The following is a 461,373-nucleotide window of genomic DNA, read 5'->3' on the forward strand; positions in this document are numbered from 1 at the left end:
ATCCCGGGAGCAGATCCGCGCTATCTCTCCTGTAATGGCGCACAGAATGTTATCTGTTCCAGTCAGCTCAATCCGGTCGCGTTGAAGGTGCTGAGCCTGTACCCATTGCCGAATGCGGCCAACACGCATCAGGCCTTCAACAACTACACCGCACCTGCGACCGCGGTAACGAACAACACTACGCAGTATGACGTCCGTATCGACTACAACTTCTCGTCGAAGGACCAGATGTTCGGCCGTTACAGCTACTCGAACAATCCAACGAATTACGCGCCTCTGCTGGGCATTCTGGATGGCGGCAGTTTTGGTACGACAGGGCAGAACTCGAACTACGGCAAGAGTGGTGTCTTGTCCGAAACTCACTTCTTCAATCCGACACTCTCGAATGAGTTCCGCGTGGGCTTCAACTGGCTGTCCGCGGGCTACCTGGGACCAAATGCGGCGAACCCGGGATTTGCGGCAAGTCTGGGATACGGCGGTATTCCGACGGGTAAGAATCTCGGGGGTCTTCCTCAGACGAACTTTGGCGACTCGCGGAGCGGCAACGACGCGGCGACGCAGCTCGGCACCACCGGCTATCTGCCCTCCAGCGAGGTGCAGAATGTGTTGCAGATCATCGACAATGTCAACAAGACGCTCGGCAAGCACACCTTCAAGACCGGCATCAACTTCCAGCATGTACGCTTCTACGGACTGCAGCCGCCCAATGGTATTGGCTACCAGAACTTCAACGGCACCTACACGCTGAATCCGGCGGACAAGGTCAATATCAGCGGTTCGGGTCTGGCCGACTTCCTGTTGAACTCCATGAATAACTCCGGTCTCAGCACGGTCGCACCTTCCACCGATCTGCGCTGGTACTATTCGGCTTTCCTGCAGGACGATTGGCGGATCTCGCCGCGCCTGACCCTCAACCTCGGCGTTCGCTGGGAATATGCGCAGCCCATCCGCGAGCTGAATAACAAACAGGCTAACTTCTTCGGCACCTATGCGGGCATGAACCAGGGCACAGGCACACTGCTGATTCCGCAGAGCCAGTCGGGTTATCCGATCTCGTCGACGCTGGCCACCACTCTTGCCGCAAATCACATCAACGTGCAGTACACCACCAACAACTACCTGGTGCAGCCGAAGCAGTACAACTTCGCCCCGCGCGTGGGCTTTGCCTACATGGTCGATCCGCAGACGGTGCTCCGCGGCGGCTTCGGTATCTTCTATGGTGGCCTGGAGAACATCGGCCTGGGGTTGAACCTGGGCTACAACGCTCCGTTCTTCGTGAACTCGAGCTTTATCCCAACACCTTCGCAATGCTACAACCTCAATGGCTCGGTGACATGCCCCACCAACGGCCAGACACTTGAGACGGGCTTTGGCGCGGCGGCTACCAGTCCCGCGGCGCTGGCTGCGGCCTCCGGTATTGGAACCATCTATGCGCAGGACCAGAATGCGAAGAGCGCGTATAACCTCGCCTATAACCTGTCGTTGCAACATGCGTTCAGCTCCACACTGAGCTTCACGCTGAGCTATCAGGCCAACCGCAGCCGTCATCTTCGGATGAGCTATAACGCCAATACTTATGCGGGCTATGTTCCCAGCGGACAGAACGGGCAGAACTACGCTCCGTTTCATGATTTCTCCATCGTGAATGTCTCGAATGGGGGAATCGGCGCCTACGATTCGTTGCAGGCCAAGGTTGAGAAGAAGTTTGGCGCCGGCTTGTACTTCCTTGCCGGCTACACCATGGCGCACTGCCTCGACGACTCCTTTGGTCCCATCGGGCAGTCGGCTTACGGTGGTTACCGCAATCCAAATCTGTTGGGATTCAAGTACGACTACGGCTCCTGCACGCAGGATGTCCGCAACCGTTTGACCTTCACTGGCCAATATGAACTTCCGTTCGGCCATGGCAAAGCGTTCCTCAATCGCAATGCCGTGGTGGACAAGGTGGCCGGCGGCTGGAAGACAAGTGTGACCTTCCAGGCGCAGAGCGGCAACCCGGTGTTTATTACTTCCTCAAACCAGGGCTCGAGCTATCCGTACCAGATCGCCGATCCGTTTGCTGTGGGTGCGCCACTGGGTATGGACGCGAACGGCCTTTCGCTCAGCCCAACGCAGCCGCAGTTCCATTGCGCAACGCAGACCCGTACACGGACGCAGTGGTTCAACCCCTGCTCGTTCATCAATCCTCCGCAGGTGGTCAGCTCTGGAGCCAGTGCGGCGAATAACACCATCAACGCTTCTGCTGCAGGTCTGCTTCCTTCAGGCCCGCGCGGCCGCGTGGGGGTATACGGCCCAGGCTTCAACCGGACCGATCTCTCCCTCTTCAAGAACTTTCATATCCCGTATCACGAGAGCAGCCTGCAGCTCCGTGCTGATGCTTTCAATCTGCTCAACACGCCTAGCTTCGGCAATCCGGGCACCAGCCTCACAGGTACCTCAGGTCAATCCATTACCAGCACGCGCTTCTCCGGGATTCTGTCAGATGCGCGTGTGATCCAGGTGGGCGCTCGCTTCGCCTTCTAGAGCTTTTCTCCTGTTGCTGGGTATCCCGTGAGGGGCGTGCAGCGGCGTTTTCCTTGGGGAAAACGCCCATAGATGCACGAGCCCTGCACTACACCTACAGGAGAAATGCTCTAACTCCGTATATGACGGAAGCTGTTTCGGTGGCTATCACCGCCGAAGCAGCTTCTTCGTCACCCGGGTATCTAGAGCATTTTTCCTGTTGCTGGGTATCCCGGTAGGGGAGTGCAGCGGCGTTTTCATTGCGAAAACCCCATAGATGCGGAAGCCCTACGCTACAGCTACAGGAAAAATGCTCTCTTCATTTGTTAATTCATGAAACGATCAGTCCATCGTTGGCACTATCTCTACGAGGTATCCGACTTTGGAGAACAAGCAAAATTGCTATCAACCGGGGCATCCCAGTTACGAGTTGCCGAAGGGCAACTTGGATTTACTCAGCAGCCTCACTGATGTAGAAGCCGGCAGCCAAGCGGCGAGGACGCTGCGATGCGAAGCTCTGTTTCAGGGCGTCGGAGAGTACTGCATCCAGCGTGAGCAGAATCTGTCGAAAAAGAGAACGTCGAAAGCAATGTCGCTATGACACGTTCTTACCGCTTTGGTCCATTCATCTTCGATCGATCGTTAAACTGTCTCACGAGGTCAGGCAAAGATGTTCTGCTGACCAAACGGCAGTTCCATACGCTTGGGGTTCTTCTGGATGCAGGAGGCGATGTAGTCGGCCCTGAGGTTTTTTTTGAGAAGGTTTGGGTCGGTACCTCGGTCGAGAAGTCCAGCCTTACTCAAACAATCTTCATGCTTCGCCGGATACTCGGTCGATTGCCGAATGGTGAAAGCTATATCGAAACCGTACCGAAACAAGGCTATCGCATCTCGAAGGGTGCGACAGCGCAAGTCTTAGTGATGCCCTCCCCATCAGGCCAGAACAGGAAAGAATTCAACTGGTATCTTCCGGGCAGCGCTATCCTGGTGGGCTGGTGTCAGATTATTACTTCATTTGTCTGGCGCTTGATCATGTAAGGATCAAGCGCTGCTTGCTCCCGGAACAGCCGAGGCATCTCTGCCATCGCGACGGCGTCGGAAAGTGTGATTGTGCTGGCAGCTCTGTCGGGCCGAGGTAGCATCCGCTGCCGAGCATGAAAAGCAAAAAAGTAATTTTCTTACATGGAAATGAAACGGTCGACGCCTGGATAACACTATAACTCTGTAAGCACAGAACGAGTTTCAACCAGGTACCTATCTGCTGAATGCTCCAACCGCCTGGGGGGCTTTCCAGAGGGACCTCTCGATTGCTTCTATTGTTTGACTTCTGGTTCTCCCTGGTTCCAACCGTTGGCTTGCCAGCGGCTGAAGGACGTCCTTCCTCGATTGGTTGACGTTCTCCGGCGTGGCAAGCCTGTTGGAAGGTATGCGATCCGATGGCATAGGAGATGCCCATCATTCGATTTTTCGAAGGAGCGAAACCATGTGCTGCCACCAAAAACGAAGCGTCCCGAAGGGCGCGTCCAGTGATTCGGCTGGAGTATATCTGCCTTCTATAAGTCAACCGGTTGATCGTCGCTATGCCGTTCCGATGCTGCGGTGCCGTCTGTACAGGGCTGCAAAATGAATTCGGCTCTGAAGTCTGATTCAACTGCCTTGCCTGAAATGTCGACTGTTCGTCCTCATATAGTTACTCGTGACCGCAGGACGCGACTCCGGCCGTCCAGCCCGATGCTATACTTGGCTTCTTCCAGGACGACGACAACGGAGCCGACGTTGGAATTCCACGCATTCAATGCGCAATATATTGAAAACCTGCGCAAAGGGGACATCCCTACGCAGAACCATTTTGTTGCGTACTTTAGCGCCCTGATTCACATTAAGCTGCGTTCCAGGCTGCAGTCGCCTCAAGCGATAGAAGACGTGCGGCAGGAGACTTTTGCACGCGTGCTGGCAATGCTAGGCAAAGAAACGCCACTGCGCCGTCCGGAGGCGTTGGGCGCGTTCGTAAACTCCGTCTGCAACAACGTGTTACTGGAACACTACCGGTCGAAGACACGTACCCAATCACTGGACGAATTCGATCGACCGGAGCTTCCCGCGCTGGACACAGACATCGTTGGCCAACTGGCGGCCGGCCAACTAAAGAATAAGGTGAGTGAAATTCTGCTGGGTATGCCCAGTAAGGACAGGATGCTACTGAAAGCGGTCTTTCTCGAGGAGAAAGACCGGGATGAAGTTTGCAAAGAGTTTGGAGTAGATCGCGAGTATCTGCGTGTTCTGCTCTTCAGGGCCAAGAAGGAATTCAAGACCGAGTATTTAAAACGGGCCAGGTTTGGATCTTATGTGCAACGAGCATGAAACGGACCAGAGGCTCGATGCACCACCTGATAGGACGTGCCGTCTGAGGGAACATTTCCATGGATCATAACGAAGCAAAACTAAAGATGGCGTCAGAACGATACCTCATTGGCGAGCTTGCACCTGAAGAGCTAGATGCCTTTGAGGAACACATGTTCAGCTGTCCTGAGTGTGCATCGGACGTGGGTGCCGCGGATACCTTTATACGAGAGGCTAAGGAGCAGTTGGTCAATTTTCCTGAGGCACTCCCAAAGCCGGCTGCAGCTGAATCGGCGCCAGCGGAACCTGGGAAATTCCGCTGGTTCTCTTTATTCAAACCCTCATTTGCGGCGCCCGTATTTGCAGGCTTGCTGGGAGTAATCGCCTATCAAAACCTGTCTGTCATTCCGAGACTGCGATCTGCAGCAACAGGTCCCCGAATCATTCCCTCCTTTGCCAGCCTGCACGTAGGCGCGCGTGGTGGTGATGCTATCTCCATCCTTGCGGACCGGGAGCAAGGGGCAATGGTGCTGGTTCAGCTTCCGCAAAGCGGATCGTACTCGTCCTATGTCTTCGACTTCTACGATTCGACCGGCAGGCAGTTGTGGTCCAGGACGGCTCCAGCTCCCGGCCCGGCGAGCGAGGGAACCCTCTCGCTGGCGATTTCTCCCATCGGTCTGCAATCGGGTTCGTATACACTTGCCGTCTCGGGAATTTCCGCTGCTGGGCAACGCGCCGAGATCCACCGGCAGACTCTCGACATTCACCTCGGGCCCTAGAGTCTCCCCTATTCCGACAAAAAGGATCTCGCGAACTGCCATGTCAGAAGTGAATCAGAGAACTCACACATATCATGCAGAAGCAACGGCGCTTAGTGGCAGCATTATTCAGCCTCTGAAGCACAAGTTCTATCAGCAGGCTTACTCAAAACTAAGTGATCACGGCGGTTATCTTTCGCAACGATCCGAGCTGTTCCGTGTGGAAGAGGTTCTCTCTTACAGGGCGGCCTATACACAGGTCGGCGGTCAGCTTGATCCCAAAGAAGGCCTTGGATGGAGCACGCTGACAACCTCTGTTGTTGAGGGGTTGAATATTCTGGATGTGTTGACAGCTGACCGGGTTGTCGCTCAGCTGTCGACCGTGCATCCGCTTACAGGCTATGTTCCAAGCATTAGTTTTCTTGGAACGCGCTTTGAGAACCTGCGCATTGCCGGCCACAAGGTCGAGCTACGGTTGGATCTGGATCTTTTTGGCAACAAGCCTGCTGGAGATCGTCCTTACATCGGCGATCCCGGGGTAGACGAACGTATAAGCCGTCAACATAAGGCTATTCGTGAGTGCGACAACCTGCCACATGCGATCTCCGCGAGATATATGGCTCAACCCGTTGGCGAAAAGGGAGCCACATCCGTGTACGGCTCATTGAGCACGGAAGTAGGAGGGTCTTATCCGGGGCGCACATTTGGTCACATGATCGATATACCGAACTTTGGCCGGATCTATCTGGCAACCTTCCGTCTTGAGCACTCGGACTTCGAAAAGGGAATTCCGAAGAAGACACTTCTGAACCTCAAGATGATTGAAGTTCAGATGGGATGCATTGCTTCCGGAGATGTAGACGTATCCGATTCGATTGTGAACGGCGCAACAGTGCCATAGGTCATTTCCAGTCGAACTCCGAAGGCTTGCGACATGATGGCGGATAGGAAGATTCGGTTGCCAAAATGGAGATGGTTGCGGACCATTACGGTTGCAGCCACGCTCCTTCTACTGATGCTTCTTAGCGGTTCGCTCCCGGTCAATCCAGAGGCCGAATACCAAACGGCGCGCTTGCACTTTTTGCACGGGCAACTTGAGCAGAGTCAAAACGAGGCGACCCGAGGGTACGCGCGGTATCTCACATCAAAGGGCGATTGGTCCTCCAGATTCCAACTTCTGGAAGCAGAATCGATGTTGTATCGCGGATTGTACAGCGATGTGATGTCTCTTTTAGCAAACTATCCCAGGATTCAAACCAGGACAGATGAGTCCATTCATGAGTTGACGTTAGAGGCTATAGCATTCGCGCGGCTCCACCAGTACGAGGTTTCTAAGCAGAAACTCTCGCAGGCAGAAGACCTTTGCAGCGAAGGCTCATTCGATAGCTGCGGCGGAGTCATGATGGCGCATGGACTTCTAGCTCTAGAGCGCGGAGAGTTTGAGGACAGTAATCAGCAGTTCAAGAACAGTCTTTCCTTTGCTCGTAAGCACAACGATGAATGGCTGCAGACTGCGTCACTGCTGAACATGGGTGCCTCCGCATTACAGCAGGAGCACTTTGATGAAGCGGTGAGCTATTCGGAACAAGGGTTGAAAAGTGCCCGTGCACTGGGGGCCGAGAACAACATTCAAACGGCGCTTGGGAATCTGGGCTGGGCTTACTACGGGCTGGGTGACAACGAGCGAGCATTAGAACTGCTCAAAGAGGCTGAACAACAGGCCGTCAAATTAGGTAACACACGAACTGTGATCAAGTGGCTGGCGGCTGAGGGTACCGTTTATCAAAAGACAGGTGATCTGTCGCAAGCCACCCAGGCATACCGTCAAGCTCTCAACTTAGCAACGCGGATCGGTAGCAAAACAGACATTATCAATTCGCTGGAACGCCTGGCGCATCTCTCTGCGGAACTGGGAAAGCCGCTTGAAGCGAACCAGTACATCAGAGAGGTCACACCGCTAACGAGGGCAAGCGGGAACCGTCTCCATGTGCTGGACATAATGTTAGTTCAGGGGCGGGTTGCCGCCGCGGAGCGCAAAGACAAAGAGGCCGAAGATATATTTCGCACAGTCGAGGAGGATCCAGCAAGCCAAACCTCGATGAGGCTCGGCGCCGGACATCAGCTCGCAAAACTTTACGAGACACAGGGCAAGACTTTAGTCGCCGATCGTACATACAAAGCAACACTCGCTGCGTTTGTACTAGCTCAGGACGAGCTTAAAAACGAAGATTCGAAGTTGCCCTTTGTTGCAAATGCCGCGGCCATCTATGGCGACTATATTCATTTCCTTGTTCAACAAAGTAAACCGGAAGAAGCGCTGGCAGTGGCCGACCAGAGCCGTGCGCGAACGCTGGAGCAGGGGCTAGGTCTTTCCACAAGTAAGAGGACACTCAGCCCTCTCTTGCAGGCTCGAACAGTGGCTCAGAAGTCCGATTCGACGCTCTTGTTTTACTGGCTCGACGAAAAACAATCGTACCTATGGGCAATAACTCCCAAGAAGGTAGCCCTCTATATCCTACCCGCGCGACGCGAAATAACCGATCGTGTTGAACGATACCGAAAAGTTCTGTTGGGGCCGAGTGACCCGTCCAGCTCTGGAAATGAGGATGGGCGTGCGCTGTATCGCATGCTTGTTGCTCCGGCTAGAGACCTGCTTCGTCCAAACTCGCAAGTCGTAGTTCTGGCTGACGGTGCATTGAGCAAGTTGAACTTTGAAACGCTCATTGTTTCCGACTCAGAAGTTGAGCCTCAGGCCTCACATTATTTGGTTGAGGATCTTACGTTACTCTCCGCTCCGTCCATGCTGGTGCTGGCAAATTCGCAGGCTGCGCGTAACGAAGATAAGAAGCTTCTGCTATTGGGAGATGCCGTTTCTCCAGGCCCGGAATATCCTAAGCTGCCGATGGCCGCCACCGAGATGGGTGAGATTGAGAAGCATTTTGCGCAGGGAGAGCAAACTGTCTTTTCTCGCGAACAGGCCACAGCGCACGCGTATTTTCAAAGTGCGCCGGAACACTATGGCTATATACACTTTGTGGCCCATGCAGTGGCGAGCAATACCGCTCCCCTGGACTCAGCAATTCTGCTTTCACGCAATACATCGTCTCAAGACGACTCCTTCAAGCTGTATGCAAGACAAATCCTGCAGCGTCCGATCCATGCGGAGCTGGTAACGATCTCTGCGTGTTACGGCAGCGGGATGCGGTCGTATGCAGGGGAGGGACTTGTCGGCTTGTCCTGGGCCTTTCTGCGTGCTGGAGCCCACAACGTGATTGGTGCGTTGTGGGAAGTGAGCGACGAATCGACGCCGCAGCTGATGGGTGGTCTCTATCAGGGATTGGAAGCTGGCTTAAGTCCCCCGGACGCGCTCCGTCAGGCTAAATTGAAGCTTCTCCATTCGAATAGCAACTTTCGCAAACCATACTATTGGGGCCCCTTCCAGTTATATTCAGGCCTGTAACATCTAGGTGATCTCGGCAATCTCCGTCGAAGCTTCGAAATAGCGCACGTGATCGAGATCCGAAATAAGGCCAGGCTGTCGCGGGAGCCATCCCCATAATTTCTGAGTGGCCGCACTGGAGGCGGGCATATCGAGACTTAGGGCGTGACCGAGAAAACCGAAATGCTCAACCGCTTCGCCCGGAGACTTGCTCACGACGGGTAATCGTAGCCGGTGTCCTATAACCTCAGCAATCTCACGTATCGGCACTCCCTCGTCAGCGACCCCGTTATATGTGGTTCTCGCTGTTTCTCTCTCCAGTGCCAAGCGAAAGAGATGAGCAGCATCGAGCCGATGTATTGCAGGCCAGCGGTTGAGCCCATCTCCCACATACGCCGAGACGCTGCGTTGTCGGGCGATGGCGATCATCTCCGGAATAAATCCGTTGTCTCCTTCGCCATGGACGATTGGGGGGGAGGCGAACCACAGACGCATGCACACCCAGTGCTGTTGCTGTCTGCACTGCCTCTTCTGACGCGATGCGGGGAATTCCGGAAGAGATGGATTGCGGATCCTCTTCGGTTGCGAATTGACCCATAGTGCGAGCCACTCCGGTGCCAGAGGCAACGACCAGAGGACGATTCGAGCCGGCGAGTCCGGAGCCGAGGGCCTCGATCGCCCGGCGATCCATTTCGCAGCTCGTCGTCCAGTTTGTGAAGTCGTGGACGAAGGCTGTATGGATTACACCGTCGCACATCGCTGCTCCGAGACGAAGGCTTTCCTGATCTTCCAGATCACCCCGGTGTATCTCGACGCCCGCAGCGGCCAACGACTTTGCTCCGGCTGCGGAGCGGGTAAGTCCTAATACCCGATGTCCCGCATCGACTAATTCCGTAACGATTGCTGAGCCGATAAAACCCGTTGCTCCTGTGACAAAAACGCGCACACGCCCATCCTGTGCTCATTGTATGAGCCACAAGCTTGATTCTCTTACGATCATGCCCAAGTCGATACACAACTAATCTCCGAGGCCTAACAATCTCGCGTGTGAGTCAGCCTACAAAGCGCGAAGGTTGCCTGCCAAAAAGGTTGCCTTTGCAGCATGAAATTAGAAGGTGCAACAGGAAAACGATATGTGCCGTCTGAGATTCCAGTCGCTTCGGGAGTTAGTTATGAAGGGCTCTTCGTATTACCTGGGTGCTGCATTAGCGATGGGAGTTTGCTGTTCTTCACTGGCACAAAATACCGCACAGTGGACACCATATGGGCCGGGCGGAGGGGACGCCCGGTCGTTTGCGCAGGATCCCTCGGACCATAACCACGTCTACCTTGGAACCTTGCTGGGAACAGTCTATGAGTCCCGTGACGGAGGCAGGAGCTGGGTTCGACTGACACAGATCGAAAATCGAAATGACCTGGCTTTGGACAACCTGGTGGTGGACAGGAGTGACCCCAGGCATCTGGTGGTGGGCGCGTGGGTGCTAGGTAAGACTGATGGAGGCGTGTATGTTTCGCATGATGCCGGCCGTACCTTCACGGCGAACGCAGCGATGAAGGGGCATTCGGTGCGGGCATTGAGCGCGGCTCCTTCGGACGCGAAGGTGCTGGTCGCGGGCGCTCTGGATGGGGTGTATCGATCGGAAGATGGCGGCGAGACGTGGAACCGTATCTCGCCGATAGAGAACAAAGAACTTCATGAGGTGGAGTCGATTGCGATTGATCCCACTGACCCGAAGACGATCTACGCGGGAACCTGGCATCTGCCGTGGAAGACGGTCGATGGAGGAGCGAACTGGACACAGATGACGAAGGGCATCGTTGATGACTCGGATGTCTTTTCAATCATCGTGGACCAGGCGAATGCGCAGAATGTCTATCTCTCTGCTTGTTCCGGAATCTATCGCAGCACAGATAAGGGAGCGAGCTATACGAAGGTGAAGGGTATTCCCTCGACGGCCCGAAGGACTCGTGTGCTGATGGAGGATCCAAAGCAGCCGAACGTGGTGTTTGCCGGAACGACTGAGGGGATCTGGCGCACAGAGGATGCGGGGCAGACGTTTGCCCGCAATGGAGACTTGGCCTGGACCGTGAATGATATCGCCGTGGATGCGTCGGACAGCAATCATGTTCTTTTGGCTACGGACCGACATGGGGTGCTGCTGTCCAACGATGGCGGCAAGAGCTTTACGCAATCGAACCAAGGATTCTCAGCGCGTCAGGTAACAGCAATGCTGACCGATGAAGCCCATCCGCAGTGGCTGTATGTTGGCGTCTTGAATGACAAGACCGCGGGCGGCGTGTTCGTGAGCGAAGACGGCGGGGAACACTGGAAGCAGAAGAGCGAAGGGCTGAAAGGCGCGGATGTACTGTCGCTGTCGCAGGCGCCGAATGGAACACTGCTCGCCGGAACGGTACGTGGGCTTTACCGGATGGAGGGCGAGGTGTGGAAAGCATCGGGAATGGTTTCTCCTCTACAGCCTGAACCAATTCCGGACAAGCAGATCAAGCGCGGCAAACGCATTGTCACGATCAAGGCTCGTCAGCCGCGGCCGAAGCCTGCGGTGGAGACGACGGCGCGCGTGGATTCGATGAGTGTGTCAGGCAGCTCCGTTTTTGCGACCTTGCCCGATGGGGTAATCGTGTCGCAGGACGAGGGACGGCACTGGAATCACATTCGAACCGCAGCGGGCGTGCCGCTTCACAGTGTTGCAGCGACCGGGAAGCGGGTCCTGGCAGCGGGTGGGGACAAGCTGCTGCTGTCTGTGGATGGAGGAGTGAGCTTCCGTGCGATAACGCTACCGTCAGGTCTGGCCGAAACCTGGGCCACGGCCGTGGATGACATGGAGCGCTTGTGGATTGCCGGCAGAGGCGGGTTGTTTTATTCCGAGGACGAAGGCGCCACGTGGAAGATCCATAAGAACCTGTACCTGACGAGCGCGAGCGGCCTGTACTTCGATCGGGCCGGTGGCCGTGTGCTGGTAACGCCAGGAGACCCGGAGACCAAGGTCTATGCGGTAAATACAAGCGCGATGACGGTGACGAGCTGGGATGCAGGGTGGTCTGTAAAGCAGGTACGTCCGGTCGGCGAACGGCTTGCAGGAGCAACGACGTACGAAGGTGTGGTGCTACAACCGAAAGCGGCGAACAGTGATACGGCGGTGGCTGAAAGGCAGTAGGGAGATCGCTCTGGTTGAACTATTCCGAACGAAGCCTGCTGCGCCCACCCTTTAGACTCGACACATGGCGCTCAAACGGATGGACAACGTAGGAATCGTGGTCGATGAACTCGAAGAGACCATTGAGTTCTTTCGAGAGCTCGGACTCGAGCTCGAAGGACGGGCTACGATCGAAGGCGAATGGGCAGGACGTGTCACCGGACTCGGCGATCAGCGCGTCGAGATCGCCATGATGCGCACGCCGGACGGCCACAGCCGTCTCGAACTCTCTCGCTTCCTCACGCCGCCTGTCGTGGCGGATCATCGCAACGCCCCAGTGAATGCTCTAGGCTACCTGCGCGTCATGTTCGCCGTCGATGACATCGACGAGACGCTTGAAAGGCTTCGCAATCGGGGCGCGCAGCTCGTGGGAGAAGTCGTCCGGTATCAGGACTCGTATCGGCTTTGCTACATCCGCGGGCCTGAAGGGATTCTGATCGGGATCGCCCAGGAACTCCGCTAACATAGGCACTGAAGCGCATCGCCCTGTTAGTCTCCTAGGCGTGATGGTTTACGTTCGGAGGGATTGTGCTCAGGACTACTAGACTCGTACCAATCGCGTTGCTGGTAGTTCTCGCGTTTGCCGGTACCGTGCTTGGCCAGTCAAGCTCGCTAGTCTCATCTGCTCAGAGTCAAGTTTCGGTGCCGCTGCCACCCGACGCAGATCCCTCGTTTGAAGTTGCCACTATCAAACCAAGTGACACCACTGCTCCGCACGGCACGGGCATTCGGAGCAACGGCAACCGCGTTGCTGCGTTTAATTTCTCCATCGGCGAGCTCATTGCTTATTCCTATGGTCTTCACGCGAAGCAAATTATCGCCGAAGCGTCATTTCCTCTTGGCACACATTTTGATATCGAAGGTGTACCTAATTTCGTTGGTCATCCGAACATCACACAATCACGACGGATGTTTCAAAGGCTGCTTGTTTCTCGTTTCAAGCTTGAGTTTCGCTATGAATCCCGCGAGCTTTCGGCATACGTGATCCAAGTTGCCAAAGGGGGACCCAAGCTCGTACAGACTACGCGGAAGCCCAGCGATCGCACAGGCTTCTCTTACAACTGCCAGGTCGTCCTCACCGTCCGGAATGCTTCTATTGCCGACGTAGCGAGAGGCATGCAAGAGGCCTTCATGGACAAACCCGTCGTCGATCAAACCGGCCTGCATGACCGATACGACTTCGACCTCAAGTGGACGCCTGATGAATCACAGAGCTACTGTCCCGTCGATTCGTCGCACTCCAATAACGATCCCGAGGCTCCTCCGGGGCTTTACACCGCGATTCAAGAACAGATTGGGCTGAAGCTTGTTCCCACAAAAGCCTCGGTACAAGTGATGGTCATCGACCACATTGAAGCGCCCTCTGAAAACTAGGCGACGTCGGAAGTTGTGCCACTGCCCGGCTGTCACTGAGTATTCCGGAAGGGACGTGCAACGGCGTTTTCATTGCGGCAAACGCCCATGGATGGGAAGCCCCGCTCTCTACACCTACAGAGAAAATGCTCTAAGCACAAAGGCGATGATGTAGAGCGGCGAATGCCGGCCTCATTCATGTCGCAACGCGCGGATAGGATCAATGCGCGATGCTCGCCGCGCGGGGCCAAGCGCGGCTAACAGCGCAATGATAGCCAGCAACGCCGCGGCGGTTATCAACGTCAGCGGATCGGAGGGCTTCAATCCGTACAGCATTGCGCTAAGGAAGCGCCCCAGCCATAGCGCTCCACCTATGCCTATCGCGACACCTGCCAGAGTCATCCACGACACCTCGCGCAGCACTATCGAGAGGACCTGGTCCGCGCGGGCTCCGAGAGCCATGCGGATGCCGATCTCGCTCGTACGGCGGGCTACGGTGTAGCTCATGATGCCATAGATGCCGATGCTGGCGAGGAGGAGGGCAAGCAGACCGAAGCCGGCGGTGAGTCGCGCGAAGATGCGTTCGTTGGAGAGGCTGGAGTCGATCTGTTGGGTCATGGTACGGACTTCGATCAGAGGCAGGTTTGGATCGAGTGAGGCAACGGCGGCTCGGGCCTGATTGACGATGCCGGCGGGCTCGGCGAAAGTGCGAAGCTCGACGACCATGCGGCTCACATTATCAGGATGCTGCTGGTAGGGAAGATAGAAGAGCGGAGGCGTAGGGGTGCGAAGATTGGCGTAGCGGGTGTCGGCGGCGATGCCGATGATCTGGATGGGGCCGTCCGCGTCCTCGTTTTCGAAGGTCTGGCCGAGAGGGTCCTGGTTGGGGAAGTATTTCTGTGCAAGAGTCTGGTTGACGACCGCGACCTTGGGTGATGTATGGGTGTCGTGCGTGTTGAAGCCACGGCCGCGCATGATGGAGATACCAAGCGTGGAGAGGAAATCGGTGCCGACGATGTTCATCTGAACGCGGCGCTCACCCTCGACAGTAGGGCGGCCGGAGACGTGGAAGGTGGAACCTGAGTAACCGTCACCGACGATAGCGATTGTGCTCAACGAGACCGAGCGAACGCCAGGGATTGTGGCCAGTTTTTCTTCAAGCTGGCGATAGAGCGCGGTGCTTTGCGGGCCCGTGTAGCGGGTTTTCGGAGGGGCAAGGCGGAAGAGAAGGATGTTGTCTGGCCGGAAGCCAAGCGCAGTGTGGTTGAGGTTGACGAGAGTCCGCACGAAAAGCCCGGCTCCGATGAGCAGGATTGCCGAAAGTGCGATCTGGAAGATGACAAGACCTTTGCCGAGACCCATCTTCTGACGGCTGGAAGTGGCGTGGGTTGTGTCCTTGAGACCAGAGTTGACATTCGTGCGTGTAGCCTGCCATGCGGGAGCGAGACCGAAGAGAATTCCAGTTGCGAGAGAGATACCAACAGTGAAGGCAATGACCCGTCCATCGAAGTCAAGCTGGATCGTCTCCGGGTTCCACGATTTTGCGAGGAGCCGTGGGATGAGGTTTCGACCGAGATAGCCGACGAGCAGGCCGGCGGTACCTCCGAGTGAGGAGAGCAGCAGGCTTTCAGTGAGCATCTGGCGCACAATGTGTGCGCGGCCTGCTCCAAGGGCGAGGCGTGTGCTTACCTCGCGTTCGCGGGTCGCCGCCCGGGCGAGCAGTAGGTTGGCAAGGTTGACGCAGGCCAGCAGAAGCACGAGGCCGGAGAGTGCGAGCAGCATGTAGGAGGGCTTGGCGAACGCGTCCTTCAGGTAGTCGAGGCCGCGGTCTCCGGGCTGGAACCGGAGATGGAATTGAGTGGGAGCTTTTCCGTCCGGCATACCTGCGGCTGCAGCCTGGCGCAGAATAGCGTCGAGCCTGGCTTGCGCGCTGATCTCAGGAACGTCAGGACGCAGGCGTGCCATGACGAGCAGCCACCAGGATTGAGGGTTGTTGAGCAGGGAGGCGCTGCTGTTTTGAGGGCGCGGTAGAAGCACCGGCTGCGTGACAATGGGAACGAAGACTTGTGTAACGGTGTCTATCTGCAGACCGGTGAAGCTGCCTGGGGCGATGCCTACGATGGTGGCGGGAATGCCATTGAGTGAGATCGTTCTGCCGAGCGCGGAGGGAGAACGGGCGAAATGAGCGGCCCAGTAGGCTTCGCTGATGACGGCGACCGGGCCTGCGCTGGTGTCGGTGTCGTCTGCGGCTGTAAGGGTGCGGCCGAGTAGGGGCTGGACTCCGAGCGCGTTGAAGGTATCACCACTCACGAATTCGGCGGAGACGAGATCGGCGGGGTGACCGTCCACAGCAGCGGTCATCTGGACGTCCTTGAAGGCGAAGAGGTACTGGAAGGCTTCGGTCTGCTTGTGCAGTTCTTCAAAAACGGGGTAGGAGAACGATGAGCTGATGTGGTCGCCACTCGCGTTGGAAGAAGCATCACCCCAGACGAGTGGTACCTTCTGATCGTGACCGGCGACCCAGGTGAGCATGCGGAGCTGTTTCGGGTCTTTGACGGGCAGGGTATCGAGGAGAACTTTTTTTGCGACAGCGAAGATGGCGGTGTTGGCGCCGATGCCCAGAGCGAGGGAGGTGATGGCGACGAGGGCAAGTGTGGGGTTACGGCGGAGCTGACGCACGCTGAAGCGGAGATCGCGTCCAAGATTGGAGAGGGACATGATCGAGCGCATCTCTCTCCGGCTTTGCTTCAAGAGGGTCGTATTACCGAATTGACGGCGCGCCGCCGAAGCAGCCTCTTCAGGTCGCATCCCCTGGCGAATGAATCGCTCCGTGAGGAGCTGCAGATGCAACCGCATCTCGTCGTCGAATTCGTGATCGGCTTTTCGACGGCCGAACATCCCGCTGAGCTTTGCCGCGAAAACATGGAATCTGGAGGTCATCACGGTCACTCCTTTGGACAATGCATAGAAGCTAGCAGTACTCCTTTGCAATGTCCATAGGAAAGATGGAAAGGCAAAAGCAGCCCGGGAACTTGCATTCGTCAGGAGCTTATATCGTCTGCGCTTTCGATAGGCGTTATCGTTGCGGTCTTTTCGTCTCAATCAGTAGACGGTAGGTAACTATGCCAATTGCTCCTGACAATGAGGCCAAAGCAGGCCATCCAATATTCTCAGCACGATAGAGTTGCTCTTCACGATCTATCGCTAAGAAAATGATTGCACCTGCAACTGCACCAAGAAGCCCTAGACCCCAAATGGGCATTTGAATCACCCGATGGCCTGCCAAAACCATTGGGATGCCTACGACGATCCACGCGATTGCAAAGATAGGAATGCCCGATATAAGGGCCGCCAGTACTCCATAAGGTGATTTAACGGAGATCCCGAATGCTGCTGCGGCGGCTAGCCAGCTCACTCCGAGGGCTACGAAGGACGAGACGACACGCGGGAAAAGAGACCGGCTTTGGGACGTGATCAGATTTGTCTTTGCCATGATGAATCGACCTGCCCTCGGCTTTTCCAGGAGACCCACTTTTGCTAAGAGCAGAGTGCCTGGCGTAGAAAAGATGGGAAGCTCCATCGCTATTCTGCGATGAGAAGACTCTCAAAGCAAAGGAACTTACGATGAAGCGAACGGCATTGGTAACTGGAGCATCGCGAGGTCTTGGGCGTGCTATCGCACTCGAACTCGGCGCATCCGGCATGAATGTGGTCGTCAACTACTTCAACGGCAAAGACGGAGCTGAAGATATTTGCGATCAGATCCACAAGCTCGGTGCGCAAGCCCTGGCCGTAAAGGCTGACGTTCGAAATCCCGCGGAGATAGACGCGCTCGTCACGGAGGCTGAGAAGGCTTTCGGGGGCATCGACATCTTGATCGTCAATGCGACAGGACCTCAGCCGATGCTTTCGATCGAAGAGCAGACGTGGGAAAGCTATCTCGATCAATTGGAGTTTTTTGTGAAGTCTCCGCTACTTCTGCTCAAGCGTGTTCTTCCCCGTATGAGAGAGAAGCGGTTTGGCCGCATCATTCAGATCGGAAGCGAAGTCTTCGAATTGGGAAACCATCGGTTCGCCAATTATGTGGCAGCAAAAGGCGCTCAGCTTGGGCAGACCCGTTCCTGGGCACGCGAACTGGCGCCGACCGGCATTACCGTGAATCTGGTTGCCCCCGGCTGGATACCCACGGAGCGGCACGTCGGCACTCCCCAGGCAGAGATAGACCAGTATCTGCAAACCCTGCCGACAAAGAAGATGGGAGTTCCTCAAGATGTCGCGAAGGCGGTGGCCTTCCTCGCGAGCGACGGGGCTGGATTTGTCACGGGACAGAAAATTTCGGTGAATGGCTCCAATACGCTCGAGTAGATGAGCGAGCGCTATTGGAAGTTTGCCGATTTGATACTTATAAGGCGGCTTGTGGGTAACGACAGCTCTGTGAGCTTCCGATAAGTGCGTTTATAAGCGCTTATATAAAGCAAGCCTCCGTCAACCGAGGTCGTCGTAGTTGTGCAGCTCCACGAAGTTGCTGTAATAACGTTTGAAATCGGCTGCGATAAAATGGGTGTCTCCCATGAGGGCTTCAGTGAACTACTTCGCCTACTTGCTCTATGCGTATTGCACCCTAATGGCCTCCGGGCAAACGTCTGCCACGAATACAGCCGCCGATGATGCGTTGCTGGACAGAATGATCGCAGCCAATGTACTCACAACTCCGGGTGCTCCTCCTTTTCACGCCATCCTCGAAATTACCAGTGAGTCTTCCAGTTCCACCGAGCACCATGGCCGGATCGAGGTGTTCTGGGAAGATCCAACTAGCTACTCCCTCAAATTGGATACGCCGGAATTCGGTCAAACCCTTATCGTTAGTGGCGACCAGGTTCAGGAGTCCGACAGCGGAGATTTCTATCCCGGTTGGGTGCAAAACTTTGTCGCGGCCCTGCTTGATCCGATGGCGCGCGCAAAAGACCTTCGTGGTCACCCGAACGCCTACAATGACTTTCCAGCCGCCGCTGCTTACTGCATCAAACGCGATGACCGTCGCAACGGCATTACAGATGACCTCACCTTCGCTCAGGTCTGCTACAACAAGTCATTGGGCACGAACCTCTCCTACACACTCGACTTTACCCACTATCTCGGTTTGGAGAATTTCAGACAGTTCCATGAAAAGTCGATTGCTCACACCTATCACACCAGTACTCGCGACGACACCAAACTGCAGGGTGTACTCACAACACTTGAAGACTGGAAACCTGATAGAACGCTGCTAACCATTACGAACCCGACGGCACCGTCCGGCCGCATTCTTACCAGCATCGTCTCTACCGCAACTGAAGAGTCCCTTGTTCAGGTTGCGCCCAAGGACATCCACTGGCCGCCCGTTCGCGAAGGCCGACTTGAAGGCTATCTCATCGTCCATGCCATTACCGACCGTACAGGGCAGGTCCGCGAAGCCTCTCCATACAACTCAGACGATAATCGAGAACTTGCTCCCTTCGATAAACAGGTCGCGATGCAGTATAAATTCAAGCCATTCTTAGTGGACGGAGTTCCGAGACAGATGGAAATGCCTCTTGTCCTTCACTTCACCACAACTGCCGGTGAGCCCATCCCTGAACTGAATGACGCTCAGACACGTAAGTTGATCACCGGTTGCGATCTGCCACATGAAATTTCTGATCCGCCGTCTGCTGGCCAACAAATTGAAATCATCTTTTCAGTTAATGCGGAAGGACACATGGGAACAGTCGGGAGTTCAGATCGCAAGATTCCTGTGCTGAGTCTTTTTCGTCGGTTCCAGAGTTGTAAGTTTGGGCTCTACTCTCAAAAAGGGAAGGTCACACAGTACCACGCGCACCTGAGTGTTAAAGCGCAGTAAGAAACCAGCAATGATAGCGCCGGTATCGATTCGTTCTACGCCGAGCGCGTAAGTGTGAGCACGGTGATATCGTCCCTGAGATCCGCGCGCAAGCCAGGCTCGACGCTATTCTGCGCCAGGCTGCAGCCGCAGGTATGCCGGACGGAAAAGCTCCCACTCAATTCCATCTCCAGTTCCAGCCCGGAGACCGCGGCCTCGACTACCTGAAGGACGCGTTCGCCAAGCCCTCCTACATGCTGCTCGCACTTTCCGACAAAGAAGATGGGAGTTCCTCAAGATGTCGCGAAGGCGGTGGCCTTTCTCGCGAGCGACGGGGCTGGATTTGTCACGGGTCAGAAAATTTCGGTGAATGGCTCCAATACGCTCGAGTAAAGGAACGCCGGGGCTTGCAGTGAAGTATCTCTATGGCTTCTGGGTCATGTTAGTCTGCGGGTTTCCGATAAGCGCGTTTATCAGTATCAATTCCGCCGTCACGCCCTATTTGAACATCTCGTGATTGCATTGCGCTGTTCTCGCGTTTCGAGAGCGCTTCACAGTATTGCTCTAGAGAACTCGACGTATCGGGAGTGGATTAGCTGAGCGCCCGTCCTCTTTACCTCTATTCTTCTTCTTCAAGCTGCCCGGCGCAGTGTTGAGAGTGGTGATCTTTTCGAGCTCCGCCTCAGCGTGCTTCGCAGCAGCTTCAAGCGTTTTCTCTTCTCCGAGAAACCATGCGCCAATCGCCGCATTCATCAGGATCAATGTGACTCCTGCGAGAAGTCTCACCCTGAGATCGTTGCGACTGGCACGTCGCGCACGGGAGGCAAAGGCTTCGGCGATGGCGTCTTCCACCAGGTGCTTCCTGGAGAGATAGGCCTGCCGTGCGGTCGGGTGACTCGTGGAAATCGCAATGAGCTGCCGCGCACGGGACTCGGGTTGTTTGTTGTATTGCACGCCGGCAAGCAGGGTCTGGTGAATCACTTCCATATCGGTGCACTCTGGCGGTGCAGCGCGGATAGCGGCAACCAGAACTGCACCATAGTCCATAACACTTCTTCCGAGGAGATCATCCTTGGTGGCGAAGTAGCGGAAGAAAGTGCGCTTGGAGATCCCGGCAGCTTTCGCGATCTCGGCCACTTCTGTCTGATCGAAGCCCTTCTTTTCGAATAAGGCGATCGCCGCATCCAGGATCGCGTTGCTGACGAGTTCCTGCTTCCGGGACCTCAGGTCTTTTTTCTGTTCGGTCAAGATGCCACACCAGTCTGGATCGTTATCTGTTAAGTCGATGCCAAGCCTATGAAACTGTATCCCGCTCGTATCTTCATGAGAACCTCTATGCACCTACCTTACGGTCACCCGCATGGAGGTTAGATTCTGAACCAAACCAAAGGACGTGTTCGCGTCGCCTTCGCGTTGGGCCGTTACTCTAACCACAGGGAAGTAGGTTCCGGGACGAACGAAGCGATGCACCTCTTCAAAAGCGAACTGGCGACCAATCGAGACCGCCTGCGACGTGAATCGGCCATCGCCTTCGAAATCCCACTCGACCTTGACGATCTTGCCAGCAGAAGGCGGTGTCTGAGCCTTCGCCCAAAAAATAACGTCCCTTCCTTTCTTCACCACGGCTATGGGATGGGAGGACAAATTCGATGTTTTGCCGGCGGCTAATGTCACGACGGGCTGAATGCCCCGACGAAGCTCAGCGTCGGGCTCAAGTCGCACCTGGTTTTCGGCATCTATTCGATAGTTGGTACTCTCAGGCGGCGCGATGCCCTGAGCGACCCACGCATCCAAATCCAGCAGTGCCTGCTGCACCTCTCCGAGATAGCTTACGATGTGGTCGGCCGCGTGTGCGGAATGCTCGAACGCAACACCAGCACTATAGCCCGCAATGTCCGGGCCATGATCGGCATTGTCCATATACCAAAGTCGAAAGCTGCCGGACAGGTCACCCAACGCGCCTAGCGCCTGCTGCCGATACCAGTCCGCTGACCACGGGTAGGCTGAAACATCAAGAACCGACTCCGCCATGATCATCTTTCCGTGGAATCGCCCGCTCGCTACGGATCCTGCGCTTGATGCGTTCAGTATCGGACCGATGATCACGCCACGCTGCGGATATAGCGGAGCACCGTCCCTCTTTACATACTGATCCCAACCGTACTCGTGTGGCGTTGGCACCTGATGGCGCGAGTAGTACTCGAGAGCGATAGCCCAAGAGTTGTCGAGCCGGACCGCAGTTCCCGAGGTGATTCCCGATGCATTCACAACCTTGACCTTGTTGCCTTCGATTCCAGTGATCACGACCGATTGGCCAGCCTTTGGACCGTCCACGATGATTAAGTCGCCGTTCAGCAGATCCTTGGACGGCTCCAGACCGAGCACTAATTCGTTGCCCTCACCATTGTTCTTGACGGTCGTGTCTTGCCGAACCCGAGCAGCCTGAACCGATGACTCCTTCCCCTCATATCCCGGTTTGCTCCAGAAATCCTCGACATAGCTGGGGTCGATGGAACGGACTGCACCTTCCACCGCCCAAAACCCGCCGCCGTTCAGGGTGGCGTACTGCCACCAGGCTCTTAGCGGGAACCCGAGCCGGGTCACTTCTCTGAGAGTGTTCCGTTGCTCGGCATTCAGCCCCGCATAGGGATCTCCACTGCCACCTGGCGCTACGGCATCGGCTATCTGTGGCAGCTTGTCACGCAGCACCCGCAACGCCAGCAGTTGCGAGGCCATGAAGTTGGGGATGGCATTTGGAACGCCGAACACCATCGGCACTGCACCGTCCCAGACGCCGCTGGTGTTCTCCATTGAGCCAACAGTCTGGTACGCGCCTCCGCTGGCCCCGTAAAGGTAGCCACGCGGTCGGGCATCCGTCTTGTATATCTCTTTGGCGATAAGGCGTGAGTATTTGGCGGCTGCCGCGTTCGTGCGGTATGCCGCGAGCGGTCCGCCTGCAGGTACGCCACCCGCATTGTTTGTCGAAACCACATACGCACCGCTCGACAGCGCGAACACCACTGAGCAGGTTGACGTACCGATCTCAGGACAGCCGGGAGCGGCATCTTCCACACCGATGGTTGGATAGGTCGTCTGGAAGAACCGGTCTTTATACTTCTCTGCCGTTGGGAAGTAGAAAGAAAACCGGGCATTGGTTCCGCTGAAGCCGCCATGAACGTATGTGAAACTGACCGACACCCCGGAAGCTTTGTCGGTCATGGTGCCGGGCCTCCGCACATCGACGTATGGCTTGCTCAACTCTGGATCGTTACAGCTCTCGGTGATGAATAGAGGGCCGTGAACTGCCTGCGCCTCGCAAGCAGATGTGACCGGTGGCGCTTGATCCACAACACTTGCTTTTTGCGGAACTTCTGCAAAGGCCAAGCCAAAGGTGAGGAGCATCGAAGAGATTCCAACGCTCCATCGCAGTCGGATCTGAATCGCAGGGTAGTCAGTGTTGCGGCCAGTTCTTTGAATACGATGACCATATTCCACTTCGACACCTCTTCCCAGGCATACGGATGATCTGTCGCTATATTGATGGCACTTGATGCCAAAGTCAACACTAGATGCCATATTGTATTAAGTTGCCATTGCGCTAACCGACGCCGGATTACTACTCATAAGTCGGCTTTTCGTCAGCAATCTTCGGATCTTGTGAGGGTTGCTTCAGGCGCTTGGACGAATGCCAATCCGGTACAAGGATCAGGACTGATTTCCTGGTTCTGTTTCCTCAAGGAAGGCTAAACGAATTAATTCCGCTCCTTGCGTTGCAGCACTTCATCAGATCCTGTGAGCCAAATCCGTACATTCGGGAACGGGGCACTTGATTCAGGCTGAAGGGCCGGGAAGATCACTATGAACGCTATTCGTGGAAAGAAGATCGCCATTGTCGGCGGAGGACCAGGCGGCCTTACTCTGGCACGGCTGCTACAGCAAAGCGGCGCGCGGGTGTCGGTGTACGAGCGTGATCAAAGCCGCAGTGCACGAGTCCAGGGCAGCGCATTAGACCTCCACGAAGACTCTGGACTGGCAGCCCTGGAAGCCGCCGGCCTGACAGAAGCCTTCTGGGCGAACCATCGACCAGATCTCAACAACCTCCGCCTTACCGATGAAAACGGTACGGTTCTTCACGATCACTCTCGCCGGATGTCCGGTCCGGAGAAACGTCCTGAGATCGAACGTGGTCCTCTGCGCGATCTCCTGCTCGATTCGCTTGAGCCTGATACGGTGCAGTGGGACTGCAAGCTGGAGTCTTCAGAGATTCAGGGGGAGCAGGTCTTGTTACGCTTTGCAGGCGGAAAGACAGCACTGGCCGACATCGCCATCGGCAGCGATGGCGCAAACTCCCGCTTGCGTGAGCTGGTTACTCCCATCCGGCCGCAGTATGTCGGCGTGTCGCTCGTAGAGGGCCTTATTCCTGCGGCGAAGCAGACAATACCGGAGTTGTGGGATCTTCTCGGAGGCTCAGCCTTGATCGCTTTAGGAGGCGAAAGGACGATTGGCATAGGAACTAAGCCGGATGAGAGCGTGTTGCTGTATGCGGGTTTGAAGACAGATGATCGTGCGGTGAGGCAGAGCCTTGAGGAGGCAGTCGATCCGGATCAGCGAGTCGGATGGTTCCGCGCAAACTTCAAAGGGTGGAGTGACCGATGGGAACCACTCTTTAGAGAAGCCGTTTCGATGGTATGGCGTCCGCTCCTTGTTTGCCCGATGGATCAACCTTGGAAGTCGAAGCCAAATGTTACGCTGATTGGCGATGCAGCGCATGTCATGCCGCCCTATGCGGGCGAAGGTGTGAACATGGCGATGCTCGACGCCCTGGTCCTGTCGAAGCTTCTTCTTAGCGAGGCCTCTTCTTCTGACGCCATTGCGGCCTATGAGGCGGAAATGTTTGCCCGGATGCGGCGTATGACGGCAGACACCATGGTTAACACGGAAATGTTCTATGCGCCGGATGCCTGCGAGCGCGTCGTGGCTTTGTTCCGCAGCTTCGCGGCGAAAGAAGCGATTCCACCATCCTCGGAGGCTTGAGGTTCGGTGAACAGGGGAATGAACGGCTATCGGAAGTTGCCGAGTTGGAATTCACAAGGCGGTTGTGGATAACGACAGTCTGCGGTCTTCTGCTGCGTGCGTTTATCGATTCCATGGAAGAACTTTCCGGGTGTTCGGAATATTTTTCATCCTCTAACCGATGAGAACGCGTATAAGTTGCTCATAGCAGGTAGATAGAATCTCAGCGATTTGCGGTCATCGAAATGCAAGCTGCTTCGGTCGATCCCCATCCTCCGTAGGAGCAATTCGTTGAGAATGCAACTCAGTCGCTTAGTCGCTCAGTGTCTTCGTGTGCCCACACTCATCGCAGGCGCATTGATATCTTGGGCGGTGCCCGCATTTTGCACCGTTGCTGTAACCACTCCGACCAACGGCGCCACCGTTGGTACTTCATTCCCCGTCGTTGCAACCACAGACACAACCTGCTCCCAGGGCGTTGCTGCAGTCGGCATTTATGTTGATGACAAGTTGCTGTGGAGCGCAAACGGAACGACGGTCAACACAACGATCACGCTTACTCCCGGTGCACACTACGTTGTCGTTCAAAACTGGGACTACTGTGGCGGAGCTACCAAAACAGGCCTGAACCTTAATATCTCCGACAATTCAACGTCCCCGGGCAGTTCGCTGCCGGGCACGCCGCACATCAACTACACCGATCTGAATGTCGGTTCAGGCAGTGGCGGCGATAACGGAAATGGCGTATATGTTCGAATCTTCGGAAACAACTTCGGGGCTTCGCAAGGACCAAGTACGGCGACTCTTGGTGGACAACTCGTAACGAATTGCAGCCTATGCTCCTGGTCAGACAACATGATCATCGCGCAACTTGGGCCGGCAGCGAGAACAGGAAACATCGTTGTCAACGTAAATGGACTCCCCTCAAATGGCGTTCCATTTACGGTGGCACCAACAACCATCGTCTTTGTTTCCCCAAAGGGACTCGATACGAACAACGGCAGCTTTACCGCTCCATTTAAAACATGGCGGGCTGCCTTCAATTCGGTAACGTCGCGTGACTCTGCAGCTCCTTCGCAAAATACCGTCATCTATCTTGAACCAGGAACCGACGTCAGCTTCGACGATGGACGAGGCTATAGAGCGGCCATCTCGTTGGACCTTGGCGGAAGATCAGCCATCAGTCAGCTTTCCATCGTGGGCTACCCTGGTGGGACAGTGAATGTCGGCAGCACCAGCGTGGCAAACGGGGTTAAGAGTTGGGGTAAGTTCACTACGATCGCCAACCTTAATATCGTCGGCCAGAGTTCTGCGATCGATTCCGAGGTCGGCAATGTCCGCATGATCAACAACAGCCTGTCATGCCCGGCGCCTCCTTCCGGTATCGGCGGAACCGCCTGCGTTCTTGCTGAAACCACAAATAGCTCTGACACCTGGGCGTTCCAGGGAAACAATGTGCATGACACCGGCGGCAATGTAGATAAAACCTATCATGCTGTCTACTTCTCGTCTGGCGCCAATCACGCCGACGTTGGATGGAACACCATTGGACAAAACTTCAAGGGTTACTGCCGCAGCATCATGTTCCATGCCACCACCGGTAGCAATCAGTACGACCTTCATGTGCATGACAACGTCATTACCGGAGGATACTGCGATGGAATCCAACTCGCGTCGGTCAATCCCTCGCAAGGAACCGTTGAGGTTTACAACAACGTAGTGGCCCACGTCGCGATTGCCTCCAATCCTTACGGCGTTGCAAATGAGGCAGGCATCGCAATCAACTCAGATCCTGCCGGTTCAACAAGTGGAACGGTACAGGTCTACAACAACACTGTTGTGGATGCTGGAGCCTACACACTCGGAAATCAGAATGGATGCTTCGGTGTAGTCTATGCGGGCGCAGGCATCAACTTGACGAATAACATCTGCGTTCAGCCTTCTGCGGCGCAGCCTTACATCCAATCGAAGAGCCAGGGCGTAACCGGGACGAATAACCTCTGGTACGGAGCCGGAGCCGCTCCTGCTTTCGATTCACGACCAGTAGTCAGCGCACCAAGCTTCGTCTCAGCGACGAACTTCGCACTGCAATCCAACTCCGCGGGTAAGTCTGCCGGCACCTCTTCCAAGGCTTCGCAGGTAGACATCGTCGGGGATCAACGCGGTAGCACTCCTTCCATGGGTGCTTATCAGTAAGGAAACTTGGGCCGCCGCAAATAATCGGCGGCCCAAATTCTAAAGCGACGTTCTCGGGGAGAGTTTTCTTACGCCGAGCGTGTAAGTGTGAGCACGGTAATATCGTCTTCCTGTCCGAACTGGACTGCGGCTCTGGAAGCCGTATCCGCGTCATGTGCCTCCGAGAGGAGACGCTGCAGGCGTTCAAAGCTGAAGATCTCTCCCGAATCCGCTCTCGCTTCGAGAAGCCCGTCGGTATAGAGCGTGCATCGATCGCCGGGCTTAAATTTCATGGCAGTCTCCTCGTAGTCGATGGAAGGATCGATGCCTAACGGCAGGGCGCCGGGAAGCTCGATCTCTTTGCCATTCAGGTACGGGGCCGGATGACCTGCGCTCGCAAGCGTGCAGCCTCCATCAGAGTCGAGGCGCATGGCCAGGCAGGTTGTGAAGCCACCCTGTAGACGGCCATGAAGACGCCGGCTGAGTCCTGCCAGAATCTCGGCTGGGCTTGAATAGTTTTCTGCCAGCGTGCGCACTGCTCCCACGATGAGGGAAACAGCCATTGCGGCGCGAAGGCCTTTACCGCTGACGTCTCCGAGGATGACCAGGCATGAGCCGGCCTGCTCGCCTTCGAGCGGAAGGACCTGGAAGAAGTCTCCACCTACTTCCAATGCCGGATGATAGGCGCTCGAAATCGTATACCCGGCCAGTTCGGGCGGCTTTTCCGGAATCAACACCCGCTGCAACTCGCGTGCACTTTCGAGTTCCTGCTCGAGCAGCGCCTTGCGGGTCTGCTGCTCAAAGACGAATCGATAGACGGCATAAACAATGGAAGAAAACACCATCAGATCGAGGACTTGAAGGACGCTTAGGCTGACCGGTCCGATATGAAAGAGCGGGGAATAGAGCCTTTGGGCAAGAGTCCAGTGGGTGAACCTTTGCCCTTGTCCTGCTGTGGCTGCAATCACAGCACCTAATTGCGAAAGACTTGCGCTGACAGCCACTACCCAGCGGACAGAGTCAAGCTTCTGGCGGAACCCGAAGATCGCAAGAACGAGGAGATACAGATCGCAAGGTTCAATGATGACGGTAAGGATGCCATCGGCCCACGCGCCCGCCGTCGATGAGAGCCATGCGGCAGGGATGTAGATAAGGCATCCATCGAGGAAGGCAGCAGTGACGCTCACGAGGGCCAGAATTCTGGCCCACTGCGCTAAGTGCCTTTTATTGCCGAGATGAAGCATCTCGATCAGCAAAAACCACAACGCAACATTGCGGAGTTGCCACAGGGGCTGAACCAGAAATTGAGCGAATTGACTGGAGACTGGAATTCGCATCGTATAGACCGAACCCCAAATCGCCGGACAGACCGCGAAGATCGAGAACCACAGCAACAGCCGCTCATTTCTACGCCGCGACCAGAGTGCGATGCCGGCAATCCCCACGATCAGGTACAGGAGATTAAGCGCGTTGGCAAAGAGGGTGCCTTTCAGGAACTCGTAGTTCCATATTCCGACGTATCCCGATATGGAGTCCGCATCGCCCAGGATGGGTGCCTCGCTGAACCCGCCGACGATGCCGCTCGAACTCGATCCGAGCGGACCTTGCCAGACGCGAATCGCGAGAGTCCCGGTATACGGGCTTGGAAGTGTGAACCATTGGGGCTGATACACAGCAGGCCAGGAAGGGTGTGGAGACAGGGTCCCATAACGGCCGACCAGAGATCCGTTCCAATAGACCTCGTAGGCGTCAGTGATGCCGGGGATGAGCAGTTGAATTTGCGAACGGAGATTCGCTACCGGAGTGATGTTGAGCCGCAGCCTATACCACGCGAACCCATGCGCGGCGAAGTGGCCTTGCGCGCCCCAGGGGCGGTCGGGCTTGATCGCCTCCCACCCAGCCTGACCCGGAGCAGTATTCGAGTCCGGTTCGGCCCAGTGAGGATCGTCGCCGAGATGAAACTGCCACGGTTCGTTGAGGCGCACAAGCCCGCGGCCGAGCCCCTCAACCCTGACGACCGGAGCCAGATCCTGTGCCGCCGCGGAACCCGCGGCCATGGCAGCCAGGACGAGGAGAATTGAGAGCTTCAATGCATTCCGCATTTGCATGCTGCCAAGCATTCTAGCCGCACCGCCATTCCGCCCTCCAAAGACTGCATCAAAGCGCTGACCGGTCACTCGAATCCACATTTCTCATACAAATTTCCTTCGTTCCTGAATCCGATGGCGGAGCGTCGTCATCATTTATTTCGATCAGTGTCGAAATAAATAGTCGATATGAACCAACGGAGCGAAAAGGAGCTGGCAATGGGAAAGCTGAATGGAAAGATTGCGCTGGTGACGGGTGGAAACAGCGGTATTGGATTGGCAACGGCAAAGCGTTTTGTCGCTGAAGGGGCGTACGTGTACATCACGGGCCGCCGCCAGGAGTCGCTGGATGCTGCAGTGAAGGAAATCGGCGGCAATGTTACCGCCATACAGGGTGATGTATCGAAGCTGGAGGATCTGGACCGCCTGTTTGCGCAGATCCAGCAGGAGAAGGGCAAGCTGGATGTCGTCTTTGCCAACGCGGGCGGAGGGGAGTTTGTGCCACTGGGCAGCTACACCGAGGAGCACTTCGACAAGACCTTCAACATCAACGTGAAGGGTCTTGTTTTTACGGTGCAGAAGGCGTTGCCACTGCTGCCTGATGGCGCAACGATCGTGCTGAACGGCTCCATCGTGTCCATAAAGGGCTTCGAAAACTTTGGCGTCTACAACGCGACTAAGGCCGCCGTGCGCTCGTTCGCACGCACCTGGACGAATGAGCTGAAGGCGCGCAAGATCCGCGTGAACGTGGTTAGCCCCGGACCGATTGATACGCCGGCGATCTCCGGTCTGGTGGGCAATGACGCTGAACAGGAGAAACAGCTCAAGGCCGGACTGGCCGCCGGCGTGCCGCTGGGCCGCATTGGTGCTCCGGATGAGCTGGCCAAGGCGGTCGTGTTCCTTGCGTCGGAGGACAGCAGCTTTGTAGCCGGCGTGGAGCTGTTCGTCGACGGTGGTTTCGTCGCCGTGTAAGACACGTGCCGGAGGCAGTTCACCGCCTCCGGTGCAAACCCACTACAAAGCATTACGGAGCCATCTTGGAACAAAGCAACTGCTTTACTGGCGTGACCCTCTGCCTCTTAAGCTCCACATCAAAGCTCCGAATCCTAGTCCAGCCAAGCAAAACACGATCAGCCTGAGGAACATGTCAATCCAGCTAAAAGGCCGATGATCTACCCAGATGCTCCAGGCATTTGTTCCCAAGGCCGTGGCCATTCCCCAGAATGCTGCCATAGACAAAATGTACTTAGTTTTGAGCGTCATTTTCGGATCGATTTGCAGTGATTTCATGCGCTTGGCCGTAAAGCTGGGACTGCTCACCAGGCTATTTTCAAAGATCTGCGTAGCGGTGTGCAATAGGGATTCCATACCTTCGCCAACAGTTGACGTGATTCGTCCTCACAAGTCGTCGTTTGTTAACCGATGCCACTGTTCGAGCTCCAGATTCTTGCAGTAAAGACGAGCTACTTACTTCTTGGTGTAGGCAGGATCGAGTGGCGGACGAGTCGGTTCGAGCGGCGATAGGCTCGGTGCAGGAGTGGTCCCAAGGGCCTGGTCGACAGCCTGATCGTCGACCCAGGTCGTTGCAATGCCGTCTTTTGGGATGGGAAGATGTGCGGTCCAACAGATGGCATTGACCACTACCTTGCGGTAGTCATCCATCTGCCAGTTGGCGTAGTAGTGGCCAAAGGTTGCGCCGATGCTACGTCCCTGAACCTTGCCGCCATGCTTTTTGGGACGATCGTATGCCCAGAAGAAGGTCTGTTCCAGAGGCGTAGCAAGCGGACCGGGGTAGACCTTGGGATCGGCGGGAAGGCCGGTTGCACGCAGCAGGGGAGTGATGCCGGTCATGCCATCGACGAAGGTGGGCTTGTAGTAGAACTCTTCACGAATCTGGAACGGATGAACGCCGCGCAGCGCCGGATGGGTGGGGCTGGGAAAGGCGATCTCCGTGGTCAGTGTCTTCTGCGTGAAATAGGGAGTGGGATGGGTGGGGCCGTCGTAGTCCACGTAGCCACCGTTCCAATGGAGCGCCTGCGTAGCGAACTGATAGGGAATATAGGTAGCAAAGTGGAAGGTCATGAAGCCACAGCCGCGCTCGATCTGCCGTTGTATGAAGGCAATCCGTTCCGGCGACCAGGACCAGGGGGACCACTGCATGCCGTCGCTCAAGAAGACGATGGTATCGGCGGTTTCAAGCGCGCTCTGGTCCATTGGCCAGCCGTCGTAATAGACCTCGGTGAAGACGTTCCGCAGGCTAGGGGAGCGATCAAGCATGACTTTGAGCAGCCGTGCGGATTTGAGGTACTCGTGCGCGCCGGGGCCGTGGGATTTGGTGCCGGCAATCAGGACGATCTTCGTGCGGCCGTCGGTAGTGCGGGCATGCGCCAGCGAGCCAAAAAGGCAGAGCACAAATAGCACAACGAGAGTGCGAGGCTTCATAGGAGTGAGCTATGCAGGTGGCTGAACGCGAGCAACACTACGCTAGTGGCGGTCACAAAGTTATGTCAATGGCTAAAAATAAATTTCATATACAAAATTTATGATGACCCCGCCTCAGCGTTGACACTGCGCTGGCATGACCCATACAGTGGGCTTCAACGGTTCTGTCACAGCTGCTGTGCTCCTCTGTACTTCGGGGTCGGTCTTTAAATGTATACGTGTACATCTTTTGCCGCGGTAGCGGTTCTTCTCGCCTCGTCTTACCTTGGTGCGCAGGTAAGCGTCCTCACCCAGCACAATGACCTGGAACGAACCGGGGTCAATGCGAAGGAGACCGTGCTGACTCCGGCGAACGTCAACGGCCAGCACTTCGGAATGCTCTTCAAGCGCGTGGTGGACGACCAGCTTTACACGCAGCCTTTGCTGGCGGCGGGAGTCCAGGTCAACGGCGGCACGCACGATGTGGTTTATGTCACAACGGTTAATAACAGCGTCTACGCCTTTGATGCGAACGCTCCGGAGGCATCAGCCCCGCTCTGGCATGTGAACTTCGGCACACCCGCGGGCTTGCATGATGCGGAGTTCGGCTGTCTCGACATCAACGGCAAGATGGGGATTCTTGGGACCCCGGTGATTGATGTTGCGGAGCGTGCACTTTATGTAGTCGCTCTGACCAAGGCCGGCGACGGTTTCATGCAGCGCCTTCATGCACTCGACCTGGCGACCGGCGCAGATCTCCCCAATAGTCCGGTGACGATCTCGGCTCCCGGCTTTGATCCGTTATTGCAGGCCCAGCGGCCTGGGCTCGTGCTTGCGAATCACACCATCTATGTTGGCTATTCCTCGCACTGTGACAAGGGACCTTATCACGGCTTTCTGCTTGCATATGACCAGAAGACGCTTCGTGAGACGGCTGTCTTCAACGCGACTCCCTCGGGGCAGGCAGCAAGTATCTGGCAGTCGGGTCAGGCGCCGTCGGTCGATGCGCAGGGCAATATCTATGTCGTAACAGGGAACGGTTCCTGGGATGGGGAGCAGAACTTCAGCGAGAGCTTCCTCAAGCTAAGCCCGGATCTGAAATTGCTTGATTGGTTTACGCCCACAAACCATTTCGACCTTGATAAGAGGGACATCGACCTTAACTCGTCGGGCGCAACGTTGGTTCCAGGCACGAATCTCGTGCTTGGCGGAGGCAAAGAGGGTGTGCTGTATCTGCTCGATCGCGGCAGCTTCGGCCATCTGGGAGATGAGCATGCGCTGCAGCATTTTCCTGCGACTGGTTCTCATCTGCATAGCCTGGTCTTCTGGAACAGCACTCAGCAGGGATCGCTTCTCTATATATGGGGACAGCGGGATCGCCCACGTGTCTATCGGCTGCAGGGAGACAGGATCGATCCCACTCCAGTGATGAGTCGGCCGGAGGCCAACGAAGGCCATCCGGGCGCAATGCTTTCTCTCTCGTCGAATGGTGGACGGAATGGCATTCTCTGGGCTGCGATTCACGCGACGGGAGATTCATGGCATGAGTCCCGTCCTGGAGTCCTGCACGCCTATGACGCAGACGATATCGGCCACGAGCTTTGGAACTCCCTTGAGAACCGGTCACGCGATGACTGTGGCAACTATGCCAAGATGTCTCCTCCCACCATCGCCAATGGGAAGGTCTATCTGGCCAGCTTTGGAACGGAGAATACAGGCACGGGGCAGTTCTGTGTCTACGGTCTGCTTCCTGACGGAGCTCCTCCGGCTCGTCCAGTGAGCGTGAGTGCCGCAAAGCAGTCCTCCGGGGTAGCGCTGCCTCGGCAGGTTCCATAGGCCATGTGACCTATCGTGTGAGTAAAGCGGAGGGCACCGGCGGCTTCAGGAATATCGCTTTGGGTCTCACGACGCCTACGTTCTTCGACAATGCCGTATCTACAGGCCACAGCTATCGTTATGTCGTCACCGCTCAGGATGCAAATGGCGCCGGCCCCCTCTCTGATGAGGCCACGATTACGATCCCGAAACAAAGGGAGGCGGCGAGCCACGTGGCTCACTAAGTGTATTCGGAACAAACGGTTGTTGACGAGCGGTCTGGCTTTCTCATTCGTCTAAGAGGCATTCGTCGAAACCGAAGCGGGCCCTCAGGCATCAGCTTGTTGGAGAGTGTTATAAAAAGTCGACGGTAATCCCCGCCTGTCTTGTGGAAGCAGGGCTTGCTGCCGCCTGGTTAATCCATACCAATCGAGGAAGACGTGATGAAACAGTTAGTGTTCGCGGGAGTTTCTCTCGCGCTGGCGGCGTCCCATGCCATGGGACAGATCAATGCAGGCGACCAGAAGCCTGAGGCGAGTGTGCCGTTCAACATGGTTCAGGTAACAACGCTCGATCTACCGTGGCGGATCGCGTTCCTCCCTGACGGGCGGATGCTGATTACCGAGAAGACCGGAGCTCTGTGGCTGGTCACGCAACAGGGCGCCAAGATGCAGGTTTCGAATGCTCCTGCAGTTCTTTATGGCGGACAGGGCGGCATGCTGGGTGTGTATACCTCGCCACACTACGCCAAAGACCATAGCGTCTACCTCACCTATTCTGAGCCGGGCGATGGTGGTTCGAGCCTGGCGCTCGCGCGTGCACAACTGAAGTGCAGTCAGGATGCGGCGAGCCTTGAAGATCTGAAGGTGATCTGGCGTGATGGCGAGCGAGGCAAGGGAGGCCAGTTTGGCGCCCAGATTGCGTTCTCTCCGGATAAGAAATATCTCTATCTCACTGTTGGCGACCGTCAGCGTATGACACCGGCACAGGATCCGAATCAGCCGCTCGGCAAGATCCTCCGCCTGACTCTTGATGGCAAGCCTGCTCCCGGCAATCCGATGGCTGGAAAGCCGGGCGCGGCCAGCGTGCCTGTGATCAATCCGCCTGAGGATACAGAGGCCGCGAAGACCGCTCCCGTGGTAAACACCTACACCTTTCCCGGTCCGAACCTGACACAGTCGGAGACCTGGAGCGTTGGCCACCGTACCCCCTATGGCCTTGCGTTTGCGCCCGATGGCAAGCTGTGGGAGGTGGAGCATGGTCCGCGTGGCGGCGATGAGCTGAACCTGATCCAACCCGGCAAGAACTATGGCTGGCCGCTGGTCTCCTATGCGGTGAACTATAACGGCGTGCCTATCCCCAGCCCGGACACCCGCTCTGACCTGACCAAGCCTGTTATCTACTGGACGCCGATCATCGCGCCCGGAAACCTGATGTTCTACACCGGCTCGATGTTCCCGCAGTGGAAGGGGTCAGCCCTGATCAGCGCACTGGCAGGGAAGTCGTTGGTCCGTATCACCTTCGACGGCAAGGGCGGAGCCAAGCCCGCCGAGCGCTGGGATGTGGGTCACCGCATCCGCGACGTGGAGCAGGCTCCTGACGGCGCACTGTGGATGCTGGAAGACGCCAGAGGTGGTGGTGTCTACCGTGTGACGCCGAAGTAGTTCTGAGCTGTTTTGAAAAGGAAGCGGGTGACGAGGTTCCGTCACCCGCTTTTGTTTCGCAACTACGCCGGATCAATGTTCATGCTCCTGACCTCGACAACCACGTCGCCAAGGCTTTGCAATAAAGCCGTGTAATCGCGTGTTTATCCCATCCTGCTACGGTGAACACATTCCCTTCCAGGAGAGACGTAGATGATTGTGTCGCGGCGGCAGTTTCAACAGATGGCTTTTGCAGCAGCCGGAGCTGCTTTGCTGGACCGCGGCGCGTTGGCGTTGACGCCTGCAAAGCCGGGTACCTTCCGCTTTGCTGTTATTACTGACACGCATATCATCGATGACTTTTATCGTGGACCGGAGGGAAGCCCTGAAGATACAGAGACGATCTTCAAGGCCAACGCACATCTGCTGCAGACGCGGGAGACGGTCAATGCCATTACTCCTGCGGTTGAGCAGGTCTTTCACGCCGGCGACTTCTTTCATAACTATCCCTCGGCGGATTACGACTTTTACTTCAAGAACAAGACCCGCATCGACATCGCGTACGAGATGGTGCAGGGCTTCAAAGCGCCGGTACACATCGGTTTTGGCAATCATGATTACGATGAGCATCAGACGCCCGGCGTCTCACGCGAGATGTCGAACCGGCTGTTCGAAACCAAGCTGAAGACTAAGCCGTACTATGCCGTGGACTACAAGGGCTTCCGCTTTCTGCAGTTGAACAACTTCCTGGGAGAGACCTGGGACCCGAAGACTCCTGTGAAGATGCGTCAGATGGGATCGCTGGGGGAGGAGCAGTTGAACTGGGCTGAGGCGCAGCTTGCGGAGCGCAAGCCTACCGTGATTCTGATCCACTATCCGCTCTGGCTACAGCAGCCGACTGAGGTGAAGGACTACGGCCTGCATCCGATGCTGCGCAAGTACAGCGACAATATCCAGATGGTGATCGCCGGTCACTGGCACAAGTGGGTCGATTTCTCGCGTACCTATGGTCCGCGTCACATTGTGTCGGCGGCGACACGGTATGACCCGAATGCGTTCATGGTCTTCGATGCTGATCCGAAGGCGGGGACAATCGAATGGATCGATATGGCGCGGACGCAGTGGTCCACGCACTACTCCAAACCGTACAAGCTCTAGAGCATTTTTCCTGTAGGTGTAGTGCGGGGCTTATGCATCTATGGGCGTTTTCCGCGATGAAAACACCGTTGCACGCATCTCCCGGGATACCCAGCAACAGGAGAAATGCTCTAATTGGGATAGGGAATCGACACGGGCTGCCAAGGTGGCAGCCCGGCTGTCTTTAACGAGCTGGGATGACTGCGGCAGCAGCCTTCGAAGGAGCGCCGGTCGCAGGTTGCTGAGTGGGCTTCTGTCCGGGCTGGGCCGGAGCGTATTTGCTGGCGCACTTGGCCTGGATCTGGGTGGCGTGGAAGACGCCGTCGCGGCCGTAGGTTCCCATGGCGAGAGCCTGGGCATCATCCTTGAAGGTGTCAGGAAGCGGCTCCATGCCCTGGTAGCTGACGCGGATGGTTTTATCCAGTTCCACGAGCGTGAAGTCTGCGTGAGTCCCGCTGCGAACAACGGAGCCAGGTTGTACGTTCCCGGCAACGCGGAGGTGACGCGTGTAGGCCTTATTGCCCAACTTCTGCAGCTCACTGATGGTGACGTAGTAGCTCTTCGAGTCGCCGATACCGGAGATGGCAAGGTACACCACGGCGGCGATGACGACGGCACAGGCAAGACCGATTCGGGTAGTGCTGTTCATAACGCTCCCGAAACCATTTTACCGTTTCCTGGCCGCCGTGGGGCAATGCTTCACCGGCTCTGCGGGCGTATACTCAAAGTTTCATACCCAGTCCTCTGGAGAGGTAGATAAGACAATGAGCGCACACGGAAACGGCCACACTGTACACGCCAACGGCAACGACTATATCGTGCCGAAGCCGCGGGCGGAATGGATCGTTAACCGCAAGAAAGAGGCCGAGCGCACGGGTGACTGGAACATGAGCCAGATGCACTTTGCGCGTAAAGGCCTGGTGACGGAGGAGATGAGCTTCGTCGCCCACAAGGAGAAGCTGGCGCCGGAGTTTATCCGCGACGAGATCGCCGCCGGCCGCATGATCATTCCGGCCAATATCAATCATCCCGAGCTGGAGCCGATGGCGATCGGCGTCGGCTCGCTGTGTAAGATCAACGCCAATATCGGAAATTCGGCGATTACGTCGAACGTCGACGAAGAGCTGCGCAAGCTGCACACCGCCGTCCACTACGGCGCCGACACCGTGATGGACCTGTCCACTGGTGGCGACATCCCGATGATCCGCGAAGCCATTTTGCGCCACTCGCCCGTGCCGATCGGCACGGTACCGCTGTACGAGGCGCTGAGCCGGGTGAAGAAGGTCGAAGATCTGAGTATCGATCTGTACCTGGAGGTCATCGAGGAGCAGGCGCAGCAGGGTGTGGACTACTTCACCATCCATGCCGGCGTTCTTATCCAGTACGTCCCGATGGTCTCCAAGCGCATTACCGGCATTGTGAGCCGCGGCGGCGCCATCCTGGCGCAGTGGATGACCTCGCATCACAAGCAGAACTTCCTGTACGAAAACTTCGACCGCATCACGAAGCTGCTGGCGAAGTACGACGTCAGCTACTCGCTGGGTGACGGCTTGCGTCCGGGCTGCGTGGCCGATGCCAGCGACGAGGCTCAGTTTGCCGAGCTGAAGACGCTGGGTGAGCTGACCCAGCAGGCGTGGAAAGACGATGTGCAGGTCATGATCGAAGGTCCCGGCCACGTTCCGATGGACAAGATCAAGGAGCAGGTCGACAAGGAAGTCGAGCTCTGCCACGGAGCTCCGTTCTACGTGCTCGGACCCCTGGTGACGGATATCGCTCCTGGCTATGACCACATCACCTCCGCCATCGGTGCTGCCATGATCGGCTGGCACGGCGCTGCGATGCTCTGCTACGTCACCCCGAAGGAGCACTTGGGCCTGCCCAACGAGAAGGACGTGAAGGACGGCATCATCGCCTACAAGATCGCAGCGCATGCTGCTGATATTGCGCGGCATCGTCCAGGCGCACGCGACCGCGACGACGCTATCAGCCACGCCCGCTACACCTTCGACTGGGATAAGCAGTTTGCGCTGTCCCTTGATCCGGATACGGCTCGCTCCATGCACGACGAGACGCTGCCGGATGATTACTACAAGGAAGCTGCTTTCTGCTCGATGTGCGGTCCGAAGTTCTGCTCGATGAACTGGTCCAGCAAGGTGGATAAGTACAACGAAGAGGTTCATGGGCTGAAGAAGAACGACCTGACGCAGATTGTCACCGAGCAGATGGCTCTGCGGGGATAACGAACATCTCGAACATAAAGAAAGGCCGCTCTGCTTTCGGAGCGGCCTTTGCACTGCAATGGTTTTCTCAGTTAAATTTCATTTTCCGGACTAACCTCGGGCCGAATAACTAAAACTGGTACCCAGACCAGGGCAAGAAGCGCAACTCCGAAAATAAGGGTATGAGGCATGCCGGTTTTTCTTTCTAGAAACATCCTCGCTGTTTTCCAGAAGAATGGTTATCCCTGAACCGGGCTATAACGATACACCGAAAGTTGCATGGTCAGAGCATTTTCCCCGTTGCTGGGTATCCCGGAAGAGGCCTGTAGCGGCGTTTTCATTGCGGAAAACGCCCATAGATGCGGAAGCCCTGCACAACACCCACAGGGAAAACGCTCTAGTGCGCGGTGGCGCGGGAGAAAAAGGTCTTTGGTTGTTCGTCTTCCGTGGACCAGGCGAGGTATACCGAGCCATCCTGACCGAGGGATGCAGCCGGGTAACGCCCTCCGGCGGCAACAGCTGGCAGAGCCGAGGCACGTGTGACGGATCCTCCGGGAGAGACGCTATAAAGATATGGTACGAGCGGCGACCATTCGCCGGTCTGTCCGGCGGCGCGCCCTGAGAAGGAGACGGCGATAGTGCCGTCTTCGCGCTGTGAGAGGTAGGGGTGATTGGCGGAGAGGATCCCATCGCTTACCCGTCTCGCCGATTGGAAGGTCTTTCCTCCGTCGGAGGATGTGGCCAGGCGAATGCCCGGTTTCTGCTCCGACGCCGTGTACCAGCTAACGACGGGGCTATTGTGTTGAATGGCGATCACCGGGCCGGATTCGGGGCAGCCGAACAGCTTCCACCGGTCGGTCGAGACGCGAACCGGGGCGCTCCAGTGTTGCCCACCGTCGTGTGAGCTGATCATGGCAATATCTCGCTCATTGTCATCGTAGACGTGGCGGTAGACCACATACACGGTGCCATCAGCCGCTACTGCCGCCGCGGGGCGGCAGCAGGGGCAGGAGAGCTCTGCCACACGGACGTTGGGCTGGAAGGTCATCCCCTTATCGGTGGATCGCGCCAGGTAGACAGAGAAGGTTCCAGGGGACGAAGCAGGTGAGCGGCCGTCGAGCCAGACTGCATAGATGTCGCCGTTAGGGGCGACTGTAAAGCTGGCAAAGCCGGTGTAGCTTGTGTCTCCGGCAGGTTTATCGACGGGCGAGACGACATGCGGCGGCATATGCGCCATGCCAGGTGAGGTGCGGGCAAACTGCAGGGTGGTCGCGCCTGCCTCATCATGCTGTTGCCACAGGGCATAGGCATACATGCCCCGTGCAGCAATCTGCGGTGCATTCTCGGCTGCGGTGGAGACCATGGTGCCTGCCGTGTTCAGCACCGCTGGTTGGCCCCAGCGGTCGCCGGCATCGTTACTGGTTGTGAGAGTGAGCTTCGATCCGTCTTGCGACCGGTCGACCCCGAGGAGATAGAGATCTCCGTTCACAGCAGAGGCTACGACTGGCCGCACCAGCGGGAATGGGAGCTGATGCGGCTGTGGCTCAAAACGGAAGCCTGGTTCAGCCGTTGCCGCACTCTGCTCGTGCCGGCATGCAGTCGTCAGCAGAGACAACAGCAGGGCTGCGGCGGGGACGAGGCGACGAGCCATCATCAGTGCGCCGCGCCTTCCAGAATCAGTGCGGCCTGGTTGAGAGCTTCGGTCAGCACACCGAGCTGTGCCTGAGCGATTCCCATGTCTGGCTTGTTATTGATTCCGCCTTCCATCGCTTCATTTACCCCCGGAATCACCACTGCTGCGTAACCGGTGTACTCGCCTGGAGCGTAGATGACGTGCTTGTACCAGGGACGGTTCGGCAGGCCCTGCGAGGAGATGAAAGCACCTTCAACAGCCCGCAGGTTGTCGTTCAGGGCCTTCAGGTTGCCGCTGAAGCTGTTCTGCCGAGTACGAATGGCTGAACCGGCGGTCTCAAACCGCTTGGCGGCTGCTGCCGCGGCGTCGAAGTTCAGAGTCAGGCCATCGGTCGATGCCTTCTTTTTGGCGGTGGAGATGTACTCCTCTACTGCCTTTCCATACGCCTGATAGTCATATGGCAGAACGTCAGCGTTGGCCATATGCAGAATCTCCAGGCCGAAGACACGGGCCTGCTGTTGCTCATAGACGAAGGTCGGATCTGCGTTCTTAACGAACCACGCGTAGTTATCGAAGACCGAATGGTAGACGCCGTAGCGGCCGCTGGAGCCGATGTCGGTTGCCGGTACGCCGATGTGCTGGATAAACGGCGTGTAATCAGAGCCCGAGCCAAGGGCATCGACCTTCACGTCGTTGTCGACGGAGGTCACGACATTGCTGGCACTGGTGGAGGTACCGCGTCCGCGGCCTTCTTCCTGTGACTTCTTCCACTGGTCGTATACGGTGCCGCCCTTGGGACTGGGGACGGACTTGGTCACCTCGCGGACAAACTGCTGCAGGGAGGGGACGGAAGAGGCTCCGAAGTCCGGGCCGCTGACGCCTACATCGGTGTTGAAGTAGGCGACGGCGTGCTGCAGCTCGGCGGCGTGCTCTTCGGCCCACTCGGTGGAACCGACCAGGCCCTCTTCTTCCGCATCCCAGCTTCCGATGATGACGGTGCGTTTCGGCTTCCAGCCCTGCTTGAGCAATTCACCCAGGCCGTGCACCGTCTCCAGCATGGCGGCGGTGCCGCTGTTGGGGTCGACTGCGCCATAGACCCAGGCATCGCGGTGGTTGCCGGCGATGACCCATTCGTCGGGAGCGTCTGTGCCGGGGATCTTGCCGATGACGTTCCAGATGGTACGTACCGCGTAGTCCTGCTCCAGATGCATGTGTGCTGTAACGCCCTTACCGCCGAGGTGGTAGGTGAAGGGAAGTGCACCCTGCCAGGGACGGGGCGATTCAGGACCTCCGAGGGCGTGAAGAATTGGCTGGGCGTCCTGGTAGCTAATGGGGTTGGCAGGGATGCTGGGTTGGTCGTCCTGCAGCTTGTTCTCGGGCAGACGGGCGGAGTCGGGCAGCTTCTCGGTGGAGGCGACGCCGGGCGTTTCAGGATCGCCGGTGTACTTGGCGATGAACTGCACGCTGCCGCGCTGTACGGCGTTATCCGGGCGGAAGGCTCCTTGCGGATACTTGTCGCCCTTCACCCAGCCGTCGTCGGCGGGGTCAGAGTAGATCAGCACGCCGGCGGCTCCCATCTGCTGGGCGATATAGACCTTTACGCCGCGGAAGTTCTGGCCATAGCGCACCAGGGCGATCTTGCCGTGCATGTCGATGCCGAGTTCCTTGATCTTGCGGAAGTCGGCAAGCGTGCCGTAGTTGCAGTAGATGACCTCGCCGGTGACGTCACCTGACGGAGAGGAGCCGTTGAAGGCGGGTAGGACGCGCGGATCGTCCTGAAAGGGATCGCCGTCGACATGCTCTTTGGTCGGGCCGGACATCAGCTTCTTGCCCTTACTGTCGAAGGCCTCGATACTGATCTTCTTCGGCTTATTCAGAAGCACGCGGTAGGGAACGATCTCCGTCTGCAGGCCGGCTTCCTTGAACTTCGCCGCGACATACTGCGCAGTCTTCAGGTCTTCGGGGGAGCTGGCCCAGTGGGGCTCGGCTGTAAGCGTCTTGAGGTGCTGGCCGGCGAGTTTGGGATCGGGCACAGCAAGGAAGGTCGTATCCCACTTCTGCTGCTGGGTGAAGTCACGATACCCGAAGACGGATGGCGACTGAGCTACGGCGGCGAGGCTGACAAAGGCGAGAGAGACGGCAACGGCCTGGGTGCGATGCACTCGTGAAGATCCTTCCTATCGTGAATCTCGTATGAAGGACAGAGTACAGCACTCAGGCCGCTGTTGCAGGGCCAGAGCATGCCTTAGGCGGCGGGTACCGGTTGTGTGCAGAACTTGCAGCGTGTGGCGTCCTTGGGAATGTCGCTCTTGCACTCCGGGCATGCACGGGTATCGGCTGGCGCTGGAGGGATGAAGCGCTTGAGGATGTACTGCATGGGCAGCACCATGAAAAAGTAAACGACTGCGGCGTTCAGAAGGAAGGTGATAACGGCGTTAAAAAAGTTGCCGTATTTAACAACGCCGCTGCCGACGTGTAGCTCCAGGTAGCCGAAGTTCGGTTTGCCCACAGTAGCGGCGATCAGCGGGGTAACGACGTCACCGACCAGGGAAGTGGTGATTGCGCCAAATGCCGCACCGATGATGACGGCGACAGCAAGGTCAACGACGTTGCCACGAAGAATAAAGTCGCGAAAGCCTTTCAGCATGCCAGGTCTCCTTACGCGTATTCAACGCGCGGCTGCAGGATGACCGTCAGCGCGCGTTAGTAAGCCAATGGGCATAAGGATACAGAAGAAAGAAGAGCAACAGGGTGATAACCATCAGATCGGCGTATATCAACAGAAGTACCCCGCCGTGATACCAGGACCATTTGCGGCGCATACAGCGAATGCACTCGATGGTTCCGAGGAAGGAGAGGAGCGTCGGCAGGATGAGCCACAGCGTTGCGCGGTTATTGGGAAAGTCAGAGAGCCAGATGCCTGCGCCAAACGAGCCAAAAACCAGCAGACCCCCACGCAACAGCGATTTCTGACGAAGGTCAAGCAAGGCCGGTACTGCCATCTCTCTATGGTACTTCTCTCGCGAGGCCGGTGCCTGCTGCTATCAGGCTGCTCGCGTCAACCAGTGAGCGTAGGGGTACAGCAGAAAGAGCAGCAACATCATCAGCACCATCAGATCGGTGTAGACGAGCAGAAGGACGCCTCCGTGATACCAGTCCCATCGCCGCTTCATGCAGCGGAGTGTTTCGCACGTGCCCCAGCATGCGGTGAGCAGTGGCAGGACGATCCAAGGCGAAGGATGACTGTTCGGAAAGCCGGAAAGAAGAAACCCTGCGGCAAAGCTCAGCAGTGAAAGCAGCGAGCCTCGCAGCAGGGATTTCAAGCGTGGTTGAAACAGGGCAAAGAGGGTAGCTTCACCCTGGGTATAGCTAAACGGCCGGTACGGCAGACTCCGCATCAAGCATCTCCTTCATGGACACCTTGTAGGGTGCCTGAAGGACGCCGCGCTCCGTTATGATCGCCGTCACATACTTCGCGGGGGTGACGTCGAAGGCGGGGTTCTCGATGCCCACGCCGTGCGGGGTCATCTGCTTGCCGTTCGAGTGCGTCACCTCGACTGGGGAACGCTGCTCGATGGGAATCTGGTCGCCGTGAGCCGTTGCCAGATCGATGGTCGACCAGGGGGCCGCCACATAGAACGGGATACCGTGTTCCTTGGCCAGAACCGCGACGGAGTAGGTGCCGACCTTGTTGGCGACGTCACCGTTGGCGGCGATGCGGTCCGCGCCCACGATCACAGCCTGAATACGGCCCTGGCGCATCAGGGTGCCGGCCATGTTGTCACACAGGACGGTCGTGGGGATGTTGTCCTGCATCAGCTCCCAGGCGGTGAGACGTGCGCCCTGAAGATAAGGGCGGGTCTCGTCAGCCAGGACGTCGATCTTATGGCCGCGCTCCACGGCAGCGCGAATGACTCCCAGAGCAGTGCCGTAGCCGCAGGTGGCCAGAGCGCCGGCGTTGCAGTGCGTCAGGACGGTGCCCTCCTCTGGAAGCAGCGTAGCGCCGTGGGCACCCATCTGCTTGCAGGCTTCGATGTCGGCGTCATACATAGCCTGTGCTTCGGTGATGAGGGCAGCCTTGATCTCGGGAATGGTGACGCCGGGCGTCGTAAGCAGTTCCTTGTACTTCTCGTTCATGCGATCGATAGCCCAGAAGAGATTGACCGCAGTGGGACGAGTAGCGGCGAGCACCTTGCTCATCTCTTCGACTTCAGCGGTGAGCTGGCTGAGCGTAGTGGCGGAGCTGCGGTCGACACCGAGGGCAATGCCCATGGCGGCGGAGACGCCGATGGCCGGAGCGCCGCGCACGATCATGTCACGGATGATGGTGGCAACGTCCTGGTAGCTGGTCGCGGTGACGTAGATCTCATCGAGCGGCAGCTTCGTCTGATCGATAAAGCGGACGCCTTCGGGTGTCCATTCAAGGGTAGGAATCATGTCTATTACAGTTTACCGCTCAGGAAGCCTCGCCGGGGCGGGACGGAGATGCGGGGAATGTGCTGAGGAAGGCTTCTATTGCGGAGCGATGGACGACCCATTCAGAGATGGCGTCTCCAGTGTCTTCGGAGATGGTTCGACGATTGTGGAGGAGAGCGAACGGAGCATCCAGAGAAAACGGCTCCGGAAACCGATCATGCCAAGGCATCTGGTTTTGAAAATAGACGATATCTCCGTCGGGATACATCGGCCACCATTCCATATTCGAAGACTGCTCGGGGCTAACGTAGTACACGATAAGAGCCGCCTTCTGACCGGAAAGAACCGTCTCCAGGGCGAGCTTCCAGAGTGCTTCGTAGTCAGCTCTGCTCAGTTCAAACAGATTGGCGTAGAGCTCCTCATGGAAGGTTCCAATAACGAGATCGCCGTGCGCCAAACGCAGTTCCTCGTCAATGACATCTGGCTCATCGCGGAAGCTGATTGAGAAGGGCATTAGAGGCTTACTGGGTTTGATATCTAAAAGGCCGGGCCCATGTCCCCGAGGGACATGGAGCACCCAGAGTATGGGCAGTTCTTAGGGTATCGGCGAACCTTGCCTATTGCTTTTGAATTGGGAGCGCGATATGCGCAGCCCTTACATCATTTGCGGTGAAGGCGCTGATAAACGGCGCGCCCTCTGCCGCAGCCTCGATATTGGCTCGGCCGCCCTGCTCGCGGTCGACAAGGCAGAGAATGCCGATGATATCCATCCCTGCTGCCTTTACGGCTTCGATGGCCGTGATGGTACTGCCGCCAGTAGTGCAGACGTCATCCACGACCACAACCTTCGCTCCAGACTTCAGGAAGCCTTCGACCTGGCGTCCAGCGCCGTGTCCCTTGGGCTGTTTGCGGACGAGGAAACCGTTGAGCAGCGGGGTTCCCGGGTGATCCTTGGCGTACCAGGCCGAGGCGCTGGCGGTGTTGGAGACGACAGGGTCCGCACCCATGGTCAGGCCGCCGACAGCTTCAGCCTGGGGGAAGTGCTGCCGGATCAGATCGTAGAGCACCAGGCCGGTCAAACGGCCGCCCTCGGCATGCAGTGTGGTGATGCGGCAGTCGATGTAGTAGTCGGACTTGGCGCCGGAGGAGAGCGTGAAATCGCCCAGGCGGAAGGAGAGGGTGGCGATGAGGTTCAGAAGGGCTTCGCGGTCGTTCATCTCAATGGAGATTGTAGAACCTAGCGCTGTAGCTTCTCCAGATGCTGGTAACCGCCGGTAGCAATGAATGTCACCATGAAGAGCGTGGCGTTGTACGAAGCGTGTAGAAGCGTAGAGGCAGCCAGAGAGTTCAACCGCACGCGGACACTGGTGAGAACGCAACTAACGCAGAAGAGAAGAAACACCGCACCCCAGGTGTTAGCCAACTGAGAGGCATGCAGAGCAGCAAATCCGATGCTGGTAAAGATGCCCGAAAAGACCACCGCCTGCAGACTGACCGTGCTGCTCGATTCCCAGTGAGCGCGGGCGGCGTCCGAGTGTTCAAGCCGCAGCCAGTCGAAGGCGATGGCTACGCCAGGCAGGAAATAGCCGCGAAACATCATCTCTTCAAAGAACGGTGCGACAGTGGAGCCGAAGATCGTAATCAGCCATAGATCGGCACGATCTTTGAAGAAGGCATTCATCGGCGCAGTGTCCGGTACAGAGACGAAGCGCTCAGCAATTCCGGCTGCGATGGATAGGCCTACTCCGCCCGTGAGCAAGAGAAGCCAGTAACGGCGTACTGCCGCGAAGTTCCACTGCAGCACATCGAAGTAGGGCCGCTTCCAGAAGTGGGGGTAAAGAAAGAAACTCCACACTAAGGTGCCTAGATAGCCGACCCCCATGGCATAGACGGACATGCGAGGCAGACTCGCGATTTTCTCAAGGCTATCCTTCTGTAGCTTGCCGTCGTGGCTTCCAAGGACAGCTGACAGGACGAGGGTCGCGACTATCAGTAGGAGGAAGGCGGAAGCTGCAAAAGCAACGCCATAGCCGAGATGCGGCTGGCGGACCACCGGAAGCCGCTCTTGGAGAGCTTCTTCCAGGCGCCGGAAGTTCTCTTCCGCCCGGTCCTTGTCGATATCGTTCACTTCCTGGCCTTCTTTCCGGGTTTTGCCGCCGGTGCGAAGTAGCGCATGAGGAATCCCGCGGTATGTGATGCCTTCACCTTCGCGACGTCAGACGGTGTACCGGCAGCTACCACGGTGCCGCCGCCCGTACCGCCTTCAGGTCCCATATCGATGATCCAGTCCGCGTTGCGGATGACATCGAGATTGTGCTCGATGATCAGGACTGTATTGCCAAGGTCAGCAAGCCGGTGCAGCACCTCCAGCAGCTTGCGCACATCGTCGAAGTGTAGTCCTGTCGTCGGCTCATCGAGCATATACATCGTACGTCCGGTTTGCCGTTTTGACAGTTCGCGGGCCAGCTTCATACGTTGCGCCTCGCCGCCCGAAAGCGTCGTGGCGGACTGGCCCAGATGAATGTAGCCAAGGCCGACGTCAACCAGCGTCTGCAGCTTGGTTTTGACGTTGGGAATGTCTTCCAGGATGGGCAGCGCATCTTCAATCGCCAGGTCAAGGATGTCGGCGATGGAGTAGCCCTTGAACTTCACCGCCAACGTCTCCTGGTTGTAGCGGCGGCCGTTGCAGACCTCGCACTGTACATAGACGTCGGGCAGGAAGTTCATCTCGATGCGCCGCTGGCCGTCGCCCTGGCACGCCTCGCACCGGCCGCCTTGCACATTGAAGCTGAAACGGCCGGGCTTGTAGCCGCGCTCGCGTGACTCCGGCAGCATAGCGAAGAGATCGCGGATGGCGGTAAAGACGCCAGTGTACGTCGCCGGATTGGACCGTGGAGATCGCCCGATAGGGGACTGGTCGATCTGGATGACCTTATCGAACTCGTCGAAACCCTTGATCGACTTGTATGGCTCAGGCTCTTCGCGGCTGCCATAAAGCTTCTGCGCCAGGGCGCGGTAGAGCGTGTCATTGATCAGGGTCGACTTGCCCGAACCCGAGACGCCGGTCACCACCGTCATAATGCCGACCGGGACCTTCACGGTGACATCTTTCAGGTTGTGGCCCCGGGCGCCCTCCACTGCGACCCACTTGCCGGTCAGGGGGCGTGGCTCCGTGCGGGCGGAGATGGCGATCTGGTTCGACAGATAGAGACCGGTCAGCGAATGCGGGTCTTCCATCATTTGCTGCGGCGTGCCCTGCAGTAAGAGGTGTCCGCCGTTCTTGCCAGCTCCCGGACCGATGTCGATGACGTAGTCCGCCTTGCGGATGGTGTCTTCGTCGTGCTCGACGACCAGGACGGTATTGCCGATATCCCGCAGGCTTTCAAGTGCGGAGATCAGGCGCTGATTGTCGCGCTGGTGCAGGCCGATGGACGGCTCGTCCAGCACGTAAAGCACACCCCGCAGGCGCGAGCCGATCTGGGTCGCCAGGCGAATGCGCTGGCCCTCGCCGCCAGACAGAGTTGCAGCAGAACGATCCAGTGACAGATAACTGAGGCCGACGGCATTCAGGAACTCCAGCCGCTCAATGACCTCGCGCTGCAGGCGGTCGGCGATGATGCGTTCGCGGCCGGTGAAGTTGAAGTTACGCGCTGTATCGAGTGCCCCATCGAGTGAGAGTGAAGTGAACTCGGCGATGGATCGGCCATCGACTCGCACAGCGAGCGACTCCGGCCGCAGGCGGGCGCCCTTGCAGACGGGGCACATGCTCGCCGACATGTACTGCATCATGTACTCGCGATAGCCCTCGGACTTGGTCTCTTCCAGCGAGTCACGCAGGTAGGCCAGAATGCCGTGGAAGCCGGTGCGCCCGGTCTCGCCCTTCGGCGGGCCGTAGAGAAGCAGCTTCTGATGGGCGTCTGGCAGCGATTCGAAGGGCTTCTTCAGATCGATCTTGTATTTCTCGGCAGCCAACTTGATCAGCTTCAGCAGGTACTGCGAGGCCGATCCCGGCCCCATGGCGCCATCGAGCAGCGGTTTGGACCAGTCAGTGATGGTTTTAGCCGGGTCGAAATCGTAGATGGATCCCAAACCATGGCATTCGGGGCAGGCGCCGTAGGTGGAGTTGAAGCTGAAGCTGCGAGGTTCGAGCTTCGGGACGTTGATGCCGCACTCCGGGCAGGCCATGGAAGAGGAGTATAGGGTCTCGTCCATACCCGCTATCCCGATCAAAACAAGTCCGTTAGCCATCTGCAGGGCTTTTGCCACGGAGGCTTCCAGGCGCCGGGTGTCGGGTTTGCCGTCCGGTCCCAGCTTCAGGATGACGCGGTCGACGATGGCTTCCACCGTGTGGTTTTTGCGCTTTTCCAGGCGCATGCCCTCGGTAATTTCAGTGATCTCGCCGTCGATGCGGGCGCGGAAGCCTTGCTGGTCCAACGCCTCCAGCTCTTCGCGAAATTCTCCTTTACGGCCGCGGACGATGGGGGCAAAGACGGTAATGCGCTCTCCCGGCGAAAGAGCGACGATGCGCTCGACGATCTGGTCGGCGGACTGCCGGCTGATTGGGCGGCCGCACTGGGGGCAGTGGGGCTGGCCGACCGAGGCGTAAAGCAGGCGCAGGTAGTCGTAGATCTCGGTGATGGTGCCGACGGTGGAGCGGGGCGAGCGGGAGGTGGTCTTCTGCTCGATGGAGATGGCGGGGGACAGCCCCTCGATGGCGTCTACGTCCGGGCGCTCCATCTGGTCGAGGAACTGGCGGGCATAAGCCGAAAGGGTCTCGACGTAGCGCCGCTGGCCCTCGGCGTAGATGGTGTCGAAGGCAAGAGACGACTTTCCCGAACCAGAAAGCCCGGTTACGACCGTCAGAGTGTTCCGGGGAATAGAAACAGAGATGTTCTTCAGGTTGTGCTGACGGGCACCGCGGACCGTAATGTGAGTGATGCTCATAGCGCCGATTCGCGGGCAGGCCGCAAAACTCTAGAGTACATCCTCCGGTGGCCTGACATGTTCTGGGCCAGGCAACCCAGATTGGGAATACCGCGTATCTGAAGCATCAACAGCAGCTGCGACGTCAGGCTTGCACTGTAGCAATGTGTTGAAATAATAGAGACGCTGAAAAGCGCAATGTGCGCTCAGCGGGGAGTGGTCGTGGTGACATCAGTCGTAATTATCTGTGCGGTTCTGGCATCGCTGGCAGCAGGCGTTTTGCTGGCTTATGGCATTTGTCAGGCGTTGTTCGCCATCTTCCGTGTTCATGCGCGTTCGGTTGCGGCGACACGTGTCTCCGCGGCGCCGGCACGGACGATTGCCGGCTAGAGCATTTCCCTGTGGGTGTGATGTAGGGCTTCCGCATCTATGGGCGTTTTCCGCCAAAGAAAACGCCGCTGCACGTCCCCGTCAGGATACCCAGCAACAGGGAAAATGCTCTAAAAGATTTCGAAAAGTTTCTTTCAACAGGAAGAAGGGAGCCCAAGGGCTCCCTTCTTTTATTTCATTTCGGATTCAGCTATTTCGGGGTTTGCTGGCGCATCTGCATGAGCTGCTGCAGCAGCTGCTCCGGTGTCTTCACACCATTCGGTGTTTGTTGCTGTTGCGGCTGTTGAGTATTCGAGTCGGGAGTAGAGGAGTCCGATGGTTGCTGGGGCTGCTGTGCGCCATCTTGTTGTCCGGGTGGTTGCTGTGGGGGCTGCCCGTAGCCGGAGGGGCCTGGCTGGGGTCCCGGGCGTACGGCATCGGACCTGGGAATGACCGGCTCGTCCTCGTTTCCGGAGCGATCGGCAGCCGCCGAAAAGACGTTGGGAGGTGTTACCGTGCCTTGGCGGGTCGTCAGGGTCAGGTGCGCCGGAGCACTCGCTGTGGCCTCCTGGTAGAGCATGTTGCTTTTGGTGCCGTCGAGCAACTGGCGCAGAACCTCGCCGGCAGGCGCCGGGCCGTAGGTGCCGAAGACCCGCTCTTCGGTGACGCCTCCGGTGATGCTCATCCCGGTTTTGCGGGAGATCTCACGAAGAATCTGGTTCAGGCTGGAATTCTGGGTCTTTACCGTCAGGGTGCCATTGTCAGCGGTGATGGACGGTGGCTCCGCCGGCGGGACTGGTGTGGCCTGCGAAACGGGTGCTGGAGCCGGCGCAAGTGATGTTGGCGGCGTAGCCGGTAGCGTGGCAGGTGGATTCTGCTGTGCCTGCGCGGAGAGGGCAAGGGCGGCCAGAAGGACGAGAAAAACGCCGGGAACAGTAGGATTGCGCGGCATATACAGGGATTAGACGCTCATCGACTGCGAAACGGGCGCATTTCGCGTCTATTCCACTAGACTATCAATGCCGTGGGCTGGCTGGAGGCATTGGCCGAAAGATCCGCGGGCGGGGTTCCGAAATGAAGCGTTTGTCTACGCTGTTTGCTGTTCTGTTGGTCGCCGGTCCATTGACGGCGGAGACGTGCACGACCCAGTCTCAGATGCAGGCGGCCGAGCGCGACGGCATTGCCGCGGCGGCCCGTACGTTGGCAGCCGCTCTGCAGGCAAACGACGCCGCGTCGATCAAGACGCGCAGCAGTGCGGAGCTTGCGGGCAATTTCGCAGGAGTGGCGTCCCTGACCGGGGATACCGCCTCGAAATTGAAGGGTGCGGCGTTGGCCGTGGAGAGCGTATGGCTTCTTGACGCCACCTCACTGAAGCCGAATCCAGATGGCTCTGCGGCAACGGGACAGTTTTTCTGCACGCTGAACCAGAGTTCGGCGGAGACCGATTTCTCGATTGCAGGGCTGCCGGCGGGCAAGTATGCCTTCGCGATTGTCAATGCTACCGGTCCGAACCCATGGCGAATCAGTATGCTGCTGCGCGACGAGAGCGGATGGAAGCTTGCCGGCCTGTTTCCCAAGGCGGCAACCTCAGCCGGTAAGGATGGCCTGTACTACTGGACGACAGCGCGTTCGATGGCCAAACAGAACCAGCCGTGGAATGCGTGGTTGTACTATCAGCAGGCTGCCGCGCTGCTGCAGCCGGTAGGGTTTGTGAGTAGCAGCCATCTGGAGAAGCTGCAGACCGAGGCCTCGACCGCCGCGCCGCCGGTGCTGCAGAAAGGTGTTTCGGTGGACCAGCCGCTGGTACTGCGCGCGACCGATGGGACGGAGTACCGGATTACGGGCTTCGGTTTCGACGATAGCTCCAGCAAAGAGAAGGTGGATCTGGTCGTACATCTCAAAGTAGATACGGCCGGTGACGCCGCCGCGACCCGGAAACGAAACTCTGAGGCTGCGCGAACGCTCGTCCTCGCGTATCCTGAGCTTCGTTCAGCGTTTCATGGAGTCTGGGTATCATCGGAGTCGCCGGGGGCAAGCCCATTCGCCACCGAAGAGCCGATGGAAAACCTGCGCTGAGCAGTACGGGCCACGGCCACGTTTTTAGGGAGCAGAAGAACAGGAACGCATGAGCCGCGCCGAAATCAAATCACTCGCCCAGGCGATTCGTGAGCGTCGGGCAAGCCAGAGCTTTGATGGCGAGCCGATGCCGCAAGACGATCTGCGGAAGATTCTGGAAGCGGGGTTGCAGGCGCCCAGCAGCTACAACCTGCAGCCCTGGCGTTTCATCGTGGTGCAGCAGCCGGAGCAGAAGCGCCGCCTTCGCGGAGCATGCTTCAATCAGGCCAAGGTGGAAGAGGCCAGTGCGGTAATTGTCGCCTGCGGCGACGCTGATGCCTGGCGTAAGGATCTGGATGAGGTAATCAACTCCGGGCTTCGCGGCGGCATGTCCGAGAGCCTGGCCGCGGCATCGCGTGAGAGCATTCCGCACTACTTCGCCGAGTTCAACTCAGACCAGATGCATGGCTGGCTGAACAAGCAGGTGATGGTGGCCTTCACGCACATGCTGCTGATGGCCGAGGTGCTGGGCTACGATACGGCTCCGATGGAAGGCTTTGAGCAGGATAAGGTGCATGAGGTGCTGCGCCTGCCCATGAGTTACTGGGTGGTTGCCGTTCTGGCGCTTGGAAAGATGCAGGGGCCTGACAAGTTCAATGGCGGCCGTTTCCCGTTCTCGCATACCGTCTTCTGCGAAGAGTTCGGCAAACCGCTGAAATGAGCGACACACGTGAGTACCCCAGCGCTCCAGTCGTTGGGGTAGGGGCTATCGTCTTTCAGGACGACAAGGTCTTGCTGGTGCGGCGCGGACGCGAACCGCTCAAAGGCGAGTGGTCGTTGCCTGGCGGCCGGCTGGAGCTGGGAGAGCACCTGGAAGCTGCGGTCGTCCGCGAGGTCAAGGAAGAGACCGGGCTGGACGTCAGTGTCGTGCGGCATGCGGAGACACTGGAACGGATCTTCCGTGAAGAAGAACGTGTCCGGTACCACTACGTTCTGGTGGACTTCCTCTGCGAGGTCACAGGAGGCGAACTGCTCTGCGGAGATGACGCCGCAGACGCGGCCTGGTTTCCCGTGGACGCTGTTCTACAAAGCGAGATCGCGGTTGCGCAGTTCACCCTTGAGGTTTTGAATCGTGTCTGGGACCGTGCTCGGGCTACTCGACAGCCTTGACGGTGATGGCGGTTAGATTCCGCACCCAGCGGGCGGGCCGCTTCTCTTCCGTGGAGACCAGCTTGAAGGCTCCGTCAGCGGCAATCGGCTTCCCGTCGATCTGGTCAGCGACCAGGACATCGCCGGTGTGGTTGGCGGGATCTACTTCCGCCAGGGAATAGAGCACGCGATAGTGGTCTGTGCCCTCGGCGATGACTCCCAACAGGTAGAGTTTGCCGCGGAGCTTCTCTCCAGTAGGCGCGTCAACCTGCTTCAGCAGGTCCGTGAGAGGAACACCGGTGTAGGTTTCCTTCGCCTTGCTGTGCTCGTTGAAGACCTCTACAGACTTGTGCGGCATGGCTTTCAGGTCTTCCGGCGACACCTTCAGGACCTTGCCGGTTGGGCCGGTCACGGTAAGTGAGGTAGAGGGAGCGGCTGCTTCGTGCGCGTGGGCCGTCGCAGGCTGCTGCGCGGTCTGAGCAAAGGCGGGCGAGACGATGAAAACGCAGGCGAGAGCAAGGATGGCTGGGCGCATGGCGAATACCAGCGTAACCCCCGTGTGGCATATACTCAAACTATGTCCATCGTCAGCAACGTCGCCGCGATTGCCAAAGGCATGAGCATCACCTTCAAGGAAATGCTGCAGCCCACCGAGGTAGAAAACTACCCCGACGGTCCCGGACCGATGCGCGGTGCTCAGTTCCAGGAGCGCTTCCGCGGCAAGCACCAGTTGCAGCGCGACGAGAACGGTCTGGAGAAGTGCGTGGCATGCTTCCTGTGCGCGGCAGCCTGCCCCTCCAACTGCATCTTTATCGAAGCGGCGGACAACACGGAGCAAAAGCGCATCAGCTCTTCGGAGCGGTACGCCAAGGTCTACAACATCGACTACAACCGTTGCATCTTCTGCGGGTACTGCGTTGAGGCCTGCCCAACGGACGCAATTACTCATGGTCATGGCTTTGAACTTGCCAGCCTGAACGCCACCACTCTTGTGATGCGTAAGGAAGATCTGCTGGTGCCGATGCCGGCGCTTCCCGCTCATACTGGATCCTCAGAAGAGAAGTCCGAAGTCCTGGCCTGACGCTTCTATTGCGAAAGGCCTCCCTTATGGATTCACCCCAGCGGAAAACTATCCTGCATGTCTGCAGGCGAGACATGCTGCGTCCCCTGCGCGATCAGATCCTGCGCCTCTCAGGCTATGAGGTGGATTCGTTCATGAGCGTGGACGAGGGACGTTCGAGCTTCTGGCAGAAGCAATATGACCTCGTCTTGATCGATGTGGAAGGGGAGCGGGGTGTGCCCGAGGCTGAAGCGCTCTGTGCTGAGCTCAGAGCGGCGCAGCCTGAACAGCTTATAGCCTTCGTCTGCAACTGGCGCGTGGCCATGATGACGGATTGCCCCGATGAGATTCTGCGCATGGAATTCGATCCGGCCAGCTTCGTCGAAGGTGTGAAAGAGATCGTTAAGCCGGAATAGGGCACAACAATGTTGAAGCCCTATACAGTTGGCCCTTCTATTCACTCACGTATCTGACCGGCTCCCATCAAAACCAACGAACGCTGTGCAAACGGGGAGTACACCAAAAAGCTCATACAAGCCAAGGCGAGTCCGTCGTTGATGTGATGAAGCAATAGAAAAGGGGAGAGCGTCCACAGAAGATCGCCAGCCAGTGAGAGCCACCACAGTCTCAGGAACCGCTGTAGAAAATGAGGTGGGCGGAAGAGAGTTGCACAGAGCAAAAAGGTTCGTACCGGAATGAGGAGAACGGCGCTCAGGATAAGCACGCGCAAGATCAACTGCGCATGAGGAAGTGGAGCAATGAGTTCCTGAATCTCGCCGAGGTTCGCTAACGCTCCGATATAGAAGCTGAGATACATCAGTTGGAACAGGATGAAGAAGGCCTGGACCAGCGGAGGAGAACTTCGAGGCAGATCTTCGGAGGAGGTAAGGATTCGGCTCGTTACCTGTTCCTGGGTGCTCGGAGTCGGTTGGGATGGAAGAGTTATGGGGTGGTCCTCGAACTCCTCTACTGATGCAATGAACCGGTAGCCTCGCTTGGCAAGTGTTTCGATAAAGCGCGGATTGGATGCTCTATCTCCAAGCGCATCCCGCAGGCGATTCATTGCGGAGTTGACGCCGTGCTCATAGTCGACAAATGTGTCCTCCGGCCATAGCCGGCGAGCGATTTCATCGCGGGTGACAGTCTCACCTGGGCGCTCAAGTAACAACAGCAGCGCCTGGAATGGCTGAGCATGTAAGCGGATGCGGAGCCCTTTCCGGCGAAGTTCACCGGATATCGGGTCCGCCTCGAAGATGCCAAAACGGTATATCTTGCTCGGCCCGCGTTCGTTCATCGTTGTTCCTCAGTGTACAAAGCGGCTACACGAACAGGCGCGAGTATTTGAGATCCTCTTGTAAATGACTTATTTCTAATGACTTGTTCCGTGATGATCAATTCTTGGAGAAGTGAGAAGCATTGTATTGTGCCAAAAGTTCAACAACTGGCAGGGTGCATTCATGCGCAATTTCAGCCGGTACTTTTTGAAGGCCGTCCTCATGTCCGTTTTCTGCCTGCCACTTTTCGAAGCTGAGGCTCAGGTGGCTCTGCCGCAAGAGCCAACACCTAATCTCTCCTCGACACCTCCGCGTCAGGTACCAGCGGTGTACCATCCAAACTCATCCGCATCCTATTGGGGACGCGCTGGAGTTATATGCGGGTTAGGAGCCAGCAGCTCTAGCGTTGGAACAAAACCAACGGCTGGCTGTGGCGTGGGATTCACAATATTGCCTATTCCCTTGCCGGTCTGGGCCGAGGTCGGCGTTATGGGGCCACAGGCCAACCGCAGCAATTACTCCGGCTATGTAAGTGTCGATGAGGAAATTCCCTTGTTATGGAAGAATCACACCTATTTGCCGTTCGCCACAATTGGATACAGTCGGCTCTTTGAGACCGGCCATGCCCTGGACTACGGCGTGGCCTTGGCGCTTCCACGATTCGTACTTAAGGGAGATGACACTGAGAGCATGCGAATCGAGCTGAAGGACTACTGGACCTTCGCCAATCCGACGCAACACAATGTCATGCTTCGAGTTGGTTTCATGATGCCGGTACAGGACTAAGTATTTGCGGCACGCGATAGATTGCGAAGGATGCCCTCTACTCCATCCCGTAGAAGGCTCCGAAGAACTTATAGATGGACCAGTGGTCTACCTTTGAGCTCATCTCGTAGGTAGCATGCATGCTGAGCAGAGGAATGCCTACGTCCAGCACTTCCATATTTCGCGCCGAGAGGAAGCCTCCAATCGTGCCTCCTCCGCCAACTTCGACACGAGGTGTCTGCGTCTGCCAGGTGATGTTGTTCTTGTCGAGTAGAGCGATGATGCGGGCAGTGAACTCCGCGTTCGGATCGAAGCCGGCGCCGTAACGCTTGATGGTCACACCATAGCCGACGATCGCTGCGTTCGAAGCTTCAGAATTGCCTGGAAAGAGGGGATTCACGCCGTCATTGCAGTCGGCTGAGAGCACGGCGGCATTGCGCAGCGCGTGGCGGACGTCGAGTGCTGAAGCGCCTTTCTTCTGCGCGTCCATCAGCTCGGTAAAGACCGTGTCGAGGAACTGCGAGTTGGCGCCGGTGTTGTTGATAGAGCCAACCTCTTCGAAGTTAGTGACGTAGACCATCGCCGTCTTCTTTGGTGTGCCTTTCAGGTCGAAGATACTGCGTGAGGCCGCATAGCTGAGCGCCTTGTCATCCTGACCCCAGCTTCCGGTCAAGCCATTATCGATACCGACGTCGGCCGGCTGTGTTGCGGGAACAAGCTCCAGCTCAGCAGCGACCAGGTCCTCGTCCTTGATGTTGAACTTTGCACGGAGGGCCGCCATCACCTGGTCGGCAACGGAGTTCTTCTCGCTGGGAATCGAACCGGCCACCGGATTCATCTCTTCCCCTGCGAGGACGGTGGTGTAGGTGCGGGTGCGGAGCAGCGAGTCGGAGTGAGGCGCGGCATCGGCGATCACGAAGACAGGATCGCCGGGAGCAAAGCCGATATTCACCTGCAGGTGCCGGCCGTCGGTGGTGTCGATGCGGCCGACCAACGCCAGCGGAAGATTCGACCACTGGTACTTCTTGATGCCGCCGTAGAGTGTAGTCTTCAGCAGCGCAACCGAACCCGGAGCTCCGACAACCGGACGCGACTTCAGGTTCAGGTGCGGAGAGTCCTGGTGGGTTGCGACGATGCGTGTTCCTGTCTCCACGGAATCGGAGCCGATGACGGCAAAGACGACGGCGCGGTCGCGATTGTCGAAGATGAGTTTGGCTCCCGGTTTGATCTGCGAGGGAGAAGTGAACTCGGTGAACCCTGCCGCCTTGGCCAGACTGAGGAACTCCGCGGTCGAGAGGCCGGCGCTTTTGGCGTGCCGAAGGTAGTCCTTGTAGGGTTCCGCAAAGGCGAAGACGTCGGACTTCTGCTGCGGCGTTAGCGTGAGCCAAACGGACTTGGAGGCGACCTTGCCGTCCGGGTTCAACGGGGTCTCCTGTGCGGCGAGGGGAAGCGTAGCTGAGGACGCAAGAGCAACGGAGAGGGCCGTGAAGGCGGTGGTGCGGACCAGGAATTTCAGCATGGCGGAAGAATAAACCGAAAAGGGCGGTTTTCTTGCAATTCAATGCACTTAGCCGCCGTTGAGTGCTGCCATGGCTTGTCTGGAGCCGTATGGCGTGGTACAAACAATACATTCAAGCGAACCCGCAAGGGTAAGCGCGAATTTCATGAAGAGTGGTTGAGGGACGAGCCCTGTGACACCACGACAACCGGACAGAACAAAGGCGTACCGGTGTCAACTCTCTCCTGGCGACAGGGAACATGAGATTCGGAGTAGGAAAGTTGCAAGTTCCCACCCCGCGCCTCCTCGTTCCCGAGTTAAGGGCGCCATCCAAGAGAGACGGTCATAGGTAAAGCCCTCCGCCATATGGAGAGCAAGGCCCTATGTCTTCCGGTGCGTGTGCGCCCTACGATCTGAAGTGCAAAGAGTGCGGCAAGAGCTATGGCAAACAGCCGCTTTCTATCTGCGATGAGTGCTTTTCGCCGCTTGAGGTCTTTTACGACCTGGACGCGGTGAAGGGCAGCGTGACCCGGGAGTCCATCGCTGCCGGGCCGGCAAGCATCTGGCGCTATCGTGCGCTGCTTCCCATTCCTGAGGGTTTCCAGCCCGATCTTCCGGTGGGCTTCACACCATTGGTCAAGGCCAAGAACCTGGGCAAGCGTCTCGGCGCTTCCGATATCTACGTGAAGAACGATGCCGTCTGCTTCCCGACGCTAAGCTTCAAGGACCGTGTCGTCGCTGTGGCCTTGGCCAATGCCCGCTACTTCGGCTTTGATACCGTCGGCGCGAGTTCGACTGGCAACCTGGCGAACTCAGTGGCTGCGCAGGCCGCCCGCCTGGGTCTGAAGAGCTGCATCCTGATTCCGGCTGACCTGGAGCCGGCAAAGATTCTGAACACGCTGATCTACGGCGCGCGCCTGGTGCGCATTGATGGCAACTACGACCACGTCAACCGCCTGTGCTCGTTGATCGCCGACCAGTACAACTGGGGCTTCGTCAATGTGAACCTGCGGCCTTACTACGCTGAGGGTTCGAAGACGATGGGTTATGAGATCGCCGAGCAGCTCGGCTGGCGTCTGCCCGACAACGTCGTGGTGCCGATGGCTGGCGGATCGCTGATCCGGAAGATCAAGAAGGCCTTCGACGAGCTGGTGTATCTCGGCATCGTCGAGGCAAAGCACGTGAAGTTCTTCGGAGCGCAGGCTACGGGCTGCTCGCCGATCACCCACGCGGTGAAGAACAACCTTGACCGCCACGAGCCGCAGAAGCCGAATACCATCGCCCGCTCGCTGGCGATCGGTAACCCGGCGGACGGCCCATACGCAGCCCGTCTGATCCGCGAGACCGGCGGCTGGGGTGAGGATGTCTCCGACGTTGAAGTTGTCTCCGGTATCCAGGAGCTGGCAGAAACTGAGGGCATCTTTACGGAGACAGCAGGCGGTGTAACCACCGCCGTGACCGCGAAGCTCTTCGCACAGGGCCGCATCGGTAAGGATGAGACCACGGTGGTCTGCATCACAGGCAACGGCCTGAAGACGACCGATGTGCTGCAGGGCAAGTACGACGTCGGACGCGCGGTGAAGCCGCGGCTGGCCGAGTTCGATGCCTATCTGCGGGAGCTGGATGGTCTGCCCGCTGCGGAAGAGGCTGAGCTGGTGGCTCAGTAGTGCTGGGCTGATGCCCAGGTGGACGAGAAACAGAAAGAGCAGGGAAGATTCAATGTCAATCAAAGTACTTTTGCCGACCGCCTTTGTCCGCCATACCGATGGCGTGAAGAAGGTTGACTCCGCCGCTACCAACCTGCCGGGCTTGGTCGATGACCTGGGTGTGAAGTTCCCGGCGCTTGGTGCGCATATCAAGGACGAGCAGGGTAAGTTGCGCCCGTTCATCAACGTCTACGTGAACGATGAGGACATCCGCTTCCTGGGTGGCGAGACCCACACGTTTGAAGACGGAGATGAGATCATGCTGATCCCGTCGATTGCCGGCGGGTGTGTGTAAGGCTTCGTTCCGCGTGAAAAAGAAGAAAGCCCACCAATTCGGTGGGCTTTCTTCTTTTTTTACGACGGAGATGCCTATGAGAAGCAATAAGAAGCAGATTTCTCCGCTTCGCTACGAAATGACAAACAAAGGTCGTCGTACTTTTCCTTCTATTTTCCCTTCTGTGAGAGGGAAGGGAGATGTTCGTCACGAATAGCATCGAGCCGCTCATCGAGCGTCTCAGGTGAGGACGAATGATCCCAAGGATCGAGTGGGATGTCGCAGCTTCCTTTCGAGTGCCAGTAGGCTGCTGATCGTATCGAGGCATTAATCGCGAAGAATGCGAGGACGCGAGGAGCAAAGTCGTTCTTCTGATTTTGGGATGGCTCGTGCGACTCGAGTGCTACAACGAAGGCTACCGCCAGTAGGCCCATGATGGCGTCGGTCATCTTCAGCCAATAAGGCACCCACAGTGGATAGCGAGACCAGAAGGACTTTCGTGGCGGAAAACCCTCGGTGATACTCACCAGCATTGCCAGCCCCAAAATGATCCAGGCTGCTTTCTTCGCGAATGGAAGAAGCGCCTCAAAAAAAGTAGCTACCAAGACAAGCACGCCGCCGACACAAAGTGTGACGGCGGCGTGCTTCATTGCGTGTGAGGTCAGTTTCATCGAGGTTGATTTTTACAGGGACCGAAGCCGTCTGCAGGCCTCGTCCAACGCGTCGTCCTTCTTCGCATAGCAGAAGCGCAGCAGGTTCTCTCCTTTGCCCGCACGGAAGAATGCTGACCCAGCCACGGCAGCCACGCCAACCTGTTTGAGCAGGTTGCGCGCCTTCTCCTTCGAGGTGGAGCCTTCAACGCGGGAGACATCGGCAAGGATGTAATACGCTCCCTGCGGGACAGTCGGCGTGAGTCCGGCATCTGCAAGTGCAGCTACGGTCTTGTCGCGCTTGGCGACGTACTCGGTCCGCATGTCGGTATAGAAGCTATCAGGAAGGTCGCACAGGCCTGCGGCCACACCATGCTGCAGCGGAGCCGGAGCGGATATGAAGAGCAGGTCGTGGAAGTAGGCGATGGACGGGGTCCAGCGCTTACTGGCGTGCAGGTAGCCGAGACGCCAGCCGGTGACGGAGAAGGTCTTGGAAAAGCCGGCGATCGTGATCGTCCGCTCCGCCATGCCGGGCAGTGTTGCCGGGGAGATATGCTCGTGACCGTCGTAGAGGAAGTACTCGTAGATCTCGTCGGTGATGACGAAGAGATCCGCATCGATCGCGATGGTAGCCAGTGCCTCCAGCTCCGTGCGCGTGAAGACCTTGCCTGACGGATTGCCGGGCGTATTGACCAGGATGGCGCGGGTTTTCGGCGTGATGGCGTTTGCCAGGGCTTCGGGATCGAAGTCCCAGCGGGGCGCAGTCAACGGAACAATCACAGGCTTCAGGTTCAGGCCCAGCAGCATGTTGACGTGGTAGCCGTAGAAGGGCTCGAAGACGATTACTTCATCGCCTGGATCGAACAACGCCATGCAGGTCGCCAGCATGGCTCCGGTGGTTCCGGTCGTGACCAGGATCTCGCCATCGGGATCGGCGGTAATGGCGTTGTAGTGCGCAAACTTGCGCGCGATAGCATGGCGCAGGGAATCGATGCCGTCCATACGCGCATAGATATTGAAGCCATTACGCATCGCGTTGACGGCGCCTTCAATCACAGGATGCGGCGGGTCCGTATCGCAGACGCCCTGGGACATATTGATGCCATCGATGGCGTTGCATGCGATGGTCATGGCGCGGATCTCAGATTGAACGATGGAGGGAGCCAGTTTACTGAGTCGCAGGGCAGAGCTGGTAGAAGCAATTGGCATCGAAGACGCTCCTGGGATGTGCTTTCGATGATAGCAATTGCCCGTCGAGGGCATGTCATCCAATTGCCAGTACTGACCTTCATCATCAGCCACTGGATGACATACCCTGGATTCCGCGAGGCCTGTTCTAAACTCCGCGCGTCAGCAGAAGTACCAGCACAATCAGCAGGATCAGGCCAAGACCGCCGCTTGGGTAATAGCCCCAGCTGCGGCTGTAAGGCCAGGCCGGAAATGCGCCAAACATCAGGAGAAGCAGAACGATCAGAAGGATAAGCATAAAAACCTCCAGAAAGATCGATGAGGTAGATGCCGAACATACGCATTTGGGCTGCCCTGGCCTGTATCCCGCTAAATATAGGTAGCTAAAGCAACAAAAACGCCTCTGCGGGACTCTTACTTCCCGCGAATGCCGCGCTAGTGCGTTTTCCCTTGGGTGCAGCGTAGGGTTTTCGCATTCTACGGGCGTTTCCCGCAATGAAAACGCCACTGGACGCCCTTTCCGGAATACCCAGCAACGGGAAAACGGTCTATGGGTGCGGACTTCGACACAAAAGGGAGGACACAATCATGTTCCTGCTTCTGGCAATCATCCTGGTTCTGGCGTGGTTTGGTGGATTCACGCTGATGCATGTCTCAGGCTTCCTGATCCATCTGTTGCTCATCTTTGCGGTGATCTCGCTGATCATGCACTTCATCGGCGGGTCGCGGAAGGCGGTATAGAACTGGGGCAGCAAAGAAGAAGGCCGGGCAATCGCCCGGCCTTCTTGCTTCTCTCATTGCGGCTTACTGGTGGGTAACGACCGGCTGGACGGTCTCGGTGAGCGGGACTCCAAGCGCATCCGGTGTTTCTTCCTTCAGATCCGGTAGCTTGCCTTCCAGGGCGATCTGCAGCACCTCATCCATGTTCTCGACAAAATGCATCTTCATGCTGTTCTTCAGCAGGTCAGGGAGGTCGGCGAGGTCCTTCCGGTTATCCGCCGGCAGGATCGCTTCAAAGATACCGGCGCGATGAGCGGCCAGCAGCTTCTCCTTCAGACCACCGATCGCCAGTACTTTGCCGCGCAGCGTGACCTCTCCTGTCATGGCGACGTCCCGGCGTACCGGAATCTTCGTCAGGGCAGAGGAGAGCGCAGTCGCCAACGTAATGCCGGCCGACGGACCATCCTTGGGAATGGCGCCTTCGGGCACATGTACGTGGATGTCGATGTTGCGATAGAAGTCCTTGCTGAGGCCCAGGTGATGCGCCCGTGAACGAACGTAGCTGAGGGCCGCCTGTGCTGACTCCTGCATGACGTCGCCGAGCTGGCCGGTGGTGGTGAGCTTACCCTTGCCGTCCAGCACCTGTACTTCGGTCTGCAGAATGCTGCCGCCAACCTCAGTCCAGGCAAGGCCGGTGACCAGGCCGACCTCACTCTTCTCCTGTACCTGCGACTCGCGGAAGCGAGGCACGCCAAGGAAGTCGGAGAGGTTGTCTTTCGTTACCTCTTCCTTGTGCTTGGGCCCGTTCTTTACGACACGGCGAGCTACTTTGCGGCAGACATTGCCGATCTCGCGTTCCAGGTTACGAACACCGGCTTCGCGGGTGTAGGAGCGAATAATGTCCTGGAGGGCGTCGTCGGAAAAGACGACCTGCTTTTCGGTCAGTCCCGTCCCTTCGCGCTGTTTCTTGAGCAGGTACTGCTTGGCGATCTCGAGCTTTTCGATGTCGGTGTAGCCTGACAGGCGCAGAATCTCCATACGATCCTGCAGCGGGCCGGGGATCGTATGCAGCACGTTGGCCGTCGCTACGAAGAGCACCTGCGAGAGGTCGTATTCGACATCCAGATAGTGATCCTGGAAGCTGTTGTTCTGCTCCGGATCGAGGACTTCGAGCATGGCCGAAGCAGGATCGCCGCGGAAGTCGGAGGCCATCTTGTCGATCTCGTCGAGCATGATGACCGGGTTCTTCGTTCCGGCCTTCTTCATCGACTGAATAATCTGGCCGGGAAGGGCGCCGATGTAAGTACGGCGGTGACCGCGAATCTCAGCTTCATCGCGTACGCCACCCAGCGACATACGGACGAACTTGCGTCCGGTGGCTTTTGCGATCGACATGCCGAGCGATGTCTTACCGACACCCGGAGGTCCGACAAAGCAGAGGATCGAGCCCTTCGGATTCTTCACAAGCTGACGCACAGCCAGGAACTCGAGAATGCGGTCCTTGATTTTATCCAGTCCGTAGTGATCCTGGTTGAGGACCTTCTCTGCATGCTCAATGGAGCGGATCTCCTTGGACTTCTTCTTCCACGGTACCGCGAGCAGCCAGTCAAGATAGTTGCGCGAAACAGTCGACTCGGCAGACATCGGCGGCATCGCTTCAAGCTTCTTGAGCTCCTGCATCGCCTTATCGAAGGCTTCCTTCGGCATGCCTGCGGCTTCGATCTTCTTCTTTAGATCATCGAACTCGCTCTTCTCGCCGCGGCCCAGCTCCTTCTGAATAGCCTTGATCTTCTCGTTGAGGTAGTACTCTTTCTGGGCCCGCTCCATCTGCCGCTTCACACGCGACTGGATGGTGCGGTCCATGTTCAGCTTTTCGATTGCAGTCTCGAGGGTGTCGGCAACACGCGACAGACGCAGCTCCGGAGCGAAGACCTCCAGCAGCTCCTGCTTCTCATCGATGCGAAGCTGCAGGTTGGCGGCGATCATATCGGCCAGCTTGGCGGGCTCATCCAGACGAACGCTGGCGGCCATCGTCTCGTAGTTCAGTGACTGCTGCAGCTTGACGTACTGCTCGAAGAGCGAGTGCACCTTCTGCACCAGGCCTTCTACCTGCGGAGTCATTTCAAGCTGCGTGCGGCCGGTGCGCAGGGTGGCAACGAAGAAGCCATCTTCGTCATTGAGTTCGGTGGCGCGGGCGCGTTCAATGCCTTCTACCAGCACCTTGATGTTGCCATCAGGCATTTTGACGCTTTGCACGATGTTGCCGATGGTGCCTACCTGGTAGATATCGTCGGCGCTGGGATCGTCTACCGTGGCGTCATGCTGTGTCGCCAGGAAGATGCGGCGGTCGCCATTCAACGCCTCTTCCAACGCGCGTACGCTGGACTCGCGGCCGACGACGAACGGAGTCATCATGTGAGGAAAGATGACCATATCGCGTATGGGCATCATTGGCAGCTTTTGAACCTCGCTGCTTAGGACTTCTTTCGAGCTCATATCTGTCATTCCTCCCATTTAGACGCGCCAGCGCACAGCTGAGATGCGGTAGTGGTTCCGCGGCGTTCCGATGATTGTAATTCGCTTTGCCTTAACATGCGGGGCAACTCGCTTTGTTGAAGTGAAAGAAAATCGCCGTGGCTTGAAAGAGCCACGGCGATGGGTACGAAAGTGTAGAAGAACAGGCTATTTAGCCGGCTTTTTCCAGAGGGAGAGAGGTCGTCATGTCGCGGTTTTTCACCATCTCGTCCGTAATCTCCAGTTCCTTGATCTTCTTGTTGCCCGGCACGTTGTACATCAGGTCGAGCATCAGCTCCTCCAGGATCATGCGCAGGCCGCGGGCGCCGACCTTGCGGGCAAGAGCTTCACGCGCAATAGACTGTGCAGCTTCGGCGGTGAAGGTTACCTTGACGCCCTCGTACTCAAACAGCTTGGAGTACTGCTTCAGGATGGCGTTGCGCGGCTTGGTGAGAATCTCGATGAGCGCTGCCTCGTCCAGCTCGTCCAGGATGCCAAGCACCGGCAGACGTCCGATGAACTCGGGAATCAGTCCGTACTTCAGCAGATCCTGCGGTTCAGCCTGACGCAGCAGCTCGGTATCACGCTGCGCGCGGATCGGTGTAATGTCGCCGGCAGGCGTCTCCGGTTCGGTCAAGGTCTTGAAGCCAAGGGCCTTCTTGCCCACGCGGCGTGCGATGACGCGCTCCAGGCCGACAAACGCGCCGCCGCAGATAAACAGGATATTCGTCGTGTCAACTGCGGTGAACTCCTGATGCGGATGCTTGCGTCCGCCCTGCGGGGGAACGTTGGCAACGGTGCCTTCCAGAATTTTGAGCAGTGCCTGCTGAACGCCCTCGCCCGAGACATCGCGGGTGATGGAGGGGTTTTCGTCCTTGCGGCCGATCTTGTCGATCTCATCAATGTAGATAATGCCGCTCTGCGCACGCGCGACATCGCCATCCGCCGCCTGCAGCAGCTTTAGAATGATGTTCTCGACGTCTTCACCGACGTAGCCGGCCTCGGTCAGCGTAGTCGCATCCACGATCGCGAAGGGAACATCCAGCATCTTCGCCAGGGTCTGCGCCAGCAGGGTCTTGCCGGAACCGGTGGGACCGACGAGCAGAATGTTGGACTTTTGCAGCTCAACATCGTTGCCGCGCGTCCGGTTCATCTGAATGCGCTTGTAGTGGTTGTAGACAGCAACTGCAAGCTTCTTCTTCGTCAGGTCCTGACCGATGACGTACTCATCGAGGAAGGCCTTCACTTCATGGGGCTTGGGCAAGTGTGCTGGAGCGGCGCCTTGCTGTTTCTCACCGCGGTCGTCTTCGAGAATGGAGTTGCAGACGGCAACACACTCATCGCAGATGTACGCGCGAGGATAGTCAGAGGGAGAAGAGATTAGCTTGGCGACTGCGTCCTGCGACTTATGGCAGAACGAGCAACGGAGGGATTCATCTGAGCCCCGTGATGTTTTCATCGGTAAGGCGACTCCTGGTTACAACGGGCCGTGCTGGGGAACTTGTTGTCAGTTTACACCCGTTTCGCATGTCCCTTCGGGAACGGGTATCGACCTTATTTCCCATAACCAAAATGGGAAAACGCCCGGAACCACTCCCGGGCGTTTCACTGTACGCCGATTGCGTTTGCATTTCAAATCAACCGCGAGTGCGATCAATAATATCGTCGATCAGGCCATAGTCCTTGGCCTGCTGGGCGCTCATGGTGAAGTCACGGTCGGTGTCGCGTTCGATCTGTTCGAACGTCTGACCGGTGTGGCTCGCCATGATGGTATTCATGCGCTCACGCAGACGAAGAATCTCGCGGGCGTGGATGTCGATCTCCGTCGCCTGCCCCTGAATACCGTGGCCCATGATGAGCGGCTGGTGGATCAGGATGCGGGAGTTGGGGAGAGCAAAACGCTTGCCCTTGCTGCCGGCCATCAGAAGAAATGCGCCCATGCTAGCCGCCATGCCAATGCACAGCGTTTGCACATCATTCTTGATGTACTGCATCGTGTCGTAGATTGCCATGCCGGCGCTGACCGATCCGCCGGGCGAGTTGATGTACAGCATGATGTCCTTCTCCGGGTCTTCACCGGAGAGGAACAGCAACTGCGCAATGATGACATTCGCGATCTGATCGTCGATCGGCGTCCCCAGGAAGATGATGTTGTCGCGGAGCAGACGGCTGTAAATGTCGTAAGCGCGTTCGCCACGACTCGTCTGCTCAATCACCATGGGTACAAGTCCCATACTTCTCCTCTTCTCTACCTGTAGTGGCGCCAGGGGCGCGAGTTGATCGCCTACGAAGCCAGCTTGTCGTAGAGCACGTTCCCAGTCTTTTCGCGACGAAGTTGTTCCCGGATTCTATTGAGGCCGCCATCCGACGTCAAACGCTGCTTCAACTGCTCCAGCGGCTCACGCGACTGGATGGAGAGAATCAGCAGCTCGCGATCCACATCTTCATCGCTGACCTCGACGTTTTCGGTTGCGGCAATCTTGTCCAGGATGAGTGATGCCTTGACCTCACTGACGGCCTGATCGCGCTGTGCGGCGCGCAGGCGGACGAAGTCGAGCTTGCGCATGTCTTCTGCCTTCATGCCCTGGGCTGCCAGAGCGCGCAGGCCGCGATCCAGACGGGCATCGATCTGCTGCTGTACAAACGACTCCGGAACAGGGAACTCAAACTTTGCGATCAGCTCTTCGACCAGCTTCTCTTTGGCCTCATTCTCGAGCGCGTGCTTCTTGCGATCGGAAGCATGCTCGCGGAGCTTGCTGGTGAACTCATCCCAGGTCTCGTAGTCGCCGAGCTGCTTGGCCAACTCATCGTTCTGTTCCGGCAGCGTCTTCTTCTTGATGGCCTTGACCTTGACGTCGTAGCTGACGGTCTTACCAGCAAGGCGGGGCTCACCGAAGTCAGCCGGATACTCGACCTCAAGGGTCAGCTCATCACCCGGCTTCTTACCCTGCAGCGCATCGCTGAAAGCGGGAAGGGTGTTCTTACCGCCCAACTCTACCGGTACGTCTTCTCCGGTGATGGGCTCTGACGGTGTTACGTTCTCCAGACCCTCTTCGCCGACTGTCTGCGCCAGCGGCTTGATCTCGCCGGTGAAGCTGATCTCGGCCAGGTCACCAGTCGTCAGGGTACGGTCGTCCGTAACAGGCTCAATGGTTGCCTGCGAGTCCAGCGCGCGATCGAGCTCTGACTGATACTCCTCTTCGGTAAGCTCAACCGACGGCTTGGCTACCTTTACAGAGTCGTAGCCGGTGATGTCGATCTCAGGCAGCACTTCAAAGGCAGCCTTGAACTTCAGCGGCTGGCCTTCGAACAGTGTCAGCTCAACGATCTGCGGTTGAGAGACCGGGTTTACGTTCTGCTCTTCCAGCGCGAGACGGAAGCGCTCGCTGACAAGCTGCTCCATCACTTCCTGACGGACGTCCTGGGCAAACTTCCGCTTGATGACGTTGGCAGGAACCTTGCCCGGACGGAAGCCCGGAATGCGCGCCTGCTTCTGGAACTTGCGGACAACCTTATCGAATGCAGCGTCAACGGCCTCGACCGGCGCTTCCACAGAGATCTCGCGCGTCAGGTCGGGGTTCAACACCGGGCCATGGTCATGATGATGGTGCGCGTGGTCGTGATCGTGATCATGGTCGTGGGTATGATCGTGCGCTGCAACTTCGGTGGTCGGGGTCTCGCTCTGAGGCGTCTCCGCCGCGTTCAACTCGTTGGTCTCAGTAGGGGTCAAAACAGTGCCTTCCAGGGTTTGAAAATCTCACGTCGCGGCGCCGGGTCAGAGGACCACTCGACGCGCAGAAACGACTCTCTCTATCCTAGAGCATTTTTCCTGTTGCTGGGTATCCCGGGAGGAGCGTGCAGCGGCGTTTTCATTGCGGAAAACGCCCATAAATGCACAAGCCCCGCCGTACACCTACAGGAAAAATGCTCCTAGGGCCGCGCCGGAACGGGGTCAAACGTTGAGCCGTCGCTGACCGACTTCACCTGGGCGGACGGGATGAACAATTCCAGACGCACCCTCCATTGCAGCGTTTTTCCAGGAGCCAGCATCAAGTCATCCGCTTTTTCCGAATCAAGAGGTTTGCCGGAAGAATCGGTCGGATTGGCGACCGGTGAAACCACAATCCAGTTTTTTCCAGAGGGCGCAAATACCCGTATGCCATTGATGGAAGCGGACATACCGACCACGCGCAGGCCATAGTCGATCGCCGGATCACGTAATTCGACGGTCGGTCCGTTGTCGAAGAGGGCGGGCTTTGGGTTGATGAGAGTAACGTCGAGATCCTGTGTCCCAAATGCTTTGCCCAGGCGGGCATTAAAGCCGTCGGAAGTGCTGAGATTGCCCCCGATTGATGTTTTCGGGAGACGCACGGTGGCTTGTGCGCGATTGCCGCTCGGGATGGCAAGCCGGGGATACCACCCACTGCTGACGGGAACAGGCTCTGAACCGATGTTGGTTGAAGAGATCACCAGATCGATCGCCCTCCCGCTTAGCAGAGTCGATACGGTTACCTGTAGTTTGCCGGGCCAGTGGCCGCCGAAGTTTCCCGTCTCATAGGTCGCTCGTCCTTCACTTCCATCCGGCATGGTGTTGATCTGAGGGATCGAGGTGCTCATCGGGCTCAACAGGCCGAATCGGGCCATCGGTGGCGCGGCCGGGCGATCAGGATCGATCACAACGGGCAGGGAAACGGCCTTCCCATGAACGTTCACGACGAGATTCTTTCCGTCGGCACTGACGGAGCCGGCAAGCGGGTTGGCAAAGGGAACAAGAAACGCTCCACCAGCGATCGCATTGGCTTCTCCATGACTATCCGCGTCTGTTCCTGTCATCAGGGCCGCGATCTGGCTGAGAGAGGGAGCATTGAGAAGTTCCGTTTCTCCACGGCCGGGCAGGTACGCCTTGATGGATGCGATGTCCATGCCGCGCCCGGGAAGCACCGTGATCGCAATAAACTCGGGGACCTCGCCGCTGTAAGTCTGAAGGCGCTTCAAGGTCAACGCCTCCTGGCCGCCGAATTTGGGCGGAGCAGGCGGAGCCGGTACTGAGTCGTCTGTGCGGGCCAGGCGCTTTAGCGCCGCAGCGCCCTGGCCCCGTTTGCAGCCAAGGCCCGGGACCAGCAAGGAACTTGAGAGAGTAAGGGCAATGAGGCCGTCTCGCAGCCCATTCCGCCGAGGAGTTTGAAGACGAAAAACCTGAGAACCAGTGCTGCGGGGGGCAGGGAAGATTTCGGACAAACCGTTGCTCTCCTCGTACTTAACTTCCGGCTAGTATACGCAGCCCGATCCTGAGGCTATCTACAATTGCACTGCACAGATTGCACTATTCTTAAAGCGGATCTGTCTTATGTCTTCCCGTTTATCGTTGCCCGTGCTGGATCAGGTTGTTCAGTCCATTGTTGCCTGCGAACGGTGTGAGCGGCTTCGTGCCTACTGCAAGGGAATCGGAGAGACAAAGCGGCGCGCTTATCTGGACCAGACCTACTGGGCCAAGCCAGTGCCCGGATTTGGAGATCCCAGGGCTCGGATCCTGATTCTCGGGCTGGCGCCGGGAGCCCATGGAGCCAACCGTACGGGACGTCCTTTTACCGGGGACGGTTCCGGAGACTTCATGTATCCGGTGCTGCATGCCATGGGGCTGGCTTCTAAACCGACGGCAACGCATCGTGACGATGGTCTGAAGCTGAAGCACAGTTACATCGCGTCCGTAGTGCGATGTGCGCCGCCAGGCGACAAGCCAACACCGCAGGAGATTCGGAACTGCTCGCCGCACCTCACCGCCGAGATTGCCGCGCTCAAGCGGGTAAAGGTTGTCGTTTGTCTGGGGAAGATTGCCTTTGACGGTTATCTGGCCCACCTGGTTAATACCGGGGAGCTTGCAAGCAAGCGAGGCTTCGGCTTCGGCCACGGAGCAGAATACGTTTTGCCGGGCGGCGTGCATCTGATCACGAGCTACCATCCTTCGCTACGGAACACGCTTACAGGGAAACTGAACGCAGCGATGTTTTCAAAGATCTTTATCCGGGCAAGGGAACTGGCCCGGTTGGATTAGGTGGTGTCATCAAATCCTGTCGTCAAGAGTTTGATGACACGCTATCGCCGCATCGCAGTGACGGCGTGACGGGTAAGAGGCTTTTTCCGGTTGACGCGATGCCTGGGCGTCAGGGTCATGCTCTCTAAACTCGGAAGTTCAGCGGTTGATGCCGATTTTGCAACCTTCTCGCGCCCGCCGCGAAAGGCGAGCACTATTGGGAGCCCAATGAGCACGAGATACAGTCCAGCCTGAAAAACGTCTTGCATGGCTGCACTGTACGTCTAATTCCAGCAATGGAACTAGACCGTTCTGAGAAGGAGCACTCGTCTGGATATTGGCGAATCTGGTGCTGGTTTTATCGAGGGTTAGCTTTTCCCGCCGGCGCGGGCGGCAACAATAGCGGGGCCGATGAGCATAGCAACGAAAACTGCGCCGAGAATGAGGTCGTGCGTCATAATGGTGATCCTTTCGGAGGTGCAGTGCTGGGCTGCTTGCTCTGGGGCCCGAGGAGAGAATGATTAGAACAATCTAAGGATGTACTGTCATGGTACACACGGCCATTCCACCTTTTGGTCAGCGATGCCACAAAGGTGGATGGCCCAAAGGTGCTATTTCGGTAGTGGATCTCGAGAGCCGACCCTATTTTTCAGGAACCAACCTCTCCGAAGCTTCATCCATCACAGTAACCAGGGATATGACGTTCCCGTACTTGGCAAGAAAGGCAAATATTATGAACGCTAAGGGAATCTGGATCGCATTTGGAATCGGCGTCGCAGCCGGCGCGACTGTCGCGCTGCTGTATGCCCCACAGTCCGGCGAACGTACCCGCCGCCAATTGAGGAAGGGCATTGATGATGCCGGAGATTATCTTGAGGACGCCGCCGATTATCTGAAGGGGCGCGCCGATAAGGTTGCGAAGGAGTCGCAGAAGCTCTACAAGCGGACCCGTTCGCAGGTGGAAGATGCCATCGATACGGCAGGCGATGCCGTCAATGCGGCAGTCAAGTCTGTCCAGACACTGATGTAAAACCAATCCGTCTGATTGCAGGACCCCGGGTTCACACCGGGGTTTTGTTATTCCGGCGGACCGACAGTCACTACAAAGTAGGAAACCCGGGTCTTTCCCGCGTTCGCCACATAGTGACGATCTCCGGCGACGCATAGCCCTACATCTCCGGCGTTGAGCAGATGTGGAGTTCCGTTGATGTTCAGCTCGAGTGTGCCTTCGGTGATGAGCCAGATTTCGCTATGCAGATGGGTCCCCACTGCTTCGTGTTCTGATCCCGGTTCAATCGAGGTAAAGTGGCTCTCCAGCCGGATATTGCCGGCCTTCAGCAGCCCCTGGCTCAGGATCGGCCCGGAGGTTCGTCCGGCCTGAGGTGTCGGCTTCAGGGCGCCTCGCTTGTAGCCTCCGCTCACCAGTTCTTTCAGGTCGGCTGCTTCAGCGGTCTCCGTTATCGTCAGACCCGCCAGCAGCGCAGGCAGAAGCGTTCCAAATTCGCGTCGATTCATTGCTCACTCACGCTATCAGAAAGTAAAAAGCCCCGGGTAATCCCGGGGCTCTGTTGGGTCGGAATGCAGGTTACAGGATTGAGAGAGCTGCTCCAGCGAGCTTCTCTTCGCCTTCTGACGAAACCGGGCGATAGAAGAGCCTGTCGCCTTCGAGATAAACCTCGAGGAATGCGGGCCGGACAGCGATGTTGCCTGCGATCAGTGCCTCGGAGAGCGGGTCCTCGATATAGCGCTGCAGCGCGCGGCGCAGAGGACGCGCACCATAGGTGCGGTCGGTCAGCGTCTTGTCGAGAATCCACTTCTTGGCCTCGTCGGTGACGGAGATGGTGATCGCCTTGTGCACCAGGTTGGTGTTCAGCTGCTGCACCAGGAGCTCCAGGATCTGCATCAGGTCGCTATCGCTGAGCGCCGTGAAGACGATGACCTCGTCCAGACGGTTGAGGAACTCGGGGTTGAAGGTACGCTTTACCTCGCCCTTCACCAGCTCTTCCATCTTTTCGAGCACGACATCTTCCTTGCTCGACTGGAAGCCAAGTCCCTCACGCTTCATCAGGTGCTTGGCGCCGATATTCGACGTCATGATGAGGATCGTGTTCTTGAAGTCGACCGTATTGCCGAGACCATCGGTCAACTGGCCGTCTTCAAAGACCTGCAGCAGCAGATTGAAGACGTCCGGATGCGCCTTTTCGATCTCGTCGAGAAGGACAACCGAGTACGGCGAACGCTTCACCCGCTCGGTGAGCTGGCCACCCTCCTCGTATCCCACGTATCCCGGAGGTGAACCGATCAGCTTCGATACGGAGTGCTTCTCCATGAACTCCGACATATCGAACCGGATCAGCGACTTCTCGCTGCCGAAGAGGAACTGCGCCAGGGTGCGCGCCATCTCCGTCTTGCCGACGCCGGTCGGTCCAAGGAAGAGGAAGCTTCCGATGGGACGTCCGGGGTTCTTCAAGCCGGCACGTGAGCGACGGATCGCGCGGGCGAGGGCACTGATGGCCTTCTCCTGCGAGATCACCCGCTTATGCAGCTCCTGCTCGACACGCAGCAGCTTCTGGGTCTCTTCTTCCTTGATGGCCGTGATCGGCACACCGGTCCAGCGGCTGACGACGTCTTCGATGTCTTCGCGAGTGACGATACCCGACGACGAGTCGTCGAGGTGATACTTGTCGCGCAGCGTGCGCAGGTTCTCACGCTCCTTGCGTTCTTCGTCGGAGTAGAAGCGCGCCTTCTCGAACTCGTGGTTCGCGATGGCATTCTCCATGCGGTGCACGATGAACTTGATGCGCTTCTGCACCTCGGTGATCTCATCGGGCAGGGAGGTCTGCTTCAGCTTCACGCGGGCGCCGGCCTCGTCGATCAGGTCGATGGCCTTATCGGGAAGGAAGCGATCGGGAATATAGCGGTTCGAGTGCGAGACAGAGAACGTGATCGCATCGTCGGTGTAACTGACGGCGTGAAACTTCTCGTAGCGCTCCTTGATGCCCATGATGATCTTGATGGCATCTTCCTCGTTCGGCGGCGGAACCTTGACGGCCTGGAAACGGCGCTCGAGCGAACGATCCTTTTCGATCGACTTGCGATACTCAGCCGGTGTGGTTGCGCCGATGCACTGAATCTCGCCGCGGGAGAGCGCCGGCTTCAGAATGTTGGCGGCATCGAGCGAGCCTTCGGCCGATCCGGCGCCGACGAGCGTATGCAACTCATCGATAAAGACGATGGAGTTCTGGTTCTCCATCAGCTCCTTCATGATGGTCTTCAGGCGCTCTTCGAACTGGCCGCGGTACTTGGTGCCGGCCACGATGAGTGAGAGGTCCAGAGACAGGACGCGCTTGTCCGCCAGGAAGCTGGGCACGTCGCCGTCGGCGATCTTCTGGGCCAGGCCCTCGACGATGGCGGTCTTACCGACACCAGGCTCACCGATCAGGACTGGGTTGTTCTTGGTGCGGCGGCACAGGATCTGGATGACGCGATCAACCTCAGCGTCACGGCCGACCAGCGGGTCGAGCTGGGCGTCCATGGCGGCCTGGGTCAGGTCGCGCGAGAACTCGGCGAGCATGGACTGCTCACGCTGCTGCTGCTGACGCTGCGCCGGCTTCTCCTGGGTGGTGCGCTGCAGCTCCTCGCGAATGGCGGGCAGCCGCAAGCCGCGCTCCTGCAGAATCTCCGCCGCAAAGCACTTTTCTTCGCGGAGCAGACCCAGCAACAGGTGCTCCGTACCGATGTGCTTATGGCTCAGGCGCTCTGCCTCTTCGGCGGCATAGGCTAAAACGCGCTTGCACTCATTGGAAAGGGGCAGGTCAACAGAGGTCGAGACCTTCTCCCGAATGGTCGTATGTCCTTCAATCTGCTTGCGAATGGATTCAACTGAGGCGTGCGACCGCAGAAAGCGGTTCGTCAGCGCCTTATCTTCGCGGAGCAGACCCAGCAATAGGTGCTCCGTCTCGATGTAAGGTGACCCGAACTGACTGGCCTCGTACCGGGCGAAGAAGATCACCCGCCGTGCTTTCTCCGTATACCGTTCGAACATGTTCCCCCTGCAGCCCACCGGATATCCCGGCAGTTTATCCGCCGGAGACTCGCGGTGCCTTCGGTACTTCAGACCATCACCGAATCAATTATTTGATGCGGTGACACTCAGGTTGGGTGCCGCTCAAACGTCGGAACACCGCCCACATCTACTACTTCCAGTAGTGTAGCCGCTTGCCTAAAACCCTACTGGATGGAAACTTACCGCCCACCATACCAGTAAACGGCTGCACCATCTACTGTGAAAATCCGGGTATCTAACCCAAAGTGCCGACACATTCCCAACTCAGGAAAAACTCCGCGGATATAGATATGGACGCGGAATTGACCCCGAATGTGATGAACGTCAGGCTTTAGCTTTTGATTTGACTAGAAAATCCATAGCGATGGCAACATCTCAACTCAAACTAAGAAGCGATTGATGGGCGATCGGTACGGGACTACTTCAACAACGTTGCCGGTCCGGCTTTGTGTAAAGATGGTTCCACCATGGGCCTTCTGCTCAAGAACGGTGAGATCGTTACGGCGACCGAACGCTATGTCGCCGACGTTTATGTTGAAGGTGAGACCATCGCCCGTATCGGGCAGAACCTGGATGTTGCTCCCGGTACAGAGGTGATCGATTGCACGGGAAAGTTTGTCTTTCCTGGCTTTATCGACCCTCACGTCCATATCTATCTGCCGTTTATGGGAACCTTCGCCCGGGATACTTACAGGACTGCCTCTGTGGCAGCTCTGACCGGAGGGACGACGACTCTGATTGAGATGTGCTGTCCTTCGCGCGGCGAGGATGCGCTGGAAGGGTACAAACTCTGGAAGTCGAAGGCAGAGGGGCAATCGGCGTGTGACTATACCTTCCACATGGCGGTCAGCCGCTTTGACGAGGGGACGGAGGCACAGCTTCGCGAGATTGTTGCCGACGGAACTACGAGCTTCAAGATATTCCTCTCCTATAAGAACTTCTTCGGTGTGACCGACGACGAGATGTATCAGACACTGAAGCTCGCGCACGATCTGGGCGTGATCGTGACGGCGCATTGCGAGAACGCGGAGCTGGTGGGGCGTCTGCAGCAGAAGCTCCTCTCTGAAGGAAAGACCGGACCGGAGTGGCACGAGCCCAGCCGTCCGGAGGTTGTGGAGATGGAGGGCACGACCCGGTTCTGCACTTTCTTGGAGACGACCGGAGCCAGGGGGTATGTCGTCCACCTTTCGTGCATGCCTGCATTGAAGGCGGCCTCCGATGCGAAGAAGCGCGGTGTCAAAGTTTCCGTCGAGTCGGTGCTGCCGCATTTTCTGCTTGATAAGACCATGGCGGAGCGCCTGGGCGTCGAGGGGATGAAGCATGTCATGTCGCCTCCGCTGCGGCAGAAGCACAACCAGCAGGCATTGTGGGAGGCGCTCGCGGCAGGTGAGGTCGATACGGTTGGAACCGATCACTGTCCGTTCACCACAGAACAGAAACTGATGGGGAAGGACGCGTTTACCGCGATCCCCAACGGCATTCCGGGCGTGGAGGAGCGGGTGCCGCTGATCTACACCTATGGCGTAAGCCGGGGAAGTCTCGGTTTGAACCGGTTTGTGGATGCGCTGAGCACCAGGCCGGCGAAGCTCTTCGGGCTTTATCCGAAGAAGGGAACCATCGCTTTGGGGAGCGATGCGGATCTGGTGGTCTATGACCCTGCCTATCGCGGTGCGGTCTCAGCAAAGACACACAAGACCAACACGGACTACAGCGGTTTTGAAGGATTCGAGCTTGACGGTCGGCCCTCCCTGGTGACGGTGCGTGGGCAGGTGCAGGTTCGCGATGGAGAATTTGTAGGGACAATCGGCCGTGGTCAGTTCCTGCGCCGGAAACCGGAGCTGCAGCATGCCGATTAATCCGCAACGCATGCTTGCCGATCTGCGGGAGCTGCGCTCGCTGACCGCTGATGAGGATGGGGCTCAACGTGTGGCTTGGACGCCCACCTGGTTGAAGGCCCGGGCCTGGTTCTACGAAAAGCTGAAAGCGCTTCCAGTCACGCAGCACCTGGACGCCGCCGGCAATAACTGGGTGACGCTTCCGGGTAAGAGCGGGAAGACGCTGGTTCTTGGCAGCCACCTGGACTCAGTTCCAAACGGTGGATGGCTCGATGGCTGTCTCGGTGTGCTGTGCGGCCTCGAGATTCTGCGTGGTCTCAACGAGGACTATGACGGCAAGCCGCCGTTTACTGTTCGGCTGGTGGATTGGGCAGACGAAGAAGGCGCGCGCTTCGGCCGTAGTCTGTTCGGCTCATCTGCTTTTGCTGGAACGCATACGATCGGAGCCGATCGTGTTCGCAGAGATCGTGACGGCATCACGCTGGAAGATGCGTTGCGGCAGTGTGGCGTAGACGTTGAGAAGATTGGTGGCGCCTCGGTCGAGCGTGGCGACATAGCCGCGTATCTCGAGCTGCATATCGAACAGGGACCGGTGCTGGAGCGCCTGGGGTTGCCTCTCGGTGTCGTGTTGGGGACGAAGGGAGTGGAGCGGCACGCGATTACCTTCCATGGCCAGGAGGCGCACTCGGGATCGACCCCGATGGGAGATCGCCGGGATGCCCTGGCTGCTGCCGCCAAGCTGGCGCTGGAGATTCGCTCGATCGCGGGCAAACACGCGGATGCGGTGTGCACCATGGGCAGTGTGAAGACCTTCCCCGGCATTGTGACGGCGGTCGTCGGCAGGTGTGAAGCGACACTCGATCAGCGCGATCTCGATGTCGATGTCCTGGCAGGAATGTATGCCGATGCCAAAGCCGCCAGCGAGCGATTTGCAGCAGAGGAACGCTGTACGGTGGAGTGGTCGAAGATCTGGAATATCGAGCCGATTCCGTTTCATCCTGAGCTGATTGCGCTGTGCGATGAGGCGGTCCGCGAGGTTTCGGGAACGTCGCACCGCATGCCTTCCGGTCCGCTGCACGATGCAGCAGAGGTCTGCCGCGCCGGCATCCCAACCGTGATGATGTTTGTTCAGTCGCTGCAGGGCATCAGTCACAACAAGATCGAAGACACCCGTCCCGAACATCTGGAGATGGCTGCTCTCGCCTTTGACCGGCTCGCGCGTAAGACGCTGGGATGGATGGCGAGCGCGTGAGATTTGAGCTCTTTATTGCTGCGCGGTACCTGCGGGCCAAGCGGAGACAAGCTGTCATCGGCATCATTACCGGGATTTCCGTCGCCGGTGTCGCCGCCGGCGTGATGTCGCTGATTATTGCGCTGGCTATCACCAATGGCATGCAGCGCGACCTGCAGGATCGGCTGCTGAGCTCTACGGCGCACGTGGATCTGATGCGCATCGCCTCCGACGGCATCTCCGACTGGCAGACGCTGTTGGCTCGCCTGAAGCAGCAACCCCATGTCACCGCCGCTGCTCCCGGACTATATGGGCAGGTTCTGGTCTCCCGAGGCGCAAAATCCGGGGGCGCTCTTATTAAAGGAGTCATCCCGGCAGATGAGCGCACCGTCAGCGGCCTGTTGCAGCAGGTAAATCAGGGCTCGGCAGCGGCACTGGAGAAGCAGGGGCCGATCGCTGTTCCTCCAATCGTTATCGGTAAGGACCTGGCGGAGACCATTGGAGCTGCCGTAGGGGACACGGTGCTCGTGACCAGCCCTCAGGGAGGTTTGACGCCGATCGGGATCGTACCGAAATATCAGCGGTACTCGGTCGTCGGCATCTTCCACTCCGGCTTCTATCAGTACGACTCCAGCTATACCTTCATGCGGCTGGCGGATGCGCAAAGACTCTTCTCCGAGCCCGATCTGATTTCGGTCATCAGCTTCAAAGTGGATGACCTCTACAAAGCCAACGAGATCGGCCGCCAGATCGAGGCAGCCGCCGGGCAGGGCTTCCAGACGACCAACTGGATGGAGCAGAACCGTGAGCTCTTCCGCGCTTTGAAGCTCGAACAGATTGTGACGTTCATTGTGCTGGGATTGATCGTGTGTGTCGCCGCGCTCAACATTCTGATCGCTCTGACCATGATGGTGATGGAGAAGACCAAGGATATCGCCGTCCTGATGAGCTTCGGAGTCCGTGCCGACCAGATACGCCGGATCTTCCTGTTCCAGGGGTTGTTGATTAGCGTCCTGGGAACCGCTATCGGCCTGGTGCTGGGGTACGGACTCTCTGTCTTCGGCGGCCACTATCGGTTCCCCCTGGACGCATCGGTTTACTCGATCGATCATCTGCCGTTCGCGCCCAGCATCACAGATGGGCTTCTGGTCTCAGCGGTATCGCTGGGCGTCTCGCTACTGGCGACGCTCTATCCTTCCACCTCAGCGGCGCGGGTGCTGCCGGCGGAGGCGCTGCGATATGAGTAAGACCCTGCTCGATGTCCGCAGCCTTTCAAAGTCCTATGCCACGGGCCGGGGCCGCCTGGATCTCTTCCGCGAGCTCTCCTTCGAGGTTGCGGAAGGCGAGATGGTTGCCATCGTTGGTGAGTCGGGGGCGGGGAAGTCGTCGCTGCTGCACCTGCTGGCGGCGTTGGACAAGCCGGACGCCGGCGAGGTGTACCTCGACACTACCCGTGTCGATCAGCTCAACCTGCGGGAGCAGGCCGAGTTCCGCAACCGCCAGATCGGGTACGTATGGCAGTTTCACTACCTGCTGCCGGAGTTCACCGCGGAAGAGAATGTCGCCATGCCGCTGCTGGCACGTGGGACAGGCAGGGCGGAGGCTATTTCGGCGGCGCGGCGCTGGCTCACGGAGGTGGAGCTCGGAGACCGCTTCACCCACCGTACGGGTGAGCTCTCCGGAGGCGAGCAGCAACGTGTCTCGTTGGCCAGGGCCCTGGTAACGCAGCCGCGGCTTCTGTTTGCGGACGAACCGACGGGCGATCTGGACAACAGGACTGCGGACGTCGTCTTCAGCCTGATCCAGCGGCTACACAAGGCACACGGCCTGACCTCGGTTCTGGTGACGCATAATCTTGAATTTGCGGCGCGGTGCGATCGCATCCTGCGGTTGAGGAACGGCGGCCTAAGTCAAACACCGGTAACGGTATAAAGCCAGCCACATCGACGACGGACCGATGGCATAATTCATCGGCGTGCTCCGCCGTGGCGGGGTATGTTAGTTGGGCGAACCTCACGGAGGGCAGATGCTCCTGCTGCAAGTGTTTGGGATTGGAATCGTTGCCGGTATGCGCACCATGATGCCGCTGGTGATGCTGAGCTGGGCGGCTCGGCTTGGCGTGCTGCATCTGGAGAACACCAGCCTGGCGTTTCTGGGGGCGGCCTGGGCGCCGTGGGTCTGTTCGGCGGCAGGAATTGCCGAGCTGGTCGCGGATAAGCTTCCCTTTACCCCCAGCCGCAAGACGCCGCCACAGTTCGGCGCGCGGATCGTCACCGGAACCTTCGGCGGTATCGTGTTGGGACTGGCGGGAGGCTCTCTCCCTCTGGGAATCTGCGGAGGAGTTGCGGGCGCGGTTGTGGGTACGCTGTTCTGGGCGTGGGCTCGCGGCAAGATGGCCGAGATCTATGGCAAAGATATGCCAGCTGCGCTTACCGAAGATGTGGCGGCCGTTGTTCTGGGATTGGTGACCAGCGGCCTGTTGTACTGAAAGGGACCGGGCCGGAAGCTCCTCTTTTCCTGATTTATACTTGTAGCTTGCCCTGCCAAATGCCGACTGACGGCGCGTAGCAAATTCCGGGCAATGCGCCTCAGACGAGAGGCCGCGTGTGAAGTGAAGGTTTAGTCGCCAAGCATGATCCGCATTCTTCAGAAAGACAATCGCCTCACGAAAGCTCTCTTCGCCGTCATCATCGGCGCTGCCGTTGTCACCATGGTCATTACGCTGGTCCCTGGCATCTTTGACAACGATGCGACTACCAGCGGGATCTATGCCAGTGTCCGGCGGCCGGGCGTCTTTGGCCGCTTTGGCCAGGCGGAAGATATCCCCACCACCCAGGTGAACGCGATCGCGGAGCGTCAGCTTCAGGCGCAGCGCCTGCCGGACTTCGCTCTGCCGTTCATGGCACAGCGTGTCGCCCAGGGCCTGATCCAGCGTGCGGTTCTGAAGCAGGAAGCGGCGCGGCTGCACCTGGAAGTGACTGAGAGCGATGTTCGCAATGAGCTTCGCACCCGCTACGCACAGATCTTCTTCCCGGGTGGCAACTTCATCGGGGAAGAGAAGTACAAGCAGCTCATCACGTCGCAGGGCATCTCGGTTTCGGACTTCGAGAAGGACGTACGCGACAGCCTGCTGCTGGATCGTCTGCAGTCGACGATTACCGGCGGCGTGACCGTCAGCGACAACGCGGTCCGCGAGGCGTTTCGCAAGCAGGGTCTGAAGGTAAAGTTCGACTACGCATTGATCAGCGCCGACGATCTTAAGAAGAGCCTGAACCCCACCGATGCGGAGCTGGAGGCGTTCTTCAAGACCAATGCGGCTCGCTATGCCACGGCGGTTCCTGAAGCTCGTAAGCTGAGCTACATCGCTTTCGACGTGTCGAGCCTGCCGGGTGGACGTCCGCAAATCTCCGATGCCGATATCCAGAGCTACTACAACCAGCATCTGGCTGAGTACAAGGTCGACGCGCAGGTAAAGGTACGTCACATCCTCATCTCCGTGGCTCCTGGTTCTGACGCCAAGACCGATGCCGCTGCCAAGGCCAAGGCCGAGAGCCTGCAGAAGCAGGTGAAGGGCGGCGCCGACTTTGCCAAGCTGGCGAAGGAGAACTCTGACGATCCGGGCAGCAAGGAACGTGGTGGTGACCTCGGAATGGTCCGCAAGGGACAGATGGTGCCCGAGTTCGAGAAGCAGTCGTTCTCCACGCCCGTCGGCCAGACCTCGGATGTCTTCAAGACCCAGTTCGGCTACCACTTCCTGCAGGTGACCGAGAAGCAGGATGAGCGCACCAAGCCGCTGGCCGAGGTGAAGGACACCATTCGCCCGATCCTGGAGCAGCAGAAGGTGGGCGGCGCGATGCAGAACTTTGCCAACCAGCTTGCGGCGGAAGCTGCCAAGCAGGGACTGGCTGGTGCTGCCGCGGCACACGGTCTCAAGGTACAGACGACCGATTATCTGGGCGCGGACGGCGTGATCGCCGGCGTTCCTGATGGCTCGTCGATGCTGAGCAAGGCCTTCTCCACCGTCAAGGGTGCTGCTCCTGTCTCGGTGGCGACCGGCGAAGGTTTCGCTATCTTCCAGGTTGACGATATCCATGCGGCACATGCGCCGGCCTTCGCTGACTGGAAGTCGCATGTTGCCGATGACTATAAAGCTGATAAGGTTCCCCAGTTGCTGAATGCGAAGCTGAAGGCTCTGGCTGATCGCGCCAAGCTGCTGAACGATCTGAAGAAGGCTGCGGCGGAGGAGAAGATCACGGTCAAGACCAGCGATCTGGTGGATGCAGCCGGAAGTGTTCCGGACGTGGGCAGCATGAGCGGCCCGGCCTCGGCGGCCTTCGATCTGCCGAAGGGCGGCGTCTCCGGCCCGATCAACAGCGGCGCCAACGGCATTGTGTTGGCTGTGGTCGAGAAGCAGGAGCCGACGGCGGAAGAGATTGCCAAGAACTTCTCCCGCACCCGTGATGCCATGCTGAACCAGCAACGCCAGGAGGTCTTCTCGGTTTACGTCACCAAACTGGTGGAAGACTATGAGAAGGCGGGCGCCATCAAGCTGAACAAGCAGGCGGCTCAGACCGGACTTCAGTAAACCGATTTCAGCCCTTATCCATCCGAATGGCCGGGAATTCCGGCCATTCGCTTTTCTTAGGGATTTCATCCGGCAAAGCGGCATCATGAAGAGGGGGAGCATCAGATTGAGCGTGGACAGGTCTCGTAGAGTTTCAGGAATTCTTCTTCATCTCACATCGCTTCCCTCGCTGGGTGGTATCGGCGACATGGGCCCTGCGGCCTTTGCCTTCGTTGATTTTCTGCGTAACGCCAAGCAGCGGTTGTGGCAGGTGCTTCCGCTCAACCCGGTCGGCTATGGAAATTCTCCGTATGCGGCCTTGTCTGCCTTTGCGGGAAACCCATTGCTGATTAGTCTGGAGAAGCTGGCTGATGGTGGTTGGCTCTCGCGCGAGCGGCTGCAGGGATTGCCCTCCGCGCAGGGCCCGGTGAACTTCGCCGTAGCCTCAGAGAAGCTTGCGTTGTTGGTAGAAGCTGCGCAGAACTTTCTGGACGCTCCCAAAGGGGATGCGTGGCGGCATTTTGAGCACTTTTGCGAAGAGCATCGGAGCTGGCTGAACGACTGGGTCATGTATGCCGTGCTGCGTCGCCGTTTTGGCTACGCCTGCTGGTGCGATTGGCCTAAAGAGTTTGCGACCCGGCAGCCGGAGGCTCTTGAAAGCCTGCTCCGTGAAAGCGGGCGCGAACTGGCGATCGAGCAGATCATTCAGTTCTTCTTCGCGGTGCAGTGGGGAGAACTGCTCGCCTATTGTCACGAGCGCGATGTGAAGGTGATGGGAGATGTCGCCATCTTTGTGAACCATGACAGCGCGGATGTATGGATTTACCCCGATCAGTTCTCCCTCGACGCCGATCTCAGACCGGTGGAGGTTGCTGGTGTGCCTCCGGACTATTTTTCCGAGACGGGGCAGAAGTGGGGCAATCCCCTCTACAACTGGGAGGCGATGCAGCAGGGAGGCTTCTCCTGGTGGGTCGCCCGGGTGCGCCGCGCCATGCAGCTCTATGACCTGATCCGGCTGGATCATTTCCGCGGGTTCGAGGCTTACTGGGCAGTTCCGGCCGCCGATGAGACGGCAATCAACGGGCAATGGGTCAAGGCCCCCGGCGATGCGTTGTTTGCCGCGTTGCGCCGCGAGTTGGGCGTGCTTCCGTTTGTGGCGGAGGACCTGGGGATGATTACTCCGGAGGTCGATGCGCTGCGCCTGAAGTTCGAGATGCCGGGGATGAAGATTCTGCAGTTCGGCTTCGGCAACCGTGGAGCGCAGGGCTACCTGCCTCATCTCTACGAAGAGAACGCGGTCGTCTATACCGGGACGCACGACAACAATACGACGCTGGGCTGGTGGGTCGAGAATACGAGCGAGGCGGAGCGCCTGAACGTGCAGACCTACATGGGAAACTTCACGCATGAGGCGCAGGTGGTGTGGGCGATGATCCGCGCGGCAGAGGCATCGGTGGCGCGCATCTGCATCCTTCCTCTGCAGGATGTGTTGCACCTGGGCAGCAGTGCCCGGATGAACACACCGTCCCTGCCGGATGGCAACTGGAGCTGGCGGTATGAGCCCGATGCGCTGCATCCGGACTTTGCCACTCAGCTCGCAGCGTTGATGGAGATGACGGACCGTGATGGCTGGGTCGATCCTGAGGCTGAGTCTCTTGGGCCTCCCGAGGAGCAGGGCACCGAGGATTGACGTAGACTGGTGGAGAAAGATTCACCAGGAGAAGTGACCCTATGCCGCTGTCCGGCGAAGCCATCCGCACGATGAACTATGTCGACGATATTGCTGTTACCCTGCGCCGGATTCTGGCTGTGTTGCCGACGCTGAACGCCGAGGAACGGCAGCGTCTGCTGGACCACGTCTCCAAGTCGGAGCCGAGCTTCGAGTCCGTTCTGGCTGCCATCAAGGCAAAGTAAATGCTTCCGTTACGCGTTGCCGTCATTGGTGCAGGCCGGCTGGGCCCCAGCTTCGCTCTGGAGTGCGCCCGGGCCGGCTTTTCCACCGTGCTCGAAGATGTAATGCCCCACAAACTGCGCCGCGCCGGGGAACAGATCGAGCAGGCCGGTCTTGATGTCGAGCTGGCCAGCACGGTCGAGGCGGCCGTGCGCGAGGCCGACATCGCCATCGACTTCGTTCCCGACGAGTTGGAGTCGAAGCTCGAGATCTTCTCGCTGATCGACCGCATGGCTCCCCCCAAGACCATCATCTGTACGCCCACCGGCGCACTCAGCATCACAGATCTGGCAAGCTGCACCTACCGTTCCGAACGCTGTGCCGCACTTCGTGGCCTGTCGGAGAAGGAAGTAACTCTCGTTCGGGGCGAAACTTCGTCTAATGAAACGGTTGCGCTTGTAACCCGCCTCCTGGAGAGCCTTGGCCGTTCGGTTCGCGTCGAAGCGGACACCATGGCCCCCATGCTGACGAAGAATCTGTAAGTTACGGTCTAAGCTACGGAACTCCGGCACCTGTCTTTGCGTAGAGCAGGATACGCGTCCTTTGTATGGGTTTCTTCGGTGATATTGTCGGTCAGGTCTTCCGTGCCATCTGGGCGCACAAGCTGCGCTCATTCCTAACGATGTTCGGCATTGCCTGGGGTGTCGCGTCCCTGCTGCTGCTGATCGGCATGGGCGAGGGCTTCCGGTCCGGACAACAGCGGCAACTGAAGAGCCTGGGAGAGAACATCATCATGATGTGGGGAGGCACCATGCTCTCCAACCAGGGCACTCTCCGTCCCTACCAGCTGACCATCAATGACGAGGCGGAGATTCGCACCCAGGCGCCGGACGTCGCCAACGTCACCGGGTTTATCCAGCGCGGCGATCTGAAACAGCAGAGCCAGTACCAGAGCGCCGGCGGCGCGGTGATGGGCATCGAAGCCAACTATCATACCGTGCGCAATCTGCCGCTCGGCAAAGGCCGCTACCTGAATGACCAGGACATCAAGGACCGCCGCATGGTCGCCATCATCGGCAAAAAGAGTGAGACGCTGCTCTTTCCGAATGGCGGCAATGGTCTGGGAGAGTTCATCACCGTCAACGGCTACCGCTTCCAGGTGATCGGTGTCGCGCAGTGGATTGGCCGCGGCAACCGCGACTTCGACAATCAGAAGGTCTATATCCCGCTCAGCGTGATGGCGGATATCTTCCCCATCAAGGGCAATAACATCGCCCAGGGAGCGCTTACCTCTATCCAGTATCAGCCGATTGACCCCACCCACAACACGCTGGCCAAGGAAGAGGTCCATAAGATCGTTGCCCAGAACCATAACTTCGACCCTGAAGACCTGGAGTCGATCGAAGAGTGGGACACGATCAAGAGCCAGCAGACCGTTGGAAAGATCTTTACCGCGATGGATGTCTTTCTCGGCGGCGTGGGTATCGTGACACTTGCTCTTGGCGCTGTCGGCATTGTGAATATCATGCTGGTCACGGTCTCGGAGCGTACCCGTGAGATCGGTCTGTTGAAGGCCCTGGGCGCAACCCGTACCAGCATCCTGGGGCAGATCATGATGGAGGGCCTGGTGCTGACCGGCGTCAGCGGCTTCGTGGGGATATCCGCCGCTGCTATCTTCATGGCCGTGCTGCACGCCCTCATGGGGAATAACCAGATAGGCTTCGACCCGCCGCGTATCGTTCCGTGGTCGGCTGCCCTTGCCATGGGAACACTGACCCTGTGCGGCCTGCTCGCCTGCTTTTATCCCGCTCGCCAGGCGGCAATGCTGGAGCCGGTGGAAGCCCTGAGAAAGGATTAGCCATGTTGAAGGACATCTTTGGACAGGCCATTGAAGCTATGCGCCACAACCTGCGGCGCACGATGATCACCATCATCGGCATGGCATGGGGCATCGCCACCGTCGTCCTGCTGCTCGCTTATGGGAACGGCTTCGGCAAGGCAATTGAGGCGATCTTCTCGCAGTGGGGAACCAACCTGCTGGGAGCATTCCCCGGCAAAACCAGCGAACAGGTAGGTGGCTCCAAGGCAGGCGTCATCATCAAGTTCACCCTGGACGACGTTGAGCACATCATGGAGACGGTCCCGGGTATCCAGCACGCCACTCCAGTTTTGTGGAAGCAGGTTCCGGTGAAGAACGACCTCCATATCTTCACATGGGAGACCGACGGCGTCATGCCGGAGATCGCTGATGTGCAGAAGTGGTCCATCGGTCAGGGACGCTTCATCACCGCCGAAGACGTGAACTCCCGCGCGCATGTGACCGTCATCGGTCCTGAGGCGAAAGACAAGCTCTTCGGCGGAGTGGATGCGTTGGGTCAGACCATTCGCGTGAACGGCATCGCATTTCAGGTCGTAGGCATTCTGAAGCCGAAGATGCAGGAGGGCGACGACAACGTTAACCGCATCATCAATATTCCGTACTCGACGATGTCCGATATCAAAGACATCAAGTATCCGGACGGCATCTGGATGAGCTACCAGGGCAACCATACCCAGATTGCACAAGCGGTTCGCAAGGCTCTGGCGCAGACTCATCACTTCAAGCCAACGGACAAGACCGCCGTCTTTACCGCCGACATCATGGAACAGCTCGCGCAGTTCCAGATCATCACCATCGCACTTCAGGTGCTGCTCACGTTCATCGGTGCGCTGACGCTCGGCATCGCCGGCATCGGCCTGATGAACATCATGCTGGTGAGCGTGCAGCAGCGCACGAAAGAGATCGGTGTAGAGAAGGCCCTCGGCGCGCGGCGCAAAGACATCCTCTTCCAGTTCCTGTCAGAGGCGATGGTCATCACCGGTATCGGCGGTATGGGCGGCATGCTGCTGGCCTGGCTGGTAAGCGTCTTCGCCGGACGTATTACCTTCTACAGCGCGATCGCTAAGGGCGGGGAAGCCGCGGATATCCGCCTGATTCTCTCGCCTACTATCGTGCTTGTCTCGACTACGATCCTGATCGTGGTGGGCCTGGTGAGCGGAATGGTGCCAGCGCTGAAGGCTTCGCGCCTGAATCCGATTGATGCTCTGCGGTATGAATAGAGAGCATTTCGAAATTCGAGAGATCTTCTCATCGGAGATCCGGGACTTTGTATCGCTGACCGAAGGCGTCAGTATGTTCCGGAGATTATCTCAGCAGCGCTGAGACAATGATGTATGCCAGCCGAAAATCCCGCTACGTCGGAGTAGCGAACTACTTAAGAAACGCCCTCAGCTATTGGCTAAATGGGGTTCGCCCGAATAATTGATTCGATTGAGACCGTTTAGCGCGGCGACCTTGTAGCACTCAGCCAATGTTGGGTAATTGAAGACGGTGTTTATCAAGGAGTCGATGGTGCCCTCGAATCCTATGACGGCTTGTCCGATGTGAATGAGTTCGGTTGCGCCTTCACCGACGATATGAACACCCAGAAGCTGGCGCGTTTCCCGGTGAAACAAGATCTTCAGAAGTCCGCTGGTGTCGTTTAGGATCTGGCCTCGTGCTATCTCGCGATAATGTGCGATGCCAATCTCGTAAGAGACACCTGCTTCCGTCAGTTGCTCTTCTGTTTTGCCAACGAACGAAATCTCCGGAATTGAGTAAATGCCGTAAGGGAACAGCTCTGGGACTGACACTACCGGTACGCCGAACGCACGGCACACGGCCACGCGGCCTTGCTCCATTGCAACGGACGATAGGCTGGGGAAGCCGATCACATCGCCCGCCGCGTAGATGTGCGGCTGCGAAGTCTGAAAGTTGGCATTTACTTGAATTCTGCCTCGGGCATCGGCAGCGAGTTCACATGCCGCAAGATTCAAGGAATCTGTATTTGCCTGCCGTCCTACCGCGTAGAGCAAAGCATCCGACCAGATTTGCTTTCCGCTCTTCAGCTTCGCGCAGACTTTTCCCTCAGAAGATCTCGTGACTTCCTCGACTTCTTCACCCAAACGAAAGGTGACGCCCTGACTGCGCATGTGATAACTCAGTGCTTCTGCGATCTGCTGGTCGACAAAATCCAAGATGCGAGGGCGGCGTTCAATCAGTGTCACCGGAATATCCAGTGAGGCAGCCATACAGGCATACTCGATACCGATTACACCTCCCCCGACGATGGTTAACACGTGGTGCTCTGTTCGTAACCGGCGAATTGTGTCCGTATCAATAATGGAAACGTCGTCTACGGGAATCGCTTCGTTGTGAGCCGGCCGCGATCCAGTAGCGATTAATATATGATCCGCGTCGCAGAACTGCTCTCCAGCCTCGTTCGTAACCCGAACGGTGTGGGGTCCAAGAAAGGAAGCGTCGCCCCTCAATACATCGATATCATTGCGGCGAAACTGACTCTCAAACACTCGAACTTCTCTGGACGCGACCTCCTCGATTCGAAGCGCCAAGTCAGAGGCCGAGATGCGGTGATCCGTTGAACCTGATCGGGTAAAGCGCAGGACAGCCTCCCGAAGTGTCTTGCTGGGAATCGTACCTGTGTTGATACTGGCTCCGCCCAGAGCTTCAGAACGTTCGACTACCGCTACTTTCTTGCCCAGTTTGGCCGCCTGAATTGCCCCGTGATGCCCGGCTGCGCCTGAGCCGATCACTACCATGTCGTAATGCTTTGCCGAACGAGTCATTTCGTTCATCCCGGTTATTCTCCTGCACAAAAATTGCTAGTTGTTGGTTCCCAGTTCTCAGTTGTGCTTCCGATCTTCAAGATGTGCCTTGCTTCAACAGCTGACACAAACGGGAAGCAATGAGGTGCTCCGGCAGAATGTCATCGATGCCGTATTCGAGTGCATCCCACCAGAGTTCAGCGGTACTGGAAGGTGTCGTGAGCACGATAGGGACAGAGATATCAATACTCTGCATCCGTTCGACCAGGTCTCTCCAATTACCGTCAGCCATGGCCAGTTCCGTGGCGATTACGGTCTTCTCATCCGCCAGGTTGACGAAATCAATCGCCCCTCGGATGGTGCGTGCCCACTGCAGCGCCAGCCCGCACGCTGCGACCTCCTGCGCGACGGTCGCTCCCGGCCTTCTGTTGGATACGAAAATTACTGTTCCTGCTGGTTTCTCGGTTTGCATCAATTCTCGAATACTGCCTGACTCGACGCTAAGACCTCAGGTCTTCGATCGGCCGTAAGCCGACGTAAGCTTGCCGTAACGTTGTGAAGCTTTGTGGCGCATAATTGAAAGGGGAAGAAGCAAGTGTCCGCGCCGTCACCATCATTCGGAAAATCTCCCGCTAACTTTGCAGCCGATCCTGTACCCGCGACGGCGGTCCGCGAGCAATTGGCGCGCGTAGTGAATAGCCCTGTTTTTGTCTCCTCACCGCGGCTATGCAGGTTTTTGACACACATCGTGAATCAGACGATCGATGGAGATGTCGATAGCCTCAAGGAGTTCTCGATTGCAATGGAGGTGTTCGACCGCACCTCGGAGTACAACCCGAACATCGACGCGATTGTTCGGGTCGAGGCCCGCCGCCTGAGAGCAAAGCTAAAGGCGTATTACGAAAAAGAGCAGGGCATGGTTGATCCAGTTCTGATTGGATTACGACCGGGCAGTTATGTCCCGGTTTTCCGATGGCTCGATGCCCAGCCGGCAAAACATCGCGAAAGCATTGACAATGTGCCGGCATCCGGCCGCATATGCGTCGCTGTGTTGCCGTTTGTAAACATGAGTCCGGAGCCAGAGCAGGACTATTTTTGCGACGGGATCAGTGAAGAGATTACGAACTCGCTTACGCGGATATCCGGCTTGAACGTGATTGCGCGGACGTCGGCCTTTCACTTCAAGGGTGCCAACATCGATATCCGGGAAGTAGGGCAGCGTCTCGGCGCGAGTCTAGTCATCGAAGGAAGCGTGAGGAAGGCCGGCGAACAACTTCGGATTACTGCTCAGGCGATTCAGACTGAATCAGGTCATCACATCTGGTCGGAGACGTTCCGTCGCGAGCTCCAGGACGTGTTTGCGATCCAGGAAGAGATCGCGCAATCCGTTGCGGACTTACTCAGGCTTCACATGCCCGATGTTCAAGGGCCAACGCGAACGTTCCCGCCCGACCTTGACGCGTATACAAGGTATCTGCGCGCTCGATTTCTAATTCATCAGCAGTCGCCTGAAACGCTGCAGGCCGCCCTGGAGCAGCTACGACGGCTTACCGAGAGTTATCCGGACTACGCTCTTGCTTATAGCGGCATGGCTGCGGCGAGCGGTCTTCTGGCCCAGTTCGGGGTGGTCTCGGGTCGTGACGTGTATCCAGACGTGAAGGCAAACGCAGAGCGCGGTTATGCGCTCGATCCTGAATCTGGTGACACATGCACGGTGCTGGGCGCACTTCGTGCCTGGTTTGAGCATCGTTGGGACGAAGCGGACAAGATGTTCGACCGCGCGCTAAAGTTACAACCCAGTCATGCTCAGGCTCACATGTTCCGTGCCATGGCTTTGCTGTGCCAGGGGGACATCAAAGGAGCCGAGGCAGGACTCCGCTGCTCGACTGAACTGGACCCGCTCTCAGCCAGCGATTGCGCACGGATGGCTTATCTTCACTATGTAAAAGGGGAGTATTCGTCAGCCGTAGAACATCTCCGGCAGTCTTTCGAACTGGATCGAGATTATCCTGAAGCACGATTCTATGAAGGACTCCTGCAATTCCAGCAGCAGCGTTACGACGCGGTGATCGAGTGTCTTTCTTCGTCTGCCTCACCATTGGATATCGGTCTGCTTGCCGCAGGGTACGCGCAGGGAGGCAGCTTATCGCGAGCCGAAGAATGTATCGAGAGACTGCATCAACTCGCGAGTCGGCAATACGTTACTCCCCTGGCAGAAGGTCTCGCTGCAGTCGGGATGGGAGCTTTCGACCTGGCAGTCGAGTGCCTTGAGGAAGCGATCAGCCACAAAACAAACTTCGTGAATCTGCTGGCGATCGAGCCGTTTTTTCATCCTCTTCATGCTGACCGCAGGTTTGTCAAGTTATTGAAAACGCTTAACTTGTCGTCCTGACGTGCTGCCAGCCTCGCCGTTAGCTTACGTCGGGCTTACATAGGCCTTACGAGGCATTACTCCTTCCCGCTTCCGCGTTCGAGGCACCATTGCCTCATGAAACGACGCACTCGAACAACCTGCTTGGCATTCACTTTCGGGACGCTGGCACTGCTGGCGCGAGGTCAGAATCCCGTATCTCTGTCCTCCCCGCCCACGGTTGAACGGGCCGCGGGACAAACGTCAAACCTCCCTGAACTGACTCTCGAACAGGCGGTTGAACAAGCTGTTGCGAACAACAGCAGCCTGAAGATCGCCGGTCTCGATACCGTCCGCGCTGCCGACGATCTGGCTGCGAATCAGACAAGGCGTTTTGCGAATACGCAGGTCACGGCGCTCGGCGCTCAACTGGTTACGAAGCCGTCGGTTACCTATCCGGCAGGCTCACTTGGGGTATACAGCGCGACCGGGCCGATTCCGGCAACGAATCAGACGGTCAAGATTCCGCGCAAACCCGTAGGAACAGTGAACGTCCTCGTTGCCCAGCCGCTTTCGACACAGTATCAGTTGCATTTGCAGTTGAAAGCCCTTGAGCTGGGTCTGGAAGGTACACGTCAGGACCAGGCGAAGACACGTCTGGAGGTTGTCGACCAGGTTCGACGTGCTTACTACGCGGTTGTCGAGGCACAGAGCGCGTTGGATAGCCTTCAGGCGTCCCTCCCTTATTACCGGGAATCGCATCGTCTGGCATCCGTGAACCGCGGCAAAGAGACGATTCTCGAATCGGATTTGCTGAACGCCGATGCGCAGCTTTTGAAGATACAGAATGCCATCAGCGATGCGAGCGACAGAGTCGCGTCGGCGAGCGAGAGATTGAATGATCTGGTGGGCCGGGACGTTCATACGCAGTTCCGGGTTGCGGCGATCAACGATGCAGATACAGATCTCGCCACATCCGAAGCCATGGAAGCCCGCGCTCTTCAAAACCGGCCGGATGTGAAGAAGGCGATGCTTCAGGTGCGGCAAGCCAACTACGACGCACGGGCGAAGAAGGCGGAATATATCCCCGACGTCAGCCTGGCATTCAGTTACTACACAACTGCGAATTTCGAAAATGTTTTTCCAAGCAACGTAGGGACCGTGGGAATGTCGCTCCGGTGGGAACCATGGGACTGGGGACGCAGGCACCAGGAATACCAGGAAAAACGAGCGAAGGAAGAACAGGCCAAGGTTGGAGTTGGCGCTACGGAACGCGCCGCTCTTCTGGAGGTGCGAAATGCGTGCAGGCAATTGGAGAATACCCGCCGGCAACTGACCCTCAGCAATGCAAACGGTGCGGCCAGACAGAAGGTTAAAGAGGTGCAGGAGAAGGTGAAAAGCGAAGCGGTATTAAGCAGGGATTTGTACCAAGCACAGTCGGACCTGGCGTCCGCGGATAGCCAGCAACAACAGGCCCTCACTGCCTTCTGGAAGGCCAGAGCCGATTTGAAAAAGGCGATTGGAGAAGAATGATGCGTATCTCAATTGGAATTCTAAGTTTTGTCGTGTTTTCAGTTCTCGCCGGCTGCGCAAAGACGCAAAAGGCAGGTCCGGAGCCGGTACCCGTTGTGATGGAGATGGTGGCCACGCAGCAGGTCCAGCCCAGTTGGACTTACTCCGGCGAGATTCGCCCGGACACCGAGGTTCAACTGGCCTTCAAGCAACCAGGTTATATCGCTGCTCTGTATCGAGTGAAGGGCGTCGATGACCGGATGCGCGACCTGCAGGTAGGCGACGAAATACCTGTCGGCGCCACACTTGCCCGACTGCGAAGTTCCGATTATGAAGCCTCATTCAACTCAGCGGTCGGCCAGCAGCGCTCAGCGCAGGGTACGCTTGAAGCTTCGCAGGCGGAACTTAACCGCGCGAAGGCCGATCAGGTAAAGGCAGATTTTGATTTTGAGCGTGCACAAGCGCTCTATGCCGCCAAAGCGATGACCCGCCCGGATTACGACGCGGCGGTGGATCAGCACACCTCGGCGACCGCCAACCTGGAAGCGGCCGTGCGCCAGATCGAAGCTCGCAGCGGCCAAGTGACCGCTGCAGCGGCGCAGGCTGTCTCCGCGCGGATCAATCTTAGCGACACGAGTCTGAACGCTCCTATGCCTGGAGTCATCGTCGAAAAGAGTGTGGAAGCGGGCAGCCTGGTTGCTGCAGGGACGCGGGCGTTCACGCTCGACGATACGCGCGTCGTCAAAGTGAACTTCGGGATTCCCGACAGCATGCTGGCGCACCTCAAGCTAGGAACACAGGTGCCTGTGCAAGTTGATGCCTTGCAGGCGCGGACCTTCACAGGGCAGATTACAGGAATCTCCGCCTCGGCAAATCGTGAATCCCGGGTCTTCAACATCGAGGTCAGTCTTCCCAATCGAGATCGTTCACTCAAAGTGGGCATGATCGCGCGCATCCGCATAGCGCAAGCGAATCCTCAAGCTGTGCCAGTAGTACCACTAACCGCGTTGATGACTGCGGAGTCTGGTTCGAATAACTATTCGGTCTTCACCGTATCGGAGCGCGGTGGAAAACAGTTTGCCCAGTTGAAGAGTGTGAGGGTTGGTGAAACCTTCGGCAAGTCCGTCGTCATCGACGAGGGCCTTACTCCTGGCGAACGAATCATCGTCAACCGGACTAATCAGCTAAGCGACGGAAGCCTGATCCGGATCGCCAACCAGGAGACGCAGCAATGACACACACACAGAACGAACGGTCCACGGACACGAAACAGAATCTCGCCCGCTTCTTCCTTGAGCAGAAGCATGTAGCCTGGGTCTCTCTCGCGGTTGCGCTCCTATGGGGAATCTATGGGTTATTGAAAATGCCGCAACGGAAAGATCCGGATATTCCTGTACGCCAGGCGATGATTATCGTGCCATGGCAGGGAACATCTTCCGAACAGGTCGAACAACTTGTGACCAGGAAGATCGAGCAGGCTATTGCTCTGAATCAATGGGTAACGGAGATCAAGAGCGCCTCCAGAACCGGCTCGGCGATGGTCCAATTCGAACTGGCGGAAAAGGGGAAGTACGACAGGAACAAAGAACTGGACGACGTCAAGACCAGGCTGGACGCTATCCACGATCTGCCGCAGGGTACCGGACCGATTCTGTACATCAAGGACTTCGGAGATACATCCGCATTGATGCTTACAGTAGCGAGTCCACCGGCCGACCCAGCCCAGGTCGCTTGGATAAGCAAGCTGGTTGAGACCCAGATCCGGCAGATCCGGACTGGTTTGGATGCCGGTACTCAGTCGCGGCGTTCTATCGTCGTGGTTTTTCCGAAGTCGATCGACAGCAACGAAGTCGAGCGCAAGTTGTCGTGGGTGACCCGAGATATGGCAACCCAACATCTTTGCTCCGATGTGCACGAATTTTCGGGGGCGGGTTTCATCGGTGTCGACCTATCAACGAATCTCAGTAGTCCTGACCTTCAGTCGGCCTTGAGGAAGTTCGCGCATCAGGACCTGCAAACCGATGAGCTTCACCCGGATGCCTGGAAGCCCGCAATCATCGACGAACCAGCAAATACCGACGTGGCGCTTCAGGCCGTGGCTGGTGACAAGTACACATATCGCGACCTGGACGACTTTACCGATACCCTTCAGCGAAGTCTCAAAACGTTACCGATCGTGGCGAAGGCGGAACGCTCAGGATTGCTGGACGAGAACGTATTTCTCAATTTCTCGCAGGAGCGCCTGGCGCAATACAAGCTAAAGCCGGCAGATCTTCCCAACATCCTTGCCGCCCGGAATCTATCGGAGAGTGGCCAAACGATTAATGCAAGCGGACGCACGGTCAGCGTCAACACCACAGGCGAGTTCAAGAGCATCGACGATCTGCGGAATGTCGTAATCGGCGCATCACCGAACGGAACGCCCCTTTACCTGCGGGATCTTGTGGACATCGATAGGGGGTACGAGAATCCGCCTTCGTTCTCGAACCGGTACACGCGCCGCGACGAAAACGGCAGATGGATCACGACACGTGCGATTACGCTCTCAGTCCAGATGAAGAAGGGAGAACAGATCGGTTCTTTTGGAAAACAGGTGGACGCCAATCTTGCGAACGTCAGAAAGACATTGCCGGCCGACCTGGTACTGGCGAGGACATCGGACCAGCCACTGCAGGTACATGACAGCATTGAGCTGTTCAGCCACAGCTTGATCGAGGCGCTGGTTCTGGTGGTCGTTGTGGCTTTGATTGGCTTCTGGAGCTGGCGGACAGCCATTCTGATTGCGGCATCCATGCCGATTACGCTCGCGATCACGTTTGGAGTTATCAACACGCTCGGAATCGATCTGCAACAGGTTTCGATTGCTTCGCTGATCATCGCGCTGGGATTGTTGGTCGATGTTCCGGTAGTGTCCGGCGACGCAATTGTGCGCGAACTGGGCGCCGGCCAGTCACGATCCGTCGCTGCGTGGCTGGGACCGACAAAGCTGTTCAAAACGATGGCGTATGCCACTATCACGAATATCGTTTCGTATCTCCCATTTCTGCTGCTGCCTGGAGATACAGGGAAGTTCCTCTACAGTCTGCCTATCGTTATTAGCTGTTCGCTGCTGGCGGCCCTGCTCGTTTCGATGACCTTTGTGCCGCTCATCAGCTCGTTTCTCTTGCAAAGCCAGATCGAAACTCCAATTGAGGAAAGGCGGCAGCGTGGGTTCACTGGCTGGTATTTCCGAACTGCAAAGAAGGCCATTGAACACAGGAAGCTGTGCCTGGCAGGATCGCTCATTCTGCTGATAGCGGGCGGCGTTGTCTTCTCCAGTCTTAAACCGCAGTTCTTTCCAAAGGACCTTCAATACTTTTCTTATATCGACGTGTGGCTGCCTGAGGACACTCCCGCAAGCGCGACCAGCGCCGCCGCTCAACAGGTGGAATCCATCACCCGCCGAGTAGCGGAAGAGTATGGCAAAAGTCATTCGGAGCACGGACACCCAAAGGATGTCTTGCAATCCATGACCACGTTCGTGGGCGGCGGCGGTCCGCGCTTCTGGAGCAGCGCCACGCCCGAGGACAGGCAAACCAACTATGCTCAGGTGATTCTGCGAACGAAAGACAATCATGATACGACCCCTCTGCTTGCCCTTTTGCAGCCGGAACTGGACAGGCAAATTCCTGGGGCAATCATTGATACGCGGACTCTCGAAACCGGCAAGCCGGTCGGAATTCCGATTCAGGTCAGAATTTCCGGCGAGGATTTGCCGCGTCTTAGAGCGGAAGCCGAGCGGCTGAAGCAGATCTTTCGCGAAATTCCCGTTGCCGTCAGAGTTCGAGACGACTGGGGCGAACCGAGCGCGAGAGAAATGGTGCACGTCGATGCGGACCGGGCAAACCTGGCGCACGTCACAAACGCAGATGTCTCCGACTCTGTCAGTGCGGCTCTTCATGGCATTACGGCTGGAGTTTTGAGAGATGGCAACAAGCAGGTGCCGATTGTTGGACGCATGCAGATGGAGGAGCGGTCTCAACTCTCCGATTTGCGCAGTCTATACGTCTTCTCGCGACAAGGCACACCGCCCGTGCCTCTCGAGCAGGTGGCAACGACCGCTCTGAGCCCGGTAACGCCCAAAATTCGACGCTTCGATCAGTACCGCACCATTACTGTGCAGTGCTGGCCTACGCAGGGACATTTGCCGTCGGAGGTAATTGCGGCGGCGATGCCAAAGCTGGAGGCATTCCAGAAGCAGCTTCCCGACGGGTTTATCTTCCGCTTCGCTGGTGAGCAGAAAGAGCAGGTCAGCGGCTTTGGTGACCTCACTACGGTGCTGCTGATTTGTGTCTGCGCCATTTACCTGGCACTGCTCGCTCAGTTCAAGCACGCGTTCAAGCCACTCATCGTCTTTGCCGCCATTCCATACGGCGTTGTCGGTGCGATTTTTTCACTTGCCATTATGGGCCAGCCATTCGGATTCATGGCGTTCCTTGGGATCATTAGCCTTATTGGGGTGATTGTGAGCCACATCATTGTGTTGTTTGAATTTATCGAGGAGCGACGAGAAGAGGGCGAGGAGCTTGAGTTGGCGCTGATCGATGCCGGCATCCTTCGTCTGCGGCCGGTGATGATCACGGTTGCGGCCACAGTGATTGCGCTGTTTCCGTTGGCTGCCCACGGCGGCCCTCTTTGGGAGCCTCTCTGCTATGCGCAGATTGGGGGACTGACGATCGCTACCTTCGTGACGCTACTGCTCGTTCCTGTTCTCTATTCTTTCGTCGTACTGGATCTGAAACTGATCCGTTGGGAACGAGAAGAGCAGCCTGTTTCCGCCGATCAGGAAAAACACTCAACGATGCCTCTAACATCCGGGATACCGGGATGATCACTATGAACATTGGGCACGTCATCCAATACGCGACGTTGTTCTCACTTCTGATGGGCGGTCTCGGTGTGGCCGTCGCAGTGTTCAATCACCGTGTGCAAGTGAAGACGCAGATCTTTCTGGCGATGTCAGCCCAGTATGACGGACTGTTGAAGAACTCTTCGCCGTCATTCTGGCTGAACGTGCCAGACGGTACTGAGCTCCCTGAGCGGACGGAAGAGTTGACCATCTCGATGTTACGATTCTGCACGCTCGTTTCATTGACCTACCTTCTATTTTGCGAACGCCGTGTCCCGAAACGAATGTGGGAGCTGATGCTCCGTTCTGCTGAGCGGAGGTTCCGCAGTCCCTTGTTTGTACGAGAGTGGGAGCATTTGAGGATTGAATTCGAATCGTTCCCGGAATTCATATCTCTTGTTGCCTCAGTGCATCGTATGACGCCCGGTATTGAAACCCTTGGCTCCGAGCCCGTGCTACACGCACAGAAAGAAGGACGCCGTTTGCCATGCTGACATCCCCGGAATTGAAGAGAATACCAATCTTTTCCTGCTTGGATGACGCGAACCTTATGTGGCTTTCGCAGCAGGTTGCCGATCTTCATTTGGAACGGGGTGAATATCTCATTCACGAAGGGGAACTCACCCCTTTCTTTGTAGTGATGAACGGAACTACGGAAGTGCTCAAAGATGTGATGGGGCGTCGCACTGAAGTCTCGGAGCACAAGTCGGGCGATTTCTTTGGTGAGTTGGCGATTCTTATGGGGTCAGCGGCTCCTGCTTCCGTTCGCGCAAAGACGGTATGTCACGTGGCGCGCCTTGATTCCCAGCACCTCCAGGAATTGATTCGACGCTCGCCCGAGTGCAGCGCGGTGATCTTGCAGACTCTTAACGAGCGTGTACAGGTCGTGCAGAAGTACATGCTGAGCCTTCCCTCGACTCGCGTTCAGATAGCCGGATCGAAATTTGATGACGACTGCCGGGAGATACGCACATTCCTGAGCATGAATCGAATTCCTTATGAATGGGTTGATCGCGATCGTAGCTCACAACCGACTTCAGGGAATCCGGCCTGCAATGTCGAAGGGATATCCGTCATCGTGGATGACTCGTTCTGTGTCAGCCATCCCCCTTCGGTTCGTAAGGTAGCTGAGGCGCTCGGGTTTCAAACGGCTCCCTATCAACAAACCTATGACGTGGTGATTATTGGTGGCGGCCCAGCCGGACTGGCGGCTGCCGTCTACGGAGCCTCGGAAGGGCTCAGCGTCCTATTGGTCGAACGCAAGGCTCCTGGCGGTCAGGCCGGAACATCTTCCCGCATCGAGAATTATCTCGGCTTTCCCAATGGCGTCTCAGGAGATGACCTCAGTCAGCGCGCGTTCCGGCAGGCGGTTAAGTTTGGCGCCGAAGTGGTCCTCACCCGAGAAGTCCAGAAGGTCATTCCGCGTTCCACTGGCGGATACGCGATTGGACTTGATGGCGAAGAGAGAGTTATCACAAGGACGGTGATCCTGGCGACCGGAGTCGCGTGGCGCAGACTTGAGGCGGACGGAGTCGATCGCTTCATCGGGCGCGGGGTCTTGTATGGGGCGGCGCGTACTGAGGCACCAACTGTGGCGGGAAGACAAGTCTTTATTATCGGCGGCGGCAACTCTGCCGGCCAGGCTGCCCTGTTCTTTGCAGATTATGCGAGTTCAGTGACCATGCTGGTCCGAGGCGAAGGCCTGGAGCACAGCATGTCGCAATACTTGATCGATCAGATTGCTCTCGCGCCAGGCATTCGGGTAGAGACGGAAACTCAGGTCGTCTCCGCACATGGCACGGATTGCTTGAAAGCAATTGAAACCCAGAAAGCGGGGAAGCCTGTTATCCGGCGGGCCGCAGATGCATTGTTTGTCATGATTGGCGCCGATGCCGTAACCCATTGGTTGCCACCTCAGCTCCGACGCGAGAACGGCTATGTGCGCACGGGGCGCGAGGTGACTGACCAGCCAGGCTGGGCGGCAGATCGTCCTCCATTTCCGCTGGAAACAAATCTTCCGGGCTTCTTCTGTGTAGGCGACGTTCGCTACAACTCGATCAAACGCGTTTCCAGCAGCGTAGGAGAAGGCAGCATGGCCATTGCTTTCGTGCATCAATATCTCTCATTGACGGCCTGACTGTTTTCCAAGGTGATTGCGGTCGTTCCAGCCATCTGTAAAAAAAGTTGAAACTAAAAGCATATGCTCCTACTCATATTCTATATGCGAGCATATGCTCGCATATCGGAGGGAGGGGCGTCATGAATGAATTTGAGATTTTGGTGAGCGGAGCAACTGGACGGACCGGGGGAACAGCCATCGATGAATTGCTCAAAATGGGTAGACGGGTGCGGGCTTATGTGCGCGCCGATGACGATCGAGCTGCCGAACTGAGACATCGCGGAGTCGATATCGCCGTAGGGGATTTCACAGACGTCGACCAGATCCGTGCTGCGATGGAAGGTATCCGGTCGGCTTATTTTCTTCATCCAATTGCGCCGGGAATTATTGGAGCTGCCGCCTATTTCGCTCAGGCTGCAAAGGAAGCAGGCGTTACGACAATCGTCAACATGTCGCAGATTTCCGCACGGCGCGAGTCGGCAAGCCACGCTGCGCAGGACCACTGGATCTCAGAGCGGGTTTTTGACTGGTCAGGCGTACCCACGACACATCTCCGCCCGACCTTCTTCGCCGATTGGCTCGTTTACCCACATTTTGCGAAGGAGATCTGGGCCAAGAAAAAGATCGAGTTTCCCTTCGCCAACGGACGCCACGCGCCCATCGCGACCGACGACCAGGGCAGGGTCATCGCCCATATCCTGGCCAATCCCGAGGGGCACGAAGGCAAGATCTACACACTGCACGGACCAGTCGAGATGAACCATACTGAAATTGCTTCCGTCATGAGCGATGTACTCGGCGCAGAGATCGAGTATGCGCCGACAACGATCGAGGAGTTCAAGGACAAAATGGAGAATCTTTATAAGTTTCCCCCATTCCTGGTGCAGCACCTGGTCGAGGTCGCTCAGAACTATCGAGACGGCATTTTCTCCGGTGTCAACGACAATGTCGAGACGATCACCGGGACGCCTGCGCTTTCGGTCGCAGCTTTCATCGAGAAATACCGCAAAGCATTCGCGTGATGAGAGCTTGAACAATCAATGGAAATCGAGAGGGTAAAAACGTATGCTGCAGCTCAACCAACCGCTCGGGATCGATCAGTGCTACTGCTTCGCAGTAAGGAAGGCGAGCAGACAGGTCTCACGCCTTTATGACAGCTATCTGGAGCCTGCGGGCGTGCGCATTACGCAATTCCTTACACTCGCTGCATTGAACGAAGTGGATAGCGCCCCGGTCAACGCCCTTGCGGAGCGGTTGGATATCGAACGGACAGCGATGGGAAAGATGGTTGGCTTCCTTGAACGTGATGGCTTCGTTACGATCAAGCCGTCGCCGACAGATGGCCGAAGCCGCCTTGTAGAACTCACCAGGGAAGGACAGCGCCTCCACGATAAAGCAGCCCCTCTGTGGCGCAAAGCGCAGCACGAATTCGAGGAGCAGAATGGCGCGAAAAATGCTGGGGAGTTGCGGAGGCGACTCAAAAGCATCGCTATTGGCGATGTCACGACAGATGCATCGAAAGGCTGAGCACAGGGTGGTAATGCGAGACAGTATCGATGAACGGGGCTTTATCGCCGCAAAGAGGGGAACGTCCGGCAAATCTGACCGAGAGGTTTCCCCCAGGTTTCCCAGTCGGCCCTGGATATACGGTAAGGCCTGTTATCGCCAGTTGAATCGTTGATTCGCCCACTATACGCCTAATGCGGAGTTTGGGCGGAAATCTGTCCGTCGATTGCCAGTTCTTTGATACCCAACTGTCGGAAGAGGCCGATCTGATCCACTTGCAACCAGACTTCTGCAATCTTTTCTCCTTCGAACCGGTAGAAGACCACAGCTCGTTCCGTAACCGTCCTGCCCGTCGCTGGATTACCAGCAATAGGAGCCGAGTTGATCGCAGTCATACTCCAATGTGCTGCTACGTTATTGCCAGACGCCACAATGTCTTCGATCACGAAGCGCCCATCTGGAAATATCCCAGTAATACGTTGCACTGCGCGCGTAAAAGCCTCAATTCCGATTTCGTCCTTGTCATTGAAATGATTGATGACGCCCGGGCTCACCAGTTCTGGAAGAATACTCATATGCCGCCGGTTCAAACATCCTCGTAAAATCTGTGCACAGTCATTTCGTTTCTCTTCGAAACGTCTTGAGAGGAAACTAGCGTCTGCGCCTGTAGAACGGTGCAGCCAACGAGGAGCGAGATCACGATGATCGACATCATCGTCGGCAAACCCTTATGGAATTCCTTGGTCATGAAGATCTCCTATGATTCTTGATGGTCAGGGTCAACAGTCCCTGACGAAGATTGCGATGAGTCTACGAAGTTCCGGATTTCCGGAATCATCTCCTCTCCTTCATCCTCGAAGAAGAAGTGATCTGCATTTGGAAACTCCACAACGTGATGCACGGGAAATATCTGCTTGAAGCGATCGATATCTGATCGAGGAAAGCCAACGTCATGAAGGCCCCAGAAGATCAGCGCTCTCTTGTCGCGGAGTCTTCCAAGGTTTCTCTCCACGCCCTCGAAGAAATCTCTCGCCGCGATGATTTGACCTGGATAGAAGCTACCAACGCCACGTTTGTTGGGCGGGACAGATGGAGCAATGTAGGCATCAAGCGTGCTTGCAGGCAGCTTCTTCACGATGCCATTTTGTATTCCCATCCTGGTGAATCCGTTGAAACTTGTCTGTAGGAACTCTCCTATGGGACCGCCCGCAATAACCGAGAACTTCCCTAGGGTAGTCCTGTTGTCACTCGGCCAGGCCCAGGTATTTCCGAGAATCATTCCACGTATCAACTCGGGCCGTCGTTCGGCGAAGGCCAGACCTATCGGACCTCCCCAGTCCTGCATGACCAGGGTTATGTCTCGAAGTCCAAGACGGTCTACGAACTCCTCGACGGACGCGCTCTCTTCGGCGGGTGTGAATCCAAAGCCGGAGGGCGCGGAGGAGAAGCCAAACCCCGGATAATCCAGCGCGACACACCGGAAAGATCCGTGCAACTGTTGAACGAGGCCGCGCCACTGGAACGAGTAGGAGGGATTGCCATGCAGGAACAGGAGGACGGGGCCCCGGCCCTCATCGACATAGTGAATGTTAGCTCCGCTTCGCAGCGTCATGAAGCGATGCTCGACGTTCCACGTGTCTTTGGATATGTCGCGCAGCTCAATCCTGCCAGTCGATCCTACTCGTTCGCTTGCAAACGATAAACCGACTCCAAAAACTTCAAGCGCTCCCACGACGTATGCGAGGACAATAGTGACCGCGGAAAGGGAAGCGACGCGATGTCCCTGCGGACTTAACGCAAAGATTGAAAGTACCAGAAGAGTCAATGCCGGAAGACTTTGCAGGGCAAGTTCCTCTCCTCCACGTCGATAGAGAAGAAATAGCAAGAAAACAGCAATGGTAAGAGTTTCAAAGATAAACCGCGATCGCGTAGATCTGGATGACCTGGTAATTTGCGTATGTCGAAAAGCGGCTAAGACGCAGACGATAATGCAAACGGTAGCGTTTATGCCGTAGCGCAGCTCAGGTCTGAATCCAATGCCTCGAACATGTGGAGTCGCCAAAATGGCAACGTTTACGATGCCCACGGTAGGGATAGAAATCAGTAACCCCCACAGAATGCAACGAAGGATTCCACGCCAGTTGTAATGACCGGTCCGGTCGTTCATGATCTCACTCATTTTCTGTTCCTAGACAAAGCGCTGCTTGTTTTCTCGTGCCCAGGTCGCGAAGGTGCGCGGCCTATACCCCATCACGCGTTCGAAGGTATGTAACAGATCGGTACTCGAACCCGTCCGTACAGCGGCATATAGTTCGACCACAGCGGCGGCCAGCGGACGCGGGAAGCCTCCGCGCATGATCTGCTCAACGGCCTGTTCATCCGTGACGTCAACGCGTTGAATGGGAACTCCGAGAATTTGCGAAAGAGTCGCGATCTGCTTCGAAACAGTGAGAAGTTCCGGCCCTGTGATAGACGATATTTCCTCGTGGTTTCCATCATCGATTAACAGGTGTACGGCAAACGTGGCTATATCTTCCGGCGCAATTGGAGCGAAGCTGCCGTCTCCCATTGGGTTGTAAACAACCCCTTGTGTCTTGATTGACTGCGCCCACTGCAGAGCATTGGACATGAATGCGGTCGCACGTAGGATCCTCGCTTGGATCGAAGATGCGAGGATGCGCTGTTCCTGTTGCAGATGCAATTTCCCGAGTGTCAGTTCAGGAAGCTTTGCCGCGATGGAAGAGAGAAATACCATCCTCTTGCACTGGTTCCCGTGGGCGATATCAAGAAGGTCTCCAAGAGACTCGTCCGTCAGCCCGCGGTTCATGAGGAACAGGTGAGAAACACCCGCTAAAGCTGTTTTGAGTACATCTGGCTGGCCAAGTCCACCTACAACAACTTCGACCTTGCTTTCGAATTTCGTAGCTTTATTTGGATCGCTCGTTAGAACCCGGACCTGTTTTCCAAGATTCTGCAATTCCGCCAGAACCCGGCTGCCAATATTCCCGCTTGCTCCCGTGACTAGATACATTGCGTTCCCTTTCGGTGATGCGAAACTCCGACGACTTCGCTACGGTACTGAGATAATGGCAGCGCAACAATGGATTCGCATGAGACAGACTGTTGCTGGAGAGGAACAATAGATGTTGGATCTGAATGGAATGCAAATCTTCGCGGAAGTCGCAAAACAGGCCAGCTTCACCACGGCAGCGAAGGCTCTTGGGCTTCCGAAATCAACCGTAAGCCGTAGCCTGGCAAATCTTGAAGATCGTCTCGGTGTGCAGCTCTTAGAGAGGACCACTCGCAACGTCAGGCTGACGGATGCTGGTGAGATTTATCTCGAGCGATGCCGGCGGATGCTCGATGAGGCCGAAGATGCTGACCTGGTCATGAATAGTCTGCGAGGGACACCGCGAGGCCGGCTGAGGATAGGAGCGCCCATTGCATTCATCCGATTTTCTCTTGGACCGCAGCTACCGTCCTTTCTTGCGAAGTTTCCCGAGATGAGCGTCAGCCTCCATATCCTCAATGGTTCTGGACAATCACGCGAAAATGCCCTTGATATAGCCATCAGATCCGGGGATCTGGAAGATTCTGAACTGATTGTTAAGCCCCTGAAGACTATCCGCCTGGGCATATATGCAAGCCCCTTCTACCTGAAGAAGCAAGCGCGCGCCCATCATCCGTCAGACCTCAGAGGAATGAGCTGCATCACTACAACCTGTGGTGCTCTAGGAAGCGCAGCCGATGGAACGTTGTGGCGCCTCAAGCGGGGGGCTGAAGTGCAGGACGTCCGGGTGGAGTCTCGGATCGCAGTACCGGACCCATTCCTGAATTACGAGCTGGCATTACACGGTCTGGGCCTTGCTCAACTCTCGCAAGCGCTTGTCAAAGAACACGTAGAGGCGAAGCGTCTGATTCGGGTACTTCCCGAGTGGGAACCGGATACGGTCCGACTCCGGGCCCTTTACTCTGCCCGTCTCAGCGCTTCGCCAAAGCTTCGGGCATTCCTGTCATTTTTGGAAGGCTGCGTATGACCGTTGAAGCCGACTGCGGACCGTGACCTTCGCGATGTTTTGACCGCTGAATGGGAACGTTCCGTCTGTTTGGATGTATAGGCGGTGAGGGGGCGTGGGCGGAAATGCAACAGGGTTCTCCTGGAGATTACGCTGCTGAGACTGGCTGTATCGAGCAGCCGGCTCAGAAATCCCAAACAGGAGAACCCCATGGATGTCCTTCACTATATCGGATTAGATGTGCACAAGAGGAGCATCAGCTACTGCATCAAGACGGTAGCTGGGCAGATCGTGCAAGAAGGCAAGCTACAGGCAAGCCGGCAGGAGCTGCGACGTTGGGCAGAGGAACTCCAGAGATGGAGCGGAGCGATGGAAGCGACGCTGTTCAGTGCCTGGATCTACGATACGTTGAAGCCGTACGCGGAGCGGCTGGTGATGGGACATCCTGCGAAAATGCGAGCCGTCACTGCTGGCAAGAAGAAGAGCGATACGATCGATGCGCGAACGATCGCCGATCTGTTGCGATGCGATCTGTTACCGGAGTGCTATGTGATGCCGCCGCAGATGCGCGATCTGAGACGGCTGCTGCGTTATCGCAGCATGGTGGTCCAGCAATCGGTGCGGATGCAGAACAAGATGGCTGGGCTGCTGATGGAAAGCGGGACTGTCTTCCACAAGGAAAAGCTGCACGGCAAGAAATACTTCTCCGCTCTGATCGAGACACTGGAAGAAGTGCCGGAGTCAGTGAAGGATCTGCTGCGGATGAGCCGCAGTTCGATGGAGCTGTTCCAGTCGGCACAGAAGCAGATCGCCCAGAGGCTGTTATCGGAGCCGGCCTTAGAGCAGCGGATCGAGCGTCTGATGAGCATCCCCGGAGTGGGTCCGATCACGGCGTTGACCTGGGCCTTGGAGGTTGGCGATCCGTATCGCTTCTCCTCCATCGGGGACGCGGTGAGTTACTGCGGTCTGACGGCTGCGTTCCGGTCCTCTGCCGGCAAGCAGCAACGAGGACCCATTTCCAAACAGCGCAATGCGTGGCTGCAGACGGTGCTGATCGAAGCAGCCAAACTGGCGCCACGCTGGAACCCGCAACTGGCGGCGCTGCATGCCAAACAACTGGAGCTCGGACATCGCAATCGGGCCACGCTGCAACTAGCACGCAAGCTGGTGGCTTATCTGCTGGCGGTGGACAAGAGCGGCCAGCCCTTCCGGATCGTGACTTCGCCACCGGAAACAAAAGACGCCATGAAGACAAAAACGAAAAAGCAGCCTCTGCTCACTCAAGCTGCCTAATACCAGTTCGACCTGTCAGCGATCCACCGGCCGGTCCTTGCTCGCTTGGGGACTGTGCAACGGAGCAGCAGCTCCGGATACACTTTACCGTCTGTTTCGAGGCCGGCCGGTCAACTCTCACTCAATCTTCGCCGACGCCGTTCCACCAATGGTGTTCCCGCAAATGGATGTCTGGCCACGCTGCCTATGCGTTGGTCTTATCTAAGGATCGAGAACAGTTCGACTTCACTCATAACCAAGCGCCGGGAGAATACCTTCCGCCTCGCCATGGGAAATCTCCGTTTTCCCTTGACTCTTACCTATCATGGATGTCCCCAGGTTTCCTTTCGATAGATGCCATCAAGCAACTGCGGTTGGCAGAGTGCAATGAAACGTAGCGCCTTGTCCGTCGTAGGATGTGGCCCACAAACGGCCACCATGCGATTCCACGATTGAACGGCTGATTGCCAGCCCCATGCCGGTGCCTTGAGGTTTCGTGGTGAAGAAGGCATTGAATATCTCGTCCGCTCTTCCGTCCGGCAATCCTACTCCGGTGTCGCTGACTGAGATCAGCACTTGACCGCCCTCGCCTGGTCCAGTCTTGACCGTGAGCACTCCGCCGGTCTCCTTCATCGCCTCGATACCATTGAGCATGAGGTTCATCAGTACCTGCTGCAGTTGCACCCGGTCCGCCATGATTTTGGGAAGATCGGCGGCAAGGTCCATACGAATCGAAACGGCATACCGGTTGGCTTCGCCCCGCAGTAGCAGGACCATCTCGCCGATGATTTCGTCCGCATCGACCGATTCTCGCTGTGGAGGAGTCTTCTTAAACAACGACCCCAAACGATCGATGATGTGGGCTGCACGCACCCCGTCCTTCACGCTCTCTGCTGTTGCCCGGCGCGCCTCGTCCAGGTCCGGCCGGTCCCGGTTCAGCCATCGCAAGCTGGCCTGCGAACTGGTCACGGCCGCGCTAATCGGTTGCTTTAACTCGTGAGAGATTGAGGCCGCCAGTTCTCCGAGTGTGCTGACCCGATTGGTGTGTGCAAGTTCTGCCTGGAGCTCTTCCGCAAGCTTGCGATCTTGAATGTCGGTCGCCGCACAGTACCATTTCACGACCTTTCTTCGCTTGTCCCGCAGCGGTACGGCGCGGGCCAAAAACCACCGATACTCCCCGTCGGTTCGGCGGACGCGCATCTCGTCCTCGTACGGTTCACCACTGGCAAAGCACGCGCCCCATCGTCGTAAAGTTCGGTCCAGATCTTCGGGATGAATAGCAGTTTTCTCGAATCCCTCCGCGTTTCCCAGCTGCGACAGCCCGGTATATTCAACCCAGCGTCGATTCCGAAATTGAACGCCCCCGTCGGGTCCAAGGATCAACACCATCGCCGGAATGGTCTCAATGGCTTCGCGAAGTTTTCCTTCCTGCCGCCGCAATTGTTGTACTCGGAGTTGATGCAGCCCCCAAAGGAATGCCAGAAGCGCGGCCACGCACAGGAAGCGGAACCAGGTGGTCTGGTAGAAAGCCGGCAGTATGGTCAAAGCCACGTTTGCGGGTGCGCCGGACCAGACGCCGTCCGGCGTTTGCCCGAGCGACGACGGACATCGTAAACAGGTAACGATCATTAAGACAACAAGCCAGCAGAGCTGCGAGGCTGTGACACGGATTGAGTGTGCTGAGCGGTCGCAATCTTCGACGGGAACAAAGGACCGCGCTCGTTGGTGTTTTCCCCGCACAGTACCGACATTTTAGTCGTAACCCCACAACACTGAACACGAGCTGACACGGGAGAAAAGCCGACGCTAGGTTTGCAAGATAGTGGAGGTCACGACAGCAAACGTCAAAAATCGTACGCTAAGACAGTTCCGAGCGATGTTCAATCTGAAAGTCGAAGCGTGTTGATCAGGGCGGCAAGAGCAGCCGGCTGATTTCGACGGCTTGGGTAGTAAAGAAAATAGCCGGGGAAGGTGGGACACCAGTCCCTCAGGACCTGAACCAAGCGCCCTTTTGCGATCATCTCCGATATTGGTTGTTCCACTGTCGTTGCGATACCTACACCGTTCAACACTGCCTGGACAACCAAGTCTGGATCGTCGAACGTCGCCGGTCCCTGCGGATTGACGGTTAGTGCCTTACGGCCTTTCTCAAACTCCCATCGGTAGATGCCACTGCTAAAGCGAAAGCCTATGCAGGCATGATCTTTCAGATCTCGAGGCGTTCGGGGAATCTTGTGGGACTTGAAGTATTCCGGTGAGCCGACAACTGCGAGGCGCAGGTCCTTGCTGACACGGACTGCGATCATGTCACGTTGGATGAACTCACCGATCTGTACGCCAGCATCGTACTCTCCGGCCACGAGATCGACCGGGTCATTCGAGGACGTGACCTCCAAGACGATTTCAGGGTAGGTGCGTGCAAACCGCGCTAATTTCGGTAGAAGCACCATATACGTGGCTGGTCGCGGAATGATCAGACGAATCCGGCCTGTCGGACTCTCTCTCCGTTTTCGTGCTTCGGCCAACGATCGCTCGATACGTTCCAGAGCGGGGGTGAGATCTTGAAGGAGTGCGGCACCTGCTGCTGTGGGTGATACGCTTCGCGTCGTTCGGGCGAGGAGCTGGAGACCTAACCTCTTTTCCAAGCCTCGCATGGAATGGCTGAGTGCGGATTGAGAGATACCAAGCCGGGCGGCGGCGCGGGTAAAGCTTCGTTCTTCAGCAACAACTGCGAATGCGGCAAGTTCGCCAAGATCATTCTTCATGATTCATGAATTTTACTCATAACTTCATCCAATTCCCATGGTCTAGTCTCATAAACGATCCGGGCCTAGACTTGAGTTCAGTCGCGGCGGCTCCATCGCGTGGCGACGGAAGCGTGTTCCAACGTGGATTCGATCGGTATGGACGGCGCTGGCAGCCGAGCACGGACAGCCGGCACGATTTCGGAAAGGACAACAATGCAAAAACGCATATTAGGAAAGAGCGGGCTTGAGGTATCAACGTTGGGCTTTGGCTGTATGGGGTTGAGTTTCGGCCTTGGTCCAGCGGCGGAGAAAGAAGAAGCTATCAAGGTAATCCGCGCTGCGGTAGAGGGTGGTGTCACCTTTTTCGATACGGCCGAGGCCTATGGTCCTCTGGTGAATGAGGAACTGGTCGGCGAAGCTCTGGCGCCGTTTCGTGGTCAAGTTGTGATCGCGACTAAGTTTGGCTTAAAGGCCAATCCAGCCGAAGAAGGCAAGTGGAATGCCCTCGACAGCCGCCCCGAGCACATCAAGGAGGTGGCCGAGGCATCGCTCAAGCGTTTGAAAGTCGATGCTCTGGATCTCTTCTATCAGCATCGCGTTGACCTGGAAATTCCAATCGAAGACGTTGCCGGCGCGGTAAAGGAACTTATCCTGGACGGCAAGGTCAAGCACTTTGGCATGTCCGAGGCGGGCGCGAAGACGATCCGCCGTGCCCATGCAGTTCAACCCGTCGCTGCACTCCAGAGCGAGTATTCCCTGTGGTGGCGAGAACCGGAGAAGGAAATTCTGCCAACGCTGGAAGAACTTGGGATTGGCTTTGTTCCCTTCAGCCCACTGGGCAAAGGTTTCCTTACCGGCGCGATTAATGAGGGCACAACCTTCCCGGGCAACGACATTCGGAACAGCGTTCCACGTTTCAGTGCCGAAGCACGCAAGGCGAACCAGCAGGTGGTTGACACTCTAGGCAAGATCGCGGAGTCGAAGAAAGCGACGCGGGCACAGATTGCCCTGGCATGGTTGCTCGCTCAGAAGCCGTGGATTGTGCCGATCCCAGGCACGACCAAGCTCCATCGTCTGGAAGAGAACCTCGGAGCGACGGATGTGGAACTTTCTGCAGAGGACATCGAGGAGATCGAGAGCGCTCTTTCCAGCATTGAGGTCCAGGGAGAGCGATATCCAGAAGCGCTGCAAAGACTGGTCGATCGATAAACCTTCTGGCGCAGCTTGTAAAGATCCAGCGTCGGTGGCGGTGGTAGCTTTCTTGCTACCTAAACCGACTTCTGCAAGTGAGCTATAGGGAAGCTTTGGAATACACGATTTGCACGCGCAACGGCGGGGCAGATTAGTCGAGCAATACGAGGCGCTCCCAGGGGGACAGGGCCTCGAAATCTTTGATGGCGTTCTGAAACCTGGGGACAGACGGGTGGAGTGCACCCCTGAGGTGAGACACAGTAATCTGGGGACAGGCAGGTTAGTAGTTATGGGTTGGCGCTGAGAGCTACGGTGGTGGAAGTAGCGGAGAGCGAGGCAAGCTCGAACTCTACTGGTGATAGATAGTCGAGAGCAGAGTGGAGCCGATGGCGATTATAGACGTCTTCGATGAAGCGGCGCATGGCGGATCTGGCATGTTGGATATTGCGATAGGAAGTGGCGTTGACTTCTTCCGCCTTGAGGGTTTTCATGAAGCTCTCGGCCATGGCGTTGTCGTAGGGACATCCTGGGCGGCTCATACTCGGTTGTATCCCCGCGGCCTGCAGGCGTGTGATGTAGTCACCACAGGCGTATTGGATACCCCGGTCTGTGTGGTGAACAAGTTCGCCAGGCGCGATCTTGCGATCACTTAGGGCCATCTCTAACGCTCCCAGCGCTAGGTTCGCGGTGAGCTGATTTCCCAACGCCCACCCCACGACCTTGCGGCTGAACGCATCCAGCACGACAGCCAGATACACGAAGGCCTCCGCCAGATGGACATAGGTGATATCTGCTACCCACAGCCGATTAGGGCCCATGGGAGTTATGTGCCGCGCCAGATTCGGCCATACCCGCCAACGATGATTGGAGTCCGTTGTCGCAGGGCGGAACGCAGCTTTGCGCAGGCATAACAGGTTGTCCTCCCGCATGACCCGTATCAGCCGTTTGTGGTTGACCACACGCCCTTCCCGCCGCAGAAGAGCTCCTATTCTCCTGTAGCCATAAGTACGATGGGCCAGAGCCAGGCGGTGTATCGTGTCTCGCAGCTCTGTCTCTTCACCCAGCGGCGCTGACTTTTCCCAGTCGCGATAGAAGCTCGCCCGGCTCACGCCGGCCAGCTTGCACATCCGCTCCACGGATCTCGATGGAGAGCCTTGCGGTAGCGTCATCGTCTGGATGCTGGCGAAGATGCTGTTGCGCCACGCGCGCTGTTTCGCTGCCGTGGAGCCTCGATGTGCCGCAAGGCTTGTTTGAAAAAATCCAGATCCAACTGCTGCTGGCCTATCTTGCGCTCCAACTCTGCGATCTTGCGCCGCGCCTGGGCTAACTCGCTGGCTTCTTCCTCGCCGTGCTCACGCTTCAGCAGTTCCGTCTTCGATGGGCGGCCAGACTTCCTTCGAAAGGCCTTCTCTCCATCCTGCCGAACAGCATCGCGCCAACGATAGAGCAGGGTTCGCTTCACTGCCAGTTCTACCGACAACGCACTGCTGCTCTCGCCAGCCTCCATTCGCTTTACTGCCCGCAGCTTGAACGACCGGCTGAACGCCCTTTTCTCTTCCTGGGACATCGCTCCTCTTTCGATTCGCCTGTCCCCAGGTTTCCTGATCTGGGTAACAGCACAGACCGACCGGACAAAAGGGAGCGAGTAAGACTTATCGTGTCTATGATGAAAACATCATGGACACGATAAGTCGTTTGCAAAGCCACGAATGCGGTATCCGGCATTTGTCCTGGGCAGCTAAGACTCCGGTCACGGTGTCGACGTCGTGTCTGTAAGCATCCAACTACAAGTCATTGTGCGTCTTTGACACAGCGGAATCCTACCGCTGCCGAACGATCATAACTGGGAGCCATGAGCAACAGCTTGCCATGCTGGTCGTTTTTGTAAGCCTGCGGGAAATACCATATCGAGCCCTGCGGCTGATAGTGGCTGCCGCCACGAAGAATCGCAGCGCGAGTGTGCTCATCGACGTACTCGTCGGTCCACTGCCACACGTTACCGACCATATCCATTACGCCAAACGGACTTGCTCCTTGCGGGTGCGCATCTACGTCACTGGGAGGAAGTATGATGCGACCCTTGTCCGGTGTCGGCGCAAGATTTGCGGCATCCGCCGGGCAGCCACGACCGCCGCCTTGTGACGCAAGCCAGTCGCAATTTCCCCAGGGGTATGTCCGGCCGTCGCCGCCCTGCGCGGAGTACTGCCACTCCCACTCGTGAGGCAGTCGCTTACCCGCCCACTTCGCATACTCACGTGCGTCTTCCAGTGACACCCAGGTGACAGGTTTGTTCGCCCACCCCTCTGGATACGTGCCATTTTTCCAGTCTTTGAGAAAGTTCAGGGGATCTTTGGGACGATATTGCGCCGCATCAAGAAACTTTTTGAAGTCCGCGTTGGTCACCGGGAATTTGTCCATATAGAAGGGCTTGATCTGCATAGGATTTTCATGAAAGCGGCGAGCGCTATCTTCCCAGGGGAATTGAACGTCTACACCGATATCGTTTGCGCCTTCAATCTCTATCCCCTGCACACGGAACAAATAGGCGCCGCCGTCGATCCGAACCATGTTTTCAGGTGCGGACGCAGCGAGCGGAGAGGCGGCGATCTCGACGGCGTGCTGCGGCAAAGCTTGCCACTCGTGTGAGTAGCTGGACAAAGGTTTTGCAGTCATCTCCTTCATTTTTCCCATCAGATCTCTGAACTTAGGGCCGGGCTCGCCGGCTGTGGCTAAGATCGCCCCAAACCCATGCGCTTCGGTTGAAAAGGAAAGAGTTGCTTCATCGCCCTTGATCTCGGGTTTGAGTTCAGTGCCGTGGTAAAGATCGAAGAAGCGCATGCCCTGCTTGTAGGGCGCAGTCATTTGATTTCCGTCGACATCGTACTCACTGCGGTTCACGATCGTCCAAACGGTCTCATCTGCCTGAGGCCAGCGGCTCGCGTAAACACCGTATCGCAGCATCGGGTAGAGTGGCTCCCATCCATCACTTGCGAAGAAAGGAGCCACGGCACGTTCGATTGTGGCTACACGACGTGTTGCCTCTCCATCGCGCGGAGTAATGCCATTCCAGATACCCCAGACGTTTTCCCAACTCTCCCAACCTTCACCGTTGAAGAATGCATATTGCAGAGCGTTGGTTTTATCGCGATCCCAACGGCCTTGAATATTTACCTGGTGCCGAGGTTCAAGCCAACGATATTTGTCCACACCAGGAACAGGCGTGTACTGATACTGCCCCCATGTGAGCACATTCCATGCGAGCGCCTCATCGCTGGGTCCGCCCTCCGGCTCAAACGCGAGCGGATGGCCGGCCTTTTCAGCCGCGAGAGAGAATGCCAGCGGCACGCCATCCTGGGTATCACCATTGACTCCGTCAGCATCGATCTCTTTCAAGAATTGCGCAAAGGCCGTCGGCCAGTCTGTTCCCGGGTCTTGCGTTCCCTGATCCCACATCATCATGGGGAACAATACCTTCACGCCGCGGCGATGGAAATCCGCGACCATTTGCTTTAGTCCGGTTACCCCTCCGGGCATGGTTCGCGTGATGTCGTGCTGATTCCGGTCGTCGACGCCTACATTCGGATACACCGCCCAGACGAGGACCGCATCGATGCCGCCGTAGCGCTTCTGAAGGTCATCAAGGTACCGGTCAACGGTGTATTTCCCGCTGGCGGGATCGTACAGATAACGGTCGTGCACCATCATCTGGGGCTGGATGAAACTGTGCTGCGCCCATTGAAGCTCCGGAAGCTTGTAGCGGGAGCCGTCGTAACCGATACGGATGAGACGCTCTGTGCGCCAATGCCTGGTCTCGGCGAGCCAGTCTCGATGGGTGGAAGGCGTGCAACCCGTCCCGGGCCGTGTGACGGCGCCCATCGTGAGGCACGGGGGCGGAGAAATGAGTTGGCCGGTGGGATTCCCGAACTGCGCATTGGCCCGTGCAATCATCATGCCGGACAACACAACCAGGCTTGCAGTACGCCAAACCTCTCTATAACTGATCCTCATTGAATAGCTCCCTTCAGTGCTCATACTTACGAATCTTTCCCCGGCCAGCTGTCATATAGCCGCACGCTCGAATGGCCGGCAGACTACCGCTCATGGCCGGCATACGCGATGTCTCCTGATTGGCTCCGGACAAACTCCTCTACCTCAGGCATGCTGGGCATAGAAGGCTGTGCGCCGATCCGGGTTACCGATATAGCGGCAACGGCAGCCGCAAAGGCTGCACTCTCGACCGGAGACTTCCCGAGCATAAGAGCAGTCGCAAACCCTCCATTGAACGCATCCCCGGCTGCCGTCGTGTCGATTGCGTTCACGGAATACGCCGGAACGCGAGTACCGGCAACCTTCGCCGAGCGCAGATACGTTCCGTGCGCGCCCATCTTGAGGACGACCCCATCGCAGCCACGGGAAAGAAGTATCCGTGCTGTTTCAGGAGCTGTCGGTTGCTCGACGGCGCCCTCCAGATAGAAGGCTGCCTCGGTTTGGTTCGGAGTGAACCACGCTACATCCTGCAAGAGGCTCCGCGGCAGCTCTCTTGCGGGCGCCGGGTCAAGAATCAAGGGTACGTTTTCCCGTGCGCAGATGCGGCCAAGGTATTCGACGGTTTCGAGTGGAATCTCAAGCTGTGCCAGCACCATTCCGGCGCCTCTCAGGATAGCGACGTTAGCATCCAGATCTTCCGGTGTGATCTTGTAATTCGCCCCGGGAGTTACCAGAATGCTGTTGTCTCCCCCCTCAGACACAATGACCACGGCGACGCCTGAGACACCTTCGCTGGTAGCGACGCCGCTGACATCCACCCCCGCACTATGCAGTTGCGTTTTGAGCTCAACGCCGAAGGTATCGCTCCCCACTCGTCCAATGAGACGGACGGGGTATCCCAATCGGGCTACGGCTACGGCCTGATTCGCGCCCTTTCCGCCGGGATGGATCGCAAAGTCCGATGCGATGACAGTCTCGCCCACTGCAGGCATCTTCCTGGTCATCGTTACCAGGTCTGTGTTGATGCTTCCGACGACGATAATTGGCTTTTGTGCAGACAACGGGTTCCTCCCCTCAAGTAACAGTGAACGATGCGATTAGAAGATAGGTGCGCAGGCGACCGCGGTTAGACCGCAGAGAAACAGAACGAACATCCAGCCCAGAATGGCTTTTGCCCGAGCAGGCGCTACGCTGAATTCATGCCAAACAAATACCCCCCAGCAGGCGGAGATCATCGTGGCGCCTTGCCCGATGGAATAAGAAACGGTTGGTCCCACGATGTGGGCTTGTGAGGCTACGAAGTTCGCCATCGCGCCCGTTCCCCAGATTGCTCCCCCGATCATTCCCCAGAGATGCCAACCCGCTTGCGCCTGCCAATATCCCTGCATGAAAACGGGTTCGCGACCGTCGAGCGGAAAGCGCATCAAAAAATAGTTCACAGGAACAGCACAGACGGCTACCCCAAGCGCAAAGAACAGGAGTGCGGCATACGGCCCAGGGCCGGCGCTCACTGTCATTGCTTTTGAGACGAGGGGATAGAACGTGCCCATCAACAGCCCCGCGACCAGGCTGATAATGATGCCGCGACGACTCATGGCAGCGTGTTCTGTTTCGCGAAGCCGGTAGGCGATCGCATCGAATAGGATCGCGGCCGAGACAAGCGCGATTCCTCCAAAGAGGAGAACCGGATTTCCCTGGGGTGAGATGACATAGGTACTGACCGCGCCGACGATAAGTGCAAGACCGATACCGACGGGGAACGCCACCGCCAACCCGGCGATGTCGATGGCGGCGACCAATAGAAGATTCGCAACATTGAAGATGGCGCCACTCGCCATGGCGAGAAGAATCGGATACGCGCCCGTATGAACGATGTCCGTGAGGAACGAACGGCCGGCCGATCCCATACTTCCCAGAGCCACTCCCCATAGAACTGCGCCAGCGACCAACCCTATGACGTAGTCCCAGTAGAACAATTGAAACCGGTATCCGGGACACAACTTCATGGAGTTCGCCCATGATCCCCAGCACAGCATGCTGACGATCATGAACAGGAGTGCCACGCCGTACGTTTCAGGCTGGTACATTCTGCGGAATCCTTTCTCACCTAAAGCCCAGGTAAAAGCCTTGCAGGAAGCAGGCACTACATCACCTGCTCCTGCGAAGAACGCGGCAGGAGCTTTTCCTGCCTGCGCTCCAGCCTCCGCAACTCATACGGAGACTAGAAGCTCAAACGTAACGCGAGTTGAATCTGCCTGGCATTGCCGGCAGAAGTGACCTTTCCGAAGACAGCCGAGGAACTCGCTGTCGTCGGGTTATTGAATTGAACATTGTTGAACACGTTGAAGAAATCGGCACGGAACTGGATGTTTGATCCTTCGCGTTTCAGGAAAGGGAAGTTCTTTACTCCGCTGATGTCGGTATCAAAGTACGAGGGGCCGGTCAGGCTGTTCCTCCCGCTGTTACCGAAGGTTCCAGTCGGCGGCGTGACGTACGCCGTTGTATCGAAATATCCCGTTCTCGCCCACGATTGCCGGCTACCGCAGCCGGCGCAAGGATTGTGTGCGAGGTTCAGGCGCAGATTACCGACACTTCTGCCGGGTCCGAGCCACGCTGCTGGTGCACCCGTAGTTACGGAGAAGGGTGTGCCGCTGCTGTAATTCAGAATCCCTGAAAGACCCCATCCTCCGATGATGTATTTCAGCGTCGCCATCTTGTCGAGCCGTGGAAGGTTCCAGACTCCGTTCAGTCGAAGAAGATGTGCCTGATTGAAGTCAGACCTGGCGTACTCTGGCGTAAGAATGTTGTACGGATCCTGCACGGTGGAGCCATCGACATCCGCGACAGATCCAGCATCGAGAGACTTCGAGAAAGTGTACGCCAGTTGCATCGTGTAGCCTGCGGAGAGTCGCTTTCTCGTGGTGATCTGCAGCGCGTTGTAATTGGAATAACCAATCGAATTGATGCCCGTGATTCCGGCATAATACTGCGGCAGGAATGGCCGGCGCGACTGCGCATTCGATGCATTGCCCCCGGCAGAATAAGGAGCGGCATTTGCCTGGTGTCCGTACCACAGGCGCCTTCCCGCCCCACCCACATAGCCGGCCTGCACCACGAATTCTTTTGGGAACTCATGTTGCACATTTAGATTGAACTGCTGCATGTACGCGTTCTTGAGATGCGGGTCCGGCGCGTAGTATTGCGAACCAGCAGGGAAGAGCGGGTTAGATGGATCAAAGGTGTATGGGAATGGATTTGCGATCCCCGTACCCGTGTATGGATCAGAAAAAGTATGCGGGACAAAGCTGAGTTGTGGCTGGAAGGGCGGGGCCTCGATCGCATTTGCGAGCGTGATGGCTCCGGGCGCATTGTAGAAAATACCGTAGCCGCCACGCAGCGCAGTCTTTCCGTTACCGAAGACATCATAGGAGAACCCGACTCGCGGTGCGAGATTCGTTTTGTCCGTGAAGATAAGCCCGTCCGGGTAACCCGGGTCTCCCGCAAATGCCAGACCGGGGATGGCAGATGGAATTCTCTTCGACTTATAGTTGGGATCGAAGGTGACAGTAACGGAATTAAGGCCGTCTTCTTTCCATGGCAGCATCAGGTCATATCGCAGGCCAAGATTCAAGGTCAGGCGAGAAGAGACCCGGAGATCGTTCTGCGCATAGAAGCTATACCCCATTGTCGTTTCCGAACCGGTAAACGGAACGTTTTGCCCGAAGGCGATGGGACGGCCAATCAGATAGTCCGCCAAGGCATTGCCGGTTATCGCGCCACTGAATGTTGGATTGCCTGAGGTGAAGGTGAAAGGCCAGTTCAGAAGCTCAGCTTCGTGAAGGCCCAGGAAGCCGAAGCTCCAGGCACTCTTTCCGTGGATCCACGACAACTTCGCGTCGATCTGCTTCAACGCTGAGTTCTCGTAGTCGGAGTATCCGGAAGAAAAACTTCCGACACCAGAGATCGTCACAATGGGAGACACGTTGAATCCGTCCGTCGCATACTTCCCACCCATCTGTGCAACTGTCAGAACCTTCCCTTGCTGGGCGCCAGTTGTATTCAGGTTCGTGTCGGAATACCCGAAATCTCCAACCAGGTTCGACGTGAATGTATGTGTATCCCTCACGGTGAAGCCCTGGTTGGGCGACGAGAACGAAGTGTAAGAGGCGTTGTTCCCCGTAAACGTGGGAGTCGTGTTATTCACGCGAAAGAACCTAAAATATGCCAGATCCTTCTTGGTGAACTTATAGTCGCCTCTCACGGTGAATTGGTTGCCGGTTACAGGATTCGCGAATTGGCCGGAGAACAGGCCCGTGGCTGCATTGGCGATGGGAATATAGGTATTCATAAATCCCACTGATAACGGATCCCATTGAGCTTGCGGTATCTGATTGTTGGGGTATGGCTGCCCGGTTGAAGGGTCTATGAGCTGCTTTGAAATAGCCCTGAAATCTCCCGCGCGTTCCGCAGGCGTCAAGGTAGCCAGGTTCTGGAGGATTACCTGGTGGATTCGCAATCCTTCGTACGTAGTAAAGAAGAACGCTTTCTCCTTCCAGATCGGACCGCCAACGGCAAAACCGAACTGGTTCTGTTTGAGAATCGGTTTGGGTGCCGGCGCAGGCGCAAACCAGTTCCTTGCGTTCAATGCGTCGTTGCGGAAAAACTCCCACACCGATCCGTGGAAGGCGTTGGTTCCGGATTTGCTGATTGCGACGAACGCACCTCCCGACGCGTGCCCATATTCCGCACCAGCGTTACTTGTAATGAGCGAGAACTCCCCGATGGAGTCAGGGTTCGGGAGGTTAGCAGGGCGGTTGTAAAGTGCCGTCACGAGGATAGCGCCGTCGAGCGACACCTCACTTCCGTTGACACGGCTACCATTCACCGTCAGCAGCGGACCGCTACGCTGGTTCGTGACGACGGCAGGTAAGCTGTTGCCGGCCGCACCGGCGCTGGAGGCATTTCCCACGCCAGGTACCAACGTGAGAAGTTGCAGCGTGCTTCGCGTGTTAAGGGGCAATTCCTTGATCTGAGTGTTGTCGACTTCACTTCGAAGGGTTGCCGACGAAGTATCGACCTGCGCTGCCTGCCCAAAGACCTCGATCGTTTCGGTTGCGCTTCCAATCTGAAGCGCAAGGTCAAGCCGGGCTTGTTGTCCGCCCTCAAGAACGATTCCGGATTGCGTGTAGGTCTTAAACCCCGCCGCAACCGCCGTCAGCGTGTACGAGCCGACCGGAAGTGAGGAGATAGCGTAGTCACCCTCCCCCGAACTCGTGGCAGTGCGCTCCAATCCTGTACCGGTGTTCTTGACGGTGATCGTTGCACTGGGAATTTCAGCGCCGCTTGCATCAAGAACCTTCCCGAGAATCTGAGCATTGATAGTTTGGGCGCTAGCGGCTTTGACACCATAACCACCAGCCAACGTAACTGAAAGCAGCCATCCAATCAGCCGCAATTGCAAGCACAGCCGACCCTTCGTTTTCTTCACGGTATAGCCTCCGATTCCAGACCCTTTGAGCGTTTCAGCGTGCGTCGCACAGATCTCAATGATTTTTTGAAAGCTTTCAAAACGGTGCCCACAAAAATAGGAGCGTATCCCTCTGCTTGTCAAGAAATTTTTAAATAAGATGCGATACCTTAGTTTTTACGCGGGTAAATGCGGATGCACATTGGGGGAGGAGGTGCGAGCTTCGAGTCCTGAAATTTTGAAATATTTCAAAATCGGACATAAAATGAGGTTGCATTTATAACTCGATGGGAGGGCTCGCAGGAGTAGACACTATGGCGAATATGCAGGAGATTGCAAAACTAGCCGGTGTCTCACTGGGCACCGTCTCACATGTCCTGAACAACACGGCGACTGTCCGGGAGCCCAGGCGGACCCGAGTGCTTCAGGCTATACAGGCTCTTGGTTATCAGCCCAGTCAGTTGGCGCGCGGCCTGCGCCGTGACCACACGAACATGATTGGGATGATCATTCCCGATGTCACAAACCCCTTCTTTCCCGCGGTGGTCCGCGGCGCGGAAGACGTCGCCTTCTCGAGCGGCTACCGTTTGATTCTTTGCAACACAGACAATGATCATTCCAAAGAACTGATTCACCTCAATGAGCTACGGACCTACTTGCCCGCCGGCCTGATTGTGATTCCGTCGAATTTCAGCGACCTTACAACACAGGCGGAATCGTACCGGCAGGCGGGCACGGGCGTTGTGTGTATTGACCGGCTTCCCAAGAACTGGAGCGGCGACAGTGTAACCGCGGATAACAAAGCCGGCGCCTACAACGCAACTCGTCATCTGATTCGGCTGGGGCACACTCGAATCGCGACCATCACCGGGCCGTTGCACCTCACAAATGCTAAGGAGCGCCTTGAAGGATTCAGGCGGGCGATGAAGGAGGCAAAGCTTCCTCTTGCTCCGGAATACATCCAGGAGACCCGTTTCGACAAACAGGGAGGATACTCCAAGACTCAAGTGCTGCTGCGTCTGATTCCGCCTCCGACAGCAATCTTCGCTGGCAACGACATGATCGCCCTGGGAGTCTTGCTGGCCGTCCGGGAATCAGGTCTTCGCTGCCCTGAGGATGTTTCCATTATTGGCTTCGATGATCTGGATCTGGGCGAAACGACGAATCCATCGCTCTCCTCAGTCTCGCAGTCGGGCTACCAGCTTGGCACGACCGCCGCCCGTCTGTTGCTTGACCGTAAGGAGGGCGACGCGAGCCCCGCGAAGCATATCGTTTTAGAAACCGTATTGAAGCTGAGGGATTCGGTAGCACCGCCGCTGTCGCGCGAGACGTCGGGAACGCGCGCAAGGCGGAGGAACAAAGAATAGCCAACCTGATGCAACAAGTAGAAGCAGTGGACAGCTGCAGGCGGTGAGGTCTCATCGCTTCGACTTACCTCGGGATGAAAATGCTGAGCAGGTTAAGTGGGCCGATCACATCAGAGTGCCGTTAGTCCATCACGCTGGTATGTACCTTCCCCGCCTTCTTGAAACCCTCTACTCGTCCATGTGAAATGCGCTTCCTTGATGAGTGCGTTGGCGAGTTAACGCGAGTCAAGAATCAATCGTAAGTGTCTACTAAGCCTTATGGACGCCATGCGAAGAGTGCGGTACCAGCTTCATGTAATAGTCGGCGTTGCGAGCCGTGTCTAGTATCAGGACGAGTTGGTACTGAAGACTTAAAAATATAGGGGCGCAATTGTGTTTAGAAAGCTACTTTCCCCAAACCCTGCACGCATAGGACGCTTCGACGGTCCACCGATGAGCGATGCCATCCCCACCTCTCTGATCGATGGGACACCAGGTGACCTGAAGGCCGATCTCATCGCACTCCTGGGAAAAGAGAACGTTCTCCACAGAGCAATCGATCTCACACGGTATGCCTCCGATGCGAGCCCGTACCGACTCATCCCTCAAGTCGTTGTGCTGCCTCGAACGACCGATGATATCGTCAAGCTCTTCCGTTATTGCCGTGAGACCGGGCGGCATGCGACGTTTCGGGCGGCGGGTACGAGTCTTAACGGTCAATCGCTATCCGATGACATCCTGATCGATGTGCGTCGTCACTGGAATGGCGGCAAAGTGGAGGATGACGGCCAACGCGTGCGAGTACGCCCCGGGATGATCCTCGGTCACATCAACTCAATGCTGGAGCGGCACGGTCGCCGGCTGGGGCCGGATCCTGCTAGCTCCGCAGCTTGCACGATCGGAGGCGTGATTGCGAACAACGCCGGTGGCATGCGGTGCACCGTCCAGAAAGATGCCTACCATACCGTCTCTGCGCTCACGTTCGTAACCCCATCCGGCGCTGTTATCGACACATCGAAACCCGATGCCGAAAAACGGTTTGTGCAGGCAGAGCCGCAGCTTGCGGAAGGCTTGCTCGGGCTGCGAAGAGAGCTTCTGGCAGATCCGGTGCTGGCGGACCGTGTGCGTCGCAAGTACGCGATCAGGAACACTCACGGATTGCGGCTTTGTGCACTTCTCGATGGCGAAACGCCGCTAGAGATTTTTCGACGTTTGCTCGTCGGTTCGGAGGGTACACTCGCCTTCATCGCTGACGCGGTGCTAGAGACGATTCCATCACCCCGCGTGACCAGCGTGGCATGGATTCCAGTTCCCACAATCGATGAAGCGATTGCCCTTGTTCCTGGCCTCGTCGGGCTCGGGGCCACCGCCGTCGAGCTCATGGTTGCTCCGGCGCTCACGGCGGCCGGGCAGGCCTTTGAAGAGACACCCGCTTATTGGAAAACCCTCGATCCCAAGGCCGCTGCTCTGCTCGTCGAAATTGGCGCTAAGAACACGGCTTCTCTCGAAGCTACACAACGCCAGGTCATCGAGATTGTGAGTGCCGCCAGGCTGATTAGACCGGTAGAGTTCACGAGTGTCACTGAGGCCATCGAGCTCGCCTGGCATGTTCGTGAGGGACTTCTGGGTTTGGTGGGCAAGAGTCGTGCGGAGGGCTCGACGCTCATCACGGAGGATGTCTGTTTTCCGCCCGAGCGTTTGGCTGAGGGTGCGCACGACGTGCAGGAACTCCTTTCCAAGCATGGATTCATTCCTGGTGTCGCGGGACACGCAGCTCACGGGAACCTTCATTTCACTCTCGTCGCAAATCTGGGTGACGCCGACGGGCTGGCTCGGTACTCGGCGTTCATGACCGAACTTGTGGAGCTCGTCGTTGGGAAACATGATGGCTCTCTGAAGGCCGAGCACGGAACTGGCCTGAACATGGCGCCGTTCGTCGCATCAGAATGGGGTGAGAAGGCCACTGACATGATGTGGCGCATAAAACAGCTTGCCGATCCTCACGGGATTTTGGCACCGGACGTGATTCTGACGCGCAATTCCAAGCTTCACCTGGAGAATCTGAAGTCCTTCCCGCAAATCGAGGGGGTTACGGGTTCCTCACAATGCATTGAGTGCGGGTTCTGCGAACCTGTCTGTCCGAGCCGCAATGTCACCATGACCCCACGTCAACGGATTGTGGTGCGGCGCGAGATGGTGCGCCAGAAGAATGATTCCGCGATGCTTGCGCAACTCCAACGGGAGTATCAGTACGACGGGATCGAGACATGCGCGGGCGATGGCATGTGTTCTATTCCCTGTCCGATAGGGATCAACACCGGAACGTTGATCAAACAGTTCCGCGGACGCGAGAACAGCCCAGCTGCGGAAGCCGTGGCGCTTCGCCTCGCGAAGCACTGGAAAGCGATCGAACCCTTAGCGCGCATAAGCCTGCGGGGAGCGCACGCGTTTTCCTCCGTGTTTGGAGTGAAGCCACTCACTGCTCTTACCGCTGCCGTGCGAACTGTTGTTAGCCCGGACCTCATGCCCGCCGTGCCCGGGCCAATGCCACGTGCCGCTTCCGGCTTGCCGAAAACCGACAGGAACGGTGCCGCAGCAGTGTACTTCTGCGCATGCATCAACCGAATGTTTGGTCGGGATCCTGCCGGGCCCGCCGCTCCCTCACTTGCGGCAACCCTTGTCACCTTGTCCAAACGCGCTGGTAAGCCGCTGTGGATTCCGCCAGATGTCGCTGGCCTTTGCTGCTCGACGCCGTGGAGATCGAAAGGCTATCACCAGGGGCACAAGTACATGGCGGAAGCCGTTGCTGATGCGATGTGGCGCTGGAGCGATGGAGGAGCTCTTCCCATCGTCGTCGACGCCGCCTCCTGCACTCTTGGTCTCAAAGAGGATGTCATGACACAGCTCGAAGGAGAGCGACGAGAGCGGTACGAAAGCCTCAAGATCATCGACTCGATAGCGTGGTGTCGTGACCTTCTGCCGAACCTGGCGATCTCGCGCAAGCTACAGCGCGTCGCTGTGCATCCGACGTGCTCGACGACGGACCTCAGACTGGCTGGCGCGCTCAAAGAGATTGCGGGGCGCCTGGCCGACGAAGTGGAAGTCCCACTTGGCACAACCTGCTGCGGGACTGCTGGCGACCGAGGGCTATTGCATCCCGAGCTGGTCGTTTCAGCGACGCGGGAGGTTCAATTGGTGCTGATCGATCGGCCCTTCGACGCCTACGTCTCGGCGAATCGAACCTGTGAGATGGGCCTTCGGCACGCGACCGGGCGGCCGTATGAATCGTTTGTTTTTCTCCTCGAGGAACTGAGTCGTCCGGAGTCGAACTAAAGGAGCACCCTTATGCGCATCATTCATTTTGAAATACGTGGTGTCCTCGGAATTGCCGTGGATGAAGGCTCTGGCTGGCATGGCCTGACGCAGCGGGACAGCGGGTTTCCAGGCACGCTGCCCGAGCTGATCGCACAAGGTGCAGACCTGTTGCGCATCGGTAGAAGCCTCGGGCAATCGCCGGCAATCGACCTGAACGCTATCCGCCTGCTGCCTCCGGTGCCCGTACCGCCGAAAGTTCTGTGCGTCGGTCTCAACTACGATGATCACCTGGAGGAAAGCGGGCTGAAGAAGCCGGCCTATCCCGAAATCTTCGCCCGCTTCGCGACCAGTCTGATCCCTCATCAAGAGCCGATTCGGCGACCCCGTGAATCAACTGCGCTCGACTATGAAGCCGAACTGGCCGTGGTGATCGGCAAGCCAGGGCGCCGCATCTCTCAGGAGCAGGCCCTCGATCACGTGGCAGGCTACTCCCTTTTCAACGATGCGACCGTGCGTGATTTTCAGCTCCGTACACCGCAATGGACGATAGGCAAGAATTTTGACGGCACCGGATCGTTCGGCCCGTGGCTGGTGACACCCGATGCCGTACCGCCAGGGGCTCACGGACTGCGCATTCAGGGCCGCTTAAATGGCCGCGTGATGCAGGATGCGAGCACAGACCAGCTTATCTTCAATGTCCCGGCGCTAATTGAAATGATTAGTGTCGCAATGAGTCTGGAACGAGGCGATGTCATCATCACTGGCACACCGGGTGGTGTGGGAGCGGCGCGTAAGCCACCCGTTTTCATGCAACCCGGCGATATCTTCGAAGTGGAGATCGAGAGGCTCGGTATCCTGACCAATTCCGTGCAGGATGGCTGAGAAGCGAGCAAGGCATAAGCTGCAGTGTCCGCACATTACCGATGGCGATGTCCCGCATAAGGCCACGAGTAGAACAACAAAGGTTATGTCGAAATGGCCTCACTGAAACCTTCACCCAAGAGGAGCCAGACCCTTGCCATATTCTGATTACAAATGTTTCCGGTTCAAGTTTGATTCCGGGGTCGCATTCGTCAGCATCGATCACCCGCCCATCAATCTTCTTGATGAAGATCTGTCGCAGGAATTCGACAGACTCGGCAGACAACTCGAAAACGATGAGAGTGTCCGGGTGGTGGTCTTGCAGAGCGCGCTTCCTGATTTCTTTATAGCCCACTCTGGTTTGGGCCGGGTGGGAGCCGCTTCCAAGACTGTGTCCCATACGCGCAGCTTTCGTCTTACGCAGATGATCGGCGAGCGGTTCAGGAATATGCCTAAGGTGACCATTGCCAAGATCGAGGGACGGGCCCGCGGCGGAGGGAGTGAGATCGCGCTGGCCATGGACATGTGTTTTGCTGCTCTTGGCAAAGCGATCTTCGGCCAGCCAGAGGTGGCGGTTGGGCTTGTTCCGGGTGGAGGCTCCACGCAAAGATTACCCCGGCTCATCGGACGGGGACGCGCCTTGGAGGTACTCCTGGGTTGCAATGATCTTTCAGCGGAACAGGCAGAACGTTACGGCTATATCAATCGAGCGTTGCCAGACGACGAGTTGACGCCTTTTGTCGAGAAGCTTGCCCACCGCATTTCTTCCTTCCCCGCACATACTATTGCTCACGTCAAGACGGCCGTGGATACCGGAGCATTTAATTCCATGGCAGAGGGGCTTCTGGTGGAAGCCCATGAGTCCGATCTGAGTGTCGCTAGCGAGGTGACCCAAGCGCGTGTTAAGGAAGCATTGAAGATCGGCGCCGAAACTTATGAAGGCGAGTTGGAGATGGATTATTTATCGAGACTCTCCTCGAAAAGATAAATGTCGCTACTGCGGATTGCCATTTGGTGGAGTGCTGCACAGTCTTCAGACAGTTGGAGCTAACAGCGCACTGCATGCCGGAGATTAGTAAAAACTATAAAACTTTACCAAAATTACATAAATCACCTTCATTGCTAGTGGTGATCTCTGCCAATTACCGTTTCTCGCGATTCATGGCTAAGCCGTCTGAGATCTGTATGAAGATCTGATGGAAATCCCTGCGCCTCTTCACCATCACGGGCATGGAACGGGCGGCTCCAAAAGATGTGAATCGGAGGCAGGTCATGAGTTGCGACAGAGGCCCGTTGGGTCAACTATGTGATGTTTTGCAGGAAAAACTGATTGTTGTGGTGCTCCTAATTCTGGTCTGTGCAAGTGGTCGTGCACAGACCACCGGATCGTTGCTAGGTGTAATCACCGATCAAAATGGTCCTGTCGTGTCCGCTGCGAAAGTGCGTGTGATGGACACCGATACTGGGTTCACGAAAGATACTGTTTCAACCTGGGGACAGACGGGACGTAGCCAGCGTGTCTGTCAGGCATGTGGTGCTGCTGTTCTGTATCTTCTTATGGGGCGAGCTTCGATACGAGGATCACCACGGACCTTGAACTGGCGAAGTAGCTCGGCGTTGTGATTGCTAGCTCTGTCCCTGGAGCCGCGATCGTATTGGGCGCTGGCAGAACAGTGTCCGCGAAGCGGAACCATTGTCTTCCCGGAAGCTGCGGCAGCTGGAAGGGAAGCGCGGTGAACTCCATATTGAAGATCGCGTGGATATGCTCTACACCCGTTGGGTCGGCGATCGTGATAGCGAGTACCCGTGAGTTCGGATCATTGAAGCCGGGTTGATATAGGTTGCAGCCATGGAAAGAGATATCCTGCAGGCCGTCGGCTATAACCTGGCCAGTGAAAAAGGTCTGTCGGCAGAGCGTCGGGTGGCGCTTCCTGAAGTCGATCATGCCGGCGGTAAAAGCAACGAGATCTTTTTCCGTTGCGGGCAAGGTCCAGTCAAACCAACTGATTGGGTTGTCCTGGATGTAAGGGTTGTTGTTCCCTTGTTGTGTGCGGCGGCATTCATCGCCTCCCAGCAGCATGGGAACTCCCTGGGAGAGAAAGAGAAGCGCGAGGAAGTTGCGTATCTGGCGTTCTCTGATGGCGTTGATCGCCGGGTCGGCGGTGGAGCCTTCTACTCCATAGTTGTTGCTGATGTTGTCCGTATCGCCTGAGTCTTCGAAGTTCGCTTCGTTGTGTTTGGTGTTGTAGCTGACTACGTCGTTCAGGGTAAAGCCGTCGTGGCAGGTAACGTAGGAGATGCCGTTGTGCGGACCGTAGCCCGATTGCTGGAAGATATCGGAGCTGCCGCAGAGGCGGCTGGCGACCTGGCTGATAAGTCCGGCATCTCCTCGGACGAAACGCCTGATCACATTCTTGAACTGGAAGTTCCAGGTAGCTGACCGAATGTCCGGGAACTTCCCCAGCACGTTTCCCTGATCGCCTCCAAAGGGTTCGACGATGACCTTAGTATTGGCGAAGCGTTCATCCAGGTTGATGGCCCAGACGATCGGCGGGTACTCCAGCTCCTGGGCGTCTTCTCCCAGTGTCAGAACGGCGCCGAGATCAAACCGAAAACCATCGACATGCATGTCGGTAACCCAGTAGGACAAGCTCTCCGTCAGCATCTTGGTCAATGCAGGGTGATTACAGCGCACAGCGTTTGGGCATCCGGTAAGGTCTCCACGGTAGAACGTATGGTCCGGTTGTTGCAGGAAGTAAAAGACGCTGTTGTCGATGCCCTTGAAACTGATGACCGGGCCGTTCTGATCGTCCTCGCCGGTATGGTTGAAGACCACATCGAGGATGACTTCGAGGCCCGCCTTGTGCGCTGCTTTGACGAGATCTCGAAATTCGTTGACGTGGCTTGAAGTCATGGGAGAGACGCAATACTCCGCATGCGGCGCAAAGAAACAGATGGGATCATATCCCCAGTAATTGTTCAGTCCCTGGCCTGTTGTTGGGTTGATCCTCTTCGGGGTCTTGGAATCAAAGTCGAAGACCGGCATCAGCTCGATGGCGGTTACACCGAGCGATTTGATATAGGGCAGCTTCTCGATCAGGCCGGAAAAGGTTCCCGGGTTAGCAACATTCGACGATGGCGACTCCGTAAAGCCGCGCACATGCAGCTCATATACCACTGTGGACTCGAGCGGAGTATTCGGCGGAGTATCGCCCTCCCAGTCGTAGCCGGAGTCGTCGATGACCATGCTGCGCATGGATTGTGCAACGTTATCGCTGTTGTCCTTTGATGGCGCGGCAACCCAGAGGGTATCGATGTTGCCTCGCGAATAAGGGTCGATCAATACCTTATTGGGTTTGAAGCGGTGGCCGAAGTTCGTCAGGTCGGTTGGACTGGATGGGCCATGTACGCGAAAGGCATAGGCGGTATTCGCCTGCAGGCCATCCACCTGGACATGCCAGTAGAACATCGTCGGTTGCTGAATCGTGATGACCTGCGAGGGCGCAGGGTCCAGCGGTGAGGCAAACAGGAGCAGGTCAACCCGTGTGGCGTTCTGTGAGAACAGGGAAAAGTTGACGCCTGACGGGTTGACCGTTGCTCCCAGGGGTTGTGGTTGGCCTGCTCGAGTAGCGAAGGGCATACGTTTTAGAAGTTGGCCACTGCTGTAAGAACAGAAGCTGTATCGAAGACCTTCACAAAGACGGTCTGCAGAGAGACGTTGAAGTAGAAGGCATTGACGTTCGAGGCTGCGAGTGCAGAAGCGCCCGCCTGGTCATTGGAGCTTGTGAGGTCGGGAACCGCGGTCCCGTTGACCGTGACACTGGCGGGATGTGTCGTCTGCAGGAGAGAGACGTAGAAGAACGTCTCCTTGGGTGTGAACTGGTCGTAGGTCCGGGTTATCGTTACGGTGCGTACGCTGGGCACGGTCTTTTGTGCAATGGTCGTAAGCCTGTACTTGCCTTCCTGGTAGCCTGTACCGATCTTGTCATCGAGGTAGAGTGTGTAGTCGCGATCGGGACCGGGATAGCACTCGAAGGTAAGTGGGCACAGAGGCAGTTGACCGACGTACTGCTCAAGTTCGCGCCGCGGAAGAATCGATCCCGCACGAACGTACATCGGCACCAGGTCAAGCGGCGCATACCAGTTGAAGCTCTGGCCGCCCGCGTTCTTTTGCGGCAGGGGAGCCTGCGCATCCTGATAAGCAAACCAGTCACTGCCTGCCGGAAGATAGACGTTACGGTTCCAGCTCTGTTGAATGATCGGCGCGATCAACAGATCGTTACCCACCATGAACTGAGTGTTCAGGAATGCTTCCTGATACACACCGGGATCCTGGCGATCGGTAAGAAACAATGGGCGGCAGATGGGAAGACCCGTTTGTGTGCACTGGTACAGCATGTCGTAGAAGAGCTGCAGCAGCTTGTAGCGGATCTCAATGTACTTGCGGCATGCGGACTGGCAGGGATCCGGATATGCGTACGGCTCCTGGTACTGCTTGTTGTATCCGTCATAGTGATTGCGGCACCAGCCGATGAAGGCGCTCACGGTGGTCCAGCGGGCCATCAGGTCGGGATTGGTGACTCCATTCGGCCCAGTGCCATTCGCGGAGCCTCCGGCGGAGCTGGTCGCAAAGCCTCCAATGTCCGCGCCTGACATTGGCTGACCCGATAGACCGAAGTTGAGGATCTCCGGGATCAGGATGGAGAGGAAGTTCCAGTCAGAGGCAGAGTCACCTGTCCAGCTGGCAGCGTAACGATGGACTCCCGCGTAGCCGCCGCGGGCGATGATGAATGGCCGCTTGTCGACGCCCGCCGCTTTGCGGAGCCTGATCATGCCCGTATGGGTTGCGCTGATCAGGTTGAGAGCAAATACATTGTGGATCTCGGCGCTGGGCACCATCTTGTTCTGCGTGTAATCGAACATTAATACGTTGAGCGGGAGTGTCTTATAGGGCGCCGAGTCGCCGACACTGGGTTGCGTTGCAGGATCGGTCATGTCCTGCCACACCATCTCGAGTCCGGCATCGAGCAGTGGCTTGTATTGTTCACCCCACCAATCACGGAACTGCAGTTGGCCGAGGTCCGCGTAGTAGCCATAGGTCCCCAGCGCCGTTCCTGGACCGGGATTGTAAGGAGCGCCTGGCGATGGATATGGATTGAACCCGTAGTTCACTCCATAGCTCTCATTGGTGACGAAGGGCTTTGGATAAGCCGGCCCCTGGCCTTCCGCGCGGTTGTCCTGCACAAAGGCATTGATGGCGAGTCCGGATTGCAGTACGGAATACGGCGTGGCATTGCCGTTTTCATCGAGAGGCTGAATCGTCACGATTCCGGTGATATTCGTACTGCACTTGACGCCCATGGCCGCTGCTTGAGAGAAGCAGTCCGCTCCCCCATTGGGAAACTTCATCTGGCTGGCGGTGAAGGTGCGGTAGTTATTCTGGAAGTCGACATCGATGTGCATGCCGTCGAGCGGGATGTTGCTTGCGCGGTATTGTTGAATCGCATTCAGCACCCGGCCCTGGTCGTAATATCCGTAGCATCCCTGGTGGTTTCCAAGCGCCCACATGGGAGCTAGGGCAGCCGGGCCTACCAGCGTTGAGTATTGCCGCAATACATCCGGAGCGGCATCCCCGGCCATGAAGTAATAATCGATCTCTCCATAGAGTGCGCCGAAGAAGTACTTGCCGTACATATTGCCGTTGTAGCTGGAACTGGCCCCGAAGTTCATGTAGCTCTGGGACTCGTTGTCCAGCAGGATGCCATAGGCATACGGAGCGCCGGTGGGGTGTCCGCCCTGGTCAAGGGGATTCGGGTTGTCCTCGAGGAAGAAGGGGATCGAGTTGTACAGCGGTTCGGACCAGTTCAGTGGCCCGGGCTGCACCGTGGGGTCGTTGTAGTTGGAGTTGTAGGGGATGACTCTCAGAAACCCATCGCCGTTAGGCGCGGGGGGATCGTCTGTGTTCTGGCCGCAGTATTTGAAATTGTCGTAGTTGAAGAAGGTCAGGGCAGCTTCATTCAACCGCAGGTCGTTGCCGCCCTTTTCTCCGGCGCCAAAGTAGTTGGCATTTGCAGGATAGGTTTTGAAGTTGGCGACGGCGTTGCCGCCGTTGGCAACATAGATGAGGCCCGGCGCTACATCTGAGCTGATGAGATGGCTCTTCCAGTACACCTGCACGGTGAATGGCTGAAAGAGGACGTCGAGCCGCAGAGCGCCCAGATCTACCGAAAGTTTGACGGAGTCATTCTGCAGAATGTTGACTGCCGGTGCTCCCAGATCCTTGTTGACCACAGCGAAGGAGCCATCCATGCTGTAGTCGTTTTGGGGATTGAAGCGCACACGGAATGCCGCCGGCCCAAGCACATAAATCTTGAGTTCAGGAGGCTGACCGCCTCCCGATCCTGTGCCGGTCAGGGTAAAGATCCCATCACCTTTGTCATAGAGACATTGGCTTACATTGCCGAATGATGTCCATCCTGTTGCACTGTTCGGGTTGAAGCCATCGACGGGAACATAGCGGTAGCTGGAATCTCTTGAATCAACACTCATTGCGAAATGACCCCTTTGCTGCTCTTCAAGGTGGAGTTCTAGAGCATTACACCTACAGGAAAAATGCTCTACGGCTGGCGATTGGGTGTATGCATTGAGAAACGCTTTCGGGCCGGAACACTTGCTTCCGCTCCCAGGTTTTGTTTACTGGTTTCAATCTGCAGCATCCAGCTGAAGCTGGCATGGGCCGAACGTCCGAAGTGGCCGTTCTCTCCATAGATAGGCTGTTTCACTCCGTTGACAATCACTGGATTCCCGTTCATGTCTCGCTTCCAACCCGTGGCGATACCGGCGGAATAGTGGCAACCGACGCAGCTCTCTGTACCTGATACCGGTGTGTTGTCGGCAGTGCAGTTGTCGGGAAGACGGTCATCCTGTTCCAGGCAGCCGGCATTTTGCCCGCCCTTCTGGAAGTACGTTTCCATGGTGGTGTTCACCAGGAAGACCGGAACCACGTCGCCGGGGGTTTTATTGGTAATGCTCTCCGGGGCGCTGCCCTGGCCGCCGGCATAAGCGGGAGCGAATTTGTGTACGGGCCACTGCGTTCCGATCAGCTCGTAATACTGAAAGACGGAGCCCTGGCTGTGAAGCAGTGCCTGCACCTGCTTGTTCAACTCCGCTACGGCTTCGCTGATCTTGTCATCGATGGGGTTGAGGCCATGCTGAAGCGGAACCTGTACGCGAGACGTCTGGACAGGTGTGGTGGTCAGGTTCTCATACCAGGTCTGGCAGTTCGTGCCGTTGGTGCAATCACCGTTCTTTGCCGGAAGCACGTTCACGGGAACGTTCTTCAGCGCTGGGTTCATGAAGTTTGCGTGGCTCAGGCCACCGTGTTCCAGGGGATTCTGACGTACATTGTCGATCTGTTCGAAGGTGCTCCAGATCCACTCCGGAGAAGATTCGGTGCGCATCGCAATATGCATTCCGACGAGACCTGCATCGATGGTGCGGTACTGCGGCGGCCCACCGTTGGTTGGTTCGGAAAGCTCAACACGAACCCGTTTCGTATAGAAACGTGACCGGTCGTCGTTTGGTCCAAGTTCCTTCCATGAGAGCTTGATCTCGATCGATCCGTGCTTCTTATCTCCGGAATTGAGCGGCATCGCGACTTCGCTTTGGTTGACGTCTCGATTGCTGAAGCGAATCTGGCCATCGATGCTATAGAGCTCGTTCTTGTAGAGGTATTCGTACTCCTCTGGATTCACCATTGCTTCATAGCGAGCCCACTTGCCGTTCTGGTCAACCAGCGGCCCGGAAAAGGCCTGGAAGTTATCGCTGGCAGAGGCCTGCTGGCGCCATGCCGCTTTTGTCATCGTCAAAGAGATGCCGTTGGTGGCTGCGTCCTTCACCTGTTGCGCGGGATTCCATGGAAATTGGGGCCGAGCGCCGTTTGGCAGAAAGATCTTTTCGATCGGAACCCAATAGCTCCACAGAGGCTGACCAGAAGTTGCATTGAAGCTCGACTGCGGCGACTCATAGGACTGCTGCGGCCAGTTCAACGCCAGGAAGGCCTGCCACGAGAGGATGTCAAACTCCCGTTGCGCTTTGAGTACAAGCTCCGTGTCGTGGGGCGAGTACTCGCCGCCGTTCTGCGGATGGACCTCCGCCATCATCGCCTCGATCTGAGCAGCGTTTACATCGTAAGGAAGCTGTGGTGAAAGTGTTGAAGGAAACTGCCGCAGGCCAGCCTGTAATGGCTGAGCGCCTGTTCGCCTAACCAGGTAGAAACCTGCCAATGAGGCGATGACAACTAAGCCGCCAACGAACGAGAGGAGAATCCATTTTCTCTGCATGATTACCCCGATTCTTTCCAAGAGGCAGCACAGAGCCAGCGCAATTTGCGCCGGTTTCACAGCCTCTTTTGTCACAACCAGAATGAATTTAAAGGCCCGGTACTACGCAGGTCCGCACAACCGATGAAGCGCGAGCATGGATGGTCTACCGAGCAGTCGCGATCGACGCTGCGGATATCCAGCTACTTGAAACGCAATTACGTTGTTCAGATCTGGGAAAGGTGTTTACTGCAAGCGGAGCCTAGACTCTTGAACTGAATAGAAACCGACTGTACCAACATCACGAGCAAATGACAAATGAAATTCTTGCTCGGTCGGTAATGCACGGGCTGAAGTGCAACGGACCATGCGTGTATGGCGTCCATATCACCCTTACGTACACGATGAAGGACTTCACCGCGAATGATGTGGATGAATATTGACACCTGCTTGGTCTGCTTCTATTCAGCACATTTACGGATAGGTTCTCTACGGAGGTCTTAGAGCATTTTCCCTGTGGCTGGGTATTCCGAAAGGGGCGTGCAGCGGCGTTTTCATTGCGGAAAACGCCCATAGATGCGGAGGGCCTACTCTACACCTACAGGGAAAATGCTCTAATCTCCACACGAGGATGATGACCTCCGAGTGGAGATTATGACCTCCGATTTATTCGTCCGTCTTCTCCCGTTTGTAGGGCGAAGCCATGCGTGCCCGGGCCTCGTTGATGGCGCCCTGGGTGTTGTCGTTGGTCTGGATGGCGAGGCGGTACTCATTCACGGCGCGATCGCGTTGACCGGTAACGTCGAAGATGTTGCCCAGCTTGATGTGGCTCCAAACCTCGGTCCACTTGGGATCGCCGTCTCCGCGTAGGGTATCGCGGAAGGCGTTCGCTGCCGACTGGTAGTTCTTCTGCAGGAAGAAGATCTCGCCGATGCGATAGTTGGCGAGTGATGAGTTCTTGTTCGCGTCCAACGCCTTCTGGTACTCATTCAGCGCGGCGATCAGATCGCCCTGGGCAGCCTGCTGCTGACCGCGCAAGACGGCAACGCGCACGGCAAGATCGGGAGTGGACTTCAGCACCCAGTTGTCCGGATCGATAGTGACACGACGCGGACGCCCGAAGGTTTCAACCGTGTACTGCGACTCGGATCCGGAGACATCGATACGGCGAATCTCGGTCTTACCGTCGGTCTCGATACGCAGCTCTACCGGCATGCGGAAGAGGTCAAGATCCTGGGTGATCTGGCCGATGGTGCGGAAGCCTTTCGAGCTGCCAAGACGGAAGACGGTGTACTTGTTCTGGAAGGCAGGTGCTCCGGTCCCGTCGATCCACTGTGCGAAGAAGGCTTCGAGTGTGGTGGCCTGCGGGTTCATCTTTCCGGCCAGGCTTTGCAGGTCGCTCGACCGGACACTCTTGTCGGTATAGACCGAGAGCAGGTTGCGAAGGAACTTGATGAAGTTGTCGTTGCCGATCTCCCAGCGGAGCATGTGGTAGACCATGGCGCCTTTCTCATACGACATGGACTGGAACTGCGGCGAGAATGGATCCAGTCGGCCGATGGAAGAGATGGGCACCGTGTCATAGGCCAGGGCGCCGGCGGAGATATCGGGAATGGCGCTCTGCAGTGAGTTCTTGCCGTTAGCGTCTTCCATGTACATCAGCTCGGAATAGCGAGCCATGCCATTGGTGATCCAGGCATCGTTCAGGGTCGCGGGAGAGATTTCGCTGCCCCACCACTGGCGTGACACGGTGTTGGCAAGCAGACGATAGCTGTTCCGGTCGGACCAGCGGCTGCCGGCGATGGCGGCGATCTCTGGACCCCAGGTCGAGCTCACGGCATCATCGGGGAGTTCCACCAGGTTCACGCGGGTCGACTCCGGCTGGCCGAAGGTGGAGCTCATGAACTCGAACTCTTTAGCGGCAGTCTCGCCGTAACCGGCGGCATCTCCCGCGTGCTTCTCGGTGGTGTAGGTGCGGATGTTGCCAACGGTCTTCTCGGCGAACTTGCCGGCGATGACAGTTCCTGGAAGTCCCGGCTTGGTCCAGTTGAAGTCGAACTGGGTCTTGCCGCCCGCGATGTCTTTGTGTCCGCCCGCTCCGCTGGCGATTGCGGTCTCGCCCTTGGGGACGACAATGTGCATCTCGGCGGTGAAGCGGTCGGTATAGAGGCCGCTCAAGGGGAACCAGCGGCCGGGGTAGAGCAGGATCGAGATGGGGTCCGCAACGGCGGCGATCTTAATACCTTCTACCGGGCTGGTATCGGCGTCTTTCAGCACGCCGGCATATTCGAAGGTGTAGGTGGCCGTCTCACCCTTGGCCAGCGGCTTGGAGGGGGTGATGTGAACGGTCGAGTCTGTCGCGACGCGGTCGGCCGAGAGGGTCGCTCCGGCGCCGTCGGTCAGTTTGGTGATCTTGAGGCCGTTATTCAGCTCCAGCGTCACGCTGGAGAGGTCCTCCAGGGCGGTGAAGGTGACCTTGGCCGTAGCCGTCAGCTCATTCTTTGACGGGTCGAGATCGGCAGTGATGACGTACCCGCTGACATCGACCTGGGGACGGAGGGGAGCAGCATAAGCGCTGACGGAAATCGCAGCAAGAGCAAGCAGATAGCGGACGCGGCCGGACATTCTCTTCGATATCCTCTGGGGAAATGGTACTCCCAACAGTCGGTTAGACGCAGGTTTCGCCAAGTAGTTGGAGTACCGCTGCTTTTACCCGGCTGATGGCGGTTTCTCCGGGTTTCCCGGGTTCAAGTTGAAGCCGCAGAGCATGCAGGTCATGCCGGACGGCAGCCAGCTTCGCCGGATCGGCCAGCCAGCTTCGTAGTAGATCGGCGAGCTTTTCCGGAGTGAAGTTCTCCTGCAGCAGCTCCGGAACAATTCTGCGGCCGGCGATCAGGTTGGCCATGGCAATGGGCAGGTTGCCATGCTTGTCCAAAGGAGCCGGAATCTCCGGCGGATAAGAGACCAGCTTCTTGGCTAGCCGGAAGGTCAGCGGAGAGACCTTATAGACCACCACAAACGGATTGCCGATCACCGCCGCCTGGACGGTCGCCGTGCCGCTGGCGACGACGCCGACGGTGGCATGGTGCAGGGCTTCGCGGGCGTCCGATACCAGGACCGGGCGGACGGTGGGCTGAGGCAGGGAGGTGATCACCTCTCGGATGACCTCGGGATTCAGAGTCGATGCGACCGGAAGCAGGAACTCGTAGCATGAGCGCCCCAGCATTCCTTCGGGAGACGTGACATGGAACGTTGCCATCACAACAGATTCTTTTCGCGGCTCCAGCATCTCCGGAGGGACGGCAGGATTCAGGGAAAGCTGTTTGGCCGCCTCCAGCATGTTGGGCAGGTTCGCCTGGATCTCTTTCCTACGGCTTCCGGGGAGAAGGGCGATCCAGATTCTGTCAGGGTTTAGGCCGTGCTGCGCAGCGAACTCCTCGCGGCTGGAAGAGGGAAGCGGCAGCTCTGCCAGAGGATGGCCGACAAACTCCGCATCGACGCCGCGCGCCCGGTAGAACGGCTGCTCGAAGGGGAAGATGACCATCATCTTCGAGATACGTTCCTGCACCCAGCGAAGGCGCCGTTTCTTCCAGGCCCAGAGCTGGGGGCTGACGAAGTAAACGACCGGCACCCCCTGCCGATGGAGTTCCTTTGCCAGGCGGAAGTTGACGTCCGGGAAGTCGATCAGCACGGCTACATCCGGCTTCCGGTCGCGGATGGCGCGGATCAGACGGCGATAGCTGGCATAGATCTTCGGGATATGCCGCAGGATCTCGGTGATGCCCATGTGGGCGACGTCTTCGGCACGTACCACGCGCTGTTGTCCGGCGGCTTCCATCTCCAGGCCGCCCAGGCCTACGAAGGTGGCCTGTGGCAGGTCCGCTTTGAGGGCCGCAATCAGTTGCGCGCCATAGTGGTCGCCGCTGGCTTCGCCGGCAGAGACAAAGATCGTCGGGTTGGGCTTAATACGGAGCGAACCAGGCACTGTCAGACTTGGCACCAATGCCTTCAGCCTACTAGGCTAAGGCCGTACCAGGCCAGCCAGTGCAACGCTGCATTAATCCAGGGCCTGCATAGTGAATACATGATGAAGCGTACGATTGCCTGTATGACGTTGTTGAGCAGCTTTGCCATGGCGCAGAGCAGCGATCCCTACCTGGCTCTGATGAAGAAGGCGGGCGAGCATGCCCGCGCGAAAGGTGCAAAGCATACGCCGGTGCTGTCGCCGGTAGACTCCAGCGTTGTTGGACCCAACGCCAAAGTGCGCGTCGATACGCTCCATGCCGCCGGCTTCAAGGTTGTTCCATGGACGACCAACGATGCGGCCAAGATGAAAGCGCTCATTGATCTGGGCGTGGATGGCATCATTTCGGACCGCCCCGACATCCTGCACAAGGTCGTTGAGGATCTTCGCGCCGCAGGAAAGCCGCTGAAGGGCTTCGATATCGCCGCGCATCGCGGCGGACGCGGACTGCGCCCGGAGAATACCCTGCCCTCGTTCGAGAACGGCATGGACCAGGGAGCGACCACGCTGGAAACGGATACCGGCGTCACGACCGACGGCGTCTCCCTTATCTGGCACGATCAGTTCCTCAACCCGGAGAGCTGCCGCCGCGCTGACGGAGCGTCCTACACCATGGAGAACCGTGTCTATATCAACACCATCTCCATGGCGGAGGCTCAGAAGACCTTCATCTGTGACAAGCTGCACTTCGGTCCAGACCAGAAGAACGACCTGGCGCTTTCGCCGGTGGCTGTCGCCTTCGCCCAGCTGGAAAAGATGCCCAGCCCCTACGCCCCCACCAATGCCGCGCAGCTCTTCCGCTTTGTGAAGTTCTACACGGAGTACTACAAGAGCGGGGCAGGAAAGAACACACCTCACGCTGCCGAGCGCGCCGCCACGGGTGCAACGGTGCGGTTCAATCTGGAGACCAAGATCATGCCCGACCGGCTTCCGGCCGAGGTGGCCGGAGCTCAGAACACGAATGTTCCGGCAGACCTCTATAAGAACCACACGGTCGGCCCGCAGCAGTTTGTCGGCGCGCTCTGCGGAGCCATCACGCGGGAGAAGATGATCGGCCGCGCCGAGGTGCAGAGCTTCGACTTCCGGACCCTGCAGCTCGTGGAAGAGCAGTTTCCCGCGATTCCGACGTACTACCTGACGAATAACGCGAAGTTGCTCAGCAGCGAATTCGTTCCCGAGGCGCTTCGTCTTTCGCCGGAAGAGACGAAGTAAAAGATACCGTCCCGTGCTTCTGTGCCCTTGGTGCGGGACGGGTTTTCCTGCGAAAACGCAGGGGTTGAAACCTTATATTCATCTTCTAGTCACCGCCCTGCAACGCAGGTTCCCTACGGTGCAAACATGCGAACCATAGCGAGATTCCTCTTTGCGGTATACGTATGTCTTGCGTGTACCTTGATCTCCCATGCGCAGTACGAGAACGGAAGCATTCTCGGAACGGTGCGCGATGCTTCAGGCGCTGTTATTCCCAACGCAACGGTGACAGTAACCAATACAGCAACCGGCGTTGTGTCGACACGTACTTCAAATGACACGGGTGACTACGAAGTTCCGGCTCTGCGTGTCGGCACTTACAAGGTAGAGGTTACCCGCGAGGGGTTCTCCTCCACGACCGTTCCCAGCGTATCGGTCAGCATCGCGGCACGCCAGCGTGTTGACGTCACGCTCAATGTAGGCGGCGCGTCGCAGGTGATTGAGGTAACTGCTGCCGCGGCCCTTCTGGAGACGGATACCAGCCAGCGCGGCCAGATCGTAACCAACTATCAGACAGCGGCTCTACCGCTCGTCAGCCGTAACTACTCTGACCTGATTGGACTCTCCACCGGTGTGCGTGCGGCTGCCAACAGCCTGTCGTCTACTTCGAACACCGGCCTGGTTCGTGAAGGTTCATTCAATGTCAACGGCCAGCGCTCCATCTTCAATAACTTCCTGTTGGACGGTATGGACAACAACGCCTATGGCGAGTCCAATCAGGGTTTCTCGAACCAGATCATTCAGCCTCCACCGGACTCAATTGCGCAGTTTCAGGTTGTAACCAATAACGAGACCGCGGAATATGGCCGCGCTTCGGGTGCAGTGATCAATGCGGCATTTGCGCAGGGTGCGAACCAGTTCCACGGCCGCGCGTATGAGTTCGTGCGAAACACCGTCCTAAATGCCACTGGTTTCTTCCGTCCGCCGGGTGGCCAGAAGCCGCAATTCAACCGGAATCAGTTTGGTGGAAACTTCAGCGGTCCGATTATGAAGGACAAGCTGTTCTTTTTCCTGGACTACGAAGGATTCCGGCAGGCACGTAAACAGGTGGCCTCGGCGACACTGCCTCAGATCAGCCAGTTGAACGGTGTCTTCAGCCGTCCCGTTGACAATCCTTACACCGGAAAGATATATCCCGCCGGTACTTCCATTCTGAACGACGCGAATATCTCTCCTGCAGCGAAGACAATTGCCGGCCTGATCAAGGGGCTGAACCCTGGCACCGCTACCAGTAACAACTTCACAACGCTGCAGCGCTCGCAGAATTTTTCCGATAAAGGCGATCTTCGTCTCGATTTTACGCCCAATCAGAAGAACTCATTCTTCCTCCGCGTCAGCGATCTGAAGCAGAATGCGACGGATTTCCCGATCTTCGGTCTGCCGCTCGACGGCAACTCCAACGGTAAGCAGCGGATTCTGGATCAACAGGTAGCGGTGGGCTATACACGCGTCATTGCCGCAAACCAGTTGCTCGATGCCCGTCTCGGTCTTTCCCGCACCAAGGCTGGAAAGTACTCTCTCTCGATCGGCACGAATCCGGGCTTTACCTTCCCCGGTCTCCCATCGGATCCCCTCGTCGCAGGCGGCATCCCGTCCATCACCATCACCGGTTTTACGGCGTTGGGAAGACAGGCAACCAACCCGCAGTTCCAGAACCCTGCGCTCCTCGACCCGAAGGTGAATTACTCGTGGGGCGTTGGGAAGCATTCGCTCAAGTTTGGTTATGAGTACCAGAAGATCTGGATGGCGGTACAGGACACGAACCCGTTGTATGGCGGCTTCACGTACGCAGGCGCCTACAGCCGTGACAGCACGACGGCAGCAGCGAACTCAGACAACTACGTTGCCGACTTCCTGTGGGGGGCGACCAGCATCTACACGCTTTCGTCCTACTTCGTTGCCCACCTGCGGAACCAGTCGCACTTTGCGTATGTGCAGGACGACTGGAAGGTATCTCCCAAGCTGACACTGAATATCGGCGTCCGGTATGAGTACACGACGCCCTACTACGAGCAGAAGAATCAGCAGGCGAACTTTGACCCGGCAACGCTTTCGATGGTTACCGCAGCACAGAGCGGTAATCGCTATGCGATGCAGCCGGACAAGAATGACTTTGCTCCGCGGTTCGGCTTCTCGTATGCACTTAGCACGAACACTGTTCTCCGCGGAGGCTACGGCGTTAGCTTCTCGCACTACGATCGCGCCGGTTCCGGCAATATCCTGGCAATCAATCCGCCCAACGCTCTGTTTGTAACGGTGTCGCAGGCTCCGCGGCCCAGTGGTGTGCCGAATGCCAACTACGTGAAGATGGATCAGGGCTTCCCGACAAGCACTCTGAACTTTAACCCGATCACAGCGAACGTTGCCTACATCGACTCGAACCGTTACCGCGACAGCTATGTGCATAACTACTACGTGGACGTTCAGCACGTACTTCCGCACGGCGCTCTGGTGGATGTTGCCTACGTCGGCAACCATGGCCTGAAGCTGCTGCAACTGGCGAATTATAACCAGAAGAACCCGAACCTTAACTACGCGCGCCCGATTCCGTCATGGGGTGATATCACCATCGCCATGCACACAGCGTACTCGCACTATGACTCGTTGCAGGCGCGTTATGAGCAACACCTGATCGGTGGACTTACCCTGTTGAACTCGTTCACCTGGTCGCACGCTCTGGACAATGCAGGTGCTTCGCTGGAAGCCAATACTCCATCTCCGCAGGACTACTACAACCTGCGTGGCGATTATGGACAATCGGAGTACAACCAGCCGCTCTACAACATCACGTCACTGGTATATGAACTCCCGTTTGGTAAGGGACGTCATTGGATGAACACCGGTGGCGTACTGAACGAAGTCCTGGGCCAGTGGCAGGTTTCGGCAATCAATACGGCTGCCAGCGGCTTCCCGTATCAGATCAACTACACTCCGGCTGCAGCGACGCAGGTCTCCGGTATCGCGGCGAGCTATCGCGGAGCCAACCTGTACCGTCCGAACCGGGTTGGCGGTGTACCGCTGAATGTTCTGGATAAATCGAAATCCACGGGAACGGCGTTGCAGTACATCAACCTGGCCGCAGTTTCGTTGCCTACCGCCGGCGGCAATCCATTTGGAAACATGGCTCGTGATCCGGGCCGTGGGCCGACCTTCAACACGCTCAACCTGGCAATCAACAAGCGTTTCCAGACGCCGTTTGAGTCCGTCAAAATTGAGTTCCGTGGGGAGATGTACAACGCCTTCAACCACACCAACTTCACCACGCCGGGCGGCGGCATCAGCGCCGGCACCAGCGGCCTGACGGGTGGCACCATCACCAGCACCTTCGATCCGCGCATCGTGCAGTTTGGAGCGAAGGTTCTGTTCTAGGGTGTAATCCTGTACTTTATCCGGCGGCAGGCGTGACAAACGTCTGCCGCTTTTGTTTGTATGTATGCCATCCGCAATCGATACCGTTTGATATAAGCAATGCGGAGGTCTCACCAGCAATAAAAATGGAATGGACGACACGCACTCGGCGGTTTGGTCGATATCTGGTTTCGGGGCTTGCCGCGCCGACGGTCTTTTTCCTGGTCAAGGTTATTTTGGGCGGGTTTAATCGCAATCAATCCACATTCGGTTATGTGCACGATCTCTTTTCGGTTTTTCTGCTCTTTGCCGTCTGTGGGGAACTGATCGCCGTTGGCATTGGCTACCCAATTTATTCCTTTGTAAAGAAGGTGACGGCGATGACTGTGATGACCTACGTGATCGGAGGCGGGGCCGTTGCTTTAGCTGCGATGGCTCTATTTTTCTCGTTTGGATGGCGGGTCTTTCTAGGTGGTTACTCTCTGCGGAACACGTCATTTCTAGCCATTCTTTTTGTGCTTGCAGGTTCGTGCAGCGGATTGGTGTGGTTTTTTCTGGATTGCCAACCAGATGATAAGCACCTTCGATACATGAACCGCCAGGACTAAGACATAAAGTTCTTTCGCCAGCCGAGTCTTGTTGAACGTACGTCAGTTCGTGAATATGCTTTCTACGAGAGGGAAATCCTAGGATGCGTTTGTTGGGGAAGGCTGTAGCGGCCGCTGCGATGGCGGCGGCATGTGTCTCGGCGGTGGCCGATGAGTATCACGCAAAACCGAAGCTGGTTGTCATTCTGGTTCTGGACCAGATGCGCGGCGATTATCTTGACCGGTATCGCGACGATTTTAAGACCGCGAACGGCTTCAATCTCTTCCTGAAGAAGGGTGCGCACTTTACCGATTGCTACTACGACTACGCCAATACCCACACGGCTCCTGGCCACTCGACCATCGGTACCGGAGCCTATACCGATGGCCATGGCATCCAGGCCAACCAGTGGTGGGATTTCTCGCGGTCTACCGAGCATGTCTACTCCTCCGTAGATGACGATGACTATAAGGTCGTCGGGGCGCCCGTTGGGGCGACCATCACTCCCGGTCAGTCACCGCGGAACCTGATGGCTTCCACTTTGGGCGATGAGATTGTGCTGGCGACCCATGGCGAGGCGAAGGTCTTCGGCATCTCGCTGAAAGATCGCGCTGCGATTCTTACCTCGGGGCATGCTACGCAGGGCGCCTTCTGGATCGATCAGAAGTCCGGCCACTTTATCACCTCGACCTACTGGATGAACGATCTGCCGGCATATGTCGCGAAGTTCAACGCCAGCGGCAAGGCTGAGGCAGCGGCCAAAGAGGTCGGCGGCAAGGGGCAGAACTTCTATAACGAGGTTGGCGCAACCCCGGCTGGTATCCGCTACGAGCTCGAGTTTGCGGAAAACGTGATTGACGCCGAGCAGCTTGGCAAGCACGCGGTCACCGACATGGTGACGATCAGCCTGTCGTCGACCGATATCCTCGGACATGCCGTCGGGCCGAACGATCCTAAACAGCGTGCCCTCCTGGATGGAGCCGATATAGAACTGGACAAGTTCTTTACCTGGCTGAATACGCATGTTGACGGTGGCATGGCGAATGTCTGGGTGGCCATGTCGGGCGATCACGGTGTTGCTCCGGCAGTTGGTGAAACGCAGAAGCTGGGCATGCCTGCAAATACGTTTTCATACGCCGGCCTGATCGATGCCATGAACGAGGAACTGACGAAGAAGCTCTCTCCGGGCAATCCGCAGAAGTTCCTGCTTCAGGGAGGGGAGTACGCCTACTTCCCGCTGGATCAGCGTGTGTGGGAGAAGCTGCATATGTCTGAGGCCGATGCCGAAAACATGGTGGCCGCTATGCTGCCTGAGGTAATGGCAAAGACGCAGCCGGGGCTACCTGGATCAAAGCCGGCATCGAGGCCGCTGGTGCGGCGTGTGTTCACGAAGGCGCAGATGGCATCGGGCAATCTGCCGAACAACGATCTCGGCCGCCTGCTGCAGCACAGCTACTCGCCCAACGGCGGATGGCAGGTCTTTGCGCTCTTCGGCGAATACCAGCTCCCGGGTGCGGCGACGGGCACAACGCACTATGCGCCGTACTCGTATGACCGTCACGTGCCGCTGGACTTCTACGGTTCAGCTTTCATTCCAGGCACGTATCACGACCGCGTTGCTCCGGTAGACATCGCCGCGACCTTTGCTTCGTTGCTCCGCATCAATCAGCCCTCCGCCGCGGTGGGGCATGTGTTGACGCAGATTCTGAAGCCTGAGGTAGAGCCCGCCGCCGCGGCCCCTAGGACAAAGTGAGGATGCGCGGACAGGGAGACTCTTGATAAAGTTCTAGCCGTGATCACACGGCGTAGCTTTCTTGGTTCTCTGTCCGCGGTCTCCGCTGGTCTGGCGGTATCCGACGCTCTCCCCCTCAAGGCTTTTGCGAAGTCAACCGCTGCTTCTGCCAGCGATGTGACCAAGTATGTGAAGATCGCCATCGGTACCGGCGGTCACGGGCACACCTATCCCGGCGCGACCGTGCCGTGGGGAGCGGTTCAGCTGAGCCCCGATACTGGCGTGAAGGGCTGGGACCATTGCTCCGGATATCACTGGGACGACAAGACCATCCTTGGCTTCAGCCATACCCATCTCAGCGGTACCGGCGCTGCCGACCTGCTCGACTTCCTGGTTGTGCCGCGGGTCGGAGCGGTAAAGCTGGCGCCGTCGGAGTATCAGCAGAGCTTCTCGCATGACGAAGAGGTTTCGCGTCCGGGGTATTACAGCGTCAAGCTGAAGGACTCCGGTATCTTCGCTGAGCTGTCAGCGACGGAGCGTTGCGGCGTCCACCGCTATACCTTCCCGGAGTCGAAGTCCGCGACGATCATGCTGGACATGACGCATCTGATCGAAGGCAATCCGCAAAAGGTCAACTGGGCGAAGGTGAAGGTGGAAGGCCACCGCATGGTGACCGGCGGGCGCAGCACACAGCTCTGGTCTCCCGGACGCGAGATCTACTTTGCGATGGAGTTCTCACGTCCCGCGGACTCGATCCAGATCTTTGCCGATGACAAGCCGGTGCAGGGAGAGACCTCCAACGAGCCACGTTTGAAAGTCGTGGCTCACTTCCATACGACGGCAGGAGAGAAGATCCTGGTCAAGACAGGGATCTCCGGCATCAGCACCGAGGGCGCACTCGCAAATCTGAAGGCCGAGGTTCCCCACTGGGACTTCGACACAGTGCAGCATAAGGCGCACCAGGCATGGCAGGAGGCGCTCGGCGCCATCCAGGTGGAGACGGAGAACACCCGCCACAAGGAGATCTTCTATACCGGCCTGTATCACACCATGTTGGCGCCGACGCTCTTTGACGATGTGACCGGCAAGTACGCGGGCATGGACGGCAAGGTGCACGATCTGCCCGCGGGGCTGCACAACTACTCCACCTTCTCGCTGTGGGATACCTATCGCGCGCTGCATCCGCTCTACACGCTGATCGCTCCGGAGAAGGTGCCTGACCTGGTCAACTGCCTGATCCGCGAGGCGGAGCAGAGCCCGGGCGGCGTGCCCATCTGGCCGTTGCAGCAGAAGGAGACCTTCTGCATGGTCGGCTATCACTCCGCACCGGTCGTTGCCGAGGCGCTTGTAAAGGGCTTCCAGGGCATCGATGCCAAGGCTGCCTACAAGGTCTTCCGCAAGCGCGCCATGGTTGATGACTATCGGGGTCTGGGAGCGTATCGCAAGTATGGCTACATCCCTTGCGACGTCGAGGAAGAGAACGCCTCGAAGACGATGGACTACGCCTACGACGACTCTGCTGTTGCGGCTATTGCCAAGGCTGCAGGTGAGCAGCAGGAGTCGGAGCAGTTGCACAAGCGTTCAAAGAACTACCGCAACCTCTACGACAAGGAGACCGGCTTCATTCGTCCGAAGTATACTGACGGGCACTGGGCCGGTCCGTTTGCTCCGAATGCGATCAGTGTCTCGCGCAAGTGGCGGGACTACACCGAGTCCAATGCGTGGGTTACGACCTTCAGCGTGCAGCACGACCCCAATGGCCTCGCAGAGTTGATGGGCGGGAAGCAGGCTCTCGAGAAGAAGCTCGATGACCTGTTCTCGGCCGACTCCACGCAGCCGCCGGACATGCCCCCCGATGTGGCAGGTCTGGTCGGTCAGTATGCCCACGGCAATGAGCCCAGCCATCACATTGCCTATCTCTACAACTACGCGGGCGTTCCCGAGAAGGCGCAGAAGCGTCTTCGCAGCTTGATGGAGACGATGTACGACAACAAGCCTAACGGCATGCAGGGCAACGAGGACTGCGGCCAGATGTCAGCCTGGTATGTGCTGAGCGCTCTGGGTATCTATCCTGTCGATCCCGTAAGCGCGACCTGGGATGTCGGAACGCCGCTCTTCGATCGTGCGACGCTCGAGGTTGGCAATGGCAAGACACTAACCATCGAGACGAAGCGCAGCTCTGCCGATGCGGCCATTGTGAAGAGCGTCACCTTCAATGGCGAAAAGCATGAAGGACTGACCTTCGAGCACGCTGCTCTGGCAAAGGGCGGGAAGATCGTCTTCGAGATGGTGTAGAGCATTTTCCCTGTTGTAGAGAAAAATGCTCCAGTCTGCGTCATTTGACGCTCGACTCTCCGCGTGTTGCGATGGAGATGTGAACGTTTCAAAACAGCTTCCGGTCGATCTCATTCTTCCGGAAGTTGTCCAGCATCTCCTCGCAACGCCTTCTCTTGTGATTGAAGCGGCTCCGGGCGCGGGTAAGACGACCCGCGTTCCTCCGGCGCTGCTCAAGATCCTTCCCGGCGAAGTCATCGTTCTCGAGCCGCGGCGTATAGCGGCTCGTATGGCCGCGCGACGTGTCGCCCAGGAGATGGGCGAACAGGTCGGTGAGACGGTCGGCTACCAGGTTCGCTTCGAAGAGGTCTCCGGCCCGCGGACGCGGCTGCGTTTTGTCACCGAAGGTGTGCTGACGCGCCGCCTGCTCTCGGACACGCAACTCAAGGGTGTCAGCGCCGTTGTGCTCGATGAGTTCCACGAGCGGCACCTTGATGGCGATCTGGCCTTGGGGCTGTTGCGAAGACTGCAGGCGACGACGCGCCCGGACCTGAAGATCGTCGTCATGTCGGCCACGCTGGATGCCGCTCCGATTGCTCAGTATCTGGATAACTGCCCGATCGTGCGCAGCGAGGGCCGCGCCTTTCCACTGCAGCTGGATTACACAGGCTACTCCGCGGCTCCGTTAGAGCAGCAGGTCGCGCACGGGGTGGAGACGCTTCTCTCCGAGGGCGAGACCGGAGACACGCTGGTCTTCCTGCCTGGTACTGCTGAGATTCGCCGCGCCATCCGCGAGCTTGAGCCCATCGCGCGCCGAAGAGACATACTGCTGGTTCCGCTCTTTGGCGAGCTCTCTCCGGCCGAGCAGGATATGGCCGTGCAGAAGGCGTCGAAGCAGAAGATCATCGTCTCGACGAACGTTGCTGAGAGCTCGGTCACGGTGGAAGGTGTGACGGCGGTCATCGATAGTGGTCTGGCTCGTATTGCGGGGCACTCGCATTGGACTGGGCTTCCTATTCTTGAAGTACAGCGCGTCAGCCAGGCCAGCGCGAAACAGCGAGCGGGACGTGCCGGCCGTACCGCACCCGGCCGTGTGATTCGGCTGTATGCCGAAGAGGACTTCCGCCGCCGCCCTGAGGTCGATCGCCCGGAGATCGTACGCGAAGATCTTAGCGGCATGGTTCTCGGCCTTCGTGCGATGGGCCTCAGCCTCGATGAGATTCCGTGGCTCGATGCTCCGCCTTCAGAGGCAGTTGCGGCTGCGAATGCATTGCTCGATCGCCTGGGTGCGACTGGAGAGTCCGCGAAACAACTCGCCAGACTTCCAGTTGAGCCGCGTCTCTCGCGTGTCGTGCAGGAAGCGATGCGCCGCGGCGTTGGAGAGAGCGGATGTGCGCTCGCCGGTCTGCTGGCCTCGGGGGTGCGCATTGAAAAGGGTGACATCCTCGAAGCCATGGATCAGCCCATGGATGACCGCGTCCGCCGTCAGGTCGACCAGTTGAAGCGCGCTGCCCGTCCGCCGAAGCAAGCGAAACACAATGACGAAGCTTTACTGATCAGTGTGTTGGCAGGTTTCCCCGACCGTGTCGCTCGGCGACGTGCCGGCAATACCGTGATGCTTACCGGCGGCATGGGAGCTGAGGTCTTCGGCCATCCTCGTCCTTATGAGTTTCTACTGGCGCTCGACGCGGAGGAACGCAAGGAGCGTGGAGCCCCGCTGATTCGCCTGACGGCACGCATGGAACCGGAGTGGCTGATCGATCTCTTTCCGGAGCGCGTCGTCGAGAAACGCGAGGTGGTCTGGAATCGTCAGGGCGAACGTGCAGAAGCGATCAGTTCACTGGAGTACGACGGACTGGTGCTGGAAGAATCGCGTGGCCCTGCAAACGAAGAAGAAGCTGCTGCTGTTCTCGCACATGAGGCGGTTACTCTCGGTGTCGAGCGTTTTGTCGATCCCGAAGCGCTAGTCGAGCTACAGGCGCGGATTGCCTTCGCCGGAGTAGAGGCCATCGATATCGAAGGGACGTTGCGCGAGCTCTGCTACGGGCTCAAGCGCTTTGCGGAGCTGCGCAAGGTTGCTTCGACAGATCTGCTGCCGTTGCTGGAGCAGCGTGCAGGTCGTCTGGATGAGCTTGCTCCCGCGAAGCTGAAGCTTGCTGGTGGACGCTGGGTGAAGGTGCACTACGATCTTGGGAAGCCACCGTGGATCGAGTCCCGGCTGCAGGACTTCTTCGGAATGAAGGAGACGCCGCGTATCGGTCGCGACCGCACGCCGGTGGTGGTTCACCTGTTGGCGCCGAACCATCGTGCTGTGCAGACGACAACCGATCTTGCGGGCTTCTGGCAGCGGCTGTATCCGGAGGTGCGTCGAGAGCTGATGCGCCGCTATCCGCGTCATCAGTGGCCGGAGAAGCCGGTGTAGGCAGAATGCACCGGGTGTCTGAAGTTGTATTTTTATTTGTCATTTCGCAGCGAAGCGGAGAAATCTGCTTCTCACTTCCTCAGCCTCAGCGATTCTGTCAGGAGAAACACGTATCGCGCTTTGCGCGATACGTGTTTCTCCTTTTTTCAACGGAGAATGGCAACAAGCAGATTTCTCCGCTCCCTTTGGTCGATCCACCCCAACCAGCAAGCTGGTCGGGGGCCCCGGTCGCTACGAAATGACAAACAAAAAAGAAACTACTGCGTAGCCGGCAACGCTGTTGCCTCAGGCTCATGCTTCCACGTCACCTGTCCGCGCGCGTTGATCACGAACCAGTAGAAGACTGTTCCAGTCAACAGAAACGCACTCGCTATCGAGAAGGCCGCTCCAAAACCGTGAGTCGCTGCCAGTGTCGCTCCTGTCAGCCATGCTGAGAGTGTGGCCGAAAGATTCGCAAAGAGGTTCTGCAAGCTCGTCCATTTCGCTGCCGCTCGCGGTCCAGACAGCGATTGGGTTAGCGCCCAGTTGTTCGAGGTGAAGAGCCCCAGCCCGAAGCTGGCGATCATCATCGCTCCCATGCTGACTGCCTGCCGGTTCGACGCCACGACAACAATCAGAGAGATCGCTGCCACAATGCAGCCGATGCACACCGTACCTTTGCGGACCATCACCGCATTGCGGCCCTGCCGCACCAGCCGGTCTGAGACCACACCGGCAACGCCACACGCCACCGAAAGGCACCAGAAGGGCAGAGAACTGACAACCACTAGTTGCTTGGCGCTGTAGTGATAGCGCTGCTCGAAGTAGTAGGGAAGCCAGCTTACAAACATGCTCCAGGCATAGTTGCTTCCGATGTGGCCGATAGCCGCGCCCCAGAACTGCCGCTGCGCCGCGACCTGCAAGTACGTGGGAGACCACGCGCGCTCACCTCCGCGCGACACACGGATCGAGCGTGTGGCCACGAACCACAGTGGGATCCACAGCATGCTCCCCAGGCCGAGAACGAGAAACATCATCCGCCATCCGGATGCGGCAACAATGGCCGTGCCGGCCATGATGCCAAGCGCCGGCCCAATCTTGGTGCCGACGTCGATCAGGCTGTTGGCGGTGCCGCGTAACTCTTCCGGAAAGAGCCTGGTGATGAGTGCTGAGGTCGCCGGAAAGCTTACCGACTCGCCGCAGCCGAGGAGCAGGCGCAGCGTGAAGAGCACGGTAAAGCTACTGAGGGTAATGCCAAAGAGATGCAGATCGCGGCTGAGGCCGGTGGCGGCGGTTGCCAGTGACCAGACCACAAAGGCCAGGCCGAAGACCTTGGCTGCGTCAAACCGTTCCAGTAGTTTGCCGACGGCGAGCTGCATCAGCGTGTAAGAGAGAAAGAAGGCGGAGCTGAGCAGGCCAAGCTGCCTCTCGTCCAGGGAGAGATCATGCTTCAGGCTGGTGAGCGCAATCGACAGGCTGCCGCGGTCGATGAAGCAGATGCCCATCGCCAGCACCAGCAGCAGAAGGATCTGCCATTCTTTCGAGCGCTTCGGCGCAATCTCAGGCACGGTCTTAGGGCCTGCCTTTCACAGCCAGTTGCAGCATCGTCTCGGCCACGCGGTCATAGTCGTGCCGCAACACGGCACCCTCGTAGACGAAGTTTCCGGTCACCGGTTCCACTCCAAGCGCGCGTACCGCATCGAGGTCAGCCACGATTGGCGCCTGGCCCTCGCGGGCGTACTGCGCCAGCGACGCCGGACTGATGGGGGCGGTATTGATCAGGGCATAGTCGAAGAGACGGTAGCTGCCGGCGTGGTCCATGATCTTCTGGATATGCTGTGAGGCGGTCAGGCCCAGCGACTCGTTCGCCTGGGTCATCAGATTGCAGACATAGATACGGGTCGCTTTGGCTGCTGCAATCGCTTCGGGGATCCCACGGACCAGCAGGTTGGTGACCAGAGAGGTGTAAAGGGAGCCGGGCCCAACGCTGATGAGATCTGCCTGACGGATCGCTTCCAGCGTCTCAGGCACGGGATGCGCTTCGGCGGGTTCGAGGTACAGCTCGTGAATCCGCTGCTTGCTCGCCGTGATGCTGGTCTCTCCGTGAACATGGCTGCCGTCGTCCATCAGGGCCGCGAGGGAGACATTGTCGGTTGTCGCCGGATAGATGCGTCCGCGCGTGGCCAGTATCTGGGAGGAGTGCTGCACTGCCAGCGCAAAGTCTCCGCAGAGATCGTCCAGCGCTGCCAGGAAGAGGTTTCCCAGGGAGTGCCCTTCCAGCTCGCCCTGTCCGAAGCGGTACTGAAAGAGCCGGGAGAGCAGGTGCTCATCCTCCGACAATGCCACCAGGCAGTTGCGGACATCTCCAGGGGGCAGCATGTTGAAGTCTTCACGCAGACGCCCGGAGGAGCCGCCATCGTCGGTTACCGTCACAATGGCCGCCAGATCGGCGAGTTGGCAGGGACCGTCGGCACAGCCAGAGGAGGTAGCTCCGGAAACAGCGACATACCGCTTCAGACCGCGAAGCAGCGTGGAGAGGCCAGTACCGCCTCCGATAGCGACGGCACGTAGAGCAGTTGGGGGAACGGACCGCATTCCCGCCAGTGTACGGGAAAAGCTTGAGGAGACAGAGCCATCCCCTCAAAGCGCGGTGGCATCATAAAGACGTGCCCCTGCCGGAAGTAACATTTCAAAAATGTTACTTGAGTTACCGGATTTTCTCTGAGATGATGACTTTTGATGTCGTACGATTGCCCGGCCGACATAAAAGGCGTCCAGACCAGAACGGCCGAAGGGCATGACATGGAGTGTTGCTATGCACGACTTGATCGTTGTAGTTGCTTGCCTCGGCGTGGTTCTTATCCCGGCCGCCGTCCTCGCGTTTCGTGGTGAGGAAGCCCAGGAAGAGTAACCACCCACTGTGGTAGCATCGGGCCACCGTGAAGAATCCGAATAGCGCCCACCAGCGTCTGACGCCGTCGCAGAGGAATGCATTCATCGCATGTTTTCTCGGATGGTCGCTGGATGCCTTTGATTTCTTTATCTTTAACTTCTGTATTACGGCGATCGCCGCGGACTTTCACGTCAAACGTGCTGTTGTCGTCGAAGGTACCTTCTGGACGCTGGCCATGCGGCCGCTGGGAGCGCTGATCTTCGGAGCCCTGGCTGAACGTTGGGGGCGCCGCCGTACCCTGATGCTCAACGTCATCAGCTTTTCGATCTTCGAGCTCGCCAGCGCCTTTGCGCCCACACTTACCTTCCTGATGATTACCCGCGCGCTCTTCGGCATCGCCATGGGCGGCGAGTGGGGCGTCGGCGCGGCGCTTGCGTTCGAAACGCTGCCGAAGGAGCGGCGAGGCTTCTTCTCCGGCCTGTTGCAGGAGGGCTACGTCACCGGCAACCTGATCGCCGGCCTGGTCTACGCTTTGGTCTTCCCGCATCTGCATATGGGCGGCTCCTGGGCGCCCTGGCGGACGATGTTCATCATCGGCGCTGCACCCACATTGCTTGTCTTCTACATCCGCAGCAAGGTGGAAGAGAGCCCAGCCTGGATCGCAGGGCGTGGCGAGACAGCAGTGGCTCCTAAGAGGGGACTCTCGCTGCACGACATCAGGACGTACCTTCCATCGTTCGTCTTTCTCATTCTGCTGATGACCGCCTTTACCTCCTTTAGTCATGGATCGCAGGATCTCTATCCGACCTTCCTGCAGGCCGATCGCGGGACCAACGACTTCTGGAAGGGGATGATCTCGAATGTCTCCAGCGTCGGAGCACTGGCGGGCGGCATTACCTTCGGCAGCCTGTCGGAGAGGATCGGGCGAAGGCGTGCCATCATTTTTGCCGCGCTGCTTGCCATCCCGATGATTCCGCTCTGGGCATGGACGCATCACTTTGTCCTGATCGCGCTCGGCGGCTTCCTGATGCAGTTCGCCATCCAGGGTGCGTGGGGAGTGGTTCCGGCCTATCTGAACGAGATGGCCCCTTCGGCCGTACGTGCGACCTTCCCGGGGGTAGCGTACCAGCTCGGCAATCTGCTCTCGTCACGCAATGACGTCTTTCAGGAGAAGATCGCCGAACATCATTTCGGCGGCGATCTGACAGTGGTTCTCAGTGCAACCGTCGCCGTTGTTGCCATCATCCTGGCGATCATGACGGCGCTGGCGAAGGAGCGCAAAGGCCTGGATATGTCACAAGCGCTTTGATAATTGAATGATTGAATAATTGAAGGATTGAATAAGATCTAAAGCGAAGCGGAAAGGGCGCGGCAGAAGCCGCGCCCTTCGTTATTCAATTCTTCAATTCTTCCATCATTCAATTCTTTGGCTTGAAGCTCCGGATCACCTTCAGGAGCTGATCGATTTGCTCATCGGTGAAGGTGCCCTTGAAGGCGGGCATGCTGCCGTTGCCGTTCTTGATCACGTCTTTGATCTTGTCGTCGGTCATATCCTGAATCTCTTTGGAGCGCAGGTCTTTGACCTTCAGCATCTTGCCCATGTCGGAGCCGGCGCCGTCTTCGCCATGGCACATGACACAGTTTTTCTTGAAGAGATCCTTGCCTTCTGCCGGCGGATCCTGCGCCAGCGCGGCGGTAGAGAAGGTTGCGACAACAGCGACGAGGGGAAGGGTACAGCGAAGAAGAGACACGGTGGCAACTCCGTCGAAGAAAGAAATTGATCTTGCTGGTCGATTCCATCCGCACGGCTACACGATGGATGAAGGAACGATACACGGTTTCAACTACGGTTCGCCAGCGGGACGCAGCGACAACCGAACATGTAAGCTGCCCGCATGGCTATTCGTGTGCAATTCTGGGGCGCAGCCCGTACGGTTACCGGATCTTCTCATCATTTGGAGTGCGCTGGACGCAACATCCTGCTTGATTGCGGCTTATTTCAGGGCCGGCGGCGTGAAGCCCGCGAGATCAATATGAACTTCGCTCTTCCTCCGGAAGAAGTAAGCGCCATTGTTCTTTCCCATGCACACATTGACCACTCCGGGAACCTGCCGGGATTTGTCCGCGAAGGCTACCGCGGTCCTATCTATGCCACACCGGCAACCATCGATTTATGCGATCCCATGCTGAAAGACTCAGCCCATGTGCAGGAGAGTGAAGTTGAGTTCATCCGGAAACGCGCGCGGCGAAAGTTATCGATCGGGCGCGATGGAGCAATTGACCAGCCTGTCGATCCGCTGTACTCGACGGAAGACGCGGCGGCTACCATCGGACTCTTCCGGCCAATGCAGTTGCACGAGCGCCAGGCTCTCAACGGCTCCACCGCAACAGAAGGATTTGCGGTTACACCCTATGGCGCCGGACACATGCTGGGTTCGACCTGCGTTCTGATGGAAGGTACAGAGAACGGGAAGACAACACGCGTGCTCTTCTCCGGAGACGTCGGCCGTGCCAGCCTTCCCATCATCAAAGACCCCGAGTCAGCACCAGCTGCTGACTACCTGATCATGGAGAGCACCTACGGCAACCGCCTGCACCAGCCCATTGGACCCGTAAAGAACAAGCTGGCTGCTCTCATCAAACGTACGGTTCAGCGCGGCGGGCATATCGTGATGCCTGCCTTTGCCGTGGGACGTTCCCAGCAGGTGGTGATGATGCTGCACGAGCTGATACGGGAGAAGAAGATTCCCGAGCTTCCGGTCTACCTCGACAGTCCGCTCGCCACCAGCGTGACCCAGGTCTTTGAAAAGCACACTGAGGAGTGGGATGCGGAGTTGGCGGCGCTGGCACAGCAGACCACACCGTTTGCGTGGAAGCACATGATCTACACCCAGACGGTGCAGGAGAGTAAGGCCTTGAACCAGATGCACGTGCCGTTCATCGTGATCTCGGCCTCAGGAATGTGCGAGGCCGGCCGCGTGCTGCATCACCTGCGCAACTCCATCTCAGATCCCCGCAACCTGATCCTGTTAACCGGCTACCAGGCGGAAAATACCCTGGGCCGCCGCCTTGAGCGTCGCGAACCTGAGGTCCGCATCTTCGGCGAATGGATGCGACTGCGCGCCGAGGTCGACTCGATCGGCGAGCTGAGCGGCCACGCCGACCAGAAGGAGCTTCTGGACTGGATGGAACCGGTCACGAAGACGCTGAAGAAGGTCTTCCTGGTCCATGGCGAGCCTGAGGCGCAGCAGGAGCTCAAGGCAGAGATTGAAAAACGTTACCGGCTGCCAGTGGAGATCCCGGCACGCGGCGATCAATACGTGCTTGAATAGGGAGGCGTCGTCCGGTTCAATAGAAAGCAGAGGTCGCCCGCTTGCCGCGCATCCACTTCCACCAACAACTCGCTGCGTTGAAGGATAAGCTGCTCGCCATGGCGGCCCTGGCGCATCAGGTGCTGGAGTACTCGGTGACGGCCTATGTCAAGGGGGACATGTCGCTCTGCGCCCATGTGCTGGAAATTGAAGCCGCGATCAATGCCGCCGAGCGGGAGGTGGACGAGATGGCGTACGAGCTGCTCAGCCGCGAGCAGCCCATGGCGATCGACCTCCGCTTCATTCTTTCGGTGATCAAGATCAATGGCGACCTGGAGCGCATCGGCGACCAGAGCGTCAATATCGCCCAGCGTGCGCGTACGCTCGACAAGCTGCCGCGCGTCTCTCTGCCGGTGGACATTGTGCGTATGGGCGAGCACGCCGGGAAGATGACCCAGTTGGCAATCCAGGCGCTGGTGGAGGGCGATGCCGCCATCGCCGACCAGGTGCTTGCCATGGACGACGAGATGGATCTCATGAACCGGGAGGTTCAGGATGTGATGGTGGAGCTCATGCAGGAGAAGCCGGAGACCACCGATTACGCCCTGAACGCCATCATCATTGCCCGGAACCTGGAACGGAGCGGGGACCACGCCACCAATATCGCCGAGGACGTCATCTTCTGGGTCCGTGGCTCGGACGTACGGCATAAGTTTGCCTTGGCGGATGCGGACTAACTTGACTCCGGCTCGTCCGACCGATAGCCTTAATCAGATGCAGACAGCGAAAAATTCGTGTTGTTGTCCTGTCTGCTGCTGCGTGTGACGTCTCCGTCTTTGAGTATTCCTCCGCAGCCAGCGCCCGCGTTCTAATCGCGGGCTTTGTTATTGAAGCTTCAAGAATTTCTCCTAACCTAACGATTCAAAGGAACTTAGCAACGCCATGATGTCGCCTGATGCCGTGCAGACCGCTCCCGTAAAAGAGACCAAGGCCCAGAAGTCTGAGCGCCTGAAACTTGCCAAGAACCCGTGGGAGTCCTGGGCGGATGTGGAGGGGTTTGCGCAGGCTGGCCGTGACTCGGTCGCCTCTGAATGGTCCGGGCTCTACTTCAAGTGGTGGGGAATCTACACCCAGGGCGATGGGATTGGAGCCGTTGGCGGCGTAGGCGGCGAAGGCAAGACGACCGAATACTTCATGATGCGTATTGCCGTTCCCGCCGGCTTCCTGACCAGCAAGCAGGCGCGTGTCGTTGCCGACCTGACGAAGAAATATGCCCGCAACCTCGCCGACGTCACGACCCGGCAAGCTATCCAGTTGCACTGGCTGACCATCGAGTCGCTGCCCATCATCGTGCAGGAACTGGAGAAGGTCGGTCTCTCTCCTAAGAGTGCCTGCGGCGACGTCGTTCGCAACGTGACCGGCTGCCCGCTGGCCGGTATCGATGGGGAAGAGATTGCCGATGCCTCCGGCCTCGCCAGGGAAGTTGCGGCTGAGATGAACGGCAATCCGGAGTTCTACAACCTGCCGCGTAAGTTCAAGATCGCGGTGAGCGGATGCCCGGTGTGGTGCTGCTATCCGGAGATTAATGACCTCTCGCTCACGGCCATCAAGCGCGGCGACGAGCTCGGCTACAGTCTGCGCGTTGGCGGCGGTCTCTCCAAGGAGCCGCACATGGCGGTCCGCCTGCCTGTCTTTCTCAAGCCGGAGCAGTGTGTTGAGGCTGTGCGTGGCGTTCTGCGCATCTACCGGGAGCAGGAGGCGCTGCGTAAGGACCGTTCCAAGGCCCGCATCAAGTACATGTTCATGGAGCAGGGCTGGACGGCTGAGACTTTCACCGAAGAGCTGCAGAAGCGCGTCAGCTTCACGCTGGAACCCGCGGTTGAAGAAGTGCTTCCGGAAGATGTCTTCCGCGACCACTGCGGCATCCGGAAGCAGAAGCAGGAGGGCCTGAGCTCGGTCGGTATGAGCGTTCTGCGCGGCCGCGTGAGCGGTGAGCAGCTCGAGAAGGTGGCCGACCTGGCTGACGAGTTCGGCAACGGCGAACTTCGCACCACCATCATGCAGAACCTGATCATCCCCAACGTTCCGACGGAGAAGGCGCAGGGGCTGGCGGCGGAGCTGGGCAAGCTGGAGCTGCACGTCGATGGCTCGGTCTTCTGGCGTGGAACCGTAGCCTGCACCGGCACGGAGTTCTGCAAGCTGGCGATCAGCGAGACCAAGGGCTTCTCCAAGTGGCTGGTGGATGAGATTGAGGAGCGTCTGCCGCAGTTCGATCAGCAGATCCGTATCAATGTGACCGGTTGCCCGAACGGCTGCGGCCAGCACTGGATCGGCGATATCGGCTTGGAAGGCAAGAAGGTTAAGGTCGACGGCAAGATGGTCGACGCCTTCAACTTCGCCGTAGGCGGAGCGGTCGGCAAGTATCAGCGTCCGGCGCGCCCGATCGGCTATCGCGCGGCCGCAACCGAAGTACCCGAAGCTATCGAGCGTCTGCTGCGCGGCTACCTGGCCAAGCGTGAGCAGGGTGAGAACCTGCGTTCCTACTTTGCCCGCACCCCGGATGAGGAGCTTCGCAACCAGCTCGCGGGAACAGGTCCGGCGACGATTGGAGAGTAACAGGCCATGAGCAGTCTCTTCCCCATGTTCCTGAAGCTCGACAGCCGTAGATGCCTCGTCGTAGGTGCCGGCCGGATTGCCGATGGAAAGGCGGAGGGATTGCTTCGTGCAGGCGCTGACGTGACGGTAATTGCGCCGGAAGCGAATGACTCGGTTCGAGCCCTGGCTGCGGCCGGGCGGGTGACCTGGCACCAGCGTGAAGTGCAGGCCGGAGACACGGCCGGTTTCTTCCTTGTGGTTGCCGGAACCAATGTTGCCGCGGTGAACCGTGCTGTCGTCGATGAAGCACGCGCCGCGAATATCCTCGTCAATGCTGTGGACGATCCGCCGTACTGCGATTTCTACTACGGCTCGATTGTTGAGCGTGGAGATCTGCAGATCGCCATCTCGACCGCGGGTGAATCTCCCGCTCTGGCACAGCGTCTGCGCAAGGAGATCGACGCTCAGCTTCCGGCGAATACAGGGGAGTGGCTGGCCGAGGTAGGCAAGCTGCGCCGTGAAGTAATCGAGATGGAGCCGGCCGCCAATGACGAGCGGAAGTGGATTCTGCACCAGCTTGCCCAGCGTGAAACCTGTAGCAAAGACGATTGCCCGTCACGTACGATGGCCCGCGAACATGCCGCTGAGGTGACGCGGAAATGACGACGGCACGCAAAGGCGTTGTCTACCTGGTTGGTGCAGGCCCTGGCGATCCTGAGCTTCTGACGGTGCGAGCGGTACGGCTTCTTGAGACCGCGGACCTGGTGCTGCACGATGATCTTGTGCCCAGCTCGGTGCTGGCGTTGATTCACGCTGGAGCCGCGGTAGAGTCTGTCGGCAAGCGCTGCGGTCGAGCCCGCATCACGCAGCAGGCCATCAATGCCATGCTGGTCGAAGAGGCCCGAAAGGGGCTCTCGGTCGTTCGTCTCAAGTCTGGCGATCCCATGGTCTTCGGCCGCGCTGCTGAGGAGCTGGATGCGTTGCGCGAAGCGGGCATCCCCGCGGTGGTCGTCCCTGGCGTCTCAGCCGTCTTTGCTGCTGCAGCCTCGTTGCAGACACCTCTGACGGACCGCCGCTCCGCCTCACGGCTCATTCTGGCAACGGGCTCTCATGCCGAAGGCAAACAGGCTCCACCGCTCTGGCAGGGAATGCTGCCCGACGAGGCGACGCTGGCGGTCTACATGCCCGGACGCAACTTTGCTGCTACCGGAGCCGAGTTGTTGGCCAATGGCATGGACGCAACAATACCTGTCGTGGCGGTTTCTCGCGCGGGGCAGCCGGAACAGTCTGTGGTGATGGGGCGTGTCGGCACCATGCATGCTCTGGAGCCCGGTCACGCGCCTGTGCTTCTACTGGTCGGCAGAGCGCTGGAAGATGTCGTCTCAGGGAAGATAGCCGTAGATCAGGGCCTTCGCCCGCTTCTCGCGGAACTCAGTTAACCCTGTCTCCCATGTCGCCACAATATCGTGCGGATCCTTGTCCGTCTTGATGGCATCGATGGTTGCCTGATTCACTACCAGCCGGTTCGCTCGATCGAGGTCGAACTGTTGCGGATAGAGGTGATGCAGTGCTGCCAGGATCTCAAGACCCAAGGCAGGTCCATCCAGCCGCGTACGATCCGTCACCACAATGCGCACGCCTGGGATCGACTGTCCGTGAAAGGGATACTTGTGCTCATCTTCGCTGACCTTCAGCGTGGTGGCCTCGAAGCGCACCTGCGTGATCTTGCGGGTGTTCAGGTAAGCCACCAGTTCATCCGCTTTGATCCACGGGGCCCCGAACTGCTCAAAGGGGAAGTCGGTGCCGCGGCCGATGGAGGCATTGGAAGTCTCCACCAGGCCTAGCGCCGCGTAGGTGGTCACGGAGGCCATCGTGCGCAGGTTTGGGCTAGGATTCTGCCACGGTAGTCCCGTCTGATCGAACCACAAGCCACGGATGTAGTTCTGCGTGCGGACAACGGTCAACGGTGCGTCCAGCGGCTTGCCGTTCGGTCCGAGTTTGTTCTGGTTGAAGTAACGGGCCACTTCGCCCAATGTCATGCCGTTCTGTGACGGCAGATTCGCCATGTAGTTGGTGTAGGCATCGTGGCCGGTATCGGAGAGCGGTCCGCCGACGGTTGTGCCCGCCGGCATCGCCGGACGATCGAGAATCACGATGTCAAGACGATGGTGGTACTGCTGCTCTTCCTGGGCGGCTGCGTCGAGGAAGTAGCCGACCTGGGCCTCGTACGTGTAGTAGCGGAAGCCTGCATCCTGCAGGTCGACAAAGACGGCATCGAGGTTGGCGAGATCCTCGTGCTTCGGATGACGCGCTGCTACAGACGCATAGAGCGAGATAACTGGCAGGCCCGATGCCTTGTCCTTGCTGGACTCGATCCCTTCGCGGTCCTCGGCTCCCAGAATGCCGTGCTCCGGCGAGAAGAGCGTCGTGAGCTTCAGCCCAGGAAGGCTGGCGTGGGTAAGGATATCGATGGTGCGCTTCCCATTGCGATCGAGGCCGGTGTTGTTGGTCAACAGGCCGATGTTCAGGTGGTTGTTATGGTGCGCGAGTAGCGGCTTGAGCTGGGCGAAGCTCTGCGCCTCCAGGGAGTCGATGCCGGGCAAGATCTCTCCTCCGGTCGCCGTCTTCGATCCGGGCGTGTAGAGGTTGAGCGCCTGTGCTGCCGCGGTTGCGATCTTTCCGCGCAGCGGCGTGATCGGCGGACGTCCTTTGGGATGAATCGCGTTGGCCAGCAGAATCACATAGGTGTTGCTGCGCGGATCCATCCACAGGCTGGTGCCGGTGAAGCCGGTGTGTCCGAAACTGCCGACAGGGAAGAGGTCGCCGCGCGGCCTGGAATAGGGCGAGTCGATATCCCATCCATAGCCGCGCAGATACTTGGCTCCTGTCGGTTGCTCCGGTTGAGCCATCAGCTTCAGTGTCTCGGTCTTGAGGGGGAAGCTCGAAGGCCGTCCCGCGAGTTTATCGAGCAGAGCCTGCGCGTAGATCGCGACATCCTGCGCGGTGGAGAAGACTCCGGCATGCCCAGCCACCGAACCCATGCGCCGTGTCGTCGGATCGTGAACCGATCCACGAATGAGCTGGTCGAAGTGTGGATTCACCTGAGCATTGAGCTCATCGTCATGTGCCGTCGGAGCGATTCCGGGAATCAGTGTGCCGGGCCACGTCCACTCCGCGCACTTATACATCGCCTTGCTGTCCTCGTAGACCAGCGCCGCGCCGACCTTTTTCGCATGTCCGCAGACCTTATCGAAGGGCAGGTAGCGGGTGTGCGTCATTTGTAGCGGTTCGAAGATATGTTTTTGCGCATAGACGTCGAGCGATTCCCCCGAGAGCTTTTCGACGAGAGCTCCGGCGGTGATGAAGTTGATGTCCGAGTAAACGAACTTCGTTCCTGGCGGATTGATGGGAGTCGTCTCCATCGCGCGCTTGATGCCTTCGGCTTTATCGGGAGCCGCGAGTCCCCACGGATCCTTCAGCGAGACATCAGGAGCCAGCCCCGAATGATGTGTCAGCACCTGCCGGATCGTGATCTTTTCCTTGCCGTTAGCGGCGAATGCGGGAAGATACTTTGCTACCGGATCATCAAATTGGAACTTGCCCTGCTCATAGAGCTGCATCATCGCCGTCGCGGTCGCGATGCACTTGGTCAGCGAGGCCATGTCGAAGATCGTCTCTTCCGTCATCGGCTCGGCTGCGGTGGAACCATCCGGACCGATCTCGCCTGCAACCTTGCGGTCTCCGTAAGCTTTATGAAAGACAACCTTTCCATCGTGCCCAATGACAACGATACCGCCGGGAAGTTGTCCGGCCTTCAGAGCGTCGGCCATCAGCGTATCGATGGAAGAGAAGTCCTGTGCGTGCAACAGGGTGCTAACGGCGAACAGAAGAGCGGCGGCGAAGACTTTGCGCATGGCGATCATTTTGGGGATAGCTTTCAGTGATTGGCGGTTGCGTTAGAGCATTTCCCTGTAGGTGTAGTGTAGGGCTTCCGTATCTATGGGCGTTTTCCGCGATGAAAACGCCGCTGTACATTCTTTCCGGGATACCCAGCAACAGGGAAAATGCTCTTAGTTGTCGGTTGGCTTTTCGGCTTTGTCGACGACAAGCGCGGAGACCGGGCCGTGCGTTGCGACAATCCTGAGGCCGAGCTGTTCCTGCAATGCGATGAAGAGCGGTGGGCTGGGGGCATCGTTCGACGCGCGAGGCACCTCGCCTCCGAACTGCGTCTCGTCTGGAGCCCACTCCAGGTCGAAGTCATAACGTCCGGTCAGGCCGGTCTTATCCACCACAGGCCGGTCGAGCATCGCACGCTGCATCATGGCGGCTAGTTCGCCAACCGTAGCGTTGCGTGCCGGTAGCACGATCTTCGATGGGGGATAGACCGTGGCAATCAGCGCAGGCGGATCATCCGCTTTCATCGTGCTCGGTTTCAGCTTGGCTCCATGGGGCGCAACGGTGAGCTCATAGATGGAGAAATCCTTCTGCTCCCGGTGAAACGCAAGATGGAACCGTTCGGTGAGCAGGCTGCGCAGCATAGCCATCTGTTCCGTGCGGACTGGCTTGATATCTCCCGGTGTCAGGGCGTCGATGTTGTAGTGCTCCGAATCGAGCCAGTCTGGTCCACCGGAGATGGTTCGCGGATTTAGATCATAGGCCGCCGCGATGAGCAGCTTGAGCGTGTAATCGCGGGCGACGAAGCGGTTATTGCTCTCCATGCGGAAGTAGCGGCCGCCCTGCGGGTTGTGTTCGATGGGTTTGACGGTTGCGACCTCGAACCCATCGAACTTCGGCCGAGGTGTAGATGTCTGCTGCGCGGAAAGAACCGCGGTTGCGGCAAGAGTCGCGGTGGAGGCTGCCAGAGCTGTGATCAGAAATCGCCGGATCATAGAAGACCTCACGCAGGATCTTTGGATTGAACGAGGCTGATGCCCGCTCCGACGGCGACCGTTACTGCCGAGCCGAGCAGCACGTACCAAGTGTAGGCAATCGGCGGCAAACCCGGAATAGCTGGGATCAGGTGGATGCTGCTTAGCCAGAGCACCAGGTTGACGGTAAAGCCCGCAACCATGCCTGCAATCGCTCCCGTCTGGGTTGCGAACTTTGTCAGGGTTCCCAGCAGGAAAACCCCAAGTAGGGAACCGTATGCAACCGAGGCGATGGAGAGCCCGGTCTCGACCACATGACCTTTGCCGCCGGCAAAGACAGAGTAGACGGCAATCGCAAAGAGGATCACCGCCCACACCCCGGTGGCGAGACGGGACAGGTTGGTACGCTCGCTCTCCGTTGCCTGTGGGCGGATCCGCATATAGAAATCGACGACCGTAGTCGATGAGAGCGAGTTCAACGCCGCGCTCAGATTCGACATCGCTGCCGCAAGAATGGCGGCGATCAGCAGGCCAGCGATGCCCGTCGGCATCTCGCGCACGATGAAGGCCGGGAAGATACGGTCGGCGCTACTGAAGCCCGGTGTTCCGCTCGTCGGCTGCCCGTAGAAGACCCAGAGGCCTGCGCCGATGATCAGGAACAGGAGGAACTGCAGAAAGACAACGCCGCCGGACGCCAGCAGGGCAAGGCGGGACTCCTTGAGATTCTTGGCGGCCAGCAGGCGCTGCACCATCAACTGATCGGTGCCATGCGATGCCATGGTGAGGAAGGTCCCGCCCAGAATACCGGCCCAGAAGGTGTAGGTCTTTACCAGCGAGAAGCTGAAGTCGAGCCAGTGCAGTTTGCCTGCGGCCGACGCTACATCATGGATATGTGTCCAGCCGCCGGGGACATGGCGGCCAAGCGTAATCAGGGCGACGAAGGTGCCGGCGATATAGAGCGTCATCTGTACGACGTCGGTCCAGATCACCGCGGTCATGCCGCCTTCGAAGGTATACAGCAGCGTCAACGCGGAGATGATGGCGATCGACAGGATGTCATTGGTGCCAATCGCCAGTCCCACAACGATGGAGATGGCGAAGACGCGCACACCTTCAGCAGCGGCTCTCGTGATCAGGAACAGACCCGCGGTCACGGTATGCAGGGTAGGTCCGAAGCGGCGGCGGATAAGCTGATAGGCCGTAAACAACTCGCCGTGAAAGTAGCGGGGAAGAAACAGGACGCAGATCACCAGGCGTCCGATCATGTATCCCAGCACAAGCTGCAGAAAACCGAAGTTCGAGGTGAACGCGATGCCGGGGACCGAGATGATGGTCAGTGTGCTGGTCTCTGCCGAGACGATCGAGAGGGCAATGGCCCACCACGGAATCGTCTTGCCGCCCAGAAAGTAGGAGCTCAGCGATTTGTCCTGCGACCGGAAGCGCAGACCGAAGAGAGTGATGCCAACAAGATAGGCGGCCACAATGGCTAGATCGAGCGGGTGCAGGCGAGTCATCCTACGTGTGAGTGTACGGGCACGGTATGATCACTGGCTATGGCGTTTTATCTGGGAATGGATGCCGGGGGGTCCCGCACCCGCGTGGCTGTCAGTGAAGATGGTCGGGAGCTGGCCCGCGCCGAAGGTGAGAGCGTCAAGACGCTGCGCATCGCCGAGGGCGATGCCGGAGCGCTTCTTGTCGCGGAAGATCGTCTTGGAGCGCTGCTAGAGGAGCTTGGTTCGAAGGCCGGCGTGGATCTGCGATATGTCGAGCGGAGCAGCGTCGGACTTAGCGGTGCCAGCGTTCCTGCGGTACGGGAGTTTGTGGATCGCGTGCTTCGCCGCCGTGTGGGCGGAACAGTCGAGATTGTAGGTGATCAAGTGATCGCGCTCGATGGGGCATTTCCCGGTGGCGATGGGATCCTGGTGATCGCGGGTACAGGATCAAACATCGGCGGACGTTTTGGAGATGCGCTCTTTGGTGCTGGCGGCTGGGGGCCGATGCTTGGAGACGAAGGCTCCGGCCACTGGATCGGCCTGGAAGCCCTGCGGTCAGCCACCAAAGCACGAGATCGAGGAGAAAATCCGCTGGTGCTTCGAGAGGTGATGCGGGTCTGGAATGCAGAGAGCATCGGCGATCTGATCGCGGTGGCGCATCGTCCAGGGACTTCTTTCTCCGGGTTATCGCAGGTAGTCGTTGCATGCGCGGATCGCGGAGATGCCGTTGCCATCGATGTCCTGCGACGCGCCGGTGAAGAGCTGGCCGCGCAGGTGGTGGTGGTGTGCGGGAAGATGCGATCCGCCGGTTTTGCTGCTCCAGCGTGCGGCGTTGCGTATACGGGCAGTGTCCTCGGAAAGATCGATCGTGTCAGGGAAAGCTTCAACGCTGCCGTTCTACGGCAGATTCGGGGAGCACGGTTCGTTGAGGGAGAGGTAGACGCGGTTGTCGGAGCGTTGTGGAGAGCCGCTCACCCGCGCTAGCACCCCAAATCTGGGTGGGATATTCGGGGTCCCCGGCGAACTTGGTTCGCTGGGGTGAACTATTCGAGCGAAGCTCGAATCGTCTCTTGTGTGAATAACGTGGGTGCCCCAGATACGCGAAGCTTATGTGGGAGTATCGAGCGAGAGCTCGATCAGTAATCCAGAAAAGCGGTCTCGCTTCGCTCGTTGCCCCACCCTTCGCTTACGCGAAGAATGGGGCAACGATGTAGTGGTTACGCTAGAAATGCACCGCCCATGCACGTTGCCAACAGCTTCCCATCATCCGTAAACAGATTCAGATTCGCAAGCTGTCCTTCCGCAATCACCGGTGCTTCCAATCCAAGCATCGTCGCTGGATTCGTGCTGGCCAGTCCTACTGCAGTGGCCAGAGACGTACCAGTGAAGGCACGAACATTCTCAATCGCCTTATCGAGCGTGAGAACACTTCCTGCCAGAACACCGCGTGCGGTAGCGCGTCCATTTGCAACGGTCACTTCGAAGTCGCCAAGGATGTAGGTGCCTTCGGGCATGCCGGTGGCAGAGATGCCATCGGTGACCAGAATGCCGCGATGCGGCCCCTTGGCCTTGAGCCAGAGGCGTACCAGCTCTGGCGCGACATGGACGCCGTCACAGATGAGCTCTGCAAACAGAACATCTCGATCGAGAACTGCACCCAGCACGCCAGGTTCACGGTGATCGAGCGCTCGCATGGCGTTGAAGGTGTGGGTTGCAGAAACAGCTCCCAGGGCGATGGCTGCATCTGTCTCGGCCAGTGTGGCATTGGAGTGTCCCACCGACACACGAACGCCTTTCTCCGCCGCGCGGCGAATCACATCCAGCGCACCTGGCTCTTCGGGAGCGATGGTCAACAGGCGAATGTGTCCACGTGAAGCTTCATAGAAGCGGTCAAACAGGTCCACACTCGGCGGCTGAATCAAGGCAGCGGCGTGGACGCCACGTTTGCTGTGCGAGACGAAGGGGCCTTCCAGGTGGACGCCGACGGGGCGGGCTTGGCCTGGCTGCGCCGGACCTTCGATGATATCGGCCAATCCACTCAGTGCCTGCAATGTGGCATCGATCGGAGCGGTCACGGTCGTGGGTAGAAACTGCCCAACACCACGTGTTGCCAGAAAGCTTGCGACCGCCGATAACGCAGTCGGGTTTGCCTCCATCACATCGTGATTCGCTGCTCCGTGCAGATGGACATCGAAGAGCGCGGGAGTGATGGTGGCATTGGGGAAGTGCTTGGCGCCGGCCGGCGTTTCACTGCTCTCGCGAGTGGAGATGTGTGCAATGCGGCCGTCCTCAAGGGTGAGGATGGGGTTTTCGACAATGCCCTGCGATGTAAGGGCCCGTGCGGCTGTAAGAATCGTAGACACTACTCGGTTATGTTACCTGTTCTGGAATTTCGTTATCGTACGGTGGCCGGCGGTGCGGGAATCCCCAGATCGCTGGCGGGTGGCAGTGTGCGGTCGTTTGTCCACTGTCGTTGCGCTGTGCGTACCTTGTCGATACGCGAGAGCCATAGCTGAATGGTGAAGTCGTAGCGCTCCAGATTATTGCGCAGGAAGTAAGGCCGGTTCGACTTGAGCCATGCCGTCTCATACAGATCACGCAACAGCGAATAGTTGTTGCGCAGGTCCTGCAGCTTTCCGTTTACGGCATTGATCACGTTGAGCTCGCGGCTTACCTCAAGACGGTCGTCGCGGGTCTTTGAGCCCTGCAGGCTGAACGCATGCTGGTATCCGGTTGCCATCTCGTCGGCGAGCTGGAACTTCAGGCCGATCAGGTCGAAGCGGCGCGCACCGAGCTCCAATGCGTCCAGCGCATCGGTTTCACGCAGGTTTGGGTTTGTTACGCGAGCCTTGGCAATCAACGTCAGCGCCGCCTCGGCATGCAGACGAAGCTCTCGCAGCACCGGGCGAAGCTGCGCCGCCTGCTTCAGTCCATCTGAAGACCAGGGATCGATCCAGAAGAGAAGGTCACCGCCGTCTGCCTTGTAGTCAGAGTCCTTCAGGACCTGGTGGCATAGCATCAGCTCCTTCTGCGCCTGATCGATGGAACCAGTGGTATCGCCATGGAAGCTGCGTCCATAGCTGGCCTGGAACACCGGGATCGAGGCCTGTCCCTGATGCCATGCGGCTTCCGCGCCGAACAGAATGCCGTACCAGTCGTTGTTGGCCAGGGCCTCACCATCGTCGCGCCAGATGGTGTTGAGCTGACCGGTGGCTCCGAGCCGCTCTCCATCGGCGGTGAAGTTCTGGATGTTGGAGAGCGCGTAGTTGTTATTGGGATAGACGCGCGACCAGTTGTTCACGCCCGGTGAAACCCAGGTCTCGAAGGCTGCATTGGTGAAGGGAGTGATGTAGCTGTCGAAGCTCGCATGCGGGTTGTACTCCCATGCCACGGCCAGCGTATCCCGCTTGAACTGCGCGGGCATGGCCTTCAGCAGAGCCGGCTCCTTGTAGGCGATATCACCCCAGAAGAGCAGACGGCGGTTCAACGGCTTCAGGTCGGTGACAATCCGCTGCATGAAGTCGAGGTAGACCGGACCAAGCCCGCGGGTATCGACATCGGGTTTCGTGGCGCCTTTGCCCAGGTCCACCGTCTCATCGGCGCCGATATGTAAGAACGGTCCAGGGAAGATGTTCGAGAGCTCGGTAAACATATCCCGGATAAGCATGGTCGAGCCAAGCGCACCAGGCGCCAGGACATGTCCGTGCGGTGTCTCCGCCAGCGGTGTGTACTGCTCCCAGTTGAGCAGGTAGTGGAGGTGTCCGAAGGCCTCCTGCTCGGGAATGATGGTGATGTGCAGTTTGGCGGCGTAGGCGGCCAGCTCGCGTGCTTCGGCCTGGGTCAGATGACCTCCGGGCGGCTGCATCAGCGGATGTCCGGTGTACTGCATGGTGTGCTCGAAGTAGGGCGAGTAGATGTTGACCTTGTAGGCCGCCAGCACCCGAAGCTGCTTCTTCATGAAATCCAGAGTGGGGAAAGGGCCTCGCGAGAGATCGTCGTGCAGGCCGCGATACTTCAACGCCGGCCAGTCGCGAATGGTTGCCGTATGCAGCACGGCCTGTGTTCCATTCCCATCGATAAGCTGTTTCGCGGTCTGCAGGGCATAGAAGACTCCGCTTGCGGTGAAGCCTGTCAGCGCAATGCCTTGCTTGTCGGGGATGATCGCATACCCCTCAGCTTTGATGGCATCGTCGGGCTCCTGGGGTGCGCCTTTCGGCAGAGCATCCGTGTAGATCGACTTCGCATTGGCGCTGCTGCCGTAGCGAGTGACGAAGATATGGATTGGAGCTCCGGCTGATGGGGTGGCAATGGAGCGGGATGCCAGGAACGTCTTGAAGTCGTCTAACGCGAAGGCGTCTTCGGGATCACACGGAGAGGCACAGGTCACCTCGATGCCCTGGGTGAGGGGATAGGTCTCACCCGCTGCTACCTCGCGAGGAACTGGGATCAATGCAAGCTTAGGCGGAGTGGTGTTGGCAGAGGATTGAGCAAACAGGGAAGCAGAGCAGCCGAGGAGGATGGCTGCAGTTAAACGATGTGCCATGCAGACCACCGTACATCAGCGCTGTGGAAATGGAAATGTCGGGAATGCGACCATGAAGTGATCGATCAATTTTTATGACCGGGAGAGATGTTTCAATGCGGTTTTGGAGTATTTGGTTGGTAGGTGTGGCATTGCTGTTGGGCGGAGGCGCAGCAGACTCAGAGGCCCAGGAAGCACGGAACGAAAGCGAAGAGACAAAGGCGCTGCGTGCGGAGATGGCTGCCATGCGCAAGGAATTGCAGGCGCAGATTGATCTGCTGAAAACACAGTTGGCGATGAGCCGCGGCGCACAGCCGGTTGCCCCTGTGGTTCCGGTGCTGGCAGCGAATGTGGCTCCGGCCGTCGCTCCACCCACAGTTGCTCCTGCGGCAGCTCCGGTCGCCGTGGCGGAGTCATCCAGTTCGGCCGCGGTAACACCTGTCCCGGTCAAGCCTGCTGAGGCGGTTGTTGCTGCCGTAAGGCCTCCGGCGGCGGCCGATGGACCATCGAGCTTCCGTTTCAAGGGTATTTCTCTGACGCCCGGAGGCTTTCTTAGCCTGGATACGATCTACCGCTCAAAGGCGATGGCCTCCGAAGTGAACACCATCTTCAGCCAGTTGCCCTATGCCGGTTCAGGAATGGCGCATGTGAGCGAGTGGTATGGCAGCGGACGCCAGTCGCGCTTCAGCCTGCTGGCTGAAGGCAAGACTGGCTTCGGAAAACTGACCGGCTATTTTGAAACTGACTTCGTTGCTGCCGGAGCGACCTCGAACAATAACCAGTCCAACAGCTACGTGCTGCGGCAGCGCCAACTTTGGGGGCAGGCTGCCTTCAACTCCGGCTGGACCTTCACTGCGGGCCAAATGTGGACCCTGGCCACAGAACACCGCCGCGGCACGGAGCCACGCGCTGAGAGCCTTCCAACTGTTCTCGATGCTGCCCAACACATCGGTTACACCTGGGGTCGGCTTGGTTCGGTGCGTGTGACGAAGAAGTTTGGAGAGTCGGTACAAGGTGCCTTCTCACTGGAGCAGTCGCAGGCGCTGTTCAGCGCAACCAACGCCCCAAGCAACTTCTTCCTCGGAGCTCCGGGCAATGCACTGGGAGCCTATAACCCAGGCTTCAACTACACCGAAAATCCGGCTCCGGATGTGCTGGCGAAGGTCTCCTACGATCCAGCTAAGGGAGGTGTGTGGCGCGGACACTACGAGCTTGGGGTGATGGGCCGTCTCTTCCGCGACCGTTACTATCCAGCGGGCTCGGCGACACCGCAGAACGACACCAAGGCAGGCGGTTCCTTCTTTGTCAGCGGGCGCGTTCCAGTCGGACAGCGGTTCGAGATCGGTGCGAAGGTGCTCGCCGGTCGCGGCGTAGGCCGTTACGGTGCAGCCACTCTGCCGGATGTAACAGTGCATCCGGATGGAACGCTGGCGCCGCTGCGTGGCGCTCAGGCGTTCTTCCGCGCGGAGTTCAAGGCGACGAAGAAGCTGGATCTGTTCACCTACGACGGCCTGGAGTATACGCAGCGGCTCTACTACCGCGACAGCAATGGAACGCTGGTCGGTTACGCTCCACCGTCCATGGTGAATACGGGCTGCGCGGTCGAAGCTGCTCCCACTGGGAATACAGGATTCGTTCCCGGCACGCCTGCGAACTGCGTTGGCGCGACGCGTATGTTGACCGCGCGCTCTGTCGGGTACGTCTATCGCTTCTATGACGGTCCGGCGGGGCGTTTCCAGTTCTCGACGGTCTACAGCTACCTGACTCGCGATGGATGGGCTGGCGTGGGTGGAGCTCCGCGGGCGACAAACCACTTTGTCTACACGGGAGTTCGCTACTTCCTGCCGTAGTAGGCGGAGATAGAGCCAAACAGGAAGGGCCGGCATTTGCCGGCCCTTCCTGTTTGTTGCGGAATGACCCTAGCTCTGCTTCAAGCCTTCGAAGTAGCACCGTTCGGTCATCGCACAGAAGACGTGTTCAAGGGCCAGGTGGCACTCCTGAATGTGGGCGGTAATCGACGATGGAATGATCACGGTAAAGTCGCAAAGGCCTACCATCCGGCCGCCATCCTTGCCGGTGAATCCTACGGTAATCATGCCGCGTTTCTTCGCTTCATCGATCGCCGCAAGGATATTCGGAGAATTGCCTGAGGTGGAGATTCCAAAGAAGACATCCCCCGTGGCGCCGAGGGCTTCGATCTGACGGGAGAACAGACGGTCGAAACCAAGATCGTTGCCGATTGCCGTCAGATTGGAGCTGTCGACTGTCAGTGCTACGGCGCGCATCGCTGCGCGATCATGCACCAGGCGGCAGACGAACTCGGCGACCAGATGCTGAGCATCGGCGGCCGAGCCTCCGTTACCCGCGACAAGAAGCTTGCCTCCTTTGAGCATAGAGGCGGCGGTGGCTTCAGCAGCGGCGGCAACGGTGGATAAGATGGTTTCGTCAGCCAGAACTTTTTGAATGGTGGCAGCAGTTCCGTTGAGATGTTCGCGGACGAGGGATGTCATGCCCCTAGTTTCTAGGGCAGCCGTAGGAGGCGCAAGTTAATCCTCTCGACGGCGCCACCTTGACGACGGAGTTGCATGGACTTGATAGGCTGTTTGTTGTGAGGATGAACAAATGCTGAACGAAGCACGTTTGTTCCCGGCGGAGCCGGGTGTACGAAAGATTGCAGAGAAGCTCTATGAGACGGTGCGGGACCTGCCTATCGTCTCTCCGCACGGACATACTGACCCGCGCTGGTTTGCTGAGGATCCGGCGTTTCCTGATCCCGCCGCGTTGCTGATTCAGCCGGATCATTACGTCTTCCGCATGCTGTACTCGCAGGGCGTCAAGCTGGAGAGCCTGGGTGTGCCGCAGGTTGACGGCATGCAGAAGGCGGACTCGCGTGAGGTTTGGCGGATCTTCGCCAAACACTATTACCTCTTCCGCGGCACGCCAACGCGTATGTGGCTGGACTATACCCTCGAAAAGCAGTTCGGCCTCACGGAGCTGCTGACCGAGAAGAACGCCGATACGTTCTATGACACGATTGCGGCGAAGCTGCAAACGCCTGAGTTCCGTCCGCGTGCTCTGTTTGAGAAGTTCAATATCGAGACGCTCGCGACGACCGACTCTCCGCTCGATAGCCTTGAATATCACAAAGCTATCCGTGAATCCGGATGGAAGGGACGTGTGGTCCCAACCTTCCGTCCCGATGCGGTGGTTGACGCTGAGTACGCCGACTTCCAGGGCAACCTGAAGAAGCTGGGTGAGCTGACCGGCGAGGACACCTCCAATTACAAGGGCTATCTGGCTGCGTTGCGCGCCCGCCGCCGTTTCTTCATCGAGATGGGCGCAACCGCTACCGATCATGGCCACCTGACGGCAATGACAGCCGACCTGGGCGAGGCCGCGGCAAGTGCTCTGTATGCCAAAATCCATGCCGGTACAGCCGATGCCAAGGAGATCCAGCTCTTCCAGGCGCAGATGCTGACCGAACTGGCCGGCATGAGCGTGGAGGACGGCCTGGTGATGCAGTTGCACCCCGGTTCTGTGCGCAATCACAATCTCGGCATCTACAAGAAGTTCGGCCGCGACAAGGGCGCCGACATCCCGTCGCCGACGGAGTATGTCCGCAACCTGCGTCCATTGCTGGATAAATACGGCAATGAGCCTGGATTTACGTTCATCCTGTTCACGCTCGACGAGACGACCTACAGCCGTGAACTGGCTCCGCTCGCCGGACACTATCCGTGCCTGCGGCTGGGCCCGGCCTGGTGGTTCCACGATTCGCCGGAAGGCATGACGCGCTTCCGCGAGCAGGTGACCGAGACCGCCGGCTTCTACAACACGGTTGGCTTCAACGACGATACGCGCGCCTTCCTGTCGATTCCTTCGCGTCACGATGTGGCAAGGCGTATCGACTGCGCCTTCCTGGCGCGGTTGGTCGCTGAGCATCGCATCGAGGAGCAGGAAGCCTTTGAAGTAGCCCAGGACCTGACCATCAACCTGGTGCGTAAGGCATACAAGTTGTAAAAAACGTGACGAGGGGATGGGCCGGCACGCTGTCGGCCCTTTCCCTTCGGCCTTCCTCGCAGCAGCGTTCCGAAATGCGGCATTTCAAGTGGTTTTACCTCTTCAGTAACCGTTTTCTCCGTTCCTTAGGGAATGCAAGTTTCCTCACGATAATCATGGCGCCGCTTTTCGTTGATATGCTTGGTGTCATAAAATTGGTTCGACCAGTTACGGAAATGAGGAATTAGTTCGATGAGTGATGTATTGCGGCTTCCACGGTTTTCGATCGGTACCGGCGATCGGTTCGCCCACCAGGCAAAGGCGCAGCTTCAGGCCTGCGTGAATGCAGCTAAGGCCGGTGTGGAGGTGGTGCCGGTATGGAACAAGTCGAACCGTGAGCACACCATCATTGGCAGCGAGCCTTCGCTGACGCGTGCCGCCGCCGATGCTGCTGTAAAGGCGCTGGGCTGGGATAAGCCATACTTCCTGGACGCGGACCATATCAATTTGAAGACGATGGGACGCTTTGTCGCTCCCTGTGACTTCTTCACCATCGATGTGGCGGACGATATCGGCAAGCCCGCGGCGGCTGCCGATGTGGATGCTTTTGTGGCTCGCCATCCGGAGCTGGTAGGCACGGTGAACATTCCCGGTATTGCCGAGCCGTTCCGCACCGATGAGGCTTTTGTACGCGGCGTTGCCAACAAGTTTCTGGGCGCCGTGCAGGAGGCGGGAAAGATCTATCGCGCCATCCTGGAGGCGAAGGGTGAGGGCAAGTTTGTTCCTGAGATCTCGATGGACGAGACTGATCTGCCGCAGACTCCGGTGGAGCTGCTGATCATCCTGGCTGCGATTGCAGACGAGAAGGTGCCGATCCAGACGATCGCTCCGAAGTTCACCGGCCGCTTCAACAAGGGCGTGGAGTACGTGGGCGATGTCGCTCAGTTCACCCGCGAGTTTGAGGAAGACCTGGCCGCGATCGCCTTCGCTGTGAAGAACTACGGCCTGCCGGAAAACCTGAAGCTGAGCGTCCACTCCGGTTCGGACAAGTTCTCGATCTATGCCGCGATTCACAACGCTGTGACCAAGACCGGCGCGGGCGTTCATCTCAAAACGGCCGGCACCACCTGGCTGGAAGAGGTGATCGGCCTGGCAGAGGCCGGCGGTTCGGGCCTGGCGATTGCGAAGGAAGTGTATGCCGAAGCGTTCTCGCATGCCGATGAGCTGATGGCGCCGTATGCCACCGTGATCGACATCAAGAAGGAACAGCTTCCGACGGTAGAAGAGGTCAATGGCTGGACGAGTGAGCAGTTCGTGGGTGCGCTGCGTCACGTGCAGAGCAATCCTCTGTACAACGCGAACTTCCGTCAGTTGATCCATGTCGGCTTCAAGGTCGCGGCGAAGATGGGGCCGCGTTACCTGGAGGCTCTGGAGGCGAACGAGGAGATCGTCGCCAAGAATGTGACCGAGAACCTGTGGGAGCGCCACATCCGTCCGGTCTTCCTGGGTGAGTAATACTTGTAGAGGAATACAAAAGCGCGGCAGAGCAGGTGCCGCGCTTTTTGTTTGAGGCGAAGATGATTCTGGTTTTGATGGGAGTTTCGGGAGCAGGCAAGTCGACGGTCGGTCATACGCTGGCCGAACGGTTGAATTGCCCGTTTGCCGACGCGGATGATTTCCATCCGCCTGCGAACAAAGCGAAGATGGCGTCGGGACAGCCGCTGAATGATGAGGACCGCCAGCCTTGGCTGGAGCGGCTGAACCAGCTGATGCGTGAGTGGCACGAGAAGGGAAGCAGCGGCATCCTGGCGTGTTCCGCGCTGAAAGACAAGTACCGCGTGATCCTGAAGCAGGGAATGCCGGAGGGAACGGTGCAGTTTGTGCTGCTGGATCTTCCGAAGGAGACGCTCACAGAACGATTGGCCGCGCGTAAACACGAGTACATGAATCCGAAGCTGCTGGACAGCCAGTTGGCTACGCTGGAACGCCCGTCTGATGCTGTTATCGTGACGAATGACAGGCCGATTGAGCAGGTTGTAGACGAGATTTTGAACAAGGTGAAGTAGGAGGGGAAAGATGGGGCACAAGCTGTTTGATCTCACGGGCAAGACTGCCGTGGTAGTGGGAGGAACGTCGGGCATTGGCTTGGCGATGTCGCTGGGCCTGGCAGAGGCCGGCGCGGATGTGGTGGCGAGCTCGCGCCGTCAGGAGCAGGTGGATGAGGTTGCCGCGAAGATTGAGGCCCTCGGGCGGCGTTCGCTGCGTGTTCCGACGGACGTAAACGACCGTGCGACACTGCAGACCCTCGCCGACAAGACTCTGGAGACGTTCGGCAAGGTCGACATCCTGATCAACTGCGCCGGCAAGATCAAGCGTGAGCCCACTCTGACGGTTCCCGAAGAGACATGGGACGACATCATGAGCACCAACGTGACCGGCACCCTGCGCGCCTGCCAGATCTTCGGCAAGCACATGCTGGAGCGTGGCTATGGCCGCATCGTGAACATCGCTTCGCTGAACACCTTTGTCAGCCTCAAGGAAGTCTCTGCTTACGCGGCCAGCAAGGCTGCCGTAGGCGCGCTGACCCGCTCGCTGGCGGTGGAGTGGTCGTCCTTGGGCGTAACCGTCAATGCGATTGCTCCGGGTGTCTTCCGTACGGATCTGAATGCCAAGCTGCTCGACGAGTCTCCGCGTGGACAAGAGCTAAAGATGCGTACACCGATGGGCCGCTTCGGTAAGACCGAAGAGCTGGTCGGTGCGGCGATCTTCCTGGCGAGCGATGCTGCTTCGTTTATCACAGGCGAGATTGTGGTGGTCGACGGCGGCTTCCTGGCCAGCGGTGTGAACCAGTAAGCTTTCGCGGTGAACCAGAAAAGGAGCGCCAGTGGCGCTCCTTTTTCATTGAAAGCAATGGTTCCTTAGCGCGCGAGCCATCCGCCATCGACGTTCAGTACCGTGCCGGTGATGTAGTTGGCAGCGGGGCTGGAGAGGAAGACCGCGGTAGCGGCGATATCTTCCGGATCACCCCAGCGGCCGGTCGGGATACGTTCGAGGATTTGGCGATTACGGGTCTCGTCGTTACGAAGCGGCAGCGTATTGTCAGTTGCAATATAGCCTGGAGCGATCGCGTTGACCTGGATCCCGCGAGGCGCCCATTCATTCGCCAGCGCCTTGGTGAGCTGTGCCACAGCGCCTTTGCTGGCGGCGTAAGCAGGAACACGGATGCCGCCCTGGAAGGAAAGCAGCGAAGCGATGTTCACGATCTTGCCTGGAGCCTTGCGTTCGATAAGCGCACGGCCGACGAGCTGCGAGAGCTGAAAGACAGAATTCAGATTGATCTGGATGACGCGCTGCCAGTCTTCAAAGGGATAGTCGACAGCTTCGTGACGGATAATGGTGCCGGCATTGTTGATAAGAATGTCGATGTGGCCGAACTTCGCCGTGACCTCATCGAAAAGTTGCTGGGCGCCTTCCGTCGACGAAAGATCGGCCTGAAATGCGGCAGCGTTGCCGCCGATGGAAGCGGCGGTAGCTTCTGCCGGGCGCGAGTTGCCATGGCAGGCAACCGTGGCTCCGGCTTCAGCAAGCGCCTGAGCGATGGATGCGCCGATTCCTGCGGAGGCGCCGGTGACAAGGGCTACTTTGTTGTCGAGACGAAAATGATCGAGTACTGGCATGGGTCTGGCAATAGATTACGGGAAATCAGGCAATGGTAGAACCAGTTCTGATAAGGTGGGTGCGTAAAAAGAGGATTCCACTTATGAAAATTGTGACAACCGCTGTGGCGGCATTGCTCGTGGCGATTCCTGTGAGCGCTCAGGAGTTCGGTCCAGCGACGGTAGATCCCGCAGGAGCGCTGGCTTCGCGCGGGAAAGAGTTCCTGGCTAAGGCCAGAATCGCAGAGACCGGCGTCTACAGTGAGACGTTAAAAGACTACGGAAATCACAAGACAATGCTAGCCGCACGTGCGAAGACTGGCACGCCGGAGTATCACGAGGAGTGGAGCGATTTCTTCGTCGTCCTCGATGGCGAATTCACCATGCTGGTCGGCGGAAAGCTGAAGGACCAGCGTCTGATCGACGGGAAACCTGGCGAGCTGAGCGGCTCTGGAATTGAGGGTGGAACGAAAATCGCACTGAAGAACGGGGACGTTTTCCACCTTCAACCGAAGACTCCGCACCAGGCCGTGCTGACTCCGGGTAAGACGCTGCTCTACTATGTCATCAAGGTGAAAGAGTAATGAAGCTGCTGCAGGTTGCGGATGCTGTGCGCTATGAGCGCATGACGACGGATGAGGTCCGGGAGGCATTTCTCGCGGATGAGCTGGCCATACCTGGCTCGCTGGAACTGAGATATATCGATCTGGACCGTACCGTGGTTGGATTTGCGGTTCCTACGATCAATGCGCTGGAGCTGCCGTGCCCGGCAGAGCTGCGGGCGGAGTTCTTCTGCCAGCGCCGTGAACTTGGCATCCTGAATGTCGGCGGCCCTGGCGTAGTGACGGTCGATGGCACGGAGTTTGCACTCGACAAGCTGGACTGCGTGTATGCCGGCCGTGGATCGAAGCAGGTGACGTTTGCCAGCAAGAGCTCTGATGTTCCGGCAGCCTTTTACCTGTTGAGCTATCCGGCTCATGCGGAATGGCCGACAGCGATGGTGAAGTTCGCCGATCTCAAGCCGGTGGAACTGGGCGCGCTGGAGACCTGCAATCATCGCAAGATCTACAAGGCGATTCATCTTGAAGGCATTCGCAGCTGCCAGCTTGTGATGGGCTTTACCCTGCTGGAGCCGGGCTCGAACTGGAATACGATGCCGCCGCATACGCACATGCGCCGCAGCGAGGTGTACATGTACTTCGATGTGGACGCAGGACATCGTGTGCTGCATCTGATGGGACCGGCAACTTCAACAAAGCATCTGGTGGTCGCGAATCACGAAGTGGCGATCTCGCCCGGCTGGTCGATTCACGCCGGAGTCGGCACGAAGAGCTACGGTTTCTGCTGGGGCATGGGCGGCGAGAACCAGCGTTATGACGATATGGATGCACTCACGATTGCGGACCTGCGATAAATGATTGTCTCGATCAAGCCGGTGACTGAGACCGGACATGACCTGGTGTCTCTTGGCGAAGTGATGGTGCGTTTCGATCCAGGCGAGACGCGGATTGCACGGACACGCAGCTTTACCGTCTGGGAAGGCGGAGGCGAGTACAACGTCGCCCGCGGCCTGCGCCGCTGCTTCGGTATGAAGACGGCGATCGTGACGGCTTTGGTGGACAATCCTGTCGGGCGTCTGGTGGAAGACCTGATGCTGCAGGGTGGCGTCGATCTGCGGCACGTTCTCTGGTCGAAGTTCGACAGCATCGGAAGGGAATCGCGCAACGGTATCTACTTCCTCGAACGTGGCTTCGGCCGTCGTGGGGCGGTCGGCATGATGGACCGCGGACACACTGCGATTTCGCAGGTAAAGCCCGGCGAGATCGATTGGGATAGGATCTTCACCCATGCCCGCTGGTTTCACACCGGAGGTGTGATGGCGGCATTGAGTGAGGGCTCGACCGCGGTGGTGTTGGAGGCAATGCTCGCCGCCAAGCGTCACGGAGTCGTGGTCTCCTTCGATGCCAACTACCGGCCTTCGCTGTGGAAGGAACGTGGCGGACGCCGGGGTGCGGTGGAGGTAAACCGCATGCTTGCTGAACACGTCGACGTCTTCTTCGGACACGATGGAGACTTGAGCGCTGAGCTCGGGAAATCGTCGCAGGGACCGGCATGGCATACGGTCGAGAGCTTCGGCGAGATGGCGCAGAACGTGATTCGCGACTTCCCAGGTTTGAAGGTACTGGCAACAACGATGCGCCGTGTTCACTCAGCCAGCAGCAATGACTGGGGCGCCTTCGGCTATGCCAATGGTACGGTCGCGGAAGGAATACGGTACAACGACCTCGAGATCTTCGACCGTGTGGGCGGTGGCGACTCATTTGCCTCCGGCCTGATCTATGGTTTGTTGATGGGACGCGAACTGAAGTGGTCGCTTGATTGTGGTGTGGCGCATGGGGCGCTGGCCATGTTGACGCCGGGCGACAGCTCGATGGCGACATTGGCAGAGGTGGAAGGTCTAATGGCCGGTGACGGCGCAGGAGTGAAGCGATAAATGGCTGCAAAGCAGGAGATTCTGAACAGGATTCGTGAGGCTTGTCTGGTGCCGGTGCTGCGTGCCAGCAGTCCGGAGAAGGCCGTACGCATGGCACGCGCCGCCGCCGAAGGTGGTGTGATTGTGATGGAAGTCACGATGACGGTGCCCGATGCGGTGAGCGTGATCCGCACCCTGGTCAAGGAAGACCCGCAGATGCTCATCGGTGCAGGCACGGTGCTCGATCCGGAGACGGCGAAGATGTGTATCGCAGAGGGCGCGCAGTTCGTGGTGAGCCCGGCGTTGAATCTGCGGACGGTGCAGTATTGCCGCGAGATGGATATCGCGGTATTTCCCGGAGCACTGACGCCTACCGAGATCGTGACCGCATGGCAGGCCGGAGCTGACGTCGTGAAGGTCTTCCCGGCAGGAGCGATGGGCGGAGCGAAGTATCTACGCAGCCTGAAGGCTCCGTTGCCGCAGATCGAGATGATTCCGACCGGTGGTGTTACGGTCGACACGGCCCAGGATTTCTTGTCTGCCGGAGCATTCGGTCTGGGAGTCGGAGCTGACCTGATGGATGAGCGCGGTCTGGAAAATGGCGGGGTCACCGCCAAGGCGCGCGAGTATATGCAGGTGGTGAAGAGCTTCCGCGAACGATAAACGATCTGAATGCTGAACCGGAGCGCTCATAGCGCTCCGGTTGTTTTTAAATGCCGGGGACGCGGCGGGACCATAGCAACGGCTGCCGCGCGGGATAGAGCCGTAACAGGGCTAGATTGTCGAAATCGGGTGGATCCGGTGGCAGGGCCTTCCAGATCGCTGTGTATTCCGGCCTCTGGTAGGCCCGTCCGGCCAGATAGAGCGAGAGCGGACGAAGCGGAAGATCGCGGAAGTTCTGCGCATCCGAGCGATAGCGCCACTGCTGCTTGTTCTCAAGCGACGGAGCCATGAATGCGACGGCGGAGCGCAGGCCCTTTCCATCGCTGGTCTGGAAGGTCCACTGTGATTCGAAGGGAGTGGAGAGCACCTCGCAGGTCAGGGCAAGGCATTCCAGGTGGAAGATGGAGTTGGCGAAAGGAGCCGGGCTCGCCAGCGCTGCGGGGAAGTTGCCATCCAGAGAGATCAGCGTCAGCAGGACTTCGCGGAAGCGGCGCAGGCAGTATCCGGAGATGGTAGCGATATTGGCGAAGCGGGCGTATTCGCCGGCCTGCGCAACCCAGCAGATGCCATGGATGGAGCGTGTATCCCGCTCTCCCTGGCCGAGGGTGGAGTCGTACATCCAGTGCGCGTAGTCCGCGAACCAGGAGCGAAGTCCTTTCAGATCGGTATCCGGAAAGTCTTCCGAGGTTGCAAGAAAGCTGATGGCACGGACCACTTCGACGAGGTATATGGTTTCGAGGATTCCGGTAGCTCGTCCTTCGGCCACGCCTTGAATCGCCTGCGCGTGGTTCAGCGATGGATTCATGCGGGTCTCCGGAGTCAGAAACCATGCCCGCAGATGAAGCAGGGCAGCACTGACATACTTCGCGTCTTTGGTGATCAGCCAGGCTGCGGCAAATGCTGGAATCACCTGTGCCATGCGCAACAGGGCATCTCCGTGAGCATGAAATGCATTTGGATTGCGCTCGCCCTGATGCCGCACCCAGGGCTTCTCCGGATCGACGTCCGGAAACCACTCCGGATCTTCGGAGTAGAAATCGTTTGGTGTTGCCTGGGATCGTTCTGCGGGAAATGCCGTGATCGTCGTGGGCTTCTGCTGGAGATAGACCCCTGCCAGACGAAGAATGCGGTCATGATCGATAGCCGCAATGTCAGGCCGGGTGGTTCCCGCGGGCAGACCAGGCATCTGCGCATGCATTCTCAAGCCGAAGGCGCCGGCAATGGCAAGGAAGTGACGGCGATCCATGGCAGGAAGCATACCGGATATTGGAGCCATTGAGCAGGCTGGAGTTAAGAGGCTCCGCGGCCTATGAGAACAGCCGGGATCGTCATCGCCAGAATACGCAGGTCGAGCATCAGCGTCCATGTATCGATGTAGCGGAGATCCAGAGCAATCCAGCCGTCGAAGTCGAGATTCGATCGCCCGGAGACCTGCCACAGGCCCGTCACTCCCGGCTTTACGGAGAAACGGCGCATCAGGCTCAGGTCGGAGAACCGGCTGACATCCCGTGTGGGCAGAGGCCGCGGCCCCACCAGTGACATATCGCCGAGCAGGACGTTGAACAACTGTGGCAACTCGTCGATCGAAGTCTTGCGAAGCAACGCTCCGAGGCGGGTAATGCGTGGATCGCGTTTGATCTTGAAAACAGGACCTGAGGTCTCATTCAGGTGTTCGAGCTTCGACTGCTGGCTTTCAGCATCCACCACCATGCTGCGGAATTTGTACATGGAGAATGGATTCTTGTTGAGGCCATAACGCGTCTGCTTGAAAATGACCGGCCCTTTGCTGGTGAGCTTAATCGCAATCGCAACCAGCAGGAAGAATGGAGAGAGAACGATGATGCCCAGCAGCGAGGCCACAACATCGAATGCCCGCTTGAGGAAGCGCCGGCTGTCATGGTGGACCATCTGCATTACCACGCGGTCTTGATCGCGACGGAGCTTCTTGGTGATGGAGGTCGTAAAGATGTTTGTGAGGTACTGCGACTGCACACCCGCAGCCTCACACAGATCAATCACTCGCTGGATCTCTTCGTAGTGTGACTTGAGAGGAAGAGCAATGAAGACCTCTTCCACTGGAAGACGCATCAGCACATCGTGTAATGCAGAGACTTTCCCAAGATAGGGAGCATGGATGCGCTTTTCCGAATCCGGCTGTGGCTTTGAATCGACGAAGCCGATGACCCGGTAGTCCCATTGAGGATGGTGCGGAAGATCCTGCAGCAGCTTCCGCGCCAGCGGGCCGCTGCCGATGACCAGCGCGGTGCGAGGGGTACGCGTGTAGCTGTGGACGTAGCCGGCTGAGATAGCCAGCAAGCCGCGGGTGGCATAGATGGAACCGGTTGCCAACAGAAAGAACAATGCGCTCGGACGGACGATGTCTCCACCAGTCGAGCGTTCGATGAGTGCATAGATGGCGACAGGCGTGCAGAGAATTCCGGCCAGAAGAATGCGGCTGGCGAGGCGCCGGAAGGATACCGCACGATACAGGCCGGCGGCCCATAACAAAAGTCTCCAGGCGGCCAGACAGATAAGGAATAGGAGCAGGTTACGCAGGGAGATGCGGAGACCGAGGAACGCCTTCAGATGCGACGTCTCAATTGTGGTGCGATAGTTGACCAGTGTGGCGGCGGCAAGGCTGAAAGCAAGAAGCAGCAGATCGAACCATGCGACAGCAGAGTTGGAATAAAGACGGGCAGCCGCCCTACTCTCCGTCATACCGAATCCCGAAACCACGCGTGACGTATCGCGTCCAAGGGAGACATGACCGTCGGAAATCATTCCTGGTGTTGTTGCCATACAACCGATTCCTTTGGGCGCCCGTAAAATAACTCAGCTCAGGACAGCCATTCAAACCCATGGAACGAGCAGGGGGAGCGACTCTGCACGCACAACCTAAGTGAGATTAACACCGCAAATCACTGATTTAAGGTCGTTGTGTTGCAACTTTCGTGTCATCCAATGTTCTCTCTGGGGCCTCCGCGCCACTCGAAGTAACTATCGGTATCGAGTGCACTCTCGAACAGTTACTTTGGGACAAACCTTTGTCTATATTCGCCCTAAAAGTAATGCGGCCCGCCGTAGCGAGCCGCTGGTTACAAGGGAATCGGGTAACTTCGAGAGTTACACCATGTGTTGCGGAACCTCATGCCGAACGGTTGCATGTTTCCGCAGCCTGGCCAGCAGGCTGCTCATGAAGACATATAGCACGGGGATAAAGATCAGGTTCAGCACGGTTGAGAGCAGCATGCCTCCGACGATGGCAGTACCGACGGAGTGACGTCCTAACTTACCCGCACCTTCCGCAAAGACCAGGGGAAGTACGCCGAGAATGAAGGCGAAGCTGGTCATGAGGATGGGGCGCAGGCGAAGCTCTGCAGCTTCGATGGCGGCATCGACAATCGAGCGACCCTGTTCGCGGAGCTGTTCTGCGAACTCCACGATCAGGATGGCGTTCTTGGCCGAGAGACCGATCAGCATGACCAGACCGATCTGTACGTAGACGTCATCCACAAGGCCACGAGCCGCAATCAGTCCAAGCGCGCCGAGCACGGCCATCGGTACGGCGAGAAGGATGATGAACGGCAGTGCCCAGGACTCATACTGTGCAGCCAGCGTGAGGTACACCACCAGCAGGCCGAGGCCGAAGATGACGATGGCCTTGCCCGAGGACTCAATCTCTTCCAGCGCCAGACCCGACCATGAGTAGGTCATGCCCTGGATCTTGGACTTCTCGAAGAGTTTCTGCATGTTCTCGAGGCCCTGGCCGGAGGAGAGTCCAGGCGCGGCGGAACCGAGAATCTCAGCCGAGCGGAAGAGGTTGTAGTGCGAGATGATCTGCGGTCCTGAATCTTCCCGGATGCTGACCAGGTTATCGAGCGAGATGATCTGCCCGGTGTTGGAACGCACGTAGTACTGGCGGATATCCTTCGCATTCTTACGGAAGGCGGCATCGGCCTGGATGTAGACGCGGTAGGAGCGATTGTTGAAGTCGAAGTCGTTCACATAGGTCGACCCCATGAAGACGCCGAGCGCGTTGTTGATCTCAGAGAAGGGGACGCCGATGGCCTTTGCCTTCTCACGGTCGATGACTACTGTGATTTGCGGGTCATTCGCCGTGAACGAGGTATAGAGACCCGTCAGGCCAGATTTTGGATCGCGGCCTGCGCCCACCATCTGGTGTGCCACGCGATCGAGATCAGCGGGTGTGTTGCGTCCCTCATCCTGCAACTCGAACTGGAAGCCGCCGAAGCTACCAATACCTTGAATCGGCGGTGGCTCGAAGGCGGCGATAATGCCGCCGGGAATCTGCATCAGCTTGGGAGCAACGCGTGCCACAACCGCTGAAGCCTCATGCTCACTGCCCTTGCGTTCTGCCTGCGGCTTGAGCGGAGCGAAGATCAGGCCCTGGTTAGAAGCGTTGCCGCTGAAGCCGAAGCCCATGACGGCAAAGGTGCCTACGATCTCCGGCTCTTTGGAGAGCAGCACCTCTGCCTGATCGGCAAGGTTCTGCGTGTAGGCCAAAGACGCTCCCTGGGGAGCCAGCACCTGCATGATGAAGTAGTTCTGGTCCTCGCTGGGAACGAAGGCCGTGGGCACACTGCGATAGACGACAGCCGTTGCGACCAGACCGCCCGCAAACAGGAAGAGCATAACCCAGCGGATACGGAGAACGAAGTGGATCAGCCTCGCATACTGACGTCCCAGCCAGAGGATGAAGTCATCGACGCCGTGAGCGAACCCGCTGTAACCCTTGGCCAGGAAGGGAATGCGCGTCCAGTCCAGCATGTGGTACTTGGCCTCTTCGCCGCGCAGCAGAATTGCCGACAGCGCCGGTGAGAGCGTCAAGGCGTTGAAGGCTGAGATGGCGATGGAGAAGGCGATGGTAAGCGAGAACTGCTTGTACAGAATGCCGGTGGTTCCCGGAAAGAAGCTGACTGGGATAAACACCGAGATCAGCACGAGTGAGGTCGCGATGACGGCGCTTGTTACCTCCGACATGGCGACCGAGGTTGCGTCGTGCGGGTCCTTGATCTTTCCGTGGGAGAGGTGACGTTGCACGTTCTCGATCACGACGATGGCATCGTCCACCACAAGGCCGGTGGCGAGGGTAATGCCGAACATCGTGAGCGAGTTGATGGAGAAGTTGAAGATCTTGATGAAGGCGAAGGTGCCGATCAGCGAGACGGGGATGGTGACTGCCGGGATAATGGTTGCGCGCCAATCCAGCAGGAACAGGAAGATGACGATCACGACGATGATGATGGCTTCAATGAGGGTCTGAACGACCTCATCGATCGACTCGCCGATGACGGTAGTCGTGTCGAACGCAATCACGTACTTCAGTCCCGGAGGGAAGTTCTTCGACAGGCGGGCAAGTTCGGCTTTTGCCGCTTTATCGACAGCAAGAGCGTTGGCGTTCGAAAGCTGTTGAACACCCACACCCACACCGGGAATGCCACTGTATTTCAGGGTGCTGCCGTAGGTCTCGGCGCCGATCTCGGCGCGGCCCACATCCTTCAAGCGCACGATGCCCGCAGAAGTGTTCTTGAGGATAATGTCCTCGAACTCCGAGGGCTGCGTCAGACGGCCTACAGCCCGGACTGCGATCTGGTAGCTCTGGTTTGGATCGGCGGTCGGCGGTGCGCCTACGGCGCCGGCGGCTACTTCGACGTTCTGCTCCTGCAGGGCGCTGACGACGTCCGTAGCAGTCAGGTTACGGGCGGCAAGCTTGGTCGGGTCGATCCAGAGGCGCATGGCATACTTACGCGCGCCAAAGATGACAACGTCGCCCACACCGGCAATACGCTTCAGAGGATCTTTGACGTAGAGGTCGACGTAGTTGGAGATGAACTCCTGCGAGTAGCGGTTATTCTCCGCGTAGAAACCGCTCGCAAAGACGAAGTTCGGGTTTGCCTTGGTGATGGTGACGCCGGTGTTTTTGACTGCCTGAGGCAGAACACCCTGTGCCGACTGCACCCTGTTCTGCACGTCGACGGCAGCGATGTTGAGGTCGTAGCCCGTCTGGAAGGTAATGGTGATGCTGCTGGTGCCATCGTTACCGGAAGATGAGGTCATATACCGCATGCCCTCGACGCCGTTGATGGCGGTCTCCAACTGGGTGGTAACGTCGTGTTCTACCGTCTGCGCGTTGGCGCCGATGTAGACGCTGGTTACAGTCACCTGAGGAGGTGCGAGCTGCGGATAGAGCGAGATGGGCAATTGCGGAATGCAGACTGCGCCCGCAAGGATGATCAGCAGGGCGCAGACGCTCGCAAAAATAGGGCGCCGAATAAAAAATTCAACCACAGAAGTAGTCCTCGATAGGGGAGAGGCTGTTAGCTAAGCGGTTTAACCGGCATGCCTTCGGCCAGGAACTGCAGGCCGGAGGTGATGACCTTGTCACCCGGTTTAAGTCCTTCGAGCACGGGATAGGTGTTGCCAATGGCGTCGCCCACTTTGACCGCGACCTGATGTGCGATATACCCGTTGCCCTGGGGCGCGGCGATCGTTACAAATGGCTGACCGTTGATGCGGGTGATTGCGAGCACGGGAACGGTAGGCTTGGGGGTGACATCCCAGGTCACACGAGCCTTGACGATCTGCAGATTGCGTACCGGAGCCGAGCTGGGAACCGGCGCCTTGGCCAGAACGCTCTGCATCCCGTTCTCCACCTGGGGAGAGAGGAAGTAGATGTTCGACTTTACGAGCGGCTTGCCTGTGTCATCCAGAATCTCAACCGGCAGGCCATTCCGCACTTGTGCGCCGCGTTCCGTCGGGATATAGATGTAGGCCTCAAGCTGCGAGTTCTCATCGATTGTGGTGAGGAGTGTCGTTGCCGAGACGTAGTCGCCCTGGTGAACAGGGATATCACCCACGATGCCGTCGAACGGAGCCCGGATCTGGTAGTACGCCAACTGCTGGCGCTGGGCCGAAGTGCTCTCCTGAGAGGCCTTGTAGTCACCTTCGGAGTTCTGGAAGTTCTGCAGGGCGATCTCGTAGGCCTGCTTGGAGACGACGCCGGCCTCGAAGAGACCCTTCTGCCGGTCCAGCTCCGCCTTGTTGTATTGCAGGACTGCCTTCTTCTGGTTCTCTGTTCCCGCGGTGGAGGCGACCGTGGCCTGCTGCTTCAGCGGATCGATGGTCATCAGCAACTGGCCGGCACGCACGTGATCGCCGCTCTTCACCAGAATGCGGGTCAGGTTGCCGTCCACCTGCGGCTGCAGAGTGGCGGAGCGCCGGCTCTTGATCGTGGACACATAGGTATCGCCATTGGGGACAGGGTCCAGCGATACCGCCGCCACCTGGACCGGCATGACCTGCATCTGCTGGGCTTGCTGCTGCGCCGGAGCGCTCTGGCGGCACCCTGTCGTGGCGATGGTGGCAATGGAGACGAGTGTTGCGGCTACTGCAAGGGGGATGCGCATACAAGGCTTCCTCTAAACGAACCTGAAAATCTCTGGAACATCCAATTGGATGTGCGGTTTGCGTCGCGGATGCACGAAGAAAAGAAGAAAGTGCAGGCGATTATTTCGATCTAGAAGCGTCCTCCATTCTAGTCTCTATCTCCTTCTGTCCAAAGGGGAGTCGCCGGAATCAGAGCCCTGCCGAAGGGTGGTATCGTGATGAATGAAATACCCCAGAAAGTAAAACGGGATGGGGTGGTCTATCTGGGACAAAATGGGCCATTCAGATTTCCCTGGAGTGACGGCATTCGATGCGAGTAGTCCGCTGGCTGATCGTCCTTGTGGTCCTGTTTTTGGCGTTCCAGTTCATCAGTCTGTACCTGAGCTGGCAAAAGCAGGCCATTCTCGGCGCCGTACTGGTGGTTACGGCCATCGTCATGAACCGTATTTCCACATCCAAGGTGGTGACCATCAGCCTGATGCTGCTTTCGGTCGTCATTACCAGCCGGTATGGCTGGTGGCGTATCGGGCAATTGATCGACTATTTCTCGGACGAGGCCAATAACCCCTACAAGATCGATTCAGTGCTGATGCTGATCCTGCTGTCGGCAGAGATCTACACCATCCTGATCATGGTGCTGGGCTATATGCAGACGGTATGGCCTCTCCAGCGTCGTCCCGTGCCCCTGCCGGCGGATGAAGAACTCTGGCCGCACATCGATCTGCTGATTCCCACCTACAATGAACCCCTCTCTCTGGTCCGCTATACCGCCCTGGCGGCCTTGAACATCGACTATCCGCCGGAAAAGCTGCATGTCTACGTTCTCGATGACGGTGTCCGGGACGAGTACCGGTTGTTCTGCGAAGAGGCGGGAATCGGGTACAAGGTTCGGGAAAAACATACCCATGCCAAGGCCGGCAACATCAACACGGCGCTCGAGACGATGGACTCGCCACTGGTGACCATCTTCGACTGCGACCACGTACCCACCCGCAGCTTCCTGCAGATGACGGTCGGCTGGTTCCTTCAGGACGAAAAGCTGGCCATGTTGCAGACTCCGCACCACTTCTACTCGTCTGATCCGTTTGAACGCAACCTGCGCCAATATCACTCCATTCCGAACGAGGGCGAGCTGTTCTACGGCATTATTCAGGACGGCAACGATCTGTGGAATGCGACGTTTTTCTGCGGGTCATGCGCTGTCATTCGCCGCAGCGCCCTGGATGAGGTTGGCGGCATTGCGACCGAAACGGTGACTGAGGATGCCCACACCTCGCTTCGGCTTCAGAAGCTGGGATACAACACGGCGTATATCAACATTGCGATGGCTGCCGGATTGGCGACCGAGACACTGGCAGCACATGTGGGACAGCGAATCCGCTGGGCACGCGGCATGATCCAGATCCTGCGTACCGATAACCCGCTGCTGGCGCGTGGGATGAAGATGACCCAGCGCCTGTGCTACTTCAATGCCATGGCGCACTTTATGTATGCGGTTCCGCGCCTGGTATTCCTATGCGCCCCACTGGTCTATATGCTCTTCAGCCGGACGATCATTCCCGGCTACTGGGTCGCCATTCTTGCATATGCTCTGCCGCACCTCATCATTTCCAGCATGACCAACTCGCGCGTGCAGGGGACACACCGGCACTCCTTCTGGAATGAGATCTATGAGACGGTGCTGGCGCCTTACATCCTGATGCCGACCACGCTGGCGTTGCTGAATCCCAAGCTCGGCAAGTTCAATGTGACCGATAAGGGCAGCACGTTGATGGAGACGCGGTTTGACCGTTCCATCGCCGCGCCAACAACATGGCTGCTGCTTTTCAATCTTCTTGGATTGTTCATGGCGCCTTATCGCTATTTCAGGACTGACCCGGGACATCCGGGTACGGTGCTGAGTAATACGGCCTGGATCGTGTTCAACATCATCATCCTGGGAGTTGCCGCGGCGTGCGCGCACGAGCAGAAGCAGCGCCGGAAAGCGGTTCGCATCGAAGCGCGGATTGGCATACGGGCGCGCTTGGCCGATGGACGTGAGGTGTCCGGATCGACCTTCGATATCTCGGTCGGTGGGGCCTCAATCGTGCTGGATGAGAATGTGCACCTGGAGAAGGGAGACATCCTTGAGATGTCCTTCCCCATGCAGACGAAGTCTCGTACGGTAAAGGCCAAAGTGCTGGCGATCCTCTCTGGGGAAATCCGCATCGCGTTCTACCACCCGACCGTGGTTGAGCAGGAAACCCTGGCGCGCGTGCTGTACTCCCGAGCTGATTCCTGGGTGAGCATCGAACGCGAAGTTGAGGTGGATCGCCCGCTCGTCAGCTTCGCGCGAGTGGCCAGGCTGTCGCTTACCGGGCTGTATCAGGTGACGCGCGGTCTGTTTGCTTCGAAGAGTGTGATCTTCTTCGCTCTTCTGCTGCTTGGCGGAATGGGGCATGCCCAGACAACGCCACAGCAATTCGCGCCGCCGCAGGTTCAGTTGCCTCCGCAGACCTTCCACCCACCGGCCGTTGGAAATGGGCCGGCTCCAGCGCCCGGTCCTGCGAAGAAAGCTGTAGCCCCTAAACGTCAGCCGGTGCCCGCAGCTCCAGCCCCTAAGCCGGAGCCGGTTAAGCAGACTGCGGTTCAGCCATCGACACCGGCTCCTTCAGCAAGTCCCGTCGCTCCTTTACCAGCAGCGCCGGCACAGGCGCCGGCTGTAGCTCAGAGCGTGCCGGAGACCGCATCGGCTGCAGGTACCGCAAAGCCGATCCGGATCACGCTGAAAGACATGGGAATGGACAGCGGCATCGAACTCCGCGGACCGCACAGCTACTACCCCGTGGGGTTTTCGCTACCGTATACCTTCGTCTCCCGCCATGCCGTTCTGAAGGTCAGCTATAAGCTGGCTCCGGGTGTCACGCCTCACCCGGGCATGTTGCGGGTCTCTCTCAATAACAGCAATGTCGGTGAGATTCCGGTTGTAAACACCAGTGGTTTTGCCTATGCCGAGACCGACCTTCCGACCGATACGCTCATCCGCAGCAATGGTCTGACGTTCGAGTTCACCAGCAACGGCATCTTTCAGACAGAGGACCAGGCGAAGGCGCAGGCGCAGGGATGGATCGGCGCCACCTCGACGGTTGAGATCACCGGCGACAGCCTTCCATTCCGCAACGATATCGGTTTGCTGCCGATGCCTTTTCTCGATCGGGATCTGCAAACAACCACCACGATCCCGTTTGTCTTTCTCTCGCAGCCTGGTCTGAAGACGTTGCAGGCTGCCGGTGTGGTTGCGTCGTGGTTCGGCACGCAAGTAGGTCCGAAGCCCATTCGTTACACAGCATCTCTAGAGCAGTTCAGTGAAGGAAATGTCGTTGTCTTCGCCGACAGCGCGGCGAAGCTTCCGGAGAGCTTGAGACCCGCGCAGCCGGAGCCAGGCCCCTATGTTGCGGTGCGGAGAAATCCTTACGATGCAAACGGAACCGTGCTGATCGTTGCCGGGAATGATCAGGACCAACTGTTGGCCGCGGCGCGTGGGTTGGCGCAGAGAAAAGGTGCTCCCACAGCCAGGATGACGGAGCCGTCGCAGCCCGAAGGAGACACGCTGCGCGTCAACGATACGTCGTTGCCCTCACAGCGTGACATTGACGATGCACCTCGCTGGATGCCGACGAATCGCCTGGTAAGTCTGGCCGATTATTCGAGCAAAGACCTGCTCAAGACGGATGGATCGCATCCGGTGCCGATCTACTTCCATGTGCCACCGGACCTCTTTTATGGGGAGGTGCAGAACCTTCGCATGCTGGTGAGCTACCGCTATAACGCGGCCACCATCCGGCCTGGTTCGGCTTTGCGGACCTATGTGAACGGAACGCTGGTCAATGAGGCTCCGCTGGCGGTGGGAACTGGGACGGTCGATCGTCAGCGGCAGATCGTCGTGCCCGTGGCTGCAATGCGTCCGTTCGGTAATACGCTACAGTTCAGTTTCGATTTCATCCCAACCAAGGTGGGCGCTGCGACCGAGGGAGAGATCCTGAGCAACTCGGCGCTGGACATCCGGAACCTGCCGCACTATGCGGGACTGCCTGATCTGGAACTCTTTGCCAATGCTGCGTTCCCATTCACGCGCCGGGCCGATCTCTCGGAGACGACGGTGATCATGCCGGCGAACCCCACCGCGAATGAGATCTCTCTGTATCTGCATCTGATGAGCCACAGCGGCTCTCAGACCGGATATCCGGTGTTACGCGTTGAGGTCGCCGGACCGGATGCTGTCCTCGGTAAAGACCGTGACTACGTGATCCTGGGCAGCGTGCAGAGCCAGCCGGTCTTCAGCTCATTGGATACATCGCTGCCGGTAACCTTCGCCGGAGATGCCATCCAGGTGAAGCAGGGACAAGGAGCGCTGGCTCGGTTGAAGGATCTGTGGCAGCGGATTGCGGGCCGTTTCGTCACGCGCGAGCTTCCTTCCAATGACGGAGGCCGCATCGATGCCATGATCGAAGGAATCGAATCGCCGGCATCACCCGGGCGTACTCTTGTCCTCATCGCGTTGCGTGACGACGGTGCGGCCAAGCTCTTTGAAGATGTCTTTGTGGACCGCTCCCAGGCGAGCGATATCGGCAGCTCGGTTAGTCTCCTGCGTAATGGAAAGTTCCAGTCGTATGGCACGAACGACCGTGTCTACTATGTAGGGAATCAGTCACCGTACCGATTGATGCGCATCTGGATGGCACAGTACTTCATCACGCTTGTGATCGCGATGGTGGTCTTCAGCCTGATGCTGGGTGTCTGGATCCGTCAGTATCTGGCAGAGCGGGCTCATGCCCGCCTTGCGGTTGGCTATGAATCGGTGAACAGTTAAGAGCATTTCCCTGTAGATGTTATGTAGGGCTTCCCGATCTATGGGCGTTTTCCGCAATGAAAACGCCGCAACAGGGAAAATACTCTAATTCTTTACCGCTTCGCAGGCTGTTGCCGGTGTAGCGGCTGGTCTGGATTCTGGTCTAGGTTCTGGTCCGGGCTCGATTTTTTGGGAAGGCCTGCGCATGCTGCTGTTCATCAGAATGAGGCCAGCGATCACCACCAGCACTCCTACATAGGCAAGGGGCGCAACCTGTTCATGCGCCACAAGCCCCCAGAAGATGCCCCAGATCGGCAAGAGGTAGGTCACGGCGACCACGTGTGTGGCGGGAATGTGGGCCAGCAGGTTGAAGTACAGGAAGTAGGCAACGCCGCTCCCAGCAAAGCCAAGAACCAGGATGGCGAGGACAGGCGGTAGCGTGATGTGGGCTGGATGCCGCGTAAGGGCGGCTACTGGAGCCAGCATCGTTGCTGCCAGCGAGAGCTGGGCGGTTGCCAGGCCGATGGGATCGAGCCCTTGCAGTTTGGCTTTCGCGATAAGAGTAGCGGTCGCGTAACCGAGCGTCGCCAGCACAATTACGGTGATTCCCAGGGTCAGATTGCCTTGCCCCGGAGCTGGGTCGGAGGTGCGGCTGTAAACCACCAGGGCCACGCCGCCGAAGCCGATCAAGACTCCGAGTATCGTTGCCAGTCCCATCTTCGTGCGGTGGACGGCCATGCCTAAGAGCATGGTCCAGATCGGGAGAGTCGCATTCAGGACGGCAGCCGTATTGCTGGGCACAGTCTGCTCTCCCCAGGCAAAGAAGCTGAAGGGAATGGCGTTATTGAACAGAGCCACGGCGAGGAGCCAGGGCAGCATCTTCCGTGGAGGGAGCCGGTTTCCCCTGAGTTTCAGCAGGACAAGCAGCAGGACTGCACCTGAGCCGGAACGGAGCATTCCTACCCAGACAGGAGGGAAGGTGGTCGCCGCAATCCGGATCATGAGGAACGAGATACCCCATACTGCCGAGAGCAGGAAGATCTGCGCAATGTGCCGTGGCTTCATGGAGATAACTTTCGCAGGTTGCGATGAATCGCGTCCAGCGAATTGATATGATGACTTGCATCGGAATTCCTGATGGGAGTGAAGCTGTGCTCGACCTCAAACAGGTACGGACCTTTGCGGAAGTTGCGCGCGAAAAGAGCTTTACCCGCGCCGCCAGTCAGTTACATTACGCCCAGTCCAGTGTGACCGCGCAGGTGCATGCGCTTGAAAGCGAACTTGGATTGCCGTTGTTCAACAGGCTTGGCCGGCAGGTGGAACTGACGGCGGCAGGTACACAGTTCCTCGCTTATGCGACCCGTCTGCTGGTGCTCGCGGAAGAAGCGCGTACCTCCGTGCAGAAGAGCGGTCAGGTGGTTGGCCCTCTGGTGATTACCGCATCGGAGAGTCTGTTGACCTACCGTCTGCCGGATCTGTTGCGCAGTTTCCAGTGCACCTACCCTGGCGTACAACTCACGCTGCACACCAGTACGCAGTGCGCTTCGGTCAGCCCGCTAGAGCCGGGCATCGACATCGCTATCACCATCGACGAGCCGATCGAGGTCCCACAACTTCTGGTGAAGCGCGTCCGCCGGGAGCCGATGCTGGCTCTCGTTGCCAAGGAGCATGCGCTTGCCGGCCAGAAGAAAGTTACGGCTGCGGAGATTGCCGAGCAGCAGATACTGCTCACGGAGCGCAGCTGCAGTTATCGCGCATTATTCGAACGCACGCTGGCGCAGTGCGGAGGCCGTGTCAGCAAATGTCTGGAGTTCGCAAGTGTCGAGGCTCTGAAGCAGTGCGCGCTCGCACGTATGGGGGTCGCAGTGCTACCGGAGGTCGTGGTCGCGGATGAACTGGAGAAGGGAAACCTGGTTGCATTGCCGTGGCCGGAGAAGCGGCTCGCGGTCTATACCCAGGTCGTTCGCCATCGGGACAAGTGGTTTTCGCCGGTGATGCAGGCCTTCTGGTCTATGGCGTTGGAGATGTTAGCGGAACGATGAAGTTTTGCAGCTTCACCGTTCCGTGATTGAGTGGAGATTATTTTGAGGCGGCGGGTTCTGCGGTGGGCTTCGGCGCATCCAGCAAAGAGGTCGCGACGGTGAGCTTTTCGCTCTCCTGCGCCGTGGAGATGGCGAGAATGCGAATCTTATCGTTGTTCGGCAGTGTGATGGTCTTCGCGCCTTCCGCGACGTCGATCGGATAGGCAAAGAGATAGGAATAGTGGTAGGGCTGGTTGAGTCCTTGGGGCGTATGAATGTGCGAGGCGTACCAGGCGAGACCGGCCGTCTTCAGGAAGCCGGGTTTCAGGCCGATATAGTCGTCCGGATAACGAGGCGCCGGAGGACGCGCCTCGCGCTGCTGCAGGTCTGCCGGCGGCCATGCCGCATGATTGGCTGAGATGGCCCAGTCGCGCCCGGGCTGCTGCTCTTTCCAGAGGCGCGTATCCCACTGGCCGATATAGCCGGTCCAATCCTGGATTTTCAGCGTCGCAGTATGAGTGCCGATCTTGAAGACACCGGTCTGATCTCCATCAGCAGATGCGGCAAGGATATAGACACGGTTGAAGTGTCCTTCCGGAAGCTTGATGGTCTGGCCTTTTGCTACCACCGCATTTGCGTTGCCCGTCTTCGCGGATGCAAGGTCGAAGACCACGCCGTGATAGTCGATCTTGTCGGGAAGCATCTCGGCGGGAATTGCGTTGCCTTTCCCGTCGAAGCCGCCGCCATTGGTTGCGGTATCGTCGTTGCTGCCGGCGGCAAGGTCATACTGCAGCGGCACGGATTGAGATTGAACCGCATTCAGCTTGGCAGTAGCGTCGGCGAGTCGAATGGCGAAGGTTTTTGGTTGATAGGCCGTGAACGATGTCTTTAGGACGCCTTGTTCGACGACCGCATCACCCAGGAGCTGTTCTTGTCCATTAACTTCATGGGCGGAGGCAATCGGGCCAGCGAAAGACACCTGAATATCCTGTGCCGGTCTGCCGTCGAGCTCCACCATGCGAAGGATGGTGTCATCATTGTCCTCGGCTTTCTTCAATGCCAGGACGCGGATGCGCGAGTTGTTCAGATGGACGAGCGAGAACGATTTCCCAAGCGTTCCCTGGTGCTTGCCGGTCTGGAACGCGATGACGGGAGCGTTCATGCGATAGGCCTGCCAGTCTGTCTGCGCACTACGCCAGTCGCCATCGTGCCCGGCAAGACCGAAGACGAACTCGTGATGTCCCCAGTCCTGGTTGGCCTGATCGGAATAGGGAATCGGTCGTCCGTTGGTGGAAGGTTGCAGGCCCGGAGAGCGCAGAAGTGTCAGCCGGATGGTGTTGTCATTCGGCTTGTCGGAAGCATTCTTGAAGTCGGTCAGGATCGTCGCTCCGAAGCTTCCGCTCCTGTCCTGCAGATCGATCCACTTGTGTGAGGCAACCTCGAACTGTCGCTCGTTGGCATTGGGCCTCTGAACTGTCCCAAGATCCCAGTTGTAGGTGGCATTCTCGTTCGAAGCGCTCAATGGGAAGGTTGCTTTCAGGTTGGCCGAGAGCGTCTTCCAATCAATGTTGTTGGCCCACACCACCCGGTTACCGGTGTTTCCGGCGGAGAGGCTGATGGTCTGCACGAACTTCGAGCCCTCGGCTTCGCGCGTGATTTCCAAAGCTACGCGGACTGGGCCATTCTCCTTGATGCGGATCGTCGGCTTGCCGGCGACATAGGAGCGAGGCGCTGCCTGCTCCTGATCGAAGTCCATGTTCCATGCCGGCCACTGCTTTGGCTTGTCATTGGAGATGGCAAGACGTACAGGGGCGGAAAGAAGTTCTTTCTTCGTCTGTTTGTCGTAGATGCTCGAGACATCTCCATCCGCGTTGAGCTTTACGAGATAACGAGCATTTTCAAGGAAAGAGTTCGTTACCTTGAGTCCGGTTGAGGGAGCAGCTTTTTGTGCCGCCTGCACGTGATAAACGGCGTAGCCCACAGATGGGACCGTCGCCAGGAAGAGCACCTTTCCTTCGGCGATCTGAGCCGGCACTTCTTTGCCCTGGGCATCGGTCACTGTCACGCTCTTCGGCGCGGCTCCTGGAAAGTGGAGATCGGCTTCGACCACATCTTCGCGCTCAACGTTCAGCGGATTGAAGAGAACGACAGGGATGCCCGAGCCTTCGGTGTCCAGCCCGGAGGCGATTGTCTGGCTGGCGCTGGTGAGGATGCCGCTGACCTGGTTGGCGACAATGGCATCGTCATTCCACGCAAACTCATATGACTTCGGTGTAGCAGTGCCCGCAGCCGTGTCATGGAAGTGGCCTCCAAGCGCCAGCATCCACGCATCATTCAAACGCTGTTGCGGATATGCGGCGCCTCCCATCCATGACGCCGCAAGCGATGCCTTCTCCGCGGCATCGGCCAGAAGCTCATTCTTCAGGACCCAGCGCTTGTGATAGGCCTGCGAGGTCAACGAACCGGCGGAATGGTTGATGAGCTCGAGGTCTCCCTTAACCGTCGGCAGCTTTGAGGTCATGGACGGGGGAATATCTTTGAAGAGCTGATCGGCAGTCGCAATGACGACGTGAACCGGGCCCTCGCCAACTTGTACTTCCGCTCCGCTTTCGGTTGCTTTGGGTGTCTCGCCCATCGCAAATGCACCGCGCGGCGGTGTCGGCAGAACGGTCTTGCTCTTAGTAACGATCGCTTCCAGGAGTTTGACGGTGGACTCCTGAGTCGCGCCGCCCACATCTCCGGTGCCGACGTAGTGATAGTCGGCGAAGAGGCCCGTCACTTTTCCATCAAGATCGATGCGCTTCACCCAGTTCGGCTCCACATTGCGGCGAGGAGGAGGAAGCGCGGCGAGCTGCTGCGGTGAAAGGCGTGCACGCTCTTCGCTGGTGAGCTGCGGTGCGTTGGCGACAGCTTCTGTCGGTTCTTTGCTCAGGTCGGTGTAGGTATTGCTCCCGTAGCCACCCGGATTGAGGGCTGCGATCACGGCTTTGCCATCGGGGCCGTACCACATGCCGACATTGAACGGGATGCCTTCTGGCGTCTGCTCTGGTGAATTCGGGCCGCCGATCTTTGGAGCAGGCTGCCACTCGGCATTCAGCTTCTGGGTCGAGAAGCCCTTGATGCCGGCATGGGCAAGAATGCTGGGCAGCGATGCGGGGAAGCCAAAGCAGTCCGGCAGCATGTACTCTTCGCTGGCTTTGCCGAAGTCTTTACGGAAGTAGCTATTGCCATACAGGATTTGGCGGAAGATACCTTCTGCGCTGGGAAGATTGACATCACCTTCCTCGACGGATGAGCCGGCGGGATACCATCGTCCGGCGGCGATATAGCCGCGCATCCGTTCGTAGTCGGAAGGGAAGTATTCCTTCATCAGACGATAGCGATTGGCTCCGGTCCAGTTGAAGACGTAGTGCGGATAGCGATCCATGTAGTCGAAGTTCACCCGCATGGTCTTCAGCAGATACTCGCTGATGGTCTGGGGAAACTCCCAACGCCATTGGGTATCGAGGTGTGCATAAGGAACGACGTAGAGCGTCGGCTGGCTGGTAATATCGGGCGCCTTCATCGTCTGGGCAAAGGCTGCGCTGGAGAGAGCGCCCACCAATAAGACATGGCGGATAAGTCTCCGCCTGGAAGTATTGCGATATTCACCATTGAAGGCTGGGCGCGAAGATTCCATCGATCGCATCTGACCGCTCCTCGTTCCTTGAATCTGATTTGTATGGGAGAAAGAGAAAAGCCCCGCGGCGTTTGCCGCGGGGCTTGTGGTTTAGAACGCGTATCTCAGACTGAACTGGAACTGGCGTTCCGACGCGTAGGTTGTGCCCTTGACCGTCACCTTACCGAACGTGGTGTTGGTCGGGGTCATGTCCGGGTTATCCAGGTTGGGGTGGTTGACGAAGTTGAACGCTTCGGCCTTGAAGACCAGTTGATGGTTTTCGTGACCTGGGATGACGTGGAAGGCCTTCTGCAGCGCGGCGTTGTAGCTCTGGAAGCCGGGCCCGTAGATGGCGCCACGAGAGCCGCGCGGAGCGAAGGTACCAGCGGCAGCAGGTTGGTAGATGCAGGTTGAATTGCTCGGACCGCAACTCGTACCGACTTCAAACCATTGTCCTGAGGTGCCGAACTGATGCGGCAGTGTAGAGTTACGGGTCCGGGTGTAGTACTGGTTGCCTGAACCAGCTCCTACGCCAGCCTGATCGAGGTTGCGCGTGACGCTTTGCGGACGTCCAGACTGGGCCTGGATGGTTCCGGAGAACTGCCAGTCGCCCACTACGGTGCGGACGAACGGGTTGCTCGCGTGAGTTCCGTACGGAATATCCCAGACGTAGTTGGCAACCATGACATGTTTGGTGTCGAAGTCGCTCGGACCATACAGGTTAGCGTTGCTGAAGGCATTGGGGAGGCTTGTGCCGTTCGAAGAGCCGTAATCCAGGCTCTTCGACCAGGTATAAGCCACACCGAAGAGGAAGCCTTTGGTTAAGCGACGCTTCACGTTGGCCTGCATGCCGTGATATGTCGACCCACCGTAGTTCTGGGCCTCGATGATGGTCGAGAAGCCCTTGTACGGACGAAGGGAATCTGTGTTGATACCGGATTTCGCCTGGCCGGGCTGGAGCGCGTTGATATTCGCCAACTGCTCCAGGTGGTAGCCGCGGCGGCCGACATAGCTTAGGGTGAACGTGGCGATGTTGGTGAACTCGTGTTCCACCGTCAGGTTCCACGCCCAGGCCTCAGGGCTGGGATAGGTGTACGCGTGTGAAGTGAAAGCCAGCGGGGTGACGCTTCCAGCGGCTCCGCCGGGGTTGTCAACGCTTCCCTGGCTTACCGTAGAGGCCGGCTGGAAGGGAGCGTTGCCACCGACGTGTACGGTGTCGCTGATGCCGAGACGCTGCATGTAGCGGCCACCGCCGCCACGGATTACCGTACCGGGCTCAACCTGGTAGGCAAAACCAAAGCGTGGCTGGATGTTGGTATAGACCGTCGGCGAGTAGTTCGAATCGTAGCCGCGGAAGAGACGTTGATAGTTGCCATTGAGGATGCTGTCAGGAACATGTCCTTTGGCGGCGCTGGGAAAACCTGATCCCGGGATAACGACGCCGTTGTACTGATCTCCACCGGTCAGGAAACCTGTGGTCGAGTCGACCGAAGGTGCCAGCGTCGGATTGTAGTCCTTCGGGCTGAAGAACGCCTGATTACCCCACAACGAATGATAGGGTTTCATGATGCTGTAGCGAACGCCGTACTCAAGAACGAGCTTCGGCGTCATGCGCCACTGGTCCTGGGCGAACATCTCAAACATGTTGCCGCGGAACGGGGTGTAGGAGCGCTGACCGATTTCGCCGTAGGTGTCGAAGATGCCGAGGGCTGCGTTCGCGATTGCCGCCTTGGACGTGGCGCCGCCGCCACGGTTATCCGTGAAGGTGAAGAGTCCATTCTGGTTGTTTGTTGTGCCAGGCCGCGTGTTGTCGACGCTGATCTGGTCATAGTTGTTTTCGCCGGCGTACTCCCATACTCCGCCGAACTTAAGCGTGTGATTACCCTTGACCCATGTGAACGTATCGCCCACGTCGTAGACCATACCGCCGGAGCGCGACGGATACGGACCTCCATCGAGCGTGCCAAAGCTTCCGATCTGAATGGTCGGGATCTTGTTGGGAACGACCTTGTTGGCGGAGCCGAAGAGGTAGGGATAGTTAATGCCGTACTTTGTACGGTCATAACGGCCCGACGACGTGTCGATGTTGATGTCAACGTGGTCGGCGGCAGCCGAGACGAAGGCATCGTTAATCATCGTGGAGCTGATCGTCCAGGTGTGGTGCAGGACACCGATCTGGTTCGGACGGTGGAAGATACGAGGGTTGGTATTGAAATTGCCGAAGTGCGGCTCGTAGTCGTCGTAGTTGTAGTTCAGCAGGCTGAAACGCAGGCGATGCGCGTCAGTGGGGACGAAGTCGATGATGATCGTATCCTTACGCTGCTTCTCGGTGTAAAGAGCAGTGTCTGTCCAGTTGCTGGAGGGATTTCCGACAAGATTAGGCGTCGGATAAGCATTCAGCAGGCCAATGCCGTTCGCACTGAGCTGGGCAGTGGGGATGACGTTGTTGGCATAGGCGACTTTCGTAGTGGGATTCACGATCTGGACGGGTGCGCCATAAAAGATGTTCGAGCCAAGCAGTTCACCGAAGTCACCTGTGCGCATGCGCAGCGTCGGAACCTTCAGCGTAGAGCCCGAAGTATCGTCGTGGTTGTACTTTACCCACTCCTGCCCTAACAAGAAGAAAAGCTTGTTGCGGCCGGTGTTGAAAACGCCTGGAATAAAGACCGGGCCGTTCAGGTTCCAACCGAACTGGTTGTACCGGAACGCGCCGCGCTTCAGACCGGCGTTGTTACGTTGCCAGGTATTGGCGTTGAGGTAGTTGTTACGGAAATACTCAAAGACGCTTCCGTGGAAATTGGCGGTGCCACTCTTTGGAACCAGACGGATCAAACCGCCTGAGGTACGGCCATACTCGGCCGGGTAGTTCGAGCTAAGGACCTGAACCTGCGAGGTGGAGTCTACGTCGGCTACGCCGGTGCTGGTACCGTTTGAACGCGTACGCACCATCGGTGCGCCGTCGAACGTCTGCATGCTCTCCTGCGAGCGGGCTCCGTTGATGTTGAGCGGGTTATCGAGACCGAAGCCAAGGGCCGCCATCGAGTTGTTGCGGACGACACCGGGCTCCATCTGGGCCAGGTAAAGCGGATTGCGTCCGTTGAGCTGGATGTTCTTGACCTGCTCCTGGGTGATGAGCTGACCGACGGAGGCGCTCTCAGTCTGAACGGTGTTGGCATTCGCTTCGACCGTGACCGAGGTGGTGCTGTCTCCCACCTTCATGGTGACGTCGACGCGGCGGCCGATGTTGGGATCGACCTGGATGCCGCTGAGGGTTACGGATGCAAAACCCGTGGCCTCGATGCGCAGGGTGTACGCCCCAGGCGTGACGTTGGTGATGGTGAAGTTGCCTTCGTCGTTTGAGACCGCATGGGTCTCAGCGCGGGTAGCGTTGTTCTGAAGGGTGATATTGGCCTTCGAAACAAGAGCTCCGGAAGGGTCGGTAATGGTTCCTGACAGTGAAGATGTATCCTGCGCAACGAGCGAATATCCCGTTAAAAACAGATACACCAGAACGGATAGAAATATCCGAATAGGGATTCTATGGCGTTTCATCCAGCCTCCTCGAAAAGGTACTACGACATCGTTTACGTAAAATTATGATTGCGCTATCACAGCGACAACCTGTTTAAGCGTTTGGAATAAGTATTGTCAAGATAGATGCACCGATTTTATTGTGGAATACGGACGCTACCTGAAAACCGGTGATATGGTAGCTCTCTCAGATTTGAGGCCATGATTGCATCAACAATCGAAGAAAAAACGGGCGACGTTACAAGATGTAGCAAAAGCCGCCGGAGTGGCCCCCATGACCGTCTCTCGGATGATCAATGGGCACCCTTACGTCACGCCCGCGACCGCCAAGAAGGTCCGTGAAGCCATCCGGAAGCTGAACTACCGTCCTAATCATGCCGCACGGATGTTAACAGGAAAGTTATCCCGCTCGATCGGTCTGATTGTTCCTGACATTTCTGATACGTTTTTTTCGGTTGTGAGCCACGCCGTCCAGGAGACAGCCCGTGCCCAGAACTACTTGGTATGGCTTGCCGCATCTGAGGACGACCCCACCATCGAGGCGGCACAGGTCGAAAGCATGACCCATCACCCCGTGGACGGCATCCTTCTGGTTCCAACCCAGAGCCGCGAGCCGTATCTCAAGTCCATCGTTGCCGGGAATACACCAGTCGTGACGATCGATCGCCCGATTGAGGTAGCCACCACAGATTCGGTGGGGGTAGAAAACCAGGCCGGCGCCGCGATGGCCGTGGATCACCTGGTTGAGCATGGTTACAAGAAGATCGCGTGCATTTCAGCGAATGCGCACCTCCGCACCATGAAGGATCGAATTGCCGGATACAGGGATTCGCTCCGGAAAGCGAAACGTTCTTATCAGAACGAGCTGGAGCTGAAGTCGAGTGCCTCCTCAAAGGCGGTTCTGGCCGAACTGCTTACCGGACGCAATCGGCCTGACGCCCTGTTTACGGCGAATAACGCGTCCACCATCTGGGTGATTGAGGCCCTGAAAGAGCTGAACATCCAGATGGGGAAGGATATTGCGCTGGTCGGTTTCGATGACGTCGACTTTTTCACCCTGATTACCCCTTCGGTAACCGCCGTACGCCAGCCCGCCGCCGAGCTGGGAAATGTCGCCACCCGGTTGCTGCTGCAGCGGATTAACGGGGAGTTCAAATCGACAAGTGTCCGAACGATTCTGCCCGTAACACTTACCATCCGTGAATCCTGCGGATGCCGAAGAGCAAGTGCTTAGGGTGTGTCATCAAACTGCTGACGACAGTAGTTTAATGACACACCCTGCTCCCCCCAGCCCTGCCGGGCAAGCTGTGAGAGTGTGACGCCGCCGGAAGGCGGTAAGAAACAGGAGATGCCTTGAATCGTTATCTGGTAAAAGCAACCGCCGTCGGAGCCCTGGGGGGCCTTTTATTTGGCTTCGATACTGCCGTCATTGCAGGCACGACCCAACAATTGACCGAGATCTTCCATCTCACACCCGCAACGCTGGGCATCACCGTCTTCATCGGCCTGGTGGGAACCGTAATCGGCGCCATGGGATCGGGAGTGCTGGGGCAGCGGTTCGGTGGCCGGGAAGCTTTGCGGCTGATGGCTGTGCTTTATACCGTTTCCGCAATTGGCTCTGCTCTTGCCTGGAACTGGGATGTGTTGCTGGTTGCGCGCTTTATCGGAGGTCTTGGTATCGGAGGATCGTCCGTGCTGGGGCCGGTATACATTGCTGAGCTGGCGCCGGCAAAGTGGCGTGGCCGGATGGTTGGCCTGTTCCAGGTCAATGTCGTTGTCGGTATCCTGCTGGCCTACCTGTCAAACTTCCTGATTACCCTGATGCATCTTGGCGCCGCCCAGTGGCGGTGGGAGTTCGGGGTGGCGTTCCTGCCGTCTCTCTTCTTCCTGATCCTGCTGTACGGCATCCCGCGTAGCTCCCGCTGGCTGGTGACGACGAACCAGACCGACGAAGCCCTGGAGGTGCTGCGCCTGATGGGCTCGCCCGACTCAGAGGCCGAGTTGCAGGAGATCGTCGATTCCGTTCATCTGGAGCGCGGTGTCGCGCAGGAGTCGTTGTTCCAATGGAAGTACCGGCTGCCGATCTTTCTGGCTGTCTCCATCGGCATGTTCAACCAGCTTTCAGGCATCAACGCAATCCTTTATTACTCGAATTTCATCTTTGCTTCGGCCGGATTCAGTGAGAGCTCGGCGGCGCTACAGACTGTCGGTGTTGGCCTGGTCAATCTGCTGGCGACCTTTCTGGGAATGAGCCTGATCGACAAGTGGGGAAGAGTGACACTGCTGGTCGTGGGCGCGGCGGGAATGGCAGCGGCCTTGTCAGGGACTGCGGCGATCTTCTATCTGAACGCACACCAGGGCCTGCTGATCTGGATGCTGGTTGCCTTCATCATCTTCTTCGCCATCTCCCAGGGATCGGTGATCTGGGTCTACCTGGCGGAGGTCTTTCCGTCGCGTGTTCGGTCCAAGGGGCAGAGCCTGGGGTCGTCGTCCCACTGGATCATGAATGCGGCGATCGCAGGTGTCTTCCCGACGATTGCTGCAAAGAGCCAGGGGCTTCCGTTTGCGTTTTTTGCGGTGATGATGGTGGTGCAGCTAGTGGTTGTGCTGTTGGTGTATCCCGAGACGAAGGCGATCTCTCTGGAGCAGATCCAATCGAAGCTGGGCGTGTCCTGACAATTGCGGGTGGTTAAAGGCAAAGCCCCGAACCATGTTCGGGGCTTTGCTGCGTCTGTCCTGGACACCTCTGTCTAGGATATGTGTTACTCGTCGGCGACGACGGTCTGTTGCTGCTCTCCCAGTCCCTGGACTCCCAACCGGATGACGTTTCCGGCACGGAGGTAGACCGGCGGCTTCTGGCCCAGGCCGACCCCCGGAGGTGTGCCCGTGCTGATGATGTCACCGGGCTGCAGGCTCATGAAGCGGCTCAGATAGCTGACCAGGTGAGCTACGCCAAAGACCATGGTCGATGTTGTGCCGTTCTGGTAGCGGTGTCCGTCAACCTCAAGCCACATGGAGAGCGCCTGCGGGTCAGGCACTTCATCGCGGGTGACCAGCCATGGGCCGGTTGGACCGAAGGTGTCGGCGCTCTTGCCCTTGACCCACTGTCCGGTGCCTTCAAGCTGGAAGGCGCGTTCGGAGACGTCGTTGATGACGCAGTAGCCGGCGACATAGTTCAGTGCGTCCGCCTCCGAGACATACTTTGCCTTTGCGCCGATAACCACGCCAAGTTCCACCTCCCAGTCTGTCTTCAGGGAGCCACGGGGGATGACGACATTGTCATTGGGGCCGCAGATCGATGATCCGGCCTTCATGAACAGAACCGGTTCCGCCGGTACCGCCATGCCCGACTCGGCGGCGTGATCTGAATAGTTCAGGCCAATGCACAGGAACTTGCCGGGCTGGGCGACGCATGACCCCAGGCGGGGCTCCCCTTCGACTATCGGAAGGGAAGTAGCATCGGCTGATGCAATCTTCTGCAGCCACTCCGGCGTGAGGTACTGACCGGCCAGGTCCGGAACAATCGAAGAGATATCGCGGATGCTGCCGTTCTTGTCCAGGATGCCCGGGCGTTCTGCCCCAGGGGCTCCATATCGTAGAAGCTTCAATGCCGATCTCCTTGGTGATAAATGCGGTTGCTCATGAATAGAGTAGTCTGCCTTATGCGGATGATGCGAGTTTGTGGTGGCCTTGGTGTAAAGATCGATATGGGAACTCTATCGTTGTCAAGAAGAGCACAGAGCGTAAGCTGTATGACGGAATGGTAGATTCCGAGAACATTCCATGGACGACTTCTACGACTGGCTGGTTAGAAAGTGGTTTGACGGTTCCGGCGCCCAAGAGGCCCTTTCTGGCGATCTTATTGCGTGCGAGGTGAGCGGCGTAGGGCGCATTCGCGGCTACGTCCGAAAGGGCTATGACATTGAACTCCTGTAGGTGGCTTGTGTTGTCTCTTTGCTGCCTGGTGGTGGGGACAGCGGCTGCGCAGGATCGATCTCCGCTTGCACCCTATCTTTATCGTTCTCACTTTCAGCCTGGCCCTGGCGCTGCTTCCAACTCCGGCTCCCGCGATGGGTGGGAGAGCTTTCCCCTCGCGGAGGATACGGGATACGACCCGACGCTGGGCGTTGAGACATCACACGGCCTCAGCTCCGTTACCCGCGAGGTGATTCCGCATCGTGATGGAAAGCTGACTGTAGGTTTCATCCGCCGCGTGCACTTGGTTGCCGGACCCTCTTCTTCGCTGGCATTTCGGCTTAAGGTCTCTTCGACGGGCGGGATACCGGTTTCAATCCACATCTATCGCGGCGAAGAAGAGGTTATCCTCCGATCGGCGATTCAGGGAGGCGGCTGGCAACGCATACAGGTCTCCTTGCCGGCGTCTTCGCACCGCATCACCGCAATTGCTGTTGCGGCGAATCTGACTCATGTCAGCAGCGGATGGCCCGAGCGGGTTGCCATCTCCGATGTCGAGCTTCGCGCACAATCGACGCGGCACTATCTGCTGAAGTCACCCACTGCTCTCTGGGACGGAGTTCGAGAGTTGTACTATCTGCAGCACGTGCTGCAGACTGGCGATCAGGTCGCGGTTGAGTTCGATGGGCCTAAGCCATCTTTCCATGCGCGCTGGGACATCGAAGGTCCGGACGGCCAGGTGATTGATCATGGCTCTGGTCTCAAGGTGCAACACGCCATTGCGCTATCTGATCCTGCCGGTGTCTGGACGATCCGCGTGGAAGGGCAAGGCGGCTCCTCAACAGTGCTCGCGCTGGTTCGCTCAGTGGTGCCTCAGCCGTTGCTTGGCGTGGCTGTTCACGCGGTCTCTCCGGAGCTTTTGCAGCTGGTTACCGCCCGGCGCGACGAACTGCGGAAAGATCTGGGAGCGAATCTCGCGTTTGGGTTGGGGGCGAATATCCAGGAGATGGATGCGCAGTTCCTTCTGCCTGGACTACCGTCTTACTTCAATCTTGTTCAGAAGCCGACGGAGCTTGCCCTGTGGGATGCGGTCTCTTATCGCACGACCGGCGAGAGCCGCGAACGGGAGGAGGCACTCCACATGTTGCGGGAGATTGCCTCATGGTCGCAATGGATTCACCCCTGGTTTCCGGCGCATGGATATCACAGCTACTATCCACTGGGCATCATGACGAAGAACATTGTCATGGCAGAACAGTTTCTGGGGAATGCGCTGCCCGCGGACCTGAAGCACACGCTTGATGAGGCTCTGCTGCAGCAGTCCATCAGGCCTGTTTATGAGGAGTATGTCGTAGAGGATCGGCTTCAGTTCGACATCAGTAACTGGATCGGCCATACCGTCGGAGGAGCGCTGCTGGCGGCTCTACAGAGTGACAATCCCGATACCGCCGGTTATGCCCTTGCCCTGTACGCGAAGGAACGCTCGCATATCGAGTCGGCATACACCGCAGACGGTTCCTATGGTGAGGGGATCTCCTATCATCGCTTCGACTTTGAAACGACGGCGCTGGTGGCTGCAGCCGCAAAGGAGCAACTGGGGATATCGTTTGACAGCCAACTCGCCCGACCGCAGCGCTACTTCCGTTATGCGACCTACGGCAGGGACTCGCTGGAAGACTTCGGCGACAGCCATGGCGATACCGCTCCTTCGAACGTCTTCGCCTATATGGCGGCCCAGAATAGTGATCCCGATCTAACGGCGTTTTACTTCCAGTATCGCAATGCCGCAACCGCAGAGCTGTTGAGCCGGGTTCTTTGGGAAGACGCAATCCATCAGTCTGCAGCAACTGCGGTTGATGCGCCAACGTCGGCTTTGTTTGAGAAGCGTGGCATTGCGGTGATGCGCGATAGCTGGTCGCCGGAGTCTCAGGTAATAGCTATGCGCGCCGGACCGAACTTTAATCACAACCACGCCGACCAGGGCAGTCTCTTCTACGCCTGGAACAATCGCCTCTGGATAGGCGAGGCGGGATATGCCGATTACTACAAGGACCCCAATTACCCCACCTATAACATCCAGGCCATCGGCCATAACACCATTCTGGTTGACGACGATCCGGAGAGCCAGGTGGTTGCCGGAAATGTGGTCTTCGGTAAATACCCTTCGATGCGCCAGCTCGCTTCGAAGGATGGAATGCAGATCATCAGCACCGACCTCAGCGCTGTCTATCCGCAGGTTCGTTCCTATGTTCGTACGCTGATCTATCAGAAGGGCGGAGCTTTGGTTGTGATGGATCAGATCCGCGCAGACGGGCCGCACCGCTTCAGCCAGATATGGCATCCCGAGCAGCCCATTGCGGCCTTCGATCTACAGCAAAATGTGATTCGCTTGCAGGCGCAAAACGAAGGTGTGGAGATGCATATGTTCTCCACATCCGCGATGATATTGGGCCAAAGCAAGGGCCCATTTCCTCTGAGTAACTACGAGAAGGCTGAACGAGAGCCCGCGCCGCGGCCAACGATCATTGAGTATCAGTCTGGCTCTGTTGATTCCCTGACGATTCTGACGGTGATTCAGCCATCCGCTGGAGCGACAGCCCCGCAGTGGAGTGTCGCGGCAGGGAAGAAGAGGGAGCTTCGCCTTGGAGACCTTCTGATCCGATGCGACAACCGGCAGGCTACGGTCTCTTTCGGAAAGACACCGGACACGACCTGGACGATCGGGCTCCCTTCGCAAAAATAAGTATGTTTTGCGGAAGGGAGCTCGCAATCGAAGTTGAATGGATGGTGGCTGCGCTTCAGTGCTAGTGTGGTGTTTCAGAAGTTCTTGTCATAAATGTTGTCATCCTGAACGAAGTGAAGGACCTGCTTTTTCAACGCTTCGGATGGCAAAGGCTCTTCATCATTTATGTCGCGAACTTTTAAATTGAGGACACTAGCCGCGGGTTGCTTCGAAGAGGAACCAGCTACGACGCTGTGATTGGTCGATCCAGTTCTCCAGCAGACTGGCCGTGGCAACATCACCGCCGTCGTCGCAAAGAGCGTGAATGGCGCGCATTCTCAGTGTTAGCGCTTTCTCGTCTTCATGCAGTTCGCTCAGCATGTCTTCGGCGGTAACGAACTCTGCGTCGTTGTCCGCAACCCGCTGAAGGCGGGCAATGTGGCCGATCGAGCGGATTGTGGTGCCGCCGATCTTCCGTACGCGCTCCGCGATGTCGTCTGTCATGGCGAAGAGCTGATCGCCATGCTCATCCAGCAGCAGATGGTAATCACGGAAGTGCGGTCCGCTCATATGCCAGTGGAAGTTCTTCGTCTTCAGATAGAGAGCAAAGACATCTGCCAGCAGGCCATTCAGGCCGGCCGAGATATCGCGCACAGCTTCACTGGAGAGATCTGAGGTGAGGGTGAGGGGTGACTGTTGGCGCTTCTGCAGATCAGCGGTCGCTGTCATTGATTTCCTCCCAGGGGATATGGAGATTACCTTAATTCCATACCTCTCTTCTCACCATACTCCTTCGAGGGGGATGTACTGCATCCGGAAGGGTGATGTGTCAGGGCTAGATGGCCGCTGTATGGCAGAGAAGCTACTACTGCTGTCCGCATTCCGTTCCCGCACGAAGCATTTGATTTAATGTAGGATAGAGACACGGAGAGGTGGCAGAGCCCGGTTTAATGCACCTGACTCGAAATCAGACGTACCAGCAATGGTACCGGGGGTTCGAATCCCTCCCTCTCCGCCACTTGCTCACTCGGACCCGCTAAAAGCGGGTTTTGTTATCTGTGCCGTTTCTGAAATGCGAGCAGCGTGAGCTACGCAGTCTTATGGGGAACCCGGTCACATCCATTGGCTCTGAACTTCGCGATGCACTCGTTGCTCGTGCGTTGGAGTGTGGTTTCTCCGCTGCCGGTATTGCTGCTGTTCCTGAAGACAATCCTGATCTGCGGCGGCGCTATGAATCGTGGGTTGATCAGGGCTATGCGGGAGAGATGGGGTATCTGCAGCGGCGTGATGAAGCCGGGCAATTATTGCGATCATCGTTGCGTGTGGCCATTCCCTGGGCTCGGTCGGTGATTGTCTGCTCGCTCAACTACAACGCTGCTCATCCGAAGTCGATCGATCCGGCTCCTGAAGGTGCAGGTTGGATTGCTCGCTATGCCTGGAGCGGTCGGCCTGAGGGAGACACTCTTAGCCCGACGGACTATCACGATGTCCTTCTCTCGAAGCTGCGCGGTGTGGAAGAGTTCCTGCGTGAGCACGCAGGGCCTGATCTGGAGGTCCGCAGCTATGTCGATACCGGTCCGGTGGTCGAACGAGGTTTTGCCGAGGCCGCAGACGTGGGGTGGGTAGGGAAGAATACCTGCCTGATCCGGCAGGGGACCGGCTCATGGACGCTGCTTGCTGTCATTGTCACCTCGCTGCCTCTGGCACGTGAAGCGGAGCTCTTACCTGCTGCAGATCGCTGCGGTACCTGCACGCGCTGCCTGGATGCCTGCCCCACCGGAGCGTTGATCGCTCCGCGGCAGATGGACGCGCGCAAGTGCATCGCCTATCTGACCATCGAGAAGAAGGGCGAGATCGAAGAGGAGCTGCGTCCGCTGATGGGGCGGCAGATCTTCGGCTGCGATATCTGCCAGGATGTCTGTCCGTGGAACCGCAAGGCTCCCATCGGCGCCACAACGGAGATGCAGGCGCGCATCGAGCTGGTGAACCCTGACCTGGCTATGCTGGCGGCGATGACGCCCGCTGAGTTTCGCACGCGTTTCCGCGGCTCGCCGCTGGAGCGCACGCGTCTGAAGCGTCTGCGCCGGAATATCGCGATTGCGATGGGGAACAGCGAAGACGCACGTTATCTGCCGCAGCTTGAAGCCTGGCAGCAGTCAGAGGATACGGTATTGCGTACGACGGCAGCGTGGGCTGTGCAACGCATCACCCACAGCCGCCAGCGTGCTTCGGTCTAGTGTCTTAAATCTAAAGTTTGTGTCACCTGAAGCGTTGAAAAAGCAGGTCCTTCACTTCGTTCAGGATGACAAGACTTTTGCTAAGAACTTCAGATTCACCACACTAGACTCCGCGAATGACGTTGGCGGCGCTGAGCCCCTTCGGACCCTGCTGGCACTCGAATTCGACTGCCTCGCCTTCGTTCAACGTCTTGTAGCCTTCGTCCTGAATTGCAGAGAAGTGTACAAATACGTCCTTTCCATCAGCGCGCTGGATAAAGCCGTAACCTTTTGTTCCGTTGAACCACTTCACGACACCCTTTTCCTTCACAGCCAGTCCCTTCTTGTTTGCGAGCCTCTCCCTGGAGATAGAGAGACACCTCGGAGAACCTTCGACATCTGCGAAGCGGAGGAGGCCCCTACACCCGAAAGAGGATATGGAGGTTTTGGAGTTACACGTGGAGTTGCAAGACACCGAGGGCCCAGTGAAACGTATGAGTTCGAATGTCTTATGCCTTTTATGGCAAAAATCTGGCCGTCATGCAACACAAATCTTTCTGCCGCCCGGCTCTGCTAGCATCAAAGTTTGCGGATTCCGGTGCCGATGCCATCCATTATCCCACCCAGTGAGGAACCTCGCGATCCCGCGTCCATGTCCGCCGAAGAGCTGGCGAAGCGCCCTGCCGTACTGGAAGCCGGCTCCTGGCCGCAACTCCGGGCGCTGGTGAAATATCTCACCAAAACCGAGGTCCATACCTACGCCTTCAGTGTCGCCGCGCAGGTAATTCTGTCGCTGTTTCCGTTCATCGTGATGATGCTGTCGCTCAGCCGGAACCTCTTTCATTCCCGCGCCATGGAGTCAGTCGTTGGCGACATGATGCACAACCTGCTGCCGGTGGGGCAGGACTTCATCGTCCGCAACATGCAACTCCTCGCCCACCCCCGAAAAGGCGTGCAGGTGTTCTCCACCGTCATGCTGCTGATCACCTCCACCGGCGTCTTCCTGCCGCTGGAGGTTGCTCTGAATGCAGTTTGGGGTGTGAAAGAGAACCGGAACTATCTGCATAACCAGATCGTCTCCCTGGGGCTGGCGGCGGCCGTGGGTGTGCTTGCCATGGCCTCGGTTGCCGGCACCGCCGGGCAGCGGTCGCTTCTGAGCTGGATCTTCTTTGGCCACACTGACAACTGGGTCTTCAACCTTATCTCGCACACGGTGCTGAAGATCTTCTCCGTCGTCGCGGGCATTTTGCTCTTCTTTCTGATCTACTGGTTGCTGCCCAACCGGAAGATTCCAGCAGCCGCCGTAATGCCAACAGCCATTGTGGTCGGCCTGCTGTGGCAGCTTGCCAAGGTGGTGTACGTGAAGGCGCTGCCGTGGCTGGACTTCCAGGGCGTCTACGGCCCCTTCTATATCTCGGTGGGGCTGATGACGTGGGCCTTTCTCTCCGGCCTGTTGCTGCTGGCCGGGGGGCACTTTTCCGCGAACCGGCATGCGATGCGCATGACCCGTCTCGCGGAGCGGAAAGAGGCGGCGGAGGCATGAGTAGGGATCTAAAGGCTGCATGGCGAAGCTGGTCGGTTCTGACGCGTCTTGTCGCGCTGCTGACGGCCCTGTTTCTGCTGCTGTGGCCCATCAGCCGGCTGCAGAATGCGCTCGGTAGCACTGTCCGTGACCTCTGGATTCTCGCCGGCGGCTTGCTTCTGGTCTGTGCGATTCCGTGGGGCATTCGCCAGGCGCGTATCCGCTTTCTCTGGAGCCTGCGCAACAAGCTCGCCATTACCTATCTGCTGATCGGCCTGGCGCCGGTCGTGCTCTTCGTGACGCTGGTGCTCATCTCTGCCTACGTGGCAGCCGGACAGTTTGCGATTCACCTGGTCGCACAACGCATCCAGACGCAACTAGACCAGATGCAGACGGAGAACACCGACTGCGCCATACACTTTGCGCGTGTGATTGCACGGCCAGAGACGAAGGTCGACCCGCACAACCTCGATCCCAGCCTGCTGGGCCTGGACAAAGCAGAGATGGAGCGCGGGCAGATCGCTATCTTTATCGATCGTCTTCCGGCTCTGCTGGCGCCGGAAGCAGGCATGGAGCACTCGCCGCTTGGCCTGCCGGCCTGGACACCGCCGCGCGAAGGCTTCCACGGCATTGTGATCGATGACGGCCGGCTCTACCTTGCGGCGATCACGCAGCGACACTCGCGCAACGGGCACGCCGTTACTGTGGTGCGCAGTGTTCCGCTGGACAAGCGCATCATGGAACTTACGGCGCTGGGGCTGGGCCGCGCATCGCTGGTTCCCGTATTAGCAGAATCGACTAACCGCACGCTTCGTACGAACTTCACCATGGCTCGCCGAAGCGATGACAAGGCTCAGAGCGTCTCCGGAGGATCGTTTCCCGGAGCCGTGAACCTGCTCGACGTGCCGGTGTACTTCTTCTCGACCATCCCCATGACGGTGTGGGATACGGGAGCGAAAGAGAACGTCCCGGTCGAGGTCGACTCCCGCCCGTCACTGCTCTATACCCAGCTCTTTGCGGTCTCGATCGAAGGCCTGATGCCGGAGTTCATCCGCATTCTGCTGATCGTTCTCTGCATCCTGTTCGCGTTTATCGAGGCGTTTGCGCTCTACATGGCGATGCGCCTCAGCAGCACGATTACGGCTTCCGTCTCCGATCTCTACGGAGCGACCCTGGCCATCGACCGCGGCGAGCTGGCACATCGTATCCATGTAACGCGTACCGATCAGCTTGCGGAGCTCAGCCGGGCCTTCAACCGTATGAGCGGGTCGCTGCAGCGTCTGCTGGTCGAGCAGCAGGAGAAGGAGAGAATGCAGAACGAGCTCTCCATCGCGCAGGAGGTGCAGGCCAACCTGTTTCCCTCCGGCAATGTGAAGATTCCTTCCCTGGAGCTGCATGGTGTCTGCCGCCCGGCGCGAACCGTCTCCGGCGATTACTATGACTTCATTGTCTTCCAGGATGAGGGCCAGCCGCCCAGCGGCCTCGGCATTGCGATCGGCGATATCAGCGGTAAGGGAATCTCCGCCGCGCTGCTGATGGCGACGCTGCACTCTGCCGTGCGTGCTTACCGGTTCGCGAGTGAAGAGCTGAGCCAACAGCCCCATCCCTCGCAGGATCATTGCGAGGCCCTCTTCGACTCGCCCGGACACATCCTTGGCTTGCTCAATCGCCACCTCTACCGCAGCACCCAGCCGGAGAAGTATGCCACGCTCTTCCTGGCACAGTACGACATAGCGCGCTCGCGTCTGACGTACTCCAATGCCGGCCAGTTGCCGCCGCTGGTGTTGCGCCGCGACCGTTCTGTGCATCGGCTCGACAAAGGCGGTACTGTCGTCGGCCTGATGGACAACATGGACTACATGGATGACGCTGTCACGCTGCAGGTCGGCGATATCTTCATTGGCTACTCCGACGGCGTTACGGAGCCGGAGAACGACTTCGGCGAGTTCGGCGAGCAGCGCTTGATGGAAGTGGTATTGAGCTACCGCAATGAGCCGCTGCATGTCATCTCGGCGCAGGTGCTGCAGGCGCTCGATGCCTGGATCGGCGATGCGGAACAGCCTGACGACATCACACTTGTCCTTGCCCGTCGGGTATAAGGCCCGCAGCGTGTAAGGGAGATGAAGTTAAAAGTAAGACGGTTCGAGCATCGCTCGAACCGTCTTTTGTTTTGCTATTTCGTTTTGAAACCCAAAGCTCAGGCTGGTTCGAACTGAGTTTGAATGTCCCACGCGTTGAGAGCGCTCTTGTTGTCGCTCTGCGTCTTGCCTTCGACGACCGCGCTCAGGATGCGAACGCTTTCGTTGAGGGCGCGCGACTCTGTCTTCAGGGTCGATGCAACCGAGGAGCTGGACTCCGCGTTTGCGGCCGACTGCTGCGTGAGAGTTTCCATGCCGGAGAGCGAACGCGAGATCTGGATGATGCCCTGTGTCTGCTCACGGCTGCGGAGGTTGATCTCGTCGACCAGGCGCTTGACCTTGGAAGACTCTTCGGTGATGCCGGCAATGGCTGCCGTCACATCGTCGAGTCTCGCCTTGCCGCTCTGCGACTTGGAGATAGACTCACCAAGCAGCTCGGCGGAATCGCGGGCCGCTTCAGCGCAGCGCTGCGACAGGGTACGGACCTCTTCGGCGACGACTGCGAAACCGAGACCGGCATCGCCTGCACGGGCCGCTTCAACCGCAGCGTTCAGCGCAAGGATATTGGTCTGGAATGCGATCGTATCGATGATGGCGATCACCTTCGAGATCTTGCCGCTGGCGGCAGTGATGCCTTCCATGGCGCGGATGAGTTCGTTGAGCGACGAGTTGGACTCAATGGTCTTCGCCTCGGACATGGCAACCAGCTCAGCCGTCGAGCTGCAGCTATCGCTGCTGGCCTGCGCCATGGCGCGGATCTCTTCCGAAGAAGCAGAGATCTCTTCGATGGAAGAAGCCTGGCGTGAGGAGCTCTGCGACAGACTCTCGCTTGACTCTGAGACCTGGTCCGCGGAATCCGATACACGGTTGGCGCGCAGTGCTAGGTTCTTGGCAAGCTCGCGCAGAGGAGCGCTGACCTTCCGTTCCATGATGATCAGGGAGCCGCCGGCAACAACCAGGGCCAGCAGGAAGAGCGCGATGCCCAGCACAGCCTGAACATGGTTGGCCGAGGTCACAGACTCCAGCTCCGCGCGGTAGCTTGTGCTGCCCACTTCGGTGCGAAGCTCGTCGATGGCTTTGTCTACCGCCGCCTGGTCACGGTCGAGTGTCGCGAGCATATTCGGATCAGCGCTTGCCGGGTTGGCAATCGCCTTCGCATACGCACCACGAGCGCGCTCATGCAGCTCCTGATAGCGAGCGATCAGGTCACTGGCCTTCTGGCCGTAAGTGGAGTTATAGGAGAGCTTCTCCTTTGCAGCTTCCAGGGCGCTGAGAACGGCCCGGGTCTCCGTGTCGCCGGTATTCAGCGCCGACGGATCCTGCAACATCAAAGCGTCCTTGTAGGACTTCGCTACTCGCTGGGAACTGGACTCCGCGAGCTGGAGGTTGGAAGCGCCGGGGAACAGGAAGTCCGACGCTACGTGAAGATGGCGTTGTACCGTGGATGTGGTGATCGCCATCAGCGCAAAGAAAAAGACATACCCGAGCGCGAGGGCGCCAATGCTCCAGAAAAGTTTGCCTCTAATGCCCATTACAGTTAACTCCAAAAGGGATAATCAGTGTCTCAATGGCGACAGTGTGTGGTGCACAACTAGCACTGCTCTTCAGAGCAGTGACTAGTTGTTTGCTTCAAAGTTGATCTCGACGGTGACCGTCTCGGTTGCGTCGCCGGGAGCGAACTTCCAACGCTTCACAGCATCGACAGCAGCGGAAACCAGCATCTTGTTCGGGCTGTCCGACTCGGCCTTCAGAACGTTACCACCTGCATCGACGGTTGCAGCAACGCGGATCACGCCGCCAATGTGCATCTGCTTGGCGAGAGCAGGATAAGTGGGAGGGGTCTTCGACACAGCCTTACGCGACTGCGCGTGAAGAGAGTTGGTGGTCAGAAAGAACAGGCCAGCGGCGAAAAGCACCAGAGAAGACTTAGGTGACAAGGCGTACTTCATGAGAGGGCTCCTTAGGAAAGTCATTCACTCTCACTATCGGCACTCCGGGTGTGGCCATTAGAGAAACAGCGGTATTGCGACATATTTTTTTACTGCGTTAGAAATCGACGAATCTGGCCGCCGCGTTTGAAGCGGTTTCGAGCCGTTTCTTCAACAAATACTGCAATTTAGGCGGCCTGCGCAGGTCTGGGAAGGTGCGTATGGGTGAAGCCGTACGATGTTGCTACGATCGTCGCACTAGTTACCTTTAGCACTGTCCTATTTCGAGACATGGGTATTGGCAAGGGTGTTCACGTTGGATGGGAGAAGCGAGCAAGCGTACAAGTGCGACTTCAGTGCGGGGTTATAGCGCGGGCCTTCAGCCCTTTAACATCTTGTGGGCGCTGAGACCTGGGGCGTTGCCCCCAGGCTGATATAGAGCGCACCTTTGGTGCTTATACAGCCGGGTGCCCCACCCTCGCAACGCTAGGGTGGGCGAGGAATACCCCGAATTTCTAACAAAAGCACAAACGAATTTGTCGATGCGCACCTAGTATGGTGAGTCTAAAGTTCGTGACATAAATCATGAAGAGCTTTTGCCATCCGAAGCGCTGAAAAAGCAGACTCCGGACCCTGGCTACTTCACGTTGAATGCCTTCACTCCAATGGCATTCGGCTGTGCACCGGCGGGCAGCATGGTGAACAGCTCCGGCTGCCCATTGCGGCCAGCGGTGCGAATCACAGCGACGTCGCCGGACTTAGAATTAGCGGCCAGCAACAGGTGTTCATCGTTTGAGAAGGCGAGTGCATCAGGCGCTGTACCCGTGCGGACACTGTTGACTCGTTTGCCATCGTCGATGCTGTACAGGCTCAGCATGTCCGCGCCGAAGTTTGAGACCCAGAAGCTCGTATTGTCCTTGCCGATCACACCGTGAACGGGATGCGTACCGATGGGAAAGGTGTTGCTCACTTCATTGGTCCAGCCAGAGATCTCCGAGATCGTGTTTGAGTCGAAGTTCGAGACAAACAGTTCAAAGCCATCCGGCTTGAGCGTGATCTGCATCGGCGTCTCGCCCACGTCCAGCATGGTCAGAAAAGCATCGCGCTGCAGTGATGGGTCCTGTTTGCCACGCCACTCGTTTGGATCGGCCGCGAGCCACACTGCCATCACCTGTCGATTCGCTGAGCAGGTAACGAAGACCTTGGTTGAGTCTTTGATGATGACCGCATCGGTCGCCTCAGGGCAGTTGCCCCAGGTGCTGCGAAGCTTCAGTGGAGGGGCAGACGGTTCTGTGGACACGGCATAGACCGAGACCGATCCTGATTCCCGGTTCGTGACCACGACAGCGCGATTGTCCGGTGCTACCACCACGACGCCCGGCTTCTCGCCTGCGCCGACTACAGCGATCTGCCGACGCGTATCGAGATCGATGACCGAGATAGAGTTAGAGCCTGAGTTGGCCGTATAGGCGCGTTTTCCATCGTGATCGACTGCGATAGAGTAGGGACCGCGCTGTACGCCGATGGTGGCTTCAATGCGGTTCAGCTCCGTATTGATCACCGTGACGGTGCCGGAGCCGGCATTGGCGATGTACACCTCATTCCGTACCGGGTTGACGGCGATGCCTGAGGGCGACTGGCCTACCTGCAACACCTTGTCCTGGCGCAGGTACACCAGGTCCAGCACGGTGACGGTATTGGCCGCGCCGTTGGTGACATACGCAAATTCGCGATAGTTTGCCGGGTATTCCGGAAAGGCGCCGCGCCTGCAACCGGCGAGGAGTACCAGCATGGCAGGAAGGGCAGCCCGGAACAGCGATTTCACACGCACAGATGCGAGTGTATCAATCCCGCGCCCTTGCAAAGCAATGCCATGAAGGCTACATTGCAAAAGAACCAGAGGGAAAACGAGACCTTGCTTCGCAGTTTCTTCATCGCACTCTCCCAAAACAAACAGATGCGCGCTTTCTCTGAGCGCTCCACCCTTGGCCGCCGGATGTCCAGCCGGTTCGTTGCCGGTATGACGCTGGACGAGGCTCTGAAAGCCTGCGAAGACCTTAATCGGCAGGGTATGGCCGTCACGCTCGATGCCCTGGGAGAGAGTGTCCTCTCCGAGGAGCACGCACGCCGCACCGGAAGGCTCTACGCGCAGATGATTGACGCAATCGCCCAGCGCAACCTGAGGGCCAATGTCAGCCTGAAGCTCACGCAGATGGGCATGGATGTGGATCCGCTGCTGGCCGAAGAGGTGGTCGGGGAACTAGTAGAGCAGGCCTCCCGTCTCGGGAACTTCGTGCGCCTTGATATGGAAGGCTCCGGCTATACGGAGGCGACGGTCGCCATGACGGAGCGTCTCTTTCACAAATACGGCGCTGCCGGCACCGTGTTGCAGGCCTACCTCTACCGCACCGAGCAGGATGTCGAACGGCTGCTGGAGCAGGGAATCCGCATCCGGCTTTGCAAGGGGGCCTACAAGGAACCGGCGTCACTGGCATTTCCGGAGAAAGCCGATGTCGACGCGAACTACCTCAAGCTTGCCAAACGATGCATAACCAGCGGTGTCTTCTGCGGCATGGCAACGCATGATGAACGCATCATCGAAGAGCTGAAGCGATTCGCCATCGAGTCGAAGCTGCCGAAGACGGCCTTCGAGTTCCAGATGCTCTATGGCGTGCGGCGCGACCTGCAGCGTGCGCTGGTGATGGAGGGCTGGGGCGTGCGCGTCTATCTACCTTTCGGGCCGGAGTGGTACCCCTACTTCATGCGCCGGCTGGCTGAACGCCCGGCGAACCTGATCTTCCTGGCGAAGAACTTCTTCCGGAATTAAAGAAGAAAGGCCCACGCCGGCATGTGCCATGCGTGGGCCTTTGAAAATGGTTAGTTGCTCGCCTTCAGCGTCTCCGACTTCTCGGCCAGCAGCTTCTCTACCAATTCTGTGGTCTCTTTGACCAGCTCTTCATGAGCCTTGCCGGTCGCAGGACCGGAGAAGCCGGCATGGATCTCGCGCACCTTGCCATCGCGGTCCAGGAAGAAGCTTGTCGGCCAGCAGTTCAGGTTTTCGGCGCCGGTGATCTTCTCGTTCAACTGGTCAGTGGTTCCGGCCAGCAGCACGGGATAGGTCACGTTGTAGCGCTTGATGAAGGCCTTTACGCGGACCGGGTTCTTGAGCTGATCTTCGTCCTGCTCGAAGGTCAGGCTGACAACCTCCAGACCCTTGTTGTGGAACTTCTTGTAGAGCGACTCAAGCAACGGAGCCTCATCGTGGCAATTCGGGCACCACGATCCGCCGACGGCTACCAGGACGACCTTGTCCTTGAACTCCGGGTCCTTGCTGGAGACCGTCTTGCCGTTCAGGTCAGGGAAGCTGAAAGACAGCGGCTGGGCCGGATCCTTCCAGCGGGTCTGTTCCGTGGTGGCCGTTGGAGGAGCCAGGTTCTCCTTGCGCGCGTCGACTGGACGGCGAGCCGTCCACTGCTGGTCGTCCTTGAGAGCGTTAGTGACCACCAGGGTGCCGTCGTCCTGCGGCTTCAGGGTGTAGAGCGCTGGTCCGGCGGCCGTGAAGTGCGACAGGACATACTGTTTCGTCTCGGCGTCATAGTTGCCGTACAGGCCGCCGGTATCGCCATCGATACGCAGGATGGCGCCCTTCACGAGGGTGGGTGTCTGCTCGATCTTCATGTTCCAGGCCGACTCGCCCTTGGTGGAGGTGCCGACGGCAATCTCCCAATCGCCGTGAATATCCGGCCCCTTGGCGACCGTGGACTTGGCCGCCGCACCACGGTGCAGCGCCAGCGGATACTTCGTCGTCGCGGTACCGAAGGTGCCGGTCAGATCGTCGCCCTTGACGGTCGCGTCGACCTTGCGGGCGAAGTAGTCGAAGCTCAGGACCAGGTTTCCATCCGTGGCAGACCCGCTGGTGGCTTCCCAGCGTTCCGGTCCGCTTAGAAAAGCGCCCTTCACTCCATTGGATTCCTGCTTGAGCTCCAGCTTGACGGGGACCTTCTGCCCATGGATCTCAGAGTAGCCCTCCCACGTTCCGGTCAACGCCGATTGGCCAAGGGCCGGTAGAGTGAAGGCGAGAACAGAGGCGAATGTGACAAGACGTGCATTCATGGTCGTTTCCTTGCTGTTGAACGGTTCAGGTGGCATCTCCGGGGGCAAATAAGAAGGCCCACGACTTCAGAGGAAGTTCGCAGGCTCGCGGAGAATTGGATGTTTTCTGGATTAGGAGGGAATCAGGCTAGGATCGCTGACTCTACCGTCCGGAACGCAATTCCACGGCGGCCTGCTGCGGACAGCAGCAGCGGCAACAACAAGCGCGGATGGCGTAGTAAGACATCTTCTGCACAATAATCGATACGTCCCAGCCGGTCAAGCACGAACGACCGGGGCACCGACTTCATATACTTAGATGCATCAACTTTACGGTTGTTGCGGAATCATCGGCTCTACCTGCATCAGGTTGTTGAGTGTAGAGCGTTCCTGTGGCGTGAAGTCACGGTAAGCAGGGGAGTTAAGAGCGTTCTGCCGCTGCTCCGGCGGCAAACGGCGAAGGTCGCGGAAGGCCCGCGCCACCGTGCGGCGGCGTTCCATGGGTAAGGCTCCGAGTTGGCTCAAGGCTCCACGAACCTGCTGTCGCTGCTGTGGCTCCAGTTTCTCCATCGCTTCTGCCCGGTTGATGACACGCTCCCGCTGTTGCGGAGGCATGGCGTTCAACTGGCCCAGCCGCCCCATCACCCGTGCCTGGGTCTCCGGCGGAAGCTGCTTGAAGCCGGGCTCGCTGCGCAGAGCATTCTGCTGCTGTTGCGGGGTGAGATTGCGGTGCTTATCCATCCATTGGGCAAGATGTTCGCCACGGCCACCGCCGGGTGGCATTTGCCGCTGCGGTGGCGGAGGGGACGCGGGACGGCGCTGCTGAGCCAATCCTGGCATGACCATGGCAGCCGTCAGGGCTAACAGCGTCACGCTCCGTATTGTGCCTAAGCAGTTCATTTCCGTACTTGTAGTACCACTACGCGTCCAACGATAGCAACTTTCCGGGTAAAAGCCAGCGTGAAATATCACGCTAGCGTCACCTTTCGGCTCACAGCCCTACCTGGGAGCCCTTCCCACTTAAAAAGGACCCAAAACTCAAGAAAAGGATGCGGTACGGGGCTCCTAGGTCTGAGGAGTCTCGTCTTCGTCCTGGGAAGCGTCGTCCAGAAGATCCATCTCCTGGATCGCCTGATCGTTGTGATCCAGAATCTGAAGATCGTCAACTACAGCGGCTCGCGCCGGAGGTGTGGACTTCAACTGTGTAACAACCCCTGCGCCGCCCAGCATCAAAACCAGCGCCATGGCCCCGGCCATCATCGGGCGGAACTGGGCTCCGGTGTTATAAAGCAGGCGCGCGCGCAGACGCTCCAGGAATCCGGCCGGAGCAGCCTGCTGCTCGGTGCGGATGCGGGCGTTTACGCGGGTATCAAACCAGGGAGAAGGCTCAGGCGCCGTCCAGGCGTCCATTGCCCCAAATGTCGCACGCAGTTCCTTTAGCTCAACGCTGCACGGTTCACAACCGGACAGGTGAGCCTGGGCCGCACGCGAGGGAGCCTTTGCCGGGTTGAGTACCAGGTCTTCTAGCTCGTTTTGGAATTCATGGCAGTTCATAACAGTTCATCCCGGCGCCGAAGCGCCTTATACGAAATCCTTCAGTTTCACGCGCAACGTTTGGTAGGCGCGGAACAACAGCGATTTGGTAGCGGACTCAGACAGTTTAAGCACTTCGCCTATCTGTTTGTAGTCCATTCCCTGATACTTGTGCATCAAAACGGCATTCTTTTGCCGTTCTGGAAGAGCCATCACATGCTGCCGGATGGCCTGCATACGTTCCTCTCTGAGGAGATCGGCCTCGATAGTCGGCGTGTCGTCTGCGACATCGGGCATGGTCCCGGTCTCATGGTCCGGCTCATCCAGGTGCACCGTCGGGGCAGAGCGCTCGTGCTTGGTATCACGCGCATAGTTCACGCCGAGGTTCGTGGCGATGCGATACAGCCAGGTCGAAAAACGAGCTTCGGCGCGATAGGTCTCACGTGACCGGAAGACCCGGAGGAAGACCTCCTGTGCCAGCTCTTCGGCGACGGCCTGGTTATGCACCATGCGATACATAAAGCTCACAATCGGCTTGCGGTACTTGGCCAGAAGAATGTCAAAGGCGGCAAAGTTGCCGGCCTTCAGTGCCAGCATGGTCTGGACGTCATCGTTGGCCGCAAAATCGGCCTGTATGCCAGTCACCGCCGGGTCGGGAAGGGTGACGGTCTGGAGGTCCGGATTGAGCGCCATCGTGCCCATGTCTTTGTGAACACGGTCCTCGGCAGGAGGTTGCGCGCCTTCCTCCGGGAATTTGGATGATCGTGGCTCCGGCATTCCGTTGGCCTATTCTACCGGTTGAGATGCCGGTTTCGGCCAGTGGCGTCATCAGGGCGTCAATGGTATCTTGAATAAGGTCACCAAGGCGGCGTGTGCAACAGTCCGCGGCCCGGTTCCCACCCTTCACAGGGCGCATAACTCAGCGGTAGAGTGCCACCTTCACACGGTGGAAGTCGTAGGTTCGAATCCTGCTGTGCCCACCATAAAATCAATAACTTGCAGGCAGTGGCGAAATGGATTTGATGCCATTTGATGCCAAATTGCACAGATTGGCATCATTGGAGGTATCCAGAAAGCCGCCATCCGCGTTCGGGAACATCGGCGCTTTGAGTGAGGAATCGGGACACTCCAGTTTCCATAGCTTAAGCTCGAATATCGAGTCAACCGGTTGTCTTTCTGTGGCCCTGGATAGCGGTCGAACAGTTGCGATTGATGTTCAGATGATGCCCCATATTGATCATGGATATGCGGTCACTTCTCATAGTTCTCAGGGCTTGACGGCCGATCGGGTGCTAGTGGACATCGACGCCTCCGGTCGCAGCGATCTGGTGAACCAGCGCTTCGCCTATGTCTCCATTTCACGGGGCGCTTATGATGCGAAGATTTTCACCAACGATATGGGCGTCATAAATAGTTGCTATGGTCGCCAAGATCCCAACTCTTATGTTCTTCACGACGGCTCTAGGTTTCGGCACGAGTGGGATAGCTAAGTCATAAAGGGAACGCAAGCTTGTCGACCGGGCACAGCAACAAGAAACACCCAGAATCCATGCTTCGCGAGAAACTCAACCATTTGGTGCATCGACACACTCCACTTGAGTCTACTTTCGTAACATCGATCCCTCTATGCGAGCAGCGGAAACCATCAGGTCTTTGCATGGTAGCCGGTCTGCGTCGGTTCTTGAGATCGGTGCTGCCCGGTTCAATTGGGAGAGTTGCTCTTCGGGTTGCAACGAAGTTGCCAATACCACCAATCGCAACGAAAGAGCCACTAACGCCATGAGCAATACTTGCCAGTCGAGTGTCATTCTGTTCTCCCAAGTTCCTTCCTACTCTTGCTCTCATGCAACTCATAGATCATTCTCAAGATGCCGAGGCAGACCCATCAAGACTCCTGCAATCGCGAAACTCATAAGCGGATGCTTCTTCGAGTCACAAAAAACCTCGATCCGAGACGATCGGAGTGTAGGGAGCGTTGACCATCGTCGTCCCTATCCCCATCGATGGGCGGGTCCGTTGCGTGCGAGTCTTCTTGACCCAAGACCGGATGCTGAATGCGTATACACATATGCAAATCAGGTTTGCTGGAATAAAGCCAAACTGAGATGTGCGAAACCCGATTACGCAAACGATCATGCTGTTGACAATCGATATCAGAAGCCCCGTCCACGATTTGCGACCGATGAGGACAGTCGCCAATATGGTGAGAAAGCAAGAGAGGTAATCTAAATGAAACATATCGACTTCGACCTTAGGTGGCATTCATATGAACCGCGCTAAATTGCTTCCTCAATTGCCATTGCAAACTTCTCGTCGGCTATTCTCGCGCGTTCAATGGTCAACCGGTTACCGCGCTTTGCACTGAGGTATGTCCAGACCCACTGGAAGAAGACGCTCACCCTCAAGCTGCTCTCGACCAGAGACTGTACGTGGATCAACGCCCAGACGAGCCAAGCCAAAAAATCGCTCATCATGACGCTCGGTCTGTAACGCGGCAAAATTCTTGCGGACTGCGGCAAGGTGGCCCTCGTTGAAGTAAGGAAAAGGAGGAAGCTGTGATTTCTTGGTTACGCGCCGAAAGATTGATTTTGCGGCGTAACGTCCTTGCTGCATGGCGACTTGATCAAGAGACGCTGTATCGCGAATTACAAATATCTCGGGATGGTCCTGGACCGTCAGATCCGGTCGGAGTGCCTTCGCCGCAGCAAGGCGACCAAATCCGCTTCCGACGATTACAACAAGTGGAACCTTGCTTGCCATTTCTGGCTCCCTTTACACGTATCGTTCATGCATGCAGTGCCGAATATCCTAGCTCCACATAGCAGCGTGAGGGTAGCAGCCGTGTACCACCGAAACAATCACATGTTCCTGTAATAAAGGTTTGAATAGGACACATCGACGCGGCATTTTGTTCACTTCAGCTCTAACATGCGACTGCGATTCGCGCCATTTGATGAGACGAGTGAGTGCCGGCAGATATACAGAGCAGCCTTACGGCCTTTGGCAATCAGCTAGGCAAAGTTCTTCAGGAGATTCAAGCGCTGCGCTAGCTTGTGACGGAGATTCTAAATCAAGCTTTTGCAGAGAACGCCATCCTCGACTGCGCATCTGACAGCTGTCTGGGCACAAGCGAGGGCTCTACTTCTGCGTGACCCTTGTGGGCTACCTTAGTCAGCGTGCGATTCGTGACTTCTCGTAGCTTCTGGGTGACCGGTAAGCAGGAAGTAACGCGGAAATTTCCGGATCGCTCGTGAAACGCTCGCGAATCAGCTGTAGGTCCCTAGGAAAACTACAAGGCGACCGCTGGTTCTTTTTCGCACGATTCATATTTGCGAGTGGTTCTGGCCAACAAGAAATCGTGATCATTCCCTCAGTAGATGAGGCTTCCAAGCAAACCCATTGAATGCAATTCCGAAGCCGTTGAACAGCTTGCGTCGTCGCGCGATACCAAGGCCGGCAAGTGCGTAAAGGGACCTACTCAGCAGGGCCAGCCGCTTTCTCGCTCCGTAGCTTGATTGCTCTCTGGGATCTTGGTGGCGTTTGTTTGCATCTGCTCAGATTCTTCCGCCAGCGAAATGTCGTCAGCAATTTCGCAGTCAGCAACGCTGTTTATCTCAGTTGTCTTGAACTGCTCATAACCTCAAATCCGCCATCAGCTCAACACTATTCTTGCCATAAACATGTAATAGATCAAGGGTGCCAAGTGACGTATTGTTCATCCATCGGAGAGGCATCCATGTCTCTCCGTCCAACGAAAGGACGATATCACCATGGATCGCACACCTGTTGGCTTTAGCCTCTTCATGCTGAAGGCTGTTCTTCGCGGGCAGGGCGACGAAGTCATCGATCTAGCTAAGGTCAATCTGTTTCGCTAACAACGATCAATTGAAAGGAAGCGAAGAATCCGCATATGGTTACAGCAGCAAATCGGTCGGATATTCCTGGAGGAATGGATCTCCTCAATCGGCAAGGTTTAAACAAAGGCACCGCATTCACTGAGGAGGAGCGTACAGAATTTGGACTGCAAGGGCTTCTCCCGCCACACATAGAAACCCTTGATGAGCAAGCCGTTCGAGCTTACGAGGCCTTCCAGAGAAAAGACAGCGACCTGGAGCGGCATATCTACCTACGAGCTCTCCAGGATACCAACGAGGTTCTCTTTTACAGGCTCATCGTCGACCACATCGAAGAAATGATACCGCTGGTTTACACGCCAACGGTTGCGACGGCGATTGAACAATTCAGCCACATCTATCGCCGGCCTCGCGGACTATTCATCCCCTACCCATTGCGCGACTCAATCCCGCAGCTTCTGCGGAATCGTCCGAATAAAGACGTCGATGTAATCGTAGTAACCGATGGCGAACGCATTCTGGGCATCGGTGATCAAGGCGCAGGCGGGCTTGGCATCTCTATTGGCAAGCTCTCGCTCTACACGGGCATTGGTGGTATTCGTCCGGAACGGACTTTACCGATCGTCTTGGATGTAGGCACTAATAATAAGGAGCGGTTGAACGATCCTGCGTACCTCGGCTGGCGTCATGAACGGATTACCGGCCAGGCGTATTTCGATTTCGTAGATCAGTTCGTTCAGGCGGTAAAGCAGGAGTTTCCTGAGGCATGCCTGCAGTGGGAAGACTTCGCAACCCCACATGCCCGGCCAATTCTCCAGCGTTATCGCGACCAGCTACTGACTTTCAACGATGACATCCAGGTAACAGCGGCGGTCGTTCTCGGAGCTGTTCTAGGTGCGGTCAACGTGACTGGAAAGAGTTTGGGCGAACAACAGATCGTCATGCTCGGGGCAGGTTCGACCGGAATCGGTGTCGCTGATGGCTTGCGAACGGCGATGATAAGTGAAGGACTAAGCGAAGAGGAGGCCCGCAGCCGCTTCTGGATCGTTGACAAAGATGGTTTCTTACATTCCGGGCGAAATGACCTGAGTCCGGAACAGCGTGTCTATGCCCAGCCTGAGATCAATGTTGCCGGATGGCCCCGGAGCCTAAACGGACACATCGGCCTGGCCGATGTGATCGGAAAACTTAGGGCAACAATCCTGATCGGTTTCTCCACGGTTGGTGGTGCTTTTTCTGAGCCAATTGTTCGCGAAATGGCGCGAAAGGTCGAGCGGCCTATTATCTTTCCTCTCTCGAATCCTACTTCAAAATCCGAAGCAACCGCAGAGGACCTTATTCGTTGGACCGATGGACGCGCCCTGGTCGCGTCGGGTTCTCCGTTTGCACCTGTCACCCACAACGGGCGGAAGATTGCTATCGCGCAATGCAACAACGTTCATATTTTCCCGGCAATGGGACTTGCCGTTGTCGCTTCCGGCGCTCGCCGGGTCACCGACGCAATGATGCAGGCCGCAGCTCGTGCGCTTGCCGCAAATTCGCCTGCCCTCAAAGATCCTTCCGCGTCCCTGCTTTCTCCCCTGAAAGATAGTAGGCGGGTCGCCAGGGATATTGCGATCGCGGTTGGCATTCAGGCGCAAAACGACGGCGTCGCTCCAAAGGTCACTGAGGACGAACTGCGAAGGCGCGTGCTGAAAACACAGTGGACGCCTGCTTACGCCTCGTTTGGAATAGCACGGAACGAAGAGTGAGGTTCGAATGTCAACCAATGCAAGTTCGAATCCGATAGTTCGCCCGGGTGGCAATGTGACGACGCAAAACATTGCCACCAAACAACGTGCAGTGGCCTTCTGGCACACCATGATCGGGAAGAAGATAGTTATGGCGGTTACGGGAGTCGTACTTATTGGCTTCGTAATCGCCCACATGTTGGGCAATCTCAAAATATTTTCGGGTCCGGACGAGATCAACACATACTCACGATTCCTGAGGGAAATAGGTACACCCGAGCTTGCCTATGGAGAACTGCTCTGGGTGGTGAGAATTGTCTTACTTATTTGTGTGGCCCTTCATATCACGGCGGCAGCTCAGCTTACTCGTATGAGCCAGGCTGCGCGACCAGTTGGATACAGCGTCAAGCGCGAAGTCGAGACGACCTTCGCAGCACGCATGATGCGCTGGGGCGGGGTGCTGCTGGTTGTCTTCATCATCTTCCATCTTCTTCACCTGACGGCAGGTGTAGTTGGATTCCAGCCAGGTCAGTTCAAACATCTGGCGGCTTACCAGAACGTAGTGGCAGCTTTCACACTCTGGCCGGTTGCGCTCTTCTATGTCGTGGCAATGGGGGCGCTTTGCCTGCACCTCTATCACGGAATTTGGAGCATGCTGCAAACCCTTGGCTGGAGCACTGCCCGAAACCAAAGGCAACTGAAGATCGTTGCGCGAGTCATAGCGATCGTAGTGTTTGTTGGATTCAGCTCCGTCCCCGTTTCTGTATGGGCAGGCTGGTTTCGCTAATTAGAGGAGTACAGAAATGTTGGAAACAAGGATACCCTCGGGTCCAATCGAGCAGAAGTGGGACAAGTGCCGCTTTGAAATGAAGCTGGTCAATCCGGCGAATCGCCGCAAACACTCGATCATCGTAGTGGGTGCGGGGTTGGCAGGTGCCGCCGCCGCCGCCACTCTCGGCCAGCAAGGCTACCAGGTCCATTGCTTTTCCTATCACGACACCCCACGGCGCGCACACTCTATCGCAGCGCAGGGAGGAATCAATGCCGCCAAAAACTATCGCAATGACGGCGACAGCGTCTTCCGCCTCTTCAAGGACACTGTCAAGGGCGGTGATTTTCGCGCCCGCGAAGCCAATGTGCATCGCCTGGCGGAAATTAGTGTCAACATCATCGATCAATGCGTCGCGCAAGGCGTGCCGTTTGCAAGGGAGTACGGCGGACTTCTGGACAACCGATCTTTTGGCGGCGTGCAAGTCGAACGAACCTTTTACGCGCGAGGCCAGACAGGACAGCAACTCCTGCTCGGTGCCTATCAAGCCCTCGAAGAGCAGATCGCAGCCGGAAGAGTAACGATGCACATCCGGACTGAACTGCTCGATGTAGTCCTTATCAATGGCATCGCGCGCGGCATTGTGACGCGGGATCTGGTCACGGGCCAAGTCGATTGCCACGCTGCCGACGTGGTTGTGCTTGCAACGGGAGGATATTCCAATGTCTTCTATCTCTCCACTAACGCCAAGGCGTCGAACTGTACGGCAATCTGGCGGGCTCATCGCCGCGGCGCCCTTTTTGGGAACCCATGTTTCACCCAGATCCATCCGACGTGTATTCCATTGAGCAGCGAGCAACAGTCCAAGCTGACGCTAATGTCAGAGTCACTGCGGAATGACGGGCGCGTATGGGTGCCGAAGAAAAAGGGTGAAACCCGCAGCGCGAGAGATATTCCGGAAAGTGAGCGGGACTACTATCTCGAGAACCGCTACCCAAATTTTGGCAATCTCGTGCCGCGCGACGTCGCATCACGAAACGCGAAGGAAGTGTGCGATGAAGGTCGCGGCGTGGGACCGCGGGGGCAGGGTGTCTATCTGGATTTTGCGGATGCGATTCATCGGCTCGGGCTCGAAACAGTTCGTGAGAAGTATGGCAATCTGTTCGACATCTATCAAAGGATCACAGGAGAAGATGCGTACACGATCCCGATGCGGATCTATCCCGCTCCCCACTACACGATGGGCGGATTGTGGGTTGATTATCACTTGATGTCCACGATCCCCGGACTGTTCGTGAGCGGTGAGGCGAACTTCTCAGATCACGGCGCAAATCGGCTCGGCGCGAGCGCCCTGATGCAGGGCCTCGCAGATGGCTACTTTATCATCCCCAGCACGGTGCCGGATTACATTGCTTCCACCAAACTGGACCCTGTGGATACCTCCCATCCGGAGTTCAAGGCGACCGAAGCCGAGGTAAAAGATCGAATCAACAATCTACTTACGATTCGGGGGAAACGCAGCCCCGATTCGTTCCATAAAGAACTCGGCAAGATCGTCTGGGATAACTGTGGCATGGCCCGTTCTGATGCAGGGTTGCGCAAGGCGCTCGCTCGGATTCCTGAATTGCGGGACGAGTTCTGGCAGAACCTTCGTATCGTTGGTACCGGCGAAGAACTGAATCAGGGCCTAGAAAAGGCGAACCGTGTATCTGATTTCCTTGAACTCTCCGAACTCATGTGTATGGACGCGCTACAACGTACCGAATCGTGCGGAGGCCATTTCCGGGTGGAGAGTCAGACTGCCGATGGTGAGGCGAAACGCAACGATGAGGACTTTGCTTACACAGCGGCCTGGGAGTGGAAGGGTTCCGGCAATACTCCCGTCCTTCACAAGGAACCGCTTACTTTCGAGTACGTCCCGCTTTCGCAAAGGAGTTACAAGTAGCCATGAATCTCAAACTCAGGATTTGGCGGCAGCAAAGTGCAAACGCTTCGGGCAGCTTCGTCACCTATCAGGTCAGCGACATTACGCCTGATATGTCGTTCCTCGAAATGCTCGACGTGCTTAACGAGGACCTGATTAATCGGCAGGAACCTCCCGTTGCCTTCGAACATGATTGCCGCGAGGGTATCTGCGGCTCATGCGGATTCTTGGTCAACGGGGTGGCCCATGGCGGCCAGCGCGGCACAACCGTATGCCAACTCGCAATGCGCTTCTTTGAAGATGGCGACACCATAACGCTCGAGCCGTGGCGCGCGCGGGCCTTCCCGGTTATTCGCGATCTGATCGTGAATCGGTCAGCGTTCGACCGAATCATTCAGTCTGGAGGCTTCATCACTGTACCGACCGGAAGCGCGCCTGATGCCAATGCAGTCCTTGTTCCAAAAGAGGATGCGGACACTGCGTTCGATGCAGCCGCATGCATTGGGTGCGGAGCCTGCGTCGCTGCCTGCCCAAATGCAGCCGCCATGCTGTTCACGTCGGCCAAGGTCACTCATCTGAACTCCCTCCCACAGGGTGAGCCGCAGCGCGACCAGAGAACCCTCAGCATGGTCGCGACGATGAGAAATGAGCTATTCGGAAGCTGCACCAATCATGGGGAATGTGAAGCAGTATGTCCCAAACAGATACCTCTGGAGTTCATCGGGAAGATGAATCGCGACCTGATTCGTGCGGCCTGGCGCAGACACCGGGAGCCACTGTTGATGCCCAGCGTCGTGCAACAGCCATTTATGGAGGACTCTCACGAGCATTCTGATAAGCACGCCGATACACAACTTCCAGCGGATGCTCAGAAATAGGTTCACAAGGAGGGCTCATGCGCCTGATTAAGACGAATCTCCATAGGACGCTGACGATCTATGGAGGTCCGGAATACGCGTCAGGGAATAGGGCGGGTTCTTCACTCTGTACAGATTAGGTTTGTTCGCAGAATCTGTAGCGTTTCCCGAATCGAGAGTGGAGGGCCACAACATGCGTGGATGAAGAAAAGATACATGCATTGAGGAGAGATGAAACCATGAGTGTGACAACCACTAACGAGTTCCGTGTTGAGGAGGACGCCTTAGGCGACGTCCAGGTTCCGGCTGAGCATCTGTGGGGTGCACAGACCCAGCGCTCTCACATGAACTTTCCAATTGGTGTCGAGCGCTTTCGCTGGGGCCGGACTGTAGTTCGAGCCCTTGGCATTCTGAAAAAATGCGCTGCCCTAGCCAACGGAGAGTTGGGCCAGATCTCCAGTGAAAAGGTCGACCTGATCACTCGTGCCGCGCAGGAAGTGATCGACGGCCGATGGGATGACGAATTTCCATTGGTTGTCTTCCAGACCGGCTCCGGTACACAGACCAACATGAACGCCAATGAGGTGATTGCCAATCGCGCGATTCAGCTTGCGGGTGGCGTCCTCGGCTCAAAAAAACCAATTCATCCCAACGATGATGTGAATCATAGTCAATCGTCGAATGACACCTTTCCCACAGTGATGCACATCGCGACAGTAGAGGCGATTGAGAGTAAGTTGTTTCCTGCTGTCGGCAGATTACGTGACGTACTCGACGAGAAATCGCAACAGTATCGCGAGGTGGTTATGCTGGGTCGTACGCACCTTCAGGATGCGACGCCGCTGACAGTGGGACAATTGATCTCCGGTTGGGTAGCGCAGATCGATCAGGCACTCGACGGCATTCGGCAGGTTCTCCCCGGCATTTACCCCTTAGCAATCGGGGGCACGGCAGTTGGCACGGGACTCAATGCTGATCCGCGCTTTGGAGAAGTAGCTGCTCGACAGATCTCTCAGGAAACCGGCAAGCCATTTGTCTCCGCTCCCAATAAATTTGCAGTACTCTCCGCACACGACGGCGTTGTGACTGTGAGCGGCGCGCTTCGCACGCTCGCTGGGGCGCTGATGAAAATCGGGAATGATGTCCGTTGGTATGCATGTGGTCCTCGCGCTGGAATCGGCGAACTTAAAGTTCCCGAAAACGAGCCGGGCTCCTCCATTATGCCGGGAAAGATCAATCCGACTCAGTGCGAAGCGCTCACGATGGTCGCCGTCCAGGTTTTTGGTAATGACCACGCTGTGGCGTTTGCAGGTTCGCAGGGCAATTTTCAGCTGAACGTATATAAACCGGTCATGCTGCACAACGTCCTGACGTCAATCGAACTCCTCGCCGATACCTCGCGATCGTTCTGCGATCGCTGCGCTGTTGGGATCGAGCCGAACGAGAAACGCATCAAGGAGCATCTGGACTACTCACTGATGCTGGTGACGGCCCTCAACCCGCACATCGGATATGAGAAGGCGGCGAAGATCTCACTGACCGCATATCGTGAGGATATTAGCTTGCGTGAGGCCGCTCTGAAACTCGGTTTCCTCAGTGCAGAACAGTTCGACTCATGGGTACGCCCGGAGGAGATGACTCATCCCCTGAGAGGAAATTCGTGAGTCAACCATTGGTCTTTGAGGTTAAACCGTAATGTCGAGATGGTTGAACTCGCACCTGCTCCTCATATGGGTCTGTGGACCAATTGTGTTGCTCATGCTGTTCACCAGAAGGGGGCCGGCTCAGAGTGCACCCGTATCGAGTGATCGTCCGTGGCATTCACCTGCTGAACGCAACATCGAAGTAGGCCTTCGAGATACTTCTGATTCGAGATTCACTATTGATTCCGCAAAAACGTATTCGTTGCCGGAGCTCATTGATATGGCAGAAGCACACAACCCTGCCACTCGCGATTCATGGGAACGTGCCCGCGCTGAAGCCGCGGCCCTGGGCGTAGCACGCAGTGAGTTGTTTCCTGTCCTCGCAGCAGTTGCAGTTTCACAGACCAGCCGGCAGGAGGTTTTATTTAGCGATCGTTTCTACGGCCAGGTTATCCAGACCTTTCAGGTGGGATTGAAGCTCAATTACACCCTCTTTGACTTCGGGGCACGCGCGGGTCGAATTAACGCCGCGAAGGCGCAGCTCCTGGCTGCAAATTTCGTTTTCAACGATACTCATCGCCAAGTTATCTACCAGGTGCAGCAAGCCTACTACCGACTATTGAGTTCGATGGGGCAGGAGGATGCCGCACGGGCAAGTCTGTCAAATGCACAAGCAGTGCAACAAGCAGCCGAACAACGTTTGGCCCATGGCCTCGCTACTCAGCCAGATGTGCTCGAAGCGCGGAGCGCCACCGCCCAGGCTGACTATGATCTGCAAGCGATCCTTGGCGCTGAGGAGATTGCTCGGGGCGATCTCGCAACTGCAGTCGGGGCTTCCGCGACCAGGGTGATCCAGGTTCAATCGCTGGATCAAATTCCCAGTCGCGAGTCGATAGGCGATACGGTTGACCAAGCCATCAACCGGGCCCTCGAGCAACGTCCTGATCTTATGCAACAGGTGGCCGAGATCCGATCCGAAAATGCACGAGTCCAGGAAGCGCGTGCAGCCTATTACCCTGCATTGACTCTGAATGTTACCCCAGCCATCCCATCCCTCTACGGTTTGCAGGTCCCATATTCCTGGTCACACACTGCTGATCTGGTCGGCGAATTGCGCTTCAATCTTCAATGGACTGTCTTTGATGGAGGCGCGCGTAAGAACCGCCTGGCCCAAGCGCAAGCTGACGTTCACGCGGCAGAAGCGCGGGCGAACGTCAAGCGTAACCAGATCGCGGATCAGGTCTGGACGGCTTACTCGAATCTGAATACCGCTTTCCGGCAGCGCCAATCCGCAGTCGCACTGCTTCAGGCCTCTTCTCAGTCCTATAACGCCGCCCTGCAATCGTACGGCTATGGCGTTCGAAACTTGTTGGATGTTACCGCAGCTCAGCGTACTTTGGCACAAGCTCGATCTGCGGATGTCCTGGCACGCACACAAGTGCTGACGGCATTCGCAGAGTTGGCGTTCAGAACAGGAGATTCAATTCGCGTCACCGGGACACCCCGGCCATGAACGGAACGCTTAGATCTGTGCAAGGAGTGTTCGTACTCGTCTTGCTATTGATGATGACGGGATGTGGAAGAGCTCCATCGTTCGACATCCTGGGTTCGTTCTTTCCCGCGTGGCTCGTCTGCCTAGTGGTGGCTATTTTGCTTACGGTCGTTTCGCGAGCGCTGTTGTGTCGTTATGTTGAGATCGCTTGGCCGGTTCTCGTATATCCGAGTCTCACGGCGATCTTTGCCTTCGCGCTGTGGCTCGCTATCTTCAGCTAAACCAGGAGCAATGAAGTATGGAGACAAATAAGAATCCGCGACTGCGCCAACTCCTGGGCCGCGGGCTCAGCATCGTCTTCGTGGCAACCGCCGTAGTCCTTGGGCTCGTCGTGCTCGACCATGCGAACCAATATCCGCGAACGGAGGACGCCGAAGTATTTGCCAATTTTATTGGGATAGCGCCACAAGTTGACGGCCCTCTCATTCGACTGAATGTGCAAGACAACCAATTCGTGAAAAAAGGTGAACTGCTTTACCAAATAGATGAACGCCCCTATCAATATGCTCTCGAAACCGCGACCTCTCAGCAGGCCACTCTGGAAGGGCAGATTGCGGACGAGCAACGGAAAATAGCGGCGTTGGTCAGCGGGGTTTCGGTCGCACAGGCGAACATCCACAGTTCGGAAGCTGCGGTGGCGAACGCTGAGCAGGGGATCGCCAGGGCACGCGCCGAGTGGACCTACGCGAACAACAATCTGCATCGTCTTGAGCCGCTGCTCACACAACAGTTCGTGACGGTGGACGAGGTGGATAAGGCCAGGACTTCCGAAGCCATACAAGAAGAAGCTCTAAAGCAGGCTGAGTCCCGGCTGGCGCTGGCTAAGGCAGATTTGAACTCAGCGACGGCACAACACGAACAAGCCATGCATGCTGTCACAACTCTTGAACCGTTAATCAACCAGCGTGGAGCAAGAGCAGCAGCGGGGAAGAAGGCCCGCTACGACTTGGACAACTGCCGCGTCTACGCGCCGTTCGATGCCCGTGTGACTAACCTCACAATTTCAGAGGGCGCCTATGCTCACGTCGGAGAGCAAATGTTCACGCTCATTGACGCCCGCAGCTGGTGGGCAATTGGCAATTTCCGGGAAGGCCAGCTCAAACGGATTGCGCCAGGAATGAAGGCTGATGTCTACGTAATGTCGAGGCCAAACCTGCGCTTTGCCGGAGTTGTGGATAGCGTCGGGTTTGGCGTTACCCCGGATCCTGATGTGATTGGCCATTTGCAACCCGGTCTACCGAATGTGCAGCGAACGCTGAACTGGGTGCATTTGGCGTCGCGATTCCCGGTTCGGGTACGCGTCGAGAATCCGACGCCCGACCTATTTCGAAGCGGCGAGTCAGCCGTGATCACAATTCGGGGCAATTGAGAATGGCAACCATCTCCCAAAGCCTGCCTCGGCCATCTCGTCCGCTGACCTGGGTAAGGGAGTTTCTAAAAGAAGAACTCGCTCCGTATCCAGGGCGTGCTGCCCTCGTCGCGCGGATGACAATCGCCGCAACCATCGTCATGATCATCACCATGACGTTTCGCATTCCATACGGTGCGTACGGCGCACTCTACGCACTTACAATCTCGCGAGAGAATCCCGATGCTACTATAAGAGCCGTCAAGACCATCATCATCGCCTTTGCCCTGTCAGCGCTGTACATCCTGCTGGGAGCGATGTTCTTCCTGCAGGACCCGAATCTGCGATTACTCTGGGTAATTGGGACCTTTTTCGTGATGTTCTTTGCGCTCAGCGCAATGACAAATTACACCGCCGCAGTGCGTTTCGGTTATTTGCTCATCGTTACAATTCCGGCATGGGACCAGCAGATTCCGATCGAGCGAAAGGTGGAACAAACTCTCTGGGCTTTTGCGACAATCTCTCTCGCGAGCGTTATTACGGTCCTGATCGAGCTGGCGTTCGCAGCATTGAGGCCGGGTGATGTTGTCCGTCAGCCGCTCGCCGAGCGTTTGAGTTCTGTCGCGGACCTGCTTGATTCGTATGCTGCGGGCGATTGCGGAGACAATAAGACAATCCGTGAAGTCACCCGATTAGCCATGGCGGGAACCTCCGGACCTCGACGGCTGTTACGACGTTCAAATTACTCGCCACAATACCGCGAGCAGATCGGTGCTGTGATCGCGTTGGTAGCGAGACTTGTAGATATTGCCGCTAGTATGACACTTTCCACTTTTGAATTGTCGGGCTACGACAAGGACCGCATCCGCAACTTAGCGTCGAACATTAGATCGATTCGTTCCGAGTTGTTGCATGGCGTGGTGCTGAGCCGCTTCGTGCCCGTAAGGGAGCCATCGGCATCTCTTCCTCTTTTAGAAGAAATGGAAAACACGGCGTCATCGATCGATGAAGTGTTCGCGGGATTACGTCCGTTGACTGCCTACGCTCCATCCATCGGGAATGACCCAACGTCGGGCTTTTTTCTTCCTGATGCGTTTTCCAATCCCGACCACATCAAGTTTGGTCTGAAGGGCTGTCTTGCAGCCAGCCTGTGCTATCTCTTCTACAATGCCAAAGCCTGGCCCGGCATCAACACCTCGATTACGACGTGTTTTCTCACCGCCCTCTCCACGATAGGTTCGTCCCGACAAAAACAGGCCTTGCGCATTGCGGGCGCTATCGTAGGAGGAATGGTGATGGGCATTGGAGCACAAGTATTCATCTCGCCTGCTCTTGACTCCGTCGCCGGTTTCACGCTCCTTTTCATAGCGTTTACTATTATTGCTGCATGGTTTGCAACCTCGAGTCCACGTTTTTCGTACTTCGGAGTCCAGGCTGCAATTGCTTTTTATCTCATCAACCTGAGTGAGTTCCAAGTCCAGACGTCCCTTACACCGGCAAGGGATCGCGTGATTGGCATTCTGCTCGGTTTACTCATGATGTGGCTTGTGTTTGATCAATTGTGGGGTTCGCGAGCCGGCACTCAGATGAAGAAAACATTCATCTCCAACCTCCGATTGCTAGCGCGATTTGCAAGAGAACCAGTCTCAAAGGATTTGAAAGTTGCTCTAGAACGGAGCTATTCCCTTCGCGAAACAATCAACAGCAATTTTGATAAGGTAAGGGGGCTGGCTGACGCTGTTCTTCTTGAATTTGGGCCTCGCCGCGAGCAGGATCTAATATCGCGTAAGCGCATTCGGGATTGGCAGCCGAATTTGCGCATGATCTTCATCACCCGCCTCGTTTTGTGGAAGTACCGTGCTCGCCTACCCGGTTTCGAGTTACCGGAAGCAATCCAGCCGGCGCAGGAGGAGTTCGACAACCGCTTGGCAAAGGCCCTGGAAGAGATGGCCGATCGAACGGAAGGGAATGAATCGACCCCAAAACAGGATCTGTCAAAAGCCTATGCCCAGCTCGAACAAGCGGCATGGAAGGGCTCGCTGAAGACCCAAAACCAGTTCTCCCTGCAGGTAGAGTCATTTCTCCTTCTCTCTCGCAGGATCGCGCTTCTGGCCGACTCCTTGGAAAAGGAAATTTGAGTATGTCCATACTTCGCGCCGATCGATCTGCTACGAGTGGCGACACGGACCGCAGGCTCAGTCCGCTGAGCGCTGTATCCACAAGAGGCCAAAGAATAACGATTGATTCGAGAAGACGGAGATTGTCGTCAATGACTGCGATCGTGCGGGACAATGTGCCCATCACGACATCCCGCGCCCTTCGACCATAATCTTCAGTAATTCGTCGGTCTACTCGAGATTTAGCTTGCTTGCTAGTTTAACCAAAGTAGCGAAAGAATCGGCTTCCATCTTGCGCATAATATGGGCACGGTGTATCTGCACAGTATATTCTGTGATACCCAACTCCCCGGCTGCTTGCTTGTTCAACATGCCCCTTACCAATAGAGGTAGTACCTGCCGCTCCCTTGGCGTTAAGGATTGGTATCGAGCCAGCAGTGCTGCGTCTTCGAGCGCCTTCCTGCGATGACTCCTATCAAGGTCGATGGCTCGCTCAACGCAGTTCAGTAATGCCATCTCATCGACGGGTTTTGTCAAAAAGTCAATTGCACCCTCTTTCATCGCAGTGACGGACGACGGGATATCCCCTCGTCCTGTAATGAAGATGACGGGAATGGCTAGCTTGGCCGAGATCGACTTCTGAACCTGCAAGCCATTTAATCCCGGCATCCGCAAGTCAAGGATGAGGCAAGCGGCAGTGTCCTGGCGCTCGAAGGTGAGGAACTCCTGCCCCGAGGTGAATATTTGCACTCGCCTGCCGTTCGCTCGTAAGAGCGAGGACAAAGCTTCTCCGACGCTGGCGTCGTCATCGACGATATACACCATCTCATTCACCAGTTCCATATGAACCTCCTGGAGAATATAGGCATCACATGACTCGGTCGGCCGCCTCTTTAACCGAAAATGATCGACAGCGCTCACATGTAACGAAGGCGCATCGCCGTCAATCATACCTATAGGTATGGCAATCCTAGAAGTCCTCGGAGGCGATATTTTAGTCCTTACATAAATATGTGATAGCCAGCGGTTACCGCCTCCAATTGAAAACGGGCGTTCCTCAGCTGATTGGCTCTCAATCCGCAGTGTCTCGTTGGCAGCCTGACATGTGTCAGCCGCTTCCAAGTCTGTGCAAGAGCGTAGGTTTGATGTTCCGCGAACGAAACGAATGGAAATGAGCACTATGAACGCGAGTTCGAGCCAGAACAAGGGCACCTCCTTTGGTAGAGCGATATCCTCGAGGTGCACCGCTATTTGAGAACTTACGCCATCGCCGTGAGGGTGGCGGTGCAGAATCTCGGGAAGGGGCTCCAGAGCCATGAAAGATGGTCGATATCACCTGGGAAGATCATGTCTTGATGCTAGCCAAGTGTCGGTCCGAAGACGATTACATCGTCCTGTAGCCAAAGCCGCGGTGGCCTAGGGGCTGTTCGATTTCCGGTGACGACATGGGGGCGAAAATCTTGTCCGGAATTTGTGATAGCAGATTGTGATGCCCTCGCTTTTCAGATGACGTCCGGAGCATTTACGGTTTACCTGATGACGCTGGGCGATTCGGACCTAAGACTTTCCGTGCGCATGGTTTTCGAGGGTCTGCACAACGGGCTATGAATCTATCGTGCATTTGATCAATTTGATAGAGGGTTCTCGGGCGACGAAGGAAGGTTGCTTTCCCAGTTGACTACGAAGCCGCTGCCGGGCTCGCAGTATTCTGCTCTTCGCCGCCGGAATAGTTATTCCGAGCTTCTCTGCAACGTACTCTAGTGAGTGCCCGTAAAAATGTTTCAAGATCAGGGCGGATCTCAATCCATCGGGTAGCATCGCTATTTTCGCTCGTACGTTCAGTTTTGCCTCAGTCTGAGCGCAACTTTGCTCCGGATTTGGCCGCCACTCCTGAATATCGAGCGTCATGTAACCTCCCTCGCCATCGGCACAATTGTCGAGCGAAATGTTATGGTGCTGGCGCTTCTTCCGTAGATATCCCAAAGCTTGGTTAACCGCGATCCGGGTAAGCCATGTGCTGAATTTAGACTGCCTGCGAAATTCGTACAGCCCACGCTGGGCCCGTAACAGTGTTTCTTGAACTAGATCTTCGGTGTCTTCACGCTCTCTCGTGATACTGAGAATAATGCGGAATACCCTCTGCTGATAGCGGAGCACGAGGCGTTCGAATGCGTGGACGTCGCCGTCTTGTGCGCGTTCGACGAGAAGACAGTCAGAGTCTTCTTTGCCGCATTCATTGCCATTCTTAACTAGATTATTGCTTGGTTGATAAGCGATCATGATTCCCTCTCGGGGGGTATCCTAAGCAGCCTCATCATCAGGACTGCTAACGATTCCGTGATAGTAGCAGCGCCATAAAAGCAGGGAAATTACATCTTTCTGCTAACAGCAACAGGGAAGTCAACCTCTTACTGCGGATCAACGATCGCATCTGAGCCGTTCCGCGTTGTTTGAGAATCCTCGTTCCGTCGGAGGCTTCCTTGTGAATCCAGCGTCTGACGGGATCTGGTACGCGTTTCGATGTGCTGATTGAAACAGTGCTCCGTTTTGTCATTCCATTGAAGAAGAAGTAGTTTGCTTGAACGGCGGTAGCATTTGGCCGGGGTAGTCACACACGCGTGTGAACGAAGCGCAATCAACATGGAGCAGGTCTAATCGCTTTCAGAGCCTTAAGTGAATCGATAAGAAAGGCAGAGCTGATATCGACAATGCTGGTCTCGATCGTGGTCGTGATCGAGAAGGGAACACAATGAGTTTCGATCGAGCGATTGTCTATGCAGTGGTCGATGACAATCGAATCCGAGAAGCTTTGGTCCGCGTTGTTATCCTCCGTTGGACACGATGTCGTAATATCGTGCAGCGCCAAAAAGCTCAAGACCGTGCCTAGCGCGATGAGCTACCAGAAGGTGCTGGACATCGTAACAGGCGTTGACGGATGCGGGCACGAACTTTGCTTCGGACGAGGCGATCTACACGATCAGCATGTTCGACGAACAATCCGATGAGGGGTGTAGGGCCGGTGTTATGTGAGTTATGGGGTCGGGAGTGTTGCAAGAGGCGCTAGCGGGCCTAACGTTTTGACGACATAGGCAAGGCGACATTAAAGGTTGCGCCGCCATCAGAGTTGTTCTCCGCCCAGAGTCGCCCACCGTGGGCGTCAACGATAGATCTCGAGACGGCCAGGCCAATGCCCATACCCTTTTCCTTCGTTGTCATAAAGGCATCGAATATCTTTTCGATATCTTCAAGTCCTGTGCCATTATCGACGACCTGGATAATGACCTCATGCTCCTGCGCAACAAAGGCTCTCAGCAGAATCCTGGCTGTATTTGTACTCCCTTCGGTCGCCTCAATCGCATTCGAAATTAGGTTGATAAATACCTGCTGGATTTGAATACGGTCGACACAAATTGGCGGCAGGTCACCTTCGATGGACCAATCAATTCGAACCTCGCGCTTGTTGGGATCTTCATGGACAAAGCGTAAGGCCTCTCGAATGATGTCGAGGACATTCTCGTCACTCTTTTCAACAGACTCCCGTTTGAAAAGAGCGCGAATGTGCTGCATGGTCTCATCAGCTAAGCGAATATCTCTCAATATTCGCTCAATCGAGGCGTTTGTTTCGGTTAGATCGGGCGGATTGGCTGCCAACCAACGCTTGGCGGCCTGAGCATTTCCGAGCACCGCCATAAGTGGCTGATTGAGTTCATGAGCGATCGATGCTGAGAGCTCAGCTACGGTTGCGATTTTCGATGCTGCATTGAGCTTGATGCGCGTATCCCGAAGATAGTCTTCTGCTCGTTTTCGCTCATCGATGTCAACCGAGAGGCCATACCACTGAATGATCCTGCCGTCAGGATCACGCAAAGGCTCGGCCATCATTTGATGCCATCGGTACTCTCCATCTGCACGTCGCACGCGATTTATGGCGTTGTATGACTCTCCCGTTTCGAGGGCCCGAAAGAATGCCTGCGCGGTCGCCTCTTGGTCATCCGGATGAATGAATCTCTTCCATCCGCGATTAGCGAATTCTTCTAAAGAACCTGCCCCGTAATATTCTAGGACTCTTTGATTAATATGCGTGACTTCACCGTCCGGTGAGGTTGACCAAAGCATTGAGGGAATTGTTTCGATAATGCCAACAAGTTCATGTTCTCTCATCTGAAGAGCGTGCTCAGTCTCCTTTAACGAGCTTATATCGAAGAGAATCCCGTACCATTTAACGATCTTCCCTTCATCATCACGAAGGGGAAGGCTACGGTTCAGGAACCAGTGGTAGACTCCGTCGGCGCGACGACAACGTAGCTCTTGCTCAACAGGCTCTCCCGAAGCCACTCCGGCCTGCCAGTTTGCCACTACTCGATCGACGTCGTCCGGATGAATCGTACGCGCCCAGTCCCACCCCGTCACCTCTTCTCTGGTCTGGCCAGAATAGTCCAACCAGCTTTGGCTCAGAAAATCGACCGTTCCGTCGGGCAAGGAGGTTTCGATATAGGCGGGCAATATATCAATGAGGGTCCGAAGCTCTCTCTCGCTCTTTCGGAGTGTTTCCTCTGCCCGCTTCCGCTCATCGATGTCGACGTTGATGCCATACCACTGGATGATCTTCCCCTGAGGATCACGCAGGGGTTCGCTCATCGAGTGAAACCATCGGTACTCTCCATCAGCGCGCCGAACGCGGTGAATTATGCTGTGTAACTCTCCAGAGGTGATTGCTCGAACAAATGCTTTTGCAGTCTCCTCTCGATCATCGGGATGAATGAAGCCAAGCCACCCGCGATTCGTGAGTTCTTCGAGCGTAGCCCCACAGTATTCAAGGACCCTTGGATTCACATAATTGACTTCACCGGCCGGCGACATTGACCAGACCATTGAAGGAATGGTTTCGATAATGCCAAGCAGCTGATGCTCTCTCGCTTGGAGATTGCTTTCTGTCTCTTTCAAGGCATCGATATTCATTAGAGTGACGTACCACTTAGCAACGTTTCCTGCGTCGTCATGGAGGGGGTGAGTGCGACACAGGAACCAGTGATAGGTTGCATCTGTTTGCCGGCAACGAAGTTCATGTTCAATGGGCGCTCCAGCTGCCAGTCCAGCCCGCCAATTGGCCACCACTCGATCACGGTCTTCGGGATGTACTGCGGCCTCCCACCCCCAACCGATTCCTTGTTCTCTGGAGAACCCTGTGTAGTCCAGAAAACCCTGGCTGATGAATTCGATTGATCCGTCAGGCGCAGCAATCCCCACAAAGGCGGGCATTACATTAATGAGGGTCCGAAGCTCCTTCTCGTTGTACCGGATCTTCTCTTCCGCTGCTCTGCGCTCGGTGATGTCGGTGACGGCTCCGATAAACTCGCGATTGCCGGATGCATCCTGAAAAGCTCGAGCTATCGCGTAGACGTGCTTGACTCGCCCGTCATCCAACAGCAGACGATACTCATGTTCGAAGTCGATGCCGGTCTGGGATGCACGATCGATGACCTGCTGTACAAGGCCCCGATCCTGAGGATGGGCACGCTGCACCACCATGTCCAAGATCGGCTTCCTGGCACAATCGTACTCGAAGATGCGATAGGTTTCGTCTGACCAGACAATATCTCCCGTATTAGGGTTCCACCCGAAGCTGCCAGTGTGACTAAGTCTTTGGGCTTCAGCCAGGTAGGCTTCTCGCCGTCGGAGTTCCCGAGTGAGAAGCTCGTGTTCCGTGACATCGATGGCATTGCCTACGATCCTCTTCAGTCTCCCGTTCTCTAAGACCGGAGCTCCAACGCATCGGATGTGCCGGATTTCGCCATTCGGTAGCACAATGCGTTTGGTGACATCACATCCTGAAGACTCTGTGATCATCCCCTTGATTAGCGATGCCATGAACTCACGATCGTGCGGATGAACACATGCTAGGTATTCGTCGAGTGTAGGGGCGTCTCTCTTTGGATCAAGGCCATAGATGCGAAAAAGTTCATCAGACCAGTACTCAAAGGCGCCTGTAGGTTCGAAGACCCAACTGCCAATATGACCGAGGCATTGTGCTTCCGCGAGATGAGCTTCGCGGCGTCTAAGTTCTTGAGTCAAAACTTCATGGTCGGTAACGTGCGACTCCTGGGCGGTCTTTAGGAGTTGTTCCTCTGCTCTCTTTCGGTCATCAACGTCGATGCTCGAACCGCTCCACTTAATAAGGTTTCCAACCCTATCAAACACCGGAACTTTGAGATGTAACATCCACCGATAGACGCCATCGGCTGTTCGCATTCGTGATGTTTGCTGGAAGGGCTCTCCCCTGGGAAGGGATTCACGCATGCTCTGCAAAAAAGCTTCGACATCTTCAGGATGAATACAGGAAGTCCAGCCCCAACCAAGCAATTCCTCCAGCGGCTCGCCGGTGAAGTTGAGCCAGGTCTGATTAAGGAAATCGAGGTAGCCATCCAGTCGAGCTGTATGGAGCAGCGCAGGCGACGTGTCAATAATCTGCCGAAGACTTAGGCTAGGATCCTCCAGCGAAATGTGTTCGCTTTTCGCCATAGTGCAAATAGTACACCGCCTTGCCATAGGCGCCATAGTGCTTCCTCGCGAGGTTTAGTGCGACGTTGTGCGTATCCCGGTTTGCCCAGCCGCGCTGCCATTCCAAGGTCACAGAGAGAGCTGCGATCGGCGTTGCTGCCGCCTGGCAACACGACGCATCGCATTGTCGTGTGCGAGTTGCCTAACTTCGCCGCAGCGGTCTTCGACTACGTAAACCTCGAGGCATTGTGCAACGCCTGCACTGTCGGAATAGCTACACGGGTCTCAGTCCACAGCCCGGCGAGCACGGTCTTCCTGAACCCCGTCTTCTCGATCGCCGCAACGGAGTTCTTGTAGTCCTGGAAGTCCATGGACGAACACTCAACGCTTGGGAGTGGGATAAATTACATGTTCTGTAATGGAGTCTTTGGAATTTATCGGCCCGCGGCCCAGGTGTATTGCTAAAAGAGGATTCACGCGGATGCAGCTTATGGTTCGTCGAACGATTGCTGTAACTTTTCCATCCGGGTCGGAGTGTGACGGTCGGAAAGGATGTAAGTTGATCTAAATGAAGTCGATTGCACCAGAGCCCATATGTGTGCCGTTTGCGATTACAAGGAAGATGTAATTGTTTACTGTGGTGGCGATTGTTACCATCGTGCCATTCGATAGCTCACAGGGGCGAGCACTCAGTCGGACACTCGAACCGATATCGAGCTTAGGCGATGAGGATTCCCGGAGCGATCGTGGCGAATGCGAGATCTACAGAGGATGTCGGGAGAAGCTGCACTAATCTGTTGTGCATGCGCCAGTGAGGTCTTCCGTGACTCGACGGACGATCACTAGGAGGACAGACACATGACTCGTATTGACCTTGAAAACCGGGAAAGCATGTGGAGAGCATTGGCCTTCGAGCAGCCAGCGACCCTCACACTTGCAATTGAGATGCTTTTGCGGTGTCATCTATCACCCGAACAGATTTTGACTAAGGCGGCTATTGCACTGGAAGGCTTACAGCACGATTCGTGAGGTTTGCCGGCTGTTGTCGCTTTCGTCTGCTATAGCTCCCATGGATCGATTAGAGGAATCCCAGATCCGTCTCGCGTCGCGACGGTAAATCGGTATTGTTATGGCAAGTGCTGCGATAAAGGCGTCCGCTGTTCCTATCGCTTTTCCCTCGGTCTTTGCGTTGGCTCGGATCCGCGCGTAAGCTGCTGTCGTCCTCTTCGTCAAACGGAAGGACAGGAGCAACAGCGAGAGAAAGAATACGGTCCTCAGCTCTTCTTCCAGGCGCCTCCGTGGGCTTCCCGGGGAGCACCACGATACGACATCGCAGGTAATCAGCGCGTTGGCTCCTATGTGTAGTGCGGAAGTTTGTACCCATGGGTACAAACTTCCCGAAAGCCATGTCGGATGCAAAGAATTTGCCAAGGGTCCGGAGAGTATTTTGCGCGGCCGGGAAGGGAAGTGAGTACTCTCAGCGTAAAGATTTCATGTGAGGGGATGGGAACGAAACCGCTGGTGAGCCCGAAACCAATCGGTCTGTGCCTGAACCGACTACTTCATTAGCTGTCGGTTCAGGCATGATTGACTTGATGCTTTAAGAGACTACTTTGAGACGCTGTCCTTGATACCGTTTGCAGTTTTCGTACTCATCGTTTTTACGCCTTTTGCCGTGTCCTTGGCAGCGATATCGCCGCCATGAACGGTATCTTTGGTGGCAGCCTTCGTACCGTGCTCAACGTCCTTGGTACCAGCTTTCGTTCCTTTGCCAACCTCCTTGCCCACCTTGCGAACGGTGTGTCCCGTCTTCTTTGCTGCTCTATCCACGTCGTGGGCAACGTCTTGAGCAAGGGAAACTCCCATGCTCAAGACCAGCGCCGTTAGTAGTCCTGACATACGTATTAGTCTCACGAAGCCTCCTGTTGTTTGCTGTTTACTTTGTTGCGAGCACTTTGCTCGTAACGGTGAGTCGCCTGTATACATCCGTGGTCGCGCCCGATCGCTCCGGTTTCCTACTCGTGGCCGACAGCCTGCATGATCTGACCCATCTCCATCGCATTGCTGCGGAATCTCGTGGAGGGACACATTCGGTTTGGTCAGAATCTAGTCAGCATCTGGTACCAGCGAACGCATCTGTCGTGCAATTCGAATAGCGATGACCGTCGGACCGTCCGCGTCAAGAGCAGTTGTGAATGCCTGCTTGATCTCCTCTGCCGTATTGGCGGCTACACCAATGCAACCGAATGCATTTGCGGTGGCCACGATGTCGAGCCCGGGAAGATCAAGGGCCGGAACATTTGGTGTATTCTCAAGTACCGCGAAGTTCTTGAGAATCGCATACTCGTCATTACATGGAACCACGAAGATAAGCTTCAGTTTTTGTTGGGCTGCGGTGTAAAGACTTTGTACCGAATACTGAAGGGCTCCATCTCCGATTGCGGCGATCACTGGTCGACCGGTTCCTTGCTTCTTTTGCGCAATCGCAATTCCGACAGCGGCGGGGGCGCCCCAGCCCAGTCCGCCACTGGCAAAGGTGTAATAAGATTCCGGTTCTACAATCGGCCAATTCTGTAACAGATCAGCGAAGTTTGATGCGGTTTCATTTACCAGGATTGCGTTCGCAGGCCGGACGTCGCCTAGAGCCGTAAATGCCTCGAGGGCGGTCAACGGATTGTGTGGTTTTGCCGGCAGGGTACGCTCAATATCGGCACGAGACGAAACGGAGCGCAAGGTCACTTCCGGAATGGCATCGGCCAATGCTTCCAGTGCGAGGCTTGCGTCAGCTAAAAGGCTATCCCCAACAATGGCAGCGGCAGCATCATAAGGATCGTTCGTGATCTGGAGCAGATCCGTTCCCTTTGGAAGGTAATCTCCTGCAATGTACGGATAGTAACGGAAGACCTGGGCTCCGACTACGATGATGAGATCGTGGCCGGCAAGCTTCTTGCTTAGAGGTCCGATCGCGATCGGCACCATTCCCCTGAACTGAGGATGTGTCTGGGGGAACGATGCTCGATCGGCGAGCGGCGCAAGATAGACTGGCGCGTTTAGGCGTTCCGCGAACTTGATTCCGGCATGCCAGCCTCCACTCCGCTCAATCTCCGGACCGTAGATCAGCACCGGGTTCTGACTCTTCCTGATCCGATCTGCAAACAATGCAATGCGGTCTGGATCCGGCGCGTAGCGAGAGCTCACGGTTCGAACGACTGCTTCACCTAACGCCGGTTGATCCCAGTCGGTAAGAGGAATTGATACATATACAGGACCTGCTGGAGGCTGCAAGGCAACCGCATACGCCCTCATGAGTGCACCCGGAACGTCCTGTGCTCTTACTGGCTGATAGGCCCATTTCACCCATGGACGGGGCAATGTTGTCTCATCGCGATTTGTCAGGTATGGGTCGCAGAGAACCATCTCGCGAGCTTGCTGACCGGCGGTGATGATCAGCGGCGTCTTGTTTTGATAGGCCGTCATGATGTTGCCCATTCCATGGCCGGTACCTGCAGAAGTATGCAGATTAAGGAGGGCGGGTCTCTTGGTTGCCTGGGCGAATCCATCGGCCATTGCCACAGCAGACGCTTCCTGTAGACCGAGGATGTATTCGAAGTCGGAAGGGAAATTTTTTAGAAATGGCTGTTCCGTGGAGCCGGGATTTCCAAAGATGGTAGTCAGGCCAAGTTTACGTAATAGATCATAGGTCGCCTGGTATACAGTCAACGTGGTTTGGTCGTTCATCCTTGGGCTCCAAGTCTGTATTTTGCTTCTGACAGAAATCGGTTCTAATGGGCTCCCGTTGGAACTGAAGGAACCAGGACGAGTTTCTTGTTCACAAACTCTTCAAGCCCGAGATTGGACAGTTCCTTACCGTAGCCCGATCTCTTGATTCCTCCGAAAGGGAGATCAGGCCAACTGACATCGGGATAGTTGATGAACACCATGCCGGTCTCGATCCTGCTTGCGACACGCTTACCTCTTTCAATGTCGGTGGTGTAGACCGAACCACCCAATCCGAAAGGAGAGTCGTTGGCAACCGCGATTGCTTCATCCTCGTCCTTGACGGGAAAGATCAGGGCTACCGGCCCGAAGAACTCCTGTTTGTAAGCAGGGTTATCCGGGCTCAGGTCCGTCAAGACTGTAGGTTCAAGGAAGGCACCCACATTCCCGGCGCGATTACCGCCGAGCAAGATCGTTGCCCCATGGCTCGTAGCTTCATTGATTTGACGGAGGATGAGCTGCAGCGCCGAATCGGAAGACAGCGGGCCCAGCGTTACGTTTTCGTCGAGTGGATCGCCGAGCTTCAGCGCCTTTGCCGCCTCGACGAAACGAGGCAGGAACTTATCAAGCATCGACTCAACGACGATGAACCGTTTCGCTCCGATGCAGGTTTGGCCGTTATTGCCGAAGCGGCCGAGAATCGCCATCTCCACGGTATGCTCGAGATCCGCATCATCGAGTACGATGAACGCATCGCTACCGCCAAGTTCCATGGTGGACTTCTTTAGATTCTTACCCGCTCTGGCTGCCAATGCCTCACCCGCCCGTTCTGAGCCGGTCAGGGCGATCCCCTTGATCCGAGGGTCATCAATCAGAGAGCCGGCCTGGTCATTGCTCAAGAACAGGTTGGTATAAACGCCCTTCGGAAGCCCCGCGTCTTGCAGAACCCGCTCGAACGCGACTGCGCACTGGGGAACGCCAGGAGCATGCTTGAGAAGCATGACATTTCCCGACATCAAGTGAGGACCAACAAAGCGGGCAAGCTGGTAGTAGGGATAATTCCAGGGCTGAATGCTCAATAGAACACCAAGAGGGGAGAATTCCAAATGAGCATCACCCATCGTTGAGTTCAGTTGCTTCGGCTTGAGAAAGGTCTCCGCATGGTCAGCAAAATACTGCAGGATAGCAGCGCTCAGTTCGACTTCGCCTCGGCTCTCGATGAGCCGCTTGCCCATCTCGAGCGTCGCGAGACGAGCGAGCTCTTCCTTCTTTTCCAACAGAAGCTTGGCCGCCTGGCCGATGATGTGAGCGCGCTCACTGAATGGCCTTGCTGCCCAACGCTGAAATGCGGCTTCCGCAGTTGCCAATGCCGTTAGCATCTCTTCGTCAGTATGCTCGTTGAATGTCTTGAGTACTTCTCCGGTCGCTGGATTGACGCTACGATATGCCACGACAATGCTCCTTTGCGTATTCATCTCCGGCCGGCGGCGACTCACGGGAGTACGCGCCTTCCGGGAATCATGATGTGGGCCCAGCCGGAGCTGAACTTCTCCAGCCATAGAACAGCGTGATCTTAGCAACGCCAGATCGGTCGAGGAAATTACATATTTCTACTAGCAATAATCGGTGAGGCCACGCAGAAGGGAGGTGCGCTAAGGGATCTGGTTGAGTAGGTACGAGGTCTCTCGTTTCCACACGACCCTCGACAACAGAGCCGACCACCTTTTACGCATGGGCTGCCAGGTTTCGAGCCCGCTTCGGGAGAGGCAATGTCAGAGTAAATATTGCGCCGACGTCCGGATTATTCTCGGCCCACAGTTGTCCTTCATGTGCTTCAACAATGGAGCGGGAGACTGCGAGGCCGATGCCCATTCCGTCTTCTTTTGTCGTAACAAAAGCATCGAAGATCTTTTCGGGGTCGTCAACGCCAGGGCCGTTGTCGATTACTTGAATGATCATCTCCCGTTTAGCACTTACCTGAGCCTTGATTGTGACGAGTGGCGGCCGTCTCTCATGATCGTTCGCTTCAATCGCGTTGGAAATAAGATTCACGATAACTTCTTGAATCTGAATTGGATCGACCGAGATAAGAGGAAGCTCGCTTTCGCATACACAGTTGATCTGCACGCTCCGCTTGTTCTGATCTTCTTGAACCAATCGAATTGCTTCGCTGATAATCTCCTGCACGCTCACTTCTTTCTTATCGAAGGACTCGCGTTTGAATAGAGCCCGTATGTGCTGCATCCGTTCGTCTGCGGCTCTGCCATCTCGTATGATCCTTTCAATGGATGCGTTTGCTTCCTCGATATTCGGTGGAGAAGTCGCCAACCAACGCCTGCCCGCTTGCGCGTTTGCGAGAACAGACATGAGCGGTTGGTTGAGCTCGTGCGCGATCGAAGCAGAAAGCTCTGCAACCGTGGCGATTCTCGAAGCTCTATTCAACTTTGCACGAGTCTGACGAAGGTGGTCTTCGGCTCTCTTGCGTTCATCAATGTCAACCGACAGGCAGTACCATTGGATGATCTTTCCTTCACGATCGCGCAAAGGTTCCCCTCTTGCGTGGTACCACCGGTACTCGCCATCCGCGCGTCGTAACCGATGGACGGCACTATATGACTCCCCTGTTTTCACTGCCTTCGAGAACGCGTTGGCTGTATCTTCAAAGTCGTCCGGGTGCAGTAGGGCCTCCCAGCCCAAACTGAAAAAGCGGTCAAGCGAAAGGCCGCTGTACTCCCGGACCCGTCTATTGATGTGCGTCGGTTCGCCTGCCGATGATGCTGACCACAGCATGGAGGGTACTGTCTCAATGATGCCCAGTAGTTGCTGCTCGCGCTCTTGGAGCGCCTCTTCTGCCTGCTTCAATGCTTCGATATCAGTGTGGACTCCATACCAACTGATTAGCTTCCCGTTCTCGTCTCTAAACGGCTGCGCTCGGACGAGATGCCAATGATAGTTTCCGTCATTGCCAAGAATTCGATATGTATCTTCGTAAGGGATTCCGAAACGTACCGACCTTTCCCAGCGCGTCTCTACCTCGGACGCCTGCGACGGATCAATCTTCGATTTCAGATCGAAATTCTCAGAGGTCTCCCAGGGCTTACCGATCGTCTGGACCATCGTCCGATTCCAGCGGTCAATCTGACCATTGGGATCCGCTCGCCAAATCATTGCCGGCATTGCGTCCACGAGCCTGCGTAACTGCCTTTCCTCCTGCCTCACCGACCGCTCTGCTGAGACCATGGTATGAGCATCCATCGTGAGACCGTGAAGTGTAACGACATTTCCGGAGTTGTCTTTGACCGTCGTAATGAGTGATTGGAACCACCGGTATTGTCCATCTTTGCCCTTGAGTCGGTGCACATGCTCGTGCCATTGCCCCCCGTTGACAAGCGTGTTCCACCGTAGCAATACCTCATCCTGGTCCTCAGGATGAACGAGGTGGATCCAACCAGTACTGCGAACTTCATCTGGCGTCATGCCAAGATAATCTTCGCAATAGCGGTTCAGATAGGTGACTTCTCCAGAGGGAAGCGCCTTCCAAAGGAAGCCGGGTACATTCTCGGCCAGGAGATGCAATTGCATCTTGTGGTCGCGGATCAGTTCGCGGGAACGGAACAGATCGTCGATGTCAGTAGTGACCGAGTACCAGCGCTGGACGCTTCCGTCCAGTTCAAAGAAGGGTTCAGAGTGGGTATGAAACCAGCGGTATCTACTCTCTTTATCAGCTATCCGCCACACCATATCTAATGGGCCAATCGTGGCGGTCGAGTTCTGTTGCAGATCGAATACTCGTTGACGATCCTCTGGATGCGCTACTACAAGCCATCCATTCCCGAGAACAGACTCTAGCGAGCGCCCGACATATTCCAGGAAACGATCGTTCACGAACTCGATGCCATTCAGGCTGCGAACCGCAATCAACGTAGGAATGCGGTTCAAGAGCTCGCGCACTTCCCGCTCGCGGTTGCGAAGCGCCTGTTCGGCCTTCATTTGTTGATCGATCTCGACGCCCATCATGTACCAGCTCGCCAGGCGATGGTGCTCATCGAACGCAGGATGCGCAAGAATGTGTTGCCAGCGGTACTGACCGTCGTGGTGTAGCATGAGCCATCTGGTATCCAAAGGGGTCTGGGTCGTTACACAATGCATCCAGTTTTTATGAGCTTCTTCGTACTGCTCTGGATGGATGTGTTGCATCCATTGATTTCCAAGGATCTGCTCCATTGGTTTACCAAGGGCCATGGATGCGACTCTGTTCGCATACACCATCGTTCCGTCCGGCGCCATGATGCATATGCACGCAGGCACACCGTCCGCGATCTTTCTGAAGATCTCCTCGGCCTTCTTCGTCTGTTCTTCTGCCCCTCTGCGTTCGTCGATATCCCAATTGATATTGACCCAACGCTCAATTTTGTTGCCGTGTTGGTGTAACGGTTTAGCGCGCGAGATAAACCAACGGTATACCCCGTCCGCACGCCGGATACGGATCTCTATTTCGCCGGCTGCGCCAGACTCAAGAAGGCGCTTCCAATGCGCTGCGAGGGGCTGGCAGTCATCGGGGTGAACTGAGACAAAGGTATCCTTAAGCATTTGACCTGATGTGAGGCCTGTGTACTCGAGAGCGCCAGGGCTCATGAATTCGGGGGAGCCGTCCGGTTTGGCGAGCCACATCCATCCAGGCAATATTTTGAGGGCAGCCTTCCACACATCGTCTCGTGCACGCATCTCCTCCTCTTGCCGCTTCTGCGCGTCAATGTTCCATTGAAGACCGAAATAGCGGATAACTGCTCCTTTGCTATCCCTCTGGCTATGCAGAAGAGTCGCGAACCAGCAATACTTGCCACTCGCACTTCGATATCTTGCGTGAAATTGTTGAGGCTCACCGGTGTTCTGGGCTCGCTTCATGGCATCCTGGCGTTCGGAAATATCGTCGGGATGGATGAATCGAGAGAAATCCTGCATCTCGTCCATCGAGACCCCTAAATATTCACAACCGGCTGGGCTGATGTATTCTATGTCGCCCGCGGAGGTACGTGACCAGACGTACTCGCTTAACTCCGCCAACCGAACATCGAAAGGACGTTGACGGGCATCGGCAGTTGTGGTGTCCGACTGCTTGTATAGGAAGACGGTAGCGCAAAGGCAAATGATGCAGGATGTCATTACTGCATGCCAGGGGCTCGTCTGCTTTGTAGCTGTGTGATAGCTGGCGATTGTAAATGCGGTTCTAGCCAGGCTGAATGAGAACGCACCGGTCATTGCTAGAGAGGCGCCCCGGAACCGGCCAAGTAGCACAACGGCAAGGATTGCGAAAAGGTCTAGCCGCGGTCCGCACCATGCTATGAAACCACTAACCGTGATGACCGGAAGAAACTCGCCGCTTGCGATTCCACGCAATTTATCAGGAACCATAGATGTTACCTGTTGGCCGCCGGCTACAAACGATTCAATGCCACGGAAATGCCCGTGCGAGAGATGGAGGCATCCCGATTTTAGAGAGCCGGGAGTGTAAAGCGGCTGCTCGGATCGATAGTGGAAACATGTAATGTCTTTTTGCTGGAACTCGCTTTAAAATATTGGCCCGCGGTTCCATGCATCTGAGGTCGTGAGCTAGCTACTAGAAACATGTAATAGTGCCCCCCTTGCCGTGACTCATACGATAGGGCGGGTATCGCTTTCTGACGAGTCACTTTATGTTTTCCAGGATAGTTGTCGCTTTGAATGACCTCCCAGAATCGCAGCGTGCGCTTCGCACGGCAATTGACCTTGCTCAAAATTTCAATGCTGCCTTGGCTACCGTCTCAATTCTTGGAGATCTTCCTGCATACACCTCCTTTGCGGTTGTCGTCGATCCGGCGGCGCCCATAGCCTTAAAAGAAGATCGCCGGCAGATCCAGAGAGCGCTGCATGAGGGCGCGGCGCGTTTGGCGCAGGAGCATGGAGTAGTGGCCACCAGCGCGATTGTCGAAGGGCGCGACACGCAGTCCATCCTCCACTTTCTCAAAGAATATGAGGCCGATCTTCTTGTTATTGGGCTGCACCAGCATGACTTTTATCTGTCCCGTTTATGGAGTTCCGTCTATGACCTCGCACAAGAGGCATCCTGCAGTGTGCTTGGCGTTCATTGAGCACAGCCTTCGGCGCGATCTATCTGAAGAATTGAACAATCTAGGGCGGGGAGGCCTACGACATGAGTAAAAAATTGATTATTCCCCTTATCGTTCTGCTTGCTGCTGCGGGCCTTCTGTTTGCTATAGCGGGTCATTGGACCGAGTGGGAAGGGCAGCATGCTGAGCAGCAGACGGACGATGCGTATCTCAGGGCGGATATGACCCCTCTCAGTACGCGTATCTCCGGAACGGTAAGAAAAGTGAACGTAGGCGATTACCAGATTGTGAAGTCGGGGCAAACGTTGATGGAGCTGGACGACAACGACTATCGAGCGAACCTGGATCAGGCGAAGGCGGCTTTGGCTGCGTCGGAAGCTTCGCTGGCGGACAACCAGGCTGCAAAGAGGATTCAGGATGCACAAATCAATGCCGCTGAGGCCGGAACTCTTCAAGCATCTGCTGCCATTGATTCCGCCAAAGCCGGAATTGCAGCCGTAGCGCCCGAGGCAGAGCGCGCTCTGACCGAATTGCACCGGCAAGAGGCGCTGTTTGGAGTAAAGGCTGCGACTCATCAACAGCTTGAGAATGTAACGGCGCAGGAAGGACAGATTCGGGGTTCGCTTGATGCCCGTAAGGCTGATCTTGCGCGGGCCCAGGCTGCACTCGCGACGAGCCAGAGTCAGTTAGAGGCGGCAAAACGGCAACGGGAAGCTCTGAACACGAAAGATAATGTGTATAAGGCTGACATCCAGGCGAAGAAAGCCGCCATCGTAGTCGCTGAGGTCAATCTCGCTTATACGCGCATTGCTGCTCCTACGGATGGGACCGTTGGCGAGCGCCGCGTCCTGGAAGGGCAGCTCGTTACTCCCGGTACGCAGGTGATTGATCTTGTTAAGAGCGACGTTTGGGTGCAGGCCAACTTCAAAGAAACGCAACTGACGAATATGCGAGTCGGTGCGCCTGTAGAGGTCCGTGTTGACACCTTCCCCAATCAGGTCTTCCACGGAAAGGTCGCAGAACTGTCGCCGGCAAGTGGTTCTCAGTTTGCCCTGCTTCCTCCGGATAATGCGACTGGGAACTTTACCAAAATCGTCCAGCGTGTGCCCGTAAAGGTCGTTCTCGATGCGGGACAGCCTTATCTCGGTAGATTGCGGCCAGGCTTTTCGGCAGTCGTAACTGTAAAAACGAAGGCCGCAGAAGGTGGTCGATGACATCTCAGGCTACCAATTCGCCTGAGACCACACCCGTCTTGACTGTTCATCCCTATCTCGGGGTTGCGGGTGTGCTTCTCGGGGCAATGATTGCGACATGTACAGGGCGCCTGATGAGTGTTGGCCTTGCCGACATTCGAGGGGCGCTCCACCTTGGCTTTGATGAGGGCTCATGGATCAATACGTCCTTTAATGCATCGATGATGTTTATTGGGCCCTTTTCGGTCTATCTCGGCGGTCTCCTCGGTCCTCGGAGGGTTTTACTGGCATGCGCATCGATTTTTACCGCGGCCAGTTTTCTTATCCCCTTTTCCCATTCTTTACCGATCGTCATAGGCTTGCTCATCGTAGCTGGGTTGACCGCGGGAACCTTCTATCCCCTGACGCTTTCGTTCGTCTTGAGAAATCTACCGATGCAATTTGTATTGCTTGGCATCGCGATGTACGCAACCGACATTATCTTCACAACAGATATGGCGCAGGCGTGGGAGTCGTTTTTTATCGAACACCTTTCATGGCGCTGGATCTTCTGGAACGGCACCATCCTTACGCCGCTGATGATGGTGCTCATACATTTCGGCATTCCATGGCAGCCGCTACCAAAGCCTCAAGCGGGGCATCCAGCCCCGAGCTTCAGAGGATTCCTGTATGCAAGTTTGGGGGCCGCGCTGCTCTACGTGGCGCTTGATCAGGGACAACGCCTTGATTGGTTCCACTCTTCACTCATCCTGGCATTGACCATTACCGGTGTCTTCCTTGTGCTGGCGGCCGTGGTGCGGCATTTTTTGTTGCCGAATCCTCTCATCAACTACCAGTTCCTTCTGCGTCGAAACACTCTACTTTTAGCGCTGGTTCTCATCAGTTTTCGATTCGTCATGCTTGCCACAGTCGTAAGTATTCCAAGTTTCTTAGGCTCAGTTCGGGGCTTCCTCCCCCTGCAGGAAGCCCCTGTCCTGCTTTGGGTAGCGGTTCCACAGTTCATCCTCGGCATAGCAGCGATGGCGCTGATGCGAAGAGTCGATCCACGCTTGATTCTTACGGCTGGATTTTCGCTGGTTGCGATTGCGTGTCTTATGAACTCTCGTGTGACTTCCGTGTGGGCAGGGGCCAACTTCGGGATGTCCCAGGCGGCAATGGCCATTGGGCTGGCGCTTGCTTTCAACGCGATGGTTGGTTCGATTGTGCTCGAGGTGCTGAATTCAGGTGCGCTGACCAGGCCGGCCGACGTCCTCACATTCGCTGGTTTCTTTCAGATCACACGTCTGTTCGGCGGCGAAATGGGAGCTGCGTTGATGGGGCATTTCATTCCAATCCGCGAACAGTTTCATTCGAACATGCTGGGAATGAAGATCCAGCTCGGGAATACGCTCACAGACTACCGGCTGCTCGGCTTGCGTGGAGCATTTGCGCATCATTCAACGGGGGCAACAGCAACAGGGCGCGCCGCGGAGGTCCTTGCACTGCAGGTCAGGCAGCAGGCTTTCACGCTGGCGATCTCCGACAGCTTTGTTCTGGTAGCCACGTGTTGCGTGGCCTGCCTCATCGTGGTTGCTTTCATGTCTACCGTCCCAACGCAGTACGGCGAGATCATCGCATCGAGTGTAAAAGCCAAATGAGAAATAACCGAATGAAAGGGGGCCAGCAATGACGTCAAAGAAAGCGGTGAGGAATAACTCGACTATTCGGCGGATGTTCCCGTTGACACTACTTGCTCTCTCGTTGAGCCAGGGTGTGATCGCACAGCGGAGCTCCCCCGTACATCTGACTCTAGACCAGGCCATCGACCTTGCTTTAAAGCAAAACCATTCGATTCATTTGCGCTCACTGTCTGTCGACGAGACGCGAAGCAAGAAAGACGAAGCCCGGTCGAACTATCTTCCTCAAATCAAAGCAAGCGGAAGTGTCCTTCATGTTACCGAGCTGGCGGGGGTCGAAATTCCAGCAGGGGCATTTGGCAGCTATCCTTCAACTGGTTCGATTCCTTCAAAGTCACTATTTATTGACCAGGGAAGCGCCACAGGCTACACGGGGGGCGTTGGGCTGGAACAGCCGCTTACACAGCTTTTTCGGGTTCATCAGGCTAATGTTGCGGCAAAACAAGATGTTTTGATCGCCGAAACGCAACTCGACCAGACACAGGATGCAATCGCGCTCAAGGTGCGCCAGATCTACTACAACATCCTTATTAGTCAGCAGAAACTGCAAGCTGCTCAGGAACAGTTGTCGGCGGCAAAGATCAAGGCAGACGAAAGTCGACACGACGTTCAAAGAGGCAATGCTCTGGAAGTCGCGATCCTCCAGGGCGATGCAAGTATTCTGCAGGCTCAACAACAACTGTTGACCGTCAAGCTGCAAGGAGAGGATCTGCGCCGGCAGTTGGCTGACGTTCTGGGGATGCCTGTTCACACTCTATTTGACCTAGAATCCACGACGACGGCTCAGAGCCTCTCGATTCCAACCAGGGACGAAGCGGTTCATCAGGCATTGGAGCAGAATCAAGAGTTGCGTGCAGCCCGTCAAACACTAGAGAAGGCAAAGGCTGGCCTGGCCGCGGCCAGGGACGCCTATATTCCGAACGTAACGGCCTTGTCGAGATATAGCTATCAAAGTGGTGTTCCCCTGCTCGTTCACAACTTTGGAACATTTGGATTCGCGCTCAGTTACGATCTCTTCGACGGTGGGCGCCGTGAGGCACAACTGCGTGAAGCGAGAACTCAGGTAAGGTCTGCTGAGGTGGCGATCGACAAACTGCAGTCGGAGATCGAAGTGCAAGTACAGGCTGCTTACGACCGAGTTGATGAACTTAAGCAGATGGTCGAGGTCGCCGGGCAGGCGGTGAAGGTAAGGACGGAGGCAGCACGCCTGTCCGATCGCCAGTTCGAACAGAATGCAGCATTGAATTCCTCCAGAACTCAGGTTCATGCCGATCTTTCCAATGCCACGGCGTCTCTTCTGGAAGCCGATATGTCCCTCTCTCTTGCTGAGGCAAATCTAAAGATGACAATGGGGCAAATGCCGCGGTAGCGCATGAGTAATTGTCATTGCTTGGGGGCGTCTCAATGGACAGTACGATGACGGGAATTCTGGCCGCACTCGGAGGTTCTGTCATAGGAGCCACGACTCCTATTCTCAGCAATTTCGTTTTGCAGAGAAGCGTGACGCAGCGAGAACTTACGAATCGTGAATTGGCGCAGCGTGAAGAGTTATATTCGGAGTTCATCCGTCAGGGGACGCTTTGCTATGCAAAAGCGCTCTCACAGAATCTGCAAAACGTGGATGAGATCGTAGCGATGTATGCGCTTGTGAACCGCATCAGGTTGTTCGCATCTGCTGAAGTTCTTAAAGCTGCAGAAGATTTTGTTAAGAAACTCGTCCAGAAATTTGGCGAGAACAATATGACTATCGATGAGATGAAGATGGTAGCACTGGAGCAACACGTGGATCCGTTGAACGACTTCGCGCTCAAGTGCCGGCATGAACTGCGAAAAGTGTATGCGCAGACGCGCTGGTGAAGTCTCGATCGGCTCTCCAGCCAGAACAAGCCATGTCAGCAGCAAACGGTCTTCAGAACATCGACAAGGGCATCACCATCGATTGGTTTACGGAAGAAGGCGACGGCGCCTCGCTCCAGATAGAATGCTTCCGAGTTTTCGGAGGGCTTCCCCGTAATAATGACGACCGGCACATCACTGTTAGCGTTCTTTACATGATGTAGCAGCCCTAGTCCACTCATCTGTCTCATCTCAACGTCCGTGATGATGCATGAGCTTTTGGAGAGCCCGTCCGCTTCCAGGAATTGCTCTGCCGAGCAGTACCCCTCTGCCTCGTATCCACAGGAGGCCAGGAAATTGATAATTGATTCGAGGACACGGAGATCATCGTCGATGACTGCGATCGTGCGGGCAAATCCGACCATCTCAACCTCCGCGCCACTCACCACAATCTTGAGCGATGTGGCTTCGGCAGGCTAGCGCCTATCGCTCTTATGAAGCGATAACCTGCTCGATATTTAGTCTGCTTGCTAGTTTTACCAAGGTGGCGAAAGAATCAGCTTCCATCTTACGCATAATATGTCCGCGGTGTATCTGGACGGTGTACTCTGTGATGCCTAACTCGCCTGCGGCTTGTTTATTCAGAAGTCCCCTTACCAGCAAAGGCAGTACTTGCTGCTCTCTCGGCGTCAAGGTTTGGTATCGGGCTAACAAGCTCGCATGTTCGAGCGCCTTCTTGCGATGAGTTCTATCGAGATCGAGCGCCCGCTCAATGCAGGAAAGCAAGGCCTTCTCATCAACGGGTTTTGTCAAGAAGTCAATCGCGCCTTCCTTCATCGCCGTGACCGTCGACGGGATGTCACCGCGCCCCGTAATGAAGATGACAGGGATCGTCACCTGGGCCGAGATTGCCTTCTGGACTTGGAGGCCATTCAACCCAGGCATTCGCAAATCAAGAATGAGACATGCAGCCGTGTCCTGGCGATCGAAACTGAGAAATTCTTGTCCTGCTGTAAAGATTCGCACTCGCTTTCCATTCGCGCGCAGAAGTGACGACAGGGCTTCTCCAACGCTAGCATCATCATCAACGATGTACACCATTTCGTTCATCGGTCCCATATGAACCTCCTGGGGGATATCGGCATTACAGGACTTGGCGGTGGCTCCTTCACTGGCAGCGATCGACAAGTCCCGTATGCGCTGATGCATACCGATGTCAATCATACATACCGGGTAGCATCTCATCGTAGTCTTTTGGGGCGCAACGCTCTCACCCTACATAAACATGTAATAGCCGGCCGTTGTTTCCTCGTTGAGAGAAGGCATTTGTTTTCAGAAAGGCTCCCAAGTCCATGGAAGCATGCAGTTTCGATTCTCCTCGGGTGAAGGTGCAGCGGATGGAGAAGATGGCTTGGAGGTCCGATTCAGGCAATGGTCTCCGGCGCTGGAAATGACCCGGTCGGCAATACCTGTGGTGCATAACGATGCGAACCTGGGCGCTCGACAAGGCGCCGTCAGAAACTGCCCGCCGCGAGTCGCTACAAAGTAAACCTTTTGGTATGACGTGGCTTAAAACGTCTCGATTGAGTATTCGAGCAATTTGGTGGAGGGTTCTCGCACTATCATGAACGGCTGATCTTCCATCTGACTTCGCAGTCGCTGGTGGGCGCGTAACACTCTGCTTTTTGCCGCTGGAATTGTTATCCCGAGCTCCTGCGCAACGCGTTCCAGAGTGTGGCCGTGGAAGTGTTTTAGGATCAATGCCATCCTCAATCCATCAGGCAGTTTCGCGATCTTCTCCTGTACGTTCAGGTTTGTCTCAGCTTGAGCGCAGTATTGCTCCGGATTCGGACGCCACTCTCGGATGTCAGGCGCCATATGCCCATTGTTTCCGCCCGCACAGGAATCGAGAGAGACGTGGTGATAACGTCTCTTGCGAAGGCATCCCAACGCCTGATTGACCGCGATCCGGGTAAGCCATGTCCGGAATTTCGATTGCCGGCGGAACTCGTGGAGCCCGCGATAGGCCCGCAGCAATGTCTCTTGAAGCATGTCTTCCGTATCGTCCTGGTTTCTAGTAATGCTGAAGATAATGCGGAATAGCATCTGCTTGTGTTGAATCACGAGAAGTTCGAACGCATGGAAATCGCCATCCTGTGCTTGTTCAATGAGGAAACGATCGGGATCCTCCTCATGGGGATCGATGTTCTTTACTCGCTTATCACTTCGTTGATAGGTGTTCATGCTTTCCCGCCGAATGCGCCCCGAACAATTACATGTTGCGTCGATGCTTGCCGTCAGGGCACGTGATTTCGCGATCTTAGCAGCGTAGGAGATCCATAAAAACTACATGTTTCTGCTAGCAGTCAACGCAGAGTAAAGGGAATACCCCTGCTCAGCGTCGTTACAAATCTCTCGTAGAAGCCGGGCTCTAGGTGTGAAGAGGATCTCCGGGAAACAGGGGCAGTACTACATTGAAGGTCGCACCGTGGCTTTTATTGTTTTCCGCCCAGAGGCGCCCTCCATGGGCTTCAACAATCGAGCGTGATACGGCTAATCCTATTCCCATACCTTTATTCTTGGTCGTCACAAACGAGTCAAAGATCCGTTCCGTATCGTCGACACCTGGTCCGTTGTCGACTACCTGGATGAGCAGCTTGTTTGAATCTTTAGCAAGTACTCGGAGTAAAACCAACGGCGACACCTGCGATCCTTCCAGTGCCTCAATGGCATTCAAGATTAAATTGATGACGACCTGCTGAATCTGAATCCGGTCGGCTATGACGGTAGGGAGAGGCTCTTCGAGGTGAACCTCAATGGGAACCCCGCGCTTTTTGGGGTCTTCTTCCACGAATCGAACGACCTCACGGACTATGTCTGGAATATTGACGTCCTTCTTCTCGAACGACTCTTGTTTGAACAGTGCGCGAATATGCTGCATCGTTTCATCTGCTGCTCGGGCGTCTCGTATAACGCGGTCGATCGATGCGTTCACCTCTGCTATATCGGGCGACGCGGTATTCAGCCATCTCTTTGTTGCCTGAGCGTTTGCCAATATGGACATGAGCGGCTGGTTCAATTCGTGCGCAATTGAGGCTGAAAGTTCCGCGACGGTGGCATATCGTGATGCTCTGGCCAGCTTGGTACGCGTTTCTTGGAGGTGGTCCTCTGCGCGTTTCCGCTCATCGATGTCTATTGATAGCCCGTACCACTGGATAATTTTCCCTTGTGGATCTCGCAGTGGCTCCCCACTGGTTTGATGCCATCTGTACTCCCCATCGGCGCGCCGTAAACGGTTGACAATGTTGTACGATTCTCCGGCTTCAATAGCTCGTGAAAACGCCTTCGCAGTCTCTTCGCGGTCGTCGGGATGGATGAACCTCTCCCATCTATGATTGACGAACTCTTCGAAGGGCGCTCCATAGTAGTTGAGTAGCCTTTGGGAAAGATGAGTGATCTCTCCGGTCGGTGACGTGGACCAGATCATTGAGGGAATTGTTTCAACAATGCGCCGTAGCTCATACTCTCGGGCCTGCAGATTCTGTTCAGCGACCTTCAGCGCATTGATATCGAACAGAATTCCATACCATTTAATGATCTCCCCTTCGTCGTCACGAAGTGGAAGGCTTCGGTTCAGGAACCAGTGGTAGACCCCATCGGCTTTGCGGCAGCGTAGTTCCAATTCAACAGGATCTCCTAATGCCAGTCGTGCTTTTAATTCAGGAAGTATTCGCTCGGCGTCATCGGGATGGAGCGCATTTGCCCAGCCCCATTCCATTGCCTCGTCTCTGGTCTGGCCGGAGTAATCGAGCCAGCTCTGGCTTATGAAATCAACTCTTCCGTCAGGCAGGGATGTTCCCACATAAGCAGGAATCAGATCGATCAGGGTACGTAGCTCTCTCTCGCTCTTTCTGATCGTTTCTTCCGCATGCTTTGCTTCGGTAATATCGATCACTGCTCCGGTGAATTCAAAACCGTCAGAATCAATCTCGTGTGGCCTCGCGAGTACCCGGAGATGCTTCACACGGCCATTTCTCAACAGCAGACGGTGAGTGAAATCGATAGCGCCGCTGGTAGTCAACGCCTTTGCCATGACATCTCTGACTAAATCTCGATCGTCGGGATGGACGCGATCCATAATCATATCGAGCGTGATCGTTATGGCCCGGTCGTATTCGAAGATGCGATAGGTTTCGGCCGACCAGGTAATTGTGCCGCAATGCGGCCGCCACCCAAAGCTGCCTGTGTGGCTAAGAGTTTGCGCTCCCTCCAGGTAGGCTTCATGGCGCTTCAGTTCCTGAGTCAGAAGCTCGTGCTCCGTAACGTCTATGGCGTTGCCGATAATTCTTTGCAGGGTTCCGTTATCCAGAACGGGGGCGCCAATGCAACGGATGTACCTGACCTCACCGTTTGGGCGGATAATCCGCTTTGTGACGTCACATCCCAGGCTCTCCGCGAGCATTCGCTTGATGAGGTCTGCCATGAACTCGCGGTCGAGAGGATGGACAAGCGCCAGATAGCCTTCAAGCGACGGTGGGTCTTTTACCGGATCAAGGCCGTAGATGCGGAACAGTTCATGAGACCAGTATTCAAAAGCTCCTCGGGGATTGAAGGCCCAACTGCCGATGTGACCGAGACGCTGCGCTTCAGCTAAATAGAATTGGCTCCTCTCCGACTCCTGAGTGGCTTTTATCTGACGCTCTTCGGCTTTCCTCTGGTCATCAATGTCGGTACTAGAACCGTTCCATTTGATGAGGTTACCGGCGTCATCAAATACTGGAACCTTCTGATGCAGCATCCAGCGGTAAACCCCGTCCGCTCTCCGCACGCGTGATGTTTCCTGGAAAGGCTTTCCTCTGGCAAAGGAGTCGCGCATCTTCTGCACGAAGTGGATGGCATCTTCAGGATGAATAAGGGACGTCCATCCCCATCCCAGCAGCCTTTCCAGTGGTTCGCCGGTGAAGTTGAGCCACGTCTTATTGAAGAAATCGAGGAAGCCGTCAGGGCGTGCTGTGTGGAGTAGGGCAGGGGACAAGTGCACGATTTGCCGAAGACTTAGGCTCGGTTCCTCAGGAGAAATCCGGTCATTGTTTGACACAGCGCACATGGGACACCGTTGAAGACCAGGGATGGGCGCTTCGCAGTCGTCTCAGGGAACGGAAGATCGACAGCGAAAGAGAGGCATTGCCGAAGTCAATGATAGTCTTCCGATCCGCTACCAGAAATATGTAATTTCGGCGCCTGGTATGTGTTGCTAGGATCGCCTTGGCTTGAGTGATGCCATCGCTCGCGATTGCAAGGGCACAGAATGCAGGTGAACACGATGCACGTTACTGGACACCTCCAGCTGTGACGTAATTGCGAGAGCTATCGCTGGGAAGACGAGAAACGAAGGAGAACCAAAATGTCTTTAGATCGGCAAATAAACCGCATAGCAATCGTTGGGACGGGGGTGATCGGCGCAAGTTGGGCCGCACTGTTCCTGGCGCGAGGCTTGGAAGTGATTGCTACCGATCCTGCGCCAAACGCTGAGAAGAATTTGCGGGACTACATAGACGCCGCGTGGCCAGACCTCATCAGTCTGGGGTTATCAACCGGGGCTACTCGTGATCGCTTGTCATTCACCAGCAATATGGCTGAAGCGCTTGAGGGCGCTGATCTGGTTCAAGAAAACGGCCCTGAACGTGCGGAATTCAAGATCAAGTTATTTGCCGACATGGATGCAATGACCGCTGTAGGAACGATCATCGCATCGAGTTCTTCCGGAATTCCTATGAGCGTCACACAATCGGCGTGCAAGCATCCGGAGCGTTGCGTGATCGGGCATCCGTTCAACCCACCTCACCTTATTCCACTGGTTGAGGTCGTCGGTGGGGAAAAGACGTCATCAGAGACTATCGAACGTGCGATCGCTTTCTACGCTTCAATCGGCAAGAGGCCGATTCATCTTCGTAAAGAAGTCGTTGGCCACGTCGCGAATCGTTTGCAGGCTGCTCTCTACCGGGAAATAACCTATCTGATCGAGCAGGACGTCCTCAGTGTTGCCGATGCGGACGCGGCTGTTAGCTGGGGCCCAGGCCTTCGTTGGGGAGTCATGGGGCCCAACTTGCTCTTCCATTTGGGAGGAGGACAGGGAGGCATTCATCACTTCATGGACCAATTCACAGGTCCGATGACGACGTGGTGGAAGAACCTGGGAAATCCGGAGCTCACGCCCGAACTCAAAGAGAAAATCGTTGCCGGCGTTCTGGCTGAAGCCAAAGATCAGTCAATCGATGAACTAGGCAAAGAACGAGATCGAATCCTCCTGGGATTACTCGGCTTAAGGGGCAGCGCGAAGTAGGCGCTGCCACGATCCAGGTGGAGTACTTACCAGCAACGGGCTGAACGAGCGGAGAGAAGGGTGCTTTATGTCGAAAACACGAACTGACTTGAATACGGCTGTGAATGGAAGCGGACGGGTTTATTTCATTGACGCGAGCGGCGGCCGGATTCTCTCAACGAATCCTGATGGGGCCGATCTTAAGGTACTTGTGACTGACCGTCACCGCATCCCGGATGGCATCGTCGTCGATGTCAAAGCCGGTTACATCTATTGGACTGAGATGGGTATCCCAAGCGCGGAAGACGGATCGATCGAGCGCGCCGATCTCGACGGTAGCAATCATGTCACGGTAGTTCCGAACGGCAAGACGTTTACGCCGAAACAGTTGCAGCTCGATAAGCGTAACGGGAAACTCTATTGGTGTGACCGTGAAGGGATGCGGGTGATGCGGTCGAACCTCGACGGAAGTCAGATCGAGACGCTGGTACAAACGGGGCAGGGTGAGGATGACAGGTCCGAGTTGACTCGTTGGTGCGTCGGGATAGCGATCGACACCGAAGACGACAAGCTGTATTGGACTCAGAAAGGGCCCGATAACGCCGGCCTGGGAAGGATCTTCCGGGCAGGCTTGGAGATTCCCAAAGGGGAGACGCCTTCCTCACGCTCCGATATCGAATTGATGTTCGATCGTCTTCCGGAACCCATTGACCTTGATCTCGATCTTAAGCACCGCGTCCTTTACTGGACGGACCGCGGTGATCCTCCGCGAGGGAACACGGTGAACCGTGCCCCGTTGGATGCTGCACCACTATCAATCGAACCGGAAATTGTATACACGCACCTGATGGAGGGCATCGGGCTTGCCCTGGATGTCGCCGGCGACCGGATGTTTATGGCCGACCTTGGTGGCTCTCTGTATAGCGCAAGCCTGGATGGCTCTAAACACAAGACTTTGCTTGCAGCACAAGGCAATCTGACGGGCGTTGCATACGTCGATTGATGGTTTGAAACGCTACAGGCAAACACAACGGCAAGTGTCAGGAGGCGGAGATGTCAGAAGTACTCAGTCAAAATGCGGTAGCTCAAGAGGTAAAAAAGCCGAAGGTGCTTCCTAAGCCAAACAGCGATTTCTACCAGGTGTTCCAGTTGCTGTCAGAGGCTGAGCAACAGAAGGTTCTGAAGGTCCGCCAGTTCATGGAGTCCTCTGTCGCGCCAGTGATCAATGATTATTGGGCGAAGGACGAGTTCCCCTATGAGCTGATACCCGGAATTCGTGATCTCCAGATCGCCGGCCTCGGCTATGAGGGGTACGAGTGTGCAGGGGGCAGCAATCTGCTGGCGTGTTACGTCGCCATGGAGATCGCGAGAATTGACTGCTCAGTCGCTACGTTTTTCGGGGTGCATAGCGGCCTGGCGATGGGGTCAATCTTTCTTTGTGGGTCGGAGGAGCAAAAGAAGAAGTGGCTGCCTCCGATGGCACGCCTCGAAAAGATTGGCTCGTTTGGACTAACTGAGCCTCTGGTGGGCTCTGGCGCTTCAGGTGGGCTTGGAACTACTGCCCGGCGAGAGGGGGATACCTGGATTCTGAATGGGCAAAAGAAGTGGATCGGCAACTCGACCTGGGGACATCTGACGATCATCTGGGCCAGGGATGTTGCCGACAACCAGGTCAAGGGCTTCATTGTAGAAAACAATACTCCAGGGTTTAAGGTCGAAAAGATTCAGCACAAGATGGCGCTTCGCGTCGTTCAGAACGGCCTCATCACCATGCAAGACTGCCGGGTTCCAGAAGAAAACCGCCTCCAGAACGACACATCCTTTCGAGACACGGCGCGGGTTCTAAGAATGACCCGTGGTTTCGTAGCCTGGGAGGCCGTTGGGTGCCAGATGGGCGCCTATGAAAATGCGTTAGCGTATGCACAAACCCGCGAACAGTTCGGTAAGCCGATAGCGTCGTTTCAGCTTATTCAGGATCTTCTGGTCAAGATGATCGGCAATATCACAGCCTGCCAGTGCATGGTCGTCCGCCTGTCCCAACTTCAGGACCAGGGAAAGCTTGCCGATGAACATGCATCCCTTGCGAAGGCATTCTGCACCGTAAAAATGCGGGAAACCGTTGGTTATGCAAGAGAGCTTCTTGGTGCGAATGGCATTCTCCTCGACTACAACGTGGGACGTTTCGTAGCGGACTGCGAAGCGATCTATTCCTACGAAGGAACGCGAGAGATGAATACCCTCATCGTCGGTCGAGCCATCTCCGGATTCAGCGCCTTTGTTTAGGCGCTGAATCTTCCATTTCAGCGAGAGGCAAAGATGATCTATACCCATACCATAGGCCGGGCTATCCAGTATTTTCCGAATCATATTGCCATTCGGAAGGAGAGTGGGGCCGTGACCTTCCTCGAACTCGATTCGCGAGTAAGAGGGATTGCGGCTACACTCCGGCAGCAAGGATTCCTGGGGGGAGACCGGCTTGCGCTTCTCATGCCCAACGGGCCTGACTATATTGAGTTGATCTACGCATGCGGCCTGCTGGGGATCATCGCTGTTCCCATCAACACGCGTTATGCCCAGGCGGAGATTGACCGGTTACTCAAGGACGCTCGGCCCCGCGGCATTATCCGTCATTCCAAATTGCCTTCGCCGACGGTTCGGCTTCAGTGGGAGTGCGTGATCGATGTCGAGCCGTTACAGGAATCCGGAGAACCCTACGGCGGTGAGTTTTATGATCCGCAGGCGGTTCTTGCACTGATATACACCAGTGGAACGACCGGTCAGCCCAAAGGTGCAGCGCTAACCCACAGCGGCATCTTTTCGAACATCTATGATCTCGATTATTGGCTCGCGTACAGAGAACAGGCGGTGTTTCTTCATGCCTCGCCGATGTTCCATATCGCCGATTTCCCGGCCATATTTGCTGCTCCGGTGTTCGGAGCCACTCAGGCAACGCTGGCTCGTTTCGATCCGGAGGCATTCTGTAAACGGGTTGAGGTGGATCAGGTAACCCACACCGTACTCGTTCCCACGATGATCAATGCGCTCTGCCGGTTTGAGCAACTTGGGGAGCATAATCTGCAGTCGTTGGATGTCCTGGCATATGGAGGCTCCCCGATAGCACCTTCACTGGTGCGTGAAGTCCGCGAGAAACTCCCTAACGCAAAGCTGCTTCAGGTCTACGGATTAAGTGAAGCAGGCTTCCTGACGGGCCTCAAGGATGAAGAGCATACAGAAGCGAGGCTGCGCTCTTGCGGACGGACCTGTCCAGGCGTCGACTTGAGAGTCATAACCGCGAATGGACAACAGGCATCAGCAGGAGAACTCGGTGAGCTGGTAGCGCGAGGGCCTGGCATCATGATGGGTTACTGGCGTGACGTTGAAGAGCAGCTTCCAGGCCATGACACAGAAGTTGACGAAACGGCTGCGGTTCTACGGGAGGGAGCGTTTCATACCGGAGACATCGGCTACCAGGATCCGGAGGGGTATTTCTTTATCGTAGACCGCGCGAAAGAGATGATCGTCAGCGGCGGCGAGAACGTGTACTCCGGCGAAGTTGAAGCGGCTATCTATGAATTACCCCAGGTGAAAGAAGCAGCCGTATTCGGTATTCCCGATCCCAAATGGGGGGAGATCGTAGCCGCGGCAATCGTTCTCCGCCAGGGTGCTTCTTTATCTGCGGCCGAAGTCATTGAGTATTGTCGCGGGCGGATCGCGGCGTACAAGTTACCGCGCCATATCGATTTCGTGCTTGACGAACTTCCCAAATCAGGCTCGGGCAAGATTCTGAAACGAACCTTGCGCGAGAGGTATTGGGAAGGACAACCCAGGCGCGTTTAGCCAGCGTAAAGGCACACAAAATCTCAGAACAATCTCGGCTTGTCGGGCGAGGGAATTGAGTGAGGAGGGATATATGAGCGTTCAAACGATATTTTCAGGACTAAAGGTTGTGGATCTTGCCAGCTTCATCGCAGGACCAGCCGCCGCAACGGTGCTCTCAGATTTCGGGGCTGAGGTAATCAAGGTGGAGCCACCGGGCTTTGGAGATCCTTACCGGATCTTCCCTCGAACGCCGCCCAACCCGTCCTCCGATATCAACTATTCCTGGCAGTTGACGAACAGGAACAAACGCGGCATCGCACTTGATCTCAAAAATCCGGAAGCCCGCGAGGTCCTCGAGACCATGATCAAGTGGGCAGACGTATTCATTACGAACTATCCGCCCCGTGTCCGTGCATCTCTTGGTTTGACATATGAGGATGTCTCGCCTCTGAACGACCGTCTTATTTATGCCGATATCACAGGCTATGGAGATTTTGGACCGCGAGCGGACGAACCAGGTTACGACGTTACTGCATATTGGGCACGCAGTGGACTGATGGCGATGACCCGCGATGCTGGAGGGGATCCGACTCTGCCGATCCCTGGAATTGGTGATCATGCAACTGCGATCTCTCTCTACTCCGCGATTGTGACAGCGTTATACCAGCGAGAGCGAACCGGTAAAGGCACAAGGGTCACGACTTCTCTTATCGCTGAGGGGGCGTGGGCAGCGGCGACGTGGATCGAGGGTGCGCTTAATAACGCCAAGTTCTTCGGCCTGCATGATCGCAAAAACCCTCCAAACGCACTGTTCAACCCATACCCAACCAGCGACGGGCGTTGGCTTCTATTGCTGATAGCGCAGCAGGATCGTGATTGGCCAGCCCTGGTAAATGCAATCGGCAGGCCGGAGCTCCTCGGAGATGCAAGATTCTCTGACGTGAAGAGCAGGAGTGCGAACGCAAGTGCTCTCGCTACCGCGCTGAATCAGGCCTTCTCCAGCAAATCCCTTGCTGAGTGGAAACAGATCTTCGAAGCAACGCGGATTACCGTCGGCGTCGTGCAGAACCTGGATGAGGTTGTGCATGACGAACAGATGCTGGCGAACAAGATCATTGTGCCTGTTGAGGGCACCGACAAGCCTGTATCCACAGTGAACAGTCCGATGCAGGTGATCGGGGCGGAGAAGGTCACTCCACGGCGGGCTCCGGGTGTTGGGGAGCATACAAGGGAAGTGCTTCTCGGTCTCGGTTTCTCGGAGGAGAAAGTTGAGGCTCTGCGCTTGAGTGGTGCGGCTCCGCAAGCACCCCATGCTGATGCTCCTGCGCCATCTCATGCGCCAGGTAAACCGATCTAGCCGAGAGGAGATTTTATGAATTCCAGTCAAGCCACGCTTGAAAATGTCGCTTATGAAACTAAAGGGTCTATCGCCTACGTCACACTGAATCGGCCGAAGGTGATGAACGCCCTGAATCGGCAGACGATTCAGGAGCTAAAGTCCGCATTCCAGACTGCGAAAGACGATCCCGCCGTTGCCGGCATTATTCTTACCGGCTCAGGAGAAAAAGCCTTTATTGCAGGTGCGGACATTGCTGAACTCTCGGAGATCACGGGAGACAAGGCGGGAGAGTTTTCTGAGAAGGGCCAGGAAGTATTCACCTTTATCGAGACTCTCGGAAAGCCTGTTATCGCGGCCATCAACGGGTTTGCACTCGGTGGGGGGTGTGAGACGGCAATGGCGTGCACGATACGAGTGGCGGTTGATCACGCAAAGTTTGGCCAGCCCGAGGTCAAGCTCGGAATCATTCCTGGCTACGGCGGCACACAACGGCTTCCACGCCTGGTGGGAAAAGGGCGGGCTCTGCAGTTGATCTTGACGGGCGACCTGATTGACGCTCACGAAGCACTCCGGATTGGCCTGGTGAATGAAGTTGTCTCACAGGCGGATCTTATGCCGCGTTGCGAAGCGATCCTCAAACAGATCGGCGCCAATGCTCCCTTAGCGATTCAGTATTCCATCGATGCAGTCAATAAAGGGACTGATACCGACCTGATTTCAGGACTAAAGCTCGAGGCAGAGTACTTCGCACTTGCCGCAGGAAGCGAGGATCGGATGGAAGGTACTTCTGCCTTTATCGAAAAACGGCCGCCCCATTTTCAAGGAAGATGAGTAGCCGCCAAACACATACAAATCCTCGGCCTGAAGTGTAACCAGCTAGAGTTGTCGACGGTGCGCAAATGAGCGCATTGAGACACATCTGGAAGAGGTTGCCATTCGGGCCATGACCGAAGGAGAGGACTATGAGCGACATTGTCGGTACTCAGGACGGGGCCATTCTTAGGATCGAATTGAATCGACCGCAAAAGAAGAATGCGCTCACATCAGAGATGTATATCACGATTGCCGAGCTGCTCAATGGCGCCCAGAGCAATCCCGAAGTCAGAGTTGTGCTGATCCACTCATCAGGAGACGTATTTTCCGCCGGCAATGATCTGCAGGACTTCATCGACCATCCTCCGGGCACAGGGGATGGTCCCCAGAAAAAGCTGATCGACGCGCTTTCCCGGCTTGACATACCGCTTGTGGCCGCTGTTCGTGGAGCAGCGGTAGGGTCTGGTGCCACGATGCTGAGCTATTGCGATTTTGTCTACGTGGGAGAGAGTTCTAAGTTCCAATATCCGTTCATCAACCTCGCGGTCGTGCCGGAGTTCGGGACCAGCTTCTCTCTGCCTGAACAAGTGGGCTATCTGCGCGCCGCAGAGGTCATTCTCCTGGGGCATCCCTTCGATGCAACAGTTGCGCAATCGATGGGACTCGTTACGAAGGTCCTGCCCGACAGCGAGGTATTTGAAGTGGCTGTGCGAACCTCGAACGAGCTAGCGCAGAAACCGGCTGGAGCTCTGCAGGCCTCCAAACAACTTATGCGACGACAGATCCGGCCACACGTGGAGCAAGCGGTGCAAGCTGAACTCGTAGAGTTCAGCGAGAAGGTCCGCTCTGCTGAGGCACGTGAGGCGTTTGCAGCATTCTTTGAGAAGCGGCCACCTCGATTCAACACAAGTGCGTCACCGCCCGCTCATTCTGAGTGAAAGGAACGATAGTATTTGCGGTCTCGATCGTTGGCCGCATCTTTTTAAGCTACAGAAATCAAGGGGGACCTTATATGTCGAACAAGATTCCGCGCGTAGTAATTGTAGGAGGAGGATTCGGCGGGCTTGCGACGGCAAAGGCGCTCCGCGGTGCACCCGTTAGTGTTCTCCTCGTTGATCGGAATAACCATCACGTATTCCAACCGCTTCTTTATCAGGTGGCGACCTCGGTCCTTGCACCAGGTCAAATCGCGGCTCCGATCCGAGGACTACTTGCTGCTCAGGAAAACACGTCGGTCATGCTCGGGAACGTGACCGGCGTTAACGCTGAGCTGAAGAGAATCACTATCGACGCAAATGATCAAACCGGTGTTGAGATTGATTATGACTATCTGGTCCTTGCGACAGGAGCAACGCACAGCTATTTTGGACACGATGAGTTCGCTGCATTTGCTCCAGGATTGAAAAGTCTCGCGGATGCTGAATCTCTGCGGAATCACATTCTCACTGTCTTCGAAAAGGCGGAACTGGAGGACGATGCTCCCCGTCGGCATGCTCTGATGACGTTTGTGCTGGTTGGGGCTGGTCCAACTGGAGTCGAAATGGCCAGTGCAATCGCTGTTATGGTTCGAACGACCCTCCGCAAAGACTTTCGGAATATCGACCCCGCCACGGCGCGAATTGTTCTTGCGGACATGGGGCAACGTCCACTCGGAACATTTGCGGAGGAGCTGTCCGAGGCCGCCAAACTACGTTTGTTGCAGCTGGGTGTAGAAGTACGCCTCGGCAAGCCAGTCCAATCAATTGACGAAGATGGCGCAGTCGTGGGTGATGAACGAATTCCAAGTAAGACAGTGATCTGGACGGCCGGTGTGGCGCCATCGCCGGCTGGCAAGTGGCTTGGTTGTGAAGTTGATCGCGCAGGGCGTGTTCGTATCCGTCCTGATCTCACTGTCTCGAATCGTCCCGAGGTGTATGTGATTGGCGATACTGCCTCCCTGGATCAGGACGGTCGCCCTCTACCTGGAGTAGCCCAGGTTGCGATGCAGCAGGGACGATATGTCGCTAAGGCGATTCTTCGGAAAATCGAAATGAGACCGCCGTTATCCCCGTTCCGTTATTTTGATAAGGGGAATCTGGCGGTCGTTGGCAAGAACTTTGCAGTTCTACAAAGTCGCGGCGTCAAGATCAGTGGCTTTATTGCTTGGCTCGTTTGGGCACTCATCCACATTCAGTTTCTAGCCGACAGCAGCTTGCGTTTTAGCGTATTCCTTCAGTGGCTAATGACCTATGTCAGCGGGAGACGTGGCGATCGCCTGATCATCCAGGGCCGAAAGACATCGTGATCAACAGCGGCACGGTGTGAAAAATCTGCACTGCGTGACGATGCGGAAACACTTGCTGCCTGGAGCCCGAGTTGGAGAGCTTGAGCGGCGAAACGATTTATATAACGTCGATTAGCAAGGAATTGCGGGGCAGGGAGAGACGAAACCTTGCCCCGCAATTCTTAAGGTTTATGGCTATCAAACTTCCGCCATGTGCTTCGGCGATCGACCGGCTCACGGACAGTCCAACGCCCAACCGCTCATCTTTGTTGGTGAAGAACGCATCAAAGATGCGTTCTGGGGCTTCTATCCCACGGCCGCTGTCATCCACTTCTACGATCACGCTGTCGTCCGAAAGGAGGGTTCGAACCGTGATCGTTTGCGGATGAGGGTATTGCGGTACAAGAGCTTCGGAGGCATTGTGTATCAAATTAATGAGTACTTGCTGAATCTGAATGGCATCTGCTTCGGTTGTGGGAAGTCCAGGGTGCAAATCAGCGGAGACCTGTATGTTGCGAGCTCGCAGCGTAGGCTCTAAAAGCTTCAACACTTGTTTGACTAGGTCGTTCAACTGGATAGTACTCCGAGATGGTGACTGGTGTTTAAATAATGCACGCGTTTCGTGTACGACATTTCCGACCGCCATGCCGTCGCGGAGGATACCCTCGATTGCCATTTTGGCCCGTGCGAGATCCGGAGTTTCCCTTGACATCCAGTTGAGTGCGGCGCTCGCATTTGCGACGACGGCTGAAATTGGTTGAACAATTTCATGTGAGATGAATGCAGAAAGCTCTGCAATCGTGGCAAGTTGACTGGCTCGCGCGATCCGTTCCTTTGCAAGATCGAGCGCCGCGCCGGCGCGTTTCGCATCGTCGATATCAATATTTATACCCACCCAATAGAGCAGATCTCCGCCCTTTGTTTTCAATGGCTCTGCCCGTACGCTGAACCACCTATTTCCGCCATCGCCTTCGAGAAGGCGAACCTGGAGGTCGCCGGCTGAATGTTGTCGAAGACACGCAGCCCATTGCCTCCTGGCGTGGGGATGATCCTCGGGATGGATGAAGATCAAGTGGGACTCCCAATCTCCGCCAACTTCTTCGCCATACCGGAGGCTATGGAGTTGTGGAAGTCCGAGATAGCTCGCGGTCGCTTCGTTAACAAAGACGACAGCGCCTGCGGGTGTCGCATACCAGGTTTGGATCGGAATGAGATTGAGCGTTGTCCGTAGCTGCGCCTCCAGCGGTGAGTGTTGGTGTATCGAGGGATGAAACTGTAACGCGGTGAACAGCCAGATCTCTTCCGGCCCATCCGAATGTCCGAAGGCGATCAATTCGACATGAGTGTAACTTGCGGGGCGCGCGCCGCGTAGGCGGACATATATACGGAGCGGGAGGCCCGTAGATAGCGATTCCTGCCAGGCATGGATAGCCTGTGGCTTGTCGTCATCAACGAGGAGATCGAGCCAGTAGGTTCCTCCGGGAGGCTCCACGCGCGCACCGGTGAGCTGTTCCAGCGCGAGATTGGCGTAGATGCAGTGGCCGTCGGAATGCACCAACCATGAGGGATGAGGCGAACCTTGAACAAACGCTCTTATATCTATGGCGGCAGTCATCGCTTCCAACTCTTCTAGCAAACCGATGGGATCAGCGAATTGCCGACATCTCTGTGGCGGTCTACACCGGCTCCGTCCAGCATTCAACATGAGAAGCGTATTACGAAAGATGGCGGGATACTCATTACATCTTTCTGGTATTCCCAAATGTTATTCGGTTGCTTCATGTGACTGCTATTGCGCTCTCGGCTGGAGGCATTTGCACGCTACCAGAAACATGTAATTTCTAAGTCCTTTCGGTGTTGTTTACTATCACGCTGTCAGAAGCCAGATGCAGTTCGCGGCACCTGTCAAATCCTGATAACGCCCGATCGATAACAGCCATCATGGAGCGGTTTGAGAAGGAAGATCAGAATATGCAGAGGAAACGTTACAGAAGTCCGACTTGTGTTGCGAGTGTAATTACAGCCTTGTCTCTGAAGGCCCCGCTATTTGCTCAAGGGAAAACGCCGAGCACACTAGCTCCCGCCTCAACCGCTGCACACCAGATATTTGACCTCTCAATCTTTGTTGTCACGATTACGGGAGCGATCTTCCTGGCGGTCGGAGGTTTGCTCGCTACGGCGCTTTACAAGTTTAGAGCTCGCAGGTCTGACCCTATGATCGAGCCCGCGCAGATTTATGGTAGTACGCAGATCGAGCTGGCATGGACTGTAGTGCCGATATTGATCGTAGTTGTGCTATTCCTAACTACTGCGAGAATCATCTTCGCAATTCAAGATGCTCCAAAGCCGCCCGGTGCTCTTGATGTGACGGCCATTGGCCATCAATTCTGGTGGGAGTTTCGCTACCCAAAATATGGAATTGTCACGGCGAATGAACTGCACATACCGGTAAGCCCCGAGTTGGCCCCGAAGCCAACGTTTCTTAAGTTGACGTCGGCAGATGTGAATCATAGCTTCTGGATTCCGCAGTTGGCGGGTAAGACCGATTTGATCGCGAATCACGTGAATACCATGTGGCTCGCCCCCCAAAAATCCGGCCTTTTTCTCGGACAATGCGCGCAGTTCTGTGGCTCGCAACACGCCATGATGTTGTTGCGGGTCTATGTGGATACGCCAGAGCAGTTTGATGCATGGATCAAAAATCAACAGCGTTCCGGCAGGCAGGATGCACAGGTCGCTGCGGGGCGAAAGGTTTTTGAAACACAGGCATGCATGAACTGCCATGCTGTTGCAGGAACCGCTGCAGCCGGAAGGTTCGGGCCCGACCTTACCCACCTGATGAGTCGAGCGACGTTAGCTTCTGGCGCCATGGATAACACGCCGGAGAACCTGCGTCAGTGGATCAAGGCTCCAGATACGTTCAAGCAGAGCGCTCTTATGCCGGCTATGCAGCTAAACGATGAGCAGCTCGACCAAGTGACTGCTTATCTTCTGACCCTGAAGTGACCAGAGGAGACTTAATATGAGCGACTATTCAGTTTCAGCTCACGAGGCATTTGGCCCACCGGTCTCCGTGAAAAAGCGGGGGACCTTTCTGGAGAGCCTGCACGCATGGGTGGTCACGGTTGACCACAAGCGTCTTGGGATTCTTTATATCCTCTACTCCACGTTCTTTTTGCTTGTCGCAGGCGCTGAAGCTCTCCTCATGCGCCTACAGTTGGCATATCCTCACAACCAGCTTCTCAGTCCGCAAGTCTACAACCGTTTTTTTACGATGCACGGCACGACCATGGTGTTTCTGGTCGGAATGCCGTTCCTTTTCGGGTTCGGAAATTACATCGTTCCGCTGCAGATCGGAGCTCGGGATATGGCATTTCCTCGCTTGAATGCGTTTAGCTTTTGGCTAACCGCATTCGGCGGCCTCCTGCTCTACTACAGTTTTCTTGGTGGAGGAGGATTGTATGGAGTTGGAAATGCCCCGGATGTCGGTTGGTTTGCATACGCTCCTCTGACGGCTCGCTCCTTCTCTCCTGGACACGCAACGGACTACTGGGCACTTGCTCTGATTGTGAGCGGCTTCGGAACGCTGGGTACTGCGGTGAACATCATCGCCACGATTGTATCGATGCGTTGCAAGGGCATGACACTCATGCGGATGCCGTTGTTTACGTGGCTTTTCCTGGTCGTAAGCATGCTCACTTTGGTGACGATCACGCCACTGACGGCGGCTCAGTTCATGTTGCTCATCGATCGATACCTCGGAGGCCACTTCTTCGACACACAGGCAGGCGGATCGTCATTGGTATGGATCCATTTCTTTTGGATCTTCGGTCACCCTGAGGTTTACGTGTTGGTGATGCCAGCCTTCGCAATAGCGAATGAGGTGATTCCGGTCTTCTGCCGGAAGGCGATCTTTGGTTACCCAGCCATGGTGGCTGCATCGGTTGGCATTATGTTTGTGAGCCTTGGTGTCTGGGCTCATCATATGTTCACCGTTGGGATGACCTCTGTATCGAATGCTTTCTTCACTCTGTCTACGATGTTGGTGGGAGTTCCAACAGGGATCAAAATATTCAATTGGATCGCTACGCTATGGGGCGGGCGAATACGGTTTACCACGCCGATGCTCTTCTGTATCGGATTTCTCTTCCAATTCCTGATCGCCGGCCTTACCGGAATTATGTTATCGGTCTCCCCTTGGGACTGGCAGCTCCATAACTCATACTTCGTGATTGCACACTTCCACTATGTACTGGTGGGCGCCGTCGTCTTCTGCATTTTTGCGGCGCTCTACTTCTGGTATCCCAAGGCTACGGGCAAATTGATGGACGAAACCCTAGGTAAGTGGCATTTCTGGCTTTTCACCATAGGCTTTCACATCACCTTTGACACGATGCATTTCCTGGGACTTCTCGGAATGCCGAGGTCAATCTATACGTATCAACCCGACCGTGGTTGGAACTTTTTGAATCTGATCGTTTCAATCGGAGGCGTGATTCAGGGCATTGCTGTTTTGATCTTCGCATTCAACTTCGTCCGTTCCTATTTCCGGGGCAAGATCGCCGGTGACGATCCATGGGATGCCTGGACGCTTGAATGGACAACGTCATCTCCACCGCCGGCCTATAACTTTGAGCAAACTCCTGAGGTGCATAGTCGCAGGCCGCTCTGGGACCTCAAACATCCGGATGATCCTGATTGGGAGTATGAAGCATGAGCTCGATTCCACTTCGCGTACCTGAGGATGCTCTTAAGTGGCGTCTTCCATATAAAAGTCGAGTCGGCATGGCCGCGTTGATCGTCGGAGAGAGTGCGCTATTCACGATATTTGTCGTCGCCTACATCTTTTATCTGGGCAGGAGCCTCACAGGCCCAAAGCCATCCGACGTCCTGGAAGTTCCTGTTCTGGGCACAATATGCCTGCTATCGAGCAGCTTGACCATCTGGCGTGCAGAGCGCGCGATCGAGAATGACCGAAGAAGAAGTTTTACCGTTTGGCTCGCAACGACGGTCGTGCTCGCCGTGTGCTTCCTGGTCGGGACCGCGCTGGAGTGGCACAAGCTGATCTACCGCGACGGGCTAACGATCAGTACCAACCTGTTCGGTACAACGTTCTATTCTCTCGTCGGCCTCCACGCCACACACGTCATCGTCGGTCTATTCCTTCTTAGTGCGGTTCTCCTGTTTTCTCTGTTTGGCTGGATCGACCAGCGCCAGAGTGACCGTTTTAGCGTAGTGGCTCTCTACTGGCACTTCGTCGACGCGGTTTGGGTCGTTGTTTTCACAGTGGTGTACCTAATCGGACGGTGATGGTGATGACTGGTCAAACGACAGCGAAAAGCGAAGATAAGTTGATCGAAATGCCGGCGGGCACGGCTTGGCCGATCATGCTTGCTTTTGGAGTGACCCTTTGCTTTGCAAGTTTAGTTACGAATGCAGGCGTCGGTGTCGCGGGCCTGATCGTTGTGGGTTGCGGAGTTTACGGGTGGGCAAGACAGGTACTGCCTCATGAGCGTCACGAACTGATTCCGGTTCAGGAGAGAACGTTTGTACCGATGAGCGTGAGAACTCTCGTTTCCCATCTTCAGGTCAATGAGGTCCATCGGGCCTACCTCCCAGTCGAGAGTTATCCGGTCACATCAGGACTTCGCGGAGGGATTGCCGGCGGTATCGTGATGATCCTACCGGCCTTGCTCTTCGGATATCTTACGCAGCACAGCATTTGGTATGCGGTGAATCTCCTCGGCGGTGCAGGCGTCGCTCATTGGGCAAATGCTACGACGGCAGATATCGCTGCGTTCCATTGGAACGGGCTAATCATCGCGACTCTGATTCACGCCGCGGTCTGTACTCTTATCGGACTTCTCTACGGGGCGATGCTGCCTATGTGGCCCAAACGGCCCATCCTGCTGGGTGGTATCATCGCGCCGCTGCTCTGGACTGGTCTGTTGCATTCGATCCTTGGGTTCGTCAATCCGGCGTTCAATGCGCGGATCTCTTGGGGATGGTTCACCCTTTCGGAGATTCTTTTCGGTATCGTTGCCGGCGTTGTAGTCACAAGGTCGGCTAAGATCCGCACACACCAGGCCCTTCCGTTCATCCTGCGCATGGGGATTGAGACTAAAGAGTTCCGATCCAATAAAGGAGACCAGCGATGAAGCTGTGCATAAGGGAAGTTTTATTGCTGATTTGCCTGGTCCTTCTTATCGGATGTCACAGGCGGATCGGTGCGCCTGAAGATCGAGAAGAGCTGCTCAGGCCGGAGAAGGTTGTTTCTTTCGATCGTCTTTATAAGGCAAATTGTTCTGCCTGCCATGGTGAGAATGGCGCGGGGGGGCCCGCGATCGATCTCTCGAATCCGAACTACCAGGCGCTGGTTGATGACGCCTCGATGCGTCGATGGATTACATCCGGAATGCCGGGCACGCAGATGCCGGCCTTCGGGACATCCGCCGGAGGATTCCTCACCCCAGAACAGGTTGACGCGTTGATTACGGGAATGCGCTCTCGATGGTCCACGCAAACAGGCGTCAAGGAGGATATGCCCCCTTATCGTGCAACTGGAGCAGGTAATGCTGATCGTGGCAACGAGCTCTTTCGGTCCACCTGTTCTCCCTGCCACCAACAGAGTAGTCAGAAACTAGCAGATCCGAGCTATCTTTCCTTGGTCAGCGATCAAAGCCTTCGGACGATTGTGATCGCAGGTCGTCGTGATCTTGGGCATCCAGATTGGGTGCAGGTGCGGCATAACCAGCCGCTGGCGGATCAAGACGTGAGCGATGTTGTCGCTTACTTGAACTCGCTGCGGAACGATACTCCCGGCGGGCCTTATTCCGATACGAAGTCGAAGAGGTGACTTGTGAACGAAGAGAAAGTATCCGTGGGCCGCGATGATGAAGCGGCAATGCAAGAGGTACCTCGGACCATTTCGAGGAGATGGCTGCTTCTAAAGATTGGAGCAGCCTTCAACGCCGTCGTTGGAGTTGCCGTTGCCGTTCCGGTTCTAAAGTATCTCCTCTCACCGGTGAAACCTGATGACGCCTATAAATCGTGGGTATCACTCGGTCCCATTGAGTCTTTTCCAGTGGGTGAGACGCGCCTGGCGAAATTCATTAGCCCCGGCGGGCGGGCATGGGATGGGGAGACCGATGGTGTCGCTTGTTGGGTACGGCGTGTCGCTGTGAAGGAATTCCAGGTGTTTGCCATTAACTGCGCTCACCTGGGCTGTCCCGTTCGCTGGTTTCCGCAATCGCAACTGTTCATGTGCCCATGCCACGGAGGCGCCTACTATGCCGATGGCAGTCGTGCCTCCGGTCCCCCGGAAAGAGGCCTGTTTACCTACGATACGAAGATCGTAGAGGGCAGTCTTCAAATCAATGCGGGGCAACTGCCAACACTGGCTAACTCTGCCAGACTTATCCAGATTGAACCTGCCCGCGGAGGAACGCCATGCAATGGTTGAAACGGCTCTACCAGTGGACCGACAGCAGATTGCAGCTCGGCGAACCGATCAAAGAAATGGCGCTCCACCCGGTTCCTAACAAGACAGCCAGTTGGTGGTACGTCTTCGGTAGCGCGGCATTTGTGCTGCTGATGTTGCAGATTGTGACCGGGATTTTGCTTGCATTGGTGTATGTGCCGTCGGCTGGGCACGCGTGGGAGAGCTTGAACGTGCTTAACCACCAGCTAACTCTCGGTTGGTTCCTGCGTGCGATGCATGGTTGGGGTTCCAATTTTATGGTCGCCGTTGTGCTGATTCACATGGCACAGGTATTCCTCTTTGGCGCCTACAAATATCCACGCGAGTTGACATGGATACTCGGCGTCTTCCTTCTTCTGATGACCTTGGGGATGGCGTTTACGGGCCAGGTGCTGCGATTTGATCAAGACGCATATTGGGGATTAGGTATCGGAGCATCGATCGCCAGCCGCGTTCCTCTCGTGGGGAGTTCGGTGGTGCACCTGATGCTGGGTGGTCCAATCATTGCGGGTGCCACTCTTTCGCGCTTCTTTGCTTTTCACGTCTTTGTTATTCCGGGCATGCTGCTTATATTTGCCTGTCTCCATGTATGGATGGTTGTGAAACTTGGGGTCAATGAATGGCCGATGCCGGGACGCATCGTGCGACGGTCTACCTATGTCTCTGAGTATCACGAGCTAACCACGAAGGACGGAAGGCCGTTTGTTCCCGGAGCGGTTTGGAAAGACGCTTTTTTCTCTGCGGCGATTCTCGCCGCCGTTGCAGTATGCGCTGTGGTGCTTGGGCCGTACGGGCCGGGCGGCCAGCCAGATCCAACTATCATTCAGACCGCACCCAAACCCGATTTCTTCTTTCTCTGGCTGTATGCGGTTCTGTCATACCTGCCGCCGAGCCTCGAAACTCCGTTTTTGTTGATTGTTCCGGTACTGGGAATCGCCGCTTTGGTCGCACTCCCGTTCTATGCCGGAGAGGGCGAGAAGAGTTGGCATCGGCGTCCTGTTGCCGTCATTATGCTCACCACGATTGCTGTGAGTTGGGGTGTATTCACTCGTCTTGGTACCTTCACACCTTGGAGCCCCAAGATGAATGCCTGGAGCGGTGGACCCCCGGTGCCTAGCCGGTATATCCGCGAAACCAGCCCTCTGGTAAGGCAGGGCGCGATTGTCTTTCAATCGAAACAGTGCCGCAATTGCCACTCCATAGCGGGCGAGGGCGGCCAGCGGGGCCCGGCACTGGACCTTATTGCCACACGAATGACAGAAGATCAACTCATTCGTCAGGTATTGCAAGGTGGTGGGAACATGCCGGCATATGGAAAGAACCTCACGCCTGCGGAGGTCAACGCACTCGTCCAGTTTTTAGAAACGCTGCATCCGGCGAACCAGCCTCCGGCAACAGATGCATCCCGTAATACGGCTATGGCTGATGCCGAACCAAAACGTTAGAGGGAGGTCGATCTGCAGACTTCATGGCAAAGCTTGCTGACGGACTGGGACATCCCCATTGGGATCAGTTGTGTCCTTGCGGCCGTCGCCATTGTCTATGTACGTGGTTGGCTCGCGCTCAGGCGTTCACGCCCGGCTACGCTGCCAACCTGGCGGCTGGTCGCGTTTCTTTCCGGCCTCATAGCTCTTTTTATCGCCGTATCTTCATCGCTCGATACTTTTAGCGAAGTCTTACTTGTTATGCACATGGCGCAGCACTTTGTGCTGATGTCAGTCGCACCCCCATTGATCGTTTTAGGCGCTCCTTTTGTTCCCATGTTGCGGGGACTGCCACGATGGCTCATCCGAAGGGCTGGGGGGCCCATCTTCCGATCGAGAGTTGTTCATCACTTAAGGCGCTTCCTGTCCTGCTTATCTGTCGCATGGCTGGCGATGAATTTGACCTATATCGGGTGGCACATCCCCAAAGCCTACGAATTTGCGCTCTCCTCGGAGGGCTGGCACAACTCTGAGCACGCGTGTTTCTTCGTTACGAGCCTGTTGTTTTGGTGGCTTGTGTTCCAGCCATGGCCCATGCGCCGCACGTTTGACCAGTGGATGATCATTCCTTACTTGCTGACGTCAGATCTGGTTAACACCGGTCTGTCGGCGTTCCTCTGTTTTTCTGGTCGATTGCTCTACCCAACCTATGACATCGAAAATCGGCCATTCGGAATCGACGCACTCAGCGACCAGGTTGCCGCTGGGTCATTTATGTGGGTTTGTGGTTCCGTGGTGTTTGTAGTACCGGCGATCTACCTAGCCGTCTCCATTTTGACGAGCCACCGCTCGATGATGAAGCCGCCGGAGATCGAGAGGTACCGTGCTCTGGTTCCGTAGCGTCTTCGAGTTTGCTGGTAAGGTGGGCCATTTTAGTATTCGTGTGCTCATTGATTCAGTGCGATCTCCATTTGAATTTGCGCAACTATCCCGTCAACTCGCCGAAGTCGGCAACAGATCATTAGCACTGATCGTCGTTTCAGGTTTTGCGCTCGGGGCGGTGATGACGCTGCATACACGAAATACACTCGTGACCTTCGGCGCCGCTGCGATGATCCCTGCTGTTCAGGCTGTCTCATTCTTTGTCGAGATCGGGCCCCTTGTGGCAGGCCTGCTCCTGGCCGGAAGGGTCGGATCGGGTATCGGCGCTGTGCTTGCGAACATGCGGGCATCCGAGCAAATCGACGCAATCGAATCGTTGTCGATCGACTCTTTCAAGTTTCTTGTCGTCCCCCGGGTCCTTGCCTGTGTGATCGCTTTACCGCTGTTGACATTATTTATGGATTTCTCGGGACTGCTGGGCGGTTTTCTTTCAGAGGTGCTATCGTCACACATCTCTCCCGAGCTCTATATCAACCGGGCGTTCGATAACCTTCAGTGGTCCAACTTTATAGCGCCCACCTTGAAGACAGCGATCTTTGGCTTCATCATCGGGTCTGTCTCCTCGTATTTCGGATACACGACTGATAAAGGAGCTCAAGGCGTCGGCGAAGCTGCGACAAATAGCGTGGTCGTGTCGTCCCTGCTGATCATCGTCGCTGATGTCCTCTTGATTAAATGCATCTTCTTCCTGTTTCCAGACACGGCGATATGACCCAATCTCCTTCAATTGCAGTTGAGTTCAAAAACGTCACGAAGGCGTTCGGTGAGAAACGTGTCTTAAATAGTGTCTCCTTTCGAATCGAGCAAGGGCAGGCGTTGTGTCTACTCGGCCGGAGCGGCACAGGTAAGAGTGTCACACTCAAGCTCATTATGGCGCTGATGCGGCCTGATTCGGGACAGGTCTGGGTGGACCAGGACAATGTCGTCGGGATGAATGAGCACGGACTATCGAAGGTAAGAAAAAAGCTGGGATATCTTTTTCAGGATGCCGCTCTTTTTGACTCCCTGACGCTCTATGAGAATCTCTCCCTACCTCTCCAGCGACTCACGAAGAAACCTAAGGATGAGATCGATGATGTCGTCCATCGGGTCCTAAGCGACGTCGGTTTGGGTGCAGATGGAGCGAAGTACCCCTCTGCGCTGTCTGGAGGAATGAAGAAGCGTGCCGGGCTGGCGAGAGCTCTCGTTCTTGAGCCGAAGATACTTCTGGCCGATGAGCCGAGCAGCGGCCTGGATCGCATTACCGCTTCAGAGATCGACGAACTGCTTTTGCGCCGAAAGGCCGAACATGGCACAGCTTTGATTGTCGTGACCCACGACATACATGGAGCTCGCCGTGTGGCGGATCGAGTAGGGGTTTTAGATAAGGGAAATCTGGTCGCTTTTGGTTCGGTCGCGCAGGTTACCGAAAGCGAGAACGATGTGGCTCGCAGACTCATCACGGAGTAAACGCATGTCGAAACGATATTTTGTAGTTGGCCTTTTTATCATCGCTGGACTGACTTTGTTCGCGATTGGAATCTTCCTGGTTGGAAATCGTCACGAAGCCTTCTCTCGGCATTTAATGATCTACTCCGAATTTGTCGACCTTGACGGACTCGCCAAAGGATCGAAAGTACGAGTTGCTGGGATGGATGCGGGCCAGGTGACGCGGATCGATGTGCCAGGGTCACCAGATTCCAGGTTTCTCGTACAAATGAGAATCAATGAGCAACTCCGTGGTCTCGTGCGCTCCGATTCGATCGTGACAGTGGATACGGAAGGTGTTGTGGGTGAAACGTTCCTTTCTATTCACCCGGGGAGTGCTAACGCGCCAATCGCGCAGGCCGACTCGGTGCTTGCGAGTAAGCCGGCGGTCGCTATGTCCGATCTTCTGACTCGCGGATTGGTTGTGATGAACGATGCCGACACTGCACTAAAGCAGGTGAGCGGAAAGCTGGGTGTCACTCTGGATGGAGTCAATGGTGCGGTTGGCAACGCAAACAATCTGCTCGTTGGACTTAAACAGGGGCAGGGAACTGTGGGCATGCTCCTGAAGGATGAGAAGGTAGCAGGTCAAATCCGATTAGCAATATCAGATGTTCAGTCGGCCACATCCAATCTCAATCAGGCTTCCATCCATGTGAACAACCTTATGGGCGACGTTCAACAGCGCCAGCTCCCACAAAAGCTCGATGACACCCTTACGCAGGTTCGGTCGGCAACGGCGGAAGCGAGCACAACGGTTCAACAAGTCCATAAGACCCTGGATCAGGCACTTGGACCGGATACAAACGGTATAACTGCTGGACAGAATATCAGCCAAACGCTGACCAATATTAATGTTGCGACCTCCAATATGGCGGAAGATACAGAGGCGCTCAAGCGCAACTTCTTCTTCAAAGGGTTTTTCAAACGTCGTGGCTACTATAGCCTCGCCAGCTTGTCACCGAAGGAATACCGTCAGAGCAAATTGTTTGCGAATGTAAACAACCACCGCTCGTGGCTTTCGGCCGACCACCTTTTCCGGCAGGGACCACAGAGCCCTGAAGAGCTGACGGCAGAGGGGCGTCGCTTGATTGATTCGGCTATTGCGGGATATGGCGATGCCGTCTTTCAGAGCCCAATTGTTATCGAGGGCTATTCTGATACCCCCGATCAGGCCGACCAGCTCGACAGCTCTTATCGTCGGGCACAACTAGTGAGGGTTTACCTGGAGGCCCGGTTCCCATTTGCGACAAAGAATCTTGGAATGATCTCTCTTGGCGGGACCCCTCCGCCCGGTCTGGACCATGATCGCTGGTCTGGAGTCTGCCTTCTTGTAATGCAAAAGAGACAGTAAGGGGAGACTCATTTATGTGTGAGGTGCGTCTGCTCGATTCTTGCTGAATTCATATAGAGTGGCAGCGTTCTTAGCGATGTGGCGAATGGTCAGCCTTTCATGGGAGAGCTCCAGATCCGTAAAACCCAGCACGCGGTGACCCCAGCCTCGAGGCGTTGGCTGTGTATTCCACCCTGCCAGTCGTGCACCGCCCCCGCCCGACACCACAAAGGAGGTAGGGTGTCCATGGAATTCAAGGTGTTGGAGGTCGTGGTCATGTCCGGAGAGATAGAGGTCTACTTGATGATGCCGCAGCAGGAGATCCCATTCCTCGATCAATGCTCGATTGTCACGATGGATTCCGTTGCTATAGAGAGGGTGGTGGGCGGCGACAGCAAGGAAAGGCGTTGAGCGCGGGGAATTGAGTTGTTCCTCGAGCCATTTATTCTGTTGTTCATGTTCTTCCTTTGTCATCACGAAACTCCACGGCCAGGGATCCAGGCCCTTGCTGCCAGGAAGATTGGAATCGAGGCAGAAGATGGTCAAGAGAGGATTCTGCTTGGGTACCTGAACTGTGTACCATCGGTGCGGCATACTCCATCGTGAGCTCCGTTGTGTGTAGGCCAACTGTGTCTCGACTTTATTGCCACGGAGCCTTTCATAATCGTGATTTCCTAGTACGGGATACACCGGACCGGGGAAGGACGATGATGGATACATTTGCTCGAACTGCTTGAGCCAGCGATCAGAGTTCACCCCGCCAGGCATTTCACCGTAAAAATTGTCCCCCAGCATGAGGAGAGCATCTGGCTTAATCCCATAGTCGGAACACCATTGTTTCATCGCCAGAGCAACCGCGATCTGCTGGTCGAGATCACTTACGGTACCCCAATCTCCCAACATGAGGACGTGATGGGCCTGAGGATCCGGCGATGAAGCCTCAATAACAGAGGATCTGGCTTGAGAGGAACCGAAGTACGCAAGCGCCGAGAACTTTGCGGTCTGCAACAGAAATCGGCGCCTGCTCCATTCACCTGGACGATTCATCTGGGTTATTGCTCGCTCATTCGATAATCCGCTGTAGTTCCTCGGAAATGTACGAAGGGGGCATCAAAGGGAGGTTCGATCGATACCGACGGCCTGCCAGCCTTCAGTAGATCTTCTGAAGATCACGGTTACTCCCTTACGTGCTTCTTTTGCCTCCGTCAGAGTACAACCAATAAAAGCTCCTTCCTGGGCTGAAGCTAGATCAGAAGGAACCTGGGAAGATGAGCCGGCTACAGGAGTCCTTCGACTGTTTTGATTGTCGAAGGAAAACCACGAGATCGCGTACGACGAGGCCGGGAGCAGATCAGACGTTGCGCCCAGATCGGTGTAATGTAGCTCGCCGCCAGCAATTGTGAAATCTTCAAGAGGAGCCACTCGTGAAAACCACGCGCGGCCAATGATGTCTCGACGCGCAATTAGAACCTTGGTAATGTACTCGGCCACGCCCGGGTCAGAGAACTGACCTTCCCCTACGATGGCGCGAATTTCGTCTTCTTTGAAAGACGTGACCCGTTTGGCACCCCAGTACGCATCGATTGGAGTCATGGCGAGGAATGCTGGGTTGGGATAGTTCGGTTTCCATGTGAGCGGGTCAAATCCGGATGCTGTGAAGTTTCCTGCCGCCGGTAGATGGTGAGGATATCTGACCGTCTCCCACTTTGCCGGAACCAGGCCAAAGGTGAGTGCCCGCTTGGCTTGCTCACCACTTGTCGGCAGCCAGTCTTCCTGGCCATGCCGGGGATCCTTAGCGATATCACTATCGCTTCCAAAGGAATCGCCGAAGTCAAGAAGGTGATGTACGACGCGAGCGTCGGGTCCTTTACCCACGACAGAGTCAAGGGTATTATCTCCCTTTGCGTCTGTGTGATTGATCCACGCAAATAACACCTCAAGCCCTCGCAGATCCCGCCGTTGTTGATGCTGGATCAAATCGTTCGGATCATCACTGCGAACAGACTCATATCGGAACGGCCCAACGATACGTCCCTCAACCGACAAACTCGCCATAAGACGAATCTTTCCGCCCGGCTCTGTGGGAACAGCATCCAGGATCTTCTCCAACTGGTCGTGGTTCATCGGATGTCTCTTGCCAGAGAGCGCCGTAATCATCGCCTTTTCGGAGAGACGAAAATCTTTCCGGCTGGCAATTAGGATGTAGTTCTCGGGAACGTTATAGCCGGCAGCATAAAGGAAGAGAGAGCCGATGACATCCGCGGCGGTTGCCATTTCGGGGTTGGATTGAGGATCGACCTTAATGAAATAGATAAGGCCTCGGGCATCTTTAATACGAAAGCCTGGGGTCACTCCTTCCGTTTTAGCAGCAACCACCGTGAAAGGAGCTTGCGGCTCGCCATGAACACGTGCTCCGGTCTTCAACTCCTCGAGACTTAGCTTGGGTCTGTTGGTGTACCAGCTCGAATCAGGAACCTCGCCGAGCGTATTCACGCCCAGGCTTGGAGTCGGCGGCGGTGTCTTGTATTTAGCAGAGTGATAAACGAAGTCGTAGATATCATTGATATCCTGGACCGCGGCCTTTTGAGAAGACTCGATCTCGGGAACTCTCTTGAGTGGGTCGTCTGAAAGGAACTGTTGTGCCACCAGTGTTCTTGTGGAACCGGCTGTAGCAGCTAGAAGGAACGGAAGAGCCTTCCAAATGCATTGTTGAATACGAACCATACCTTGACTCCCTCCGGCGAAACGCCTAAATCTACTCTCACCACTTCTTGCTGCTTGCTTTTGATCCTGACGCCAAAACCTCCGTCGCCGCGAAGTTCACGTAAGCCCACCAGGCCCGGACGGCTGTAGACGTTCCCGCCATCGCCAAAGATCGCCAGTTCCAGGCTTCCTGCAACGGACCAACGGTACTCGCCATTCAGCACGGAAGAGCCATTGCCGTAGTAGCGATAGCGCTCATAGCCACGAAGATCATTTGGGCCACCAATCGTCGGTTGCAGATAGAAAGGTACCTGCTGGCCGGAGGTGGGAAACGTCGTTTCGTTCCGCGCCCGAAAGGCGAGCGTTCTCATACCATTGAGAAAGGGAACGTAATAGGTCGCCTGGGTCTGGAGGCGATGAAAATCAGAGTGATTTCCGCTTCGATCCCAAAACTGCGTATCGCTGGCTTCGAGGATTAAACCTTTTGGACTACTAAAGCTTGGGGTCGTGAAATCGGCGGTCACCGACGCTGTGCCGGTTATGAAATTCGACTGTCTCTGTAGCCCGGGTGTATTTGCTTCATTGAAGAGCTTATCCGCCGAAGGCCAATCGCTAAGGTCACCGGGGCCGACATTGACGAGCAGTCCGCCAACGGCATAGCCAGCCGCAAGCTTCCGGTCGACAAAGTGACATTGTCCCCCGAAGTGGGCAGTTGTAAACTCACGTCTGAAGTCACTCCGGTTTTCTTTGATCGAATTGGAGCCGACGCCGTAATAGGGCATGGAGGCTGCGTTCTCATAGGCTCCATCCGCATGGAACTCCAGGTGGTCGTCCAACAGATTAATCAAATCCAGAGATGATTCCGCGCGGTACCACTTCTTGGTCGAACCTACGATGTAGCTATCACTCACCAGATGGTCCCATAGCAGGTCTCGGCGGACGTAACCTGGTCCAAGCGAGAAACCGCCTCCGGTCGGCAAGCCCCCAAGCTTGGGAATGAGTCCATTCGGATTGACGACTGGATTGATAATCCGTTTTTCAAATCGATCGAACTCTTGTTCTCCATGGGATGGTCCTACGGGAGAAAGAGACCTTGCCTTTGCCCTTTCGCTCTCGGCGATGGTGGCACTTCTCGTTGAGCCCACTAACGGCTCCTGAGCAAAGCCGCTGACGCAGCTGAGGGTCACCGCTGACGATATTGCGACGATTTGTATCATCTTGTGTGTCACGATCTTTCGCCTCCAACTTTGACTTAAAACGTTGCCCAACCGTCCTCACGCGAGGACCGCGCCCTCCCGAGCCAGTTTTTGAAGCGGCAATTGTTTGTCGCCATCACCTTGTTCCAGGGACTTCATGCGATCGACCCGAACGAGGAGCCAATGACTACAGAACCATAGGCAGACGGCTAATCCTGCCACTGCGAGTAGTGTTGATCGGACGTTTAGGCCCGAGTTTGCTGCAAGCAGGAGTTGCAATATTCCCGCAGCAGACATATCACCGAGGCGCTCTCCGACGACGTCTATCAGTGGGCGAATCTCAACTCTCAGCTTGTCAGGCAATGTGGCATAGATCATCTCGGTGCCACATCGTTGCGCAGAGTTTCGAAGGGAATACTCTCCAATTCGGAGGTATTCGAAAACCGAGAACACGGGAGCAATCAATGCTCCGAGCGCTGCGGTCGCGACAATTCCGGGATAAAGGGTCAGGCAGCGTCTTGCCCATTTCCCCGCAACGATGCGCCGGACAACGAGCTGCGAAAGCAATGCTCCCAGGCAAAGTAGCCCTTGCATAGAGCCCATAAAGTGAATTCGAGCAGCCTGGGAGTTATAGTGTTCTGCAACCCGCACACGGAAGACGAGATCAAGCAGCGTTGACGTTGACGCTCCGACAATCGTGAAAATGACGAGCATGCGGGCGATAGCGCTCGACCAATGTTTTCGATCTGCATTTTGTTCACCTGCTTTGTGCTTGACCACGAACATGCAGCTTCCATCCCGATGGAAAAGGAGAAGTATCGAAGTCGCAATGTCCATGACGGCAAGCATTAATAGCGATGCCCGGAGATCGATGGCAGATGGGAGATAAACGAGTCCGAAACCTGCAAACATGCCTGCGGCGGTGCCGGATATCAGCACTGAAGGTACTTTGTTCGTATCACCATGGTTGCAGTGGCTGGTCCAGTCACCAATCAATACCCAAATGAGCGAGAGCCCGATCGCGGTGGAGGCAGAGACTTCAATGTAGTAAGCCTTCAACATCCACGGGTAGTTCTGGAAATTGAGCCCAATGATAATCTCTGCAATTGCATTTACTGCGTAGAAAATCCGCACTACATGGATACGTGCGTCGGACCGGAGGAACAACGAGCACACAAGGCTGATGGTGATGGCCAGCAATGTACCAAGAACTGTCAGCGCTGGCAGATCGGAGACCGATAGACGTGATCCTAGTAACGAATCTCGAAATGCACGGCTGAAGACGTAGTGCATCATCAGGAGTGAATAGGACAGAACCAGGATTGGAAATGAACTGTCGCCGAGTCGCGTTTTGTAGCTCTTTATCATGCTTCGAGGGAGTTGTTGTTGTAAAAGGGGGCTAATGGCACTCGGGTGCCAGGTGCTTGTGTTCGATGTAAAGCCTATAAGCGACAAATAGCCAAAGCACTGTGATAACCAGGGTCATCGTCGCAAATGCACGGACATTGAAGTGGAGGGCGGTCCCAACAAAGATGACACCTGCCTGCAGGACATCCCCCAGCCGTACGCAGAATGTCTCTATGGCTGCTTTGACCTTATATTTCGCTTCTCTTGAAGTTGGAAGAAGCAAAGCATGCCGTACGGTATTTTGCAGAGAGTAGTTGGTTGAATTTTCTGCGATCTTGAGCACACGAACGACACGCAAGATCGGACTCGCCAGGATGGTCACGAACGTTGCTAGGGATATCGCAGGAAGGACGAACAGCGATCCTCTTACGCCGATGCGCTTGAATATGCGCGAAACCAGAAAGGTCTGGATGATGAAGCTGACTAGATTCGTCCATTCGTAGTACGACGCATAGTAGCTTCCGATATACGCCTTCCTCGCCTTCATCAATGAGGCGGCCGTACCGACAACTTCATTTGTCTGGTTTACTAGTAGCTTTCCAAAGATGAAGTCGCCTGAGAGACTAACGATATTCAAAAGTACTGTAAGGATCGCAATCAAAAGCAAGTAGCGATCTCGCATCAGTAGCTGGAAGCCACCCTCACTGCTGAGAGTTTCAGTATCCTTCTTCTTTTCCTGCTCTCCCGCGCGTTTTGTGATCACGTAACCGGCAAGCCGGGTGAGGGCAGAGCAAACACAAATCACAGCCGCTGAGATCAGAATGATCTTGTAAGGTCCCAAAGGGCCTATCAGTCGACCGGCGATCCACGCACCGCCAACAGCGCCGGCGGAAGCACCCACGCCGAGCAGTGGAAACAGGCGTTTACCTTGTGATTGCGAAAAGAGGTCTGTAGCGAATGACCATAGCTGCGCAACGCTAAAGACGTTGAAGATGCCGACCCAGATGTAGTAGACAATGCCGATCCGGGTTCCGGTTCGGCCGACCAGATAAAAAATGATGAGATTGGACGCGAAAAACAGCGTGGTGAATCGCAACAGACGGTTGCGATTGAGATGCGTTGCTATCCAGCCATAAAGGGGGACGACGCCGAGAAGGATGATGGCCTGCGCCGCAGAGGAATACGCCTTTACCTCCGCACCACCCTCAGCCAGAATGAGGGACTCCCTTACCGTCTTGAGCAAGTAGTAGGCGCCCAGCAGCGTGAAAAGATTGATTGTCAGGATGAGTGCGCCCAGGCCTTCACCAGGCTGAACATCACTGATGATGGAGAGCGTTTTCTCGAGAAGGCTTTTGCGTGGTTGCAGGTCGCTTCCAAGAGGGGGGGTATCGGTTGCCGTGGTCGTCGCAAAGCTCATTTTGCCGGCCTCCGTATCCGATGCACCCATGGACCCTCCCCAAGTATTTCCGTGTCCTGTATCGATGCATCGTATCGAGATCGTCGAGGTGATTCCCATTACATGTTTCTGGTAGCCCGGCTAGCAGAAACATGTAATTTCTCTTGTTGACATTCAGAGCTAACATCTGCCCTGTACCGTAGGCCGCTCACGCCTTGTAGAACCGAGGGTTTTGCAAGGCTTCGCAATAGGGTGGCGGAACTGTTTGGCATGCCCGTGCAATCACAGCGCAAAGGAGAATATCAATGCTGAAAGGCTTCAACTATCCGCTCACGCCAAAAGGTAGATCGACTCTAAATCCGCCTCCGCCGTGGTACTACTCGGCAGACTTCCTGAATATCGAGTTCTGGTCAGACCCAGCGGCCGTGGCGGCAGTACTACCCGATGGGCTTGATCCAGATCCCTCGGCCGATGGACACGGCAATGCACTCTTTTATGATTGGCAGTTTAGCGGTGATAACGAGGAGTATCTTGACCCGGCGCGGTATCAATACCGCGAATTCTTTCTGCTGTTCGACGCGCTCTATGAAGGTAAACCGGTAGCTTATTGTCCCTACATCTTTGTCGACAATGACGCTGCGATCGCGCGCGGCTGGACTCAAGGCTATCCGAAGCGTCTTGGCCAGGTATTTCAGACACGGTATTACGCTGCAACTGGCAAGGCAGGCCCGGCACTTGCGCCAGGCTCGAAGTTCGCCGGCTCGTTGACGTCGGCAGGACAGCGGCTGGCTGAGGGTGTCGTTACTCTGAAAGAGCCTGTGACTGACCCGCAACTATTGAAGCAGCGCCCGATCGTCAACTTGCTGTACACCCCGCGTTTGGCTGCCGACAGGCAGGACAAGCCAGCAGTTCTTGAACTGGCGGAAAATGTTCCTCACGACATCAAGATTGAGCAGGCCTGGGTGGGTGAAGGAAGTTTGACTCTTCCAGTTGCAAAAGGGGAAGAGATCTCCGACCTTGTACCGATACGTAGTGGTAGGGGAATTCGCGCTTCAATGGCATACGTCGTCGATGATCTTAAGACGCTTAAGAGCTTTACAGTATAGAAAGCCTGGGGCGGCGCAGGCGTGACGCCGTCCCAAATCCTTATTGGATACGAGCACCTACCGGAGTTGAGCGTGAAGACCATCGAATGTAATCTCCCGGACTCGCTGTATGAAGCGCTCATAGCGAGAATGCAGGCTGACAAGACAACTTGCGATCATGTCGTCTCCATGGCGCTCTCTCAATGTCTTGGCAAGCCACTTCACACGTTATTTCAAGTATCGACGTCCGCTGCTTTGGTTGAGGGCCTCTATCAAGGTGCGGTAGAGGTATCTCGCCTCCTCAGGCATGGCGATTTTGGACTCGGTACTTTTATCGATCTGGATGGTGAGATGGTCGTCATCGATGGGTGTTGCTACCAGGTACTACCCGACGGCAAAGTTGTTCAGGCGAGGGAAGATTGGCTTATTCCGTATGCTGTTGTGACTCGTTTCAATGCGGAGTTTTCCCGGCGATCATCGAGCCTGGAGAACTTTGGCGAACTGGTCTCCGTTTGTGATGCACTACGAGCGTCTGAAAACCTCTTCTATGCCTTTCGAATTGACGGAAGCTTTTCTTGGGTCAAGACGAGGGTCATGAAGCCGGTCTCGAAAGGGATTGGACTGAAGGCCGCCGCTTCGGCTCAACAGGAGTTTCTGTTGGAGGAGCAGGAAGGCACCTTGGTCGGTCTATGGTCGCCTGGCTTTGCAGGGGCGTTCAGTGTCCCTGGATACCATTTCCATTTTCTTTCGAAGGACCGAAAACGAGGAGGACACGTACTCGACTGCAAGACGGCGGAGGTCGCCATTGGAGGATGCGCCATGCACGAGATGCATGTGTCTCTACCTGAGACAGAGGAATTTCTAAAAGCGGACCTCACCCGTGATCCCGGTGAGGCTCTTATGCACGCGGAACGAAATCATGATTCATAACCCTGACATTGATATCGAGAGGGCAAGATGAGTTTGAAGAAGAACGGCGCTGAGATTGTTGTGGAGTCGTTGAATCGCTATGGCGTTCAATATGTATTCGGCATTCCCGGCGCAAAGATCGACAAGGTGTTCGATACGCTTGCAACCTCCCCGATCCAAACCGTTGTCTGTCGTCACGAGCAGAATGCAGCCTTCATCGCTGGAGGCATCGGCAGGCTTACCGGGAAGGCCGGCGTAGCGATCGCGACTTCTGGGCCCGGTGTCAGCAATCTTACAACCGGCCTCGCGACAGCCAACAGCGAGGGCGACCCGATGGTAGCCCTCGGCGGTTCTGTAGCGACTTCACAGAGCCTGAAGCAGATTCACCAAACTCTTCAGTCGGTCTCGGTTCTGAGACCGGTAACAAAGTATTGTGCAGAGGTGAACTCTCCCGACTCTATCGCGGAGGTCATGGCGAATGCATTTCGTTCTGCTGAATCAGATCGCCCTGGCGCTGCATTTGTCAGCCTTCCGAAGGACATCATGGAAGGCGAAGCGGCGTGCGAGGTGCTGGACGTGCTCACAGGCCCTGTGTTCGGGCCAGGAAGCCGCGAATCGCTCGAAGCCGCGGCCGGAATCCTAAAAGGTGCACAGCGTCCCGTGATTCTATTAGGCTTGCTCGCAAGCCGTCCGGAGAATGCCAATGCTATCCGCGCTTTCATTCGAAAGAGCCATATCCCCGTTGTTGGAACATTTCAGGCCGCGGGAGCAGTATCAGCCGACCTATTCAAAAACTTTGCAGGGCGTATAGGGCAGTTGGACAATACGCCCGGTGATGAGCTGCTTACCGCAGCCGATGTCATTATCACTATCGGCTATGATCCCGTTGAGTATGATCCGTCGATATGGAACCACGCTCGAACCGCGAAGATTGTTCACATCGATTCGACACGTGCCGATGTCGACAACTTTTATTCCCCCGCCGTGGAAGTATTAGGCGGCATTGCCGCCAGCCTCTCCGCTCTGACCGAACTCGTAGAGCCAATCATTCTTGCACCGGATGTCGAGCGTTTTTTTGACAGCCTCGCCTCGAAGAGAGGACTTCGCATGGAGGAGGCAGATCGTTACATTGCAAGTCCGATCCATCCGCTACGGATTGTGGCTGAGCTTCAAAAGTGGCTTGCCGATGACGTGACCGTATGCCTGGATATGGGGTCGTTTCATCTCTGGATTGCCCACTTCCTGTATAGCTTCCGGGCCCGTCAGATTCTAATCAGCAACGGCCAGCAAACCCTTGGAGTTGCTCTGCCTTGGGGGATTGCCTCCTGCCTGGTACGGCCCAATGAGAAGACGCTGTCTATCTCCGGGGATGGTGGATTCCTTTTCTCAGCCATGGAGCTTGAGACAGCGGTAAGGCTCAAATTGAATCTTGTACACATGATCTGGATCGACGGAAGCTACGACATGGTGGCGGTTCAGGAGCAGGCGAAGTACAAGAGGACCTCAGGCATTAGCTTTGGTCCTGTCGATATTGTGAAATATGCGGAAGCATTTGGTGCAACGGGTCTGATGATTCAGTCACCCGATGAGATCGGCCCTCAACTCCGGAAGGCCTTTGAGGTTCCAGGTCCTGTTCTCCTTGGAATGTACGTGGACTATAGGGACAATCATCTCCTCTTCGAAAAGGTTCATGAGCATCTACTCAACTAACGCAAGTCCTCCATATTGCATCTGGCACCTGTATGACATGGCAACCCGCAAAAGATGACGGACCGCCGGAGCCTTCCGGAGCGGGCGAGATCGTTCCGGGAGCTTCAGGTGTAATTGCCTTGATAAGGCCGCAAGACCGGGAACTGATGGAAGAGCTTCCGGCTGCGGTCAAGGGAGATCTTGAGATCTGTACAACCGTCAGGGAATTCATTGAGAGATGTACGGACTCTCGTTACGCGGTCGCGGTATTACCACTTGGTGTGTTGCCTGATGACCATCGAGCGCTCTTGCGTGGCATACTTGCGGCGATGAGGTTGCGGCCGTCCATTGTGATGTATTCGCCGAGTGGTAGCCCGACACGTTGGCGGGGTTCTATTGATGCCGGAGATCTTACAGTCGTGGTCCGGCCATTTACGGCGGAACGCCTTCACTCTGCGATTGCGCGTGCAAACGCAGAGTTTGAGGGACGCTCCGACGGACGACAGTGCTAGCTGCATCATCGCTGCAAAAGGGGAGGCCGCAGATGAAAGCGATACAGGTTCAAGTACCTGGAGGGCCGGAAGTTCTTCAACTCCGCGAGCTTCCCGATCCCGTGCCTAAATTCGCGGAAGTATTGATCAGGGTCCATACTTCGGGTGTGAACTTCATCGATGTGTATTACCGTCAAGGTCACTACAAAGCTCCGCTACCGTTCATCCCCGGAGGCGAGGGGGCAGGGTATGTCCAGGCGCTGGGTGAAGGCGTAACCGGCTTGTCCATAGGGGACGCAGTGGCATGGTTCGGCCCACTGGGAAGCTACGCGGAAAAGGTAGCGATACCGGCAGACAGGGTAGTTCCCGTACCCTTTGGCATGGACCTGGAGAACGCTGCCGCTCTGATGATCCAGGGCGTTACTGCTTACTTCTTAAGCCACCTCACGTTTCCACTAAAGCCTGGAAGTACTGCTCTGGTCCATGCGGCTGCCGGCGGAGTGGGTTACCTGTTGACTCAGATGGCAAAGCTCGCAGGCGCGACCGTGTTCGCAACGGTATCGACTCCAGAGAAGGCTGGACTGGCCCGTGAAGCGGGCGCGGACCACGTGATTCTCTATACCCAAACGAAGTTCGATGAAGAGGTGGTAAGAGTCACTAACGGAGCAAAGCTTGATGTTGTCTATGACGGCGTCGGACAGTCAACATTCGAACAATCATTGAGATGTCTTCGCCCCCGTGGTCTACTGGCCCTTTATGGGGCATCGAGTGGTGCTGTCCCGCCATTCGACCTCAGCCGGTTGGCGCCGATGGGATCGCTATTCATTACGCGGCCAGTTTCAATCGACTATGTGAGAACGCGGGAACAACTCATCTCCATCATGGAACCCATCTTTGAGATGTATCAGAGCGGGAAGTTGAAACTGCTTGTGAGGCCGCCTTACACGTTGGAAGAGGCGAGCAAAGCTCATATTGAGCTGGAAAGCCGTCGATCAACCGGAAAACTCCTCCTTTCTATTTGTGGCTGATAGTTCTCCTGACTCTGTTTGAGACAAGAACAGAGCATTCGTGTGCCATCAGCACGCAAGCTCGTGTCAAAACATCCGCCGGAAAGCACACGCGATGGCTGAGGGTTAGAGAGAGACTCACCGCGCTCATTGAGGGTTAGTAAAAACTGTAAAACTTTGCCCAAATTACATAAATCACCTGCATTGCTAGTGGTGATTTCTGTCAATTACCGTTTTCCCGATTCATCGGTAAGCCGTCTGAGATCTGCAGACCCTGCGCCTTTTCACAATCGTGAGCATGGACCGGGCGGCTCCAAAAGATGTGAATCGGAGGCAGATCATGAATTACAACAGAGGCCCCCTGGGCCGACTAAGGGACGTTTTGCGGAAAAAATTGATTCTGGTGGCGCTTCCTATCCTGGTTTGTGCAACTGGTCTTGCGCAGACCACCGGATCGTTGCTGGGGGTAATCACCGATCAAAATGGTGCAGTCGTTTCCGCGGCGAGAGTGCGAGTTACAGACACCGATACAGGGTTTACGAAAGAAACTGTCTCGACAACAGATGGAACCTATTCCGTTCCACTTCTACCCGTTGGTCATTACTCGGTGAATGTCGAAGCCGGCGGATTCAAGACGTTTACCCGCACCGATATTCTTGTTCCGGTAGCGCAGAACATTCGTATCGATGTGCAACTTCAGATCGGTGCGGTGACCCAATCGGTAACGGTTGAGGGGAATGCGGTAAACATCGAGACAACAAACGCGACGTTGGGACAGACGATCGATACCGCCCGTTTGAACAGCCTTCCATTGAATGGACGAAATGCACTGGGGCTTCTTCAGACACTTCCTGGGGTGGCCGTTTCGAATACACCTACCTATGTCACCTGGGCTCGCAGCGGCCCCTCATTCAGCATCTCCGGAAGCCGCACAGACTTCGGCAACCTGATGCTCGATGGCACCACTTTCACCGATGCAATCTCGAACACCAGCCAAAACCTCCCGACCGTAGATGCCTTGGAAGAGTTCCGGGTTCTTACCGACAGCTATGGTGCCGAGTATGGAAGGGCCGGCGGCAGTGTCATCCTCGCGGTTACCAAGTCGGGTACTAATCAGTTTCACGGTAGCCTTTGGGAGTATTTGCGCAACGACGCCTTTGATGCTGCGAACGCTTTTACTCCTCGGGGCTCAAAGAAGCCTATGCTGCGCCAAAATCAATTCGGCGCTGATATTGGTGGACCGGTGATCGTTCCCGGGTATAACGGCCGCAACAAGTCATTTTTCTTCTTTGGGTACGAAGGTCTTAGAATTCACCAGCAGGCCCTTACGGTGGCATATCCGCTAACGGCGCCTCAACGGACAGGCGACTTTTCGGCCCTCCTTCCCTCACAGGTGATTAAGGATCCAGCGACCGGCTTGCCTTTTCCGGGCAACATCATTCCCGCAAATCGGATCGATAGCATCGCGACGAATGTGATGAACCTTTATGTCCCGTTACCCAATCAGCCCGATGGAAGCCTAAGGCTTTCGCAGGCCGTACCAACCACCGCGAATCAGTACATTTTCAAGTTCGATCAGGCCTTTGGGGGAAATGACAGGGTCTGGTTCCGCTTGTTCCGGAACAACACCTCAAGTGTTTCGCCAGGTGCGATTCCGTTCTTTGCAAGTCCTTCAAGCGGTACATTCCAGAGCTATGCGCTCAACTGGACCCATACCTTTACTGCCAATCTGGTTAATTTAGCTCAGGTTTCTTACTCGCGCCCGGAGGGCATCTCGGATACGACGAAGAACGGCAAGTCAGCCCAGGAGCTCGGCATTAACACCAATGGATTCACTCCATATCCTCAGACTCCATCAATTAGCACCAGCGGTTTCTCGCTGGGCACCGGCTGGTTTATCGATGAGCCATCCTATTTCCGTCAAATCGATGACAACCTTTCCTGGATGCATGGGAGCCACACCATTCAGGCCGGCATCATGGTCAACTATCAAGGGAATGGAGACCTCGCTTATCCGGCGATGGGTTTGAACTTCTCCGGCTTGTATACGGGTAATTCTGCCGCGGACTTCCTGGTCGGCCGTCCTCAGAACTTCAATGTAACGACAACAATCATCGACAATGGAACCTCCACTATCGTCCAGCCGTTCGTTCAAGACAATTACAAGTTAACCAAGAGACTGACAGTCAATCTCGGTCTGCGTTGGGCTTATCAAACACCCTGGACACAAAAGCGTGGTAATGTTTCGACCTTTACCTACACACCCGGCGCGCAATCAACGGTCTATCCGACCGCACCTCCTCAACTTGTCGTACCTGGTGATAAAGGCGTCTTGGCAGGCCTGTATAACGGCTGGAAGTGGGGAGCCGAACCTCGGCTCGGTTTTGCCTGGGACGTTTTGGGCGACGGGTCAACGTCACTGCGCGGTGCCTGGGGAATGTTCCACGCCGCGATCAACGAGGAAGTCGAAGCTATCCAGACGAATAACGAACCGTTTCTCGTAAGCTTCAGCACCACTCCGCCGAGCACCAGAAATCCCTGGGCAGGGCAGACGGACCCCCTACCGTATGACCCGAAAAAGCCAAGCTTCGGGCCGTTCCCCGGGATTACTCAGTCGTACATCGATCCGGACTATCGACCGGCGGATATTCAACAGTTCAATCTCAATCTCCAGCGCCGGTTTGGTTCAGACATCTTCGCCGAAGCTGCGTACGTTGGAACCGTGTCGCACCATCTCTATGATTCCCGCGACATCAACGCTGCGGTCTACCGCCCAGGTGCGACGGAAGATAACGCTCAGTCGCGGCGTCCGATCTTTCCGCAATACTACGGCAGCATGCCGGGCCTGTTCTCTGATACCGACGCGAACTACCATGCTCTCCAGATGAGTGTGCAAAAGAGGTTTGCTCACGGTTACTCGTTGCACGGCTCTTATACGTGGGGCAAGTCGATCGACAACAGGTCCCAATCCTTACTTGGATCCGGCGCTCAAGACCCGAACAACTGGGGACGGGCGGAACGTGGACTGTCCGACTTCAACGTCGGACAGATCTTCGCAATCAATGGGTTATGGGATCTTCCGGCCCTCAACGGCAAAGGATTTCTTACTGCAATCGCCGGAGGGTGGAAGCTGAGCGGAATCTTCCGTTATAACGGCGGCAGACCTCAATCCGTCTACTCCGGTCAGGACAATGCTCTCATCGGATACTCGCGCCCGAATGGCGGCATGATAAGAGCGGACGTTGTCGGAAAGCCGAACCTTGATCTCGGCCGTTCGCGGCGAGAGTTGGAAGCCAAATACTTCAACACCACATCGTTCGCCCAGCCCGGGCCAGGTAAGTTCGGCACCGTCGGACGCAATACTATCGTCGGGCCTGGATTCCTTCAAAACGATATCTCCATCATGAAGAAATTCGGCCTGCCCGGTGAGCTAGGTGCGTTCCAGTTCCGTGCTGACCTTTTCAACCTGATGAATTGGACCAATCTCGGCCAGCCGAGTACAACAATGACCTCGCCGGCATTCGGCCAGATCACCAACGCCGGTGATCCACGAATCGCCCAATTCGCTCTAAGGTACGATTTCTGACCGTGTCGTAGCCCTCCTCGCACACCATCCGTCACAGCATGCCGTGATGGATGGTGTGTCCTTTTCATTCGTAGTGCTAGACTCTTGCCTATTAATGCCCCGACAGACTCGCAAGATCGCTCTTATCTATGACGCCCGGTCACCCTATGACCTCAAGGTGATGGCCGGAGTAGCGGCATATTTGCAGGAGGGCCATCGTTACAGTGTCTTCATCGAAGAAAATGCCTTGAAAGACCAGAGGTTACCCGATCTGCGCACATGGGAAGGCGATGGCATCATCGGGAACTTCGATGACCCTGGAATCGCGCGTCGTGTCACTCAGGCACGCTTGCCTGTCGTTGGTTTCGGCGGCGGGTATGGGTGGTATACAGAGGGTTCTATCCCGTACTTCTATACGAATAACAAAGCAATCGCGACACTAGCCGCCGATCACCTCCTGGAGCGTGGGTTTAAACACTTCGCTTACTGCGGCTACGCAAAGAGCCCGATCAACGGCTGGTCGCAGGAACGCCAGGAAGCATTTGTGAATCATCTCCGAAGGCGAGCGGCATCCTGCGATGTATTCGATCGTTACCCCCGGTCAAATCACAACTGGGCCACACTCCAACGTTCCCTGGGCGAATGGCTGCGCACACTCCCAAAGCCACTTGGCGTCATGGCCGCCAATGACAACCGTGGCCGGCAGGTGCTCGAAGCATGTCGTGCTTACGATATTGCAGTCCCTGATGAGGTTGCTGTTGTCGGCGTTGATAATGACGAACTCCTATGCCGTTTGAGCAGTCCACCCCTTAGCAGCGTGGAACAGGGGGCAAGAGGGTTGGGCTACGCGGCGGCAGCACTACTCGACCAAATGATCGAGGGACGGCATTCAAGGAAGCGGCATTATGTCTCAGACCCCACAAGTATCGTTACCCGCCAATCGACTGACGTTCTAGCGATCGATGATCCTAAGGTTGCGCAGGCCATGGCCTTTATACGCGACCATTCCTCCGACGGTATCAAGGTGCCTCATGTTGTGAACGCTGTTGCCATCTCTCGTTCTGGTCTTGAGACTCGCTTTGCCTCGGCTCTCGGCTATTCGATTCACACTGCAATACGTCACACACAGTTGGAACGGGTGAGGCGGCTGGTGTCAGAGACCGAAATGCCACTGAAACAAATTGCCTCGGAAACGGGCTTTCGGTCAGTGCAGCACATGACCACGCTCTTTGTCGCCGCCTTCGGGCAGACTCCGGGCAAATATCGTCGAATCTCTGCGATTTAGGCCGTTGCAAATAGCTTCGTCACGATGGCCAATCCGCGTCTTTCGTGTTGGGCAAATGTGTAAAGGTATGACTCATTTACATAAAGAAGAGCGATTGAAGCCCATTGGTACCAGTGAGTAATCTCCCACCATGGTTTTAATGGGTCAAGTTGGAAAGCCCAAGTGCGTTACTCTTCATATCACGCGTGGTCGCGAACGCCTCTCGAACAACCGCCTTCGATTGAACTCGTGCACCAGAGTGGTATCGGAGGGAGGGAAGTAAAGATGACTGGGAACAATCACTATGCGGCGTATCCAAGCCTGTGTGATCGAGTCGTTCTGATTACGGGCGGAGCCTCTGGAATCGGATCAGCCATGGTGGAGCAGTTCGCGCTTCAGGGGGCCAAAGTAGGGTTTCTCGACATTGCCGTCGATCAAGCAATGGAGTTGATTGACAGCCTTAAGGGAAGATCCACGCATCAGCCGTTCTTCATCCGCTGCGATATCACTGATATAAGCGCCTTGCGACCGGCAATTCAGCAGGTCGAGGAGCACTTCGGGACAATTCGGGTTCTGATCAACAACGCTGCGAACGATGACCGTCATGACATGCAGGATGTGACCCCGGAATATTGGGACAACCGGATGAACGTTAATCTCCGACACCATTTCTTTACGATTCAGGCCGTGAGTCCGGCGATGACGTCAGCCGGAGGCGGGTCAGTCATTAACATGAGTTCGATTGCCTGGCGGATCCCGTCGATGGGGCTGCCGGCCTATGTGACGGCGAAGGCGGCGATTGTTGGCCTGACGCGTGCGATGGCGCATGAACTCGGATGTTCGAAGATCAGGGTAAACAGTGTCTTGCCCGGAGCCATTGCAACAGAACGTCAGAAGCAGCTTTGGTGGACCCCGGAATATGAGGCCGAGATCATGGGCAGGCAGGCACTGAAGACAAGCGTCCTTCCAAACGATGTTGCTCGCATGGTCCTGTTCCTGGCATCGGATGACAGCTCTGCGATTACCAATCAAAGCTTCGTTGTTGATGGCGGTTGGGTTTAGAGAGGCGACATGTTTTCGAAGAAGACAACGATAGCGTTTTTCACTGCCACGTTCCTTGCAGGGGGTGTTGGTCTTCATTGGACTCCGATTGCCTCCGCTGCCCATTCGTCATCAGAATCCCGGGGTGAGGTGAAGGATTGGCCTTCTTACGGGGGGCAACCGGCAAATGACCACTATTCAACGCTGAGCCAGATTAATCGCACCAATGTTTCCAATTTGAAGGTTGCCTGGACCTTCGAAACTGGCGAAGACGGCGGTATGGAAACGAACCCTCTCGTCATCGGGCGAGTGCTGTATACATATACGCCCTCCCAGAAAGTCATCGCACTGGACGCGGCAACCGGTAAATTGCTGTGGAAGTTTGATTCGGGCGTGCCCGCGGAACAGCCCACTCGTGGCCTCTCGTACTGGACTGACAGTAAGCAGGCCAGGCTGTTCGCGGGAATCATGAACTATCTGTATGCGCTTGATCCGCAGACGGGAAAGCCAATCCCGGGGTTCGGAGAGGCTGGGCGTATCGATTTAAGGAAAGGCCTTCGCGGTGACTATCAACTTCAGTCCATCGCTCTGACGACGCCTGGAGTTGTCTACAAAGATCTCATCATTGTTGGCGGGGAGATGCCGGAGACCTTACCGGCCGCACCCGGCGATATCCGGGCCTACGACGTCCATACAGGTGCTACGCGCTGGACATTCCACACCATTCCTCATCCAGGCGAGTTTGGATATGACACCTGGCCGGCGGATGCCTGGCAACACTCTGGAGCGGCGAATAACTGGTCCGGCATGAGCCTGGATGCGGAGAGAGGGGTTGTGTACGTTCCCACCGGTTCGGCATCCTTCGACTTCTATGGCGGCGATCGGCTCGGTAACGATCTGTTTGCGAACACACTCCTGGCCCTGGATGCAAATACGGGCAAAAGGATCTGGCACTTTCAAGGCGTGCATCACGACATATGGGATCGAGACTTTCCCTCGGCGCCATCGCTTGTCACGGTCAGGCGTAACGGAAAGACCATCGATGCCATTGCACAGACGACGAAACAGGGTTTCCTCTACCTCTTCGATCGGTCGACGGGAGAGCCCTTGTTTCCAATCGAGGAGCGGGAATACCCCTTCAGTGCAACTCCAGGTGAGGTGACATCGCCGACCCAACCTCATCCGTTGAAGCCGGAGCCATACGCTCGGCAGATCCTGACCGAGGACATGCTGACGACGCGCACGCCTGAGGCACACGAATGGGCGGTCAAACAATTTCGAACGTTCCGCTCTGAAGGGCAGTTTGTTCCATTCGGCCTCGACAAGCAGACCGTTATCTTCCCTGGCTTCGACGGGGGAGCTGAATGGGGCGGTCCCGCCATTGATGTGAAGAGCGGAGTCATCTATATCAATGTCAACGAAATGGCCTGGACGGGAGGCCTGCAGAGAAGTGGCATGGCCAAGAGCCCTGGCGAGGAAACCTATAGGAGCCAGTGTAGCGTCTGCCACGGCGCGGACCGTGCCGGTTCACCTCCGGGATTCCCATCGCTGGTTCAAATCGACAAGCGGCTGACAGACGACCAGATCAAAGCAGTGGTCCACCATGGCAGAGGTCGAATGCCAACATTTCCGGGTCTGAGTGATTCGCAACTGGACGGGTTGTTGTCCTTCTTGAAAGACCCTGCGTCCATTTCGGGTGACAAAAAGGAAATGGAACCCACTTCCGGCGTGTCGTCAGATAAAGCCGGCCCTCAGTACAGCTTCACAGGCTATCGAAAGTTTCTTGATCCGGATCACTACCCAGCGATCGCTCCACCATGGGGCACGCTGAATGCAATCGATCTCAATACGGGGGAATACCTCTGGAAGGTTCCCCTCGGTGAGTATCCAGAGCTTGCAGCGAAGGGAGTGAAAAACACCGGATCGGAAAACTATGGCGGCCCAATCGTTACGGCTGGTGGGGTTGTATTCATCGGGGCGAGTCTCTATGACTCCAAGTTTCATGCCTTCGATTCTCGCTCCGGAAAACTGCTCTGGGAGACAAAACTCCCATATGCGGGCAGAGCAACTCCAGCAACATACATGGTCGATGGAAAGCAGTTCGTCGTTGTTGCGACGGGTGGCGGGCGTTATCAGATTGCGCCGGCGAAAGGCGTATACGTCGCCTTCACGTTGCCCTGACGCTTCGCAGCCGCTCTACTAGTCCTCAAGAACCACGACCGCAGGAATCAAGCTCAAGGAGAAGACTACCATCATGACCATGCCGATTACGCGTCGCGCGTTTATGCGTACAAGTGCCGTCGCTCTTACCGGCGCTTCTGCTCCCAGTACACTCACGACTGCGCTCTGGGCCGAGCCTATGGTGACCTATCCGGGCATCCAGCTTTACACCGTGGATAAAGAGCTGAAGGCAGATGTCAACGCCACCCTGAACACCATTCAACATATTGGCTACAAAGAAGTGGAGGGGGCGGCGCTCCCGGGGATATCCGCAAAACAATTTAGAGCAGCGTTGGATAGGGCTGGTCTCAAGTGCAACAGTACGCACTTCTTCAACTGGGGTGAGGTTGATCCGAGCGCCATCTTCGAGCAGGCCAATACGCTCGGCGTCCACTATGTGGTGAGCTCCTTCATCGGAAAGTTCGGTCGCAGTCGAACTGGTGGTGAGGCAGGAGTGGACGAGTACAAGGCAATGGCGGAATATTTCAATCAGCTTGGCGGAGCAGCAAAGCAGGCGGGCCTTCAGCTCGCTTTTCACAATCACAATACCGAGTTCAAGAAGTTTGAACAGGGAAGAGTTGGGTACGACATCTTTATAGAAGCCACAGATCCTGACCTGGTGAAACTGGAGTTGGACTGCGGATGGATGGTCGCCGCCGGCTACAACCCGATCGACTATTTCAAGCGTTATCCCAATCGCTATCGGATGGTCCATATCAAGGACTTCATGCGGAGATCGCAGCCGAGCACCTCCCTTGAGAAGGCCGATGTGCCGCAGGGAACGGTGCTGGGTACCGGCTACATCAAATACAAGCCAATCCTGGCCGTTGCCAAAGCGGCAGGTGTCGAGCACTTCTACATCGAGCAGGAACCTCCATTCATCGGTATGACGGCCATCGAAGCGGCGACCAGGGACTACCAGTATCTCGAATCCATATCGCAGTGAAAGCAACGGGCACCGAGAATTCTGATGAGTGAAGCAAAGTCAGCAGGTGGGGTTTCGCCCATCCAATTGGATTCCATACTTGAATCGCCGGTGGAAGCGTGGGCTGGGATTCAGACACACGCAAGCGGGCCAGCCGGGGTATTGCCGGTTACGCCCGAGATGCTCCTGATTGAGCCATCGGGAAACCTATTCGGTCTGACTCAGAACGCCGGAATGGGGTGGGCTCCAAATCGTCTTCTGGATCCCGAATTCCTTATCTTGAGTACTCACGGTGGGCTTCGAGCCGATGATGGGAGCCCGATTGCCCTGGGTTTTCATAGCGGTCACTGGGAGGTAGGGCTACTTGTCGCAGAAGCGGCACGAGAGTTCAAAGAGCTTCGTGCCGTTCCATTTGCGGGGGCTTGCACGGATCCCTGCGATGGCCGTACGCAGGGCACAACAGGCATGATGGATTCGTTGCCGTTTCGCAATGATGCCGCAACGGTACTTCGTCGCCTGATGCGCTCGCTGCCGACAAGAAAAGGTGTGATGGGAATCGCGACCTGCGATAAAGGCCTTCCGGCCATGATGATGGCTCTTGCCTCGGCAGGGTCGCTTCCCACGGTACTGGTGCCAGGCGGTGTCACGCTCTTGCCTGAGTCCGGCGAAGATGCCGGCAAAGTTCAGACAATTGGGGCCCGGTTTGCGCAGCAACAGATCACTTTGGAATACGCGGCGGAAGTCGGATGCCGCGCATGTGCCAGTCCTGGAGGCGGATGTCAGTTTCTTGGTACGGCAGCAACGGCGCAAGTCGTTGGTGAGGCTCTCGGATTGTCTTTACCGCACACTGCGCTCGCGCCTTCTGGGCAAGCGATATGGCTTGATGCGGCGAGACGCTCCGCACGGGCGCTGCGCCGCCTCGAAGAGATTCAACTTGGAAGCAGGGACGTATTGACGGCCGGTGCGCTTCACAACGCGATGGTTCTCCATGCTGCCTTTGGCGGCTCCACGAATCTCTTGATTCATCTTCCGGCAATTGCATTTTCAGCCGGGCTGAAGCGTCCATCCGTCGATGACTGGGCCGCAATCAACCGCCAGGTGCCTCGCCTCGTAGATGCACTGCCAAATGGACCGCGCGGATTCGCAACCGTGCAGGTGTTTCTTGCAGGTGGCGTCCCAGAGGTCATGCTCCATCTGCGTGCTGCCGGATTATTGGACACTCGTGTCCGGACGGTGTCTGGAGAGACGCTGGACACATGCCTGGACTGGTGGCAGGGGAGCGAACGTCGCCATGAACTGCGGGAACGTCTGCGAGCTATCGATGGAATTGATCCCGATGATGTCATTATGGCCCCCGATCGGGCGCGCGAGAGAGGACTAACCTCGACTGTTTGTTTTCCGATGGGAAACCTTGCACCCGAAGGCTCCGTAATCAAAAGCACAGCGATCGACCCATCGCTCGTAGATCAGAATCAGATCTATCGGCACCGCGGGCCTGCTCGCGTCTTCACTACCGAGGCAGATGCGATTTGCGCGATCAAGAACGGCAAGATCGGCCATGGTGACGTGATCGTCCTTATCTGTGGCGGCCCGAAAGGTGCGGGCATGCAGGAGATCTATCAAGTCACTTCTGCTCTGAAGGCCCTCCCAGATTGCAAACATGTTGCAGTTCTCACAGATGCTCGATTCAGTGGTGTATCGACCGGCGCGTGTGTGGGCCATATCTCTCCCGAAGCACTCGCCTGCGGTCCTATCGGCAAGATAGAAGAAGACGACCAAATCGAGATCTTCATCGATCTTAGAAATCTGGTGGGCTCGATCTCATTGGTTGGCTGTGGCGAGAGAAGTTTCACTGAGGAAGAGGCAAGCTCTATCCTGGAAAACCGTTCTGCTCGGCCCGACCTCAAACCTCATCCAGAACTTCCTGCAGATACGAGCCTGTGGGCGGCTCTGGTGCAGGCCAGTGGAGGCATTTGGAATGGCTGTGTCTATGACACAGCCGCGATTGTCGCAAAGCTAGAGAGGTTGGTTTAGCCCGCACCGCGCAAGGGGCCCTTGCGTGCAGCAATGTTGAATCGGCTCCTCTTCCTTTGCCTTTACACGGGCTGGTTCGCTAAGAGTTTCAAATCATCAGGAGATAAAGCGTGTCGACAGTTGCGAACACAACGTATCAATCGAGCCAGACAAAAACTGCGCTCATCACCGGTGGTGGTAGCGGTATCGGCGAAGCAATCTGCCGGAAGCTTGGACAGGAGGGCCTCCGAGTCATTGTTGCCGATCTTGATATGGCCGCCGCCACGAGAGTTGCAAGCGAGCTGCCGAATGCCAGACCTCTGCACATAGATGTTGGTTCTGAAGAGAGCGTCGCCGCAGCCACGGCAGGCATCGACGGGTTAGACATTCTCGTCAACAATGCCGGAGTTGGAATGGTCGGAAGCATTGCAGAAACGGAGACAGCAGAGTTCGAACGCGTAATGCGCGTCAACGTGAACTCGGTTTTCTACGTAACGCGAAGCTTCCTTCCTAAGCTGCTTGCAGCTCGCGGTTCAATCATCAATATCGCCTCGGTTGCAGGGCTTGTCGGGATAAAGCGCCGGTTTGCCTATTGTGCTTCGAAAGGAGCCGTTGTCGCGATGACACGGCAACTGGCGGTTGAATATCCACGGGAACTGAGAGTGAATTGCATCTGCCCGGGAACAATCGATAGCCCGTTTGTCGCTGGATACCTGGCAAAGTACCATGCGGGAGAAGAAGAAAAGGTTCGGGCTGAGTTGAACGACCGGCAACCAGTGGGACGGCTGGGCCACCCGAGTGAAGTTGCGGCGCTCGTTCGATATTTATGCAGTCCGGAGGCCGATTTCATGCACGGAGCAGCCTTAGCCCTCGATGGAGGATGGACTGCAGCATAAGCGGACTTAGGATGCGAGAGGCCTAGACCTCTCCGGCCATCAACCTCTTTGACGGAGCCACTCTGCGATAGACCCGAGCAAAGCCGCTTTCTCAAAATATGACGCTACTCGAAAAAGGTTCGCGAGTACGGGATTGACCGATAGAACGCCCGGCAAGAAGGTCTGGTAACTGCGAGAAATGGAGCCACCTAGAATGATGACATCAGGCGCGAAGGGCGAAAGAAAAGTGTCGATAACCAGGCCGAGCTCTTTTCCGAAGGCCGACATCGTGTCTGCTGCGATTGGATCGACGCCGGACTTCTCAGCAATCTCTTTGACTGACTGATAGTGTCCTCCGCGCTCTTTGTGCAGCTTCATAATTCCGCGAGTGGAGAGGAACTCTTCCACGGTGCTTCCTTTCCACGGCAGGGCATAGAGATCGCAATGGTTGGGGAGGATCTCCGTCGCTGGAACCGCTCGGCCATCGATCGCGAATGCGGCGCCGATACCTGTTCCCAAAGTGATTCCTACTGCTTTGGACGCAGATGAATCGTGAAGTTCGCCAAGAAGAAAGGCGTCGGCGTCATTGAGGAATACGATGTTCTCTTCATCGATCCCGAATCGAACCGCAAGATGCTTACGAACGTCGACACCATACCAGGCTGCGAACTTGTGCTGCAGTAACGAGATTCCATTGGCGTAATCAAATGGTCCTGGCATCGCAACTGCAATTCCCACGATGACTGCTGGCGGGGTTAAGGCTGAGAGCGCCACACGGGCAGCGCCTTCGATCCGGTCAAAAAGATAGCTTGCCGAACCGCCTTCATCCAGAGCGGCTGATGCGCTCGTTCCGGCAAAAGGACTGTTCAACGGAGCAGCCATGGCAGCTACGTGGCTGCCTCCCATATCAAAGCTCAAAATGACCTGAGTGTTTGTTGCTGCTTGCCGCTCATCAGTCCGGGGACCAGAAATATTGTGAGGCATTGTTCTTGTATACCCTGTTGGAGGAAAGCAATCTGCGGTTATGTGGTCGGTCGGCAGCTGCATGCCGGCGAGGGACGAACGAACGCCTTGATCGTTGCGCAGGTCGTACCGGGAGTGGCAGGTCGAATCGTGTAAGCTCCAACCGCCGCGGGCACGATAAAAGATTCTGCGTAGTGGACTGTAAACGGTGGAAAAGCCCCCGCTGGACTTTCGACGATCGCTTCCGGTCCGTGAACGAGATTGAGGACGTTGAGATTTCCCTTAGTGTCGTGCGGTACAGTACCGGTGAACCAGTGGCGCCGTGTTTCGATGAATTGTGCTGAGTGAAGTCCGGTCAGTTCTTCGCGCCAGCCATCGCTCTCGGCGATCGTCTCACTGCGATTGATCAGCGCCTGTTCCACCCATGTCGTGGTTCGGTCCCAGCAGATGTTCTCGATCCCATGATCCAGATGAATTGGTCTTGGGCGGCCATCAAGCCCGACCCGTCCCCAATCCCACAATTTGAAGGTGAAGATATAAGGAGTCGCGCTGATCTCGAGCACTACGGTGTCGCGTCCCGAACAATGGATCGTTCCAGCCGGGATAAGGAAGTGATCATGTTTCTGGGCAGGGAAGCGATTCACATACCGCTCTGCCTCGAATTCGGTATCGTCGTCTGCCTGGGCGGCTCTCAGTTCTTTGGCCATGGTTTCACAGTTGATGTCGGCCTTCAGCCCTAGGTACACGCTTCCGTTTGGCTTCGCCTCCAGGATGTAGTAGCTCTCATCCTGGGTATACTTCATCCCAAATTCCCGCTGAATATATTCATTTCTCGGGTGTACCTGCAGCGAAAGATTGCCACCCTCAAATGTGTCCAGCAGGTCGAAGCGGATAGGGAATTCCGCTCCGAAACGCGAGACTACTGCCTGCCCAAGCAGTTCCATAGGATGGAAGAGCACGAGGTCGAGTGCGGGGATTTCCACGGTCTTCTTCCCGAATCGCAGAAGTAGGCTATTTTCCTCGGGGACACAGTCAAAACACCACGCATAGTTCGCTTGATCGCGCGGCAGGTCGAAGACCTCCTCCATCCAGTGCCCGCCCCACGGGCCTGGATCAAAGAAGGGAACTACACGGAACGGTTGATGGACGGTCGCAGACAGACCTGCCTGAAGCTGTTCCGTCGAGATCATCTTGGGCAATGATGGAATGTTTGTGTCGATCAGGAAATTCGATCTGGGCAGGACTTCGGTCTTCAAACGATCGGCCGCTCGCCAATCAATAAAGAAGCTGCGCTTGTACTTGAGGGATGAGCGTTCCGATCTATTCGGAATTCCTAAATTTCCGATCTCACCCCGGCGCTGTCGTTGTTGAATCTCCCAGCGCGCCATGTCGGCATAGAGAAGAAGGTCGAATTTCGGAAGCAGGAAGGAAGCTCCGGTCCCAATGACGATGGTGATGTCCGTAGCCATTGAGGGCAGGTCGGCGCGGGTTGCTTCCAGCTTTTCGGAGTCAATGAAGTCCCTAATCGCCAATGAGTTCATCCTGCCAAAGACAGGATCATCCGACAGGTATGGCTCAACCAGTTGGTCGATTTGATCCGGGGAGAGATACCAGTCCGCAGCGAACAGTTGGAGGTGGGGACCCAGCTCTTTGTGAAGGAAAAAACTAAGCTCATCGACAAAGACTCCTGGATAGCATTCGATACAAACCAGTCCTGAACCTGTAGGAAGCGAGGCGCGTATCGCTTCAGCGATCGCTGGCCAACCGTCTAGGCAATCACTATCCTGGGTCGTGACCTGAAGATATGGGGTTTTATCGTACATCTTGCCTTCGGTCCTCCAAGGAGCATTTATACGCTTTAATGACCGTTATTGTCATTTAGAGCATAAAATTAAGATCGAAATATGGATTAAGAAAAGTATTGTGGCGGAAGTAATGCCTCCTCAGCTCGTCTCCCGACGAGCGTTGTGTATGGTTAGAGGGATATGGCGCGAGGCAAAGACAAGCAGGTACAGAGGCACGAGCAGATTCTGAGTCGCTTGCAGGCAGTAGGAGAGATAACGGTTGAGGAATTGTGCTCGGAACTCGGGGCATCTGTGGTCACGATCCGTCGCGATCTTGATGAGCTCGAGCAGAGATCTCTCCTGAAGCGAACCCGTGGCGGCGCAATGCCGATCGGGCCCCTGTTCTACGAGCCATTCAAAAAGGATCCGTCCTTCCAGGACAAGATTGGCAGCTTTGCCGAAGAGAAACGGCGCATCGCGCGTAAGGCCGCAGAGATGATCACCCCAGGCGCAACCATCGCACTTACCGGCGGAACGACGACCACCGAAATTATCCGATGCCTGAATGCGATCAGTGGGATCACGATTATCACGAACACCGTAAACGTCGCGATGGAGCTCAGCTCGCGCAAAGACATTGATGTGTACGTCACCGGGGGACATCTGCGCGGCAACTGGTTCACACTGGTGGGCCCGCTTGCAACAGCATCGGCAGGCCTGCTGTTTGCGGACATCATGTTCCTTGGGGTGGACGGTATCGAAGTAAACCAGGGACTGACGTGTTCCCACCCGCAGGAAGCCGAGGTGCTGCGAATCCTCGCCGGCCACTCGAAACATCTCGTCGTGGTCGCGGACTCGAGCAAGCTAGGAAATGTGTCGAAGTGGCTGTTGTGTCCTACGTCCTCGATACAGGAGATCATCACCGATACCGGCGCAAAGGACGAGGCCATCAAGCCGTTCGAAGCCCTGGGGATCAAAGTGCATCGGGTGTGAAGAGCGCTTAAGTCGTTTTCATCTGCTTCCTGCGCACGCAATTTATTTTGACATCCGTGAAAAACTCGATCTAATCTCCATCACTGAGCGCTCAAATTGGGGCCAGAGGGGATGCACGTCATGGAGAACGAGTTTGCGGGATTAGTTTTACTGGTGGGAGCGGGCGCCATGAATGCCTGCTTTGCGCTTCCCATGAAACGGATGGGGAGATGGGCCTGGGAAAACACCTGGCTCGTCTGGAGTGGTTTTGCTCTTGTTCTGTTGCCCCTGTTGAGCGCGTTGTGTTTCATTCCCTCTCTTAAGGAAGCGCTCCTGGCAGGCGGGGTGAGCCTTCTGTTTCTCGTTGGTGTATGCGGATTTGCCTGGGGAATCGCTCAGGTATTATTCGGGCTCGCCATCGACATGATTGGGGTAACCCTCTCATTTTCTATTGTGTTAGGTCTCTCCGCGGCAGTAGGGAGCATTGTCCCGTTTGTCAGGCTCGCTGTTCGTCGCGGATTTGTCTTTACTGATTTGCTGTTTGTCGGCGCTCTGGCATTGGTACTGTCAGGAGTGTTTTTCTGCGCGTGGGCGGGCAGCGTCAGAGATCGATCACAGCCGGGAACAGAAAGCGTAAATCCGCGTTCCAGTTTCCATCGCGGGTTGATCTGTGCGGTCTGCAGCGGATTGGGCGCAGCGGCGATGAATATTGGGATCTCCCTGGGAGCTCCGATCGATCTGCAGGCGCTGGCTCACGGTGCCCAACCTGCATTGAGCCATACTGCCGTTTGGTTCCCCCTCCTGGAGGCAGGCGCAATTCCGAACCTGGCTTACTGCGCCCTTCTGCTTCGCCGAAACTCGAGTTACGGCAGGTTTAGCGCAGAACGAACCGGACGGTATTGGCTTGGCGGTTTGATTATGGCCGTGTTCTGGTTTACAAGCAGCATCCTGTACAGCATCGGGGCGGCAAAAATGGGGCAATTCGGCCTGGCGATCGGATGGCCGGCATTCATGGCGGCAATTGTAGTCACCGCCGGGATCGTCGGCGTTGTGACCGGGGAGTGGACAGGAGCGCCTCGACGGGCCTTCAGCCTGCAGGCAACCGGTATGCTTCTGCTTCTTATTTCGATCCTTTTACTCGCGAAATCCAGTGGAAAGATGTGATCCCGGAGGAAAGTTTCGGTTATGAAACTCGTTCATTCTTGCGTTTGCAATCTTTATAAAGATCGAAAAATCGAGAAAGATCAATTTAATACGATCTTTTTATTGCATTAAGAACATTAAAAGCCTTACATTTCTCCTGCTTCGTAAGGGTCGCGTTTTCGGACTCCCGAAGGTCTGCGAAGGAGGCTAGGAAGATGAATGTCGGAAAAGTTATCCGAACAAAAGCAATAACGCGGCTCCTCACACTATGGGCCGTATCCTGCATGATGGTCGGTGCTCTGCCGTATCGTCTGCATGCACAGACGGCGAATGCGTCGCTGTCAGGACACATAACGGATCCGTCGGGCGCGGTAATCCCGGATGCCGATATCAGCTTGACCGAAACTGCGACCCACGTCACAAGCACAACAAGATCGAATCGCGAAGGCCTCTATACTTTTCCGTCCGTCAAACCTGGCGAATATTCCATGACAGTCAAGAGAGCCGGGTTTGGAGACGCGAAGATCAATGGCCTATCGCTCGCTGTTCAGGGCAATGTGCTTCGAGACGTCTCGTTGGCGCCAGGCTCGACAGCAGAGACCATCACGGTCCACTCCGAAACGGAAGATCTGGTGCAAAAGACCAGTTCTGAGCTCGGTACAGTGATTGACCAGAAGGCGATTCATCAGTTGCCGCTCAATGGAAGGAACTTCACGCAACTGCTGACTCTTACACCTGGAGCGACGCCTATCAGCACATCACAAAGCGCGGGCGTTGGCGTAAACGATCTGGCGAATCTTAGTGTTCCCACGGCAAGCGTCGCGCAACCTTCCATCCAGGGACAGACGAATCGTTCCAATCTGTATCTGCTTGATGGTGTTGTCAACACTGAGATGACCGGCAGCGTTTATGTCATTCCTCCGATTGTCGATGCAATGCAGGAATTCAAAGTGCAATCGCATGACGACAAAGCCGAGTACGGAAGCGTCCTGGGCGGCGTTATCAACGTCGTCACACGAAGTGGCACGAACTCGCTGCACGGCGCGGCATGGGAATTTGTAAGGAACAACATCTTCGATGCCCGCGATACGTTCCGCGATCAGAACAACACCGGCCCTTCTGCGTTCCGCCAGAATCAGTTTGGCGCCACTGTTGGAGGCCCGGTATTCCTGCCAAAGATCTATGACGGACGCAACCGCACCTTCTTCTTCTTCGGATATGAGGGATGGCGTTATCGGCAGGCAGCCCAATCGCGTTACCGCGTCCCCACTGACGCTGAGCTGGGAGGGGACTTCTCACGTTCGATTCTGTCGAACAATATCTACGATCCTGCGACTACTACCGGCACAGCAAGCTCCGGCTACACCCGTACTGCCTTCGCAGGACGGGTAATTCCTTCAAACAGAATCAACCCGACAGCCGCCAACTTCATCAAGACCTATTACGCGCGGCCAAATCTAACCGGAGATCCGCTGTATAACGCGATCGTAACCCGTTCCAACTCTAACGATTCCGACCACTATATGATTCGTGGCGACGAACAACTGGGAAGCAGGAACGCCATCTTTGTTCGTTACGATCGCCTCAATGTAACAAGCCTGTCGCCCGCATCAATCAGCCTGAGTACGGGAGCATCGGTGCCCGCAGAGAATCTGGGTGTGGGATGGACCGGAGTCCTGAGCAGCAAATTGCTCGCCGATGTTCGATTCGGAATCAGCAAGAGACCATTCTCACGATTCCAGCAGGACAGCGCCGGTCTCGATCCGATGAAAGGGCTTGGCTTTGTCAGCGCCGGAGGAACGACGTTCAGTCTAAGCACGCCGTATTCCGGTGGAGGTATGCAGACAGCAAATACGATCGAAAGCCCTGTATATAACCTGTCGCCGAGTCTCACCTGGGTCGCCGGCAATCATAATTTGAAGTTCGGCATGCAGTACATCAAGCAGGGCAACGATTCCAATAGCCCGGCGTACGGCGGCTATACCTTCAGCAATGATCAGACAAGCGATCCCAGACAGGTCGGTACTACCGGAAACTCGCTTGCATCTGCGTTGCTGGGACTTCCATCGCAGATTAACAACACGACAACGGTGAGCAACAGCAATCGCGTGTCGACGTATTCCTTCTATGCCCAGGACGTTTGGGCTCTCAATAAGAAAGTTACGATAACGTACGGTCTTCGCTTCGATCATCGTCGCTCGTTCTCTCCGTCCGGCTCGACGGTTGTGAGCGGTCTAACAACAGACGGTCTGTGGTGGATTGGTTTAGATAAATTGCCGTCTGCCTGCACTCAGACTGGTCAGAGCCCCTGTATTCCTGGTGACGGAACACTCGGTTCCATCAAAAATGGCGACAAGATTATGCTGTCGCCCTACGGCCGCTCCTGGGGACCTGTTCCTATATGGGGCGACTTCGGGCCTCGCATTGGTATCGCCTGGCGTATTACCGACAAGGTTGTGCTTCGTGGCGGATACGGCATCGTTTATGACCCGCTCATGGGTTTCGAGCAGGATTGGAAGGGGTTTGCTGGATCATGGCCCGCAACCGGATCGGTCACAGCTTCGCTGGCCGCCAATCAGGTAGGATCCCCCGCAACGCCGATCGAATCGACATTTAGTTCGGTAGGCCGCGCCGTTCCCGCATCGGACCCGTGGGATACAGTGACCTGGTTTATGGACCCCAAAATTCGTGATCCGCGGTCACAACAATACAACGTTACGGTGGAGCAGCAGATAGGCTCCAACATGGCTCTATCGGTCGGCTACGTGGGAAGCCACACGGACCGGATGAGCGTTACAGGTATCTTCAACACCGCTCAGATTGCAGGCCCTGGAACACCAGCTCAGGTGAACGCGCGCAAGCCCTTCCCCTGGGTCACGGCAACTCCTTTCATGAGTACCGACCGGGGATATGCAGATTACAACTCGCTGCAAGTGAAACTGGATCGCAGGTTCTCCAACGGGCTCCAGTACCTTATCTCGTACACGTTCTCAAAATCGATGGATGCCGGTGGCAGCGGTCTTTTCGATGTAGAGAATGGACCGGGCGGCAGCTCTGCTCTTCAGAACTACTATGACGTCAAAGAGAGCCGCAGTGTTTCGTCGTATGACATCCCGCACTTTCTTTCGATGGCTGGTCAGTATGAGCTTCCCTTCGGACGTAACAAACGCTATCTGACACATGGACTGGCGAGCTATGTCCTCGGAAACTGGCAGATGAACGCTGTAGCTCAAGTTCGTTCGGGACAGCCGTACAATCTAACCGTCTCCGGCGATGTCGCGAACATCGGAACATCGTTCTCCTGGTGGAACTACGCGCGGCCCAATCAGATTGGCAACCCAAAGCCGGCGAATCCAACCCCACTCAAGTGGTTTGACCCCGCGGCGTTCTCCGTGCCGGTCAACTCATACGGAAACTTCCGGCGTAATTCTCTCCGGACCTCACATGTAGCAACAGCGGATGCTTCGTTGTTCAAGAACTTCCCATTCAAAGATCAGCTCGCATTGAATTTCAGGGCTGAGATCTTCAACATCTTCAATATCCAGAACTATGGTGCTCCCAATACGACGATTGGGGATCCCGGGGCCGGCCGAATCACCTCAAATGTTCTGCCTCCACGGCAGATTCAATTGGGGCTGCACCTGAGTTTCTAGCGTCGATGTAATTCTGGACAGGCAATCGGCTGCATTGCGGTTGCCTGTCATTTGTTTCGAACCTGAGGGGGAAAAGACAGATCCATCATGAAGGACGAAGTGCGGACTCAAAAGCAAGTACGATCGAAAGCAACCCTTAGCCGTCGCGAGTTCTGCGAAGCCGGTGCTTCTGCGCTCGCGATGGTGCTCGCGCCGGCCAGATCGCTTGCTTCGGTCGGGGAACCCAGATTCACGGGCGCGTCGAGGATTCCCACACTTGATGAGCTGGGGACGGAATGGCTTGATTGCAGCCAACTGGCACATATGCCTTCGCTTCATAATTTTCATGAGATGGCCGCCTGCGCGCCGGACCTGGTTGGTGTGAATTTCCTTCCGGGAGGGCAGCTCTACGAAGGTTCAGGACCTCGTTGGTATATCTACAACACGCTGCCGTTATGCCGCATGTCGATTGATGGCAAGGTATATGAAAGTTCGAATTGCAGATGGTTTGCGTACCAGGCGGTGAGGCGGGTTCAGGCCGCGGATCTGGAAATAGTGACGACGAATCGACTCATTATGGAGGATTCAACCATCTTATGGCGGGTCAGGTTTAAGAACACGAGTGCTACTGTCAGGACCATCCGGATATCGATCGATACAGATGGCGTCCGCAGGGAAGTCAAAGGAGACGTTCAGCTCGTGGCTGGATCGCAGAAATCGGAGATGAAAGCGATCTATCAATTTCTCGATTCGCCCCTCAAGAGCACGGAGGGCAACCGGGTGGAATGGGAGTTGAACCTACCGCCGAAAGGGCAGCGTGAACTTCGCTTCTTTATGAAAGCGAGTGTCGACGATAGCGTGTCGTTGGATACAGCACCCGCATTGTGGTTTGAGACGGAGTGGACCCGCGCAAAGAGAGTATGGACAGATCGCTGGAACAGCGCCTTCACTCCCGGCAACAATTTCTTTTCCGGCAACGCGCCCACGTTGTTCGCGAAGGACTCCGCAATCAGCGAGATTTATTATCGAAGCGTTCTGACTCTCATGGTCCTGCTCCGAACCAATCTCTGGAGTGACAGGACATTTATCACCAGTGGAGAGCGAGCGAAGGGCACTGTCTATTACTGGGATACCTCTCTGTTTTCGACCTTGTTTGCGATGCTCGAACCAAAACAGATGAAAGAGCAGATCAAGCTCTTCCTGGAACAGGATCCGCACGAGGACGCGGTGATCGTATTCAAAACGAAACGGCCGGCCTCGCCTGAGAAGATCAAAACGCCGGAAGGATGGGATCTGAGAGGCTATGCCGCGAACGATCTCTCCATCTTCCGGCTGACCTGGTCCTATCTGTCCGTGACTCAGGACAAGGCGTTCCTGAATGAGAAGATCGCGGACCAGACGGTAAAAGAGCGCCTGCAGGTTCTCGCCACAGACTGGAAGAAGTTGTTACGCGAGCCGTCGGACAAACTTTCGGATTACGGAGAGGCGCCTAACCTTCTGGAATGTGTGCCTACGTATATCCACAAGGTCCCATCCTTTAATGCGGCAAATGCCTGGATGATGCGTGAGTATGCCGACATCATAGAGTTCGCCGGGAATCACAGCGAAGCGAACGAACTTCGCCAGGAAGCCACCGAGATGGTCAAGGCTGTGATGACGTTGTATGAGCCTGGCAAAGGCGTATGGGCAAGCGTGCATCGGGATGGCAGCCGGGTTGAAATGCGGCATTGCTATGACTTTGCAACGGTCGGAAGGTTCATGGCCGCAGACCTGCCTCCAACCGTTCGTCGAGAGATGGTTGAGTTTGTTCAGCGCGAGTTGCTCACGGAGAAATGGATGCGTGCTCAGTCCATGCTGGATGTAGCGGCTGCCAACTCTGACCGTCCTGACCATGGTCCGATGGGAGCGTATGACGCATGGCCTGCGGTTACGGTCGATGCCATGTGTTCCCTCGGATACTGGAAGGACGCCATCCTTTTTTTGAGGAGAACCAGGGCGGCGATCTACGAAGGTGTTTACGCGCAGGCGCGTGAGTTTTATGGGCCAAGGCGGCGCGAGTACGACGCACCGATCCGGATCGCGCAACGTGAGGGCTGCATGCGGGAATGTACCGGCGGAGGTGCGTTTGCCGAGACCATCATCAATACGCTGTTCGGCTACATTCCGAAGCTGGGGCGGCAATTGACGCTATCCAACCCTGAAACACCACGAGGGTTTGAGGGAGAGTTACATCATGTGCGCTTTGGAGGCGACCAATTCGCAATCCAATCTGATAGCGATGGTCTGCATTTGAGAAAAGAAGTTAACGCCAGATCTCGTTCGCACGTTCCGCGAACCGAAGAATAGCATTGCGAACGGTTAGTTCGGCCAGCGACGCTTCGCCTTCAGCAATAGCGCGTACCATTTCGCGATGGCGCTCCAGATCTGGTTTCCAGGCTGTCGCGAGCGTCGCATCGCCGCCCAGGCGCATCGATACGAAAGCGAAGAGCGGCACCAGAAGCATGCGCGCGTGTTGAGAAAGTACTTCATTCCCGGGCAGCTCGCAGAGCTGCAGATGAAACGCGAGATCCGCCTCAAGCAGGGCAGCGAGGTCTCTATTCTTGATGGACTTCGACATTTGCGTGATCGCAGCTTCGAGAGTGGAAAGATCCTGGCCCGACTGGGCAAGGATGCGGGCGGCCGTTCCCTCTAATGCGGCACGAACTTCGTAAATCTGAGCGACCTTACCGGGAGAATACGAGGTGACACGAGCACTGCGCCCCGAGTTCTTGGTGGCGAAGCCTTCGGCAATGAGGATGTTGATGGCCTCACGCACTGACGTCTGAGCGACTCCGAATCTACTTGCCCAGAACTTCTCAACGATGCGAGAGCCCTGTGAGAGCTTGCCAGAGACGATCTCGTCTTTTAGTCGTGCTGCAAGTGAGGATTTGATCAGGAGAGGCGGACTGGCGACAGTTTTCTTTGATGCTTTCATTCAGATACCGGTGAATCGTGGTCAAAGACGGGTCGCCTTCGACAGAATCATCATTGCATTGCGTCGATGCTAGCACACAATCCCTGGACGAACGCTGGTCTGCAATACTGGCTGGACGCGCAGCGCCATCACGGGGCGTCGCCTGAAGAGAGCGCTTATGCGTCTATCGCCCTGCTCCTAAATCAGTAAATGTAGCGATATTTTCGGAAACAATTTCCGGGCTAGACATATTTGAGCGCTCAAATGTATATTGCTCTTCGTCGGAGCGTGAGCGCATGTCTGGAAAGCTGTTTGGCAAATGTGTGGTGGTTACGGGCGCTGCTCAGGGCATCGGTATGGAGTGCGCGCGCGCCTATCACCGCGAGGGAGCTCGAGTTGCAATTCTGGATGTATCCCTCGAACAAGGCGAACAAGCTGCAGCCGCAATCGGTCCTGAGACTATCTTTGTGCACTGTGACGTCGCCAGTGCGGCGTCGGTGGAAGCCGCGAGATCGGCGGTGCTGGCTGTGTTTGGCCGGGTCGACGCCCTCCACAACAATGCCGGAATCGCAACCCCGTCAAAGCCTCTGCATGAGACGGATGAAGAGGAATGGGACAAGCTCTTCCAGGTGAATCTCAAGTCTGTCTTGTGGACAACGAAGCACTTTTATAAGGACCTGAAAGCGACGAAAGGTCCAATTCTGAACACGGCAAGCATGGTCGGTCTCATCGGCCAGCCAAACCATGCAGCTTATGTCGCGACAAAGGGAGCTCTGATCTCACTTACGAAGGCGATGGCTTTGGACTATGCCACGGATGGAATCCGGGTCAACGCCATCTGTCCAGCAGGTGTGTGGACTCCGATGCTGCGGCGATGGGCCGCCGAGCAGGAGAACGAAGCGGATATCACGTCCTACCTTGATCGGATTCATCCCTTAGGCAATTGCCCGGAGGGCGATGTCATCGCCGATGCTGCGGCATTTTTGCTTTCAGACTCTGCCCGCTTTATTACCGGCTGCATCCTGCCGGTAAGCGGCGGTGCTGAGCTTGGCTATCGACTTTAGGAGAGAGTATGTATATCGAGACGATTTCCTCCGAGGACTGCCGCTTCAAGCTTGAAGCGGGCGCAGGCTCGGACGCAGTGCACTCCGACCCCGAATATTCCTTTGCTGTAACAAAGCTGACTCTCGATGCCGGCGTTACTGGAACCGGACTGGTCCTCACCATGGGGCGGGGCAATGAGCTGGTGTGCAACGCAATCAATCTTCTCAGTCTCCCATTGGCAGGCCGGGATATTGAAAACCTGATGTCGGATTTTGGCCGGACATTTCGCGTGCTGGCCGATGACGCACAGCTTCGCTGGCTGGGGCCGCATAAAGGAGTTGTTCATCTTGCGCTTGCTTCCATCACCAACGCATGTTTTGATGCCTGGGCGAAAGCAAGACGCGTTCCGCTCTGGAAGCTTCTTCTCTCGCTCTCTCCGGCTGAAATCGTATCTCTACTGGATCTCAGCTATCTGGAAGATGTACTCGACACCACCTCAGCCACAGAGCTACTGACGGCGCAGATCTCGTCTCGTCGCACGAGGGAAGATGTTCTGACGGCCGGCTATCCGGGCTACGACACAAGTGTTGGCTGGTACCAATACAGTTCTGCTCAGATTGAGGAGAGAGTCCGTCGCAGCGTTGATGCGGGCTTTGGTGCCTTCAAGCTGAAAGTCGGCGGATCGCTCGATCATGATCTCTCACGCGCACGAGGATTGCGGCAGGTTGCCGGGGATAAGGCCACCATCATGTTTGACGCAAACCAGCAATGGAACTATCCGCAGGCTTTAGCCGCCTGCAAAGAGCTTGCAGCGCTAGCTCCACTTTGGATTGAAGAACCCACTCACCCCGATGATGTCTTCGCTCACAAGTCTTTGGCGAATGCTGTAGCGCCCGTAGCATTAGCCCTCGGCGAGCACGTCCCCAACCGGGTGATCTTTAAAAATTTCCTTCAGGCGGAATGTGTCAAATTCCTGCAACCAGACTGCACGCGCCTGGGAGGAGTGAGCGAGTTTCTAACGGTAAGCTTGCTGGCAAGAAAATTTGATGTGCCTGTAGTGCCTCACGTGGGCGATATGGGGCAGATTCATCAGCACCTCGTACTTTTCAATCATGTGGCGATGGGACATCCAAGGACGTTTCTCGAGTACATTCCCCACTTGAGCACGCACTTTGTGAATCCGGCGGTAGTCAAGGATGGACGGTATCAAACACCACAAGAGCCCGGAAGTAGCAGCGACCTGATATGACATCCCATACCCTCGGAGTTGCCTTAGCGCTGTTGGGTGGAATTCTCGTTGGCAATTGTATGTCGCCTCTCGGGCGGATCAAAGGCTGGAGATGGGAGTGCACCTGGCTCGTATTTAGCTTCGTATCGCTGATCCTGGTCCCGGCTGCACTCTCCCTCTATCTCGTGCCAGACTGGCCAATGCTGTATTGGGGTTTGAGCCTCCACGACTTGTATCCTTCATTTGCATTTGGCTTCGGCTGGGGCGTGGCGCAGGTGCTCTTTGGCGTCGCTGTCCAGCGGCTTGGAATGGCACTGGGATTCACCCTCGTCGTTGGACTGGGTACGGTCTTCGGTATGCTCGTCCCCTTCCTGGCGCACCAGCACGGGGATCTGTTCCATGGCAAAGGTCTCCTGCTGTTGTGTGGCTGTCTGCTGATGATCCTCGGCGTGGGGTTGTCCGGCTGGGCGGGGCAGATGAGAGACTCCCGGAAAAACGCACCTGCCCAAGCAAGCTACCTGTCGGGATTCATCATTGCCACCATTTCAGGTGTGTTGTCCTCGATGTTGAACCTGTCCTTCTCGTTTGGCGGAGCGATGAATGAAGCCGCCGTCAAACTGGGGGCGCATCCGGCCGTTGCGGTTGTCGCTGTCTGGCCGGTGGCCCTTGCCGGAGGCTTCATTCCGAACTTCGGTTATTCCTTCTATCTACTGGTCCGAAATCGCAGTTGGGGCGATCTAAGAAAGCCTCTCCCGGACGCACTGTGGAGTGGACTGATGGGCCTCCTATGGATTTCAGCGGTTGTGATCTATGGATTGGCAACCTATCAGCTAGGCCCTCTAGGCGACTCTGCTGGATGGGCTATCTATCAGATCACGATGGTCCTTACTGCGTGCGTGGCGGGTGTTATCTCGGGGGAGTGGAAGAATTCTTCACGAAGCGCACTCGCGATCTTTGTACTCGGTATCATTCCGCTCTTATTGGCGACAGTGGTGCTCGCCCAGGCGACGAAATAAGCTGTCTGGTGTTTATTTTTTCTGAAAAGAGCGCTTAAATTATTCCCTGCCACAATACGCTCCCGGAAATTACCGAATTTGTTTGACATATGTGTCTAACTCTCTCTAGGCTTTTCGTGATTATGAGCGCTCAAATTGTTTCTCGACGTCGTTTCCTTCAACTGGCATCTGCTGCCGGCGCCTTCTCCATGCTTCCGCGCTTCGCGCATGCGAGTGACCTCGATGACCCTCGGATGGCATGGTTTCGCAAAGCAAAATTTGGCATGTTCATTCACTGGGGCCCGTATTCCCTGGCTAGCGTGGAAGCATCATGGCCCATCATTCGACCCTCAGAGAAGTGGAAGATTAGCGAAGCCGAGTATCGAGCGCTTGCGAAGCAGTTCAATCCCGTAAAGTTCGATCCCGATCAATTTATCGACGTAGCGCGTAGCGCTGCTCAGCAATACATGGTCATCACCACGAAGCACCATGACGGCTTCTGCATGTTTGATTCGGACTACACGAACTACAAAATTACAAAGACGCCCTACGGGAAAGATATCCTGGCCATGCTCTCTGAGGCTTGCAAAAGGCGTGGGATGCCTCTTGGCTTCTACTACTCGCCCCCGGACTTCACGCATCCTGGGTTCCGCGACACATCGAAGTTGACGAAAGAGAACTGGGATGGGGAGCCGGATCGTCCCGAGTGGTCGTCGTACCTCTACTATATGGAGCTGCAGCTCACGGAACTGTTGACACGGTACGGAGACTGCAAAGTCATATGGTTCGATGGTCTGGAGCATCAGCGGAAGTACGATGGTCAACGATTTCTTAACCTGATCCATAAGCTTCAACCCAACACCCTGGTCAACGATCGCATTGGAGTACGTGGCGACTTCGTGACTCCGGAACAGTTCATCCCAAAAGCGATTCCCACAAAAGATGTGGAAGTGCATGCGATCGATACAAATGTCGTATTTCATGACGGTGTGCCACCGGCCAGCGAGTTTCAGTTGTGGGAGACCTGCATGACGATTAACAACACCTGGGCTTACAACGCGAATGATCATAACTTCAAATCCACCCAGGATCTCATTCGTGCGCTCGTTGAGGTTGCCAGCCGCGGCGGAAACTTCCTCCTCAATGTTGGACCGCAACCAGACGGTCTCGTACAGCCCGAGTTTCAGGAACGCCTTCGGGGCATTGGCAATTGGCTGGAAGTCAATGGCGAATCAATCTTCGACACCACGTACGGCCCCATTCAAAACGTAGCCGGAGTCCGAACAACCTCCGGACAAGACCATGTCTATGTGCATCTGTTAGAGCCGGCGAACGGGACGCTCGCGCTTCCAGATTTCAAGCGGAAAGTTGCCTCCGTACGGTCGTTAGCTACAAATCAAATGTTGCGGTTCTCGCAGAACGAAAGATCCATAACGGTCAATTTGGCTCAGCCGTTTCAGGCTGAGAATGTGAATGTGCTTGCACTCAGAGTTATCTGAGACATCAGTTCTGTTTTGGGGGACGTTGGCGGCAACGTAGCAATGGCCAACTGGGAATGTAAGAATCATGGCGGTTCCTGATACTAAGGTGGGATAGATGCAGACAAGACGGGAGATCTGTAAATGGATGGCGGGCGCGGCGTCACTTGCTTTGCCCTCAACGGGGGCACTGGCGCTTACCGAAGGTGCGGCTAAGCCTGTAGTGAGACGGGGTGAGCCGCTGGTCGATCTCCAGCAGCGGTTCATTGATCTGCGCTTTGGGATGTTTGTCCATTTCAATATGGCGACGTTCCAGGACCGTGAGTGGGGCGATCCGGATTCACCAGCCACGTTGTTCCATCCGACGGCGCTGGATACGGATCAATGGGCTGAAGCTGCGAAGTCCGCCAACATGACATGGGGATGCCTCACCACGAGGCATCACGACGGCTTCTGCCTCTGGCCAACGAAGACGCGAGGTGCGAGCGTTGCCCAAACGACGCACAAGATCGACATCGTACGGCGGTATGTCGATTCGTTCCGTAAGGCCGGCCTGCGTGTGGCCCTGTATTACTCGATCCTGTCGTTACGGGACGACATTCGGCACTTCAACATTACGCCGGACAAGATCCAACTGGTGAAAGATCAGCTTACGGAGCTTTTCAGCAATTATGGCGAGATCGATGCGCTGATCATCGATGGATGGAATGCGCCCTGGAGCCGGATTGCGTATGAGGAGATGCCGTTTCCGGAGATCTATGGGCATATCAAGTCGATGCAGCCAAACTGCCTGGTATCGGATCTGAATGCGAGTCAGTTTCCTTCCGGCGGTTTGTACTATTCGGATTTGAAGGCGTTTGAGCAGAACGCAGGGCAGAAGGTTCCTCAGGAGAGTGACCTGCCGGCATTTTCATGCGTAACGATTACGCCCGGCTGGTTCTGGAAACAGGCCGATGTTCAGGCGCCTCTGAAAGCGACAGAGACCGTGGTGAACGAGTGGCTGATACCGCTCAATAACCGGCACTGCAATCTGATTCTGAATGCGCCGCCAGACCGTAGTGGTCAGCTTGCGCCGAATGTCGTGGCCCGGCTCAAGGAGATTGGGCAGGCATGGAAGCACTCGGGACCGATGCAGAAAGTGCACGAACATATCGTGATTACGACACCGAATCTGGCGGCGGCAAAGCCGATTCATGCGAGTTCGTATCCGGATACGGTGGGACCGGACCTGGCGAATGACGGCAACTATCACTCGAGCTGGAATGTAGGAGAAGGGAATCGCTCTGGATGGCTTGAGGTGAACTTTGGCAGGCGCGAGAGCTTCAACGTACTGTCACTGGTTGAGCCGGTGGGACAGCGGGATGGCTACAGCGAGAGTCGCATTGCAAGCTACAAATTCGAAGCATGGAATGGCTCGGGTTGGTCAACAATCGTTGAGAGTAAGGATCGGAATGCTGTGAGAGTCCACCGCATTTCACACGTGATCGCTTCGCGCGTGCGGGTCTCGATCGAGGGAAGCCACGATGATTTTCATGTTGTGGATCTGGGAATCTATAACGAGCCATCGTAGCCGCAAACCCACATTTGCATCGTCCTGCGAGGTGGGCCTGCGCCTCAGTCACTCGCTATCGTTGGCTGTGGCGCGCTTAAAAGAAGACTGAACTTAGCTCCAAAGTCTGGGTTGTTTTCCGCTCGAAGCTGTCCGTCATGAGCTTCTAAGATCGAACGTGAGATGGCAAGCCCGATGCCCATCCCGTTTTTCTTTGTGGTGACGAACGCATCGAAGATATTGTCCAAACTATCTAGCGGCAAGCCGCATCCGTTGTCGATAAATTCTGTGAGTACCCGCCGGTCCGTCGTCTGTCGGATACGAATGCGTAGAAAAGGCGGTCTATCGCTGCCTTGCATTGCGTCAATTGCATTTCCAACCAGATTCATAATGACCTGTTGGATTTGGAAACGATCCACGAGGACCATGAGGACCGGCTCTTGATAGTCGTACTCGATGGGGATGGACCGGCGATTTACATCCTCTTTGATGAGGCCTACAGCCTCTCGAACGAGATCCACCATATTGCAGGGAGCTTTCAGTGCGGGTTGCCTCTTGAACAACGATCGAATATTGCGCATGACCGCATCGGCCGATCGCGCATCCCGCACGACGCGCCCGGCAGACGTGACTGCCTGCTCGATGTTTGGAACAGCGAGCCCCAGCCAACGGGAACATGCCTGCGCGTTTGCAAGTATGGACGTCAGTGGTTGATTAATCTCGTGCGCGATGGATGCGGAGATCTCTGCGCCCATCGACGTCCTCGACGTTTGTGACATGTTTGTGCGAAGTTCCTGAAGTTTTTCTTCCGCACGTTTGCGGTCCTCGATGTCGGTTAGAATTCCGTACCACTTGAGAATCGTTCCATGGTGGTCGCGTAACGGCAAGGCACGAACGAGAAACCAGCGATATACCCCGTGTGAGTTGCAATGGCGTGCTTCATTTTCAAAGGGAGCGCCGGTTTCCAGCGATGCTCGCCATTTGGTCAAATGTGCTTCAAGATCGTCAGGGTGCACGGCAAGTTCCCGGCCAAATCCCAGGATAGATTTTTCGGTGGATCCGGTGAATTCCAGCCACCGCCCACTGACGAATTCATGCGATCCATCGGGCCCGACAGTGAATGCCATTGCCGGAATCGTTTCCACAACCTCACGCAGATGCTTTTCTTCCTGTCGCAGTTGCCGAATACGCAATCGATAAATTCCCGCCAGGAACGCCGCGAAAACCGAGATGCAGAGCGTACGAAACCACCAGGTCGCCCACCAGGGAGGCAGGATCTGGATCGTTAATACAAGCCCCGGCTCACTCCAGGGCCCTCGGCTCGTTGCTCCCTGCACGTGGAAGGTATATGTGGCAGGCGGAAGGGTCGTATACGTCACATATCGTTGGTTGCTTCCCACCTCGTGCCATTGGTGGTCTAAACCGTCGAGCTTGTACCGGTAGCGGTTCGTCGCTGAGTTGATATAGCTGAGGGCGGCGAACTCCAGGGAAAAGACATTCTGGTCATGGGAGAGAGTAAGTGAACTGGTATAGGCGATGGATTTGCTGAGAAGGGAATCAGGTCCAGTCGTCACGGGGCGATCGAACAGTCTGAAATTGGTGAGGACCACGGGGGGAGTGTAGGTGTAGTCCACGACCTGGTCTGGATGAAAGGCAACGGCTCCGCTGAATCCCCCAAAAAACATCTCGCCGCCTGGACTCTTGAAGCATGCACCCCAACCGGTCAAGTCAGGGCCGGGAAGTCCGTCGGCTGCGGAGTAGTTCTTGAATGTTTCTTTTGAGGGATCGAGTACTGACAATCCGTTGTTGGTGCTCATCCATAAATTGCCGCGACGATCCTCAAGGATGCAGCTCACGACATTTCCAGAGAGCCCATCTTGCTCATAGTAGGACCGAAACTGCCGTGTCTTGGCGTCAAATTTGTCGAGCCCGTCCTGAGTCCCAACCCACAGCGTTCCTGAGTGATCAAAATAGACGGAGTTTACCCGGTTATTGCTCAGGCTCGTTGGATCCTTGGTGTCGTGCTCGTAGATTTCGGTAAAGCGCTTGGTGGATGGATCAAAACGCTGCAAACCGCCGACATTAGAACCCAGCCAAAGGTCGCCTTTCCTGTCTTCGGCGATTGCGAAATAATTGAGTCCGCGGGTATTTGGAGTCGGCTTGTAGGTCGTGAAGTTCTGACTGGAGGCATTGAAACCACAAAGGCCGTCCCAGGTCGCGGCCCAAAGCTTTCCGGTGTGATCAATAAGCAATCGATCAGTGACACCGCTGCATAAGCTTGTGGGGTCCGCCGGATTGTGAGCGTAACCCTTAAGAGTGCCGGTTCTCCGGTCGTATCGCAGCAATCCCGGACCCGCGTTTCCAAGCCAAAGGATGTCCTGGCCGCCTTCGATGATCGAGAGCACTTCAGATCCACCGGCGGGGTGGAATAAAGAGCACCGGCCGGACTTGCGGTCAATGCGCTTCAAGCGCTGATCGACGCCGGCCCACAAAACGTTATTTCGATCTTCATAGATCGTGCTGATCAAGCTCGGATTCAGGCAGTCAGGATTATCAGATTCGTGAGAAAGGTTCTCAAACGACAGTGGCTTGGTGGCGAAATAGCTCGGTTCTACTTCGTGCATGCCAGTCCAAATGTTGCCCTCACGGTCCTGGAACAAGGCCATTACCCGATTACCGGCGAGGCTGTTGGAATCGTTAGGCTGGTGGCTGTAGCCGATGAAGCGTCGATGCTCCCGATCAAATTTCAACAAACCGGCGCCGGTACCGAACCACATTGTCCCCTGCTGATCTTCCAGCATGGTATATGCCTGGATGGTTCGATTCCTTAGACCACTCGTCCAGTCGAGTTTGTAACGAATAAGCGTATTCGCAATGCGATCAAAGGTAGCGATTCGTCCATCGGACCCGTAGATGATCCATAAAACGCCCGAGCGATCCTCGTGAAACCAAAGCCCCACCCCGGATTCGCCTAAATTAATCTGACGTCTAACTTTTCCGGTGTTCCGGTCAAATTCATTCAGGGCCTGGCTCGTCGAAACCCAGAATGCTCCTGTACTGTCTTCTGCCGTGGCCTGGATGTCGTTATCGCCAAGACTTGAAGGATCATTGGGGTCGTGACGGAAGCGTTTCACGTCACCGGTGGTCGGGTTGAATTGAAATAGTCCATTGCGGGTTGACAGCCACAACATCCCGGAATGGTCTTGGCTGATGTGGGTGACAGGAGCTATTTCTCCGGCCGCCCTATTTGGATCGATTCGGTAATGAGTAAATGTCTCAGAAACCGGATCGAATTTATCCAAAAACCCCTCGCATCCAATCCAGAGCGATCCGGAACGGTCTTTGAAAAGGGCCGAAATTAACATCCCGCTCAGACTGTTGGTTTGCCCAGGCTCATGTTTGAACACCTTGAATTTGTAGCCGTCGTACCGGTTCAATCCGTATTGCGAACCAAACCATATGAACCCCTGATCATCTTGTACGATCTGGGATACTCTCTTCTGCGACAGTCCCTCTTCTGTGGAAAGTCGCCTGAAATAGATATCCTTTCCATCGACCACGGGCAACGTGATCGTACGCGGATTCACATGCGCTTGCTGCGCGGTATCCGTGTTAACGATCCGATCGGCGGAGTGCCCCGCAGGTGTTTGAGCTATTGCGAACCGGAGTGGACATAAGAGCGGGAGAAGGACGCAGAAGGCACCCCAGCGCATCAGAGCCGCCGGCTTGAGTGACCCTCGATAAACAAAAGAAGTCGCAGCCTTTATCATTTTCGTCTGGGAATCCAGGGGTACCGTTTGTTGAAAATCATACCCCCGGAAAACAGGCAGGAGCGTTCTGATGACGACGTGTGGAATGGACAGACAAGGTATGTGGACGATCGCACGCGGGCTGCATCATCTACCTAGCGTCCTTCCTCGCAAGGTCGGGGCCTCACCGCTGATAGTCTTGCCCTGGAGGCACCGGGTCGTACTGAAATTGGCTTCCTACCGGACGAATGATAGACCTCTTTCTATCTCTGGGACTTGGTCGTTCCACCACAAATGAGCAGCGTGAGTCGTTTGAAGCGGACCATCTTTTCCCATCGGCGAAGGTGACGGTTAAGAAATCGATCCAGCGGACATACTCGATACGCCAAGTTCCGGTGACAGCTCCACTGGTGCGAGTCTCAACAGCGTTACGGATGCGCATATACTGCTCAGGACCAGGCGTACCTTGGGCAGAATTATTGCACGCGTTATCCGGATCGTCGTCATGGGCAAGTGTCTTTCTGCACGGTATGCGGCCGAGATAAGAAGAGGGATTCACTCGAGGTCCATAAATTTCGCATCCACCGAGCGATAGTATCGAGTGAGATTGATCTGAATATTGGTGTTTTCTGGATTGATTCGGAAAGCCATCGCCCCGAATGGGCAATGTTTACTTTTGGGGATCTCAGGAAGAAGGTCCGATTCTTGAGAGGCCGGTGTTTGCGGTACAAAACACTACCATAAGCGAAAAAAATAAGACCTTCAGCATCAAAAACTCGTTAGAGGGTCGATGTCTATAGTGTATTCGTGGCTTGAGTAATCTGCGAGGTCCATCGCGCCGGTACTTGGAAGCTTTGAGCAACAGCATCCCTCCTCACAAGCCGGTAGCTCGTCTAAGGACCATTGCGCGTTGAATTCGTCCTGCGTCATTCGGGCACGTCCTGATCCTCCGGCATATACCAAGGGACAGTTTTGTGCTGGAACAGCCCAGGATGCTTTTGGATGGCCTCACACAGTACCATGTGGGCTATTTCGATGGAATCTTTCACGTCTTTCTCCCAATCGCTCTTTGACCCAATGAGTGTCAGGAACGGTCTTCTTTGCCGTACGGATGGCGAGCACCAGACTAGCGGCGACAACCAGGGAAGAGCCCGGCCGTTCGAAGTCAACTCGCCGGTTCTGACCGCATACCTTCATGGGATCATCGTGGGCGAATAAAAAACGAAATTGATCCACATCGCTGCTTGTAAATCTATTGCCATAAGTGAGTTAAACTTCCTTGCAATCACGGAGGCGGAATGCGTCTGAAGGGGAAGGTTGCGCTTGTTACAGGCGGAGCATCGGGAATCGGCTATGCCATTGCCGAGCGGTTTGCGATAGAAGGTGCCAATGTTGCCATAGCGGACGTAGATGGCGAAAGCGCGGAGGCGGCAGCAGAGCGTCTTCAGAAGATTGCGCTAGCGAACATCTCAGGTATCGCCATGGATGTAACGAAGGAAGATCAGGTCGAGAGTGGTGTAAGGGATGTTCTTCAGCGGTATGGCGGTCTGGATGTTCTTTGCAGCAATGCGGGAGTCCAACATATCGCGGGTGTCCATGAGCTGACGTACAGCGACTGGAAGAAGGTCACATCAACCCATCTGGACGGAGCGTTTCTGACGACGCGAGCGTGTCTTCGCCATATGTATCGGTCTGGGCGGGGCGGAACGATTCTCTACATGGGCTCTGTTCATTCGAAGATTGCCTCTGTGTTGAAGGCGCCTTATGTTGCGGCGAAGCATGGAATTGTTGGACTTTGTCGCACGGTCGCCAAGGAGGGAGCACAATACGGCGTGCGGGCGAATGTGATCTGTCCGGGGTTCGTCCGTACTGCTCTGGTCGAGAAACAGATACCGGAGCAGGCCGAACTCCTCGGCATCACTGCGGAAGAAGTCGTTCAGAAGGTCATGCTGAAGGATGCCGTAGATGGCCAGTTCACGACGACCGATGAAATTGCGGAGGCGGCCGTGTTTCTCGCTCAGCAGAGGACGCTGGCGCTGACGGGGCAGTCGATCATCGTCAGCCATGGGTGGGTAATGGAGTAGTCGTGTGAGCGCCGCTGCCAGAAGTGGCTTCCAATTTCTGGCGCTCCGCGCAATGAAGTTCACGCATAAGCGGATGGAGGCCTTTGCACACATGGCGAAGCGATCGAACCGGTCGGCTTCGCCAAATCGGTCATGAGTGAGAGAACCGCGCTTGTTCTCGCGATCAAAGGATTTCGAATACCCGGTAGCTGACGCCATTGGGTTGTCGTTCGCCAATGCTAACAGCCACAATTTTGTTGAGCCATGCGTATTTCAGTGCGGAAGTTTCGAAAAACGGAGCTGTGCGTAGATAGTATTCAGAAGCTGCAATGTTCTCCCCACGGGCAATTTTTGCGCTAACTTCGACCGAAGCGTGTCGCACGCCACGGTAAGTCATGACAATAATAGCTTCGTCATCTGTCTTCAGAACTAAACGAGCGTCCTGCTGAGAGGACCCATCGGCTCGAACCAGCAAGAGGTCAGAGCTGGCCTGGGGCAACACGACTCCTTTGAGACGGTCTCCTTCGAAGTGCCCACCGGATACCGTGAATACCCTGCGCTGTCCGGCAGGCGTATTGCCAACTTCCATCACTGGATCCAGAGTCATGCTGATCGTAAACAAAGGGCGCGATTGCAATTCTTGCATCGAATTTCTCCGTTCCTGTGTGTCTTTTGATGGCACGCGAATGCGATCTTCTCCCACACTGGCGAGATTAGGTCATCCTGTGTTATTCGTCCAATGCATTGATTGTATGAACAATATGCAGGATATGAATGATTGTCCGCAGCGAACTTCGCCGCCGTTGAACGCTGTTGCGTGAATGTCGACACGGGATGTCAGCTATCAAATCGTAGAGGTGCAGACGATTTTCTAGATGTCGCGAGTGACTCGAACGATAAGATTCTTCATCCATATCGACGCCGGGTCTTGTTCCGTTCGCAAAGCGGAAAAGAGTTGTTCCCGATATTTTCCCGGATTGATCGGCGGGGGTGTCATCGACAACGAAAGGGGACTCATCCAAATTGTTACAAAACGCTTTGGCACGACGGCTACTAGATCTGTCTGGCTTACCGCTTGCAGCGCTTGTAGATAGTTTGGGACGCGCAAGGCAATTCTTCTCGTTTGTCCTTCCTGCCGAAGCCAAACATCCACTGGGTCCTCAGAGGCTCCGTAACCGACAACGGCAACGTGCTTCGCAGTAAGGAAGCTGTCCAGGCGGCTGAGGTGACGGGGTAGGGATCGACCTGCTCGGAAAACCACGACCTCGGTGTCCGTGAACAAGGACCTCCGATAGAACCCGGGCAGATCAATGTCGGCACATGAAATCAAAAAGTCAAGAGTTTGATATCGCTCCGGGGCCAGCATGACAGGGCTTTGCCATGCCACAAGGGACAGTGTGATTCCGGGTGCCTCCGCGTTCAAACGCTCGACAAGTGGAGGAAGAACCAAATGTGCAACATGATCCTGCATCTGGATTGAAAAAGTTCGATCACTGCTTTCCGGCGAAAATGGCCTGGCATTCAGGGTATTCTGCAGCTGATGTAACAAATCGGGAAGTGAATCGCGCAACTGGGCAGCTCGTGGTGTCAACTGCATTCGGGAACCGATGCGGACGAGCAGCGGATCCGATAGCAAATGCCGCAAGCGGTTGAGTGCGTGACTGGTTGCCGGTTGGGATAGGCCGGCTTTTCGAGCAGCTCGTCCCACATGGGCCTCGGTGAGGAGCGCATCGAGAACGACCAACAAATTGAGGTCAAAGCCTGCTAGATTCATCATGCGAATCATTGTCGCAGCCTTTAGTTCCCAAACATTTCGACCGACCCTGCTCGCGGCGACGACGGATCCGGATCGCGCTGCCGCCAAGCGTCGCCGGAACGAGCGAAGACACTTTCAACTTTCGCCCAATAAAAGCGAAACGTTTCGTTGATCATAAATATGCGGTATCTCAATTAATCGTGAGATCTTGCGTCTCGCGTGTTGTCTGTTTACTATTGCATATTTATGCGGCAATGAAATTAATTCGTTGACAGGGAAATCTCGGATTCATATGCTGGCTCCTGTTTCATTCAGGAGGAGTCATATTGAAAGCAACTGCTGTAGTCGCTCTCTGCGAGTCTCCTTCTGACGGTCGGTGCTGGACTCCGATCTGCGTGCTTTGGGATAAACCAAAGCGACCTGAGCAAACATCGGATCAAACGAATATCGAAGATCGAGGGATTATGAAGAATAAAAAGTTCTACCTGATGTTGTTGCTGGGCTCCCTGGGAGTAGTGGACGCGTTGGCGCAACGACCGTCTATCTCCGCGAACAAGCCTCGCGTCGTCATCACCGCCGACCCTGAGCTGGATGACAACGACACGCTGATTCGCGCGATCTTATATACAACTGACTTCAATGTGGAAGGGCTGGTCTACCAGGAGTCGACCTTTCACTGGAAGGGTGATGGCAAAGGGACAACGCAATTCCGTCCTGCATGGGGAGCAGCCCGCGCGAAGACATGTCCAGAGGGCTGCACTACGTACAGATGGCCCTTCCCGGAGAAGGAGGCGTTCATCGACCATATCGTTGATGCGTATGCCAAGGTCTACAAGAACCTGAAGGTCCATAATCCGGAGTATCCGGATCCGGCGTTGCTGAAGTCCAAGATCAAGTGGGGCAACGTTGAGTTTGAGGGCGACTTCTCAAGGGACACAGATGGCTCGAATCTGATCAAGTCTCTTCTCATGGATGACAAACCGGGTCCGCTGTACGTTACGGCGCAGGGCGGACAGAGCACGATCGCACGCGCCCTGCGCTCGATCTATATGGAATGCCACGATAAGCCACAGTGGCAAAGCGTCAAGGAAAAGATATCGCGCAAGCTGGTGATTATTCCGTTCGGTGACCAGGACGGGACATATAACAGCTACATCAAGCCGAACTGGCCGGATGTAGCCGAGTGGTCGCTGGCGATGGTTGAATACGGCTATGGCATTCGCGGTTCGCTCTCCCCGGAGAACATGGTCTATATCAGCGGTCCATGGACAAGAGAGAATGTTCTCAATCAAGGACCTTTAGGGGCGTTGTATCGTGTGTGGCAGGATGGTGTCGTGATGGATCCGACCGACACCTTTGGATTCACAGTAGACAAATTGCGTGAAATGGGACGCCAGGCTCAAGAGAAGGACTCGTTCATCAGCGAGGGAGATACTCCGACATTCCTCAATCTCCTCAACAATGGTCTGCGAGCGCAGAATGGGCGTTGGGGCGGTTGGGGAGGAATCTGGCGAGACGGCGCCGGACCGATGCTGAATATCATTCCGATTCAAGGGCCGTTGCCTCCGGATGACGCGGGCTTTGCACCCGGACTCGCGGCGCAGGGTCAGAAGAATCCCAACGTACCCGATATTGCCAATGCCCCAGCACCACAGGCTCGACCGCAAGGGATGAGGCGGTCGCCGCTGCCTCCTGAGGTCCTGGCATTGAATAATAGATTCTTTGCTGCCTCACAGAATGACTTCGCGGCTCGTCTGAAGTGGTCCGTCACGCCCAATTTCAAGGATGCCAATCACGAACCCAAAGTGACCGTGAAGGGCCCGCTCGATCTAACTGCCAAAGCGGGAAGCACCGTGGCCCTTCAAGGCGCCGCATCGGACCCTGATCACAATAGCGTCAAGGTGAAGTGGTGGCAGTACAAGGATGCGGGTTCCTATGGAGGCAGTGTCCGGATTGACAGCCCGGAGGCGCTCAAAACCAACATCGTCATTCCCGCGGACGCGAAGGTTGGCGATACGATCCACCTGATTCTGGAAGGAACTGACAGCGGCACGCCCGCCCTAACGCAGTACCAGCGTGTTGTAATTACCGTGCAATAGGGGCTCTGGCTCGTCTCTTCACGCGGTAAATTAAGCACGGCTTCTATCCGGTGTGGAGTCTGCCGCTGCGGTTGCGACAGCGGCAGAGAGAAACAGTAGAACCCGACCAAGCGATGAAGACTGGTCGCCGAAGTGACGTGTCATCACTTCGGCTTGTTAAATCGCGCAGGGAGAACCCCCTTCAATTTCTCCCTGTACTCTGATCCCGCCAAACTCAGGCGGCTGATATCGGACAGGCCGTGGTTGTCGACTGAATCGTGTTTGACCTTCTAGCGATGAAGAAAGATGCATCCTTGAGTTCCGTTTCGCCGAAAGTGATCCGGACTCTGTCGGCAGTCGTGAGTAGAGAACTAGCCTTACTGAATCTCAATCGAAGATTTACCTGCTCACCTGCAGCAATTTGGGTTGCCGAACCAGGATCCTCAGTTGAGGAATAGAGCGCATAAAGACCCTTGGAGTTCGTGACATCATCTTTCGGACCAACGATCTGGGCCTCCACGTACATTATTCTGCGATTGTGAGTCCCACCTCGATGAGTCGTTCTTTGGTCTATCGAGATCGGAAAGCTGTAAGCTTCATTGCCATGGTTAACCATCGACAACTCGACAATTGCATCGCCTCCGGCTTCCAACCTGCAAGACTTGTTGATGACTCGGAATGGCAGTTCATAGTCGAAGGATGGAGTAGACGATCCCATTGTCCCGCCCGGAACACCGAGACTACTAAGCCCTGCAACAGGCTTCGTGAGATCTAGTTCTTTCACCTCTGTTGCCTGGCCAACCAACAGAAACGTCATACTTGCAGCAAAGAACAGCTTCATCACAACTCCTAGTTGCAGGTTGTTACCTCCCAATCAATGCTTCGTATCAACTGTCGGGATATAAACGGTCTGAGAGCGGAATATCTGCCCTGGTCGCAGCGTAGTCGTTGGGAAGTTCGTCCGGTTTGGAGAATCGGGAAAATGTTGTGTCTCCAGGCAGAACGCCGCTATGCCAGCTCGTTGGGCTCCTGCTGGCGGAGTAGGGAAGCGCGGGACGTAAAACTGCAAGCCGGGCTGGTCCGTAATCACCTGTAATGTTCGCCCGCTTTTCTGATCTCTGACTTCAGCATTCGGCGAGCTGCGACGATGGCTGTTTAGAGCGAAGTTCTGGTCGTAGCCAAGCTCAGGAATTTTGTCCGCGATTGGATGAGGGGTCGTAAAGTCGAAGGCCGTATCGTGCACGCTCTCGATTTGGCCCGTCGGAATGCTGGTTGCGTCTGTCGGCGTGTAGTGGGCCGCATCGATCCATGCAATGTCTTCGAAGACGGGCTCCTGGCCCGACATCGACAGGTTGAAATACGCGTGGTTGGTCAGGTTGACCACAGTGGTGCGGTCTGTGGTTGCGCGGTACTGTATCACGAGTGCCGGGTTATGGCGATACCTGACCAACGTGAAGGTCACTTGAACAGAGAGACTGCCGGGGAACCCCATATCGCCATCGGGTGACACCAGAGACATCTCCACACCGTCTTTGACAATGCGGGGACTCCAGACCTTCTTATTGAATCCGACAGTCCCGCCGTGGAGTGCGTTGCCATTGTTATTGATGGGGATGGTGTACTCCATTCCATCGAGGGAGAAGCGGCCATGTGCGATTCGATTCGCAAATCTTCCGACAGTCGCCCCCATGACCGAGTTACGCGGCTCAAGATAGGGTTCGAGGTTCGGAAAGCCAAGAACGATGTTTCCGGTCCGACCACTGCGATCGGGTGCGCGTATCGCCACAATGCGCGCACCATAATTGGAAGTCTGAACGGTTAGCGATCCATCGCGCAACGTAAAGAGTTCGACGGGTTGCCCGTCTGGCAGATGCCCCCAGTTCTCGCTCGATACGACAACTTCTCCGGTCAAACGAGCGGTACAGAAGAGGAGTGACAAGATGACTACGATAAGAGATCGAGAAATCCGGTAATAGCGAGGAATGGCAGCCTCCACACATGCGTATCAGTGGTTTTGCGATCCTGCCTAGCTTATCTCTGAATCGAGATGTTTGAAGTTGTCATTGGCGGATAAAGAATAACGGCCACAAAAATATTCGGAGTAGAGGTGCGCCGGATATCAAAAATGCAGTGCCGCCAATCCTCAAGTAGCATCACTCACTCCTTGCCGTCTGTGTCGATGCGCTACTCCCTATCGTCGATCAACCTACTGAAACAAAAAGGCCTTACAGGTAAAAGACCGGAAAAACACCTAAACAGCGCCAGATTGTGGTGCTTACTCTCGTCCGGCTTTACAAACCGCTCTCTTCGCTGCGGTGAAGGCTTTGTGTATGCAATCGCAAAGCCTGCGGGGTAGAGGTGCGGAAACTTGGAGGCCCAACAATGCAAAACCGTACATGGCAAAAAAACTGGCGGCCCACCGCTGATCGTGCTTCGTTTCTCGTCACTACATTTTTTCTGGTCTTTCTGAGCCTGCTCTCGCCCGCTTGCTTCGGCCAGGCAAGCTCCAGTTCTGACATCTCCGGCAAAGTCACCGATCCCACCGGCGCCGCGATCGCCGGCGCGACCATTCACCTCATCAACAACGGCACCGGCGCAGAGCGTACGGCCACCTCCAACGATCAAGGAGACTGGTCCATTCCGAACGTTCCACCCACAAACTACAAACTGCGGGTCGAAAAACAAGGCTTCAAGGCTGCGCAGGTTCCGTCGATTGACGTTGAGATCGGCAAAACAGCGAATGGTTCCGTCGTTCTCAACGTTGGTGAAGTTACAGAGACGGTTGAGGTCAACACCTTACCTCCCCAGCTTCAAACGCAGGAGGCCACGGTCGGTCAGGTCATCGACACCAAGCAGATCAATGACCTGCCGCTGAATGGCCGTAACGTCCTTCAGCTGGCTACGCTCGCTCCCGGTGTCTCTCCGCCGCAGGCTGGTCAGACCGGTAGCCCCGGACAGTTCGGAACGCGTCAGCTCTACATCACCGTCGACGGAGGCCGGGGATCGTCTACGAACTACGTGCTGGATGGTACATACGTGCGCTCGGTCCGCTTCAACAATATGTCCCTTCAGCCAAACACCGATACATTGCAGGAGTTCAATCTCCTGCGTTCGACCTTCTCGACAGAGTACGGTCAGGGACAGGCCGTGGTATCGATGGTGACGAAATCCGGAACAAACCGGATTCACGGCTCGGGCTATGAGTTCGCGCGCAATGCAGTCTTCGATGCGCGAAACTATTTTGCTCCCGCCTACAGCACGATCGGCGGCGCGCAGGTCTTCAACCCGAAGCCGGACTTCTATCGTCACCAGTTCGGAGGAACAGTTGGCTTCCCAGTCATTAAGGACCACGTCTTCATGTTTGGGGGATACGAAGGGCAGCGGTCACAACGGGGAACCTTGCTGACAGCCTTATTTCCCACGCAGAACGAACTGAACGGTACATGGGATGCGACCAGCAGCCAGGCTTTGCCAGGACCGAGCGGCCCCGGTGGGTTCGGCTACAGCAAGACTAATCCTGCTGGATTGACGGTAACGAACAAAGTGGCTCAGGTCCTGAATCCCACCTATCCTGTGGTCACTTCGGATGCAGTATCGATTTTGGGAACGGCCAACTATCAGAGGACGGCGCCTTTTCAGGATAACTACGATCAGTACACCATTCGTGGTGACTGGACAATGAGCCACAATAGCTCCCTTTTTGGGCGCTATGTGAACTTCGATTCGTTTCAGGCAAATCCTCAGGTGATCGGATCAACGCAGACAAACCCGCTCATCGGCCGCAACGCGGTGTTGGGTAATACCTACCTCATCAATTCCAATATCGTGAATGAGGCTCGTATCGGTTGGAACGAGTTCTACAACATTGGGCTGGGGGTCCTCGCCATTCCAGGAACGAACTGGGCGGCCGCGGAAGGGCTCAACAATATCACTGCTCTTACCAGCGCGCGGCAGAACGGCCGTGCCGCGTTCACCATCCAGAACTTCACCAGTGCCGCCGATTTCGGTCCGAATGCCGCCGGCGATCAAGGTGGTCACGAGAACGTCATCAGCATTGGAGACTCGGTCTCAGATGTGATTGGCAAACATACCTTGAAGGCAGGTTTCCAATACCAAAACCGGCGCTTGTGGCAGATTGCAGACAACGGCTCCCGGGGTGCCGCAACCTTTGACAACTGTACCTCGGCGACCTACGCGGCCGGCTACATCCCCACCAGTCCGGATGATCCCAACAATGTGACCGCCACCGGTAACTGCCCCATAGGCCAGAAAGGGTACCAGCTCAATGGAACCTATTACTTCTACAACAAGTTCCAGAACTATGCCCGAGGGATGTGCACCTCAGGCTGCAACGGCAATGCAGGGAATTCGCTGGGTCACTATCGCGACAACACCTACGGTGCGTTTTTCAACGATATCTGGCAAATCGGTCACGGTCTAACCCTGAATGCTGGGATGCGCTGGGAGTACAACTCTCCGTGGGTGGAACAAAACGGGCTGGAGGGAACACTTGATCCGGGAAGCGGTCTGATCACCTTCGTCAAGATTCCTACTGTCATTCCTGCTGCCTACACGAAATATATCGATTTCAGCCGCACCTACTCGCCTGGCATCGTGCAGCCTAAGCGCCTTGGTTTCATGCCGCGTATGGGCGTCGCCTGGGAAGCGCGGTCTGGCACGGTGATTCGAGCAGGCTTCGGTATCTACTTCGAGAACCTGAACACAAACGAACTGCAGTTCACTCGCTATGCAGCTCCACTCTATTTCCAGCAATCATTCACCAACGTATTCACGAACGGGCTCTACCCCGACCCCACAACAAACACCCAGATTCCGTCGCCGTTTTCCATCCGTCCGGAAAACAGCCGTCCTCTAACGCAGGAGTGGAATCTGAGCCTGCAGCAAGATCTCGGACAGGGTCTTGTACTGGAAATGGCTTACACGGGGAGCAATACCCACCACTCATGGAAGCGGTATGACCAGAACATGTACATCCAGTACCCGTTCCAGATTCCAACAACGTTTGTACGGCCATATCCGCAGTTTGGAAATGGCGTACTGACGAGCAGCACCTTTGGGTCCGCAAGCTTCAACGGCGGCTCCATCAAAATCGAGAAGCGGGCAAGAAACGGTTTCTATTACCTGGGTAGTTATCAATGGTCGAAAAATCTCGACAACTTCTCGGGGGAGGCGGGTGCGAACGACTCCTCTTATGCCACCACTATGGCTTTTGATCGGTCGTATTCAAACTTCGACACTCGTAGCCGGGCGGTGATCTCAGGTGGCTATGAGCTTCCGTTCGGTAAAGGAAAATCGTTGTTGCAGGGACCGATCGGAACAGTGCTTCTCGGTGGATGGAGTCTGCAACCCGCCGTCCAGCTACGCTCGGGATATCCGTTCAACATCGCCGGTTCGGGATGCACGTTTGCGTCGTACAACGGCTGCCGTGTCTTCCTCGCCCCCGGGCGGACTGTCGCGAGCTCCTATAAGAGCGATCGGAGTATCAGCAACTGGTTTGACCCTACTGCCTTCTCGCAGGATCCCGCTGTTGCAACCTTCAGCGGCACTCCTGGTGCGTACGTCTCTCAACCTCGTCCAAGACCAAACCTACAAGGCTGGGTGACGCGTAATGCGGGCCGTGGTCCGGGAACAACGTCGTTCGACCTCTCGGCAATCAAGAACTTCAAGATCCGTGAGCGGCTCACTACGCAATTCCGTGCCGAAGCGTACAACATCCTCAACCACGGCATCTTCTCCAATCCGTCAGGAGCCATTGGGACACCCACTTCGGTTGGGAAGATCACAGGAACATCGATGGACAACCGGAGTATCCAACTCGCAGTCAAGGTTCTCTGGTAAACCTTACCTGCGCGAGCCCCAGCGATGCCTCGACCGTCGCTGGGGCACTCTTTTCTTGCCGTAAGTCGTTGCAACGAAAAACTCTTTACAGGTAATTGACGGCAAAAGACCTTTGACGGCGATGCAGCAATGGATAGTCTCGGCAGACCTGCATCTTTAGAAAGGCTAATCGTGTCAGACCACCACGTCTTTAACTCCGGGAACGTTACCCGTCGCAACTTCCTTATCGGTAGCTCGGCATTCACGCTCGGAGTCTTCGAGCCGTTGAGCATGGGGCAGGGCTCATCAACCTCTTTTATAGAGGTCGAGACCAGTTATGGAAAGCTCCGTGGTGTTCAAGGGAATGGTCTGGCGACCTTCAAGGGAATTCCCTATGCAGGCTCTGTTGCGGGGAAGAACCGGTTCAAAGCTGCGCCGCCCCTGGCGCCCTGGCAAGGCGTTCGGGATGCCTTGGAATTCGGTGCTCCATCACTGCAGCCTGGAAATGGCAGGCCGGGCGAGCCTCCTTCCGCTGAGGATTGTCTCTTCCTGAATGTGTGGACGCCGGCGGTCGACGGAAAGAAGCGGCCAGTCATGTTCTACAGCCACGGCGGAGGATTTACGGTAGGCTCCGGCGGAGCAAGATATCAGGATGGAGGCAATCTCGCTCGTACGTGGGATGTTGTGGTGGTCGAAACCAACCATCGGCTCGGTCTCATGGGATTTCTCTACCTCGGGGACCTCGGCGGCGAGGAATATGACACTTCTGGCAATCAGGGAATCCTGGATATCAGGGATGGCCTGAAATGGGTGCATAACAACATCTCCCGCTTCGGGGGGGACCCGAATAACGTCATGATCTTTGGAGAGAGCGGCGGTGGTGGCAAAACCTCCTGCCTCTATGCCATGCCCTCGGCGGCTCCGTACTTCAACAAAGCATCCATCGAAAGCGGTCCTGGGATTCGTATCTATCCCAAGGAGTCAGCAATCGAGACGACCTCGATGGTTTTGAAGCAGCTCGGCCTTGAGAGATCGCAGTGGCGCCAGCTCCTGGAGGTGCCCGCTGACAAGCTTTTGAATGTGCAGGTGGAACTTGGCAAGAGCCGGTCCGGTCCGCTCACACAGATCGGCGGCCGCAAGGGCATGACCGGCAATCCCGCTCCTGGCGGATTCGGCCCCGTTCTGGACGGCAAAATTCTGCCGAACCATCCCTTCGATCCTGGAGCTCCGGCGATATCGAGACAGAAGCCCCTGATTGTGGGTTACAACCGCGATGAGATGAATTTCTTTTTCGCGCAGAATCACGCGACTGATATCTATTCTCTGACGGATGACACCCTGAAGGAACGGCTTGAGAAGGAACTAGGTGCGGATGCCGCGGCGGTACTGGAGGCGTATCGGAAGAGCAGACCCGAGGCGTCGCCGACAGATCTTTATGTCGCGATTGCGACCGCCAGGTTTGCCGGCATCGGCGAGACGACGATGGCCGAACGCAAGTTCGCACAGCACGGCGCTCCGGTCTACGTGTATATCTTCACGCACGAGTCGGATCGACTGATTCCGGGAACGCAGCACAAGATGGGAGCCGCCCATGCCGCTGAGATTGTGTACAAGTTCAATAACGTGCAGCCGGCGAGTGAGGCTCCTTCCGAACAGATGCGGGCTACCGGTACGATGGCGGACTCTCGCCCCGCCAGCATTCAGGCTGCGCGCAATATGAGTGAATTTTGGAGCACGTTTGCGCGTACCGGCCGCCCTGCGGCGAAGGGACGACCCGAGTGGCCCGCGTATTCCACCACAAGAAGAGCGACCATGTTGATCGATACAGAATGCAAAGTTGTCGATGATCCGTTCAGCCTGGAAAGACAGGTATGGGAACGGATAGAGAAGTCTTGAAATCTGATCTCAAATCGTTTGATCTGGAGTACAGAGCATGGCATGGATAAGCCGAAGAAGATTTGTTGGTTCCGCGGTGACGGTGGCAGCGGCACGCGTCCTGCAGAGCCAGTCGCCATCGACTCGTAGCGTCGAATGGGGCTCGCCGGTGATCGATTGCCACTTTCACCAGCGGCCTACGCTTGAAGCGAATCTCGCGCACTTGAACGGCTCTGGATGCCAGGCCGCGTATTTGCTATCGCGGCTGCAGTCGGCAGACGATGCCAAGCGTTTCCTTGCTGGAGAGCCCACGCGTTTTGCAGGATATTCAGTAAGCACGGACGTTACGGCGGCAGATGCTGTCAAGCTTCTTACCGAAGCGGTAAAGGCGGGAGCGCATGGGTTCGGCGAGGTGAAGTTTCATGTTGATGCGGATGGACCGGAGATGCGGCGTCTCTATGCAGCTGCGGCGGAGCTGAACGTGCCGGTGACAATTCACTTCCAGGAGGTTCCACACACTCCCACCGAAGGTGTCTTCAACACCGGATTCAAGCGGTTCGACAAGATTCTGAAAGAGTTTCCGAAGACCACTTTTGTGGGGCATTGTGATGCCTTCTGGGCCAATGTCAGCGCGGACTACGCAAACGATAAAGATTACCCGCGAACCCCAATCATCCGCGGCGGCATCACGGACAAGTGGCTGGGCGATTATCCGAATCTCTTCGGAGACCTGTCGGCGAACTCCGGCAACAATGCGCTTACACGCGATCCATCCTTCACGGCCTACTTTCTCAGCCGGCATCAACACAAACTGTTCTTCGGGAGCGACTGCGCGTGTACTGATGGACATGGCGGCGGTGTCTCGCAGCAGGGAAATCCGGGAGCCGCGCGGCTGGCGGGAAAATGCGTTGCCCGGGAGACCCTCGCCGTGCTGAAAGCGAATGCTTCACCTGATCTCTTCCACGATCTCGTCTGGAGCAACGGACACAAGGTGTATGGTCTGACCTCTCTTTCATAGTTTTACCTTTGGGTGCATAGCGATCTCACATAGAGGAATTGCTGTTGAGAGTTCGTTACGTCGTCACATAGAATGTGCTTCGTCGTCTCACTGCAATGGCAACTCCCGCGACCATTCCGCTTACGGACCAAGAAAGATCGCTCATCCTCTCGGAGCTGACGGCGATCCTTGAAAGCGGCCCATTTCGTAGCAGCAAGCGCTATCCAGCGATGCTGGAGTACTGTGTTCGCCACACGCTGGATGGGGAAACAGATAAGTTGCGGGAACGACAGCTCGGCATTGTTCTCTTCTCTCGCTCTCCCGGCTACGAGACGAGCTCCGATCCGATTGTCCGCATGGCTGCCAGCGAGATTCGCAAGCGTCTGGCCCAGTATTACGATTTGGTCGGCGATCGAGCACAGGTCCGAATTTCACTTCCGCCCGGAACCTACGTTGCGGAGTTTCGATTCCTCTTTCATCTCACGACTGCTTCTGTTCCTTCGGCTCCAGATCTACTGGTGGGAAGCCTCGGCCAAACACATCTTGAGCCTGTTATGCAGCCGGGAATACCCATACTTTCTGAAGGAGTTTTGACAAAGGAGATCCACGAAGGGCGCCGTTTTTCTCGTCTTATATTGTTCCTCCTTCTCGTGGCGGTCGCCGTGGCCGGCGTCTGGGGTATTCAGAGAGCAAGGGCTAATCGTCGTATCCCAGAATTTTGGCGGACATTTATCGACGGCAATGGTGGGCCGGTGCTTACAGTCGTTGGCCAACTCGTTCCTCATGTAGACGGCAAGACTGATCCCGAGCCGCCTCTATCTTCTGACATCTATCGAACCAGCCACTATGTTTCGGTCGGAGATGCATCGTCGGCAATGCGGGCCTGCCTGGTCCTGGCCCGTCTCGGAATGGACTGTCAGATGAAGGCGGTTTCCACCACCGACCTTTCGAACGTCCATTCCCATCCCGCCATTTTTGTGGGTGCCTATAACAATCCCTGGGTGCTGCGCATCACTCAGGCCATTCCTTACCGGTTCGGCGAGCTGGCTTGTAAATGCATTCTCGATACCAGGACAGGGGAACGCATTGGGGGCGTCGACTTTTCTATCCCGCGCGACCAGATCACGACAGACTACAGCATCGTGGCAAGCTTCCACTCCGATGTCACGGACGGGCCGGTAGTGGTGATCGCAGGCATTGGCCCCATGAGCACCGAAGCTGCTGCGGAGTTCACCACCTTGACCGAGCGTTCCGCTGAATTGTTCAGCCACGCACCAAAGGGATGGAAGGGCGGTAACGTCGAGGCGGTGTTGGCCACCGATGTTGTTAACGGCATTCCCGGACATACTCGCATCCTGAAAACAGCCTTTTGGTAAGTAATCCGTGGCACGCTCGCTAAGCCCCTGAAAATACTGCTTCTACTCCTGTAAGTAGCAGGTAAAAGACCTTTCGCATCGAGTTCTTTGTTCTCTAGGCTGCTCAAGAATCCGCACAAATCAAAATGATGTTGGCCTGAAACTCATCGGCAGCACCATGCGGAATGAGGAACAAAGATGAAACAGGAAGGCTTGAGCAGGCATCCCGTTCTGCATGGAATTGTTAATAGTGCGATCGTCGAGACCATTCAAGGTAAGGGAGAGGGATTTCAACGACACCTTCGTTTGTCGTTGCTTGCGGTCGCCTGGGCTTGTTCATCCGTCTCTTTGTGTGCACAGTTTGGGCCACCGGAGCCACAGGGACATGGTCCAAAGCTGCCGGCGCCGACGGCTTTCCCTGCGCCTGGGACATATCCAACAACCGAGTCGGTCACGCTACTTAATGCCGAACCCGGCGTGACCATTCATTACACCTGGGATGGTAGCCTGCCCACGTCGAAGAGTCCCATCTATAACCCGCTGCAGGTACTGTTCATCGGTGGGGTCTATGAGGGAGACCACGGCTTGAAGGCCGGATATACGCTGCGCGCCGTCGCCATGAAGGAAGGCAACACCAATAGCGATGTCGCCGACTTTCAATACACCATCGACCGCCGTGACCGAACCTCCTATGTCTCGGAAGAAATTCTTTCCGGCGTGCGCATGGTCCGCGATTCGGACAACGACAAGATGTTTCTCGTGAAGGGAAGCACCAGGTATGCCCTGATTGACAGTGGAATGGGGCGGGGAGCGTTACGTGAGTATATCGCGCAGTACACAGGTGGTTTGCCTGTTGAGCCGATCTTCACACATAACCACGGGGATCATATCGGGCAGGCAGATCAGTTCATCCGCGAGAGCGTCGAGCACGTCGGTGAGGCAGACAGGCCGGCCATGGAGCGGCTCTTGAAAGCCAGGGGGATTCCCGATGACATCATTGCTCGCAACCTGTTAGCGATTCATGATGGTGAGCGCATCGATCTTGGCGATCGATCGCTGATCGTCTATGAGACCCCAGGACACACCAGGGGTTCGCTTGTCATCTTCGATGAGAAGAACGGCTATCTCTTCACCGGTGATTCTTACGGGAGCAACTCCCCAACGATTCCTGACGCTCTATGGATGCAGGGTTCTCAGGCTTCCTTGGATAGTTATCTGGCAATGATTGTTGGTTCGCGCGCCAGGTTTTCAGGTCGCGTGAACTATGTCATGACTGGTCATAACGATCATCCTCTTAAGGGCGAGACCTATCTCGATAATCTGCAGGCGGCAGTGCAGACCTTGATGGATAAGGGAGATGCGGCTCTTGTGCCATCGTATCGGCCCGCTGGATTGCAGCAGGTTGTGATCGGCGACCGTTTCGGCGATCCCGATTGGGCCGCGATCAACGTGAACAAAGAGCATTATCTGCCGGCGCCTGTAGACGAGATCGCTGGCCTGGTCAGCCTGCGACTGAACGGAGCCAAGCTCTCTCCCGCGTTCGACCCCCAGGTCAAGACCTATCAGGTGGTCCTCGACCAGGGCCGTAAGACAGTTCATTTGGTAGTTATTCCCACCTCACTGCGCACATCCGCGCTTACCGCCGATGGGTTCGACATTCTGAAGGCAAAGAGTTTCGATATTCCAGCCACGGGAGAGTCAAAGATTGTCGTCACCTCGCCGAATGGCAAATCCAATACAACCTACACGCTGCAGTTCCATACCGCAGATTCAGGAGAAGTCCGTGCAAATCGCTAATGTCGTTACAGGATCGATGATCGTAGCCGCTGCTCTGGTGCTAACCGCAACCGGAAAAGCTAGCGCACAAGGAAACCATCCGTTGCGTGCGGGCGCGGCCATGACGGATATTACCCCGAAGCCGGGTGAACTGAAGCTCAAAACAGACACGATTCGCGATCATCTCTTTGCACGCGCCATTGTTGTGGATTCAGGCGATAGCTGTGCTGTGCTGATTGGTGTGGATCAGGGGGCGATCCGTAAGGACATGTATGACGCAGCCCTTCCGCGTGTGGCTTCCGCAACCGGGTGTGCGAAGGAGAATATCCTGATTGCAGCCACCCATACACACAGCGGATCGACGGATGGGTTTGGCGGTGCGCCCACATCTAGCACCATAGCGGACGGAATCGTTAAGGCCGCCACCGATGCCAGGGCGAAGCTCGCCCCGGCGATGATCGGCTATGGACGTGCGAACGTTGACCTGAACGTAAATCGGGATCTCTTCAATAACAAACTGGAGTGGAGACAGGAGCCGAATCCGCAGGGTGTATCGGACAAAACTCTATCGGTCGTTGAGTTCATCGGCGCCGACTATGTCCCCATCGGGATTTACATGAACTATGCAATGCACCCGATTAACTTCTATCTCTCCGGCGTTATCAGTGCCGATTTTCCAGGCGAAGCCTCGCGCACCATTGAGGAACATTTCGATCACAAGACGGTGGCGATCTTTACCCAGGGAACCTCCGGCGATCAGAATCCGTCGCTGAGGGAGAACTTCCTGACAGCATTCCGCGGAGAGACTGCTCCGGGGACGGAGACCATTGCCGCTCCGCCCCCGCCGCCTGCTCCGCCGAGCAACTTCAATCCAGCCGCCGCTTCAGCCGGTCTGAGGCCCGTGCCCGATCAAAACCTCGCCGCGTATCGGAAAGCGATCGATCGCACCAGCGCGGATGTCGCAATGATGGGAGTACTGATCGCAGAAAAGACGCTCTATCTCATGCGCCACGACATCAAGCCGGTTTCGGAAGCCCGCATCTGGGGTGGTCAGGAGAAGTTCACCTGTCCCGGACGCGACCGCCTCGATACGGATCATCCAGTTCGCGAGAATGCGATGCCACCCTATAAAGATGGAGCCGACGTGAATCTGATGGTCAGCCTGGTGCGTGTTGGGGATATCTACTTCACCGGCATCAATGGTGAGGTCTATACGAACATTGGGCTCAAGATTAAGGGCGCTGCGGCGGCTAATAAGCTCATTATTTCGACGCTGACGAATGGCGGCGCAAACTCCGGCTACATTTATTCGGATGATGCCTACAGCCATCTGTCATTTCAGGTCATCGGATCCCGGTTGAAGCCCGGCTGCGGCGAGAACAAGATCACGGATGCGGCGCTAGAGCTCATGCGCAAATCCGATCGTTAAGGGTGCTGAGATCACGCGACGGAAGAGAGAAACAAGAGAACCGATCAACCGATGAAAACGGTCAGCCGAAGTGACGTGTCGTCACTTCGGCTTCTTGTAGCGACCCACCAACAAAGCCCGATCCAGAATATGACCATCCATCTCCTTCATGATGTCGGCAGCGCTGGCATTCGAATCCACAGTCAGCTTCACGTCGAGCGCCATCAGGCGAAAAATATAATGATGAGGTTGACCTGCCGCCGGCGCACCAGGGCCGAGATAGCCGACCCAGCGGAAATTAAACGGTTGCACTGCACCCGTGACTAGCTGTTTTTCGGCGGGCACTCCCTCTGGTAAACCTGTCGCGGTCCCTGGGATATTGAAGATGATCCAGTGATAGAAGGGAACCGTTTTCTTCTGCAACGCGAACTCTTCATCAATCACCATAAGCACGAAACTAGCGGTGCCCTCAGGAACGCCTTTCCATTCCAGCGGCGGTGAGAGTGTGTTCGTCGCGGTTGCGGAAGCATATTTATCTGGAATCATTCCATTGTCGGAGAAAGCAGGGCTGGTAAGGACAAGTTGATTGAGTGTTGGAGTCGAGCGCGTGGACGGCGCCGCTGATGTTGTCTGTGCTATTACACCATTCGGTACGCAAAGCAACAGCACTGTCGCGTAGGGGAAGCTCTTGACCCGCGAAGAACTCCTTCTGTTACGGTAGCTGGAAATATTGTGGTGTAGAAGCTTGATGATATTCATGGCGAGACCTCGAAGAATGTGTAGAAACCCGCTATGTGAGCGTATTGCGTAGATACTGCGCACACCTCTTGATTTCGGTGACAGAATTCGATCCAGCCGGAATTGGGTAGTCAAGCTCAATGGTGGTCACACCCGGGAACCCTATCTTGCGTAGGAGCTGCATGGCTGGCTTGATCGGTGAGTCTCCTTCGCCCCATGGCATGCTCCCGCCGTTCGAAGATTTGTAGTCCTTGACGTGAATGCTGGAGATCTTGTCATGGAAGTGCTCGATGAAGACGACGGCATTTCCGCAGGACGAGGTAAAGTGACCAATATCGAAGTTGATGCGAAAGTATTTCGAAAGCTGTAGTGTGTCTGCGTAGTCATCCGCATTACTGAAGAGGCCAAAGAGATGTTCGTGGAACGCGACAGGGAACTGATGCTTGTTGGCGAACAGCGCTAACCTCCTGGCCATCTCAAGCGACGAAGACGAGTTGATGGCGTGTGCGCCAAGTTCCCTGGCAGCCGTAAAGACAGCGTCGATCTCGCGATCGGTATAGTCGGCTCCCCAGCCGCAAGTATAGGCATTGATGCTGATCCCGAGATCCGCGGCGCGGCGTCGAATATCGGTGTAGTAGTGCGGCGGTGGATCTTCGCGGAACCGGCGCGCATCCTCGCGTGCCTTGGTCAGTGCAGCGCTTTGTGCGGCACGGTCGGCGGGACTGAGTGCCGTCGGCGTCGCTGGGGACCGAGACGGGGCAACACATGCTGTTCCATAGGGAGTACCGGTTGCTGCATTTTCTTGTGGAACAGCGGATGGTCTGTATCCGGAAATGAGCGTAAAAATCGGCTCGACCTTTCCAATCTCGATCTCCAGATACGAGAGGCCGCACTCATGACAGCGTTCTAGAACCTCGGGCCATTGCGCTTCGCCGACCGTCTTTTTCAATTCCTTGAATGAGTAGGAGATGGTGCCGATGCGATGCGATAGGGTGTCCCCGGACTTACCCGCAAACGCGTAGAGTCCATGTGACGTCAGGAGTCTGCTCGCAAGTGCCGCGGCAGGGAGATGGGTGAGCGCAGCTTTTCCGAACTCTCTTCGTGTGTACTTCATATGATTTGCCTCCGGTTTGCATGAACGGATTGAATGCGATGGTGCGAGCCCGGCTCGGAGTAGCGTGATCTATCGTCCGGACTCCTCCAGAAACTTCTCGACCTCTAGCGCTGCCATGCATCCAGTGCCTGCGGCAGTAATTGCCTGCCGGTAGCGACGGTCCTGTACATCGCCGCAGGCATACACTCCATGAAGCTGAATCCCCTGGCGGGTGGTGAAGACGTTATGCTCTGTCTTTACGTAGCCTTCGTCATCAAGATCAATCTGTCCTTTGAAGATGGAAGCGTTGGGTTCATGCCCGATTCCAAGGAACATAAACTTTACTGACAGCTCAGAACGCTGGCCCGTACTGCGATGGATAAGGCGCAAGCCGCGGACGTCTTTTTCCTCCGCCCCGAGGACCTCCTCCACGACGGTGTTGGTACGGAACTCAATCCGAGGATGCGCCATCGCGCGTTCCAACATGATCCTGGATGCCCGGAAGTTCTCGCCTCGATGGATGAGCGTAACCTTGGCAGCAAAGCGCGTCAGAAACAATGCTTCTTCCATGGCGGAGTCGCCGCCGCCAATTACAGCGATCTCTTTGCCGGCGGTGAAAAAGCCGTCACAGGTTGCGCAGGAGCTCACGCCGTAGCCGATGAGGGCTTGTTCCGATGGAAGGCCGAGCCAACGCGCCGATGCACCCGATGCAATGATCAATGACCGTGTTCGAATGACTTCTTTGCCAATATGTAGCTCGAAAGGAGATTTCAGCAGATCTGCGCCTGTAAGGTGCGTCATGCGCATTTCTGCACCGAAACGCATCGCCTGCTTCTTCATGTTCTCGATCAGCTCTGGCCCCTGAATGCCATCGGGCCACCCGGGAAAGTTCTCGACAAGCGTCGTGATAGAAAGCTGTCCACCGGGCTCGTGCCCTTCAAGAACCAGGGGCTTTAGATTCGCGCGAGCCGCATAGATCGCTGCTGTAAGGCCAGAACAACCCGAACCCAGGATCACTGTATTTCGAACTACATCGTGCATAGAACGTTCCTCGTGCGTTTGTTTCGTTGACGGTTCAAGTCATCCTTCCACCGACGTACCTCTGCGTGTCGACGGAACTGTTGTCGTCGATGCCGATGGTGGAAGAGTTTGGATTACTTTGCCTTCGCCAGGAAGGTGGAGAAAGCGCTCACATCGCGGGTGACCCCTGCGGATGTGTCGATGGTATTCCCGTTGCTGTCGAGTAAGGCATAAAGGGGCAACGCGACCGTACCGAAGGTCTTATCTTCGTAGTCCTGCTGTTTGGAATAAACCTCTCCATCGCCATCCGTATACAGACGGACCTTCACGAAGCGATTCATGTCGCCTTTGATCTTCGGTTTGGAGAAGATATTCTGTTCCATCCATCGGCAGTTGGTGCACGTATAGCCGGTAAAGTCGATAAAGACAGGTCTGCCTTCTGTCTTTGCCTGTGCAAGTCCGGTCTGTAGGTCGTTCAGGATCCAGGGCGCCTCTGTAGATGCCGCGGCTACCTCTGCGTGCGAAGCTGCGTCCACTTCTGCGGGGGGCAAAAATGCGTCAAGGTCGCCGAGAGAGTGGCCGGTCAGTCCGTTCGCCAGCCAGATTGCAGCGGCGAGGACAAGCAGAGAAAACACCACGCGCGGACCCGATACGGCGCCGAGCTCCGTGTCGTGATCGAAACGGAACCAGCCAAGCAGATACGCGACGATCATCAGGAGGCAGCCTGTCCAGATGCAAAGGACGGTCGTTCTGGTAAAGATATTCCAGTGCCAGATGAGATCCGCATTTGAAAGGAACTTCATCGCGGCGGCAATCTCAAGAAACCCCATGACGACTTTTACGGAGTTCATCCAGCCGCCGGCACGGGGCATCTGTGACATGAACTGCGGAACCAGTGCGAGCAGGAAGAAGGGGAGAGCAAATACAAACGAGAAGCCCACCATTCCAACCAGGGGCCAGCGCCAGTTTCCCTGAGATGCAAGTACCAGTAGCGTCCCTACAAAGGGAGCAGTGCAGGTGAAAGAGGTGAGTGAGAAGGTTAGCCCCATCAGCATAATGCCGAGGATGCTGCCTTCCTGCTTTTCCGTCGTGGCTCTGTTCAACCTGTTCATGAGGCTGGGAGGTAACTGCAGGAAGAACACACCCAGCAGGCTCAGGGCGAATGCCAGGAACACTCCGGTGATAGCCAGGTTCACCCACGGGTTGGACGCGAGCTTGTTGATTCCGGAGGCACCAAAAACCACAGCCAGAAACATACCGAGCGCGACAAAGGTAAACATGATGCCGAGCCCATAGAGCGCGGCGACTCGGACCGCTCCGGATCTCGTCCGCGAGGAATGACTGGCGAAGAATGAAACGGTAATGGGTACCATGGGGAAAACGCATGGCGTAAGTAATGACAGCGCTCCCATCCCAAGCGAAAGCCAGAAGTAATGCAGCATGGATCCGGTTGGCATAGAGCTATCTCCTCTTGAGCGACGCGGTGAGATGTGCGGTATAAGGTGGCAGGCACAGGCGGTCACTGCAAGCCTGATAGCGTACGTCGATTGGGGTTGTCTCTGCCGCCGTAGCGCCCGCCGGTTTGAGGGTGAGATTGAAGTTCGCCGCTTTGAGGTAGTAAACGGTCTCCATATTGAAGTTCGAATCGAAGTGACGGACTACGCTGGTGTCGGTAACAGGCGCCTGGAGCACATAGGAGCTATTGGAGGGGACACTGATCTTCAATGGTGTTGGCCCGCCGGCCGGCTGAGACAGCGCATAGATGTGCCATCCGTCGGCCACAGTGGCCGAAAGGGTAAGCTGCGTCGCGGTGGTTGTCGCCTTGGTGACCTCGGTGGACCACTTGACGACTTCTGACGGGCGCTGTGCCTGCGCTTTCCAGCAGAGACAGGACAGCACGAACACGACAGCAACGGAATACTTCTGGGCGAATTGCATAAGTCGATACCTCGAGCGGGGAAGGTCGCACGGCAGAGTGGTGTCGTGCTCCGGGGTTAGTGAGAGCGAAGTTCTGCCCAGTATTGCGATTGCCCGGGGAAGTGCGGGTTGTCGGTGAAGTTAGTGAGCACCGCATGCCGAAGATCGAGGATGTTGACAGGCCCTGTATGGGTATAGACGATCTTTCCGCCGGGCGCGATCACCGCTGTGAACTCCTCATCCTTACCCCATTGGGTTCCGAATGTAGTAAATGCCGCTTTTACATCTGCGGGCGATAGCTGCAGATTGGTACTCGAGGCGTGCTGCGACTTCAGAAACTCCGTGACCTTTTCTGTGTTCGCGGCAGGATCGGTATTGACGCTGACGAAGTCGAACGAGCGCCCGCGATACATGCGATAGGTCGTCTCCAACTGCGTAAAGTTGCGATCGACGTTCTTGTTTTTCGTGCTCCAGAAATGAACGACAGTCACCTTGTCACCGGCGTTGTCGCGCAGTGTCTTCACTTGGCTGGCGGAAGCCTGGTTCAAGGTAACGGGCTCAGCGACAATCCTCTCCCATTCGCGTTGTACATCCGTCGATTTCGAGATCCACTTGGTGGAGCATCCAAACGCGGGGCGGTGGGGAACGGCAACTTCCTGCCCAGCCAGCAGGGCTTCAATAGCATCGTGTGCATCATGGACCTTCACCAGCGCCTGATTCTGGTTGTCATCGATGCGGCCTTCATACCGCAGCTTCCTGTCCGCGTCGAAGATGAAGACGTGGGGCGTGGCGACGACGCCAAACTTCTGTGCGATTTCCTGTGTGGCTCCGTCGTAGAGATAAGGCCAGGGAATCTCCCGCTGCCGCACGCGGATCTTCATGTCTTCCGGTGAGTCGGTCAGGTCGGTATATCCAAGCTCATCCAGACGGACGGCTGCCGGGTTGTTCGGATTGATCGCAACGAATGCGACACCCTTGCCGTGATAGGTGTCGTAAAGTTGTTTCATCCTTCCTTCGTAGTTCTCTGAAACCGGGCAGTGGATGGATTCAAACATCACTACAAGCAACTTGCCCTTGCTGAACTCCGCGAGAGTATGGGGCTGATCGTCCGTGCCCTTCAGGGAAAAATCGGGCGCCGATGTGCCGATGGGCATCAAGGGATGTTCGGTGGATGAGGTGCCGGTGAGCTGGCGGAGGCGTGTTGCATCCTGCGCCGTGAGCAGGGTGCTGGAAAGACAGATGGCAGTCGTGCCGATAAGTAGGTGCTGGATGAACCGCATGTCTGTGACTCCTTGTAAAAATGTGTGGTCCTGTCGAACGCGATCGAGAAAGATTACTTCGTTGACCAATATTGTTGTGATCCCTCGTGCCCGGGCTCGTCCGGCAGATTCGCCAGAATTGCACGGCGGATCTCCATCAGATCGATCTCACCTTGCTGGTGGAACAGCAACTCCCCTTGCGGACCGAGAAGCACGGTGATGGGAACCGCTGACCCGATGTTGGGATCGAATGCCTCCTGCATGGCGTAGATGTCATCCGAGCCATAGAGCAGGTTTCTTGTTGTGGCGTGCATCTTGATCAGAAACTTGAGGACTTCCGGTTGTTCCGCTGGAACGTTGGAGGAAACGGTCGTAAACGAGAATGGACGGTCCCGGTACATTCTGTTGGTCGCCATCAGGTCAGGGAATTCCGTGATGCACGGACCGCACCACGTCGCATAGAAGTTAATCAGGAGGAGCTTTCCTGTGGGATTGTGCCGCAGTGAAGAAAGTACGTCGGCGGGCGCCAGCGCGACGGTAACTGCGCCCGCATCGTCCTTCTTTCTGATTGCCGTGTCTGCCCCAAGGCGAAGAGGGCATCCAGAAGGAGTGGTCGTTGCAATAGGCACCGGCTTATCTGTAAGCAAGGCGTCGATCGCATCCGCCGCTTCGTGTTTGTCTTCCGGCCCATTTGCCGGATCGCTGTCGATTCGCCCGCTATAGCGGAGTTTGCGGTCTTTATCGAAAACATAGACCGAAGGTGCGACCGTGGCCCCGAACGCCTTGGCGGTCATACCGGTGTCGCCGTCGTAGAGATAAGGAAAGCTAAACTTCCGGAACGTGGCCCGTTCTTTCATGTCGGCAAGGCTCTCGCCCACGTCGGACCAGGCGAGATCATTGTCAGAGAAGGCATTGGGATTGCTGGACTGGATGGCGACGACGCTGACGCCCTTATTGGCATACCCTTGCACCAGTTGATTGAGCCGAGCCTCGTACCGTTGAGATTCCGTACAGTGGTTGCATAGGAAGGCAACAACAAAAACGGGGTTCTTCTTCCAGTCACCGGAGCTGTGGGCGATCCCATCCGTACCCTTCAGCCGAAACTCCGGAGCTGTGCTGCCGATTGGGAGCGGTCCGGAACCGGACTGCGCGCCAGCGGATTGCGCGTGGCAGAGCACCATCGTCATAAAAAGCAGCAAAGAAGTCCGCGAACCTCCGGGCGCCATATCTCGAATGAGTTGCGCGAGCGGTCTAAGCAACATGCTTGCCTTCTGGAACATCTCGAAACTCCGTAACCGGAAGTGTGTCTTGATCCTGCGAGGCCCCAAACGGACAGGCCGCCGGCGGGCACAACCATATCTATGCCTGACTGGCTGAGAGCACAAGTACGATGCGGAAGAGTGCAGGTACCGTGCGGCTTCGATGGGGGAGAAATCCATGTCAGATACATGTACCGTACGTATTTGTCGGCCCGGAAGTCCTTTGAATCCGCCAGATATCGCAATCTCGGACCACATGCCGCCTGCCGATCTTCTGTGATATGGTTAGGCTCCGATGCGAATCGGGATTCCTGCGACTTCCGATGGAACACAAGGTCCAATTGACTGAAACCGAGAGGGACTCAATCCGCCTCGCGGCTTCTCGCATCCTTGCGCACTCGGGCTTTCGTTCCAGCGAGCGTAGCTCCCGGCTCTTCCGGTACCTCGTGGACAAGGCCATCGATGGTGAGGCTGACTCACTCAAAGAGAGATATATCGGCCATGAGGTGTTTGGCAGGGAAGTCGGGTATGACACGGCAAGCGACCCTGTAGTCCGCAATGCCGCGTCTGAGACTCGGAAGAGATTAAGGCAATACGATGCGGAACAAGGTTCAGCGGAAGAGGTCCGGATTGCACTTCCAGCGGGAACCTACGTCCTGGATTTCAGTTTCTCTCCGCAGGCCGTTCAGCAGGACACCTCCCCGAGTGAAGAACAGTTCGACGCGGGTATCCCTCGAAAAGAGGGAACTGTCCCCGAGCTTCCAGTATCAGAGTCCCGGTTCCCAATATGGAAGAAGCTGCCGTTTGCGTACTCTATCGCCGCAATAGCTCTGATTGGCAATCTGCTTTTGGCGGCAATCGTCTACCGTCAGAAGCAACAGAGTGGCGCTACGCAGGTCAGCTTAATTGCGCCGGACCCTCTGTGGCGCCCAATGTTTGCAACCGGCAAAGAAGTATTCATTGCCCTCGGTCATGCGGAAGGGCGAGGTGAGGCGACAGATTCCACCGTTACGCTAACGTCGAGTGGCCTGCAACGGATCACCGTTACCGACCTGAAAGCGTATACGAACATCTCCGGTTTCCTGCAACTGCATGGACATTCGTTTCAAATGCGGACCGACGCGGAGACCACCTTGCTTGATCTGCGCGACCGGCCGATTATCTTGATCGGGAATCACAACAACTCCTGGGCGCGACGGCTGACTCAGAACCTTCGATACCGATTTGATTTCGACGAAGAAGACATCGGGAAGCCCAACCGCGTATCCAGCATCGTGGATTCCCAGCGCCCAGGACTGCGCCTCTGGCAGGTTCCCATTCCTACCGGACCGTCGACTCAGGTCGATTACGGCATCGCCGGCCGCTTTCTCGATCCAGTAACCGGCGGAATCGTGATTTACCTCGCCGGGGCAGGTCCTGTTGCCACACAGGCAGCCTCCGAGTTCCTAACTCAGCAACGCTTCCTACGGGATCTGCCCGAGAGCATCAACGATCCCAAGGTGAGCTTTGAAGTCGTGCTTAAGACGCCGATCGTAGCTGGTGTTCCGGGATCCCCCGAAGTGATTGCAACTGACATAAGGTAAAAGCCATACGCTTCGGCGGGCCAGTTGGCCAATATATGTTCGACAAACTCCGAGACATGGAAACGCTCCTTGTGCGCGAACACCATTCGGTGATTTTCCCCCCTCGGGAGATTCGACTCTACCTCTTGAGGAAAGGAACAGAGGGATTCCGAGATACGCCATAAGAGCGTTGCAACGAGCTAACGAGCAGATCGGGCCGATCCAACTGTATCCAGTGGCCGCTCTTTTCCGCAATGATGTGCTCGCCTATGCTGGAAAGTGAAGCCAGCTTGCGATGCTCCCTTAGCTCTGACTCAGTTGCATTTTCGGCAGAAATCACGGTCAACGAAAGATGACCCAGTGATGTGTAGGGAATTTCAGTCACGCACCGAGAGAGTCGAGAAAGATACTGGGCCAGAGTCTCAAAACTCTGCGGGCGCGACCAGTGTGCGCGTACCGCCGGCAACAGTTCGCGCGGCATCTTGCTGACCTCCGCCGTGACGCGCCCAATAACGCTCGCGCCACCGCCACTTGCTATGCGTGCGATCCACTTCGGTAGCGTTCTCGCTCCTGCCGACAGCAATATCAGGGAAAAACGAACCACACCCGCTCGCGCCAGCCAGGCGCCGCGTTTTGACAACCTGGCGCCGAGCGCCAATCGTTCCTGGCCTTCGAGGGGCAGCGTGCTCCAATGCTCACAATCGATTGGATCCAGCAGCAGAAGTCCCACCACACGATCGGGGTTGCGATAGCAGTACGCACGAGCAATCAAACTACCGAAGGAATGTGCAACCAAAATGAACGGTCCAGAGATGTTAAAAGAGTCAAGCATCTTCTCGAATTCGGATACTAAATTGCCGACCGTGCGCGGGGTGTGGGCCGCTTCGCTCCACCCGAAACCAGCGCGGTCATAACTGATCACGCGCGTAAACTGCGCTAACTGCGATTGAACTGCTCTCCAGCTCAGCGAAGAAGTTGCGATACCTGATTCCAGGATGATCGTTGGCGCGCCTTCACCTTCCGAATAGACATGGAGGCGGCTATTCTGCACCGGAACAAGCCTGCCTGGTGCAGGATAGAGCCGGCGATCAATCGCCGAACCAATGGCTTGAAAGAGTGCCCCAATAAGCAATATGGCCAAGGGCACTGCTACCGCCCAAAGTAGGATGCTCACTGTCTCCCTCCTGCTCTGTGGGATGCAGTATGGATGAATCCCAAACATCAGGATTACGGGTCCATTTCAAGATGGAACTCCGTTCGAATAAGGTTTGTCCAACTTAACAAAAGACAACCACGCGACCCCTCTCACCCTGCAACGAGTGGGATCTAATCTTCGGCTCGTAACTGCCTTACGCTCGCCTCGAGCTTTGCGGTGAGTTGCGCGGGCTCTGTATCTTCCTCGATGGCGACAGGCTCGCCTACATGCACCTCGAGTTTTCCTGAACGGAACCATCGAGTCTTGCCTCGTCGCATCTCGCCCAGCCCAATCAATGCTACCGGCACAACGGGTACGCGCGACTGCTGCGCCAGCAGGCCGATTCCGGGCCTAAACGGTTGTAGCTCTCCGTCGCGGCTCCGGGCCCCCTCTGGAAAGATCAGTACGGAGTAGCCTCGATCCATCGCCTCGCCCGCATGGGAAAAACTTTTCCGGAATCCACGCAGCTGCGGCAGAGGAAATACATTGAACAACGCCGTCACCAGCCAATACCCCGCTGGCGCGAGCAGATTCTGAAGTGTGCTCTTCTGGTTTTTTCCCCTCCGAAGGTCCAGAAGAACCTCAGCAGACATTGCAATTGCAACCCGCTGCCGCAATCTTGCCGGTAGTGCATATAAGGTCAGTGCGCCATCGCAAGCGGTCACATGATTCGCAATCACCAGCACTGGACCTGGCGGCAGCTCCGGCGTCTCGCGCACTACATGTGGTGCGGCCAGCAACCATATCAGGGGACGCATCACGAGTTCGATAAAAGCGATGCGAACCGCATGAATGGGCCAACCCCACGGCCACCGCGAAAGCGAAAGCTGAGATACATCGCGCTCGTTTGGGGAGGCCGCCTGCGGAAGGGATACGGCAGCCGGCACTCTATCGGAACTCACCGAAGCAGGACCGGTTTCACCCGCGATATGAGCCGCCTTTACTTCAGGCCCTGCCTTCCGCTCCAGTAATGCCCGAAGACCGCCCAGCGTCTCCACTCCGGCAATGGCATCATCCTCAAGTTCGACGGCCCACCGGTGCTCAAGCGCCGATTGCAACTGCACGCGACCCAGACTGTCCAGGTGGAGATCCTCCGACAGTCTTAGGTCGTCGCTGCCCCCCGCGATCGATTCGCCGGTAATCTCGGCGATCAGATTGAGTAGAGCATCGGCTTTTGCGGCGCCTTCCGCCGTTTCGCCCTGCCTGGAGTTCGAGAGCGTTGCACGAACCCACTCTGCTACCTCTCTGCGCAATAGCTTTCCCGTCGAAGTGTATGAGAACTGCGGATTAGGCCACCGCAATGCTCGTCGAATGTGCTGATACTCAGCCAGCTCGCGGTTTGCCTGACCGACAAGTACGTTCAGGTCGGAATCGCCCGCTGAAAGGAGCACGACTGCAACAGGCTCCGGGCCGCGGATGGTCTCATATGGCACCACGACGCATCCGCGTACTCCGGGCAGTTTCGTCATCGCCTCTTCGAGATCCGAGGGGTACACGTTCATCCCTGCACCGGTGACGATTACTTCTCCCTTTCTGCCAAGGAACCGCAGCTCGCCCGACTCATTCTTCGTCGCCAGATCGCCGGTTGCCAGCCATTCTGCCGGGCGCTGCCGCAAAGCGCCTCCCTGCCACGTCGCTGTTGCCAGCATGTCTCCGCGCACAAGAATTTCGCCCTCGTCGCTGATGCGGACCTCACGACCTGGTAGGACTTTACCGATTGTCCCGTGTCCAATACGAAACGGATGATTGAGCGTCACAAGGGCGGTTGTCTCTGTCATGCCATAACCCTGAATCAGCGCGAAACCAAGCCTGTTCCAGAAATCTTCCAGATCGGCGGGTAGTGTCGCTCCCCCCGAGATGGCCGCCCAGAACTTCCACCCGAAAGCGCGATGCACCTGCCGGAAGCGCCACCATCGCTTCCAGACCGAGAGATCTTTTGCTCGTTCCAGGTCTAGTGCGAGCGAACCATAGTGCTCCAGCAGATGCATCCGAAGTAGATGCAACACGCGCGGCACGGTGACCAGCACCGAGATGCGTTCACGATGTATCAGCTCGATCATCCGCGACGGCTCGAACTGTTCACCAAAGTGGACCTCGGCCGCCAGCAGGGAAGGGATCCACATGCCCATGAACTGGCCGAAGACATGGCTCAGCGGCAGGGTGTGCAGAAACCGCAGTGGATGCACCCATCGCTCGTAACGCAGGTATTTGGCAATTTCGGTCTCAATGGGCTGCAGGCTCGTAAGAACATTGCGATGTGTAAGAACGATTCCCTTCGGCTCCGCCGTTGTGCCCGATGTAAAGATGATCTCAAACGGCGTCTCTCCGTTGACGGCATCGCTCACCGCGAACATCGGTGTGGCGGGCAACTGCGCATTTACTTCTGAGAACAACAACCGCGGAATATCGCTGGCTATGGAAGCCAACCGGCTGCGGTCGCCCACAATAAGCTTCGGCGACACATCTTCCACGACGCGGTTAGCGAACTCGGTCGACCCTGCCGCGTCTAATGGAACCGCGATCACTCCCCGGAGCAGACAGCCGAAGAAGACGCCCAGCCATTCCGCCGAGTTCTCACCCCAGAGCACAATCCGTTCACCCGGGGCTATTCCGCGGCGGTCCAGTTCGGCAGCAGACCGGCCAGCAAGGTCTGCGAGCTCACCATACGTTGTCGGATAGCGCCGATTGCCTCGATAAGCAACCACAGCGGTCTCCGCAGCGTGCTGGCGAAATTCCTCAACGAGGCTAGCCAGATGAAATCGCACCCCGCCATGATATCCGTCTCTTTTATCGGAGAATGAAAAGCGATGCGCGAAGCGCTATACCTTACGCTCTTGCGAACAAGTTCGCCGAGGACCCCACCCTTCGCGATAAAACCGCGAAGAATGGGGCAGCGAGTGTCTACTGTTTCCGAAGATGTCAATACGCCCTAGACAGATCGGCGTGCCTCGGTTTCGGGTTTGTCATTCCCAAGGAGCACATCGAGCCTGTACTTCGCGGACGCAGCGGCCTCCAGGGCCTCCTTGATTGCCTTACTTAACTCCACGATTGCGCTGCGGTCTGGCACGGCCTTGCCGGCTAACTTACGCAGGACTGGCAACTGGAGCCACCAAATCAACTCCTCGTAGGATTCTTTGATGAAATAGGTATGCCCTTGTGCTTCATGTACGCCGGTTAGCCAGCGGACATCCGCGTCATGCCACAGGATGGGTGGGAGCGGCGGGGGAGCCTGCTTTTGCTCCTCTTTCGCTTTGGCCGGAGCAGCGCTCGTAGCATTTGCAGATGCCGCTACGCGATCAACCGGTACTGTTTCCGCTCTTTCGGGTAGGGCCGTGGTGCTGGAGGCCCTGGACACCCCAGCTTCAACCAGCAGGGCAACCTTGATTCGAGCCGTCGCGCGCCAGCTTTCCTCCCCCTCGAATCCCAGCGCCGAGAAGGAATGTGCCAAGGGTTCCCGCAGGCGTAATCGATCAAACAGATCGAGTGCCGCGTGCTCGGGCTCCTGTGCGTCGATCGACTCTGCGAGTAGTTCCAGGACACACCAGCTGAGCACCGGACCCCAAATGGCGGTGGCTATCAATTCGGGACTCAGGCTAGGCAGTAATCGACGAGCCCCTACTTTCCAAGGCGTAGGAAACAGGCTCTCGAGCGCTGGGATGTTCATCGCGGCACTCAGACGCTCGCGAAATTTCTCCGCGAGCAAGGCTGGATTCTCCGGTCTGACTGCGAGATGTTCCCCTTTGCGAGCGCGATACGCGAGCTGTGATTCCCGCAGGAAATCCTGGCTTCGTGTCCATGCGGCCTCAAAGAATTCCTCTTTCTGCCGCTCGATATTCTTCTGCTTCTCTGAGCCTCTGGCTGCTTGCGGATATTCAGACAGCTCGGCGAGTGTTCGCACCAGCGCAGGGTCCAGCAGCCAGCGGAGAGCGTCGTGTCCTGGCCGCAACGACAGGTTGATCAGCTCATCTTCCAGATTGGCAACGCCGCGCCCGTTTAGCTCGTCGCACAAGCGGTCCCATGGTTTGTCTGCGGTCGCACGCATCTCGCGCCAATCCAGAAAAACGTGGCATTGGTAGGCGCGCAGTTCGATGCGCAGTCCCTGCTCCGCCGTATTCTGGGCGCGCCGCAGATACTCAAGCCCGGTCAGGGAATCGCGATACCTGAGTATGATCGCGGGATCGCCGCTCAGACCCAGACCGTCCTTCAAACGCTGCTGGCGCAGTTGTCCCGAATGCTTGTCTGCGTAGGCTGCCGACCAGTCGACCGTCCCTTTTGTTGTGGAATAGCGGTTGTTGTAAAGTACCAGGCCGCGCTGGTCTCCCAGCCGGTTCGAGTAAGCGAAGACGTTTTCGTCCACCGTGCCGTTATCGTTGAAGAAATCATAGAGCAGGAAGTTGCTGCTCTCGGCAAAGAGTGCTCGCTTGTGCAGCAACGGAGCTATTTCGCGCTCATGTCGTTCCACCAGCCAGTGGTTCGGAGCTTCGTCATACCGTGGCCTCCGATACTCCATGCCATACTTCTCGGTGAACCCGTCTATCTGACCGTGACCGAACATTGGCAACCCCGGCAAGGTCGCCATCATCGCCGTAACACCGAAGCACTTGTCGCCGTCGCCAAACTGATCAATGGTCGTCCGCTCGTCAGGATTGCTCATGAAGTTTACGTAGCGCTTCATAATGTCTGGGTCGAACTCCAGCGTGTTCTTGAGCACCGACCGATATTTTGCGTTCTCTTCGTCACGCATCATATTCATGAAGGCGCTGTTATAGACACGATGCATTCCTAGTGTTCGGACGAAGTAACCCTCCATCAGCCAGAAGGCTTCGGCGAGCAAAAGTGTGCCCGGAACCTCGGCAGCTACTCTGTCGACGACTTCCCGCCAGAACTCATGCGGCATATGTGCATTGAACTCGGCACTCGACATCCCGTATTCCGCGCGGGAGGGAATCGCTCCGCTGCTGCCGGGGCCGGGAAACCAGAGCCGGTGAAAGTGGCGCTTTGCCAGGGTCATGGCCGCGTCGAAGCGGATGACAGGGAATAGACGTGCCACATGCAAGATGGTCTGGATCACCTGTTCGCGTACTGCTGGGTTCAGGTAGTCCAGTTGGGCGGTATCGTTCCACGGGAAGCTTGTGCCATCATTGCCGTGATAGATGTACCTTGTCTCCCCCGATGCCCGGTCACGCCGCCGAAACACGACCGCTGCGTCCGTCTGCTCGTAGTAGTGGCTTTCGATCTTGATCTCTACACGCGGGTCGTGCGACAGGTCAGGGCCATCGAAGTTGTAAGCAGGATAGGGGCTATCCTGCCGCGAGATGAACCAGTCCGGATGCTCTACGACCCACGGAGAATCGATACCCATATGGTTTGGCACCATATCGCTGGCCAACCGGATGCCTCGCGCATAGGCGCGATTCCGCAGGTTCACGTACGCGGGCTCTCCGCCCAGGTCCTCGGCGATGGCGTAATCAAAGAGCGAGTAAGCTGAAGCCACCGCGTCTGGATTTCCGCAGAGCTGTTTAATCGTTTGCGATGCCCGGCTGCGCTCCCAGATACCAATCAGCCACAGCGAGTTCATCCCGCGCCTTGCCAGAGTCTCCAATTCCTCATCCGGAATCTGATCCAGTCGGTGAATCGACCTTTGGTATCGCTTACTGAGCTGTGCGAGCCAGACGTAAGTGCTCTTGGCGATCAAGACGGCGCCAGGCATCCAGGCCACGTCCGGGCTGAACTTTTCAGTTTCATGGACAGCATCGCCAAACTGCGGCACCTCCGAACGGCTGACTATCGAAGGCCATTGCTGCTGTCCGCTCTCCCTGCGTCGTTGCGCTGCCGCTGCCGCGGCGGCCTCCGCAGCAGCCCTGGCAGCCGCTTCGGCTGCAGCGTTCGGTGGATTAAATTGCAGCCAGATAGCCAGGTCTTCTTCCTGCAGAATCTCGCCTGCGATCGCCAGTAAGCGATCGAGGCTCCCCCCGATCAGCCGTCTCCACTTTATCCGGATCAGATCGAGTTGCCCCCTCAGCGAGCCCGGCGCGGCCACCGCGGGTGCCCGCAACACGTCAAACAGGCTCTGCGGCTCGGAGTCCTCCATCGGCACAAGGGGGCGGGTCGCAAAATATGCCGGCAGCTTCTCCACGACGCTCCGATAGGCGGTTTGCTCCGCCAGGCTCCTGTCCTCGAACAACTCTTCGAATGGCCGGAAGGCCTCATTGCGGTTTGCCATCCAAAGCAGAATCATCTCTTCCAGCGCGACCGCCCGGTGCGGGGTACCATCGGTTGAGCCTGTGAGCCATTCCTTCGGGGTTTGAACCGCGCGATAGACGCTGCTGCCCGGAAACTGCTCCACAAAGCTCAGCAGCAGCCGGTCCAACTGATGCGATCCAATGTACCCGGAGAACCAGGTGAGGGCATCTGTCATTGCGGCAGGATCAAGCTCCTGCCGATAGCGCTCCAGGAGTACATGACTGGCCTCGTCAATCAAACCCATGGCGTAAATCGCTCCCGCATGCACTACACGCTCTGGATGCTTCTGCACATCCCGAACCTGATTCATCCGGTGCGCAAAGTCGCGGCTTGCTGACACATTCGCGAAGACTACGTTGCCCGTAAAGGAAAAGAGGGTTTCTGCGAACTGGTAACGATCTCGTGCACCCCTCGAAATGTGAAATTCCATCATCGCGAACTTGTCCCCAATCAAGATCTGGCATTCACCAATGCCGTAGTATTGCCCCCGGCTCAACCCCGAGATTGGCACTCAAGAAATACGCAGGATAGTCCAGGTGAGTCAAGCGTGAATGCCATATCACCTCCGCATTTGTTTTAGCACCTGAAAGCCCGCAACACTCAGCCGATTCTACCCCTCGATCCATGCCATCACGTGGTTCGGAGCCTTCAGGGATCGTTGTATTTGACTTGACTGCATCTATCGAAAGAGCGGATGACTTCTGAACGCCGGCAGGCGCAGACTTAGCTGTAACGTTTGGAGTTGTCTTTGGAGCAATTTGCTACCGTACTGATTCTTCTTTTTGCGGTCTCCATCTCGAAGGCCGCCGCGCGGCTTTCGCGTATTCCTTTGCCGCTCCTGCAGATTGGGCTGGGCGTCGCTCTGGCCGCCTTCCATGTGCACATGCCCCTTGATCCGGGTCTCTTTCTGGTGCTCTTTGTTGCTCCTCTGCTTTACGTGGATGCGAATCTGTTCCCGCGTGCGGAGGTGCGTGCATTGGGGAAGCCGATCCTGGAGATGGCAGTTGGGCTGGTTTTCTTTACCGTCCTTGGCGCCGGATATTTCATCGACTGGATGATTCCTTCCATGCCGCTCGCCGCATGCTTCGCTCTTGCGGCGGTGTTATCCCCAACCGATGCTGTCGCCGTTTCCGGCCTGATTGGACTGAAACGGCTGCCGACTCGCCTGCTTCACCTTCTGGAAGGCGAGGCCCTGTTGAATGATGCGACAGGACTCGTTTGTCTGCGCTTCGCTGTCATTGCAGTGTTGACCGGCTACTTCTCGCCTGCTGGCGCCAGCATCAGCTTTTTGACGGTTGTTCTGGGAGGTCTGGCGGCTGGTGCGTTTCTCAGCTTCATCCTTATGTCTGTGGAGAAAGGGGTTGAGAGAACAATCGGGGCTTATCCCGCTGCGCAGATCCTGCGTACGCTCCTTCTGCCCTTTGCTTCTTACCTGCTGGCAGAACATTTCAAGCTCTCCGGTATCCTTGCCGCCGTAGCCGCTGGGTTCGTCGCGAGCTGGCTGCTCCAGGAAATCCCGGAAGTTGAGACGCGCATCAAGTCGGAAGCCGTGACCGATCTGATGCAGTTTACACTCAATGGACTCATCTTCGTTCTGCTTGGATTGCAGTTGCAAGCTATTGCAAAGAGCATTCCTTCGGTTGTGAAGCAGGAGAACTTTGCCTCCGCCTGGGTACTGGGCGCTTTTGTACTGAGTATCACTCTTGTTGTCGGTGCCTTACGTTTCCTTTGGACCTGGTTTGTCCTTGAGTGGTCGTTCTTTCGGCATAAGCACGAAGGCGGCAGAGCGCAACACACTCCGTGGAGACTTCTTGCTGCGACAATGCTGGCGGGCGTGCGAGGCGCGATCACCCTGGCGGCGGTACTGTCGATCCCATTAACACGGCAGGACGGTACTCCATTTCCTGGCCGCGATCTCGCCGTGTTGCTGGCTTCGGGTGTGATTCTCTTCTCCATGATTGCTGCGGCTGTCGGTCTGCCGTTGGTCCTCAAGGGACTGGAGGAGCCTCCCGAAAGCTCCGCCGAAGCGAAATTTCGCAATGCCCGTGTTTTGACGGCTCAAGCGGCAATCGGACGGATCGAGGAAGTAGAACACCGTCTTTCTCAAAACAGCCCCTACGCCGATAGCTACGCATCGATCGCATCCCGACTGATGGACTACTATCGCCGTAGGATCGAGGCTTTTGTCGGGGACCAGTCAAGCCGGATAAAAGCGGACCGCCTCCGAGTCGCGGAACGAACTATCCGGTTAGAGGCCGTCAGAGCGGAGCGGAAGGAAATCAGCCGAATGCTACACAACCATGAGCTCGAACCCGGCCAGGCCCGTGCGCTGCTCAAGAAGCTGGACAATACGGAGGCCACTCTCAAGGGAGGTTGACTCTGAGCGAGGGCGGTCCAGAATTTGTAGCCAAAGCTCGCTCAGGATTGTCCGGAACAGCGTAGCGGCCTTCCAGGGTGAGTGGGATACTTGAAGTAACGATGTCTGACAGTAGTGCCACAGTGACCGCCATTCTGGCGGAGAAACCTTCGGTTGCGCGCGATATAGCCCGCGTTCTCGGGGCCGCCAAGAAGGGCGACGGATTTCTGCACGGAAATGGATATGTGGTGACCTGGGCTGTGGGGCACCTGGTTTCTCTGGCGCAGCCGCACGAGATGCGTCCTGAGTGGAAACAGTGGCGACTGGACCTGTTGCCAATGCTGCCCGGTGACTGGCCGCTGGTGGTGTATGAAAAGACCAAAGCCCAGTTTGAGGTGGTTCGCAAAATTCTGAACTCGCCGCGCGTGGCGCAGGTGGTATGCGCCACGGACGCCGGGCGAGAAGGTGAGCTGATCTTCCGCTACATCTACGGCGCAGCGCTGTGCGATAAGCCCGTGAACCGGTTGTGGATCTCATCGATGACCGCCGATGCGATTCGCAAGGGCTTTGAGAAGTTGCAACCCGGCAGCGCCTACGACGGACTGGCGGATGCCGCGCATGGCCGCAGCCGCGCCGACTGGCTGGTGGGAATGAACCTGTCGCGCGCCTACTCCCTGATCTACAACGAGGAGATCTCGGTGGGGCGCGTGCAGACGCCTACGCTGGCGATGGTGGTGGAGCGGGAGCTGACGCTGCGGCAGTTCGTGTCGGAAGAGTACATCGAGGTCATCGCCAAATTTGAAGGTCTGGCCGAGCGAAAGAAAGAGACCTACGCAGGTACATGGTTCCGACCGCGCGGCGACCAGGGCAACGAGAAAGAAACGCAGGCCAAGTTGTCGCGACTGGCGGCAGACGGGGAAGAGGCGAAGCTGATCGTCGAACGAGCGCGTACGGGCACGGTGACGATTGAATCGGTGAAGTCCGAGACGCAACGCGCGCAGCCGCCGTTGTTGTACGACCTGACAGAGTTGCAGCGCCACGCCAACCGGCTATTCGGATTCACGGCGCAGGAGACGCTAACGTATGCGCAGGCGCTTTATGAGCGCCACAAACTCATCAGCTATCCGCGTACCGACAGCCGCCATTTATCGTCCGATGTGGTGGCAACGGTAGGTCAGATTGCGAATGTCGTTGCGCCGCAGTATCCGCAAATGGTGGCTGAGGGAACGGGGACCCGTACGCTCAGCAAGCGCTATGTGGACGACAGTAAGGTAAGCGACCACCATGCGATTCTGCCGAATGCCGTGAATCCCGGGAAGTTGAGCCTGAGCCCGCAGGAGCGCAGGATTTACGACATGGTGTGCCGCCGCTTTTTAATGATGTGGCACGAGGATCATCTGCAGGCCGTCACGACGGTGATTACGGCGATTACGAATCCGGGACAGGATGGCACGGAGTCGGTTGTGGATCGATACCGGACGTCGGGAACGCTGGTCCAACAGATGGGCTGGAAAGTTCTGGATCCGGTGCCGGAAAAGCGGAAGAAGGGCGGCAAAGACAGCGAAGAGGAAGAAGCCGCGCAGGTGTTGCCGACGGATCTGGCGGAGGGCCAGCCGCAACGGGTGGCTGCCATCGATGCGAAGAAGAAAAAGACAAAGCCGCCGAAGCGTTTTACGGAAGGTACGCTGCTGACGGCCATGCAGACGGCAGGGCAGTCGCTGGACGAAAAAGAGCTTTCGGAGGCGATGAAGGACACGGGCCTGGGGACTCCGGCCACGCGCGCCTCGATCATCGAGACGTTGCTGAAGCGCGGCTACATCGTGCGCAGCGGCAAAACGCTGGAAGCGACGGACAAAGGCATTCACTTGATCGACGTGGTGCATCCCGAGGTGAAGACCCCGGCGATGACGGGGCAGTGGGAAGCGTACCTCAAAAAGATCAACCAGGGAGAGGCACATCTCGCACCATTCATCGAAGGTATCAACGCGTATGTGAGCGGTGTGATGGAGAAGGTGCGGGTAACGCCGCGACGCCGGTTCGCTTCGACGGCGAAGACGCCCCAGCCTGCCAGCGACAAGAAAGCAGCCGGTGCGCGGCCACAGACCACAACCGAGAGCAAGGCGAAGAAGCCGTCGAAGACGACACAGTTGAATGTGCTGCTGAAAGAGCGATTCGATCACAAGACGTTCCTCCCGGGACAAAAAGCCGCGTGCCTGGCCGCACTATCGGGCAAGGATCATTTGCTGGCGCTTCCTGACGGGAAGGGAAAGACGTTGTGTTACCAACTTGCTGGGCTCGCGCTGGAAGGAACCTCGCTGGTGGCAAGTGCACGAGTGGAGTGGATGGAGGCCGAGGCGGCGAAGCTTCGCGAGCGTGGGATAGCGTGTGATTGCATCCACGCGAACCGTAGCCGTGAGGCACTTCGGGCTGCGTGCGTGGATTATCTAAGTGGACGGCTGAAGTTTCTGTACGTCGCACCGGAGCGACTGAGCGTGGCGGGGTTTCCGCAGATGCTGGCAAAACGGGCTCCGGCTCTGATTGCGATTGAGGAGGCAGAGCGCGCGGTACGGTCGAGCCAGGATTATCTTGCCAATTACGAACTTCTGCGCGAGCACCTTCCGGCGCTACGACCGGCGGTGCTATTGGCGCTAACGCGCGAGCAGACGCCCGCGGTTCATACGGCGATTGCAGAGTTCTTTGGATTGTCGCTGTAGTCTAGCCGTTCGGGTGTGTAATCACACGACATGGCCCAGATCAATCTCCTCAATGAATCCACGGGCGATAGCCAACGACCTTCACGGGAATACGATAGATTGCGTCACTTGTTGTCAGATAGAGCGTCTTGCCATCTTCGCCGCCCCACGCCACATTCGCTGTTGGCTTTTCGGTGAGAATCGTCCCCAGGTGCTTGCCCTCCGGCGAGATGATCCATACGCCGCCCGGTCCGGTCGCGAATAGATTCCCCTGCGAATCAACCTTCATTCCATCTGGAGTTCCTGTGCCCTCCGCTGAAGATGCGTCCAGAAACACCATGCCTTCTCCCACCGTCCCGCCGCTCTTCAGCGGGTACCGCATCCACTTCTTTTGCTGTGAGTCAGCGACATAAAGCCACTTGTTATCCGGTGAGATTGCGATACCGTTCGGCCGCGGCAAATCGCCGATCAGTAACTGCAGCTTCGCGCGGTTCGGAGCCGATCCAGCTTTGATCGCTGTTGCGTTGGGTATGCGATACACGCCATTGATCTTCAGCTTCTTCGACGGATCATCATCCTGCTGGGTCGGAAGACCGTAAGGCGGGTCCGTGAAATAAAGCGAGCCATCCGGACCATACACAACATCGTTCGGGCTGTTGAGAGGCTTGCCCTCGTAGCTGTCGGCCAGAATAGTCTTCGTGCCCTTGGGGTCCATCGTCTCAAATCGAAGAATGCTGCGTGCCGCATGGCCGGCGACAGTCAGGCGCAGCTTGTCATCGAGCGTCATCCCATTTGTCCCTGGCTCCTTGCCACCAAAGGGCTCCTTGGCGACATAGCCGCTCGGTTGCAGCCAGATCGTGACCTTGCCATCCGAAGTCATCTGCCGAATGCTGTTGCTCGGGATATCCGCGAACATTAACATCCCCGGCTGCACCCACACCGGCCCCTCGGTCCATGTAAATCCAGTGGCCATCTTTTCGAGCCTGGCCCCATCAGGGATGATCGTGGATAATTCCGGACTTAGCTGTTCGATGTCTGCGATAGTCTTCGTCGCCTCTACGGGAGGCTGTGTCGTCGTTTGGCCGTTCTTGCAGCCAGTGTGAGAGAGCACCAGTAGTGACGCGGCGCTGAGAGTCAGCGCGCTCATGCAGCGGTTCATCGCGAGACCTCCTAATGGTCCCAACGATTGTAGCGATTATTGCGAGGAGCTTTCCCTAAGTTGCTGGAAATACCGGCGGGGAGGAGCTTCTAATGGAAAGCTCGCATATTTCGTCGATTCGTAGAAATTGGCCGTCTCTACCCAATCCTCTTCCCGGAGAAAAGGGAATGCAATCACGTAGGATGATCTACGAAGCGATCAAAAGTCCTGAAGTTCTTTTCCTGGAAGTGACGCTCGCAGGGCATTGAGTACGGCAAGAAGATCGATCACCTCCTGGCTGATGGCTCCAGCGATAGGAGGCAGAAAGCCAAGAGCCGCCAGAAACATACCGGCAGTGCTCAAGACCATGCCGCCCACGGCACTTTCAAGGGCGATCCGCCGCATTCTTTTGCCTATATGAAGCAGCTCATCTACCTTGCCGAGAGCCGGTTCCATGATGACCGCACCGGCCGCTTCTGCGGTGATATCGCTGTTCTGCCCGAATGCAATGCCCACTGTAGCGGCCAGCATGGCTGGAGCATCATTGATGCCATCCCCCAGGAATAGAGTTGAAACTGTTGCTGTACGATCTCTAATGATATTGAGTTTTTGCTCCGGAGTCAGACTTGCGCGGACATCTTTGATGCCGACAATTTCAGCCAGATGCTGAACTTCGACCTCACGGTCTCCCGATAGGATGACCAAATCCTCGACCTTATGCTTAGGTCGCAGATGCTTGATGAAAGGTTTGCTTTCTTTCCGTGGGCGGTCATGGAACCGGATCAGGCCGGCCAATCGATCATCGAGGATAACAACGCATTCCATTCCTGAAACGGTGGGCGGAAGCAAGGCTGCTAACTCGTCGTTTATTTTCTTTCTTCCGGTCACCAACACGCGTCTTCCCGCAACCTGGCCTCTTAGTCCGGTTCCTGGCTTTTCGCTGACGCTCTCGGCACTCTGTAAAGATATATGCTTCTCTCGTGCAGCTTTTAGAATCGCCCCGGCGAGAGGATGCTTCGAGTACTGCTCGAGGCTGGCGCTGAATTTTAGAGCCCCTTCCATGCTTGTACCAGGGAAGGTGACAATATCCGTAACCGCCGGTTCCCCATGTGTCAGCGTTCCGGTTTTATCGAAAAACATAGTACGAATATTCCCGACCTGCTCAAGAACAACCGGTTTCTTGATCACAATGCCTCGTTTCGCGGCCAGAGAGATCGACCCGATGATCGAGATTGGAATTGCAAGTAGTAAGGGGCATGGCGTGGCGATGACAAGGACGGCGAGAAAGCGTTCGGCCTGACCGCTCAGGAGCCATCCGGTAAGGGCGATCAAAACCGCGAGGGGAGTGTAGAACGCACCCAGCCGATCTGCCAGCCTGCGGATGGCCGGTGGATTTTCCTCGGCCTTACGCATTACCTGCATGATGCGTGCATAGCGTGAATCCACAGCCAGCCTGTCAGCAATGATCGTAAGGGCAGCGTCCTCATTCAATGCTCCTGAGATTACTTGCGACCCAGACGTCTTACGAATACGAAAGGGTTCTCCCGTAAGGAAGGATTCGTCCATCATGCCCGTGCCCGATTCCACTGTTCCGTCTACCGGGCAGATCTCATGGGGAAGGACAATTAAGCGGTCTCCGACACGAATTTCATCCACCCGGATATCTGCGGTAACATCCCCTGTGATTCGATGGGCAGCGCTAGGCATGCGGTGGGCCAACGCGCTGAGCGTTGAAGAAGCTCGTCGCGTGGCAAACTCCTCCAACGCCTGGCCACCAGAAAGCATCAGGATGATAATCGCCGCAACCAGCAACTCTCCCATCAGGATTGCGGTAATGATTGACAGCCCCGCAAGAAAATCCGCTCCAAACTGGCGTTTCCGAATTTGGAAAAGAAGGCCATAGAGCAACGGGAGGCCACCAACAATGACGATGACCAACAGTGGAATAAAAGAGATCGTTGCCTTGTAATTGAAAAGATATCGGAGTAATAGATACAGGATTATCGCTGCGAGTGAAAGGACTGCGGTAAAACGGGTCCAGGAATGTTTAATTCGATCGAGAGAGGCATATTTGCCTGCGTTTTCAGATGTCATAAGCGCGAAGGAATGGTATCTGTCTACCCCGAGGATATGCCTATGTTGAATGCATTGGCGTGAGATTACGGATGCTCATCGGTGAGCAGGTCACTATTGAGGACTGCTGCGTGGTAGTCCGGGAGCAGAACACCTGCAATTTCACCAGAATCGTTGATGGCCGCCGCGAAAGCGAAGGTCACCTGTCCGAGTGGGTTTGGCAAACTGATAGAAATGAACTTGCCATTGTCAAAGAGCATACCAACGCCAAGTATCTGCCCCGGATCATTGATAGATTTGGCATCTGAGAAGTTAGTGCCTCCAGGAAGGGCTGCCAGGTCAGTCATTTGACCATTCTCGTAGAGGAACGCGTGCGAATTGCCATCCGTGACGGTGGAGGTGCCGACGATTTGACCTCGATTATTGATGCTGCGTGCGATGCTATTTCGTCCTCCCGGCAGCGTTCCGAGGTCGTGCATTCCATCGTCGCGATAAAGAAATGCGTGCATTGAGCCGTCTGAGTATGTAGTCTGTCCAACAATCTCTCCGGCCTGGTTGATGGCGTACGCCGCGCTGCTGGAACCTCCCGGTAAGGTGCCTAAATCCTTCATCATCCCTTGTTCGTACAGAAATGCATGGCCGCCGCTTTCGCCGACAACTTGACTGCTGTTGTTAATGGCATAAGCGATGGCAGTATTGGACGGAAGCAGAGTGCCTATATCTTTCATGATGCCTTTCTCCCAGAGAAAGGCATGGAAGAAGCGATCAAGCGGCAGCCCGGGAGTGACGTACAGGGCTCGGCCCACGACTTGCCCCCGGTCATTGACCCCATAGGCCTCGCTGAATGTGCCGGTAGGCAGTGTACCGAGATCGATCATCTGGCCGTTCCTGTATAGGAAGCCATGGTTCGCCTCGTCGTGCCCCACTTGAATGAGTGAGCCGGCAATCAGACCGCTATTGCTGATCGCGTAAGCCTGGCTGCGAGTGTAAGTAGGGGGGAGAGAACCAAGATCTTTTACGAGTGGATGCTCGGGGACTGCCGAGAGTTCGGACTGTGCGATAGAGCGGGAGCACGTTCCACATACGAGAATGACGCCCAGCAGTGTGCGCGCGACGGAGGTAAGAGTCATACAAGCTCCTTCCGTGTTGGTCAGGGATGGGCTGGTGAACTCTGGGAAGGCCAGCAGACGGCCAGACTAATCTCCGCAGCTCAACTTTTCGGTGATTCAAGTCACAAGTGAAGGCTGCGAGATTGGCGCAGTCAGAAGCGCTCACGAAATCTCAGGGTGGCTACGAGGGGTGATGTACAGCATCAGGGCTCCAATACCGCATTGCAAGAGTCCAAATGCAAGCAGATAGAAATACAGTACCCACGCAATCAAACGATAAGTAAGGGATTGGGCATAGGACGCAGCGAGGATGATAAGAAGCAGCCCTCCTACTACCGCTAACCAGCCCGTCAAACGTGCCCAGGTTGAATGATGGTGTTTCGAGAGGTGGCTTGCCGTGACAAATTCACCTGTGGCTATTGTCAACAGTTGGAAACCCATCAGATAGAAGAACCAAAGCAGTTGCATGTGTTCAAAGAGAACGGTAAGGAGAAGCGTTCCAGAACAAATTCCGAGGAAACTCTGAAATCGCTGAGCGATCCGGGGCCAGAGCGCATCGGTGTTAAAACTGGCGATCCAAACCAGAGTGCTGTCCAGGATTCCATAAACTGCCAATGCGACTACGGAATACATCACGGCGAGTGGCTGAAGAAAAAGTGCGCGAACGGCATCAGGAACAGCAACTATGGTCAGACTGGTCAGGATTGCTAGAACTCCTCGAGCAATAGTGATCCACCAAAAATGTACAAAATGCTTCATTGCCCCATGACCTCTTCAGTGAATCTCGATGGCTGACATTAGGCCTTATCGCGTGGCTATTTCAGCGATTCGAGATTGCGCCGAAGCTTGTCCTATTGCTGTGATCGCAATCACATAGTCGATGCCCGATGCGAGGCATATACGTCATTCAGGGCTTCATCCGCGCGAATTCTGGGGAATTGCATTTTCCTGTTTAGTTAGAGTGCAATCTCACCTGTGCTATCGCCTATCTGATGAGTGTCGACGCCAAGTTTGCGCATGACCGTGAGAAGGACGTTGGCCATCGGCGTATCGGCGGGGCAGACCACGTGACGATTTCCTTGCAACGCCCCATTAGCCTTGCCTGCAAGAAACAACGGGAGGAACCGGTGCTCATGCACGTGCGAATCACCCATCGGGCTTCCGTAGAGTACGAGGGAGTGATCGAGGAGGTTGCCGTCCCCGTCCTTTGTCCGTCGCAAATTGTCGATAAATTGGGTGGCTTTGCCGACATGATATTGATTCAGCCTCGCGAATTCCTCAATTCTTTCAGGTGATTCACGGTGATGCGAGAGGGTGTGAAACGGAGTCGTAACGCCACTCTCGGGAAAGATACGCTGACTCCGGTCGACGCCCATCTTGAACGTGATTACGCGCGTCAGGTCGCAGGTAAGGGCAAGAAGCTGGAGATCGAACATCAGATCGACATGATCATTGAAGGAGTCGGGGACGCTGAGAGGTTCGTTGGTCTGAGTCTTTGGAGTTATTGCATTACGACGTTCAACCTCCTGAATGCGCTTCTCAATCGCACGGATATGGTCCAGGTAATCGCTGAGTGTCGTCCGGTCTCGAACGCCGAGACGCCGCTTCATACTCCTGATGGCATCGGGAAGCGAATCGAGGAGGCTGGCTGTGTTGCTCCCGGTTCGTTGTCCGTTCGGTGCATCAGGCACAAACATGCTGTTAAATACACGCCGGGGAGACCGCTCCATAGGCAACGGAGTTGTAGGAGACGCCCAACTGATGGTGTGCGTGTAGGTGCAGCTGTATCCGTAGCCGCACTCTCCCGCAATGGCGTTATCTTCAATGCAAAGCTGCATCGAGGGTAGCCGGGTATCGCGGCCAACGACCTTGGCATAGATTTGATCGATAGACGGTCCAGCGTGAATGTCTCCGCCGGCTGTCCTTCTGGGATGCGCGGCGGTCAGGAAGACAGCAGAGGACCGGGCATGATCCGCCATAGGCCCATCTTCATCCGGCACGAGTGACATCGCATTATGCAGCTCTGTATTGCTGACGACGGTGATGTACTCACGCAGCGGTTCGAGGGGTTGCAGCGACTTTGTGAAAGCAAAATCTCTTCCTTCCTGGGCCGGCGACCAGTAGTTCATGGATCGTCCAATGGCAGTGCTCCCGGCAGCGCCATGCACCATCTCAATGGCGATAAACCGCGACTTCGGCGCTGCTGCGGTCAGGCGCAGAGGTGTTTGCGCTGGGACCATCGCGTCCAGAAAGGGAAGACCCAGGGTGACGCCCAATCCCTGCAGAACGGTCCGCCTTGAGAGGTGATTCCGGGTGATGAACATTGTTCTTGTTCCTCCTCTTGTTGAACGTCGCTTTTGATGGCCTACGGAACCATCCTCCTCTCAAAAGCTGATGTCGCAAAGAGGCTAATGCGGCATAAAATACGGATTATGCGTCGCACGCTGCTCGTGAGGGAAAATGATCCTGGCCCGGGAATCGCCATTGCTACGCATGGGCGCGAGTACCCGCGCAACTCGCACATCGCGCTCCATTCTCATGGCGCAGATCAACTTGTCTATGCAAGCCGTGGAGTGATGGAGATTACCTCAGGGCAAAATCTCTGGCTATTGCCGCCCCACTTCGGTCTCTGGATTCCTGCATACACCGTGCATAGCATTCGAATGCCGGAGCATGTTTCCATGCGTACACTCTATCTGCGTCCCGGACTCCATACCGCATGGACTACCTGCGCGGCGTTCCATGTAGTCCCGCTTCTTCGCGAGCTGATCTTTCAGATTGTCAGCATGGGGAGAATTCGAGTACGCAATCGTTTGGAATGCGCCTATCGCGACATCCTCGTAGCCCAATTGAAGTGTTCGACTTCAATTCCGACCGGTGTTGCTCTTCCGCGGGATGCGCGAGCTCTTGCTGTCGCAGAGCTAGTACTCAGAAGCCCTGAAAACCGGCATTCGGTAGCGGCTATGTGCGCCTCGGTGGGTATAGGCGTCAGAACCCTGCAGCGGGTGTATCAGCGTGAGGTGGGGTTGGATTTCGAATCCTGGCGACGGCAGGTCCGTTTGATGAGGGCCATTCAGTTACTGGTAGCTGGCCACAGTATCAAAGAAGTCTCTTATGCTGTGGGATACCAGGAGCCAAGCACCTTTATCGATCTGTTTCGCGCCGTCTTTGGACAAACGCCGAAATCCTGGACCCGGGAACTCGCCGCGTTGTCATCGCGGTTCGACTCCTCTCCCGAGTAAAAACGTACCTGAAGGGCGAGAGCCAGTAGCTCAATCGGTCTGATATCGCGGGGTCCATTGCTTTGGTAAACCACTTGTTCGAGCCTCTAGATTTTTTGCTGTGCCCAACGGCCTTGGCGGAAGAGCACGAGACTGATCATCACCACGGCAGTTTGAGCTACCACGACGGACACGAAGACCCCTTTAGCTCCGAGCGATGTGTGCATGGCAAGCCACCATGCCAGGGGAATCTCCAGCATCCAAAACCCGACCACATTAATGTAGGTCGGTGTAACTGTGTCTCCGGCTCCGTTGAATGCCTGCATGAGCACCATGCCATAGGCATAGGCCATGTTGCCGTAACTGAAGATGCGAAGGCAGCTTACTGCTGCCGGAACGACAACTGGATCGTTCGTGAACAGCCCAATGATAGCCGGCGCGAAGACAATGAAGACCACACCGACTGCACCCAGAAAGGCCATGTTCCATAGGCCGGTGCGCCATACCGCCTTACGGGCGCGATCGACATGACCCGCTCCCAGATTCTGTCCGACCAGGGTGGCTGCGGCATTGCTGAGCCCCCACGAAGGCAGGATGGCGAAGATCACGATGCGGATACCGATGGTGTAGGCTGCGACCGCTGAGGCTCCGAAGAGGCTGACGATCCGCACGAGTCCGATCCAACTGGCCTGCGAAATCAAAAACTGTAAGATGCCCGAAATGGAGACCCTCAGCAGCCGCCAGAGCACCTCGCCGTGCAAACGCATATGTCGCGCCGCGATGTGGAGGCGCTCCGTCCCCCGAGCCAGACGATAAAACTGATACAGCACACCAATTCCTCGCCCGCTAAAAGTCGCAAGGGCCGCTCCGGTCACGCCCAGTTTTGGAAAGGGACCAAGACCGAAGATCAGGCAAGGGTCGAGGATCAGGTTCAAGATATTCGAAACCCACAACAGGCGCATAGCGATCGCGGCATCTCCCGCGCCGCGGAAGATAGCATTGTTGAGGAAGAGCATCAGTACGACGCCCGATCCTCCCAACGCGATGCGCATGTAGTTGGCGCCCGTCCCCACGATCGCAGGCGTGGCTCCCATGAGCGCTAAAAGCTTGGGCGCGAGCAGCAGGCACGGAAGTCCAATTACCAGAGAGGTGACCAGGCCGAGAAATATGGCCTGCACCGCGGAGATCGCAGCACCGTCGGCATTCTTCTCTCCGACACGCCTCGCAACCATGGCGGTCGTCGACATGCCCAGCCCCATTCCCACCGCGAAGACCAGCGTCAGAATCGACTCCGTCAGTCCAACGGTGGCAATCGCATCGGCCCCCAGGCGGCTTACCCAAAACACATCTACCACCGCAAAGAGAGACTCAAGCACCATCTCGAGGACCATAGGAATGGCCAGGAGAAGAATGGAGCGGTTCAGGCTTCCCGAGGTAAAGTCCTGATGGCCGCCTCGCAGGGCTTCTCGAATGGACTGCCAAAGGGAGGGGGCGAGTTCTGATTGGGTCGTGGTTTCCATATCGTGGCGCTTGCCCATCATATCGGCCTGACATCTCAGGAAGCCAAGGTCAGGTCAACACAAGATAAGAAGAAAGCTCTCCGCGAGGAGAGCTTTCTTCTTATCTGATTCCCGGTTTCGGTGGAGTTGGCGTTCCAGGCTTGGTTGGCGGTTCACCGCCATCGGAGTCGTCGTCATCATCGCGACGCTTGATGTAAAGCAGGTCTGTCATATTTCCATTCCGGAAAGAATTTGAGAAGTGCGTTGCAGAGATTATTGCAGAAGCGCATTAGAAGCGCAGTATTTACTCGGAGCGGAGTGCTTCAATGGGATTAATGGATGCGGCGCGGGTGGCAGGGAGAAAAGCAGCGGTGAGTCCTCCGATAGCCAGGAGAAGGGTAACGGCGATCAGGGTGACGGCGTCGTGGGAGCGAACTCCATAAAGATAGCTGGAGAGGAAGCGGCTGCTGAACCAGGCTAAGGTGAGACCGATGGTGGCGCCGGCAAGAAGCATGCGTCCTGCCTGGCGGAGAACGAGCCAAACCACTTGTTTGCGGCTGGCTCCGAGTGCAACGCGGACGCCGATCTCGCGAGTGCGCTGAGTCACGAGTTGAGCGAGTAGGCCATAGAGGCCGGAGAGGCAAAGGAGGAGTGCCGAGCCTCCGAAGACGATAAGCAGACGGGAGACGAGCTGCTGGCTGCCATAAGAGTCCTCGACGATCTGCGTCATGGTGCTGAACTCGGTATTGGCGAGCTCGGGGCTGGCCTGGGCCATGATGGAACGTAGCTCGGGGATGATCGAAGAGGTGTCGCGACTGGTGCGAAGAGCAAGGGACATGGCGATGCCGCCAGCAACTTTGTAGGTGCCTGAGTCGGGTGTGAGCTGCGGAAAGTAGACCTGGATCTCAGGCGCAGGTTGTTCAGCCACGGAGACCTGACGCGAGTCATCGAGGATACCGACGACGATAGCGCGACGTCCTTTCCCAAAGGTCATGAGGCTCTGTCCTAATACCTTATCGGGGTCATTGGACTGGGAGTACTCCTTGACGAACTCACGATTCACAACGACGACAGCCTGCGAGCCGGCGGTGTCCTCCTGGTTGAAGTAACGCCCGCGAAGCATGGTAAAGCCAAAGACACGCTGAGCATCGGAGTTGACCGCGCGGAAGTTGGCACGAATGTCACGGCGACGAATGGCGTCAGCGGAGTTTCCTTCCGCAGAGAAGCTGAACATCATGCGGAAGCTATGGCCGAGGGGGACCTCAGTCATAAGGGTGGCAGCCTCAACTCCGGGGAGAGCGCGGACACGTTGAAGGATTGGGGCATAGAGGGTAGCGTTGAGGTCCTGATTGGAGAAGCGGTATGAGGGAATAGCCATGCTGCCGACGAGAACGTTGTCCGTGCGAAAGCCAAGCGGAACGTGACGAAGAGCATAGATTGTGCGGAGCAGAAGGCCGCAGGAGAACAGAAGAACGAGTGCGAGCGAGATCTGACTGACGACGAGAAGTGAACGTGTGCGGTGCTGGGTGCGGCTAAGGCCCGACTGCTGTGCTCCCTGACGAAGGGTAGGTTCGATAGAGGCGCGGGCACTAATGAGGGCAGGCCATAGCGCAGAAACCAGCGCGCTGCCTAGCGTAAGTGCGAGAAGCATAGCGATGGACTGCCAGCCGGGAGTGGCATTGCGGAGGTTCAACTGGAGGGAGAGGCCGTGCGCAAAGATGCGCAGAAGGCCGGAGGCGAGTCCGAGGCCAAGGAGCGAGCCGCCGATGCTGAGCAGTAGACCTTCGAGAACAAGCTGCTGGACGATGCGCATGCGGCTGGCGCCGAGAGCTCCACGAACCGCAATCTCACGCTGGCGGGTGATGCCACGGGCGAACAGGAGGCCACCGACATTAATGCAGGCGATGACCCATAGAAGAGCGGAGGCGGCAAAGAGGGCAAGGACGGCGCGCCGGACCTCGGGCTCAACAAGGGAGGCAGCGTAACTGCTGACAGAGGCAGAGGAAACCAGATCGCGCTGGTATGTGTCAGTGTATTGGGCGGCGACAGAGGGCTGGATCGCCTTCATTTCGGCGTCGGCAGATTGGATGGTGGCTCCGGCGCGAAGACGTGCGACAACCAGGTAGGTGGGGGTTTCATTCGTGTGAGTCTTACTGGTTTCTCCGAATGGAGCGGGAGTCCAGACCTCGGCCATCGTGCTGGAGAGAGGAAGTGCGAAGCTACGGGGCATCACCCCGACCACTGTGTACGACTTGCCATTCATCCTGACGGCATGTCCGATGATGTCGGGACGAGCGCCGAAGGACTGACGCCACGCGTTGTCGCTGAGAACTACCGTATTCTCTTCGCCGGTATTTGCGAACGTGTCGGGGTTGCCGCTGAAGCCGGAGCCGAGCGCGGGACTCACGCCAAGGATATGAAAGAGATTGGCGCTGACGAGTTGATGCCTGATCTGTTGAGCACCATTGTCGCCCTCAAGAAAAGTGCGGCCGTTTGCGGGTGTATGGAATCCGATGGACTCGAAGGAACGGGCTTTGAGCCGCCACTGCTGGATGTCGAGCCAACAGATGGTTGGCGAGTCGCCGCGACGGCCTGTTTCCTGGACTTTGACCAGTCGTTGAGGGGAAGCGTACGGGAGTACCTGGAGAAGGACACGTTCGACAATGGTGAACATCGCAAGCGTTGCCCCGAGACCGAGTGCGAGAGTGGCGATGACCGTGAGAGTGAAGGCGGGGGAGCGACGCGTCTGGCGCCAGGCGTATCGAAGGTCCTGCAAAATATGTTCGATCCATTCGCCGCCCCACATGCAACGGGCTGTCTCGCGGACGAGAAGCGGATTGCCAAATTCACGGAGCGCGGCGCGCCGAGCCTCGTCAGGGGACTCGCCTTGATCAATACGATCGGCGATGGACATGGCGATGTGGGTGGCGATCTCTTCGTCAACCTCATTTGCGCGGCGGCGCCAGAGTCTCATGGTGTGCGGCTCCTATGATCTGTTGTATGACTGCGTCGATTGCAGAGACAACTTGCGGGCGCCAAGATTGTCTCGTCTGTTCGTACGATGGACTCGGCGCGAAGATGTAGACACTCTACAGGGATAGATGTAGAACGTCTACCTCTTCATGTCTATGATATTCCTGCTAATTACGTTTACTTTTTAAAAGTATTTTTTTGTTTGTTTTTGTGCTCGCTTCTTTGTTATTAATGATCTTCCTGAAAGGGTAGTCATGATGACTCGTCGAAGCTTTCTGCAGAACGCCGCCGCCTTAACCGTCATGTCGCCTGTTGCTGCTCATGCTAAGGGGTCGCTGTCTATACGCATGGCGGTGGAATACAGCATGCTGCCTGAGAACCTCTCGATCGCTCAGCGCTTCCAGCTTGCCAAAGACTGCGGCTACGAGCAGATCGAGTGCCCTACCGAAGCGGATCAGGCCACTGCGGAGGCGATGAAGGCTGCTTCCGAAAAGTTCGGGCTGCCCATTCATTCCGTGATGAATATGGATCACTGGAAGTATCCATTCACCTCCTCTGATCCGGCGGTGGTGGAGAAGAGCCTGGAGGGCGCGCGCACTTCGATTCGGAATGCGCATCTTTGGGGCGCTTCGACGGTACTGCTGGTACCAGGTGTGGTGAATGCCCAAACGTCCTACAAGGATGCATACGTGCGATCGCAGGCAGCCGTTCGTAAGCTGATCCCACTCGCCGAGGAGTTGAACGTAATCCTTGCGCTCGAAGAAGTCTGGAATAAATTCCTGCTGAGCCCGTTGGAGTTTGCGCACTACATTGACGAGTACAACTCACGGCATGTGCGCGCCTACTTTGACGTGGGCAACATAGTGCTCTACGGCTACCCGCAGGATTGGATTCGCATCCTGGGTAAGCGCATCGTCAAGCTCCACATCAAGGACTTCACGTTCCAGCGCGGTAAGGGAGGCGGAGATTCCATAGCCCGCTGGGTGTCTCCGGGCGATGGGGATATCGACTGGATCGCCGTCCACGCTGCACTGGAAGAGATCGGTTACCAGGGGACGGCGACGCTCGAACTCAATTCCGGTGACGCGGATTACCTAAAGGACATGCGGCGCCGCTTTGCTCTGATCTTGTCAGGTGAGATGCGTTCCAAGGCTTAGTTTCGGGCCTGTGCGCCAGGAGATGCTTGTCACACCTATGATTCACGTTATGCGATCGACCTGTCTCAGTTTTCTGCTGACAGCCACCCTGGCGCCTCTCGCTGCTGCTGGGCACGCACAAAGCTCGCAGCTACCGGAAGGCGCGCACCGTGACACCGTTCAACGCGTCTGCTCGAGCTGTCACTCTGTACAGATGTTCACCGCGCGCAAGATGAGCCGGGAGCAGTGGGGGACTACCGTTTCGAGCATGGTCGCGCGCGGAGCGAAGATCAACGATGACGAGTTCGACCAGATCGTCGGCTATCTGGCAACGACTTTTCCGCTCAATGGAGAAGCCGGTACGGGGGCGGCTACAACGAAGCAAGCCAAAGCCCCACGCCGGCCCAGCCTGATCGACCAGGCCGGCTCTGACGACAAGCAGATCGTCGATGAAGATGCCGCCGCTCGCGGTAAGACGGTTTACATCGCGCAATGCATCACCTGCCACGGAACACGAGCGCGCGGTGGCAGTCGCGGCGCGGATCTAGTGCGATCGGTAGTGGTTTTACATGATCGGTACGGCAGCACCATCGGACCCTATCTCACGCAGGGACATCCTAAATCCAAGCCGGTGGAACTGACGCAGGAGCAAGTGAAGGAGCTGTCGCACTTTCTGCATCAACAGATTGGCGACACGCTGCGTACGGGACCCTACAACAATCCGCTGGATATCCTGGTAGGCGACGCCAAAGCAGGCAAACTCTACTTCGAAAACACTGGCGGCTGCGCGAAGTGCCACTCGGTCACAGGGGACCTGGCTCACATTGCTGGCAAGTACGCTCCACCAGCTCTGCAGCAGAAGGTTGTGTTTCCGCAAAACCGGGCGATCACCAAGCAGGGCACGGCTTCGCGTCAACTCGTGACGACGATAACGGTCACGACATCGTCCGGCACAACCGTGACCGGCGAGCCATTGAATCTCGATGACTTCAATGTTTCTCTGAGGGACGCGAACGGACATTACTTCAGTTTTGCGTGCAGTCCTGAGCTCAAGGTAGAGAAGCACAATCCTTATGCGGGTCACGAGGCGCTACTCGACACCTACACCGACAAGGACATTCACGATGTCGTGTCGTACCTGGAGACCCTGCAATGAAGCTTCTTGCAACGTTCTTCCTCGCCCTATTCACCGTTGCTTCCATGCGCGCGGAAGGCCCGGAACAGACAGGCCCGGCAAAGCAGACAGGCGGTGGCCTTGATCCAGCGGTGTTGCTTAATCCGACGCCGGACTCATGGCCGACTTACAACGGAGATTACTCCGGCCGCCGCTTCAGCACGTTGACTCAGATCAACGACAAAAACGTGAAGTCGCTCAGCCTCGCATGGCTCTATCAGTTACCCAGCATGGGCGATGGTATGGTTCGGCGGCTTGCTGGAACGCCGATTGTTGTAAACGGTGTCATGTATATCACCGTGCCTGATCATGTATGGGCGATTGATGCGCGGACAAGCAAGCCACTGTGGCATTACGCCTGGACCTCCAAGGGCGGCATTCACCTGGGGAATCGCGGCGTTGGCATCTCGGGTGATTCCTTGTATTTCGAAACGCCCGACTGCAACCTAGTCGCGCTGAATCTGGCCGATGGCACAAAGCGTTGGAGCCAGTCCATCTGCGATCTGGACCAGATGTATTACGCGTCGGTGGCTCCGTTGGTGGTGAAGAACCACGTGATCACCGGCGTCAGCGGCGACGATCTTGACCGTCCTGGATTTCTTGAAGCCCATGATCCGGAGACTGGCGCGCTGCAGTGGCGCTGGTCGGTTGTGCCCAGCCCCGGTGAGCCGGGTTCGGAAACCTGGCCCGATGCGGATGCGATGGCGCACGGTGGCGGCATGACGTGGATCTCGCCGACGTACGATCCGGAATTGAACCTGCTGTACATCGGCACCGGCAATCCACAGCCGGTGATTGCCGGTACTGGGCGCGAGGGCGCCAATCTTTATACCGAGTCCATCGTTGCTCTTCATGCAGACACCGGAAAGATGGCCTGGTACTTCCAGCCATCGCCGCACGACACCCACGATTGGGATGCAATCCAGACACCAGTTCTCTTTGAGGGAGTGATGGAAGGCAAACCGCGCAAGCTGCTGGCACAGGCGAGCCGCAACGGTTGGTTCTTTGTGCTGGATCGCGAGACGGGAAAGAACTATGTCAGCTCAGAGTTTGTGAAGACGAACTGGACCAAGGGTGTGGACGCTAAGGGACAGCCGATACCCAATCCAGCCAAGGAACCGCAGATCCCGGGTGTGCTGGTTACACCGGATTCCTCGGGCGGCGTGAACTGGGCGCCTTCAACATTCAGCCCGAAGACGGGATTGTTCTACATCAATGCCACACGTTCGTTTTCGATGTTCTATATCTACGACGACAGCCAAAAACCGGAAGGCTGGGGAGGACACGGCATCGGTGTATGGTCCGAGGCGATGCTGCAAGCCGTGGACTACCGCACCGGAAAAATCAAGTGGAGCCACAAGTGGCAGACACCGGGTGGGGAAAGCGGGCTGCTTAGCACCGCAGGCAATCTTGTGTTCGCCGGAGACCCAAACAACAATCTCGTCGCACTCGATGCAACAACCGGCAACCCACTCTGGCACGTCAATTTGGGGACGGGCATGTCAAACGGCCCCATCACCTATGAGCTGGACGGTCATCAATATTTGCTTGTCGGAGCAGGCGATAAGCTATTCGCGTTCGTCATGAACTAGTGTGATTGACCCGGCTCATACTCCGTAGCTGTTATAGTTTTCTTCGATTGCTTCAATCTGGGAGATCAGGCACATGATGAATCGCAGAACGTTTCTTAAGAGCGGAACCGCGACCTCCGCTCTCCTCGCTGCTACGCGCTATCTGCCCGCCGATCCTCTTGGCCTGCCCATTGGTTGCCAGACTTACCCGGTGCGCAAGACCATCAACACCGACTTCGTTGGAACCATGAAGGGCCTGCGCGCGGCAGGGTTTACCCAGATCGAGCTGTGTTCTCCCTACGGCTACTCCGATTTCTCCAGCCTGCAGCAGTACAAGCCGCAGGAGCTGCGGCGCATGCTGAGCGACTGGGGTATCGGCTGCATCTCCGCGCACTGGGGCGCGAAGGAGCTGTTTGAGAAGGCGGACGAGAGCATCGCCTACGCCAAGGACTTCGGCATGACGCAGATGGCAATCGCCGCGCTCGGGCCCTTCCACCCCAAGGGCTCGGAGACCGTAGACGACGTGAAGCGCTTCGTCGAGCCCTTCAACGCCTTCGCCGAAAAGGCCCACGCCGCAGGCATCGTCGCACTGCTGCACAACGAGGGCTTTGTCTCGGCATACATCGATGGCAAGCCGGTCTACGACATGATGATCACCGAGCTGAACCCGGCGACCACGAGCCTGCAGTTCCAGGTTTCCACCATGCAGCAGGGCTACGACGCCGTCACCTACTTCAAGAAGTACCCCGGCCGCTTCCGTTCCATGCACTGCCAGGACTGGGTCAAGGACCCATCCACCAGTTCCGGCTTCCGTCAGGTTCCGCTGGGCAAGGGTGTCGTCGACTGGAAGGCAGTGTTCACAGCCGCGAAGGCCGGCGGCGTGAAGAATTACTTCGTCGAACTGGAAGAAGACCCGGCGCTAATGCCACCCAGTGTGCCGTATCTGAAGTCGCTTAAAGTTTGAAGTGAATGGCTAGAACACTTCCTGGGTATCCCGGAAGGGTCCTGCAGCGGCGTTTTCATTACGGAAAACGCCTATAGATGCGGAAACGCTACTCTACACCTACAGGAAAAAGCTCTATCGCGGCAATGCACCGCGGCGAAGTTTGATTTCGCTCGAACTGTTGTCGATGGCGGCGTATAGAAGTGTCAGTCCGTCAGGACTGATAACGAAGCTGGGTGTTCCAAGAGCCAGATTCTGACTCACGTGACCTAGCTTCTTTAGTTTTTCGTTGCTGAGATCGAAGGCGAGGATGTCGGTTCCCCCGGTCGACGTCGAAGAGGCAAAGTAAACCGATGTGCCGATGAGAGTCCAGTCAAGATCTGGCGTGGGACTCACCTGAGAAAGTTGTCGCGGGCTGCTGCCGTCGGGATCCGAGACCCAGACATGGCGTTGTTCGTTCTCTTGATAGAAAAGCCGCTTTCCGTCGGGCGACTCGATTCCAATCATGAATCCCGCTGGAGCGATCACCTGATTCTGATTGGTTTGCAGATCGCGTCTCCAAATCGCCGGTGCTCCGCCACGTGTTGTATCGAAATAGATATATCTGCCGTCGCGCGACCAGGAGGGACGTCTGACTTCGAATGGAGGTTGGTCCTCAACCAGTTCTGGCTTTCCTTGATTGACGGCCATCTTGAATATGGCTGAATGCCCCTTGGGGCGGGCGTCGAATACGATGGAACTGCTATCTGGCGACCAGCGTATTGTCCCAAGCCACGGCCCGGCGAAATGGGTGAGTTGTCGTAATTGTTGACCGCTGTTATCGCAAAGCCAGATCTCCGGACTGCCGGAACGATCCGAGACAAACGCGATAGTGCGTCCGTCTGGTGAAAAACTCGGGGAATGATTTTGTCCCGTTGATGCAAGGAACCTCTGTGGTGTTCCAATCTCATCGCCCTTAAGGGGCAATCGCCAGATATTCCAGTTCTCGTGATTCTCTACAAAGACTACAAACTTGCCGTTAGGCGAGACAGAGGGATCGGCGGCCGATGCCGTAGCCGCCGGTAAGGGGCTCGATTCTCCACCTTGTACTGAGATCGTTCGCAATTGATAGACGCCTCGTTCCTTGGAAGCGAAGACCAGATGCGATCCGTCAGGGGTCCAGCCGACACCGCGTAGATCTTTGACGTCTCGCGTTAGCCGATTCAGATGGTCACCGGTGACATCAACCGTATATAGATATCCAACCGCGTGACTGATCAAACGGACAAACGCAATTGTTTTGCCATCTGGAGAAAGCCGGGCGTAGCAATCCTGATCTGAGCCGCCAGGACTGGAAATTGTCTTTTGCTCTCCAGTCAAGCTCGATATGGATATCAGCCTGTGTGTTTCGCCGGAAGGATCGGTCAAAATCAGTTGATCCCCATGTGAGCTCCAGGATAGTGTCTGGCAGCCGGCCAGCGGATTACTTGAGCCCCACATCCCGAGTGAATCCTGCATCCGGCGGACTAGTCTCTCCCGATGCGTGACGGTGTCAAGAACGATGAGTTGAGCCTCTCCTCCAGCTCCAGTCTGCGGAAGCTCAGCTCCAGTTTCGCGAAGAAACGCCAACTGCTTTCCATCGGGTGACCACGCGGGATGGATACTCGGCAGAGAGTCGTGGGTGAGTCGCTGCAGTTCCGCTGAAGCAACCGACTTGCTATAGATATCGAATTGATTTCCGCCGCCGTTCCAGACAAAGGCAATCGTCTTACTGTCGGGAGAAATGGCTGGACTAAACTGCAGGCCTGCTTCCGCGGAGAACGGCTCTATCTCATACTCATCGTCCCGGCTCCGCGTCCCCGGCCAGTAGTGGAACGCAACAAACAGAACGGATAAAAGGACTACGACGCAGATGGGCAATAACCAGACTCGGTTCCCTCTAAGGAGCCCACTCTGAGGCCTCCGGATATTCTCAGCGCCGGCAGCAGGTTGCCCAAGTGGAACCGTAGGTGCTCCAACTGGAGATATGACGGGTTGTTCCACTGGGGCGACGTCAGAAGCGAGCTCTTCGAAATGCACACCATACCCGCCTGTGGGCATGGTGATGCGGACGGTCTCATCCGGGTCGTTGCTTGCCGCATACGCTTCCAGCTTGCCACGAAGGCGCCGGGCTTCACTGCGAACGATATTGTCTGTCTTAGGATCCCAGTCCGACGGACGCTCGAAGACCGAGATGCCAATCTGGCGTTCTCGTAGAGCAACGGTATCGCCTTCCAGCGTCTTGGCTACGACATATCGCAGGAACTGGACCATACGATCTGCCCGCGCGAACTCAGCGCTGGCTGCAAGCCTTTCGACTTGAGCTCGCAATTTGGTCTGATCCAAGACGATCATGGTGGCTTCCATATCGAGAATACCGCGCCTGCCACGCACTTCGGCTGCTTCAAAAGTGCTTTCAGGATCCGTATTCACGCAATTTTCTTTTGGCACATCTGGTAAATGTAAGCCTCTCATCTAAAAGGAGTTGTATGGGGTGAGGAACTCCTCTCACCCCTCTGATTTCCTTAGGTTCCCACCCCCTTTCCCACTTTGCGGCCTTTGCGATCGTGAGCAATGTTTGTTTCGCCCCAGAGATTCAGCTGCGAATGCGAGTCGTGCATTCGTTTGTTCATGAGGCCGGGCGTAGTTGCACCAACTAAATGAGGTGACGCATGCACATCCGCATCAAACAGATCATAAGACTCAGTTTGGCCATTGCAGTGCTCCAGTTGTCAGTCTGTGTCGCATACAGCCAGACCCTGTATGGCTCAATCGTCGGTAACGTAACGGATGTCTCAGATAAAACCATCCCGAACGCAACCGTAGTTGCAACCAATACTCAAACGGGCGTGTCGACTACCGTAAGTTCCAACGGGGCGGGGGACTATGAGATTCGAAACCTGACGCCGGGGATCTATCGCGTCCAGATCTCCGCCGCAGGCTTTGCCTCAGTCGCTGTGGCCGGCGTGGACGTCCGAGCGAACGTCATCGCGCGTACTGACCAACACCTCAACATCGCGTCAGTCGATCAGACGATTCAGGTCAACGCGTCTTCTGCTGAGTTGCAGACTGACAGCGCAACGATCCATGGTGAACTGACGGCCACGCAACTGGCCAATATGCCAATTGGTGGATTCAACAATTACCAGAGCCTCCTCAGCCTGCTTCCGGGGGCCACGCCGTCACGATTCCAGAACTCCGTGATGGACACGCCGTCCCGGTCCCTGACTACGAATATCAATGGCTCTTCTCGCAACGGCAATGTTACGTCAGTGGATGGAGCGGCGATTCAGCAGGTGTATCTGCCGCATCACACGCTCTACAATCCGCCAACGGAGGACATTCAATCCGTGGACGTTGTAACGAACGCTTTTACTGCTGAGCAGGGCCTCGCAGGAGGCGCGGTCGTCTCGGTTCTCACCAAATCCGGAACAAATGCGTTCCACGGTACTTTCTGGGAGGAAAATACCAACTCCGCCTTTGCGGCGAGGAACTACTTCTACAACAAAACGTACTTCTCGCAGGCCGGCAACTCCGCTCCGAAGAACATCCTCAACCAGTTTGGCGCGAACATTGCTGGGCCTATCCTTCACGACAAGCTCTTTTTCTTCTCCGGCTTTGAGGGCTTGTCCCAGCGGCAACTTTACCCGACGATCATCTCGCTGCCCACCGCAGCGATGAGGGCCGGAGACTTTACTGGTCTCTCCACGATCTACGATCCCAATACCGGTAACGCAGACGGGACGGGGCGTCGTACTTTTGCGAGCGAGAATGCGGACGGGCGCAATGCGATCGAGAGTGGAATCTCTCCAGCCGCAACGAAGCTGCTTGCTCTGGTCCCATTACCGAACCTTCCCGGTACTTCCAACAATTACTCTGTAGCCGGGACTTACAGCCTTGATCGCAACTCTGACGACGAGAAGGTCAACTGGCAGATCAATCCGAAGTCCTCAATGTTCGCCAAACTGAGCTACATGTCTGCGGATGTATTCTCGCCTAGCACATTGGGCATTGGTGGAGGCACAGGCCTTAGCCCTGGAGGTAGCAATGCAGGCTCGGGTTATAGCCAGACTCGCGTAACCATTGGGGGTGTGGGGTACACGCGGACATTGGCTCCTCAACTGCTCTTCGATGCGAACTTCGGTATTGGCCGCAACAATCTGAAGTGGTACGAGTCGGACTTTGCGCGCAACCTCGGGCCGACTTTAGGAATTCCAGGCACCAACAGCGACGGTAACGGTGCTTATGGAACTGATGCCAACCAGGCCGGCCTTCCTTCGTTCGCCGTGACAGGCTTTGAGACGTTTGGTAATCCGGACGCCTATACGCCCGAGCTGAAAAATGACTTTACTTTTACTTATGCTGCAAACCTTAGCTGGGCAATCGGTTCGCACACTCTTCGGTTCGGCGTTCAGATGCTGAATAACCGCATGAATGAATATCAGCCGCAGAGGGGATTCGGGCCGCGTGGCGGTTTCACGTTCACAGGTGGTGTAACCGCGCTGAACGGAGGCGCGTCTTCGACTTCGACCAATGCATTCGCCCAGTTCCTCCTCGGTCTGCCTGACTCGTTGGGCAAGAGCTATCAATTCGAAAATCCAATGACTGGAAACGAGTGGCAGCACGGAATCTACGCCCAGGACCAATGGCAGGTCTCGCCAAAACTAACCCTGAACTATGGACTTCGATGGGAGCTCTTTCCCATCTTTAGCAGGGATGGCGCGGGCCTGCAGCGTTATGACTTCTCAAACAACACTGTCGTACTCGGCGGTATCAACGGACAGCCGAATGGGGCAGGTACAGATTCCGGCAAGCTCGGGTTTGCTCCACGTGTAGGGCTCTCCTACCGGTTGAACGACAAGACAGTCCTGCGCGCAGGATTCGGCATCAGCAATGATCCTTATCCTTTCACGCGTGCCATGCGAGACCCATATCCAGTCACCATCGCCCAAACGGTCAACGCAAATAACTCCTACGTAGCCGCCGGCACCTTCACGGCTGGCATTCCGGGATATGCAACCGTTGCTCCGGTTATCAATTCGAACGGCACGGCTGTGCTGCCTCTCACGGCCTATACCAAAACCTTGCCTGCCGGAACATTTCGACGCGGGTACGTGGAATCTGCCAATGCCACCATCGAACGTACTTTGCCTGCAGGATTCGATCTGACGGCAAGCTATGTGCTTACACAGACGGTTCGACAGACGGTTTACTTCGAAGCGAATGCCGGGCAAACTCCAGGCCTGGGAGCGGCAGGTCAGCCCCTGTATACAGCGTTTGGCAGGAAGGCCCAAACCCAAACGGTTCTTCCGTTCGGCACGGCGAACTACAACGGCTTGCAACTCAATCTTAAGCATCCGTTCAAGCACGGCGTCTTGCTGACCGCGTCCTACACCTACAGCAAGGCGATCGACGTGGCTACTGACGACGACAGCGTGCCTTTGTTCAATGCAATTCCGTATCTATCACGCAACCGAGCGGTTAGCGACTTCAATCGAACGCACGTCTTCGATGCCGGGTTCACAGCGGAACTACCCTTCGGTAAAAATCATGCCTTCCTGAATCGTTCTGGTGTGGTGAGTGTGATTGCCGGCGGATGGAAGATCAACGGAGTTGTGTCGAAATACACGGGCCTTCCGTTCACGCCGATCGCTTCAGCTACCTCTCTCAACGCTCCCTTCAACACGCAGGTAGCGAACAAGGTGAAACCGTCTGTTGCGTATACGAAGGGAATCGGTAAAACCGCGACCTGGTTTGATACCTCGGCATTCGCTCCGGTGACTACCGCGAGCTTCGGTAGCGCGAGCCGAAATTCATTGCGAGGGCCTGGCGCCTTCGACCTGGATCTCGGCATATCGAGGTTGTTCCCGATCACGGATCGGTTCCACCTGGAGCTTCGCGGCGAAGCCTTCAATGCAACGAACACTCCAAACTTCGCTTTGCCGGCGAACAATGTCTCTAGCAGCAGTTTTGGCCAGATCACATCGACGTTTGGCAGTGCGGCGGATTCGCGTGTGATGCGGTTCACTGGAAAACTCAGCTTCTAACCAGGAGCGCGGTCAACTCATCCCGAAGTATCCGGCCGCGCTCTCGCTTCTCAATATCAGGTGAAAATTGATGGCACTCGACAGACGAGCATTTCTCGGCAGAGCTGCTGCTTCGCTTATCGCGACACAGCTCTCTTCCATACTTCTAAGCCAATCCGAGACCGCAGGACACTCGACCCTGCCCCCTTGGGAACCGGGCTATCTCTATATCCATCACATCTCCACGGGACGGGGCAGCTGCGCGCTGCTGATCCTCCCGGATGCAACGACGATGATGATCGACGCTGGTTCGATGATCAAAGGGTTCGACCCGAAGAGCGACAAGTTCACCATCGAACCGCGTCCCAACGGCAGCATGCGTCCCGGTCAATGGATCGCCAGGTATGCAGGAGAGGTGCTCTCTCAGGCCAATCGCAATGAAATCGATTATTTTCTGCTCACACACTTCCATGAAGATCACATGGGAGCAGTCTGGCCGGGGAGGTATGACATTTCTCCGCGCTCACAGTTTGGACCGTATCAGCTTGGCGGCGTAACGGACGTGGCGGAGACTATCCCTATTCGGAAAGTCATCGACCGTTGCTTTCCCGACTACGCGTATCCGTCTCCCATTCCGGGGCCTCAGTTCGCGAACTACCACGCATTCATCATGAGTCTGGCCGTTCGGGGAGGAGTTGCAGAGCGTTTCGTTGCGGGCTCGAAGGAACAGATCACGCTCAAGCGCGCTCCGGAACGTTATTCAGACTTCGAGGTTCGCAATCTCGCCTCCAATGGGAACGTCTGGACAGGCGTTGGTGACGAGACCAAAGCGCACTTTCCACCGTTAGCTTCACTGAAGCCTGAAGACTATCCACCCGAAAACAAGTGTTCGCTTGCCATTCGTCTGCGATATGGCAAGTTCAGCTATTTCTCCGCCGGCGATCAGGATCATGAAGTGAGAGCAGGACGTTGGCCCTGGGGAGATATTGAAACCGCAACTGCACGGGCGGCGGGAAAGGTCCAGGTCGCAGTCGCAGATCACCACGGATACGCCGATGCGTGTGGCTCCGACTGGGTTCGCGCGCTTCAGCCGAATGCGTTCGTAATTAATGCCTGGGATTCCGGACACCCAACGATCGTCGCTCTCCACAACATGCTCAGCCAGGATATCTACCCTGGGCAGCGGCTGGTGTTCTCGACTGCCACGAAACCTGAGACCACAATTGCGATCCGGCGAATGGCGGAACTAGCCAGTCAGGAAGGGCACGTGATCTTCCGTGTCCCACCGGGCGGCAATTCGTTCGAGGTGTTCGTAAGGGATAGTTCAGTGCCTGACGGTAAAGTCATTGCACACTTCGGGAGTTTCCAATGCACCTAAGCGATGACCTGTATTGAGATTGGCCCGGATTTGTGAAGATTATCAAAGCACTCATCACGCATTGTCTTTGCAACTCGGGCCTAATCTTCCACCGGAAAACGCGCCCCTTTCGTCCGATCAAGGAGCTTTCGCACAACCTGAATCGCGATCAGCATCACAAGAACTCCTGCTGTTGCCAGGACGATTACTGGATGAGCCTTCACTGTAGACCCGATGATTTGAACAATCCGCGGGCCGTACAGAATCGTGATGGTAGCCAACACGCTAAAGCGAAGGAACATTCCTGCGAAGACGGCGCAAAAGAGCGAGATAGCCCGCATCTCGAAGACCCCGGCTGCAAGCAGGAAAAGCTTTACCGGCATCGGGGGCGCCATCATCGAGGGAATCATGATGGCTAGAAATTCCTGTCGTTCGAAGCGGTCGCGAAGCCTCTCATATCGGGCACGATCAATCTTCTTCATCAGGAAGAGTTCGCCGCCCGCGCGACCCAGGTAATAGGGGACCAGGCTGCCGAGGGCCTCACCCGCTGCTGCGATGAGGCAATAGAGAAGGAATTTAGCGTGGTCGTGAGCTGAATATTCGATAATGAGCGCGTCAATCGGAATGTAGATTGACGCAGCATCGATGGCCGCCAGCACACCCAGTCCCCATAGACCAAGCGGAGCCAACGCCGCGAATATGGCGACGTTCCACTTGTGGAAGAGGGAGAGCACGCACCTTTGATTCTAAACGGAAGAGATCTGCGGAGATTTAGATGCACCGCTGAGCTGTCGGCATTTCTTAAGACTGTTCCGAGTCGGGAAGTTTCTGCCTCAATGGGCGTACATTTGCGGCAATTCATTTGCCGCAAGCCCGATTGCGGATGACGGCAAACCCTCGTAAATAAAGGGAATTTTCCGGTATGTGACGATAAGGCGTGACACCCCACGGATGAATCTCGGTTGACTTGTTCGCTGTAAAGGTAGTACCTTTCGTTTCGCTGTTTGGTCTGCTGTGAAAATTGCGGTTCCTTGAAAGGAAGCCTGTATGAAACTGTTTGCTTCAGTACTGAGCTTGTGTTTCGGAGGAGTGATGTTGGCGCAGAATCCGCAAGCGCCGGCATTCCGTAATACAAAGCTTCCGATTGGAGAACGCATCACGAATCTAATCGGGCAGTTAACGCTTGAGGAGAAGGCGCAGCAGTTGAACCATCTAAACCAGGGAATTCCGCGACTGGGAATTCCTATGTGGGGTGGATGGAATCAGACGCTTCATGGGGTGTGGTCCAAACAGCCGACAACGCTCTTTCCTGCTCCGATTGCTATGGGTGCAACCTGGGATCCTGAACTGGTTCACACCGTCGCGGAAAAGATGAGTGATGAGGCGCGCGCTCTCTATAACGCTCACGCTGATGGACCGCGTTCCAAACATGGACTTGTTTTTCGCTCACCGGTAATCAACATCTCCCGTGACCCAAGATGGGGCCGCATCCAGGAAGTATTCAGCGAAGATCCGCTGCTGACGAGCCGTTTTGCGGTTGCCTACATTCGTGGCTTGCAGGGCGATGACATCAATCACCTCAAATTAGCGGCAACGGTAAAGCATTTCGCAGTCAACAACGTTGAGACCGGTAGACAACACCTCTCAGCAGCAGTGGACGAACGCGATCTTTTTGAGTATTGGCTGCCCCATTGGAGAGCAGCAATCATGGAGGGCCATGCGCAGTCTGTGATGTCCAGCTACAACGCAATCAATGGGACGCCGGACGCGGTGAATCACTACCTCTTGACGGACATCCTTCGCAAGAAGTGGGGCTTCGACGGCTTTGTCACGGATGATCTCGGAGCTGTTCACCTGCTTACGGATGGGGGGAACAATCGGAATGGCTCAGAGCCTGGTCAGAGATGGTCTGAGGATCCTGTTGCAGCCGCTGCCGAAGCCATCAAAGCCGGCAATGATTCCGATGATGCGGAGTTTGAGAAGAACCTTCCGGTCGCCGTCAAACGGGGACTTCTCACCGAAAAGGAATTGGATGCAGCAGTACGGAACGTCTTACGCGTAGGTTTTCGCCTTGGCGCATTTGATCCACCTGAGACGAGCCCATATGCCAGGATTTCGATGGATGTAGTTCGTGCACCGGAACATCTCGAACTCGCTCAAAAAGTGGCAACGGAGTCACTCACGTTGTTGAGCAACCGGCAAAACTTTCTGCCGTTGCATCGTGAAGCGGTACATAAGATTGCCGTCATCGGGCCTGCGGGCGGAGACGAATACGAGACCGGCAATTACTACGGAACTCCCTCGCACAAAACGAGCGTCGTTGCGGGACTGAAGCAATTACTGGGGGATTCCGTTAGCGTCGATTTTGCTCAGGGCGTTGGTTTCGTGGACCAAGTAAACAGTGAGGAAATGGAAAAGGCAATAAGCCTTGCGAAACAAGCGGATGTTGTCATCCTTTGCCTTGGGACGAACGCTCGCGTTGAAGCGGAAGGCCGTGATCGCCGTAATCTGGACCTTCCCGGCTATCAGGAAAATCTGCTCGAGGCTGTGTTTGCTGCAAACCCTAAGACGGCAGTGGTGCTGATGAATGCGGGGCCGATCGCATCAACATGGGCGCAAGATCATGTGCCGGCGATCCTGGAGGCCTGGTACCCAGGTGAGTTCGGTGGGACAGCGATCGCCCGGGCTCTCTTTGGGATTGATAATCCGGGAGGGCACCTGCCTTATACCGTTTACGCCAGTCTCGACGGTGTTCCACCGCAGAACGAATACGACGTTTCGAAGGGCTACACCTATATGTACTTCAAGGGCGTTCCTTTGTATCCGTTCGGACACGGATTGAGCTATACCCGTTTCGAATTCAGCGGTCTCAAGGTTTCTGCTGAACCTGTGACGCAGAGTGGGAAGATATCCGTCTCCTTCGATGTGCAGAACACGGGTGAGTTGACTGGCACTGAAGTGCCACAACTGTATACGCATCAGCGGGTCAGCACGGTGCCTCAGCCGATCAAGTCTTTGCGGGCATTTGAACGTATCGAGCTAAAGGCGGGAGAGAAGCGTCACGTAGAGTTCACGGTGCCGGTAAAGGGCCTTGCCTACTACGACGTCACGCGCCACGACTTCGTCGTCGAACCGGGCACATTCGATGTGATGATCGGTGCATCTTCAGACGACATTCGGCTGCGTGGAAGCGTGCGGGTGGGAACAACCACCACTGCGCCGAAGAGTCAGGCCAAAGACTGACCTCTTCGGCGCAATTTGCTGTCGGCGTTTGTCGAGCCTCAGGCTGCGCGGTGGGGAAGTATCCAATCCGGCCGGATGAAGTGGCAGGTGTATCCATTCGGGATGCGTTCCAGGTAGTCCTGGTGCTCTGGCTCGGCCTCCCAGAAAGGACCTGCGGGCACTACCTCCGTTACGACCTTTCCCGGCCAGAGACCGGAGGCATTCACGTCGGCGATGGTGTCCGCGGCAATTCGCTTCTGTTCCTCCGAGGTGTAAAAGATGGCGGAACGGTAGCTGGCGCCGAGGTCGTTGCCTTGACGATTGCGTGTCGTAGGATCGTGAATCTGGAAGAAGAACTCCAGCAGCTTTCGATAGCTCAGCTTGGCCGGGTCGAAGATGATTTCGATCCCCTCCGCGTGGCTGCCGTGATTTCGATAGGTGGCATTGGGGACATCCCCACCGGTATAGCCCACGCGGGACGAGAGGACACCGGGATAACGACGCAGCAGGTCCTGCATGCCCCAGAAGCATCCGCCGGCAAGAATTGCAGTTTCCTGACTCATGTTATTTTTGCTCCTTCTTGAATAGCTTCAGGTAGTCGCCGTAGCCTTCGCTCTCAAGCTTATCGACAGGGATAAAACGCAGCGAGGCTGAGTTGATGCAATAGCGAAGCCCGCCTTGGTCGACAGGACCGTCGTCAAAGACGTGGCCGAGGTGACTGTCCGCATGTGTAGAACGCACCTCGGTGCGAACCATGCCATGGGTGCGGTCGGTGAGCTCCTCGACGTGGTCACTCTCCAACGGTTTGGTAAAGCTCGGCCACCCGCAGTGGCTGTCAAATTTGTCGAGCGAGGAGAAGAGCGGCTCGCCGGAGACGATGTCGACATAAATTCCAGGCTCGTGATGATCCCAGAATTCGTTTTGAAACGGCCGCTCGGTTCCGCTTTCCTGGGTCACGTGGAACTGCTGAGGCGTCAGACGTGCAACGGCTTCGGGGTCTTTCGTGTAATTTGCCATTGTTTCGGTTTACCTGTCCTTCTCCACATTTGATTGAGGAATCTGCGAGTTGGTTACAAGTGACGACTTTAAATCAGCCGGATCATCTTTTTCGAGGGGTCTCGCCTGGCCGCGGGGCTAAGGTGCGATTTCGGCGAGCATGCCCGTATAGAACTCCTGTAGCTTTTCATGGCGCTCTTCCGCCAGGCGTTTGCCGGTTGGCGTTCGAAACCCTTTACACAGGGTAAGCAGCTTCTTCGGAAAATGATCGAGCGCAAAACACTTGTCATCAGCGAGCCTGTCGATCGGCTCTGGCTGGTTCGGATGGTAGAGTGCAGAGCCCATGCGGCCCGCGGTATAGAAGCAACGTGCGATTCCGACGTATCCAATCGCATCGAGGCGGTCGGCGTCCTGCAGGATGCTTCCTTCGAGACTCGTAGGCGTCAAACCGGCTGAATAGCTGTGGCTTTCGATCGCGCCGGCAACGATATCGATCCTGTCCTGCTGCCACTGGAGAAGCTTCAGCGCCGTTCGGGCCTGGTCTGCGGCCAGGGCGGCAGCGCGAGAACGGAGAGGGGAATCTTTCGGAACCTGCACACAGTCATGGAGCAGTACTGCGGCGGCGAGGATCTCCAGATCACCTCCCTCTACCGCCTGGATGACTTTTGCGTTCTGCCAGACGCGTTGAAGGTGAGACAGATCGTGGGCTCCGTCCTCGGCCGAGGGTAGGTAGCTCTCAAGCTGAAGGAAGAGTTGGTCGTAGGGGCGGAAGGATTCCTGGATCATCGTTTCTACCCTTGATGGTATCTGGACAAAGCGGTATTTCATGCAGGCGACGATCCCAGCCCAATCCATGCAGCTTGTGATCTACACTAAACGGCGCTGATCGATCAGAAGGGATAGGTGACATGAAAGAACCTTGCATGCCAAACCGGCGGGAGTTTGTTCAAGGAGGCCTCGCAACTGCTGCGAGCATGCTTGCCCCGATCGGAGCGAAAGCCGCTGATGCCGCTGCCCCGGCCAAAAAACCAAACCTGGTGTTCTTTCTGGGGGAAGGGCAACGGGCAGATGCTCTCTCCATTGCCGGTCATCCAATTCTGAAAACGCCACATCATGATCGTATCGGCAAAGAGGGCGTCCGGTTTCAAAACGCCTTCTGCACCAATGCCTTGTGTGCTCCTGCGCGCGCCACGGCGTTAACCGGTTTGTATTCCCGCTCCACGGGAGCACTCTCGAATCAACATGGGGATGTTCCTTTGCCCGCGGATGTCCCATTGTTCACGGATCTGCTTCGTGAGGCTGGGTATGAGATTGCCATTGTCGGCAAAGTGCACATCCGGAATGGAGTTGAGGAACGCAACTGGGATTACTACTTCGGACATAACGACCCTGGCAATGATTATGCGAATCCGTACTTCAAAGAAGGCAGAAAAGGTCAGGTAGGACCGGTCCAGCGCTTTTCAAATGTGTATCCGGATGATCTGGCTACGGACCGCGCTCTTGCATGGCTGGACGAAGATCGCGGCGATAAGCCGTTCTGTCTGCTGGTATGGTTCGTCGCACCGCACGAACCGTTCTTCCGTCCGAGACGACATCTGGATCTTTACAATGGCATCCCGATCCCTAAGCCTGCGACATTCGATGATGACCTGAAAGGCTACCCCGGCAAGCCGAAGAGCTTTGGAGAGGGACACAACAAGATCGGAACCACGAACTCCCATGTGGCGTGCGGCTCGCTGGAGGGAATGACGAAGGATTACTACGCAGGCCTGGTTGCCGTCGACGAGAATATCGGCCGGATCTTCAATTATCTGGAGAAGAAGAAGATCCTGGACGATACTGCCATCGTTCATAGCTCTGACCACGGATACTTCCTGGGTGAGTGGCGGCTTTTCGACAAGCGGCTCATGCATGAGCCCTCCATTCGGGTTCCACTTCAGATTCGCTACCCGAAGCGGATACCGGCCGGCACACTGCGAGACGAGATGGTGCTGGATCTCGACTTGGCGCCCACGTTCCTCGACCTTGCGGGGGTAACGCCACCTGCGAATCTTCAGGGCAAAAGCCTTTTACCTCTGGCCAAGCAAGCCGATCCGCACTTCCGGGATGAGTGGCTCTATGAATATTTCGAGTTTCCGAATCCAGAGAATGTTGCTGTCCATCGTGGAATCCGCACCAAACGGCACAAACTGATCCACTACTACAAGGATCAGCCGGAGGCCTTTGAGCTCTATGATTTGGAGAAGGATCCAGGCGAGACGCAGAACCTTTATGGCAGAGCAGAGCACGCAGGTATCCAGCAGGAGCTCATCAACCGTTTGAGTGCTCTTCAAAAAAGGATTCCAGTACGTGAAGGAGTCTTGCAGGGCTAGGGCAACGCTGATCCAACGAGACCAATAAAAATTGCAGAGATGCCACGGTCCATTCGCGCTGACTCGTGATAAGAACGTGAGTGGGGTCGGGAGACGCCGAGACGGCATCTCCGGGCCAAGGGCCGGCCTCGGGAATCGGGGCCGGCCCGACGGACATCATGACGTGATGCTGTCCAGGCTGAACTTGTATTCATCGCAGGTTGAAAGCAGAAACGCTCCGGCGGATGCCGAAAAGACCGAATAGCTCAACGGCGGCTCTAGTCCAAGTCCGTAGATCATCGACAGGCCGAAGACAAGAAGCAGCAGGCCGCTGAGAAAGGCCGCGGTCCGCGTCTTCCAGCCCACGATGAGGGCGATGCCGAATACGATCTCCGCGCTGGTTGCGATCCAGGCCAGCGCGGGCACTGAAGAGGCCGGCATCATCGAGGTCAGCTCCCGGGTGTAGTTGATGAAGTGGGAGAAATCACCCCATCCCACATTTCTCGTTCCCAGCGGTCCCCATACGCCAAAGCGATCCGCAACGGCGGAGAGGAATGCTGTCCCAAGCGCCAGCCGCAGGAAAACGGTATAGATGTCCTTCGCCTGCCACTTCTTGTCCATCTCACTCCCTCCGAAATAAAGCTGCTTCGATAAAACTGTTGGCAGCACCCGGATCCCTCCGGGTGCCGGCGATGATCTATTTGACGGGAGTAGAGATGGGTGCGCCTTTGTCGGTCACGAAGAAGACGACGAACTTCGCAGGAGCCGTCGTGCTGGCGTTCTTACTGACGAGGTGAATGTCCCCAGGCGCTTCATAGAAACTTTGTCCGGCTGTAAGCGTCATCTGCTTGCCGCCTTTTACCTGCATCACCACCGAGCCTTCCATAACGTAGACGAAGACGTCGGCGTTGTGCCGATGTACCGCGGTGGATCCGCCGGGCGGGTAGTTGACAATGATCATTCTGCCTTCCTTGCCTGGAAGATCCGGCAGGTCTTTGGAGAGCAGAGGAGTTACTCTGGCTTCCTGTGCCGCCAGCGTGCCTGCCAAAAGACATAAGAAGATGACTGCTTTCTTCATGATTTTCCTCTCTACTTGTGTGCGCCGGGTTGATACTCCCCGGGGATGTAGCGGAAGCCGATCGCGATGCGGTTCCATCCATTGATGGTAATAATCGCCAGGGTGATGTTAACGAGTTCTTCCGGGGAGAAGTAGTGCTTGACTCGTTCGTACACATCGTCGGGCGCATGTCCTTCCGTAATCAGCGTCAGCGCCTCTGTCCATTCCAGCGCGGCACGCTCCCGATCGGTGAAGAACGGAGCCTCGCGCCAGGCTGAAAGTGTATAGAGTCTTTGCTCGCTCTCGCCCTGTGCACGCGCATCCTTCGAATGCATATCGAGGCAGAAGGCGCACCCGTTGATCTGTGAGGCGCGCATCTTGATCAGTTCAAGGAGTGACGGCTCCAGCTTCGACGCCTTACAGAGAAATGCTTCCAGGCCAAGCATGGCGTCATAGGCCGCGGGAGAGGTTTTCTGAGCGTCCAGTCGTGATTGCATCTCGTCGATCTTCCTTTCCCTCTCAGAATAGAGTTCGACGGACCATCAGAAAGGTCCATAATCGAAATGTTGAGTAGTCCACTTTCGCGACGAGATTTGCAGAGGCGTCTCTGTACTCTCAACGGCTCTCACGAGCAGTCGACAGTCGTGTTCATGCCACAAGCCATAGAGACTTATGGGTAGGGTTCATACAACGCGGCTTGCATCATGCTGGTAGTCGGTAGTCTGATATTCTTGCTTGCTCGTAGCGCTTCGTGACCATCATCGTTGAGGTTCGTAGGCACTCTTTATGCAGAAAGCTTCATCGCCTTTCGTCGTTCTACCGCAGGAACTGATGGATCTACCGCACCCGCATGAGTTTTTCAGCGACGCCCGGCGTTTGGAAGAGCGTCTACGGCAGGTTGTGCGGGGGGAAGTTCGCTTCGATGAGGCCTCTCGTGCGCTGTACGCTACCGACGCATCCAACTATCGCCAGGTCCCCATCGGTCTCGTTGTCCCTCGCACCATCGATGATGTGATTGCAACGGTGACAGCCTGCCGGGAGTTCGGCGCTCCCGTATTGTCCCGTGGAGGTGGTACCAGCCTTGCCGGCCAATGCTGCAACGTGGCAGTGGTACTCGACTTTTCGAAGTACCTGCGAAACATCACATGGCTCGATCCCAGCCGCCGTCTCGCACATGTAGAGCCGGGTATCGTGCTCGACGCACTTCGCAACGAAGCGGAAAAGCATGAGCTTACTTTTGCGCCGGATCCAGCGACTCATAGCCGCTGTACGCTCGGCGGGATGATCGGGAACAACTCCTGCGGTGTGCACGCTCTTATGGGTGGCAAGACCGTCGACAATATCGAGGAACTCGACATCCTGCTTTACGACGGCACGCGGATGACTGTTGGCCGCACGAGTGAAGAGGAGCTTGCAGCCATCATTGCGGCCGGCGGCCGGAAAGGGCAGATCTACGCAGGACTCAAACTGCTGCGCGACCGATACTCGCAACTTATCCGCGAGCGATATCCCGACATCCCTCGCCGCGTCTCAGGCTACAACCTCGATCAGCTTCTGCCCGAAAACGGATTCAATGTGGCGCGTGCTCTCGTAGGGAGTGAGGGAACCTGTGTCACGATTCTGGGCGCGACCTGCGAGCTCAAGGCGAGTCCCCAGCACCGCCGTCTGGTTGTACTGGGTTTCAAGGATGCTTTTCTCGCCGCTGACCATGTTCCGCTGGTACTTCGCCACGGACCGATTGGGCTTGAAGGATTCGACGGCTTGCTGGTGGATTACATGCTGCGCAAGAATCTCGCAGTGGATGATGTTAAGCTTCTACCTCCTGGGCGCGGATTTCTGCTGTGTGAGTTTGGGGCAAACTCGCCGCAGGAGGTCGAGAGCATAGTCGACCGGTTCTTAGAAGATGCGAAGTCTTATCCTGAGCATCCCAGCGTCGATCGCTATTCTCCAGCTGAAGCTGCTCGGGTCTGGAAGGTGCGCGAATCTGCTCTCGGCGCGACTGTCTTCGTCCCTGGCGAGCGGCATCGATGGGAGGGCTGGGAAGATTCTGCGGTCCCGCCCGAGAAACTGGGCCCATATCTCCGCGATCTGTTCCGCTTGCTCAGCTCCTACGGTTACAGTACTCCGATCTATGGACACTTCGGGCAGGGCTGCGTTCACATGCGCATCACCTTCGACTTCACTAGTGTGCAGGGCGTAGCGAACTTCCGTCGATTCCTCGAGGAAGCGGCAGAGATCTGCTTGAAATATGGTGGTTCCTTCTCTGGGGAACATGGCGACGGCCAGGCGCGCGGCTTCCTGCTTCCGAAGATGTTCGGTCCTGAACTGATGGAGGCTTTCCGCGAGTTCAAAGCGTTGTGGGATCCCACAAATGCCATGAATCCGGGAAAGATGATCGATCCCGTTCGGGTCTACGATGCCACAGAAAATCAACGTATTGGGCCAGCGTACTCACCGGCAACGCCGAAGACATGGTTTACCTATCCCGGCGACAACGGACTCTTTAGCGCAGCGACCACCCGGTGCGTGGGTGTAGGAGCGTGCCGCAAGGTCGATCAGGGAACAATGTGCCCGTCGTACATGGCAACCCGCGAAGAAAAGCATTCCACGCGAGGCCGGGCACACTTGCTCTTCGAAATGCTTGAGGGAACAACAATCAAAGACAGATGGCTGAACGAAGAAGTGCGTGACGCCCTCGACCTGTGCCTCTCCTGCAAGGCCTGCAAGACCGAATGCCCGGTAAACGTCGATATGGCTACGTGGAAGGCAGAGTTTCTTGCCCACTACTATGGCCACCATAACCATCCCGTGCAGCATTATGCCTTCGGCTTCATGGACCGTTGGGCCCGGTTCGCTTCGTTAACGCCGCGTCTTGCGAACCTGCCCGCTAAGATCGGCGTTACATCGGCCTTGATGCGCCGTCTTCTCCACATTGCCCCGCAACGCTCGATCCCGCAGTTTGCCCGGAGAACCTTCCGTAGGGAGTGGAGCACTCGCCACGGATGGAAGCCGGAGAATGCACAGGCGGGCGTTCTGTTGTGGCCCGATACCTGGAATAACTACTTCCATCCAGAGACACTCCATGCTGCGCATCGTGTGCTTGAGGCAGCGGGAGCGGTCGTTACGGCTCCGCAACATCACGTCTGCTGCGGCCGTCCTCTTTACGACTTTGGCTTTCTTGATGCTGCTAAGAGCTACCTGAGTCAGATCCTGGACACCTTCGCTACTCAAATCATGGCGGGCATTTCGGTGGTCATGCTCGAACCGAGCTGTGCCAGTGTCTTTCGCGATGAGCTTCTGAACTTCTTTCCAGAGGATCCTCGCGCACAGCGACTCGCGCGGCAGACAGTGATGTTGAGCCAGTATCTTGCGGAACATCGGCAGGGCTGGCAGGCACCGGATCTCACCGGCCGCCGTCTGATCGTACAAGGGCACTGCCATCAGAAGTCATTAATGACGATGAAAGACGATCTCGAACTCATGCGCGCCACCGGTGCGGAGGTCAATCTGCTCGACTCCGGTTGTTGCGGTATGGCGGGCCCTTTCGGCTTTGAGGCTGAGCACTACGATGTCTCTCAAGCCCTCGCGGAACGAGTCTTGCTTCCGGCGGTCCGATCTGCCCGGCCACAAGATGTAATCGTCGCGAACGGGTTTTCCTGCCGCGAAGCAGTGGAACAGAACAGTTCGCGACGAGCCGTTCATCTCTCGCAGGTGCTCGCGGGCGAAGTTTAGCTAGATCATCAGGCTGCTCCTGGATGTCGTCGTATTCCTATGGGCACGTTATTTCTGGCTGGATCGAACCTGGATGAGGGAGCAGTGCAAACCAACATGTGACCTGCTGCAAGGCTATTGTTGTCTCAATGCTGCTCATTCTCCGCTAAGGCCGTTGGGATCGCGCTTCATCAGGCCTGGAAGGGTAACGACACCCTCTATCGCTCCTCCCGCCCGGCTGATTACCGGCAAAAGATCCCATCGCTCAAGATGAGGAAGTGCTTTTGCCAGTGGCAGGTCCGGATAGAGCACGGGCGTTCGCTCTCCGTGCATTCGTTCCTTGATCAAGGTGTCGCGTCCCGCGTCCTCTATCTCGTCACGCTGCATCACATACCAGCGTCCATCTGCGCAGTGGACCAGCGCTACGCCGTTCTGTTCCATCACATGCATCGCGTCGCCTACGCTGCTCGAGTCTTCCACTACCGGCACGGTGACAGGTTCAAGCGCATCTTCCAGCCGCAGCTCGTCTTCCTCGCGGATCTCCTCCATTGAGGGAAGCACCATCCCACTCTGCTTCGTCAATAGCTCGAAGATCGGCACCGGTTGCAAGCTTCGGGATAGGGTATATGCAATCGTATTCGCCAGAATGACCGGCAGGACGATCGAGTAGTTCTGGCTCACCTCCAGCACCATGAATACGCTGGTCAATGGTGCGCGGAGGAAGGCTGCAAACAGCACGCCCATTCCCACGAGTGCGTACGATCCAATGGATCCATTCAGGCCAGGGAAGAATTTCTTTTCAAACATCCCGAGCGCCGCACCGAGAGTCGCACCGATGAACAACGTCGGCGCGAACATTCCGCCGGGAGTTCCGCTGGAGAAGGAAAGCGACGTCGCTGCGATCTTCAGGCCAGCGAGCATCAGGAGCATCTCCCAGGTGTACTGCGAATGCATTGCCTGATCGATGGCATCGTAGCCGGCGCCCATTACCTGGGGGAAACCGAAGTAGCCGATCCCACCGACGATCAGACCGGCCAGCATGGGCTGCAGGATTCGTAATGCCGGAGGTTGCTTGCGTAGCCACGGATGCAGCCAGCCGATTGTCTTCGCAAAGATCAGAGCCGCAATACCGCCAGCAAGCCCCAGCACCGCATACGCGAGCAGCTCGCGCGGATCGCGCAGGACTACCTCTGGAATCCGGAACATCGGCTCCGCACCCCAGAAGCTGCGTGCCACCACCACGCTTGCCACTGCCGACAACACCACGGAGCCCAGCACTGCCGCGCTCCATTGTCCGATGACCTCTTCAATCACAAACAAGATTGCCGAGATTGGCGCATTGAATGCAGCCGCCAGACCTGTCGCCGCGCCAACCGGCGCGAAGATTCGCAGCTTCCTTCGTGAGATGCCCACCCGCCGGCTTATCAGCGATGCCACGCCCGCACCGATCTGTAACGATGGATCCTCTGGACCCAGAGAATGCCCGCTGCCAATCGCCAGCGCGGAAAGCAGGAATTTTCCGATCACTGTCCTGAAGGAAATGTATCCGTTGTGGATGTATAGCGCGGCCTTCGTCTGGTTCACACCACTGCCGCGAACGTTCGGAAAGACGTAACGCGTCGCAATGGCAATGATCAGTCCGATACCTGCCGGTATGAGGATCAAGCGCAGATGATGAGGTTCCGAAACTGATCCCAGCAGTAGTACCTGGAGCCATTCGATCGCCATCCGGAATGAAACGACGAGTAAACCGGCAATCACTCCAATAAAGATCGACAGCAGCAGAAACAGCCGCTCCTCGCGCTGTTGCATCTGCCTCGCGTCCAACTGATTCTCTTCAGGTGTTCCTTGCGTGGCTTTATTCATTGGCTGGCGCCGATCTTTGCGAGTAGAGTACTGACTTCACCTTGCACCGACTCGTCCCTGGGCCAGTTTCCGGAGACTACCAGCAGTTCCTCGCGAGCAGCGGCATTATTGCGCTGCGCAATCAGGAAGCGGGCCAGCTCCAGCCGCCCCTCACGGCGGTGTACCGCCCCGTTTTCGTCCCACCGCCCGTCGATCGCAGCGCGATAAAAGCTGACTGCTGCCGCCGAATCCCCGCGTCGTGCCGCAAGTCGAGCCAACTGTAAGTTGATCTGGCCATCCCCCGGATGGGCATCCCATAGCCCCAGAAAGGAGTTGTATGCCTCTTCGGTGTGCGCTGATCCGGCTGCCGCGAGTGATTGAGCAAGCAATAGCTCAGTCGACGGTGCCCCCGGGGCAAACGTCAAGGCGATGCGGAAGTCTTTCACCGCGTCTTCCGCATCACCGGCGTTCAGTGTCTGCTGTCCCTTCGCAGTCCATACCCGAGCCTCTTCTGCACGATGGTTCGTGAAGCTCCGGAACAGAAACAGTGTCATCACGAACAACGCCGCTGTTACGAGCGTCAGCACGAAAAAAGCCAGTGCATCGTGTAGGAAAAGCTCGCGCCGGGTGAGCCGCTGTATCTCTGCAGAGCCAGTCATTTATTCCTCGTTAATCGAGATCGTATCCGAAGAGACGTAGACGCTCGCTCTCGCGCTCAATCGATCGTTCTCTGCCTCGTAGCAGACCCCTGATGGAAAGCTCGCCGCAGACCTGGCCGGTCGTCCGTTCTATGACCGGCAAAGCTTCCAATCCCTCCGTTGCCATGATCTCTGCCGCTCCGCGCGTCGTTGAATCGTCATATGCGTAGAAGGGAGGAAGCCCATTGGCGGGGGCATTGGCTCTGAAAGGAGACATCACTTCGCGGACAAGTACCAGCTCAAGTGGGTCAACACCGTATTCGCGAGTCAGATGGAAGCCTCGCCGGCTGAGTTTCTCTGTCAGGATCGAACGAGGCATGATCAAGGCCGTGATCAGGTAAGACGCGATGCAGGCCATGGAGAGGGGCAGCAGCGCGGGCAGGCAATGCGTTACCTCAAGGCTGAAGATGATGGCGGTTAAGGGAACACCGAGCGATCCGGCCAGCATCGATCCCATGCCAATCAAAGCGAAGAGTGCCTTGGTCTCGGCCGGAGCGTGCGCCAGGTGTCCGGCAAGTGCTCCGACGGCTCCTCCAATCATGAGAAGTGGCGCAAGAACGCCGCCAGATGTTCCCGATCCCAGCGAGAAGGCCCACATCAGCGACTTCGCAAGAAGGATTCCGACGATCAGGGCAAGCGGCGCCGAGCCCTGTAGCAGCTCGGCAATGTTTTCATATCCAACGCCAAGGCCACGGGGGAAGAAGAGACCGCCGAGACCGATGCCGATACCACCGATCGCGGGCCACCACATCCAGTGAATGGGCAGATGCTCGAAGAGATCCTCAAACGCATACATCATGCGGCTCATAAACGCCGCAATGATGCCGATGAAAGCGCCCAGAAGAAGAGCCGCAACGGAAAGGGTAGCGAAGTGCACTTCGGCAATGGCCGGCATTGCGAACAGCGGCCCCGCGCCTAGCCAATAGACACGGAAAAGGGCGGCCGTAGCACTCGCAATCGCAACGGGAACCAGGCTGCGCGGACGCCATTCGAAGAGTAAAAGCTCAACGGCGATAAGGATCGCGGCCAGTGGGGTTGCAAAGGTAGCCGACATGCCAGCCGCGGCTCCGGCAACAAGCAGCGTAGTGCGTTCCGCGTCGGTCACATGCATCCACTGCCCCACGAGCGATCCAAGGGCGCCACCCGTCATGATGATTGGACCTTCGGCGCCAAACGGACCACCGGAACCGATCGCGACCGCAGCGGACACGGGTTTTAGAACCGCGATCTTCGGATCAACCTTGGCGCGGCGAAGCAGAATCGCCTCGATCGCTTCCGGGATACCATGTCCACGTATCTTGTCAGACCCGAAGCGAGCCATGACGCCAATGATGAGGCCGCCCACAATTGGAACGAAGACCATCAGGTGTCCCAAAGGGCTGCCGGCGGGCGAGACAGGTGCAAAGCTGAGACGGTGATAGTAAAAAAAGTTGGTTGAAAACGCGATACAGCGTAGAAGCAGAACCGCCAACAGCGTTGCACAGATACCGATGCCGACTGCGACGCCAGATAGCAGCCAAACTCGTTTATCAACTGTGAAATCTCTAAGTATCGATGGTTCGGACTGCAAGGGTTCCTTCTTTCATCGACTTGATATAGCTAGGGTCGTTTGAGAGGTTGATTTGCCGAGACGCGTAAGGGCCTGAATCAGGCTGGAAGCGTCTTGTGCATGGGCCTCCGAGAGACGGTTGAGTGCAAGCTGGCCCCGCTTCGTCAGGTTCAATGTGACGCACCTGCGATCGTCCAGATCGGCAGTTCTTTCGCTGCAGACCCGCTCCCATTGCTGCCTGCTCACTAAATTGCAGAAAACGCCTGATTTCGGATCGGAATTTAGCCAGCAGCTGAATCTCGCTCCGCTGAACCGTCCTGAAGGAACGTCTCATTACATTTATATCGTAACACGATTCATTTCCGGCCGAGCCAGACGCGTCGTATTCAATATTGACGGGTTGAACCTATCCCGCAGTGGCCTGCACGCATTTGCAATGAAGTCCAGGCGCGTTGTTGACGATATGCGCGGACGTTGACTAGCATCGGAGCGCTCTGCAAGGAACAGCGATGCATGCCGGCTAAGGAATGAAGCTTGAGGCCGTTAGCAAGTGATGCCGCAGTGGTGCGGTTGGCAAAAGAAAGGCGCGAGGATGAATAAACGTGAGTTTTTGAAGGCGTCTGGTTCCGTGATGGCGGGGGCGCTGCTCTCGCGGATGGGCGTCGGGCAGGCGCCAAAAGGGGCTGCGGCTAAGTTGAACCGTACCAACTGGGCGGGTAACTACACCTATAAGGCCGCACGGCTGGACGAGCCGGGCAGCGCACAGGAGGTGCAGCAGCTTGTTACCTCAATTTCAAATGCCAAGGCGCTCGGTGCGCGTCATTCATTCAACGATATCGCCGACTCCACCGGCGACCAGGTCTCGCTCAAAAACATGACCGAGATGACACTGGACAAGGTGGCAGGCACGGTCACGGTTGCCGCAGGTGTGACCTACGGCAAGCTGGCGCCGTGGCTCGATGCGCAGGGCTTTGCTGTGCACAATCTGGCATCTCTGCCACATGTCTCTGTCGTGGGAGCCTGCGCCACAGCTACGCACGGTTCCGGCGTGCATAATGGGAACCTCTCAACTGCAGTTCGCGCCATCGAGTTTGTGGACGGCACAGGACAACTCAAAAACCTTTTACGTACGGCCAACGCTGACGAGTTCAATGGAGCCGTCGTGGGCCTGGGAGCGTTGGGTGTCATCACCCGCATCACTTTGGCCGTGGTGCCGACGTTTCAGATTTCGCAGATCGTTTACGAGAATCTGTCGTTCGACCAACTGGAACATAACCTGGATGCGATCTTTGGCTCCGGCTACAGCGTCAGTCTTTTTACAGACTGGCAACATCATCGCGCGACCCAGGTGTGGTTGAAACAGAGCATCACCGGTTCGTCTACGCCGGCTCTGCCGCCTCTCTTCTATGGCGCGACGTTGCAGAAGACGAAACTCCATCCTCTTGCCGGACATTCCCCGGAGAACTGCACCGAGCAGCTTGGGGTTCCGGGACCATGGTACGAGCGCCTTCCTCACTTCCGCATGAACTTTACGCCTTCCAGCGGCGCGGAGCTGCAGTCAGAGTACTTTGTTTCACGTGCGCAGGCATACAAGGCCATTCTGGCGGTGGAGCAGTTGCGCGACAAAATTACACCCCATCTTTTCATTACGGAGCTGCGCACCATCGCCGCGGACGACCTGTGGCTCAGCACGGCGTACAAGCGCGATTCCGTGGCGATCCACTTCACCTGGAAGCCGGAAGAGAAGGCGGTGCGGAGCATTCTCCCGTTGATTGAGGAAAAACTCGCGCCATTCGACGCTCGTCCGCACTGGGCAAAGGTATTCACCATGTCTCATGAGCGGCTCAGCCAGTTGTATCCGCGGCTTAACGACTTCCGCGCACTGGCTGCACGCTATGACCCCAGCCGCAAGTTCCTCAATGCCTATCTTCAGAATGTCTTCGGCGCTTAGGTAGCGGTAGGGCTGTATCCGCGTTATTTAAGCGGATACAGCTTCATATTGCGGAAGTAGAGCTCGGAGCCCTCGGACTGGAAGAGTATCTTGCCACTTGCGGGGAACGCATTGGTTCCTTCGTTGGCCAATTTACCATTCACATACTGCCACACGTGGCCATTACGGTTGACCAACTCCACCACGTTCCACTCTCCGTGTGGCTTCTCTACCTCGTTTATCGGGTCGCGATATCCCACTACGTTCTGGTAAGGTCCTTTGTTGAAGCGATCGATCTTCAAAGCCTTGCCATCAGGACCGGTTACCCGCACACCATCTTTGCCGGTCAGCGCCGCGCCGTCCGTCATCCAGAAGTCGCCGGTGCATCCCTCATTGATCTGAAACTCGACCGACCGCGGCCACACCTTGTTGGGGCCTTGAATGTTGTAAAGAATGCCGCTGTCGCGTGCCTTGCCCTGCCGTGAACCGTAGGTTCCTTCGCCCCACTTGAACTCGGCGCGCAGATAGTAGTTGGAATACTCCTGCTTCGTGATGAAGTAACCCATCTCCATACCGGAAACGTGCACGACACCGTTCTCGATGGTGAAGACGTGGTTGGGGTCGGAGTTCAGTCCCTGGCTGGTGAGGAACGTATCGAATCCCTTGAGATCCTTCCCATTAAAGAACTTTACCGCGCGTCCGTGCTTGGGAATCTCCGGTGACTGGCCTGCAGCCAGGATGGTGCTGCCCAGTAATACCACTGCGTAGATACAGGTTGTAGTACGCATCGGTCGAAGTGCCTCCGTTTATGTCGCAAGTATTGTCACAGAACCGGCGGCTACGGTTTCGGATGCGGAGCCGTGATCGGCGAGCAGCATGGCGTCATCACGGGAGTGAACTCCATCAGCTCCGTGCGTGTACCCTCATCGTCGTAAGAGTTGAACTGCCACTTTCCGTCACGGCCAATTTGCATGGGGCTGTGTTCGGTGCTGAGGCGGTCCTGCGCCGCCAGTGTTGAGACGGCCTGCTCCATATTCACCACGCCGATGGAGTAGTGGTTCATCACGCCCGCCTGTTTCTGCGTCAGCTCCTGGCCCTCGCGCGGCAACATGTACTCCACCCACTCGTTGGCCTCGGGTGTCTGTTGCGAGACCCAGGAAGTGCGACCGTCGGTGCCACCTCCGTACCAGTAGGGCCGGAAGTTGAGAATCTCACGATAGAAGGTGTCTTCTTTTGCCCGGTCATGCACGACCATTCCGACGTGGATGATCCTTGTTCCGATCGGCTGAGCGCCGCTAAGGTCTGCCTTTCCGGGCTGTACAAATTCCACCGTGTTACCTTCGGGATCTTTTACCGAAAAGGTCTTCGATCCATCATTCAGTGTCTGAACCGTTGCCGGAACCTCGACGCGCTTTGCCGCGAGATACGACCGCAAGCCAGCGGCATCGACCGTTTTGTAGGCAAGGTGATCCAGACGGGAAATGCCGGCCTGTGCGGGCAGAGGTAGAACTTCTACAAACTGCGTCGCGTTGACGTAATAACGAGTGCCGGCCGAATTCTCCGGATCCGAGGCTTTCTTCAAACCCATGTCATGTTCGTAATATCGCTGTGCGGCAGCCATATCGTGCGCATAAATGGCAATATGCGAGATGCCGTTGATCGCGGGCCGCTGCTGCGCCGCGAGGGGTAGAGTGCCGAGAAGGAGGAGTAGGGTGGGTGCCTTCATAGCGCAACCATCATAGCCTGTTGTTGTTTCGTCGGCTAGATTGACCGTCAATTGCATGGTTAAGATATGGCGACCCCGTCCCACCCGGAGTCGCCATATCGTTGTATCGAGTCGAGGTCAGTTATTGAGGGAAGTTGCCTCCCAGGGGAAGATTGAAGCTGCAGACGTTGTCCGTACCAACCTCCGCATGCAAAATGGCGTGGTCGAGCGTGGTGTCAGTCAACCGGAATTTGTAGCCGGAAGCGATCTGCACCTGTGATCCGCCGTCGGGCGTGACATAAGCGTCGTAGGTCTGGTTGGGAATGTTGAGAACCATCCAGAAGCTGTACTTCGTTCCACCGGTGTAGGGAATCGAGTTTACGGCCGCATAGCCGCCAACGTTGCCGTTGTAGGCGTCAATGAAGCCAGAGGGATTGAAGCGCACAATGGCCGCAAGCTGTGCATATGCGGCCGGTGTGCCGCTGCTGAGGCCGACAACCGTATTGGCGTTATTTTGCGACGGCGTTGCGTTGAACTTCACCGTAGGAGAGCCGGTCTGCGCAATATACGCGATGTTGTTCCAGGATGAGTTGTTTGCCTGTGTACAGACCTCTGCCGAGTGCGTCAGCGCCTCGAACAAGGTCATGTGATTGCCGTGGTCGGTATCCTGGGCAAGGTTTAGGCCGTTGTTCTGGATCCAGTTATAGGTATTCGCGGTGCCGTGCTGGCCGCTTGTGCCGTGCTGGTTTTGCATAGCGGCGACATTCAGGCGGTTATGGTAGGCGTTGTAGCCGATGACATACGTAGCGCCGTAACCCAGCTTGATCTGGTTGATACCAACTCCGCCGGAGCTGGTGCAGAAGTCGAAGGGCGCGGTGATGATATTGTTCTGGCCAGGGTTCTGGGCTTCGAGGCCTGCGATAAGGTTCAGCGCGCCGACGATCCGGTCTTCCGCTTTGACCTGCGCTCCGGTCTCTGTGGAGTTGCTTGTGTCGGTGTAGAGCTCGCCGCCCTGGATCCAATCGGTCTCCGCGGCCATCATCGTTGAGGAGATGCTGTCTTCGGTATGTGTAAGGTCCCGGCAGGTCTCCTGATTTACGTTCTCCGTGGAAGAGTTGAAGATGCTTTGGCCGAACCAGCTTGGATTGCCGCGTGGCGAAGCTGCATGACTGGAGCCGTCGATCGCATTGAGATAGAAGAGATCAGGAACCCTGCCCAGCCACATAGTGCGTGCCTGATTAAGCAGTGAGCGGTTCTCGGTCAAGACGGCGATCTGCATGGTGCCGTCGATCATACTCATGTCCCAGTTCCCATTGACTCCCGAGCCATTCTGGATAACGGGTTGATAGACATTGATCAGCATGTTCTTGAAGTTGGTGAAGCTGGTGCTGGACCATCCGGAACTGGCGCCTGAGGAGGTGCGGCCGTAGTAGAGGATCTCCGCTGCGCGTGGCCACTTCTCGGCGTCCCAGCCGGACTGTAACGGGCCGTTGGAGCAGTCGGTGCCACTCGGGCAGGAAAGACCGTTGGTTCCGGCATAGCCCTGAAAGCTTGCCCAGGCGTTCATGATGTTCATTGCATTGTTGGCGTATGTCTGGTTACCGGTGATGTACCAGAGCAACGCCTGGACATAGGCCGCATTGGAATCATTATCGGCAGCCTGGCAGCCATGGTTGGGGTTGGAGTTTGATCCGCACTGGCTGATGCCTCCAGGGTAATAACCCTGGACGGTGTAGGTGGTGGACCCGTAAGCGGAGGCCATGGCTTTATTGACCTGACTGCCAACTGTGGCGTTTCCGTTCTGATAAGCAGTGCGGGTGGCAAGCAGCTGTTGTGGGCTTACGACGATACCCGGATGAACCCATGTCTGGGCAGTGGCAATGGTACTGGCAAAAGCGACGGCGCAAGCGATGGCGAAGGCCAGAGCCATAGGCCTGCCGATGGGAGTGATTCTCATGCAGATGCTCCTCTAAGTTGTGTGAGATGCGATGGTGCCGAAGCTGGCCAGCTTTGAGCGGCACCATAGGAGCATTGCCAAAAGATAAATGTCAAGTACGAACTAAATAAACAATCGGTTGTTTAGAAGAGTCTATCGCTACTTCAAAAATGAGACGATTCGAGGTTAGGTTCGGCGGGCAACACAATTATTCAATCCTCAGAGCCTCGACAGGATTGATTGACGCCGCACGTCTTGCCGGAACCAGGCCTGCGACGCAGGCCGCCAGGCCAAGCACCGCGAGCGCTCCCAGCAGGACGCCGGGGTCCACACCTGTGACCTGGTAGAGCTGCGAACGAACGAAACGCACGCACACCAGTGTGGCCGGAACGCCGATGGCCAGGCCGATGATCACCTGCAGGATGGCGCCGCGCAGAATCATCGCCATCACGCCACCTCTGTCGGCGCCCAGAGCCATGCGGATACCGATCTCATTCGTCCTGCGTACGACCGTGTATGCCGTTACGCCATACAGCCCGATCGCCGCCAGTAACAATGCCAGTCCGCCAAACATCATGGTCAACCGCGAGAGCAGCCTCTCCTCGGTGAAGCGGTCAGCGATCTGTTCGTCAAAGGTCTGGAACTTTACCACGGTGAGGTTCGGATTGATAGCGGCGAGAGTGCGTCTCGCAATCGTCTCCATCTCATGGATGGGCCGGTCGGTCTGCAGTACCAGTGCCCCGGCATAGAGATTGAGGTCGTCCTCAATGGGACCATCCGTTGCTACCCGTTGCAGGGTTGGAAGAAAGACCATCAGATGGTCTGTCCATCGCACCGTGGTGTAGGTCGTATCCTGCACCACACCGACGATCTCATAATCGCCTGAGTGCGATTCGGCTGTGCCAATGCGTCGGCCGATCGGGTTGGTGTCTCCGAAGAACTTCTTCGCGAATGACTGGTTTACCACGGCAACTCTGGGGGCGGTCGGCGTGTCACCGATGCCGATGTTTCGCCCGGCCAACAGCTTGGTTCCGACTGAGTCGAAGTACTCCGGACTGACACGTATTACCGAGGCGCCGTGGCTAACATTCAGCAAGCCTTCCGCGTTCCAACCCCAGCCGTTGTTGTTGTCTTCCATCGGTGTATAGCTTGTAATGCCAACTTTCTGTATCCCAGGAATCGCGTGGAACCTGTCCTCCATCTCGCGATATAAGGCCTCAAGCTGTGTCTGCTTGTAGCCGGCAGCCTGCGGGTTGATGTGGACGATATAGCGGTTCCGTGTTTCCAGTTTCATGTCGGTGTTCTCGAGCTTGCGCAGACTTTGTGCGAAGAGTCCTGCGCCGACCAGAAGCACAAACGAAAGGGCGGCCTGTGTGATCACCAGCACCTTCTGCAATTTTGAAGTTCCGCCGGTTGTTGTCCTGGAACCGCTCCGCAGCACATCCGCCGGCTCAGCCCTCGACGCGACAAATGCCGGAGCCAGGCCGAACAATAGCCCGGTCAGTACACTGAGTCCGATGGAAAATGCGATGACCGCGGTGGAAGGAGCAGCTTCAATCGGCACGCCGTGTTCGCCTGGAAACGCGAGCGCCAGCAAAGCCCGCGTTCCGCCGTATGCCACTACCAGGCCGAGAAGGCCACCGATCCCGGAGAGCAAGATACTTTCCGTCAATAGCTGCCGGATCAGACGATCGCGTCCTGCGCCCATGGCCGCGCGTACGGACATCTCGACCTTCCGCGCCATACCGCGCACCAGCAGCAGATTCGCAACATTCGCGCACGCCACCAGAAGCACAAGTGCCGCGGTCCAGGTCAGCAGGTGGAGATGAGCGCCGTAGGCTTCCTGCATCCACATAATGCCATTGCCTGCGGGTGTGAGGGTCACATGGGAACGCGCGAGCTTTGTCTTACCGGCCTCAGAGGTAAAGTTGATGCGTGTCTTGAGTAACGCTTGCCGCAGCTGTGCGCTCAATTTCTCCTGTAACGGAAGAGGTGCTGTTCCTGGTTTTACCCTGCCCACGATATACAGCCAGTTCGTGTTCGGGTCGTGCACGTAGGGTACGTTCATGATCGAGGGCATGGTCTCGATCGGCAGGTAGTAGTCCGGAGGGGTGGCGACGAGGCGGTCTCCGTAGAATCCTTTCGGTGCAATGCCGATAATGGCAACCGGCTTGGTATTCACCCAAAATGTTTTGCCCACGATGTCCGGATTTCCATTGAAGTCCCGCTGCCATGCGGCATAGCTGATTACCGCCGTCATCGGTGCGCCCTTCGTATCATCCGCATCGGTAAACAAGCGCCCGGCATAGGGGCGCAATCCGAAGGTGCGGAAGTAATTACCGGAGACATACTCACCCATGACCGATTTCGGCAGAGCGCCGGGGTCGTCACCGCGCACGGTAACAGGACGGAAGGTGAAGCCCGCCTGGATAGCCGCCAGTTCCACAAACTCCGGGGAGCCTTTCTTCATCTCTTCGTAGGCTTCTGTTGAAAAGAGCGAATAGTCGCCGTCGTTGCGCCAGCCGGAACCCACACAGCAGTCGTTTATGGCTCCGCCACGCACCAATGCCGACGGATCGGCCGCAGGAAGGCTGCGAAGCAGAATGCTGTTGACCAGGGTGAAGATCGCCGCATTCGCTCCAATTCCCAACGCCAGAGTGAGCAGCACGGTCACCGTAAACGCAGGCGTTTTCTTTAACTGCCGCAAGGCATAGCGAAGATCCTGAGCAAAGGTGGTCATTGCGAGCACTCCTCCGTGAACAAAGAACACAACTGCATGTGGATGGCCATGCGTTTCATCGTCATTGACTCCGAAAAATCAAAGACTTCAATAGCCGAGTTACCCGCAGTCATGTCCGGAAGTGAAATCATACGTCCAGTTACGGACAGTGCGATCTGGGGTGTGCATCAAACTCCTGTCGTCAGCGCCGGAGCAGATTTTTTCGAGCTCTAGGAGCGAGGAGAGAACTGTAGCTGGCCTACTGGAACGACGAGTGACGAAGGGATCGGGAAAATCTGCCCCGGCCCTCCGAGTTGCGGCGCAAATTGACCCACACTTCGTTGTCGGCCTCGACTGTGGACCCGCCACAGCCTTCGGGCCTCCGCCTCGTCTGGACCAATTTGCGCCAGCAACGCTGACGATAGGAGTTTGATGACACACCCTAGGACTTATTTGCGCTGTTCACAGCCATCTGAGGGAATGATCGTTCGGCTGTACCCGCGGGCAGCCGCACCTCAGCGACGCAGCCTGTCACTCCGTCAGTACGGTTCGCCAGCCGTACCGCTCCTGCATGTCCTTCGGCGATCTGCTGCGCGAGTACCAGGCCGATGCCTGTCCCGGTAGGTTTAGTGGTGTAAAAGGGCACAAACAGGTTGCTCGCATTGCTCAGCCCCGGACCGTTATCGAGGATGGAGATGGTGACTTCATCGTCAACTCGCCGCCATGTGATCGATACGCTTGCGGAGGTTGCATTCTCTGCATCCGGACCTAAAGCGGCCTCGGTTGCGTTACGCACAAGATTGATCAGGGCCTGCTGCAACTGGTCGGCGTCGGCTTGGATGACGCACTCTTCGCCATCGATCACACGTACGCGAAGGCGGGTTTCCAGCTTGGCGACTCTCAGAATCAGGCTATTTATCTCCACCGGAGCAAGCCGAGGAGCGGGCAAGCCCATGAGCTGCCGGTAGGCCTGGAGAAAACGATTGAGCGACTCGGAGCGGTTTTCAATGATCTCCAGGCCGCGATCGAAGTCTTCCAGGTCCGTAGCGCTGATGCCCGGCCGCAACTGTCCGCGCAAACTGGCGGCGATGGACTTGATTGGCGTGAGAGAGTTGTTGATCTCATGGCCGAGCACGCGGATAAGCCGTTTCCATGCCAGCCGCTCTTCTTCTCTTAACGCCGAACTGACGTCTGCCAGCACCAGCAGTTGATGGGGAATGCCGTGAAGACGAAAGCCGGTGCGCTTCACCATCCATCGGCCGGGCTGGGCTCCGGTATCCATCGTCAGCAGATCTTCATCGGCAGCGCCGGCAAAGCGTTCCAGGCCAAGCTCTCGGGCGGTGTGTCCGAGGGCCGTGCGTATCTTCAGGCCGAAGACGTGTTCTGCCGCCGTATTCAGCAGCTTCAAACGTCCCTCAGGATCGAAGGCCATGACTGGTGAGTGCATGGAATCGACGACACGCTCGACAAGCGCAATCGCCTCCAGAGCGCCGGCCCTCTGCGACTGCAACATATTGGCCAGGGCATTGATCTCGATCGCAAGGTCGCCGATCGCATCCTCGCGCCGTGCACCTCGCGCGCGGAACGAATAATCATCTTCTCGTAACGCTGCTACCACGTTGGTAAGGGTTTGCAGGGGCCGCGTGATCTGCTCCATCGCGATGGAGGTGAGAAAGGCCCAGAGCAGTAGATAGAAGGTGAGCAGGATCACCGTCACAATCCCATCGACGGCATTGGCGTACAGCAGCCACCAACAGAGAACCAGGCCGGGAGCTCCGAAGATCCAGAAGAGCACCCGCAGGCGCGACTCAAAGCCCAACCGTTTCTTCGAGCGCTGCAACGGAATGCGTTGTATCGTTGGTCCGCTTGCGGGCTGGTGCTCAGAGTCCATACTTTTCGATACGGCGATAGAGCGCTCCGCGGCTTAGGCCCAGGGCATCTGCTGCGTGGCTCACATTCCCGTTCGCACGGGCAAGCGCCTTCCGAATAAGAATAGCCTCAACCGCTTCAAGGCTCATATCGTCTAGGCTCTGCGAAGCAGAGCTGCGGTGCTGCGCCTGCAGACCAAGGTTTGAAGCTTCAATCCGCGTTCCTCTTGCCATCAGAACCGCGCGTTCCACCGTATGGTCCAGCTCCCGGACATTGCCGGGCCAGCCGTATTGCAGCATTTGCTGCAGTGCATTGGCTTCGAAGCCCTCAAGCTGGCGGCGATAGCGCGTAGCGTACTTTGCGAGGAAGTGGGCCGCCAGTGCGGGAATATCCTCGCGGCGATCCCGCAGTGGGGGAAGGGAGATCTCGACGGTATTCAGCCGGAAGAGCAGGTCTTCGCGGAATCGGCCGGCTTCGCATTCGGCTCGCAGGTCGGCATTGGTCGCCGACAGCATACGTACGTTCACCTTCTGGGTGCGTGACGATCCAACGCGCTCCATCTCTCCAGTCTCAAGCACGCGCAGAAGTTTGGCCTGCTGGCGGACGGGGATATTGGCGATCTCGTCCAGGAAGAGCGTTCCGCCGCTGGCCAGCTCAAACCGTCCGATACGGTCGGTACGGGCATCGGTGAAGGCGCCTTTCACGTGGCCGAACAACTCACTTTCGAAGGTGCCTTCGGGAAGCGCGCCCGTATTGACGGCGACTATCGCGCGATCGGAGCGAGTTGAGAGGCGATGCAATGTCTGGGCGACGACTTCCTTGCCAGTGCCGTGTTCGCCGGTGATCAGCACATTGGCGTCGGAGGGGCCGATGCGTGCCATCATCTCGACCACACCGCGCATGGCTGGCGCCGAAGCGATGAAGTCCGGGGCGCCTGAGGTGCGAAGAAGGCGGTTTTCTGCCTCGAGCCGCTGCATACGCCGCTGGCTGCGGTAGAGCTCTGTCTGCGTGCGGAGAACGCTCAGCAGACGGGCGTTCTCCCAGGGCTTCTGAATAAAGTCGCTGGCTCCCCGGCGCATGGCTTCCACGGCAAGGTCGATGTTTCCCCATGCCGTCATGACGATGACCGGAAGCTGAGCGTCGATCTCTTTGATGCGGGCAACCAGTTCCAATCCTTCCTGGCCGGAGGTGGTGTCACGCTCGTAGTTCAGATCGATGAGGACGCCATCGAACTCCTCATGCGCAATCGCTTCCAGTGTCAGTGCCGGCGTCCGAACCAGCTCCAGATCGTAGCCTTCGGGTTTGAGCAGCAGGCGAATGGCCTCGAGAATATGCGGCTGATCATCGGCGACAAGTAGTTTGCCGGCCGGCTTTCGATCCGATCCCTTCGCATCTGAAACCATCACAGCCTCTGCCATGTATCCAGTCCCAACTCGTTCACTGTCCGCCTTGAACCGTTCCGGTTCTCGCTGATTCTATCGAAATGTCGTGCGACTCCAGTGTGACACCCAGGGCCCGGTCAAGCTCAACCTTCGCCTTTTGATAGGCCGTCATTGCTGCTACCAGGGTAGATTCTGCGGTAGAGAGGTCGCGGCGAGCGGTGAGAGTCTGCAAGTTCGACCCCGCGCCAAGCTCCTGCTCCTTGGCCGTGATCTCGAAGGTTCGCTGGGCAAGATCCCGCGCCTTGCGGGCCGACTCCACGCGGGCCCGGCTCTGTTGCAGCGTGTACTGCGCGTTCCGCACCTCGATGCGGATCTGTTTCCTCAGCTCCTGTGTGCGCAGCTCCGCCTGGCGCGTTTCCAGATCCGCGCGGTACTGGTCTGACTTGGCAACCCTGTTGCGGATAGGGATGTTGACGTTGATGCCGACATAGTAGTCCGGGGCAGAGTTATTGAAGGCGCCGTTCACCGCTCCATGCCAATCCATGGGTTGAGTGGATGCAACGCCGGCGGAGGGATTCGGCGGGCCGGCGAGACCGCTGCCACCGTAATATGCCGAGAGCGAGACGGTGGGGAGAAGCGCATTGCGTGCCGCGCCCAGGCTGATGCCGCGGTTTTGCAGGTCAATGTCTGACTCGATCAGCTCAATGCGGTTTTTCAGCGCGAGTGCAATGCTGTCAGCAGTTGCCGCAGAGGCGGCGTCAGGTGCGTTATCGACCGAACTTGAATCGGTCGGCTTGACCGGCATCGCTTCCAGGATGGGGTCATCAAGGTTCTTCGTCAGGGCGTTTTTGATTAACAATTCCTGAAACTGCAGGGTCGTTTTCGCGACCGTGACATCCTGCTCGCGGTTGGCGACCTCGGCCTCGTCCTTCAGCACATCCATCGCGGGGATTGCCTCAAGGGCAAGTTCTTTGCGGGCGCTGTCGAGCGTCTGCTGCGCGAATGTGAGGGAGCTGCTCTTTACCTGTTCATCTTCATAAGCAGCGACCAGGTCCCAGTACATATTGGCGATCTGCGTAATGGTGCTGACCACCTGCAGCTTGAAGGCTTCGTCGGAGATCTTGCGGTTGTTCTTCGCAATGCGAAGGTAGCGAAGATTGGGTCCAAAACCGAAGCCGGCCAACAACTGCTGCTGGAACGCGACGCGATAGTAGGTATTCAGCGTGGGGTTGAGGTAGCTGCGAGGGCTGTTGGTTGCTGTACGGTCATTGTTGAAGACCGCCGAGAACGTCGTCCCGGTAGGGAACGCCTGCGAGTAGCTGACGTTTCCCGTTATCGTGTTTAGCTGCAGCTCCTGCACGCCATAGGTCGAGATATTCGACAGCGGCTGAGTATAGTGCTCGACGTTGGCGGTGCCCGTTATGGAGGGATCAAACGACGGGACATTGGTGCCGGTACCGAGTGTCGACTGGACCAGGCCTGAGGCGCCCGAGCCCGCTCCGCCAGCGCCGCCCGAGGTTCCACCGGCGCCTGCGCCTGCCGCTCCTGAACCAAAGCCTCCAACGCCTCCGCCCGGCGTGTTCTGCACGACGCCTGTGTTGACGCCACGGAACGATCCACCGGCGCGAGTGCGAAGAACGTCTGCCTCGGCGATCGGCAGGTTATAGCGTGCGATTGCCAGATCGAGGTTGTTCTCCAGCGCGAGCGCGATCGCGTCCTTCAGACTGAGTTCCAGCACGCCGTTGTGGATCAGTTGATCGATGCGCGGCGTATTGGAGAGATTCGGCGGCGGGACGCTCACGGCGCGATATGTATTGATCGGGTTGCTGGAGTGAGGAATGTCCAGACGTAACGCCGGTGTGGGCGCCTGTGTCGCTGGCGCTGCGTTCTGTGCTGTTGCCGTGACACTCACCGCCGCCAGCAGTGCGGCCGATCCCAGTTTTCTTCCGATCACGAACGTACCTCCTGCAGAGGAGGTTCTGCTGCTCCGGCAGTGTCGGAGTGGACCCAGCCGTCGCGCAGTTCGATGCTACGTGTGCCGTAGGCGGCGTTCGCTTCGGAGTGTGTCACCTGTACGATCGCTGTGCCTTCCTGATTCAGTTGCCGGAACATCTCCATAATCTCTTGTGCCTGTTTTGAATGCAGATTGCCTGTCGGTTCATCGGCGAGCAGCAGTGCCGGCTTATGGATCATGGCGCGGGCGATGCCCACTAGTTGCTGCTGTCCGCCGGAGAGCTGGTGTGGGTAGAGATCCTTTTTCGCGACCATCTGAAAGCGGTCCAGCGTGTCCGCTACCATCGCCTGCCGCTCGCTACGCGGAATATCTTTGTAGGACAGGGGAAGGTCGATATTCTCGGCGACGGTCATGTCATCCAGCAGGTGATAGCTCTGGAAGACCATGCCTATCTTCTGCCGGGCGAGATCGGCGCGCTGCTTGCGGTTCAAACGATGCACGGCAACGCCATCAAAGTCGAACTCGCCCTTCCACTGGTCATCGAGCATAGCGAGCACGTTCAGCAACGAAGATTTGCCCGCGCCCGAAGGGCCCATGATGGTGACAAACTCCCAGGGTTGAATCGTCAGCGAGACTCGCCGCAGCACCCAGGTCTCGGTACCGCCCGCGCGGTAGCTCCGCTCTACATTTTTCAGTTCAATCATCGTTTCTTTACTCCGCCCTCAGAATCGTTGTGGGCTCCGTCAAGGCAGCGCGTCGTGCCGGTAGATAACTCGCAGCCAGTGCAGCCATTACCATGCCCGCTCCCGTAACAGCCATGGCCACAGATGTGCTTGACAGCAGTGCCGTGGGGCTCGTGCTATTGGAATACACGAAGTCTTCCATAAGACTGCCGATTAGCTGCGGCAGCGCGAAGCTGGCAGCGATGCCCAAAACCAGTCCAGTTGCCGTCAGGGCCAAGCCGCGTCCGAGAAACAATCTCAGTACCTGACCTCTACTCGCTCCAACAGCCAACCGGACACCGATCTCCCGCAGCCGTAGAGAGACCTGATAGCTCAACAAGCCGAACAGGCCGATTGCCGTCAGCAGCAAAGCAAAACCCGCGAACGCTGCGGCCATCCATGAGAAAAAGCGAGGCGCCTTCATCGTGCTGTCGATCATCGCCTGCATTGTTTTGACCCGCGCCACAGGAATGGTCGGATCGGCCGCCGACACGGCCTGAGCAAGGATCTTTGCAGAATCCTGGTGCGTAGCCATTCGTACTGTGAATGTCGTCGGGAACCATCCATTCACAACTTTTGTCAGCCCATCGCCTGCTTGTGAAAACGGTACATAGACGACGGGTCGTGGTAGGTCTGCAAGCGAGTTTGTGTGCACGTCCCCCACAATGCCGACGACGGTCCGCAGGTCGGGCTTCTTTCCACCCATGTTCACTTGTTCGCCAATCGCAGACCTGTTCGGCCACCAGTGCTTTGCAGCCGTGGCGCTGATCAGCACTACCTTTACCGCGTTTGCTCCATCCGATTCACTTAGATCGCGACCCATTGCGAGAGGAATGCCCATCGTCGGGATGTATCCAGGCGTGATCAGACGCAATTCGCCGACCTTACGCAACTCAGGTCTGTCTGCCGGTCCAACGCCTGCATTGAGACCGCGGTCCAGTGGTAAGCCATTGATTGCCGCTACGCTGGTAACACCTGGATACTCGCCCAATCGCCGCATTACCTCTTCAATAAATTGCGTTGTGGGCTCGGTCTTGGCATAGCCGTCGCCCTTCAGTGTGACCTGGGCAATGACGAGCTGTTGCGGCTTAAATCCTGTATCGGTCGAGCGTAGCTTCAGAAAACTCCCCATCATCAGCGAGGAAACTGCCAGGAGCACGGTGGCGACGGCCACCTGTGCCACAACCAGCACCTTTTCCAGAGTGGCTTTTTCCTTCGTTGTTCCTACAACATGTCCGTTCCGTAGGGCATCCATCTTGTCCCCTTGCAGAACACGCATTGCTGGCAACAGGCTGAAAGCGACAGTCAGGGTTCCGAGGAGCAGGCCTACCAGAAGTGTCAGCAAAGGCAGGTCTGTCTCGATTGTTGGAATTGCGATAGGAGAGGCCGCTGTAAGTGCCGGCACCATAAGACGCGAGAGCAGCATTCCCAAAGCGATGCCGGCTGTGGCGATTAACACGCTCTCAGAGAGCAGCAGACGCAGCAGGCCAGTACGCGTCGCGCCGAGGGAGCTGCGTACGGCAAGCTCCCGTCCTCGCCTCAGACCTCGCGCCGTCATCAAACCTGCCAGATTCAGGCAGGCCGCTAACAGCACTGCCAGTACTGCACCGGTGAGCGCCAGAACGCTGGACTGAAGATGACTGACCTCCACATCCTTCAGTGGCCACAGCTTGAAGTCATGCAGTAGTTTGCTGCGCGTCGTCCATGCCCGATACTGCGGGTTCTCCTGATAGAACGGTTCTTTCAGTGCATTGAGCTCCTGCTGCGCGGCCGAGAGTGTCACTCCCTGCTTGAGTCGCGCCACCATGGTGTAGTTGTCGCCTCCATACCCAGGGTCTTTCGGACTCAACTGCATCGGGAGCCACAGATCGACATTTATGCCTACCCCGGGCGCACTATAGCCCTGGTCTTTGGGGGATGGTTGCATCACGCCGGTCACGGTATAGCTTTCGCCATTCACATGTACGACGCGCCCTACTACATCAGTGGATCCAGCAAAGGCGCTGCGCCATAATCGTTCGCTCAGAAGTACGACCTTTGGACCGCCCGGACGATCCTCCGCTTCGGAGAAGTTCCTGCCGAGCTGAGGTTGAACTCCGAGGGCAGGGAAGTAGCCGCGGGTGACCTTCTGGCTGCCTACCTGCACGGCTCGCCCACTGCCTGCCTCGTCGATCCAGAGATTCGCACCTCCTGCACTATCCTCGGTTAACCCCATGCTTGAGAAACTCTTTGCATGAGCAGAAAGAAAGTCGGCGGCTGATCCGGTCTGCTCGTTGTTCGGGCGTTCCTGAGGAAAGGTGAATGCAACTCCCACCAGCCGGTCGGATTCGGGGTATGGCAGAGGAGCTAGCAGCGTGCTATTGGCAATCCCCGCCATGGTCAGTGTGGCCCCCATCGCGAGACCCAGCGTCCCTATCGCGGTCGCGGTAAACCCGGGAGCCCGGCGAAGCTGGCGTAGCGCAAAGCGGAGATCCTGCCCCAGCGTAATCAGTGGTAAACCCAACATTGGACCGTCCTCTCTTCAGCCTTCTGTTATTCAGTTCTGAGCGCTTTTACCGGATCGGTTGATGCGGCTCGTTGGGCGGGGATCAACCCTGCCAGCAGCGCTGCGACCGTCAGCACCAGGACAGAACCGGTCATGACCATCGCATCATGACCGCCGACGTTATAGAGCTGCGATTGCACAAGGCGAACGCAGAGCCACGCGGCAGGAATACCGATGGCCAAACCGATGATGGCTTGAAGCATCGCCTCTCGCATCACCATGGCAATCACCTTCCCGCGTCCTGCGCCCAAAGCCATGCGGACCCCGATCTCTGGTGTGCGCCTCGCGACGGAGTAGGCGGTCACGCCATACAGTCCAACCGCAGCGAGCATCAGCGCCAGCAGGCTGAACATCAGCGTGAGCCGGGCGATCATCCGTTCCTGGTCAAACTGACCGCGAACCTGTTCTTCGAAGGTGTTGTAGTTCACCACTGTGAGATTCGGGTTGATATTGGCCAGAGTCCGGCGAACCTGCGATTCCAGGTTGCCAACGTGACCCTTGGTCGTGAGCATGATGGCTCCGGCATACAGAGAGCGTGTATCGTCCTGTGGTTTTGTATGCGCTACCTGCAATAGTGGCCGGAAGTACATGGCGCGAGTAGGCTGCCGCAGGTCGTTGTACTTGATATCGGAGACCACGCCGACGATCTCCCAGTCACCCACGCTCTCCATGCCTGAGATACCAAAGTGTGCCCCAAGGGGATTTTCCCCATTGGAGAAGAATTTCTTCACGAAAGCTTCATTCACGACGACTACCGGAAGGGAAGTCGCTGTATCCTGCGCTGTAATTCCGCGGCCACGCAACACACGATGACCGACGATGTCGAAGTACTCCGATCCTACGCGCAACCATGAGGCGCCGTTCTTCGCCTGAGCGCCGGGCTCGGGGCGGCCCTGGATATAGACACCCTCTCCCCAATTGTTGCCTTCGAGCGGTGTATAGAGGGAGAGAGCAGCTTTGTCGACGCCGGGTAACGCATGCAGATCATTGGTGATCTTGTCGTAGAGGCCCTGAAGCTGCTCCTGCCTATATCCAGAACTCTCAGGACTGAAATGCGCCACGACGCGATTCTCGGTGACGATACCGAAGTCCTGGTTTTCCAGTTTGCTCAGGCTCTTCGCCATCAACCCGGCGCCGACCAGCAGAATCAGGGAGAGCGCGGCCTGCAGGATCACCAGCGACCGCTGCAGCAAGCCCGACCGGTCGGACGTGGTGCGGTTCGATCCGCGCAACGCATCGGCGGGCTGCGAATGTGACGTTACCCATGCGGGGGCCACACCGAAGATCAGACCGGTAAGCAGGGAGAGCGCGAAGGCGAACCCGAGAACGGCCAAAGACGGCGTTACTTCGATTGGGAGGCTCTGCGCATGAGGAAACGCCATCGCCAGCAGGACCTTGGTCCCGGCATAGGCGACGAGAAGCCCGGCAAAGCCGCCGAGACAGGAGAGCACAACGCTCTCTGTAAGCATCTGTCGGATAAGCCTTGTGCGCTGTGCTCCCAGTGCCATACGGATGGAGGTTTCAGCCCTGCGCGCCATGCCGCGTACCAGCATCAGGTTGGCGATATTGGCACAGGCAATCAGCAGTACCAGTGCTGATACTGTGATCAGCATCTTCAGGCCGACGCCATACTCCTGCTGCATGTTTTCGATGCCGGCGCCACCCGGTGTGAGGACCACATGCGCACCCGCCAGATCCGGCTGCGTGTCCTGGCGCTGATAGAGCGGCAAGGTTGCGAGATAGTTACGAAGCGAGGCGCTCATCTTTGCCTCGAGCTGCTTCAGATCTGTGCCCGGCTTGATCTTCCCCAGCAGATAGAGCCAGTTTGCATCTCTACGGTGCAGCAGGCTCGTTGGATTTCCAGGGCCGAAGTTCGGCTCCATGACCATCGGAATATAGAAGTCTGGCGGCGTGTCCGTCATCCGTTCGCCGTAAAAGGATGGAGGCGTAATGCCGAGAATCGTGACCGGATAGGTGTTCAGTACGAAGGTGCTTCCTACTACGGATGGGTCGCTGGCATAGTCGCGCTGCCATGCCTGGTAGCTCATCACAACACCCATCGGCGCCCCCTGTACATCGTCCGAGGGAATGATGAGTCGCCCTGCATAGGGCTGCAAGCCCAGTACCTGAAAGTAGTTGCCTGTTACTACTTCGCCGCGCGCAGCATGTGGAAGATCGCCGGGCTTGCTGCTTCTTGCGGTTACGCCCGCGTAGCCAACACCCGCCTGCATCGCTGCCAGGTTTTCAAACTCAGGTGTGTTCTCACGCAGGTGTTGGTAAAGCTCAAAGGCGAAGATCGAATAGTCGCGGTGGTCGGGAACGCCGCCGTTGACGCAGCAATCACCGGTATCGCCGACACGCACCAGCAGCTTGGGATCGGAGACGGGAAGATTTTTGAGCAGCACGGCGTGCACCAGCGTGAAGATCGCCGCATTGGCGCCGATACCCAGCGCCAGGGTCACAATGGCCGTAATAGTAAATCCGGGCGACTTTCTGAGCTGCCGCAGCGCGAACTTGATGTCCTGCACCAGTCGATTCATTGTGCACCTCTCCTTCGCCGGCTGCGAATCCGGTCAACGTACGTCAGGTAACCGTTCAGTCTTAAGCAACGCTCTTCGTCATGGGACACTGGTTCTCCGCCGGCACTCCGGGGAGTTCCTTGAGCAACGGAAGCGTGGACACTGACGGCAAGCTCAGCCGAAGAGACAAGCTTCCGAGCCTGGCATCGAAGGAAAGGCGCGATAGCGTCGCTTTGGGCGATTGCGTGTGGTTCCGGTCGTGGGCTTCCGCCTGAAGTACAGTGTCATCGCCGTACGTGACGACCAGGCTGACCCGGTCTGCCTCGGTATTGCTGATGGTCGTTGCATGGATAGAAAGGCTGGACAGCAGCGCGATTAACACAAGCGCCGCTGCTGTCCAGGGTGTGAGATACAGAGAGTCGCCTGCATCTTTCAACAGATTGCGCATGGCACTAGACCTCCGCCATCAGATGGCTCAGCTCACCCTCCGCGACGACCTTGCCGTCGAAGAGGTGAATCTGTCGTTCGGCATGTGCGGCAAAGCGTGGATCGTGCGTCACCATGCAGATGGTGGCGCCTTCGTCATGCAACTCTTTCAGCAGCGACATGACCGCTTCGCCATTTTTTGAGTCAAGGTTTCCGGTAGGCTCATCGGCCAGAAGGATAGACGGTGAGCCGGCGAGAGCACGTGCTACGGCGACGCGCTGCTGCTGACCGCCGGAGAGCTGCGCCGGGTAATGCCGCATGCGGTGCGCCATGTTGACGCGCTCGAGCGATTCCTGCACCCGCTTTTTGCGTTCGGCAACAGGCATGCCGCTGCGATAGGTGAGGGGGAGTTCCACGTTCTCGGCAACGGTCAGATCGCCGATCAGGTTGAAGCTCTGGAAGATGAAACCGATCTCCTGGTTACGGATACGTGACCGGTCGGAGAAGTTAAGGTTTGCGACTTCATTTCCATTCAACTGATAGCGGCCGTTCGTCGGCGTATCCAGAAGGCCGATGATTGAGAGCAGCGTCGACTTGCCGCAACCCGATGGGCCCGACATCGCCACGTATTCGCCGCGCTGGATCTGCATGTGGACGCCGGACAGCGCATGCGTTTCGATCTCGTCGGTGTAGAAGACCTTGGTGAGCTGCTCGATCTCGATAATCGTCTCTGCCATTTAATCTCTCCTTGTCGCTGCCTATTCCAGGCGAATTCTGTCTGTGTTCTCCCATCGGCTCATATCCGACAGGATCACGGTGTCTCCGGACTGCAATCCTTCAATAACCTGGATTGCATTCACCGATGCTTTGCCAACCTTTACCGGAACCCGTACCGCGGTCTTTCCATCAGAGCCCAGGCGGAAAAGGCTGATCGTGCTGTTCTCGTTGCCGAATGCGGGACGGCCCACAAACAGTACGTTGGATAGCCGGTCGAGATCAATTTCGCCATCGACGCTGAGGTCCGGACGCGCTCCCTGCGGAAGAGCGCCAGCTAGTTCTACGTCAACGGTCACGGTTCCGTTCACTACGGCGGGGTCAATACGCATCACTTTGCCGGGGATGACGCCGTTGTGGGTGTCAATCTCAGAGGGCTGGCCGATCTGGATATCGCGCGCCTGCGTCTCGGCGATCTTCAGACTTGCCTTGAGCTGGTCCGGCTGGACGACTTTCGCCAGGGTTGTGCCCGGCGCCACATGTTCGCCCACCTGGTGAGGAAGATCAACGAGGACGCCGCTAATACCAGCCCGGACGCTCAGGGCCTCCTGCTGCCGCTGTTTCAGGGCAAGCAGAGCGCGCGCCTGGTCGACTTTGGTCTGCTGTACGGCAATCTGGGTCTCGATCGCCTTCTCGTTGACGGTGATCCGCTTCTTCTCAATCTCATCCCGGGTTGTCAGCTCGTCGGCCTTACCCTTGGAGGCGCTGTAGGTCAAGCCGCTGATGACGCCCAGGTCATAGAGCGATTTGTCCGTTTGGGCCTGCAGCTTCGCCTGTTTGTAGTCGGCGCTGACGGTTGCGGCTCCGGCCTGCTGGGTCATGAGGTCGCTGTCAAGCTTTGCCTTCACGTTCATCAGGTCGGTCTGCGCGGCCTTCAACTGTAGCTCGGCATCCAGAAGCTCCTGCTGCACGGTCGGATCGACCAGGTCCATCACGATGGTGTCCGGCTCGACCTTCGCGCCGGGAAGAACCCGAATACGGACTACGGTCGCTTCCGTTTCGGAGGGGATAAGGCGAATGCGATCTTCGCGCGGAACCAGCGTGCCCGGCCCGCGAACCTGGCGCAGCAGCGGTCCCTGCTTTACGGTGTCGGTCCACACGGTCGCACGATCAACGGTCGGTGCGGCAGGCTTCAGGCGAGAGACAGCCCATCCCACTACCGACAGCACCAGCACCAGAACGCCACCTAAGATCCACTGCCGCCGCTGCTTCTTCAGCCTGATATCAGGTCTTTGGATGTCCATACGTAGAAATACTGGAGCACCTTTTGGGCCAAATTAAGCCTAGCAATATCAATTAGTTACATGCCGTACTTCAATGGCCTGGTGTCCGCAATCGTGTTCATCTGTCCGGAAATGGACAGACGATGGAATTGGATTTCCCGCCCGCTTGAAGGATGTGTCCTGGTGAAGGAGAATGGCTGACGTTCGACCATTCCATCTATTTCCGTGAGAACAGATGTTTCTATCCCGATCTCTCAGCGTGATCTTTGTCGTTTTGTGTGCGCCTGGAATGCGGGCCCAGGTCCCTGCGCCGCCTTCGTCCTCTATATCGCTTCCGGGACAGGGCCTCGCCGGTCACGACTTTCTCTATGCAGGTGAAGCTCATGACCGAAAGGTCTTTGTCGTCCGTCACGGCAAAATCGACTGGAGCTACGATGACCCGCAAGGGAAGGGGGAGATCAGCGATGCCGTGCTGCTTTCGAACGGCAACCTTCTCATCGCTCATCAGTACGGCGTTAAGCTGATCTCGCCTGAGAAGAAGATTCTCTGGAGCTATGATCCGCCCGCGGGCCATGAAGTTCACACTGCTGTTCCCATCGGCGCCTCGCATGTGCTCTACATCCAGAACGGCGATCCCTCAGCTTTGCTGCGCGTGGTCAATATCGGTACCGGCGCGGTCGAAAAGGAGCTGACGCTCGCCGTCAAGCATCCGGTCCGTGTTCATACGCAGTTCCGGCATGCCCGGCTTACACCCGAGGGAACGCTGCTGGTCGCTCACATGGATCTCAATAAGGTCGTGGAGTACGACGCAGACGGCAACGAGCTCTGGTCGTTTCCAGCCACAAGTCCCTGGGGTGTTTCGCCGCTGGAGAACGGCAACGTCCTGATCACCGATCGGATCGGTGTCCGCGAAGTCAACCGGCGCGGAGATACGGTCTGGTCTTTTACTCCGGCCGAAGTGCCTGAGTATCACTTCACCAGCTTGCAGCAGGCGTGGCGATTGCCGAACGGCAATACCGTCATCAACAACTGGGTGAATGAATGGAGCAAGAACTACGCGGCGAATGGGCCGCATACCATTCAGGCGATCGAAGTTACGCCGGAGAAGAAGGTAGTGTGGGCGCTGCGGGAGTGGGATCCTCCCACCAACCTAGGGCCATCGACAACACTCCAGTTTCTGGATCAGCCCTCCGCTCCGGAGGCGGTTCAATTCGGAGATATCCGGTAAATCGGCGGCTTGCTCAGCCGCCGATCTGTCGCATCAATCCCATCAGATCCGGTTGCCCATGTTCCTCGATGATCCTGCCCTCGGCAAACCGATAGAAGTTGATGGCCTGTACCGCAATCTCATTGCCGGTGGGTGGAATTCCGAAGAAAGCCCCCGTGTGTCGTCCCCGCATGGTGAACCGTGCCGCGAGCCGGTCTCCCTCTGCAACGATCTCTTCGATCGTCCACTGAATATCGGGGAAGCCGCTTCGCATCATGGACAGAATTGCCATGTAACCGTCGATGCCGCGCATTGGTTCAGGGCTGTTGGGGGCGTGGAATATCGCACCCTCCGCGATCAAGTCCTCCCCCAGTACCTTGTCCGCGGTGTTAATGAAGGTGAGAAACCGTTCAAACTGAGCCTTATTCGCTTGTACCGACATCGTCTGCTCCTCTGGATGGGAAGCCATGAAGGGCTTCGTTAGAATCCATCACTCAGACGTGCCAGCAATGCCCTTTGATCTGCGATATATCTATATATAAATTTCGGATAGCCTCTCAACAATGAGGTAGGGAATCAGTTCTCAGGGGCATTCCAGTCCGGATGAGCCCGGATCCGCTCCCGGGCAATCCGGATAAAGGTCTCCGCCTCGGGAGTGGTTCTGCGGGGATAGAGGAAATACCCCCTGGCCTCTCCTTCGAAGTCGCGAAACTCCGAGAATTGCAGCATCTTTGACGCGGAGGGCACGATGCTGGGCAGAATGGTGACGGCCACGCCTGCCTTCACCACGCTCAGGATAGTGGCAACGTCATCGACCTCCATCACCACTTGGGCCTTCACCTTCCCGCGCCGCAATGCATCGTCGATCAGCGTGCGGGTTCCGCAGGTGCGGGGAGGCAGAACCAGCGGATGACGGCAGAACTCTTCCAGAGTGAGACTCTCAGGTACGGCCGTTTCCCGTGAGGAGAAGCCCACCATGCGGGTTCGAAAGACATCTTCGCGGACAAAGAGAGGGGACTCGGGAAGCTCCAGTCCCAGGCAGAGGTCGAAGCGCTCATTCTCAAGGCCACGTACGAGGTGCTTGGGCAGGCTGCGGGTCACGCTGACCTGTACGTCCGGATGCTCCCGATGAAAAGCAAGAAGATCCGCGGGTACAAACTGCATGGAAGCGGTAATGCTGATTCCCAGCCGAAGCGTCTTGCCGGCGCCCTCGCCGAGCCGGCGGACTGCAGCATGCCCGGCGTCATACATCGCGCTGATTCGCTTGGCATAGACAAGGAAGGCACGGCCTGATTCGGAAAGCTCCAGGCCTCGCGGGGATCGGTGGAAGAGCGTGGTTCCGAGCTCGCGCTCGACCTGCTGAAGCTGCTGGGTCAACCGGGGCTGCGAGGTTGCCAGTTCCTCCGCCGCTGCTGAGATGGAGCCGGCCTGCTCCAATACTTGCAGCATTTTCAGATGGTTAAGGTTCATCGTCCCCTCGGATAGTCTCTCTTTATATCGGTATAAAAGCATATCCGAGGGTGAGATGGTATCGGTTGGAAAATTTGAAACAGGGCTCAGAAGGTATACCGGAGGGCTACCGTCGTCGCACGGGGAGTCAGGAAGTGCGTTCCGGAAAACGTCGAGAGGTAGTTGTACAGCGCACTGGTGTTGTTCAGATTCACAATATCGAGCCGTATGCCCAGGCTCTGCTTTTCGTGAGAGATCAGGTCGTCTTTGCCGATGGAGAGGTCGACCGTGTTGCGCACGGCAACGCGTGAGGGATTGCGATCGGCGTCATACGTCCCTGGAGCCGGAATGCGGATGCGGGTTGCGCGGGTCGCTCCGTCGCAGGAACGGATCGGCATTGAGACAGTGGCGAAGACGTCACCACAGTGCAGGCCCATCTGTTGCTGTTCATCTCCGCTGAGTTTGAGCACCGTGGGAATGTCGGGCGTCGCCACCGAAACCAACCCGCCGTCATAACGGTAGGAAGCGTTGATCCACGGGCCGCGCCGACCAAACTGATAGCGTGCGTTGAGATTCATTGCCAGGCCCTCGTCATGGTCTGGCCGGACGACATTGCTGTATGGAGCACTGAAGCTGACGCCTCCCAATTGGGGACCAAAGAGGCGGGATCGCGTATGGCTTACGGTGACGAAGCCGGCGAATCCGCGATAGGGATGAAGACTTACCCGCACCAGCCCGCCGTCGATCTTGGATTTCGCAAACTGTGTGGGGAAGGTCAGCGGACTATTAAGGAGCACATCGAAGTCGTAGGCTCCGTATGTGAACTTCCAGAGATACTCCGCGCTGAAGGAGACGCGTTTCAAGTCCGTCGTGAAGCCGATATTGAACTGGTTTCTGGTTGCCGTGCTGAGAACGTGTGAACCCGAGGCTCGGAGGGACGCAGAAGGAGATCCCGGACCATCCGAACTCGCGACGATGAGGTTCTCGTTGTACGGTGTCAGGAAGACACGTGAGTAGTCTCCGCGGAAGGTTGTGCGGATACGCAGGACTCCATAGGTCATGCCCAGGCGCGGTTGTACTCCGTTCGTGCTCACCATGCCGTTGTACTTGTCGTACCGCAGGCCAAGCTTGAGCTGAAGCTGTCCCATGCGAATAAAATCCTGTCCGAAGAGGGCGAGCTGCTTGATATCGGTTCTGCCACGGAACGAGTAGACGGAGCCTCCGCGGGTGAGATCGAGCGGGAGCAGACCCGGAAGATAATCGGCGTTGGCTGTAAGTCCAGCGGAGGCGCATAGCGAGGGATCGCGCACCGTGGTGTTGGAGGACGGAGCGCCATCCGGCCCCAGGCACGGACTGTTATAGGTGGCGTCGGTCAGCCCTGTCGCGAACTGCTCGGTCAGAAACGTGTGCTTATATTCGCCGCCGGCCACCAGGTTGTGCCGTCCATGGGTATAGGTGAATTCCGTACGTGTTCCCGCATTGGTCAGGCGGCGGGCCTGCGCAAGATAGGCCGGGGAGTCAGAGAAGATATCGCCGGACGGACGATAGCGAACCTTATCCTGTCGCACCCAGAAGTTGATGCGATGGAAGGCGTGATCGTTGAAGGTATGGATCAGTTGCGGTGCGGCATTGAAGCTCACGATGGTCTGGCGTTGGTTCTGCCTGAGCGTCTGCTGGTCAAACGTGTTCGGCGTCTGGAACCACGAGTGACTCAGGCTGGTACTGAGTTGGAGGATCGTCTTATCGGTCAGGCGATAGTCAAACCGCTGGAAGGCGTTCTCTGCGTTGCCGTTCGCGTGCAGGTTTACGGCTTCCGGGGTATCGAGGAAACGTGCGCTGTTCACCGCATCCGCCGCGGTGAAGGAGCCAAAGCGTTCCGTTCCGAATCCAAGGCTGGCGCCAGCATTGGTCGTAGAGAAGGATCCGCGGCCAAATTGAAGCGTCCCTGAGGGTCTGCGCTGATCCAGCCCGGATCGTGTCTGGGCCGCGATGATCATGCTGGTCTTGTCACCCACATCCGCACCCGGGGCGCCCTCGCGTACATCTACCGACTGCAGTGTGTTGAGCGATACCTGCGTCGAGAAGGTGCGGCTTTGCTGATCTGTGATCGGTTGGCCATCGACGAAGAAGGATGCTTCCGCGTGATCGCCGAGCGGATGGAAGGATCCGTTGGAGTCGGCGGAGACGCCGGGCGTCGTCATGGTGATCAGGGAACTGAAGGGAGCACTCACGCTCTGCGACGGCATGCGATCGATCTCCTCCGGCGTGATGAGCACATGCGCCGGCGCTGTCGGCTCCTCGACGATATCCGTCGCTGAGACCGTGACCTCCGTACTGGCGGCGGCTCCGAGCGGCACCATCAGATGAATGGGAGCTCCCTGGTACGAAACAGCCTGTTGCGCCGATCCAAAGCCTACGGCCTCAACTCCCAGGCGGTAGTCGCCTGTGGTGAGTTGAATAAAGGCGAATCCACCGTCAGGACCGGCAAGCTGCTTTCGTTCCGCCCCGCTTCTCACAAAGGTGAGAGTCAGCTTTGCCCCAGGGAGCGCGGCTCCGGTGGTATCGGTAACCACTCCCGACAGAGCAGCGGAAATGCCGCTTTGTGCGCGTAAAGAAGCGTCGGACAAGAGCAGAAGTGCGAGCGCCAGGGCGGAAGTGAGTCTAAGCCAAATCATTTAGGTGTGCCTAATTCAATATTTAGGCTAACCTAAATATGGGAGAAAGGGAACACCCCGGAATGGAAAATCACTATCCGTTCACTGAGACGGGAACACGGGACGGTCCGCGGTCGCAAGTTGTGACTGTTTTATGGAGGAGGCGATGGACGCAACAGAGGGCCAGTAGTATGTGTGGAGCAGCGTCGTTTGTAGAAGATACGCTCTGGTGACGTCGAATGACCTTCTTTGAAAGTCTGCTTCTTCTGATGTTTGCCGCCATTGTGTTGCTGCAGTTGGCACGGCGGCTCTCGCTGCCTTACCCGGCCCTGCTGGCGGCGGCGGGTGTACTGATCGCTCTTCTTCCTGGCTCGCCAAAGATCGAGATTGATCCTGAAACCTATCTCGCCCTGCTCATTGCGCCTGTCCTCGTCGACGCTGCCTACGACTTTCCCCTGGGCGCGGCTCGCCGTCTCTTCCTGCCCCTCTTTGTCTATGCAGTAGTCGCCGTAGTCATTACAGCCTTCGTGGTCGCGTGGATCGGGAAGCTATATCTTGGCCTGTCGTTCTCTGCCGCCCTTGTAATGGGCGCCATTGTCGCCCCGCCTGACGCGGCCGCGGCTACGGCAGTGCTGAGGCGCTTTTCGATTCCTCGTGAGGTCGATAGCATCCTGCAGGGCGAGAGCCTCTTCAACGATGCGACGGCCTTGCTGCTCTTCAGCGCCGGGCTCGCCTTCGCCACTCATCACATGGATGCGGGAAGGGTTACTGCTCTCATATTCGCTGCGCCGGGAGGAATTCTATTCGGCATGGTGAGCGCGTATCTCATCATGCGTGTGAATCCGCTGGTGCGGGGCACACTGGGAGGAAACCTGCTCCAGTTTGTCTTCTCGTACGCCATCTGGATCATCGCCTCTCATCTCGGACTCTCCGCGGTTCTTGCGACTGTTGCCTTTGCCATGACATTAGCTCATCGAACCGCGCCCGCTGAAGGCACCCTTGATGCACGTATGCGCATTCAGTCCTACGCCGTATGGAGTGCGGTTGTCTTCACGTTGAATGTCTTTGCGTTCCTGTTGATGGGGATGCAGGCGCGCGTCATTCTGGGGAGAATGGAGCGGTCGCAGCTCCATAATGCTCTTATCTTCGCGGCCATTGTCGTCGCCGTGGTGATTGCTGTTCGTCCATGTATCGTTCTCATATTTCGCGCCGTCCGGTGCCTTCAGGCGCGAATGGGGCAGAGGTGCCAGCCGGCGCCATTGGGTGAGAGCCTCTTTATCGGCTGGTGCGGCATGAGAGGATTCGTCACCATGGCGACGGCGCTGGCGTTGCCGCACGAATTTCCTCATCGCGACACGCTGGTGCTTGCCGCATTTGCGGTTGTGCTTACGACCCTGGTCGTGCAGGGCGTGACACTCGCTCCGTTGATCCAGGTGCTGTGCCTCAGCTCAAGAGAGGCCAAAGAGGCAGAGGGCTTAGCACTCAGAGTGAAGCTCGCGGACGCGGCTCTCAACGCGCTTGCCGACAAGTCCGGCAGCGAAGCCGATAATCTCCGGTTCCGCCTCCGATTGGTGCGAGACACCTGTATGCAGCGGCAGGACTCCGTTGGGTTGCAGCGCCTGCGCGAGCTTGGACTGGTGTCGGTGCTTTCGCAACGTCAGGAGCTGGAACGTCTGCGAGACGAGGATGCGATCAGCACCGAGGCCTATCTCGAGTCGCAGGAGCAGATCGATTGGCTGGAACTTACGTTCCTCCGCGGGGAAGAGCGCCGTATCGAAGAGATTTGAGGCCGTTTATCGGTCAATCGCCCACACCGTGAAGATTCAGGACTGTTTCTGTCGTATATTGGTATTGATATTGGACTGTTTTGATCCTTGTTTTGGCGAGACAGCTCCTTTCATTCCAAAAACCAGGGCAGATCGACATCGCATGAACCTTCGACGGCTACTCTTTTGGTTTCACCTTGTCATCGGCCTTGTCGTTGGGCTGACGATTTGCTTTTTTGCCGTTACTGGCAGCCTGATGGCATTTCAGCCGCAGATCATCACGTTTGCTGAACGGAAGATCTCTGTCCCGGAGCATCGACCGGAGGTTCCGTGTCTTGCTCCGAGCGAGTCCGTCAGAAAGCTGCAGCCACAGATCGGCGCTCCTCCGACCTCGTTCGAGGTATTTGCGAATCCTCGGACACCGGCCCAGGTGATGACCGCTCCGGACCGGATTTTCTTGGCGGATGCTTGCACAGGCGAGCTGCTTGGGAACGGGCCGAGCCGGGTACGCGCGTTCTTTGCGCACGTGAGAGATCTGCATCGCTATGCAGCCTACGGCGGAACCCGCTATGAGGCGCTACATTCAATTACCATTGCCGGCAACCTGGGATTTCCGATCCTTATTCTCAGCGGATTGATCCTCTGGATCCCTCGTCAGTGGAAGAAGGTACATCTGCGGAAGGCGTTAACCATTCGTGGGGATCTGAAGGCTCGCGCCCGCGACTGGAACCTGCACACGGTCGGTGGTTTCTGGTTAGCTCTTCCGCTGTTGGTAATCTCGCTCTCCGGATCGGTGATGGCCTACGACTGGGTTAATGCGCTGCTCTACCGCGTGGCGGGAACTCCTTCGCCGCAGGGTAAGGAAGAGAGACCGAAGACGGTTGACCTCGGGAACGTCGAACTGTTGGACAAGCTTCTTCCTCTTGCAAGAGAGACGGACCCGCGATGGAACAGCTTGACTGTACGTTTTCCCATTGCTGCCAACAGCGTTCCGTTCGCGCTGGATGAAGGCTCAGGCTCGAGGCCGCAGCAGAAGACACAGCTTGTACTTTCCAAAAACGGCAAGCTGACGAAATTCGATACCTTCGACAAACTTCCGCGTGGCAGACAGTGGAGGCTTTACGGACGCTTTCTCCACACGGGCGAGATCTTCGGATGGGTGGGGCAGAGCGTCGCCTTTCTCGCCGCACTTACCGCCGTATTACTTGTCTGGACTGGATTCGCACTTAGTCTTCGCCGGTTCGTGGCGTGGAGAACCCGCAAGGCTCGTGCGCGAGAGCGGGCTCCAGTTTTAGAGGCCGTTTAAATATCGCTCCGGCGACTTAATCAGTAACAGCGTTTCAACTGAAAGGACCTCCCGTGCCTAAATATTTTGGGCTTACCCTCGCTTTGTTTTTTTTAATGTCTTCGGGCACATTGCCAGTCACTGCAGAGGTGGATGCGCTGGCTCAAGTGGAGGGGCGGTCCTCAGTTCATGGCAGGCTCAAGGCCAAGGATGGAGCGGTGATATCCGGCGCTCTCGTGAAGCTCACGGACAGCAGCGGCCGCAGGTTCACCGTGTCCTCGTCGGCGGATGGAAGTTTTGCTATCTCCGGATTGCCGGCGGATGCCGCTTACACATTGGTCGTGGAAGCGCTCGGGTTTGAGACGATGCGCCGTAGTGATGTTCTGCCTGCGGAGACCGATCTCGACCTGGCGCTCAACGTCGATCCGCTGCAACAGGAGATTACGGTCTTTGCGCAGGAAGAGTTACTGAAGACGACTCCGGAGATCTCGTCTACGCTATCGTCACAGGAAGTGACGCAACTGCCATCTGTAAGCCGTAGCCTGGCGCAGTTCGCGCTTCTCGATGTCAGGGCAAAGAACACCGCCGGCTCTGGATCAGACGGCCGCACAGGGACACGGCTCTCGCTGAACAACCAGTCTTTCCGGTTCACGCAGTATCTGCTGGATGGCAGTACGAACTTTGACTTCGTCCTCTCCAATGGCCCGCAACAGAATGTATCGCTCTCGTCGGTGGGTGAGTTCACGGTACAGACCAATACTTTTCCCGCCCAGTACGGCCGCGCCAGCGGCGGTGTTGTTCTGGTTGCTACCAAGTCGGGAACAGATCAAATGCACGGAGAGGCGTTTGCGTTTGTGAGGCCATCCGGAATCCAGGCGGCCCCGCCTGTCTCAACCTTTCATGTTCCGAACCAGAAGCTTCAGTGGGGCTCAACCATCGGTGGACCGATACGCCGTGGGCGAACCAACTTCCTGACCTCGTATGAACAGCTCCATCAGGAGCGCGGTGCCTTTATTCAGTCTCCGACGGCAGGTTTCTTCACAGGAAAGCTGGACTCCTATATCGGATTGGCGCGTATCGATCACAAGTGGAACGAGCATCAATTCACCACCTTGCGGTTCAACGGCGACTATCTCACGACGAATAACCTGAATGACGCTGTCGGTGGATTTGTTCAATCGAGCGCCGCCCGTACGGATGTCCAGCAAAGTGTCGCGGGGCAGCTTACCCAGCGAAGCCTGTTTGCTACGTGGCTGAACGATTTCAGAATCTCCTATGCCAGTGCGCTTCCGCTCTGGTATACGCCGATTACTCCGAGCATCTCGATCGTTCGGCCAAGCTACGCAACAAGTGGTGGATCGTCCATCGAGCATCTGCGTACAGGCGCGTTTCAGGTGATGGATACCATGAGCAAGACCTGGAAGCAGCATCAGTTCACCTTCGGTGGCGACTACCTCCACGAAAAGGCCGGGTACAACCTCATTTCGACTCCGCTGGGAACGTATACGTTTGCGGCGGGTGCTCCTACGTCGGGTCAGATGCCATTGCGTTACAACGTCACGATCGGAAACTCTGATCTGAGCTACGGGCAGGAATTGATGTCTGCTCATTTCCAGGACGACTGGAAGCTGACCCCGCGATTCACAGCAAACCTCGGTCTGAGATATGACTATCAATCGAACGCTTCCGGCAGGACAAACCTCCAGCCGCGTCTCGGTCTGGCATGGAATCCATTTGGCGATGGCAATACTGTGATTCGCGCCGGAGCAGGTTTGTTTTATGACCAGCTTTACGGACAGCTTCAGCGGAACGCCCTTAACCTTGGTCCGGATGCCACGACCGCGAGTTACACGATTTCAAATCCCTCGTATCCAACGCCGCCTACGGTCAGTGGCACGCAGGATCGCCGTGATATCTATCTTCTTAGCCCTACGTTGAATAATCCGTATACGATGCAGCTTTCCGCTGGGATTGAGCAGCGGCTTCCGCATGGCTTTGTGCTGGAGATGGATGCGGCGTTTCTGGCATCACGCCATCAGTTGATTTTGATCAATCAAAATGCGCCGACGCCGTTTACACGTACTGCCGCTGGACAGACGCGGACCGCGGCTGCAGCCAACGCAACGCGTTCGTATCTCAACTACCGGCGCAGCGACGGCACCACGATTCCGGTCGCAAATGTGCAGCAGGTAAGCAATGCAGGCAACTCACGTAATCCTTCAGGAGAGATCCGTATCCGGAGAAACTTCGCGAACCACTTCGAGTTCCAGGCTTCCTATCTCTACAGTTCGAACATCACGAACGTCTTCTTTACAGGAGGCAACAACACCGGCACCTCGAGCGTATCGGGAATTACAACGGGAGAGAACGGGCCTTCGGACTTCTTCCAGCGCCATCGCCTGGTGGCGTATGGAGTCGTGGAACTTCCGTATGCTTTCCGGTGGAGCGGAACTACAACTGCTGCGAGTGGTTTGCCGGTGAACCCGCTTACCGGTGTAGACAACGACGGAGATGGCATCGCAAGCGATCGTCCGGTAGGGCTTTCTCGTAATTCGTTTCATGGGCCACTGCAGGCCCAGACCGACGTGGCACTGACAAGGACTTTTTCTTTCTTCGAGAAGGTAAGAGTCGAAACACGGGCTGAGTTTGCCAATGTCTTCAACCACAATAACTTTGTGAAGCTGACGACGACGTATGGAAACACGGCAACTCCAGGCAGCAGCTTCCTGTTGCCACAGGCGGGCATTCAGAACAGCGATCCATCCCGTCAGATTCAATTTGCGACGAGGATTCTGTTCTAGACTGAGCCTGATGACCTACGATGATCTCCACCTGCTCATCGACTACAACTATTGGGCGCGCGACCGAGTGCTCGACGCGATAGGCGCGATCACGCCCGAGCAGTTCATACGCCCCGTGGGGAACAGCTTCGGCTCGGTGCGCGATACCGTTGCGCATATCTGCGCTGCCGAGCGCATTTGGCTTACCCGATTGAAGGGCGAAAAGCTGCAGGGAATTCAGAAATCGGACCGCCTTCCCGATGTTGATGCAGCCCGCAAGGAGTGGGCCGAACTGGAAAGCGAGATGCGCGAACAACTCACAAGATTAGGGCCGGAAGCTGTAGAGCGCGCGATCGAGTACCAGGACCTTCGCGGTAACGACCAATCGGACGTACTTTGGCAGATGCTGCAGCACATGGTCAATCACGGCACCTATCATCGTGGACAGATCACCACGATGCTGCGACAGCTGGGCGCGGCGCCTCCGAAGTCGATGGACCTGATCTCTTTTTATCGCGAGCAAGACCGGAAGCCTTAACCTGGTGAGCACAGGACATTTCTAAACGCCGGCGTCGTTCAAGGGCTGATAATTGAGAGAGCAAACACAGCGTCTGCAGATCTCGTTCTCATCGACCTTCAGGCCGGACCGGAACTCAGAGGCGCTATCGCCGTGCAAGATGTCTTCCAGCGTCCCGTGTGCCAGGTTGCCGATGGGCTGGTGGAAGAAACAGGGTTTCACGGTTCCGTCGACCTCCCACACCGCCGAGACCCAGGGAGCATTGCATACCGGAGCTCGATGTGGAACCAGGCCAGCTTCTGCCGCAAAGTGGTCTGTAATGCGTTGGAGTTTCTTCCGGTTCTCTGCGATCGAAAATGCCGGGGCAAGCCGCTCCCGCGCTTCCGCGATGAGGTCGAATTGCCGGTTGAGGGTCTCGAGCTCGGTAGCATCTACCTGAACCGCACTGCGTCGTTCGATGGGCCACACCAGCTCCCGGTTGAAGGCGGTGGACGAAAGATCCGCGGCGAGGAAAGAGATGCCATCCAGCCCGGCATCGAGCGCGGCGTCTACGGTGGCGGCTAGATGAGCGAAGTTAGCGTGTTGTACGGTGCACCGTGCTCTGACCGGAAGCGCGCTTTGCCGCTTGAGTGCATGGACGCCGCGAGAGAGCAGTGCAAAGGCTCCTTTGACACCGCGGATCTGATCGTGAACCTCGGGAGGTCCATCGAGAGAGACGATAACTTCGTGGAATTCCGCGGTGACTAGAGCAGCATGCTTCTCCAGCAGAAGCCCGCTGGTCAGCAGGGTCAGGGTTGCTCCTATCTCACGGAAGAAGTGCGTGAGTTCCGGCAGCTTTCGATGCATCAGCGCTTCACCACCGGTGAAGACGACCTGCTCCACACCCAGCGAGAGCAGCGACTCACGCTGACGTTCCAGAACAGAGATATCGAGCTCCTGGTTCTCCTCGCGTTTCCAGATGTCGCACATCGCGCAGCGGCAGTTGCACCGGCTGTGCACGTGCAGCAGAAGGATCGGCATCCGCGTGATGCGATGCTCCTGGAGTTGCGTTGTCTCCGCGATGGCTGTTGTGTCAGGCAAGAGCCACCGTCCTTTCTCCCAGGCGGATCACGCCGTGCTGCTGCAGCACGGCGGCTGCTTCAAATGTCGCTCGAAGATCTCCGCGGATCCAGCGTCGCCGGCCATCGACCTGTATCTCCGTGAAGCCGACAAGCTCCTGTGGTTGAAGCATTTGTGCGAGTTCTTCCGCAACAAGCTGGACGATGCCATTTCGCATCACGAAGTGGACGTCCTGCCATGTCACGCGCCGAAGCGTTTCCGCCGGTGAAAGGCCACGGTCGGGTACCGCGATCAGATCGGCTCGGCCGTCAATCCTAATCTTCCCCTGACCGTCTGTCAGTCGCAACATGGTTGCCGGATTCTCCGTGAGCATGGAGTAGAGTCGCGCCGCCGGGAGATCGTAACGCGACATAACGAAGGCACCTTCATCCAGCAAATCACCACAAGCGGTAAGCGGAGAATCGCTTCCAAGTGCAGCATTCTCAAAGTGCTCCAGAAGTGCAGCGGCTGGAATCGTTCCGAAGAGAAACTCATTGGAACTGGGGCAGAAGATTAAACTGACACCCGCTTCGTTGAGCCTTGTGATCATCTGTGGCGTAACAGCAAGTGCATGAACAAGAATGGTGGAAGGACGCAACAGACCTAACGCCTGCAACATTTCAATCTCTTGTTTTGCGCGCGCGCTAACTCCCTCCGCCGCGTGTACGATCAGAATCTCTCCAGAATCGATCGATGATTCTTCCTGAAGTCCCTCGAAATCGAATGCTGCGGAGTGTACCCAGCGCATCTCTTCCACGACGCTGACTGGAAATTCAGGATCTCGCATGATGTCTGTGATCGGATTGTGATGACAGGCTGTTGTCACACCGCACAGCAGATTCCTCAGCGCTCCCCAGCGAACACGGATCTCTCGCGGAACACTGCGGTGTAGTGCAATGGTCTCGGCATAACGCGCGTGAATTGCGGTGGCCCATTCCTGAGCATCGGTATAGCTACCGTCTCCCAAACGCGGAAAGAGGCCAAACTCCAGATGGTCATGCGCATTAATCAGACCGGGGAGAACGAGATATCCGCCCAGGGAAATCTGCGTCATCGCCTCGGGCGAGCTATCCAGGATGGAGCGTATCCGTCCTCCCTCGACGGTAAGTGTGCGTGGCAACGCATCATATGCCGATAGCGCACACTGCGCTCCAGTGATTGCGAATTCCGTCTGGGGTGCCTCTCGAACAAGCTGAAGCAGATACATCACTGGTTCTTCGGGAAGCTCTTCGAAGGAATGAGCCCGACCTTGCTGTACAAAGATTTCTCGCTCCGCTTCGGAAAATCCAGGTTCCAGGTGGCATACGCAATGGAACCCTTCGGATGTAAAGATTGCCCTCAGCTTTTCTAAACCAATCTGGTTCCAGGCAATCGCTATCTCTTCATTCTGCTGATGGAAAGAACGATTCCAGCCGCGTCGCTGTGCCGTGTTGGGATGAATGTCTGCCAGGATGATCTGGCCTCCCGGCCGGAGTAACCGCCGCATCTCGCTGCAGAAGGACGCAAGATCGCTCACATATCCCAGAACAAGGGAACAAAGAACAACATCGACGGACTGTGCGGAGATAGGAGTTGCAATGCAGTCTGCATGGTAAAGCGTCGCGTTGCTTGGGAGCCGTTGTCTCGCCAGCTCCAGCATCTGGGCGGAGTAATCTACAGCGTGAATCCACTCCGGTTGCAGAGTACTTAAAAGGGAAAAGTGTCTCCCAGTCCCGCAGCCGGCATCGAGAATGGTCTTTCCCCGCAATGTAGGCAGAAGCTGACGAAGCAGCCTTGCCTCCAGCGAGCAGAAGGGATTGCAGGTCTCGTCATAGACCGGCGCCCACTCATCAAACACTTCGGGAGTTGCCGGAGCCGCGATCATAGGCTTTCACGCTTGGGTTTCCTGAGATCAATGAACCGCTGCGCCAGTACCAGTTCGTGAGGGGCAGTATAGAAACGGAAGGTATAACGCCATGCGCTAAGTGTTTGGAGCAGGTAACGTCCCCACCGTGGGGCGCGGATGTCCTGCACCGTGGGCCAGCGTGAAGCGACAACGATCTCGAAATTGTCGATCAGTCGTTTGGTCTTGTCTTTCATCCACGGAGCGCGGGTATCGATGCGGAGGGTGAAGTCCATCCATTTCTTCTCGGCCCATTCTCCCGGGCTGGTCGGGAAGCTGATCTTGTCGTCAACGTCGCCATACATCGAACCGCGCTGCGGAGTCGGCGTGTAGTGCTGGATGATGATCTCCGAATCTGGGTTGATGCGCTTGATCTTGCGGATGAACGCCAGCGTCTCGCGGGTATCGCGCTCGGGATCCTTTGGGTTGCCGACAACGAAAGAGAACTCAGGAATGATGCCGGCCTCGCGTGTCCGGCGCGCCATGATCAGCGTCTGCTCAGTGGTGATGCCTTTCTGCATCTCTTTCAGAGCCCAGTCTGAACCGGACTCGGCGCCGAAGAAGATCATCGTGCATCCGGCACGCCGGATGGCCTGCATGGTCTCGTCGCTGTAGCGGGACATGATATCGACGCGCGCCTCGCACCACCAGCGCAGCTTCAATGGGGCAATACGGTCCATGAGTTCCCGGGCGTGGTCTTCGCTCAGGAAGAAGTTCATGTCGTAGAACTGCACGGAGTCGGCGTTATAGCGTTCGACCAGATGACGCAGAATCGCTTCAGTACGCTCCGGAGATTCGAACTTTTCGGTTCTACCGTATGCTGCATGCACGCCACAGAAGCTGCAGTTAAAGGGGCAGCCAATGCTGGCGTGGTGCACTGCGGTGCGTTTGCCAAAGAACGACGGGCGAAGATATTTCTCGACGGGAAGCCGGTGGAAGGGAGACCACGGAAAGGCGTCCGGTCCCTTCATCGGGCGTTCCGCGTTATTGCGATGGAAGCCGAACTGGTCCTTGTACGAGAGCCCAAGGATGCTTTCGAAGGTGCGCTCTCCGCGAAGCGCTTCCAGCAGTTCGAGCAACGTGTCCTCTCCCTGTCCGCGAACCGCGAAGTCGATGTACTTCGCATTGAGCGTCGCTTCCGGATAAATAGAAGGGAAGTAGCCTCCCCAGACGATCGGAACGTGAGGACGAAGTTTACGGATCTCGCGGCAGACCTCCATGCCGGCAGCCATCTGCGGCCCGGGCATCACTGAGACGCCGAGCAGTTCCACGCGATGCTTGTCGATCAAGCCGAGGAGTGTGCCCAATGGGTCATCATCGACATTGCCGTCGACGATCTCATACTCCTCACGGTCTTCCAGCACGGCTGCCAGAGCAAGCACGGCGAGAGGGAGCCGTCGGCTTCGAGGTTTTACGGCACGGGGATGAAAGAGGAGAATCACACAGCCTCCCCGCTCTTCTCGAAGTGCAACAGCATGTGATCTCCAAGGACGCGCAGCAGTGGCAACCGGGAAAACACGGCATCGAGCCGGACAAACATCCGTAGCAGAAGTGGATGTTTCTGTATCCAAGCTTCCGCGTATGACGGTGGCACAAAAAGGCCGATCGCCCGCACCCGCCGGAGCCTGAAGTGTGGCAGGAATGCTGTACGAAGCGTGTTCAGGGTGGGGTAATAGACATCCACCGGCATCCCCTGCAGCATCGCCTCATGTCTCCCGCTCCAACGGCGGAAGGCCTTTGCGGGATTGCCATGCAGCAAATACCAGGCGGTCTCCCAGAGACAGATACGTGTCGACAAGCAGAGAAGCAGCGGAGAGTCCGGTGAGGTTTTCTCCGCCAGTATGCGAGCTACCGGAGCGAGATCGCGGACGCAATTGAGACCTGAGAAGTTCGAGAATACCCCGTCGAACTCACCAGCAATCTCTCTCAGGTCTTCTGTGGCTACTTGCCGGAACTGCGGGTTCTCCTTCGTTCCTGCGGTCTCCCGCCTTACCCGGGCGCAGGCAATCATCCGCTCCGATGCGTCCAGAGCTAACACTTTCCAGCCATTTTCTGCAAAACGCAGAGCGTCTTCGCCAGTACCGCAGTTCAGTTCCAGAAGCCTCCTGCGGCCATGCAAGATGCGGAACGCATCTTGCATGACGACAGACCGCTGCGCCCGCCCGATGTGGCTTTGCGTGAAGTCATCGTCATACGTGTCGGCCATCGCATCGAAAGCCTGTCCCGCTGGGTGCGTCGCAATCATGCCTCTACCTCTGCGGCCGCATCCATCAGGCCGGTGCGGGCATTGCGTATCTCTTCCGCCAGGCGGCTGACCTCCTGTTCGTCCGGTACATTGACGCCACGCATCCGGGCGAGAGCGACCTCGCTGCGCAGCAGCTTGTCGGCGAAGCTGTAGTAGCGGCGCGAATGGCGGCCGCGAATCTTGATCTCCCGGTCGGAGCTCGTGCCCCACGGTGCAAGCTGAATCAGGTCGTTCTGGATCTTCTTGTAGTACGGCGTTCCTTTGATCGGATAGGACACGGTTGTAAAGAAGATGTCCGGCTGAGTCCGGCTGACGTGCTGGATGGTGGCTTCGATATCTTCAAGTTCTTCGCCGTCGTAGCCCCACATCAGGAACATTCCGCTCTCGATGCCGCGGGTCTTGCTCAGCTCCACGGCGCGCTGCACCTGGTCCAGCTTTACGCCGCGCTGCATGGAATCAAGAATGCGCTGTGACCCGCTCTCTGATCCGATCCAGACGCGGAAGCAGCCCAACTCCGCGAGCAGGTCCATCGCCTCTTCGTTCAAACGGTCGGCCCGTGAGATGCACTCAAATGGAATGCGAAGACCACGACGCTTCATCTCGGCTGCGTAGGTACGCAACCAGGTGTGGTTGATGGTGAAGACGTCGTCCGAGACCCACACCATGTCAGGCTGGTACTCCGAGAGCAGCCACTCCACCTCATCTACCACTAGCAGCGGATCGCGACGGCGATGGGTGTTGCCATAGACCTGATGGCTGCACCACTGGCAGCGATAGGCGCATCCGCGTGCGGTGATGAAGTTGACGGAGCCTTTGCCGTGGTGTGTACGCCATGTATCGACGTACTTCTGGATGTTCACCATCTTGCGCGCAGGCCATGGCTGGTCGTCCAGGCATTTGATCTGTGCCCGCGGCGCGGTCTGACGAAGCTCTCCGTCTTCGAGGTAGGCCAAGCCATCGATCTTGCCGACCTGATCGAGCCCGCCTGAGCGGATGGCAGTCATCAGCTCTTCCAGCGTCAGTTCGCCTTCGCCCAGGACGACAAACTCCGCACCCGCATCCAGATACTCTTTGGCGTATGCCCCAGGCTCCGGACCTCCGACGATCGTCCGCCATCCAGCCTCGCGTGCGATTCGAAGCAGCTCCACGATGTTGCTGCGAGTCATCAGATTGGCATAGAGGCCCAGCGTTGATGGTGTTCCGGTCTGCAGGCGCTCGATCAGGGCTGCCTTGGACGAAAAAGTCGTATCGAAGACCTCGACGTCGAAGCCCTTTGCCTGCAGATGCGAACACAGATAAAGAATGCCCAGCGGGGCATAGGGCTTCATAATCTGCAGCTCTTTCGGGTCCTCGTAAAGGAAGTAGCCGTGGGCCAGCAACAGGTCAGGAGTCATACGGCGCCTCCAGCAGGTGTAAGTGCATGCAGCGGTAGAAAACTCGCTGAATCCTTACCGGAGCGTGGCTGCAGCACATGTTCCACGTCTCTCCGCTCCCGTGGCTCAAGAGTGGCAATCTCTTCCCACATGGCATGTACCTCCCGCTCATTGGCCGAACCGCTCTTCCATCCATTGACTTCCAAATGCAGCGCATCGCGAATCGTGCGATAGAAGTTGTCGGAATACGCTCCGGAGAACATAACGCAGAGATCGTCGCTGTCCTTCCAGTTACGCTTTGCCGCGAGCTCGGCCTGAACGCGCTCATAGAAGACCGTTCCGGGCAGGGGATATGAGATGCTGACACCGATGTCATCCGGGCGCGTCGCCCGAACCAGTGCAAGTGTTTCCAGCAGCTCCTGCCATCCCTCCCCGGGATATCCCAGCTGCAGGAAGAAACATGCCTTGATGCCCGCAGCGCCCAGATGGGTCCTTGCCGCGACTACATCCGAGACATGAAGACGTTTGTCCATCGCATCGAGAACTTTCTGCGATCCCGACTCGACGCCCATCCAGACCTCGTCACATCCGCTTTCAGCCAGCAGGGCGACAACGTCCTCCCGCAGGAGGTCGGCTCTTGCCTGAATCTTGTAAGGAATGACGGCATCGTAGGTGCGTACCCACTGGGCGAAGTCTTGCAGCCAGTGCCGGTTGAGGGCAAAGATATCGTCGCTGAACCAGATGTGTTCGGCACCATGATGCTGCTTCAAATCACGCAGCTCCCGTGCGACATCAGAGGCGGGACGAAGCTGATACTTGTTGCCGGAGATTGGCTTCGCGCACCAGTTGCAGGAGTAGGGGCAACCCCGGCTGGCGACGACATTCGCAGAGAAGCGCCCATGAGCGTCGGTCCAGGCATTGCGGTAGAGGCTCATGTCGATGAGGTCACGCGCCGGCGGCGGCATCTTCGACCAGTCGGTGTTACGAACTGGGTTGCTACCGCTGCGATGAAGCGAACCCGCCGTATCCTTCCAGATCAAGCCTGGGATTTCAGATGGATCCTGGCCTGCAAGGATGGCCCGGCACAACTCCGTGAGCGTGTTCTCTGCCTCTCCCGTCAGGATGTAATCCACGCCGGCCTTCAGGTACTCTTCCGCGAAGTCAGTCTCGTCGGAACCATGTGCGACGACGACCGCTCCTGCAGCCTTACCCAATCGTGCGATCTGCTGTGCTGTCTGGCGCATCGAGAGTAGGCACATCTTAGAGAGAAAGTTGAAGTCATCCTCGTAAATAACTACAACTTTTGGAGTTTCCCGCCGAAGCGTAGCCTTCATGCCGTGGAGCGGATCCTGCAATGTCGTGTCGAAGACCTTGACCGAGACGCTGGACTCTCGCAGCGCCGCGGCAGCGTAGAGGGTGCCCAGCGGGGCATAGGGCTGCATCTTCCGTAGTTGCTTCGGATCGTTCGCCAGGTGATAGGAGTGAGTAAGAAGGATGTCTGTCATCGTGGGGACTCCGTGCTAACACGCGGCTGCCTGGTCAGGAAGTTCCTGACCGGTCACCAACGATCTGCGGGATGCAAGTGGTCCAGAAAGTCTGGAGGCCCAGAGCTCCCAGGGAAAGCCGTAGTGGCTGGAGCGGACACGCCAGCTTACGGTGTGTTTGAACAACTGGCGAAGAACAGCTGTCTTCAGAGGCTCCTTTTCGTGCCGGCGGTGAACCTGGCCGTTCAGCAGGAAGTACTCCGTCATCCGTTTCAGGCGTTCCAGCTCCTCTCCCCGTAGCCATGGCAGGGCATTGACGCTGAGCGGCAGCTTGATCCACTCCTCCAGCGTCTGAGGTTCTTGCACTCCTAGCTCGCGAAGCTGTGGCCAGATGGGAATGCCGGGGTAGGGAGTAAACAGATTTGGGGAAAACTGGACGTTGTTATACCGTTCCACGATGTCGCTCATTGTCTGGAAAGTAAGTACCCTGTCTTCTTCGGTTTCCCCGGGATATCCGAAGATGAGGTTGAAGTTGATCTTGATGCCGGAGACGTGTGCTTTGCGTGCCGTCTCGTACATCTCGTCCACGCGCTGGTGGCGCTTGTTCATCAGCTTCAGCACGCGCTGCGAGGTTGACTCAGTACCGAAGCCCATCACCTTTACGCCGCTGTCGGCAAGAAGTTGTACTTCGTCCTGGGTCATTCGGCAGAGGAAATCGGTTGAAGCCTGGAAGGTCCACTGGAAGCGAACTCCGGAGTTGACGATCCCGCGTGCGATCGCGAGAGCTCGTTTTACGTCCACGGGAAAGTTCGAGTCGAGCAGAGCGACCTCGTCGATCCGGTACATGCGAACCAGATCGACGAGTTCGCCCACCACCCGGTCCGCATCGTAGGCGTTGAAGCGTCGCCGGTACACCACCATGTCAGTGCAGTAGTTGCATGCGTAAGGACATCCCACGCTGGTGGCGTAGGCCAGCTTGCGATGTCCATTGAGCGGCTCATAGGCGTCGAAGTCCGCCAGGTCGTAGGCGGGGGGCGCGAAGGTGCCGATGGGAGCGACGGTGCGCTCGGGATTCTCGATGATCTCGCCGTCTTGCTTCCAGTGGATGCCAGCGATGGGGCCAACCGAATTGCCTTGGGAGAAAGCTTGGGCGAGCTCCAGCATGGTCAGCTCTCCCTGTCCGCGCACCACTACATCGATGTAGGGTTCGCGAACCGTCTGTGCCGGCTCCAGTGAGGGATGCCACCCGCCAAAGACCACCGGAAGCTCGGGGCGAGATGCCTTCAGCGCCTTTGCTGCTGCGATAGCCCCACGGATCATTGGTCCGGTCAGAACAGAGATCCCAACGCAGACGGCGTCGGCGCTCTCCGCCACGATGCGCTGCAGGTAGTCCTTGTGAATGCAGGCGTCGATGATGCTGACCCTGAAGCCCGCGTCACGCAGAACTCCGGCGAGCGCCAGAAGGCAGAGCGGGGCCCCGAGCGGCGGACCGTCATAGGGCGGATAGAACAACACCACCTTGTTTCGGCCGGGCGATGGCCGTGGTGAACCGTGCGCCGGAGCCGGCCGGATGGCGCTGGCTGGCAGCACGTTCAGCATGCCGCTGCCTCCGCTGGGGTGCGCGCAAGCCGCTTGGCATCCACAGCCGGTTTTCCTTTGGGAATCCGCTTCTTCAGCTTGTTGTTCAGCCAGATGTCGACCGGGAAGCGATACGCATCGTGATCCAAACGCCAGCGGGCTGGGAAGGAGATGGCCTTCTGGGCGAGCCGGATGATCGGCGGACGTGTGTCGGCGGCGATGGGGATGCGATTGAAGGCCAGTCGCAGGTACTCACGGGTATCTTGAAGCCGCTTATGGTCCTCACCCTTCAGCCAGGGAAGTTCAGTGTAACGGGGGAAGAAGTCCGCCCAGCCTTCCAGCGTGGTCGGCGGCTCAATGCCAATCTCAGCGGTGCGCTTGAAGATCGGCGAGCCTGGGTAAGGCGTAAAAATGTTCGTCCAGAACTCTGCGCCTGGAAACTTGCGGCAGACATCGAGCATGAACTCGACGGTCTCGCGTCGCTCCTTTGGTCCTTCGCCGGGGAAGGCGAAGATGATATTGAAGGAGGGGCGAATGCCGGCCTCCAGGCAACGCGCTGCGCTCTCGTAGATGGATTCGAAGTCCTGGAAGTCTTTATTCATCGCCTTCAGGATCGTCGGCGATCCTGAATCGACACCCTGGCATACCTGCCTCAATCCAGCCCGGCGCAGCAAACGCATATCTTCCAACGACAGCCTTGCCACAAGATTCGTCGTTGCCTGGATGCTCCAGGTGTAGTGCGAGTTCTCGCGAACCAGGCCCTCGGCGATTCCCCGTGCCCGGTCAAGATCGACGAGGAAGTTGTCGTCGACTACCCAAAGCATCTCCAGCTCATAGCGCCGGCTTAGATCGACGGTCTCCTCGACAAACTGTTCAGGGGGGAGGGCATTCCATTTCCTTCCGTAGACGCCGCCATTGGTGCAGTAGGCGCAGTTGAAGGGGCAGGCAAGGCTGGAGGTGTACATTGCCCATCTCCGGCCACAGGAGCGTTCGTAGGCATCGAAGTCGGCCAGGTGATAGGCCTTCGGCGGCATCTCTACGAGGGGGCGCAGCGGCCTCTCCGGCGTAAAGATGATGCGGCCGTCGCGCTTGAACCCAATGCCTGCGATGAGGTCGGGAGCCGATCCGCTGCTGAGGTGCTGCACGAGCTCAAGCATCGCGTCCTCGCCCTGCCCACGGACGACGTAGTCCACGCACGCAGCCTCGAGCGTTTGCTGCGGCAGCAGTGACGGATGCCATCCGCCCAGGACGATGGGGAAGTCAGGCTTCCACTCTTTCACAGCCCTGGCAATCGCAACTGTCTCCCGGATCATCGGTCCGGTGACGAGGGAAACAGCCAGGCAGAGGGCGTCCTTTACCTCTTCGAGAACCCGTTTCTGGAAGTCCGGCGTGATGGTCGAATCGACCAGACATATCTGATAGCCGGCTCGTTCCAGCGGTGTCGAAACGGCAAGAATACCTAACGGCGCCGTCGCTTCCGTACTGGCGAACGACGGGAAGAAGAAGACGATTTTGCGTGAGCGTGCCAGTTTCGGATACCTCGTTTTGCTCGTTCAAGAAAAACGATAGAGACCCGGTCTCATGGCAATGTCACCTGCATGTCAGCGATTTGTAACTGTGTGGGCGACTTGTTTTTGTTTTGTCATCGCATGGGGAAAGCGAGCCCGATGGCGCTGATTTCAAAAGGCTTGCAATATCTGCCATTCATTTGGTGTGATGGTAGGGCGGCAATAGCAACGGGAAAGTGGAGACACAGATGATCGCAAGTAAACGTTTTCTTTATGTGATTGGCAAGATCGCTCTTTTGGTATTGATTGGCTTGCATGTCTCCAGGGCAATAGCGCAGCTGCCCGACACGATCCTCTTTGGCGTTGCCTATTACGACGAATACACCCCGGTTGACCGCGTCGAAGAAGATGCGCGGATGATGAAAGCGGCCGGCATTACGGTCGTCCGTATCGCCGAGTCCACCTGGGGGACGCTCGAGCCTCAGCCCGGCGTATTTGACTTTTCGCACATCGATCGCATGCTTGCCGCCATGCAACGAAACGGAATCAAGGTCATCGTCGGAACGCCGACCTACGCGATTCCGACGTGGCTGGCTCGCCAGCACCCGGAGATCCTGGTCGTCCGTCGTGAGGGGCAGGCCCGTTATGGCCCTCGTCAGAATATGGACATCACCAATCCCGAATTCCGGCGTGCGGCCGAGCAGGTGATTGTCGCTCTCGTGGACCACGTCAAGGACAACCCGGCCGTTATCGGATACCAGGTCGACAACGAGACGAAGGCGTACGGCAATACCGGAGCGAATGTGCAGGCAGCGTTCGTCAAGGAGATGCAGCACAAGTTCCCAAGTCTGGACGGGCTCAACCATGCCTTCGGTCTCGATTACTGGAGCAACCGGATCAATCGCTGGGAGGACTTTCCGTCGGTGGATGCCTCCATCAACGCCAGCCTCTCGAATGCCTTCTCAGAATTTCAGCGGGGTCTGGTGACCGAGTATCTCGCCTGGCAGGCCGGGTTGGTTCGCGCACACTATCGGCCTGGTCAGTTCATCACCCAGAACTTCGATCTAAGCTGGCAGGGCTATTCCTATGGAGTCCAGCCCGAAGTAAACCATTGGGAGGCGGCCAAGGCGCTGGATGTTGCCGGGATCGACATCTACTACCCAAGCCAGGACAAGCTCACCGGCGCGGGGATCGCCTTTGGTGGCGACGTCGCTCGCTCCATGAAGAATGGGAAGAACTTCCTTCTGATGGAGACTGAGGCGCAGGGGTTTCCGAATTGGACACCGTATCCCGGCCAGCTTCGCCTGCAGGCTTTCAGCCACATCGCCTCCGGCGCCAACATGGTGGAGTACTGGCACTGGGCCACAACCGCCAATGGGATCGAAACCTATTGGAGAGGAGTGCTCACACAGGACTACCAGCCCAACCCGACCTACGACGAAGCAAAGACTATCGGTGCCGATCTGCAGCGGCTAGGAAGCAAGCTCGTCAATATGAAGAAACACAATCAGGTTGCGATGTATGTGAGTAACACAGCGCTCGATGGCTTCGACGCATTTCGCATCAATACGGACGGCGGCATCGGCTACAACCAGGTGCTCCGCTCGCTCTATGATGCCCTCTACCGGATGAACGTAGAGGTGGATCTCATCTCTCCATCGTCGACGGTTTCGTTGAGCGACTACAAGTTGATCCTTGTACCTGCGCTGTACTCAGCCAGTGATGCGGAGATCGCGAAGTTGAATGCCTACGCCAAAGCCGGAGGCCACCTCGTCTACACCTTCAAGAGCGGCTTCTCCGACGAGAACACGAAGGTGCGCTATGCTGCACAACCCGGCGGCATCTCCGAAGCTGCGGGCGTGAAGTACAGCGAGTTCGCGATTCCGGAGGGTGTCACACTGGATGGTGATCCCTTCGGTGTGGGCGAGCAGGACAACAAGGTCCGCTGGTGGATGGAGTTCCTGAATCCTACGACCGCAACAGTGCTGGCGCGCTACAAGCATTCTTCGTGGCCGGCGTATGCAGCAGTGACACGGAACAGCTACGGCAAGGGGGAAGTCACCTATCTGGGCTTTATGCCGACGGATGCGATGGCGGAAAAGATCCTGGGAGATGCTGTGAAGCGAGCCGGTGTCGGGGCGCTACCTGACGTCCGCTTTCCCTTGATCGTCCGTAGCGGAACGCTACAGAACGGACATCCTGTTCATTACTTCCTGAACTACTCGAAGGATAAGCAACAGCTGAGTTATTCCTATGAAAAGGGAAGTGAGCTTCTCTTAGGAAAGCAGATCAATCGCGGACAGATGTTGGACCTGGCTCCGTGGGGAGTAGCGATTGTGGAGGAGAGCGGGCAATAACCCAGATTGTGTCGTCCTCCTATATTCTCTCCGTCGGGGTAGACTACGCTCGTGGCATCAAAGGCGGTTCTTCTTCAGAGCATCATCGCCGGGATTCTTGTTTCCTGCGTTCTCGCAGTTTGTGTTGATACGCTCCATTGGCCGATTGTTGGAGACGCATCTCTCATGAAGTACGTGATCTTTCTCATCGATCACGGCATGACCCCGTACAAGGACATCTGGGACATCAACCTTCCGGGCACGTACATCCTTCAGGCGCTAGCAATACATAGTATTGGAGCGAGTGCAGTCGCATGGCGTCTCTTTGACTTTGCACTCTGCTTCGTCATCGTCGTCAGCATGATCTACATTAGCGTCCCGGTTCATTGGCTCGCCGGTTTTGCTGCCGGCTCTGTGTTCTTCCTGCTCCACGTCAGGGATGGCCTCATGCAAAGTGGGCAGCGGGATCTCATGATGACCTCTCTGCTCTTTGCGGGGACCGCGCTAAGCTTCCGCTGCCTGAGAACCGGCACGATCCGCTACGGAACTTTCGCAGGGATCTGCTTCGGTCTGGCGGCTATCGTGAAGCCGACCGCGGTCCCCATAGCGCTTCTCTTCGGTGCTGTAACAGGCTGGCGCCTTCGCAGAACGGGCAAAAGCGTTGCTTATACCGTTCTGAGCGCCGTCGGCTTTTTTCTGCCAGCTGCAGCGTCGGCGATCTATCTTTGGCGTCATGCAGCGCTCAGGGCTTTTATCAACCTTTGGCCGCTCATCGAGTATCACAATGCTCTCGGACGGTTGCCGTTCAAAGAGCTGTTGTTTACCCCTGTAGCATCCATTCTTTATGTAGCTTGTTTATTGGCCCTACCGTCCATAGTCACAAGTTCATGGCTCAGGACATCTGAAGGTAAGGTGATTTCGGGATCACTGCTGCTCTCCTGCGGGTCGTATTGGTGGCAGGGTAAGGGCTTCCTCTATCATCGCTATCCCGCCGCTGCATTTCTGTTGCTTCTCATTGGTATTGCAGTTGCGGAGTCGTTGACGACACTCAAGCCTCGGTGGGTACGTATTACTTCGTGGCTAGCCGTTGCGGATCTTGTTCTTTTTGTAGCGCCGGTGTCCGTCGTAGCTGTTTCGAAGTACGAGTGGCGAAACAATGATTTTCAGGTTTCGTTAACCCGGGAGCTACGTAGTCTTGGAGCTGCGGACGGCGATACGCAATGCCTTGATACCTTTGCGGGATGTTTAGCGGCTCTGGATGAGATTGGAATCAGGCAGAGTTCGGGCCTCTTGTACGATTGTTACCTTTTTTCTGAACCACAAAGGCCCGCCACACTTCTTTACCGGGAACATTTCTGGAGCGGTTTTCGTGCCTCTCCTCCACGGCTGCTCGTTATGACTGACAACGACTGCTTCAGTCATGAACTGTCCTTCGATCGTTTGAAGCGGTGGGGCCTTTTCGCCGACTATGTCGATCATAACTACATTGAGATTCTGCAGTACACTCCTTCGCGACCAATCGTATGGTGGCGTCATCCCCAGCAGCCCTATAGCTATCGCATTTATCTGCGAAGAACAGAGGAACGCTAAACGCACCGATGTTCCAGGATGCAGATGCTTTGAGTGCGAGTCAGGTCTGTTCAGTTTGCCGATGGCTTATTAATGCGCGTAACGATCACGGCGTCGACATCTGCCTTGGTGGCTTCCATCTTTAGTCCGAGCTCATCCTGTAGCGCCGTAAAGATGGACGTTCTAGAAGAAAGGGCGTTCTCTCCCGCGTCAGGAGTACTCAATACTTTGTCATCGGGCGTCCACACCAGCGAGATATCGTACCGTCCCGCCAATCCTGTTCGATCAATGATCTGCCGTTCGAGTCCAACTTTACTGAGCGCATAAATAAGAGCCTCCATTGGAACGGCCCGGCCATCAACCCTGCCCGCACTCTGCGTCATATCCCATCCTCGCTGCGTAGCGTCGGTACGAGTGGGAGAAACTTCTTTTATCTTTGTTCCAGATTTGGAAACGACGAGAGCGTAAACCGGAACTTCTTTTTTCCCGGTATGCGCGATCAATTCGCACCGCTCTTTCAATACCTGCTGCAGTACTTCCTTTTGCTGCTCGAAGGACATCTGTCTGAAGGCGGCCACACTCTCTTCCGCGATCGTCACTTCGATATCCCATCGCAGATCTCGAGCCCAGCCAGGCAAACCTTCGATGAGATCATTCCGCTGTCTATTGAATGCAAAACCGATGACTCGAAACATCGGAGAATTCGTGGCGACGATCTTGTTGCCGCCAGGCGGGATGCTAAGATAGCCCGGTTCTACGCCAGACCGATTTTCTTTAATGGAAACTACGTCGAGATGAATAGCTCCCTGGGCAGAGAACTGTGCCCATCCTACCGCCGTCAGGAGAAGAAGAGAGAAGGGGAGTAATCTCTTCAGCATAGGATGAGTATATCCAGCTCTGGTTCTTCCAGGTGCGTTGAAATATGTCTTCTGATGAGGGGCACGATGAATTCCATGCACCGCCGTCTTTTTGTCCTAACCGCTGTGGCCGGACTTCTATCCGGGATGTATTGCGCGGCACAGACGACGATCCACTTGGATACAACCAGCTCCGGTAAGGTGTTTGAAGGACTAGGTGCAGTGAGTGCTGGCGCCAGTTCCCGCCTGCTCATTGACTATCCAGAACCGCAGAGGTCAGAGATCCTGGACTTCCTGTTCAAGCCGAAGTTCGGGGCTTCGCTGCAGCATCTGAAAGTTGAAATAGGGTCGGACGTCAATTCCACGGATGGGTCCGAGCCAAGCCACATGCGATCAGCAACAGACCATGACTATTCTCGCGGGTATGAATGGTGGTTGATGAAGGAAGCGCGGAAGCGCAACCCGGCTATTGTGTTGGACACGCTCGCATGGGGGACTCCTGGCTGGGTGGGGCACGGCAAGTTTTTCAGTAAAGACATGGCGGAATACGTCGCCGATTTCCTGAAGGGTGCGCAGAAACAAGGTTTGAATATTGAATACACCGGGGCGTGGAATGAGCGTCGTCCTGACTATGAATGGGTAAAGTTGCTGCGCACGGTGCTTGACCAGCATGGCCTGAAGACGAAGATCGTTTGCTGTGACATGACGCCGAATTCTGGCATGTACACGGTACTGGATAAAGTGAACTCGGATCCGATGCTGGATAAAGCGGTCGACGTGATTGGTGTGCATTATCCTGCCGAGGTTCCAGGAATCGCACCGGCGGCGATTCAGGACACTCAACGCCGCGTCTGGTCCAGCGAAGATCAACCAAACCCTGGAAGCGGCCCCTTTATCGCGCGAGATTGGGCTCACGGAGGACGTATCCTGGCCCGGCGCTACAACGAGAATTACGTCAAGGGACGCTTTACCAAAACCGAGATCTGGAGCCCAATCACTTCGTACTACGATCTCCTCGCCGCGCCGAACTCCGGTCTGATGTATGCCAATACGCCGTGGTCAGGAAACTACGATGTGCAGTCCACGATCTGGGTAACGGCGCATACGACACAATTTGTTGAGCCGGGATGGAAGTACATGGACACTGCGACAGGTTATTTGCCAGACGATAGCGGCACCTATGTCGCTATGCACGCTCCTCTGTCGGGGAGCAAGCCCGTTGATTGGAGCGTCGTCCTGGAAACCACATCCGCGAATCGCGTGCAGCATGTCACCCTGCAATTGGGTAAGGGGCTGAGCATCGGAACCGCGTTTGTCTGGCAGACGAATGCAACAAAGACGTTTGAACAGATTGCTGCTATTCCTGTGAAAGATGGCCGAGTGACGTATGACTTTGAACCGGGTTCCATCTATACCATCACGACAACTACTGGCCAAACGCGCGGCACAAGGCATCCGCCCGCGGCCGCGGCATTTCCTTTCCCGTATTCCGACGATTTTGAAGCAGTGGAGACCGGTCGAACCGCGAAATATCTGAGCGATCAGGACGGCGCATTTGAAGCGTCTGCATGTGACGGACGCACCGGCCGATGCCTGCAACAGGAGATCACGGAAAAGCCAACTCCCTGGTCTCCGCGTCCGGATCCGTTCACCATCGCAGGTGACATCAAGTGGAGCGACTACAAAGTTGGCATCGATGTGATGCTGCCTAAGGATGGTGTCGCAACAGTACTGGGACGGATAGATTCCGCGGATGTCTTCCAG

The 461,373-nt window shown here is 56.7% G+C and carries 331 protein-coding genes, 2 tRNA genes, 3 pseudogenes and 1 riboswitch (2 of these 337 running past the window's edge); of the genes and pseudogenes, 179 read left to right on the forward strand and 157 right to left on the reverse strand.

Features of this window, described 5'->3' with window-relative positions:
- The 7 genes and pseudogenes from FTW19_RS12320 to FTW19_RS12345 form a co-directional block, all read left to right on the forward strand.
- On the forward strand, positions 1–2,523 hold the 3' portion of the coding sequence (locus tag FTW19_RS12320; RefSeq protein ID WP_147647904.1) for a carboxypeptidase regulatory-like domain-containing protein. Its footprint begins 1,092 nt before the window's first position; 2,523 of the gene's 3,615 nt are visible here — the last part of the coding sequence; its start codon lies beyond the left edge, outside the window; the stop codon is at positions 2,521–2,523.
- Between the two features lie 576 nt (positions 2,524–3,099).
- Positions 3,100–3,540 (forward strand): winged helix-turn-helix domain-containing protein, encoded by a 441-nt coding sequence (locus FTW19_RS12325; protein WP_147647905.1) that lies wholly within the window; start codon positions 3,100–3,102, stop codon positions 3,538–3,540.
- A 738-nt stretch (positions 3,541–4,278) separates the two neighbouring features.
- On the forward strand, positions 4,279–4,863 hold the full coding sequence (locus FTW19_RS12330; protein ID WP_187143448.1) for an RNA polymerase sigma factor: 585 nt from the start codon (positions 4,279–4,281) through the stop codon (positions 4,861–4,863).
- Between the two features lie 86 nt (positions 4,864–4,949).
- A pseudogene (locus tag FTW19_RS26455) lies at positions 4,950–5,033 on the forward strand (zf-HC2 domain-containing protein); the annotation flags it as partial.
- 177 nt (positions 5,034–5,210) lie between these two features.
- Entirely contained in the window at positions 5,211–5,621 is a 411-nt protein-coding gene (locus FTW19_RS26120) for a hypothetical protein (RefSeq protein ID WP_246153712.1), read from the forward strand.
- A gap of 40 nt (positions 5,622–5,661) precedes the next feature.
- Complete coding sequence (locus tag FTW19_RS12340; RefSeq protein WP_147647908.1) at positions 5,662–6,501, forward strand: hypothetical protein; 840 nt, start codon at positions 5,662–5,664, stop codon at positions 6,499–6,501.
- Between the two features lie 75 nt (positions 6,502–6,576).
- The gene (locus FTW19_RS12345) at positions 6,577–9,060 is read left to right on the forward strand and encodes a CHAT domain-containing protein (protein ID WP_187143450.1); all 2,484 of its coding nucleotides are present in this window, start codon (positions 6,577–6,579) and stop codon (positions 9,058–9,060) included.
- Between the two features lie 3 nt (positions 9,061–9,063).
- Here the strand turns inward: FTW19_RS12345 and FTW19_RS26125 are convergent, their stop codons facing one another.
- Both FTW19_RS26125 and FTW19_RS26130 read right to left on the reverse strand, forming a co-directional pair.
- Positions 9,064–9,534 carry a hypothetical protein gene (locus FTW19_RS26125; protein ID WP_246153782.1) on the reverse strand — a complete coding sequence of 157 codons (471 nt, stop codon included), beginning with the start codon at positions 9,532–9,534 and terminating at the stop codon, positions 9,064–9,066.
- 169 nt (positions 9,535–9,703) lie between these two features.
- Positions 9,704–9,985 (reverse strand): annotated as a pseudogene (locus tag FTW19_RS26130) (NAD-dependent epimerase/dehydratase family protein); the annotation flags it as partial.
- A 226-nt stretch (positions 9,986–10,211) separates the two neighbouring features.
- Here FTW19_RS26130 and FTW19_RS12355 point away from each other — a divergent pair.
- The 3 genes from FTW19_RS12355 (at position 10,212) to FTW19_RS12365 (ending at position 13,628) form a co-directional block, all read left to right on the forward strand.
- Positions 10,212–12,215, forward strand: a complete 2,004-nt coding sequence (locus FTW19_RS12355) for a WD40/YVTN/BNR-like repeat-containing protein (protein WP_187143451.1) — start codon at positions 10,212–10,214, stop codon at positions 12,213–12,215.
- A 64-nt stretch (positions 12,216–12,279) separates the two neighbouring features.
- Positions 12,280–12,717 (forward strand): VOC family protein, encoded by a 438-nt coding sequence (locus FTW19_RS12360; RefSeq protein ID WP_147647911.1) that lies wholly within the window; start codon positions 12,280–12,282, stop codon positions 12,715–12,717.
- A gap of 179 nt (positions 12,718–12,896) precedes the next feature.
- Positions 12,897–13,628, forward strand: a complete 732-nt coding sequence (locus FTW19_RS12365; protein ID WP_187143452.1) for a TIGR03435 family protein — start codon at positions 12,897–12,899, stop codon at positions 13,626–13,628.
- 171 nt (positions 13,629–13,799) lie between these two features.
- On the opposite strand, the gene FTW19_RS12370 is transcribed toward FTW19_RS12365, so the two are convergent.
- Complete coding sequence (locus FTW19_RS12370; protein WP_147647913.1) at positions 13,800–16,547, reverse strand: ABC transporter permease; 2,748 nt, start codon at positions 16,545–16,547, stop codon at positions 13,800–13,802.
- Positions 16,548–16,683: 136 nt separating this feature from the next.
- A complete protein-coding gene (locus FTW19_RS12375) occupies positions 16,684–17,100 on the reverse strand; it encodes a hypothetical protein (protein WP_147647914.1) in 417 nt (138 codons plus the stop codon).
- A 131-nt stretch (positions 17,101–17,231) separates the two neighbouring features.
- Between FTW19_RS12375 and FTW19_RS12380 the strand changes: the two genes are divergently transcribed.
- The 3 genes and pseudogenes from FTW19_RS12380 to FTW19_RS12390 all read left to right on the forward strand — a co-directional run.
- On the forward strand, positions 17,232–17,972 hold the full coding sequence (locus FTW19_RS12380) for an SDR family oxidoreductase (RefSeq protein ID WP_147647915.1): 741 nt from the start codon (positions 17,232–17,234) through the stop codon (positions 17,970–17,972).
- A 217-nt stretch (positions 17,973–18,189) separates the two neighbouring features.
- A complete protein-coding gene (locus FTW19_RS12385) occupies positions 18,190–19,485 on the forward strand; it encodes a hypothetical protein (protein ID WP_147647916.1) in 1,296 nt (431 codons plus the stop codon).
- Between the two features lie 252 nt (positions 19,486–19,737).
- Positions 19,738–19,857 (forward strand): annotated as a pseudogene (locus FTW19_RS12390) (SDR family oxidoreductase); the annotation flags it as partial.
- Positions 19,858–20,028: 171 nt separating this feature from the next.
- On the opposite strand, the gene FTW19_RS12395 reads toward FTW19_RS12390, so the two are convergent.
- A complete protein-coding gene (locus FTW19_RS12395) occupies positions 20,029–20,712 on the reverse strand; it encodes a TetR/AcrR family transcriptional regulator (RefSeq protein ID WP_187143453.1) in 684 nt (227 codons plus the stop codon).
- A gap of 93 nt (positions 20,713–20,805) precedes the next feature.
- Positions 20,806–22,866: a PKD domain-containing protein gene (locus FTW19_RS12400; RefSeq protein WP_222705579.1), complete on the reverse strand. Its 2,061-nt coding sequence runs from the start codon at positions 22,864–22,866 to the stop codon at positions 20,806–20,808.
- Between the two features lie 456 nt (positions 22,867–23,322).
- Here FTW19_RS12400 and FTW19_RS12405 point away from each other — a divergent pair, with 456 nt between their 5' ends.
- Both FTW19_RS12405 and FTW19_RS12410 read left to right on the forward strand, forming a co-directional pair.
- Positions 23,323–24,498: an FAD-dependent oxidoreductase gene (locus FTW19_RS12405; protein WP_147647919.1), complete on the forward strand. Its 1,176-nt coding sequence runs from the start codon at positions 23,323–23,325 to the stop codon at positions 24,496–24,498.
- Positions 24,499–24,774: 276 nt separating this feature from the next.
- Positions 24,775–26,673: a hypothetical protein gene (locus tag FTW19_RS12410; RefSeq protein WP_187143454.1), complete on the forward strand. Its 1,899-nt coding sequence runs from the start codon at positions 24,775–24,777 to the stop codon at positions 26,671–26,673.
- 68 nt (positions 26,674–26,741) lie between these two features.
- On the opposite strand, the gene FTW19_RS12415 is transcribed toward FTW19_RS12410, so the two are convergent.
- Positions 26,742–28,760 carry a SpoIIE family protein phosphatase gene (locus FTW19_RS12415; protein ID WP_187143455.1) on the reverse strand — a complete coding sequence of 673 codons (2,019 nt, stop codon included), beginning with the start codon at positions 28,758–28,760 and terminating at the stop codon, positions 26,742–26,744.
- 198 nt (positions 28,761–28,958) lie between these two features.
- On the opposite strand from FTW19_RS12415, the gene FTW19_RS12420 reads away from it, so the two are divergent.
- Positions 28,959–29,711 (forward strand): SDR family oxidoreductase, encoded by a 753-nt coding sequence (locus FTW19_RS12420; protein ID WP_147647921.1) that lies wholly within the window; start codon positions 28,959–28,961, stop codon positions 29,709–29,711.
- A 495-nt stretch (positions 29,712–30,206) separates the two neighbouring features.
- Here the strand turns inward: FTW19_RS12420 and FTW19_RS12430 are convergent, their stop codons facing one another.
- Positions 30,207–31,181: a ThuA domain-containing protein gene (locus FTW19_RS12430; protein ID WP_147647923.1), complete on the reverse strand. Its 975-nt coding sequence runs from the start codon at positions 31,179–31,181 to the stop codon at positions 30,207–30,209.
- Between the two features lie 210 nt (positions 31,182–31,391).
- Here FTW19_RS12430 and FTW19_RS12435 point away from each other — a divergent pair, with 210 nt between their 5' ends.
- The 4 genes from FTW19_RS12435 to FTW19_RS12450 all read left to right on the forward strand — a co-directional run bounded on the left by FTW19_RS12435 (position 31,392) and on the right by FTW19_RS12450 (position 35,776).
- Positions 31,392–32,996, forward strand: a complete 1,605-nt coding sequence (locus tag FTW19_RS12435) for a hypothetical protein (RefSeq protein ID WP_147647924.1) — start codon at positions 31,392–31,394, stop codon at positions 32,994–32,996.
- Positions 32,997–33,013: 17 nt separating this feature from the next.
- Positions 33,014–33,220: a hypothetical protein gene (locus FTW19_RS12440; protein ID WP_147647925.1), complete on the forward strand. Its 207-nt coding sequence runs from the start codon at positions 33,014–33,016 to the stop codon at positions 33,218–33,220.
- Positions 33,221–33,418: 198 nt separating this feature from the next.
- Complete coding sequence (locus FTW19_RS12445) at positions 33,419–34,639, forward strand: PQQ-dependent sugar dehydrogenase (protein ID WP_147647926.1); 1,221 nt, start codon at positions 33,419–33,421, stop codon at positions 34,637–34,639.
- A gap of 192 nt (positions 34,640–34,831) precedes the next feature.
- Complete coding sequence (locus tag FTW19_RS12450) at positions 34,832–35,776, forward strand: metallophosphoesterase family protein (protein WP_187143456.1); 945 nt, start codon at positions 34,832–34,834, stop codon at positions 35,774–35,776.
- Between the two features lie 163 nt (positions 35,777–35,939).
- On the opposite strand, the gene FTW19_RS12455 is transcribed toward FTW19_RS12450, so the two are convergent.
- Positions 35,940–36,404, reverse strand: coding sequence for a cytochrome c maturation protein CcmE (locus FTW19_RS12455; RefSeq protein WP_147647927.1), 465 nt, complete (start codon positions 36,402–36,404; stop codon positions 35,940–35,942).
- A 115-nt stretch (positions 36,405–36,519) separates the two neighbouring features.
- Here FTW19_RS12455 and thiC point away from each other — a divergent pair, with 115 nt between their 5' ends.
- Positions 36,520–37,995 (forward strand): phosphomethylpyrimidine synthase ThiC, encoded by a 1,476-nt coding sequence (thiC, locus tag FTW19_RS12460; protein ID WP_147647928.1) that lies wholly within the window; start codon positions 36,520–36,522, stop codon positions 37,993–37,995.
- A 376-nt stretch (positions 37,996–38,371) separates the two neighbouring features.
- Here thiC and FTW19_RS12465 read toward each other — a convergent pair whose 3' ends face one another.
- The 10 genes from FTW19_RS12465 to uvrA all read right to left on the reverse strand — a co-directional run bounded on the left by FTW19_RS12465 (position 38,372) and on the right by uvrA (position 48,967).
- The gene (locus FTW19_RS12465; RefSeq protein WP_147647929.1) at positions 38,372–39,628 is read right to left on the reverse strand and encodes a sialidase family protein; all 1,257 of its coding nucleotides are present in this window, start codon (positions 39,626–39,628) and stop codon (positions 38,372–38,374) included.
- The gene (locus FTW19_RS12470; RefSeq protein ID WP_147647930.1) at positions 39,628–41,769 is read right to left on the reverse strand and encodes a M28 family metallopeptidase; all 2,142 of its coding nucleotides are present in this window, start codon (positions 41,767–41,769) and stop codon (positions 39,628–39,630) included. Before FTW19_RS12470 ends, FTW19_RS12465 begins: the two co-directional genes overlap by 1 nt.
- 83 nt (positions 41,770–41,852) lie before the next feature.
- A complete protein-coding gene (mscL, locus tag FTW19_RS12475) occupies positions 41,853–42,254 on the reverse strand; it encodes a large conductance mechanosensitive channel protein MscL (protein ID WP_147647931.1) in 402 nt (133 codons plus the stop codon).
- Positions 42,255–42,300: 46 nt separating this feature from the next.
- On the reverse strand, positions 42,301–42,609 hold the full coding sequence (locus FTW19_RS12480; protein ID WP_147647932.1) for a permease: 309 nt from the start codon (positions 42,607–42,609) through the stop codon (positions 42,301–42,303).
- Between the two features lie 42 nt (positions 42,610–42,651).
- Positions 42,652–43,005 carry a permease gene (locus FTW19_RS12485; RefSeq protein ID WP_246153713.1) on the reverse strand — a complete coding sequence of 118 codons (354 nt, stop codon included), beginning with the start codon at positions 43,003–43,005 and terminating at the stop codon, positions 42,652–42,654.
- Positions 42,977–44,044, reverse strand: a complete 1,068-nt coding sequence (gene mtnA / locus FTW19_RS12490) for an S-methyl-5-thioribose-1-phosphate isomerase (RefSeq protein ID WP_147647933.1) — start codon at positions 44,042–44,044, stop codon at positions 42,977–42,979. The genes FTW19_RS12485 and mtnA overlap by 29 nt, the downstream gene beginning before the upstream one ends.
- 19 nt (positions 44,045–44,063) lie before the next feature.
- Positions 44,064–44,537, reverse strand: coding sequence for a hypothetical protein (locus FTW19_RS12495; protein ID WP_147647934.1), 474 nt, complete (start codon positions 44,535–44,537; stop codon positions 44,064–44,066).
- Positions 44,538–44,640: 103 nt separating this feature from the next.
- Positions 44,641–45,240 carry an orotate phosphoribosyltransferase gene (gene pyrE, locus FTW19_RS12500; protein WP_147647935.1) on the reverse strand — a complete coding sequence of 200 codons (600 nt, stop codon included), beginning with the start codon at positions 45,238–45,240 and terminating at the stop codon, positions 44,641–44,643.
- A 20-nt stretch (positions 45,241–45,260) separates the two neighbouring features.
- Positions 45,261–46,151, reverse strand: coding sequence for a CPBP family intramembrane glutamic endopeptidase (locus tag FTW19_RS12505; protein WP_147647936.1), 891 nt, complete (start codon positions 46,149–46,151; stop codon positions 45,261–45,263).
- Positions 46,148–48,967, reverse strand: a complete 2,820-nt coding sequence (gene uvrA, locus FTW19_RS12510; protein WP_147647937.1) for an excinuclease ABC subunit UvrA — start codon at positions 48,965–48,967, stop codon at positions 46,148–46,150. Before uvrA ends, FTW19_RS12505 begins: the two co-directional genes overlap by 4 nt.
- A 204-nt stretch (positions 48,968–49,171) precedes the next feature.
- On the opposite strand from uvrA, the gene FTW19_RS12515 reads away from it, so the two are divergent.
- A complete protein-coding gene (locus FTW19_RS12515) occupies positions 49,172–49,336 on the forward strand; it encodes a hypothetical protein (protein WP_246153714.1) in 165 nt (54 codons plus the stop codon).
- Positions 49,337–49,526: 190 nt separating this feature from the next.
- On the opposite strand, the gene FTW19_RS12520 is transcribed toward FTW19_RS12515, so the two are convergent.
- Complete coding sequence (locus FTW19_RS12520; protein WP_147647939.1) at positions 49,527–50,267, reverse strand: hypothetical protein; 741 nt, start codon at positions 50,265–50,267, stop codon at positions 49,527–49,529.
- A 122-nt stretch (positions 50,268–50,389) separates the two neighbouring features.
- Between FTW19_RS12520 and FTW19_RS12525 the strand changes: the two genes are divergently transcribed.
- Genes FTW19_RS12525 through FTW19_RS12535 form a run of 3 tightly spaced genes read left to right on the forward strand, consistent with a single transcriptional unit; the run spans position 50,390 to position 52,540 of the window.
- Positions 50,390–51,391 (forward strand): hypothetical protein, encoded by a 1,002-nt coding sequence (locus tag FTW19_RS12525; protein WP_147647940.1) that lies wholly within the window; start codon positions 50,390–50,392, stop codon positions 51,389–51,391.
- Between the two features lie 49 nt (positions 51,392–51,440).
- Entirely contained in the window at positions 51,441–52,091 is a 651-nt protein-coding gene (locus FTW19_RS12530; RefSeq protein ID WP_147647941.1) for a nitroreductase family protein, read from the forward strand.
- Positions 52,088–52,540, forward strand: coding sequence for an NUDIX hydrolase (locus FTW19_RS12535; RefSeq protein WP_147647942.1), 453 nt, complete (start codon positions 52,088–52,090; stop codon positions 52,538–52,540). Before FTW19_RS12530 ends, FTW19_RS12535 begins: the two co-directional genes overlap by 4 nt.
- On the opposite strand, the gene FTW19_RS12540 is transcribed toward FTW19_RS12535, so the two are convergent.
- Positions 52,524–53,054 (reverse strand): molybdopterin-dependent oxidoreductase, encoded by a 531-nt coding sequence (locus tag FTW19_RS12540; protein ID WP_147647943.1) that lies wholly within the window; start codon positions 53,052–53,054, stop codon positions 52,524–52,526. The two genes, FTW19_RS12535 and FTW19_RS12540, sit on opposite strands and share 17 nt — an antisense overlap.
- A gap of 42 nt (positions 53,055–53,096) precedes the next feature.
- Here FTW19_RS12540 and nuoI point away from each other — a divergent pair, with 42 nt between their 5' ends.
- Both nuoI and FTW19_RS12550 read left to right on the forward strand, forming a co-directional pair.
- Entirely contained in the window at positions 53,097–53,600 is a 504-nt protein-coding gene (gene nuoI, locus FTW19_RS12545; RefSeq protein ID WP_147647944.1) for an NADH-quinone oxidoreductase subunit NuoI, read from the forward strand.
- Positions 53,601–53,674: 74 nt separating this feature from the next.
- Positions 53,675–53,995 (forward strand): hypothetical protein, encoded by a 321-nt coding sequence (locus FTW19_RS12550; protein WP_246153715.1) that lies wholly within the window; start codon positions 53,675–53,677, stop codon positions 53,993–53,995.
- A 41-nt stretch (positions 53,996–54,036) separates the two neighbouring features.
- Here FTW19_RS12550 and FTW19_RS12555 read toward each other — a convergent pair whose 3' ends face one another.
- Positions 54,037–54,873 carry a winged helix-turn-helix domain-containing protein gene (locus tag FTW19_RS12555; protein WP_147647946.1) on the reverse strand — a complete coding sequence of 279 codons (837 nt, stop codon included), beginning with the start codon at positions 54,871–54,873 and terminating at the stop codon, positions 54,037–54,039.
- A 430-nt stretch (positions 54,874–55,303) separates the two neighbouring features.
- Between FTW19_RS12555 and FTW19_RS12560 the strand changes: the two genes are divergently transcribed.
- Positions 55,304–55,639 (forward strand): hypothetical protein, encoded by a 336-nt coding sequence (locus tag FTW19_RS12560; protein ID WP_147647947.1) that lies wholly within the window; start codon positions 55,304–55,306, stop codon positions 55,637–55,639.
- A 37-nt stretch (positions 55,640–55,676) separates the two neighbouring features.
- Here the strand turns inward: FTW19_RS12560 and FTW19_RS12565 are convergent, their stop codons facing one another.
- Complete coding sequence (locus FTW19_RS12565; RefSeq protein ID WP_147647948.1) at positions 55,677–57,137, reverse strand: peptidase M18; 1,461 nt, start codon at positions 57,135–57,137, stop codon at positions 55,677–55,679.
- A gap of 140 nt (positions 57,138–57,277) precedes the next feature.
- A riboswitch (SAM riboswitch) is annotated at positions 57,278–57,383 on the forward strand.
- Between the two features lie 116 nt (positions 57,384–57,499).
- Between FTW19_RS12565 and thrC the strand changes: the two genes are divergently transcribed.
- Positions 57,500–58,783 carry a threonine synthase gene (gene thrC, locus FTW19_RS12570; RefSeq protein WP_147647949.1) on the forward strand — a complete coding sequence of 428 codons (1,284 nt, stop codon included), beginning with the start codon at positions 57,500–57,502 and terminating at the stop codon, positions 58,781–58,783.
- 52 nt (positions 58,784–58,835) lie between these two features.
- On the forward strand, positions 58,836–59,117 hold the full coding sequence (locus FTW19_RS12575; RefSeq protein ID WP_147647950.1) for a MoaD/ThiS family protein: 282 nt from the start codon (positions 58,836–58,838) through the stop codon (positions 59,115–59,117).
- Positions 59,118–59,266: 149 nt separating this feature from the next.
- Here FTW19_RS12575 and FTW19_RS12580 read toward each other — a convergent pair whose 3' ends face one another.
- The 3 genes from FTW19_RS12580 to FTW19_RS12590 form a co-directional block, all read right to left on the reverse strand.
- Positions 59,267–59,767: a hypothetical protein gene (locus tag FTW19_RS12580; protein WP_147647951.1), complete on the reverse strand. Its 501-nt coding sequence runs from the start codon at positions 59,765–59,767 to the stop codon at positions 59,267–59,269.
- A gap of 12 nt (positions 59,768–59,779) precedes the next feature.
- On the reverse strand, positions 59,780–60,955 hold the full coding sequence (locus tag FTW19_RS12585) for a pyridoxal phosphate-dependent aminotransferase (RefSeq protein WP_147647952.1): 1,176 nt from the start codon (positions 60,953–60,955) through the stop codon (positions 59,780–59,782).
- A 127-nt stretch (positions 60,956–61,082) separates the two neighbouring features.
- On the reverse strand, positions 61,083–61,232 hold the full coding sequence (locus tag FTW19_RS12590) for a DUF3309 domain-containing protein (protein WP_147647953.1): 150 nt from the start codon (positions 61,230–61,232) through the stop codon (positions 61,083–61,085).
- 290 nt (positions 61,233–61,522) lie between these two features.
- Here FTW19_RS12590 and FTW19_RS12595 point away from each other — a divergent pair, with 290 nt between their 5' ends.
- Complete coding sequence (locus FTW19_RS12595) at positions 61,523–61,675, forward strand: lmo0937 family membrane protein (protein WP_147647954.1); 153 nt, start codon at positions 61,523–61,525, stop codon at positions 61,673–61,675.
- A gap of 63 nt (positions 61,676–61,738) precedes the next feature.
- Here FTW19_RS12595 and lon read toward each other — a convergent pair whose 3' ends face one another.
- The 5 genes from lon to FTW19_RS12620 all read right to left on the reverse strand — a co-directional run bounded on the left by lon (position 61,739) and on the right by FTW19_RS12620 (position 69,163).
- Positions 61,739–64,150, reverse strand: coding sequence for an endopeptidase La (gene lon, locus FTW19_RS12600; RefSeq protein WP_432445170.1), 2,412 nt, complete (start codon positions 64,148–64,150; stop codon positions 61,739–61,741).
- A 190-nt stretch (positions 64,151–64,340) separates the two neighbouring features.
- The gene (gene clpX, locus FTW19_RS12605; RefSeq protein ID WP_147647956.1) at positions 64,341–65,627 is read right to left on the reverse strand and encodes an ATP-dependent Clp protease ATP-binding subunit ClpX; all 1,287 of its coding nucleotides are present in this window, start codon (positions 65,625–65,627) and stop codon (positions 64,341–64,343) included.
- A 178-nt stretch (positions 65,628–65,805) separates the two neighbouring features.
- On the reverse strand, positions 65,806–66,402 hold the full coding sequence (clpP, locus tag FTW19_RS12610) for an ATP-dependent Clp endopeptidase proteolytic subunit ClpP (protein WP_147647957.1): 597 nt from the start codon (positions 66,400–66,402) through the stop codon (positions 65,806–65,808).
- Between the two features lie 50 nt (positions 66,403–66,452).
- Positions 66,453–67,898 carry a trigger factor gene (gene tig, locus FTW19_RS12615; RefSeq protein ID WP_246153716.1) on the reverse strand — a complete coding sequence of 482 codons (1,446 nt, stop codon included), beginning with the start codon at positions 67,896–67,898 and terminating at the stop codon, positions 66,453–66,455.
- Between the two features lie 200 nt (positions 67,899–68,098).
- A complete protein-coding gene (locus tag FTW19_RS12620; protein WP_147647958.1) occupies positions 68,099–69,163 on the reverse strand; it encodes a hypothetical protein in 1,065 nt (354 codons plus the stop codon).
- Between the two features lie 352 nt (positions 69,164–69,515).
- Between FTW19_RS12620 and FTW19_RS12625 the strand changes: the two genes are divergently transcribed.
- Positions 69,516–70,220 (forward strand): uracil-DNA glycosylase, encoded by a 705-nt coding sequence (locus FTW19_RS12625; RefSeq protein WP_147647959.1) that lies wholly within the window; start codon positions 69,516–69,518, stop codon positions 70,218–70,220.
- 712 nt (positions 70,221–70,932) lie between these two features.
- Positions 70,933–71,229, forward strand: coding sequence for a YtxH domain-containing protein (locus FTW19_RS12630; RefSeq protein ID WP_147647960.1), 297 nt, complete (start codon positions 70,933–70,935; stop codon positions 71,227–71,229).
- A 47-nt stretch (positions 71,230–71,276) separates the two neighbouring features.
- Here FTW19_RS12630 and FTW19_RS12635 read toward each other — a convergent pair whose 3' ends face one another.
- Together FTW19_RS12635 and FTW19_RS12640 are read right to left on the reverse strand one after the other, a co-directional pair.
- Positions 71,277–71,714: a cupin domain-containing protein gene (locus FTW19_RS12635; RefSeq protein ID WP_147647962.1), complete on the reverse strand. Its 438-nt coding sequence runs from the start codon at positions 71,712–71,714 to the stop codon at positions 71,277–71,279.
- A 70-nt stretch (positions 71,715–71,784) separates the two neighbouring features.
- Positions 71,785–74,244 (reverse strand): ATP-dependent Clp protease ATP-binding subunit, encoded by a 2,460-nt coding sequence (locus tag FTW19_RS12640; RefSeq protein ID WP_147647963.1) that lies wholly within the window; start codon positions 74,242–74,244, stop codon positions 71,785–71,787.
- Between the two features lie 488 nt (positions 74,245–74,732).
- Here FTW19_RS12640 and hydA point away from each other — a divergent pair, with 488 nt between their 5' ends.
- From hydA to FTW19_RS12695, 11 genes are all read left to right on the forward strand, one after another.
- Positions 74,733–76,121 carry a dihydropyrimidinase gene (gene hydA / locus FTW19_RS12645; RefSeq protein WP_147647965.1) on the forward strand — a complete coding sequence of 463 codons (1,389 nt, stop codon included), beginning with the start codon at positions 74,733–74,735 and terminating at the stop codon, positions 76,119–76,121.
- On the forward strand, positions 76,111–77,352 hold the full coding sequence (locus FTW19_RS12650; RefSeq protein ID WP_147647967.1) for a Zn-dependent hydrolase: 1,242 nt from the start codon (positions 76,111–76,113) through the stop codon (positions 77,350–77,352). The genes hydA and FTW19_RS12650 overlap by 11 nt, the downstream gene beginning before the upstream one ends.
- A complete protein-coding gene (locus FTW19_RS12655; RefSeq protein WP_147647969.1) occupies positions 77,349–78,578 on the forward strand; it encodes an ABC transporter permease in 1,230 nt (409 codons plus the stop codon). The genes FTW19_RS12650 and FTW19_RS12655 overlap by 4 nt, the downstream gene beginning before the upstream one ends.
- A complete protein-coding gene (locus tag FTW19_RS12660; protein ID WP_147647971.1) occupies positions 78,571–79,263 on the forward strand; it encodes an ABC transporter ATP-binding protein in 693 nt (230 codons plus the stop codon). Before FTW19_RS12655 ends, FTW19_RS12660 begins: the two co-directional genes overlap by 8 nt.
- Positions 79,264–79,357: 94 nt before the next feature.
- Positions 79,358–79,819, forward strand: a complete 462-nt coding sequence (locus FTW19_RS12665; protein WP_147647973.1) for a DUF4126 family protein — start codon at positions 79,358–79,360, stop codon at positions 79,817–79,819.
- A 144-nt stretch (positions 79,820–79,963) separates the two neighbouring features.
- Positions 79,964–81,916, forward strand: coding sequence for a peptidylprolyl isomerase (locus FTW19_RS26350; RefSeq protein ID WP_147647975.1), 1,953 nt, complete (start codon positions 79,964–79,966; stop codon positions 81,914–81,916).
- Between the two features lie 112 nt (positions 81,917–82,028).
- Complete coding sequence (gene malQ / locus FTW19_RS12675; protein WP_348641852.1) at positions 82,029–83,585, forward strand: 4-alpha-glucanotransferase; 1,557 nt, start codon at positions 82,029–82,031, stop codon at positions 83,583–83,585.
- A gap of 41 nt (positions 83,586–83,626) precedes the next feature.
- A complete protein-coding gene (locus FTW19_RS12680; RefSeq protein ID WP_147647979.1) occupies positions 83,627–83,809 on the forward strand; it encodes a hypothetical protein in 183 nt (60 codons plus the stop codon).
- Positions 83,810–84,328 (forward strand): 3-hydroxyacyl-CoA dehydrogenase NAD-binding domain-containing protein, encoded by a 519-nt coding sequence (locus FTW19_RS12685; protein ID WP_147647980.1) that lies wholly within the window; start codon positions 83,810–83,812, stop codon positions 84,326–84,328.
- A gap of 65 nt (positions 84,329–84,393) precedes the next feature.
- Complete coding sequence (locus FTW19_RS12690) at positions 84,394–85,644, forward strand: ABC transporter permease (protein ID WP_147647982.1); 1,251 nt, start codon at positions 84,394–84,396, stop codon at positions 85,642–85,644.
- Between the two features lie 2 nt (positions 85,645–85,646).
- On the forward strand, positions 85,647–86,885 hold the full coding sequence (locus FTW19_RS12695) for an ABC transporter permease (RefSeq protein ID WP_147647983.1): 1,239 nt from the start codon (positions 85,647–85,649) through the stop codon (positions 86,883–86,885).
- Positions 86,886–87,053: 168 nt separating this feature from the next.
- On the opposite strand, the gene sthA is transcribed toward FTW19_RS12695, so the two are convergent.
- Positions 87,054–88,460 (reverse strand): Si-specific NAD(P)(+) transhydrogenase, encoded by a 1,407-nt coding sequence (gene sthA, locus FTW19_RS12700; RefSeq protein ID WP_246153717.1) that lies wholly within the window; start codon positions 88,458–88,460, stop codon positions 87,054–87,056.
- A 67-nt stretch (positions 88,461–88,527) separates the two neighbouring features.
- Positions 88,528–88,902: a hypothetical protein gene (locus FTW19_RS12705; protein WP_147647984.1), complete on the reverse strand. Its 375-nt coding sequence runs from the start codon at positions 88,900–88,902 to the stop codon at positions 88,528–88,530.
- A 264-nt stretch (positions 88,903–89,166) separates the two neighbouring features.
- Between FTW19_RS12705 and FTW19_RS12710 the strand changes: the two genes are divergently transcribed.
- The 8 genes from FTW19_RS12710 to FTW19_RS12745 all read left to right on the forward strand — a co-directional run bounded on the left by FTW19_RS12710 (position 89,167) and on the right by FTW19_RS12745 (position 100,826).
- Positions 89,167–90,822, forward strand: coding sequence for a tetratricopeptide repeat protein (locus FTW19_RS12710; protein WP_246153718.1), 1,656 nt, complete (start codon positions 89,167–89,169; stop codon positions 90,820–90,822).
- Between the two features lie 123 nt (positions 90,823–90,945).
- Positions 90,946–92,313: a TolC family protein gene (locus FTW19_RS12715; protein WP_246153719.1), complete on the forward strand. Its 1,368-nt coding sequence runs from the start codon at positions 90,946–90,948 to the stop codon at positions 92,311–92,313.
- Positions 92,310–93,527, forward strand: coding sequence for an efflux RND transporter periplasmic adaptor subunit (locus tag FTW19_RS12720; RefSeq protein ID WP_246153720.1), 1,218 nt, complete (start codon positions 92,310–92,312; stop codon positions 93,525–93,527). Before FTW19_RS12715 ends, FTW19_RS12720 begins: the two co-directional genes overlap by 4 nt.
- Positions 93,524–97,162, forward strand: a complete 3,639-nt coding sequence (locus tag FTW19_RS12725; protein ID WP_147647987.1) for an efflux RND transporter permease subunit — start codon at positions 93,524–93,526, stop codon at positions 97,160–97,162. The genes FTW19_RS12720 and FTW19_RS12725 overlap by 4 nt, the downstream gene beginning before the upstream one ends.
- A complete protein-coding gene (locus FTW19_RS12730) occupies positions 97,159–97,674 on the forward strand; it encodes a hypothetical protein (protein WP_147647988.1) in 516 nt (171 codons plus the stop codon). Before FTW19_RS12725 ends, FTW19_RS12730 begins: the two co-directional genes overlap by 4 nt.
- Complete coding sequence (locus FTW19_RS12735) at positions 97,668–99,317, forward strand: FAD-dependent oxidoreductase (protein WP_147647989.1); 1,650 nt, start codon at positions 97,668–97,670, stop codon at positions 99,315–99,317. Before FTW19_RS12730 ends, FTW19_RS12735 begins: the two co-directional genes overlap by 7 nt.
- Positions 99,318–99,439: 122 nt before the next feature.
- Entirely contained in the window at positions 99,440–100,321 is an 882-nt protein-coding gene (locus FTW19_RS12740; protein ID WP_147647990.1) for an NmrA family NAD(P)-binding protein, read from the forward strand.
- Between the two features lie 43 nt (positions 100,322–100,364).
- On the forward strand, positions 100,365–100,826 hold the full coding sequence (locus FTW19_RS12745; RefSeq protein ID WP_147647991.1) for a MarR family winged helix-turn-helix transcriptional regulator: 462 nt from the start codon (positions 100,365–100,367) through the stop codon (positions 100,824–100,826).
- A 170-nt stretch (positions 100,827–100,996) separates the two neighbouring features.
- Here FTW19_RS12745 and FTW19_RS12750 read toward each other — a convergent pair whose 3' ends face one another.
- The 3 genes from FTW19_RS12750 to FTW19_RS12760 all read right to left on the reverse strand — a co-directional run bounded on the left by FTW19_RS12750 (position 100,997) and on the right by FTW19_RS12760 (position 103,836).
- Complete coding sequence (locus FTW19_RS12750) at positions 100,997–101,485, reverse strand: ester cyclase (RefSeq protein WP_348641857.1); 489 nt, start codon at positions 101,483–101,485, stop codon at positions 100,997–100,999.
- A gap of 77 nt (positions 101,486–101,562) precedes the next feature.
- The gene (locus tag FTW19_RS12755; protein ID WP_187142952.1) at positions 101,563–102,972 is read right to left on the reverse strand and encodes an alpha/beta fold hydrolase; all 1,410 of its coding nucleotides are present in this window, start codon (positions 102,970–102,972) and stop codon (positions 101,563–101,565) included.
- A gap of 21 nt (positions 102,973–102,993) precedes the next feature.
- Positions 102,994–103,836, reverse strand: coding sequence for an NAD(P)H-binding protein (locus FTW19_RS12760; protein ID WP_147647994.1), 843 nt, complete (start codon positions 103,834–103,836; stop codon positions 102,994–102,996).
- Positions 103,837–103,948: 112 nt separating this feature from the next.
- Between FTW19_RS12760 and FTW19_RS12765 the strand changes: the two genes are divergently transcribed.
- Together FTW19_RS12765 and FTW19_RS12770 are read left to right on the forward strand one after the other, a co-directional pair.
- Complete coding sequence (locus FTW19_RS12765) at positions 103,949–104,842, forward strand: LysR family transcriptional regulator (protein WP_147647995.1); 894 nt, start codon at positions 103,949–103,951, stop codon at positions 104,840–104,842.
- A gap of 189 nt (positions 104,843–105,031) precedes the next feature.
- Positions 105,032–106,114, forward strand: coding sequence for an IS110 family transposase (locus tag FTW19_RS12770; protein ID WP_222705456.1), 1,083 nt, complete (start codon positions 105,032–105,034; stop codon positions 106,112–106,114).
- Positions 106,115–106,453: 339 nt separating this feature from the next.
- Here FTW19_RS12770 and FTW19_RS12775 read toward each other — a convergent pair whose 3' ends face one another.
- Both FTW19_RS12775 and FTW19_RS12780 read right to left on the reverse strand, forming a co-directional pair.
- Positions 106,454–107,638 carry a sensor histidine kinase gene (locus FTW19_RS12775; protein WP_246153262.1) on the reverse strand — a complete coding sequence of 395 codons (1,185 nt, stop codon included), beginning with the start codon at positions 107,636–107,638 and terminating at the stop codon, positions 106,454–106,456.
- A 335-nt stretch (positions 107,639–107,973) separates the two neighbouring features.
- Positions 107,974–108,858: a LysR family transcriptional regulator gene (locus tag FTW19_RS12780; protein ID WP_147647997.1), complete on the reverse strand. Its 885-nt coding sequence runs from the start codon at positions 108,856–108,858 to the stop codon at positions 107,974–107,976.
- Positions 108,859–109,053: 195 nt separating this feature from the next.
- Between FTW19_RS12780 and FTW19_RS12785 the strand changes: the two genes are divergently transcribed.
- Complete coding sequence (locus FTW19_RS12785) at positions 109,054–110,049, forward strand: aldo/keto reductase (RefSeq protein WP_147647998.1); 996 nt, start codon at positions 109,054–109,056, stop codon at positions 110,047–110,049.
- Positions 110,050–110,318: 269 nt separating this feature from the next.
- Here FTW19_RS12785 and FTW19_RS12790 read toward each other — a convergent pair whose 3' ends face one another.
- From FTW19_RS12790 to FTW19_RS12815, 6 genes are all read right to left on the reverse strand, one after another.
- Positions 110,319–111,200, reverse strand: coding sequence for an IS3 family transposase (locus FTW19_RS12790; protein WP_147647340.1), 882 nt, complete (start codon positions 111,198–111,200; stop codon positions 110,319–110,321).
- The gene (locus FTW19_RS12795; protein WP_147647612.1) at positions 111,197–111,598 is read right to left on the reverse strand and encodes a helix-turn-helix domain-containing protein; all 402 of its coding nucleotides are present in this window, start codon (positions 111,596–111,598) and stop codon (positions 111,197–111,199) included. Before FTW19_RS12795 ends, FTW19_RS12790 begins: the two co-directional genes overlap by 4 nt.
- Positions 111,599–111,822: 224 nt before the next feature.
- On the reverse strand, positions 111,823–114,039 hold the full coding sequence (locus tag FTW19_RS12800) for a formylglycine-generating enzyme family protein (protein ID WP_147647999.1): 2,217 nt from the start codon (positions 114,037–114,039) through the stop codon (positions 111,823–111,825).
- A gap of 83 nt (positions 114,040–114,122) precedes the next feature.
- Positions 114,123–115,079, reverse strand: coding sequence for a ribokinase (gene rbsK, locus FTW19_RS12805; RefSeq protein WP_147648000.1), 957 nt, complete (start codon positions 115,077–115,079; stop codon positions 114,123–114,125).
- Positions 115,080–115,115: 36 nt separating this feature from the next.
- Entirely contained in the window at positions 115,116–116,105 is a 990-nt protein-coding gene (locus FTW19_RS12810) for a GRP family sugar transporter (RefSeq protein ID WP_147648001.1), read from the reverse strand.
- 134 nt (positions 116,106–116,239) lie between these two features.
- Positions 116,240–119,506 (reverse strand): TonB-dependent receptor, encoded by a 3,267-nt coding sequence (locus FTW19_RS12815; RefSeq protein WP_187142953.1) that lies wholly within the window; start codon positions 119,504–119,506, stop codon positions 116,240–116,242.
- 293 nt (positions 119,507–119,799) lie between these two features.
- Between FTW19_RS12815 and FTW19_RS12820 the strand changes: the two genes are divergently transcribed.
- The 4 genes from FTW19_RS12820 (at position 119,800) to FTW19_RS12835 (ending at position 125,995) form a co-directional block, all read left to right on the forward strand.
- Positions 119,800–120,852 carry a LacI family DNA-binding transcriptional regulator gene (locus FTW19_RS12820; protein ID WP_246153264.1) on the forward strand — a complete coding sequence of 351 codons (1,053 nt, stop codon included), beginning with the start codon at positions 119,800–119,802 and terminating at the stop codon, positions 120,850–120,852.
- 432 nt (positions 120,853–121,284) lie between these two features.
- Entirely contained in the window at positions 121,285–124,164 is a 2,880-nt protein-coding gene (locus tag FTW19_RS12825; protein WP_147648003.1) for an FAD-binding and (Fe-S)-binding domain-containing protein, read from the forward strand.
- A gap of 12 nt (positions 124,165–124,176) precedes the next feature.
- Complete coding sequence (locus tag FTW19_RS12830) at positions 124,177–125,028, forward strand: fumarylacetoacetate hydrolase family protein (RefSeq protein ID WP_147648004.1); 852 nt, start codon at positions 124,177–124,179, stop codon at positions 125,026–125,028.
- Between the two features lie 133 nt (positions 125,029–125,161).
- Positions 125,162–125,995, forward strand: a complete 834-nt coding sequence (locus FTW19_RS12835) for an enoyl-CoA hydratase/isomerase family protein (RefSeq protein ID WP_147648005.1) — start codon at positions 125,162–125,164, stop codon at positions 125,993–125,995.
- A 567-nt stretch (positions 125,996–126,562) separates the two neighbouring features.
- On the opposite strand, the gene FTW19_RS12840 is transcribed toward FTW19_RS12835, so the two are convergent.
- The 5 genes from FTW19_RS12840 to FTW19_RS12860 form a co-directional block, all read right to left on the reverse strand.
- Positions 126,563–128,647 (reverse strand): glycogen debranching protein, encoded by a 2,085-nt coding sequence (locus FTW19_RS12840; RefSeq protein WP_147648006.1) that lies wholly within the window; start codon positions 128,645–128,647, stop codon positions 126,563–126,565.
- Between the two features lie 5 nt (positions 128,648–128,652).
- Positions 128,653–131,556, reverse strand: a complete 2,904-nt coding sequence (locus tag FTW19_RS12845) for a TIM-barrel domain-containing protein (protein WP_147648007.1) — start codon at positions 131,554–131,556, stop codon at positions 128,653–128,655.
- Positions 131,557–131,624: 68 nt separating this feature from the next.
- On the reverse strand, positions 131,625–133,349 hold the full coding sequence (locus FTW19_RS12850) for a hypothetical protein (protein WP_147648008.1): 1,725 nt from the start codon (positions 133,347–133,349) through the stop codon (positions 131,625–131,627).
- A gap of 645 nt (positions 133,350–133,994) precedes the next feature.
- Positions 133,995–135,953, reverse strand: coding sequence for a M1 family aminopeptidase (locus tag FTW19_RS12855; protein ID WP_147648009.1), 1,959 nt, complete (start codon positions 135,951–135,953; stop codon positions 133,995–133,997).
- Positions 135,954–135,996: 43 nt separating this feature from the next.
- Positions 135,997–137,328, reverse strand: coding sequence for a lipid-A-disaccharide synthase (locus tag FTW19_RS12860; RefSeq protein ID WP_246153266.1), 1,332 nt, complete (start codon positions 137,326–137,328; stop codon positions 135,997–135,999).
- Positions 137,329–137,412: 84 nt separating this feature from the next.
- Here FTW19_RS12860 and FTW19_RS12865 point away from each other — a divergent pair, with 84 nt between their 5' ends.
- The 6 genes from FTW19_RS12865 (at position 137,413) to hrpB (ending at position 148,967) form a co-directional block, all read left to right on the forward strand.
- Entirely contained in the window at positions 137,413–138,564 is a 1,152-nt protein-coding gene (locus FTW19_RS12865) for a glycerophosphodiester phosphodiesterase family protein (protein ID WP_147648010.1), read from the forward strand.
- 126 nt (positions 138,565–138,690) lie between these two features.
- Positions 138,691–141,972, forward strand: coding sequence for a TonB-dependent receptor (locus FTW19_RS12870; protein WP_147648011.1), 3,282 nt, complete (start codon positions 138,691–138,693; stop codon positions 141,970–141,972).
- A gap of 125 nt (positions 141,973–142,097) precedes the next feature.
- Positions 142,098–142,559, forward strand: a complete 462-nt coding sequence (locus FTW19_RS12875; RefSeq protein WP_147648012.1) for a hypothetical protein — start codon at positions 142,098–142,100, stop codon at positions 142,557–142,559.
- Between the two features lie 83 nt (positions 142,560–142,642).
- Positions 142,643–144,292, forward strand: coding sequence for an alkaline phosphatase family protein (locus FTW19_RS12880; protein ID WP_147648013.1), 1,650 nt, complete (start codon positions 142,643–142,645; stop codon positions 144,290–144,292).
- A gap of 39 nt (positions 144,293–144,331) precedes the next feature.
- Positions 144,332–146,566 carry a GH92 family glycosyl hydrolase gene (locus tag FTW19_RS12885; RefSeq protein WP_246153268.1) on the forward strand — a complete coding sequence of 745 codons (2,235 nt, stop codon included), beginning with the start codon at positions 144,332–144,334 and terminating at the stop codon, positions 146,564–146,566.
- Positions 146,567–146,645: 79 nt separating this feature from the next.
- Positions 146,646–148,967, forward strand: a complete 2,322-nt coding sequence (gene hrpB, locus FTW19_RS12890; RefSeq protein WP_246153269.1) for an ATP-dependent helicase HrpB — start codon at positions 146,646–146,648, stop codon at positions 148,965–148,967.
- Positions 148,968–149,224: 257 nt separating this feature from the next.
- Here hrpB and FTW19_RS12895 read toward each other — a convergent pair whose 3' ends face one another.
- Complete coding sequence (locus FTW19_RS12895; protein ID WP_147648015.1) at positions 149,225–150,514, reverse strand: MFS transporter; 1,290 nt, start codon at positions 150,512–150,514, stop codon at positions 149,225–149,227.
- Between the two features lie 4 nt (positions 150,515–150,518).
- The gene (locus FTW19_RS12900; RefSeq protein ID WP_147648016.1) at positions 150,519–151,541 is read right to left on the reverse strand and encodes a gluconeogenesis factor YvcK family protein; all 1,023 of its coding nucleotides are present in this window, start codon (positions 151,539–151,541) and stop codon (positions 150,519–150,521) included.
- 344 nt (positions 151,542–151,885) lie between these two features.
- On the opposite strand from FTW19_RS12900, the gene FTW19_RS12905 reads away from it, so the two are divergent.
- The gene (locus tag FTW19_RS12905) at positions 151,886–153,148 is read left to right on the forward strand and encodes an MFS transporter (RefSeq protein WP_147648017.1); all 1,263 of its coding nucleotides are present in this window, start codon (positions 151,886–151,888) and stop codon (positions 153,146–153,148) included.
- Between the two features lie 109 nt (positions 153,149–153,257).
- Here FTW19_RS12905 and FTW19_RS12910 read toward each other — a convergent pair whose 3' ends face one another.
- Positions 153,258–153,590 (reverse strand): c-type cytochrome, encoded by a 333-nt coding sequence (locus tag FTW19_RS12910; RefSeq protein WP_147648018.1) that lies wholly within the window; start codon positions 153,588–153,590, stop codon positions 153,258–153,260.
- A gap of 144 nt (positions 153,591–153,734) precedes the next feature.
- On the opposite strand from FTW19_RS12910, the gene FTW19_RS12915 reads away from it, so the two are divergent.
- The 5 genes from FTW19_RS12915 (at position 153,735) to cobA (ending at position 159,184) form a co-directional block, all read left to right on the forward strand.
- Complete coding sequence (locus tag FTW19_RS12915) at positions 153,735–155,171, forward strand: MBL fold metallo-hydrolase RNA specificity domain-containing protein (RefSeq protein WP_147648019.1); 1,437 nt, start codon at positions 153,735–153,737, stop codon at positions 155,169–155,171.
- 41 nt (positions 155,172–155,212) lie between these two features.
- Positions 155,213–155,887, forward strand: coding sequence for a phosphate signaling complex protein PhoU (gene phoU / locus FTW19_RS12920; RefSeq protein WP_147648020.1), 675 nt, complete (start codon positions 155,213–155,215; stop codon positions 155,885–155,887).
- A 205-nt stretch (positions 155,888–156,092) separates the two neighbouring features.
- The gene (locus FTW19_RS12925; RefSeq protein ID WP_147648021.1) at positions 156,093–157,766 is read left to right on the forward strand and encodes a nitrite/sulfite reductase; all 1,674 of its coding nucleotides are present in this window, start codon (positions 156,093–156,095) and stop codon (positions 157,764–157,766) included.
- A gap of 6 nt (positions 157,767–157,772) precedes the next feature.
- Positions 157,773–158,408, forward strand: coding sequence for a precorrin-2 dehydrogenase/sirohydrochlorin ferrochelatase family protein (locus tag FTW19_RS12930; protein ID WP_147648022.1), 636 nt, complete (start codon positions 157,773–157,775; stop codon positions 158,406–158,408).
- Positions 158,405–159,184: a uroporphyrinogen-III C-methyltransferase gene (gene cobA / locus FTW19_RS12935; RefSeq protein WP_147648023.1), complete on the forward strand. Its 780-nt coding sequence runs from the start codon at positions 158,405–158,407 to the stop codon at positions 159,182–159,184. The genes FTW19_RS12930 and cobA overlap by 4 nt, the downstream gene beginning before the upstream one ends.
- On the opposite strand, the gene FTW19_RS12940 is transcribed toward cobA, so the two are convergent.
- From FTW19_RS12940 to FTW19_RS12950, 3 genes are all read right to left on the reverse strand, one after another.
- A complete protein-coding gene (locus tag FTW19_RS12940) occupies positions 159,128–161,659 on the reverse strand; it encodes a serine hydrolase (RefSeq protein WP_246153271.1) in 2,532 nt (843 codons plus the stop codon). The genes cobA and FTW19_RS12940 overlap by 57 nt on opposite strands.
- A gap of 156 nt (positions 161,660–161,815) precedes the next feature.
- On the reverse strand, positions 161,816–162,634 hold the full coding sequence (locus tag FTW19_RS12945; protein WP_147648025.1) for a TIGR03435 family protein: 819 nt from the start codon (positions 162,632–162,634) through the stop codon (positions 161,816–161,818).
- Positions 162,635–162,642: 8 nt separating this feature from the next.
- A complete protein-coding gene (locus FTW19_RS12950) occupies positions 162,643–164,127 on the reverse strand; it encodes a sodium:solute symporter (RefSeq protein WP_147648026.1) in 1,485 nt (494 codons plus the stop codon).
- 39 nt (positions 164,128–164,166) lie between these two features.
- On the opposite strand from FTW19_RS12950, the gene FTW19_RS12955 reads away from it, so the two are divergent.
- Positions 164,167–165,090: a BadF/BadG/BcrA/BcrD ATPase family protein gene (locus tag FTW19_RS12955; protein WP_147648027.1), complete on the forward strand. Its 924-nt coding sequence runs from the start codon at positions 164,167–164,169 to the stop codon at positions 165,088–165,090.
- 233 nt (positions 165,091–165,323) lie between these two features.
- On the opposite strand, the gene nagA is transcribed toward FTW19_RS12955, so the two are convergent.
- A complete protein-coding gene (gene nagA, locus FTW19_RS12960) occupies positions 165,324–166,469 on the reverse strand; it encodes an N-acetylglucosamine-6-phosphate deacetylase (RefSeq protein WP_147648028.1) in 1,146 nt (381 codons plus the stop codon).
- 32 nt (positions 166,470–166,501) lie between these two features.
- Positions 166,502–168,649, reverse strand: coding sequence for a glycoside hydrolase family 20 zincin-like fold domain-containing protein (locus tag FTW19_RS12965; RefSeq protein WP_147648029.1), 2,148 nt, complete (start codon positions 168,647–168,649; stop codon positions 166,502–166,504).
- Between the two features lie 125 nt (positions 168,650–168,774).
- Between FTW19_RS12965 and FTW19_RS12970 the strand changes: the two genes are divergently transcribed.
- The gene (locus FTW19_RS12970) at positions 168,775–170,478 is read left to right on the forward strand and encodes a porin (RefSeq protein ID WP_187142954.1); all 1,704 of its coding nucleotides are present in this window, start codon (positions 168,775–168,777) and stop codon (positions 170,476–170,478) included.
- 69 nt (positions 170,479–170,547) lie between these two features.
- Here FTW19_RS12970 and FTW19_RS12975 read toward each other — a convergent pair whose 3' ends face one another.
- Entirely contained in the window at positions 170,548–171,138 is a 591-nt protein-coding gene (locus tag FTW19_RS12975; RefSeq protein ID WP_147648031.1) for a D-sedoheptulose-7-phosphate isomerase, read from the reverse strand.
- A gap of 112 nt (positions 171,139–171,250) precedes the next feature.
- Between FTW19_RS12975 and uxaC the strand changes: the two genes are divergently transcribed.
- From uxaC to FTW19_RS12995, 4 genes are all read left to right on the forward strand, one after another.
- Positions 171,251–172,648, forward strand: a complete 1,398-nt coding sequence (uxaC, locus tag FTW19_RS12980; RefSeq protein WP_147648032.1) for a glucuronate isomerase — start codon at positions 171,251–171,253, stop codon at positions 172,646–172,648.
- Positions 172,649–172,879: 231 nt separating this feature from the next.
- Entirely contained in the window at positions 172,880–174,142 is a 1,263-nt protein-coding gene (locus FTW19_RS12985; protein WP_147648033.1) for a tagaturonate epimerase family protein, read from the forward strand.
- Between the two features lie 62 nt (positions 174,143–174,204).
- Entirely contained in the window at positions 174,205–174,693 is a 489-nt protein-coding gene (locus tag FTW19_RS12990) for a gluconokinase (protein WP_147648034.1), read from the forward strand.
- Positions 174,694–174,703: 10 nt separating this feature from the next.
- Positions 174,704–175,480, forward strand: a complete 777-nt coding sequence (locus FTW19_RS12995) for an SDR family NAD(P)-dependent oxidoreductase (protein WP_147648035.1) — start codon at positions 174,704–174,706, stop codon at positions 175,478–175,480.
- A 65-nt stretch (positions 175,481–175,545) separates the two neighbouring features.
- Here FTW19_RS12995 and FTW19_RS13000 read toward each other — a convergent pair whose 3' ends face one another.
- The gene (locus FTW19_RS13000; protein ID WP_147648036.1) at positions 175,546–176,304 is read right to left on the reverse strand and encodes a glucose 1-dehydrogenase; all 759 of its coding nucleotides are present in this window, start codon (positions 176,302–176,304) and stop codon (positions 175,546–175,548) included.
- 83 nt (positions 176,305–176,387) lie between these two features.
- Here FTW19_RS13000 and FTW19_RS13005 point away from each other — a divergent pair, with 83 nt between their 5' ends.
- Genes FTW19_RS13005 through FTW19_RS13020 form a run of 4 tightly spaced genes read left to right on the forward strand, consistent with a single transcriptional unit; the run spans position 176,388 to position 179,419 of the window.
- The gene (locus FTW19_RS13005) at positions 176,388–176,867 is read left to right on the forward strand and encodes a cupin domain-containing protein (protein ID WP_147648037.1); all 480 of its coding nucleotides are present in this window, start codon (positions 176,388–176,390) and stop codon (positions 176,865–176,867) included.
- Positions 176,867–177,697, forward strand: coding sequence for a 5-dehydro-4-deoxy-D-glucuronate isomerase (gene kduI / locus FTW19_RS13010; RefSeq protein WP_147648038.1), 831 nt, complete (start codon positions 176,867–176,869; stop codon positions 177,695–177,697). The genes FTW19_RS13005 and kduI overlap by 1 nt, the downstream gene beginning before the upstream one ends.
- Positions 177,698–178,777, forward strand: coding sequence for a sugar kinase (locus FTW19_RS13015; protein ID WP_147648039.1), 1,080 nt, complete (start codon positions 177,698–177,700; stop codon positions 178,775–178,777).
- A complete protein-coding gene (locus FTW19_RS13020; protein ID WP_147648040.1) occupies positions 178,778–179,419 on the forward strand; it encodes a bifunctional 4-hydroxy-2-oxoglutarate aldolase/2-dehydro-3-deoxy-phosphogluconate aldolase in 642 nt (213 codons plus the stop codon).
- 46 nt (positions 179,420–179,465) lie between these two features.
- Here the strand turns inward: FTW19_RS13020 and FTW19_RS13025 are convergent, their stop codons facing one another.
- The 4 genes from FTW19_RS13025 to FTW19_RS13040 all read right to left on the reverse strand — a co-directional run bounded on the left by FTW19_RS13025 (position 179,466) and on the right by FTW19_RS13040 (position 186,846).
- Positions 179,466–180,677, reverse strand: a complete 1,212-nt coding sequence (locus FTW19_RS13025; protein WP_187142955.1) for an alginate lyase family protein — start codon at positions 180,675–180,677, stop codon at positions 179,466–179,468.
- A gap of 32 nt (positions 180,678–180,709) precedes the next feature.
- Positions 180,710–182,218, reverse strand: a complete 1,509-nt coding sequence (locus FTW19_RS13030) for a sugar transferase (RefSeq protein ID WP_147648042.1) — start codon at positions 182,216–182,218, stop codon at positions 180,710–180,712.
- Positions 182,219–182,542: 324 nt separating this feature from the next.
- Positions 182,543–185,728: an efflux RND transporter permease subunit gene (locus FTW19_RS13035; RefSeq protein WP_147648043.1), complete on the reverse strand. Its 3,186-nt coding sequence runs from the start codon at positions 185,726–185,728 to the stop codon at positions 182,543–182,545.
- 29 nt (positions 185,729–185,757) lie between these two features.
- A complete protein-coding gene (locus FTW19_RS13040; RefSeq protein WP_147648044.1) occupies positions 185,758–186,846 on the reverse strand; it encodes an efflux RND transporter periplasmic adaptor subunit in 1,089 nt (362 codons plus the stop codon).
- Positions 186,847–187,136: 290 nt separating this feature from the next.
- Here FTW19_RS13040 and bcsA point away from each other — a divergent pair, with 290 nt between their 5' ends.
- Positions 187,137–191,675, forward strand: coding sequence for a UDP-forming cellulose synthase catalytic subunit (gene bcsA / locus FTW19_RS26275; RefSeq protein ID WP_147648045.1), 4,539 nt, complete (start codon positions 187,137–187,139; stop codon positions 191,673–191,675).
- A gap of 84 nt (positions 191,676–191,759) precedes the next feature.
- On the opposite strand, the gene FTW19_RS13050 is transcribed toward bcsA, so the two are convergent.
- Complete coding sequence (locus tag FTW19_RS13050; RefSeq protein WP_147648046.1) at positions 191,760–192,719, reverse strand: DMT family transporter; 960 nt, start codon at positions 192,717–192,719, stop codon at positions 191,760–191,762.
- A gap of 47 nt (positions 192,720–192,766) precedes the next feature.
- Here FTW19_RS13050 and FTW19_RS13055 point away from each other — a divergent pair, with 47 nt between their 5' ends.
- Positions 192,767–193,696: a LysR family transcriptional regulator gene (locus FTW19_RS13055; RefSeq protein WP_187142956.1), complete on the forward strand. Its 930-nt coding sequence runs from the start codon at positions 192,767–192,769 to the stop codon at positions 193,694–193,696.
- Positions 193,697–193,733: 37 nt separating this feature from the next.
- Here FTW19_RS13055 and FTW19_RS13060 read toward each other — a convergent pair whose 3' ends face one another.
- Both FTW19_RS13060 and FTW19_RS13065 read right to left on the reverse strand, forming a co-directional pair.
- The gene (locus tag FTW19_RS13060; RefSeq protein ID WP_348641819.1) at positions 193,734–197,363 is read right to left on the reverse strand and encodes an alpha-mannosidase; all 3,630 of its coding nucleotides are present in this window, start codon (positions 197,361–197,363) and stop codon (positions 193,734–193,736) included.
- A gap of 81 nt (positions 197,364–197,444) precedes the next feature.
- Positions 197,445–200,885 carry a TonB-dependent receptor gene (locus tag FTW19_RS13065; protein WP_187142957.1) on the reverse strand — a complete coding sequence of 1,147 codons (3,441 nt, stop codon included), beginning with the start codon at positions 200,883–200,885 and terminating at the stop codon, positions 197,445–197,447.
- Positions 200,886–201,069: 184 nt separating this feature from the next.
- On the opposite strand from FTW19_RS13065, the gene FTW19_RS13070 reads away from it, so the two are divergent.
- Both FTW19_RS13070 and FTW19_RS13075 read left to right on the forward strand, forming a co-directional pair.
- Positions 201,070–202,098, forward strand: coding sequence for a LacI family DNA-binding transcriptional regulator (locus tag FTW19_RS13070; RefSeq protein ID WP_281292297.1), 1,029 nt, complete (start codon positions 201,070–201,072; stop codon positions 202,096–202,098).
- Between the two features lie 119 nt (positions 202,099–202,217).
- Positions 202,218–203,540 carry a sugar porter family MFS transporter gene (locus FTW19_RS13075; RefSeq protein ID WP_147648048.1) on the forward strand — a complete coding sequence of 441 codons (1,323 nt, stop codon included), beginning with the start codon at positions 202,218–202,220 and terminating at the stop codon, positions 203,538–203,540.
- 86 nt (positions 203,541–203,626) lie between these two features.
- Here FTW19_RS13075 and FTW19_RS13080 read toward each other — a convergent pair whose 3' ends face one another.
- On the reverse strand, positions 203,627–204,472 hold the full coding sequence (locus FTW19_RS13080; protein WP_147648049.1) for a fumarylacetoacetate hydrolase family protein: 846 nt from the start codon (positions 204,470–204,472) through the stop codon (positions 203,627–203,629).
- A gap of 175 nt (positions 204,473–204,647) precedes the next feature.
- Between FTW19_RS13080 and FTW19_RS25820 the strand changes: the two genes are divergently transcribed.
- The gene (locus tag FTW19_RS25820; RefSeq protein ID WP_187142958.1) at positions 204,648–204,800 is read left to right on the forward strand and encodes a hypothetical protein; all 153 of its coding nucleotides are present in this window, start codon (positions 204,648–204,650) and stop codon (positions 204,798–204,800) included.
- A gap of 10 nt (positions 204,801–204,810) precedes the next feature.
- A complete protein-coding gene (locus tag FTW19_RS13085; RefSeq protein WP_187142959.1) occupies positions 204,811–207,522 on the forward strand; it encodes a heparinase II/III domain-containing protein in 2,712 nt (903 codons plus the stop codon).
- Between the two features lie 192 nt (positions 207,523–207,714).
- On the opposite strand, the gene FTW19_RS13090 is transcribed toward FTW19_RS13085, so the two are convergent.
- Positions 207,715–208,230, reverse strand: coding sequence for a Dps family protein (locus FTW19_RS13090; RefSeq protein WP_147648051.1), 516 nt, complete (start codon positions 208,228–208,230; stop codon positions 207,715–207,717).
- Between the two features lie 197 nt (positions 208,231–208,427).
- Here FTW19_RS13090 and FTW19_RS13095 point away from each other — a divergent pair.
- Positions 208,428–208,519, forward strand: a tRNA-Ser gene (locus FTW19_RS13095).
- A gap of 40 nt (positions 208,520–208,559) precedes the next feature.
- Positions 208,560–209,738, forward strand: a complete 1,179-nt coding sequence (gene queG, locus FTW19_RS13100; RefSeq protein WP_246153273.1) for a tRNA epoxyqueuosine(34) reductase QueG — start codon at positions 208,560–208,562, stop codon at positions 209,736–209,738.
- 103 nt (positions 209,739–209,841) lie between these two features.
- Here queG and FTW19_RS13105 read toward each other — a convergent pair whose 3' ends face one another.
- Positions 209,842–210,048: a cold-shock protein gene (locus FTW19_RS13105; RefSeq protein ID WP_281292298.1), complete on the reverse strand. Its 207-nt coding sequence runs from the start codon at positions 210,046–210,048 to the stop codon at positions 209,842–209,844.
- A gap of 273 nt (positions 210,049–210,321) precedes the next feature.
- On the opposite strand from FTW19_RS13105, the gene FTW19_RS13110 reads away from it, so the two are divergent.
- Together FTW19_RS13110 and FTW19_RS13115 are read left to right on the forward strand one after the other, a co-directional pair.
- Positions 210,322–211,260: a YihY/virulence factor BrkB family protein gene (locus FTW19_RS13110; protein ID WP_147648052.1), complete on the forward strand. Its 939-nt coding sequence runs from the start codon at positions 210,322–210,324 to the stop codon at positions 211,258–211,260.
- A complete protein-coding gene (locus FTW19_RS13115) occupies positions 211,257–213,338 on the forward strand; it encodes a PP2C family protein-serine/threonine phosphatase (RefSeq protein WP_147648053.1) in 2,082 nt (693 codons plus the stop codon). Before FTW19_RS13110 ends, FTW19_RS13115 begins: the two co-directional genes overlap by 4 nt.
- 98 nt (positions 213,339–213,436) lie before the next feature.
- Here FTW19_RS13115 and FTW19_RS13120 read toward each other — a convergent pair whose 3' ends face one another.
- The 3 genes from FTW19_RS13120 to FTW19_RS13130 form a co-directional block, all read right to left on the reverse strand.
- Positions 213,437–214,909, reverse strand: coding sequence for a methyl-accepting chemotaxis protein (locus tag FTW19_RS13120; protein ID WP_147648054.1), 1,473 nt, complete (start codon positions 214,907–214,909; stop codon positions 213,437–213,439).
- Between the two features lie 84 nt (positions 214,910–214,993).
- Positions 214,994–215,326 (reverse strand): energy transducer TonB, encoded by a 333-nt coding sequence (locus FTW19_RS13125; RefSeq protein ID WP_187142960.1) that lies wholly within the window; start codon positions 215,324–215,326, stop codon positions 214,994–214,996.
- Between the two features lie 616 nt (positions 215,327–215,942).
- Positions 215,943–217,130, reverse strand: coding sequence for a YncE family protein (locus FTW19_RS13130; protein ID WP_246153275.1), 1,188 nt, complete (start codon positions 217,128–217,130; stop codon positions 215,943–215,945).
- Positions 217,131–217,220: 90 nt separating this feature from the next.
- Between FTW19_RS13130 and FTW19_RS13135 the strand changes: the two genes are divergently transcribed.
- Positions 217,221–218,132, forward strand: a complete 912-nt coding sequence (locus FTW19_RS13135) for a proline dehydrogenase family protein (protein WP_147648056.1) — start codon at positions 217,221–217,223, stop codon at positions 218,130–218,132.
- A gap of 50 nt (positions 218,133–218,182) precedes the next feature.
- On the opposite strand, the gene FTW19_RS13140 is transcribed toward FTW19_RS13135, so the two are convergent.
- The 4 genes from FTW19_RS13140 to FTW19_RS13155 form a co-directional block, all read right to left on the reverse strand.
- Entirely contained in the window at positions 218,183–219,418 is a 1,236-nt protein-coding gene (locus FTW19_RS13140) for a TlpA disulfide reductase family protein (protein ID WP_187142961.1), read from the reverse strand.
- A 309-nt stretch (positions 219,419–219,727) separates the two neighbouring features.
- A complete protein-coding gene (locus FTW19_RS13145) occupies positions 219,728–220,270 on the reverse strand; it encodes a DUF3106 domain-containing protein (RefSeq protein ID WP_187142962.1) in 543 nt (180 codons plus the stop codon).
- Positions 220,271–220,462: 192 nt separating this feature from the next.
- Positions 220,463–220,951 (reverse strand): hypothetical protein, encoded by a 489-nt coding sequence (locus FTW19_RS13150; RefSeq protein WP_147648059.1) that lies wholly within the window; start codon positions 220,949–220,951, stop codon positions 220,463–220,465.
- Positions 220,952–220,978: 27 nt separating this feature from the next.
- Positions 220,979–221,707, reverse strand: coding sequence for an RNA polymerase sigma factor (locus tag FTW19_RS13155; protein ID WP_147648060.1), 729 nt, complete (start codon positions 221,705–221,707; stop codon positions 220,979–220,981).
- Between the two features lie 131 nt (positions 221,708–221,838).
- Here FTW19_RS13155 and FTW19_RS13160 point away from each other — a divergent pair.
- Both FTW19_RS13160 and FTW19_RS13165 read left to right on the forward strand, forming a co-directional pair.
- A tRNA-Val gene (locus FTW19_RS13160) sits at positions 221,839–221,913 on the forward strand.
- 30 nt (positions 221,914–221,943) lie between these two features.
- Entirely contained in the window at positions 221,944–222,420 is a 477-nt protein-coding gene (locus tag FTW19_RS13165; RefSeq protein ID WP_147648061.1) for an ATP-binding domain-containing protein, read from the forward strand.
- Positions 222,421–223,276: 856 nt separating this feature from the next.
- On the opposite strand, the gene FTW19_RS13170 is transcribed toward FTW19_RS13165, so the two are convergent.
- On the reverse strand, positions 223,277–223,690 hold the full coding sequence (locus FTW19_RS13170) for a hypothetical protein (protein WP_147648062.1): 414 nt from the start codon (positions 223,688–223,690) through the stop codon (positions 223,277–223,279).
- Positions 223,691–224,879: 1,189 nt separating this feature from the next.
- On the opposite strand from FTW19_RS13170, the gene FTW19_RS13175 reads away from it, so the two are divergent.
- The 9 genes from FTW19_RS13175 to FTW19_RS13215 all read left to right on the forward strand — a co-directional run bounded on the left by FTW19_RS13175 (position 224,880) and on the right by FTW19_RS13215 (position 236,745).
- Complete coding sequence (locus FTW19_RS13175; protein ID WP_147648063.1) at positions 224,880–226,535, forward strand: NAD-dependent malic enzyme; 1,656 nt, start codon at positions 224,880–224,882, stop codon at positions 226,533–226,535.
- A 7-nt stretch (positions 226,536–226,542) separates the two neighbouring features.
- Complete coding sequence (locus FTW19_RS13180; protein ID WP_222705457.1) at positions 226,543–227,301, forward strand: succinate dehydrogenase cytochrome b subunit; 759 nt, start codon at positions 226,543–226,545, stop codon at positions 227,299–227,301.
- A 16-nt stretch (positions 227,302–227,317) separates the two neighbouring features.
- Positions 227,318–229,228, forward strand: coding sequence for a fumarate reductase/succinate dehydrogenase flavoprotein subunit (locus FTW19_RS13185; protein ID WP_147648064.1), 1,911 nt, complete (start codon positions 227,318–227,320; stop codon positions 229,226–229,228).
- 2 nt (positions 229,229–229,230) lie between these two features.
- Positions 229,231–230,085 carry a succinate dehydrogenase/fumarate reductase iron-sulfur subunit gene (locus FTW19_RS13190; protein WP_147648065.1) on the forward strand — a complete coding sequence of 285 codons (855 nt, stop codon included), beginning with the start codon at positions 229,231–229,233 and terminating at the stop codon, positions 230,083–230,085.
- A gap of 176 nt (positions 230,086–230,261) precedes the next feature.
- Positions 230,262–231,728, forward strand: coding sequence for a class II fumarate hydratase (fumC, locus tag FTW19_RS13195; RefSeq protein WP_246153277.1), 1,467 nt, complete (start codon positions 230,262–230,264; stop codon positions 231,726–231,728).
- Between the two features lie 94 nt (positions 231,729–231,822).
- Positions 231,823–233,220 carry a TolC family protein gene (locus tag FTW19_RS13200; protein WP_147650625.1) on the forward strand — a complete coding sequence of 466 codons (1,398 nt, stop codon included), beginning with the start codon at positions 231,823–231,825 and terminating at the stop codon, positions 233,218–233,220.
- A 53-nt stretch (positions 233,221–233,273) separates the two neighbouring features.
- Complete coding sequence (locus tag FTW19_RS13205; RefSeq protein WP_246153752.1) at positions 233,274–233,480, forward strand: YtcA family lipoprotein; 207 nt, start codon at positions 233,274–233,276, stop codon at positions 233,478–233,480.
- Between the two features lie 17 nt (positions 233,481–233,497).
- On the forward strand, positions 233,498–234,628 hold the full coding sequence (locus FTW19_RS13210; protein WP_147648067.1) for a biotin/lipoyl-binding protein: 1,131 nt from the start codon (positions 233,498–233,500) through the stop codon (positions 234,626–234,628).
- A 2-nt stretch (positions 234,629–234,630) separates the two neighbouring features.
- Complete coding sequence (locus FTW19_RS13215; protein ID WP_147648068.1) at positions 234,631–236,745, forward strand: FUSC family protein; 2,115 nt, start codon at positions 234,631–234,633, stop codon at positions 236,743–236,745.
- A 210-nt stretch (positions 236,746–236,955) separates the two neighbouring features.
- Here the strand turns inward: FTW19_RS13215 and FTW19_RS13220 are convergent, their stop codons facing one another.
- The 3 genes from FTW19_RS13220 to FTW19_RS13230 form a co-directional block, all read right to left on the reverse strand.
- Positions 236,956–237,567: a response regulator transcription factor gene (locus tag FTW19_RS13220; RefSeq protein WP_147648069.1), complete on the reverse strand. Its 612-nt coding sequence runs from the start codon at positions 237,565–237,567 to the stop codon at positions 236,956–236,958.
- Between the two features lie 759 nt (positions 237,568–238,326).
- Positions 238,327–239,004, reverse strand: a complete 678-nt coding sequence (locus FTW19_RS13225; RefSeq protein WP_147648070.1) for an RNA polymerase sigma factor — start codon at positions 239,002–239,004, stop codon at positions 238,327–238,329.
- Between the two features lie 789 nt (positions 239,005–239,793).
- On the reverse strand, positions 239,794–243,243 hold the full coding sequence (locus tag FTW19_RS13230) for a PAS domain-containing protein (RefSeq protein WP_187142963.1): 3,450 nt from the start codon (positions 243,241–243,243) through the stop codon (positions 239,794–239,796).
- Between the two features lie 57 nt (positions 243,244–243,300).
- On the opposite strand from FTW19_RS13230, the gene FTW19_RS13235 reads away from it, so the two are divergent.
- A complete protein-coding gene (locus tag FTW19_RS13235) occupies positions 243,301–243,579 on the forward strand; it encodes a hypothetical protein (protein ID WP_147648072.1) in 279 nt (92 codons plus the stop codon).
- A 501-nt stretch (positions 243,580–244,080) separates the two neighbouring features.
- A complete protein-coding gene (locus FTW19_RS25825) occupies positions 244,081–244,251 on the forward strand; it encodes a hypothetical protein (RefSeq protein WP_187142964.1) in 171 nt (56 codons plus the stop codon).
- 579 nt (positions 244,252–244,830) lie between these two features.
- Here the strand turns inward: FTW19_RS25825 and FTW19_RS13240 are convergent.
- From FTW19_RS13240 to FTW19_RS13255, 4 genes are all read right to left on the reverse strand, one after another.
- Positions 244,831–245,121, reverse strand: a complete 291-nt coding sequence (locus tag FTW19_RS13240) for a hypothetical protein (RefSeq protein ID WP_147648073.1) — start codon at positions 245,119–245,121, stop codon at positions 244,831–244,833.
- A gap of 207 nt (positions 245,122–245,328) precedes the next feature.
- Complete coding sequence (gene mdlC, locus FTW19_RS13245; protein ID WP_147648074.1) at positions 245,329–246,960, reverse strand: benzoylformate decarboxylase; 1,632 nt, start codon at positions 246,958–246,960, stop codon at positions 245,329–245,331.
- Positions 246,961–247,004: 44 nt separating this feature from the next.
- Entirely contained in the window at positions 247,005–248,390 is a 1,386-nt protein-coding gene (locus FTW19_RS13250) for an NAD-dependent succinate-semialdehyde dehydrogenase (RefSeq protein ID WP_147648075.1), read from the reverse strand.
- Between the two features lie 274 nt (positions 248,391–248,664).
- Positions 248,665–252,351: a PAS domain-containing protein gene (locus FTW19_RS13255; RefSeq protein ID WP_147648076.1), complete on the reverse strand. Its 3,687-nt coding sequence runs from the start codon at positions 252,349–252,351 to the stop codon at positions 248,665–248,667.
- A gap of 281 nt (positions 252,352–252,632) precedes the next feature.
- On the opposite strand from FTW19_RS13255, the gene FTW19_RS13260 reads away from it, so the two are divergent.
- The 5 genes from FTW19_RS13260 to FTW19_RS13280 all read left to right on the forward strand — a co-directional run bounded on the left by FTW19_RS13260 (position 252,633) and on the right by FTW19_RS13280 (position 257,772).
- Complete coding sequence (locus FTW19_RS13260; RefSeq protein ID WP_147648077.1) at positions 252,633–253,067, forward strand: universal stress protein; 435 nt, start codon at positions 252,633–252,635, stop codon at positions 253,065–253,067.
- A gap of 62 nt (positions 253,068–253,129) precedes the next feature.
- Positions 253,130–254,260: an HlyD family secretion protein gene (locus FTW19_RS13265; protein ID WP_147648078.1), complete on the forward strand. Its 1,131-nt coding sequence runs from the start codon at positions 253,130–253,132 to the stop codon at positions 254,258–254,260.
- Positions 254,257–255,876, forward strand: a complete 1,620-nt coding sequence (locus tag FTW19_RS13270) for an MFS transporter (RefSeq protein WP_147648079.1) — start codon at positions 254,257–254,259, stop codon at positions 255,874–255,876. Before FTW19_RS13265 ends, FTW19_RS13270 begins: the two co-directional genes overlap by 4 nt.
- A 28-nt stretch (positions 255,877–255,904) precedes the next feature.
- Positions 255,905–257,284: a TolC family protein gene (locus FTW19_RS13275; protein ID WP_147648080.1), complete on the forward strand. Its 1,380-nt coding sequence runs from the start codon at positions 255,905–255,907 to the stop codon at positions 257,282–257,284.
- 35 nt (positions 257,285–257,319) lie between these two features.
- Positions 257,320–257,772, forward strand: coding sequence for a hypothetical protein (locus FTW19_RS13280; protein ID WP_187142966.1), 453 nt, complete (start codon positions 257,320–257,322; stop codon positions 257,770–257,772).
- 35 nt (positions 257,773–257,807) lie between these two features.
- Here the strand turns inward: FTW19_RS13280 and FTW19_RS13285 are convergent, their stop codons facing one another.
- The 4 genes from FTW19_RS13285 to FTW19_RS13300 all read right to left on the reverse strand — a co-directional run bounded on the left by FTW19_RS13285 (position 257,808) and on the right by FTW19_RS13300 (position 262,858).
- The gene (locus FTW19_RS13285; RefSeq protein ID WP_147648082.1) at positions 257,808–258,176 is read right to left on the reverse strand and encodes a response regulator transcription factor; all 369 of its coding nucleotides are present in this window, start codon (positions 258,174–258,176) and stop codon (positions 257,808–257,810) included.
- A 67-nt stretch (positions 258,177–258,243) separates the two neighbouring features.
- A complete protein-coding gene (locus FTW19_RS13290) occupies positions 258,244–258,975 on the reverse strand; it encodes a response regulator transcription factor (RefSeq protein WP_246153280.1) in 732 nt (243 codons plus the stop codon).
- A 345-nt stretch (positions 258,976–259,320) separates the two neighbouring features.
- On the reverse strand, positions 259,321–259,995 hold the full coding sequence (locus FTW19_RS13295) for an RNA polymerase sigma factor (protein WP_147648083.1): 675 nt from the start codon (positions 259,993–259,995) through the stop codon (positions 259,321–259,323).
- Positions 259,996–260,182: 187 nt separating this feature from the next.
- On the reverse strand, positions 260,183–262,858 hold the full coding sequence (locus tag FTW19_RS13300) for a PAS domain-containing sensor histidine kinase (RefSeq protein WP_147648084.1): 2,676 nt from the start codon (positions 262,856–262,858) through the stop codon (positions 260,183–260,185).
- 297 nt (positions 262,859–263,155) lie between these two features.
- Between FTW19_RS13300 and FTW19_RS13305 the strand changes: the two genes are divergently transcribed.
- The 8 genes from FTW19_RS13305 (at position 263,156) to FTW19_RS13340 (ending at position 272,328) form a co-directional block, all read left to right on the forward strand.
- Positions 263,156–264,094, forward strand: a complete 939-nt coding sequence (locus FTW19_RS13305) for a 3-hydroxyacyl-CoA dehydrogenase NAD-binding domain-containing protein (RefSeq protein WP_147648085.1) — start codon at positions 263,156–263,158, stop codon at positions 264,092–264,094.
- A gap of 67 nt (positions 264,095–264,161) precedes the next feature.
- Positions 264,162–265,076 (forward strand): 3-hydroxyacyl-CoA dehydrogenase, encoded by a 915-nt coding sequence (locus FTW19_RS13310; protein WP_147648086.1) that lies wholly within the window; start codon positions 264,162–264,164, stop codon positions 265,074–265,076.
- Between the two features lie 50 nt (positions 265,077–265,126).
- Complete coding sequence (locus FTW19_RS13315; protein WP_147648087.1) at positions 265,127–266,356, forward strand: acyl-CoA dehydrogenase family protein; 1,230 nt, start codon at positions 265,127–265,129, stop codon at positions 266,354–266,356.
- Between the two features lie 33 nt (positions 266,357–266,389).
- On the forward strand, positions 266,390–267,910 hold the full coding sequence (locus FTW19_RS13320) for a class I adenylate-forming enzyme family protein (protein ID WP_147648088.1): 1,521 nt from the start codon (positions 266,390–266,392) through the stop codon (positions 267,908–267,910).
- A 73-nt stretch (positions 267,911–267,983) separates the two neighbouring features.
- On the forward strand, positions 267,984–269,249 hold the full coding sequence (locus FTW19_RS13325) for a CaiB/BaiF CoA transferase family protein (protein WP_147648089.1): 1,266 nt from the start codon (positions 267,984–267,986) through the stop codon (positions 269,247–269,249).
- Positions 269,250–269,264: 15 nt separating this feature from the next.
- Positions 269,265–270,062: an enoyl-CoA hydratase-related protein gene (locus FTW19_RS13330; RefSeq protein ID WP_147648090.1), complete on the forward strand. Its 798-nt coding sequence runs from the start codon at positions 269,265–269,267 to the stop codon at positions 270,060–270,062.
- 131 nt (positions 270,063–270,193) lie between these two features.
- Entirely contained in the window at positions 270,194–270,982 is a 789-nt protein-coding gene (locus FTW19_RS13335) for an enoyl-CoA hydratase-related protein (protein WP_147648091.1), read from the forward strand.
- A gap of 74 nt (positions 270,983–271,056) precedes the next feature.
- On the forward strand, positions 271,057–272,328 hold the full coding sequence (locus FTW19_RS13340; RefSeq protein WP_147648092.1) for an NAD(P)/FAD-dependent oxidoreductase: 1,272 nt from the start codon (positions 271,057–271,059) through the stop codon (positions 272,326–272,328).
- Between the two features lie 97 nt (positions 272,329–272,425).
- Here the strand turns inward: FTW19_RS13340 and FTW19_RS13345 are convergent, their stop codons facing one another.
- Positions 272,426–273,922: a PAS domain-containing sensor histidine kinase gene (locus tag FTW19_RS13345; RefSeq protein WP_187142968.1), complete on the reverse strand. Its 1,497-nt coding sequence runs from the start codon at positions 273,920–273,922 to the stop codon at positions 272,426–272,428.
- Positions 273,923–274,332: 410 nt separating this feature from the next.
- On the opposite strand from FTW19_RS13345, the gene coxB reads away from it, so the two are divergent.
- The 11 genes from coxB to FTW19_RS13400 all read left to right on the forward strand — a co-directional run bounded on the left by coxB (position 274,333) and on the right by FTW19_RS13400 (position 284,974).
- Positions 274,333–275,313 carry a cytochrome c oxidase subunit II gene (gene coxB, locus FTW19_RS13350; RefSeq protein ID WP_246153753.1) on the forward strand — a complete coding sequence of 327 codons (981 nt, stop codon included), beginning with the start codon at positions 274,333–274,335 and terminating at the stop codon, positions 275,311–275,313.
- Between the two features lie 16 nt (positions 275,314–275,329).
- Positions 275,330–277,024, forward strand: coding sequence for a cytochrome c oxidase subunit I (gene ctaD, locus FTW19_RS13355; protein ID WP_147648094.1), 1,695 nt, complete (start codon positions 275,330–275,332; stop codon positions 277,022–277,024).
- The gene (locus tag FTW19_RS13360; protein WP_147648095.1) at positions 277,021–277,617 is read left to right on the forward strand and encodes a cytochrome c oxidase subunit 3; all 597 of its coding nucleotides are present in this window, start codon (positions 277,021–277,023) and stop codon (positions 277,615–277,617) included. The genes ctaD and FTW19_RS13360 overlap by 4 nt, the downstream gene beginning before the upstream one ends.
- A 245-nt stretch (positions 277,618–277,862) precedes the next feature.
- Positions 277,863–278,465: a hypothetical protein gene (locus FTW19_RS13365; RefSeq protein ID WP_246153282.1), complete on the forward strand. Its 603-nt coding sequence runs from the start codon at positions 277,863–277,865 to the stop codon at positions 278,463–278,465.
- Positions 278,462–279,163 (forward strand): c-type cytochrome, encoded by a 702-nt coding sequence (locus tag FTW19_RS13370; RefSeq protein WP_147648097.1) that lies wholly within the window; start codon positions 278,462–278,464, stop codon positions 279,161–279,163. The genes FTW19_RS13365 and FTW19_RS13370 overlap by 4 nt, the downstream gene beginning before the upstream one ends.
- A gap of 3 nt (positions 279,164–279,166) precedes the next feature.
- Entirely contained in the window at positions 279,167–279,769 is a 603-nt protein-coding gene (locus FTW19_RS13375; RefSeq protein WP_246153283.1) for a ubiquinol-cytochrome c reductase iron-sulfur subunit, read from the forward strand.
- Positions 279,757–281,232: a cytochrome b N-terminal domain-containing protein gene (locus tag FTW19_RS13380; RefSeq protein ID WP_147648098.1), complete on the forward strand. Its 1,476-nt coding sequence runs from the start codon at positions 279,757–279,759 to the stop codon at positions 281,230–281,232. The genes FTW19_RS13375 and FTW19_RS13380 overlap by 13 nt, the downstream gene beginning before the upstream one ends.
- Before the next feature lie 33 nt (positions 281,233–281,265).
- Positions 281,266–282,111: a cytochrome c oxidase assembly protein gene (locus FTW19_RS13385; protein ID WP_246153285.1), complete on the forward strand. Its 846-nt coding sequence runs from the start codon at positions 281,266–281,268 to the stop codon at positions 282,109–282,111.
- Positions 282,095–282,865 carry an MlaE family ABC transporter permease gene (locus FTW19_RS13390; protein WP_147648100.1) on the forward strand — a complete coding sequence of 257 codons (771 nt, stop codon included), beginning with the start codon at positions 282,095–282,097 and terminating at the stop codon, positions 282,863–282,865. Before FTW19_RS13385 ends, FTW19_RS13390 begins: the two co-directional genes overlap by 17 nt.
- A complete protein-coding gene (locus FTW19_RS13395) occupies positions 282,829–283,602 on the forward strand; it encodes an ABC transporter ATP-binding protein (protein WP_246153287.1) in 774 nt (257 codons plus the stop codon). Before FTW19_RS13390 ends, FTW19_RS13395 begins: the two co-directional genes overlap by 37 nt.
- 4 nt (positions 283,603–283,606) lie before the next feature.
- The gene (locus FTW19_RS13400) at positions 283,607–284,974 is read left to right on the forward strand and encodes an MlaD family protein (protein WP_147648101.1); all 1,368 of its coding nucleotides are present in this window, start codon (positions 283,607–283,609) and stop codon (positions 284,972–284,974) included.
- 12 nt (positions 284,975–284,986) lie between these two features.
- Here the strand turns inward: FTW19_RS13400 and FTW19_RS13405 are convergent, their stop codons facing one another.
- The 5 genes from FTW19_RS13405 to FTW19_RS13425 form a co-directional block, all read right to left on the reverse strand.
- Positions 284,987–286,000 carry a metallophosphoesterase gene (locus FTW19_RS13405; protein WP_147648102.1) on the reverse strand — a complete coding sequence of 338 codons (1,014 nt, stop codon included), beginning with the start codon at positions 285,998–286,000 and terminating at the stop codon, positions 284,987–284,989.
- 63 nt (positions 286,001–286,063) lie between these two features.
- Entirely contained in the window at positions 286,064–287,599 is a 1,536-nt protein-coding gene (locus FTW19_RS13410) for a hypothetical protein (protein ID WP_147648103.1), read from the reverse strand.
- Between the two features lie 29 nt (positions 287,600–287,628).
- On the reverse strand, positions 287,629–288,885 hold the full coding sequence (locus FTW19_RS13415) for a BamA/TamA family outer membrane protein (protein ID WP_147648104.1): 1,257 nt from the start codon (positions 288,883–288,885) through the stop codon (positions 287,629–287,631).
- A gap of 45 nt (positions 288,886–288,930) precedes the next feature.
- Positions 288,931–290,220, reverse strand: a complete 1,290-nt coding sequence (locus tag FTW19_RS13420; RefSeq protein WP_147648105.1) for a hypothetical protein — start codon at positions 290,218–290,220, stop codon at positions 288,931–288,933.
- Positions 290,221–290,251: 31 nt separating this feature from the next.
- Positions 290,252–291,646 (reverse strand): NTP/NDP exchange transporter, encoded by a 1,395-nt coding sequence (locus tag FTW19_RS13425; RefSeq protein WP_187142969.1) that lies wholly within the window; start codon positions 291,644–291,646, stop codon positions 290,252–290,254.
- Positions 291,647–291,900: 254 nt separating this feature from the next.
- On the opposite strand from FTW19_RS13425, the gene FTW19_RS13430 reads away from it, so the two are divergent.
- The 11 genes from FTW19_RS13430 (at position 291,901) to FTW19_RS13480 (ending at position 308,700) form a co-directional block, all read left to right on the forward strand.
- Positions 291,901–292,701, forward strand: coding sequence for an acetoacetate decarboxylase family protein (locus tag FTW19_RS13430; protein WP_147648107.1), 801 nt, complete (start codon positions 291,901–291,903; stop codon positions 292,699–292,701).
- Positions 292,702–292,773: 72 nt separating this feature from the next.
- Positions 292,774–293,610: an acetolactate decarboxylase gene (gene budA, locus FTW19_RS13435; protein WP_147648108.1), complete on the forward strand. Its 837-nt coding sequence runs from the start codon at positions 292,774–292,776 to the stop codon at positions 293,608–293,610.
- Positions 293,611–293,637: 27 nt separating this feature from the next.
- Positions 293,638–295,299 carry an acetolactate synthase AlsS gene (alsS, locus tag FTW19_RS13440; protein WP_147648109.1) on the forward strand — a complete coding sequence of 554 codons (1,662 nt, stop codon included), beginning with the start codon at positions 293,638–293,640 and terminating at the stop codon, positions 295,297–295,299.
- 523 nt (positions 295,300–295,822) lie between these two features.
- On the forward strand, positions 295,823–296,797 hold the full coding sequence (locus tag FTW19_RS13445; protein ID WP_147648110.1) for a quinone oxidoreductase family protein: 975 nt from the start codon (positions 295,823–295,825) through the stop codon (positions 296,795–296,797).
- A 319-nt stretch (positions 296,798–297,116) separates the two neighbouring features.
- A complete protein-coding gene (locus FTW19_RS13450; protein WP_187142970.1) occupies positions 297,117–300,362 on the forward strand; it encodes a carboxypeptidase regulatory-like domain-containing protein in 3,246 nt (1,081 codons plus the stop codon).
- A 94-nt stretch (positions 300,363–300,456) separates the two neighbouring features.
- A complete protein-coding gene (locus FTW19_RS13455) occupies positions 300,457–301,626 on the forward strand; it encodes an AraC family transcriptional regulator (RefSeq protein ID WP_187142971.1) in 1,170 nt (389 codons plus the stop codon).
- A 264-nt stretch (positions 301,627–301,890) separates the two neighbouring features.
- A complete protein-coding gene (locus FTW19_RS13460) occupies positions 301,891–302,667 on the forward strand; it encodes an SDR family NAD(P)-dependent oxidoreductase (protein ID WP_147648113.1) in 777 nt (258 codons plus the stop codon).
- Between the two features lie 9 nt (positions 302,668–302,676).
- Positions 302,677–304,827, forward strand: a complete 2,151-nt coding sequence (locus tag FTW19_RS13465) for a PQQ-binding-like beta-propeller repeat protein (protein ID WP_147648114.1) — start codon at positions 302,677–302,679, stop codon at positions 304,825–304,827.
- Positions 304,828–304,900: 73 nt separating this feature from the next.
- The gene (locus FTW19_RS13470; protein ID WP_147648115.1) at positions 304,901–305,812 is read left to right on the forward strand and encodes a sugar phosphate isomerase/epimerase family protein; all 912 of its coding nucleotides are present in this window, start codon (positions 304,901–304,903) and stop codon (positions 305,810–305,812) included.
- Between the two features lie 24 nt (positions 305,813–305,836).
- Entirely contained in the window at positions 305,837–307,825 is a 1,989-nt protein-coding gene (locus FTW19_RS13475) for a YjhG/YagF family D-xylonate dehydratase (RefSeq protein WP_147648116.1), read from the forward strand.
- 110 nt (positions 307,826–307,935) lie between these two features.
- Complete coding sequence (locus FTW19_RS13480; RefSeq protein WP_147648117.1) at positions 307,936–308,700, forward strand: SDR family NAD(P)-dependent oxidoreductase; 765 nt, start codon at positions 307,936–307,938, stop codon at positions 308,698–308,700.
- Between the two features lie 39 nt (positions 308,701–308,739).
- On the opposite strand, the gene FTW19_RS13485 is transcribed toward FTW19_RS13480, so the two are convergent.
- Together FTW19_RS13485 and FTW19_RS13490 are read right to left on the reverse strand one after the other, a co-directional pair.
- Positions 308,740–309,585 carry an ROK family protein gene (locus FTW19_RS13485; RefSeq protein WP_187142972.1) on the reverse strand — a complete coding sequence of 282 codons (846 nt, stop codon included), beginning with the start codon at positions 309,583–309,585 and terminating at the stop codon, positions 308,740–308,742.
- 116 nt (positions 309,586–309,701) lie between these two features.
- Positions 309,702–311,183, reverse strand: coding sequence for a class I mannose-6-phosphate isomerase (locus tag FTW19_RS13490; RefSeq protein ID WP_246153754.1), 1,482 nt, complete (start codon positions 311,181–311,183; stop codon positions 309,702–309,704).
- A gap of 444 nt (positions 311,184–311,627) precedes the next feature.
- Here FTW19_RS13490 and FTW19_RS13495 point away from each other — a divergent pair, with 444 nt between their 5' ends.
- The 4 genes from FTW19_RS13495 to FTW19_RS13510 all read left to right on the forward strand — a co-directional run bounded on the left by FTW19_RS13495 (position 311,628) and on the right by FTW19_RS13510 (position 319,519).
- Positions 311,628–312,419: a DeoR/GlpR family DNA-binding transcription regulator gene (locus FTW19_RS13495; protein ID WP_147648120.1), complete on the forward strand. Its 792-nt coding sequence runs from the start codon at positions 311,628–311,630 to the stop codon at positions 312,417–312,419.
- A gap of 120 nt (positions 312,420–312,539) precedes the next feature.
- Positions 312,540–313,562 (forward strand): L-rhamnose/proton symporter RhaT, encoded by a 1,023-nt coding sequence (locus FTW19_RS13500; RefSeq protein WP_187142973.1) that lies wholly within the window; start codon positions 312,540–312,542, stop codon positions 313,560–313,562.
- Positions 313,563–313,756: 194 nt separating this feature from the next.
- On the forward strand, positions 313,757–317,194 hold the full coding sequence (locus tag FTW19_RS13505; RefSeq protein WP_147648122.1) for a TonB-dependent receptor: 3,438 nt from the start codon (positions 313,757–313,759) through the stop codon (positions 317,192–317,194).
- 678 nt (positions 317,195–317,872) lie between these two features.
- Complete coding sequence (locus tag FTW19_RS13510; protein WP_147648123.1) at positions 317,873–319,519, forward strand: hypothetical protein; 1,647 nt, start codon at positions 317,873–317,875, stop codon at positions 319,517–319,519.
- On the opposite strand, the gene FTW19_RS13515 is transcribed toward FTW19_RS13510, so the two are convergent.
- The gene (locus FTW19_RS13515; RefSeq protein ID WP_147648124.1) at positions 319,476–320,147 is read right to left on the reverse strand and encodes a GntR family transcriptional regulator; all 672 of its coding nucleotides are present in this window, start codon (positions 320,145–320,147) and stop codon (positions 319,476–319,478) included. The genes FTW19_RS13510 and FTW19_RS13515 overlap by 44 nt on opposite strands.
- A 275-nt stretch (positions 320,148–320,422) precedes the next feature.
- On the opposite strand from FTW19_RS13515, the gene FTW19_RS13520 reads away from it, so the two are divergent.
- The 5 genes from FTW19_RS13520 to FTW19_RS13540 all read left to right on the forward strand — a co-directional run bounded on the left by FTW19_RS13520 (position 320,423) and on the right by FTW19_RS13540 (position 326,441).
- Positions 320,423–321,190 carry an SDR family NAD(P)-dependent oxidoreductase gene (locus FTW19_RS13520; RefSeq protein ID WP_147648125.1) on the forward strand — a complete coding sequence of 256 codons (768 nt, stop codon included), beginning with the start codon at positions 320,423–320,425 and terminating at the stop codon, positions 321,188–321,190.
- Between the two features lie 8 nt (positions 321,191–321,198).
- On the forward strand, positions 321,199–322,419 hold the full coding sequence (locus FTW19_RS13525; RefSeq protein WP_147648126.1) for an enolase C-terminal domain-like protein: 1,221 nt from the start codon (positions 321,199–321,201) through the stop codon (positions 322,417–322,419).
- Positions 322,416–323,414: an L-rhamnose/proton symporter RhaT gene (locus FTW19_RS13530; RefSeq protein WP_147648127.1), complete on the forward strand. Its 999-nt coding sequence runs from the start codon at positions 322,416–322,418 to the stop codon at positions 323,412–323,414. Before FTW19_RS13525 ends, FTW19_RS13530 begins: the two co-directional genes overlap by 4 nt.
- Before the next feature lie 122 nt (positions 323,415–323,536).
- The gene (locus FTW19_RS13535; RefSeq protein ID WP_147648128.1) at positions 323,537–324,892 is read left to right on the forward strand and encodes an alpha-L-fucosidase; all 1,356 of its coding nucleotides are present in this window, start codon (positions 323,537–323,539) and stop codon (positions 324,890–324,892) included.
- A gap of 97 nt (positions 324,893–324,989) precedes the next feature.
- Positions 324,990–326,441 (forward strand): alpha-L-fucosidase, encoded by a 1,452-nt coding sequence (locus FTW19_RS13540; protein WP_147648129.1) that lies wholly within the window; start codon positions 324,990–324,992, stop codon positions 326,439–326,441.
- 44 nt (positions 326,442–326,485) lie between these two features.
- On the opposite strand, the gene FTW19_RS13545 is transcribed toward FTW19_RS13540, so the two are convergent.
- Positions 326,486–330,007 (reverse strand): two-component regulator propeller domain-containing protein, encoded by a 3,522-nt coding sequence (locus FTW19_RS13545; protein ID WP_187142974.1) that lies wholly within the window; start codon positions 330,005–330,007, stop codon positions 326,486–326,488.
- Positions 330,008–331,467: 1,460 nt separating this feature from the next.
- Here FTW19_RS13545 and FTW19_RS13550 point away from each other — a divergent pair.
- Entirely contained in the window at positions 331,468–332,253 is a 786-nt protein-coding gene (locus tag FTW19_RS13550) for a 3-hydroxybutyrate dehydrogenase (RefSeq protein ID WP_147648131.1), read from the forward strand.
- A 163-nt stretch (positions 332,254–332,416) separates the two neighbouring features.
- Here the strand turns inward: FTW19_RS13550 and FTW19_RS13555 are convergent, their stop codons facing one another.
- Together FTW19_RS13555 and FTW19_RS13560 are read right to left on the reverse strand one after the other, a co-directional pair.
- Complete coding sequence (locus tag FTW19_RS13555; RefSeq protein ID WP_147648132.1) at positions 332,417–332,878, reverse strand: DUF3237 domain-containing protein; 462 nt, start codon at positions 332,876–332,878, stop codon at positions 332,417–332,419.
- Between the two features lie 225 nt (positions 332,879–333,103).
- Positions 333,104–334,018 (reverse strand): LysR family transcriptional regulator, encoded by a 915-nt coding sequence (locus FTW19_RS13560; protein WP_147648133.1) that lies wholly within the window; start codon positions 334,016–334,018, stop codon positions 333,104–333,106.
- 434 nt (positions 334,019–334,452) lie between these two features.
- Here FTW19_RS13560 and FTW19_RS13565 point away from each other — a divergent pair, with 434 nt between their 5' ends.
- Positions 334,453–336,087: a DUF1593 domain-containing protein gene (locus tag FTW19_RS13565; protein ID WP_147648134.1), complete on the forward strand. Its 1,635-nt coding sequence runs from the start codon at positions 334,453–334,455 to the stop codon at positions 336,085–336,087.
- 214 nt (positions 336,088–336,301) lie between these two features.
- Here the strand turns inward: FTW19_RS13565 and FTW19_RS13570 are convergent, their stop codons facing one another.
- Positions 336,302–336,907 (reverse strand): hypothetical protein, encoded by a 606-nt coding sequence (locus tag FTW19_RS13570; RefSeq protein ID WP_147648135.1) that lies wholly within the window; start codon positions 336,905–336,907, stop codon positions 336,302–336,304.
- Positions 336,908–336,940: 33 nt separating this feature from the next.
- The gene (locus FTW19_RS13575) at positions 336,941–338,005 is read right to left on the reverse strand and encodes an aldose epimerase family protein (RefSeq protein ID WP_246153290.1); all 1,065 of its coding nucleotides are present in this window, start codon (positions 338,003–338,005) and stop codon (positions 336,941–336,943) included.
- Positions 338,006–338,448: 443 nt separating this feature from the next.
- Here FTW19_RS13575 and FTW19_RS13580 point away from each other — a divergent pair, with 443 nt between their 5' ends.
- The 6 genes from FTW19_RS13580 (at position 338,449) to FTW19_RS13605 (ending at position 349,336) form a co-directional block, all read left to right on the forward strand.
- Positions 338,449–341,925 (forward strand): TonB-dependent receptor, encoded by a 3,477-nt coding sequence (locus tag FTW19_RS13580; RefSeq protein ID WP_147648136.1) that lies wholly within the window; start codon positions 338,449–338,451, stop codon positions 341,923–341,925.
- 171 nt (positions 341,926–342,096) lie between these two features.
- Positions 342,097–343,800: a carboxylesterase/lipase family protein gene (locus FTW19_RS13585; RefSeq protein WP_222705458.1), complete on the forward strand. Its 1,704-nt coding sequence runs from the start codon at positions 342,097–342,099 to the stop codon at positions 343,798–343,800.
- A 37-nt stretch (positions 343,801–343,837) separates the two neighbouring features.
- The gene (locus tag FTW19_RS13590) at positions 343,838–344,797 is read left to right on the forward strand and encodes an amidohydrolase family protein (protein WP_222705459.1); all 960 of its coding nucleotides are present in this window, start codon (positions 343,838–343,840) and stop codon (positions 344,795–344,797) included.
- 74 nt (positions 344,798–344,871) lie between these two features.
- Positions 344,872–346,152 carry a hypothetical protein gene (locus FTW19_RS13595; protein WP_147648138.1) on the forward strand — a complete coding sequence of 427 codons (1,281 nt, stop codon included), beginning with the start codon at positions 344,872–344,874 and terminating at the stop codon, positions 346,150–346,152.
- 177 nt (positions 346,153–346,329) lie between these two features.
- A complete protein-coding gene (locus FTW19_RS13600) occupies positions 346,330–347,928 on the forward strand; it encodes an MBL fold metallo-hydrolase (protein WP_147648139.1) in 1,599 nt (532 codons plus the stop codon).
- Complete coding sequence (locus FTW19_RS13605) at positions 347,915–349,336, forward strand: neutral/alkaline non-lysosomal ceramidase N-terminal domain-containing protein (protein WP_187142975.1); 1,422 nt, start codon at positions 347,915–347,917, stop codon at positions 349,334–349,336. The genes FTW19_RS13600 and FTW19_RS13605 overlap by 14 nt, the downstream gene beginning before the upstream one ends.
- Positions 349,337–349,417: 81 nt before the next feature.
- Here FTW19_RS13605 and FTW19_RS13610 read toward each other — a convergent pair whose 3' ends face one another.
- The 7 genes from FTW19_RS13610 to FTW19_RS13640 form a co-directional block, all read right to left on the reverse strand.
- Positions 349,418–350,074, reverse strand: a complete 657-nt coding sequence (locus FTW19_RS13610; RefSeq protein ID WP_147648141.1) for a YbhB/YbcL family Raf kinase inhibitor-like protein — start codon at positions 350,072–350,074, stop codon at positions 349,418–349,420.
- A 31-nt stretch (positions 350,075–350,105) separates the two neighbouring features.
- Positions 350,106–351,167 (reverse strand): sugar phosphate isomerase/epimerase family protein, encoded by a 1,062-nt coding sequence (locus FTW19_RS13615; RefSeq protein ID WP_147648142.1) that lies wholly within the window; start codon positions 351,165–351,167, stop codon positions 350,106–350,108.
- Between the two features lie 69 nt (positions 351,168–351,236).
- Positions 351,237–352,187, reverse strand: a complete 951-nt coding sequence (trxB, locus tag FTW19_RS13620) for a thioredoxin-disulfide reductase (RefSeq protein WP_147648143.1) — start codon at positions 352,185–352,187, stop codon at positions 351,237–351,239.
- Between the two features lie 113 nt (positions 352,188–352,300).
- Complete coding sequence (locus FTW19_RS13625; protein WP_147648144.1) at positions 352,301–353,623, reverse strand: protein-disulfide reductase DsbD family protein; 1,323 nt, start codon at positions 353,621–353,623, stop codon at positions 352,301–352,303.
- Positions 353,624–353,627: 4 nt separating this feature from the next.
- Positions 353,628–354,104 (reverse strand): protein-disulfide reductase DsbD domain-containing protein, encoded by a 477-nt coding sequence (locus FTW19_RS13630; RefSeq protein ID WP_147648145.1) that lies wholly within the window; start codon positions 354,102–354,104, stop codon positions 353,628–353,630.
- Positions 354,105–354,160: 56 nt separating this feature from the next.
- A complete protein-coding gene (locus FTW19_RS13635; protein ID WP_147648146.1) occupies positions 354,161–355,363 on the reverse strand; it encodes a redoxin family protein in 1,203 nt (400 codons plus the stop codon).
- A gap of 53 nt (positions 355,364–355,416) precedes the next feature.
- A complete protein-coding gene (locus tag FTW19_RS13640; protein ID WP_187142976.1) occupies positions 355,417–356,604 on the reverse strand; it encodes a redoxin family protein in 1,188 nt (395 codons plus the stop codon).
- Between the two features lie 320 nt (positions 356,605–356,924).
- Between FTW19_RS13640 and FTW19_RS13645 the strand changes: the two genes are divergently transcribed.
- A complete protein-coding gene (locus FTW19_RS13645) occupies positions 356,925–358,184 on the forward strand; it encodes a hypothetical protein (RefSeq protein ID WP_147648148.1) in 1,260 nt (419 codons plus the stop codon).
- A gap of 118 nt (positions 358,185–358,302) precedes the next feature.
- Here FTW19_RS13645 and FTW19_RS13650 read toward each other — a convergent pair whose 3' ends face one another.
- The 3 genes from FTW19_RS13650 to FTW19_RS13660 form a co-directional block, all read right to left on the reverse strand.
- On the reverse strand, positions 358,303–359,337 hold the full coding sequence (locus FTW19_RS13650) for an alpha/beta fold hydrolase (protein ID WP_187142977.1): 1,035 nt from the start codon (positions 359,335–359,337) through the stop codon (positions 358,303–358,305).
- A gap of 152 nt (positions 359,338–359,489) precedes the next feature.
- Positions 359,490–362,123 carry an AMP-binding protein gene (locus FTW19_RS13655; protein WP_147648150.1) on the reverse strand — a complete coding sequence of 878 codons (2,634 nt, stop codon included), beginning with the start codon at positions 362,121–362,123 and terminating at the stop codon, positions 359,490–359,492.
- A gap of 164 nt (positions 362,124–362,287) precedes the next feature.
- A complete protein-coding gene (locus tag FTW19_RS13660) occupies positions 362,288–365,911 on the reverse strand; it encodes an alpha-amylase family glycosyl hydrolase (RefSeq protein WP_246153292.1) in 3,624 nt (1,207 codons plus the stop codon).
- 438 nt (positions 365,912–366,349) lie between these two features.
- Here FTW19_RS13660 and FTW19_RS13665 point away from each other — a divergent pair, with 438 nt between their 5' ends.
- Positions 366,350–367,978 carry a Na+/H+ antiporter gene (locus FTW19_RS13665; RefSeq protein WP_147648152.1) on the forward strand — a complete coding sequence of 543 codons (1,629 nt, stop codon included), beginning with the start codon at positions 366,350–366,352 and terminating at the stop codon, positions 367,976–367,978.
- A gap of 101 nt (positions 367,979–368,079) precedes the next feature.
- Positions 368,080–370,671: a DNA topoisomerase 3 gene (locus tag FTW19_RS13670; RefSeq protein ID WP_147648153.1), complete on the forward strand. Its 2,592-nt coding sequence runs from the start codon at positions 368,080–368,082 to the stop codon at positions 370,669–370,671.
- Positions 370,672–370,720: 49 nt separating this feature from the next.
- Here FTW19_RS13670 and FTW19_RS13675 read toward each other — a convergent pair whose 3' ends face one another.
- The 5 genes from FTW19_RS13675 to FTW19_RS13695 form a co-directional block, all read right to left on the reverse strand.
- Positions 370,721–371,809: an SMP-30/gluconolactonase/LRE family protein gene (locus FTW19_RS13675; protein WP_246153293.1), complete on the reverse strand. Its 1,089-nt coding sequence runs from the start codon at positions 371,807–371,809 to the stop codon at positions 370,721–370,723.
- Positions 371,810–372,007: 198 nt separating this feature from the next.
- Positions 372,008–373,882, reverse strand: a complete 1,875-nt coding sequence (locus FTW19_RS13680) for a heavy metal translocating P-type ATPase (protein WP_147648154.1) — start codon at positions 373,880–373,882, stop codon at positions 372,008–372,010.
- 65 nt (positions 373,883–373,947) lie between these two features.
- A complete protein-coding gene (locus FTW19_RS13685; RefSeq protein WP_147648155.1) occupies positions 373,948–374,991 on the reverse strand; it encodes a DUF3466 family protein in 1,044 nt (347 codons plus the stop codon).
- 141 nt (positions 374,992–375,132) lie between these two features.
- Positions 375,133–375,729 carry a hypothetical protein gene (locus tag FTW19_RS13690; protein ID WP_147648156.1) on the reverse strand — a complete coding sequence of 199 codons (597 nt, stop codon included), beginning with the start codon at positions 375,727–375,729 and terminating at the stop codon, positions 375,133–375,135.
- A 197-nt stretch (positions 375,730–375,926) separates the two neighbouring features.
- Entirely contained in the window at positions 375,927–377,294 is a 1,368-nt protein-coding gene (locus FTW19_RS13695; protein ID WP_147648157.1) for a DUF1552 domain-containing protein, read from the reverse strand.
- Positions 377,295–377,402: 108 nt separating this feature from the next.
- On the opposite strand from FTW19_RS13695, the gene FTW19_RS13700 reads away from it, so the two are divergent.
- Positions 377,403–378,212 (forward strand): AraC family transcriptional regulator, encoded by an 810-nt coding sequence (locus FTW19_RS13700; protein WP_187142978.1) that lies wholly within the window; start codon positions 377,403–377,405, stop codon positions 378,210–378,212.
- A gap of 86 nt (positions 378,213–378,298) precedes the next feature.
- Here FTW19_RS13700 and FTW19_RS13705 read toward each other — a convergent pair whose 3' ends face one another.
- Entirely contained in the window at positions 378,299–379,711 is a 1,413-nt protein-coding gene (locus FTW19_RS13705; RefSeq protein WP_147648159.1) for an MATE family efflux transporter, read from the reverse strand.
- A gap of 283 nt (positions 379,712–379,994) precedes the next feature.
- Complete coding sequence (locus tag FTW19_RS13710) at positions 379,995–382,664, reverse strand: ABC transporter permease (RefSeq protein ID WP_147648160.1); 2,670 nt, start codon at positions 382,662–382,664, stop codon at positions 379,995–379,997.
- 253 nt (positions 382,665–382,917) lie between these two features.
- Here FTW19_RS13710 and FTW19_RS13715 point away from each other — a divergent pair, with 253 nt between their 5' ends.
- From FTW19_RS13715 to FTW19_RS13730, 4 genes are all read left to right on the forward strand, one after another.
- On the forward strand, positions 382,918–383,820 hold the full coding sequence (locus tag FTW19_RS13715; RefSeq protein WP_147648161.1) for a sugar phosphate isomerase/epimerase family protein: 903 nt from the start codon (positions 382,918–382,920) through the stop codon (positions 383,818–383,820).
- 37 nt (positions 383,821–383,857) lie between these two features.
- Positions 383,858–384,955, forward strand: a complete 1,098-nt coding sequence (locus FTW19_RS13720) for a c-type cytochrome (protein WP_246153294.1) — start codon at positions 383,858–383,860, stop codon at positions 384,953–384,955.
- On the forward strand, positions 384,952–386,565 hold the full coding sequence (locus tag FTW19_RS13725; RefSeq protein WP_147648162.1) for an acido-empty-quinoprotein group A: 1,614 nt from the start codon (positions 384,952–384,954) through the stop codon (positions 386,563–386,565). The genes FTW19_RS13720 and FTW19_RS13725 overlap by 4 nt, the downstream gene beginning before the upstream one ends.
- Before the next feature lie 73 nt (positions 386,566–386,638).
- Positions 386,639–387,508 (forward strand): sugar phosphate isomerase/epimerase family protein, encoded by an 870-nt coding sequence (locus FTW19_RS13730; RefSeq protein WP_147648163.1) that lies wholly within the window; start codon positions 386,639–386,641, stop codon positions 387,506–387,508.
- A gap of 114 nt (positions 387,509–387,622) precedes the next feature.
- On the opposite strand, the gene FTW19_RS13735 is transcribed toward FTW19_RS13730, so the two are convergent.
- Positions 387,623–389,938, reverse strand: coding sequence for a PD40 domain-containing protein (locus FTW19_RS13735; RefSeq protein ID WP_187142979.1), 2,316 nt, complete (start codon positions 389,936–389,938; stop codon positions 387,623–387,625).
- A 239-nt stretch (positions 389,939–390,177) separates the two neighbouring features.
- Between FTW19_RS13735 and FTW19_RS13740 the strand changes: the two genes are divergently transcribed.
- Both FTW19_RS13740 and FTW19_RS13745 read left to right on the forward strand, forming a co-directional pair.
- Positions 390,178–393,552, forward strand: a complete 3,375-nt coding sequence (locus FTW19_RS13740; RefSeq protein WP_147648165.1) for a TonB-dependent receptor — start codon at positions 390,178–390,180, stop codon at positions 393,550–393,552.
- Between the two features lie 70 nt (positions 393,553–393,622).
- Positions 393,623–394,909 (forward strand): ComEC/Rec2 family competence protein, encoded by a 1,287-nt coding sequence (locus FTW19_RS13745; RefSeq protein WP_147648166.1) that lies wholly within the window; start codon positions 393,623–393,625, stop codon positions 394,907–394,909.
- A gap of 80 nt (positions 394,910–394,989) precedes the next feature.
- Here the strand turns inward: FTW19_RS13745 and FTW19_RS13750 are convergent, their stop codons facing one another.
- On the reverse strand, positions 394,990–395,622 hold the full coding sequence (locus FTW19_RS13750) for a YqaA family protein (protein WP_147648167.1): 633 nt from the start codon (positions 395,620–395,622) through the stop codon (positions 394,990–394,992).
- 313 nt (positions 395,623–395,935) lie between these two features.
- Here FTW19_RS13750 and FTW19_RS13755 point away from each other — a divergent pair, with 313 nt between their 5' ends.
- Complete coding sequence (locus FTW19_RS13755) at positions 395,936–398,131, forward strand: glycoside hydrolase family 3 C-terminal domain-containing protein (RefSeq protein ID WP_147648168.1); 2,196 nt, start codon at positions 395,936–395,938, stop codon at positions 398,129–398,131.
- 38 nt (positions 398,132–398,169) lie between these two features.
- Here FTW19_RS13755 and msrA read toward each other — a convergent pair whose 3' ends face one another.
- From msrA to FTW19_RS13770, 3 genes are all read right to left on the reverse strand, one after another.
- The gene (gene msrA, locus FTW19_RS13760) at positions 398,170–398,673 is read right to left on the reverse strand and encodes a peptide-methionine (S)-S-oxide reductase MsrA (RefSeq protein WP_147648169.1); all 504 of its coding nucleotides are present in this window, start codon (positions 398,671–398,673) and stop codon (positions 398,170–398,172) included.
- A gap of 1 nt (position 398,674) precedes the next feature.
- Positions 398,675–399,127, reverse strand: a complete 453-nt coding sequence (gene msrB / locus FTW19_RS13765; protein ID WP_147648170.1) for a peptide-methionine (R)-S-oxide reductase MsrB — start codon at positions 399,125–399,127, stop codon at positions 398,675–398,677.
- A gap of 117 nt (positions 399,128–399,244) precedes the next feature.
- A complete protein-coding gene (locus FTW19_RS13770) occupies positions 399,245–399,892 on the reverse strand; it encodes an HD domain-containing protein (protein WP_147648171.1) in 648 nt (215 codons plus the stop codon).
- Positions 399,893–400,014: 122 nt separating this feature from the next.
- On the opposite strand from FTW19_RS13770, the gene FTW19_RS13775 reads away from it, so the two are divergent.
- Positions 400,015–401,478, forward strand: coding sequence for a sulfatase family protein (locus FTW19_RS13775; protein WP_147648172.1), 1,464 nt, complete (start codon positions 400,015–400,017; stop codon positions 401,476–401,478).
- A gap of 156 nt (positions 401,479–401,634) precedes the next feature.
- On the opposite strand, the gene FTW19_RS13780 is transcribed toward FTW19_RS13775, so the two are convergent.
- From FTW19_RS13780 to FTW19_RS13790, 3 genes are all read right to left on the reverse strand, one after another.
- Positions 401,635–402,078, reverse strand: coding sequence for a DoxX family protein (locus FTW19_RS13780; protein WP_147648173.1), 444 nt, complete (start codon positions 402,076–402,078; stop codon positions 401,635–401,637).
- Positions 402,079–402,154: 76 nt separating this feature from the next.
- Positions 402,155–402,535, reverse strand: a complete 381-nt coding sequence (locus tag FTW19_RS13785) for a cupin domain-containing protein (RefSeq protein ID WP_147648174.1) — start codon at positions 402,533–402,535, stop codon at positions 402,155–402,157.
- Positions 402,536–402,546: 11 nt separating this feature from the next.
- Positions 402,547–403,011, reverse strand: coding sequence for a carboxymuconolactone decarboxylase family protein (locus tag FTW19_RS13790; protein WP_147648175.1), 465 nt, complete (start codon positions 403,009–403,011; stop codon positions 402,547–402,549).
- A gap of 289 nt (positions 403,012–403,300) precedes the next feature.
- On the opposite strand from FTW19_RS13790, the gene FTW19_RS13795 reads away from it, so the two are divergent.
- A complete protein-coding gene (locus tag FTW19_RS13795) occupies positions 403,301–406,246 on the forward strand; it encodes an FAD-binding and (Fe-S)-binding domain-containing protein (protein ID WP_147648176.1) in 2,946 nt (981 codons plus the stop codon).
- 135 nt (positions 406,247–406,381) lie between these two features.
- Here the strand turns inward: FTW19_RS13795 and FTW19_RS13800 are convergent, their stop codons facing one another.
- Genes FTW19_RS13800 through FTW19_RS13810 form a run of 3 tightly spaced genes read right to left on the reverse strand, consistent with a single transcriptional unit; the run spans position 406,382 to position 410,131 of the window.
- Positions 406,382–408,091 (reverse strand): chloride channel protein, encoded by a 1,710-nt coding sequence (locus tag FTW19_RS13800; protein WP_147648177.1) that lies wholly within the window; start codon positions 408,089–408,091, stop codon positions 406,382–406,384.
- A complete protein-coding gene (locus FTW19_RS13805; RefSeq protein ID WP_147648178.1) occupies positions 408,088–408,729 on the reverse strand; it encodes a tetratricopeptide repeat protein in 642 nt (213 codons plus the stop codon). Before FTW19_RS13805 ends, FTW19_RS13800 begins: the two co-directional genes overlap by 4 nt.
- 10 nt (positions 408,730–408,739) lie before the next feature.
- Positions 408,740–410,131, reverse strand: a complete 1,392-nt coding sequence (locus FTW19_RS13810; protein WP_246153295.1) for a chloride channel protein — start codon at positions 410,129–410,131, stop codon at positions 408,740–408,742.
- Positions 410,132–410,909: 778 nt separating this feature from the next.
- On the opposite strand from FTW19_RS13810, the gene FTW19_RS13815 reads away from it, so the two are divergent.
- Positions 410,910–412,268, forward strand: a complete 1,359-nt coding sequence (locus tag FTW19_RS13815) for a D-arabinono-1,4-lactone oxidase (protein ID WP_147648180.1) — start codon at positions 410,910–410,912, stop codon at positions 412,266–412,268.
- Positions 412,269–412,291: 23 nt separating this feature from the next.
- Here FTW19_RS13815 and FTW19_RS13820 read toward each other — a convergent pair whose 3' ends face one another.
- The 13 genes from FTW19_RS13820 to FTW19_RS13880 all read right to left on the reverse strand — a co-directional run bounded on the left by FTW19_RS13820 (position 412,292) and on the right by FTW19_RS13880 (position 432,042).
- Entirely contained in the window at positions 412,292–413,035 is a 744-nt protein-coding gene (locus FTW19_RS13820; RefSeq protein WP_246153296.1) for a 3-keto-disaccharide hydrolase, read from the reverse strand.
- A gap of 50 nt (positions 413,036–413,085) precedes the next feature.
- Positions 413,086–413,973, reverse strand: a complete 888-nt coding sequence (locus FTW19_RS13825; protein ID WP_147648181.1) for a VOC family protein — start codon at positions 413,971–413,973, stop codon at positions 413,086–413,088.
- Positions 413,974–414,094: 121 nt separating this feature from the next.
- Positions 414,095–415,909 carry an alginate lyase family protein gene (locus FTW19_RS13830; protein ID WP_147648182.1) on the reverse strand — a complete coding sequence of 605 codons (1,815 nt, stop codon included), beginning with the start codon at positions 415,907–415,909 and terminating at the stop codon, positions 414,095–414,097.
- Between the two features lie 187 nt (positions 415,910–416,096).
- Positions 416,097–418,628, reverse strand: coding sequence for an ABC transporter permease (locus FTW19_RS13835; RefSeq protein WP_147648183.1), 2,532 nt, complete (start codon positions 418,626–418,628; stop codon positions 416,097–416,099).
- Between the two features lie 421 nt (positions 418,629–419,049).
- On the reverse strand, positions 419,050–420,498 hold the full coding sequence (locus tag FTW19_RS13840; protein WP_147648184.1) for a sensor histidine kinase: 1,449 nt from the start codon (positions 420,496–420,498) through the stop codon (positions 419,050–419,052).
- On the reverse strand, positions 420,488–421,894 hold the full coding sequence (locus tag FTW19_RS13845) for a sigma-54-dependent transcriptional regulator (protein WP_147648185.1): 1,407 nt from the start codon (positions 421,892–421,894) through the stop codon (positions 420,488–420,490). The genes FTW19_RS13840 and FTW19_RS13845 overlap by 11 nt, the downstream gene beginning before the upstream one ends.
- Before the next feature lie 19 nt (positions 421,895–421,913).
- Complete coding sequence (locus FTW19_RS13850; protein WP_246153297.1) at positions 421,914–423,812, reverse strand: TolC family protein; 1,899 nt, start codon at positions 423,810–423,812, stop codon at positions 421,914–421,916.
- Complete coding sequence (locus tag FTW19_RS13855; RefSeq protein WP_147648186.1) at positions 423,809–424,516, reverse strand: ABC transporter ATP-binding protein; 708 nt, start codon at positions 424,514–424,516, stop codon at positions 423,809–423,811. Before FTW19_RS13855 ends, FTW19_RS13850 begins: the two co-directional genes overlap by 4 nt.
- Positions 424,517–424,523: 7 nt before the next feature.
- Complete coding sequence (locus FTW19_RS13860) at positions 424,524–427,040, reverse strand: ABC transporter permease (RefSeq protein WP_147648187.1); 2,517 nt, start codon at positions 427,038–427,040, stop codon at positions 424,524–424,526.
- 26 nt (positions 427,041–427,066) lie between these two features.
- Complete coding sequence (locus FTW19_RS13865; protein WP_187142980.1) at positions 427,067–429,619, reverse strand: ABC transporter permease; 2,553 nt, start codon at positions 429,617–429,619, stop codon at positions 427,067–427,069.
- A 61-nt stretch (positions 429,620–429,680) separates the two neighbouring features.
- On the reverse strand, positions 429,681–430,046 hold the full coding sequence (locus FTW19_RS13870; RefSeq protein WP_147648188.1) for a hypothetical protein: 366 nt from the start codon (positions 430,044–430,046) through the stop codon (positions 429,681–429,683).
- Positions 430,047–430,050: 4 nt separating this feature from the next.
- A complete protein-coding gene (locus tag FTW19_RS13875; RefSeq protein WP_147648189.1) occupies positions 430,051–430,761 on the reverse strand; it encodes an ABC transporter ATP-binding protein in 711 nt (236 codons plus the stop codon).
- 21 nt (positions 430,762–430,782) lie between these two features.
- Positions 430,783–432,042 carry an efflux RND transporter periplasmic adaptor subunit gene (locus tag FTW19_RS13880; RefSeq protein ID WP_147648190.1) on the reverse strand — a complete coding sequence of 420 codons (1,260 nt, stop codon included), beginning with the start codon at positions 432,040–432,042 and terminating at the stop codon, positions 430,783–430,785.
- Positions 432,043–432,256: 214 nt separating this feature from the next.
- On the opposite strand from FTW19_RS13880, the gene FTW19_RS13885 reads away from it, so the two are divergent.
- Positions 432,257–433,249 carry a PQQ-binding-like beta-propeller repeat protein gene (locus tag FTW19_RS13885; RefSeq protein WP_147648191.1) on the forward strand — a complete coding sequence of 331 codons (993 nt, stop codon included), beginning with the start codon at positions 432,257–432,259 and terminating at the stop codon, positions 433,247–433,249.
- Positions 433,250–433,262: 13 nt separating this feature from the next.
- Here the strand turns inward: FTW19_RS13885 and FTW19_RS13890 are convergent, their stop codons facing one another.
- The 3 genes from FTW19_RS13890 to FTW19_RS13900 all read right to left on the reverse strand — a co-directional run bounded on the left by FTW19_RS13890 (position 433,263) and on the right by FTW19_RS13900 (position 437,352).
- A complete protein-coding gene (locus tag FTW19_RS13890) occupies positions 433,263–433,697 on the reverse strand; it encodes an ester cyclase (protein WP_246153298.1) in 435 nt (144 codons plus the stop codon).
- Between the two features lie 107 nt (positions 433,698–433,804).
- On the reverse strand, positions 433,805–434,698 hold the full coding sequence (locus FTW19_RS13895) for a LysR family transcriptional regulator (RefSeq protein ID WP_187142981.1): 894 nt from the start codon (positions 434,696–434,698) through the stop codon (positions 433,805–433,807).
- Between the two features lie 86 nt (positions 434,699–434,784).
- The gene (locus FTW19_RS13900) at positions 434,785–437,352 is read right to left on the reverse strand and encodes a TonB-dependent receptor (RefSeq protein ID WP_147648193.1); all 2,568 of its coding nucleotides are present in this window, start codon (positions 437,350–437,352) and stop codon (positions 434,785–434,787) included.
- A gap of 218 nt (positions 437,353–437,570) precedes the next feature.
- Between FTW19_RS13900 and FTW19_RS13905 the strand changes: the two genes are divergently transcribed.
- The 4 genes from FTW19_RS13905 (at position 437,571) to FTW19_RS13920 (ending at position 443,700) form a co-directional block, all read left to right on the forward strand.
- A complete protein-coding gene (locus FTW19_RS13905) occupies positions 437,571–439,118 on the forward strand; it encodes a cation:proton antiporter (protein ID WP_147648194.1) in 1,548 nt (515 codons plus the stop codon).
- Positions 439,119–439,260: 142 nt separating this feature from the next.
- Entirely contained in the window at positions 439,261–440,403 is a 1,143-nt protein-coding gene (locus tag FTW19_RS13910; protein WP_187142982.1) for a PepSY-associated TM helix domain-containing protein, read from the forward strand.
- Between the two features lie 110 nt (positions 440,404–440,513).
- Positions 440,514–443,183 carry a TonB-dependent receptor gene (locus FTW19_RS13915; protein WP_187142983.1) on the forward strand — a complete coding sequence of 890 codons (2,670 nt, stop codon included), beginning with the start codon at positions 440,514–440,516 and terminating at the stop codon, positions 443,181–443,183.
- 10 nt (positions 443,184–443,193) lie between these two features.
- Entirely contained in the window at positions 443,194–443,700 is a 507-nt protein-coding gene (locus FTW19_RS13920; RefSeq protein ID WP_187142984.1) for a DinB family protein, read from the forward strand.
- Between the two features lie 21 nt (positions 443,701–443,721).
- Here the strand turns inward: FTW19_RS13920 and FTW19_RS13925 are convergent, their stop codons facing one another.
- From FTW19_RS13925 to FTW19_RS13960, 8 genes are read right to left on the reverse strand one after another with little or no spacing between them, the layout of a single operon-like run.
- Entirely contained in the window at positions 443,722–444,759 is a 1,038-nt protein-coding gene (locus FTW19_RS13925) for a radical SAM protein (RefSeq protein ID WP_246153299.1), read from the reverse strand.
- Positions 444,752–446,641, reverse strand: coding sequence for a methyltransferase domain-containing protein (locus FTW19_RS13930; protein WP_147648198.1), 1,890 nt, complete (start codon positions 446,639–446,641; stop codon positions 444,752–444,754). Before FTW19_RS13930 ends, FTW19_RS13925 begins: the two co-directional genes overlap by 8 nt.
- On the reverse strand, positions 446,638–448,101 hold the full coding sequence (locus tag FTW19_RS13935) for a B12-binding domain-containing radical SAM protein (protein ID WP_147648199.1): 1,464 nt from the start codon (positions 448,099–448,101) through the stop codon (positions 446,638–446,640). The genes FTW19_RS13930 and FTW19_RS13935 overlap by 4 nt, the downstream gene beginning before the upstream one ends.
- Positions 448,098–448,904 (reverse strand): class I SAM-dependent methyltransferase, encoded by an 807-nt coding sequence (locus FTW19_RS13940; RefSeq protein WP_147648200.1) that lies wholly within the window; start codon positions 448,902–448,904, stop codon positions 448,098–448,100. The genes FTW19_RS13935 and FTW19_RS13940 overlap by 4 nt, the downstream gene beginning before the upstream one ends.
- The gene (locus tag FTW19_RS13945) at positions 448,901–450,298 is read right to left on the reverse strand and encodes a B12-binding domain-containing radical SAM protein (protein WP_147648201.1); all 1,398 of its coding nucleotides are present in this window, start codon (positions 450,296–450,298) and stop codon (positions 448,901–448,903) included. The genes FTW19_RS13940 and FTW19_RS13945 overlap by 4 nt, the downstream gene beginning before the upstream one ends.
- On the reverse strand, positions 450,295–451,782 hold the full coding sequence (locus FTW19_RS13950) for a B12-binding domain-containing radical SAM protein (protein WP_147648202.1): 1,488 nt from the start codon (positions 451,780–451,782) through the stop codon (positions 450,295–450,297). Before FTW19_RS13950 ends, FTW19_RS13945 begins: the two co-directional genes overlap by 4 nt.
- Positions 451,783–451,797: 15 nt before the next feature.
- Positions 451,798–453,360, reverse strand: coding sequence for a B12-binding domain-containing radical SAM protein (locus FTW19_RS13955; protein WP_147648203.1), 1,563 nt, complete (start codon positions 453,358–453,360; stop codon positions 451,798–451,800).
- On the reverse strand, positions 453,354–454,868 hold the full coding sequence (locus FTW19_RS13960; protein WP_147648204.1) for a B12-binding domain-containing radical SAM protein: 1,515 nt from the start codon (positions 454,866–454,868) through the stop codon (positions 453,354–453,356). The genes FTW19_RS13955 and FTW19_RS13960 overlap by 7 nt, the downstream gene beginning before the upstream one ends.
- Positions 454,869–455,095: 227 nt before the next feature.
- On the opposite strand from FTW19_RS13960, the gene FTW19_RS13965 reads away from it, so the two are divergent.
- Positions 455,096–457,204, forward strand: a complete 2,109-nt coding sequence (locus FTW19_RS13965) for a beta-galactosidase (protein WP_147648205.1) — start codon at positions 455,096–455,098, stop codon at positions 457,202–457,204.
- Positions 457,205–457,369: 165 nt separating this feature from the next.
- Positions 457,370–458,773, forward strand: coding sequence for a hypothetical protein (locus FTW19_RS13970; RefSeq protein WP_147648206.1), 1,404 nt, complete (start codon positions 457,370–457,372; stop codon positions 458,771–458,773).
- Positions 458,774–458,823: 50 nt separating this feature from the next.
- Here the strand turns inward: FTW19_RS13970 and FTW19_RS13975 are convergent, their stop codons facing one another.
- The gene (locus tag FTW19_RS13975; protein ID WP_147648207.1) at positions 458,824–459,630 is read right to left on the reverse strand and encodes a TIGR03435 family protein; all 807 of its coding nucleotides are present in this window, start codon (positions 459,628–459,630) and stop codon (positions 458,824–458,826) included.
- A gap of 66 nt (positions 459,631–459,696) precedes the next feature.
- Here FTW19_RS13975 and FTW19_RS13980 point away from each other — a divergent pair, with 66 nt between their 5' ends.
- Positions 459,697–461,373, forward strand: partial view of a galactosylceramidase gene (locus FTW19_RS13980; RefSeq protein ID WP_187142985.1) — the 5' portion only. 294 nt of this gene lie beyond the right edge of the window; the window shows 1,677 of its 1,971 coding nt (coding positions 1–1,677); it begins with the start codon at positions 459,697–459,699; its stop codon lies off the right edge, out of view.

The sequence above is a fragment of the Terriglobus albidus genome, assembly GCF_008000815.1.
In the GTDB taxonomy this organism is placed as follows: domain Bacteria; phylum Acidobacteriota; class Terriglobia; order Terriglobales; family Acidobacteriaceae; genus Terriglobus; species Terriglobus albidus_A.

Coding starts and splice junctions, on each gene's coding strand:
- FTW19_RS12325 (WP_147647905.1), top strand. CDS start 3,100: ATGACACGTTCTTACCGCTTTGGTCCATTCATCTTCGATCGATCGTTA.
- FTW19_RS12340 (WP_147647908.1), top strand. CDS start 5,662: ATGTCAGAAGTGAATCAGAGAACTCACACATATCATGCAGAAGCAACG.
- FTW19_RS26125 (WP_246153782.1), bottom strand. CDS start 9,534: ATGCGTCTGTGGTTCGCCTCCCCCCCAATCGTCCATGGCGAAGGAGAC.
- FTW19_RS12355 (WP_187143451.1), top strand. CDS start 10,212: ATGAAGGGCTCTTCGTATTACCTGGGTGCTGCATTAGCGATGGGAGTT.
- FTW19_RS12360 (WP_147647911.1), top strand. CDS start 12,280: ATGGCGCTCAAACGGATGGACAACGTAGGAATCGTGGTCGATGAACTC.
- FTW19_RS12370 (WP_147647913.1), bottom strand. CDS start 16,547: ATGACCTCCAGATTCCATGTTTTCGCGGCAAAGCTCAGCGGGATGTTC.
- FTW19_RS12375 (WP_147647914.1), bottom strand. CDS start 17,100: ATGGCAAAGACAAATCTGATCACGTCCCAAAGCCGGTCTCTTTTCCCG.
- FTW19_RS12380 (WP_147647915.1), top strand. CDS start 17,232: ATGAAGCGAACGGCATTGGTAACTGGAGCATCGCGAGGTCTTGGGCGT.
- FTW19_RS12400 (WP_222705579.1), bottom strand. CDS start 22,866: ATGCTCCTCACCTTTGGCTTGGCCTTTGCAGAAGTTCCGCAAAAAGCA.
- FTW19_RS12405 (WP_147647919.1), top strand. CDS start 23,323: ATGAACGCTATTCGTGGAAAGAAGATCGCCATTGTCGGCGGAGGACCA.
- FTW19_RS12410 (WP_187143454.1), top strand. CDS start 24,775: ATGCAACTCAGTCGCTTAGTCGCTCAGTGTCTTCGTGTGCCCACACTC.
- FTW19_RS12415 (WP_187143455.1), bottom strand. CDS start 28,760: ATGCAAATGCGGAATGCATTGAAGCTCTCAATTCTCCTCGTCCTGGCT.
- FTW19_RS12420 (WP_147647921.1), top strand. CDS start 28,959: ATGGGAAAGCTGAATGGAAAGATTGCGCTGGTGACGGGTGGAAACAGC.
- FTW19_RS12430 (WP_147647923.1), bottom strand. CDS start 31,181: ATGAAGCCTCGCACTCTCGTTGTGCTATTTGTGCTCTGCCTTTTTGGC.
- FTW19_RS12435 (WP_147647924.1), top strand. CDS start 31,392: ATGTATACGTGTACATCTTTTGCCGCGGTAGCGGTTCTTCTCGCCTCG.
- FTW19_RS12445 (WP_147647926.1), top strand. CDS start 33,419: ATGAAACAGTTAGTGTTCGCGGGAGTTTCTCTCGCGCTGGCGGCGTCC.
- FTW19_RS12450 (WP_187143456.1), top strand. CDS start 34,832: ATGATTGTGTCGCGGCGGCAGTTTCAACAGATGGCTTTTGCAGCAGCC.
- FTW19_RS12455 (WP_147647927.1), bottom strand. CDS start 36,404: ATGAACAGCACTACCCGAATCGGTCTTGCCTGTGCCGTCGTCATCGCC.
- thiC (WP_147647928.1), top strand. CDS start 36,520: ATGAGCGCACACGGAAACGGCCACACTGTACACGCCAACGGCAACGAC.
- FTW19_RS12465 (WP_147647929.1), bottom strand. CDS start 39,628: ATGATGGCTCGTCGCCTCGTCCCCGCCGCAGCCCTGCTGTTGTCTCTG.
- mscL (WP_147647931.1), bottom strand. CDS start 42,254: ATGCTGAAAGGCTTTCGCGACTTTATTCTTCGTGGCAACGTCGTTGAC.
- FTW19_RS12480 (WP_147647932.1), bottom strand. CDS start 42,609: ATGGCAGTACCGGCCTTGCTTGACCTTCGTCAGAAATCGCTGTTGCGT.
- FTW19_RS12485 (WP_246153713.1), bottom strand. CDS start 43,005: ATGCGGAGTCTGCCGTACCGGCCGTTTAGCTATACCCAGGGTGAAGCT.
- mtnA (WP_147647933.1), bottom strand. CDS start 44,044: ATGATTCCTACCCTTGAATGGACACCCGAAGGCGTCCGCTTTATCGAT.
- FTW19_RS12495 (WP_147647934.1), bottom strand. CDS start 44,537: ATGCCCTTCTCAATCAGCTTCCGCGATGAGCCAGATGTCATTGACGAG.
- pyrE (WP_147647935.1), bottom strand. CDS start 45,240: ATGAACGACCGCGAAGCCCTTCTGAACCTCATCGCCACCCTCTCCTTC.
- uvrA (WP_147647937.1), bottom strand. CDS start 48,967: ATGAGCATCACTCACATTACGGTCCGCGGTGCCCGTCAGCACAACCTG.
- FTW19_RS12520 (WP_147647939.1), bottom strand. CDS start 50,267: ATGCCGCGCAATCCTACTGTTCCCGGCGTTTTTCTCGTCCTTCTGGCC.
- FTW19_RS12525 (WP_147647940.1), top strand. CDS start 50,390: ATGAAGCGTTTGTCTACGCTGTTTGCTGTTCTGTTGGTCGCCGGTCCA.
- FTW19_RS12530 (WP_147647941.1), top strand. CDS start 51,441: ATGAGCCGCGCCGAAATCAAATCACTCGCCCAGGCGATTCGTGAGCGT.
- FTW19_RS12535 (WP_147647942.1), top strand. CDS start 52,088: ATGAGCGACACACGTGAGTACCCCAGCGCTCCAGTCGTTGGGGTAGGG.
- FTW19_RS12540 (WP_147647943.1), bottom strand. CDS start 53,054: ATGCGCCCAGCCATCCTTGCTCTCGCCTGCGTTTTCATCGTCTCGCCC.
- nuoI (WP_147647944.1), top strand. CDS start 53,097: ATGTCCATCGTCAGCAACGTCGCCGCGATTGCCAAAGGCATGAGCATC.
- FTW19_RS12550 (WP_246153715.1), top strand. CDS start 53,675: ATGCTGCGTCCCCTGCGCGATCAGATCCTGCGCCTCTCAGGCTATGAG.
- FTW19_RS12555 (WP_147647946.1), bottom strand. CDS start 54,873: ATGAACGAACGCGGGCCGAGCAAGATATACCGTTTTGGCATCTTCGAG.
- FTW19_RS12565 (WP_147647948.1), bottom strand. CDS start 57,137: ATGCTGAAATTCCTGGTCCGCACCACCGCCTTCACGGCCCTCTCCGTT.
- thrC (WP_147647949.1), top strand. CDS start 57,500: ATGTCTTCCGGTGCGTGTGCGCCCTACGATCTGAAGTGCAAAGAGTGC.
- FTW19_RS12575 (WP_147647950.1), top strand. CDS start 58,836: ATGTCAATCAAAGTACTTTTGCCGACCGCCTTTGTCCGCCATACCGAT.
- FTW19_RS12580 (WP_147647951.1), bottom strand. CDS start 59,767: ATGAAACTGACCTCACACGCAATGAAGCACGCCGCCGTCACACTTTGT.
- FTW19_RS12585 (WP_147647952.1), bottom strand. CDS start 60,955: ATGCCAATTGCTTCTACCAGCTCTGCCCTGCGACTCAGTAAACTGGCT.
- FTW19_RS12590 (WP_147647953.1), bottom strand. CDS start 61,232: ATGCTTATCCTTCTGATCGTTCTGCTTCTCCTGATGTTTGGCGCATTT.
- FTW19_RS12595 (WP_147647954.1), top strand. CDS start 61,523: ATGTTCCTGCTTCTGGCAATCATCCTGGTTCTGGCGTGGTTTGGTGGA.
- lon (WP_432445170.1), bottom strand. CDS start 64,150: ATGAGCTCGAAAGAAGTCCTAAGCAGCGAGGTTCAAAAGCTGCCAATG.
- clpX (WP_147647956.1), bottom strand. CDS start 65,627: ATGAAAACATCACGGGGCTCAGATGAATCCCTCCGTTGCTCGTTCTGC.
- clpP (WP_147647957.1), bottom strand. CDS start 66,402: ATGGGACTTGTACCCATGGTGATTGAGCAGACGAGTCGTGGCGAACGC.
- FTW19_RS12625 (WP_147647959.1), top strand. CDS start 69,516: ATGTCTTCCCGTTTATCGTTGCCCGTGCTGGATCAGGTTGTTCAGTCC.
- FTW19_RS12630 (WP_147647960.1), top strand. CDS start 70,933: ATGAACGCTAAGGGAATCTGGATCGCATTTGGAATCGGCGTCGCAGCC.
- FTW19_RS12635 (WP_147647962.1), bottom strand. CDS start 71,714: ATGAATCGACGCGAATTTGGAACGCTTCTGCCTGCGCTGCTGGCGGGT.
- FTW19_RS12640 (WP_147647963.1), bottom strand. CDS start 74,244: ATGTTCGAACGGTATACGGAGAAAGCACGGCGGGTGATCTTCTTCGCC.
- hydA (WP_147647965.1), top strand. CDS start 74,733: ATGGGCCTTCTGCTCAAGAACGGTGAGATCGTTACGGCGACCGAACGC.
- FTW19_RS12650 (WP_147647967.1), top strand. CDS start 76,111: ATGCCGATTAATCCGCAACGCATGCTTGCCGATCTGCGGGAGCTGCGC.
- FTW19_RS12660 (WP_147647971.1), top strand. CDS start 78,571: ATGAGTAAGACCCTGCTCGATGTCCGCAGCCTTTCAAAGTCCTATGCC.
- FTW19_RS12665 (WP_147647973.1), top strand. CDS start 79,358: ATGCTCCTGCTGCAAGTGTTTGGGATTGGAATCGTTGCCGGTATGCGC.
- FTW19_RS26350 (WP_147647975.1), top strand. CDS start 79,964: ATGATCCGCATTCTTCAGAAAGACAATCGCCTCACGAAAGCTCTCTTC.
- FTW19_RS12680 (WP_147647979.1), top strand. CDS start 83,627: ATGCCGCTGTCCGGCGAAGCCATCCGCACGATGAACTATGTCGACGAT.
- FTW19_RS12685 (WP_147647980.1), top strand. CDS start 83,810: ATGCTTCCGTTACGCGTTGCCGTCATTGGTGCAGGCCGGCTGGGCCCC.
- FTW19_RS12690 (WP_147647982.1), top strand. CDS start 84,394: ATGGGTTTCTTCGGTGATATTGTCGGTCAGGTCTTCCGTGCCATCTGG.
- FTW19_RS12695 (WP_147647983.1), top strand. CDS start 85,647: ATGTTGAAGGACATCTTTGGACAGGCCATTGAAGCTATGCGCCACAAC.
- sthA (WP_246153717.1), bottom strand. CDS start 88,460: ATGAACGAAATGACTCGTTCGGCAAAGCATTACGACATGGTAGTGATC.
- FTW19_RS12705 (WP_147647984.1), bottom strand. CDS start 88,902: ATGCAAACCGAGAAACCAGCAGGAACAGTAATTTTCGTATCCAACAGA.
- FTW19_RS12720 (WP_246153720.1), top strand. CDS start 92,310: ATGATGCGTATCTCAATTGGAATTCTAAGTTTTGTCGTGTTTTCAGTT.
- FTW19_RS12725 (WP_147647987.1), top strand. CDS start 93,524: ATGACACACACACAGAACGAACGGTCCACGGACACGAAACAGAATCTC.
- FTW19_RS12730 (WP_147647988.1), top strand. CDS start 97,159: ATGATCACTATGAACATTGGGCACGTCATCCAATACGCGACGTTGTTC.
- FTW19_RS12735 (WP_147647989.1), top strand. CDS start 97,668: ATGCTGACATCCCCGGAATTGAAGAGAATACCAATCTTTTCCTGCTTG.
- FTW19_RS12740 (WP_147647990.1), top strand. CDS start 99,440: ATGAATGAATTTGAGATTTTGGTGAGCGGAGCAACTGGACGGACCGGG.
- FTW19_RS12745 (WP_147647991.1), top strand. CDS start 100,365: ATGCTGCAGCTCAACCAACCGCTCGGGATCGATCAGTGCTACTGCTTC.
- FTW19_RS12755 (WP_187142952.1), bottom strand. CDS start 102,972: ATGAACGACCGGACCGGTCATTACAACTGGCGTGGAATCCTTCGTTGC.
- FTW19_RS12760 (WP_147647994.1), bottom strand. CDS start 103,836: ATGTATCTAGTCACGGGAGCAAGCGGGAATATTGGCAGCCGGGTTCTG.
- FTW19_RS12765 (WP_147647995.1), top strand. CDS start 103,949: ATGTTGGATCTGAATGGAATGCAAATCTTCGCGGAAGTCGCAAAACAG.
- FTW19_RS12770 (WP_222705456.1), top strand. CDS start 105,032: ATGGATGTCCTTCACTATATCGGATTAGATGTGCACAAGAGGAGCATC.
- FTW19_RS12780 (WP_147647997.1), bottom strand. CDS start 108,858: ATGAAGAATGATCTTGGCGAACTTGCCGCATTCGCAGTTGTTGCTGAA.
- FTW19_RS12785 (WP_147647998.1), top strand. CDS start 109,054: ATGCAAAAACGCATATTAGGAAAGAGCGGGCTTGAGGTATCAACGTTG.
- FTW19_RS12790 (WP_147647340.1), bottom strand. CDS start 111,200: ATGACGCTACCGCAAGGCTCTCCATCGAGATCCGTGGAGCGGATGTGC.
- FTW19_RS12795 (WP_147647612.1), bottom strand. CDS start 111,598: ATGTCCCAGGAAGAGAAAAGGGCGTTCAGCCGGTCGTTCAAGCTGCGG.
- FTW19_RS12800 (WP_147647999.1), bottom strand. CDS start 114,039: ATGAGGATCAGTTATAGAGAGGTTTGGCGTACTGCAAGCCTGGTTGTG.
- FTW19_RS12810 (WP_147648001.1), bottom strand. CDS start 116,105: ATGTACCAGCCTGAAACGTACGGCGTGGCACTCCTGTTCATGATCGTC.
- FTW19_RS12820 (WP_246153264.1), top strand. CDS start 119,800: ATGGCGAATATGCAGGAGATTGCAAAACTAGCCGGTGTCTCACTGGGC.
- FTW19_RS12825 (WP_147648003.1), top strand. CDS start 121,285: ATGAGCGATGCCATCCCCACCTCTCTGATCGATGGGACACCAGGTGAC.
- FTW19_RS12830 (WP_147648004.1), top strand. CDS start 124,177: ATGCGCATCATTCATTTTGAAATACGTGGTGTCCTCGGAATTGCCGTG.
- FTW19_RS12840 (WP_147648006.1), bottom strand. CDS start 128,647: ATGCCCTTCGCTACTCGAGCAGGCCAACCACAACCCCTGGGAGCAACG.
- FTW19_RS12845 (WP_147648007.1), bottom strand. CDS start 131,556: ATGAGTGTTGATTCAAGAGATTCCAGCTACCGCTATGTTCCCGTCGAT.
- FTW19_RS12850 (WP_147648008.1), bottom strand. CDS start 133,349: ATGCAGAGAAAATGGATTCTCCTCTCGTTCGTTGGCGGCTTAGTTGTC.
- FTW19_RS12855 (WP_147648009.1), bottom strand. CDS start 135,953: ATGTCCGGCCGCGTCCGCTATCTGCTTGCTCTTGCTGCGATTTCCGTC.
- FTW19_RS12865 (WP_147648010.1), top strand. CDS start 137,413: ATGATGAAGCGTACGATTGCCTGTATGACGTTGTTGAGCAGCTTTGCC.
- FTW19_RS12870 (WP_147648011.1), top strand. CDS start 138,691: ATGCGAACCATAGCGAGATTCCTCTTTGCGGTATACGTATGTCTTGCG.
- FTW19_RS12875 (WP_147648012.1), top strand. CDS start 142,098: ATGGAATGGACGACACGCACTCGGCGGTTTGGTCGATATCTGGTTTCG.
- FTW19_RS12880 (WP_147648013.1), top strand. CDS start 142,643: ATGCGTTTGTTGGGGAAGGCTGTAGCGGCCGCTGCGATGGCGGCGGCA.
- FTW19_RS12900 (WP_147648016.1), bottom strand. CDS start 151,541: ATGCGGTCCGTTCCCCCAACTGCTCTACGTGCCGTCGCTATCGGAGGC.
- FTW19_RS12915 (WP_147648019.1), top strand. CDS start 153,735: ATGGCTATTCGTGTGCAATTCTGGGGCGCAGCCCGTACGGTTACCGGA.
- FTW19_RS12925 (WP_147648021.1), top strand. CDS start 156,093: ATGATGTCGCCTGATGCCGTGCAGACCGCTCCCGTAAAAGAGACCAAG.
- FTW19_RS12930 (WP_147648022.1), top strand. CDS start 157,773: ATGAGCAGTCTCTTCCCCATGTTCCTGAAGCTCGACAGCCGTAGATGC.
- cobA (WP_147648023.1), top strand. CDS start 158,405: ATGACGACGGCACGCAAAGGCGTTGTCTACCTGGTTGGTGCAGGCCCT.
- FTW19_RS12940 (WP_246153271.1), bottom strand. CDS start 161,659: ATGCGCAAAGTCTTCGCCGCCGCTCTTCTGTTCGCCGTTAGCACCCTG.
- FTW19_RS12945 (WP_147648025.1), bottom strand. CDS start 162,634: ATGATCCGGCGATTTCTGATCACAGCTCTGGCAGCCTCCACCGCGACT.
- FTW19_RS12950 (WP_147648026.1), bottom strand. CDS start 164,127: ATGACTCGCCTGCACCCGCTCGATCTAGCCATTGTGGCCGCCTATCTT.
- FTW19_RS12955 (WP_147648027.1), top strand. CDS start 164,167: ATGGCGTTTTATCTGGGAATGGATGCCGGGGGGTCCCGCACCCGCGTG.
- FTW19_RS12965 (WP_147648029.1), bottom strand. CDS start 168,649: ATGGCACATCGTTTAACTGCAGCCATCCTCCTCGGCTGCTCTGCTTCC.
- FTW19_RS12975 (WP_147648031.1), bottom strand. CDS start 171,138: ATGACATCCCTCGTCCGCGAACATCTCAACGGAACTGCTGCCACCATT.
- uxaC (WP_147648032.1), top strand. CDS start 171,251: ATGCTGAACGAAGCACGTTTGTTCCCGGCGGAGCCGGGTGTACGAAAG.
- FTW19_RS12985 (WP_147648033.1), top strand. CDS start 172,880: ATGAGTGATGTATTGCGGCTTCCACGGTTTTCGATCGGTACCGGCGAT.
- FTW19_RS12990 (WP_147648034.1), top strand. CDS start 174,205: ATGATTCTGGTTTTGATGGGAGTTTCGGGAGCAGGCAAGTCGACGGTC.
- FTW19_RS12995 (WP_147648035.1), top strand. CDS start 174,704: ATGGGGCACAAGCTGTTTGATCTCACGGGCAAGACTGCCGTGGTAGTG.
- FTW19_RS13000 (WP_147648036.1), bottom strand. CDS start 176,304: ATGCCAGTACTCGATCATTTTCGTCTCGACAACAAAGTAGCCCTTGTC.
- FTW19_RS13005 (WP_147648037.1), top strand. CDS start 176,388: ATGAAAATTGTGACAACCGCTGTGGCGGCATTGCTCGTGGCGATTCCT.
- kduI (WP_147648038.1), top strand. CDS start 176,867: ATGAAGCTGCTGCAGGTTGCGGATGCTGTGCGCTATGAGCGCATGACG.
- FTW19_RS13015 (WP_147648039.1), top strand. CDS start 177,698: ATGATTGTCTCGATCAAGCCGGTGACTGAGACCGGACATGACCTGGTG.
- FTW19_RS13020 (WP_147648040.1), top strand. CDS start 178,778: ATGGCTGCAAAGCAGGAGATTCTGAACAGGATTCGTGAGGCTTGTCTG.
- FTW19_RS13025 (WP_187142955.1), bottom strand. CDS start 180,677: ATGCTTCCTGCCATGGATCGCCGTCACTTCCTTGCCATTGCCGGCGCC.
- FTW19_RS13030 (WP_147648042.1), bottom strand. CDS start 182,218: ATGGCAACAACACCAGGAATGATTTCCGACGGTCATGTCTCCCTTGGA.
- FTW19_RS13040 (WP_147648044.1), bottom strand. CDS start 186,846: ATGCGCATCCCCCTTGCAGTAGCCGCAACACTCGTCTCCATTGCCACC.
- bcsA (WP_147648045.1), top strand. CDS start 187,137: ATGCGAGTAGTCCGCTGGCTGATCGTCCTTGTGGTCCTGTTTTTGGCG.
- FTW19_RS13050 (WP_147648046.1), bottom strand. CDS start 192,719: ATGAAGCCACGGCACATTGCGCAGATCTTCCTGCTCTCGGCAGTATGG.
- FTW19_RS13055 (WP_187142956.1), top strand. CDS start 192,767: ATGATGACTTGCATCGGAATTCCTGATGGGAGTGAAGCTGTGCTCGAC.
- FTW19_RS13060 (WP_348641819.1), bottom strand. CDS start 197,363: ATGCGATCGATGGAATCTTCGCGCCCAGCCTTCAATGGTGAATATCGC.
- FTW19_RS13065 (WP_187142957.1), bottom strand. CDS start 200,885: ATGAAACGCCATAGAATCCCTATTCGGATATTTCTATCCGTTCTGGTG.
- FTW19_RS25820 (WP_187142958.1), top strand. CDS start 204,648: ATGGACGACTTCTACGACTGGCTGGTTAGAAAGTGGTTTGACGGTTCC.
- FTW19_RS13090 (WP_147648051.1), bottom strand. CDS start 208,230: ATGACAGCGACCGCTGATCTGCAGAAGCGCCAACAGTCACCCCTCACC.
- FTW19_RS13110 (WP_147648052.1), top strand. CDS start 210,322: ATGCCATCCATTATCCCACCCAGTGAGGAACCTCGCGATCCCGCGTCC.
- FTW19_RS13115 (WP_147648053.1), top strand. CDS start 211,257: ATGAGTAGGGATCTAAAGGCTGCATGGCGAAGCTGGTCGGTTCTGACG.
- FTW19_RS13120 (WP_147648054.1), bottom strand. CDS start 214,909: ATGGGCATTAGAGGCAAACTTTTCTGGAGCATTGGCGCCCTCGCGCTC.
- FTW19_RS13125 (WP_187142960.1), bottom strand. CDS start 215,326: ATGAAGTACGCCTTGTCACCTAAGTCTTCTCTGGTGCTTTTCGCCGCT.
- FTW19_RS13140 (WP_187142961.1), bottom strand. CDS start 219,418: ATGAATGCACGTCTTGTCACATTCGCCTCTGTTCTCGCCTTCACTCTA.
- FTW19_RS13150 (WP_147648059.1), bottom strand. CDS start 220,951: ATGAACTGCCATGAATTCCAAAACGAGCTAGAAGACCTGGTACTCAAC.
- FTW19_RS13155 (WP_147648060.1), bottom strand. CDS start 221,707: ATGCCGGAGCCACGATCATCCAAATTCCCGGAGGAAGGCGCGCAACCT.
- FTW19_RS13165 (WP_147648061.1), top strand. CDS start 221,944: ATGGATTTGATGCCATTTGATGCCAAATTGCACAGATTGGCATCATTG.
- FTW19_RS13170 (WP_147648062.1), bottom strand. CDS start 223,690: ATGGCAAGCAAGGTTCCACTTGTTGTAATCGTCGGAAGCGGATTTGGT.
- FTW19_RS13175 (WP_147648063.1), top strand. CDS start 224,880: ATGGATCTCCTCAATCGGCAAGGTTTAAACAAAGGCACCGCATTCACT.
- FTW19_RS13180 (WP_222705457.1), top strand. CDS start 226,543: ATGTCAACCAATGCAAGTTCGAATCCGATAGTTCGCCCGGGTGGCAAT.
- FTW19_RS13185 (WP_147648064.1), top strand. CDS start 227,318: ATGTTGGAAACAAGGATACCCTCGGGTCCAATCGAGCAGAAGTGGGAC.
- FTW19_RS13190 (WP_147648065.1), top strand. CDS start 229,231: ATGAATCTCAAACTCAGGATTTGGCGGCAGCAAAGTGCAAACGCTTCG.
- FTW19_RS13200 (WP_147650625.1), top strand. CDS start 231,823: ATGCTGTTCACCAGAAGGGGGCCGGCTCAGAGTGCACCCGTATCGAGT.
- FTW19_RS13205 (WP_246153752.1), top strand. CDS start 233,274: ATGACGGGATGTGGAAGAGCTCCATCGTTCGACATCCTGGGTTCGTTC.
- FTW19_RS13210 (WP_147648067.1), top strand. CDS start 233,498: ATGGAGACAAATAAGAATCCGCGACTGCGCCAACTCCTGGGCCGCGGG.
- FTW19_RS13215 (WP_147648068.1), top strand. CDS start 234,631: ATGGCAACCATCTCCCAAAGCCTGCCTCGGCCATCTCGTCCGCTGACC.
- FTW19_RS13220 (WP_147648069.1), bottom strand. CDS start 237,567: ATGGAACTGGTGAATGAGATGGTGTATATCGTCGATGACGACGCCAGC.
- FTW19_RS13225 (WP_147648070.1), bottom strand. CDS start 239,004: ATGATCGCTTATCAACCAAGCAATAATCTAGTTAAGAATGGCAATGAA.
- FTW19_RS13230 (WP_187142963.1), bottom strand. CDS start 243,243: ATGGCGAAAAGCGAACACATTTCGCTGGAGGATCCTAGCCTAAGTCTT.
- FTW19_RS25825 (WP_187142964.1), top strand. CDS start 244,081: ATGACTCGTATTGACCTTGAAAACCGGGAAAGCATGTGGAGAGCATTG.
- FTW19_RS13240 (WP_147648073.1), bottom strand. CDS start 245,121: ATGTCAGGACTACTAACGGCGCTGGTCTTGAGCATGGGAGTTTCCCTT.
- mdlC (WP_147648074.1), bottom strand. CDS start 246,960: ATGAACGACCAAACCACGTTGACTGTATACCAGGCGACCTATGATCTA.
- FTW19_RS13255 (WP_147648076.1), bottom strand. CDS start 252,351: ATGGTTCCTGATAAATTGCGTGGAATCGCAAGCGGCGAGTTTCTTCCG.
- FTW19_RS13260 (WP_147648077.1), top strand. CDS start 252,633: ATGTTTTCCAGGATAGTTGTCGCTTTGAATGACCTCCCAGAATCGCAG.
- FTW19_RS13265 (WP_147648078.1), top strand. CDS start 253,130: ATGAGTAAAAAATTGATTATTCCCCTTATCGTTCTGCTTGCTGCTGCG.
- FTW19_RS13270 (WP_147648079.1), top strand. CDS start 254,257: ATGACATCTCAGGCTACCAATTCGCCTGAGACCACACCCGTCTTGACT.
- FTW19_RS13275 (WP_147648080.1), top strand. CDS start 255,905: ATGACGTCAAAGAAAGCGGTGAGGAATAACTCGACTATTCGGCGGATG.
- FTW19_RS13280 (WP_187142966.1), top strand. CDS start 257,320: ATGGACAGTACGATGACGGGAATTCTGGCCGCACTCGGAGGTTCTGTC.
- FTW19_RS13285 (WP_147648082.1), bottom strand. CDS start 258,176: ATGGTCGGATTTGCCCGCACGATCGCAGTCATCGACGATGATCTCCGT.
- FTW19_RS13290 (WP_246153280.1), bottom strand. CDS start 258,975: ATGATTGACATCGGTATGCATCAGCGCATACGGGACTTGTCGATCGCT.
- FTW19_RS13295 (WP_147648083.1), bottom strand. CDS start 259,995: ATGAACACCTATCAACGAAGTGATAAGCGAGTAAAGAACATCGATCCC.
- FTW19_RS13300 (WP_147648084.1), bottom strand. CDS start 262,858: ATGTGCGCTGTGTCAAACAATGACCGGATTTCTCCTGAGGAACCGAGC.
- FTW19_RS13305 (WP_147648085.1), top strand. CDS start 263,156: ATGTCTTTAGATCGGCAAATAAACCGCATAGCAATCGTTGGGACGGGG.
- FTW19_RS13310 (WP_147648086.1), top strand. CDS start 264,162: ATGTCGAAAACACGAACTGACTTGAATACGGCTGTGAATGGAAGCGGA.
- FTW19_RS13315 (WP_147648087.1), top strand. CDS start 265,127: ATGTCAGAAGTACTCAGTCAAAATGCGGTAGCTCAAGAGGTAAAAAAG.
- FTW19_RS13320 (WP_147648088.1), top strand. CDS start 266,390: ATGATCTATACCCATACCATAGGCCGGGCTATCCAGTATTTTCCGAAT.
- FTW19_RS13325 (WP_147648089.1), top strand. CDS start 267,984: ATGAGCGTTCAAACGATATTTTCAGGACTAAAGGTTGTGGATCTTGCC.
- FTW19_RS13330 (WP_147648090.1), top strand. CDS start 269,265: ATGAATTCCAGTCAAGCCACGCTTGAAAATGTCGCTTATGAAACTAAA.
- FTW19_RS13335 (WP_147648091.1), top strand. CDS start 270,194: ATGAGCGACATTGTCGGTACTCAGGACGGGGCCATTCTTAGGATCGAA.
- FTW19_RS13340 (WP_147648092.1), top strand. CDS start 271,057: ATGTCGAACAAGATTCCGCGCGTAGTAATTGTAGGAGGAGGATTCGGC.
- FTW19_RS13345 (WP_187142968.1), bottom strand. CDS start 273,922: ATGACTGCCGCCATAGATATAAGAGCGTTTGTTCAAGGTTCGCCTCAT.
- ctaD (WP_147648094.1), top strand. CDS start 275,330: ATGAGCGACTATTCAGTTTCAGCTCACGAGGCATTTGGCCCACCGGTC.
- FTW19_RS13360 (WP_147648095.1), top strand. CDS start 277,021: ATGAGCTCGATTCCACTTCGCGTACCTGAGGATGCTCTTAAGTGGCGT.
- FTW19_RS13365 (WP_246153282.1), top strand. CDS start 277,863: ATGAGCGTGAGAACTCTCGTTTCCCATCTTCAGGTCAATGAGGTCCAT.
- FTW19_RS13370 (WP_147648097.1), top strand. CDS start 278,462: ATGAAGCTGTGCATAAGGGAAGTTTTATTGCTGATTTGCCTGGTCCTT.
- FTW19_RS13380 (WP_147648098.1), top strand. CDS start 279,757: ATGCAATGGTTGAAACGGCTCTACCAGTGGACCGACAGCAGATTGCAG.
- FTW19_RS13395 (WP_246153287.1), top strand. CDS start 282,829: ATGCATCTTCTTCCTGTTTCCAGACACGGCGATATGACCCAATCTCCT.
- FTW19_RS13400 (WP_147648101.1), top strand. CDS start 283,607: ATGTCGAAACGATATTTTGTAGTTGGCCTTTTTATCATCGCTGGACTG.
- FTW19_RS13405 (WP_147648102.1), bottom strand. CDS start 286,000: ATGAATCGTCCAGGTGAATGGAGCAGGCGCCGATTTCTGTTGCAGACC.
- FTW19_RS13420 (WP_147648105.1), bottom strand. CDS start 290,220: ATGATAAAGAGCTACAAAACGCGACTCGGCGACAGTTCATTTCCAATC.
- FTW19_RS13425 (WP_187142969.1), bottom strand. CDS start 291,646: ATGGGTGCATCGGATACGGAGGCCGGCAAAATGAGCTTTGCGACGACC.
- FTW19_RS13430 (WP_147648107.1), top strand. CDS start 291,901: ATGCTGAAAGGCTTCAACTATCCGCTCACGCCAAAAGGTAGATCGACT.
- alsS (WP_147648109.1), top strand. CDS start 293,638: ATGAGTTTGAAGAAGAACGGCGCTGAGATTGTTGTGGAGTCGTTGAAT.
- FTW19_RS13445 (WP_147648110.1), top strand. CDS start 295,823: ATGAAAGCGATACAGGTTCAAGTACCTGGAGGGCCGGAAGTTCTTCAA.
- FTW19_RS13450 (WP_187142970.1), top strand. CDS start 297,117: ATGAATTACAACAGAGGCCCCCTGGGCCGACTAAGGGACGTTTTGCGG.
- FTW19_RS13455 (WP_187142971.1), top strand. CDS start 300,457: ATGCCCCGACAGACTCGCAAGATCGCTCTTATCTATGACGCCCGGTCA.
- FTW19_RS13460 (WP_147648113.1), top strand. CDS start 301,891: ATGACTGGGAACAATCACTATGCGGCGTATCCAAGCCTGTGTGATCGA.
- FTW19_RS13465 (WP_147648114.1), top strand. CDS start 302,677: ATGTTTTCGAAGAAGACAACGATAGCGTTTTTCACTGCCACGTTCCTT.
- FTW19_RS13470 (WP_147648115.1), top strand. CDS start 304,901: ATGACCATGCCGATTACGCGTCGCGCGTTTATGCGTACAAGTGCCGTC.
- FTW19_RS13475 (WP_147648116.1), top strand. CDS start 305,837: ATGAGTGAAGCAAAGTCAGCAGGTGGGGTTTCGCCCATCCAATTGGAT.
- FTW19_RS13485 (WP_187142972.1), bottom strand. CDS start 309,585: ATGGGAGGCAGCCACGTAGCTGCCATGGCTGCTCCGTTGAACAGTCCT.
- FTW19_RS13490 (WP_246153754.1), bottom strand. CDS start 311,183: ATGAACTCATTGGCGATTAGGGACTTCATTGACTCCGAAAAGCTGGAA.
- FTW19_RS13495 (WP_147648120.1), top strand. CDS start 311,628: ATGGCGCGAGGCAAAGACAAGCAGGTACAGAGGCACGAGCAGATTCTG.
- FTW19_RS13500 (WP_187142973.1), top strand. CDS start 312,540: ATGGAGAACGAGTTTGCGGGATTAGTTTTACTGGTGGGAGCGGGCGCC.
- FTW19_RS13505 (WP_147648122.1), top strand. CDS start 313,757: ATGAATGTCGGAAAAGTTATCCGAACAAAAGCAATAACGCGGCTCCTC.
- FTW19_RS13515 (WP_147648124.1), bottom strand. CDS start 320,147: ATGAAAGCATCAAAGAAAACTGTCGCCAGTCCGCCTCTCCTGATCAAA.
- FTW19_RS13520 (WP_147648125.1), top strand. CDS start 320,423: ATGTCTGGAAAGCTGTTTGGCAAATGTGTGGTGGTTACGGGCGCTGCT.
- FTW19_RS13525 (WP_147648126.1), top strand. CDS start 321,199: ATGTATATCGAGACGATTTCCTCCGAGGACTGCCGCTTCAAGCTTGAA.
- FTW19_RS13530 (WP_147648127.1), top strand. CDS start 322,416: ATGACATCCCATACCCTCGGAGTTGCCTTAGCGCTGTTGGGTGGAATT.
- FTW19_RS13535 (WP_147648128.1), top strand. CDS start 323,537: ATGAGCGCTCAAATTGTTTCTCGACGTCGTTTCCTTCAACTGGCATCT.
- FTW19_RS13540 (WP_147648129.1), top strand. CDS start 324,990: ATGCAGACAAGACGGGAGATCTGTAAATGGATGGCGGGCGCGGCGTCA.
- FTW19_RS13550 (WP_147648131.1), top strand. CDS start 331,468: ATGCGTCTGAAGGGGAAGGTTGCGCTTGTTACAGGCGGAGCATCGGGA.
- FTW19_RS13555 (WP_147648132.1), bottom strand. CDS start 332,878: ATGCAAGAATTGCAATCGCGCCCTTTGTTTACGATCAGCATGACTCTG.
- FTW19_RS13560 (WP_147648133.1), bottom strand. CDS start 334,018: ATGATTCGCATGATGAATCTAGCAGGCTTTGACCTCAATTTGTTGGTC.
- FTW19_RS13565 (WP_147648134.1), top strand. CDS start 334,453: ATGAAGAATAAAAAGTTCTACCTGATGTTGTTGCTGGGCTCCCTGGGA.
- FTW19_RS13570 (WP_147648135.1), bottom strand. CDS start 336,907: ATGAAGCTGTTCTTTGCTGCAAGTATGACGTTTCTGTTGGTTGGCCAG.
- FTW19_RS13580 (WP_147648136.1), top strand. CDS start 338,449: ATGCAAAACCGTACATGGCAAAAAAACTGGCGGCCCACCGCTGATCGT.
- FTW19_RS13590 (WP_222705459.1), top strand. CDS start 343,838: ATGGCATGGATAAGCCGAAGAAGATTTGTTGGTTCCGCGGTGACGGTG.
- FTW19_RS13600 (WP_147648139.1), top strand. CDS start 346,330: ATGAAACAGGAAGGCTTGAGCAGGCATCCCGTTCTGCATGGAATTGTT.
- FTW19_RS13610 (WP_147648141.1), bottom strand. CDS start 350,074: ATGAATATCATCAAGCTTCTACACCACAATATTTCCAGCTACCGTAAC.
- FTW19_RS13615 (WP_147648142.1), bottom strand. CDS start 351,167: ATGAAGTACACACGAAGAGAGTTCGGAAAAGCTGCGCTCACCCATCTC.
- trxB (WP_147648143.1), bottom strand. CDS start 352,187: ATGCACGATGTAGTTCGAAATACAGTGATCCTGGGTTCGGGTTGTTCT.
- FTW19_RS13625 (WP_147648144.1), bottom strand. CDS start 353,623: ATGCCAACCGGATCCATGCTGCATTACTTCTGGCTTTCGCTTGGGATG.
- FTW19_RS13630 (WP_147648145.1), bottom strand. CDS start 354,104: ATGCAATTCGCCCAGAAGTATTCCGTTGCTGTCGTGTTCGTGCTGTCC.
- FTW19_RS13635 (WP_147648146.1), bottom strand. CDS start 355,363: ATGCGGTTCATCCAGCACCTACTTATCGGCACGACTGCCATCTGTCTT.
- FTW19_RS13640 (WP_187142976.1), bottom strand. CDS start 356,604: ATGTTGCTTAGACCGCTCGCGCAACTCATTCGAGATATGGCGCCCGGA.
- FTW19_RS13645 (WP_147648148.1), top strand. CDS start 356,925: ATGGAACACAAGGTCCAATTGACTGAAACCGAGAGGGACTCAATCCGC.
- FTW19_RS13660 (WP_246153292.1), bottom strand. CDS start 365,911: ATGAATCAGGTTCGGGATGTGCAGAAGCATCCAGAGCGTGTAGTGCAT.
- FTW19_RS13670 (WP_147648153.1), top strand. CDS start 368,080: ATGTCTGACAGTAGTGCCACAGTGACCGCCATTCTGGCGGAGAAACCT.
- FTW19_RS13675 (WP_246153293.1), bottom strand. CDS start 371,809: ATGAACCGCTGCATGAGCGCGCTGACTCTCAGCGCCGCGTCACTACTG.
- FTW19_RS13680 (WP_147648154.1), bottom strand. CDS start 373,882: ATGACATCTGAAAACGCAGGCAAATATGCCTCTCTCGATCGAATTAAA.
- FTW19_RS13685 (WP_147648155.1), bottom strand. CDS start 374,991: ATGACTCTTACCTCCGTCGCGCGCACACTGCTGGGCGTCATTCTCGTA.
- FTW19_RS13690 (WP_147648156.1), bottom strand. CDS start 375,729: ATGAAGCATTTTGTACATTTTTGGTGGATCACTATTGCTCGAGGAGTT.
- FTW19_RS13695 (WP_147648157.1), bottom strand. CDS start 377,294: ATGTTCATCACCCGGAATCACCTCTCAAGGCGGACCGTTCTGCAGGGA.
- FTW19_RS13700 (WP_187142978.1), top strand. CDS start 377,403: ATGCGTCGCACGCTGCTCGTGAGGGAAAATGATCCTGGCCCGGGAATC.
- FTW19_RS13705 (WP_147648159.1), bottom strand. CDS start 379,711: ATGGAAACCACGACCCAATCAGAACTCGCCCCCTCCCTTTGGCAGTCC.
- FTW19_RS13710 (WP_147648160.1), bottom strand. CDS start 382,664: ATGAGACTCTGGCGCCGCCGCGCAAATGAGGTTGACGAAGAGATCGCC.
- FTW19_RS13715 (WP_147648161.1), top strand. CDS start 382,918: ATGATGACTCGTCGAAGCTTTCTGCAGAACGCCGCCGCCTTAACCGTC.
- FTW19_RS13720 (WP_246153294.1), top strand. CDS start 383,858: ATGATTCACGTTATGCGATCGACCTGTCTCAGTTTTCTGCTGACAGCC.
- FTW19_RS13725 (WP_147648162.1), top strand. CDS start 384,952: ATGAAGCTTCTTGCAACGTTCTTCCTCGCCCTATTCACCGTTGCTTCC.
- FTW19_RS13730 (WP_147648163.1), top strand. CDS start 386,639: ATGATGAATCGCAGAACGTTTCTTAAGAGCGGAACCGCGACCTCCGCT.
- FTW19_RS13740 (WP_147648165.1), top strand. CDS start 390,178: ATGCACATCCGCATCAAACAGATCATAAGACTCAGTTTGGCCATTGCA.
- FTW19_RS13745 (WP_147648166.1), top strand. CDS start 393,623: ATGGCACTCGACAGACGAGCATTTCTCGGCAGAGCTGCTGCTTCGCTT.
- FTW19_RS13755 (WP_147648168.1), top strand. CDS start 395,936: ATGAAACTGTTTGCTTCAGTACTGAGCTTGTGTTTCGGAGGAGTGATG.
- msrA (WP_147648169.1), bottom strand. CDS start 398,673: ATGAGTCAGGAAACTGCAATTCTTGCCGGCGGATGCTTCTGGGGCATG.
- msrB (WP_147648170.1), bottom strand. CDS start 399,127: ATGGCAAATTACACGAAAGACCCCGAAGCCGTTGCACGTCTGACGCCT.
- FTW19_RS13770 (WP_147648171.1), bottom strand. CDS start 399,892: ATGATCCAGGAATCCTTCCGCCCCTACGACCAACTCTTCCTTCAGCTT.
- FTW19_RS13775 (WP_147648172.1), top strand. CDS start 400,015: ATGAAAGAACCTTGCATGCCAAACCGGCGGGAGTTTGTTCAAGGAGGC.
- FTW19_RS13780 (WP_147648173.1), bottom strand. CDS start 402,078: ATGGACAAGAAGTGGCAGGCGAAGGACATCTATACCGTTTTCCTGCGG.
- FTW19_RS13785 (WP_147648174.1), bottom strand. CDS start 402,535: ATGAAGAAAGCAGTCATCTTCTTATGTCTTTTGGCAGGCACGCTGGCG.
- FTW19_RS13790 (WP_147648175.1), bottom strand. CDS start 403,011: ATGCAATCACGACTGGACGCTCAGAAAACCTCTCCCGCGGCCTATGAC.
- FTW19_RS13795 (WP_147648176.1), top strand. CDS start 403,301: ATGCAGAAAGCTTCATCGCCTTTCGTCGTTCTACCGCAGGAACTGATG.
- FTW19_RS13800 (WP_147648177.1), bottom strand. CDS start 408,091: ATGAATAAAGCCACGCAAGGAACACCTGAAGAGAATCAGTTGGACGCG.
- FTW19_RS13805 (WP_147648178.1), bottom strand. CDS start 408,729: ATGACTGGCTCTGCAGAGATACAGCGGCTCACCCGGCGCGAGCTTTTC.
- FTW19_RS13810 (WP_246153295.1), bottom strand. CDS start 410,131: ATGGTCTTCGTTCCAATTGTGGGCGGCCTCATCATTGGCGTCATGGCT.
- FTW19_RS13815 (WP_147648180.1), top strand. CDS start 410,910: ATGAATAAACGTGAGTTTTTGAAGGCGTCTGGTTCCGTGATGGCGGGG.
- FTW19_RS13820 (WP_246153296.1), bottom strand. CDS start 413,035: ATGCGTACTACAACCTGTATCTACGCAGTGGTATTACTGGGCAGCACC.
- FTW19_RS13825 (WP_147648181.1), bottom strand. CDS start 413,973: ATGAAGGCACCCACCCTACTCCTCCTTCTCGGCACTCTACCCCTCGCG.
- FTW19_RS13830 (WP_147648182.1), bottom strand. CDS start 415,909: ATGAGAATCACTCCCATCGGCAGGCCTATGGCTCTGGCCTTCGCCATC.
- FTW19_RS13835 (WP_147648183.1), bottom strand. CDS start 418,628: ATGACCACCTTTGCTCAGGATCTTCGCTATGCCTTGCGGCAGTTAAAG.
- FTW19_RS13840 (WP_147648184.1), bottom strand. CDS start 420,498: ATGGACTCTGAGCACCAGCCCGCAAGCGGACCAACGATACAACGCATT.
- FTW19_RS13845 (WP_147648185.1), bottom strand. CDS start 421,894: ATGGCAGAGGCTGTGATGGTTTCAGATGCGAAGGGATCGGATCGAAAG.
- FTW19_RS13855 (WP_147648186.1), bottom strand. CDS start 424,516: ATGATTGAACTGAAAAATGTAGAGCGGAGCTACCGCGCGGGCGGTACC.
- FTW19_RS13860 (WP_147648187.1), bottom strand. CDS start 427,040: ATGTTGGGTTTACCACTGATTACGCTGGGGCAGGATCTCCGCTTTGCG.
- FTW19_RS13865 (WP_187142980.1), bottom strand. CDS start 429,619: ATGAATCGACTGGTGCAGGACATCAAGTTCGCGCTGCGGCAGCTCAGA.
- FTW19_RS13870 (WP_147648188.1), bottom strand. CDS start 430,046: ATGCGCAATCTGTTGAAAGATGCAGGCGACTCTCTGTATCTCACACCC.
- FTW19_RS13875 (WP_147648189.1), bottom strand. CDS start 430,761: ATGGCAGAGACGATTATCGAGATCGAGCAGCTCACCAAGGTCTTCTAC.
- FTW19_RS13880 (WP_147648190.1), bottom strand. CDS start 432,042: ATGGACATCCAAAGACCTGATATCAGGCTGAAGAAGCAGCGGCGGCAG.
- FTW19_RS13885 (WP_147648191.1), top strand. CDS start 432,257: ATGTTTCTATCCCGATCTCTCAGCGTGATCTTTGTCGTTTTGTGTGCG.
- FTW19_RS13890 (WP_246153298.1), bottom strand. CDS start 433,697: ATGGCTTCCCATCCAGAGGAGCAGACGATGTCGGTACAAGCGAATAAG.
- FTW19_RS13895 (WP_187142981.1), bottom strand. CDS start 434,698: ATGAACCTTAACCATCTGAAAATGCTGCAAGTATTGGAGCAGGCCGGC.
- FTW19_RS13900 (WP_147648193.1), bottom strand. CDS start 437,352: ATGATTTGGCTTAGACTCACTTCCGCCCTGGCGCTCGCACTTCTGCTC.
- FTW19_RS13905 (WP_147648194.1), top strand. CDS start 437,571: ATGACCTTCTTTGAAAGTCTGCTTCTTCTGATGTTTGCCGCCATTGTG.
- FTW19_RS13910 (WP_187142982.1), top strand. CDS start 439,261: ATGAACCTTCGACGGCTACTCTTTTGGTTTCACCTTGTCATCGGCCTT.
- FTW19_RS13920 (WP_187142984.1), top strand. CDS start 443,194: ATGACCTACGATGATCTCCACCTGCTCATCGACTACAACTATTGGGCG.
- FTW19_RS13930 (WP_147648198.1), bottom strand. CDS start 446,641: ATGATCGCGGCTCCGGCAACTCCCGAAGTGTTTGATGAGTGGGCGCCG.
- FTW19_RS13940 (WP_147648200.1), bottom strand. CDS start 448,904: ATGATTGCGACGCACCCAGCGGGACAGGCTTTCGATGCGATGGCCGAC.
- FTW19_RS13945 (WP_147648201.1), bottom strand. CDS start 450,298: ATGACTCCTGACCTGTTGCTGGCCCACGGCTACTTCCTTTACGAGGAC.
- FTW19_RS13950 (WP_147648202.1), bottom strand. CDS start 451,782: ATGACAGACATCCTTCTTACTCACTCCTATCACCTGGCGAACGATCCG.
- FTW19_RS13955 (WP_147648203.1), bottom strand. CDS start 453,360: ATGCTGAACGTGCTGCCAGCCAGCGCCATCCGGCCGGCTCCGGCGCAC.
- FTW19_RS13965 (WP_147648205.1), top strand. CDS start 455,096: ATGATCGCAAGTAAACGTTTTCTTTATGTGATTGGCAAGATCGCTCTT.
- FTW19_RS13970 (WP_147648206.1), top strand. CDS start 457,370: ATGAAGTACGTGATCTTTCTCATCGATCACGGCATGACCCCGTACAAG.
- FTW19_RS13975 (WP_147648207.1), bottom strand. CDS start 459,630: ATGCTGAAGAGATTACTCCCCTTCTCTCTTCTTCTCCTGACGGCGGTA.